This window comes from Amycolatopsis endophytica, assembly GCF_013410405.1.
Lineage (GTDB): Bacteria > Actinomycetota > Actinomycetes > Mycobacteriales > Pseudonocardiaceae > Amycolatopsis_E > Amycolatopsis_E endophytica.
In genome coordinates, this window is record NZ_JACCFK010000001.1 from 1,811,049 (window position 1) to 2,260,573 (window position 449,525).

Annotated in this window: 440 protein-coding genes, 5 tRNA genes, 1 other RNA gene and 4 pseudogenes (2 of these 450 cut by a window edge); 227 read left to right on the plus strand and 223 right to left on the minus strand. The window is 70.5% G+C overall.

Translation table 11 applies throughout. The annotated features are described in order from the left end of the window. The 3 genes from HNR02_RS09015 to HNR02_RS09025 form a co-directional block, all read left to right on the plus strand. On the plus strand, positions 1–416 hold the final stretch of the coding sequence (locus tag HNR02_RS09015; RefSeq protein ID WP_179772701.1) for a CCA tRNA nucleotidyltransferase. It extends 1,033 nt beyond the left edge of the window; 416 of the gene's 1,449 nt are visible here — the last part of the coding sequence; its start codon lies beyond the left edge, outside the window; it ends in the stop codon at positions 414–416. Positions 417–450: 34 nt separating this feature from the next. Then, positions 451–1,740, plus strand: a complete 1,290-nt coding sequence (locus HNR02_RS09020) for a sensor histidine kinase (protein ID WP_179772702.1) — start codon at positions 451–453, stop codon at positions 1,738–1,740. Positions 1,741–1,812: 72 nt separating this feature from the next. After that, on the plus strand, positions 1,813–2,109 hold the full coding sequence (locus HNR02_RS09025) for a hypothetical protein (protein WP_179772703.1): 297 nt from the start codon (positions 1,813–1,815) through the stop codon (positions 2,107–2,109). On the opposite strand, the gene HNR02_RS09030 is transcribed toward HNR02_RS09025, so the two are convergent. From HNR02_RS09030 to HNR02_RS09065, 8 genes are all read right to left on the minus strand, one after another. Continuing rightward, entirely contained in the window at positions 2,106–3,959 is a 1,854-nt protein-coding gene (locus HNR02_RS09030; protein ID WP_179775803.1) for a TNT domain-containing protein, read from the minus strand. The two genes, HNR02_RS09025 and HNR02_RS09030, sit on opposite strands and share 4 nt — an antisense overlap. A 70-nt stretch (positions 3,960–4,029) precedes the next feature. Continuing rightward, the gene (locus HNR02_RS09035) at positions 4,030–5,805 is read right to left on the minus strand and encodes an ADP-ribosylglycohydrolase family protein (RefSeq protein WP_179772704.1); all 1,776 of its coding nucleotides are present in this window, start codon (positions 5,803–5,805) and stop codon (positions 4,030–4,032) included. Beyond that, on the minus strand, positions 5,772–7,826 hold the full coding sequence (locus HNR02_RS09040; protein WP_179772705.1) for an ADP-ribosylglycohydrolase family protein: 2,055 nt from the start codon (positions 7,824–7,826) through the stop codon (positions 5,772–5,774). The genes HNR02_RS09035 and HNR02_RS09040 overlap by 34 nt, the downstream gene beginning before the upstream one ends. After that, positions 7,826–9,334 (minus strand): TNT domain-containing protein, encoded by a 1,509-nt coding sequence (locus HNR02_RS09045; protein ID WP_179772706.1) that lies wholly within the window; start codon positions 9,332–9,334, stop codon positions 7,826–7,828. The genes HNR02_RS09040 and HNR02_RS09045 overlap by 1 nt, the downstream gene beginning before the upstream one ends. A gap of 28 nt (positions 9,335–9,362) precedes the next feature. Then, complete coding sequence (locus tag HNR02_RS36060) at positions 9,363–16,892, minus strand: WXG100-like domain-containing protein (RefSeq protein WP_179772707.1); 7,530 nt, start codon at positions 16,890–16,892, stop codon at positions 9,363–9,365. A gap of 2 nt (positions 16,893–16,894) precedes the next feature. Beyond that, a complete protein-coding gene (locus HNR02_RS09055; protein ID WP_179772708.1) occupies positions 16,895–17,224 on the minus strand; it encodes a hypothetical protein in 330 nt (109 codons plus the stop codon). Then, positions 17,221–17,805, minus strand: a complete 585-nt coding sequence (locus tag HNR02_RS09060) for a YbaB/EbfC family nucleoid-associated protein (RefSeq protein WP_179772709.1) — start codon at positions 17,803–17,805, stop codon at positions 17,221–17,223. Before HNR02_RS09060 ends, HNR02_RS09055 begins: the two co-directional genes overlap by 4 nt. A gap of 55 nt (positions 17,806–17,860) precedes the next feature. Next, entirely contained in the window at positions 17,861–19,099 is a 1,239-nt protein-coding gene (locus HNR02_RS09065) for an MFS transporter (RefSeq protein WP_179775804.1), read from the minus strand. A 271-nt stretch (positions 19,100–19,370) separates the two neighbouring features. Here HNR02_RS09065 and HNR02_RS09070 point away from each other — a divergent pair, with 271 nt between their 5' ends. Continuing rightward, positions 19,371–19,967 (plus strand): YqgE/AlgH family protein, encoded by a 597-nt coding sequence (locus tag HNR02_RS09070; RefSeq protein ID WP_218902739.1) that lies wholly within the window; start codon positions 19,371–19,373, stop codon positions 19,965–19,967. A gap of 5 nt (positions 19,968–19,972) precedes the next feature. Here the strand turns inward: HNR02_RS09070 and HNR02_RS09075 are convergent, their stop codons facing one another. Next, the gene (locus HNR02_RS09075) at positions 19,973–20,377 is read right to left on the minus strand and encodes an SdpI family protein (protein ID WP_179772711.1); all 405 of its coding nucleotides are present in this window, start codon (positions 20,375–20,377) and stop codon (positions 19,973–19,975) included. 66 nt (positions 20,378–20,443) lie between these two features. Here HNR02_RS09075 and HNR02_RS09080 point away from each other — a divergent pair, with 66 nt between their 5' ends. Both HNR02_RS09080 and leuS read left to right on the plus strand, forming a co-directional pair. Continuing rightward, positions 20,444–21,538, plus strand: coding sequence for an esterase-like activity of phytase family protein (locus HNR02_RS09080; protein WP_218902742.1), 1,095 nt, complete (start codon positions 20,444–20,446; stop codon positions 21,536–21,538). Positions 21,539–21,569: 31 nt separating this feature from the next. Continuing rightward, positions 21,570–24,404, plus strand: a complete 2,835-nt coding sequence (gene leuS / locus HNR02_RS09085) for a leucine--tRNA ligase (RefSeq protein ID WP_179772713.1) — start codon at positions 21,570–21,572, stop codon at positions 24,402–24,404. Here the strand turns inward: leuS and HNR02_RS09090 are convergent. Then, positions 24,401–25,144: a TetR/AcrR family transcriptional regulator gene (locus tag HNR02_RS09090; RefSeq protein ID WP_179772714.1), complete on the minus strand. Its 744-nt coding sequence runs from the start codon at positions 25,142–25,144 to the stop codon at positions 24,401–24,403. The genes leuS and HNR02_RS09090 overlap by 4 nt on opposite strands. 371 nt (positions 25,145–25,515) lie before the next feature. Between HNR02_RS09090 and ptsP the strand changes: the two genes are divergently transcribed. After that, positions 25,516–27,144: a phosphoenolpyruvate--protein phosphotransferase gene (gene ptsP, locus HNR02_RS09095; RefSeq protein ID WP_179772715.1), complete on the plus strand. Its 1,629-nt coding sequence runs from the start codon at positions 25,516–25,518 to the stop codon at positions 27,142–27,144. Here ptsP and HNR02_RS09100 read toward each other — a convergent pair. The 5 genes from HNR02_RS09100 to HNR02_RS09120 all read right to left on the minus strand — a co-directional run bounded on the left by HNR02_RS09100 (position 27,141) and on the right by HNR02_RS09120 (position 31,185). Continuing rightward, a complete protein-coding gene (locus HNR02_RS09100; protein WP_179772716.1) occupies positions 27,141–27,761 on the minus strand; it encodes a DUF1707 SHOCT-like domain-containing protein in 621 nt (206 codons plus the stop codon). The genes ptsP and HNR02_RS09100 overlap by 4 nt on opposite strands. 48 nt (positions 27,762–27,809) lie before the next feature. Further along, positions 27,810–28,448: a response regulator gene (locus HNR02_RS09105; protein WP_179772717.1), complete on the minus strand. Its 639-nt coding sequence runs from the start codon at positions 28,446–28,448 to the stop codon at positions 27,810–27,812. After that, complete coding sequence (macS, locus tag HNR02_RS09110) at positions 28,445–29,581, minus strand: MacS family sensor histidine kinase (RefSeq protein WP_179772718.1); 1,137 nt, start codon at positions 29,579–29,581, stop codon at positions 28,445–28,447. The genes HNR02_RS09105 and macS overlap by 4 nt, the downstream gene beginning before the upstream one ends. Beyond that, the gene (locus HNR02_RS09115) at positions 29,578–30,753 is read right to left on the minus strand and encodes an AI-2E family transporter (RefSeq protein ID WP_179772719.1); all 1,176 of its coding nucleotides are present in this window, start codon (positions 30,751–30,753) and stop codon (positions 29,578–29,580) included. Before HNR02_RS09115 ends, macS begins: the two co-directional genes overlap by 4 nt. A gap of 213 nt (positions 30,754–30,966) precedes the next feature. Beyond that, positions 30,967–31,185 (minus strand): hypothetical protein, encoded by a 219-nt coding sequence (locus tag HNR02_RS09120; protein ID WP_179772720.1) that lies wholly within the window; start codon positions 31,183–31,185, stop codon positions 30,967–30,969. 106 nt (positions 31,186–31,291) lie between these two features. Between HNR02_RS09120 and HNR02_RS09125 the strand changes: the two genes are divergently transcribed. The 3 genes from HNR02_RS09125 (at position 31,292) to HNR02_RS09135 (ending at position 36,018) form a co-directional block, all read left to right on the plus strand. Beyond that, entirely contained in the window at positions 31,292–31,732 is a 441-nt protein-coding gene (locus tag HNR02_RS09125; RefSeq protein WP_179772721.1) for a hypothetical protein, read from the plus strand. A gap of 275 nt (positions 31,733–32,007) precedes the next feature. Then, on the plus strand, positions 32,008–32,937 hold the full coding sequence (locus HNR02_RS09130; protein ID WP_218902743.1) for a hypothetical protein: 930 nt from the start codon (positions 32,008–32,010) through the stop codon (positions 32,935–32,937). Positions 32,938–33,129: 192 nt separating this feature from the next. Further along, a complete protein-coding gene (locus HNR02_RS09135; RefSeq protein WP_179772722.1) occupies positions 33,130–36,018 on the plus strand; it encodes a beta strand repeat-containing protein in 2,889 nt (962 codons plus the stop codon). 65 nt (positions 36,019–36,083) lie between these two features. Here the strand turns inward: HNR02_RS09135 and HNR02_RS09140 are convergent, their stop codons facing one another. Then, complete coding sequence (locus HNR02_RS09140; protein ID WP_179772723.1) at positions 36,084–36,848, minus strand: dioxygenase family protein; 765 nt, start codon at positions 36,846–36,848, stop codon at positions 36,084–36,086. Positions 36,849–36,971: 123 nt separating this feature from the next. Between HNR02_RS09140 and HNR02_RS09145 the strand changes: the two genes are divergently transcribed. Continuing rightward, a complete protein-coding gene (locus HNR02_RS09145) occupies positions 36,972–37,343 on the plus strand; it encodes a hypothetical protein (RefSeq protein ID WP_179772724.1) in 372 nt (123 codons plus the stop codon). An 8-nt stretch (positions 37,344–37,351) separates the two neighbouring features. On the opposite strand, the gene HNR02_RS09150 is transcribed toward HNR02_RS09145, so the two are convergent. The 3 genes from HNR02_RS09150 to HNR02_RS09160 form a co-directional block, all read right to left on the minus strand. Beyond that, entirely contained in the window at positions 37,352–38,095 is a 744-nt protein-coding gene (locus tag HNR02_RS09150; protein WP_179772725.1) for an alpha/beta fold hydrolase, read from the minus strand. 26 nt (positions 38,096–38,121) lie between these two features. Next, the gene (locus HNR02_RS09155) at positions 38,122–39,342 is read right to left on the minus strand and encodes a cytochrome P450 (protein WP_179772726.1); all 1,221 of its coding nucleotides are present in this window, start codon (positions 39,340–39,342) and stop codon (positions 38,122–38,124) included. Between the two features lie 79 nt (positions 39,343–39,421). After that, positions 39,422–40,099: a TetR/AcrR family transcriptional regulator gene (locus HNR02_RS09160; protein ID WP_179775806.1), complete on the minus strand. Its 678-nt coding sequence runs from the start codon at positions 40,097–40,099 to the stop codon at positions 39,422–39,424. 69 nt (positions 40,100–40,168) lie between these two features. On the opposite strand from HNR02_RS09160, the gene HNR02_RS09165 reads away from it, so the two are divergent. Further along, positions 40,169–41,278, plus strand: a complete 1,110-nt coding sequence (locus HNR02_RS09165; RefSeq protein ID WP_179772727.1) for an FAD-dependent oxidoreductase — start codon at positions 40,169–40,171, stop codon at positions 41,276–41,278. A gap of 154 nt (positions 41,279–41,432) precedes the next feature. On the opposite strand, the gene HNR02_RS36740 is transcribed toward HNR02_RS09165, so the two are convergent. The 15 genes and pseudogenes from HNR02_RS36740 to HNR02_RS09240 all read right to left on the minus strand — a co-directional run bounded on the left by HNR02_RS36740 (position 41,433) and on the right by HNR02_RS09240 (position 52,338). Next, complete coding sequence (locus HNR02_RS36740; RefSeq protein ID WP_179775807.1) at positions 41,433–41,633, minus strand: LysR family transcriptional regulator; 201 nt, start codon at positions 41,631–41,633, stop codon at positions 41,433–41,435. Between the two features lie 68 nt (positions 41,634–41,701). Beyond that, positions 41,702–42,031, minus strand: a pseudogene (locus HNR02_RS36065) (TnsA-like heteromeric transposase endonuclease subunit); the annotation flags it as partial. A 49-nt stretch (positions 42,032–42,080) separates the two neighbouring features. After that, complete coding sequence (locus HNR02_RS09180; protein WP_312860955.1) at positions 42,081–42,638, minus strand: GNAT family N-acetyltransferase; 558 nt, start codon at positions 42,636–42,638, stop codon at positions 42,081–42,083. A 147-nt stretch (positions 42,639–42,785) separates the two neighbouring features. Continuing rightward, on the minus strand, positions 42,786–44,189 hold the full coding sequence (dnaB, locus tag HNR02_RS09185) for a replicative DNA helicase (RefSeq protein WP_179772728.1): 1,404 nt from the start codon (positions 44,187–44,189) through the stop codon (positions 42,786–42,788). A gap of 444 nt (positions 44,190–44,633) precedes the next feature. Beyond that, entirely contained in the window at positions 44,634–45,437 is an 804-nt protein-coding gene (locus HNR02_RS09190; RefSeq protein WP_246338530.1) for an ESX secretion-associated protein EspG, read from the minus strand. Then, the gene (locus HNR02_RS09195) at positions 45,434–46,744 is read right to left on the minus strand and encodes a hypothetical protein (protein WP_179772729.1); all 1,311 of its coding nucleotides are present in this window, start codon (positions 46,742–46,744) and stop codon (positions 45,434–45,436) included. The genes HNR02_RS09190 and HNR02_RS09195 overlap by 4 nt, the downstream gene beginning before the upstream one ends. A 39-nt stretch (positions 46,745–46,783) precedes the next feature. After that, on the minus strand, positions 46,784–47,368 hold the full coding sequence (locus HNR02_RS09200) for a DUF3558 domain-containing protein (protein ID WP_179772730.1): 585 nt from the start codon (positions 47,366–47,368) through the stop codon (positions 46,784–46,786). Then, positions 47,368–47,754, minus strand: coding sequence for a hypothetical protein (locus HNR02_RS09205; protein ID WP_179772731.1), 387 nt, complete (start codon positions 47,752–47,754; stop codon positions 47,368–47,370). Before HNR02_RS09205 ends, HNR02_RS09200 begins: the two co-directional genes overlap by 1 nt. A 139-nt stretch (positions 47,755–47,893) precedes the next feature. Beyond that, positions 47,894–48,352 (minus strand): 50S ribosomal protein L9, encoded by a 459-nt coding sequence (gene rplI / locus HNR02_RS09210; RefSeq protein ID WP_179772732.1) that lies wholly within the window; start codon positions 48,350–48,352, stop codon positions 47,894–47,896. Positions 48,353–48,366: 14 nt separating this feature from the next. Further along, positions 48,367–48,615 (minus strand): 30S ribosomal protein S18, encoded by a 249-nt coding sequence (gene rpsR, locus HNR02_RS09215; RefSeq protein WP_179772733.1) that lies wholly within the window; start codon positions 48,613–48,615, stop codon positions 48,367–48,369. 37 nt (positions 48,616–48,652) lie between these two features. Beyond that, positions 48,653–49,168 carry a single-stranded DNA-binding protein gene (locus HNR02_RS09220; RefSeq protein ID WP_179772734.1) on the minus strand — a complete coding sequence of 172 codons (516 nt, stop codon included), beginning with the start codon at positions 49,166–49,168 and terminating at the stop codon, positions 48,653–48,655. A gap of 12 nt (positions 49,169–49,180) precedes the next feature. Beyond that, the gene (gene rpsF, locus HNR02_RS09225; protein WP_179772735.1) at positions 49,181–49,507 is read right to left on the minus strand and encodes a 30S ribosomal protein S6; all 327 of its coding nucleotides are present in this window, start codon (positions 49,505–49,507) and stop codon (positions 49,181–49,183) included. Positions 49,508–49,588: 81 nt separating this feature from the next. Then, positions 49,589–50,506 (minus strand): hypothetical protein, encoded by a 918-nt coding sequence (locus tag HNR02_RS09230; protein WP_179772736.1) that lies wholly within the window; start codon positions 50,504–50,506, stop codon positions 49,589–49,591. A 67-nt stretch (positions 50,507–50,573) separates the two neighbouring features. Next, positions 50,574–51,428: a hypothetical protein gene (locus tag HNR02_RS09235; protein ID WP_179772737.1), complete on the minus strand. Its 855-nt coding sequence runs from the start codon at positions 51,426–51,428 to the stop codon at positions 50,574–50,576. Between the two features lie 79 nt (positions 51,429–51,507). Beyond that, the gene (locus tag HNR02_RS09240; RefSeq protein WP_179772738.1) at positions 51,508–52,338 is read right to left on the minus strand and encodes a hypothetical protein; all 831 of its coding nucleotides are present in this window, start codon (positions 52,336–52,338) and stop codon (positions 51,508–51,510) included. A 104-nt stretch (positions 52,339–52,442) separates the two neighbouring features. Here HNR02_RS09240 and HNR02_RS09245 point away from each other — a divergent pair, with 104 nt between their 5' ends. Further along, complete coding sequence (locus HNR02_RS09245) at positions 52,443–53,216, plus strand: deoxyribonuclease IV (RefSeq protein WP_179772739.1); 774 nt, start codon at positions 52,443–52,445, stop codon at positions 53,214–53,216. Here HNR02_RS09245 and HNR02_RS09250 read toward each other — a convergent pair. Next, positions 53,213–54,160 carry a helix-turn-helix transcriptional regulator gene (locus HNR02_RS09250; protein WP_376772841.1) on the minus strand — a complete coding sequence of 316 codons (948 nt, stop codon included), beginning with the start codon at positions 54,158–54,160 and terminating at the stop codon, positions 53,213–53,215. The two genes, HNR02_RS09245 and HNR02_RS09250, sit on opposite strands and share 4 nt — an antisense overlap. 61 nt (positions 54,161–54,221) lie before the next feature. Between HNR02_RS09250 and HNR02_RS09255 the strand changes: the two genes are divergently transcribed. Together HNR02_RS09255 and HNR02_RS09260 are read left to right on the plus strand one after the other, a co-directional pair. After that, a complete protein-coding gene (locus HNR02_RS09255; RefSeq protein WP_179772741.1) occupies positions 54,222–54,791 on the plus strand; it encodes a DinB family protein in 570 nt (189 codons plus the stop codon). Continuing rightward, entirely contained in the window at positions 54,788–55,246 is a 459-nt protein-coding gene (locus HNR02_RS09260) for a VOC family protein (RefSeq protein WP_179772742.1), read from the plus strand. The genes HNR02_RS09255 and HNR02_RS09260 overlap by 4 nt, the downstream gene beginning before the upstream one ends. Positions 55,247–55,300: 54 nt before the next feature. Here the strand turns inward: HNR02_RS09260 and HNR02_RS09265 are convergent, their stop codons facing one another. The 3 genes from HNR02_RS09265 to HNR02_RS09275 all read right to left on the minus strand — a co-directional run bounded on the left by HNR02_RS09265 (position 55,301) and on the right by HNR02_RS09275 (position 60,119). Continuing rightward, the gene (locus tag HNR02_RS09265) at positions 55,301–56,851 is read right to left on the minus strand and encodes a glycosyltransferase family 87 protein (RefSeq protein ID WP_179772743.1); all 1,551 of its coding nucleotides are present in this window, start codon (positions 56,849–56,851) and stop codon (positions 55,301–55,303) included. Between the two features lie 36 nt (positions 56,852–56,887). After that, positions 56,888–59,302, minus strand: a complete 2,415-nt coding sequence (locus HNR02_RS09270; protein ID WP_179775810.1) for a transglycosylase domain-containing protein — start codon at positions 59,300–59,302, stop codon at positions 56,888–56,890. A gap of 418 nt (positions 59,303–59,720) precedes the next feature. Further along, on the minus strand, positions 59,721–60,119 hold the full coding sequence (locus HNR02_RS09275) for a DUF5318 family protein (protein WP_179772744.1): 399 nt from the start codon (positions 60,117–60,119) through the stop codon (positions 59,721–59,723). 233 nt (positions 60,120–60,352) lie between these two features. Here HNR02_RS09275 and HNR02_RS09280 point away from each other — a divergent pair, with 233 nt between their 5' ends. Both HNR02_RS09280 and HNR02_RS09285 read left to right on the plus strand, forming a co-directional pair. Beyond that, the gene (locus HNR02_RS09280; protein ID WP_179772745.1) at positions 60,353–60,913 is read left to right on the plus strand and encodes a PadR family transcriptional regulator; all 561 of its coding nucleotides are present in this window, start codon (positions 60,353–60,355) and stop codon (positions 60,911–60,913) included. Positions 60,914–60,962: 49 nt separating this feature from the next. Beyond that, positions 60,963–62,054: an inositol-3-phosphate synthase gene (locus HNR02_RS09285; RefSeq protein WP_179772746.1), complete on the plus strand. Its 1,092-nt coding sequence runs from the start codon at positions 60,963–60,965 to the stop codon at positions 62,052–62,054. Positions 62,055–62,058: 4 nt separating this feature from the next. Here the strand turns inward: HNR02_RS09285 and HNR02_RS09290 are convergent, their stop codons facing one another. Then, positions 62,059–62,700, minus strand: a complete 642-nt coding sequence (locus HNR02_RS09290) for an HAD family hydrolase (protein ID WP_179772747.1) — start codon at positions 62,698–62,700, stop codon at positions 62,059–62,061. 96 nt (positions 62,701–62,796) lie between these two features. Here HNR02_RS09290 and HNR02_RS09295 point away from each other — a divergent pair, with 96 nt between their 5' ends. From HNR02_RS09295 to HNR02_RS09310, 4 genes are all read left to right on the plus strand, one after another. Continuing rightward, a complete protein-coding gene (locus HNR02_RS09295; RefSeq protein ID WP_312860958.1) occupies positions 62,797–63,915 on the plus strand; it encodes a serine hydrolase domain-containing protein in 1,119 nt (372 codons plus the stop codon). A gap of 62 nt (positions 63,916–63,977) precedes the next feature. After that, positions 63,978–64,427, plus strand: coding sequence for a MarR family winged helix-turn-helix transcriptional regulator (locus tag HNR02_RS09300; RefSeq protein ID WP_179772749.1), 450 nt, complete (start codon positions 63,978–63,980; stop codon positions 64,425–64,427). Then, positions 64,424–65,638, plus strand: a complete 1,215-nt coding sequence (locus HNR02_RS09305) for an MFS transporter (protein ID WP_179772750.1) — start codon at positions 64,424–64,426, stop codon at positions 65,636–65,638. The genes HNR02_RS09300 and HNR02_RS09305 overlap by 4 nt, the downstream gene beginning before the upstream one ends. Before the next feature lie 86 nt (positions 65,639–65,724). Further along, positions 65,725–67,794, plus strand: a complete 2,070-nt coding sequence (locus HNR02_RS09310; RefSeq protein ID WP_179775811.1) for a PhoX family protein — start codon at positions 65,725–65,727, stop codon at positions 67,792–67,794. On the opposite strand, the gene HNR02_RS09315 is transcribed toward HNR02_RS09310, so the two are convergent. Both HNR02_RS09315 and HNR02_RS09320 read right to left on the minus strand, forming a co-directional pair. Beyond that, positions 67,791–69,098 carry an MFS transporter gene (locus tag HNR02_RS09315; RefSeq protein WP_179772751.1) on the minus strand — a complete coding sequence of 436 codons (1,308 nt, stop codon included), beginning with the start codon at positions 69,096–69,098 and terminating at the stop codon, positions 67,791–67,793. The two genes, HNR02_RS09310 and HNR02_RS09315, sit on opposite strands and share 4 nt — an antisense overlap. Before the next feature lie 32 nt (positions 69,099–69,130). After that, positions 69,131–69,961 (minus strand): BUD32 family EKC/KEOPS complex subunit, encoded by an 831-nt coding sequence (locus HNR02_RS09320; RefSeq protein ID WP_246338531.1) that lies wholly within the window; start codon positions 69,959–69,961, stop codon positions 69,131–69,133. A gap of 218 nt (positions 69,962–70,179) precedes the next feature. Here HNR02_RS09320 and HNR02_RS09325 point away from each other — a divergent pair, with 218 nt between their 5' ends. Beyond that, positions 70,180–70,863, plus strand: a complete 684-nt coding sequence (locus tag HNR02_RS09325; protein WP_179772752.1) for an SDR family oxidoreductase — start codon at positions 70,180–70,182, stop codon at positions 70,861–70,863. Here the strand turns inward: HNR02_RS09325 and HNR02_RS09330 are convergent. The 6 genes from HNR02_RS09330 to HNR02_RS09355 all read right to left on the minus strand — a co-directional run bounded on the left by HNR02_RS09330 (position 70,860) and on the right by HNR02_RS09355 (position 76,775). Then, positions 70,860–71,282, minus strand: a complete 423-nt coding sequence (locus HNR02_RS09330) for a hypothetical protein (RefSeq protein ID WP_179772753.1) — start codon at positions 71,280–71,282, stop codon at positions 70,860–70,862. The genes HNR02_RS09325 and HNR02_RS09330 overlap by 4 nt on opposite strands. After that, the gene (locus HNR02_RS09335; protein WP_179772754.1) at positions 71,279–72,565 is read right to left on the minus strand and encodes a putative T7SS-secreted protein; all 1,287 of its coding nucleotides are present in this window, start codon (positions 72,563–72,565) and stop codon (positions 71,279–71,281) included. Before HNR02_RS09335 ends, HNR02_RS09330 begins: the two co-directional genes overlap by 4 nt. Further along, complete coding sequence (locus HNR02_RS09340) at positions 72,562–72,858, minus strand: hypothetical protein (RefSeq protein ID WP_246338532.1); 297 nt, start codon at positions 72,856–72,858, stop codon at positions 72,562–72,564. The genes HNR02_RS09335 and HNR02_RS09340 overlap by 4 nt, the downstream gene beginning before the upstream one ends. A gap of 93 nt (positions 72,859–72,951) precedes the next feature. Further along, positions 72,952–74,256 (minus strand): amidohydrolase family protein, encoded by a 1,305-nt coding sequence (locus HNR02_RS09345; RefSeq protein ID WP_179772755.1) that lies wholly within the window; start codon positions 74,254–74,256, stop codon positions 72,952–72,954. A 165-nt stretch (positions 74,257–74,421) separates the two neighbouring features. After that, entirely contained in the window at positions 74,422–75,072 is a 651-nt protein-coding gene (locus tag HNR02_RS09350; RefSeq protein WP_179772756.1) for a response regulator, read from the minus strand. Next, positions 75,069–76,775 carry a sensor histidine kinase gene (locus HNR02_RS09355; protein WP_179772757.1) on the minus strand — a complete coding sequence of 569 codons (1,707 nt, stop codon included), beginning with the start codon at positions 76,773–76,775 and terminating at the stop codon, positions 75,069–75,071. Before HNR02_RS09355 ends, HNR02_RS09350 begins: the two co-directional genes overlap by 4 nt. A gap of 133 nt (positions 76,776–76,908) precedes the next feature. Here HNR02_RS09355 and HNR02_RS09360 point away from each other — a divergent pair, with 133 nt between their 5' ends. Both HNR02_RS09360 and HNR02_RS09365 read left to right on the plus strand, forming a co-directional pair. After that, positions 76,909–77,601 (plus strand): ABC transporter ATP-binding protein, encoded by a 693-nt coding sequence (locus HNR02_RS09360; RefSeq protein ID WP_179772758.1) that lies wholly within the window; start codon positions 76,909–76,911, stop codon positions 77,599–77,601. After that, positions 77,598–79,817: an FtsX-like permease family protein gene (locus HNR02_RS09365; RefSeq protein ID WP_179772759.1), complete on the plus strand. Its 2,220-nt coding sequence runs from the start codon at positions 77,598–77,600 to the stop codon at positions 79,815–79,817. The genes HNR02_RS09360 and HNR02_RS09365 overlap by 4 nt, the downstream gene beginning before the upstream one ends. A 38-nt stretch (positions 79,818–79,855) precedes the next feature. On the opposite strand, the gene trmB is transcribed toward HNR02_RS09365, so the two are convergent. The 4 genes from trmB to HNR02_RS09385 form a co-directional block, all read right to left on the minus strand. Next, entirely contained in the window at positions 79,856–80,551 is a 696-nt protein-coding gene (gene trmB / locus HNR02_RS09370; RefSeq protein WP_179772760.1) for a tRNA (guanosine(46)-N7)-methyltransferase TrmB, read from the minus strand. Positions 80,552–80,569: 18 nt separating this feature from the next. After that, the gene (locus HNR02_RS09375) at positions 80,570–81,133 is read right to left on the minus strand and encodes a hypothetical protein (protein ID WP_179772761.1); all 564 of its coding nucleotides are present in this window, start codon (positions 81,131–81,133) and stop codon (positions 80,570–80,572) included. A gap of 255 nt (positions 81,134–81,388) precedes the next feature. Next, positions 81,389–82,159, minus strand: coding sequence for an ABC transporter permease (locus HNR02_RS09380; protein WP_179772762.1), 771 nt, complete (start codon positions 82,157–82,159; stop codon positions 81,389–81,391). Between the two features lie 15 nt (positions 82,160–82,174). Beyond that, on the minus strand, positions 82,175–83,107 hold the full coding sequence (locus tag HNR02_RS09385) for an ABC transporter ATP-binding protein (protein ID WP_179772763.1): 933 nt from the start codon (positions 83,105–83,107) through the stop codon (positions 82,175–82,177). A 324-nt stretch (positions 83,108–83,431) separates the two neighbouring features. Here HNR02_RS09385 and HNR02_RS09390 point away from each other — a divergent pair, with 324 nt between their 5' ends. Both HNR02_RS09390 and HNR02_RS35025 read left to right on the plus strand, forming a co-directional pair. Next, entirely contained in the window at positions 83,432–83,569 is a 138-nt protein-coding gene (locus tag HNR02_RS09390) for a hypothetical protein (RefSeq protein WP_179772764.1), read from the plus strand. 113 nt (positions 83,570–83,682) lie between these two features. Further along, positions 83,683–83,880, plus strand: a complete 198-nt coding sequence (locus HNR02_RS35025) for a hypothetical protein (RefSeq protein WP_218902746.1) — start codon at positions 83,683–83,685, stop codon at positions 83,878–83,880. Here HNR02_RS35025 and HNR02_RS09400 read toward each other — a convergent pair. Together HNR02_RS09400 and HNR02_RS09405 are read right to left on the minus strand one after the other, a co-directional pair. Next, complete coding sequence (locus tag HNR02_RS09400) at positions 83,844–84,497, minus strand: response regulator (RefSeq protein ID WP_179772765.1); 654 nt, start codon at positions 84,495–84,497, stop codon at positions 83,844–83,846. The genes HNR02_RS35025 and HNR02_RS09400 overlap by 37 nt on opposite strands. Next, the gene (locus tag HNR02_RS09405; RefSeq protein WP_446680331.1) at positions 84,494–85,651 is read right to left on the minus strand and encodes a sensor histidine kinase; all 1,158 of its coding nucleotides are present in this window, start codon (positions 85,649–85,651) and stop codon (positions 84,494–84,496) included. Before HNR02_RS09405 ends, HNR02_RS09400 begins: the two co-directional genes overlap by 4 nt. 146 nt (positions 85,652–85,797) lie before the next feature. On the opposite strand from HNR02_RS09405, the gene HNR02_RS09410 reads away from it, so the two are divergent. From HNR02_RS09410 to HNR02_RS09435, 6 genes are all read left to right on the plus strand, one after another. Continuing rightward, positions 85,798–87,336: a dynamin family protein gene (locus HNR02_RS09410; RefSeq protein ID WP_179772766.1), complete on the plus strand. Its 1,539-nt coding sequence runs from the start codon at positions 85,798–85,800 to the stop codon at positions 87,334–87,336. A gap of 3 nt (positions 87,337–87,339) precedes the next feature. Then, the gene (locus HNR02_RS09415) at positions 87,340–87,816 is read left to right on the plus strand and encodes a nucleotide exchange factor GrpE (protein WP_179772767.1); all 477 of its coding nucleotides are present in this window, start codon (positions 87,340–87,342) and stop codon (positions 87,814–87,816) included. Positions 87,817–87,825: 9 nt separating this feature from the next. Further along, positions 87,826–89,661 (plus strand): dynamin family protein, encoded by a 1,836-nt coding sequence (locus HNR02_RS09420; protein ID WP_179772768.1) that lies wholly within the window; start codon positions 87,826–87,828, stop codon positions 89,659–89,661. A gap of 85 nt (positions 89,662–89,746) precedes the next feature. Next, positions 89,747–90,439, plus strand: a complete 693-nt coding sequence (locus HNR02_RS09425) for a DUF6802 family protein (RefSeq protein WP_179772769.1) — start codon at positions 89,747–89,749, stop codon at positions 90,437–90,439. A gap of 355 nt (positions 90,440–90,794) precedes the next feature. Next, a complete protein-coding gene (locus tag HNR02_RS09430) occupies positions 90,795–92,621 on the plus strand; it encodes a phosphoenolpyruvate carboxykinase (GTP) (RefSeq protein WP_179772770.1) in 1,827 nt (608 codons plus the stop codon). 76 nt (positions 92,622–92,697) lie between these two features. After that, entirely contained in the window at positions 92,698–93,567 is an 870-nt protein-coding gene (locus HNR02_RS09435) for a TIGR03621 family F420-dependent LLM class oxidoreductase (protein ID WP_179772771.1), read from the plus strand. A 143-nt stretch (positions 93,568–93,710) separates the two neighbouring features. On the opposite strand, the gene HNR02_RS09440 is transcribed toward HNR02_RS09435, so the two are convergent. Then, positions 93,711–93,965, minus strand: coding sequence for a helix-turn-helix domain-containing protein (locus tag HNR02_RS09440; RefSeq protein ID WP_179772772.1), 255 nt, complete (start codon positions 93,963–93,965; stop codon positions 93,711–93,713). A 155-nt stretch (positions 93,966–94,120) separates the two neighbouring features. On the opposite strand from HNR02_RS09440, the gene HNR02_RS09445 reads away from it, so the two are divergent. Next, a complete protein-coding gene (locus HNR02_RS09445; RefSeq protein ID WP_179772773.1) occupies positions 94,121–94,267 on the plus strand; it encodes a hypothetical protein in 147 nt (48 codons plus the stop codon). Here the strand turns inward: HNR02_RS09445 and HNR02_RS09450 are convergent. Further along, entirely contained in the window at positions 94,264–95,847 is a 1,584-nt protein-coding gene (locus tag HNR02_RS09450) for an alpha/beta fold hydrolase (RefSeq protein WP_179772774.1), read from the minus strand. The two genes, HNR02_RS09445 and HNR02_RS09450, sit on opposite strands and share 4 nt — an antisense overlap. Before the next feature lie 193 nt (positions 95,848–96,040). Between HNR02_RS09450 and HNR02_RS09455 the strand changes: the two genes are divergently transcribed. From HNR02_RS09455 to HNR02_RS09465, 3 genes are read left to right on the plus strand one after another with little or no spacing between them, the layout of a single operon-like run. Continuing rightward, a complete protein-coding gene (locus HNR02_RS09455) occupies positions 96,041–96,313 on the plus strand; it encodes a DUF3311 domain-containing protein (RefSeq protein ID WP_179772775.1) in 273 nt (90 codons plus the stop codon). Next, positions 96,313–98,004, plus strand: a complete 1,692-nt coding sequence (mctP, locus tag HNR02_RS09460) for a monocarboxylate uptake permease MctP (protein ID WP_179772776.1) — start codon at positions 96,313–96,315, stop codon at positions 98,002–98,004. The genes HNR02_RS09455 and mctP overlap by 1 nt, the downstream gene beginning before the upstream one ends. A gap of 10 nt (positions 98,005–98,014) precedes the next feature. Continuing rightward, the gene (locus tag HNR02_RS09465) at positions 98,015–98,572 is read left to right on the plus strand and encodes a peroxidase-related enzyme (RefSeq protein WP_179772777.1); all 558 of its coding nucleotides are present in this window, start codon (positions 98,015–98,017) and stop codon (positions 98,570–98,572) included. Between the two features lie 28 nt (positions 98,573–98,600). Here HNR02_RS09465 and HNR02_RS09470 read toward each other — a convergent pair. The 3 genes and pseudogenes from HNR02_RS09470 to HNR02_RS09480 all read right to left on the minus strand — a co-directional run bounded on the left by HNR02_RS09470 (position 98,601) and on the right by HNR02_RS09480 (position 101,529). Then, a pseudogene (locus tag HNR02_RS09470) lies at positions 98,601–99,526 on the minus strand (bifunctional helix-turn-helix transcriptional regulator/GNAT family N-acetyltransferase). 199 nt (positions 99,527–99,725) lie between these two features. Next, positions 99,726–99,875, minus strand: coding sequence for a hypothetical protein (locus HNR02_RS09475; protein WP_179772778.1), 150 nt, complete (start codon positions 99,873–99,875; stop codon positions 99,726–99,728). 457 nt (positions 99,876–100,332) lie between these two features. Beyond that, positions 100,333–101,529: an ATP-binding protein gene (locus tag HNR02_RS09480; RefSeq protein ID WP_179772779.1), complete on the minus strand. Its 1,197-nt coding sequence runs from the start codon at positions 101,527–101,529 to the stop codon at positions 100,333–100,335. Positions 101,530–101,700: 171 nt separating this feature from the next. On the opposite strand from HNR02_RS09480, the gene HNR02_RS09485 reads away from it, so the two are divergent. Next, positions 101,701–102,264: a DoxX family protein gene (locus tag HNR02_RS09485; protein ID WP_246338533.1), complete on the plus strand. Its 564-nt coding sequence runs from the start codon at positions 101,701–101,703 to the stop codon at positions 102,262–102,264. Positions 102,265–102,303: 39 nt separating this feature from the next. Here HNR02_RS09485 and HNR02_RS09490 read toward each other — a convergent pair whose 3' ends face one another. Continuing rightward, positions 102,304–103,575: an acetyl-CoA C-acetyltransferase gene (locus HNR02_RS09490; protein WP_179772780.1), complete on the minus strand. Its 1,272-nt coding sequence runs from the start codon at positions 103,573–103,575 to the stop codon at positions 102,304–102,306. 84 nt (positions 103,576–103,659) lie between these two features. Between HNR02_RS09490 and HNR02_RS09495 the strand changes: the two genes are divergently transcribed. Further along, positions 103,660–105,006, plus strand: a complete 1,347-nt coding sequence (locus HNR02_RS09495; protein ID WP_179772781.1) for a 3-oxoacyl-ACP reductase — start codon at positions 103,660–103,662, stop codon at positions 105,004–105,006. Then, positions 105,006–105,860: a MaoC family dehydratase gene (locus HNR02_RS09500; RefSeq protein ID WP_179772782.1), complete on the plus strand. Its 855-nt coding sequence runs from the start codon at positions 105,006–105,008 to the stop codon at positions 105,858–105,860. The genes HNR02_RS09495 and HNR02_RS09500 overlap by 1 nt, the downstream gene beginning before the upstream one ends. Here HNR02_RS09500 and HNR02_RS09505 read toward each other — a convergent pair. After that, entirely contained in the window at positions 105,826–106,476 is a 651-nt protein-coding gene (locus HNR02_RS09505) for a TetR/AcrR family transcriptional regulator (protein ID WP_179772783.1), read from the minus strand. The two genes, HNR02_RS09500 and HNR02_RS09505, sit on opposite strands and share 35 nt — an antisense overlap. A gap of 61 nt (positions 106,477–106,537) precedes the next feature. On the opposite strand from HNR02_RS09505, the gene HNR02_RS09510 reads away from it, so the two are divergent. Continuing rightward, positions 106,538–107,098, plus strand: a complete 561-nt coding sequence (locus HNR02_RS09510) for an SCP2 sterol-binding domain-containing protein (RefSeq protein WP_179772784.1) — start codon at positions 106,538–106,540, stop codon at positions 107,096–107,098. Here HNR02_RS09510 and HNR02_RS09515 read toward each other — a convergent pair whose 3' ends face one another. Genes HNR02_RS09515 through HNR02_RS09525 form a run of 3 tightly spaced genes read right to left on the minus strand, consistent with a single transcriptional unit; the run spans position 107,099 to position 109,085 of the window. Then, the gene (locus tag HNR02_RS09515) at positions 107,099–107,521 is read right to left on the minus strand and encodes an FxsA family protein (protein WP_179772785.1); all 423 of its coding nucleotides are present in this window, start codon (positions 107,519–107,521) and stop codon (positions 107,099–107,101) included. Between the two features lie 6 nt (positions 107,522–107,527). Continuing rightward, positions 107,528–108,205: an alpha/beta fold hydrolase gene (locus HNR02_RS09520; RefSeq protein ID WP_179772786.1), complete on the minus strand. Its 678-nt coding sequence runs from the start codon at positions 108,203–108,205 to the stop codon at positions 107,528–107,530. Between the two features lie 46 nt (positions 108,206–108,251). Further along, positions 108,252–109,085, minus strand: a complete 834-nt coding sequence (locus HNR02_RS09525) for an SAM-dependent methyltransferase (RefSeq protein WP_179772787.1) — start codon at positions 109,083–109,085, stop codon at positions 108,252–108,254. 115 nt (positions 109,086–109,200) lie between these two features. On the opposite strand from HNR02_RS09525, the gene HNR02_RS09530 reads away from it, so the two are divergent. Together HNR02_RS09530 and HNR02_RS09535 are read left to right on the plus strand one after the other, a co-directional pair. Next, positions 109,201–109,842, plus strand: a complete 642-nt coding sequence (locus HNR02_RS09530) for an alpha/beta hydrolase (protein WP_179772788.1) — start codon at positions 109,201–109,203, stop codon at positions 109,840–109,842. A gap of 85 nt (positions 109,843–109,927) precedes the next feature. After that, positions 109,928–111,715: an NHL domain-containing thioredoxin family protein gene (locus HNR02_RS09535; RefSeq protein ID WP_179775815.1), complete on the plus strand. Its 1,788-nt coding sequence runs from the start codon at positions 109,928–109,930 to the stop codon at positions 111,713–111,715. On the opposite strand, the gene HNR02_RS09540 is transcribed toward HNR02_RS09535, so the two are convergent. Beyond that, positions 111,666–112,289, minus strand: a complete 624-nt coding sequence (locus tag HNR02_RS09540; RefSeq protein ID WP_179772789.1) for a TetR/AcrR family transcriptional regulator — start codon at positions 112,287–112,289, stop codon at positions 111,666–111,668. The genes HNR02_RS09535 and HNR02_RS09540 overlap by 50 nt on opposite strands. A 55-nt stretch (positions 112,290–112,344) precedes the next feature. Here HNR02_RS09540 and HNR02_RS09545 point away from each other — a divergent pair, with 55 nt between their 5' ends. From HNR02_RS09545 to HNR02_RS09560, 4 genes are all read left to right on the plus strand, one after another. Next, positions 112,345–113,694 (plus strand): carboxypeptidase regulatory-like domain-containing protein, encoded by a 1,350-nt coding sequence (locus tag HNR02_RS09545; RefSeq protein ID WP_179772790.1) that lies wholly within the window; start codon positions 112,345–112,347, stop codon positions 113,692–113,694. A 71-nt stretch (positions 113,695–113,765) separates the two neighbouring features. After that, on the plus strand, positions 113,766–114,059 hold the full coding sequence (locus HNR02_RS09550; protein ID WP_179775816.1) for a GroES family chaperonin: 294 nt from the start codon (positions 113,766–113,768) through the stop codon (positions 114,057–114,059). A gap of 19 nt (positions 114,060–114,078) precedes the next feature. Beyond that, positions 114,079–116,007, plus strand: coding sequence for a VanW family protein (locus HNR02_RS09555; protein ID WP_179772791.1), 1,929 nt, complete (start codon positions 114,079–114,081; stop codon positions 116,005–116,007). 306 nt (positions 116,008–116,313) lie between these two features. Next, complete coding sequence (locus HNR02_RS09560; RefSeq protein WP_179772792.1) at positions 116,314–116,682, plus strand: hypothetical protein; 369 nt, start codon at positions 116,314–116,316, stop codon at positions 116,680–116,682. 55 nt (positions 116,683–116,737) lie between these two features. Here the strand turns inward: HNR02_RS09560 and HNR02_RS09565 are convergent, their stop codons facing one another. The 4 genes from HNR02_RS09565 to mug form a co-directional block, all read right to left on the minus strand. Further along, on the minus strand, positions 116,738–117,016 hold the full coding sequence (locus HNR02_RS09565; RefSeq protein WP_179772793.1) for a GlsB/YeaQ/YmgE family stress response membrane protein: 279 nt from the start codon (positions 117,014–117,016) through the stop codon (positions 116,738–116,740). Between the two features lie 152 nt (positions 117,017–117,168). After that, positions 117,169–119,010 carry an acyl-CoA dehydrogenase gene (locus HNR02_RS09570; protein WP_179772794.1) on the minus strand — a complete coding sequence of 614 codons (1,842 nt, stop codon included), beginning with the start codon at positions 119,008–119,010 and terminating at the stop codon, positions 117,169–117,171. Positions 119,011–119,139: 129 nt separating this feature from the next. Beyond that, complete coding sequence (locus HNR02_RS09575; protein WP_179772795.1) at positions 119,140–119,913, minus strand: response regulator transcription factor; 774 nt, start codon at positions 119,911–119,913, stop codon at positions 119,140–119,142. Positions 119,914–120,109: 196 nt separating this feature from the next. Then, entirely contained in the window at positions 120,110–120,664 is a 555-nt protein-coding gene (gene mug / locus HNR02_RS09580) for a G/U mismatch-specific DNA glycosylase (protein ID WP_179772796.1), read from the minus strand. On the opposite strand from mug, the gene HNR02_RS09585 reads away from it, so the two are divergent. The 4 genes from HNR02_RS09585 (at position 120,663) to HNR02_RS09600 (ending at position 123,039) form a co-directional block, all read left to right on the plus strand. Continuing rightward, positions 120,663–121,022, plus strand: a complete 360-nt coding sequence (locus tag HNR02_RS09585) for a VOC family protein (RefSeq protein WP_179772797.1) — start codon at positions 120,663–120,665, stop codon at positions 121,020–121,022. The two genes, mug and HNR02_RS09585, sit on opposite strands and share 2 nt — an antisense overlap. A gap of 135 nt (positions 121,023–121,157) precedes the next feature. Then, positions 121,158–122,129, plus strand: a complete 972-nt coding sequence (locus HNR02_RS09590) for a methyltransferase (protein WP_312860959.1) — start codon at positions 121,158–121,160, stop codon at positions 122,127–122,129. An 18-nt stretch (positions 122,130–122,147) separates the two neighbouring features. After that, complete coding sequence (locus tag HNR02_RS09595; RefSeq protein WP_179772798.1) at positions 122,148–122,822, plus strand: class I SAM-dependent methyltransferase; 675 nt, start codon at positions 122,148–122,150, stop codon at positions 122,820–122,822. Positions 122,823–122,856: 34 nt separating this feature from the next. Then, positions 122,857–123,039 carry a hypothetical protein gene (locus HNR02_RS09600; RefSeq protein WP_179772799.1) on the plus strand — a complete coding sequence of 61 codons (183 nt, stop codon included), beginning with the start codon at positions 122,857–122,859 and terminating at the stop codon, positions 123,037–123,039. On the opposite strand, the gene HNR02_RS09605 is transcribed toward HNR02_RS09600, so the two are convergent. Beyond that, the gene (locus HNR02_RS09605) at positions 122,974–123,612 is read right to left on the minus strand and encodes a VanZ family protein (RefSeq protein WP_179772800.1); all 639 of its coding nucleotides are present in this window, start codon (positions 123,610–123,612) and stop codon (positions 122,974–122,976) included. The genes HNR02_RS09600 and HNR02_RS09605 overlap by 66 nt on opposite strands. A 182-nt stretch (positions 123,613–123,794) precedes the next feature. On the opposite strand from HNR02_RS09605, the gene HNR02_RS09610 reads away from it, so the two are divergent. From HNR02_RS09610 to phoU, 5 genes are all read left to right on the plus strand, one after another. Further along, positions 123,795–125,492 (plus strand): bifunctional metallophosphatase/5'-nucleotidase, encoded by a 1,698-nt coding sequence (locus HNR02_RS09610; RefSeq protein ID WP_179772801.1) that lies wholly within the window; start codon positions 123,795–123,797, stop codon positions 125,490–125,492. 49 nt (positions 125,493–125,541) lie between these two features. After that, on the plus strand, positions 125,542–125,883 hold the full coding sequence (locus HNR02_RS09615; RefSeq protein WP_179772802.1) for an MmcQ/YjbR family DNA-binding protein: 342 nt from the start codon (positions 125,542–125,544) through the stop codon (positions 125,881–125,883). Positions 125,884–126,026: 143 nt separating this feature from the next. Further along, entirely contained in the window at positions 126,027–126,767 is a 741-nt protein-coding gene (locus tag HNR02_RS09620; protein ID WP_179772803.1) for a GGDEF domain-containing protein, read from the plus strand. A 1,231-nt stretch (positions 126,768–127,998) separates the two neighbouring features. After that, entirely contained in the window at positions 127,999–129,699 is a 1,701-nt protein-coding gene (locus HNR02_RS09625) for an LCP family glycopolymer transferase (protein ID WP_376772843.1), read from the plus strand. A 77-nt stretch (positions 129,700–129,776) separates the two neighbouring features. Beyond that, positions 129,777–130,442, plus strand: coding sequence for a phosphate signaling complex protein PhoU (gene phoU / locus HNR02_RS09630; RefSeq protein WP_179772804.1), 666 nt, complete (start codon positions 129,777–129,779; stop codon positions 130,440–130,442). A gap of 78 nt (positions 130,443–130,520) precedes the next feature. Here the strand turns inward: phoU and HNR02_RS09635 are convergent, their stop codons facing one another. Further along, positions 130,521–131,162: a GTP pyrophosphokinase gene (locus HNR02_RS09635; protein ID WP_179772805.1), complete on the minus strand. Its 642-nt coding sequence runs from the start codon at positions 131,160–131,162 to the stop codon at positions 130,521–130,523. A gap of 22 nt (positions 131,163–131,184) precedes the next feature. Next, entirely contained in the window at positions 131,185–132,078 is an 894-nt protein-coding gene (locus HNR02_RS09640; RefSeq protein WP_179775819.1) for an EamA family transporter, read from the minus strand. 175 nt (positions 132,079–132,253) lie between these two features. Here HNR02_RS09640 and HNR02_RS09645 point away from each other — a divergent pair, with 175 nt between their 5' ends. Together HNR02_RS09645 and HNR02_RS09650 are read left to right on the plus strand one after the other, a co-directional pair. Next, the gene (locus HNR02_RS09645) at positions 132,254–132,580 is read left to right on the plus strand and encodes an alcohol dehydrogenase catalytic domain-containing protein (protein WP_179772806.1); all 327 of its coding nucleotides are present in this window, start codon (positions 132,254–132,256) and stop codon (positions 132,578–132,580) included. A gap of 32 nt (positions 132,581–132,612) precedes the next feature. After that, positions 132,613–132,810: a hypothetical protein gene (locus tag HNR02_RS09650; RefSeq protein WP_179772807.1), complete on the plus strand. Its 198-nt coding sequence runs from the start codon at positions 132,613–132,615 to the stop codon at positions 132,808–132,810. A gap of 167 nt (positions 132,811–132,977) precedes the next feature. Here the strand turns inward: HNR02_RS09650 and pstB are convergent, their stop codons facing one another. From pstB to HNR02_RS09680, 6 genes are all read right to left on the minus strand, one after another. After that, positions 132,978–133,754, minus strand: coding sequence for a phosphate ABC transporter ATP-binding protein PstB (gene pstB, locus HNR02_RS09655; RefSeq protein ID WP_179772808.1), 777 nt, complete (start codon positions 133,752–133,754; stop codon positions 132,978–132,980). 10 nt (positions 133,755–133,764) lie between these two features. Further along, a complete protein-coding gene (gene pstA / locus HNR02_RS09660; RefSeq protein WP_179772809.1) occupies positions 133,765–134,691 on the minus strand; it encodes a phosphate ABC transporter permease PstA in 927 nt (308 codons plus the stop codon). Further along, a complete protein-coding gene (gene pstC / locus HNR02_RS09665) occupies positions 134,691–135,614 on the minus strand; it encodes a phosphate ABC transporter permease subunit PstC (protein ID WP_179772810.1) in 924 nt (307 codons plus the stop codon). Before pstC ends, pstA begins: the two co-directional genes overlap by 1 nt. A gap of 194 nt (positions 135,615–135,808) precedes the next feature. Further along, a complete protein-coding gene (gene pstS / locus HNR02_RS09670; RefSeq protein WP_179772811.1) occupies positions 135,809–136,936 on the minus strand; it encodes a phosphate ABC transporter substrate-binding protein PstS in 1,128 nt (375 codons plus the stop codon). A gap of 215 nt (positions 136,937–137,151) precedes the next feature. Next, the gene (mshD, locus tag HNR02_RS09675) at positions 137,152–138,057 is read right to left on the minus strand and encodes a mycothiol synthase (protein ID WP_179772812.1); all 906 of its coding nucleotides are present in this window, start codon (positions 138,055–138,057) and stop codon (positions 137,152–137,154) included. A 20-nt stretch (positions 138,058–138,077) separates the two neighbouring features. After that, positions 138,078–138,830, minus strand: coding sequence for a winged helix-turn-helix transcriptional regulator (locus HNR02_RS09680; RefSeq protein WP_179772813.1), 753 nt, complete (start codon positions 138,828–138,830; stop codon positions 138,078–138,080). A gap of 210 nt (positions 138,831–139,040) precedes the next feature. Here HNR02_RS09680 and HNR02_RS09685 point away from each other — a divergent pair, with 210 nt between their 5' ends. The 5 genes from HNR02_RS09685 to HNR02_RS09705 all read left to right on the plus strand — a co-directional run bounded on the left by HNR02_RS09685 (position 139,041) and on the right by HNR02_RS09705 (position 142,414). Next, positions 139,041–139,919, plus strand: a complete 879-nt coding sequence (locus HNR02_RS09685) for an LmeA family phospholipid-binding protein (protein ID WP_312861141.1) — start codon at positions 139,041–139,043, stop codon at positions 139,917–139,919. Positions 139,920–139,926: 7 nt separating this feature from the next. Next, a complete protein-coding gene (locus HNR02_RS09690; protein ID WP_179772815.1) occupies positions 139,927–140,361 on the plus strand; it encodes a TlpA family protein disulfide reductase in 435 nt (144 codons plus the stop codon). A 432-nt stretch (positions 140,362–140,793) separates the two neighbouring features. After that, positions 140,794–141,225, plus strand: coding sequence for a DUF4395 domain-containing protein (locus HNR02_RS09695; protein WP_179772816.1), 432 nt, complete (start codon positions 140,794–140,796; stop codon positions 141,223–141,225). Positions 141,226–141,263: 38 nt separating this feature from the next. Beyond that, positions 141,264–142,103, plus strand: a complete 840-nt coding sequence (locus HNR02_RS09700) for a sulfurtransferase (RefSeq protein ID WP_179772817.1) — start codon at positions 141,264–141,266, stop codon at positions 142,101–142,103. Between the two features lie 2 nt (positions 142,104–142,105). Then, entirely contained in the window at positions 142,106–142,414 is a 309-nt protein-coding gene (locus HNR02_RS09705) for a DUF1416 domain-containing protein (RefSeq protein ID WP_179772818.1), read from the plus strand. Positions 142,415–142,460: 46 nt separating this feature from the next. Here the strand turns inward: HNR02_RS09705 and HNR02_RS09710 are convergent, their stop codons facing one another. Then, complete coding sequence (locus HNR02_RS09710; RefSeq protein WP_179772819.1) at positions 142,461–142,841, minus strand: helix-turn-helix domain-containing protein; 381 nt, start codon at positions 142,839–142,841, stop codon at positions 142,461–142,463. A 46-nt stretch (positions 142,842–142,887) separates the two neighbouring features. Here HNR02_RS09710 and HNR02_RS09715 point away from each other — a divergent pair, with 46 nt between their 5' ends. From HNR02_RS09715 to HNR02_RS09735, 5 genes are all read left to right on the plus strand, one after another. After that, on the plus strand, positions 142,888–143,970 hold the full coding sequence (locus tag HNR02_RS09715) for an MFS transporter (RefSeq protein ID WP_179772820.1): 1,083 nt from the start codon (positions 142,888–142,890) through the stop codon (positions 143,968–143,970). Then, complete coding sequence (locus HNR02_RS09720) at positions 143,919–144,218, plus strand: MFS transporter (protein ID WP_179772821.1); 300 nt, start codon at positions 143,919–143,921, stop codon at positions 144,216–144,218. Before HNR02_RS09715 ends, HNR02_RS09720 begins: the two co-directional genes overlap by 52 nt. Before the next feature lie 131 nt (positions 144,219–144,349). Beyond that, positions 144,350–144,964, plus strand: a complete 615-nt coding sequence (locus tag HNR02_RS09725) for a heme-binding beta-barrel domain-containing protein (RefSeq protein WP_179772822.1) — start codon at positions 144,350–144,352, stop codon at positions 144,962–144,964. A 259-nt stretch (positions 144,965–145,223) separates the two neighbouring features. Next, entirely contained in the window at positions 145,224–145,835 is a 612-nt protein-coding gene (locus tag HNR02_RS09730; protein ID WP_179775820.1) for a 5-oxoprolinase subunit B family protein, read from the plus strand. After that, entirely contained in the window at positions 145,832–146,695 is an 864-nt protein-coding gene (locus tag HNR02_RS09735) for a 5-oxoprolinase subunit C family protein (RefSeq protein ID WP_179772823.1), read from the plus strand. The genes HNR02_RS09730 and HNR02_RS09735 overlap by 4 nt, the downstream gene beginning before the upstream one ends. Here HNR02_RS09735 and HNR02_RS09740 read toward each other — a convergent pair. Beyond that, positions 146,686–147,534 carry an aminodeoxychorismate lyase gene (locus HNR02_RS09740; protein ID WP_179772824.1) on the minus strand — a complete coding sequence of 283 codons (849 nt, stop codon included), beginning with the start codon at positions 147,532–147,534 and terminating at the stop codon, positions 146,686–146,688. The genes HNR02_RS09735 and HNR02_RS09740 overlap by 10 nt on opposite strands. Positions 147,535–147,564: 30 nt before the next feature. On the opposite strand from HNR02_RS09740, the gene ygfZ reads away from it, so the two are divergent. Together ygfZ and HNR02_RS09750 are read left to right on the plus strand one after the other, a co-directional pair. Beyond that, positions 147,565–148,692, plus strand: a complete 1,128-nt coding sequence (gene ygfZ, locus HNR02_RS09745; protein ID WP_179772825.1) for a CAF17-like 4Fe-4S cluster assembly/insertion protein YgfZ — start codon at positions 147,565–147,567, stop codon at positions 148,690–148,692. Positions 148,693–148,741: 49 nt separating this feature from the next. Beyond that, positions 148,742–149,302: an RsiG family protein gene (locus tag HNR02_RS09750; protein ID WP_179772826.1), complete on the plus strand. Its 561-nt coding sequence runs from the start codon at positions 148,742–148,744 to the stop codon at positions 149,300–149,302. Between the two features lie 9 nt (positions 149,303–149,311). Here HNR02_RS09750 and HNR02_RS09755 read toward each other — a convergent pair whose 3' ends face one another. Both HNR02_RS09755 and HNR02_RS09760 read right to left on the minus strand, forming a co-directional pair. Then, positions 149,312–149,707: a hypothetical protein gene (locus HNR02_RS09755; protein ID WP_179772827.1), complete on the minus strand. Its 396-nt coding sequence runs from the start codon at positions 149,705–149,707 to the stop codon at positions 149,312–149,314. A gap of 123 nt (positions 149,708–149,830) precedes the next feature. Then, positions 149,831–150,730: a DUF8083 family protein gene (locus HNR02_RS09760; protein ID WP_179772828.1), complete on the minus strand. Its 900-nt coding sequence runs from the start codon at positions 150,728–150,730 to the stop codon at positions 149,831–149,833. 198 nt (positions 150,731–150,928) lie between these two features. Here HNR02_RS09760 and HNR02_RS09765 point away from each other — a divergent pair, with 198 nt between their 5' ends. The 6 genes and pseudogenes from HNR02_RS09765 to HNR02_RS35385 form a co-directional block, all read left to right on the plus strand. Then, entirely contained in the window at positions 150,929–151,117 is a 189-nt protein-coding gene (locus HNR02_RS09765; RefSeq protein ID WP_179772829.1) for a DUF3073 domain-containing protein, read from the plus strand. Between the two features lie 97 nt (positions 151,118–151,214). Then, positions 151,215–152,075 carry a 3-hydroxybutyryl-CoA dehydrogenase gene (locus HNR02_RS09770; protein WP_179772830.1) on the plus strand — a complete coding sequence of 287 codons (861 nt, stop codon included), beginning with the start codon at positions 151,215–151,217 and terminating at the stop codon, positions 152,073–152,075. A gap of 3 nt (positions 152,076–152,078) precedes the next feature. Beyond that, the gene (locus tag HNR02_RS09775; protein WP_179772831.1) at positions 152,079–152,969 is read left to right on the plus strand and encodes a Gfo/Idh/MocA family protein; all 891 of its coding nucleotides are present in this window, start codon (positions 152,079–152,081) and stop codon (positions 152,967–152,969) included. A 131-nt stretch (positions 152,970–153,100) separates the two neighbouring features. Next, a complete protein-coding gene (locus tag HNR02_RS09780) occupies positions 153,101–153,682 on the plus strand; it encodes a VanZ family protein (protein WP_179772832.1) in 582 nt (193 codons plus the stop codon). 86 nt (positions 153,683–153,768) lie between these two features. After that, positions 153,769–155,232, plus strand: coding sequence for an apolipoprotein N-acyltransferase (locus HNR02_RS09785; RefSeq protein WP_218902752.1), 1,464 nt, complete (start codon positions 153,769–153,771; stop codon positions 155,230–155,232). Between the two features lie 114 nt (positions 155,233–155,346). After that, a pseudogene (locus tag HNR02_RS35385) lies at positions 155,347–155,559 on the plus strand (IS5 family transposase); the annotation flags it as partial. A 7-nt stretch (positions 155,560–155,566) separates the two neighbouring features. On the opposite strand, the gene arfB reads toward HNR02_RS35385, so the two are convergent. The 5 genes from arfB to HNR02_RS09815 form a co-directional block, all read right to left on the minus strand. After that, the gene (arfB, locus tag HNR02_RS09795) at positions 155,567–156,004 is read right to left on the minus strand and encodes an alternative ribosome rescue aminoacyl-tRNA hydrolase ArfB (protein WP_179772833.1); all 438 of its coding nucleotides are present in this window, start codon (positions 156,002–156,004) and stop codon (positions 155,567–155,569) included. Next, positions 155,985–157,055 (minus strand): phosphoribosylformylglycinamidine cyclo-ligase, encoded by a 1,071-nt coding sequence (gene purM, locus HNR02_RS09800; protein WP_179772834.1) that lies wholly within the window; start codon positions 157,053–157,055, stop codon positions 155,985–155,987. The genes arfB and purM overlap by 20 nt, the downstream gene beginning before the upstream one ends. Positions 157,056–157,084: 29 nt before the next feature. Next, complete coding sequence (purF, locus tag HNR02_RS09805) at positions 157,085–158,605, minus strand: amidophosphoribosyltransferase (RefSeq protein WP_179772835.1); 1,521 nt, start codon at positions 158,603–158,605, stop codon at positions 157,085–157,087. Between the two features lie 128 nt (positions 158,606–158,733). After that, positions 158,734–159,126: a hypothetical protein gene (locus HNR02_RS09810; RefSeq protein WP_179772836.1), complete on the minus strand. Its 393-nt coding sequence runs from the start codon at positions 159,124–159,126 to the stop codon at positions 158,734–158,736. Then, a complete protein-coding gene (locus HNR02_RS09815) occupies positions 159,113–159,352 on the minus strand; it encodes a DUF397 domain-containing protein (RefSeq protein ID WP_179772837.1) in 240 nt (79 codons plus the stop codon). Before HNR02_RS09815 ends, HNR02_RS09810 begins: the two co-directional genes overlap by 14 nt. A 311-nt stretch (positions 159,353–159,663) precedes the next feature. Between HNR02_RS09815 and HNR02_RS09820 the strand changes: the two genes are divergently transcribed. Continuing rightward, entirely contained in the window at positions 159,664–160,527 is an 864-nt protein-coding gene (locus tag HNR02_RS09820; RefSeq protein WP_179772838.1) for a phosphatase PAP2 family protein, read from the plus strand. Here the strand turns inward: HNR02_RS09820 and HNR02_RS09825 are convergent. Beyond that, complete coding sequence (locus HNR02_RS09825; RefSeq protein WP_179772839.1) at positions 160,505–161,383, minus strand: Sco1979 family transcriptional regulator; 879 nt, start codon at positions 161,381–161,383, stop codon at positions 160,505–160,507. The genes HNR02_RS09820 and HNR02_RS09825 overlap by 23 nt on opposite strands. A gap of 151 nt (positions 161,384–161,534) precedes the next feature. Here HNR02_RS09825 and HNR02_RS09830 point away from each other — a divergent pair, with 151 nt between their 5' ends. After that, positions 161,535–162,368 carry an SAM-dependent methyltransferase gene (locus tag HNR02_RS09830; RefSeq protein WP_179772840.1) on the plus strand — a complete coding sequence of 278 codons (834 nt, stop codon included), beginning with the start codon at positions 161,535–161,537 and terminating at the stop codon, positions 162,366–162,368. Positions 162,369–162,426: 58 nt separating this feature from the next. Here the strand turns inward: HNR02_RS09830 and HNR02_RS09835 are convergent, their stop codons facing one another. Next, positions 162,427–162,807 carry a sterol carrier family protein gene (locus HNR02_RS09835; protein WP_179772841.1) on the minus strand — a complete coding sequence of 127 codons (381 nt, stop codon included), beginning with the start codon at positions 162,805–162,807 and terminating at the stop codon, positions 162,427–162,429. A 64-nt stretch (positions 162,808–162,871) separates the two neighbouring features. On the opposite strand from HNR02_RS09835, the gene HNR02_RS09840 reads away from it, so the two are divergent. From HNR02_RS09840 to HNR02_RS09855, 4 genes are all read left to right on the plus strand, one after another. After that, positions 162,872–163,495 (plus strand): type VII secretion system-associated protein, encoded by a 624-nt coding sequence (locus HNR02_RS09840; protein WP_179772842.1) that lies wholly within the window; start codon positions 162,872–162,874, stop codon positions 163,493–163,495. A gap of 94 nt (positions 163,496–163,589) precedes the next feature. After that, positions 163,590–164,423: a lysozyme gene (locus tag HNR02_RS09845; protein WP_179772843.1), complete on the plus strand. Its 834-nt coding sequence runs from the start codon at positions 163,590–163,592 to the stop codon at positions 164,421–164,423. A 187-nt stretch (positions 164,424–164,610) separates the two neighbouring features. Further along, positions 164,611–165,465 carry a lysozyme gene (locus HNR02_RS09850; RefSeq protein ID WP_179772844.1) on the plus strand — a complete coding sequence of 285 codons (855 nt, stop codon included), beginning with the start codon at positions 164,611–164,613 and terminating at the stop codon, positions 165,463–165,465. Between the two features lie 163 nt (positions 165,466–165,628). Further along, positions 165,629–166,696, plus strand: a complete 1,068-nt coding sequence (locus tag HNR02_RS09855; RefSeq protein WP_179772845.1) for a hypothetical protein — start codon at positions 165,629–165,631, stop codon at positions 166,694–166,696. On the opposite strand, the gene HNR02_RS09860 is transcribed toward HNR02_RS09855, so the two are convergent. Then, entirely contained in the window at positions 166,693–167,271 is a 579-nt protein-coding gene (locus HNR02_RS09860; protein ID WP_179772846.1) for a helix-turn-helix domain-containing protein, read from the minus strand. The two genes, HNR02_RS09855 and HNR02_RS09860, sit on opposite strands and share 4 nt — an antisense overlap. Positions 167,272–167,317: 46 nt before the next feature. On the opposite strand from HNR02_RS09860, the gene HNR02_RS09865 reads away from it, so the two are divergent. Next, a complete protein-coding gene (locus HNR02_RS09865; RefSeq protein WP_179775822.1) occupies positions 167,318–167,794 on the plus strand; it encodes a GNAT family N-acetyltransferase in 477 nt (158 codons plus the stop codon). A gap of 121 nt (positions 167,795–167,915) precedes the next feature. Here the strand turns inward: HNR02_RS09865 and purL are convergent, their stop codons facing one another. Continuing rightward, positions 167,916–170,204, minus strand: coding sequence for a phosphoribosylformylglycinamidine synthase subunit PurL (gene purL, locus HNR02_RS09870; RefSeq protein WP_179772847.1), 2,289 nt, complete (start codon positions 170,202–170,204; stop codon positions 167,916–167,918). A gap of 81 nt (positions 170,205–170,285) precedes the next feature. Here purL and HNR02_RS09875 point away from each other — a divergent pair, with 81 nt between their 5' ends. Then, positions 170,286–171,851 carry an ABC transporter transmembrane domain-containing protein gene (locus HNR02_RS09875; protein ID WP_179772848.1) on the plus strand — a complete coding sequence of 522 codons (1,566 nt, stop codon included), beginning with the start codon at positions 170,286–170,288 and terminating at the stop codon, positions 171,849–171,851. Beyond that, a complete protein-coding gene (locus HNR02_RS09880; protein WP_179772849.1) occupies positions 171,842–173,569 on the plus strand; it encodes an ABC transporter ATP-binding protein in 1,728 nt (575 codons plus the stop codon). Before HNR02_RS09875 ends, HNR02_RS09880 begins: the two co-directional genes overlap by 10 nt. 176 nt (positions 173,570–173,745) lie before the next feature. Here HNR02_RS09880 and purQ read toward each other — a convergent pair whose 3' ends face one another. The 3 genes from purQ to HNR02_RS09895 are packed head-to-tail and all read right to left on the minus strand — an operon-like array spanning position 173,746 to position 176,006. Further along, a complete protein-coding gene (gene purQ, locus HNR02_RS09885; protein WP_179772850.1) occupies positions 173,746–174,417 on the minus strand; it encodes a phosphoribosylformylglycinamidine synthase subunit PurQ in 672 nt (223 codons plus the stop codon). Next, positions 174,414–174,650: a phosphoribosylformylglycinamidine synthase subunit PurS gene (gene purS, locus HNR02_RS09890; RefSeq protein ID WP_091517268.1), complete on the minus strand. Its 237-nt coding sequence runs from the start codon at positions 174,648–174,650 to the stop codon at positions 174,414–174,416. Before purS ends, purQ begins: the two co-directional genes overlap by 4 nt. A 45-nt stretch (positions 174,651–174,695) precedes the next feature. Continuing rightward, the gene (locus HNR02_RS09895; RefSeq protein WP_312860960.1) at positions 174,696–176,006 is read right to left on the minus strand and encodes an MFS transporter; all 1,311 of its coding nucleotides are present in this window, start codon (positions 176,004–176,006) and stop codon (positions 174,696–174,698) included. A 106-nt stretch (positions 176,007–176,112) separates the two neighbouring features. Between HNR02_RS09895 and HNR02_RS09900 the strand changes: the two genes are divergently transcribed. Continuing rightward, a complete protein-coding gene (locus HNR02_RS09900; RefSeq protein ID WP_179772851.1) occupies positions 176,113–177,063 on the plus strand; it encodes a U32 family peptidase in 951 nt (316 codons plus the stop codon). Here HNR02_RS09900 and HNR02_RS09905 read toward each other — a convergent pair. Continuing rightward, on the minus strand, positions 177,060–177,833 hold the full coding sequence (locus tag HNR02_RS09905) for an IclR family transcriptional regulator (RefSeq protein WP_179772852.1): 774 nt from the start codon (positions 177,831–177,833) through the stop codon (positions 177,060–177,062). The genes HNR02_RS09900 and HNR02_RS09905 overlap by 4 nt on opposite strands. Between HNR02_RS09905 and HNR02_RS36745 the strand changes: the two genes are divergently transcribed. Beyond that, complete coding sequence (locus tag HNR02_RS36745; RefSeq protein ID WP_376772936.1) at positions 177,832–177,969, plus strand: hypothetical protein; 138 nt, start codon at positions 177,832–177,834, stop codon at positions 177,967–177,969. The genes HNR02_RS09905 and HNR02_RS36745 overlap by 2 nt on opposite strands. Before the next feature lie 23 nt (positions 177,970–177,992). Here HNR02_RS36745 and HNR02_RS36750 read toward each other — a convergent pair. From HNR02_RS36750 to HNR02_RS09920, 3 genes and pseudogenes are all read right to left on the minus strand, one after another. Next, positions 177,993–178,073: pseudogene (locus tag HNR02_RS36750) on the minus strand (L,D-transpeptidase); the annotation flags it as partial. A gap of 136 nt (positions 178,074–178,209) precedes the next feature. Continuing rightward, positions 178,210–179,697 (minus strand): aldehyde dehydrogenase family protein, encoded by a 1,488-nt coding sequence (locus tag HNR02_RS09915; protein WP_179772853.1) that lies wholly within the window; start codon positions 179,695–179,697, stop codon positions 178,210–178,212. Further along, complete coding sequence (locus HNR02_RS09920; RefSeq protein WP_179772854.1) at positions 179,660–180,808, minus strand: MFS transporter; 1,149 nt, start codon at positions 180,806–180,808, stop codon at positions 179,660–179,662. Before HNR02_RS09920 ends, HNR02_RS09915 begins: the two co-directional genes overlap by 38 nt. Positions 180,809–180,875: 67 nt before the next feature. Between HNR02_RS09920 and HNR02_RS09925 the strand changes: the two genes are divergently transcribed. Then, positions 180,876–181,811: an ArsR/SmtB family transcription factor gene (locus HNR02_RS09925; RefSeq protein WP_179772855.1), complete on the plus strand. Its 936-nt coding sequence runs from the start codon at positions 180,876–180,878 to the stop codon at positions 181,809–181,811. Between the two features lie 22 nt (positions 181,812–181,833). Next, positions 181,834–182,472, plus strand: coding sequence for an MBL fold metallo-hydrolase (locus HNR02_RS09930; protein WP_179772856.1), 639 nt, complete (start codon positions 181,834–181,836; stop codon positions 182,470–182,472). Here the strand turns inward: HNR02_RS09930 and HNR02_RS09935 are convergent. Next, positions 182,391–183,140, minus strand: a complete 750-nt coding sequence (locus HNR02_RS09935; protein ID WP_179772857.1) for a DUF2334 domain-containing protein — start codon at positions 183,138–183,140, stop codon at positions 182,391–182,393. The genes HNR02_RS09930 and HNR02_RS09935 overlap by 82 nt on opposite strands. 97 nt (positions 183,141–183,237) lie before the next feature. Here HNR02_RS09935 and HNR02_RS09940 point away from each other — a divergent pair, with 97 nt between their 5' ends. Continuing rightward, the gene (locus HNR02_RS09940; protein WP_179772858.1) at positions 183,238–184,155 is read left to right on the plus strand and encodes an SDR family oxidoreductase; all 918 of its coding nucleotides are present in this window, start codon (positions 183,238–183,240) and stop codon (positions 184,153–184,155) included. On the opposite strand, the gene HNR02_RS09945 is transcribed toward HNR02_RS09940, so the two are convergent. The 5 genes from HNR02_RS09945 to HNR02_RS09965 form a co-directional block, all read right to left on the minus strand. Further along, positions 184,146–185,111: a helix-turn-helix transcriptional regulator gene (locus tag HNR02_RS09945; RefSeq protein ID WP_179772859.1), complete on the minus strand. Its 966-nt coding sequence runs from the start codon at positions 185,109–185,111 to the stop codon at positions 184,146–184,148. The two genes, HNR02_RS09940 and HNR02_RS09945, sit on opposite strands and share 10 nt — an antisense overlap. Before the next feature lie 655 nt (positions 185,112–185,766). Further along, complete coding sequence (gene purB, locus HNR02_RS09950; RefSeq protein ID WP_179772860.1) at positions 185,767–187,191, minus strand: adenylosuccinate lyase; 1,425 nt, start codon at positions 187,189–187,191, stop codon at positions 185,767–185,769. Positions 187,192–187,265: 74 nt separating this feature from the next. Continuing rightward, on the minus strand, positions 187,266–188,618 hold the full coding sequence (locus HNR02_RS09955; protein ID WP_179772861.1) for an aldehyde dehydrogenase (NADP(+)): 1,353 nt from the start codon (positions 188,616–188,618) through the stop codon (positions 187,266–187,268). Positions 188,619–188,646: 28 nt separating this feature from the next. After that, entirely contained in the window at positions 188,647–189,333 is a 687-nt protein-coding gene (locus HNR02_RS09960) for a GntR family transcriptional regulator (RefSeq protein ID WP_179772862.1), read from the minus strand. Between the two features lie 25 nt (positions 189,334–189,358). Then, entirely contained in the window at positions 189,359–190,246 is an 888-nt protein-coding gene (locus HNR02_RS09965) for a dihydrodipicolinate synthase family protein (RefSeq protein ID WP_179772863.1), read from the minus strand. Between the two features lie 83 nt (positions 190,247–190,329). On the opposite strand from HNR02_RS09965, the gene HNR02_RS09970 reads away from it, so the two are divergent. The 3 genes from HNR02_RS09970 to HNR02_RS09980 are packed head-to-tail and all read left to right on the plus strand — an operon-like array spanning position 190,330 to position 193,237. After that, positions 190,330–191,649, plus strand: a complete 1,320-nt coding sequence (locus HNR02_RS09970) for an MFS transporter (RefSeq protein ID WP_179772864.1) — start codon at positions 190,330–190,332, stop codon at positions 191,647–191,649. Continuing rightward, a complete protein-coding gene (locus tag HNR02_RS09975; protein ID WP_179772865.1) occupies positions 191,649–192,662 on the plus strand; it encodes a dihydroxyacetone kinase subunit DhaK in 1,014 nt (337 codons plus the stop codon). Before HNR02_RS09970 ends, HNR02_RS09975 begins: the two co-directional genes overlap by 1 nt. Then, positions 192,662–193,237 (plus strand): DAK2 domain-containing protein, encoded by a 576-nt coding sequence (locus tag HNR02_RS09980; RefSeq protein ID WP_179772866.1) that lies wholly within the window; start codon positions 192,662–192,664, stop codon positions 193,235–193,237. The genes HNR02_RS09975 and HNR02_RS09980 overlap by 1 nt, the downstream gene beginning before the upstream one ends. Here the strand turns inward: HNR02_RS09980 and HNR02_RS09985 are convergent. The 3 genes from HNR02_RS09985 to HNR02_RS09995 are packed head-to-tail and all read right to left on the minus strand — an operon-like array spanning position 193,234 to position 195,016. After that, entirely contained in the window at positions 193,234–193,812 is a 579-nt protein-coding gene (locus HNR02_RS09985; protein ID WP_179772867.1) for a TetR/AcrR family transcriptional regulator, read from the minus strand. The genes HNR02_RS09980 and HNR02_RS09985 overlap by 4 nt on opposite strands. Before the next feature lie 18 nt (positions 193,813–193,830). Further along, positions 193,831–194,514: a hypothetical protein gene (locus tag HNR02_RS09990; protein ID WP_179772868.1), complete on the minus strand. Its 684-nt coding sequence runs from the start codon at positions 194,512–194,514 to the stop codon at positions 193,831–193,833. Then, entirely contained in the window at positions 194,507–195,016 is a 510-nt protein-coding gene (locus HNR02_RS09995) for a SigE family RNA polymerase sigma factor (RefSeq protein WP_179772869.1), read from the minus strand. The genes HNR02_RS09990 and HNR02_RS09995 overlap by 8 nt, the downstream gene beginning before the upstream one ends. Positions 195,017–195,142: 126 nt before the next feature. Here HNR02_RS09995 and HNR02_RS10000 point away from each other — a divergent pair, with 126 nt between their 5' ends. Both HNR02_RS10000 and HNR02_RS10005 read left to right on the plus strand, forming a co-directional pair. Then, the gene (locus HNR02_RS10000; protein ID WP_281377328.1) at positions 195,143–196,156 is read left to right on the plus strand and encodes a threonine aldolase family protein; all 1,014 of its coding nucleotides are present in this window, start codon (positions 195,143–195,145) and stop codon (positions 196,154–196,156) included. Further along, the gene (locus HNR02_RS10005) at positions 196,153–196,731 is read left to right on the plus strand and encodes an HAD family hydrolase (protein ID WP_179772870.1); all 579 of its coding nucleotides are present in this window, start codon (positions 196,153–196,155) and stop codon (positions 196,729–196,731) included. Before HNR02_RS10000 ends, HNR02_RS10005 begins: the two co-directional genes overlap by 4 nt. A gap of 101 nt (positions 196,732–196,832) precedes the next feature. On the opposite strand, the gene HNR02_RS10010 is transcribed toward HNR02_RS10005, so the two are convergent. The 11 genes from HNR02_RS10010 to purD all read right to left on the minus strand — a co-directional run bounded on the left by HNR02_RS10010 (position 196,833) and on the right by purD (position 206,100). Then, positions 196,833–197,015: a hypothetical protein gene (locus tag HNR02_RS10010; RefSeq protein WP_179772871.1), complete on the minus strand. Its 183-nt coding sequence runs from the start codon at positions 197,013–197,015 to the stop codon at positions 196,833–196,835. 95 nt (positions 197,016–197,110) lie between these two features. Further along, positions 197,111–198,298 (minus strand): pyridoxal phosphate-dependent aminotransferase, encoded by a 1,188-nt coding sequence (locus HNR02_RS10015; RefSeq protein ID WP_179772872.1) that lies wholly within the window; start codon positions 198,296–198,298, stop codon positions 197,111–197,113. 25 nt (positions 198,299–198,323) lie between these two features. Then, entirely contained in the window at positions 198,324–199,517 is a 1,194-nt protein-coding gene (locus tag HNR02_RS10020) for a hypothetical protein (RefSeq protein WP_179772873.1), read from the minus strand. Next, positions 199,514–199,825 carry a hypothetical protein gene (locus HNR02_RS10025; RefSeq protein WP_179772874.1) on the minus strand — a complete coding sequence of 104 codons (312 nt, stop codon included), beginning with the start codon at positions 199,823–199,825 and terminating at the stop codon, positions 199,514–199,516. Before HNR02_RS10025 ends, HNR02_RS10020 begins: the two co-directional genes overlap by 4 nt. A gap of 72 nt (positions 199,826–199,897) precedes the next feature. Then, entirely contained in the window at positions 199,898–200,989 is a 1,092-nt protein-coding gene (locus HNR02_RS10030; RefSeq protein ID WP_179772875.1) for a transglycosylase SLT domain-containing protein, read from the minus strand. Between the two features lies 1 nt (position 200,990). After that, the gene (locus HNR02_RS10035) at positions 200,991–201,335 is read right to left on the minus strand and encodes a hypothetical protein (protein ID WP_312860961.1); all 345 of its coding nucleotides are present in this window, start codon (positions 201,333–201,335) and stop codon (positions 200,991–200,993) included. Between the two features lie 67 nt (positions 201,336–201,402). Next, a complete protein-coding gene (locus HNR02_RS10040) occupies positions 201,403–202,134 on the minus strand; it encodes an ESX secretion-associated protein EspG (RefSeq protein ID WP_179772877.1) in 732 nt (243 codons plus the stop codon). Continuing rightward, a complete protein-coding gene (locus tag HNR02_RS36070) occupies positions 202,131–203,765 on the minus strand; it encodes a PPE domain-containing protein (RefSeq protein WP_179772878.1) in 1,635 nt (544 codons plus the stop codon). The genes HNR02_RS10040 and HNR02_RS36070 overlap by 4 nt, the downstream gene beginning before the upstream one ends. Before the next feature lie 8 nt (positions 203,766–203,773). Beyond that, positions 203,774–204,349, minus strand: coding sequence for a DUF3558 domain-containing protein (locus HNR02_RS10050; protein WP_179772879.1), 576 nt, complete (start codon positions 204,347–204,349; stop codon positions 203,774–203,776). After that, positions 204,333–204,749: a hypothetical protein gene (locus HNR02_RS10055; protein ID WP_179772880.1), complete on the minus strand. Its 417-nt coding sequence runs from the start codon at positions 204,747–204,749 to the stop codon at positions 204,333–204,335. The genes HNR02_RS10050 and HNR02_RS10055 overlap by 17 nt, the downstream gene beginning before the upstream one ends. A 67-nt stretch (positions 204,750–204,816) precedes the next feature. Then, positions 204,817–206,100, minus strand: coding sequence for a phosphoribosylamine--glycine ligase (purD, locus tag HNR02_RS10060; protein ID WP_179772881.1), 1,284 nt, complete (start codon positions 206,098–206,100; stop codon positions 204,817–204,819). A gap of 140 nt (positions 206,101–206,240) precedes the next feature. Between purD and HNR02_RS10065 the strand changes: the two genes are divergently transcribed. From HNR02_RS10065 to HNR02_RS10085, 5 genes are all read left to right on the plus strand, one after another. Further along, complete coding sequence (locus tag HNR02_RS10065) at positions 206,241–207,335, plus strand: glycerophosphodiester phosphodiesterase (RefSeq protein ID WP_312860962.1); 1,095 nt, start codon at positions 206,241–206,243, stop codon at positions 207,333–207,335. 204 nt (positions 207,336–207,539) lie between these two features. Beyond that, complete coding sequence (locus HNR02_RS10070; RefSeq protein WP_179772882.1) at positions 207,540–209,072, plus strand: DHA2 family efflux MFS transporter permease subunit; 1,533 nt, start codon at positions 207,540–207,542, stop codon at positions 209,070–209,072. Positions 209,073–209,173: 101 nt separating this feature from the next. Then, complete coding sequence (locus tag HNR02_RS10075) at positions 209,174–209,593, plus strand: YciI family protein (protein WP_179772883.1); 420 nt, start codon at positions 209,174–209,176, stop codon at positions 209,591–209,593. A gap of 1 nt (position 209,594) precedes the next feature. Then, positions 209,595–210,827, plus strand: a complete 1,233-nt coding sequence (locus HNR02_RS10080; protein ID WP_179775827.1) for an RNA polymerase sigma factor — start codon at positions 209,595–209,597, stop codon at positions 210,825–210,827. 77 nt (positions 210,828–210,904) lie between these two features. Then, positions 210,905–212,557 carry a Na+/H+ antiporter gene (locus tag HNR02_RS10085; RefSeq protein ID WP_179772884.1) on the plus strand — a complete coding sequence of 551 codons (1,653 nt, stop codon included), beginning with the start codon at positions 210,905–210,907 and terminating at the stop codon, positions 212,555–212,557. Here the strand turns inward: HNR02_RS10085 and HNR02_RS10090 are convergent. Then, the gene (locus tag HNR02_RS10090) at positions 212,538–213,455 is read right to left on the minus strand and encodes a TIGR03564 family F420-dependent LLM class oxidoreductase (protein WP_179772885.1); all 918 of its coding nucleotides are present in this window, start codon (positions 213,453–213,455) and stop codon (positions 212,538–212,540) included. The genes HNR02_RS10085 and HNR02_RS10090 overlap by 20 nt on opposite strands. 95 nt (positions 213,456–213,550) lie before the next feature. On the opposite strand from HNR02_RS10090, the gene HNR02_RS10095 reads away from it, so the two are divergent. Then, positions 213,551–214,045, plus strand: a complete 495-nt coding sequence (locus HNR02_RS10095) for an OsmC family protein (RefSeq protein WP_179772886.1) — start codon at positions 213,551–213,553, stop codon at positions 214,043–214,045. Here HNR02_RS10095 and HNR02_RS10100 read toward each other — a convergent pair. Beyond that, positions 214,042–215,328 carry an adenylosuccinate synthase gene (locus HNR02_RS10100; RefSeq protein WP_179772887.1) on the minus strand — a complete coding sequence of 429 codons (1,287 nt, stop codon included), beginning with the start codon at positions 215,326–215,328 and terminating at the stop codon, positions 214,042–214,044. The genes HNR02_RS10095 and HNR02_RS10100 overlap by 4 nt on opposite strands. 139 nt (positions 215,329–215,467) lie before the next feature. Here HNR02_RS10100 and HNR02_RS10105 point away from each other — a divergent pair, with 139 nt between their 5' ends. Together HNR02_RS10105 and HNR02_RS10110 are read left to right on the plus strand one after the other, a co-directional pair. Continuing rightward, a complete protein-coding gene (locus HNR02_RS10105) occupies positions 215,468–216,052 on the plus strand; it encodes a hypothetical protein (protein WP_312860963.1) in 585 nt (194 codons plus the stop codon). A 95-nt stretch (positions 216,053–216,147) separates the two neighbouring features. Further along, positions 216,148–216,789, plus strand: coding sequence for an HNH endonuclease family protein (locus HNR02_RS10110; protein ID WP_179772889.1), 642 nt, complete (start codon positions 216,148–216,150; stop codon positions 216,787–216,789). A 1,235-nt stretch (positions 216,790–218,024) separates the two neighbouring features. Here HNR02_RS10110 and HNR02_RS10115 read toward each other — a convergent pair. After that, a complete protein-coding gene (locus HNR02_RS10115; RefSeq protein ID WP_179772890.1) occupies positions 218,025–219,872 on the minus strand; it encodes an FAD/NAD(P)-binding protein in 1,848 nt (615 codons plus the stop codon). Positions 219,873–219,961: 89 nt separating this feature from the next. Continuing rightward, positions 219,962–220,612, minus strand: a complete 651-nt coding sequence (locus tag HNR02_RS10120; protein ID WP_179772891.1) for a TetR/AcrR family transcriptional regulator — start codon at positions 220,610–220,612, stop codon at positions 219,962–219,964. Between the two features lie 67 nt (positions 220,613–220,679). Between HNR02_RS10120 and HNR02_RS10125 the strand changes: the two genes are divergently transcribed. After that, the gene (locus tag HNR02_RS10125; RefSeq protein WP_179772892.1) at positions 220,680–221,936 is read left to right on the plus strand and encodes a lipase family protein; all 1,257 of its coding nucleotides are present in this window, start codon (positions 220,680–220,682) and stop codon (positions 221,934–221,936) included. A 10-nt stretch (positions 221,937–221,946) separates the two neighbouring features. Here the strand turns inward: HNR02_RS10125 and HNR02_RS10130 are convergent, their stop codons facing one another. Next, on the minus strand, positions 221,947–222,354 hold the full coding sequence (locus HNR02_RS10130; RefSeq protein WP_179772893.1) for a DUF3151 domain-containing protein: 408 nt from the start codon (positions 222,352–222,354) through the stop codon (positions 221,947–221,949). A 222-nt stretch (positions 222,355–222,576) separates the two neighbouring features. Between HNR02_RS10130 and HNR02_RS10135 the strand changes: the two genes are divergently transcribed. After that, positions 222,577–223,749, plus strand: a complete 1,173-nt coding sequence (locus HNR02_RS10135; protein ID WP_179772894.1) for a hypothetical protein — start codon at positions 222,577–222,579, stop codon at positions 223,747–223,749. Here HNR02_RS10135 and fbaA read toward each other — a convergent pair. Further along, positions 223,742–224,773 (minus strand): class II fructose-bisphosphate aldolase, encoded by a 1,032-nt coding sequence (fbaA, locus tag HNR02_RS10140; protein ID WP_179772895.1) that lies wholly within the window; start codon positions 224,771–224,773, stop codon positions 223,742–223,744. The two genes, HNR02_RS10135 and fbaA, sit on opposite strands and share 8 nt — an antisense overlap. Positions 224,774–224,928: 155 nt before the next feature. Beyond that, positions 224,929–225,756, minus strand: coding sequence for an LLM class F420-dependent oxidoreductase (locus HNR02_RS10145; protein WP_179772896.1), 828 nt, complete (start codon positions 225,754–225,756; stop codon positions 224,929–224,931). A gap of 50 nt (positions 225,757–225,806) precedes the next feature. On the opposite strand from HNR02_RS10145, the gene HNR02_RS10150 reads away from it, so the two are divergent. Then, entirely contained in the window at positions 225,807–226,730 is a 924-nt protein-coding gene (locus HNR02_RS10150) for an aldo/keto reductase (protein ID WP_179772897.1), read from the plus strand. Between the two features lie 8 nt (positions 226,731–226,738). Beyond that, positions 226,739–227,650, plus strand: a complete 912-nt coding sequence (locus HNR02_RS10155) for a MaoC/PaaZ C-terminal domain-containing protein (protein WP_179772898.1) — start codon at positions 226,739–226,741, stop codon at positions 227,648–227,650. Here the strand turns inward: HNR02_RS10155 and HNR02_RS10160 are convergent. The 5 genes from HNR02_RS10160 to HNR02_RS10180 are packed head-to-tail and all read right to left on the minus strand — an operon-like array spanning position 227,613 to position 239,797. After that, positions 227,613–228,458 (minus strand): alpha/beta fold hydrolase, encoded by an 846-nt coding sequence (locus HNR02_RS10160; protein WP_179772899.1) that lies wholly within the window; start codon positions 228,456–228,458, stop codon positions 227,613–227,615. The genes HNR02_RS10155 and HNR02_RS10160 overlap by 38 nt on opposite strands. Then, on the minus strand, positions 228,458–235,855 hold the full coding sequence (locus HNR02_RS10165) for a type I polyketide synthase (protein ID WP_179772900.1): 7,398 nt from the start codon (positions 235,853–235,855) through the stop codon (positions 228,458–228,460). The genes HNR02_RS10160 and HNR02_RS10165 overlap by 1 nt, the downstream gene beginning before the upstream one ends. Then, positions 235,855–236,850, minus strand: a complete 996-nt coding sequence (locus tag HNR02_RS10170) for a prenyltransferase/squalene oxidase repeat-containing protein (protein WP_179772901.1) — start codon at positions 236,848–236,850, stop codon at positions 235,855–235,857. The genes HNR02_RS10165 and HNR02_RS10170 overlap by 1 nt, the downstream gene beginning before the upstream one ends. Beyond that, positions 236,847–238,109 (minus strand): cytochrome P450, encoded by a 1,263-nt coding sequence (locus tag HNR02_RS10175; protein WP_179772902.1) that lies wholly within the window; start codon positions 238,107–238,109, stop codon positions 236,847–236,849. The genes HNR02_RS10170 and HNR02_RS10175 overlap by 4 nt, the downstream gene beginning before the upstream one ends. Beyond that, positions 238,106–239,797: a class I adenylate-forming enzyme family protein gene (locus tag HNR02_RS10180; RefSeq protein ID WP_179772903.1), complete on the minus strand. Its 1,692-nt coding sequence runs from the start codon at positions 239,795–239,797 to the stop codon at positions 238,106–238,108. The genes HNR02_RS10175 and HNR02_RS10180 overlap by 4 nt, the downstream gene beginning before the upstream one ends. 347 nt (positions 239,798–240,144) lie before the next feature. Here HNR02_RS10180 and HNR02_RS10185 point away from each other — a divergent pair, with 347 nt between their 5' ends. Further along, positions 240,145–241,023: an SDR family oxidoreductase gene (locus HNR02_RS10185; protein WP_179772904.1), complete on the plus strand. Its 879-nt coding sequence runs from the start codon at positions 240,145–240,147 to the stop codon at positions 241,021–241,023. Between the two features lie 8 nt (positions 241,024–241,031). Further along, positions 241,032–241,484 carry a pyridoxamine 5'-phosphate oxidase family protein gene (locus HNR02_RS10190; protein ID WP_179772905.1) on the plus strand — a complete coding sequence of 151 codons (453 nt, stop codon included), beginning with the start codon at positions 241,032–241,034 and terminating at the stop codon, positions 241,482–241,484. On the opposite strand, the gene HNR02_RS10195 is transcribed toward HNR02_RS10190, so the two are convergent. Next, entirely contained in the window at positions 241,478–241,753 is a 276-nt protein-coding gene (locus tag HNR02_RS10195) for a YciI family protein (protein WP_179772906.1), read from the minus strand. The two genes, HNR02_RS10190 and HNR02_RS10195, sit on opposite strands and share 7 nt — an antisense overlap. A gap of 121 nt (positions 241,754–241,874) precedes the next feature. On the opposite strand from HNR02_RS10195, the gene HNR02_RS10200 reads away from it, so the two are divergent. The 4 genes from HNR02_RS10200 (at position 241,875) to HNR02_RS10215 (ending at position 244,776) form a co-directional block, all read left to right on the plus strand. Continuing rightward, on the plus strand, positions 241,875–242,447 hold the full coding sequence (locus HNR02_RS10200; RefSeq protein WP_179775828.1) for a SigE family RNA polymerase sigma factor: 573 nt from the start codon (positions 241,875–241,877) through the stop codon (positions 242,445–242,447). A gap of 40 nt (positions 242,448–242,487) precedes the next feature. Then, positions 242,488–243,612, plus strand: coding sequence for an N-acetylglucosamine-6-phosphate deacetylase (nagA, locus tag HNR02_RS10205; RefSeq protein ID WP_179775829.1), 1,125 nt, complete (start codon positions 242,488–242,490; stop codon positions 243,610–243,612). A gap of 101 nt (positions 243,613–243,713) precedes the next feature. After that, positions 243,714–244,025, plus strand: a complete 312-nt coding sequence (locus tag HNR02_RS10210) for a hypothetical protein (RefSeq protein WP_179772907.1) — start codon at positions 243,714–243,716, stop codon at positions 244,023–244,025. Between the two features lie 43 nt (positions 244,026–244,068). Further along, on the plus strand, positions 244,069–244,776 hold the full coding sequence (locus HNR02_RS10215) for a DedA family protein (protein WP_179772908.1): 708 nt from the start codon (positions 244,069–244,071) through the stop codon (positions 244,774–244,776). On the opposite strand, the gene HNR02_RS10220 is transcribed toward HNR02_RS10215, so the two are convergent. After that, the gene (locus HNR02_RS10220; protein WP_179772909.1) at positions 244,773–246,164 is read right to left on the minus strand and encodes an FAD-binding oxidoreductase; all 1,392 of its coding nucleotides are present in this window, start codon (positions 246,162–246,164) and stop codon (positions 244,773–244,775) included. The two genes, HNR02_RS10215 and HNR02_RS10220, sit on opposite strands and share 4 nt — an antisense overlap. Before the next feature lie 236 nt (positions 246,165–246,400). On the opposite strand from HNR02_RS10220, the gene HNR02_RS10225 reads away from it, so the two are divergent. The 4 genes from HNR02_RS10225 (at position 246,401) to HNR02_RS10240 (ending at position 251,176) form a co-directional block, all read left to right on the plus strand. Beyond that, positions 246,401–246,925 carry a MarR family winged helix-turn-helix transcriptional regulator gene (locus HNR02_RS10225; protein ID WP_179772910.1) on the plus strand — a complete coding sequence of 175 codons (525 nt, stop codon included), beginning with the start codon at positions 246,401–246,403 and terminating at the stop codon, positions 246,923–246,925. Continuing rightward, on the plus strand, positions 246,922–249,561 hold the full coding sequence (locus tag HNR02_RS10230) for an MFS transporter (RefSeq protein ID WP_179772911.1): 2,640 nt from the start codon (positions 246,922–246,924) through the stop codon (positions 249,559–249,561). Before HNR02_RS10225 ends, HNR02_RS10230 begins: the two co-directional genes overlap by 4 nt. Then, a complete protein-coding gene (locus tag HNR02_RS10235; protein ID WP_179772912.1) occupies positions 249,558–250,379 on the plus strand; it encodes a YceI family protein in 822 nt (273 codons plus the stop codon). The genes HNR02_RS10230 and HNR02_RS10235 overlap by 4 nt, the downstream gene beginning before the upstream one ends. A 113-nt stretch (positions 250,380–250,492) precedes the next feature. After that, positions 250,493–251,176, plus strand: coding sequence for a DedA family protein (locus HNR02_RS10240; RefSeq protein ID WP_179772913.1), 684 nt, complete (start codon positions 250,493–250,495; stop codon positions 251,174–251,176). Between the two features lie 10 nt (positions 251,177–251,186). Here the strand turns inward: HNR02_RS10240 and HNR02_RS10245 are convergent, their stop codons facing one another. From HNR02_RS10245 to HNR02_RS10280, 8 genes are all read right to left on the minus strand, one after another. Then, positions 251,187–252,692, minus strand: a complete 1,506-nt coding sequence (locus HNR02_RS10245) for a class I adenylate-forming enzyme family protein (protein ID WP_179772914.1) — start codon at positions 252,690–252,692, stop codon at positions 251,187–251,189. Positions 252,693–252,835: 143 nt separating this feature from the next. Beyond that, on the minus strand, positions 252,836–253,249 hold the full coding sequence (locus HNR02_RS10250) for a VOC family protein (RefSeq protein ID WP_179772915.1): 414 nt from the start codon (positions 253,247–253,249) through the stop codon (positions 252,836–252,838). Positions 253,250–253,701: 452 nt separating this feature from the next. Further along, positions 253,702–254,448, minus strand: a complete 747-nt coding sequence (locus HNR02_RS10255; protein ID WP_179772916.1) for an SDR family oxidoreductase — start codon at positions 254,446–254,448, stop codon at positions 253,702–253,704. After that, the gene (locus tag HNR02_RS10260; protein ID WP_179772917.1) at positions 254,445–255,086 is read right to left on the minus strand and encodes a nucleoside/nucleotide kinase family protein; all 642 of its coding nucleotides are present in this window, start codon (positions 255,084–255,086) and stop codon (positions 254,445–254,447) included. The genes HNR02_RS10255 and HNR02_RS10260 overlap by 4 nt, the downstream gene beginning before the upstream one ends. Beyond that, entirely contained in the window at positions 255,083–255,922 is an 840-nt protein-coding gene (locus HNR02_RS10265) for a PfkB family carbohydrate kinase (protein ID WP_179772918.1), read from the minus strand. Before HNR02_RS10265 ends, HNR02_RS10260 begins: the two co-directional genes overlap by 4 nt. After that, complete coding sequence (locus HNR02_RS10270; protein WP_179772919.1) at positions 255,919–256,725, minus strand: ATP-binding cassette domain-containing protein; 807 nt, start codon at positions 256,723–256,725, stop codon at positions 255,919–255,921. The genes HNR02_RS10265 and HNR02_RS10270 overlap by 4 nt, the downstream gene beginning before the upstream one ends. Beyond that, entirely contained in the window at positions 256,722–257,705 is a 984-nt protein-coding gene (locus HNR02_RS10275) for an ABC transporter permease (RefSeq protein ID WP_179775830.1), read from the minus strand. Before HNR02_RS10275 ends, HNR02_RS10270 begins: the two co-directional genes overlap by 4 nt. Then, complete coding sequence (locus tag HNR02_RS10280; RefSeq protein ID WP_179772920.1) at positions 257,702–258,706, minus strand: substrate-binding domain-containing protein; 1,005 nt, start codon at positions 258,704–258,706, stop codon at positions 257,702–257,704. The genes HNR02_RS10275 and HNR02_RS10280 overlap by 4 nt, the downstream gene beginning before the upstream one ends. A gap of 118 nt (positions 258,707–258,824) precedes the next feature. On the opposite strand from HNR02_RS10280, the gene HNR02_RS10285 reads away from it, so the two are divergent. Then, on the plus strand, positions 258,825–259,835 hold the full coding sequence (locus HNR02_RS10285) for a LacI family DNA-binding transcriptional regulator (protein ID WP_179772921.1): 1,011 nt from the start codon (positions 258,825–258,827) through the stop codon (positions 259,833–259,835). A 494-nt stretch (positions 259,836–260,329) separates the two neighbouring features. Here HNR02_RS10285 and HNR02_RS10290 read toward each other — a convergent pair whose 3' ends face one another. The 6 genes from HNR02_RS10290 to HNR02_RS10315 all read right to left on the minus strand — a co-directional run bounded on the left by HNR02_RS10290 (position 260,330) and on the right by HNR02_RS10315 (position 264,585). After that, on the minus strand, positions 260,330–261,319 hold the full coding sequence (locus tag HNR02_RS10290; protein WP_179772922.1) for a glycoside hydrolase family 76 protein: 990 nt from the start codon (positions 261,317–261,319) through the stop codon (positions 260,330–260,332). Positions 261,320–261,370: 51 nt separating this feature from the next. After that, positions 261,371–262,021, minus strand: coding sequence for a TrmH family RNA methyltransferase (locus HNR02_RS10295; protein WP_179772923.1), 651 nt, complete (start codon positions 262,019–262,021; stop codon positions 261,371–261,373). Next, on the minus strand, positions 262,018–262,587 hold the full coding sequence (locus HNR02_RS10300; protein ID WP_179772924.1) for a hypothetical protein: 570 nt from the start codon (positions 262,585–262,587) through the stop codon (positions 262,018–262,020). Before HNR02_RS10300 ends, HNR02_RS10295 begins: the two co-directional genes overlap by 4 nt. 15 nt (positions 262,588–262,602) lie before the next feature. Continuing rightward, a complete protein-coding gene (locus tag HNR02_RS10305; protein ID WP_281377201.1) occupies positions 262,603–262,992 on the minus strand; it encodes a DUF2784 domain-containing protein in 390 nt (129 codons plus the stop codon). Between the two features lie 113 nt (positions 262,993–263,105). Continuing rightward, positions 263,106–263,669, minus strand: coding sequence for an orotate phosphoribosyltransferase (gene pyrE / locus HNR02_RS10310; RefSeq protein WP_179772925.1), 564 nt, complete (start codon positions 263,667–263,669; stop codon positions 263,106–263,108). A 37-nt stretch (positions 263,670–263,706) separates the two neighbouring features. Next, entirely contained in the window at positions 263,707–264,585 is an 879-nt protein-coding gene (locus tag HNR02_RS10315; protein ID WP_179772926.1) for a LysR family transcriptional regulator, read from the minus strand. Positions 264,586–264,711: 126 nt separating this feature from the next. Between HNR02_RS10315 and HNR02_RS10320 the strand changes: the two genes are divergently transcribed. Together HNR02_RS10320 and HNR02_RS10325 are read left to right on the plus strand one after the other, a co-directional pair. After that, positions 264,712–265,926, plus strand: coding sequence for an MFS transporter (locus HNR02_RS10320; RefSeq protein ID WP_218902761.1), 1,215 nt, complete (start codon positions 264,712–264,714; stop codon positions 265,924–265,926). Further along, complete coding sequence (locus tag HNR02_RS10325) at positions 265,923–267,167, plus strand: FAD-dependent oxidoreductase (protein WP_179772927.1); 1,245 nt, start codon at positions 265,923–265,925, stop codon at positions 267,165–267,167. The genes HNR02_RS10320 and HNR02_RS10325 overlap by 4 nt, the downstream gene beginning before the upstream one ends. Here HNR02_RS10325 and HNR02_RS10330 read toward each other — a convergent pair. Continuing rightward, positions 267,156–267,707 carry a TetR/AcrR family transcriptional regulator gene (locus HNR02_RS10330; protein WP_179772928.1) on the minus strand — a complete coding sequence of 184 codons (552 nt, stop codon included), beginning with the start codon at positions 267,705–267,707 and terminating at the stop codon, positions 267,156–267,158. The two genes, HNR02_RS10325 and HNR02_RS10330, sit on opposite strands and share 12 nt — an antisense overlap. Positions 267,708–267,798: 91 nt before the next feature. Here HNR02_RS10330 and HNR02_RS10335 point away from each other — a divergent pair, with 91 nt between their 5' ends. Continuing rightward, positions 267,799–268,281: a DoxX family protein gene (locus tag HNR02_RS10335; protein ID WP_179772929.1), complete on the plus strand. Its 483-nt coding sequence runs from the start codon at positions 267,799–267,801 to the stop codon at positions 268,279–268,281. Here HNR02_RS10335 and HNR02_RS10340 read toward each other — a convergent pair. Then, the gene (locus HNR02_RS10340; RefSeq protein ID WP_179772930.1) at positions 268,243–269,196 is read right to left on the minus strand and encodes a helix-turn-helix transcriptional regulator; all 954 of its coding nucleotides are present in this window, start codon (positions 269,194–269,196) and stop codon (positions 268,243–268,245) included. The two genes, HNR02_RS10335 and HNR02_RS10340, sit on opposite strands and share 39 nt — an antisense overlap. Positions 269,197–269,287: 91 nt before the next feature. Here HNR02_RS10340 and HNR02_RS10345 point away from each other — a divergent pair, with 91 nt between their 5' ends. From HNR02_RS10345 to HNR02_RS10355, 3 genes are read left to right on the plus strand one after another with little or no spacing between them, the layout of a single operon-like run. Beyond that, entirely contained in the window at positions 269,288–269,809 is a 522-nt protein-coding gene (locus HNR02_RS10345) for a DinB family protein (protein ID WP_179772931.1), read from the plus strand. Positions 269,810–269,841: 32 nt separating this feature from the next. Beyond that, entirely contained in the window at positions 269,842–270,063 is a 222-nt protein-coding gene (locus HNR02_RS10350; RefSeq protein WP_218902763.1) for a type II toxin-antitoxin system CcdA family antitoxin, read from the plus strand. After that, the gene (locus HNR02_RS10355) at positions 270,056–270,421 is read left to right on the plus strand and encodes a type II toxin-antitoxin system VapC family toxin (RefSeq protein ID WP_179772932.1); all 366 of its coding nucleotides are present in this window, start codon (positions 270,056–270,058) and stop codon (positions 270,419–270,421) included. The genes HNR02_RS10350 and HNR02_RS10355 overlap by 8 nt, the downstream gene beginning before the upstream one ends. Before the next feature lie 2 nt (positions 270,422–270,423). Here the strand turns inward: HNR02_RS10355 and HNR02_RS10360 are convergent, their stop codons facing one another. The 5 genes from HNR02_RS10360 to HNR02_RS10380 form a co-directional block, all read right to left on the minus strand. Next, entirely contained in the window at positions 270,424–271,188 is a 765-nt protein-coding gene (locus tag HNR02_RS10360) for an SDR family NAD(P)-dependent oxidoreductase (RefSeq protein WP_179772933.1), read from the minus strand. Next, positions 271,185–271,913, minus strand: coding sequence for a TtfA family protein (locus HNR02_RS10365; protein ID WP_179772934.1), 729 nt, complete (start codon positions 271,911–271,913; stop codon positions 271,185–271,187). The genes HNR02_RS10360 and HNR02_RS10365 overlap by 4 nt, the downstream gene beginning before the upstream one ends. Before the next feature lie 60 nt (positions 271,914–271,973). Further along, a complete protein-coding gene (clpB, locus tag HNR02_RS10370) occupies positions 271,974–274,580 on the minus strand; it encodes an ATP-dependent chaperone ClpB (protein WP_179772935.1) in 2,607 nt (868 codons plus the stop codon). A 158-nt stretch (positions 274,581–274,738) separates the two neighbouring features. Next, positions 274,739–277,042, minus strand: coding sequence for an MFS transporter (locus tag HNR02_RS10375; protein ID WP_179775834.1), 2,304 nt, complete (start codon positions 277,040–277,042; stop codon positions 274,739–274,741). A gap of 23 nt (positions 277,043–277,065) precedes the next feature. Next, positions 277,066–277,572, minus strand: a complete 507-nt coding sequence (locus HNR02_RS10380; RefSeq protein ID WP_179772936.1) for a MarR family winged helix-turn-helix transcriptional regulator — start codon at positions 277,570–277,572, stop codon at positions 277,066–277,068. Positions 277,573–277,907: 335 nt separating this feature from the next. Here HNR02_RS10380 and HNR02_RS10385 point away from each other — a divergent pair, with 335 nt between their 5' ends. Then, entirely contained in the window at positions 277,908–279,080 is a 1,173-nt protein-coding gene (locus tag HNR02_RS10385; RefSeq protein ID WP_179772937.1) for a globin domain-containing protein, read from the plus strand. A 10-nt stretch (positions 279,081–279,090) separates the two neighbouring features. Continuing rightward, positions 279,091–279,792 (plus strand): dienelactone hydrolase family protein, encoded by a 702-nt coding sequence (locus HNR02_RS10390; protein WP_179772938.1) that lies wholly within the window; start codon positions 279,091–279,093, stop codon positions 279,790–279,792. A 277-nt stretch (positions 279,793–280,069) separates the two neighbouring features. Here HNR02_RS10390 and HNR02_RS10395 read toward each other — a convergent pair whose 3' ends face one another. The 6 genes from HNR02_RS10395 to HNR02_RS10420 all read right to left on the minus strand — a co-directional run bounded on the left by HNR02_RS10395 (position 280,070) and on the right by HNR02_RS10420 (position 286,451). Then, positions 280,070–280,507, minus strand: a complete 438-nt coding sequence (locus tag HNR02_RS10395; RefSeq protein WP_179772939.1) for a heat shock protein transcriptional repressor HspR — start codon at positions 280,505–280,507, stop codon at positions 280,070–280,072. Further along, on the minus strand, positions 280,504–281,691 hold the full coding sequence (dnaJ, locus tag HNR02_RS10400) for a molecular chaperone DnaJ (protein ID WP_179772940.1): 1,188 nt from the start codon (positions 281,689–281,691) through the stop codon (positions 280,504–280,506). The genes HNR02_RS10395 and dnaJ overlap by 4 nt, the downstream gene beginning before the upstream one ends. 30 nt (positions 281,692–281,721) lie before the next feature. After that, positions 281,722–282,411, minus strand: coding sequence for a nucleotide exchange factor GrpE (grpE, locus tag HNR02_RS10405; protein ID WP_179772941.1), 690 nt, complete (start codon positions 282,409–282,411; stop codon positions 281,722–281,724). Then, complete coding sequence (gene dnaK / locus HNR02_RS10410; RefSeq protein ID WP_179772942.1) at positions 282,408–284,276, minus strand: molecular chaperone DnaK; 1,869 nt, start codon at positions 284,274–284,276, stop codon at positions 282,408–282,410. The genes grpE and dnaK overlap by 4 nt, the downstream gene beginning before the upstream one ends. Before the next feature lie 133 nt (positions 284,277–284,409). After that, positions 284,410–285,783 carry an alpha/beta hydrolase gene (locus HNR02_RS10415; RefSeq protein WP_179772943.1) on the minus strand — a complete coding sequence of 458 codons (1,374 nt, stop codon included), beginning with the start codon at positions 285,781–285,783 and terminating at the stop codon, positions 284,410–284,412. Then, positions 285,780–286,451 (minus strand): DUF4097 family beta strand repeat-containing protein, encoded by a 672-nt coding sequence (locus HNR02_RS10420; RefSeq protein ID WP_179772944.1) that lies wholly within the window; start codon positions 286,449–286,451, stop codon positions 285,780–285,782. The genes HNR02_RS10415 and HNR02_RS10420 overlap by 4 nt, the downstream gene beginning before the upstream one ends. Positions 286,452–286,599: 148 nt before the next feature. On the opposite strand from HNR02_RS10420, the gene HNR02_RS10425 reads away from it, so the two are divergent. The 3 genes from HNR02_RS10425 (at position 286,600) to HNR02_RS36450 (ending at position 288,753) form a co-directional block, all read left to right on the plus strand. After that, complete coding sequence (locus tag HNR02_RS10425; protein WP_179772945.1) at positions 286,600–287,136, plus strand: YbhB/YbcL family Raf kinase inhibitor-like protein; 537 nt, start codon at positions 286,600–286,602, stop codon at positions 287,134–287,136. Positions 287,137–287,335: 199 nt separating this feature from the next. Next, positions 287,336–288,481, plus strand: coding sequence for an AAA family ATPase (locus tag HNR02_RS10430; protein WP_218902765.1), 1,146 nt, complete (start codon positions 287,336–287,338; stop codon positions 288,479–288,481). Then, entirely contained in the window at positions 288,478–288,753 is a 276-nt protein-coding gene (locus tag HNR02_RS36450) for an RloB family protein (protein ID WP_179772947.1), read from the plus strand. The genes HNR02_RS10430 and HNR02_RS36450 overlap by 4 nt, the downstream gene beginning before the upstream one ends. Before the next feature lie 157 nt (positions 288,754–288,910). On the opposite strand, the gene HNR02_RS10440 is transcribed toward HNR02_RS36450, so the two are convergent. Together HNR02_RS10440 and HNR02_RS10445 are read right to left on the minus strand one after the other, a co-directional pair. Beyond that, a complete protein-coding gene (locus HNR02_RS10440) occupies positions 288,911–289,471 on the minus strand; it encodes a TetR/AcrR family transcriptional regulator (RefSeq protein ID WP_179772948.1) in 561 nt (186 codons plus the stop codon). Beyond that, positions 289,468–289,791, minus strand: a complete 324-nt coding sequence (locus HNR02_RS10445) for a DMT family transporter (RefSeq protein WP_179775835.1) — start codon at positions 289,789–289,791, stop codon at positions 289,468–289,470. Before HNR02_RS10445 ends, HNR02_RS10440 begins: the two co-directional genes overlap by 4 nt. A gap of 149 nt (positions 289,792–289,940) precedes the next feature. On the opposite strand from HNR02_RS10445, the gene HNR02_RS10450 reads away from it, so the two are divergent. From HNR02_RS10450 to HNR02_RS10470, 5 genes are all read left to right on the plus strand, one after another. Further along, positions 289,941–292,226, plus strand: coding sequence for a (Fe-S)-binding protein (locus HNR02_RS10450; RefSeq protein ID WP_179772949.1), 2,286 nt, complete (start codon positions 289,941–289,943; stop codon positions 292,224–292,226). 400 nt (positions 292,227–292,626) lie between these two features. Beyond that, a complete protein-coding gene (locus tag HNR02_RS35400; protein ID WP_312860964.1) occupies positions 292,627–293,112 on the plus strand; it encodes a DUF742 domain-containing protein in 486 nt (161 codons plus the stop codon). A 20-nt stretch (positions 293,113–293,132) separates the two neighbouring features. After that, positions 293,133–294,137, plus strand: coding sequence for a cation diffusion facilitator family transporter (locus tag HNR02_RS10460; RefSeq protein WP_179772951.1), 1,005 nt, complete (start codon positions 293,133–293,135; stop codon positions 294,135–294,137). Between the two features lie 133 nt (positions 294,138–294,270). After that, the gene (locus tag HNR02_RS10465) at positions 294,271–294,867 is read left to right on the plus strand and encodes a TetR/AcrR family transcriptional regulator (protein WP_179772952.1); all 597 of its coding nucleotides are present in this window, start codon (positions 294,271–294,273) and stop codon (positions 294,865–294,867) included. Then, positions 294,860–296,473 carry an acyl-CoA dehydrogenase family protein gene (locus HNR02_RS10470; RefSeq protein WP_179772953.1) on the plus strand — a complete coding sequence of 538 codons (1,614 nt, stop codon included), beginning with the start codon at positions 294,860–294,862 and terminating at the stop codon, positions 296,471–296,473. Before HNR02_RS10465 ends, HNR02_RS10470 begins: the two co-directional genes overlap by 8 nt. Here HNR02_RS10470 and HNR02_RS10475 read toward each other — a convergent pair. Continuing rightward, positions 296,466–297,887: a sugar porter family MFS transporter gene (locus HNR02_RS10475; protein ID WP_312860965.1), complete on the minus strand. Its 1,422-nt coding sequence runs from the start codon at positions 297,885–297,887 to the stop codon at positions 296,466–296,468. The two genes, HNR02_RS10470 and HNR02_RS10475, sit on opposite strands and share 8 nt — an antisense overlap. A 114-nt stretch (positions 297,888–298,001) precedes the next feature. On the opposite strand from HNR02_RS10475, the gene HNR02_RS10480 reads away from it, so the two are divergent. Beyond that, entirely contained in the window at positions 298,002–298,724 is a 723-nt protein-coding gene (locus HNR02_RS10480; protein WP_312860966.1) for a nucleotidyltransferase domain-containing protein, read from the plus strand. A gap of 37 nt (positions 298,725–298,761) precedes the next feature. On the opposite strand, the gene HNR02_RS10485 is transcribed toward HNR02_RS10480, so the two are convergent. The 3 genes from HNR02_RS10485 to HNR02_RS10495 form a co-directional block, all read right to left on the minus strand. Next, the gene (locus HNR02_RS10485) at positions 298,762–299,511 is read right to left on the minus strand and encodes a sulfite exporter TauE/SafE family protein (protein WP_179772955.1); all 750 of its coding nucleotides are present in this window, start codon (positions 299,509–299,511) and stop codon (positions 298,762–298,764) included. Between the two features lie 90 nt (positions 299,512–299,601). After that, positions 299,602–300,183, minus strand: coding sequence for a dCTP deaminase (gene dcd / locus HNR02_RS10490; protein ID WP_179772956.1), 582 nt, complete (start codon positions 300,181–300,183; stop codon positions 299,602–299,604). A gap of 13 nt (positions 300,184–300,196) precedes the next feature. Next, complete coding sequence (locus HNR02_RS10495; RefSeq protein ID WP_179772957.1) at positions 300,197–301,414, minus strand: oxygenase MpaB family protein; 1,218 nt, start codon at positions 301,412–301,414, stop codon at positions 300,197–300,199. Between the two features lie 104 nt (positions 301,415–301,518). Between HNR02_RS10495 and HNR02_RS10500 the strand changes: the two genes are divergently transcribed. Further along, a tRNA-Gly gene (locus HNR02_RS10500) sits at positions 301,519–301,589 on the plus strand. Positions 301,590–301,639: 50 nt separating this feature from the next. On the opposite strand, the gene HNR02_RS10505 is transcribed toward HNR02_RS10500, so the two are convergent. Then, a complete protein-coding gene (locus tag HNR02_RS10505) occupies positions 301,640–301,936 on the minus strand; it encodes a tyrosine-type recombinase/integrase (protein ID WP_246338536.1) in 297 nt (98 codons plus the stop codon). On the opposite strand from HNR02_RS10505, the gene HNR02_RS10510 reads away from it, so the two are divergent. Continuing rightward, entirely contained in the window at positions 301,862–302,338 is a 477-nt protein-coding gene (locus tag HNR02_RS10510) for an aminoglycoside phosphotransferase family protein (RefSeq protein ID WP_312860967.1), read from the plus strand. The genes HNR02_RS10505 and HNR02_RS10510 overlap by 75 nt on opposite strands. A 460-nt stretch (positions 302,339–302,798) precedes the next feature. On the opposite strand, the gene HNR02_RS10515 is transcribed toward HNR02_RS10510, so the two are convergent. Beyond that, a complete protein-coding gene (locus HNR02_RS10515) occupies positions 302,799–304,208 on the minus strand; it encodes a DUF6119 family protein (protein ID WP_179772958.1) in 1,410 nt (469 codons plus the stop codon). Between the two features lie 260 nt (positions 304,209–304,468). Beyond that, positions 304,469–305,122 (minus strand): DUF6308 family protein, encoded by a 654-nt coding sequence (locus HNR02_RS10520; protein ID WP_218902767.1) that lies wholly within the window; start codon positions 305,120–305,122, stop codon positions 304,469–304,471. Positions 305,123–305,903: 781 nt separating this feature from the next. On the opposite strand from HNR02_RS10520, the gene HNR02_RS10525 reads away from it, so the two are divergent. Beyond that, positions 305,904–306,284: a hypothetical protein gene (locus HNR02_RS10525; RefSeq protein ID WP_179772960.1), complete on the plus strand. Its 381-nt coding sequence runs from the start codon at positions 305,904–305,906 to the stop codon at positions 306,282–306,284. On the opposite strand, the gene HNR02_RS10530 is transcribed toward HNR02_RS10525, so the two are convergent. Next, complete coding sequence (locus tag HNR02_RS10530; RefSeq protein WP_179772961.1) at positions 306,265–306,999, minus strand: nucleotidyltransferase domain-containing protein; 735 nt, start codon at positions 306,997–306,999, stop codon at positions 306,265–306,267. The genes HNR02_RS10525 and HNR02_RS10530 overlap by 20 nt on opposite strands. A 5-nt stretch (positions 307,000–307,004) precedes the next feature. Next, the gene (locus HNR02_RS10535) at positions 307,005–308,225 is read right to left on the minus strand and encodes a hypothetical protein (protein ID WP_179772962.1); all 1,221 of its coding nucleotides are present in this window, start codon (positions 308,223–308,225) and stop codon (positions 307,005–307,007) included. Positions 308,226–308,328: 103 nt separating this feature from the next. On the opposite strand from HNR02_RS10535, the gene HNR02_RS10540 reads away from it, so the two are divergent. Further along, positions 308,329–308,694 carry a contact-dependent growth inhibition system immunity protein gene (locus HNR02_RS10540; RefSeq protein ID WP_179772963.1) on the plus strand — a complete coding sequence of 122 codons (366 nt, stop codon included), beginning with the start codon at positions 308,329–308,331 and terminating at the stop codon, positions 308,692–308,694. Here HNR02_RS10540 and dusB read toward each other — a convergent pair whose 3' ends face one another. The 6 genes from dusB to HNR02_RS10570 form a co-directional block, all read right to left on the minus strand. Continuing rightward, positions 308,695–309,840, minus strand: a complete 1,146-nt coding sequence (dusB, locus tag HNR02_RS10545) for a tRNA dihydrouridine synthase DusB (RefSeq protein WP_179772964.1) — start codon at positions 309,838–309,840, stop codon at positions 308,695–308,697. 119 nt (positions 309,841–309,959) lie between these two features. Continuing rightward, entirely contained in the window at positions 309,960–310,355 is a 396-nt protein-coding gene (locus HNR02_RS10550) for a hypothetical protein (protein ID WP_179772965.1), read from the minus strand. A 44-nt stretch (positions 310,356–310,399) separates the two neighbouring features. Continuing rightward, positions 310,400–311,251, minus strand: coding sequence for a fumarylacetoacetate hydrolase family protein (locus HNR02_RS10555; protein WP_179772966.1), 852 nt, complete (start codon positions 311,249–311,251; stop codon positions 310,400–310,402). 5 nt (positions 311,252–311,256) lie between these two features. After that, the gene (locus tag HNR02_RS10560; RefSeq protein ID WP_179772967.1) at positions 311,257–313,968 is read right to left on the minus strand and encodes a family 78 glycoside hydrolase catalytic domain; all 2,712 of its coding nucleotides are present in this window, start codon (positions 313,966–313,968) and stop codon (positions 311,257–311,259) included. Further along, positions 313,965–317,516, minus strand: coding sequence for a hypothetical protein (locus tag HNR02_RS10565; protein ID WP_179772968.1), 3,552 nt, complete (start codon positions 317,514–317,516; stop codon positions 313,965–313,967). The genes HNR02_RS10560 and HNR02_RS10565 overlap by 4 nt, the downstream gene beginning before the upstream one ends. Next, complete coding sequence (locus HNR02_RS10570; RefSeq protein ID WP_179772969.1) at positions 317,513–318,802, minus strand: MFS transporter; 1,290 nt, start codon at positions 318,800–318,802, stop codon at positions 317,513–317,515. Before HNR02_RS10570 ends, HNR02_RS10565 begins: the two co-directional genes overlap by 4 nt. A 151-nt stretch (positions 318,803–318,953) precedes the next feature. On the opposite strand from HNR02_RS10570, the gene HNR02_RS10575 reads away from it, so the two are divergent. After that, entirely contained in the window at positions 318,954–319,952 is a 999-nt protein-coding gene (locus tag HNR02_RS10575) for a LacI family DNA-binding transcriptional regulator (protein WP_179772970.1), read from the plus strand. Here the strand turns inward: HNR02_RS10575 and HNR02_RS10580 are convergent. Beyond that, positions 319,949–320,200: a hypothetical protein gene (locus HNR02_RS10580; RefSeq protein WP_179772971.1), complete on the minus strand. Its 252-nt coding sequence runs from the start codon at positions 320,198–320,200 to the stop codon at positions 319,949–319,951. The genes HNR02_RS10575 and HNR02_RS10580 overlap by 4 nt on opposite strands. 78 nt (positions 320,201–320,278) lie before the next feature. Then, positions 320,279–320,809, minus strand: coding sequence for a superoxide dismutase family protein (locus HNR02_RS10585; protein WP_179772972.1), 531 nt, complete (start codon positions 320,807–320,809; stop codon positions 320,279–320,281). A 57-nt stretch (positions 320,810–320,866) separates the two neighbouring features. On the opposite strand from HNR02_RS10585, the gene HNR02_RS10590 reads away from it, so the two are divergent. After that, the gene (locus tag HNR02_RS10590; protein ID WP_179772973.1) at positions 320,867–321,376 is read left to right on the plus strand and encodes a DUF6328 family protein; all 510 of its coding nucleotides are present in this window, start codon (positions 320,867–320,869) and stop codon (positions 321,374–321,376) included. Positions 321,377–321,379: 3 nt separating this feature from the next. Here the strand turns inward: HNR02_RS10590 and HNR02_RS10595 are convergent, their stop codons facing one another. Continuing rightward, positions 321,380–321,664, minus strand: coding sequence for a DUF3040 domain-containing protein (locus tag HNR02_RS10595; RefSeq protein ID WP_218902768.1), 285 nt, complete (start codon positions 321,662–321,664; stop codon positions 321,380–321,382). Positions 321,665–322,025: 361 nt separating this feature from the next. Here HNR02_RS10595 and HNR02_RS10600 point away from each other — a divergent pair, with 361 nt between their 5' ends. The 6 genes from HNR02_RS10600 to HNR02_RS10625 all read left to right on the plus strand — a co-directional run bounded on the left by HNR02_RS10600 (position 322,026) and on the right by HNR02_RS10625 (position 325,692). Then, positions 322,026–322,448 (plus strand): fluoride efflux transporter FluC, encoded by a 423-nt coding sequence (locus HNR02_RS10600; RefSeq protein WP_446680324.1) that lies wholly within the window; start codon positions 322,026–322,028, stop codon positions 322,446–322,448. Continuing rightward, on the plus strand, positions 322,445–322,816 hold the full coding sequence (gene crcB / locus HNR02_RS10605) for a fluoride efflux transporter CrcB (protein ID WP_179772975.1): 372 nt from the start codon (positions 322,445–322,447) through the stop codon (positions 322,814–322,816). Before HNR02_RS10600 ends, crcB begins: the two co-directional genes overlap by 4 nt. Positions 322,817–322,847: 31 nt before the next feature. Beyond that, complete coding sequence (locus tag HNR02_RS10610; protein WP_179772976.1) at positions 322,848–323,588, plus strand: dienelactone hydrolase family protein; 741 nt, start codon at positions 322,848–322,850, stop codon at positions 323,586–323,588. An 11-nt stretch (positions 323,589–323,599) separates the two neighbouring features. Next, positions 323,600–323,878, plus strand: coding sequence for a DUF6295 family protein (locus tag HNR02_RS10615; RefSeq protein WP_179772977.1), 279 nt, complete (start codon positions 323,600–323,602; stop codon positions 323,876–323,878). Positions 323,879–324,087: 209 nt separating this feature from the next. Beyond that, on the plus strand, positions 324,088–325,359 hold the full coding sequence (locus tag HNR02_RS10620; protein WP_179772978.1) for a YeeE/YedE family protein: 1,272 nt from the start codon (positions 324,088–324,090) through the stop codon (positions 325,357–325,359). A 96-nt stretch (positions 325,360–325,455) separates the two neighbouring features. Next, positions 325,456–325,692, plus strand: a complete 237-nt coding sequence (locus HNR02_RS10625) for a hypothetical protein (RefSeq protein ID WP_179772979.1) — start codon at positions 325,456–325,458, stop codon at positions 325,690–325,692. 57 nt (positions 325,693–325,749) lie between these two features. Here HNR02_RS10625 and HNR02_RS10630 read toward each other — a convergent pair whose 3' ends face one another. The 10 genes from HNR02_RS10630 to HNR02_RS10675 form a co-directional block, all read right to left on the minus strand. Then, positions 325,750–325,956 (minus strand): hypothetical protein, encoded by a 207-nt coding sequence (locus HNR02_RS10630; RefSeq protein ID WP_312860968.1) that lies wholly within the window; start codon positions 325,954–325,956, stop codon positions 325,750–325,752. Between the two features lie 36 nt (positions 325,957–325,992). Then, complete coding sequence (locus HNR02_RS10635) at positions 325,993–327,654, minus strand: hypothetical protein (RefSeq protein ID WP_179772980.1); 1,662 nt, start codon at positions 327,652–327,654, stop codon at positions 325,993–325,995. A 61-nt stretch (positions 327,655–327,715) separates the two neighbouring features. Next, positions 327,716–329,557, minus strand: a complete 1,842-nt coding sequence (locus HNR02_RS10640) for a hypothetical protein (protein WP_179772981.1) — start codon at positions 329,555–329,557, stop codon at positions 327,716–327,718. A gap of 240 nt (positions 329,558–329,797) precedes the next feature. Then, complete coding sequence (locus HNR02_RS10645; protein ID WP_179772982.1) at positions 329,798–330,232, minus strand: type II toxin-antitoxin system VapC family toxin; 435 nt, start codon at positions 330,230–330,232, stop codon at positions 329,798–329,800. Then, entirely contained in the window at positions 330,229–330,513 is a 285-nt protein-coding gene (locus HNR02_RS10650) for a hypothetical protein (protein ID WP_179772983.1), read from the minus strand. Before HNR02_RS10650 ends, HNR02_RS10645 begins: the two co-directional genes overlap by 4 nt. Before the next feature lie 55 nt (positions 330,514–330,568). Continuing rightward, a complete protein-coding gene (locus tag HNR02_RS10655; protein ID WP_179772984.1) occupies positions 330,569–331,531 on the minus strand; it encodes a chitinase in 963 nt (320 codons plus the stop codon). Between the two features lie 13 nt (positions 331,532–331,544). Beyond that, a complete protein-coding gene (locus tag HNR02_RS10660) occupies positions 331,545–332,693 on the minus strand; it encodes a beta-1,3-glucanase family protein (protein ID WP_179772985.1) in 1,149 nt (382 codons plus the stop codon). Between the two features lie 140 nt (positions 332,694–332,833). Then, complete coding sequence (locus tag HNR02_RS10665) at positions 332,834–333,112, minus strand: PASTA domain-containing protein (protein ID WP_218902769.1); 279 nt, start codon at positions 333,110–333,112, stop codon at positions 332,834–332,836. Positions 333,113–333,444: 332 nt separating this feature from the next. Continuing rightward, the gene (locus tag HNR02_RS10670) at positions 333,445–333,708 is read right to left on the minus strand and encodes a DUF3040 domain-containing protein (RefSeq protein ID WP_179772986.1); all 264 of its coding nucleotides are present in this window, start codon (positions 333,706–333,708) and stop codon (positions 333,445–333,447) included. A gap of 64 nt (positions 333,709–333,772) precedes the next feature. Then, positions 333,773–334,459: an SRPBCC family protein gene (locus HNR02_RS10675; protein WP_179772987.1), complete on the minus strand. Its 687-nt coding sequence runs from the start codon at positions 334,457–334,459 to the stop codon at positions 333,773–333,775. 92 nt (positions 334,460–334,551) lie between these two features. Here HNR02_RS10675 and HNR02_RS10680 point away from each other — a divergent pair, with 92 nt between their 5' ends. Beyond that, positions 334,552–335,940 carry an MFS transporter gene (locus tag HNR02_RS10680; RefSeq protein ID WP_312860969.1) on the plus strand — a complete coding sequence of 463 codons (1,389 nt, stop codon included), beginning with the start codon at positions 334,552–334,554 and terminating at the stop codon, positions 335,938–335,940. Here HNR02_RS10680 and HNR02_RS10685 read toward each other — a convergent pair. From HNR02_RS10685 to HNR02_RS10695, 3 genes are all read right to left on the minus strand, one after another. Beyond that, entirely contained in the window at positions 335,929–337,149 is a 1,221-nt protein-coding gene (locus tag HNR02_RS10685) for an MFS transporter (RefSeq protein WP_246338538.1), read from the minus strand. The two genes, HNR02_RS10680 and HNR02_RS10685, sit on opposite strands and share 12 nt — an antisense overlap. A 210-nt stretch (positions 337,150–337,359) precedes the next feature. Continuing rightward, on the minus strand, positions 337,360–338,112 hold the full coding sequence (locus HNR02_RS10690; RefSeq protein WP_179772988.1) for a ZIP family metal transporter: 753 nt from the start codon (positions 338,110–338,112) through the stop codon (positions 337,360–337,362). Between the two features lie 67 nt (positions 338,113–338,179). After that, entirely contained in the window at positions 338,180–338,398 is a 219-nt protein-coding gene (locus tag HNR02_RS10695; RefSeq protein ID WP_218902771.1) for a MerR family transcriptional regulator, read from the minus strand. 273 nt (positions 338,399–338,671) lie between these two features. Here HNR02_RS10695 and HNR02_RS10700 point away from each other — a divergent pair, with 273 nt between their 5' ends. The 3 genes from HNR02_RS10700 to HNR02_RS10710 are packed head-to-tail and all read left to right on the plus strand — an operon-like array spanning position 338,672 to position 340,230. Then, positions 338,672–338,941 (plus strand): hypothetical protein, encoded by a 270-nt coding sequence (locus HNR02_RS10700; RefSeq protein WP_179772989.1) that lies wholly within the window; start codon positions 338,672–338,674, stop codon positions 338,939–338,941. Between the two features lie 33 nt (positions 338,942–338,974). Continuing rightward, positions 338,975–339,574, plus strand: coding sequence for a TetR/AcrR family transcriptional regulator (locus tag HNR02_RS10705; RefSeq protein WP_179772990.1), 600 nt, complete (start codon positions 338,975–338,977; stop codon positions 339,572–339,574). A 2-nt stretch (positions 339,575–339,576) separates the two neighbouring features. After that, a complete protein-coding gene (locus tag HNR02_RS10710; RefSeq protein ID WP_179772991.1) occupies positions 339,577–340,230 on the plus strand; it encodes an enoyl-CoA hydratase/isomerase family protein in 654 nt (217 codons plus the stop codon). Positions 340,231–340,232: 2 nt separating this feature from the next. On the opposite strand, the gene HNR02_RS10715 is transcribed toward HNR02_RS10710, so the two are convergent. After that, complete coding sequence (locus HNR02_RS10715) at positions 340,233–341,210, minus strand: AfsR/SARP family transcriptional regulator (protein WP_179772992.1); 978 nt, start codon at positions 341,208–341,210, stop codon at positions 340,233–340,235. Positions 341,211–341,322: 112 nt separating this feature from the next. On the opposite strand from HNR02_RS10715, the gene HNR02_RS10720 reads away from it, so the two are divergent. From HNR02_RS10720 to HNR02_RS10730, 3 genes are all read left to right on the plus strand, one after another. Then, positions 341,323–343,587: a helix-turn-helix domain-containing protein gene (locus HNR02_RS10720; RefSeq protein ID WP_179772993.1), complete on the plus strand. Its 2,265-nt coding sequence runs from the start codon at positions 341,323–341,325 to the stop codon at positions 343,585–343,587. A gap of 80 nt (positions 343,588–343,667) precedes the next feature. Continuing rightward, on the plus strand, positions 343,668–344,612 hold the full coding sequence (locus tag HNR02_RS10725) for a PE-PPE domain-containing protein (protein ID WP_179772994.1): 945 nt from the start codon (positions 343,668–343,670) through the stop codon (positions 344,610–344,612). 72 nt (positions 344,613–344,684) lie between these two features. Then, positions 344,685–345,287 carry a hypothetical protein gene (locus HNR02_RS10730; protein WP_179772995.1) on the plus strand — a complete coding sequence of 201 codons (603 nt, stop codon included), beginning with the start codon at positions 344,685–344,687 and terminating at the stop codon, positions 345,285–345,287. A gap of 139 nt (positions 345,288–345,426) precedes the next feature. Here the strand turns inward: HNR02_RS10730 and HNR02_RS10735 are convergent, their stop codons facing one another. Further along, positions 345,427–346,149, minus strand: a complete 723-nt coding sequence (locus HNR02_RS10735; protein WP_179772996.1) for a TetR/AcrR family transcriptional regulator — start codon at positions 346,147–346,149, stop codon at positions 345,427–345,429. Positions 346,150–346,268: 119 nt separating this feature from the next. Here HNR02_RS10735 and HNR02_RS10740 point away from each other — a divergent pair, with 119 nt between their 5' ends. Next, positions 346,269–347,768: an FAD-dependent oxidoreductase gene (locus HNR02_RS10740; protein WP_179772997.1), complete on the plus strand. Its 1,500-nt coding sequence runs from the start codon at positions 346,269–346,271 to the stop codon at positions 347,766–347,768. Positions 347,769–347,913: 145 nt separating this feature from the next. Here the strand turns inward: HNR02_RS10740 and HNR02_RS10745 are convergent, their stop codons facing one another. Next, positions 347,914–348,528: a TetR/AcrR family transcriptional regulator gene (locus HNR02_RS10745; RefSeq protein ID WP_179772998.1), complete on the minus strand. Its 615-nt coding sequence runs from the start codon at positions 348,526–348,528 to the stop codon at positions 347,914–347,916. Positions 348,529–348,642: 114 nt separating this feature from the next. Here HNR02_RS10745 and HNR02_RS10750 point away from each other — a divergent pair, with 114 nt between their 5' ends. After that, positions 348,643–349,608 (plus strand): amidohydrolase family protein, encoded by a 966-nt coding sequence (locus tag HNR02_RS10750; protein ID WP_179772999.1) that lies wholly within the window; start codon positions 348,643–348,645, stop codon positions 349,606–349,608. 103 nt (positions 349,609–349,711) lie between these two features. On the opposite strand, the gene HNR02_RS10755 is transcribed toward HNR02_RS10750, so the two are convergent. Further along, on the minus strand, positions 349,712–351,649 hold the full coding sequence (locus HNR02_RS10755; protein WP_179773000.1) for an acetoacetate--CoA ligase: 1,938 nt from the start codon (positions 351,647–351,649) through the stop codon (positions 349,712–349,714). Positions 351,650–351,842: 193 nt separating this feature from the next. Here HNR02_RS10755 and HNR02_RS10760 point away from each other — a divergent pair, with 193 nt between their 5' ends. The 7 genes from HNR02_RS10760 to HNR02_RS10790 all read left to right on the plus strand — a co-directional run bounded on the left by HNR02_RS10760 (position 351,843) and on the right by HNR02_RS10790 (position 358,388). Beyond that, positions 351,843–352,571, plus strand: coding sequence for a FadR/GntR family transcriptional regulator (locus HNR02_RS10760; protein WP_179773001.1), 729 nt, complete (start codon positions 351,843–351,845; stop codon positions 352,569–352,571). Between the two features lie 14 nt (positions 352,572–352,585). Then, positions 352,586–353,572: an AraC family transcriptional regulator gene (locus HNR02_RS10765; protein WP_179773002.1), complete on the plus strand. Its 987-nt coding sequence runs from the start codon at positions 352,586–352,588 to the stop codon at positions 353,570–353,572. Between the two features lie 190 nt (positions 353,573–353,762). Next, positions 353,763–354,761, plus strand: coding sequence for an alpha/beta fold hydrolase (locus tag HNR02_RS10770; RefSeq protein WP_179773003.1), 999 nt, complete (start codon positions 353,763–353,765; stop codon positions 354,759–354,761). Positions 354,762–354,808: 47 nt separating this feature from the next. After that, positions 354,809–355,999 carry a cytochrome P450 gene (locus HNR02_RS36455; RefSeq protein WP_179773004.1) on the plus strand — a complete coding sequence of 397 codons (1,191 nt, stop codon included), beginning with the start codon at positions 354,809–354,811 and terminating at the stop codon, positions 355,997–355,999. Between the two features lies 1 nt (position 356,000). Beyond that, positions 356,001–357,206 carry a cytochrome P450 gene (locus HNR02_RS10780; protein ID WP_179773005.1) on the plus strand — a complete coding sequence of 402 codons (1,206 nt, stop codon included), beginning with the start codon at positions 356,001–356,003 and terminating at the stop codon, positions 357,204–357,206. 2 nt (positions 357,207–357,208) lie between these two features. Beyond that, positions 357,209–358,147 carry a PDR/VanB family oxidoreductase gene (locus HNR02_RS10785; RefSeq protein ID WP_312860970.1) on the plus strand — a complete coding sequence of 313 codons (939 nt, stop codon included), beginning with the start codon at positions 357,209–357,211 and terminating at the stop codon, positions 358,145–358,147. 40 nt (positions 358,148–358,187) lie between these two features. Further along, a complete protein-coding gene (locus tag HNR02_RS10790) occupies positions 358,188–358,388 on the plus strand; it encodes a ferredoxin (protein ID WP_218902775.1) in 201 nt (66 codons plus the stop codon). 25 nt (positions 358,389–358,413) lie between these two features. Here the strand turns inward: HNR02_RS10790 and HNR02_RS10795 are convergent, their stop codons facing one another. The 3 genes from HNR02_RS10795 to HNR02_RS10805 are packed head-to-tail and all read right to left on the minus strand — an operon-like array spanning position 358,414 to position 361,610. Then, positions 358,414–359,223, minus strand: coding sequence for a TIGR03619 family F420-dependent LLM class oxidoreductase (locus HNR02_RS10795; protein ID WP_179773006.1), 810 nt, complete (start codon positions 359,221–359,223; stop codon positions 358,414–358,416). Next, complete coding sequence (locus HNR02_RS10800; RefSeq protein ID WP_179773007.1) at positions 359,220–360,218, minus strand: amidohydrolase family protein; 999 nt, start codon at positions 360,216–360,218, stop codon at positions 359,220–359,222. Before HNR02_RS10800 ends, HNR02_RS10795 begins: the two co-directional genes overlap by 4 nt. A 27-nt stretch (positions 360,219–360,245) precedes the next feature. Beyond that, positions 360,246–361,610, minus strand: a complete 1,365-nt coding sequence (locus HNR02_RS10805) for an aldehyde dehydrogenase family protein (protein ID WP_179773008.1) — start codon at positions 361,608–361,610, stop codon at positions 360,246–360,248. 140 nt (positions 361,611–361,750) lie between these two features. Between HNR02_RS10805 and HNR02_RS10810 the strand changes: the two genes are divergently transcribed. Beyond that, on the plus strand, positions 361,751–362,629 hold the full coding sequence (locus tag HNR02_RS10810; RefSeq protein ID WP_179773009.1) for a helix-turn-helix transcriptional regulator: 879 nt from the start codon (positions 361,751–361,753) through the stop codon (positions 362,627–362,629). A gap of 23 nt (positions 362,630–362,652) precedes the next feature. On the opposite strand, the gene HNR02_RS10815 is transcribed toward HNR02_RS10810, so the two are convergent. The 3 genes from HNR02_RS10815 to HNR02_RS10825 form a co-directional block, all read right to left on the minus strand. Next, positions 362,653–364,173, minus strand: coding sequence for a GMC family oxidoreductase (locus tag HNR02_RS10815; RefSeq protein WP_218902777.1), 1,521 nt, complete (start codon positions 364,171–364,173; stop codon positions 362,653–362,655). A gap of 22 nt (positions 364,174–364,195) precedes the next feature. Beyond that, positions 364,196–364,387, minus strand: coding sequence for a hypothetical protein (locus HNR02_RS10820; RefSeq protein ID WP_179773010.1), 192 nt, complete (start codon positions 364,385–364,387; stop codon positions 364,196–364,198). A 165-nt stretch (positions 364,388–364,552) separates the two neighbouring features. Then, a complete protein-coding gene (locus tag HNR02_RS10825; protein WP_179773011.1) occupies positions 364,553–365,221 on the minus strand; it encodes a GntR family transcriptional regulator in 669 nt (222 codons plus the stop codon). Between the two features lie 184 nt (positions 365,222–365,405). Here HNR02_RS10825 and HNR02_RS10830 point away from each other — a divergent pair, with 184 nt between their 5' ends. From HNR02_RS10830 to HNR02_RS10875, 10 genes are all read left to right on the plus strand, one after another. Continuing rightward, entirely contained in the window at positions 365,406–366,605 is a 1,200-nt protein-coding gene (locus HNR02_RS10830; RefSeq protein WP_179773012.1) for a CaiB/BaiF CoA transferase family protein, read from the plus strand. Then, on the plus strand, positions 366,602–367,726 hold the full coding sequence (locus HNR02_RS10835; RefSeq protein ID WP_179773013.1) for an acyl-CoA dehydrogenase family protein: 1,125 nt from the start codon (positions 366,602–366,604) through the stop codon (positions 367,724–367,726). Before HNR02_RS10830 ends, HNR02_RS10835 begins: the two co-directional genes overlap by 4 nt. Further along, positions 367,723–368,769 carry an acyl-CoA dehydrogenase family protein gene (locus HNR02_RS10840; protein ID WP_179773014.1) on the plus strand — a complete coding sequence of 349 codons (1,047 nt, stop codon included), beginning with the start codon at positions 367,723–367,725 and terminating at the stop codon, positions 368,767–368,769. The genes HNR02_RS10835 and HNR02_RS10840 overlap by 4 nt, the downstream gene beginning before the upstream one ends. After that, on the plus strand, positions 368,766–369,533 hold the full coding sequence (locus HNR02_RS10845) for an enoyl-CoA hydratase/isomerase family protein (protein WP_179773015.1): 768 nt from the start codon (positions 368,766–368,768) through the stop codon (positions 369,531–369,533). The genes HNR02_RS10840 and HNR02_RS10845 overlap by 4 nt, the downstream gene beginning before the upstream one ends. 109 nt (positions 369,534–369,642) lie before the next feature. Further along, entirely contained in the window at positions 369,643–370,806 is a 1,164-nt protein-coding gene (locus HNR02_RS10850) for an acyl-CoA dehydrogenase family protein (RefSeq protein WP_179773016.1), read from the plus strand. Further along, the gene (locus tag HNR02_RS10855) at positions 370,803–371,831 is read left to right on the plus strand and encodes an acyl-CoA dehydrogenase family protein (protein WP_179773017.1); all 1,029 of its coding nucleotides are present in this window, start codon (positions 370,803–370,805) and stop codon (positions 371,829–371,831) included. Before HNR02_RS10850 ends, HNR02_RS10855 begins: the two co-directional genes overlap by 4 nt. After that, positions 371,828–372,589, plus strand: coding sequence for an SDR family NAD(P)-dependent oxidoreductase (locus HNR02_RS10860; RefSeq protein ID WP_179773018.1), 762 nt, complete (start codon positions 371,828–371,830; stop codon positions 372,587–372,589). The genes HNR02_RS10855 and HNR02_RS10860 overlap by 4 nt, the downstream gene beginning before the upstream one ends. Before the next feature lie 40 nt (positions 372,590–372,629). Further along, complete coding sequence (locus tag HNR02_RS10865; RefSeq protein ID WP_179773019.1) at positions 372,630–375,080, plus strand: xanthine dehydrogenase family protein molybdopterin-binding subunit; 2,451 nt, start codon at positions 372,630–372,632, stop codon at positions 375,078–375,080. Continuing rightward, entirely contained in the window at positions 375,077–375,892 is an 816-nt protein-coding gene (locus tag HNR02_RS10870) for an FAD binding domain-containing protein (RefSeq protein ID WP_179773020.1), read from the plus strand. Before HNR02_RS10865 ends, HNR02_RS10870 begins: the two co-directional genes overlap by 4 nt. After that, positions 375,889–376,407 (plus strand): (2Fe-2S)-binding protein, encoded by a 519-nt coding sequence (locus HNR02_RS10875; protein WP_179773021.1) that lies wholly within the window; start codon positions 375,889–375,891, stop codon positions 376,405–376,407. Before HNR02_RS10870 ends, HNR02_RS10875 begins: the two co-directional genes overlap by 4 nt. A 109-nt stretch (positions 376,408–376,516) precedes the next feature. On the opposite strand, the gene HNR02_RS10880 is transcribed toward HNR02_RS10875, so the two are convergent. Together HNR02_RS10880 and HNR02_RS10885 are read right to left on the minus strand one after the other, a co-directional pair. After that, positions 376,517–377,674 carry an acetyl-CoA acetyltransferase gene (locus HNR02_RS10880; RefSeq protein WP_179773022.1) on the minus strand — a complete coding sequence of 386 codons (1,158 nt, stop codon included), beginning with the start codon at positions 377,672–377,674 and terminating at the stop codon, positions 376,517–376,519. Then, the gene (locus tag HNR02_RS10885; RefSeq protein ID WP_179773023.1) at positions 377,675–378,103 is read right to left on the minus strand and encodes a Zn-ribbon domain-containing OB-fold protein; all 429 of its coding nucleotides are present in this window, start codon (positions 378,101–378,103) and stop codon (positions 377,675–377,677) included. A gap of 78 nt (positions 378,104–378,181) precedes the next feature. Here HNR02_RS10885 and HNR02_RS10890 point away from each other — a divergent pair, with 78 nt between their 5' ends. From HNR02_RS10890 to HNR02_RS10915, 6 genes are all read left to right on the plus strand, one after another. After that, positions 378,182–378,757 carry a cupin domain-containing protein gene (locus HNR02_RS10890; RefSeq protein WP_179773024.1) on the plus strand — a complete coding sequence of 192 codons (576 nt, stop codon included), beginning with the start codon at positions 378,182–378,184 and terminating at the stop codon, positions 378,755–378,757. Then, complete coding sequence (locus HNR02_RS10895; RefSeq protein WP_179773025.1) at positions 378,757–379,224, plus strand: MaoC family dehydratase; 468 nt, start codon at positions 378,757–378,759, stop codon at positions 379,222–379,224. The genes HNR02_RS10890 and HNR02_RS10895 overlap by 1 nt, the downstream gene beginning before the upstream one ends. Next, complete coding sequence (locus HNR02_RS10900; RefSeq protein WP_179773026.1) at positions 379,221–380,063, plus strand: TIGR03619 family F420-dependent LLM class oxidoreductase; 843 nt, start codon at positions 379,221–379,223, stop codon at positions 380,061–380,063. The genes HNR02_RS10895 and HNR02_RS10900 overlap by 4 nt, the downstream gene beginning before the upstream one ends. A gap of 205 nt (positions 380,064–380,268) precedes the next feature. After that, positions 380,269–380,634 (plus strand): cupin domain-containing protein, encoded by a 366-nt coding sequence (locus HNR02_RS10905; RefSeq protein ID WP_179773027.1) that lies wholly within the window; start codon positions 380,269–380,271, stop codon positions 380,632–380,634. Then, positions 380,631–382,199, plus strand: coding sequence for an AMP-binding protein (locus tag HNR02_RS10910; RefSeq protein WP_179773028.1), 1,569 nt, complete (start codon positions 380,631–380,633; stop codon positions 382,197–382,199). Before HNR02_RS10905 ends, HNR02_RS10910 begins: the two co-directional genes overlap by 4 nt. Positions 382,200–382,210: 11 nt before the next feature. Then, complete coding sequence (locus HNR02_RS10915) at positions 382,211–383,164, plus strand: fumarylacetoacetate hydrolase family protein (protein WP_179773029.1); 954 nt, start codon at positions 382,211–382,213, stop codon at positions 383,162–383,164. Positions 383,165–383,230: 66 nt separating this feature from the next. Here the strand turns inward: HNR02_RS10915 and HNR02_RS35030 are convergent, their stop codons facing one another. Beyond that, the gene (locus HNR02_RS35030; protein WP_218902778.1) at positions 383,231–383,512 is read right to left on the minus strand and encodes a hypothetical protein; all 282 of its coding nucleotides are present in this window, start codon (positions 383,510–383,512) and stop codon (positions 383,231–383,233) included. Between the two features lie 232 nt (positions 383,513–383,744). Here HNR02_RS35030 and HNR02_RS10925 point away from each other — a divergent pair, with 232 nt between their 5' ends. Together HNR02_RS10925 and HNR02_RS10930 are read left to right on the plus strand one after the other, a co-directional pair. Continuing rightward, positions 383,745–385,184 (plus strand): alpha/beta hydrolase, encoded by a 1,440-nt coding sequence (locus HNR02_RS10925; protein ID WP_179773030.1) that lies wholly within the window; start codon positions 383,745–383,747, stop codon positions 385,182–385,184. A 57-nt stretch (positions 385,185–385,241) separates the two neighbouring features. Next, positions 385,242–385,712: a hypothetical protein gene (locus HNR02_RS10930; protein WP_179773031.1), complete on the plus strand. Its 471-nt coding sequence runs from the start codon at positions 385,242–385,244 to the stop codon at positions 385,710–385,712. Positions 385,713–386,065: 353 nt separating this feature from the next. Here HNR02_RS10930 and HNR02_RS10935 read toward each other — a convergent pair. The 4 genes from HNR02_RS10935 to HNR02_RS10950 all read right to left on the minus strand — a co-directional run bounded on the left by HNR02_RS10935 (position 386,066) and on the right by HNR02_RS10950 (position 387,863). Then, positions 386,066–386,138: transfer RNA gene (locus HNR02_RS10935), tRNA-Lys, on the minus strand. Positions 386,139–386,206: 68 nt separating this feature from the next. Then, positions 386,207–386,623, minus strand: a complete 417-nt coding sequence (locus HNR02_RS10940) for a hypothetical protein (protein ID WP_179773032.1) — start codon at positions 386,621–386,623, stop codon at positions 386,207–386,209. Beyond that, a complete protein-coding gene (locus HNR02_RS10945) occupies positions 386,616–386,981 on the minus strand; it encodes a hypothetical protein (protein ID WP_179773033.1) in 366 nt (121 codons plus the stop codon). The genes HNR02_RS10940 and HNR02_RS10945 overlap by 8 nt, the downstream gene beginning before the upstream one ends. A 465-nt stretch (positions 386,982–387,446) precedes the next feature. Beyond that, positions 387,447–387,863: an acyl-CoA thioesterase gene (locus tag HNR02_RS10950; protein WP_179775846.1), complete on the minus strand. Its 417-nt coding sequence runs from the start codon at positions 387,861–387,863 to the stop codon at positions 387,447–387,449. A 98-nt stretch (positions 387,864–387,961) separates the two neighbouring features. Between HNR02_RS10950 and HNR02_RS10955 the strand changes: the two genes are divergently transcribed. From HNR02_RS10955 to HNR02_RS10975, 5 genes are all read left to right on the plus strand, one after another. Next, the gene (locus tag HNR02_RS10955) at positions 387,962–389,626 is read left to right on the plus strand and encodes a thiamine pyrophosphate-binding protein (protein WP_446680332.1); all 1,665 of its coding nucleotides are present in this window, start codon (positions 387,962–387,964) and stop codon (positions 389,624–389,626) included. Positions 389,627–389,809: 183 nt separating this feature from the next. Beyond that, positions 389,810–390,013 carry a cold-shock protein gene (locus HNR02_RS10960; protein ID WP_179773034.1) on the plus strand — a complete coding sequence of 68 codons (204 nt, stop codon included), beginning with the start codon at positions 389,810–389,812 and terminating at the stop codon, positions 390,011–390,013. Between the two features lie 173 nt (positions 390,014–390,186). Further along, positions 390,187–391,578, plus strand: a complete 1,392-nt coding sequence (locus HNR02_RS10965) for a GlnX family signal transduction membrane protein (RefSeq protein WP_179773035.1) — start codon at positions 390,187–390,189, stop codon at positions 391,576–391,578. Continuing rightward, the gene (locus HNR02_RS10970; RefSeq protein WP_179773036.1) at positions 391,578–392,534 is read left to right on the plus strand and encodes a glutamate ABC transporter substrate-binding protein; all 957 of its coding nucleotides are present in this window, start codon (positions 391,578–391,580) and stop codon (positions 392,532–392,534) included. Before HNR02_RS10965 ends, HNR02_RS10970 begins: the two co-directional genes overlap by 1 nt. 13 nt (positions 392,535–392,547) lie before the next feature. Then, positions 392,548–395,019, plus strand: a complete 2,472-nt coding sequence (locus tag HNR02_RS10975; protein WP_179773037.1) for a serine/threonine-protein kinase — start codon at positions 392,548–392,550, stop codon at positions 395,017–395,019. A gap of 86 nt (positions 395,020–395,105) precedes the next feature. Here the strand turns inward: HNR02_RS10975 and HNR02_RS10980 are convergent, their stop codons facing one another. Further along, on the minus strand, positions 395,106–395,654 hold the full coding sequence (locus tag HNR02_RS10980) for a TetR/AcrR family transcriptional regulator (RefSeq protein WP_312860971.1): 549 nt from the start codon (positions 395,652–395,654) through the stop codon (positions 395,106–395,108). A gap of 148 nt (positions 395,655–395,802) precedes the next feature. Between HNR02_RS10980 and HNR02_RS10985 the strand changes: the two genes are divergently transcribed. Next, complete coding sequence (locus HNR02_RS10985; RefSeq protein WP_179773039.1) at positions 395,803–396,960, plus strand: alpha/beta hydrolase family protein; 1,158 nt, start codon at positions 395,803–395,805, stop codon at positions 396,958–396,960. An 80-nt stretch (positions 396,961–397,040) separates the two neighbouring features. Here HNR02_RS10985 and HNR02_RS10990 read toward each other — a convergent pair whose 3' ends face one another. After that, positions 397,041–397,523, minus strand: a complete 483-nt coding sequence (locus tag HNR02_RS10990) for a PaaI family thioesterase (RefSeq protein ID WP_179775848.1) — start codon at positions 397,521–397,523, stop codon at positions 397,041–397,043. 257 nt (positions 397,524–397,780) lie between these two features. On the opposite strand from HNR02_RS10990, the gene HNR02_RS10995 reads away from it, so the two are divergent. After that, positions 397,781–399,145, plus strand: a complete 1,365-nt coding sequence (locus HNR02_RS10995) for an MFS transporter (protein WP_179773040.1) — start codon at positions 397,781–397,783, stop codon at positions 399,143–399,145. A gap of 61 nt (positions 399,146–399,206) precedes the next feature. Here HNR02_RS10995 and HNR02_RS36080 read toward each other — a convergent pair whose 3' ends face one another. Then, positions 399,207–399,332, minus strand: a complete 126-nt coding sequence (locus HNR02_RS36080) for a hypothetical protein (RefSeq protein ID WP_281377204.1) — start codon at positions 399,330–399,332, stop codon at positions 399,207–399,209. Between the two features lie 197 nt (positions 399,333–399,529). Between HNR02_RS36080 and HNR02_RS11000 the strand changes: the two genes are divergently transcribed. After that, positions 399,530–399,691 (plus strand): hypothetical protein, encoded by a 162-nt coding sequence (locus HNR02_RS11000; RefSeq protein ID WP_179773041.1) that lies wholly within the window; start codon positions 399,530–399,532, stop codon positions 399,689–399,691. A gap of 53 nt (positions 399,692–399,744) precedes the next feature. Here HNR02_RS11000 and HNR02_RS11005 read toward each other — a convergent pair whose 3' ends face one another. Continuing rightward, positions 399,745–400,941: a L,D-transpeptidase gene (locus HNR02_RS11005; RefSeq protein WP_179773042.1), complete on the minus strand. Its 1,197-nt coding sequence runs from the start codon at positions 400,939–400,941 to the stop codon at positions 399,745–399,747. A 397-nt stretch (positions 400,942–401,338) separates the two neighbouring features. Here HNR02_RS11005 and HNR02_RS11010 point away from each other — a divergent pair, with 397 nt between their 5' ends. Continuing rightward, positions 401,339–401,542 (plus strand): cold-shock protein, encoded by a 204-nt coding sequence (locus HNR02_RS11010; protein ID WP_179773043.1) that lies wholly within the window; start codon positions 401,339–401,341, stop codon positions 401,540–401,542. A gap of 67 nt (positions 401,543–401,609) precedes the next feature. Here HNR02_RS11010 and HNR02_RS11015 read toward each other — a convergent pair whose 3' ends face one another. Beyond that, positions 401,610–402,044, minus strand: coding sequence for a hypothetical protein (locus tag HNR02_RS11015; RefSeq protein WP_179773044.1), 435 nt, complete (start codon positions 402,042–402,044; stop codon positions 401,610–401,612). A 474-nt stretch (positions 402,045–402,518) separates the two neighbouring features. On the opposite strand from HNR02_RS11015, the gene HNR02_RS11020 reads away from it, so the two are divergent. The 4 genes from HNR02_RS11020 to HNR02_RS11035 all read left to right on the plus strand — a co-directional run bounded on the left by HNR02_RS11020 (position 402,519) and on the right by HNR02_RS11035 (position 403,260). After that, positions 402,519–402,761 (plus strand): hypothetical protein, encoded by a 243-nt coding sequence (locus tag HNR02_RS11020; RefSeq protein WP_179773045.1) that lies wholly within the window; start codon positions 402,519–402,521, stop codon positions 402,759–402,761. Positions 402,762–402,991: 230 nt separating this feature from the next. Continuing rightward, a tRNA-Glu gene (locus HNR02_RS11025) sits at positions 402,992–403,064 on the plus strand. 18 nt (positions 403,065–403,082) lie between these two features. Beyond that, positions 403,083–403,156: transfer RNA gene (locus HNR02_RS11030), tRNA-Asp, on the plus strand. 30 nt (positions 403,157–403,186) lie between these two features. Beyond that, positions 403,187–403,260 (plus strand) — tRNA-Phe (locus HNR02_RS11035). A gap of 204 nt (positions 403,261–403,464) precedes the next feature. Here the strand turns inward: HNR02_RS11035 and HNR02_RS11040 are convergent. Next, positions 403,465–404,715 (minus strand): SLC13 family permease, encoded by a 1,251-nt coding sequence (locus HNR02_RS11040; protein WP_179773046.1) that lies wholly within the window; start codon positions 404,713–404,715, stop codon positions 403,465–403,467. Between the two features lies 1 nt (position 404,716). Next, positions 404,717–405,889 carry a CaiB/BaiF CoA transferase family protein gene (locus HNR02_RS11045; protein WP_179773047.1) on the minus strand — a complete coding sequence of 391 codons (1,173 nt, stop codon included), beginning with the start codon at positions 405,887–405,889 and terminating at the stop codon, positions 404,717–404,719. A gap of 124 nt (positions 405,890–406,013) precedes the next feature. Here HNR02_RS11045 and HNR02_RS11050 point away from each other — a divergent pair, with 124 nt between their 5' ends. The 7 genes from HNR02_RS11050 to HNR02_RS11080 all read left to right on the plus strand — a co-directional run bounded on the left by HNR02_RS11050 (position 406,014) and on the right by HNR02_RS11080 (position 413,362). Then, positions 406,014–406,895 (plus strand): LysR family transcriptional regulator, encoded by an 882-nt coding sequence (locus HNR02_RS11050; RefSeq protein ID WP_179773048.1) that lies wholly within the window; start codon positions 406,014–406,016, stop codon positions 406,893–406,895. Between the two features lie 88 nt (positions 406,896–406,983). Further along, positions 406,984–408,342 carry an MFS transporter gene (locus HNR02_RS11055; RefSeq protein ID WP_218902783.1) on the plus strand — a complete coding sequence of 453 codons (1,359 nt, stop codon included), beginning with the start codon at positions 406,984–406,986 and terminating at the stop codon, positions 408,340–408,342. Next, positions 408,339–409,976 (plus strand): carboxylesterase/lipase family protein, encoded by a 1,638-nt coding sequence (locus HNR02_RS11060; protein ID WP_179773049.1) that lies wholly within the window; start codon positions 408,339–408,341, stop codon positions 409,974–409,976. The genes HNR02_RS11055 and HNR02_RS11060 overlap by 4 nt, the downstream gene beginning before the upstream one ends. A gap of 30 nt (positions 409,977–410,006) precedes the next feature. Beyond that, positions 410,007–410,681, plus strand: coding sequence for a TetR/AcrR family transcriptional regulator (locus HNR02_RS11065; RefSeq protein ID WP_179773050.1), 675 nt, complete (start codon positions 410,007–410,009; stop codon positions 410,679–410,681). A gap of 73 nt (positions 410,682–410,754) precedes the next feature. Beyond that, positions 410,755–411,183 (plus strand): DUF6194 family protein, encoded by a 429-nt coding sequence (locus HNR02_RS11070; protein WP_246338540.1) that lies wholly within the window; start codon positions 410,755–410,757, stop codon positions 411,181–411,183. A 77-nt stretch (positions 411,184–411,260) separates the two neighbouring features. Beyond that, a complete protein-coding gene (locus HNR02_RS11075; RefSeq protein WP_179773052.1) occupies positions 411,261–412,106 on the plus strand; it encodes a LysR family transcriptional regulator in 846 nt (281 codons plus the stop codon). 113 nt (positions 412,107–412,219) lie between these two features. After that, entirely contained in the window at positions 412,220–413,362 is a 1,143-nt protein-coding gene (locus HNR02_RS11080; protein WP_179773053.1) for a Cmx/CmrA family chloramphenicol efflux MFS transporter, read from the plus strand. On the opposite strand, the gene HNR02_RS11085 is transcribed toward HNR02_RS11080, so the two are convergent. After that, the gene (locus HNR02_RS11085; RefSeq protein ID WP_179773054.1) at positions 413,306–414,073 is read right to left on the minus strand and encodes an NAD(P)H-dependent oxidoreductase; all 768 of its coding nucleotides are present in this window, start codon (positions 414,071–414,073) and stop codon (positions 413,306–413,308) included. The two genes, HNR02_RS11080 and HNR02_RS11085, sit on opposite strands and share 57 nt — an antisense overlap. 43 nt (positions 414,074–414,116) lie before the next feature. On the opposite strand from HNR02_RS11085, the gene HNR02_RS11090 reads away from it, so the two are divergent. Continuing rightward, positions 414,117–415,175 (plus strand): GlxA family transcriptional regulator, encoded by a 1,059-nt coding sequence (locus HNR02_RS11090; protein WP_179775851.1) that lies wholly within the window; start codon positions 414,117–414,119, stop codon positions 415,173–415,175. Here HNR02_RS11090 and HNR02_RS11095 read toward each other — a convergent pair. Then, complete coding sequence (locus HNR02_RS11095; RefSeq protein WP_376772847.1) at positions 415,133–417,868, minus strand: sensor domain-containing protein; 2,736 nt, start codon at positions 417,866–417,868, stop codon at positions 415,133–415,135. The two genes, HNR02_RS11090 and HNR02_RS11095, sit on opposite strands and share 43 nt — an antisense overlap. A gap of 192 nt (positions 417,869–418,060) precedes the next feature. Here HNR02_RS11095 and HNR02_RS11100 point away from each other — a divergent pair, with 192 nt between their 5' ends. From HNR02_RS11100 to HNR02_RS11110, 3 genes are all read left to right on the plus strand, one after another. Then, the gene (locus tag HNR02_RS11100; protein WP_179773055.1) at positions 418,061–419,221 is read left to right on the plus strand and encodes a beta-ketoacyl synthase N-terminal-like domain-containing protein; all 1,161 of its coding nucleotides are present in this window, start codon (positions 418,061–418,063) and stop codon (positions 419,219–419,221) included. A gap of 92 nt (positions 419,222–419,313) precedes the next feature. Further along, complete coding sequence (locus HNR02_RS11105; protein ID WP_179773056.1) at positions 419,314–420,438, plus strand: 5-methyltetrahydropteroyltriglutamate--homocysteine S-methyltransferase; 1,125 nt, start codon at positions 419,314–419,316, stop codon at positions 420,436–420,438. A 105-nt stretch (positions 420,439–420,543) separates the two neighbouring features. Continuing rightward, entirely contained in the window at positions 420,544–421,320 is a 777-nt protein-coding gene (locus HNR02_RS11110; protein ID WP_179773057.1) for an IclR family transcriptional regulator, read from the plus strand. Here the strand turns inward: HNR02_RS11110 and HNR02_RS11115 are convergent. Next, positions 421,317–422,192, minus strand: a complete 876-nt coding sequence (locus tag HNR02_RS11115) for an LLM class flavin-dependent oxidoreductase (RefSeq protein WP_179773058.1) — start codon at positions 422,190–422,192, stop codon at positions 421,317–421,319. The two genes, HNR02_RS11110 and HNR02_RS11115, sit on opposite strands and share 4 nt — an antisense overlap. Before the next feature lie 89 nt (positions 422,193–422,281). Here HNR02_RS11115 and HNR02_RS11120 point away from each other — a divergent pair, with 89 nt between their 5' ends. The 3 genes from HNR02_RS11120 to HNR02_RS11130 all read left to right on the plus strand — a co-directional run bounded on the left by HNR02_RS11120 (position 422,282) and on the right by HNR02_RS11130 (position 425,479). After that, positions 422,282–422,848: a TetR/AcrR family transcriptional regulator gene (locus HNR02_RS11120; RefSeq protein ID WP_179773059.1), complete on the plus strand. Its 567-nt coding sequence runs from the start codon at positions 422,282–422,284 to the stop codon at positions 422,846–422,848. Positions 422,849–422,932: 84 nt separating this feature from the next. Beyond that, positions 422,933–424,114, plus strand: coding sequence for a 4-hydroxybenzoate 3-monooxygenase (gene pobA, locus HNR02_RS11125; protein WP_179773060.1), 1,182 nt, complete (start codon positions 422,933–422,935; stop codon positions 424,112–424,114). Between the two features lie 657 nt (positions 424,115–424,771). Next, positions 424,772–425,479: a Clp protease N-terminal domain-containing protein gene (locus HNR02_RS11130; protein ID WP_179773061.1), complete on the plus strand. Its 708-nt coding sequence runs from the start codon at positions 424,772–424,774 to the stop codon at positions 425,477–425,479. Between the two features lie 34 nt (positions 425,480–425,513). On the opposite strand, the gene gnd is transcribed toward HNR02_RS11130, so the two are convergent. Next, complete coding sequence (gnd, locus tag HNR02_RS11135) at positions 425,514–426,953, minus strand: NADP-dependent phosphogluconate dehydrogenase (protein ID WP_179773062.1); 1,440 nt, start codon at positions 426,951–426,953, stop codon at positions 425,514–425,516. 220 nt (positions 426,954–427,173) lie between these two features. On the opposite strand from gnd, the gene HNR02_RS11140 reads away from it, so the two are divergent. The 8 genes from HNR02_RS11140 to HNR02_RS11175 all read left to right on the plus strand — a co-directional run bounded on the left by HNR02_RS11140 (position 427,174) and on the right by HNR02_RS11175 (position 436,292). Then, on the plus strand, positions 427,174–428,031 hold the full coding sequence (locus HNR02_RS11140) for a helix-turn-helix domain-containing protein (RefSeq protein ID WP_179773063.1): 858 nt from the start codon (positions 427,174–427,176) through the stop codon (positions 428,029–428,031). A 203-nt stretch (positions 428,032–428,234) separates the two neighbouring features. Further along, the gene (locus HNR02_RS11145) at positions 428,235–428,918 is read left to right on the plus strand and encodes a GntR family transcriptional regulator (RefSeq protein WP_179773064.1); all 684 of its coding nucleotides are present in this window, start codon (positions 428,235–428,237) and stop codon (positions 428,916–428,918) included. A gap of 90 nt (positions 428,919–429,008) precedes the next feature. After that, positions 429,009–430,061 (plus strand): TauD/TfdA family dioxygenase, encoded by a 1,053-nt coding sequence (locus tag HNR02_RS11150; RefSeq protein ID WP_179773065.1) that lies wholly within the window; start codon positions 429,009–429,011, stop codon positions 430,059–430,061. 2 nt (positions 430,062–430,063) lie between these two features. After that, positions 430,064–431,515, plus strand: a complete 1,452-nt coding sequence (locus HNR02_RS11155; RefSeq protein WP_179773066.1) for an MmgE/PrpD family protein — start codon at positions 430,064–430,066, stop codon at positions 431,513–431,515. Continuing rightward, positions 431,512–432,882, plus strand: coding sequence for an acyclic terpene utilization AtuA family protein (locus HNR02_RS11160; protein WP_179773067.1), 1,371 nt, complete (start codon positions 431,512–431,514; stop codon positions 432,880–432,882). The genes HNR02_RS11155 and HNR02_RS11160 overlap by 4 nt, the downstream gene beginning before the upstream one ends. Next, entirely contained in the window at positions 432,879–433,184 is a 306-nt protein-coding gene (locus tag HNR02_RS11165; protein WP_312860972.1) for a DUF4387 domain-containing protein, read from the plus strand. The genes HNR02_RS11160 and HNR02_RS11165 overlap by 4 nt, the downstream gene beginning before the upstream one ends. A 75-nt stretch (positions 433,185–433,259) precedes the next feature. Beyond that, positions 433,260–434,615 carry an MFS transporter gene (locus HNR02_RS11170; RefSeq protein ID WP_179773068.1) on the plus strand — a complete coding sequence of 452 codons (1,356 nt, stop codon included), beginning with the start codon at positions 433,260–433,262 and terminating at the stop codon, positions 434,613–434,615. A 168-nt stretch (positions 434,616–434,783) separates the two neighbouring features. Beyond that, positions 434,784–436,292: a long-chain-fatty-acid--CoA ligase gene (locus HNR02_RS11175; RefSeq protein WP_179773069.1), complete on the plus strand. Its 1,509-nt coding sequence runs from the start codon at positions 434,784–434,786 to the stop codon at positions 436,290–436,292. Positions 436,293–436,405: 113 nt separating this feature from the next. On the opposite strand, the gene HNR02_RS11180 is transcribed toward HNR02_RS11175, so the two are convergent. Together HNR02_RS11180 and HNR02_RS11185 are read right to left on the minus strand one after the other, a co-directional pair. After that, on the minus strand, positions 436,406–436,573 hold the full coding sequence (locus HNR02_RS11180) for a hypothetical protein (protein WP_179773070.1): 168 nt from the start codon (positions 436,571–436,573) through the stop codon (positions 436,406–436,408). Further along, positions 436,570–437,001 (minus strand): hypothetical protein, encoded by a 432-nt coding sequence (locus tag HNR02_RS11185; RefSeq protein WP_312860973.1) that lies wholly within the window; start codon positions 436,999–437,001, stop codon positions 436,570–436,572. Before HNR02_RS11185 ends, HNR02_RS11180 begins: the two co-directional genes overlap by 4 nt. A gap of 193 nt (positions 437,002–437,194) precedes the next feature. On the opposite strand from HNR02_RS11185, the gene HNR02_RS11190 reads away from it, so the two are divergent. Beyond that, positions 437,195–437,446, plus strand: coding sequence for a DUF397 domain-containing protein (locus HNR02_RS11190; RefSeq protein ID WP_179773072.1), 252 nt, complete (start codon positions 437,195–437,197; stop codon positions 437,444–437,446). Between the two features lie 97 nt (positions 437,447–437,543). On the opposite strand, the gene HNR02_RS11195 is transcribed toward HNR02_RS11190, so the two are convergent. Next, positions 437,544–438,140, minus strand: a complete 597-nt coding sequence (locus HNR02_RS11195; protein ID WP_179773073.1) for a hypothetical protein — start codon at positions 438,138–438,140, stop codon at positions 437,544–437,546. 175 nt (positions 438,141–438,315) lie between these two features. Here HNR02_RS11195 and HNR02_RS11200 point away from each other — a divergent pair, with 175 nt between their 5' ends. From HNR02_RS11200 to HNR02_RS11225, 6 genes are all read left to right on the plus strand, one after another. Then, positions 438,316–439,065, plus strand: a complete 750-nt coding sequence (locus tag HNR02_RS11200; RefSeq protein ID WP_179773074.1) for a response regulator transcription factor — start codon at positions 438,316–438,318, stop codon at positions 439,063–439,065. Next, on the plus strand, positions 439,043–440,545 hold the full coding sequence (locus HNR02_RS11205) for a sensor histidine kinase (RefSeq protein WP_218902784.1): 1,503 nt from the start codon (positions 439,043–439,045) through the stop codon (positions 440,543–440,545). Before HNR02_RS11200 ends, HNR02_RS11205 begins: the two co-directional genes overlap by 23 nt. A gap of 78 nt (positions 440,546–440,623) precedes the next feature. Further along, a complete protein-coding gene (locus HNR02_RS11210) occupies positions 440,624–441,859 on the plus strand; it encodes a bifunctional glycosyltransferase family 2/GtrA family protein (RefSeq protein ID WP_179773075.1) in 1,236 nt (411 codons plus the stop codon). Positions 441,860–441,874: 15 nt separating this feature from the next. Further along, positions 441,875–443,743: an ArnT family glycosyltransferase gene (locus HNR02_RS11215; RefSeq protein WP_179773076.1), complete on the plus strand. Its 1,869-nt coding sequence runs from the start codon at positions 441,875–441,877 to the stop codon at positions 443,741–443,743. Between the two features lie 8 nt (positions 443,744–443,751). Next, an RNA gene (gene ffs, locus HNR02_RS11220) (signal recognition particle sRNA small type) lies at positions 443,752–443,851 on the plus strand. A 181-nt stretch (positions 443,852–444,032) separates the two neighbouring features. Next, positions 444,033–446,090, plus strand: a complete 2,058-nt coding sequence (locus HNR02_RS11225; RefSeq protein ID WP_179773077.1) for a DNA polymerase III subunit gamma and tau — start codon at positions 444,033–444,035, stop codon at positions 446,088–446,090. A 428-nt stretch (positions 446,091–446,518) separates the two neighbouring features. Here HNR02_RS11225 and HNR02_RS11230 read toward each other — a convergent pair whose 3' ends face one another. Then, the gene (locus HNR02_RS11230; protein ID WP_179773078.1) at positions 446,519–447,334 is read right to left on the minus strand and encodes an N-acetylmuramoyl-L-alanine amidase; all 816 of its coding nucleotides are present in this window, start codon (positions 447,332–447,334) and stop codon (positions 446,519–446,521) included. Positions 447,335–447,394: 60 nt separating this feature from the next. Here HNR02_RS11230 and HNR02_RS11235 point away from each other — a divergent pair, with 60 nt between their 5' ends. From HNR02_RS11235 to HNR02_RS11250, 4 genes are all read left to right on the plus strand, one after another. Continuing rightward, on the plus strand, positions 447,395–447,763 hold the full coding sequence (locus HNR02_RS11235; RefSeq protein WP_179773079.1) for a YbaB/EbfC family nucleoid-associated protein: 369 nt from the start codon (positions 447,395–447,397) through the stop codon (positions 447,761–447,763). Positions 447,764–447,769: 6 nt separating this feature from the next. Then, entirely contained in the window at positions 447,770–448,366 is a 597-nt protein-coding gene (gene recR, locus HNR02_RS11240) for a recombination mediator RecR (protein WP_179773080.1), read from the plus strand. Further along, complete coding sequence (locus HNR02_RS11245; RefSeq protein WP_446680325.1) at positions 448,363–448,944, plus strand: uridine kinase family protein; 582 nt, start codon at positions 448,363–448,365, stop codon at positions 448,942–448,944. The genes recR and HNR02_RS11245 overlap by 4 nt, the downstream gene beginning before the upstream one ends. Positions 448,945–449,072: 128 nt before the next feature. Then, positions 449,073–449,525: the 5' end (the start) of an ABC transporter substrate-binding protein gene (locus HNR02_RS11250; protein WP_179773081.1), read on the plus strand. It continues 1,212 nt past the right edge of the window; only the first 453 of its 1,665 coding nucleotides appear in the window; its start codon is at positions 449,073–449,075; its stop codon lies beyond the right edge, outside the window.

The following is a 449,525-nucleotide window of genomic DNA, read 5'->3' on the forward strand; positions in this document are numbered from 1 at the left end:
TCGTGTTCCTCCACCTGCGGTTCCACGGCTACGGCAAGGGCGAGTGGACCGACTCGGCGGTGCGCCGGTACGTGACCGACGCCGGTGAGTTGCTGCCGCGCCTGCACAAGCTGGTGCGGGCCGACTGCACGACGCGGAACAAGCGCAAGGCGGCCGCGCTGCAGCGGACCTACGACGAGCTCGAGGAGCGGATCGCGCGCATCCAGGCCGACGAGGACCTCGCGAAGGTGCGGCCCGACCTGGACGGCAACGAGATCATGAAGATCCTCGGCCTGCCGCCCGGTCCGATGGTCGGCAAAGCGTGGAAGCACCTGAAGGAACTGCGCCTGGACCGCGGCCCGCTCGACCACGACGAGGCGATCGCCGAGCTGCGCCGCTGGGCGGAGGAAAACGGCGTCGCACCTCCCGCGCTGTAACTTACGAGGCGGCCGAGACGACCGGGAGGTCGTGATGTCCGCACCGCGCGCGGCGAGTTATCTGGGCACCCTCCTGCGAAGGGGGGCGCCCGCGATGGCGGGCGCGACCGGCGGTCTCGACGACGGGATCGCCGATCCGGCACCGGTCCCGGCACTGCGCCGGATGCGCCGGACGGCCGGACCGGTCGACCTCGCGGCGCGGGACAACCTGCTGCTCCGCGCCACCCGGTACGTCGCGATGGTGCCGCTGGCCTACCGCGTCCTGGCGGTGGCCGGGGCGCTGGCCGCGTTCCTCGCCGGTGGCCACGGCGGCGTCGTGCCGGTGGTGGCGGTCGCGGTGGTACTGATCGCGTGGAACGTCTTCGGACTGCGCTGGCTGGTGCGGTCGGCGCCGTTCCATTCGCGGGGCGCCGTGCGGTTGCTGGCGCTGGACGTGGTGCTCACCGTCGTGGCGAACCTGGTGGTCGCGGCACTGGTCCCGGAACCGGCGTTCGCGGCGGCGATGCAGGTGCCGGGCAAGGAACTGCTCGGCGGCGTGGCGCTGCTGACGCTCGCGCTCGGGCTGGGTCACGGGCTCGGCCTGATGATCTTGAGCGTGCCGCTGGCCGGGATCGCGTGGTGGTTCAACTCCGGTTCGTTCAACGTGAAACAAGCGGTGTCCGGACTCGCCACGATGGCCGGGGTCCTGGTGACCGCGACGGGCGCGCTGGTGCTGCTCGGTCTCGGCACCCGGCTCGCGCTGGCGTACGGGATCCGGCACGGACGCGAGGCCGAGCGCGCGCGGCAGCACCGCATGCTGCACGACACCGTGCTGCAAACGCTGGAGACGATGGCGCTTCCCGGTGCGGGCAGCCCGGAACACCAGCTCAGCGAGATGCGCCGGCTGGCCCGCGCGCACGCGATCGAGCTGCGGCAGACGATCGAAGGCGCGGAAGGCAGCGGCCCACTGGGCGCCAAACTCGCCGCGCTGGCCGCGGAAATGGCCCGCGACGGCCTGCGCGCCCAGCTGGTCATGGCGGAACTCGACGCGGACACCCTGACCGAGGTCCGGCAGGTCGCGATCCGCGACGCCGCACGGGAAGCGCTGCGCAACACGTTGAAGCACTCGGGAACCGACCGCGTCGTGGTCCGGGCCGAGGAGCGCGACGGCGGCGTGGCGGTCGTGATCCGCGACCACGGCGCCGGTTTCGACGAAACGGACCGCCCACCGGGCTTCGGCATCAGCGAGTCGATCACGGCGAGGCTGACCGAAGCGGGCGGCCAGGCGCTGGTCGAGTCGAGCCCGGGCAGCGGAACTCGCGTGACGCTCTGGATGCCGCGATGATCACCGGGGTATCCCGCGGCAGGGTGCGTTCGCGCCGAAAGGGGCTGATCGACGGTGGATAACTTCCCGCACATGACCGAAGAACAGAACGAAACCCAGAGGCTCGCCATCGAAGCACTGGAGATTGCCCGCCTCGCCCGCGACGAAGCCGCGGCCTCGAGAGTCCTTGCCGCAGGGGCATCGAACGACGTTGGCGAGGTCAAGGCCGAGCTGAAAGCGCACACCCGCGTGCTCAACGCCCTTCGTGAGACTCAGGTCGAACACGGCCAGCGGCTGGACCGGGTCGAGACCGAGATGCGGAACGGCTTCGCGATGATGGCGCAGGGGATGGCCCGCATCACCGAGCTGATCGAAAGTCGCGAAAGCTAGATCCGTTCCAGGGCCCCGATCTCGACATGCTGCCCGGTGGCGTACGGCAGGAAGTACGCCACCGCGCCACCCGGCAGCGCACCCCACGGCTCGGTCACACCGGTGAGCACCCGCAGCGGCCGTGCGACGCGGTAGAGCGCCTGCTGTCCCTCCCGGTCCGGGACGAGTGACGTTTCCGGGAACCGGGCCGTCTCCTCGTGCAGCAGGTTCCCGGTTTCCGCCCCGAACCGGACCAGTGTCGTTCCGGCGGCCAGTGTGATCAGGCGCTTCGCCCGGAACATCGTCAACGGTGGCTCGCCGCGCATCGGCTGGATCGGCCAGCTGCCTTCGTCGTCGACCACTCGCACCGGGTAGAGCAGCAACGATCCGAGCAGGAACCGCGCCGCCTCCTCCACCCGGGCGAACGCGGCGGGCTCCGCGCCGTCCGGGCCGGTGACCTCCCAGCTCGACTCGGTGCGCCGCAGACTCCACGCGCCTTCGGCCCGCGAACCGATGCGGTACGAACGGGCCGCGATGCCGTACTCGGCCAGCCGCCGTTCCAGGACGGTCAGCACCTCCGACGCCCGCAGCCCGTACGGCGGGTCGCCGCCGCGATCGGTCAGCGTGACCGCGTCGACCTCACCGGCCGCGGGCTGCGGCGGCAGCGGCTCGCCCCGCAACTCCGCCTCCGCCGCGGCGAGCAGGTGCGGCGGCACGTGCGGCACGCGGTAGCCGTGCGCGCGGATGTGCCCGGCCAGCTCCGGCTGCGGCGGCAGACCGTACTTGCGCAGGTAGTGCGGCACGGCGGCGGCCCAGATCCATTCGCCGTCGGTGTGGAAGGCGTCGGGCACCTCGGGCGGGTTCACCGGGGCGAACAGGTCCGGCAGGCGGTACGGCCTGCTCACCGCGACGGGTGCGCGGTAGAGGTAGTCGAACAGGGCGCGGGCCTCCTCCGGTGGCAGCGCCTGCCGGTTGACCACGGGCGGTTCGCCGGGGTTCTGCGCGTCGACCACCGCCGCGTGCCGGAACGTCGCGTCCACCGGCAGACCGGCCTTGGCCGCGAGCCAGTCCGGGACCTGCTCGCGCTCGCGTGGGAACTGCTCCAGCTCCGCCTCGTACGCGCGGGCGGTCGGCCGTCCCGCCGGCGACTGGCGCCAGTTCGGCTCCGCCTCCGCGTCGTGGTCGAACGCGAAGTCCGCGGGCGCGACCAGCGTCAGGGTGCCCTTGAACCACGTCCCGGCGCCCGGCTGGTACATCGCGGCGCGTAGTTCGCTGAACAACTGCCCGAGCCGTGGCGACGCGGGCAGCGACACCGATTCGCCCTCGCCCGCCGCCCTGACTTCGATCTCCGCGTAGTCCCCGACCTGACGGAACTGGGCCGCGATGCGCTCCCAGCCGTTGGGCACCACGGTCCGCAGCAGCCGCGCGATGTCGCGCACCATCTCCTGCGGGTCACCGACGCCCAGCGTGCGCGCGCCGACGGTGAAGTCGTGCCGTTCCTGCCAGATCGCGGTGATCTCGTCCTCGGTGGCGGTGACGCCGAAGTCGCGCAGGCCGAGCTGCCGCGCGCGCACCTCGTCGGTGCCGTTCCACCGCAGGGTCAGGCCCTCGCCGGGCGCGATGCGGTAGGTGTCGTCGTCGAAGAGGCAGTGCGTCTGCAGGCTGAAGGTGGCCGCGACCTCGGATTCCGGCACGACCTTCGCCGGGCGCGACTCGAACCCGGTGTCGAAGTCCGCGGGCGCGTCCTCCCCCGGCGCGGCCACGAGCAGCACCGACGCGTCCGCGGTGGAGCGCTGCGCCGCGAAGACCCGCCCCTGCCAGACGGCGTACAGCCCGTCCGGACGTTCCGCCAACTCGACCCGGTACCGCACGAGGACCCCCCGCTCGTCGAAATGCCCGTCCAATGTAGCCGGATGGGGGCGCCGCGCACCGGGGCCAGGGTCAGCCCCGCGGGTACCGCTGTGCGAAGTGCTCCTGCATCGACTGGTTCCTGGCGACGCCGTACTGGTTGAAGTACCGGTAGACGTCCTCGGCGACGTTGTCGAGCAGGCCGAGCGGTGCGAGCGCTCCGACGAGGTCGGCGGGCAGTCCGGGCACGCCGAGCCGGGCGCCGACCATCGCGCCGGTGAGCGCCGCGGTGAGGGGCGGGTCGGCCGACTGCAGTCCCGCGGCCTGGATCGCGGCCATCGGATCATGGTGCCGCTTCGCGGCGGCGAACAGCGCCCGCCCGGCCACCGCCAGCGGACTCGCCGGGTCGCCGAGCGTCTCGATCTGCTCGACGTCCGGGATCTCCCTGCCCCGCCGCAGGGCGAGGACGATCGCCGCGATCTCGTCGAACGGCGCCTGCCCGGACTGGTGCAGCTCCTGCAGGTGCGTGTGGAACGGCCAGGTGATCTCGGTCTTCGCCAGCAACCGCGTGAACATCCGCACGAGGAGTTCGATCGCGGTCAGCGCCTCGCCGTCAGCACCGGTCAGCGCCCTGGCGACACCCAACTGCAGCGGCAGGCCGTTGTTCTCCAGTCCGACGCCCGCCGTCATGGTCACCGCCAGCGCGGCGGTCAGCGGGTTCGGCGGCCGGTCCGAGCCGTCCCCGAGCGCGACGGACAGCCAGCTGTCCGGCTCCGGCGCGGGCGGGAACCCGGCTGGCACCGCGCCTTCGACGTTGAAGAACGGCAGTCCGCGCAGGACGGTTTCGGTGTGCCGCAGCATCTGCCTGGTCATCGGGCCGGGCACGTCACCGTTGCCCAGCGCCAGGCATTCCCCGATGGCGAACCCGACGTAGGCGCCGGCGACCCGGTGCCACGCGAAGACACCGGAGCCGGTGTTCGCGGGCTCGAACTTGCCCAGCGTCCACGGAACCGGTGCTGGCTCTCCCCGGTTGCCGTAGTGGATGATCAGCCCGTTGGCGGCGAGATCGGTGGGCCAGTCGACCGGTGCGCCGTCGTGGGCGCGCCGCAGGTTGCGAACCCAGCGCGCGTACGCCCCGGCGTACCGCTCGCACTCGTCGGCGCTCAGCTCGTACCCGTTCTCGCGGGCCCAGTCGCTGACGGCACGCACCCGGTTCGCGACGAGGCCGCCTTCGAGCTGGAACTCGTCGTTCAGGCGGGCGGCGATCTCGGTGATCCGCGGGGACACCTCGGGGGCCGTCTCGTCGACATACCGACTCGGCTCCGGGACGATCCCGGTGAGCTCCGTGGCGAGGTCCACGGTCTCGGACAGCGGTCGCCCGGCGTCCAGACCCAACCGGGTTGCCGAGCGCGGCAGGTCACGCGGACGGATGCGGCGCCAGCGGCGGGTTCCGGCCGGAAGGGTGGCGGTGGCGGTGTAGGCGGGCACGACGACATCGCCACCGCGGGTGCGCATCAGCGCCGGTTCACCGTCGTCGCCCAGCGGGACGAGGACCTCGCAGTCGAGGAGGAGCCGCCGCATGGTCGCGGCGTCGATCCACCCGACGCGGCGCATGCCGGCCACCTTGGCCGCCGGTGTCGTCGCCTTCGGGCCGCCCAGCCACTCCGGACCGGGCCGGTGTGCCGGGTTCTCGCGCACGTTGCCGGTGGGCTGCTCGCGCTCGTCGACCTCGATCCACCGCGCGATCGCCGCCTCCGGGGTGGCGAGCCCGGGGAACTCGCCGCGCCGGTACTCGGGGTCGAGCACAGCCTTCCAGTCGGTGAACCGCTCCCCCGTCACGACCGGACCGCCGGATAGCGCCGAAGCCATCGCTGCCCTTCCTCCCCCTCCGGGATCCCCTCGAACCTCCGGGCCACGTCGGTGACGACCCGTTCGATCAGCGGACGCAGCTCCAGCTGGTCAACCCACTTCTGCGGCAGGTCGGGCACGCCGTTGCGAGCGCCGACCAGTGCACCGGCGATCGCGCCGGTCAGCGCGGCGCGGCCGGAGTGGCCGACCGCGCGCTGCAGCGCGACCTCCGGGTTGTTCTCGAACCCGGAGACCGCGGCCAGCGCCCGGCCCAGCACGGAAGCGGTGTCGTGCCCGTCGCCGATGGCACCGGGTTCGGGCAGGTGGTACATCCCCTGCTCCGGAACGGCGATCAGCGACCGGCTCGCCAGCTCGCGCACCGCGTCCCAGTTCGCCCCTTCCCGGTCCGACAGCACCGGCCCGGCCGACACCCACAGTGCGGGGCTGAACTGCCGGTCCAGCGAGCGCTCCAGCAGCAGGCCGAGGAACGCGGCGAAGGTCAGGTCCTCCTCCGTCGATCCCGGCAGCGCCGAGAAGGTCCGCACCGCCGCCTCGGACGCGCCGAAGGGCACCTCGCCCGCGCCACCGATCGTCAGGACGCCCGGCAACGCGCCGAGCAGCACCGTCGGTCCCGACCGGAGATCTTCCGGATCGGGGTCGCGAACCGAGTGCAGCTCGCCCACCTGCGGCAGCCACCCTTCGATGTCCGGTACGGCCGCGCCCTGGGTGTGCAGCCACCTGCGGGTCGCTTCGGGTGCCGCGTCGGCGCCTCCGCGCAGGAAGGCTTCGGTGAGGAACAGCAGGCGCTGGGTGAGCGGGCCGACCGGCCCCGGCTGGGACCGGTCGGGTGAAGCGCCGAGCGCCTCGCCGAGCGCGAACCCGACGTAGGCCCCGAGCACGCGCTGCCAGCTGAAGTTCGTGTCCTGTCCGACGTCGGCGAACTTGCCGAACGAATCGACCCGCAGGGCCACGTTTCCGTCGTCGTCATAACCCGTCGCGAGGCCGAAGGCGGTGGGTTCGTCCGGCGGCCGCGGTGGCAGAGCCATCCCCATCCGGCGCACCCAGGACCGGCCGCTCACCACGCGGTAGCACTCGTCCGGGGAGAGCTCGAAACCATGGGCCCGCGCGTGGTCCGCGGCGTCGGTCGGCGGGTCGACGGGATCGGGCAAGCCGATGCGGGCAGCCGTGTCGGCCGCCCAGCGCGTCAGGTCCGGCAGCGCTTCCGGGCAGTGGCCGCTGACCTCGATCTTGTCGCTGTAGCGCGGGAACTCGGCGTTCGCGGCGCGGATCTCCTCGGTGCTGACCTCGACCGGCAGCTGCCACGGGCCGTGGATCACCAAGTCGGCTTCCGGCACGTGACCGAGGAGTGTCACCGGATCCAGCCAGAACCATTCCCGGCTGCCCGGCGGGAGGAAGCGCGAAGAAGTCCACAGCTCGACGGTGCGACGACCGTCCTTCGTGGACTGGTGGCGCACGTGGCCGTCGGTCAGGGGGACCAGGAAGCTCTCCTCGAGCAGGCCGAGGACGAACTTCCGCTGGTCGAGCCATCCGATGTGCCGGAACTCGACGAGGGCGTCGAGTGTGGTCAGCGCGGCCGGGTAGCCGCGGCGGGCCGGTCCCGTCCGGTACTCGGGGTTCGGCCGCGTGTCGCCGGTTTCGGCGCCCTCGGGGGTGTAGCGCTGCCAGCCCATGATGGCCGCGAGCGGCGCCCCCAGGCGCCCGAGGCCGGAATCGGCGTATTCGGGGTCGACCAGCTCGGCCCAGTGGTCCCGGTCCCGGTACTGGGCGGGAATGCTGAGCCCGCCGCGGACCGGCGAAGCGTGCCGCAGATCGCCTTCGGGATCGCGGACGATGAGCGCGGGCGGCGGGATGATCTGCTGGCCGAGGTCACCGCCGTCGAGGAAGCCGGTCGAGTTGTAGGGGACGTGCCAGCCTTCCGGACGCCGGATGAGGTGCTCGTGGTCGGCGCGCAGGCCCGAGTCCGGCCCGTGGACCTCACGCAGCCACTGCTCGACCTTGGCGACGGCTTCTGCCGGTTCCACTACTCGATCCTTTCCAGGCTTCCGTCGGCCACATGCTCGCCCAGCGGCTTCGGCAGGACGTAGGCGACGCCGCCACCGGGCAGGTTCGCCCAGGGCACCGCGATTCCGAGGACCGCCACCAGCGTGCGCCGGAGCCGGTAGCGCCGCTCCTCGCGGTCCCGCTCGATGGGCAGGGAGGTCGCCGGGAAGCGGGTCTCGTCGTGGTGGACCAGGTTGCCGCGCTCACCGCCGAAGCGCAGCACGACCGTGCCGGAGGGCAGGCGGACCAGCCGCTTGTCGCGCAGGAGGGTCAGCGGCGGATCGCCCTCGGCGGGCTGGATCGGCCAGTCGGCGAGTTCGGCGGAGGTTTCCAGCGGCGTCCCGGTCCCGCCGGTCATACGCGCGGGATGCAGCAGCAGGGCACCGAGCAGGTGCTGCGCCGCGTCCTCGGCGCGCTCGAAGTACCGCGCTCGCACGGGAACCCCATCGGCGTAGTGCGCGACCTCCCAGCCGCGCTCGGCCGGGTTGAGGCACCACGCGCCGTCGGCCCGGGAGGCGAGGCGGTACGCCTCGGGCCGGATTCCGTGCTCGGCCAGCCGTTGCGCGAGCACCACCAGCACGGCCGGGTCCTCCAACGACGGCTCGGTGCTGGTTTCCAGTTCGGCGGCGATGTCCCCGCTGGTCGGCAGCGCCTCACCGGGATCGGCCTTCGGGCGCGGCCGGCCGAGCAGATCGGCCGCCGCGGTGCGCCGGGTGAGCTTGTCGACGTAGGGCGGCTGGAAGTCCTGGTCCCGCACGTGCGCCAGGAAGTCCGGCTCCGGTGGGGTGCCGTACTTGCGCAGGTAGTGCGGCACCGAGGCGTGCCAGATCCAGGTGCCGTCGGTGTGGTAGCTCTCCGGCACGTCGGATTCGATGCCACCGCTGAAGATGTCGGGGCCGAGCCCGCTGCCGACGAGTACCGCGGGCTGGCGCTCCAGGTACCGCAGGAGTGCGGGGACCTCGTCCTCGGGAACCGGCGGACGCCCCATCACGGGTGCGTCGCTGTCGCCGTAGGAGTCGACGACGCGGGCGTGCCGGAATTTCGTGCCCAGCGGCAGCCCCGCCGCGCGACGCCACCAGTCCGGCAGGTGCTCCGGCTCGCGGGGAAACGCTTTCAGCTCGATCTCCAGCGCGGCGATCAGATCGTCCGGGGGCGTTCGCCACCCGGGCCGCGTCGTGGTACTGACGTCGATGTCGAACTCCCCGGAGGGGTGCAGCGCGTACCGGGCGTGCAGCCAGGCGCCTTTCCCCGGCTCGTACATCGCGGCCCGCAGCTCGCCGAAAACCTCGGTCAGCCCGGCCGATGCCGGGTAGCCACGCCCCGAACCACGGGTGAACGCGATCGGTTCCAGTTCGGTGTGGTCACCGATTTGGCGGAAGTGCAGCTCGATGCGTTCCCACCCCGCCGGGGCGTCGGCCCTGGCGAGCGTGCCGACCTGCACGAGCAACGGGCGGTGCGGCTCCATGGTCGCGGTCGCCTCCCTGCCCATCTCCGTAGTGCGGCTCACTGTAACCGGCTCACGCGAGGATGGAGGTGCAGACGAAACCAGCGGGTTCACCGGCCGCACGGCGGGCCAGTTCGGATTCCCACATCGCGAAGGTGCGCCGCTGCACCGAAGCGATGAACGACTCCTCGTGAGCGGTCAGCGCCCGGCCGTCTTCCTTGGCCTGCCTGCGTACCCCGTCGATCGTGTCGTAGAGCGTGAACAGCGGACCCTCGCCACGGAGGTAGAAGGACCGCTCCCGTTCGGTTTCCGCGACGAACTCCGGCTCGGTCAGGGAGCGGAAGTTCGAGGGCAGCTGCGCCTGCAGGACCTTCTCCAGGTGCGCCGCGTTTTCCCCGAACTCGCCGGTGCGCACGTCGAGCAGGTAGCCGGTGAGGTTGCCCTCGCCGTCGCGGTCGACCTTGTAGGTCTTGTTGAAGCACTTGAAGTACTGCGGTGTCGGCACCTCTTCGACATCTTCCACCAGGGACTCCCGGGGGCCCTCGAACTTGCGGTGCCTGCCGCCACGGCTCGTGCCGCCGCCGGCCCCGCCCATTCCGGGCATGCCGGCCATCGGCGGCATCATGCTGACCCCGCCGACCGTGCCGTCCGAGGTGCGCACCCGCATGTTCAGTGCGCCGCCGTCGGCGAGGCGATCGTCGGTGGACAGGACCTCCATGCCCGGGGTGGCCGCGAGCTGGTCGGCGGCTCGGTAGGCGTCCTCCGCGCTGCCGACCCGCAAGCCTGCCGCCGCGAGCTCGGTCATCCGGGAGGCGTCCCCGTCGAAACCGGCGAGCTGCTGCTGAGCGGCCTCCCAGCTCGGTGACGTGGCCGGAACGGCGGTACCGCCGACGGCGCCGGCGATGTCACCGAGGGCGGAGTCGAGCTCCTGCCGCGCGACCGCCGCCTTGTCGAGCTGATCGCGCAGGTAGGCGTCCGCGTAGGCCGGGTCGGCCGCGCGGGACGGGTCGAAGCCGGGCTGGATTTGGTCACCGATGCCCGCCGCGCCGCCCGGGCCGGACGGTGTCGCGGCTGGGAACGAGGCGGACGGTTGTGGTTGTCGTTGCTCCTCGGGTTGCGGCAGGTCGCCGGGGGTACCGGTGAAGTCGGCGTTGATGTGGTTCGGGATGTGCGGCATGGGCAGCTGCTCGTCCCAGGCCTCCTGCACCACCGGGATCGCGTCCGGGTAGGTGATCAGGTTGACCATGAGGCCCAGGTTGGTGAGCAGCATCTGCCGGAAGGCCGGGTTGTTGTCGACGGTCTGGCGGAGCTCGGGGTGCTCGTCGAGCAGGCGCTGGAACGCGTCGTCGACCCGCATGGTCTGCCCGTCGACGACGACGGTGTCGTCGCCTGGAGGCAGATCGTCGGCGCGGTGGTCGTCCGGTGCGGCAGGGATGTCGTCTGTGCCGTCGCGGCGTGGCTCCGGCGATGGGGTGTCGTCCTGCCGGGCATGCGGGTCGCTGCCCGAGTCGCGGTCGGGAGCACCGTCGTCCGGCAGCGGCGCGGACCGGCCAGGTTCCTTCGGTTGCTGCGAGTAGGCGCTCCGTGGGTCGACGGGCACGTCCGGCGTCGTGGCCTGACGCTGCGCGTAGGGAACCCGGGGGTCGGTCGGTGCGTGGACGTCGGGCGTGGTCGCCTGCGGTGGTTGCGTGAACGCGACCCGAGGATCGGCCACCGTCGGCGGTGCCTGCTGGACTGGCGGTTGCTGGACGGGCGGTTGCTGGACGGGCGCCTGCTGGACGGGCGCCTGCTGGACCGGCGGTTGCTGGACCGGCGGTTGCTGGACCGGCGGTTGCTGGACGGGCGCCTGCTGGACGGGCGGTTGCTGAACCGGCGGTGGCAGGTGCGGAGGCTGTTGGACCGGCGTGTTCTGGGCCTGCAGGATCGGCACGTTCGCCGAGTGGGGCGCCTGGACGTGCGGGGCCTGCGGCGTGGCGTGGGGCAGTGCCGCCTGTGGGTTCGCCGCGAGCCCGTTGCTGGTGGCGAGCGATCCGAACGGGAGCAGGTTGATGCCCGTCGGATGGGTGGGCAGGTTCATCAGCCCGCCGTTCTGCGGGTCGACGAACACGACGCCTTCCGGCGTGTTGACCGCGAGGGCGACGTGCGACGGCCACGAACCGTCGGGTTCCTTGTACGCCACGTGGACCACCGCGTGCGCGCCGTGCGGCATGTTCGACACGTGGTGGATCACGTTGTCGTAGTTGCCGACGTTGTACACCCACTTGGCGCCGAGCTGGTCCTCCATCCACTTCATCCGGTCCATCGCATTGACGTCCCTGGGGAGGACCGGATCAGCTTGGGCGTCGATGCCGATCAACCGTTGCGCGTAGGCCACGACGCACCGGGTGCAGTTGTGCCAGTAGCCGAGGTCCGTCGCGTTCGGCAGGTTGCGGTTGGGGTTGACGTTGGGTAGTTCCGGGTGCCGGGACGCGACGTAGGCGGCCTGGTGCGGACCGGCTGTTCCGCCGTGGATGGCGGGCAGGTTGTGCAGCTGCGTCGCAGCAGCGATGTTCGACCACGGCGCGGGCTGGTTCTGCAGCAACGGCACGCCCTGCTGCGGCAGCGGACCTTGCTGCTGGTGCTGGAACGGCGCCTGCTGCTGTTGCTGGTACGGGTTCTGCTGGAACGGCGCCTGTTGCTGGTACGGGTTCTGCTGGAACGGAGCCTGCTGCTGTTGCTGGAACGGAGCCTGCTGCTGTTGCTGGAACGGAGCCTGCTGGTAGGGCCCCTGCTGGTGCTGCGGAGCGGGTTGCGCCTGATTGGGGTGGACGGGCGCGCCCTGCTGGTAGGGGTTCGGTTGCTGGTGCTGCGGCACGCCGTGTTGCACGGGCGGCTGCGCCTGGTTCGGGTGCACCGGCGCACCCTGCTGGTAGGGATGCGGTTGCTGGTGCTGCTGCGGCCCACCGTGCTGAACCGGCTGTTGCCCGTACTGGTGCGGCGGGTACGGCGGCGGCTGCTGGTGCGGGTGTGCCGCGGGCGGCTGCTCCGAGCGCCGGAAGGGGTTCCAGCGCGCGCCGGGCTGCTGGGGCCCGTCGAGCCGGTTCCGCAGCGCGGCGCTGTCGGCGGCGGTCCGGACTGGTTCGGTGCGCTCGGGACCCGCGTTCAGCAGGTCCGCGATCGAACTCCTGGCCGGCTGCGGCGGGGCCGGCTCGCTGCGGCTGGCGGGTGGTGTGCCGTCGCCGGTGTGGGTGTCCATCAGGTGCACGCCGGACGGGTCGGGCGGCAGGTCGGCGAGCCGGCTGGTCATCGGGTCGACCAGCGCCACGCCGTGCTCGGTGTGGACCACGCTGAACGCCCGCTGGCCGTCCGGCGTGTCCACGGACAGCACCGCGCGTGAACCGACCGGTTGCCCGGCCATGTCACGCACCACGCTGTTGTAGTCGGTCATCTGGCGGAACTCACCGCCGAGCTGCCTGGCCAGGAAGTCCCGGCCGTGCGGCACCGACCCGGCCGGGTGCGCCTGCGCGTCGATGCCGTTCATCCGGTGCTCGAAGGCGATCACCGACTCGGCCGAGTTGGTGCGGTGGGCCACCGGCATGCCGTCGGCGTAGTAGCCGCGGGTGTTGACGTCGGCGATCTCCGGCAGGTTGTCGCGGAGGAACCGCACCTCCTGGTGAGCGTTGCGGGTCGGGGTGCCGGGGCCGGTGGACTGGGCGCGCGGGTCCACGGGGTCCGTGCTGCGGGCGTGGATGGCCGGCTCGCCGACGACGTCGGACGACCTGTTGATGTCGCCCCAGCCGTTCGCCGGTTCGCCGATCCCGGGAGGTTCCGCGTCCGGCTTGGCCCTTGCCTCGGCTGCCACCTCGGCTTCGAAGTCCGGCATCCCGGTCTCGTCGCCGCCGCTGAACTTGCGCCAGATCTCGCGCTTGTACGCGGCCGCGATCTCCGCTTCCTGGCGGTCGGCCCGCTCGCGGTTGGCGTCCATCTGCTGCTTGGCGGCCTCCGGCGGGAGGAAGCGCGGATCGTCCGGAGTGATCTCCTCGAGCCGGATCACGAACTTCTTGCCGCCGCCCGGGGTGTCGACCTCGATCTTGTCCTTCACCACGAGTTGCGTGCCGGGCTTGTACAGCACCTCGTGTTCGGCCTTGTTCGAAGCCAGCCCCTCGATGTAACGCCCGGTCTTGCCCTCGATGATCATCTCGACGTCGCCGGGCCACTTCGGTCCGGCCACGTCGGAGCGGCTCGAACTGAGGAACTGCGACTCGACCATGACCTGGCCGATTTGGTACCGGCCGGCGACGATCGCCGCGGCTTCGCCCGAGACGTTGACCCGCCGAACGGTCTCACCCTGGTAGGCCGGGATTTCGTTCAGACCGGACACGAGCGCGCGGATCTGCGGCATGACCGCGTCGAGGCTCTGCCCCGTGCGCAGCGCGTTGTTGATGATGCCGAAGACTTCGCTGGACGTGTAGCTGTGCACGGCGTACGCGCCGTTGTCGGTCATGTGCCGCAGGGTCGCGTCCAGGTCGCGCATCTGCAGCGCTTCGAGGAACTCGTGCTCGTGCGTCAGCCTGCCGGTGTGCTCGTCGATGAGGCCGCTGTTGAGCTGGACTTCGCCGAGCGCGTCGAAGTCGGCGCGGTCGTGCGTGCGGAAGTCCGGGTCGGCGATGTAGGGCTCGTCGACCACCGGACGGTCGTGCTGCGGGGTCGCGTCCTCGGGGACGTGCTGCGGTGTGTCGTCGGGCCGCTGGCTGTCCGCCGGGGCGGCGACCTCGTCACGCGGCGGGGCTTCGTCGAACGGGCTCTGCTCGGCTGGTGATGCTTCGTCGCGGACGGGGGGCGCGTCTTCGGGTGGGTCGAACGGCGAGCGTTCGGCGACGGGTGCTTCGTCGCGGGCAGGTGCTGGCTCCTCGTGCGTGCGCGGCCGGTCGAACGGGCTCTGCTCGCTCGTGGGCGCCCGGTCGTGCACGGGGGTTGCGTCTTCGGGTGGGTCGAACGGGGTGCGTTCGGAGGCAGGCTTCTCGTCGCGGACGGGCGCAGGTGCCTCGTCGGTGCGGGGTGGGTCGAGCGGCGAGCGTTCGGCGACGGGTGCTTCGTCGCGGGCAGGTGCTGGCTCCTCGTGCGTGCGCGGCCGGTCGAACGGGCTCTGCTCGCTCGTGGGCGCCTGGCCGCGAACCGGTGCGACGGTGTTTTGAGGCGGGTCGAACGGGGTGCGCTCGTGAACCGTCTCCGGCTCCACGGGGCGTGTGGTTCCGGGCGCGGCGGTGTCGCGCGGGGCCGACGGGTTCGCCAGCGCCCAGCGCGGGTCGACAGGCGCCCCGGGACGGCCACCGTGCGGCGGCTGCTGCGGAGGAGGTCCGTACGCCCGCGGCGGCATGCCCTGCTGTGGCGCACCCTGCCGCGGCGCACCTTGGTAGGGCGCACCCTGCTGCGGCGCGCCTTGGTACGGCCTGGCCTGCGGCGACGGGCCACCATAGGGCTGCGTGCCCATCGGCCCGTGCTGTCCCTGCTGCGGCATGGTGCCGTAGCCGCCCTGCTGAGGAGGCATCGGCGGACGCCCGCCCGGCACTGGCGGGCCACCCTGCGCGGGGCCCTGCGGCCGCCCCTGGAACGGTCCCTGCGGGCCGCCCTGGACGGGGCCTTGCGGCCGCCCCTGGAACGGTCCCTGTGGGCCACCCTGGACAGGCCCCTGCGGACCGGCCTGCATCGGTCCACGGGGACCGCCCTGAACGGGCCCCTGCGGGCCCCCGTGCTGCGGAGCCATCGGACCGCGCGGCTGTCCCTGCTGGTACCCCGGCGGCGGCCCCTGGCGGTACCCCTGCGGCGCTCCCTGCTGACCACGCTGCGGCGAGAACGGCTGCTGTTGCCCGCTCCCTGGGTAACCGTGCATCGGAGGGGCGGGAGGCATCTGCGACTGCTGTCCCTGCTGGGAGACGCGATCACCGTGCTGCGCGGAGGGTGATCCCCCGGTCGGTCCGGAGCCGGTGCCCGTGTAGCCGGCGGTGGTGATGCCGTCGGGGCGTGTGGTCGGGCCGGCGGGACCGTACCCGCTCGACGGCGGACCGCTGGGGGCTGCCGGACCGGCTGCGACCGGCACCCGGCCCGCGGCCGCACCGTTGGAGGGTGATCCCGCCGAGCCTGCCGAGGAACCGGCCGATCCGGCTGACGAGCCTGCCGGAGACCCCGCCGAGGAACCGGCGGATCCGGCTGACGAGGCTCCGGAAGAACCGGCCGCCGAGCCTGCCGATCCGGCCGACGGGCCTCCGGGAGAACCACCGGCCGCTCCCGCGGAACCTCCGCCAGGCGCCATGGGGGCACCGGCCGGCGCGGCGGCCGACACCGGCGACTGGCTCTGGTGCGCGGGCGCGCTGTCCGAAGTGGTCGATCGCGGGGCTTCGGCCGTGGTCGCCGTCGCGGGGCGGTCCGCGACGGTCGCCGACTGGCCGCTCACCCGGTCGTTCGCGATCGCGTTCGACACCGATCCGCCGGAGGAGCCGCCGTCCGCGTGCGAGGACGACGAAGAGTGCGCCGCCACCGGCTCGGGCGCCGAACTCCGCGACGACGAGCCGCCCGAATCCGACGAAGAACCCGAACCCGAATCCGACGAGGACGACGACCCGCCGGTGTCCACCGGGGAACCATCGACCTTGATGTTGCCCGCGCGGATGTCCGCGTTGAAGCTCTTGATCTCGTTGATCTGGTCCTTGGCGCCCCCGGTGGCGCGGTCCACCGCACCCGCGGAGGCGCCCATCGCGACGTCTTTCAGCCTCAGCTGGTCGAGGTCACCGGTGAGCGCCGCTTGACCGACCGTCGTCGCGACGCCTTCGACCGCGCCGCGGGCGCCTTCGCGCACCGCGCGGTCCGCGATCTGTCCGGCGACGCTGTTCTGCAGCCCTTCGGTGGCGCCTTTCGGGATCGCCTTGCCCGCCGCGCCGGCGACACCGCCCGCGACACCACTGGCCAGCGCGCCGGCGGTCTTGGTGAAGTCCCAGTCGCCGAGCTCGCGGTCGCCCTTGGCGACCTGCAGCCCCTGGATGCCGACGTCGAGCGCCAGGTTCATCGCGACGTTGATCAGGACTTCCTTGGCGAGCTTGCGCAGCAGCTGCATCGCGACCTTGCGGAAGCCCTCCTGCAGCATCTTCTGCACGAGCTGCTTGAAGACCATCTGCACGGTCATCCGCGTGGCCATCTGCGCTGGCACGATGCCCGCCGTCGACCCGCCGAACGTGACGACCGCCGCCGCGATCATCGCCGCGATCTGGATCGCCAGGATGATCAGCGACGCGATGATCATGTACTTCGTGTACTCGACGTCGAGCGCTGTCGAGTCGGCCGACTTCGCGAGTGCGTTGCAGGCGTTGGTGAGGTTGATGAAGTACGCCTCGTCACCGGTGACGAACTTGTCCCACAACTGCTGGAACTGGATCGCCGGCGCGCCGGTCCAGGTGCTCAGCACCTCCGACGTGGCACTGTTGGCCTGCTCGACGATCGGCTCCAGCGCCTCGGCGGCGGCCTGCCAGGCGTCGCGGAGCTCCCGCAGTTTGTCCTCGTCGCCTTCGGGCCAGCTTTCGCCCACGACGATGGGCAGCAGCCACTTGACCTCGTCGGGGAACTCCATCCCCATGGCTAGACCTGGCCCGTGTTCTTGATGACCTTCTCGGCGTCCTTGTGCGTGCCCTCGGTGGCGTCCGCGGCTTCCTTCACGCTCTTCGCCAGGTTCTTGAGCGCCTGGTCCAGACTGCCGAACGCCTCGGTGCAGTTCTTGGCCGCCGGCGTGTAGTCCTTGGCGAACGCCTGGCCGGACTCGTCGTCGCCCCAGCAGGCACCCTGCGCTTCGAGCGCGGCCTTGAGCTTGTCGCCCGCTTCCTTGAGCAGGTCACCGACCGGCGGGTACTTCCCGGCCCCGCTCCGGACCGTGTCCGCATCCATGTCGTGGCCGGTACCAGGTCCGGTCATCGGTCACCCCGCGTCATCCAGGTTTCGGGCATCTCGTCGTCGTCGGCCGACGGGCGCGCGCGGCGCGTCGCCGGTTTCGGAACAGGCGGCGTCGGGGGTGTGTCCCGGCGCATAATCGACTGCGACTCCGGGTTCTGGGACGGTTCGGGCTCCGGTTCCGGTTCCAGGAAATCCGGGATGTCCGGCATCAGGCCCGCCATCGAGGGCGCGCCCTCGATGAATTCGGACAGATCCGGCAGGTCGGAGGTGAGTGGGCGGAACAGCTCCGCCTGCTGCTGCTTGACCTGCAGCATGCCGCGGCGCACGAGGTCGTTGATGGTGCGCGCCAGCGTTTCCGGGCGGGTGCGCTCGAACGTGGTGGGTGCGAGCTTGAGGTCGGCGAGCGTGCCCTGGGCGTCGATGGTGACCTTGACCAGGCCGTCCGGCGAGGACAGTTCGGCGGTCAGCTCGGACGCGGCCTGCTGCGCCTCCCGCAGCTGCGCGGTCTGCTGGTTGAACTTGTCCATCAACTGGTCGACGGTTTCGCGCATCGCCGCGTTGCGGGCTTCCTTCCGCGCGCTGTCGTCCCCCGGGGTGCTCACGGGCGCCACTCTAGTGGGCCCTCTTCGTCCGGATGGCGCAATCGGCGAAATTCCGTCATGCGGTACGCGCGCGACGGGTGATCATCAGGAAACCCGCCGCGCCGATCAGGTACAGCACCGTCGCGACCAGCAGGAGCGTCACCGAGCGCCCGTCGGATGGGACGACGACCGCGGCCACCGAGACGGCGATCACCTGGACGACGTTGAACAGCGTGTCCAGGAGTGAGAAGACCCGGCCGCGGGCCTCGTCGCGCACGTCGTGCTGGATCGCGGAGTCCAGGCACAGCTTGACGACCTGCCCGGCCGCGGTGATCACGAACGCCGCGACCAGCACGGCGGGCAGTTCCATCGGCAACCCGAGCCCGGCCTGCGCGGCCGCGGCGAGCACCAGCGCCCCGGGGATGGCCCGGCGGTGGCCGAGGCGGTGGACCAGGCGCGGGGTGAGGAAACCGGCGAAGAGGATCCCGGCACCAGCCATCGCGGCGAGCTGGCCGAGACCCGGCAGCCCGGCCTTGAGCGGCCCGTAGTCGGCGAAGCTGTAGCGCAGCAGCAGGACCGTGAGCAGCAGTGAGATGCCGTAGGACGCGCGGTGCGCGAGCAGCGCCACGAACCCGCCGACGACACCGGGCGCGGCGAGCGCGGCCTTGCCCCCGTCGGCGAAGCCCCGCGCCACCGCCACGACCGCTTCGCTCGCCTCGTCCACCGAGTCCGGGCCGAGGCGGCCCCGGCTGAACCGGCCGGCGATCGCGGCGGCGACGAGCGTGCCGAGCACCGCCACGGCCGTCGTCCAGCCGGATCCGCTGTTGCCCGCGCCGATCAGCGCACGCAGCCCGATCGCGCACCCGCCGCCGACGACCGCGACCAGCGAGCCGAGCGTGGCGGCCAGCGCGTTGGCGGTGATCAGGGTGTGCGGCGGCACGACGTGCGGCAGCGACGCGGACAGCCCACAGCCGACGAACCGGGAGAATCCCTCCACGATCAGCGCGAGCACGAACAGGCCGAGCCCGTCGGCCCCGAGGCCGACCGCGACCGCCGTCGCCACGATCGCGGCGCCGCGCAGCAGGTTGGCGACGACCAGCACCCGGCGGCGGTCCCAGCGGTCCAGCAGCGCGCCCGCGAACGGTTCGATCAGGGAGTACGGCACCAGCAGGACGGCGAACCCGCCCGCGATGGCCAGCGGGTCGGCGCCATGTTCGGGGTTGAACAGCACGGCACCGGCCAGGCCGGCGCGGAACATGCCGTCGGAGAACTGGGCGGCGAACCGCGAGAACAGCAGCGTGCGGAAGCCCGCCATCGCGAAGAACGCGCGTGGCGGCACCTTCGCGACCGACGGCCGCGCACCCGCTGTCACGGCTCACCAGCCTACGGTGCCGGCGACCGATCGGGAGGAGACGAACGGTGGCCGGCGCACTCGGTCGCCTCTCGGCGGCATCGCGCAGTGTGGCTCCTGCCGAACGGTATTCCACAAAGGCTTTTCTTCAGTGAGCCCGGGGGACACGGAGTGCGCCGGCCATCCCGTTCAACGGGTGGGGGCCACGCCTTGTTCCCGGCGATGCGGGCCGGATTTGCGGAAGTGGGATCATGGGCTCGTGTCAGCGGACGCCGAGGTTGAACCGGGATCGCTCCTGGTCGCCGCTCCAACGATGTTCGATCCCAACTTCCGCCGCACGGTGGTGTTCATCATCGACCACCGGGAGGAGGGAACGCTGGGGGTCGTCCTGAACCGGCCGAGCGACGTGCCGGTCGACGACGTGCTGCCCAGCTGGGGAAGGCATGTCGTGGAACCCCAGTCGGTGTTCGTCGGCGGCCCGGTGGAGAAGAAGACGGCGTTGTGCCTGGCCGCGTTGCGCGCCGGGGAAACCGCTTCCGGGGTGCCCGGTCTGATCGGCGTGCGCGGTCCGGTCGCGCTGGTGGACCTGGACGCCGATCCGGACGCGCTGGTGCCGAAGGTTCGCGGCCTGCGGGTGTTCGCCGGCTACGCGGGCTGGGACTCCGGACAGCTGGACGGTGAGATCGATCGCGGTGACTGGCTGATCGTCTCGGCGCTGCCCAGCGATGTCCTGGCCACTCCGGAGCGTGATCTGTGGGGCCAGGTGTTGCGCCGTCAGGGTGTTCCGACGGCTCTGCTGGCCACCCATCCCGGTGACCTGCAGCGAAACTGAGCGTCTCAGGCGCGCTGCACCGCGCACCCACCGCAGGCGCAGCCGGAGCATCCGGCGGGCACGGCGGGCGCGGGCGGCGGAACGGCCGCGGCGGCGCGGTTGCCCAGCACGCCGCCACCGGCGACCAGGGCGAGCATTCCGACGAGACCGATCACGGTCGCGGTCAGCACACCGGCGGTGCCCGGCACGAACAGACCGGCGATCCCGGCCACGATGCCCACCACCCCGGCGACCATCGTCGGCAGCCCGGCCACCCGGTTCGCCAGGCGGAACGCCTCGTCGGACCGCAGGGTCGCGGCCGTGCGCACACCGGCGCCACGGTCGCGCGGGAGTTTCTCCCGCCAGCCGAGCAGACCTCCCCAGCCCACGACGACACCCAGTACCAGCGGAACCAGCGCGACTACGAACACGGCAACGAGCATAAGCGTGATGTTCGCGCTACCCGCCGGACACCCGCATGCGCTGTGCTGCACGCCATGCTGAAGCGACTCACGACCGGCGCGCTCGCCGGCTGTCTACTGCTGACTGTCGCTCCCGCCGCACAGGCCGCTCCCGCGCCGGTGCGTTACCTGGGGGAACAGATCATCCCGCACGCCCTGCCCGTGGGCGACCACACGATCGGTGAGCTGTCGAGCATCGACTACGACCCGCGCACCGGCCAGTACGTCTTCATCGCCGACGACACCTCGGAGGCGCCCGCCCGGTACTTCACGGCGAAGATCCCGGTTTCGCCGCGGGGGCTGGGGCAGGTCACCTTCACCGGCGCGCAGCTGTTCCGGCAGCCCGACGGCAGCACTTACCCGGAGGACTCGGTCGACCCCGAGGAGATGCGGGTCGACCCGTGGACCGGCGCCTACTACTGGAGCCAGGAGGGGATCCGCTCCGACACCACGCTGATCGACCCGTCGGTCCAGGTCGCCCGGCGCGACGGCGGCTACGTGCGCACCCTGCCCCTTCCGGACGACGAGCGGATGCGCCCGGACTCCGGCCCGCGCCGGAACCTCGTGCTGGAAGGTCTCACCTTCGCCGCCGCGGGCACGCTCGTCGTCAGCTCGGTGGAGGGTCCGCTGCTGCAGGACGGCCCGGTCGCCACGCCCGCGCACGGCGCGCTGTCCCGGATCACCGTGCAGGCCCGCACCGGCCCGGTCCTCGCGCAGTACGCCTACCCGCAGGAGCCGGTTTTCGCCGACTCCGTCCCGCCAGGGGGCACCACCGACACCGGCGTCTCGTCGATCCTCGCCGCCGACCCGTTCGACCCGACGCGCTACCTGGTGATGGAGCGCTCGTACGTCTCCGGCGTGGGCAACAAGGTGCGGATCTACGAGATCGACACCACGGGCGCCACCAACGTCCTGCACACCTCGTCCCTGGACGGGGCGAAGGTGCGGCCGGTCAAGAAGAAGCTGCTGCTCGACCTCGCCGACTACCCGTTGTCCAAGGTCGACAACGTCGAGGGCATGACGTGGGGACCCACGCTGCCGGGCGGCGACCGCACGCTGCTGCTGGTGAGCGACGACAACTTCTCGACCAGTCAGATCACGCAGGTCATCGCATTCGCGGTGCGACGGTAACCGCGTCGGCCGGGCCGCTTACCATGGTTGGGTGAGTGAAGCAATCGAGGAAACGCCCGGCCACCGGTACACCGCCGAACTGGCCGGTCGGGTCGAGCTGCGCTGGCAGAACCACTGGGCCGATCACGGCACCTTCCACGCGCCGAACCCGGCCGGCTCCCTCGCGGACGCCGGCGACGTTCCCTCGGACAAGCTCTTCGTGCAGGACATGTTCCCCTACCCGTCGGGGGCCGGCCTGCACGTCGGGCACCCGCTCGGCTTCATCAGCACCGACGTCTACGCCCGCTACCACCGGATGATCGGGCGCAACGTCCTGCACACCATGGGTTTCGACGCGTTCGGCCTGCCCGCCGAGCAGTACGCGGTGCAGACGGGCCAGCATCCGCGCAAGACCACCGAAGAGAACATGGAGACCTACCTGCGTCAGATCCGCAGGCTGGGTCTGGGCCACGACGAGCGCCGCCGGATCGCGACGATCGACCCGGAGTTCTACAAGTGGACCCAGTGGATCTTCCTGAAGATCTACGACTCCTACTACGACGAGAAGCAGGGCAAGGCCCGCCCGATCGTCGAGCTGGAGGCCGAGTACGCGCAGGACAAGCGGCCGACCCCCGACGGACGGGGCTGGTGCGAGCTGACCCGCGCGGAGCAGCTGGCGATCCTGGACGAGCACCGGCTGGCCTACATCTCCGAGGCGCCGGTCAACTGGTGTCCGGGACTGGGCACGGTGCTGTCCAACGAGGAGGTCACGCCCGACGGGCGCAGCGAGCGCGGGAACTTCCCGGTGTTCCGCCGCAACCTGCGCCAGTGGATGATGCGCATCACGGCCTACGCCGACCGCCTCGTCGACGACCTGGACCGGCTGGAGTGGCCGGAGAAGGTCAAGTCGATGCAGCGCAACTGGATCGGCCGCTCCCACGGTGCGCGGGTGTCCTTCGCCGCCGGCGAGCACCGGATCGAGGTCTTCACGACGCGTCCGGACACCCTGTTCGGCGCCACCTACATGGTGCTGGCGCCCGAGCACCCGCTGGTCGACGAGCTGACCGCCGCCGCGTGGCCGTCCGATGTGGATGAACGGTGGACCGGTGGCGCCGCCACTCCGGCGGAGGCCGTCGCCGAGTACCGGCGCGCCGCGTCGCGCAAGTCCGAACTGGACCGCCAGGAGAACAAGGACAAGACCGGCGTGTTCGTCGGGAGTTTCGCGGTGAACCCGGCCGACGGCAGGCAGATCCCGGTCTTCGTCGCCGACTACGTGCTGATGGGCTACGGCACCGGCGCGATCATGGCGGTGCCGGGTCAGGATCAGCGCGACTGGGACTTCGCCGAGAAGTTCGGCCTGGACATCATCCGCACCGTGCAGCCCAGCGAGGGCTTCGACGGCAAGGCGTTCACCGGCGAGGGTGTCGCGGTCAACTCTGGCTTCTTGGACGGCCTGAACGTCGACGACGCCAAGAAGACGATGATCGCGTGGCTGGAGGAGAACGGCCACGGCACCGGCACGGTGCAGTACAAGCTGCGTGACTGGCTGTTTTCGCGGCAGCGGTACTGGGGTGAGCCGTTCCCCATCGTGTACGACGAGGACGGCCGGGCGCACGCGATCCCGGAGAGCATGCTGCCGGTCGAGCTGCCCGAGGTGGACGACTACTCGCCGCGCACCTTCGATCCGGAGGACGCCGGCAGCGAGCCGTCGCCACCGCTGTCCCGCGCGAACGAGTGGGTCGAGGTCGAGCTGGACCTGGGTGAGGGCCGCAAGACCTACCGCCGCGACACCAACACCATGCCCAACTGGGCGGGTTCCTGCTGGTACCAGCTGCGCTACATCGACCCGGACAACTCCGGGCGCTTCGTCGACGCGGGCAACGAGCAGTACTGGATGGGCCCGCGCACCGCCGAGCACGGCGTGAACGACCCGGGCGGGGTCGACCTGTACGTCGGTGGCGTCGAGCACGCCGTGCTGCACCTGCTGTACTCGCGCTTCTGGCAGAAGGTGCTGTTCGACCTGGGGTACGTCAGCGCCGAGGAGCCGTACCGGCGGCTGTTCAACCAGGGCTACATCCAGGCCTACGCCTACACCGACGAGCGCGGCTTCTACGTCCCGGCCGAAGAGGTGGAGGAACGCGACGGCAAGTTCTTCCACCAGGGCAAGGAAGTCCGGCAAGAGTACGGGAAGATGGGCAAGAGCCTGAAGAACGTGGTCACGCCCGACCAGATGGCGGCGGACTACGGGGCCGACACCTTCCGGTTCTACGAGATGTCGATGGGCCCGCTGGCCGATTCGCGGCCGTGGGCGACCAAGGACGTCGTCGGCTCGCACCGGTTCCTGCAGCGCGTGTGGCGCCTGGTGGTGTCCGAGCAGACCGGCGAGCCGCGGGTGTCCGCGGCGGAGGCGACCGACGACGACCGCCGGGCCCTGCACAGGACCATCGCCGGTGTCCGTGACGACTACGCGAACCTGCGGTTCAACACCGCGGGCGCGAAGCTGATCGAGTACAACAACCACCTGACCAAGGTCTACGGCGCCGCCGAGTCGACGCCGCGGGAACTGGTCGAGCCGCTGGTGCTGATGCTCGCGCCGCTGTGCCCGCACATCGCCGAGGAGCTGTGGCACCGGCTGGGCCACGACGCTTCGCTGGCGCACGGCCCGTTCCCCGTCGCGGACGAGAAGTTCCTGGTCGAGGACACGGTGGAGTACCCGATCCAGGTCAACGGCAAGGTCCGCGCACGCATCCAGGTTCCCGCCGACGCGGCCAAGGACGCCGTGGAAGCGGCGGCCCTGGCCGACGAGAAGATCGTGGCGCTGCTCAATGGCGCGGCCCCGCGCAAGGTCATCGTGGTGCCCGGCCGCCTGGTGAACCTGGTCCTCTAAGGCATGTTCAAACCGATCTCGCGGGCGAGGTCGGCCAGGAGTGCGTCGAACACGGCGTCCGGCTTGGACATCGGGATCGGGTAGTTGCCGAACACCTCGAGTGTCACGTGCCCGTACAGGCGCGCCCAGAACTGGATCATCACGTAGGTGGTGCCCAGGTCGAGCTTGTCCGGCGGGAACTCGCTCGCGGACTCGCCGAGCAGGGCCATCAGTTCGCCCTTGAACGCGATCAGGTCGTCGTGCAGTTCGGTGGGCACCGCGTCGGCGGGCGGGAGTTCCAGCTGGAAGTTCGCCAGCAGGTGCCCGGCCGCGGTGAGGAAGATCCGCCCGAACGGTTCGTTGGCCCGGTTGAGCGTGGCGACGCTGCCCGCCGCGGACCCGACCTCGCCGGTCGGGGACGCGAACACGAGCGTGAACTCCTTGGTGTGGGTCAGCGCCCAGCGCCGGAAGCCACGGCAGATCGCGAACAGCTGGACCGCTCCGTCGTCGGGCAGTCCGGCCAGTTCTTCGGCGAGTTCGGCGGCCAGGTCGGCGACGACGTCGAGTCGCAGGTGCTCGACGAGGTCGTCGCGTGAGCCGTAGTACCGGTAGAGCGCGGGCGCGGTGATGCCGAGTTCGCGGGCGATGGCTCGCAACGTCACGGCTTCCGGCCCTCGCTCGACGAGGAGCTTGCGCGCGGTGCGGCGGATGTCCTGGTCGGTCGCCGCGCGCTCGCGACCCCGTCGGGTCGGCTTGTCCATTCGGGCATTCTAGAAGGTCAATGCCGCATTCCGGAGGAGATCGGGCGCCGCCGGTACCGATCGCTCGGGGGGCTACGCGATCGGTACCAGCGACCCGATGCCCGGCCTCCGGTTGCGCAGACCGGTGCCGGACGAAAGGTGAGAGCCCGCGTGCTCCCTGGCGGGACGGCCCGATGGGGCAATTGCCCCAAACGGGTGAACGTCGCGGACGCTCACCCTAGTGTCGCATCATTCGTCCCAGAAGTTACAAGAATCTTCACGTTTGCATAGGGAACCAGGCTGGTGTGCGGTGGGACGAGCTGTCGTGAAGGCTGGTGTAGGCGCATCGCACGTGCGTGACGAGGCGGGATGAGGAAGGTATGGTCTAGACCATGTCCGAAACGCTGTCCGGAGTTCCGGTGAGCCCTGGCCGCGCGAGTGGTCCGGTCGTCGCCGTGGCCGAACCCGCCGCCGCGCCCGCGAGCGGTCCCGCGCCGTCCGATCCGCAGGCCGAGGCCGCGCGGATCGCCCCGGCGGCGCAGGTGGTGGTCGAACGCCTGGAAGCGCTTGCTGAGCGGGCGGCGGGCGATGCCGCGACGATCCTGCTGACGACGGCGGCCATGGCGGGCGACCCGGCACTGATCAGCGAGGCGGAGCGACTGGTCGCGGCCGAGGGCAGGCCCGCGCCGCGTGCCGTGTACGAGGCGGCCAACGGCTTTGCGAAAGCGCTTTCCGCGGCCGGCGGGTACATGGCCGAGCGGGTCCGCGACATCGAGGACATCCGCGACCGCGTGGTCGCGGAGCTGCAGGGCACCGCGCCGCCAGGGGTGCCGGACCTGAGCGGGCCGAGCGTGCTCGTCGCGCGGGACCTCGCCCCGGCGGACACGGCGGGCCTGGATCCGGCGCTGGTGCTCGCGCTCGTGACCGAGGAGGGCGGGCCGACCAGCCACACCGCGATCCTGGCGCGGTCGCTGGGCATCCCCGCGGTGGTGGCCGTGCGCGGGCTCCTGGCGCTGCACGCGGATGCGCTGTCGGTGGACGGCGACACCGGGACGGTCGAGGCGATCGACGCCGCCGCTCCGGTCGTGTCCGCGGTGCGGCAGGGCGCGGCGGAGTGGAGCGGCGTCGGCCGCACGTCGGACGACCACGTGGTGAAGGTGCTCGGCAACGTCGGCTCCCCCGCGGACGCGAAGGCCGCCGCCGAGGCGGGCGCCGAGGGAGTCGGGCTGTTCCGCACGGAGTTCTGCTACCTGGACGCGCCGTCCGAGCCGTCGGTGGCCGAGCAGCGGGCGGCGTACGGCGCGGTGCTGGAGCCGTTCGCGGGCAAGCCGGTGGTGGTGCGCACGCTCGACGCGGGCGCCGACAAGCCGCTCGCCTTCCTGTCCCCCGAAACGGAGCCGAACCCGGCGCTCGGCGTGCGCGGGCTGCGGGTCGCCTTCGACCGGCCGGAGGTGCTGGACCGGCAGCTGGAGGCGATCGCGGGCGCGGCGGCGGATTCCGGTGCCGAGGTGTCGGTGATGGCGCCGATGGTCGCCACGGCGGCGGAGGCGGAGTGGTTCGCCTCGCGGGTGCGCGCCGCGGGGATCGCGCGGGCCGGGGTGATGATCGAGGTCCCGGCGGCGGCGCTGGCGGCGAAGGAGATCCTGGAGGCCGTGGACTTCGTGTCGCTGGGCACGAACGACCTGGCGCAGTACACGTTCGCCGCGGACCGCCAGCTGGGGGCGGTCGCGGCGCTGAACGACCCGTGGCAGCCCGCGCTGTTGCGGCTGATCGCCCTGGTCGGCACGGCGGCGCGGGAGAGCGGCAAACCAGCGGGCGTCTGCGGTGAAGCGGCCGCCGACCCGGTGCTGGCACGCGTGCTCACCGGCCTCGGAGTGACCAGCCTGTCGATGAACGCGGCCGCGGTGCGCGCCGTGGGCGCCAGCCTGGCCGCGGTGACCCTGGCCGGGTGCGAGTCCGCGGCACGCGCCGCATTGACCGCCGCGAACCCGGCAGCCGCCCGCGAGGCCGCGCGCGGCTAGCTGAGGTGCCCGAACAGGCCGCGCCGCGGATGGCGGATCACGAGTGAGCCGCCGTGGAGGCGGCCCGCGAACACCAGTCGCGGGTTGCCCGGCTTGCCGTCCGAGGCCGTCCTGTCCTGCAGTGAGCCGTACTTGATCTCGGTGATCGCGTTCAGATCGACCGCGCCGTGTTCCGGGATGATCACCTCGACCGAGCCCCACTTGCAGTCCAGCTCCAGCCGCACCACCGGGGTCGCGATCTGGGCCTCGCTGAAGTCGAGTTTCGTGGCGCCGTACCGGTTGCGGACGACCACCTCGGGCGGCACCAGCCAGCGGCCGTTGCGCACCAGCGAGGAGTACTTCGCGTTCAGCTCGACCCGCTGGTCCGGCGAGTAGACCGGCGCCACCGCCGGGTGGACGTCGGGGTGGAACAGGCCGGGCAGGTCCGCGAGCACGGTGTTCAGCTCGCCGCGGGTGCGGGCGGCGAGCGCGGTGTCGGTGCGCTCGGTGAACTCGTCGAGGTCGATCATGCCGCGGCCGATCGCCTTCTGCAGCACCGCGACCACGTGTTCCCGTTCGGCGTCCGACACCCGCAGATCCCTCGGGGACAGCGGCCTGGTTCCGGTCTCCTCGCCCATGCGTCCAGGCTAGGACGCCCGACCCCGAACCGGGATCCGGGGAAATCCCTAGTCTTTGTCGAGCCCGTGCTCGATGGCGTAGCGCGCCAGTTCGACGCGGTTGTGCAGCTGCAGCTTCCGCAGCGTCGACTGGACGTGGTTCTCCACGGTCCGGTGCGACAACACGAGCCGTTCGGCGATCTGCCGCGCCGTCAGGCCCTTCGCGACCAGCCGCAGCACGTCGGTCTCCCGCTCGGACAACCGTGGCACCGCCTCGCCCGGCGCCTCGGCCATCCGCCGGTACTCGCCCAGCACCAGGCCGGCCAGCCCCGGCGTGAACACCGGGTCGCCCTCCGCGGTGCGGCGCACGGCCTCGACCAGCTCCTGCACCGACGCCGACTTCACCAGGTATCCGGAGGCGCCCGCCTTCACCGCCTCCAGCACGTCGCTGTGCTCACCGCTCGCGGACAGCACCAGCACCCTCGTGTCCGGCAGGTTCGTGGTGATCTCGCGGGTCGCGTCGACACCGGAGGTGCCCGCCAAGTTCATGTCCATCAGCACGACGTCGGGTCGCACCGCCGTCGCGATGCGCACCGCGGCGGTCGCGTCCGGTGCGGTGGCCCGGACGTCGAACCCGTTCTCACCCAGGTCGCGTGCGACGCCGTCCCGCCAGATCGGGTGGTCGTCGACGACCATCACACTGATCATGTCCTCGGCACCCGGATCTCCCATTCGGTCCCCTGCCCTGGCGCGGTGTCCAACGCGATGGTGCCACCCAGCTCCCGCACGCGTCCCCGCATCGAGCGAACCACGCCCATCCGGCCCTCGGTTACGGCGTCGGCCAGCCGCCCTTCGGCGATGCCCTCGCCGTCGTCGCGCACCGTGACGACCACCTCGCCGCCGACGTCCTCCAGCAGCACCCACGCCTTCGCCGCCGCACCGGCGTGCTTGTCGACGTTCGACAGGGCCTCGCGCACGACGGCGACCAGTTCCGAAGTCGTGCCCGAGGGCAGGTTGACCTCGCCGGCGGGGGTCGCGACCTGCACCTTCGAGGACGCCAGCAGTTGCAGCGCCGCCCGCAGATCGGTCTCGCCGGTGCTGTGTCCCTTCGGCCCGGTGGTGACCAGCGCGCGCAGCGCGATCTCCTGCTCACCAGCCAGCTCGGCGAGTTCGGCCGCTTCGCCGCCCAGTTCCCCGCCGCGACGGCGGACCCGCGCGAGCACCTGCAGGACGCTGTCGTGGATGTCGCGTGCCAGCCGCTCCCGCTCCGTGGTGGCGGCCTCGGTGCGCAGCGCCTCGGCGAGCACGGCCGCGGACTTGCGCGCGGTCGAGGCGCTCATGCCGATCAGCAGACCGCTCGCGACCAGCAGCACCCCGTCGCGCGCGACATCGAGCGTGAAGCCCTCCCGTGCGAGGCCGGTCGCCGCCGCCACGACCAGGCCCGCGGTGACCCCGCCGACCCCGCCGAACCGCGTGCCGGCCGCGACCGGCGCGCCCGCCACCCAGACGGTCGTGATCAGCGGGGCGACGGCCGCGTTCTGCGCGTCCGTGAGGATCAACGGGGAGGTCAGCATCAGGACGCAGGTGACCAGCACGTCGGCGAGGACGAACCAGCGCCAGCGCCACCGCAACGCTTCCCGCGCGTAGACGGCCGCGGTCGCGACCGTCCACAGTGTCATCGCGCCGAGCACGGTCCAGGCCAGCCACGGCCGCTCGTAACCGGCGCTGTGCACGATCACCGCACCGTAGGCGAACAGCAGGGTCAGCACGCGCAGGCCGATCGTGCCCCACCACAGCGGGGTGGCGGGTTCGCGCGCGGTGGGCCCGAACCGGCGGCTCACGGCTTCTTCGGTTCGCCGGACTCCCCGTCGTCACCGGGTCCGGCGTTCGGAGCGGCTTCGATGTCGTGCAGCACGTCCACCTCGGCCGGGTCCGGATCGCTCTCGTGCAGCAGTGAGCGGACGCCCGCGTTGACGATCGACATCAGCGGCACGGCCAGCAGCGCACCGGGGATGCCGTAGACGACCAGGCCGGCCGCGATGCCCAGCACCACGGCCAGCGGGTGCAGCTTGACCGCCCTGCCGAGCAGCAGCGGCTGCAGGATGTGGCTCTCGAGCTGCATCACCGCGATGAGGACGGCCAGCACGATCAGCGCGGTCACGAACCCCTTGGTGACCAGCGCGACGAGCACCGCGACCGCGCCGGTGACCACGGCGCCGAAGATCGGGATGAACGCGCCGAGGAACACCAGCGTGGACAGCGGGATCGCGAGCGGGACGCCGAGGATCGCCAGGCCGATCCAGACACCGACGGCGTCCACGACCGCGACCGCGGCGGTGGCCCTGACGAACGCGACGAGCGAGGCGAACCCGCGCCGTCCGGCGACGTCGACGCGCTGCCGGACCTGGGCCGGGATGCCCAGCATCAGCCAGGTCCAGATCTTCTCCCCGCCCGCGAGGAAGAAGATCGTGACGAACAGCGTCAGCACGAAACCGGTGAGGATCTCGCCGACCGTGGTCGCGGTGGTGAGCGCGCTGTTGGTGAACGCGGCCTGGTTGTCCTGCAGGAAGCTGATCGAGTTGTCGAGGAACTCCTGGATCTGCTCCTGCTTGAGGTGCAGGTCGTTGATCAGCCAGTCCCTGATCTGGTTCAGGCTGTTGCTGACCTGGCTGGTCAGCGCGGGCAGTCCGTCGCTGACGTTGATGACGACGAACGCCAGCAGCCCGCCGAGGACCGCCAGCCCGCCGATCAGCACGATCGCGGTTGCCAGCCCGCGCGGCACCCTGACCTGCACCAGTCGCGCTACGGCCGGGGCGAGCAGCGCGGCGAGCAGCAGCGCGATCGCCACCGGGATCACCACGACCGACAGGTAGGCGAGCAGCTGCAGGACGAGATACGCGGCGGCGGCCACGACGAGGAACCGCCAGCCGAACGCGGCGCTGACCCGGAGGCCGCGCGGCACCACCCGGTCGTCGTCGAGGAATCGGTACTTCGGAGGTTGCGGCTCGCTCACGCGACCACCCTAGCGAGCCGGACGGACAGGGCAGGGCAACGCGCTCACGGGATCCGCGACCGCTCTCGTCACACGATCAGGCGCTTGATCATCATCGGATCAGCGCAGGTTCCGTCGGTATGTCAATCTTCGTCAAGATCGACATGCGCGACCGCGTTGACGAGACAGCGCGGTGAGAGGAGCCGGACTTCTCCATGACGCGACGGACGACCGTCACGCGAACGCCGCCGCATCGCGCGTGCGTCGCCGAACCTCATCCGAAAATGTCTCAATTCGCCTCCGGTGGTCGTCGAAGAATGCCGACGAGCTGATTTCACCGGCCCGCTCGCCGGAATTTCCGTAATGTTTCCACGGTGGCGATAAGGCTGCTCTGAGCAGCGCTTCTGCTGTCATCAAGCGGCTATTCGTGCTGCCCGGAAACGGTTTCTTCACACTTCCGGGTCACCCTTCTGGAAAATTCCTTCATTCCACGTTTAACGTCATTTTCGACGGGAGTGCGTGGAACTTCCGGACGAACGAACGAACGCAAGGAGTGCAGATGTTCAGCAAGTTCCGCAAGACGACGGCCGCGGCGGTGCTGGTGGGGGCCGGCCTGCTCGCGATGGGCTTCAGCGGCACCGCTTCGGCTTCCGAAGGCGTGAGCTGCCCGGCCCAGGTGCCGTCCCACCCGACGGGTGCCGACTACGTCAACGCGTGGAACCAGTCCGGCGCGTGCTTCGGCGCCGGTGCGGCGGGCCTGGCCAGTTCCGCGTGGGCCGGCGCGATCCCGTCGATCGTCCAGGGCGCGGCGGGTTCGGTGGGCATCCGCGACGACAGCGGGCTGACCGCTCCGGTGGAGGTGCCGTCCCACCCGACCGGTGCCGACTACGTCAACGCGTGGAACGAGTCCGGCGCGCTCGCCGGTGCCGGCGCGGCGGGTCTGGCCAGCTCGGCGTGGGCGGGTGCGATCCCGTCGATCGTGCAGGGCGCGCTCGGCTGACTTCCCTTGGTGCGCCCAGGATCCCTTGTCTCCTGGGCGCACCGGGGCCCGGCCGGGCGCGATCACTTCTCGTGACATCCGACCACACCGGGTGTTCTTCACACGATCGTGCGATCAAGTCGTGTCGAGGGTGCGAGAGCGGCCGGAATTTTGGTTACCTCGACTGCGCAAGCGGTTCACGTATCACTACGAACGCGTTTCACGCGCCGCTCGGCGGGGAACGACCGCCATCAGCTTTTTTCGACAGGAGAACGGTGTTGCAGGCACACGCGGCCATGAGCAGGGGCACGGCGTCCGCCGTGCGCTGGCTCGTCCGCGCCCTGCTCGTGCTCGCCGGTGCCGTTCTCGGCACCGCGGCCGCCTGGCTGCTCGGCGACGCCACCGCCTCCGCGACGCAGCTCGCCCCCGCTCCTGTCGAGACCCCGCAGGACGGTGACGTCGCCACCCCGATCACCGACCGCGTGATCGGCGCGACCGACGACCTCACCTGGGGCGCCTCCGACCTCGTCGGCAACGCCACCGCCACCGTGCTGGAGTACGGCATGGACGGTGGCCCCGCGGACCCGGCGCGTGGTCAGACGGCCGCGGCGGACATGCGCCAGACCGTTCACTCCTTCACCCGCGACGCGGTGCTCCGCCCGGTCGAGCGCACGCTCGGCACCGCCGAGCACATCGGCCGCAAGCCGCAGGACGCGCCGCAGGTGATCCGCCAGGCGCTGACCCCGCCGCAGACCGTGCCCGCCATCCAGAAGGTGTGGGACATCCTGCGCCCGTCGGGCAAGGGCCTGATCAAGCTGCCCGCGCTCGGTGACGAGGCCGACGGCCAGGTGGCCGCCCCGCCCGCGCCGCAGACCCCGCCGGTGGCCGTGGCCGACGCCGTGATGGGCCCGGTCGCGAAGGCCGTGCCGCAGACCGCGCAGCGCGGTCACCACGAGGTCACCTCGCACAACGGCGATGGTGCCCAGCACGACGGCGCCCAGCGGGACGAGTTCCCGTACCCGCCGCTGCGCGGACCGCTCGCACCCGCGGGTGTCCCGCTCGTCCCCGGTGGCGCCGCCGCCGGCGGGCACATCGACGGCCTGCTGTTCGGCGTTCCCGCCGGCGGCCCGGCCGTCCGCGGATCGGACGACCGCACCGCGGTCCGGTTCGCCTTCCGGCACACGCCGGTCCAGCCGGGCGAGCAGCCCGGTGTCACTCCTGACTGATCCTCGCGCGGGGTAGCTCGCGCGGAATCGGTTCCGCCGTCCTCTTCTTCGGACCGGCGTTGCGCGCACAGCACGAGCACCCCGCTTTCCAGCCCTCGCGGGCTTTCTCACCCATGCCCGCGATTCCCGGTGCTCATTCGCGCACCGACCTCAAGCCCCGCAAGGGAACCCGAAGAAAAGGAGAACACCTCGATGCAGACCTGGGCAAAGCGCGGAATTCAGACCGCGCTGGTCACGGGTGGCTTGCTGATGCTGGGTACCGGCATCGCATCTGCCGACGAGAACGTCAACCCGGACAGTCCTGCCGGTCCGCTGGACGTCAACGTGAGTGTGCCGATCGACATCCAGGACAACGCCCTGGGCACGCTGGGCAAGCAGGTCAACCTTCCCGAGGTTCACAAGGAGATCAGCACCAAGCCGGTCACCGACGCGGTGAACAAGGCCGCGGCCCCGGTCAGCAAGACCGGTGCGCTGGAGCCCGCCGCCCCGGCCCTCGGTGCCGCCAACGGCGTGGTCGCCAAGGCCACCGACGCCACCACCGGTGTGGCGCAGCGGGTCGGCCAGGCCACGCACCCCGGTTCGCAGCGCGCGACCGCCACGCAGGACGCACCGTCCGTTGTGGACAACGGTGACGCCTTCCACGGCAACAAGGTTTCGGTGAACGCGGCCGCGCCGATCCTGATCAGCGGCAACGCGCTCGGTGTCCTGGGCGACGCCGCCGTCGAGTCGGACGCCGAGCAGACCTACGAGCACAACTCGGACGTCACCACCGACGGTTCGCACGGCGGCCTCGCCGGCAACGTCGTGGCGCTGGACTGGGCCCTGCCCGTGCAGCTCTCGGGCAACGCGCTCGGCCTGGTCGGCAGCGGCCACACCGCCGGCAGCGCGACGCAGTCCGCGGAGACGTCCGGCGACGTCGTCACCGACGGCACCAACGGCGGCCTGGCGGGCAACGTGATCGCCCCGCAGGGTGCGACCCCGGTGCAGGTGTCGGGCAACGCGCTGGGCTGGTTCCTCGGCCACGCCGAGACCGACTTCGAAGGCTCCAGCGAGGCGGAGTCCGGCGGCTCGCTGGAGACGCACGGCTCGAAGGGCGCGGGCAGCGGCAACGTGGCCGGTGTCCCGGTGGCCCTGCCCGCCAAGGTGTCGGGCAACGCCATCTCGTGGGGCGGCGACGCCGACGTCCCGGCCGGCGCGTACGACGCCGAGGCCGAGGCAGGCGGCACCGCCGACGGCCCGCGCGGCCCGAGCTACATCCAGACCGACGGGGACGACTCGTTCCTGGCGGGCAACGTCGCGCAGCCGCAGCCCGCGGTTCCGGCGACCGTCGCGGGCAACGCGGTGTCCTGGATCGGCAACTCGTTCGTCGCCGGTGGCGCGGATCGTCAGGTCGGCGGCGTGGAGCTCGGCAGCGAGGCCGTGGCCGGTGGCACCACCAGCACCAGCGGTGAGAACGCGGCCGGGTCCGGCAACATCGCCGACGCCCCCGTCGCGCTCCCGGCCGAGGTGTTCTGCGTCGGCGGGACCTGGATCGGCAACGCGCACGCCAACGGCTGCGACAACGACACCGAGGCCATGGCGGGCTCGGACACCTTCACCTCCGGCAACGGCAGCTTCCTCGGCGGCAACAGCGTTTCCGCTCCGCCCGCGGGCACCGTCGAGGTGTTCGGCGTCGGCGGTTCGTGGATCGGCAACGCCTCGGGCAGCGCGACCGAGACGAAGGACGTCAAGGCCGGCGGCTACACCGGCACGCTGGGCAACGACTCGGCCGGTTCCGGCAACGCCGTGCAGGTCCCGGTGGCCGTGCCCGCCGAGATCTTCGGCGTCGGTGGCTCGTGGATCGGTCAGGGGGCCGGGGAGGCTTCCGAGACCAAGACCGTGACCTCCGGTGGCGACGGCAACACCGAGGACGACAACGCCGCGGCCAGCGCGAACCTGGTCCAGGTGCCGGTTTCGGCGCCCGTGCAGGCGTTCGGCATCGGCGCGGCCTGGATCGGCCAGGGCGCGGGCGAGGCCACGACCGACACCACGTCGACCGCGGGCGGCACCGGCAACGCGACCGGCAAGGAAGGCTTCGTCGCGGGCAACCTCGGCGCGGTCCCGGTTTCGCTGCCGGTGCAGGTGCACAGCCTGGGCGCCGCGCTGACCGGCAACGGCTCGGGTGTGGCCGAGAACGTGACCGACTCGACCGCGGGTGGCGACCTGTCCACCACCGGCGAGGGCGGCTCGATCGCGGGCAACATCGTCGAGGCGCCGGTCGGTGCCGTGGCGACCGTGTTCGGTGACGCCGCGGTCCTCGGCGGTGTGGTCAAGGGCGAGGGCGTCAACGACGTCGTCTCGACCGCGGGCGGCGACGCCGAGACCAACGGTGACGGCGGCTCGATCGCCGGTGACGTGGTCGCGGCGCAGGCGCTGCCGGTGGCGCAGGTCTTCGGCAACGCCGTGAGCGGACTCGGCGTCTCGCACGCCGCCGGGGTGAACGCCACCGAGGCCAACTCGGGTGGCGACATCACCACCTCGGGCGAGGGTGGCGCGCTGTCCGGCGACATCTTCGACGTCCCGGCCGCTGTGGTGGCCCAGGTGTTCGGCAACGCCGTCTCCGCGGGCGGGGTCGCGCACGCGCTCGCCGACAACACCACCACCGGCACCGTCGGCGGCACGGACACCACGGCCGGCCCGTCGAAGGCGCTGTCCGGGATCGACAAGCAGATCCCGGTGGGTGTCGTCGCCCAGGTCTACGACATCCCGGTCGAGCTGATCGCGGTCACCAGCACCACGGTCAGCAACGCGACGGACATCTCGGTCGCGGGTCAGGAGCCGCAGATCGACCTGCCGATCACGATGCCGGAGATGGGCGCGACCGCGCTGCCGACGCTGCCCGCCCGCGCGGAGCGTTCCGCGCTGCCGGTCAACGTCCTGCCCGTCGACGCGCTGTCGGGTGCGGGTCTGCCCGCGAACGTGCAGGGCCTGCTGCCCACGGCCGACGTCCCGGCCATGGCGCAGCTGGACTCCGCCCCGACGACCGTCTTCGAGCAGGTTGATGGTTTGATGCACGGCAAGGGCATCAACATCAAGGGCTGAACGTCCCGGTGAAGAAGGGGGCCCGGGAGCGATCGCGCTCCCGGGCCCCCGTCGTGAAAGCGGGGTCAGCCGATCTGCACGGACCGCTTCGCCATGCCGTACCAGTAGCCCTCGATCACGGTGCGCGGGTTCGCGTCGTCCGCGCCGGCGCCGAGAGTGACGAACAGTGGCGCGAAGTGCTCGATGCGCGGGTGCGCGAGCGCGGCGGCGGGCGCCTTGTGCCGGAAGTCGAGCAGCGCGTCGATATCGTTGGCCCGCAACGTTTCCGCGCCCCACTGGTCGAACTCGGCCGACCACCGCGGCGGCGTGCCGTGCACACCGCCGCTCATCGCCGAGAGGTTGTGCGTGAAGAACCCGCTGCCGATGATCAGCACGCCCTCGTCCCGCAGCGGCTTGAGTTTGCGGCCCAGTTCGAACAGCTCACGCGGGTCGAGCGTCGGCATGGACATCTGGAGGACCGGGACGTCCGCGTCCGGGTACATCTCGACGAGCGGCACGTACGCGCCGTGGTCGAGGCCGCGGTCGGGCGCCTCGTGCACCTCGGTGCCGGTCAGCAGTGTGCGCACCCGCGCGGCCAGTTCCGGTGCGCCGGGCGCGGCGTAGGTCACCGAGTAGTAGCGCTCCGGGAATCCCCAGAAGTCGTAGACCAGCGGCACCGTCGTGGTGGCGCCGACGGTCAGCGGGGCTTCCTCCCAGTGCGCCGACACGACGAGGATCGCCTGCGGTTCGGGCAGGTTCGCCGACCAGTCGGCCAGCTCCCGGGTCCACACGGCGTCGTCGGCCAGCGGCGGCGCGCCGTGGCTCAGGTAGAGCACGGGGGTCGCACTCATCGCAGCCTCCATGTTTGAAAGTTCAACTACTACGGTACCCGAGGTCTCGTGCGCGCGCGATGGATCGTCCGCGGAACCGGTCAAGAGTGGTCGCGGGCCCGCCGTGGGCGCCTATCCTGAGCCATGGCGGTCAACGTGGCGATCTACCTGCTCGTCTGCGTCACGCCGCCGGTGCTGTTCTGGCTCGCGAGCAAGTCACCCGCACTGGCCGCCGCCCTTCGCCGCCGTCGCGTCCCGGCCCCGTCCGCGCCTCCGATCGAACGCCTGGCCGCGGACCTGCGCCGCGTGCACCGTTCGCTGGCGGACCTCGCGCCCGACGCCCCGATGGTGCGCCGCCGCGCGACCAACCAGGCCTACGACGCACTGCTGGCCCAGGCCTGCGCCGCGCTCGGCCTGCGGCACTGGCTGGACGAGCTGCCGGAAGGTGTGGAGCGGGACGTCGAGCGATTGCGGGTGGAAGAGGCGTTGCGCCGGGCCGGGCTGACCGTGCCCTAGCGCTCGGGTCATGCGGTGAGGAAGTCGCCGATCGCCTGGCCCAGTTCGGGGCGCGCGACGGCGCTGAGGTGGTCGCCGGGCACGGTGACGAACCGGCCGCGCGGCAGCACCTCCGCCAGGTCCGGCGCGGTGCGCCGGTGCGGATCGTCGATTCCGGTGACCACCAGGGTCGGCGTTTCGATCCGTTCGATCTCGCCGCGGGGCGTGTCGACCGAGGTGCCGAGCACGTTCAGCAGCGCCACGCGATCGCCGCGCATCTGCCGGAAGAACGCCTCCGCCCGCCACTCCTTCGTGCCGCGCTCGAACGTGCCCAGGTTGTTCAGCACGGTGCGGAAATGCGCGTTGCCACCGCTGGTGTCCAGCAGCCCGTGCAGCCCCATGCCCGCGACGACAGCCCGACGGGGCCGGGCGCCCCGCACCAGCATGCGGATCGTGGTCCGGCCGCCGAGCGAGTACCCGCCCAGGTCGTAGCCGGTCAGCCCGAGGTGCTCGACCAGGTCGGACACGTCGTCGGTGAGCACGTCGGGCGGGTAGGCGGCCGGATCGTGCGGCTTCCCGCTCTCACCGTGACCGCGCAGGTCCGGCGTGATCACGCGGAACCCCCGCTCGGCGAGGTGCTCGGCGTGGCCGTAGGCGACCCAGTTCACCCGGGACGTCGAGAAGTAGCCGTGGATCAGCACCAGCGGCCACCCTTCGCCGGTTTCCCGGTAGGCCAGCTCGATCCCGTCGCGGGCGGTGAAGTAGTGGATCATCCCGCCATTCCACACCAGCGGCCGGGCTACCGGGCGGTGCCCGTCCAGGTGACCGGGAGTTCGTGCACGCCGTAGATGTTCATGTCGGTCCGCAGCCGCACCTCGTCCGCGGGGACGGCGAGCGCGAGGTCCGGGAAGCGGCGCAGCAGCCCGTCGAATCCGGCGCGCATCTCGACGCGGGCCAGCTGCTGCCCGAGGCACTGGTGGACGCCGTGACCGAAGCCCAGGTGACCGCGGGCCTTGCGGTGGATGTCCAGCGTGTCGGGGTTGTCGAAGCGTTCCGGGTCACGGTTGGCGGCCAGCAGCGAGACGACCACCGTGGACCCCTCGCCGATCGTTTCGCCGCAGAGCTCGATGTCCTCGGTGGCGTAGCGGAAGAAGATGTCGGCGACGGACAGGTAACGCATCATCTCCTCGACGGCGTTCGGCATCAGCTCCGGGTTCGCGCGCAGCTCGGCGCGCTGCTCCGGGTGTTCCAGCAGCGCGAAAGTGCCCAGTGCCAGCATGTTCGCGGTGGTTTCGTGACCGGCGAGCAGCAGCAGGAAGGCCGCGCCGACCAGTTCCTCGATGCTGAGGTCGTCGTGGCGCGTCAGATCGGACAGGATGTCGTCGCCCGGCTCCGCGCGCTTGCGGGTGACCAGTCCGGTCAGGAACGTCATCAGCGCGTCCACCGCGCCCACCTTCTCCTCCAGCGTCTGATCCCTGACCATGATCTGCGCGGAGTTGGCCTGGAAGCTCTCGCGGTCCTCGTGGGGAACGCCGAGCAGTTCGCTGATCACCAGCGAGGGCACCGGCAACGCGAACGCCTTCACCAGGTCGACCGGCGGCGTGCGGCGCGCCAGCTCGTCCAGCTGCCGCTCGGTGATCTCGACGATATGTTCTTCCAGCTGTTTCATGCGCCGGACGGTGAAGGCGCCGGTGAGCCTGCGCCGCATCCGCGTGTGGTCCGGCGGGTCCATGGCGATGAACACGCCCGGCATCGGCGGGGACGGCTCGGTCTGCTCCGGCATGCCGGAGGTGTCGTACGGCAGGTGGATGATGCCGATGTCCTGCCGGGAGCTGAACCGGTTGTCGGCCAGGAGCTGCCGCACCGCCTCGTAGCCGGTGACGAGCCAGCCCTCGTGACCGTCCGGGAAGAGCAGTGGGCTGACCGGGCGGGCCTCGCGCAGCCGCGTGAGGTCGCGGGGCGGGTCGAAGGGGCCCGCGTCGCGCTGCATGGGAAGGCCGTTCGGAACCGTCTGGGTCATCGCTGTCCTCTCGTGGTGGTGTGGTGACCAGGTTCGCGGAGGGCGCTGACACGCGGCTGACACGAGGCCCGGGGCCGGGTCAGCGCGCGAGGCGGGCTTCGATGCCGTCGAGGAGGAAGTCCAGGCCCATCCGGAAGGTCTGGTCGGCGTCGAGGTGGACGGCGTCGTGGATGACCGCGGACAGCGCGGGGAACCGGCCACCGGCGAAGGTCCGCCGCAGGTAGGGCCCGTAGGAGACCTGCCACTGCGCCTTGTCCATCCCGGTGTTCCGCTCGGCACGCAGCTCGGTGATCTCCCTGCGGACCGCACCGATCACGTACGCGTTGACGGCCTCGATCACGGGCATCACGTGGTCCACGTCGATGCCCATCGCGGCGACCACGGCGTCTCCCCTGGCCAGCGCGTTCGGACCGAGCTGGGGACGCCCGCCGAGCAGGTCGGCGAGCCATTCGTGCTGGTGGACGGCCTGCCGGGTGGTTTCGGCCAGTGAGCGCAGCACTTCGCGCCACCCGTCCCCGGACGGCCGGATCTCGGCTTGTACCGCGTCGAGCATCAGGTCGAGCAGCTCTTCCTTGGTGTCGATGTAGCCGTACAGCCGCATCGGGCCGACGTTCAGCGCCGCCGCGACCTTGCGCAGCGACACCGCGTCCAGGCCGCCCTCGTCCGCGAGCCGGATCGCCGCGCCCACGATGCGTTCCCGGCTCAGCGGCGCCGGCGCCGGTCGCTCGGGCGGCTCCGGCCGCTCCCACACCACCATGACGAGGACGATACACAGCATGGCTCGATACGCTGTATCGTTGAAATACGTCGTATCGAAGGAGTGGGCATGACCATCGCCATCGTCGGAGCAGGTCTGGGCGGTCTGGCCCTTGCTCGCGTGCTGCACCTGCACGACATCGAAGCCGTGGTGTACGAACGTGAAGCATCGCGCGGTGCGCGCGGTCAGGGCGGCATGCTCGACATCCACTCGGGCCAGCGGGCACTGCGCGAGGCGGGCCTGATCGACGAGTTCTTCGCGATCGCCCGCGGCGAAGGCCAGGACATGCGGCTCCTCACCCCGGACGGCACCCTGCTGCTGCGGGAGGACACCCCGGACGACGCCCCGCTCCTGCGTCCCGAGGTCGACCGCGCCGATCTGCGCGACCTGCTGCTCGACTCCCTCCCCGAAGGCGTGGTGCGCTGGGGGCACGCGTTCGAATCCGCCGCCGACGGCGTGCTGCGCTTCGCCGACGGCAGCAGTGCGCCCTACGACCTGCTGGTCGGCGCCGACGGCGCGAACTCCAGGGTCCGCGCTCTGCTCACCGAAGCCAGGCCGGTGCACATCGGGCAGAACGTCGTCGAGCTGTGCATCTCCGACATCGACCGCACCCACCCCGACCTCGCGGCGATGGTCGGACGGGGCAACTACTGGGTGCTCGGCAAGGGGGTGTCGCTGGCGGCGCAGCGCAACGGTGACGGCCGCGTCCGCATCGGAATCAGCTTCTACAACACCCCCGAGGACTGGTTCACCACCAGCGGCATCCCGTTCGACGACCCGGCCGCGGCCCGGGCGCGGCTGATCGATCTGCTCGCGGGCTGGGACGCACGGTTCACCGCACTGATCGCGGCCGCCGACGACACCGTCGTGCCGCGGGCGATCACTACGCTCCCGACCGGCCTGACCTGGCCGTCGAAGCCAGGCGTCACGCTGCTCGGCGACGCCGCGCATCTGATGCCGCCGGTGGGCGAGGGCGCGAACATGGCCCTGCTCGACGGCGCACTGCTCGGCCTCGCCCTCGCCGCGCACCCCGGCGATTTCGCTGCCGCCGTGCGGGAGTACGAACGCGAGATGTTCGACCGCACCAGCACGGCGGCCCGTGAGTCGGCGAAGATCCAGGACCTGCTGATGTCGCCGGATGCCGCCCAGCGGCTGCTCGCGTTCTTCCAGCCGGGCTGAACCCGACTACGACAGCTTCGCCGCGGCCGGCCGTCATCAGCGAACCGCCTCCGGGGCCTTCCTGAGCTGTAGGGTCTCACGGCGCATGACATGTTGATGTTGTGTGACCTGGGGATTCTCGACTGTCTCACGACGATGGCATCCAAGATCAGTCTCAGGTCGGCGTCATTTCCTTGGGCAGGGATGCCCTGATGGCGGCGGCAACCTTGTTGCCGAAAGGGGTCAGCTGCATGGGTCGTCCCCGTTCAGCGCGGACCAGGAGTTCTCCGCCGAGGTCGTGTTCGAGGCGTTTGATCTGAGTCGACAGCGGGGACGGCTGGAGCCCTAGTGTCGTGAGTCGTTGATTCGGCTGCAGTAGGCGGCGAGAGTGTCGAGGATGTCGTCAGCGGTTTTCGTCCATACGAAAGGTTTCGGGTGCGGCTCACTCGATACCTCGTACCGCCAGCCACGCGACTCCACCGTTCGTTGCGTCCACGCGAAGGTGAAGGCGTTCTCCGGTCGCGCAACGCGATGACGCGGCTTGACGTCCACCACGACTGGCCCAGCGTCCGTGAAGAGCAGGTAGTCCGGGATGTGCCGGCGCAGGTCTCCGTCGACTTCAGCTCGCAACAGGAACGGCTGGGCCACGATATGCCGCACCGACGCATCAAAGTCGGCGAACAACAAGCGAGCCAGCTCAAGCCGGGACTCATAGATCACAAGATCGTTCTCGGTAGCCGCCCAGAAGCTACCCGAGTAGTGCGCCGACACCACACGAACGGCCCAACATCAACTTGTTGTCCGCTCGCATCCGACAGGCTGCCTACAGCTGACCTGCGGCGACCTCATAAACGATCTCCAAGCCGTCCTCGTCGTCCCACTGCTCGCCGACTTCGACGAAGCCGTATTGCGATGCCAGCTGGTAGGAGGCCACGTTGTCGGGACCGATGGTCACCCGAACCGTGCCTACCTGCGGCTCGTGCGCGGCACGCTGAAGCAGGGCTTCCAGGGCTGCGCGGGCATAGCCGCGTCGCCGGTACGCCGGGGCGACGGCGTAGCCGATCTCCACCATCCCCGATGCGTCGGGAGGCCCGTGGTAACCCGCCCGGCCCACGGCCAAATGCTGCTGTTCGTCCCAGATGACGCCGGTGACCCATCCGGCGCTGGCCGGGTCCTCCTCGACTTGCCTGCTCCGCATCTGCCACACCCCTCGCCAGTCCGGGCCCACGAAGTAGGCGGAGACGGGCACCGGGCTGACCGCGTTCGCCGCTGCCAGGTCACCCGTGACGAGGGCTTGGAACGTCGGGCCATTCAGGTGCACGATGCGGACTTCCGGCTTGGGGCGAAGCCCGGACGTGGCGGTCTGATGGTGTTGGGTCACCGGATAAGGCTCCCATTTCGTCCCAAGGTGGCGAACCAGAGCCGCCTCTGCACCAGAACGAATCTCACGGCGATGTCGTATATGACATCTGTACGACATCGATCGTGAGATTACGACATCCGTCATGAGGCCCTACAGTCGGCGCGGTCAGCCCTGTGCCAGGTCCGCGAACCGGCTGTAGTGCAGCTGGTGCGCGACGACGATCGTGCTCGTCGGGCCCGCGCGGTGCTTCGCCAGGATCAGGTCGGCCTCGCCGGCGCGCGGGTCGTCGCGCTCCCAGGCGTCCGGGCGGTTGATCAGGAGCACCATGTCCGCGTCCTGCTCCAGTGAACCGGACTCACGCAGGTCGGACAGCATCGGGCGCTTGTCGGTGCGCTGTTCGGGGCCACGGTTGAGCTGGCTGATCGCGACCACCGGCACCTCCAGCTCCTTGGCCAGCAGCTTCAGCTGACGGGAGAACTCCGAGACCTCCTGCTGCCGCGACTCGACGCGCTTGCCCGAGGTCATCAGCTGCATATAGTCGAGGACCACCAGCTTGAGGTCGTTGCGCTGCTTGAGGCGCCGGGCCTTGGCGCGGATCTCCATCATCGTCATGTTCGGCGAGTCGTCGATGAACAGCGGCGCCTCGCTGATCTCGCTCATGCGGCGGGCGAGCCGTGTCCAGTCGTCGTCGGACATGCGGCCGCTGCGCATGTCCGCGAGGCGGATCCGGGCCTCCGCGGAGAGCATGCGCATGACGATTTCGATGCGGCTCATTTCCAGCGAGAAGATGACGCTGCTCATGCCGTGCTTGATGGAGCACGACCGCGCGAAGTCCAGTCCCAGTGTCGACTTGCCGACACCGGGCCGGGCGGCGACGATGATCATCTGACCCGCGTGCAGGCCGTTGGTCACCTCGTCGAGGTCGGCGAAACCGGTCGGCACGCCCTGGGAGACGCCCCCGCGCGAAGCGATCGCGTCGATCTCGTCCATGGTCGGCTGGAGCAGTTCCTCCAGCGCGACGTAGTCCTCGCTCGTCCGGCGCTCGGTGACGTCGTAGATCGCGGCCTGCGCGCGGTCGACGACCTCGTCGATGTCGCCGCCGTCGTTCGCGGCGCCGTAGCCGTACTGCACGATCCGGGTGCCCGCCTCGACCAGCCGTCGCAGGACGGCCTTCTCCCCGACGATCTGCGCGTAGTACCCGGCGTTCGCGGCGGTCGGCACGGTGGCGATCAGCGTGTGCAGGTACGGCGCGCCGCCGACGCGGGCCAGCTCGCCGCGGCGCTCCAGCTCGGCCGACACCGTGATCGGATCGGCCGGTTCACCGCGCGCGTAGAGGTCGAGGACGCAGTCGTAGACGGCCTGGTGCTTGGGCAGGTAGAAGTCGTTGGGCGAGAGCACCTCGACGACGTCGGCGATCGCGTCCTTGGACAGCAGCATGCCGCCGAGCACCGACTGCTCGGCCGGGATGTCCTGGGGCGGCTGACGGTCGAACTCGCCGTAACGCGCCCCGGGGTCCTCCGGTCCGGGATCGGACGGGTAGGCCGGGCCACGGTCATCTGTCAGCGCCACCGCGCGGATACCTCCCAGACAGCGAACACCAGTTCGATTATGCCGGATCTTCCGGCCGGAGTGTGGGAGCCGGTGCACCGGCGCCGACTGTGTCGCCGCCACTGAGCGCGACTACTCCGGCGGGCACCGTAGATCGCTCGGAAGGAGCAGTGCAAACCTGCCTGGGGACCGCTCTGTGGACAGCTTGTGGAGGAGCGGGGCGAACCAGTCACAGGCAGCCTGTTCCCTGTGGACAACCTGGGGGCAACTCTGCGGACCGCCAGGAAAACCACAGGTCAGACCCTGTGGGTAAGTTGTGGACAACACGGGTGAAAAAACCTCGGCGTGTCGCCGCGCGCGCGACCTTCGGCGTGTCGCGCAGCTGACGGTGCCTCGACCTGTGGATGAAGGCTACGCAAAGTAGAAGGGACCCCCGCTCGTCCGAGCGGGGGTCCCATCGTCAGTTCAGCCCAGCGAACGGATTGCGTTGTGTAGTCGTTCTCCGATGGCCTGCGGCGTACCCGGCGTGAGTACGATCAACGGCTCGCCGGAGCCCGGTCGCTCCTCCATCAGCCAGCGCCCCTCGCTGGTGTCGATGAAGTTGAGCGCCCGCTCGCATCGCTTGCGGACACCGGCCCGGGTGCGCGCCGCCGCGTAGAGGCTGCCGCCCGCCACGCGCGGCGCCTCCAGGATGCGCTTGATCTCCTTGCCCGGCTCCGCCACCGCGCGGCCGCCACCGCCGCGCATGATGGACATCTCCTCGTTGGCCGGGCGGCGGTGGCCGCCGTAGACCTCGCTCTTCGGGGCCACCAGCGGGCTGCTGCCGCCGGGTGAGATGTGCGGGATCTGGTCCACGAACGTCGGCAGCAACCGTTCCGGCCGCTCCGGCCGCATCACGACGACGTCCTCTTTGATGTAGCGCGAGAGGACGAACCCGCCGCCGGGACCGCTGCCCGCGAAGAGCGTGAAGTTCTGCGGCGCATCCGGGAATGTGCCCTCGAACCAGCCGTAGAACTCCACGTGCGGCCGTGCGATCGACTCGATCATCGCGCCGAAATCGCGGTCCATCCCCCGCGGCCCCATCAGGCCGTGATGCTGGAGCACGGCGTTGACCTGCTGGTCGATGATCCGCTGAGCCGTCTCGTCGTACCAGATGGCTGTGGACGACAGGGTGTTGTGGGCATCGCCGCCCCGGCGCTGGATCAGGTTGAGCAGCGTCGGGGTGGTGATCGTCAACGGCCGGTTCATCACCATCGCGGCGGGCCTCATTCGCCGATGACGGGCGGAGCCGTCAGCTCATCCGTGCCGAACAGCTCGTTCGGGTCGTCGCCCACCATGTACTTGTTGTCGTGTTCTTCGTCTTCCTCGCCGTTGGAGCGGCCACCACGGCCACCCATGCCCGGCGCACCCGACATCCCGGCGCGGCCCGCACCACGGGCGCCACCACGGGCACCCGCGCCGCCCGCACCGGTACCACCGGCGCCGGCACCCGTTCCGGCTGTCGCTCCGGACCCGATTCCCGCGCCCGCGCCCATCGCGCCGAAGCCCGCGGCGCCGACTCCGCCACCGGCACCAGCACCGGCACCGGCACCGCTGCCCAAACCGGCACCACCACCAGGCCCGAAGCCGCCGCCCCCGCCACCGGGGCCGAAACCGCTCGTGGAGGTCGGCTGGTAGCCGGACGCGGAAGTCGCGTCGAACGCCGGGTTGTGCCCCGTGCTCGGCGTGTACCCGGCGGGCGTCGTGGAGGTCGGGATGTTCGACGTCGGCGTCGGCGAGTTGAACTGCGGCAGGTCACCCGTGCTGGCCGGTTTGAAGGCGCCCGCGCCGCCGGCGCCGCCCGGCATGCTGCCCGCGCCACCGCCGCCGCCGGGGAAACCGCCGCCGGGATTGCCGTCGGAGAAGGAGTTCCCCTGCCAGGCCGAGTACTGCGGCATCCCACCGGCGTTGGTCATGCTCGCCTGGTAGTAGTTGTTGAACGCGTCGACGTTCGCCTTGCCGCGCTGGTTGTACTGCTCGATCTGCTCGTCGGTGTCCGACATCGGGTTGATGCCGTCGAGGAAGCCGCCGTCCGGCGGCTGAGCCGGGACCTCCTGAACCTTGCCCTTGACCGTGTCGAAGGCGTCGGCCTGGTCGTTGAGGTAGGTCGAGCTCTTGCCGAGGTTGGTGGCCGAATCCTGCAGCCAGATGCCGAGCGGGTGCGCGCCGGCCTGGACCTGGCCCGAGGCCATGCCCTTCCAGGCGTTGTCCATCAACTCGTTGATCTGGCCGATCAGCCTGGCGCGCTCCTCGTGCACGCCCTTGAGCGTGTCCGCGGCACTCGCGCCAGCCGTCAGCGAGGAGGAGCTGCCGGGGCTGATCTGCTCCCAGATCTTGCGCGCGTCGATCGTGCGGCCGCCGATGTTCGCCTCGTGGTGTTCGGCTTCGGGCGTGGACATCAGCCCGGCGAGGCCACCGACCACGGCGCCGACACCCGCGCCGATCGCGGTGCCGACACCCGGCACGACCGAACCGACGGCGGCGCCGACGGCGGCACCCGCGACCACCCGTCCCGCCTTGTAGTCGTCATCACCCATGGGAACCCCTCCTGACGGCGAATCTGAAGTCGGTGTGGATCACGCGGCCCCCTTGAGCTGCCGCACCATCGCGGTCGCGACCGTCTGGACGACCGGGCACGGATCGGTCACGTTGGGGCCGTCGAGGATGCTCGAGTTGATGTTGACGACCAGCTGGTCGGTCACGCCGACCCACAGCGCGCACGTGCCGCTGCCGCGCAGGTCGGCGTTGGCCGCGAACACCGCCGGGTAGCCCTCGATCGTGACCGGCTCGAAGTAGTTGTCCTGCGCGCGGTTCGCGTAGACCCCGGTGAGCCCGGTGTCCTGGTCGCCCAGCGGCGCGACGAAGATCTTGTTGGCGTCGTACCCCGCCGACTGCCAGCGGCACCCTTGCCCGCCGGGGCTGGGATACAGCTCGCCGGGGTTCGCCAACCCGATCTCCGCCGCCTGCGCGGGCGACAGCGCGGTGCACGGATCACGCACCAGCGAATCCGTGACCAGCGGCGACGGCACCCGCGGCGCCGGGTCGACCGACGGCGCGGCGTTCGTCTCGGCGGCGCTGTCCGCGCCGTCTCCGCTCGAGCACCCCGTCAGCAGGGTGACGGCGACCGCGGCGGCGCCGAGCCAGCTGTTGCGTGTGGTCATCAGACTGCCTGGTACCCGCCGACGTTCTTGTGCTGCTCGTCCTCGTTCTCTTCGACGATCCCGGCGGCCTTCTGCAGGGCCTCGATGTAGTTCTTGACGTAGTCGACCATCCGCTGGTGCTGCAGCTGCAGGGTCTCACCGGAGACCTTCGCCGCGCGGTTGACGAAGTCACCGCTGGCGAACTCCTGGCCGGGAGGCTTCACCTCGGCGATGGTGTTGGCGTTGGACAGGTCCGTCTGCAGGTCGGTCAGCAGCTCTTTCCACTTGCTGATCACGCCGCGGACCTCGTCCGGGGAGAACTCGTACCCGCCGGCCGAACCGCCGTTGCCCACCTTGATCGGCGCCGGCGGCGGAACCTCCGTCAACCGGTCGGTCGGATTGCCCATCGCCCGATACCCCCTACGCTGTGGCCACTGGTCGCCAGCTTGGATGCTAACGCAGCCCGCCCGGTTCCCGTGCCCGAACAGTAAAAACCGGGCAGGCCCGCACATGCGGAACCTGCCCGGTTCGTGGTACTGCCGGTGCCTACTGGCCTGCCTTGACCTCGAGGCGCACCGCGGCCTGCACGTCGGGGTGCAGGCGGGCGTTGACGGCGTGCTTGCCGACGGTCTTGATGTGACCGTCGGTTTCGAGGACGCGCTTGTCGAGCAGCGGGCCGCCCGCCGCCTTGATCGCGTTCGCGATGTCGGCGGTAGTGACCGAGCCGAACAGCTTCTTCGAGCCCTCGGCCGCCTTCGCGGTCAGCTCGACGGTGCCCAGGCCCTCCAGCGCGGCCTTGATCTCGCGGGCGTGGTCGAGGTCGCGGATGCGGCGACCCTCCTGCGCGCGGCGGATGGTCTGCACGTTCTTCTCCGCACCCTTGGACGCCACGATGGCGTAGCCGCGGGGCAGCAGGAAGTTGCGGGCGTACCCGTCGCGGACCTCGACGATGTCGCCGGGGCCACCGAGGTTGGCCACGTCAGTGGTGAGGATGATCTTCGCCATGATGTGGTCCCCCCTCAGCGCGCGGTCGAGGTGTAGGGCAGCAGCGCCATCTCGCGGGAGTTCTTGACCGCGGTGGCGATGTCGCGCTGGTGCTGGCTGCAGTTGCCGGTCACCCGGCGGGCACGGATCTTGCCGCGGTCGGAAATGTACTTCCGCAGCATGTTCGTGTCCTTGTAGTCGATGAGTTCCGGGTGGCCCTTCTGCTCGGCCTTGCAGAACACACAGACCTTCTTCTTCGGCTTGCGAATCGGTGGCTTGGCCACGGTGATGCTCCTGGGGATCTAAAGAACGAGTGGTTGATCAGAAGGGGGGCTCGTCGGCGAAACCGCCGCTGTCGCCCGCCGGCGGGGCGGAACCCCACGGGTCGTCGGCGGGGGCACCCCCGCCGCCACCGCTGCCGTAGCCGCCGCCACCGCCTCCGCCGCTGTAGCCCCCGCCGCCGCCGCTGCCGCGGCTGACCTTGTTGACCTTCGCGGTGGCGTAGCGCAGCGACGGACCGATCTCGTCGACCTCGAGCTCGACGACGGTCCGCTTCTCGCCTTCCTTGGTTTCGAACGACCGCTGCTTGAGGCGGCCCTGCACGACCACGCGGGCACCGCGCGTGAGGCTCTCCGCGACGTTCTCCGCCGCCTGCCGCCAGATGTTGCAGCGCAGGAACAGCGCCTCGCCGTCCTTCCACTCGCCGGTCTGGCGGTCGAAGGTGCGCGGCGTGGACGCCACGGTGAAGTTCGCGACGGCGGCGCCGGACGGGGTGAACCGCAGCTCGGGGTCGGACGTGAGGTTGCCGACCACCGTGATGATGGTGTCTCCAGCCATGGGCTACGCGCCTCAGACCTTCGCCGCGGCGACCTTGGCGGCCTTGCGCGGGACCGGCTTGCGCGTGACCTTGGTGCGGAGCACGGTCTCCTGCAGCGACAGCTGGCGGTCGAGCTCCTTGACCGCGTCCGGCTCGCTGTTGAGGTCGAGCACCGCGTAGATGCCCTCGGCGTGCTTCTTGATCTCGTAGGAGAGCCGGCGACGGCCCCACACGTCGACCTTCTCCACGCTGCCGCCCGAAGTGCGGATCACGTTGAGGAAGGTGTCCAGGGTCGGGGCGACCTTACGCTCGTCGAGCGTGGGGTCGAGGATGACCATTACCTCGTAATGGCGCGACACAACCACTCACCTCCTGTGGGCTTCACGGCCACGGAATTTCCGTGGCAGGAGGGTTTGCCGGTTCACCAGGGTACGCGGTGGCTATGACAGTTTGCGCAGCACCCAGGTCCGCACGAGCGCGGCGCTCACCCCGGCCAGCGCGACGACCGCCAGGAGCATGGGCAGCTGGACGTTGCCGCCCGCCGGTTCACCGCCGATGGCGCTGGCGTTGCCCGCGGTGCGCACGTCGGCCTGGCCGCCGGTGGTGCCGGAGGACCCGCCGAGCACGCCGACCTGCGGGAGCGCCTGGTCGGGCAGCGTGGCGGTGGACGGGTAGAGCGCGCTGGGCGGCACCGCGACCCCGGCGACGCCGGGCACGGCGGCCGGGATGTTGCCGTAGTTGCGCGGCGGGGCGGTGGCCGAACCGGTGCCCGAGATGCCGGGCGTGGTGGACGGTGCGGTCGTGCCGGGCACGGTGGTGGTCGGGCCGGGCTGCGTCGAGGGCAGGCCGGGCTGCTGGTAGTTGTTCGCGAAGGTGGCCAGACCGCAGTTGCCCGCGACCTTGCGCTGGATCGCGTCGAGTGTCTTCTGCTGCTGGTCCCCGCCGATGCCGAGCCCGACCTGGTAGGGGTCGCCCGCGTCCTTGAGCGCGGTGGTGACCGCGGTGGCGATCGCGTTGCCGTCGATGGCGCCGGAGGCGGTGCCCGCGGGGATCTCGCCGACGGTGACCGCGCCCTTCTTCGTGATCGTGTCCGCGATCTTGGCCGGGTCGACGCCGTTGAGGTGCAGGAACCACTCCTGCTCCTGCGCGCCGGCCTTGACGATGCCCGCGACGTCCTTGCCCTGCACGGCGACCTGGTCGCTCAGTGCGCCGACCACGGTGCCCGAGCACGCCTGCGAAAGCACGGTGCTGGCCGAGGCGGTGCCCGTCGTGAGCAGCGAGCCGCCGACGACGGCCGCCGTCATGGCGGTGACGGTCAGCGCTCTACGGGTGGTCTTCATCAGGCCGGTCTTGCGCACGAGCGCGGTCCTCCAGTGATCGCAGGCGTCCCCGGAAGGGGTTAACGACGAGCGGACCCAAAGGATACTAAGCGGTAGCCACGCGTAAGACCCATGCCCGTACGAGACCGGCGCTGACACCCGATAGGGCGACAACGGCGATGAGCATGGGTAACGCGACGGAGCCGCCGCCGTGGGAATCGGACGGCAGGGCCTCCGCCCGGCCCGCGTTCTGCACGGCCTTGTCCGACTTCGCGGGCTGGCCGAGCGCGCCGTACTGGGGTGCGTAACCGGGGATCCGGCCGCCGTAGCGCAGGCCCGGCGAGGGAGCCCACTGCGCCGCCACCGCGAAGGGCAGGCCCGCGTAGTTGCGCATCGGCGCGTACGCGCTGCCCGAACCGAACGGCACGAGGCTGAACGCCGACGGGTCGCCCGCCAGGACGGGGCTGGTCGACCCGGGGATCACGGCGGGCGCCGCGCCGCCGGTGCGGCCCGGCGTCGAGCCGGGCGGGGTCTGCTGGTTGCCGCCGCTGCCCGGGGGCTGCTGCGGAGCGGGCTGTCCCGCGCTGCCGCTGAGCATCTCGCCCGCCTTGCCCGTGGCGCTGGTGAGGCCGTTGGTGGTGCCCGCGACGGCGCCGTTGACCGCGTCCGCGGCGGGTGCGCCGACCACGGGGAGCGGTTCGACGACGGTGTCCACGACCTTGACGGTGATCTGGCACAGGCCGCCGAGCAGTCCGCCGACGATCGAGGTCAGGCCGTCGGTGACGGTTTTCAGCCCGAGCGGGGTCTTGATGACGTCCCCCGGCTTGGCGGTGATGGTGTCACCGCACTGGGCGGTGTGCGTCTCGGCGCTCGCGGTGGCGGGCAGGGCCAGCGTCGCCGACCCGGCCAGTACGAACGCGGCGGCTCCCGCGGCGGCGGTTCTGCGTGTGCGGCTCTGCATCGTCGTCCTCCAGCGCGTCGCTCACTGGTTCAACGACGGTAATGCAGGTGCGTGACGCCCGCATGCCGGAAAGTAGTCGTCAGGCGCGCCGCATCCACGCGCGGGTGAGTGCGGCTGCCACGAGCGCGAGCGCGAACACCGCGATGATCAGGGGCAGCCGCGCCGGTGCCGCCGACTCCGGCATCGCCTCGGCGGTCCCGGAGTTCTGCGTGACCAGCGGGGGCTCCGTCTCAGGAGGTGGGACGAGGCCGGGTGCCGCCGGTGCGACGGCGCCGGGCTGGATCAGCGCGTCCAGCGGCGGCGTCACCGCGGTCAGTCCGGAACCGGCGAAGAAGTCGGCCGGCACGAACGAGACGGGCACGACGCCGCCCTCCGCACCGGGCACGGGAGTGTCGGGGGCCGGTGCCGGACCGCCCGGCGCCGGGGTGCCCGGATCGGGCGTACCGGGCGCGGGGTTCTCGTCCGCCGGCGGGGTCTCCTGGTCGCCGGGCGGCGGCGGGTCGAGCTGCTCGCCGCCCGCGATGCTCTGGGTGGCCGTGGACAGGGCGTTCACGGTGTTCTGCAGCCCGGGGCAGACCTGATCGGTCGCGAGGTCGCCGACGACCGGGGTGTCGCCGACGTTGAGCGCGTCGGCGAGATCGGCCACCGGGAGCGACAGCAGCGGGTCACGCTGGCCGGGGCCGGTCGGGGCGGAGTCCGAGCCGGTGCCGACGGTGATCACGCCGGGCAGGTTCAGCGGCGCGCCCGCGTCCAGGGTGAGGGCCTGCCCGGACCCGCCCTGCAGGGTCGCTTCGCAGCTGCCCGCCAGCGCGGGATCGGCTTCTTCGGCCAAAGCGCCGGGAGCGGAGAGAGCGGTGGAGGCTCCCAGGACCAACCCGACGACCCCGGCGCGGCGCGCGTTCTTCCCCATGTGTCCCCCCAGCACCCACGTGTGTCACGGACCGCGTTCACCGTACTGCACACGGTCCACCCGCTCGGGCGGAACGGGGTGGATTACGCCGGTAGCGTGGCCCCATGCAGATCGGTGCGCACGTCCGCGACGACGACCCGCTCACGGCCGCGAAGGAGCGTTCGGCCGATGTGGTGCAGTTCTTCCTGGCCGACCCGCAGGGCTGGAAGAAGCCGGTGCCGCGGCCGCCGAAGGCGGAGATCGAGGCGGCCGGGGTCGAGGTGTTCATCCACTCGCCCTACATCGTCAACGTCGCCTCGCTGAACAACCGCATCCGGATCCCGTCGCGGAAGCTGGTCGTGCAGCACGCGGAGGCCGCGCGCGAGATCGGGGCGAAGGGCCTGATCGTGCACGGCGGGCACGTGCGCCAGGGCGAGGACGTCGCGGCGGGCCTGGCGAACTGGCGCAAGCTGTTCGAGCGGCAGGCGGCCGACGGCGGCTTCGCGGTGCCGGTCCTGATCGAGAACACCGCGGGCGGCGACGGCGCGATGGCGCGGGAGATGGACCTGCTGGCGCGGCTGTGGGACGAGGTCGCCGAGTTCGGCGCCGGGTTCTGCCTGGACACCTGCCACGCGTTCGCCGCGGGCTGGCAGCTGGAGGACGTGGTCGACAGGGTCAGGGCGATCACCGGCCGCATCGACCTGGTGCACCTGAACAACTCGCGCGACGAGTTCGGTTCGGCCCGTGACCGGCACGCGAACGTGGTGCACGGCGACGGCACGATCGATCCGGAGGCGCTGGTCAACGTCGCGGCGGCCGCGAAGGCGCCGGTAGTGGTCGAAACTCCCGCCGACGGTCAGGCCGACGACATCGCCTACCTGCGGGAGAAGCTCGGCTAAGCTCCCGCCGCCCGAAGCCGCTCGGCCAGTTCGCGGCACCGTGCTCGCAGGTCCGGCGGGTCGAGCACCTCGAAATCGTGCCCGAGCAGGACCACGTGCAGGAGCACGAAGTCGAGGTTCGCGGCGCCGCTGGCCACTTCGCAGTGCCCGCTCCCCCGCGCGTGCACGGCGGCCGCCGACGCCGGGATCTGCGCGCGCACCGTGTCGGCGGGCGCGTGCAGCAGGAACCGGGCCTGGTGCGTGTAGACCCGGCTCGTCACCCCTTCCTGCACGTACGCCACCGCGTCGGGGGCCTCGCGTGGACGGAAGTGCCAGGTCCGCGCGGACACCTCCGTCATGCGGTCGACGCGGAAGGTGCGCCAGTCGTCGCGGTCGAGGTCGTAGGCCAGCAGGTACCAGCGCCGGTCGGAGGCGACCAGGCGGTACGGCTCGACCCGGCGCCGCACCTGGTCGCGGGACGGGTACGAAAACGTGGCCTCGACCTCGTCGCGGCAGGCCCTGGCCAGTGTCATCAGGACCGCGGCGTCGACCGGTGAGCGGCCGCCGCCGAAGGACTCCACCGAACCGGACAGGGCGCGCACCTCGTGCCGCAACCGCGTCGGCAGCACGCGGTCCAGTTTGGTGAGCGCGCGCAACGCGGCGTCACCGGCACCGGCGACCGCGCCACCCGCGCCCGCGAGCAGGGAGACCGCTGTCGCGATTGCCTCCTCGTCGTCGAGCAGCAGGGGCGGCAGGTCCTGGCCCGCGCCCAGCCGGTAGCCGCCGCCGACGCCCTGGCCGGCGTGCACGGGGTAGCCGAGCGCGCGCAGCCGCTCGATGTCGCGCCGCACCGTACGGGTCGTGACACCGAGGCGGGCGGCGAGGTCGGGACCGGTCCACACCTGGCGCTGCTGCAGGAGGCCGAGCAGTGCCAGCACCCGCTCCGTCGTGCCCAGGTCGTCCACGTCCACAGCCTGCCAGAGATAGCGGACCGATCCTGTCCGCCATCCCTGCCACGCTGGGCACATGGATGAATTCGACCTGAACCGGTCGCTGCGTGAGCAGTGGGAATGGCACTGGAACCACCAGATTCGCGCACGGCTCGACGGCCTCACCGACGACGAGTACTTCTGGTCGCCGGTCCCCGGCGCCTGGAACGTGCGGCGCCGCGGCACCTCGACGGCGCCGGTGCAGGCCGGCGCCGGGGACTTCACGATCGACTACGCCTTCCCCACACCCGAGCCCGCGCCCTTCACGACGATCGCGTGGCGGCTGGGTCACGTCATCGTCGGCGTGCTCGCCCTGCGCAACGCGGCACACTTCGGCGCACCGGCGACCTCGTACGACGACTGGGAGTACGCCGGTGACGCGGCCACCGCGCTCGGGCAGCTCGAGACCCAGCTCGGCCTCTGGCTGGCCGGGGTGCGTGAACTCGGCGACGCCGGGCTACGGGTACCGGTCGGCGACAAGGAGCCCTACCCGGAACTCACCATGGCCGACCTGGTGCTGCACATCCACCGCGAGCTGATCCACCACCTGTCCGAGGTCAGCCTGCTGCGCGACCTCCACCTGCACACGAACGGAGCCACCCGATGAGCCGCGACGTCCAGATCACCTTCGACGCACACGACCCGGCCGCGCTGTCCACGTTCTGGCGTGACGCGCTCGGCTACGTCCACCCCGGGCCGCCCGGCGTCGACCTGCCCGAGGGCGCCGACCCGCTGGCCGCGTGGGACGAGTTCCTCGCCCGACTCGGCGTGCCGGAGGACCAGCGCAACACGCGCTCCGCCGTCGAGGACCCGGACCGGCGGGGTCCGCGGCTGTTCTTCCAGCAGGTGCCGGAGGACAAGATCGCCAAGAACCACGTGCACCTGGACATCCGCGCGGCCCCCGGCCTCCAGGGCGAGGCCAGGATGACCGCGCTCGAAGCCGAATGCGACCGGCTGGTGGCTCTGGGCGCGAAGCGGGTCCAGCGCTACGAAGCCGAGCCGCTGAGCCCCGGTCACATCGTCATGACCGATCCCGAAGGCAACGAGTTCTGCCTCGACTGATGGGACGGTGCTCCCGCGCTTGCGGAGCGGTGCGGGTAGCGGAAAGAAGGCCGGTCAGGCCACCGCGTGCCGGGCGCGCCGCCGTCGCACGGTGACGACGTCCCGCGCCCGGTCCAGCACGCCGCCCGCCGGGTCGTCGTCGCCGGTGCGGCGCACCAGGTCGTCGGCGGGGCGGTAGATCTCGCGCAACACCAGCACGCACAGCCCGAGCACGGCCAGGTCCCGCACGGCGACGAACCCGAGGAACCAGTCCGGTGGCAGCCCCTTGTGGTCGGTGCCGAGGTAGTAGAACATCCGCGGCACCCACACCAGCGCGTCGAGCAGCATCCAGCCCAGCAGCAGCCGCCAGCGCGGGATCGCCAGCACCGCCAGCGGCACCAGCCACAGCGAGTACTGCGGGCTCCACACCTTGTTGGTCAGCAGGAACGCCGCCACCACCAGGAAACCCAGCTGGGCCAGCCGCGGCCGCACCGGCGCGGACAGGCCGACGTAGGCGATCCCGGCGCAGCACACCAGGAACAGCACGCCGGTGACGACGTTCAACCAGGTCGGTGTCTGTCCCGGTTGGAGCGTCCCGTCGAACCCGGTCCAGCCGGTGAAGTAGGAAAGGACGTTGTAGACCGAGTCCGGGTCCATGCCGCGTTGCGCGTTGAGCCGGAAGAACTCCTGCCAGCCCGCGTTGAACGTCAGCGCGATCGGCAGGTTGACCGCCAGCCAGGTGCCTGCCGTCACGCCGGCCGTGGTCGCCCACTCGCGCAGCTTCCCCGCTCTGATGCACAGGACGAGCAGCGGCCCGAGCAGGAACAGCGGGTACAGCTTCGCTGCCGCGCCGAGGCCGAGCAGCAGCCCGGCGACGGCCGGTCTGCGCCGGGACCAGGCCAGCAGGCCGGTCGCCGCGAACGCCGTGGCGACGGTGTCGAAGTTGGTGAACGCATGCACCAGCACCAGCGGTGAGATCGCCGCGAGGCACGCGTCCCACGGCCTGCGCCTCGCGGTCCGGCCCACCGCCCACACGGTCACCAGCCACGCCACCGCCAGCCAGAACGCGGTGATGTCGAAGTAGATCGCCACCGGAAGGCCGCCGGGTAGCCAGCCCGCGTCGGCGACCGCCGACCAGCCCTCGGTGAGTTTCGCGTTGACCCACTGGAACAGGCCGGTCAGTACCGGGTACTCCATGTAGCGGGTCTGCGCGTTGGGTGTGCCGGGGTTGTCCACCCAGCTCGTCGCGTACGGGAACGTGCCCGGCTGGTCCAGTCGCTCGGCGCTGTAGAGCGGGACGACGTCGGAGTAGCACATCGCGACGTAGGGCCGCCCGGACCGCCAGTCCAGCTGGGCCTGCCCGCTCTCGTCGACGTACTGCTGGATGCAGCTGGCCTTGCCGAACCAGCACAGCATCAGCGCCAGCGCGGCCAGCGCCAGCCCGACCCGCTGCGGTGTCCAGAACCAGTGCCGCCCCACCGCCGCGTGATCGCCCACCGGCCCGCCGAGTGGTCTGCTCGCGGCGGCCACCAGCGGATCGCTCCGGGTCGGCGCGACCCGTTCGCCGGCGTCGAGTGACGCCGGCGCGGGATCGTCCGGGGTGGTCTCGTCGGTCGGGCTGGACACGCGCGCGATGTTACGGCCTGGCGCGTGAGCCCGGGATCAGCCGCCGTCCTCCGTGCCGGTCGGCCCGAAGTCGTCGCCGGGGCCGCCCGGCCACTCGGGAATCGAGATACCCGTGCGGGTGGTCCTCGTGGTCGGCGTGGTTTCCGACGTCTCCGGCGTGGACGGCGTGTTCGGCGGCGGCGTGTCCGAGGTCGTCGTGGACGGTTTCGTGCTCGACGCCCTGGAGGTGGTCGACGCGTCGTCACCGGCGGTCGCGTTCTTGCCGATCGGCGACACCGTCGGGAACTTCTCGCTCGGCTTGCCCTTGAGGTAGTCGTTCATGAACTGCTGCCAGATCTTGGCGGGCAGACCGGTCGAGGAGACCGCGTCGCCGTTCTTGTCGCGCAGCGGGCTGTTCTTGTCACTGCCGACCCAGGACGCGACGGAGATCGACGGCGTGTAGCCGACCATCCACACCTGCGAGTTGTCCTTCTCGGACCCGCTGCCGTTGCCCGCGCTGGAGTCGTACTGCTGCGTACCGGTCTTTCCGGCGCACTCGTGGCCGGAGGGGCACTTCAACTTCGAGAAGTCGATCACCGGTTCGAGCGCGTTCGTCACGTTGCCCGCGATCTGCTTGCTCTTGTTCGCGTCACCCTCGGCGAAGGCCGGTTTCGGATTGGCCGACGGCTGGTACACGACCTCGCCACCGGAGTCGGTGACCTTCTGCACGAAGTGCCGGTCCAGGTAGGTCCCGTTGTCCGCGATGGTCGCGTACCCGGTGGCCATGTCCAGCGGCGTCACGGCGGTGGAGCCACCACCGAGCGAGATGTTGTTGTCGACCGTCTTCAACGACCGGACACCGGCCTCCTCGGCCGCGTCGGCCACCGCCTGCGGGCCGGTCACGTTGGCGACCATGTCGAAGAACACGGTGTTGGTCGAGCGCATCGTGGCTTCCGCGACCGTGCACTCCTTGGAGCAGCTGTTGGACACACCCGCGTTGTTGATGTAGCGCGGATTGCCGTTGGGCAGCACGCCGAACTGGCGGTGGGTGGTGCCGTCGAACGTCTCGCCGAGGCCCTTGCCCATCTTCAGGAAGGCGACGAGGTCGAACGTCTTGAACGAGGAACCGGGGTTGCGTGCGGTGTTCGCCCAGTCGATGTAGTCCGTCTCGTCGTTCGGACCGCCGTAGTAGGCGAGGACGCCCCTGGTCTTCGGATCGACCGCGACCAGCGCCTTCTTGAGCGTGTCCGGTTGGTCCTTCATGTAGTCGTTGACGGCCTTCTCGGCCAGTCTCTGCGCGTTGGGATCGATGGTCGTGTAGATGTTGTAGCCGCCCGCGACCAGCTTCTCCTTGGAGTAGCCCGCGTTCTCCAGTTCGGCCTCCACCTGGGACTGGACGAACGCGTTGTTGCCGGTGATGGCCTGCGGCTTGGTCTGGTCCTTCGGCAGCGGGGTCGGGTACTGCGCCGCCTGCCGCTCGGCCTGCGGCAGCCAGTTGTACTTGACCAGGTTGTCCATCACGTAGTTCCAGCGCCACGTGGTGTACTCGGCGTTCTCCGACTTGCCGGGTCCCTGGATCATGCCGGCCAGCAGCGCGGCCTCGGACTGGTTCAGCTCGGCCGCGGTCTTGTTGAAGTACGCGTGCGAGGCCGCCTCGATGCCGTAGGCGCCGCGCCCGAAGTAGATGATGTTCAGGTACGCGGTGATGATGTCCTCTTTGGACTGCGTCTGGTTCATCTTGAACGACTTGACCAGCTCGGTCGCCTTGCGGGTGAGCGTGGGCGCCTCGTTCTCGGTGGCCTTCTTGATGTACTGCTGGGAGATGGTCGAACCACCGCCGGAGCCGCCGGTCAGGTTGTTGTAGACGGCGCCGAGGATGCCCGAGATGTCGAAGCCGTTGTTGGTCTCGAACGTCGCGTCCTCGGCCGCGTACACCGCGTGCTTGACGGTCTCCGGGACCTGACCCGGCTTGAGGAGCTGCCGGTTCTGGCCGTCCGGGACGTCCTTGCCCATGACCGAACCGTCGCTGTAGTAGTAGGTGACGACCTGGCTCTGCTGCGCCAGCACCTCCTCCGGCGTCGGCACGTCGACCAGGAAGTAGGCGATGGTGAACGCGATCGCGGGCAGCACGACGAACACGCCGAACAGGGCGTAGAGCGAGCGCCGGATGATCTTCCACCGGCGCTTCTTGCGCTGCTTCGGGGTCAACGCCGCCTTGGCCTTCTTCCCCTTCTTGCCCTCCTCGGGCTCGGCGTCGTCGTCCTCGGGGCCGAACTCGTTGAAGCCGGCCTGCTCGTCGTAGTCGTCGCGGTCGTCGCCGTAGCCGCGGTGGTCGTCGCCGTAGCCGTGGTGCAGCTCGGCGTGGGTCAGCAGGCCCGGCTCGGAGTCGCCGCTCACCGGACGTCGGCCCGCGGCACCGGCCGCGGCACCCGCGGCAGCGGGACCGGCGGGCGGACGGTAACCGCCGCGCATCGGCCGGTCGCCGGGGTTCTGCGGCCCCGGCGGCGGGCCGGGACGGCGCGGCGGCGGCGGTGGCATCCGGTTGCCGGGGGGCGGCACGCGGCGGGCGCCGCGGGGGGCGTCCGGGTCCTGGCCACCTGGCCAGCCCTGACCGCCGCCCTCACCGGGCCACTGCGGGCCCTGCGGCCCGCGGGCCTGGGGACGCCGGGGAGGCTGCTGCCCACCGCGCGGGGGCATCGGACGGCGGGGCGGCTCGTTGCCGCTCGGCCACGCCGGCTCGTTCTCGCCGGGCCACTGGCCACGGCGGGGTTCGTCGGGCTCCTGTCCAGGCCAGGAGCGATTGCGGTGGTCGTTCACGAAAAAGCCTCCCAGACCGGCGGTACACCGGGCGCCGTTCTGTGGTCCAGTGCCGGCGCAGCGCTGCTTCCCCTCACTGCCCGGCTGTCCTCCGGGACGGGCGGTGCGGGGCTCCGTTGCCCAAGACGTACGAACGCACCAGGTGGTTCCAGCGGCACGTCCGGCACACCTCGACTACATGGACGTTGAACTCCCCGACGAGGTTGTTCAGACGGGCCAGTTCGGCCGGCGTGCGTGCCGAGCCGGACACCTGCTTGAGCTGGTCCCCGAACACCCAGGACACGTTCGTCAGCTCGGCCTTCCCGCACAGCGGGCACGGCGCCTGGCTCGGTTCACCGTGGAACTGTGCGGCTCGGAGCAGGTACGGGTCGGCGTCACAGACGTCGCGCGTGCCGACGCGACCGGAGCGGACGCCGGCGAGCAGCGCACGGCGCTGCAAGGCGTAGTCCACGACCTGTCGCTGGTTCTGCACGGTGACAGACTACGTGGCCGCCGTGTGTCCGCCATGAGCTGTGCGGGCTAACGGTCTGGACCGCGTGCCCGACACGCCGCGATTTCGATAACGCTCTGGTGAACTTCACGGGTGTGGTTCACATCGCATCGGGTGATCATTGGTGTTGGGTACACCACTTCGATGTATCGGCTCGATATAATCGGGCGTTAGGTTGCCGGAGTGTCGTGGAGTTCCTCGGAAGGGGGTGCACCGTGCTGGAGTTCGCCATCCTGGGGCTGCTGCACGAGGCACCGATGCACGGCTATGTGCTGCGCAAACGGCTGCACGACACGCTCGGCATGTTCCGCACGTTCTCGTACGGTTCGCTCTACCCGACCCTGCGCAGGCTGCAGCGGTCGGGTTTCATCGAAGAAGCCGACAGTGACGTCGGGCACGACGGGGAGCCCGTCAAGGGCTGGGGCCGGCGGGCCCGCACGGTGTACAAGCTCACAGCGGAGGGCAAGGAGCACTTCGCGAAGCTGCTCGCCGACGCCGGGCCGCAGACCTGGGAGGACGAGGGGTTCGGGGTCCACCTGGCCTTCTTCTCCCGGACACCGGCCGATGTCAGGATGCGGATCCTGGAGGGCAGGCGCCGGCGGGTCGAGGAACGCCGCGAAGGGCTGCGGGCCGCGCTCGCGCGGGCCGAGGAGAAGATCGACCGGTACACGCGTGAGCTGCACCGCCTGGGGCTGGAGAGCAGTGAGCGCGAGGTGCGCTGGCTGAACGAACTGATCGCGCACGAACAGGACGAGCAACGCGGCCTTCAACGCTGAGACCGCATCCGAAATCGGCAAGACATCACTGAACGAAGGAGAAACCGGCATGGGCGACAACAGCGGCCGCGTACGGGTGGCCATCGTTGGCGTCGGGAACTGTGCGGCGTCGCTGGTGCAGGGGGTGCACTACTACCGCGACGCCGACCCGGCTTCCCGGGTGCCCGGCCTCATGCACGTGCGGTTCGGCCAGTACCACGTCGGTGACGTGGACTTCGTGACCGCGTTCGACGTGGACGCGAAGAAGGTCGGCCAGGACCTGTCGGAAGCGATCCTCGCCAGCGAGAACAACACCATCAAGATCACCGACGTGCCGCCGCTGGGCGTGCCGGTGCTGCGCGGTCCCACCATGGACGGTCTCGGCCGCTTCTACCAGGAGACCATCGAGGAGTCCGACCAGGAGCCGGTGGACGTCGTCGCCGCGCTGCGCGAGGCCGAGGTCGACGTGCTGGTCTCGTACCTGCCGGTCGGATCGGACGAGGCGCAGAAGTTCTACGCGCAGTGCGCGATCGACGCGGGTGTGGCGTTCGTCAACGCGATCCCGGTCTTCATCGCCTCGAACCCGGAGTGGGCCCAGAAGTTCACCGACGCGGGCGTCCCGATCGTCGGTGACGACATCAAGTCCCAGGTCGGCGCCACCATCACCCACCGCGTGATGGCGAAGCTGTTCGAGGACCGCGGGGTCCAGCTCGACCGCACCATGCAGCTGAACGTGGGCGGCAACATGGACTTCAAGAACATGAAGGAACTGGAGCGCCTGGAGTCCAAGAAGGTCTCCAAGACCCAGGCCGTCACGTCGCAGATCGACCGCGACCTCGGCAAGGCCAACGTCCACGTGGGCCCGTCGGACTACGTGCAGTGGCTGGACGACCGCAAGTGGGCCTACGTCCGCCTCGAAGGCCGCGCCTTCGGTGACGTGCCGCTGAACCTGGAGTACAAGCTCGAGGTGTGGGACTCGCCGAACTCGGCGGGCATCATCATCGACGCGGTGCGTGCCGCGAAGATCGCACTCGACCGCGGCATCGGCGGCCCGCTGCTGTCGGCGTCCTCCTACTTCATGAAGTCGCCGCCGGAGCAGTACGACGACTCGACCGCGCGGGACTCGGTGGAGAAGTTCATCACCGGCGACGTCGAGCGCTGAGTTTTCATTCCCGCAGTGCGGCGGGCAGGTCCGCGACGGTGTCCAGGACACGGTGGACCTGCCCGAGCACCGCGGGGTCGGGCGGGAAGTGCGGGTTGGGCACGGCGTAGACGGTCATGCCCGCGGCCAGCGCCGCCTTGAGCCCGTTGGTGGTGTCCTCGACCGCCGCGCACCGCGTGGGCTCGGCACCCAGCTGCCGAGCCGCCTCCAGGTAGACGTCCGGCGCGGGCTTGCCCGCCGCCACCTGCTCGCTGGACAGGGCCACCTCGACCAGGCCGGTGAGGTCGGTGGCTTCGAGGAACGCCTTGATCAGCACGGGCGGTGACGAGCTGGCGATCGCCACGGGGAAGCGCTGCCCGACCGCGCGCACGGCCTCGGCGGCGCCGGGCAGCACCGGCGGGCCGCCCGCGTAGCGCTGGGCCATCCCGTCGATCACGACCTCGGCGATCCGCTCCGGCGTCAGCCGCGCGCCGAGCTTCTCGACCAGGTACCGCGCCCACTCCGGGGTGCTCATCCCCTGCATCGCGCGGGTCGCCCCGGCGGTCCAGCTGCCCGCGTATTCGGCCACGACCGAGCGGCGCACCTCGTCCCAGGTCTGTTCGGAGTCGACGAGCACCCCGTCGAGGTCGAAAACCACCGCGTCCATGCGTCGAACCCTACGTGTTTCATCGCGATGTCACCGCACGCCCGCAGGATCCGGCGGGTGGGGGCCACCGGGGCCGCCGCGGAAAGGGGAAGCTCCGTGACCAGGTTTTCGAAGGTGGCGGTGGCGCTCGCCGCCGCCACGGCGTCGGTGGCGCTGGCCGCGCCGGTGTCCGCCCAGCCCGCCGCTCACGCCGATACCCAGGCTCTGCTCGACACCTACCAGGCCAACGGCGGTCCGGGCGCGGCCGTGTATGCCGGGAACCGCACCGGCACGTGGGAACTGCACAAGGGAATCAACTCGACGATCTCCACTCGGCCGATCCAGGCCGGTGACCAGTTCCGCGCCGCGAGTCAGACCAAGACGTTCGTCGCGGCCGTGGTGCTGCAGCTGGTCGACGAGGGCCGGATCGTGCTGGACGAGCCGATCGAGACCTACCTGCCCGGCGTGGTGCAGGGCAACGGCTACGACGGCAACGCGATCACCGTGCGCCAGCTCCTGCGGCACACCAGCGGGATCGCGCGCGACGTGAGCGGCGCGCAGCGCGACCCGGACGGCACCTTCCGGCTCGCGGAGCTGGTGCGAGCCGGGCTGACCCAGCCGCCGTTGTTCGCGCCGGGCACCGGCTGGTCGTACTCGAACGTCGGCTACCACGTGCTGGGCATGCTGATCGAGCAGGTCACCGGCACGTCGGCCGCCGACGCCGTCAACACCCGGATCGTCCAGCCGCTCGGCCTGACCCGCACGAAGTATCCGGCCGCCGCCGAAACCGGGCTCGAGGCGCCGTACGCGCACGGCTACTCCGGCGGACGGCTGGGGCCGTTCTACTTCTGGACCGACGTGACCATCGCGGACACGACACCCTGGGCCACCGCGGGCGCCGTCGTCTCGACCGAGGAGGAACTGGCGGAGTTCATGCAGGCGCTCGCCGACGGCAGGGTGATGTCGGCGGCGGCGCGGGCCGAGATGCGGGCGACGGTGCCGTCCGACCTCGGGGACGGGCTGAGCTACGGCCTCGGGTTGATCCGGATGGACCTCACCTGCGGCGGTGCGGCATGGGGTCATGCCGGCACCGTTCCCGGGTACAGCTCGGCGACCTTCGCCACCGACGACGGCAGGCGCGCGGCGGTGGTGACGAACACCTTCGTCACCGGCGAGCACGCGAACGACCGCTGGAAGGTCGTCGACTCCGCGCTCTGCGACACCCCGGTAGCCTGATCTGACCGATTTGTGAGCCGACTAACTTAGCTATTCTAAGCAAAAAAGCTTAGGATAGCTAAGTGAACCCAGGAGTAGCAGAGCTCGCGCACGAGCTGCGCCCGCTGGTCTTCCGGCTGTACTACGTGGTCCGGCGGCTGACCCCGCAGCACCAGCTCTCCCTGACCCAGGGATCCGTGCTGAGCGAACTGGCCCTCCACGGACCACGCCGGATGAGCGCTCTGGCCGAGCTGGAAGGCGTGCGGCAGCCGTCCATGACGGACCTGGTCCGCAGGCTGGAACGGCTCGGCCTGGTCAGCAGGCGGCCCGATCCGGACGACCGCCGCGCGGTGCTGATCGAGGCCACCGAGGCCGGCGTGCGGTACGTGGAGGAGCTGGTCGTCGCGCGCGAGGAGTTCCTGCGCGAGCGCCTGACCGCCCTGGATCCGGCCGACCGTGACGCGATCGACGCGGCGCTGCCGGCCCTGCGGAGGCTCATCGATCCGGTCAAGAAGGAGGAGTTGCTCGGATGAGCAACCAACACGGGAGCCTGCTGGACGCGCTCAAGGGCCAGCCCAAGCAGGTGTGGATCACGGCGTTCGCCGCCGTCATCGCGTTCATGGGAATCGGGCTGGTCGATCCGATCCTGCTGTCCATCGCCGAGGGGCTGCACGCCACGCCGTCCCAGGTCACGCTGCTGTTCTCGTCCTACCTCGGCGTGCAGGTGATCGCCATGCTGGTCACCGGCGCGGCGAGTGCGAAGTTCGGACCGAAACGGACGGTCCTCACCGGACTGACGCTGATCGTGATCGCGACCGCGCTGTGTGCCGCTGCGGGCTCGATCGAGCAGCTGGTCGCCCTGCGTGCGGTGTGGGGGCTGGGCAACGCGTTCTTCATCGCCACCGCGTTGTCGGTGATCGTCGGCGCCGCCACCGGCGGGCAGTCCGGCGCGATCCTGCTGTACGAGGCCGCGCTCGGTGTCGGACTGGCCGTCGGCCCGCTGCTCGGCGCCCTGCTCGGCAGCATCTCGTGGCGCGGTCCGTTCGTCGGCACCGCGGTGCTGATGGCCGCCGCGCTCGCGCTGTGCTCGATCTTCCTGGCCGGGGACAAACACGAGAAACGAGCGCCGATCAAGCTGCTCGACCCGCTGCGCGCGCTGAAGCACGGCGGTCTGCTGCGCACCTCGATCGGCTCGGCGTTCTACACCGCCGCGTTCTTCACGGTGCTGGCCTGGACGCCGTTCGTGCTGGACTGGAGCGCCGTCGCGGTCGGGCTGATCTTCTGCGGCTGGGGCCTGTGCGTCGCGGTGGCCGGTGTGGTGCTCGCGCCGAAGCTCGCCGGGAAGCTGGGCGAGCGGCACGCGACCGTGGTGTCGGTGCTCGGGTACGCCGTCCTGATGGTGGTGCTGGTGGTGCCGAGCAAGCCGGTGGTCGTGGTCGGCGTGATCGTGTCCGGGCTGGTCTCGGGCCTGCTCAACACGCTGTTCACCGGGACCGCGATGTCGATCAGCGACGCGCCGCGACCGGTGGCCAGCGCGGGCTACAACTTCTGCCGCTGGCTCGGCGGCGCGGTCGCGGCCACCCTCGTCGGGCACGTCGCCGAATGGCTCGGGTCGGAGCACGCCCCGTTCGTCATCGCCGCGATTCTGTGCGTGCTGGCCGGTGGTTTGCTCGCAATCCGGACGAAGAGCACCGATCCGCACCGAGTGCCCGCCGAAGCGGCCCTGGTCGGAGAAGAGCTTTGATCTCTGTTTACCTGTAGTTTGAGGACGCCTGGCCTCCGTCGCTTAACGTCACGAGCGTTTCCCCTGACTGAGTGACTGGAGACCAGGTGTCCTTCACCCCCGGGCGTTTGCTGCCCCTCCTTACCCACCCGAGCGGCCGGGCCGCGACCACGTGTGTCTACCGCTGCGGCAACCAGTGCGCCCACGAGGCGCCCAACTCCTCGTCCAACGAGTACTTCGGTGACGTCGTCAAGGGCATGTCCCGCCGTGGTGCCTTCAAGGCCGGCGCTGTCATGGCCGCCACCGCTGGCGCGTTCGCCGCGATGAGCGGCGGGGCCACCGCCTCCGCCGCCGTGCCGCCCGCGCTGGCGGGTCACGGCCACGGCCACGGCCACGGCAACGGTGGCCGCCCGGTGCCCGGCACCGACTTCACCCCCGTCGCGCCGAACACGGCCGACGCGGTCACCATCCCGGACGGCTGGGAGAGCAACGTCGTGATCCGCTGGGGCGACCCGGTGGTGTGGGGCGCGCCGAGGTTCGACCGGGACCGGCAGACCGCGTCCGCGCAGGCCAAGCAGTTCGGCTACAACAACGACTTCGTGGGTCTCATCCCGCAGGACTCGCTCGGCTGGCGCTACCTGATGGTCGTCAACCACGAGTACACGACCGAAACGCAGATGTTCCCGGCGGGCCAGTACGACGAGGACAACCCCACCGAGGAGCAGGTCAAGATCGGCTGGGCCGCCCACGGCCTGTCCGTCGTGCAGGTCGTGCGCCGCCTGCGCGGCGGGCTCGAAGTGATCCCGAGCCGCTACGGCCGCCGCATCACCCTGGACACCACCTTCGAGGTGCGTGGCCCGGCCGCCGGTTCGAAGTACCTGAAGACCTCCGCCGACCCGACCGGCACGAAGGTGCGCGGCACGCAGAACAACTGCGCCGGTGGCGTCACCCCCTGGGGCACGGTCCTGTCCGGTGAGGAGAACTTCCACCAGTACTTCGCCAACTCGGAGAAGGTCACCGACCCGGTCGAGCAGGCCCGCCTGACCCGTTACGGCATCGGCAAGGGCACCACGACGCGCAAGTGGGAGCGCTTCGACAAGCGCTGGGACGTGCCGCAGGAGCCGAACGAGGTCAACCGGTTCGGCTGGGTCGTCGAGATCGACCCGAACGACCCGAACTCGACGCCCGTCAAGCACACCGCGCTGGGCCGCTTCAAGCACGAGGCCGCCAACGTCAAGATCACCAAGGACGGCCGCGTCGCCGTGTACTCGGGTGACGACGAGCGCTTCGAGTACATCTACAAGTTCGTGTCGAAGGGCAAGTACAAGAAGGGCACCAGCGCCTACGCCCGCCGGCACAACTCGGCCCTGCTCGACGAGGGCACGCTCTACGTCGGCAAGTTCACCGGCGACAGCCCGGCGAGCGAGATCGACGGCACGGGCAAGCTCCCCGCCGACGGCGAGTTCGACGGCACCGGCGAGTGGATCCCGCTGGTCAGCGGCGACAAGTCCTTCGTGGACGGTTTCACCGCCGAGGAGGTCTACGTCTTCACGCGCCAGGCCGCCGACAAGGCGGGCGCGACCAAGATGGACCGTCCCGAGGACATCGAGCCGAACCCGGTCAACGGCCGCATCTACGCCGCGCTCACCAACAACACCGACCGCGGCGCGGCGGGCAAGGCCGGTGTGGACGAGCCCAACCCGCGCGTGGGCAACAAGAACGGTCACGTGCTGGAGTGGGAGGAGGACAAGGGCGACGCCGCGTCGCTGAAGTTCTCCTGGCGCCTGCTGCTGGTCTGCGGTGACCCGGCCACGGCCGACACCTACTTCGGCGGGTTCCCGAAGGACCAGGTCAGCCCGATCTCCTGCCCGGACAACGTCGCGTTCGACCCGTACGGCAACCTGTGGATCTCCACGGACGGCAACGCGCTGGGCACGAACGACGGCCTGTTCGCGGTGCCCACCGACGGCCCGAACCGCGGTCAGGTCAAGCAGTTCCTCACCGTGCCGGTCGGCGCGGAGACCTGCGGCCCCAACGTGACGGCCGACTTCGTGACCGTCGCCGTGCAGCACCCCGGCGAGGGCGGCACGGTCGAGAACCCGGAGTCGCACTGGCCGGACGGCGGCTCGAACCTGCCGCGCCCTGCCATCGTCTCGGTGTGGAAGAAGCGCCGCTAGCGGTCTGACCGGGGACGGGCACCCAGCGCGATCGCGACGAGGGCGCCGGCGACCATGCAGGCGCCGACGACCCACAGTCCGGTGCGCTGCGTGCCCGTCAGGTCCCGCAGCCAGCCGGTCACGTACGGCGCGGCGAAGCCGGAGATGTTGCCCAGCGAGTTGATCAGGGCGATGCCGCCCGCGGCCGCCGCGCCGGACAGGAACGTCGGGGGCAGCGCCCAGAACGTCGGCAGCGCCGCGCACACCCCGACCGCGCAGATCGTGACCGCGACCATCGCCGCGTAGGGGTTGCCCAGGTAGAGCGCGATCGGGATGGCCACGCCGCCGACGACCATCGGCAGCGCGACGTGCCACTTCCGCTCGCCGGTGCGGTCGCCGTGCCGCGCCCAGAACACCATCACGACCGCGGCGATGACGTACGGGATCGCGGTCACCAGCCCGGCCTGCACGGTCGACAGCTTCGTCCCGAACTCCGCCCCGAACCCGGCGATGATCGTCGGCAGGAAGAACCCGAGCGCGTAGAGCCCGTAGGCGATGGCGAAGTAGACGAAGGCCAGCCCGAGGATGCGCGGGTGGGTCAGCGCCTTGCGCAGCGGCCAGTGGTGCTCGGCCTCGGTGGCGCGGCGCTCGTTGTCCATTTCGGTCGTCAGCCAGCGCCGCTCGTCGTCGGTGAGCCACTTCGCCTGCTCGGGCCGGTCGGTGAGGTAGAACCAGGTCGCGAAGGCGAGCAGGATCGCCGGGATGCCCTCGACGAGGAACATGAACCGCCACCCGGACAGCCCGAAGACGCCGTGCCCGTTCGCGATCAGCAGGCTGGACACGGTGGACCCGATCGCCGAGGACACCGGCACGGCGGCCATGAACAACGCGACCGCCTTCGCCCGCTGCGCCGCCGGGAACCAGTACGTCAGGTACAGGATGATGCCGGGGAAGAAGCCCGCCTCGGCGACGCCGAGCAGGAACCGCATGATCACCAGGGTCGTCGGGTTGGGCACGAACGCGAGGATCGTCGCGAGGATGCCCCAGGTGATCATGATGCGGGCGAGCCAGCGCCGTGCGCCGAAGCGGTGCAGCGCGAGGTTGCTGGGTACTTCGAGCGTGAGGTAGCCGAGGAAGAAGATGCCGGAGGCGAACCCGAAGGCCGTCGCGGACAGGCCCAGCTCCTTGTTCATCCCGTTCGGCCCGGCGAAACCGATGTTGACCCGGTCCAGGTAGTTCACGAAGTACAGCAGGGCCAGGAACGGCATGATCCGCAGCGCGACCTTGCGCAGCACGCGGTCACCTTCGGAGATCGTCCTCGTCATGGCCCGCATTGCATGCCAGTTCGGGTGGTTCGTCAAGATCCGGCCAGTGCGTCCTCGATCTCGTTACGCGGGAACGGCACCCGGCGGCTCTCGGTGTGCAGGCGGAAGTAGAAGTCGTTCACGACCGCGGCGACCGGGGCGTGCCGCCGGACGATCGCCTCCGCCTCCGGCGGCAGTGACGGGAGCACGCCGGTGCGGATGGCGTCATTGCGCGCCCGGACGTCGCCGACGCCGCCCAGCTCGCGCACGATCCAGTTCACCAGGTGCGCGAGCAGGTAGCACTCGTCATGCCGCACGTGATCGTCCAGGAACCGCCGTTCGTCCATGGTGAGCCGGAAGCGCGTGCTGGAGGCCAGCCCGAAGTCGGTGAGGTGGAGCCGCTCACCGTCGGTCACCAGATTGCGGAAGTGGGCGTCGAAGTGCCACAACCCGAGACGGCGCAGCGACCGGGCGATCGCCGTCAGGTCCCGCTCGACCATTCCGCAGGCGTCCTCGTGCATCCACGTGTGCAGGTCATGCGGCACGTGTTCGAGGAACAGCACGAGATCGGCGGCCGACTCGGCCAGCGCGTCCAGCCTCCGGCGGACCCCGGTGTGGTCGTGCCAGAACGCGACGGCTTCCTCCCGCTCGGCGGCGCTCACCGCCTGCCGCGGGCCGCGGCCGAGGATCCGCCAGTGGTAGAGCAGCAGGAAGTTCCCACCTCCGCCGGAGAGCACGTCCTCGCTGGTCATGACGTGCGCCGCCAGTTCGCGCCAGGCCCCACCGCCCGCCGAGCCGACCCCGTAGTGCGCCCACGTCGGCAGGCCGTACAGGTCGGCTGTCGAGCGCGGGTTTCTCCAGCTCCACGGCGGTGACCGCGACACGCTTCACGAACACCGGCACGCCGTCGACTTCGGCCAGCCACGTCGTGCCGCCGATGCCCGAGCCCAGCGGCCGGGCTTCACCCAGCAGCGCGGTCAGCTGGCGGTCGCCGAGCTGTGCCAACGCTTCGGAAACCCGCGCATGGCGAGCCCGCCGGGTGTCGGTGGCCTGCGGCACGGGTTCCTCCAGCGAGTCGGGATCAACCACCTAACGTAGGGGCATGCCGGAAAGTCCCCTCGCCCTCGTCACGGGTGCCTCGCGCGGGATCGGTGCCGCCGTCGCCCGCGCGCTCGCCCCCACCCACCGCGTGCTGCTCGGCGGGCGGGACGTCGACGCGCTGGCCGAGCAGGCCGTCGAATCGCCCGGCGCGGAGCCGTGGCAGGTGGACCTGAGCGATCTCGACGGCGTCCGCGCGGCGGTCACCGGCATCGACCGGCTGGACGTGCTGGTGCACTCCGCCGGCACCGCCGAACTGGGCACGATCGAATCCGCCGCACCGTCGGCGTGGCGGGCGAACTTCGAGGTCAACGTCATCGCGGTGGCCGAGCTGACCCGCCTGCTGCTCCCCGCGCTGCGGGCCGCGCACGGGCACGTCGTCGTCATCAACTCCGGCCAGGGGCTGGCCGCGCGCGCCGGCTGGGGACCGTACGCGGCGAGCAAGCACGCGGTCCGCGCCTTCGCCGACGCGCTGCGTGCGGAGGAGCCGGGCATCCGGGTCACCTCGGTCTACCCCGGCCGCACCGACACCGACATGCAGCAGACGATCGTCGTGGGGCAGGGCAAGGACTACACGCCCGGCGACTACCTCCGGCCGGACTCGGTCGCCGCGGCGGTCCTCTCCGCCGTCACCGCCAGCCCGGACGCCCACCTCACCGACATCTCCGTCCGGCCCCGCCCGCACTAGACGTCGGGGCCGAGCGAACCGACGAACGACCGGAAGTCGTCCGCCAGCGCGGGAAACTCGGCGTCGGTGCAGGTGAGCGCGGCGCGCACCACCGCGCGCTGCTCCCGCCCCGCACCCATCACCAGGTAGACCTCGCTGCGCACGAGCATCTCGTCGTCGACGGTGAACCGCAGCTCCTGCACGTAGCCGCCGTCCGCGATCGTGTCACCGCTGAGCACGGTCACCTCCGGCGCGGTCTCGCGCAGGTCCGCCACGGCCTCGGCGGCCACCTCCGCCAGCGGGACGGCCGTGGGCCACACCCCGCCGGTCAGCATGATCCCCGCGGTCGGCGACCGCATGGCGGCGAACGGCACGTCCCCGGCCGCCACCGGCTCCCAGCCGTCGGGCAGTCCGAAGTGGACCGGAACGGGCAGTGTCATCCGAACAACCCCTTGATCGACTTCCCGACGTCCTGCACACCCTCACCGAAGTCCTGGATGCTCTCTCCGGCGGCCTCGATGCCGTTGCCGATCGCGTGACCGGCCGACTTCGCCGTGTCGGCGACCTTCCCGGCGTCGATCTGCAGGTCGAACCCGATCTCGCCGCCGAGCCCGACCGCCAGGCCCGCGTTGCCCTTGATGTGGAACTTGCCGTCCTCCCCCTTGCCGAGGTTGAGCCCGGCCTCCGCGCCGACGCCTGCCCAGCCCTCCGCGGTCGCGCCCGCCCCGACCCCGCCGATGTCGGCGGCTCCGCGAACGCTTCCGCGCGCTCCGGCGAAGACCCCGGCCTTCGCGTCGAGACCGTCCTTGCCGAGCTTGAGCCCCGCGCGGCCGCGGGTGCCGAACGTGCCCTCGGCCTTGCCGTCGAGCCCGAGCGGTCCCCAGTCGGCGCGGCCGGTGGCGGTGGACCGGATACCGGTGATCGACTCGAGCTCGACGTTCAGGCCCGTCTTGTTGAGGACGGCCTGGAAGTTGTTCTCGGTGCCGATCATCGTCTCGAACTTGCCGGTCAGCGTCAGGTCGCCCTTCGTGAGCTTCCCTTCGGCGACCTGGTGCAGGAGGTAGGCGTACTGGCGGTAGCGGCCGAGTTTGCCGTGCTCGGCGGGGATGAACCTGCTGCCGATCTCCCCGGTCGCGACCGACGAGCTGCCGGTGGCGTCCCAGCCGACGGCGATCGCCTCGACCAGCCCGGCGATCGCCCCGTCGGTGACGGCACCGATCGTGCCGATCAGGCGCGCGGCGTCGAGGGCCTGGCGTTCGAGCTGGTCACGGGCCCGGTCGAGGACGTCGCGCGCCTGCTGCCGGAGCTGCTCGCCCTGCTGCCGCAGTTGCTCGGCCTGCGCGGCGGCCTCCACGGCTTCTTCGGCGGCCGTCTCGGCGGCCCGGTCCAAGGCGCGTTCGCCCTCGTGCCACAGCTCGATCGCCTCCCCGGCTTGGTCCTGGGCCCAGCGCAGGGTGTCGGCGTAGTGGGTCAGACCGCTCGCGGCGGAGGACAGGCTGTCCGCGGCCTTGAGCCACTGCGGCGGCAGCCACTCGATCAGCTCACCGAACGCGTCCGACGCGGCACCCTGCCAGCCCGGCACACCGAAGCCGGACAGCGTCGCGCCGACACCTTCGAACTGCCCCGCCTGGTCCAGCAGGGTCCGGACGTGCTCGACGATCGTCTCCGGCGCGCCGGGCACCAGTGCCCGCGGATCGTCAGTGGAACCGAGTCCGGCGCTCACCGCCCGGCCCGGCGGATGGCGGCCTCGTTGTCGAGTTCCATGCCGCGGAACAACATCGCCGTGTCCTGCAGCGCGGAACCCGTCAGGCCGACCCGCTCCCGCAGCGCCGTCGCCGCGATCCGGGCGAGGTCCGCGAAGTCCCGCACCTTGCTCGTCAGCGCGGCGTCACCGTAGACGTCGACGCTCGGCACCACGTCATCGAGTGCCCTGGTGTCCAGTTTGGTCAGAATTTCGCCGAGATGTCCGGTAGCCCTGTCCAGGCTGGAGGGCTCGGCGTCGAGTGCTCCCCACACGTCCCCGATGGAAACCCGCTCCGCGGAACGCGAGATGAAGGCACGACGGAGAACGGGTTAACCAGCCGCGAAGATCATCTTCTGCCCGTTCCGTCAGCCACGCAACCGGCTCGCCGCCTCACGCGCACCGGCCTGGGCCTTGCCGCGGTCCACTCGCACCGTCTCCCCGCCCGCGACGACCTGCTCACCGGCCACCCACACGTCCCGCACCTGCCGGGAGCCCGACGCCCACACCAGGTTGGAAACCACCTGCTCGTCCGGTTCGTCCAAACCGGTCGCGAACGCGGGGCCGTCCGGGTCGACGTGCACGAAATCGGCCCAGCGTCCGGCTTCCAGCGCGCCGATGTCGTCGCGGCCGAGCGCGTCCGCCCCGCCGCGGGTGGCCAGCAGCAGCGCGTCCGCGGCGCGCAGCGCGGTCGAGTCCTGTGTGGACAGTCGGGCGAGCATCGCGGAGAGCTGGACCTCCTCCCACAGGTCGAGGTCGTCGTTGCTGGCCGGGCCGTCCGTGCCCAGTCCGACGGACACGGCGGCCGCACGCAGGTCCGTCAGGCGCGCGATCCCGGACGCCAGCTTCGCGTTGGAGCCGGGGCAGTGCGCCACACCGGTCCCCCGCGCGGCGAACAACGCGATGTCCTCATCGGACAGGTGCACCGCGTGCGCGGCGAGCGTCCGCCCGCGCAGCATGCCGACCTCGTCGAGCAGCCGCGGCACCGACCCGTGCTCGGCGCGCTGCTTGGCGTCCTCGTCGGCCGCTTCCGCGACGTGGATCTGCACCAGCGCGCCCCGCTCCGCCGCCGACTCCGTCACGTGCCGCAACGCCTCGGGCGGCAACATGTACGCCGAGTGCGGGGCGTAGGACACCTCGACGCGCTCGCCCGGCCCGAACCGCAGGCCGTCGGTGTCGATCCAGCGGTCGGTGGCCTCGATCATGCGCCGCCAGTCGATGCCGGGCAGGTCGATGATCGGCCCACCGAGCACGACGCGGGCACCGGTGTCCAGCACCGCCTCGGCCATCTGCTCGGCGAAGAAGTACATCTCCGCACTGGTGGTCACCCCGTGCCGGAGCATCTCGACCGAGCCGAGCACCATCCCGGCGCGCACGTCGTCGGCACGCAGCTTCGCCTCGGCCGGCCAGATGATCTCGTGCAGCCAGCGCAGCAGCGGCAGGTCACCGCCCATGCCGCGCAGCAGCGTCATCGGGCTGTGCGCGTGCGCGTTGACCAGGCCGGGCAGCAGGATCCCGGTCAGCTCGGTCGCCGGGAGTTGGCCGGGCGCGGCGGCAGCCGGACCACAGTAGGTGATCCGCCCGTCGTCCCCGACGTCGATCACGCCGTCGCGGATGACCGAACAGCCGGGATCGCAGGGAAGGACGACAGGGGCACGGAAACGCTGCGGCATCCCACGATTCTAGGGCTCCGGCATCCGACGGCGGCCAGGGAGCCGAGACCGTTGCCCGGCCGGGCGGAGAAGTGCGTCAGCGCGGCAGAAGCGGTTCGAGCTTCGTGGCCAGGTCCTGCGCCGCGGCGAGCGGGCGAACGATGTGCTGGATCACGTGTCCGTCAGTCAGTCCATCAGCCCGCTGCGCCAGGCCCACGCAGCGATCTCCACGCGGTTGCGCGCCCCGACCTTGCCCTGCACCGCCGCGAGATGGGTCTTCACCGTCGACAGTGACATGTACAGCTCGGCCCCGATTTCGGTGTTCGTCAGGCCACGGGCCGCGGCCTTGACGACGTCGAGTTCGCGTGCGGTCAACGGTTCCTTCGGTGGCTCCACCGACCGCCGGGCCGACGCACCCTCGAAGTGCTTCAACAGGCGCACCGTCACCTGCGGCGACACCAGCGCGTCCCCGCGGTCAGCGGCCCGGATCGCCTCGATCAGCAGCGCCGGGCCCGCGTCCTTGAGCAGGAAACCGCTCGCGCCGTTGCGCAGCGCGGTGTGCACGTACTCGTCCAGGTCGAACGTGGTCACCACGACCACTTTCAACGGGTCCGCCACCTCCGGCCCGGCCAGCTGGCGGGTGACTTCCAAACCGTCCAGGCCGGGCATGCGGATGTCCAGCAGGCACACGTCCGGCCGCAGCTCGCGGGCCTTCGTCACGGCCGCGACACCGTCCTCGACATCGGCGACGACCTCGATGTCGTCCTGCGCGTCGAGGATCATCCGGAACCCCATCCGCACCATGCTCTGGTCGTCGGCGATCAGTACGCGAATCAAGCTTCTTCCTCCACCGGCAGCCACGCCTCCACGACCCAGCCCCCGTCCGGTGCCGGGCCCGCGGCGAGACGGCCGTGCAACAGCTCGACCCGCTCGCGCATCCCGACGAGACCGTAGCCTCCCGACCCGCCCGCCGGTCGCGTCACCACCTGTCGGCCGTCGTCGGCCACCCGGATGTGCAGTTCGCCGTCGCGCACCTCGGCGAGCAGGCGGACCCGCGTCGCCCCGGCGGCGTGCTTGCGGGTGTTCGTCAGCGACTCCTGCACGAGGCGCAGCGCCGAGCGCGACACCTCCTGCGGCAGGTTCTTCGGCACCCGCACCTCGGCGTCGACCGGCACCTGCGCGCGCTCGGCCAGGCGCCGCAGGTCCGCGTCCAGGTCCATGGTGGCCTGGTCGGTGACCACGTCCCCGCCCGCGCGCATGCTGCCGACCAGCCGGCGCATCGCGGTCATCGCCTCGGTGCCGGCCACCTCGATGCGTTCGATGACCTCCAACGCCACCTTCGGGTTCTGGTCGGCGATCACCTTCGCCGCCTGCGCCTGCACGATGATGCCGGTGACGTGGTGCGCGACCAGGTCGTGCAGCTCCCTGGCCAGCGCCATCCGCTCGGAGTTCTGCGCGTCGGACACCGCGGCCTCGACCACCTTGCGGCGCTCCGAGTCGCGGGCCCGGAAGTACAGGCCGCACGCCACCGAGATGCCGAGCACCAGGACCGCGGCGATGACCAGGTCCCGCAGGTCCCTGATCCCCAGCCTGCTGTTGCCGGTGGCCATCCCGGCCAGCGTGGTGAACGCGACCGCCCCCGACAGCAGCCCGATCGTGCCCCACGCCCGCTTCGGCTCCACGTGCCGCACCAGCAGGACCACCACGATGATCCCGGCCGCGATCTCGGTGAACGGCAGGACACCCATGGCCCTCAGGTACTGGCGCGACGCGACCCACAGCGCGGGCGCGGTGGCGACGATGACGGCCGCGAGGATGAGACCTGCCCGCAACGGGCGCCGGGTCGCGTACACCGTGGCCGCCGCCGCGGCGACCGAGCACAGCATCGCGGGCAGCGTCCTGATGTCGGAGTCCAGGACCTGGTACAGCTCCAGGAACAACGGCAGGCTCAGCACACCGATCAGCGGCCACTGCTCGCGGACGAGGTCACGCACCGCGCTGTCCTTGCGGGGCCCCGGCCCGCGCCGGAACTGCATCCCGGCGCCCACCGTCACGACCAGCAGCACCAACCCCAGCAGCAGCGTCTGGCTCAGGCCGCTCGTGCCCGAGCCGTTGCGGTAGACGGCCGCGAACAGACCGCCGAGCACGAGGGTTCCGGTGCCGACCACCGCCTCCGCCGGCCGCACCCGCCGGACGCAGAAGAACACCAGCTCCAGCCCGGCGACGGTCTCGCTCAGCGACACGTTGCTCAGCAACGTCGTGTAGGCCGCCGCGTCGGTCACGCGGATCAGGAAGGTCGAGGCGAACAGCGTCGCCGCCCCGGCGAACACCGCGACCGCCGGGCGCTTCCGGGCCCACAGCGCGCACGCGCCCAGCGCGATCATCCCGGGCAGCAGCAGGAGGTCGCGCCCGCGCGGTCCGAGCGAGTCGGCGGCGGCGGGCAGCACGACCGCGAGATCGACCAGGAAGGCGGCGAGCAGGAGCGCGCCTTCGAGCCCCAGCCAACGCCAGGCCGAGGACACGCGATCGGAGAACGGCACACCGTGACGGTAGAGGATCCGCAGGTCTGCGCACCTTGGCCGCCCGGCCACCCGGTATCGGCCGATCGGCCGATACGCCCACCCGGTCGCGCCTGTGAACCTGCTGTGCGGGAACACCGAAAGGGGAACGTTCATGACTCCACAAGGGAGTGTCGTGCTGGCGGGCCGTGGTCTGGTCAAGCGGTACGGCGAGCAGCTCGCGCTGGCCGGAGTGGACATCGACATCCACGCCGGGGAGGCGCTCGCGGTGGTCGGCCCGTCCGGTTCCGGCAAGACGTCACTGCTGCACGTGCTCGCCGGGATCCTGCGGCCGGACGGCGGCGAGATCACGCTGAACGGTCAGCGCATCGAGCAGCTGTCCGAGACCAAGCGCAGCGAACTGCGGCGCACCGAGTTCGGCTTCGTGTTCCAGCAGGGGATGCTCGTGGCCGAACTGTCCGCCGAGGAGAACGTGGCGCTGCCGATGCTCCTCGGCGGAGCGCGCCGGGGCGAGGCCATCGGCGCGGCGCGGGAGTGGCTGGACCGGCTCGGGCTGCGGGGCCGGGAGGGGGCCCGGCCGGGTGAGTTGTCGGGCGGTCAGGCGCAGCGGGTCGCGATCGCCCGCGCGCTCACGCACCGGCCGAAGGTCATCTTCGCCGACGAGCCGACCGGAGCGCTGGACACGCGCACCGGCAAGGACACCATGGACGCCCTGCTGGTCGCGGCATCGGACGCGGGTACAGCGGTGGTCATCGTGACGCATGACGTGGAACTGGCCGCCTCGCTCCCGCGCACGGTCACCATCCGGGACGGGCGGATCGCGGAGCAGGTGGGGGTGCTTTCGTGATCCCGGTCAAGCTGGCGTTCAAGGTGCTGCGGGCCGACCGCCGCACCCGGACCGCCACCCTGCTCACCGCGGTGGGGGTCGCGGTGGCCACGGGACTGGTGCTCCTGCTGCTGAGCCTGCCCTACGCCACGCAGGCCCGCGCCGAGCGTGCCGTGTGGCAGGAGGAGTACGGCAGCTCCGTCGGTGGCGCGCCGACCCTGTCGATCGCCTCGACCACCGACTTCGCCGACGGCAGGCAGATCGACCGCATCGACGTCGCCGCGCTGCGGGACGGGATCGAGCTGCCCGCCGGGGTGCCGAAGTTCCCCGCACCGGGCGAGGTCCTGGTGTCGCCGGAGCTGTACCGGGCGATCAACGACCTCCCGGTGTCCCAGCTGGCCGACCGGTTCCCCGGCACGATCGCCGGCACGCTCGGTGAGGACGCACTGCTGTTCCCGGACCAGATGGTGGCGCTCGTCGGGCACGCGCCGGAGGACATGCCCTCGACCGCGAACGAGCGGGCCGGGTTCGTGCCGCCGTCCGGCGCGTCCGTCGACACGCTGCTGACCCTGTTGTCCGGTGTCGGTGTGGTGGTGCTGCTGGTGCCGAGCCTGGTGCTGGTCGCGTCGTCGGCGCGGCTCATCGCGGCCCGCCGTGAGCAGCGGCTGGCGGCCCTGCGCCTGGCGGGCGCGACGCCGCGCCAGGTCGTGGCGATCACCGCGGCGGAGACCGGCATCGCGGCGATCGCGGGCGCGCTGATCGGCTGGGCGGCCTCGCCGCTGCTGTGGTCACTGGCGCGGTTCGTGCCGTGGGACGGTGGGACGTGGCTCGCCGGTGATTTCCGGGTGCCGCTGGGTCTGACGGTGTTCGTGCTGGTCGTGGTGCCGGTGCTGGTCGTGCTCGCCGCGGTGCTGGGGTTGCGGCGCGTGGTGGGCAACCCCGTCGGGGCGGTCGTGCAGCACACGCCGAAGCCGCTGCGGTGGTGGCGGCTGCTCTCCCTGCCGGCGACCGCGCTGTTCTTCTTCTTCGCCATCAACGAGGGCAACGACGTCAACCTGGTCCTGCTCGGCCTGGCCTTGATGATCGCGTCGGCCATGCTGGTCGGCCCGTACGTGACGGCCGTGATCGGCGGGTTCTTCGTGAGCCGCTGGCGCAAGCCGTCCGCGCTGCTGGCCGGGCGGCGGCTGCGCAACGATCCGCGCGGTGCCTACCGGGCCTCCGCCGGGGTCGTGCTCGCGGTGTTCACCGGCTCCATGGCGCTGACGCTGATGCCCAGCTTCGACGCGATGAGCGGTGGCGGCGGGACCTATCGCGATTCGGTGCTGTCCGTGGACGCGGCCGGGCACGAATCGGCCGAGATCGCCGAGCGGACCAACGCGACGCTCGCGCGGTACGACCTGCCCGCCCGTGCCGTCGCGATGCCCGAGGTGACGGTGAAGTCGGTGAACGGGTCCACCTACACCGGCCTGGTCGTCTCCTGCGCCGACGCGGTGAAGCTGTTCCGCGTCGAGGACACCTGCCAGGGGCCCGGGGTGTACTCCTCGTACCATCTCGCGCTGGGCGGGTTCGACGTGTCCGGGACCTACGACGGTGAGGGCGTGCCGTTCGCGCCGGGCCTGGAAACCGAGCCGCTGGTGCGGTCGGACGGCGACGGGTACCTGCCGCTGCTGATCGATCCCGCCGTGCTGCCCGCCGGGATCACCCCCGAGTACGGCCGGGTCGCCGTCGACACCACGCCGGAGAACCACGAGGCGGTGCGGACCGCGCTGGTCGGCGCCGCGGGCGGGGCGAACGTGTTCAGCCGTGACGTGTACCTGAACGACCAGCGCGACCAGCTCGGCGATCTGCGCCGGGTCACGGTCATCGGCGTGACGGTGGCGGCGATCCTGGCCGGATGCAGCGCCGCGATCGCGACCGCCGGATCGGTGATGGACCGCCGCCGCACGTTCGGGGCGCTGATGGCGGCGGGAACCCCGACGCGGGTGCTCGCACGGGCGCTGCGGATGGAGGCCGCGCTGCCCGCGCTGGTCGCCACCATCGGATCGGGTGTTCTGGGAATGATCGCCGGGCTGGGGTTGTTCTCGATCATCCAGGAAAGCAGGGCGGACGCGTCGGCGGTGCTCAGCCCGTGGCTGGCCGCGCCGGTCGTGCTGGGCTTCGCGGTGGCGGTGCTGGCCGCGTCGGTGTGCACGCCCGCCCTCAACCGGGTCCGCGCGGAGCCGCTGGCCGACGAGTGAGCCGATCGGCCGCCCCTCGTCGGGGGAGGGGCGGCCGGTCAGCGCCGTTCGAAGATCAGGTCCCTGCTGACGCGGCCCTCCTGGTCGGCGCGCTGCTCGAACTTGGTCACCGGGCGCCAGCCCGGCCGCGGCGCCCAGTCGTCGAACCGGTTGCGCAGCCGCCGTTCCGCCGAGCAGACCTCCAGCATCTGCTCGGCGTAGTGCTCCCAGTCGGTGGCCAGGTGCAGGATCCCGCCGGGCGCGAGCCGCGACGCGATCAGCCCGACGAACTCCGGCTGCACCAGCCGCCGCTTGTGGTGGCGCTTCTTCGGCCACGGGTCGGGGAAGAAGATCCGCACCCCGGACAGCGAGTCCGGCTCGACGTGCTCACGCAGCGCGATCACCGCGTCCCCGTGCAGCAGGCGCAGGTTCTCCAGGCCGAGCCGTTCCGCGCGCAGCATCAGCTGCCCGAGACCGGCCTCGTACACCTCGACCGCGACGTAGTTGACCTCCGGTTCGGCGGCCGCCAGCTGCGCGGTCGTCTCACCCATGCCGGAGCCGATCTCCAGCAGCACCGGCGCCGGGCGGCCGAACCACTTCGCGAAGTCGACCGGACCGGACGGCAGCTCGGCGACGGTGCGCCCGAGGTCCGGCCACTGCCGCTCCCAGGCACGCTGCTGGCCGACGGTCATCCGGCCGCCGCGCTGCACGTAACTGACGACGCTGCGCAGGCGGGGTTGCTGCTCGCTCTCCACCCGCCCAAGTTATCCGCTCTACCGGACCGCCTCGAACTCCCCCAACCGGGAACGCAGGCCGCCGACACCGGCGACCGCGATCGGCTCGGGGGTGGTGCCGGTGTGGGCGGGCAGCACGTCGATCCAGCCGTCGTGGCGGCTGGTGGTCAGGATCGTGGTGGGGATCTTGTGCCCGGAGCGGCCGTTCTCCGACGGCATGAACTCCCAGTACCCGGACTCGCCGTCGGCGGCCCACGGCACGTACTCCCAGCCGGGGCGGCGGGACAGCAGCTGGGCTATCCGGTCCTCGATGCGGAACCCGGTGGCCCGCGAATCGAGCCTGCCCTCCGCGAGGGCCCGCAGCCACCACGGCGCCGGGATCATCTCGCCACGCGCGCTGACGGCGCGGAACAACGCGAGCACCTCGTTCTCCGGCCCGCGGTGGATCCACGCGCGGCGGATCTCCGCCGGTCTGGTCGCGGTGGCCGCGATCCGGGGCAGTTCCACCGCCTGCGACCATTCGAGCGCGTCGAGCGGTTCCAGTGCGGGGGGACGCGCTGCGCTGCGCGGGGCGGCGATTGCGGAATCGATGTCCACCGTCAAGGGTCACCTCCATCGGGGTTCCTGACGTGGTGATTCCAGAATGCCTGGTCAGAGACGGTGCGTCCGCTTCCTGTGAGGCCAACCACACCAGCTTTACGCGCTATTAACCCGAGGGATGTAACCGCATCATCCGTCCAATCGATGAGCGCGAAAACAGGCGAAGGCCCGGGCCACCCCCCGAATGGTGGCCCGGGCCGTTCTTCAACCCCCGCTCCGGTCCCCACCGGAGCCTTTCCCCTGTGGTGGGTCCTTTTCTCAGGCGTCGCGCTTGCGCGCGGTGCCGATCGCGATGGCCAGCAGTGCGACGGCGACCGCCGCGAAGTAGGCCAGCGACCAGCCCTGTCCCAGCACCGCGCTCGACACCGGCGCCCCCGCTTCGACGTTGCGACCCATGTTCGACGCGCCGTCGCCGGTGAGGAACTTGTTGGCCACGTTGAACGGGAGCCACTGGTGGATGTCGTCACCGACGCTCGGAATGAGCCGGATCAGGTCCTCGACCGCGAGCGCGTAGATCAGCAGCAGCGCGATGGCACCGGCGCTGTGGCGGAGCAGGATGCCCACGGCCACCGCGATCACCGCAGCGAACGCGTAGACCGCGCCGACACCGGCCACGTTGATCCAGTCCGCGCCGCTGTCCAGCGCGAGCGGGGCGTCCGGCTTGAGCAGGGTGGCCAGCCCCCACGAGCCGAACGCGCTCAGCTCGCCGATGACCAGTGCGGCCAGCGCCACCACGGTCGTCTTGGCGACCAGCGCGGCGGCGCGGTTGGGCACCGCCTGGAAGGTCGTGCGGATCGTGCCGAACCGGTACTCGGTGGTGACGGCGAGCGCCGCCAGCACCATGATCACGGCCATGCCGAAGCTGTAGCCGAACTGCGTCGAGGCCACGGTGGCGCTGAACTCGCCGTCGTCGGCGGTGCCGACGATCAGTGCGGAGAACCCGATCGTGGTCACCAGCGCCACCAGTGCGCACCACCACGGCGAGCGGGTGGTGAAGAGCTTCATCCGTTCCACGGCGAGCAAAGTCATGATGGTTCGTCTCCCCTAGTTGGCCGGTGCGAGGGTGTGGGCGGCCTCGGCTTCCAGGCCGGTGTGGTACTCCACCGAATCGCCGGTGATCTGCATGAACGCCTGCTCCAGCGAGCCGGTCTGCGGGCTCAGCTCGTGCAGCACGATGCCGTTGCCCGCGGCCAGTTCACCGATCTTCTCGCTGTCCAAACCGGACACCAGAATGCCGTCGTCGGTGTCGGCGGCGCTGTCGGCGGGCAGCAGCGAGCGCAGCTTGTCCAGCTGCGGGCTGCGGACCTTGACCGTGTTCTCGCTGGCGCGGGCCACGAACTCCTTCGTGGTGCTCTGCGAGATCAGCTTCCCCTTGCCGATCACGACGAGGTTGGAGGCGGTCAGCGCCATCTCCGACAGCAGGTGGCTGGAGACGAAGACGGTGCGGCCCTCGTCGGCGAGGCGGTGCATGAACTTGCGGATCCAGAGGATGCCCTCCGGGTCCAGTCCGTTCACCGGCTCGTCGAACAGCAGCACCTCGGGGTCGCCGAGCAGCGCGCCCGCGATGCCCAGCCGCTGCGACATGCCCAGTGAGAACCCGCCCGCGCGCTTGTTCGCGACGGTGGACAGGCCGACGATCTCCAGGACCTCGTCGACGCGGCGCATCGGCAGGTGGTTCGACTTCGCCATCCAGGCGAGGTGCGCCCGCGCCGACCGGTTCGGGTGGACCCACTTGGCGTCGAGCAGCGCGCCGACCGTCCGGAGTGGATTCTTCAGTTCCGTGTAGCGCTTTCCGCCGATGGTGACCCGGCCACTCGTCGGATTGTCCAGGCCCAGGATCATCCGCATGGTGGTCGATTTCCCGGCTCCGTTCGGACCGAGAAAACCGGTGACTTCACCCGGGGCGACGTCGAATGACAAATCGTTGACGGCGAGCGTTGTGCCGTAGCGTTTCGTGAGGCCGCGTGCCTCTATCATGGTTGCTCCCCTGCCTGGTCAAAGCCTGTTGTTCCCCGTGCGGCTCTCATGGTGACCGATCGGGGTACGTGAGCGCGTCATCCTGTGGACCGAACTTCCCACCCGACTGCGGTAGTAGCCTCCCGCGAATTTCGTGCGCGCGGGATCGGTGATGACCCTGAATCGCCCCTGAGCTTCGACGTCTTTCCGGTCGGGGTCGAGTGCGCGTACGTCGGCGGAGGTACTGGCGTGATGGGGGGATGACGACCGGAAGGGGCGGCGTTCCACGGATACGCCCCCGGGGACTGCCCCTGTGAGGGCTGCCAGCGGGAGGATCCGTCCAGGATGCGCGAGGTGCTGGAGATCGCCTCGCGCACCCTGCCACGCAAGGCGGCGCGGGAGCTGCGGGCGGCCGTCCACCCGACCGACAAGAGGTACTCCGCCCGCTCGATGCCGGGATCCGGTGCCCACGGCGTCCGCTAGGCGTCTGGAACCGCACGCCGGGCAGGACGATCGGCGGCGCCACGAGCGCGGCCACCGTCCGGGAGGCGGTCACCGCTGCCCCTGTCGTCGTCGCCTGCCCGCGAACTCGCGGGGTGGACCGGCACGGCGTCGCCTACCTCGACGGTGCGATCCTGGCGACCGCGCTGATGCACGCGACCGCGATGCTGACCAGCGCCGGGATGACGGCCAGTGAGGTGCTGCCGGACCTGCTCGCCCAGGCCGATTCGATCGGGGCGATCCTGCGGGCGGGCGTTCACGCCGAGCCCGGGCGGATCAGGCCCGTCTCGTAGGCGAGCACCACCGCCTGCACCCGGTCCCGCAGGTTCAGCTTCGCCAGTATCCGGCCGACGTGGGTCTTCACCGTGGCCTCGGACAGGAACAGCTTCTCCGCGATCTCCACATTGGACAGTCCTTTCGCGATGAGCACGAGCACCTCGCGCTCCCGCTCGGTCAGCACGTCCAGCTCGGCCTCGTCGCGCAGCGGACCGCCACCGCCGACGAACCGGTCCAGCAGCCGCCGCGTCACCGACGGCGACACGACGGCATCGCCCGAGGCGACCGACCGGAGCGCGGACACCAGATGATCCGGCGGGGTGTCCTTGAGCAGGAACCCGCTCGCCCCGTTCCGCAGCCCGGCGTAGACGTACTCGTCCAGGTCGAACGTCGTCATCACCAGCACCCGGGAGGTGCCCGCGTCGACGATCCGCTTGGTCGCCTCGACGCCGTCCATCAGCGGCATCCGCACGTCCATCAGCACGACGTCGGGCCGCAGCTCCTCGGCGAGCCGCACCGCGTCGGCGCCGTTGCCCGCCTCGCCGACCAGGTCGATGTCCTCCTGCGCGCCCAGCACCATGCGGAACCCGAACCGCATCAGCTCCTGGTCGTCGACCACCACCACACGGATCACGGGTCCAGCCTCACCGGGAAGCTCGCGTGCACCCGCCACCCGCCGCCGGGCTGGGGACCGACCTGCAGGATTCCGCCGAACAGGTGCGCCCGCTCGCGCATCCCGATCACCCCGTTGCCTCCCGGCAGGTCCGGTGCGGGCACCAGCGCCCGTGCCTTGCCCGCCCCGTCGTCCAGGATCTCCACGTCCACCAGGTTCTCAGTCCGCCGTACCCGTACCCGCGCCCGCGCGCCCCGCCCGGCGTGCTTGAGCGTGTTCGTCAGCGACTCCTGAACGATCCGGTACACGCCCAGCGACACCCCGGCGGGCAGTTCGGCGAGCGACCCGTCGATCGACAGCTCCACCGGAACGCCCGCCGTGCGCACCCGGCCGGCCAGGTCGGCGAGTGATTCGGCGGTCGGCTGCGGGATCCGCGGCTCACCGCTGACCTCCTCGTTGCGCAGCACCTGCAGCAGCCGCCGCAGCTCGGTCAGCGCCTGACGACCGGTCTCCGAGATCGTCTTCACCGCCCGCTCGGCCATCTCCGGACTCGACTTCAACGCGTAGGAGGCGCCGTCGGCCTGCACCACGATCACGCTCACCGCGTGCGCCACCACGTCGTGCAGTTCCCGCGCGATCCGCCCGCGCTCCTCGGCCACCGCGATCCGTCCGGCCTGGTCACGCTCGGTTTCCAGCAGGTGCAGCCGCGCCTCCATCTCGGCCTGGTACGCCCGCCGCGCCCCGACGAACTCGCCGAGCACCCAGCACAGCGCGAAGATCAGCCCGATGAACAGCAGCGGGATCCAGCCGCCCGGCGCCCAGCCGCCCCACATCTGCAGCAGGCTGGTCACGACCTGCGCCAGCAGGTACAGCAGGGCCTGGCGCCGTCCGACGTAGACGACCACCGTGTACAGCGCGACGCAGCTCGCGGTGGCGCTGCTGATCCCCGCCTCCAGCGCGCTGTGCGGCACGGTCAGCACCAGGATCAGATAGGCCGTGCTCAGCGGGTACTTCCGCCGCAGCGCGACCGGGGCGGTCATCGCGATGTCCAGCGGGAGCACGACGTACCACTGCGGGCCGTCGTCCACGTTGTCCCGCGCGAGCAGCACCAGCAGGTCCAGGAACAGCAGCAACAGAGCGAGCAGGGTGTCCCCGACCATCGGGTGCGCCCGCATCCACAAGCTCAGTCGCCGCACCCGTTCACCCTAGGTCGGCGGGGGTCCACGGCGCGTCATCCTGCGGTATCACCGGACGTGGGACTTCGGGCCGAGGTCCATGGCAGGATTCGGGGGCACCGGAGAAGACACTCGGAGGGGGCGACGTGACGGCGACGACCGATCAGGGCCGCCTCGCCGGTCCGTTGTCGGTGTCGGTGGCCAACCTGTGCCGCCGCCTGCAGCCGCAGGTGTCGGCCCGCACCGCCGCCGGATTCGCCGAGGTGCTGCGACGGCTGGGCGCGCCGCTGCAGGTCGCGGTCGCCGGGCGCATCAAGTCCGGTAAGTCGACGCTGGTCAACGCGCTGATCGGACGGCGGGTCGCGCCGACCGACGTCGGTGAGTGCACCCGGCTGGTGACCCGTTTCCAGTACGGCACGGTCGACCGCATCGAGGTCGTGTTCGCGGGCGGCTACAAGCAGGTGCTGCCGTTCGCGCCGGACGGGTCGATCCCGGCCGAGCTGGGCGTCGACATCAGCAAGGTCTCGCACATCGAGGCGTACCTGACCAGCGCGGTCCTGCAGGACATGACGGTGATCGACACCCCTGGCCTCGGCTCGCTGGACGCCGCCTCGGTGTCGCGCACCGAGCAACTGCTGGGCGCGGCACAAAACGAGGAGGGCGGCGACGAGCTCGACGAGACGTCCCGCAGCGCGGTGGCCGGCGCCGAGGCCGTCCTCTACGTCGTGACGCAGGGCGTGCGTGCCGACGACCAGCAGGCGCTGGCCGCGTTCACGGCAGCCACCGCGAGCCGCGAAGCGGGCCCGGTCAACGCGATCGCCGTGCTGAACAAGGCCGACACGGTGCCCCCGGAGTCGGTCGAGGGGTCCGACGGCGACGTGTGGCGGGCCGCGTCGATCCTCGCCGAGAAGCAGGGGCTGCTGCTCAAGCCGCGGGTCGCGGACGTGCTGCCGGTGATCGGGCTGATCGCCGAGTCCGCCGAATCGGGCAACTTCACCTCCGCCGACGCCGACGCCCTGCGCGCGCTGTCCGCGCTGGACGACGCGACGCTGGAAACTATGCTGATGGCGGCCGACATCTTCACCAGCTGGGACTGTGACGTCCCGGCGGGCACCCGGCTGCGGCTGCTGGAAAAGCTCGACCTCTACGGCATCCGCCGCGCGATCGACGCCCTGCGCGCCGACGAGACGATCACCGCCGGGGCGCTGCGCCGCCTGCTGCTCGCCACCTCCGGCCTGGACGCGGTCCGCGCCCGGCTGAACACGGTTTTCGCCGCGCGCGCCGACGGCATCAAGGCCGCCGCGGCGCTCGCGTCGATCACCGCGCTGGCCCACTCCTCCGGCGACCCGGCCGAGCGGCAGCGCGTGCACGACGCGATCGAAGTGCTGCTCGCCAAGCCCGAAGCGCACCAGCTGCGGCTGCTGGAGGCGCTCACCCTGGTCGTCGCCGGTGCCGTCGACATGCCCGAGGACCTGGCGGAGGAGGTCCTGCGGGTGGGCAGCAACGCGGGGGTCGACGAGCAGCTGGGCCTGCCCGGCGCCGCCCGGCCCGAGCTGGCCGCCCACGCGCTCGAACGCGCCGGGTGGTGGCGCTCCTTCGCGTCGTTCGGCGCGACGCCGGCCCAGAGCCGGGTCGCGCACGTGGTGCACCGCGCGTACTTCCTGATCTGGCAGCAGCTGCGATAAGGGGTGGGTGGCGTGGCTTCCTGGTTCCGGCGCAGGTCCGCCGACGACTCGCCGACCGGTCAGATCCCGGGCGCGCAACTCGCGAAAATCATCGACGAAGTCGAGGGAACCACAGCGGCGCAAGACCCGTCCAACACCGATGTGAACCGTGTATCCGATCTGGCCGCCGCCGGCCCGGAAGCGCTCGACCAGGCGCGGGCCGACCGGCAGGAGCTGATCCAGCTCTGCCTCTACGCACTCGACCGGGCCCGCAGCGGTGGCGTCGTCGAGCGCCTCGAACAGGGGCTGGAGCGGGTCGGGGTGCTCGCGGTGCGCCCGGACGGGCAGCGGTTCGATCCGGCCGTGCACGAGGCGGGCGGCGCGGTGAAGACCGACGATCCGGCGCTGGACGGCGTGGTCGCCGAGACCGAGGTCGTCGGGTTCACCGACGGCGGCCGTCTGCTGCGCGCGCCCGTCGTGACGGTCTACACGAAGCGCTAAGGTCCGCTCGTGACCGCTCCGCCGCTTTCGTCCCTGCCCAACCAGGTCCGGCAGGCCCGCGAATCGTTGCTGGCCCTGCTGCGCGAGTGCGATCCGAAGGCGGCCGCCTGGGTCGAGCAGGTCCGGCGGGCGCGGCCGAAGAAGCCGCAGGTCGTGGTGGTCGGCGAGACCAACCGTGGCAAGAGTTCCCTGGTCAACGCCCTGCTCGCGACGCCGGGACTGTCCCCTGTGGACGCCGACGTCGCCACGGCGGGCTACCTCGTCTTCGACCACGCGCCGGAGTGGGGCGCACAGGCCTGCTACCCCGGTCAGCTCGCGCCGGTCGCGGTCGAGCTGCCGGAGCTGGTCCGCTGGGTCTCGGCCACGCACGAACTGCCCGAGGGGCAGCTGCCGCCGCGCTACGTCGAGGTCACCGGCCCGGTGCCGCTGCTGGAGCGGCTGTCGCTGGTCGACACCCCGGGCGTCGGCGGGCTCGACTCGATGCACGGTGAGCTGGCCTCCGAGGCCGCCGCCAACGCGACCGCGCTGCTGTTCGTCGTCGACGCCTCCGCCCCGTTCACGGCCGGTGAGCTGGAGTTCCTGCGCCGCGTCGGGGACCGCGTGGAGACCGTGGTGTTCGCGCTGTCCAAGACCGATGCCTTCCGCGGCTGGCGCGAGGTGCTGGAGGCCGACCGGCAGCTGCTGGCCGAGCACGCCCCGCGCTTCTCCGGCGCCGTGTTCCACCCGGTGTCGGCCCGCATGTTCGAGATGGCGGCGAAGGCGCCGAACGAGCAGGCGGCGGTGATGCTGCGGGAACGGTCCGGTGTGATCGAGCTGCAGGCGGCGCTGCAGGAGCTGGTGGTCGGCCGGTCCGCGATGCTCGGCGAGGCCAACACGCTGCGGGCGCTGTCCAGCGCGCTCGGCGAGGTGCACTCCGGTCTGCTGGCCGAGCAGCGCGCCCTGTCCTCCGGCGAGGCCGAGGCCGAGCGCCTGCGTGAACGGCGCGACGAGCTGGCGGCCGAGCGCAAGACGTCGACGCGGGGCTGGCAGCTCAAGCTGCGCGGTGAGATCCAGCGGGCCAGGGTCGACCTCGGGCACGAGACCAGCCGCCAGATCCGTGATGCCCAGTCCTACTTCCGCGCGCGGATCGACAACGCGAAGAAAGAGCAGCTCGCCCAGCTGCCGCAGCAGGTGGACGCGGCGCTGCAGATGATCTCCCAGCGGGTTTCGGCGACCATGGCGCACCGGCTGAACCGGGTCACCGGCATCGCGCTCGCCGAGCTGTTCGCCCCCGAGGAGCTGGACGTGATCCGCTCCCAGTTCCTGCGCGCGGGCGGTCCGCAGGTCGTGCTGCGGCCGCCGGATCGCAAACCGTCCACGCCCGAGGACAAGCTGCTGATCTTCATGGGCATCTCGGGCGGGGTCGGGGCAGGCAAGATCGCCGCGCTGCCGCTGGCCGGGGTCGCCCTGCTCAACCCCGTGGTGCTGCCCGCGACGATCGTCGTCGGGCTCGGTGCCGGCTGGTGGATGGCCCGCACGCGGCGGCATGCGGCGGACAAGCAGCACCACAAGCAGTGGCTGGTCGAGTCGATCGCGGAGGCGCGCTCGATCCTCGACCAGCTCGTCGCCGAGCAGCTCATCGAGGCCGAGCAGCAGCTGTCGCTGGCGCTGGACGAGGCGCTGTCCCGGCGGATCGACGCGATCGAGACCGAGCTCAAACAGGTCGACAAATCGATCAAAATGGGTGCTCAGGAGCGTGCGAAGAACCTGGCGTCGGTGAGCAGGCGGCTCAAGGAGACCGGCGACGCCCGTGATCGCGCCGAGACCCTGCTCGGGCGCATCCGGAACCTGCGTGAGCAGGGCTGAACGGGTCGGTTGTGCCGGGGAACCGAACCGGCCTAACGTGAGTCCAAGCGTGTGACTTCATTGGTGTGAGATTGGGGAGCTCGGCGTGTGGATCGATGAGACCGGCGGGGTAGAGCCGACCGACGCCACGACCTCCGACGGTGACCTGGAGATCACGGTCGAGGGCCAGACCTACACGGCCGAAGAGAACATGGACCTCAACCACGACGGGGTCAACGAGACGGTGCGGCTCGACAACGCCGACGGCACCATCACCGCGTACGTCGACACCGACGACGACGGTCACGCCGACCAGTACGTGCACACCGACACCGAGGGCAACGTCGTCGAGATGGCCCGCTACGACGAGACCACCGGCGACTGGATCGCCGACCACGACTCCGGGGCGGGCGAGCCGGACACCACCGACACCGGCCGCGCGGGCGACATCAGCGCGGACATGTCCGACGGCACCGTCGACGTGGGCCCGGCGACCGTCGACAGCGACAACGACGGCACCGCGGACAGCGCGGTCGTGACCGACGACGCGGGCAACACCCGCGTGTTCACCGACGTCGACGGCGACGGCCGGGCCGACGTGCAGACGATCATCACGCCCGAGGGCGAGGCGACCACCTACGAGCACACCGGCCCCGGCGAGTGGACCGAGACGACGAGCGGCTTCACCGCCGAGGTGCCGCCGGACAGCGACCAGCTGTGGGGTGGCAGCGGCGTCCAGACGGTCGAGGGAGTCGCGAAGATCGACTCCGGCACTGGACAGTGGATCTCCCAGAACTGAACGGAATCACCGGCTGAACAGGCCCCGGTCGTCTTTCCCCGACGGCCGGGGCCTGTCGCCGTTTCCGGACAAACCGCCCGAGCCTGGTATCGGCAAGATCACGGCCCCGCCGAAGAACTTTCTCCGCTACGCCGGTTCAGCGATATCTGAATCGATTCCCTGATCGTTCTTGTGAGAGAACCGACAGGTCAGCCCTCGGTTACCTGCCGTCCATCCGGCTACTCTCGGGAAATCCCAGTATTTCCATGCACACCGGTAGGGCAGCCGGTGTGCGAAGCCATTCGGTCGCCGGCGACGGAGCGCTTCCCCGGACCCTCCCGCGGACGTGCTCCTGCCGTCGAAGTCAGGAGAAGGAATGACTGCAGTAGCCATCCCGGGACTGGACAAGGCGCCGACCTCGCACAGCGGTGTGCTCGCGTGGGTGCGGGAGGTCGCCGAGCTGACGACCCCTGACCGAGTGGTGTGGTGCGACGGCTCCGACGCCGAAGCCGAGCGCATCAACAGCGAGCTGGTCGAGGCAGGCACGTTCGTCCCGCTGGAGGCGAAGCCGAACTCCTTCTGGGCCGCCTCGGACCCCAGCGACGTCGCACGGGTCGAGGAGCGGACCTTCATCTGCTCCGAGCGGGAAGAGGACGCCGGGCCGACCAACAACTGGATGCACCCGGACGAGATGCGCGCCACGATGACCGAGCTGTACCGCGGGTGCATGCGCGGCCGGACGATGTACGTCATCCCGTTCTGCATGGGCCCGCTCGGTGACGACAACCCGAAGCTGGGCATCGAGGTCACCGACTTCGCCTACGTCGTCGCGTCGATGCGCGTCATGACCCGCATGGGCACGAAGGCGCTGGAGAAGTTCGTCAAGGAAGACGGCACCGAGCGCGAGTTCGTGCCCGCCCTGCACTCGGTCGGCAAGCCGCTGGAGCCGGGCGAGAAGGACGTCGTCTGGCCGTGCAACGACACGAAGTACATCTCGCACTTCCCGGAGACCCGCACCATCTGGAGCTACGGCTCGGGTTACGGCGGCAACTCGTTGCTGGGCAAGAAGTGCTACTCGCTGCGCATCGCCTCGGTGATGGCGCGCGACGAGGGCTGGCTCGCCGAGCACATGCTGATCCTCAAGCTGATCTCGCCGGAGAACAAGTCCTACTACGTGGCGGCCGCGTTCCCGAGCGCCTGCGGCAAGACCAACCTGGCGATGCTGCAGCCGACCATCCCGGGCTGGCGCGCAGAGACCATCGGTGACGACATCGCGTGGATGCGGTTCGGCGAGGACGGCCGCCTGTACGCGATCAACCCCGAGTTCGGCCTGTTCGGCGTCGCCCCCGGCACCGGCGTGAAGACCAACCCGGTCGCGATGAAGACGGTCGAGAAGGGCAACACGGTCTTCACCAACGTCGCGCTGACCGACGACGGCGACGTGTGGTGGGAGGGCATGACCAAGGAGGCGCCCGCCCACCTGACCGACTGGAAGGGCCGCGACTGGACGCCGGAGTCGGACGAGCCTGCCGCGCACCCGAACTCGCGGTTCTGCACGCCGATCGCGCAGGTGCCGACGCTCGCGCCGGAGTGGGACGACCCGAAGGGCGTGCCGATCTCGGCGATCCTGTTCGGTGGCCGCCGCGCCACGACGGTTCCGCTGGTGAGCGAGGCCCGCGACTGGCAGCACGGCGTGTTCATGGGCGCCACCATGTCGTCGGAGAAGACCGCGGCCGCGGCGGGCAAGGTCGGCGAGGTCCGGCGCGACCCGATGGCGATGCTGCCGTTCCTCGGCTACCACGCCGGCGCGTACTTCCAGCACTGGCTGGACACCGGCAAGAACGCCGATTCGGCCAAGCTGCCGAAGATCTTCTACGTCAACTGGTTCCGCCGCGGTGACGACAAGCGGTTCCTGTGGCCCGGGTTCGGCGAGAACTCGCGCGTTCTCAAGTGGATCGTCGGCCGCCTCGAAGGCACGGCGGGTGCGGCGGAAACCCCGGTCGGGCTGGTGCCGCGCGCCGAGGACCTCGACCTCGACGGCATCACCGAGCCGGTCGAGGACGTCCAGGAGTCGCTCGCGGTCAAGGCCGACGAGTGGCGCCAGGAGATCCCGCTGATCGAGGAGTGGTTCGCCAAGATCGGCGACCGCGTCCCGTCGAGCCTGCACGACGAGCTGGCGGCGTTGAAGCAGCGCCTCGGCTGAGTTCGTCTCGCCGCAACGGCCACCCCCGGGTTTCCGGGGGTGGCCGTTGCGCATGGTGTGGCCCTAATGTCGGGTCATGCTGGGGATGCGGTTCGGCGTGAACATGATGGAGCCCGGTTCGCGGGCGGAGTTCGTGGCCAAGGTGCGGCGTGCCGAGGAGTTCGGCTACGACGTCGTGACGGTGGCCGATCACCTGGGGATGCCCGCGCCGTTCCCGTCGCTGGTGGCCGCGGCGGAGGCCACTTCCCGGGTGCGGCTGGGCACGTTCGTGCTCAACACGCCCTTCTACAACCCGGCGCTGCTGGCCCGCGACGTCGCGACGACGGACGCGCTGTGCGGCGGACGGCTCGAACTGGGCCTGGGCGCCGGGTACGTGAAGGAGGAGTTCGAGGCGGCCGGGTTGCCGTGGGAGCGCGCGGGCAAGCGGCTGGACCACGTCGAGCGGACCGTGCTGGAGCTGCGTGAGTTGTTCGGCGATCCGGAGTACCGGCCGCGGCCGGTCCAGGATGGTGGGCCGCCGTTGGTGCTCGGCGGCTGGGGCGACCGGATGCTGACGCTGGCCGCGAAGCATGCCGACACGGTGGCATTGACCGGGGCGCCCGTCGGTGAGGACGGGGGTTTGTCCGGGCTGGCTGGTGCCGCGGCCTGGGAGGAGCGGATGTCGTTCCTGCGCTCGATCCTTGGTGGGCGGCCGGTGGAGGTCAATCTGCTGGTGCAGTTGGTCGTGGTGACGGATGACCGGCGTGCCGCGCTGGCCGATCTGCAGCGGTTCGCGCCGTCGATGAGCGTGGACGAGATCGGGGAGTTGCCGACGTTGCTGGTGGGATCGGTGGCGGAGATCGCCGACCAGGTGGCCGGGATGCGGGAGCGGTTCGGGGTTTCCTCTCTTTCGGTGCTGGAGCGGAGTTACGCCGAATTCGCTCCTGTGCTGGAGCGGCTTTCGTAGGTCTGCCGCTACGCGGGGGTTCCCACCTGCCCCGCTTTTCATCGAGCTGGGCTGGGGATCGGGTCGGGGTGGGGTGTGGTTGGTGGGTGCGCGAGTTCCACGTTCCCGGCCGTGAGTTCCACGTTCGGCGAGCGAAAGAAAACTCAGCCGGTGGGGACCCGGCTGATCATGTCGCGCAGGGCGTCGAGCGGCAGGCCGACGGCGTCGGCCAGTGCGACCACCGTGAAGAAGGCCGGTGTCGGGATGCGGCCGGTTTCGATCTTGCGCAGCGTCTCCACCGAGACTCCCGCTTCGAGCGCCACCTCGGTCATGCTGCGTGCACCACGAGCTGCCCGGAGTGCGGCACCGAGCCGTTCACCGCGTTCGCGTTCGGCTTCCGTCAGCGGGACTCGCACCATGACCACAGTCTATCCGTCCACATATCCCCAGGCTGTGGACAACTCTGTGCACAGGCTGGGGACTACCAAAAAAATCAGAGGTTGGACACCGCCGGATCGGCAACTCTCCGGCTGTGTCGTGCGTCTCACCGGGTACACACCGAAGGGAGGTCGTCATGTGGCTAGCGGGCGGACTGATGTTCGTGCTCACCGCCGTCTACCTGGTCCTGTGCACCTGCACGGGCCGGTTCCGCGAACTCGAGGAAGAACTGAAGAACCCCGCCGAGCGTGAGCCCGGCGGGGTTCCCGAGACCGAGAACTAAGCGGTCGGGTCCGGCAGCGGCATACCAGGCAGCTCCTGGTCGGCCGGAACCACCCCGTCCACGAGGTAGTCCTCCACAACCTTGTCCACCGCCGCGTTGCCCCCGGCGTAGATCCCGTGGTCGCCCTCGCCGGTCACGGTGATCATCCGCGAGCCCTTGAACGCGCGGTGCGCGCGCTCGGCGCCCTCGATCGGCGTCGCCGGGTCGTGCTCCGACTGCACCATCAGAACCGGCGGCACACCCCGGCCGTCGAGCACCGGCAGCGGCTCCGGCCGGTTGTTCCAGAAGATGCACGGCTGGATCAGCCAGCCCCACCCCAGCAGCGGGTACTTCGGCCCCAGCTCGGCGGACTGCCGGACCGCCGTGTTGCGGTTGCCGAACCACGGGCCCTCGTTGCAGGGGATCGTCCAGAAGCTCGCGTCGTAGGCGTCGTCGTAGTCGGTCGGCACCACCAGCGGCTGCGGCCCGACCGCCTCGGTCACCGACTTCACCTGGTCCAGCAGCGCCGTCTGCTGCTGCGCCGACGCGGTGCCCTGCGTCAGGTTCCGCACGTTGACCAGATAGTCGGCCAGCTCCGGGAACGCGCGCTTGTCGTACAGCTCGGAGGCGATGAACGAGTCCAGCCCGTTCGCCGACAGCTTCGTGCCGTCGACCTCCACCGGGTTCTGCGTCAGCGCGAGGCGCACCTGCTCGTACGTCTGCCGCGCCATCTCGCCCGTCGTGCCGAAGCGGTACAGGCTGTCGTACTTCGCGATCCACGGCAGGAAGTCGTCGCGCCAGCGCCGCTCGAACCCGAGCGGCTGCCAGTCGAACGACTTCTGCCACGTGGTGGTGAACTCGGTGTTCGAGTCGAGCACGAACTTGCCGGTGTGCTCCGGGAACGCCTGCGCGTAGTGGGCGCCCATCCAGGTGCCCGCCGAGTAGCCGACCCAGTTGATCTTCTCGCGGCCCAGCAGCACGCGCAGCAGGTCCAGGTCATCGATCGTCTGCCGGGTGTTGATGAACGGGCCCAGGTCACCGGACTTCACCTGGCACGAGTCGGCCGCGTACTCGGTGGCGTCCAGGATCAGCTTCAGGTTCTCCCGCGTGCGGTCCCGCGGGTCGAGGTCGCCGCCGGTGCCGATCGCGCCGCCGCACGTGATGTTCGTGCTCTTGCCGGTGCCCCGCGGGTCGAACCCGATCACGTCCTGGTGTTCCCGCACCCGCTCCTGATTGCGCAGCCGCGCCGGGAACATACGACCCGGTGCGCCGGGGCCGCCCGGGTTCACGAACGTGCTCTCGGTCGACTCGCCGGTCGCCTTGAGGCGGCTGACCGCGATCGTCACGTCGACGCCCGCGTTGGGCGCGTCCCAGTCACGCGGCGAGGAGTACGTCGCGCACTCGATGCCTTCGGCGCCGGCCGGTGGCGTCTGCCCGGACAGCTCGTCGGTGGTGCAGGTGTGCCAGTCCAGCGTCTGGGAGGCGTAGCGGTCCGGGATACCGGTGGTGTTCGCCGCGGGTGCCGCGATCGCTGGTGCCCCCGCCGCCAGCAGGGTGCCGGCCAGAGCCGGGATCACCACCGCCAAGCGCGTCCGTTTCATGCTCGCCCCTTCGTCACTAGCCGCAGCCGCGCGCCTACCTCGCGGCGGCCTCATTCATAGCCGCCGCATCTGACGGGGGCAACCTGCCTTCGTCGGGTGTTGCCCTGATCAAATCGATACTCGGCGGAACGTGACGGCGGGTGGGCCAGGACTTAAGGTCAACGCGCGCCGTCTTCCGTCCAAGTGAGGTCACATGTCTGGCAAAGCCGCCGGTAAGGTCACCGGGCTCCAGATCAGTCCGTGGAACCTGGTCCTGCTGGTACCACTGCTGATGCTGGTCACGCCGTGGTTCAACTTCGACAAGCCGCGGTTGCTGGGGCTGCCGTTCTTCTACTGGTTCCAGTTCCTGTTCGTGATCGTCGGGGTGGTGTCCGTGGCGATCGTGTTCGTGGCGACCAAGGGCAAGCCCGTGGTCAAGGGCAAACCGGACCGGCTCGGTGACCAGCTGGACGAGGGTGAGGCGTGATGAGGACGCAACTGGTGGTGGCGCAGGCGCCGGGCAGCGGCCTGCAGTGGACCGAGCTGAGCGTGTTCATCGTGCTGTTCCTGCTGGTCAGCGTGATGGGTTTCGTGGCGTCCCGGTGGCGCGCCGCGGCCTCGCTGGACCACCTCGACGAGTGGGGGCTGGGCGGGCGCAAGTTCGGCTCGTGGATCACCTGGTTCCTCGTCGGCGGTGACCTCTACACCGCCTACACCTTCGTCGCCGTGCCCGCGCTGGTGTTCGGCGCCGGCGCGCTGGGCTTCTACGCCCTGCCCTACACCGTGATCCTGTATCCGATCGTCTTCCTGCCTGCGCTGCGGATGTGGTCGGTGTCGCGTTCGCGCGGGTACGTGACGCCGGCCGACTTCGTCCGCGGCCGCTACGGCTCACCGACGCTGGCGCTGCTGATCGCGATCACCGGCATCGTCGCGACGATGCCCTACATCGCCCTGCAGCTCGTCGGACTGGAAGCGGTGCTGCGCACGATGGGCCTCAACGGTGGCGGCATCGCCGGGCACCTGCCGCTGCTGATCGCGTTCCTGGTGCTGGCGCTCTACACCTACCAGTCGGGTCTGCGGGCACCGGCGCTGATCGCGTTCGTCAAGGACGGCCTGATCTACATCGTCATCCTGGTCGCGGTGTTCTACCTGCCGTCCAAGCTCGGCGGCTGGTCGCACATCTTCGACGTGAGCCAGCAGAAGCTGTCGGCACCGGACCCGAAGACCGGCAACCCGTCCGGCTCGATCCTGCTGACGGCGAACAACCAGCTGCAGTACATCACCCTGGCGCTGGGCTCGGCCCTGGCGCTGTTCCTGTACCCGCACTCGCTCACCGGTGTGCTCGCCTCGCGCGGTCGCAGCGTGATCAAGCGGAACATGATCGCGCTGCCCGCCTACTCGTTCCTGCTGGGTCTGCTCGCGCTGCTCGGGTACGTCGCGCTGACCGCGGGCGTCAAGCCGATCACCAACGCGGCCACCGGCAACGCCGACTCCAACACCGTGGTGCCGGTGCTGTTCGACACGCAGTTCCCGTCGTGGTTCGCGGGCATCGCGTTCGCCGCGATCGGGATCGGCGCTCTGGTCCCGGCCGCGATCATGTCGATCGCCGCGGCCAACCTGTGGACCCGCAACATCTACAAGGAGTACCTGAAGCGGGACGCCACCCCCGGCCAGGAGGCCAAGCAGGCCAAGATCGCCTCGCTGGTGGTGAAGTTCGGCGCGGTCGCGTTCATCCTGTTCATCGATCCGCAGTTCTCCATCGACCTGCAGCTCATCGGCGGTGTGCTGATCCTGCAGACGCTGCCGGCGGTCGCGATCGCGTTGTACACGCGGTGGCTGCACCGGTGGGGCCTGATCGCCGGATGGATCGTCGGCATGGGGTGGGGCATCATCATGCTCTACGGCATCCCGAATCCGAAGACGGGCAAGGCGCACTTCGGCGGTTCGGCGCTCGCGCTGGACAAGCTGTCGATCTTCGGCTGGCACCCGTTCTCGGGCTCGGCGATCCAGATCTACCCGGGTTTCGTGGCGCTGGTCGCGAACCTCGTGGTGGCGGTGATCGTCACGGTGATCGCGCGCAGCTTCAAGGTGTTCAACGGCGTCGACGACACCGAGGGCACCGACTACCACGCCGACGAGCACGACAAGGATCTGCGTCCCATCGGGGCGCATCACTAGGAGGAATGACGTGGACAGCCGGTTCGGGGTCACGGAGCTGGAAGACTTGCCCGAGGACCTGCGGGAACGCATCGGCGTGATCGCGGAGAAGTCGGGGTTCGTGCCGAACGTCTTCCGCGCGCTGGGGCACCGCCCGGCTGAGCTGCGCGCCTTCCTCGACTACCACGACGCGCTCATGGAGCGCACCGACGGCCTCAGCAAGGCCGAGCGCGAGCTGGTCGTGGTGGCCACGTCGGGGGCGAACCACTGCACGTACTGCGTGGTCGCCCACGGCGCGATCCTGCGCATCCGCGCGAAGGACGCGCAGCTGGCCGACCGCGTCGCGACCAACCCGTGGCAGGTCGAGCTGGACGAGCGGGGCCGCGCGATCGTCGATCTGGCGCTCGCGCTGGCCCGCACACCGGAGATGTTCGGCGAGGCCGACGTCGAGGCCGCGCGCACGGCGGGGCTGACCGAGGACGAGATCTGGGACGTCGGTTCGATCACGGCATTGTTCGCGATGTCCAACCGGCTGGCGCACCTGACGGCGCTGCGGCCGAACCCCGAGTTCTACGGCATGGGCCGGTAGCGCCGCTCCTCCCCCGAGGGAGAGGGCGTCACAGCTCCCGTCGCCAGGTCTCGCCGACCAGGTCGTGGCCGAAGCTCGAATGGGGTGCCGAGTCGACGAGTTCGAACCCCACCCGCTGGTAGATGCGCCGCGCGGCGGTCAGGACGCTGTTGGTCCACAGCTCCATCGCGGTGTAGCCGTGCGCCCGCGCGAAGGCGAGGCATTCGTCCACCAGGCGCCGTCCGATGCCGTGGCCGCGGGCGCTGGGCTCGACGAGCAGCAGGCGCAGTTTCGCGGTCCTGTCGTCGGGGCCGCGGACGCAGAAGACGGCCCCGGCGCGCTCCCCGTCCAGTTCGGCAATCCAGCCGGCTTCGCGGGAGGGGTCGTGGTGGTCGAGGTAGTCGGCGACGATGCGTGCGACGAGTCCTTCGTAGGTGGTGTCCCAGCCGTACTCCTGGGCGTAGAGCGCGCCGTTGCGCTGCACGACCAGCCGAAGTCGCCGGGTCGCGGCGGCCGCAGCACGACGGTGGGGGCGGGTTCGTGGTCGCCCATCAGGCGGGAGATCGTGCGCATCGAGGTGACCAGGCGGTGCTGGTCCTCGTCCGTGAGGTGGCCGAGGAGGCCGCCGATCTGTTCGGTGGTGCGCCGTTCGAGAACGGCCTGCTCGGCGCGGCCGTTCTCGGTGAGCCGCACGAGCTGGCGGCGTCCGTCGGTTTCGTGGCGTTCCCTGGCGATGAGCCCGCGTGCTTCGAGGCGCCCGAGCAGGCGACTGGCGTACCCGGCGTCCATCCCGAGGCGGCGGCGCAGCTCGGTGACCTCGTTGACGCCTTCCTGGGCCAGCTCGTAGAGCACCCTGGCTTCGCTGAGGGAGTGGTCGCCGGCGACGAGACCTTCGTCGAGAACCCCGATGAGACCGGTGTAGAGCCGGTTGAAGGCGCGGACCTGCGTGATGCGGTCGAGCGTCGCCGGATTCATGTGACCACCTCAACGAACTCGTTGACTTGGTCAAGCGTTACTCGCGCGGAGTACGGGCGCAAGAGGGTTTCGAGGTGGGGAAATTGGAAACCCCGTGATGCTGCCAGGTCGGGGGTCCGCCAGCATCACGGGGTCATCTGGGGTATCGCCACCTCCCCCAGTGGCGTTACAACCTGCTCTATTTGTGGTCTAGGTCACTTCAGCGCAGGTTGGCCTGACGCGCCTGGGCGATGGCGATCAGCTCCTGGCGCACGGTGACGGAGCCCGCGGTGTCGATCGCGCGGTTCAGCGCCCGGCGGTTACGCGCCTCGACGCGACGGGCTCGGAGCTTGGCGGCGATGTTGCTCATCGGTGTTTCGCATCCCTCATGCATCTCGACTGGCTGTGACACCAGTATGCACTTTTTTTCACAAAGTCGCCAACGATCGTCCGGTGATGTGCCGCACTGGCCTACGAATCATCGGCTGTGAAGGTGTGTAGCGGATGATCTAACTATCTAGAATGAAGACTAGAGAGCAGTAGAAGGCGGCAGAGACCCCAAGGCGCCGCCGCGCCACAGCATCCGGGAGGGAATCGCCTCGGCAAGTGCGAGCGAGAACCCGGGCACGAGTTTCGCCTGTCCGGTCAGGACGTTCGCGGCGATGTCGTGCTCGCTCGGCGTCTCCACGGGGAACCCCGCAGGTTGGCGGTCACGATGACCTCGGCCTTGCCGGTCACGGCCGCCGCCAGGACATGCCGGTCCGCAGTCGTCGTGCGCGGATTCGTAGCTCAGCTCAGCCAGGGCGTCGCGCCGGGCCTTGCGTGCCTCAATCCACCGCGCGGCTGAGCAGGTAGTGCCCGAAATGCGGCACCGTGAAGGCGATGTGCCCGCGCTCCGCGGAGTACACCAGCCCCTTCTTCATCAGCGAGTCCCGCGCCGGGGACAGCGAGGACGGCTTGCGGCCCAGGTACACGGCCACGTCCGAGGTTCCGGCGCTCTCGTCCCGGCCCTGCGTCAGCTCCGCCATCGCGCGCAGGTACTCGCGCTCGGCGGGGGTGGCGCGTTCGTAGCGGGAGCCGAAGAAACCGACCGCCAGTTCCTGCTCCGCTTCGGGTGCGGCGACCTGCACGTCCTGCACCGTGACCGGATCGTCCGGCGCCGCGTCCCAGGCGGCCTTCGCATACGCCTGGATGAAGTACGGGTAGCCGCCGGAGGCGTCGAACAACGCGTCCAGCGCCTCGGGCTCGATGCCGGCGTCCTCGCGCTCGATCGGCGCCATCACGGCCCGGTCGGCGTCCTCGCGCGACAGCCGGTCGATGCGGGTGTAGCGGAACAGCCGCTCCGAGTACGACTTCGACGCCGACAACACCGCGGGCACGTGTGGCAGGCCCGCCCCGACCACCACCAGCGGCGCGCCGGACTGCGACAGCTCGTGACACGCCGCGCACAGCGCCGACACGTCGTCCGGCTGCAGGTCCTGGATCTCGTCGATCAGCAGCGCCACACCGGTGCCGACGTCGGCCGCCAGTTCGGCGACATCCGTGAACAGCTCGACCAGGTCGATCTCGATGTCACCGGAATCCGCCCTGCCCTGCGCGGCGGGCACGTCGATGCCGGGCTGCCAGCGGTCCCGCAGCTTCGCGTCCGCCTTGTTCGACCGCAGCGCAAACGCTTTCAGCACGGCGAGCACGTCCTCGACCCGGTCCGGCGCGCGATGCCGCACCGCCAGATCGCGGATCGCGCGGTGCAGTGCCGCCGACAGCGGGCGCCGCAGCTCCGCGTCCGGCCGTGCCTCGATCTTGCCCGCGCCCCACCTGTGCTTCACGGCCATCGACCGCAGCTCACCCAGCAACACCGTCTTGCCGACCCCGCGCAGACCGGTCAGCACCAGGCTGCGTTCCGGGCGGCCGCGGGCGACCCGCTGCAACACCACTTCGAACGCGGCCAGCTCGCGTTCCCGGCCGGCCAGTTCCGGCGGCCGCTGCCCGGCGCCGGGCGCGAAAGGGTTGCGGATCGGGTCCACGATGTCACCGTATCGGGGTATCTAGCGCGACCTCGATATTCGCGGAGATTCCGGTATCGGCGTGTCGCTACTTCTTTCTACGGCTTTCTAGTGCACAAGCTAGAAAGAGTTAGGGATGAAAAGACGCCGGAACGGGTAAGTGGCAGGCATGTGTCGCAACCGAGGAAGGCGATGACCGTGATCCTGCGTCGACTGGCCCGGCCCATGCTGGCCGGCATCTTCATCTACGGCGGCATCAACGCCTTCAAGCAGGCCGAGGGCCACGCCGAGGCGGCCAGGCCCGTGCTCGACAAGGTCGGCGAGCGCAGTGACAAGCTCCCGGATGCCGTCCCGACCGATCCGGTGACCCTGGTCAAGATCGACGCGGGGGTGAAGATCGCGGCAGGGACGCTGCTCGCGCTGAACAAGTTCCCGCGGCTGTCGTCGCTGGCGCTGATCGGCAGCCTGGTGCCGACCACCCTCGCGGGCCACCCGTTCTGGGAGGCCAAGGACCCGCAGGAGAAGCAGCAGCAGCTGATCCACCTGCTCAAGAACGCCGGTCTCGTGGGCGGGTTGCTGATCGCGGCGGCCGACACCGAGGGCAGGCCGTCGGTGGGCTGGCGTACTCGGCACGCCGCCGAGAAGGCGAGCAAGCAGGCGCACAAGGCCACCGGCAAGGCGGGCAAGCGCGCGCACAAGGCGTCGAAGCAGATCCAGTCCACGGCCGCTTCGGCCCGCGGCGCACTGCCGGTCTGACGGGGAACGGGCCACCCCGGCCGGGGTGGCCCGCCGCGGTCACTTCTCCAGGATCGCCGTGACGCCCTGGCCGCCCGCCGCGCAGATCGAGATCAGGCCGCGGCCCGACCCCTTCTCGGCGAGCAGCTTCGCCAGCGTCGCCACGATGCGCCCGCCGGTCGCGGCGAACGGGTGCCCGGCGGCCAGCGACGAGCCGTTGACGTTGAGCTTCGACCGGTCGATCGAGCCGGGTGGCTGGTCCAGCCCCAGCTTCTCCTTGGCGAACGCCGGGCTCTCCCACGCCTTCAACGTCGCGAGCACCTGGGAGGCGAACGCCTCGTGGATCTCGTAGAAGTCGAAGTCCTGCAGGGTCAGGCCGGCCTTGGCGAGCATCCGCGGCACCGCGTACGCGGGCGCCATCAGCAGGCCCTCGCCGCCGTGCACGTAGTCCACCGCCGCGGTCTGCGAGAACGTCAGGTAGGCCAGCACGGGCAGCTTCCGCTCGGCGGCCCACTCCTCGGTGGCCAGCAGGACCGTCGAAGCGCCGTCGGTCAGCGGGGTCGAGTTGCCCGCGGTCATCGTGCCGTCGCGGCCGCCGAACACCGGCTTGAGCTCGGCCAGCTTCTCCGCCGTCGAATCGGCGCGCAGGTTCTGGTCGCGGGACAGGCCGAGGAACGGCGTGACCAGATCGTCGAAGAAGCCGCGGTCGTAGGCGGCGGCGAGGCGCTGGTGGCTGGTCGCGGCCAGCACGTCCTGGTCCTCGCGCGCGATCTCCCACTCCTTGGCGGTCAGCGACGCGTGCTCGCCCATCGACAGCCCGGTGCGCGGCTCCGCGTTGCGCGGGATCTCCGGCACGATCTGGCTGGGGCGCACCTTCGCCAGCAGCCGCAGCCGCTGCCCGACCGTCTTCGCGGAGTTGACCCGCACGAGGATCTTGCGCAGCTCGTCGTTGACCGCGAGCGGCGCGTCGGAGGTCGTGTCCACGCCACCGGCGATCGCGGAGTCGATCTGGCCGAGCGCGATCTTGTTGGCGACGTTGACGATCGCCTGCAGACCGGTGCCGCACGCCATCTGCACGTCGGAGGCGGGCGTTTCCGGCGAAAGTTTGCTGCCGAGCACGCTCTCCCGTGCCAGGTTGAAGTCGCGCGCGTGCTTGAGCACGGCACCGGCGGCCACCTCGCCGATGCGCTCCCCTTGCAGCGCGAAGCGGCTCACCAGGCCGTCCAGCGCGGCGGTGAGCATGTCCTGGTTCGACGCGCTGGCGTAGCGGCCGTTCGACCGCGCGAACGGGATGCGGTTGCCGCCGACGATGGCGACGCGACGGACGTCCATGAACTTTCCTCCCACTGCGGTGGTGAGCCTCGGATGACAGTGTAACCTACTCACGAGTAGGTAAGCTCGCGAAGGAGGCACGTGATGGCCGACCGGTATCAGCAGTTCACCAAGACGCCGATCGGGAAGTTCCTGGTGCCCAGGCTCGGGCTGCCCAACCCGCCGGTGCTGCGCCGCCACCGCCCCGGCCAGCCCGCTCTCGATGGTCCCGCACTTCTCGGCGCCGCGCCCGGTGGCCGTCTGGAGAAGACGGTGAAGACGCAGCTCACGGCCGCCGGTATGGACGTGCTCACCGAGCCCGCCGGTGGCGACCAGCGCTACGGCGCGCTCGTGTTCGACGCCACCGGCATCACCGACCCCGCCCAGCTGCGCGAGATGTACCTCTTCTTCCACCCGGTCATCCGCAGGACCGGGTACTGCGGACGCGTGATCGTCCTCGGCACGCCGCCCGAACTGGCCGACGGCCGCGAGCGGATCGCCCAGCGCGCGCTCGAAGGCTTCGTCCGCTCGGTCGGCAAGGAACTCAAGCGCGGCGCGACCGCCCAGCTCGTCTACGTCGCAGCCGGGGCCGAGGAGGCCGCCGAGTCGACGCTGCGGTTCATCGCCTCCGCCAAGTCGGCGTTCGTGGACGCCCAGGTGATCCGCGTCGGCGCGACCGGAACGCCCACGGTGCCCGCGATCGAGAACTGGGAGAAGCCACTCGACGGCAAGGTCGCCCTCGTCACCGGCGCCTCACGCGGCATCGGCGCGGCGATCGCCGAGGTGCTCGCCCGCGACGGCGCGCACGTCATCGGCCTGGACATCCCCGCACAGGGCGGGGACCTGTCCGCGGTGGCCAACAAGGTCGGCGGTTCCGCGCTGCAGATGGACATCACCGCGAAGGACGCGCCGGACAAGCTCGCGGCCTACCTGAAGGAACGTCACGGCGGTGTCGACGTCGTCGTGCACAACGCGGGCATCACCCGCGACAAGACACTGGGCAACCTGACCGAGGGCGCCTGGGACGCGGTGATCACGGTCAACCTGGCCGCGCAGCTCGCGGTGAACGACAAGCTGTTGAGCGAGAAGGTGCTGCGCGAGAACGGCCGGATCATCGGCGTCTCCTCGATCGCCGGGATCGCGGGCAACGTCGGCCAGACCAACTACGGGACCAGCAAGGCAGGCGTGATCGGCATGGTCGCCGACGGCGCGCCGAAGCTCGCCGAGTACGGCGCCACGATCAACGCCGTCGCGCCCGGGTTCATCGAGACCCAGATGACCGCGGCGGTCCCGCTGTTCATCCGCGAGGCCGGGCGGCGGCTGTCCAGCCTGGGCCAGGGCGGGCTGCCGGTCGACGTCGCCGAGACGATCGCCTGGTACGCGAACCCGGCATCGGCCGCGGTGAACGGCAACGTGGTCCGCGTCTGCGGCCAGGCACTGCTGGGGGCGTGATGACTGTCCGGGAAATCCGCGAAGCGCCGAAGCTGGCGCCCTTGTACGCCAAGGCGTTGCTGCCGCACAGCGGTGGCGGCGGCCTGCCGGACACCGAGTACGTGCGCGCGGGCATCGAGTTCGATCCGGCGCACGTCGCGGCCTACGACCAGGTTTGCGGGTTCCGGTTCGGCGACGAGCTGCCCGCGACCTATCCGCACATGCTCGCGTTCGGCTTGCAGATGGCGCTGATGACGCAGCCGGACTTCCCGTTCCCGTTGCTGGGCATGGTGCACGTCGCCAACCGCATCACACAGCGCCGTCCGGTGCGGCTGTCCGATTCCGGGACGATGCGGGTGCGCGCGGAAAACCTGCGGCCACACGAGAAGGGCCGCCAGTTCGACGTGATCAGCGAGTACACCACCGCCGACGGTCCGATTTGGACAGAGGTGAGCACGTACCTGCGGCGCGGTGGCGGCGAGGGTTCCGGCCAGCGCGAGCAGCTCGCGGCACCGGCGCCCAAGGCGATCTGGCGCGTGCCCGGTGACATCGGGCGGCGCTACGCCGACGTGTCCGGCGACCGCAACCCGATCCACCTGCACCCGCTGACGGCGAAGCTGTTCGGCTTCCCGTCGGCGATCGCGCACGGCATGTGGACGAAGGCACGCGTCCTGGCCGCGTTCGAGGGCCGTCTGCCGGACGCCTGCACGGTCGACGTGAAGTTCAAGCTGCCCGTGCTGCTGCCCGCGAAAGTCGCGTTCACCTCATGGGAAATTGAGGAGGGGTGGGCTTTCGAGCTGTGGGCGGCGAAGAAACCGAAGCCGCACCTGGAGGGGACGATCACTCCTCCGGACGCCACACCGAACCCTCGATGAGGTCGTTGAACCCCAGCCACACCAGGTTCATCAGCCACGACGCGAGCACGCTGTCGGACACCTCGGAGTGATCGAGCCACCAGTCGGCCAGCGATTCGGCGGCACCGACGAGCGCCACGGCGAGGGCCGGGCCGGAGAACTCGGCCCGGTCCCCCAGGCCCTTCTTCATGCCCGCGGTGACGACCAGCGCGGTGACCACCTCGATGGCGCGTGAGCGCAGCATCGTGATCTCGTCGGCGAACCGGCCGCCGACGGTCAGCGCCTGCCGGTGCAGCACCGTCCACGAGTCGCGGTACTCGGCGACGAAGCGGTAGAACGAGCGCAGCCCGTGCCACAGCTGCATGTCCGGCGGCAGCTCCGAGCGCAGACCGTCGCGCACCGCCTCCAGCAGCCTGCCCGCCTCGCGGCGGATGCACTTGGCGAACAGGTCCTCCTTGGCGCCGAGGTAGGAGTAGATCATCGGCTTGGACACGCCGGCGACGTCGGAGATCTCGTCCATGGACGCGGAGTGGTAGCCGTGCCGCGAGAACACCTCCACCGCGGCGTCCAGGATCTGCCGCTCCCGCACGGACCTGGGCAACCGCCGCGACCGCGGTGCCTTCACTTCCTCCGTCACACGGACCTCCTCACCGCCGAAACGCTACCTCCTGGCCCGCACACCGGTAGAATTCCCGCCTGTGTCCGGCACCGTGGTCGACGCGTTCGCCCGCCAGATCGATCTGAGCAGGCTGTCCGCGGAGCAGTTCATCCAGCTGCTCGAAACTCTGCACATGCTGGGTACGGCCGGGTCCGGGGTGCACCTGGACGGGCTGTCCACCGAAACACTCGCCGATGTCGTGCGCCGCGCGTCGAAGGAGCAGCTTAGGGCGATCGCCGATCACCCCGAGCTGCGGATGCTGTTCCTGCACGAGATCTTCCGGCGGATGTCCGATCACTTCCTGGCGGACAAGGCGCGGTACTCCAGCGTCGTGGTCTGCTGGCGGTTCCCCGGCGGCACGGGGACCGGCGGATACGACCGCTTCCAGACCGTGATCGAAGACGGCTGTTGTGCTTCGGGCACGGACCTGGGGCGGGATCCGCACACGACGATCACCATCGCGGTGGAGGACTTCTTCCGCGTGGCGACGGGGAACGCGGCTGTCGCGGCCATGTTCGTGACCGGGAAGGTCAAGGTGAAGGGCGAGTACGCGCCCGCGGTGCGCCTGCCGGGTTACTTCGACATCCCCAGCCCGCGATGATCAGCCCTCGATGATGGGGCGGTGGGTGGTTTCCTTGTCGACCACCTCGCTGTCGACCACGATCAGCCGGTTCGGCATGCGGCGTTCGGCCCGCTTGAGCCACGACCGGCGGACGATGCCGCGGGTGGGCGGCAGCAGCAGCGCCAGCCCGGCGAGGTCGGACAGGAAGCCCGGGATCATGATGAGCAGCCCGCCGAACGCGACGAGCATGCCGTCGGTGATCTCGGCGTGCGGCGACCGGCCCGAGCGCGCGGTGGCCAGGAACGCCTGGGCGGCGCGCGCCCCCTCGCGGCGGGCCAGCCAGGACCCCAGGAACGCGCCGACGACGAGCAACCCGAGGGTGCCCAGGAAGCCGATCATCGAGCTGACCGCCCAGACGGCGGCCACCTCGGCGACGATGTAGAGCAGCAACACGACAGCCATACCTGCTCAACGAGCGGGACCGCCCGATTTCTCCCGGGCCGCGTTCCGGATCGCCTCGGCGAGCGCTCCCGGCCGCGTCAGGAACGGGTGGTGCCCGCCCGGCAACTCGACCACCGCACCCGCGCGTTTCGCCTGCTCACGCTGCAGTTCGGGCGATGTTGCCCGGTCGTCCGCGCACACCACGTACGTCGAGGGCAGCTCGCGCCATGCCGCGGCGCGCACGGGCTGGGTGAAGACCGTCGCGGTCTGCGGGGTCAGCCGGTCGATCGCCTCGGCGGCCGTTTCCGGGTCGCAGTCGTGCACGTACTTCGGCGCGAGCTCGGGCCGCAGGCGCACCAGTCCCTCCCCGGCGGGCTCCACCGGGGAGGCGCCGCCGGTGACCGAGGCCAGCGATTCGCCCACGTCCGGCAGGTACGAGTCGACGTAGACCAGGTGCCGGACGGCGGGATGCCCGGCGGCGGCGCCGGTCATCACCACGCCGCCGTAGGAGTGGCCGCACACCACCACCGGCTCGTCCGAGGAGTCCAGCGCCGCCCGCACGGCGGCCACGTCCGCGTACAGGTCACCCCCATCGCCGCAGCTCGGCAGTTCGACCGCCACGCTGTCCGGCAGCAGGGGCGCCATCCGGCTCCACCACCACGCGCCGTCGCGGACCAGGGCGCCGTGCACGAAGACCACTCGCATGAACCCCAACGTGGCACGTGCACGGCGACGCCGGAAGCGAGTTCGCTCAGGGCTTGCGCGCGACCCCGCAGATGACCCGCGACTCCGACGGCACCTTCCGGAACACCGTGTTCCGGTCCGGATGCCAGGCCGGCGCGTACACCAGACCGGGCTCCAGCAGCTCCCAGTCACCGAAGAAGCGGCCGAACTCGGCGCTCGTGCGCAGCTCACCGGGATTCGTGGTGTTCTCGTAGTACTCGAGCAGGTCGGCCAGTGCCTGCCGTTCCTCGTCGCTGCGCGGGTTCTCGTTCGTCATCTGCGACAGCACCAGCAGCGAACCCGGCGCGAGCCTGCGGCGGAAGTAGGCGATCCGGCTGTCCGGGTCGTCGGTGTCCTTGATGAAGTGCAGCACCGCGTTGATCACCAGTGCCACCGGCTGTCGCGCGTCGACCATGCCGGTGTCCAGGACGCGTTCCCACAGGTCCTCGGGCTGCATGAAGTCCGCCGCGATCGCCACGTGCCGCGCGGGGTCGGCGGAGTCGGCCAGCAGCAGCTGCGAATGCGCGAGCGCGACGGGCTCGTTGTCCACGTAGACGACGCGGGTGTCGTTTCGCGGGCGGGTCTGGTCGGCGACGTCGTGCACGTTGGGGGCGGTCGGCAGGCCGGACCCGATGTCGACGAACTGCTTCACCCCGAGCCGCGAGCACTCCCGCACCGCGCGGCCGAGGAACTGCCTGCTCGTCTTCATGTACTCGCCGATCAGCGGCAGCCTGCGGCGCAGCTTCTGCGCGAACTCGCGGTCGATCGCGTAGTTCGTCGATCCGCCGAGGAAGTAGTCGTAGACGCGCGCGGCGGACGGGCGGTCCAGACTGCTTTCCACGGCGCGCAGTGCCTCGTCCATCCGAATCCCTCCCGACCCGTTCGCCGCTATGGTAATGATCGACTACCCATCTCTGCTGGCACCGGGTGCAGCAATTGCGTTGCTGCTGCTGGCCGATCGTCTGATTGGATGGCCGATGACCGATTTCGTCCTCGTGCACAGCCCGCTGGTGGGCCCGGCGACCTGGCAGGGCGTCGCGGCCGAGCTGCGGGCTCGTGGCCACCGGATCGCCATGCCGTCGCTGCTCGGCGCGCTCACCGGCGACGGGCCCTACTACCCGAAAGTGGTCGGCGCGGTCGCCGATCCGGGTGTCCTCGTGGTCCACAGCGGCGCCGGTGCGCTGGTGCCCGGCATCGCCGCGCGGACCGGCGCGCCGCGCGCGATCTTCGTCGACGCTCTCCTGCCGCACCCCGGCCGCAGCTGGTTCGACACCGCGCCACCCGAGCTGGCCGACCGCCTGCGGGAGCTGGCTGCCGACGGGCACCTGCCGCCGTGGAACGAGTGGTTCCCGCCCGGCACGATCGAGGAGCTGGTGCCCGGCCAGCGGATGCGGGACGCGTTCGTGGCCGAGCTGCCCCGCGTCCCGCTCGCTTACTTCACCGAAACCCATCCGGAGGGCACCCTGCCGCCGAGCACGTATCTCCAGCTCAGCGACGGCTACGACGAGGAGGCCGGGCAGGCCGCGGCGCAGGGCTGGCCGGTCGAACGGCTCGACAGCCACCACCTCGGGCCGCTCACCGATCCGGCCGCGGTCGCCGCGGCGATCGAGCGGTTGTGAGATTCCACATCGTGAACGCGGGGAACAAGGCGATCTTCGCAGGTCGTTGAACTGTTCCGTGGCAGAAGAGCAACGCCAGGCGCGCGTGCGAGCGCCCGAACTCGCCGGCGACGTGTGGCTGAACACCGGGGGTGAGCAGGTCACGCTGGCGCAGCTGCGCGGCAAGATCGTGCTCCTCGACTTCTGGACGTCGGGCTGCATCAACTGCCTGCACGTGCTGGACGAGCTGCGCCCGCTGGAGGAGGAGTTCGCCGACGTGCTCGTCACGATCGGGGTGCACTCGCCGAAGTTCCTGCACGAGGGCGAGGCCGCGGCCATCGAAGCCGCCGTGCGCCGGTACGAGGTGCACCATCCGGTGCTCAACGATCCGGAGATGACCACCTGGTCGCAGTACGCCGTGAAAGCCTGGCCGACGCTCGTCGTCGTCGACCCGCAGGGCTATGTCGTGCACACCGCGGCCGGTGAGGGACACGCCGAGGCGCTGCGCCGCGTCATCGCCGAGCTGGTCGAGACCCACGACGCGAAGGGGACGCTGCGCCGCGGCGGCAACCCGTACGTGCCTGCCGAGGAACAGCCCGCCGACCTGCGGTTCCCGAGCAAGGCCGTGACCACCGCCGAGGGCCGCATCCTGGTCGCCGACACCGGCAACCACTCGATCGCCGAGTTCGCCTCCGATGGCGAGACCCTGATCCGCCGCTTCGGCAGCGGCACCCGTGGCCGCGCCGACGGCGCCTTCGACGTCGCGAGCTTCGCCGAGCCGGCCGGCCTCGCCCTCCTGCCCGCCGAGGTCGCCGACCAGGCCGGATACCACCTGCTCGTCGCTGACACGGCCAACCACCTGCTGCGCGGCGTCGACCTCGTCACGGGCGAGGTCACCACCGTCGCAGGCACCGGAAACCAGTGGCGCGACGGCGAAACGGACGGCGACGCGCTGTCCATCGACCTGACCAGCCCGTGGGACGTCATCTGGTGGGCGACCGGCGCGATCGTCGCGATGGCGGGCAACCACACGCTCGGCCTGTTCGACCCGCGCACCGGCAAGATCTCCCGCTTCGCCGGCACGACCGTCGAGGGGCTGCGCGACGGCGAGCTGGGCGAAGCGTTCTTCGCCCAGACCTCCGGCCTGGCGGTGCAGGGTGACCGGTTATGGCTCGCCGACGCCGAGACCTCCGCGCTGCGCTACGTCGAAGACGGCGCCGTGCACACGGCGGTCGGCACGGACCTGTTCTCGTTCGGCCACCGCGACGGCGACGCCGCGGACGCGCTGCTCCAGCACCCGCTGGGCGTGGCGGTGCTGGCCGACGGCACGATCGCGGTCGCCGACACCTACAACGGCGCCGTCCGCCACTACGACCCGGACAGTGGCAAGGTATCCACGCTCGCCGAGAACCTGGCCGAGCCGTCCGGACTGCTCGTCACCCAGGACGCGCTGCTCGTCGTCGAGTCGGCCGCGCACCGGCTGACCCCGCTGCCGCTGTCCGCGGACGGGCAGCAGGTGGACGGCGGCGCCCACGCCGTGCGCCGCCCGCCGACCGAGCTGGCGCCGGGCACGGTCGAGTTCTCCGTGGTGTTCACGCCGCCGCCGGGCGAGAAGCTGGACGACCGGTTCGGCCCGTCCACCCGCCTGCAGGTGACCGCCGCGCCGCCGGAACTGCTGGCCGAGGGCGAGGGCACTGGCACCGGCCTGACCCGCACGATCAAGATCGCGCCCGGTCACACCGAAGGCGTGCTGCAGGTCGTGGCCCAGGCCGCGAGCTGCGACTCCGACGCCGAGCACCCGGTCTGCCGGGTCACGCGCCAGGACTGGGGCGTGCCGATCCGCGTCACGCCCGAGGGGCCGGACCACCTCCAGCTGATCCTCGCGGGGGCGTGAAGGCGCTCACCAGCACGTCCATGGCCCGGTGGAACAACGTCACCAGGTCCGGCGGCGAACCGGGCTGCCAGCCCGCGATCGCGGACCGGTTGGCGCCTATCGCGGCCGCCGCCGTGGTGCGCACGTAGAGGTCGTCCGCGGCCAGCCCGGTGCGCCTGGCCAGCGCCTGCGCCACGGCCTCTTCCAGCGCCCGGTTCGCCTGCGCGACCCGCGGCAGCAGCTCCGGGTGCTCACGCAGCAGCAGGGTCCGCTCGCTCCACACGTCGGTGGCGGCCAGCTCGGCGAAGCGGCCGGCGAACACCTCGCGCAACGCGGTCAGCGGCCCCTCGTCCGCGGGCCGGTCGACGATGCGCTGCCCGAGTGTGGCGGCCGCGATGTCCAGCGACAGCACGGCTTCGTCCTTCGTGGCGAAGTAGTTGAAGAACGTGCGCGCCGACACGCCCGCGGCCGCGCAGATGTCCTCGACGGTCACCCCGTCCGGCCCGTGACGGCGGTAGAGGGTGATGGCCGCGTGCCGCAACGCTTCGCGGGTGGCTTCCTTCTTGCGCTCGCGCAGACCGGTGGGCGGGCTCACGATTTTTACAGTACTGCATTTTTGCACTGCCTGCAAAAAGTGATATTCTGACAGCATGGTGGAGCATGTGGAAACGGAGACACCGGAAGAACCGTCCAAACTGCGCACCCTCGCCGAAAGCCTGTGGTTCCCGGTCTTCTTCGCCTGCGGCTTCGTGTTCTGCTACCTGCTCGCGTTCCACTCGCCGACGCCGCACCACATCCAGGTCGCGGTCTCCGGGCAGGCCGCCGCGAACCAGATCGGCTCCGTGCTGGACCAGAAGAGCCCTGACGCGTTCGACATCCAGCCGGTCGCCACCGCCGACGAGGCACGCCAGGCGGTGCTCGACCGGGACGCCACCGCCGCCTACTCCGCCGATCCGGCGCACCCGGTGCTCTACGTCGCCAAGGCCGACGGCTACATGCTCGAATCGATCCTCACCCAGGTATTCACCCCGGTCGCGGCCCAGACCGGCCAGGCGCTGACGACCGTCGACCTCGCGCCGACCGAGCCCGGCGACACCATGGGCACCGGCATGTTCTACCTGGTGCTGATCTGGAACATCCCCAGCTACATCGTGGTGATGATGCTGCTGCGCGCGGTCACGCTGAGTCGCCGGGCGAAGGTCGCGACGCTGGTCGGGTTCGGCGCGCTGCTGACCCTGATCGGCTACGGTGGCGGCGTCCTGATGGACGTCATCCCCGCCGACCCCGTCGCCATCCCCATCGCGTTCCTGCTGACCCAGGCCGTCTCGCTCACCTCGTTCGGCCTGGTGCCGCTGGTCAAACAGTGGTTCCCCGGCGTCGCGATGGGCCTGTTCGTGCTGCTGTCGATGCCCTCCAGCGGTGGTGCGGTGCCGGTCCAGATGGTGCCCGGCTTCTTCCGCGCGCTGCACCCGATCTTCCCGATGGGCAACCTCATCGAGGCGCTGCGCGGCCTCTACTACTTCGACGGCACCGGCATCCTGCGGCCGGTCCTCGTGCTCTGCGCCTGGGTCGTCCTCGGTGTCGCCCTGATCGCCGGGCACAGCCTCGTCCTGCGCCGCCGCGAGGGCGCGGTCGACGAGCCGCCGGTCGAGGACCCGGCGATCGAGATGCCGCGCCCCACCGCCGTCCCGGTGCACGAACGGCACTTCGGAGAGCCGGTGCCGACGCTGACCGGTTCGGTCCACGCCGACGACGGAACGGCGGTGCGCGGCGCGGCGGTCACCGTGATGGACGGCCGCGGACAGCAGATCGTCCGCACCGTGGCCGACGACGAGGGCCGCTACGCGCTCGCCGGTCTGCCGGAACAGTTCGTCGACCTCGTCGTTTCCGCGGCCGGGTTCGAGGCGGCCGCGAGCCGCGTGCTCGTGCGTGAGGGCGGGAGCGTGCACCGCGACTTCACGCTGCGTGGGCGACGGCCGCTGGTCACCGCCGCACGCTGAGCCCACGTAGCATTACCCGCGTGTCGGAAGCCAAGAAACTGCCGGACGACGCGGCGAAGCTGGAAATCCAGATGCTGCACGACCGCGTCCTCGTCCGGGTCTCCGCGGAGGAGGGCGAGCGCCGCAGCAGCGGCGGCATCGTGATCCCGGCGACGGCCCAGGTGGCCCGCCGTCTCGCGTGGGGCGACGTACTGGGGGTAGGCAGTAATGTGCGTAACGTGAAGGTCGGCGACCGCGTGCTCTTCAACCCCGAGGAGCAGTTCGAGGTCGAGGTCCAGGGTGAGGGATACCTGGTGATGCGGGAGCGCGACATCCACGCCGTGGCCACCGAGCGCACGGAGCACGGGACGGGCCTGTACTTGTAACGCGTCCGGGAGGAAGCGCGTGCGGGAGGACCAGTACTGGCCGGAGCGGGACGCAGACTCCCTCTCCGACTTCGAGACCACCGCGGTCGGACCACGACCGCCTGCCGAGTTCCTGCTGGACGAACCGCTCGACGCGACCGAGGACGCCCTCGTCGGCGAGCTGCTGGAAGCCGGTGGCGGCCACGCCGGGCCGCCGTCGCCGGGCAAGCGTTTCCTCGCCCGCGCGTTCATGATCGCCGGCTGCGTGCTGGGCGTCGGCGTGCTCCTCTACACCGCGGACCTCATCATCAGCGCCGGTGACGTGCCGCGCGGGGTCACCGTGGCCGGTGTCGAGGTCGGCGGCCTGGGCCGCGACGAGGCCGAGGCCAAACTGCGCCGCGAGCTGGAGCCGCGGATGACCGAGCCGGTCCCCGTCGAGGCAGGCGACGTGCGCACCATCCTGGACCCGGCGAAGTCCGGGCTCGGCCTCGACTGGTCGTCGACGATCGCGCAGGCCGGGCGCCAGCCACTCGACCCGGTCACCCGCATCCGGTCGTTCTTCACCGAACGCGAGGTCGGCGTGGTCACCATGACCGATCCGGACGAGCTGCTCCAGTCGATCGAGCGGCTGGCGGGCGAGCGCATCAACCATCCGCCGACCGAGGGCAGCATCGGGTTCGTGACCGTGCCCGGCGGCGACGGCGCCGTCAACCCTTACCCGATCGAGCCGCGTGCCGGGCAGGACCTCGTCGACGTCAAGGGCGCCGGCGACATCGTCCGCGCGAACTGGCTGGAGGAGACCGGCGTGCGGCTGCCGGTCGTGCTGACGCCGGTCAAGGTCACCTCGGCCGGGGTGCACTCGGCGCTGGAACGCCTGGTCGGGCCCGCGGTCGCCCAACCGGTCACCCTGCACGGTGAGGGCGCCGACGCGGTGCTGAAACCGAGCGCGATCGCCGCCGCGCTGAAGTTCAGCCCGGCCGAAGGCGGCGCGCTGCGGGTCGAGGCCGATCCAGTGAAGCTGCGGCAGGCGGTGCGCGAACCGCTGGCCGTCACCGAGAAGCGCGGCAAGGACGCGCAGATCGTGCTCGCGAGCACCGGACCGTCCGTCCAGCCGTCCGAGGACTCACGCAAGATCGACTGGAACCGGACGTTCCAGCCGCTGATGGACGTCCTCGCCAAGCCGGACGGCCGCGACCTGACCGTCCGCTACCAGACGGCCCGCCCGGCCACGACCACCGAGGCGGCGAACGCGCTCGGCATCAAGGAGGTCGTCGCCGAGTTCACCACCAGCGGCCTGTCCGGTCCGGCGCTGACGAACGTGCGGGCCATGGCGGACAAGGTCAACGGCACGGTGCTGCGGCCCGGCGAGACGTTCAGCCTCAACGCGCGGGTCGGCTCCCGCAGTCAGTCCCAGGGTTTCGTCCCGGCGCCGCTCAACGAGGACGGCTTCGGCCCGGTCGTCCCCGGCGGCGGCTCGTCACAGTTCACCACGACGCTCTACAACGCGGCCTACCTCGCGGGCCTGACCGATGCGGGCCACACCGAGCACAGCTACCACCTGGACCGCTACCCGGCGGCGCGGGACGCGATCGCGGTGTCCGCGAGCGGGGCGGCGGTGGACGTGAAGTTCACCGACTCGTTGCGCAGTGGCGTGATGATCCAGACGTCGGTGTCGGGTAGCAGCGTGACGGTGAAGATCTGGGGCACCAAGCAGTACCGGGTGGAGAGTTCTTCCGGCAGCCGGTCGGACTTCCGGGCGCCGCCGCTGGAGGTTGGATCCGGGCCATCGTGCACGCCGTCGAGTGGGCGTCCCGGGTTCACGACGAGTGATACCCGGGTGCTCTACGACCTGGCGAGCGGGGCCGAGGTGCGCCGGGATACGCGGGATGTGCGGTATGCGCCGAAGGCAGCGGTGATCTGCGGGTTCGGGGTGAGTTCGGGGCCTGGGGCTGGGGGCGCTACGCGGTAGGTTGCTTGGGCTTGACTCGGCTTGGCGCTAAGCGGGTTTGCGCTGCGGGTTTGCGCTACGCGCGTATCCGGGGCGCCGGGCTTCGCTTCGCGACGCCCTGAGCCGTGGGCGCTGGCGCGCCCCGGCGGGTTGTGTCCTTCCGAACCCGATTCTCGAGTGCTCGGCAACCGAGTCGGCTGGGGATCGGGTTGCGGGAGGGGGCTGGTTCGGGGGGTGGTCGCGTTGCGTGGGTGAGTCGGTAGGTGCAACCGCACGGCGCATGATCGGATACTCTCCGTGATCACCATGATGAGAAAGGAAGCCGGAGTGAAGAAAGCGATGGTCGTCGCCGCGCTGGCCGCGTGTCTGGTGACGGTGGTGCAGCCCGCGGTGGCCTCCGCCGAAGGGGAACCGGCGTTGGTGCACGCCTCGACGCAGAACGAATGCAAGCTCAACGTGCGCGCCGGTGCGGACGTCGGTTCGTCCCTGTTGCATACGCTGACCTGCACGAACTACACGACGTGTGTGCACGCGCCGGAACGGGACCTGCCGTGCGGGCAGCTCGTCACCGGCGGTGTCTACAGCTGCGTCGGCGCCGACGGCAAGCAGCTGACCGACAACCGCTGGGCCGAGGTGCTGTGGCGCTCGCCCCAGCAGTCGTTCGTGGCCGTGGGCTGCGCCGCGATCCGGCCCTGACAACACGAACGTGCCCGGGAAGGAGGGCCTTCCCGGGCACGAAACGTCGTGGGCGCTACCTGGTCAGGTTTCGTCGCCGCCCGTACATGCCCGCGGCCAGCGACACACCGATCGCGGCGATGACGATCTGCGTGATGAGTTCGAGCCAGTCGAATCCCTTGGTGTCGGCGTAGCCGATACCCCGCGCGATCGCGGTACCGATGAAGGCGGCCACGATGCCGATGAGGATCGTGAGCCAGATCGGAATACCCTGCTTGCCCGGTGCGACCAGACGACCCAGCGCGCCGATGATGAGGCCCACCACGATCGCGCTGATGATTCCACCGATGGTCATCGCAACTCCTTCAGCTTCGATGTGCTCGGGGAGTACCTGTTGAACCGGTTTTCAAACCCCCTCCATGCTGACCCCCGACCGGCCGGACCACCAGCACGAAAAGACCTCCTCGCCGCAACGAGGAGGTCTTCCCGCAGGGGACCGGACAGAGGTCAGAACGCCGCTTCCGGCACCTCCATGAGGTCGTTGTCGGCAGCCTCGACGACCGCGCGCCGCGCCGACAGCTCGGGCAGCACCTGCTTGGCGAAGAACGACGCCACCGCGACCTTGCCCTGGTAGAACGCCTGGTCCCTGGCCGGGGCGCCGTCCAGCTTGGCCAGCGCGATCTCGGCCTGGCGCAGCAGCTGCCAGCCCACCAGCAGGTCACCGGCCGACATCAGGAACCGGACGGTGTGCTGGCCGACCTTGTACAGGTTCTTGACGTCCTCCTGCGACGAGGTCAGGTAGCCGATCATCGAACCGACCATGCCCTGCAGGTCCTCCAGGGCCTGCTTGAGCAGCTCGCGCTCGTTCTTCAACCTGCCGTTGCCCGCCTCGGACTGGATGAACTGCGTGATCTCGTTGGCGATGAAGCCGAGCGCCTGACCCTTGTCGCGGACGATCTTGCGGAAGAAGAAGTCCTGCGACTGGATGGCCGTGGTGCCTTCGTACAGCGAGTCGATCTTCGCGTCGCGGATGTACTGCTCGATCGGGTAGTCCTGCAGGAAGCCGGAGCCACCGAGGGTCTGCAGCGACTGCACGAGCTGCTCGGTGGCGCGCTCGGAGCCGACGCCCTTGACGATCGGCAGCAGCAGGTCGTTGACCCGCTCGGCCAGCTTCAGCGACGCCTCATCGCCCTCGCCGGTCCACACCTGGTCCTGGAACGACGCGGTGTAGAGGTACACGGCGCGCAGCCCCTCGGCGTAGGCCTTCTGCAGCATCAGCGACCGGCGCACGTCCGGGTGGTGCGTGATGGTCACGCGCGGCGCGCTCTTGTCCGTCATCTGGGTCAGATCCGCACCCTGCACGCGCTCCTTGGCGTACTCCAGCGCGTTCAGGTAGCCGGTGGACAGCGTGGCGATCGCCTTGGTGCCCACCATCATCCGGGCGTACTCGATGACCTGGAACATCTGCGCGATGCCGTCGTGCACCTCGCCCAGCAGCCAGCCCTTGGCGGGGGTGCCGTGCTGGCCGAAGGTCAGCTCACAGGTCGTGGAGACCTTGAGGCCCATCTTGTGCTCGACATTGGTGACGAAGGCACCGTTGCGCTCGCCGAGCTCGCCGGTCTCGGTGTCGAAGTGGAACTTCGGCACCAGGAACAGCGACAGGCCCTTGGTGCCCGGCTTCGCCTCGATGCCCGGTCCCTCGGGACGGGCCAGGACCAGGTGCATGATGTTCTCGGTCATGTCCTGGTCGGCGGAGGTGATGAACCGCTTCACGCCGTCGAGGTGCCAGGTGCCGTCCTCCTGCAGCACGGCCTTGGTGCGCCCGGCGCCCACGTCGGAACCGGCGTCCGGCTCGGTGAGCACCATCGTGGCGCCCCACGCGCGGTCGATCATGATCCGCGCCCAGCGCTTCTGCTCCTCGGTGCCGTTGCGGTCGAGGATCATCGCGAAGTTCGGGCCGGCCAGGTACATGAACAGGGCCGGGTTGGCGCCGAGGATCAGCTCGGACGCGGCCCACTGCACGGTCGGGGGCAGGCCGAGGCCGCCGAGGTCGTTGGTGAGGCCCAGCCGCCACCACTCGCCGTCCCAGAGCTGCTGGTAGCTCTTCTTGAACGACTCGGGCAGCTTCGCCGAGAAGGTCTTCGGGTCGTAGACCGGCGGGTTGCGGTCGGCGTCGGCGAAGGATTCGGCCAGCGGGCCGGACGCCAGGTTGTTCAGTTCCTGCAGCGCGCCCCTGGCGGTCTCCTCGTCCGAGTCCGCCAGGACTCCCTTGCCGAGGCGCTCCTGGACGTTCAGGACCTCGAACAGGTTGAACTCGAGGTCTCGCACGTTGGACTTGTAGTGGCCCATGTCGTCGCTCCGTTGTCGATCGGGTTTCCGGCTGGGCGCAGCTGGTACCCCTACTGGCCGGTAACATCAGGATATTACCTGTGGGTAACCGCGGCAAGCGAATCCAGCCGGTTGTGACGCACGAATCCCCTACCGGGAGCGGTGTTCGATCACCCCGGGAGCGGACGAACCGGGCGTGAGCCGCTGCTCCGGCGAGTCGTCGGGCTGGGTGACGAGTATCCCGGCGCGGAAGGCGATGGTGACCGCGTGCGTCCGGTCCCGCGCGGAGAGCTTGCGCAGGATGCTCTTCACGTGCGTGCGCACCGTCTCCACGGACAGGTAGAGCACCTTCGCGATGCCCGCGTTCTCCAGTCCCTCGGCGACGAGCTGCAGCACCTGGTACTCGCGGCGGGACAACGGCATCTGCGCGCGGCGGACCACGGCAGGGCTCGCGGACGCGCGGGAGGCCGAGACGAGGGTGGCCAGCGACGGGTCCACGTAGCGGCGGTCCAGGTAGGCGCGGCGGATGCCCTCGATCAGCCTGCGCACTTCGGCGGAGCGCGGGATGGCGGCGTGCACGCCGGCCGCGATGGCGTCGTGGAGGAAGGCCGGGGTGCGGTTGGCCTCCCTGACCAGCGCGATCACGATGAGTGCCGGATCACCGGCGATGAGCAGCTTGCTCAGGTGGCCGTGTGGATCGAGACCGGAGTCGACGAGGATCACGTCGGGGTGGATCTGCTCGGCCAGCTGCAGCGCGCCGTGCGGGTTGATGGCCTGGCCCGCCCAGTGCATGCCCTGCGTGCGCTGCACGAGACCGGACAGCCCTTCCCGGTAGACCGGCACCGGGTCGACGGCCGCGACGCCCACGCTGCGGCCGGAAGGTGGACCCTGCGGCACCCGGCTGGGGTCGTTACTGCGCGTCATCACGAACTCCGTCTCGGCAAGGTCAGCCATGGGAGCACGCCCAGCCCGGGCGATCGCCCCCCTCGGGGACCGCCCGGGCTGCTGTGGCGCCGCGACCTGATCCTCCCTGCTGGAACCGGCCATGACTGACACCCGTCAATTGTCTGACCCGCCAGGGCCGTCCGCGTGACGCGGGTTCACCCGCTTGTGTCTTGTACTACTGTGAGTAAACCTTCTCCCGCAGGTCGGCGAAGGCTTTCGCGAGCGTCGCCGGCGTCCAATGGGCGTTGAGACCACTCGGATTGGGCAATACCCACACGCGCGCCCCGCCAAGCGGATCCGGCTGTGGTCCGACCGTCGCCTTCGGACGGTCGAACGCCGTGCGGTAGGCGGTGATCCCGACGACCGCGACCCAGCGCGGCCGGTAGCGGGCGACCTTCTCGGCGAGCATGACGCCACCCGCCCGCAGTTCCTCGCCGGTCAGCTCGTCGGCGCGCGCGGTCGCCCTGGCCACGATGTTCGTGATGCCGAGGCCGTGGCCGGTGAGTTCGTCCTGCTCGCCCGGGTGGAGCCGGCGCGGTGTGAAACCGCCCGCGTGCAGGGCGGGCCAGAAGCGGTTTCCGGGCCGCGCGAAGTGGTACCCGGTGGCGCCGGAGTAAAGACCGGGGTTGATGCCGCAGAACAGCACGTCCAAGCCGGGCGCGAGCACGTCCGGGATGGTGGTTCCGGCCGCGGCGGCGAGCTGTTCGCGGGTGGGTCGGGAGGAAGTCATGCGAAGCCGGATCCTAGCCGTCGCCGTGGACTGCCACGACACGGAAAAGCTGGCCCGCTTCTGGTCGGGGGTGCTCGGGTACGAGGCGATCAAGCGCTGGCAGGACTCGAAGGGCCTGGAATACGTCGACATCGGCACCGACGACCAGTGCATGATGGTTTTCCAGCCGGTCGGCGAGGACAAGGTGGTGAAGAACCGCCTGCACCTGGACCTCGTCCCGGAGGGCGGCAGCCAGGGCGACGAGGTGGCACGGCTGACGGAGCTGGGTGCGCGGGTGCTGTCGGACGAGCCGGAACTGCCCTGGGTGGTGCTGGCGGACCCGGAGGACAACGAATTCTGCGTGCTGCCGCCCCGGTAGGCTGCGGGGATGTTCTGCGTGTGTGTGGCTCTGGACTGGTGGGCGCCGTCCGTGTGACGGCCGTCGTGTGACCCACTTCGAGCCGTCTTCGGACGGCTGCGCGTTCGAGGACGGCTCCCAGCTCAGGAGCCTTTCGTGGAACCCCGGATCGAGATCGTGGGCGCGGATCTGCGCCCGGACATGGCTGTCCGGCTGGCGTCGCAGGGCGTCGGCCTCCTCTGGCGCGACGACTTCCCCGCCGCGCGCCGCCTGCTGGCCGCGATGAGCCGTCGCCTGGCGAGCAGGCCCGCGGACTTCTACCGCTACCGCCAGTCCCGCCGGAACCGGGCACGCGTGCTCGGCATGCTGCTCGTCGAGATCGGCCCGGACCTGCGGATCGACCTCCCCCGCGCACCCGACGTGCGCGCCGCTGTCGAAGAAGCGCACGGCAGGCCGGGCCGGACGCCCCTGACCGAGCTGCTCGGCATGCTCAGCGCGCACGAGTGGCGGGTGAAGGGCGTGCCGGTCGAGGCCCTGGGCGCGCGGATCCACCCGCACTACGGCGTCTTCGCCCCGACGCGCCAGGACTACGTGGACCTGGTGGCCGCCGCCCCGCTGCCCGACGTGCGGCTGGCCTTCGACATCGGCACCGGCACCGGCGTGCTGGCGGCGATCCTCGCGCGCCGTGGCGTGCCCCTGGTGGTCGCGACGGACATCTCGCCCGCGGCGGTGGCCTGCGCCAGGGACAACCTGCGGCGCCTGGCCCCGCGCGCGGAGGTGCTGGAGACCGACCTGTTCCCGGCGGGCCGCGCGGACCTGCTGGTGTGCAATCCACCGTGGCTGCCCGGCTCGGCGCACTCGTCGCTGGACGCCGCCGTGTTCGACCCGCGCTCCCGGATGCTGACCGGTTTCCTCGCGGGCGCCGCGGAGCATCTCGCCGAAGGCGGCGAGGCGTGGCTGGTCCTGTCCGATCTGGCGGAACTGCTCGGCCTGCGCACCCGGGAGGACCTGCTCACCCGGTTCGCCGCGGCGGGCCTCACGGTCGCCGACCGCCTGGACGCCCCGCCACGCCGGGTCACCGGGCCGCGGGCAGAAGAGGTGGTGTCGCTCTGGCGCCTCCGGCGCTGACTGGCGAACACTCGCACCGTGGGCGACACCACCGCGGACGGTTCTCCGGTCGAGGTCTACACGCTGCTCCCGCCGGACGGTGAGGCGGAGATCGTGCACCGGGCGGTGCCGACGGGAGCGGCGGTGCTCGACCTCGGATGCGGAACGGGCCGGATCGCCCACCGGCTGATCGAACTGGGCCATCCGGTCACCGCAGTCGACGATTCGGCCCGGATGCTGGCGCACGTCCGCGGCGCCGAGACGGTCCGAGCCCGCATCGAGGACCTGGACCTCGGCCGTCGCTTCCCGGTCGTACTGCTGGCCAGCCACCTCGTCAACCAGCCGGACAGCCACGGCCTGCTCGCCACGGTCGCCCGGCACCTGGACGACGACGGCAGTGCCCTCGTCGAATGGCATCCGCCGGCGTGGTTCGACACCGTGACCGAGGGCGGCGGTCGCCTCGGCGAGGTCGCCGTGCACCTCTCCGGAGTCGTCCGCGACGGGCCGATGCTGCGCGCCACCGTGCGCTACGAGGCGCGCGGGCGCTCCTGGGAGCAGCCCTTCGTCGCGCGCCGGTGGACCGAGCCCGAGCTGGCGGATCTGCTGGTCACGGCCGGCCTCCGCGTCGCTGGCTGGTGCACTCCGGACCGCCGCTGGTTCCGGGCCAACCGCGCACAGGTAGCGGAATCACCACGACACGAGTACGGTCTGTGATCTGCCACACAAGCACGACGCCAAAGGAGGCGGCGTGGAGTTCGCGATCGTCCTCGGGCTCGTAGTCCTGGTCTTCCTGGCGGCCGGCGTGGTCGTCACCTGGCAGGACCGTCGAGCGGCCCGGCGCAAGGCGCACCAGCGGGCCGCGGCCCTAGCGCGCCTCGGTGAGGTGGACCCGCTCGTGCCGCGCAGGCTGGCGGACCGGCTGGACGGCTGACCGCAGCACCAGGAACAGCGCGGCGGCGATCCAGCCGAGCGCCGCGCCCGTGGTGTTGGTGATCAGGTCGTCGACGTCGAAGATCCGGTACTGGAACGGTGCCGTGCCGAAGTTGGCGGTCAGCTGCGTGATCTCGACGGTCAGCGAGATCGCCGCCCCGAGCAGCACGGTGCCGATGAAGCCGCGCTTCCACAGCAGCCGCGCGAACAGTCCCAGCGGCACGAACAGCAGGATGTTCAGCGTCATCTGCTCGAACGTCTGCGTCGTCAGGGCGTGCGCGGCGCTCAGATCGTACTTGTGCAGCTCGCTCCGCATGTCGGTGATCCACTGGAACGGCACCAGCTGGATGGTCTGCTCCAGCCGCCGTCCGTCCGCGTCCGGGACGGGGAAGAACGTCACGGCGACGGCGAAACTGGCGTAAGCGATCAGCGCGGCGGTCGTCGCCACGCGCCGCGGCACGACGCGCCCGAACCGGACGTGCTGCAGAGCCAGTTGCGGCACCAGCACGATCCCCCAGATCGTGAGGAACCCGATCAGTCCGATGAAGAGGGCGTTGACCTGCGCTGTCGTCATGCCCCGACGCTATGGCGGGGACGGGGTGCGCCGGATCGGCCGAGAAGCCCGGCCGCGGTCGCCGGGATCGGCCGAACGGCCGAGCGCTGTCCCGACTTTTCACCGGGCTTCCACCTTTCTGCCCTGGTGATCGTTGCGCCGCGGAGGTTAGATCACGCCGGAATCCCCTTATCGGAGGAATGATGTCTCTTTCACCTCGCGCGCTGCGACGGTGCGTAGCCGTCGTGGCCGCGACGCTGGCCGCCGCGACGTTCGCGGCACCCGCGTCCGCCGCGCAGCGCCCGGCCGACACGACCGACGTGCGGCTGATCACGTTCAACGACCTGCACGGCAACCTGGAACCGCCGTCCGGCTCGTCCGGCCGCGTCACGCTGGCCGACGGCACGACCGTCGACGCCGGCGGCGCCGCCTACCTGGCGACCCACGTCAAGCAGCTGGAGAGCGAGGTCAAGAACTCGCTCGTGCTCTCCGCGGGAGACAACGTCGGCGCCTCACCGGTGTCCTCCGCGCTGTTCCATGACGAGCCGACCATCGACTTCCTCAACGACCTCGGCGTGCAAGCCTCGGTCGTCGGCAACCACGAGTTCGACGAGGGCTACCGGGAACTGCAGCGCGTGCAATTCGGCGGCTGCCACCCCACCGACGGCTGCCAGTTCCGCGACCGCTACACCGGCGCGCGGTTCCCGATGCTCGGCTCCAACGTCACCTTCGACAACGGCCTGCCCGCGCTGCTGCCGTTCACCGTGAAGTTCTCCGGCGGCCAGCCGATCGGCATCATCGGCGCCACCCTGGAGGACCTGCCGAGCGTCGTCTCGGCCGAAGCCATCCAGGGCCTCGAGTTCGGCGACGAGGTCGAGGCGATCAACCGGACCTCCGGCTGGCTCGACAGGCTCGGCGTCAAGGCCCAGATCGTGCTGCTGCACCAGGGCGACAACAGCGAGGGCGGCCCGGACGACTGCCAGGTCGACGGCGGCCCGGCCAGCCAGATCGCCAAGGGCGCGTCGGCCAGCGTCGACGCGATTTTCAGCGCCCACAGCCACATGCAGTACAACTGCCAGATCGCCGACCCGGCCGGCAACCCGCGCCCGGTGATCCAGGGCCTGTCCTACGGCCGCCTGCTGTCCGTCGTCGACCTCAAGATCGACAAGCGGACCCGCGACGTGGTGCGTGCCTCGACGGTCGCGCACAACGAGGTCGTCACCCGTGACGTCACCCCGGACCCGGCCGCGGCCGCGCTCGTCGAGGAAGCCGTGACGAAGGCCGAACCCATCGCCAACGAGCAGATCGGCGCCATCACCGGTGACCTGAAGGCAGCGGGAGGCGAGTCCGGCGAGTCCTCGCTGGGTGACGTGATCGCCGACGCGCAGCTGGAGGCCACCTCGGCCAACGGCGCGCAGATCGCCATCACCAACCCGGGCGGCATCCGCGCGGACTTCACCTACGCGAGCTCGCCCGCCGGTGAGGGCGACGGCGTGGTGACCTACGGCGAGGCGTTCACCGTGCAGCCGTTCGCGAACATCATGCAGACGATCACACTGACGGGCGAGAACCTCAAGAACGTGCTCGAACAGCAGTGGACGGCGAGCGGCACGCGGATCCTGCAGATCTCCTCGACGCTGCACTACACCTACTCGGCGTCCGCGCCGATCGGGTCGAAGGTGTCGGACATCACGGTCGACGGCACCCCCGTCGATCCGGCCGCGACCTACCGCGTCTCGGTGAACAACTTCCTCGCCGGCGGCGGGGACGGCTTCACCGAGTTCACCAAGGGCACCGATCTCGCCGGTGGCCCGGTGGACCTGGACGCCCTGATCGCGTACTTCGGTGCCCACTCGCCGATCGCGCCGCCCGCGGCCGACCGGATCACCGTCGTCGCCTAGTTCCCCGTGCGGCAGCGCCGGCATGCGGCCCGGGTGCACACTGGGCCGCATGCCGACGTGGGACGACGTGGTGGCCATCGGCCTGACCCTGCCGGGGGTCGAGGAATCGACCTCCTACCGCACGCCGGCCCTCAAGGTGGCGGGCAAGGGTTTCGCCCGTCTGCGCACCGAGGCCGAGGGCGGACTGGTCCTGATGTGCGACCTCGGCGAGAAGGCCGCGCTGCTGGCCACCGGTCACCCGGCCTTCTTCACCACCCCGCACTACGACGGTTACGGCGCGATCCTCGTCGACCTCGACCGGATGGACCGCGAGCAGCTCGCGGAACTGGTCGAAAGCGCCTGGCGCCTGAAGGCCCCGGCGAAGCTGCGCGCCGCCCACGACGCGGACTGACACCACCGCGCCCGCGATTTCGGGCCACCGTAACGGTTTTCCTTCACCACGGAGAGCAACTTCCGGTCGTCCCATTGAGCGATATTCGTGTTGGCACGTATCGATTGCTCAAGGCGTGCGTCTAACCAGACGACAAGACTGGAATGACGGAGGTGGAGAGGGTGACCGCGGAGCGGGTGAGGCCGGACGAGACCGACCTGCTGAGCCTGCACGAGGCTATCGCGGAACTGCACGCCTCGCAGGGCGACTTCCGCACGGCCTACGAGCACTTGCGCACCGCTCTCGGCATCGCCCGCACCGCCCGTCCCGTGGTCCCGGAACAGTTCCGCCGCGAGTTCGACCGCCTGCGCCGCGAGCGCGCGCAGGCCCGCGAGGACAGCCTGCGTGACGCGCTCACCGCCGTCTACAACCGCCGTTACCTGGACAACCGGCTCGCGGACCTGCTGGGGGACGCCCGTACGCCGCTGGCCGTCGCGTTGATCGACATCGATCTGTTCAAGGGCGTGAACGACACGTTCGGTCACCTCGTGGGCGACCAGGTGTTGCGGAGAGTGGCCGAACTGCTGCGCGAAGGTGTGCCCGCGCCGGGTTTCTGCGCGCGCTACGGCGGCGAGGAGTTCATGCTCGTGCTGCCCGAGGTGCAGCCGGGTACCGCGCTGCGCATCGCCGAGCACGCGCGCTCACGAGTCGCGCGTCATCCCTGGTCAGAGATCTGCCCCGGCCTCGGCGTGACGGTCAGTGTCGGCCTTTCACACGAACCGGTGAGCGGTCCGGGACAGTTGCGGATGGCGGACGACCTCCTTTACGCCGCGAAGAACGCCGGACGCAACCGGGTCGCGTACCGGGAACGCGGCGACGTTCGCGTGCTTGAGTACTGTCCGTGATGAATTGAGGGTGATTCCCCGATTCGCGGCGAGACACCATCACCCCGTTTGTCGCACTCGGCCTGCTTTGGCGCACGCTATGTAAAAAAATCAGCAGGAGGGTGTCGTCAGGACCGGCGAGTATCTCTACGATAACGATGCTCGCCGTCCCGGCGATGATCACTGAGACGGTCCCCTCCCGGCGGGCCGTCGCGACCGCGAGAGGGGAGACCGGGTGCCAGACGACCACGCCGCAGGCCCCGGTCACAGAGCCGACGACGATGCCTCCAATGGCCGACGGCGTCGCCGCTCCCTCGACACGCACGGCGGGATCAACGTCTCCGACCTGGTCGCGCAGCACACCGGTTACCGCCCGAAGTTCGACGGCGCGACCGGCTCGCACACGTCACCGCCGCGCGAGCAGCACCCGGCGCTCCCGCCGGCGGGCCCCAGGGCCGCCCGCCCCGAACCGAGGGCGCCCGAGCCACCGCCGCAGCGCCGCGCCCCCGCGACCGGACCGGGCGCCCGCCCCGCCACGCCCTCGACGCCACCCACGCAGCAACCCCGCCGCGCGGTATCCCCGCGCCGCGCCGCGCCGCCGGAGACGCCTCCCGAAATGGGCCCCCCGAGCGGCTTCGTCGGCGGCCTTTCCCACGGCGAACCACGTCCCGCCAGCGGTTTCACCGAGGCGCCGGAGCCGTCTTCGCGCTCCCAGCCCCCGCGCCGGGAGCCCCGTCACCCCAGCGGCTTCGCGGAAGCCCCCCGCCGGGGCGAGCCACGGCATTCGAATGGTGTCACGGGGGCTCCGGAGCCCTCGTCTCGTGCCGAGGCGCCGCGTCGGGGTGAGCCGCGGCATCCGAGTGGTTTCGCGGAAGCGCCGCAGCCGTCGTCTCGTGCTGAGGCGCCGCGCCGGGCCGAACCGCGCCACCCCAGCGGCTTTGCGGGAGCGCCGCAGCCGTCGTCCAGGGTGGAGGCTCCGGGCCGGGGCGGGCCGCGGCATCCGAGTGGCTTTGCGGAGGCTCCTGAACCGTCGTCGCGGGCCGCGGTTCCGCGCCGGGCCGAACCGCGCCACCCCAGCGGCTTTGCGGAGGCCCCCGGCCGCGGCGAGCGTCACCCGAGCAACTTCCCGGAAGCGCCGCAGCCGTCCGGCCGCGCCGACGCGCCCTCCCGCCACCCGAGCCCGCCTCTGGACGCACCCCAGACGTCCAACCGCGCGGACGCGCCACCTCGCCGTGGCGCGGGCCAGCCCCCGGTGAACGGCCGTCCGTCCGGCAGGCCGGGCACCCCGCCGCCCGCCAACCGCACGCCCGAAGCGCAGGCCGACCACGCCAACGTGCCCGCCGCCAGCCGTGGTGAGGCGACTCCCGAGCGAGCCAACGGGCCCAGCGCCCGCAGCGAAGCGGACCCGGAGGCGACTCGCGCGAGCATGCCCGCCGCCGACCGTGGCGAAGCGCCCGCGGATCCGGAGGCGACCCAGCTCCGCGCGGCGGCCGTCCGTCCCGGCGGCCCCCGTCGTCCGCCGCGCGCTCATCCCGTCTCCCCGGCCGACCGGATGAGCATGACCGACGAGCTGGAGCCGGTCGGCGACCACACCAAAGTCCGCCGCAAGATCGACAACACGCTCGCCCGCTTCGCCGCCGCCCACGAGGAGCTCGCGGCGGAAGAGGCCAAGAAGAAGGAGCGCCGGGAGTGGCTCACGGCCCGCCCCGCCGCCCTGATCGAGCAGACCCGGACCCGGCTGCAGCGCGTCGTCGCGCCCGTCAAGGCCGACGCGGAAGAAGATCCCGAGAAGGCCGCGCCGCAGACCCGCCTGCAGGAGAAGAAACAGCGCCGCAGCGACCGCTCGGTCCGCATCAGCCGCATCACGGCCGCGGTGCTGGCCGGGCTGATCTTCCTCGCCACCGGCGCACTGTGGGGCACCAAGACCTGGTTCAACAGCAAGTTCACCGAGATCGCCGCGCTCGACGAGAACTCGTCCGACATCCAGAACGCGGCGGGCCAGACCGGTGACGAGAACTTCCTGATCGTCGGCTCCGACACCCGCGCCGGCGCCACCGCCGAGGAGAACGTCGGCGACGCCGACCTGGTGGGCGGTGCCCGCTCGGACACCGTCATGCTCGCGCACATCCCGGCCGACCGGAACCGCGCGGTGGTCGTGTCGTTCCCGCGTGACCTGGAGATCTCCCGGCCCCCGTGCGAACGCTACGACGTGAACACCGGTACCTACACCAGCGAGACCGTGTCCGCGGCCACCAAGGTCAAACTCAACACCGCCTACGCGGTCGGCGGGCCGAAGTGCCTCACCAAGTGGGTCCAGCAGAACACCGGGATCCGCGTCAACCACTTCGTGGGCATCGACTTCGGCGGGTTCAAGGAGATGGTCGACGCGGTGCACGGGGTCACCGTGCACGTCGACTCCCCGATCAACGACGAAGTGCTCGGCATGGTGGTCGCGGAAACCGGTGACGTGACGATCTCTGGTGACCAGGCGCTCAGCTACGTCCGCGCCCGGCACGTCTACGGCGACAAGACCTCGGACTACGGCCGAATCAAGCGGCAGCAGCAGTTCCTCACCGCGTTGCTGCAGAAAGCCATGTCGCAGGGTGTGATCACCGACCCGACGCAGCTGTCCAACTTCGTCACCGCGTTCGCCCGCGCCACGTTCGGCGACAACATCGGCGTCGACCAGATGCTCACGCTGGCCCAGTCGATGAAGGGCCTGGACACCACCAAGCTCAAGTTCCTCACGGTGCCCACCGTCGGCGAGTCGAACAAGCGCGGCAACGAGGAGCTCCTGGAGACCAAGTCCAAGGAGCTGTTCCAGGCCATGATCGACAACACCCCGCTGCCCGGAACGCCCGAATACGAGGCCGCGCAGGCGGCCGCGAGCTCGACGCGGACAGCGCCGACCAGCACGTCGAAGTCGTCGGGTTCCGGCTCGTCGGACTCGTGACAACTCGTTAGCGCCGGTTCATTCCGGGTTCACCCGGCGATGCGGCGTTTGCCCTGATCGGGTCGTAGAGTGTGGCCATGCGCGAGGCTTACCACGTCGAACTCGAGGACCTGGCCGCGAACCTGGCGGACATGTCGCTGCAGGCCGCGGCCGCGATGAAGAAGGCAACGCAGGCGCTGCTGGAAGCGGACCTGTCCCTGGCGGAGCAGGTGATCGGCGACGACCAGAAGATCGACGACGCCCGTGCCGAGAGCGAGGAGAAGGCCTACGCCCTGCTGGCGCTCCAGGCGCCGGTGGCGACCGACCTGCGGACCGTGCTCGCCGTGATCCACGCGGCGGAGAGCCTGGAGCGGATGGGCGATCTGGCCCTGCACGTGGCCAAGGCCGCGCGGCGCCGCCACCCGCAGGCCACGCTGCCCGAGCCGGTGCGGAAGTACTTCGCCGAGATGGGTGAGCTGGACGTGCGGCTGGCGGAGAAGGTCGCCGACGTCATCAAGAGCCGCGACGTCGAGGCCGCCCGGCAGATCGAGGAAGAGGACGACCGGGTCGACGAGATCCACCGCCACCTGTTCACCGTGATCATGGACAAGGACTGGGACCACGGGGTCGCGGCGGCCGTCGACATCACACTGCTGGGCCGGTTCTACGAGCGCTTCGCCGACCACGCCGTCTCGGTGGGCAAGCGCATGGTCTTCGTCGCCACCGGCCGCATGCCCGGCTACACCCACGACGAAGACCTCTGAATTTCGTCGGGAGCGGCTTGCGCGGCGGTGCCGGTTGACGGCCCACAGCAAGCGGCTCCGCCACTTCTGAAACGAACGTCAGGACTGACCGCTCTGTAGCCGTTGGTGCAGGGCGGTCATTCGCGCGTCCAGGTCGGCCGCTGTTTCCGCGGCCGCGCGTAGTTCGTCGGCGAAGTCGGCCGGGGCGGTGCCCACGTACTTGTAGAACAGTTTGTGCTCCACCGCGGCCCAGAAGTCCATGCCGACCGTGCGCATCTGGATCTCCACCTTGACCCGCTCGACCCGGTCGGACAGGAACACCGGGATCCGCACGATCAGGTGCAGGCTGCGGTAGCCGTTGGGCTTCGGCGCGGTGATGTAGTCCTTCGTCTTCACGATCTCGACGTCGTCCTGGCGGCCGAGCATCTCGGCGACGAGGTAGACGTCCGGCACGAACGGGCACACCACGCGGATGCCGGCGATGTCCTCGATGTGCTCCTTGATCGACTCGATGCCCGGTTCGAGGCCCTTGCGGGCGAGCTTGTCGAGGATCGCCTCGGGTGACTTGACCCGGCTCGCCAGATGCTCGATCGGGTCGTGCTGGTTGGCGAAGTCGAACTCCTCGGACAGGATGCGCAGCTTGGTCATCAGCTCGTCGATGCCGAACTTGTAGACCATGAGTTCGCGGCGGAGAGTCCGAAGCAGCGCAGCCTGCCGGCTGACTTCGTCGAGCACGGTCATGCCGCCAGCCTACCGAGGTCGATCAGGGCGCATCCCGCACCGAGCGGGTCGCCCCGATCGACGCCGCGACCACGCAGCAGATCGCCAGCCACTGCAACGGGTGCAGCGCCTCGCCCAGCACGAGCAGCCCGGAGACCGCCGCCACGGCCGGTTCGAGGCTCATCAGGATGCCGAACACGCGCGGCGGGATCTTGCGCAGCGCCTCCAGCTCCAGCGAGTACGGGATGACCGACGACAGCAGCGCCACCCCGAGCCCGATCAGCAGCACCCACGGCGACAGCAGGCTCGTGCCGCTTTCCACCACGCCGACCGGCATGGCCGCGACCGCCGCGACCGCCATCCCCAGCGCGAGCCCCTTACCCTCCTGCGTGCGCTTGCCGAGCGCGGCGCTGAGCAGGATGTACAGACCCCAGCAGGCGCCCGCGACCAGGGCGAACACCAGGCCGAGCACCGACAGGTCGCCCCGCGTCTCGGCGAGCAGCACGACGCCGCCCGCCGCCATCAGCGCCCACAGCACGTCGAGCCAGCGCCGCGAACCGGCCAGCGCGACCGCCAGCGGCCCCAGGAACTCGACGGTGACCGCGATGCCCTGCGGGATGCGGGCGAGCGCCTGGTAGAAGGCCAGGTTCATGGTGCCGAGCACGAGCCCGTAGGCGATGACGACCGGCAACGCCCGGCGGCCCATGCGGATCACCGGCCGCCACACGAGCAGCAGCACGACCGCGGCGAAGAACAACCGCAACGTGACCGTCCCGGCCGGACCCGCCACCGCGAACAGCTGCTTCGCCAGCGACGCCCCCACCTGCACGCTGACGATCCCGATCAGCACCTGCAACGGCGGTGGGATGGCCCCCAGAGCCCGCCCGGCCGCCGCGAGCGCACGGGGCTTGGGCCACCGCCCGCCGACGCCTTCCACGTACACCTGAACCACGTCCCCGACGGTAACGGCCCCCACCGACAGTTCCCACCGGATTTGGGTCACGCGCACGAGATGGCGTTCTCGTGTGCGTCCCTTGACCTCCACCGGGGTGGAGGTCGCAAGCTGATCACGTGCTCGCGACGACGGGCGGAGGGGACGGTGCGGTGTGCGGGTGGTCAGGGTGACCGGTTTCGGTGGTTCCGCAGTGCTGGTGGCCGGCGAGGCACCGGATCCGGCGCCAGGGCCGGGACAGGTCGTGGTCGAGGTCGCGGTGGCGGGTATGACGTTCGTCGAGACGCAGATCCGGCGGGGCACGGACAGAGGGCACGAACGGCCGGAGCTGCCGTACGTGCCGGGCGGCCTGGTCGCCGGGCGGGTGGTGGCGGCCGGTGACCAGGCCGATCCGTCGTGGCTGGGCCGGCGCGTCGTCGCCGGAACCGGCGAGACGGGTGGTTTCGCGGAGCTGGCCGTGGCGACGGCAGCACCGCCCAGGGGCTGACGGAGAACGCGCGGGTCGGCCAGGGTGACCGGGTGCTGGTCGAGGCAGCGGCCCGCGGGGAGCGGAAGCTCGCCGCGGTCAGGGAACTGGGAGCCGACGCCGCGGTCGACTACTCCGAACCGGGCTGGACGAAGCGGGTGCTCGAAGCGACCGGCGGCGCCCCGCCCGACGGGGTGCACGGCGCGGCCTCCGGCGAACCCACGGTCGTCGATCCCGCGGAGGCGCGCTAGCGGGGCGTCGAGATGATCGGTCTCGATCAGCTCTTCGACTTCCGGCCGAACGTGCCGCGGTGGGCGGAGCGGTGGAAACCGCGCCGCGGTCGGGAAAACCCTGCTGCTGCCCACAACGGGGAAACCCCTCGGCGCGAGCACCGAGGGGGTTCACCGAGAGCATGACCTCAGCCGAAGCGGCCGGAGATGTAGTCCTCCGTGGCCTTCTCGTTCGGGTTGGAGAAGATCTTCTCCGTGTCGTTGATCTCCACCAGACGCCCCGGCTGGCCGACGCCGGCCAGGTTGAAGAACGCCGTCTGGTCCGACACCCGCGCCGCCTGCTGCATGTTGTGCGTGACGATCACGATGGTGTAGTCCTTCTTCAACTCGGCGATCAGGTCCTCGATCGCGAGCGTGGAGATCGGGTCCAGCGCGGAGCACGGCTCGTCCATCAGGAGCACGTCCGGGCGCACCGCGATGGCGCGGGCGATGCACAGCCGCTGCTGCTGGCCACCCGACAGACTGCCGCCCGGCTTGTTCAGCCGGTCCTTGACCTCGGTCCACAGGTTGGCGCCGCGCAGAGCCCGCTCGGCGATCTCGTCGAGCTTCTTGCCGCCCTTGGTGCCCGCCAGTTTCAGCCCGGCCACCACGTTGTCCCTGATGGACATCGTCGGGAACGGGTTGGGGCGCTGGAACACCATGCCGATCGTGCGGCGCACCTGCACCGGGTCGACCGAGGACGAGTAGATGTCCTCGCCGTCCAGCAGCACCTGCCCGTCGACCCGCGCACCCGGGATGACCTCGTGCATCCGGTTCAGCGTGCGCAGCACGGTCGACTTGCCACAGCCGGACGGCCCGATGAAGGCCGTGACGTTCCGCGGCGGCACGGACAGCGTCACGCTGTCGACGGCGTGGAACTTGCCGTAGTAGATGTCGAGGTCCTTGACGTCGATTCGCTTGGCCATAGCGGAACGCTCACTTCTTCTTCGGGGCGACCAGGCGGGAGACCACCGTGGCGAGGAGGTTGATGATGGCGATGATGAGGACCAGCGTCAGCGCGGCGCCCCAGATGCGGTCGAAACCGACACTACCCGGTTCCATCGAGTTGGTGGCCCGCTCGATGTTCATCAGCAGCGGCAGCGACGCCTGGTTGCCGGAGAACAGGTCCCAGTTGACATAGGCCGAGTAGCCGACGAGCACCAGCAGCGGCGCGGTCTCGCCCATGACGCGGGCCAGTGCCATCATGACGCCGCTGATGATGCCGGACAGCGCCGTCGGCAGCACGACCTTCATGATCGTCTTCCACTTGGGCACCCCCAGCGCGTACGAGGCTTCACGCAGGTCGTCCGGGACGATCCGCAGCATCTCCTCGGCGGATCGCACGACCACCGGAATCATCAGCAGCACCAGCGCGAGCGCCACGGCGAAACCGTTACGCGGCAGGCCGAACGTGGTCACCCACAACGCGTAGATGAACAGCGCGGCCACGATCGACGGGACACCGGAGAGGATGTCGACCATGAACGTGGTGATCCGCGCCAGGCGGCCGTTCCGCCCGTACTCCACCAGGTAGACCGCGACCAGCAGGCCCAGCGGCACCGCGATGATCGCGCACATCAGGCCCTGCTCCAGCGTGCCGATGATGGCGTGCAGCACGCCGCCGCCGACCTCGTCGGACAGCACGAACCCGAAGTCCTGCGACCACCAGTTCGTGTAGGGAATGCGCTTGATGCCGTTCGCGATCACCGTGTAGAGCACCCAGATCAGCGGGGCGACGGCGATCAGGAACGACAGCCACACCAGGATCGTGGCCAGTGTGTTCTTGGCCTTGCGGCCGGCGCTGACCTGCTGGAACGCGGGTGGCGAAGCCAGCTGTTCGGTCTCGTCCAGAGTTGAGGTCATCAGTCGGCCTTCCGCTCGCCGATGATCGTCCGTGCCGCGAAGTTCACCGCGAAGGTCAGTACGAACAGCACCAGACCCGCCGCGATGTAGGCGCCGGCCGACGTCGGGTTGTTGAACTCGGCGTAGTTCGCCGCGATCTGCGACGCGAACGTCGCGCCACCGTCGAACACGCTCCAGTCGAACGTCCGGCCGATCGGGATGTACAGGATGACGGCCAGCGCGATCGTCTCACCCAGAGCCCGGCCGAGGCCGAGCATCGACGCGCCGATGTAGCCGGACTTGCCGAACGGCAGCACTGTCGTCCGGATGACCTCCCAGCGGGTGGCGCCCAGCGCGAGCGCGCCCTCGATGTGGGCGGTCGGCGTGCGCTCGAACACCTCGCGCGACAGCGACGTGATGATCGGCAGCACCATCACCGCGAGCACCACACCGGCGGTGAAGATCGTGCCCTGGTAGTTCGGGAACACGTTGCCGGTGCCGAAGATCGGGATGAAGCCCAGCGTGTCGTTGAGCCATTCGGCGATCGGCGCCAGCTCCGGCGCGAGCACGAGGATGCCCCACAGGCCGAAGATGATCGAGGGCACCGCCGCCAGCAGGTCGACGATGTAGGCGAACGGCCGGGCCAGCCGTCGCGGGGCGTACTGCGTCAGGAACAACGCGATGCCCAGCGAGATCGGCATCGCGATGATCAGGGCCACCAGCGAGGTGTAGATGGTGACCAGCAGCAGGTCCAGGATGCCGAACTCGAGGTTGGTCGGATCGCTGGTGTGCCAGAAGCGGTCGGTCAGGAAGTTCGCGTTGTTGGCGCTCAGTGCCGGGATCGCCTGGACGATCAGGAAGATCCCGATCAGCGCGATGAGGGCGACGACGAAGACGCCGGCGCCCGTGCTCAGGTTCTTGAAGATGCGGTCACCCGGCCGCACCTTCGCGGTCTTGTTCGATGTGGCCAGTGAGGGCGTGCGCTCAGTGGCCGGTGGTTGCGCCGTAATCGGGGGCCTCCGGGAGTGGTCTAGACGACGACGGACGCCCACCGGTGTCGCCGGTGGGCGTCCGCCTCGCGAGTGACTCGCTCATCAGTTACTCAGTGCAAACCCAACAGAGGTGTGGCTACCGCCGATCAGGAGATCGCGTTGACCGACGCCAGCACCTTGTCCTGCAGGGACTGCGGCAGCGGGACGAAGCCCTTCTCGGCGATCGGCTGCTGGGCGTTGGTGGCCGCCACGGTCAGGAACGCCTTCATCGCCTTCGCGGTGTCGGCGTCGTAGCCCTTCGAGCAGACGATCTCGTAGGTCGTCAGCAGCAGCGGGTAGGCACCAGGGGTGTTGCTGGCGTAGATGGCCTTCAGGTCCAGGGCCAGGTCGTTGCTGCCCGGGGTGCGGAACGTGGCGGCGTCCAGCGCCTTCGCCACGTTCTCCGGGGTCAGCTCGACCGCGCCGGAGCCGCTGTCCAGCTTGGCGGCGGTCAGGCCGTCCTTCACGTAGGACGACTCGATGTAGCCGATGGCGCCGTCGGCGGCCCGGATGCCCGAGGCGACACCGTTGGAGCCCTGCGCGCCGTTGCCGACGCCACCCTTGAAGGCCTTGCCGGTGCCCTGCGTCCAGGCACCCTTCGAGGCGGCTTCGAGGTAGGTCTGGAAGTTGTCGGTGGTGCCCGACTCGTCCGACCGGGAGAACACCTGGATCGGCTTGTCCGGCAGGTTGACGCCCGAGTTGAGGGCGGCGATCGCTGGATCGTTCCACTTGGTGATCTGGCCGTTGAAGATCTTCGCGGCCACCTCACCGTTCAGGGTGAGCGAGGAGACACCGTCCAGCTTGTAGGCGATGGCGACCGGGCCGACGACCATCGGCAGGTTCCATGCCTCGCCACCGGCGCAGCGCGCGTTCGCGGCGGTCTGCTCGTCGCCTTCCTTCAGCGGCGAGTCCGAGCCACCGAAGTCGACCTGCTTGGCGGTGAACTGCTTGACGCCCGCGCCGGAGCCGGTGGCGTTGTAGTTCACGATCTGGCCCGAGCAAGCCTTGGTGTACTCCTGGGCGAAGATGTCCACCGCGGTCTTCTGGGCCGTCGAACCCTCGCCGGTCAGCGGCGACTTGCCACCGCAGTCGACGTTGGCCTGCGCGGTCGGCGCGGTCGCCGCACCCGAGGCCGGGGTGTTGCCCGAAGACGCCGGGTCGGAGCCACAGGCCGCGAGCACCAGGGCAGCGCTCGCCGCGATGCCGAGAGCACCCATCGGCCGCATGATCTTCACTTCATGTCCTCCAGCTATTGAAAGCCATTCGTCGCAACCGGACATTAGGCAGCACGGGTGGACGTGTGCCCCTGTACAGATGAACGAAAAGTGAACAAGGGCGCCAATGTGAGCGGAGCAACTTCACTCGAATGGGCGCCGTGTCCGGGCTGTGACCTGCGAGTACATGATCCGTGATGGAAGGTTGGCGCAGGGTTAACGTAACGGAACGGTGATCACCGCTCGTACTGCACGTCGACTTCGTGCCTGGTGAAGCCGAGACGTGAGTAAACCGCGATCGCGGGCGCGTTGTCGCCCTCGACGTAGAGGATCACCTGCGGCAGGCCGCGGTCGCGCAGATGGCGCAGGCCGGCCAGGGTGAGCGCCTTGCCGAGCCCGCCGCCCTGTGCGCCGGGGTCGACGCCGACGACGTAGACCTCACCGGTCTCCCGGCCGCCGAAGCGGTGCGGGTTGGCCGGGTGCACCTTCGTCCAGTGGAAGCCCAGCAGCTTGCCCGCGGTGTCCTCGGCGAGGAAGAAGCCGTCCGCGTCGAACCAGTCCGCGGCCTCCTCGGCGCGCAGGTCGGCGACGGTGAGGCGGCCCTGCTCCGGGTGCCAGTCGAAGGCGCGGGCGTTGACCTCGATGACGGCCTGCTCGTCCTGGCCGGGCACGAAGGTGCGCAGCGAGACGCCCTCCGGCAGCGTGGGCTCCGGCCAGTCCGGGTCGACGGCGGTGCGCATGATCAGCAGTTCGCGGGCGCGCGAGAAACCCGCTCGCTCGGCGATGGCGGCCGCGCCGGGGTGGTCGCCGTGGGCCCACAGCCGCACGGTCGCCTCGCCCGCCCGGTCGACCAGCGCGGACAGCATCTCGCTGCCGACGCCCCGGCGCCGGTGGTCCGGCCGCACGACCAGCTCGGCGACCTGACGGCCGAAGGCGTCCCCGGCGACGTCGAGGTGCCCGTACCCGGCCAGTACGCCGTCGGCGCGGCCCAGCAGGTGGAGCCCGGTGGCGAACTCGCCCGGCAACGCGCCGCCGGGCGGGAGGTCCGGCCGCCCGTCCTCGTCGCGGGCGGCGGCCAGCAGCTCACGCACCTCACGCGTGGTCGCTTCGTCCAGTTCGTCCACCCACACGACAGTCAGCATGCAGTCCACGCTAACCCGGTTCAGTGGTTCGAGAACTCCGTCGACAACTCCGCGGGGTCGAAGTTGAGCGAGGTCACTCCGGGCTTGCCCGACGACTTCGCGGGGCGCTCGAACTTGTAGCCGACGTTGCGCACCGTGCCGATCATCTGCTCGTGCTCGGGGCCGAGCTTGGCGCGCAGGCGCCGGACGTGCACGTCGACGGTGCGGGTGCCCCCGAAGAAGTCGTAGCCCCAGACCTCCTGCAGCAGCTGCGCGCGCGTGAAGACGCGGCCGGCGTGCTGGGCGAGGTACTTGAGCAGCTCGAACTCCTTGTAGGTGAGTTCGAGGGTGCGGCGGCGCAGCCGCGCGGTGTAGGTGGCCTCGTCGATCACCAGGTCACCGACGCGCAACTCGGTGTCGGCCTGGGACGTGGCGCCGTCGCGGGTGGTCGCCAGCCGCAGGCGCGCGTCGACCTCCGCCGGGCCCGCGGTGGGCAGCAGGATGTCGTCGGTGCGCCACTCGGCGCTGACCGCGACCAAGCCGCCCTCGCCGACGACGGCGATGACCGGTGTGGTGCCCTCGTCCTCGCCGGTGCCCTTGAGCAGGCGGGACAGGCTCTTCGCCGACGCCAGATCGGTGCGCGCGTCGAGGAGGATGACGTCCCGGTGGCCCGCGTCGAGGAGCGCGGTGACCTCCGGTGCGCGGACGCGTACCGTGTGCGGCAGCAGGTCAAGGGCCGGAAGGACTGCTGTGGCCTCCGCCTCGGAAGTGAGTACGAGCAGGTCCAGGCTCATCGCCACACCGCCTTCTTGCTAGTTCGTAGCCTTGAGCGCCCCTGGTCTTAGCGGACAAGGCTAACGGGTGAACAGGGGAAAACCACCTGCTCTGCAGCCACCGTCACAGTGACGTCACACTGGTGACCCATAGCCTCGGGCTGTCCAGAACCCGGACTCGAGACAGAACGGACGCGAGAAGTGAGCAGACCTGCGACCCAGGACCGAGCCGTGCCACCCGCGGGTTCCCGCCGCCGTGGACGCCGTGCCCGGCGCATCGTCATCAGCCTCGTCGTCCTCCTCGCGGTGCTGGTCGGGGCCGATTTCGGGCTCGCGGCGTTCGCCGAGCACACGGTGTCGCAGAAGGCGCGGGAGCAACTGAGCCTGACCGACGACCCGTCGGTGGCCATCCACGGCTTCCCGTTCACCACGCAGGCGATCGGCGGCGAGTACGGCCACATCTCGCTGTCCGCGTCCGGCGTGCCCATCGAGGACCTGCAGGACGTCGGCGTGACGGCCGACCTCTACGACGTCACCGCGCCGCTGTCCGACCTGGTCGAGGGCAACACCGACGCCATCCTGATCGGGCGGCTGGAGGCGCAGGTCACGCTGAAGGTCAGCGACATCAACAAGGTCGACCCGCTGACCAAGGTCGAGGACCTGCGGATCGAGCCGTCGAGCATCGACTACGTGGAGACCGGCCAGGACAGCGAGAGCGGCACCGACAACGGCTCCGACGGGCAGCAGGGCCAGGACGGCACCGGCGAGGAGGACAAGGACCAGTCCAAGGCGGGCGTCCGCATCTCCGGGTACGTGCAGATCGCGGGCCAGCGCATCGAGATCTTCTGCTTCGCGATGATCGAACTGCACGGTACGCAGATCGACATCGTGCCCAAGCGGCTGCAGTACGGGAATGACAAGGAGACCACCGTTGTTCCCGAAGCAGTGCAGCAAGCCCTGCTGCCGAACTTCAAGGCCACGATCGACACCGGCAACCTGCCGTTCGAGGTGACGCCCACCGCGGTGTCCGTGAACAGCGGGTCGGTCACCATCAAGGGCGAGGCCAAGAACGTGACGTTCAGCGGGGCGACCAGCTCGACCGGAGGGTGATGCGCTGATGACGGGCGTGTGGGTGGTGCTCGGCACGCTGGTGGTCGCCGGGATAGCCGGTGCCGTGCTCAGGGCCCGCAACGGGCGGGTGCGAGCGGCCCGGCGGAGTCCCGCGAGCGACCTGCCCGAGCCGGTCGCCACGGCGCTCGACACCGGCGCGCAGGTCACCCTGGTGCAGATCTCCACCACGTTCTGCACCCCGTGCCGGCACACCCGCGCCCTGCTCGGCCCGCTGGCCGAGCGCACCGACGGGCTGAACCACGTCGACCTCGACGTGACGAACCAGCCCGAGGTCGCCCAGGCGCTGGGTGTGCTGCGCACGCCCACCACGATCGCCTTCCGCGCCGACGGCACCGAACTGCTGCGTGTCGGCGGCGTGCCCAAGCGCGAGACCCTGATCGAGGCATTGCGGCCGCATCTGACGGCGCGGGTCGGTGACTAGGGACTTGTCGTGAGTGGTTTGCGTGGCGGTGCGGGTGGCGACCCCTCCCGCCTGCCCACCACCGCCCTCGACGGACGCGCTCCGCGCGACCCCGCTGAACCAAACCCGCGGCGGTGCCAGCGCACGGCCCACAGCAAGCGGCTCCGCCGCTGAGGAAAGACGGTCAGGCTGCTGACCAGGGCGGATTTTCTTTCCCGGATCACGGGAATGCTCTCACTGGGTGGACACGCTTCCCGCTTTCAGGGACATCCGGGTAGCCTGGCGCACGTGTCCAGGCTGCCCCTCACTCTGCTGACGCAACGTCGCGCGGTCGACTTGTGTCGCGTCCGCAGCAGCCTGTGTCCGGCCTAGCGGATCGTTCTCCGCTCCTGTCCAGCCGGTAGTACCCCCGTTCGACGCGCGCGCTCCCGCGCGCCCCGCCAGGGAGGTGACATGTCAGCAGGTCCAGCCGTGGATCCCCGCGGGCCCCGCTTCGCCGCCACCGTGACCACGGTCGTGCTCGCGGTGGTTCTCATCACGGGATGGTGGCCGCTGCTGGCCGTGCAGACGGTCGTGTTCGCGATCGGCGCGTTCGTCGGACTGAAGCCGGCGCCCTATTCGCTGCTCTACCGCTACCTGGTGGCGCCGCGGCTCGCGCCGACGTCCGAGCGGGAGGACGCGGCACCGCTGCGGTTCGCCCAGGCGGTCGGGTTCGTGTTCGCGCTGGTCGGCACGGTCGGCTACGCGACCGGCATCACCGCGCTGGGCATCGTCGCGACGGCGTTCGCGCTGTTCGCGGCGTTCCTCAACGCGGCCTTCAACTTCTGCCTCGGCTGCGAGATGTACCTCCTGATCCGGCGCGTGACGCCGAGCCAGGCTTCCTGACGAGTCCACCCACGAAGAAGAAAGCGAGTACTGCTCTCATGAGCCGTGAAGACGTCCTGGTGACCACGCAGTGGGCCGAGGAGAACCTGAACACCCCCGGCGTCGTCTTCGCCGAGGTGGACGAGGACACCACCGCCTACGACGGCGGCCACATCCGCGGCGCGGTCAAGATCGACTGGAAGACCGAGCTGCAGGACCCGGTCCGCCGCGACTTCGTCGACAAGGCCGGCTTCGAGGCCCTCCTGTCCGAGAAGGGCATTTCCAACGACGACCTCGTGGTCCTCTACGGCGGCAACAACAACTGGTTCGCGGCGTACGCGTACTGGTACTTCAAGCTCTACGGCCACGGCAACGTCAAGCTGCTCGACGGTGGCCGCAAGAAGTGGGAGCTGGACGGCCGCGAGCTGACCTCGGACGAGGTCAAGCGCGACCGCACCAGCTACGTCGCCAAGGAGCCGGACACCTCGATCCGCGCGTTCCGCGACGAGGTCGTCGACGCGATCGGCGCGAAGAACCTGGTCGACGTCCGCTCGCCGGACGAGTTCTCCGGCAAGCTGCTGGCCCCGGCGCACCTGCCGCAGGAGTCCGCGCAGCGCGGCGGCCACATTCCGACGGCGCTGAACGTGCCGTGGGCCAAGACCGCGAACGAGGACGGCACCTTCAAGACCGCCGAGGAGCTCAAGGAGCTCTACGCGGAGGCCGGCCTGGACACCGGCAAGGCGACCATCGCCTACTGCCGGATCGGTGAGCGCTCCAGCCACACCTGGTTCGCGCTGCGTGAGCTGATCGGGCTCGAGGACGTGAAGAACTACGACGGTTCGTGGACCGAGTACGGCTCGCTGGTCGGCGTGCCGGTGGAAACCGGAACGGGGAAGTGACGATGAGTGCTGACGGTTGCGGCGCGCCGGTCCAGACGGCGACGCCCGCGGACATCGACACGAACGGGCAGGTCGTGGTGGCCGGCAAGGTCACCGGCGGTGACGGCCCGGTCGGCGGTGCCTACGTGCGCCTGCTCAACGGCGACGGCGACTTCGCGGGCGAGGTCCAGGCTTCCCCGGAGGGCGACTTCCGGTTCTACGCCGCGCCCGGCGCGTGGACGGTGCGTGCCCTGCACCGCACGGGCAACGGCGAGGCCGCGGTGACGGCCGAGGGCCCCGGCCTGCACCAGGTCGCGATCTCGGTCGGCTGATCTCCGCTCCGGACGGCCCCTGCCCGACGCGGGCGGGGGCCGTCCGTCATTGCAGGAGCCCGGCGGTGCCCTCCCGCAGTTTCGGGCAGGTGCCGACCGGGTCCTCGCGCGGGCAGGTCAGGAAGTGGTGCAGGAACTCCGACGCCCGCGCCAGCACGGCCTGCTGTGCTTCGATGGCGGTCAGCCGGGACCGCACCGCGGCGCGCCAGTCGTCGCCGCCCTGCACGATCGTGGTGATCTCGGACAGGCTGAGCAGGCCGGTGTCCCGCAGGAGCTTCGCGACGGCCAGCCGGTGCAGCTCGTCCTCCGAGTAGACCCGCCGCCCCGAGCGGCGTGCCGCAGGCCGCACCACGCCGCGCTCGTCCCAGTACCGGAGCGCGGACACCGCGATCCCGAGTTTCGCCGCCGCGTCACCGATCGACCACATGCCAGGGAGTTGACCTCAACCCGGCTTGAGGTCGCAAGCTTCCGCGGTGACCGAAACGAAAATCGTTGCCAACCGCGTGCTGCTGGCCGCGGTGTACCTCGCGTCCTTCATGGCCCTGCTCGACGCCAGCGTGGTCACGGTCGCCCTGCCGACCGTCCAGCGCGACTTCGGCGGCCCGCTGGCGAATCTGCAGTGGGTGTTCGACGGCTACACCCTCGCCCTCGCGACGGCGATGCTCAGCGGCGGCGTGCTCGGCGACCGGTTCGGCCGCAGGCGCGTCTTTCTTGCCGGGCTCGCGTTGTTCACGGTGGCCTCCCTCGCGTGCGCGCTCGCGCCGGGCATCGGCTGGCTGGTCGCGGCACGGATCGTGCAGGGCGCCGCCGCGTCGGTCCTCATCCCGGGCGGGTTGTCGCTGCTCGCGCAGGCATTTTCCGAACCGGCGAGGCGGGCGCGGGCGCTCGGTCTCGGCGCCGTGATCGGCGGTCTGGCGTTCGTGGCCGGACCGCTGCTCGGCGGCCCGCTCACCGAAACCTTCGGCTGGCAGAGCATCTTCCTGATCAACCTGCCGCTCGGCGCCGTCGCCCTCGTGCTGGGCGTCCGCGGGATCACCGAGTCCGCCGATCCGTCGAGGCCCGGCCTCGACCCGGTCGGTCAGGTCCTCGCGATCGCCTGGACCGGGCTGCTCGTCTACGCCGTGATCGAGGCGGGCCACGCCGGATGGTCCGCGCCGCGGGTGGTCGGCTGCCTCGCCGCGGCCGCGGTGTGCCTGGCCGCCTTCCTGGTCGCGGAGAGCCGGGGGCGCAGCCCGATGCTGCCGCTGACGTTCTTCCGCGACGGCGATTTCGCGGTCGTCAACCTCGCGTCCTTCGTGCTCGGGGCCGCCTCCTACGGCGGGTTCTTCCTGCTCTCGCTCTACCTGCAGGGACCGCGCGGCGCGTCGGCGACCGAAGCCGGGTTGTGGTTCCTGCCGCTGGTGCTCGCCACCTCCGCGATGGGCGCGGTCAGTGGCCGGGTGTCGCGCCGGATCGGGCTGCTCGCCGGTTACCCGTTGTGCGCAGCCGGGTTGCGGGCTCGGTCGTGCTGGACGCCACCACCCCGGTCGCGGTCGTCGCGGTGCTGTTCCTGGTGATGGGCGCCGGGATGGGGCTCGCGCTGCCCGCGACCAACCTGGTCGCGCTGGCCGCGGTGCCGCCGGAGCGGTCCGGGGTCGCGTCGGCGACGGTCAACGCCGCCCGGCAGACCGGGACCGCGCTCGGAGTCGCCGTGCTCGGCACGATCGTGGCGTCCAGCGGGCGGATCACCACCGGGCTCGTCGTCGCCGGGGTGGCCACCCTCGCCGTGAGCGTGGTGCTCGCCACGCGGATGCGGGGCGAGTGAAGTGCCTGGCAGCGGCTATCCTGCTGAACGTGGAGATCCTGTTTACGACGCTGTTGGTGCTCGCCGCCATCGCGATCCTCTGGTTCACCGTGTACGTCGTCTACCGGCTGTACGCCGACCAGCGCTGACCGATGAGTTCAGGCGACGACGCCGTCGCAGCCGCCGCGGAACGGGCCGAGTCGACGCGCGGGCGCAACCTGCCGCAGTTCGACGACCTGCCCATTCCGGTGGACACCGCGAACCTGCGTGACGGCGCGGACCTCAACGACGCCTGCCTCGCGCTGCTGCCGCTGGTCGGCGTGTGGCGCGGTGAGGGCGAGGTCAACTACCCGACCATCGAGGGCCCCCGCCGGATCGCGCAGCAGCTCACCATCGCTCACGACGGCAGGCCGTTCCTCTACCACGAGGCCCGCTCCTGGCTGCTCGACGACGAAGGAAACGTGATCCGTCCGGCCGCCCGCGAGGTCGGCTGGTGGCGCCCGCAGGCCGACGACACGATCGAACTGCTGCTCACGCACAGCTCGGGGATCGTCGAGATCTTCTACGGCAAGCCGCGCACCCAGACGTCGTGGGAGCTGGCCACCGACGCGGTCGTGCGCACCGCCACGGCCAAGGAGGTCACCGGCGCGCAGCGGCTCTACGGCCTGGTCAACAACGGCGACCTCGGCTACGTCGAGGAACGCGCCATGGTCGGTGAACCCATGCAGCCCCACGTCTCCCTCTACTTGAAGCGCGTAGTGGGCTGAGGACTCTTCCGGAAGTGGCTTGCGTGGCGGTGCGGGCAGCGGAACCTGAGGCGGCCCCCGGCTGTGGGATCGCCTCCTCATGTATGCCCGGCCACCACCCCTCAGCGGACGCGCTCCGCGCGACGGAGCCCACCCGCCAGCCCACCGTCACCCTCAGCGGACGCGCTCCGCGCGACCCCGCTGAACCAAACCTGCGGCGGTGCCAGCGCACGGCCCACAGCAAGCGGCTCCGCCGCTTATGAAACGCGGCCGGAAGCCGGTGCGCTGGTTGCGCTACGGCACGGACGCCGTACTCGTCGAGTGCGCGTCGCTGGCCGAGATGAGCGCGGTCCGTGCCGCGGTGGTCGCCGCGGGCCTGCCCGATCTGGCCGAGGTCGTGCCCGGGGCGCGCACGGTGTTGATCGCCGCGCGGCCGGGCACGAAAGCGCTGGAGCAGGCGCGCGAGCTGGTCGACGAAGCCGATCTGGCGACCGTGCACGACGGGGAGCCGCGGGAGATCACCCTCGACGTCCGCTACGACGGCGAGGACATCGACCTCGTCGCCGAAACCGCCGGGATCAGCGCGGACGACGTGGTCGCACTGCACACCGGGGCCACCTACACCGTCGCGTTCACCGGGTTCGCGCCCGGCTTCGGCTACCTCACCGGCCTGCCCGAACCCCTCCGCCAGTCGCGTTTGGACACTCCGCGCACCCGCGTCCCGGCCGGTGCCGTGGCGATCGCGGGCGAGTTCACCGGCGTCTACCCGCGCTCGTCGCCCGGCGGGTGGCGGCTGCTCGGGCACACCGAGGCCGTCCTGTTCGACAGTCACGCCGACCGGCCCGCCCTGCTCGCGCCGGGTGACCGTGTCCGCTTCCGGAGCCGGTCGTGAGCCGCGCGCTGGAGATCGTGACCGCCGGACCGCTCGCACTCGTCCAGGACCTCGGCCGTCCCGGGCACGCGCACCTGGGCGTGCCGCCCTCCGGCGCGCTCGACGTGCCGGCGTTCCGGCTGGCCAACCGGCTCGTCGGCAACCCGGAGACCGCCGCCGGGATCGAGACCCTGCTGGGCGGGCTGACCGTGAACGCCCGCGCGTCCTGCACGGTCGCGGTCACCGGGCCGCCGGTCGCGGTGACCGTCGACGGCCGTCCCGTGGGTTCGCACGTACCGGTGCACCTCACCGCCGGGCAGACCCTGGCCATCGGCCGCCCCGACGCCGGTCTGCGCTGCTACCTCGCGGTGTCCGGTGGCCTCGACATCGAGCCCGAGCTGGGCAGCCGGTCACGTGACGTGCTGTCCGAGATCGGCCCGCCACCGCTGGAACCCGGCACCGTGCTGCCGCTCGGGAAGCCGGACGGCATCCCGGTCGGCGCGGACACCGTCACCGCGCCGCCCGCACCGCGCGACCTGGTCGTGCCCGTCGTCCTCGGCCCGCGCGACGACTGGTTCGGCGACGCGGCCCGCCAGCTGACCTCGCCGTGGACGGTCACCAGCGAGTCGAACCGCGTCGGCCTGCGCCTGGACGGGTCCGCGCTGGAGCGGACGAGCGAACGGGACGGCGCCGAGCTGCCCAGTGAAGGCGTCATCACCGGCGCGATCCAGGTGCCGCCCAACGGCCTGCCGGTCGTGTTCCTCGCCGATCACCCGACCACCGGCGGCTACCCGGTGATCGCCGTCGTCGTGCCACGGGCGCTCCCCGCGCTGGCGCAGGCGCGCCCCGGCACCACGATCCGCTTCCGCCCCTACGCGTAGACGCTCTCGTACGCGGCGGCCAGCTCGGCGTGGATCGCGGAGGAGTCGGGCAGCGTCTCGCCGTCCAGCGTGTGCACGCGGGTCAGCTTGCGCACCGAGGACGACAGGAAGACACCGTCCGCGGACGCCAGGTCGGCAGCCCGGACCGGTTCGATCTTGGTCGACCAGCCCGCCCGCTCGGCGCCGCGGAACACCGCGGCCTGGGTGGTGCCCGGCAGGATGCCGATGGCGGGTGGCGGGGTGTAGAGCGTGCGGTCGCGGGCGATGATCACGTTCGACGTCGGTCCCTCCAGCACCGAACCGTCGGTGGCCGTGAAGATCACGTCGGCCGCGCCGCGGCGGGCCGCCTCCCGGCCCGCGGCCATGTTCACCGCGTACGACAGCGACTTCGCACCCAGCAGCAGCCACGGCGCGCGCTCCGCGAGGCCGGGGTCGATGCCGCGGTCCAGCGTCACCACGGCGACACCGTCCCGGCGCGCCGCGAACACCTTCGGGTCGATTTCGATGCCGAGCGCGAAGGCCGTCGGCTCGCCGTCCGGATCGGTCCCGCGCGTGTGGACGAGCTTGAGCGCGAACTCCCCGCCCGTCCAGTTGTCGATCACGGTCCGCGTGACCCGCTGCCAGGCTTCGTCGTCCGGCTCCGGCAGCTCCAGCATGGAAGCCGAGCGCGCCAGCCGGTCCAGGTGCGGGCGCAGCTCACGCGCCTCGCCGTCGGCGACCAGGACCGTTTCGAAGATCCCGTCCCCACGCATCAGGCCGAGGTCCTCGACGCGGATGTGCGGCTCGTCGGGATCCCGGAGCGTCCCGGCGGTGTCGTCCAAGAAAGCGAGTACGCGCATGCGGTCACCGTACTCACCTACCATCGGGGTATGCCGCTCGTTTCTCCGCTCCTCGCCGCGCCGGGCGCCGTCGCGCCGCCGGACGACCACCCCGAGCAGGGCGTGCCCTGGCACTGGGGTGACCCGTTCGCCGAGCAGCGCACCGCCGTACGTGGCGTCGCCGTGGTCGACCGCTCGCACCGCGAGGTGCTGAAGGTGACCGGGCCGGAGCGCCTGTCCTGGCTGCACCTGGTGATCTCCCAGCACGTGATCGAACTGCCCGAGGGCCGCGGCACCGAGGCGCTGATCCTGGACAGTCACGGCCGCATCGACACCCACATGGTCCTCGCGCACGTCGATGGCGCCGTCCACCTGGACAGCGATCCGGGCCCGGAGGCCACCAGCGCGCTGCCCAAGGGCGGCAAGCAGAGGCTGCGCGAGTACTTCGAGGCGATGAAGTTCTGGTCGCAGGTCGAGATCGCGGACGTCAGCGACGACCTGGCGGTCCTCACCCTGCTCGGTCCGGACGCCGACCGGGTGCTGTCCGCGCTGGACATCTCGCTCGGTTCGGAGCCCTACGCCGTCGTGCCGGTCGAGGGTGGCTTCGCGCGGCGCATGCCGTGGCCCGGCCGCTCCAGTGTCGACCTGCTCGTGCCGCGCGCGGACCTGGCCGGCTGGTGGGGCCGCATCACCGACGCGGGCGCGCGCCCGGCAGGAACGTGGGCCTTCGACGCGCTGCGGGTCGAGTCGCTGCACCCACGCCGGGGCGTGGACACCGACGAGAAGGCCATTCCGCACGAGGTGAACTGGATCGGCAGCGCCGCACACGTCGCCAAGGGCTGCTACCGCGGGCAGGAAACCGTGGCGAAGGTGTTCAACGTCGGCCGCCCGCCGCGCCGGATGGTGCTGTTGCACCTGGACGGTTCGCCGGAGATCTACCCGGAGACCGGCGATCCGGTGCGGCTCGGCGAGCGGGTCGTCGGCCGGGTCGGCAGCGTCGCCCAGCACCACGAGCTCGGCCCGATCGCGCTGGCCCTGCTCAAGCGGTCCGCGCCGGTGGACGCCGAGTTGCTCGCGGGCGACGAGGACAGGGTGGTGCAGGCCGCGGTCGACCCGGATTCGGTGCCCGCCGAGGGTGCCGCACCCGGACGGGAGGCGGCGGCTCGCCTGCGCGGCTGATCGCACACCCGCCCTGGCGCCGGGGCCGGGGATGGAGCACTATGTCCCGGTGATCGAAGTCCGGCCGGGCGGGCGCCGTCGCATCGACCGTGTCCTGGACCCCGGCTACGTGCGGGGCCTCGCCGACCTGTCGCTCGGGCAGCTGCGCGAGCGCCGCGACGAGGCCGCGCAGGAGGAGACCGATCTCTCCTACCTGCGGCGGCTCCTGCACGCGCGGATCGACATCGTGCGTGCCGAGCAGGAGCGCCGCCGCTCCGGTGGGGACAGCATCGTCGACCAGCTCGCCACGATCCTGTCCGACAACGCGCTGCGGCCCGCCCGCGGCTCCGGGCGATACCAGCAGCTGGAGCCCTCGCGCGCCGGCGAGTACCGCCGCCAGGCCGAGGCACTGGTGGGCAACGCGGACCTGACCGACGTCGGTGCCCTCTCCGACGGCAAGCTCGCCGACACCCTCGACGACTACAACGGCGAAGAGGCGTCGGTCTCCCAGCGCCGGCGCGAAGTGCAGGGCGTGGTCGACCTGTTCAACGCCGAGATCGCCGCCCGCTACGCGAAGGGCTCGGCCAACGTGGACGACCTGCTGGCGGCGGAGCGGGCGGACGATCTCTGAGCCGCGTGCTCAGTGGTCGTTGACGAACGACTCTTCGGCCCGGTAGTCGTAGCCGTTCCCGAAGAAGGCGAGGACGATCTGCTTGCCCTCGGGCAGGTTGTACTTGCCACCCTGACTGGCCGAATGGGTCACGCAGCTGCCCTTGCCCTTCGTGACCACGGACGAGTAGATCGGGTCACTGCCGATCCAGACGTCGAGCTGGGCGCGCTTTCCGTTCGCCGCGGTGTCGCAGATGGAGATGCGGTCGCCGTTCTCCTCGACGTAGACGACGACGCCCGATGCCTTGAAGGTGTGGTCCCACCCGTCCCCGGGCGGCTCGACGGCGGCGGAGGCGGTTCCGGTGGTGGCGACGACCGCCGCCGCGGTGAGGGCGACGGTGGCCGCGGCGAATTGAGCGATACGCATGGGCAACTCCTGGTTGGTGTAATGGTTGCAAGAACCCTAGAGTCAGGAGGTGACACCTTCCGATCGCCCGAAAACCGGGCGGGAGCTGCTGCACCGGGCGAAACTACTGACCCGGTACGGGTCCTAGTTGAAGTGCTCCCGCGCGGCCAGCTCGCTCCAGTGGTCGCGCAGGTCGGTGAACAGCTCGGCGATCTGTTCGACGTCGCCGGAGCGCAGGGCGTCCATGATGCTGTGCACCTCTTCGGCGCTGGTGTCCGATTCCAGGACCCCGTCGCCGATCAGCTGGACGAGCCCGCCGTAGTCGAGTTCCACCGCCGAGGCCGGGTGGAAGTTGGTCAGCCAGCGCGCGGTCTCCTCCAGGATCCGCGCCGGACCGGAGTCGCCGAGAGTCTCCTCCACCAGTTCCTGCGCCTCGGCCGCCCGCGCGGCCGCGTCGCTCATCGCCACGCGCCAGGAGACCTCGCGTTCCGGGTCGTCCGGGCCCGAGCCGAGGTGCAGCCGCCGGTGCTTGGGGTCGACCAGGGCGAACCACGGCAGCGGCACCGTCCAGGTGGCGGACAGGACGTGCACCGCGGCCTGCGGCAGGTCGCCCAGCGCCGAGCTGGCCCGCGCGCGCAGCTTCTCCTCGGTCGTGCCGGTCGCGTCGATCACCGCGGCGTGCAGCGAGGGATGGGCGTCGCCGAGGAAGCTGACCAGCGCGGCGGCCGACCGGGCGCGCACCTCGAGCGGGCACACCAGCGGGCCGGGCCCGACCTCGGCGCCGTTCTCCGACGGCACCTCCGACGGATCGATGACCAGCGCGTCCAGGTTCGGCAGCGCTCGCCCGCCGGGCAGCTCGCCCGGCAGCAACCGGACCGGCTCGGCGGCCTGTGACCTGAGCCACATGAGCTGCTCGCGTTCGGCGGCGTCCGCGCGGGTCAGCTGGGCCCGCTCGACGGCCTTGCTCAGGTGGGCAGGGGTGGGGTCGCCGAACGCGGACAGGGGTTCATACACCCGGAGGTAGGCGACGAACGGTCGGAGCACCGTTGAATCGTGGCACGTCGGGGCCCGCCGTGGACCACCGACCGGTGCAATCACCGCGACTGTCGTGACGAGCACACGAAGCCACGTCGCATTGCACCCCTCGGACAGGGTACGGTGTCACCAGGAACCAGTTGTCGAGACGATGCGGGGCCGCCGATTCCCCCGGCCGCCCCGTTCCCTGTGCGAGGGGGTCGAGCCATGGGGCGCGGCCGGGCCAAGGCCAAGCAGACGAAGGTGGCGCGAGAGCTCAAGTACAGCACTCACGACACAGATTTCGCTGCGCTTCAGCGCGAGCTGTCAGGACAGTCCTCCAACTCTCATCCTCATGACGAGGACGAGGCGTTCGAGGACCCGTACGCCGACGAGTACGACGACTACCGTCGTTGACGTCTGACCAGCACACGAGGGTGGGTCCGGTTGTGACCGGGACCCACCCTCGTGTGCTGTGTCATGCCTCGGAGGCGCTTGAGTTGGAGAAGGTGCGATGGCGGACATCCAGCGAGTAGGCGTGGTCGGAGCCGGGTTGATGGGCTCCGGTATCGCCGAGGTGCACGCGCGTGCGGGTGCGCACGTGACGATCACCGAGGTGAGCCAGCCGGCGTTGGACGCCGGCCGCGCGCGCATCGACAAGTCACTGCAGCGTGCCGTGAAGGCGGGCAAGCTGCGGACCGAGGACGCCGACGCGGCGCTCGGCAGGCTCACGTTCACCACGGACATGGGCGCGTTCGCCGATCACGACCTCGTGATCGAGGCCGTGATCGAGCAGGAGCAGGCCAAGGTCGAGGTGTTCCGTTCGCTGGACAAGATCGTCGAGCGGCCGGACGCGATCTTCGCCTCCAACACCTCCTCCATCCCGATCATGAAGCTGGGCATGGCCACCGGCCGTCCGCAGCAGGTGGTCGGCATCCACTTCTTCAACCCGGTCCCGGTGCTGCCGCTGGTCGAGCTGGTGCCCTCGCTCCTGACCGGCGACGAGACGATCAAGCGCGCCGACGAGCACGTCACCACCGCGCTCGGCAAGACCGTGATCCGCTCGCAGGACCGCGCCGGGTTCATCGTGAACTCGCTGCTGGTGCCGTACCTGCTGTCCGCGGTGCGCATGATCGAGTCCGGGTTCGCCTCGGCGGAGGACATCGACCGCGGCATGGAGCTGGGCACCGCGCACCCGATGGGTCCGCTGCGGCTGTCCGACCTGATCGGCCTGGACACGATCAAGGCGATCGCCGAGTCGATGTACGACGAGTTCAAGGAGCCCCTCTACTCGCCGCCGCCGTTGCTGCTGCGCATGGTCGACGCGGGGCTGCTGGGCAAGAAGAGCGGCCGCGGCTTCTACTCCTACGGCTGACCGGTGGACGAACCCCTGCGCGTCGGGCTGGTCGGCGCGGGCCCGTGGGCGCACAACGTGCACGCGCCCGGTCTCGCCGACCACCCGGCGACGCGGCTGAGTGCGGTGTTCGCCCGCCGCGAAGAGGCCGCCCGTGAACTGGCGAAGCCCTACGACGCCGAGGTGTGCGCCAGCCTGGACGAGCTGCTCGGCCAGGTCGACGCGGTCGCGTTCGCGGTGCCGCCCGCGACCCAGGCGGAGCTGGCCGCCGAGGCGGCGAAGGCGGGCAAGCACGTCATCCTGGAGAAGCCGATCGCGGCGGATGTCGCGGGCGCCGAACGCCTCGCGGACGCCGTGGCCGGTGCGGGCGTGGCGAGCCTGGTGATGCTGACGCTGCGCTACGCGACTTCGACGAGGGACTGGCTGGCCGGTCTCGCCGCGGCGGGCGGCTGGCGTGGGGGCGGGGTGCGGTGGTTGTCCGGCGCGCTGCTCGACGGTCCCTACGCGGCCTCGTCGTGGCGGCAGGAGGACGGCGGCACCCTCGCCGATGTCGGGCCGCACGCGTTCGACCTGCTGGACGCCGCGCTCGGCACGATCGAGCGGGTCTCCTCGGCACATCGCGGGCCGGACGACCTGTGGCATGTGGTGTTCGAGCACGAGGGCGGCGCGCTCAGCTCGGCGACCCTGTCGCTGCGGCTGCCGTTGCGGCCGGCGGTGGTCGAGTGCGCGGTGTACGGCGAGCACGGGTACCGCACGCTGGGCCGCAGGGACGGCGTGGCGGCCCAGTCCTACACGGCGATGCTCGACGACTTCGCCGCGCTGGCCGACACGGGCACGACATCCCACCCGTGCGACGTGACCCGCGGCCTGCACATCCAGCGTCTGCTCGAAAGCACCCGTTCACTCGCTCGGTGACCGCCACCCGGGCAAGACCCGGGCGGGTGATCGGCGGTGTCGAAAATGTCACCGGGAAGAGCACTTCCGCGGGGCTGTCCCCGTTGGTCTCCGCTGCGAAGATCGAAAGCAGTCGGGGAAGGGGATTTCGCGTGGAGGTTCTGCTCTCGAGCTTCGGGATACTGCTCCCGGTCGCCGTCATCGTCCTGCCGTTCGCCCTGTTCACGTGGCGTCTGCTCGTCCAGAGACGCCGCCGCACCCGTCCGACGTGGATCGCCGCCTCGACCGCCGGGATCGATGTCGGCGCCGTTCTGCTCGCCGCGCTGGTGCTGGCGCTGACCATGATCCCCGTCGCGGGCGGGCACACCAGTTCGCTGCACCTGGTGCCGGGATCGGACATTGTCACGGAGTTCGCCGACGACGGTGCGCTGTGGCAGATCGCGGGCAACCTGGTGCTGCTGGCCCCGCTCGGCGCGCTGGTGCCGCTGCGGGTGACGCGCCTGCATTCGGTCGCGCGGGTGGCGTGGGCGGCGTTCGTCGCCTCGGGCGCGATCGAGCTGACCCAGTTCGTGCTGCACGTCGGCCGCGTGACCTCGACCGACGACGTCCTGCTGAACACGCTCGGAGCCGCCGCGGGCGCCACGTTGTCCTGCGGCTGGAAGCGGGACCACGAGGTGCTCGCCATCCCGGCGCCCCGCCGGCCCACAAGGGAGGGTGGTCCGGTGCGGGTCTGAGATGCGGCCACGTTTGTGGTTTTCCGCAGTGGGGCGGGCGGCTCACCGCATCGGATCCGGCGAAGATCGTTCCTAACGTTCGAGGGGTGAGAGTTTCCCTCCTGCTCGGCGGCGCCCTGCTGTCGCTGTTCGCGATCAACGCCCGCTGGGACGTCGCGCTGGCCGCGTGGCTCGCCAACGTGCTGCTGCTCCGTTTCACCCGCCGGTCCCGCTGGTGGGTGGCTTTCCTGTGGATGTGGCTGGTCATGGCGCTCGACGTGGCCGTGTGGCTGTGGCACGCCGACCTCACCAGCCCGGTCTTCCTGGCCATCGCCGTGGCGCTGGGGCTCGCCGGCACCCTGCCGTTCCTCGCCGACCGGCTGCTCACGGCCCGGCTGGGGACACTGCTCGGCACGCTGGTGTTCCCGCTGGCGAAGGTCTCCGTGGAAGTCGGGGTCTCGACGTTGAGCCCGGTCGGCGGGATCTACGGCGTGCTGGGCACCACGCAGCATGAGGCCCTGCCGCTGGCGCAGCTGGCCTCGGTGACCGGCGTGTACGGCGTGAGCTTCGTCGTCGCCTGGTTCGGGTCGGTCGCGGTGGCGTGCTGGGAGAAGCGGCCGCGGCTGCGAACCACGGTGACCACGTACGCCGGTGTGCTGGCCGTGGTGCTGGCGGCAGGAGGGATCCGGCTGGTGGCCGCGGTCCCGGACGGCAAGACCGTGCGGGTCGCCGGAGTCGCGCCCGCACCGAGCGCCTGGCAACGGACCCTGGACGGGATCGCCCCGTTCGAGTCCGTCGAGGACATGAACCGGGCCGATCCGGCGGCGATGCGAGCGGCGTTCGAGCCCGTCGTCGAGGACCTGCTGGCCCGGTCCGCGCGAGAGGCGGACGCCGGGGCGCGGCTGGTCGCGTGGCCGGAGTCCGCGGTGGTGACGCTGGAACGCGACGAGCAGGCGCTGCTCGCCCGGTTCCGGGAATTCGCCGCACGGCATCGGATCCACCTGTCGGCCGGCATCACTGTGTACACCGGAACGGCGCCGTGGGTGCGCAACGAGACCGTGCTGATCGGCCCGGACGGCACCCTGCTGTGGACCTATCTCAAGGCGCACCCGATCCCGGTGCTGGAGCCCTACGAAGCCGGCGACGGGGTGGTGCCCACCGTGGACACGCCGTTCGGCCGGCTGTCCGCGGTGATCTGCTTCGACGCGAACTTTCCCGGCCTGCTGCGCCAGGGCGGCAGTCGGAATGTGGACATCATGATGGTGCCCTCCAACGACTGGCGCGGCATCAAGGAACTGAACGCCCACAGTGCCCGGTTCCGCGCGATCGAGAACGGCTTCACCATGCTCCGCCCCACCATGGAGGGCATGTCCGAGGTGGTCGACCCGCTCGGCCGGGTGCTGGCCTCCACCGACTACTTCCGCGGCGGCGAGGACCCGGCAGTCGTCGCCTACGTGCCGTCGCACGGCACGCGCACGATCTACGCGACGGTCGGGGACCTCTTCGCCTGGCTGTGCCTGGCGGCGCTGGCGGGACTGACCGTGACCGCGGCCGTCACCCGACGGTCCTGACCGGTCGCTTCGCGGAAAGCGGCCCAGGCAGGAGCCGGTAAAGACCCGACCGACCGGCAGTGGCGGATTCTGGAACCACTGTTGCCGACGGGGAAGAAGCCAGGCCGTCCCCACCGCAGGGCCCGTGGTTCGGCCGGTGGCCGACCTCCGGCATTCGACTCCACGCTCTACCAGCAGCGCCACGCTGTCGAGTGCGGCATCAACCTGCTCAAACACCACCGGGCGGTCGCCACCCGCTACGACAAACTCGCCCTGCGCTACGAAGCCACCCTGCACATCGCCACAATCGACATCTGGCTGCGCACCCTGGCCCGCCAGACTTCTTGAACACTCCTTAGTCGTCGAAGCGGCCCCGGCGACCCTTCTTCACGTCGCCGCGCCGCTTCTTCTCGGCCAGCCGCCGTTCCTTCGCGCCGCGCGACGGCTTCGTGGGGCGCCGGGGTGGTGGGGGCGGCGCCGCCGCCGAGCGCAGGGCCGCGACCAGCCGTTCCCGTGCCGCCTCGCGGTTGGCCAGCTGGGCGCGGTGCTCGCTCGCCGCGATCGTCAGCACCCCGTCGACCAGCCGCGAACCGAGCCGCTCCAGCAGGCGTGCCCGCAGGTCCTCCGGCACCGACGGGGAGCGGGCCACGTCGAACGACAGCTCGACCCGCGAGTCGGTGGTGTTCACGCCCTGCCCGCCCGGCCCCGAGGAGCGCGAGAACCGTTCACGCAGCTCGGCGTCCGGAATCACCAGGCGCCGGGAAACGTGCAGGTCAGAACCGGGGGTGGTCACCGCTCAGCACCGCGCGCGGGGCGCCGTCGTCCTCGGTCGTGCGGATCTCACCGAGCACCCAGGCAGGCACGTGCCGCGCGGTCAGCACGGCCAGCGCCCGGTCGACGTCCTCGGACCCGACCACCGCGACCATGCCGACGCCCATGTTGAACGTCTTCTCCATCTCGACGCGCTCGACCTTGCCGCGCTGCTGGATCAGCGCGAACACCGGAGCGGGCGTCCACGTGCTGCGTTCGAGTTCGGCGCGCAATCCGGCGGGGACGACCCGCGCGAGGTTGGCCTCCAGCCCGCCGCCGGTGATGTGCGCGAACGTGCGCACGTCGGCTTCGGCGGCCAGCGCCAGGCAGTCCTTCGCGTAGATCCGCGTCGGCTCCAGCATCTCCTCGCCGAGGGTGCGGCCGAACTCCTCGACGTGCCCCTCCAGCGGCATCCGCGCGATCTCCAGCAGCACGTGCCGCGCCAGCGAATAGCCGTTGGAGTGCAGTCCGGACGCGCCCATGCCGATGACCACGTCGCCCTGGCGGACCCGCTCCGGACCGAGCACCTCGGACGCCTCGACCACGCCGACGCCGGTGGCGGACACGTCGTAGTCGTGCTCGCCCATCAGGCCGGGGTGCTCGGCGGTCTCGCCGCCCAGTAGCGCGCACCCCGCCTGCACACAGCCCTCGGCGATGCCGGCGACCAGGGCGGCGATCTTCTCCGGCACCACCCTGCCGACGGCGATGTAGTCCTGCAGGAACAGCGGTTCGGCACCGGTGACCACCAGGTCGTCCACGACCATCGCGACCAGGTCGATGCCGACCGTGTCGTGCTTGTCGAGCGCCTGCGCGACCGCGATCTTCGTGCCGACGCCGTCGGTGGAAGAAGCGAGCACCGGCTCCTTCCACCGGTCCAGCTTGAGCGAGAACAACCCGGCGAAGCCGCCGACCCCGCCCAGCACCTCGGGCCTGCTGGCGCGCTCCGCATGCGGTTTCAGCAGCTCGACGGCCTGGTCACCGGCCTCGATCGAGACGCCGGCGGCGGCATAGGTGGCGCTGGTGGACTCGCTCACGGCAAGCGGACTCCTGAACTCGACGGAACTCACGGACGCCGGACGGCATCCTCAGCACCGTACCCGGCGGGGCTGACCGTCCGGGCGCCCGCATCGGCCGAGTCGATGCCTTCCAGCAGGTGCTTGCCGATCAGCGCGTCGTCGGGCAGCGGGATCGGGTACTGGCCGTCGAAGCAGGCCGCGCACAGCCGGGTCCGGGGCTGCTCGGACGCCGCGACCAGGCTGTCCAGCGAGACGTAGCCCAGTGAGTCGGCGCCGATCAGCCGCCGGATGCCCTCCAGGTCGGCCCCGTTGGCCACCAGTTCGGCGCGCGAGGCGAAGTCGATGCCGTAGAAGCACGGCCAGCGCACCGGCGGCGACGCGATCCGGACGTGCACTTCGAGCGCCCCGGCCTCGCGCAGCATCCGCACCAGCGCGCGCTGCGTGTTGCCGCGCACGATCGAATCGTCGACCACGACGAGCCGCTTGCCGCGGATCACGTCGCGCAGCGGGTTCAGCTTGAGCCGGATGCCCAGCTGGCGGATGGTCTGCGACGGCTGGATGAAGGTGCGGCCGACGTAACCGTTCTTGACCAGGCCCTGGCCGTACGGGATGCCGGAGGACTGGGCGTACCCGATCGCGGCGGGAGTGCCGGACTCCGGCACCGGGATGACCAGATCCGCGTCGACGGGGTGTTCCTGCGCCAGCCGCTTGCCGATGTCGACGCGGGTGGCGTGCACGCTCCGGCCCGCGATCGAGGTGTCCGGGCGGGCCAGGTAGACGTACTCGAAGATGCAGCCCTTGGGTTCCGGGCTGGCGAAGCGCGAGGACCGCAGGCCCTCGGCGTCGATCGCGATCAGCTCGCCCGGCTCGACCTCCCGGACGAACGAGGCGCCGACGATGTCCAGTGCCGCGGTCTCGCTGGCGACCACCCAGCCGCGCTCGAGCCGTCCGAGCACCAGCGGCCGGACCCCGTGCGGGTCGCGGGCGGCGTAGAGGGTCGATTCGTCGGCGAAGACCAGGCAGAACGCGCCGCGCAGGGTGGGCAGCAGCTCCAGCGCGGCCGCCTCGGTGCCCTTGTCCGCGGCGGCGTCCGCCAGCAGCCCGACGACCAGGTCGGAGTCGCTGGAGGAGCCGGTCAGGTCGCGGTGCGGCTTGAGGCCGGCTTCGCGCGTGAGGTCACGCAGCTCGGCGGTGTTGACGAGATTGCCGTTGTGCGCGAACGAGATGCCGCTGCCGGTCGCCGTGTGGCGGAACATCGGCTGGGCGTTCTCCCAGGTCGAGGACCCGGTGGTGGAGTAACGGCAGTGCCCGACCGCGATGTGCCCCTGCAGTGAGGAGAGCACCTGCTCGTCGAACACCTGGCTGACCAGGCCGAGGTCCTTGAAGACCACGATCTGCTTGCCGTCGGAGACGGAGATGCCCGCGGCCTCCTGGCCGCGGTGCTGGAGCGCGTACAGGCCGTAGTAGGCCATCTTGGCGACTTCTTCACCGGGGGCCCAGACCCCGAAGACACCGCACTCTTCTCGCGGTTCACGTTCGGGCTGGTCGTCGATGTGGTCGGACACCACGAAAGTGCTCCCTGGAGACGAGGGCAGGCCTACTCAAGTGTAGGTCGTGGACGATCGAAGTGACGCCCTGTGGCCAGTGGCGCTGGCCACTGGCCACAGGGCGCCGACTCCCCCTCGTGGGAGTGGTCTCAGCTCGCCGCCAGCCAGGTCGCCCTGCCGCTGGCGGTGGCGACCCAGCAGCCGCCGGGCTGGGGGCCGCCCGCCTTATGGTCCCCGCCGTCCGGCAGGGCGAGGAGCTTGTCGAGCACCGCGCCGGCGTCACCTTCGGTGCGCCACAGCACGGTTTCGGGCGCGAGGATGTCGGCCTCGGTGCCCGGCATGCGGGTGGCGACCACGTCGTCCTCCGCGTTGAGCCGGACGACGTCGATGACCGAGTCGTGCGCACGCACGCCGACCACCGCGATCACGGTGCCCTTCGCGTCGCGCGGGTGGACGAACTGGTAGCCACGGGAGATGAGGTCCTGCAGCCGCTCGTCGATCGACCGGTTGTCGAGGTGGTGTGCGGTGTCAGTTGAGGACATCGTCGAACTCGCCGTCCTTCGCACCCGCGAGGAACGCGACCATTTCGGCGCGGGTGTAGATGAGCGCGGGGCCTTCGGGATCGCGGGAGTTTCTGACGGCGAACTCGTCCGTGGGCAGGCGGGTGAACTCGACGCAGTTGCCCTGCGCGCCGCTGCGCGAGCTCTTGCGCCAGGTGGCGCCGGTGAGGGCGGCCGCGGGCATACCGTTCACGAACTGCTCAGCCATACTTCCCCAACCTTCCGGGTCAGTGCATCTGCTTGGTGCAAATGCACGTGCACTGGCCTTGTGGCGATGAAGCTACCACTTGGGACTGCACGCGTAAATGCACGTGCATCCGGAAGCGTAATCCCAGATCGGAGGGTGAGGAATGGGGTGGGGCGCGTAATTCGATCGGGTGACAAGAACTGTCCTTGTTGACCCGGTTCGACTACGGGGCGGGGTGGACGAACGAGTCAAGGGAACGGCTGACAGAGTGCGTGCGAAGGAGCGATTCGCGTGCCGGTTCCGGACCGGTCGCGAACCGAAGTGGAGCACCGATGGCAGACCTCGATCCCGCGGCAGGGCGGACCCCTGTCCACACGAAGTGGCAGCGCACGTCGGCCGCGTGGTACCTGATCGGGTTCCTGGCGATCTACCTCGTCGCGGTCTGCACGCCGTGGGGGCAGCGAGCGGAGAACTCGCTGTTCGGCGGCGAAGGCAGCAGACCGGCTTGGATCCACGAATGGTCGGGGGCGTACGGCACCACCGGACCGGTCCTGCCGCCACTGGGTGCCACCGCCACACCGGCCCTGATCGCGGGTCTGGTGGCTCTCGTGGTCGTCACGCTGGTGCGCAGGTGCTGGTGGCAGGGCTGCGCGGCGATCGGCACCGCCGTGGCGACGGTCGGTGCCACGGAGGTGTTCAGCAAGCTGCTCCTACCTCGCCCCGATCTGGTGAACGCGCATGTCGCACTCACCGCGGCGAGCTTCCCCAGCGGTCACGTCGCCGTGCCCGCCGGGCTCGTGCTCGGCGCCGCCTTCGTCGCGTCGCCGCGCATCCGCCCGTTCGTCACGGCCGCCGGGATGGTGTGGATCGGTGTCACCGCCGCCGCGGTGCAGGCCCTCTACCACCACCGCCCGAGCGACGTACTGGGGGCCACGGTGCTGGCGTGCGCCTTCCATCTCCTCGCGGCCCGGTTGCTGCCTGCCGCCGGACCGGACTCGGCGCGGCACCCCCGTGCACTGCCGGTGGCCGCCTTCGCGCTGTCGGCGGCCGGCGCGCTCGCCGCCGGAGCGCGAACGGACTCCGCCGCCGAATCACTGGTGTTCGCGACATCCGCGTTCGGGTGCGGTGTCCTGGCCTGGTCCGCCACGGCGACGGGGAACGTCCGGCGGCGGGTCAGAGCTCCGCGCGCTTCTTGAGAAGCATCTGACGCGTGCGATCGGGTGTCTCCGCATCGACGGCGAGACGGTCGAACGCGCGGCCGTAGACCTCGATGTCCTCGAGTTTCTCCAGGTACTGCGCGCCGTTGAGGTGCTCGACGTAGGCGATGTTCGGCAGGTCCGGCTCGGCGAACTGGAGTAGCGCGAAAGCGCTTTCCGCCGCGAACCCGCTCATGTCGAACGGGATGACCTGGATCGTCACGGTGGGCAGCTCGATCAGCTCCAGCAGGTGGCCGAGCTGTTCCTTGAGGACGGCGGCTCCGCCGAACGGGCGTTCCAGCACGGCCTCGTCGATGACCGCCCACAGCCGCGGCGGCTTCGGACCGTGGAGCAGCTTCTGGCGGCGCATCCGCAGGCCCACCTTGCGCTCCACGTCCTCGTCCCTGCTCTCCGGATCGCCGTGGCTGATCACGGAACGGGCGTAGCGCTCGGTCTGCAGCAGTCCGGGCACGAACATCAGCTCGTAGGTGCGGATCCGGGACGCCGCCTCCTCCAGCCCGAGGTAGTTGTCGAACCAGCCGGGCATGAGGTCGTTGTAGGGGTGCCACCAGCCGGGCTGGTTGCACTCCTTGACCATCCGCAGCGCCCACTCGCGCTCGGTCTCGTCGTGCACGCCGTACATCGTGAGCAGGTCGGTGACGTCGCGTTCCTTGAAGCCGACGCGCCCGAGTTCCATGCGGCTGATCTTCGATTCGGACGCGCGGATCTCCCAGGCCGCCTTGGCTCGCGTGATGGCGGCGCGTTCCCGCAGGCGGCGGAGCTGGGTGCCGAGGATCATCCGTCGTGCCGTCGGCCCGGTGCCCTGTTCGGAGCCGGGAAGGTCGCTGGGAGCCATCAGGGACCCTTCGTCGCGGAAATCACCAGCCATTCAACATACAGCGCGGTAGGACGCAGTCAAGAGCGGTCCGCATTTACCTGACGCGGTAGTGCGCTTACCCTACGTGGGTCCGACACTTTTTCGCTTTCGATTCGTCCGGGAGCCCGCGATGTCCGGTGCCACCGCCCAGTACCCGAGTGCAGTCCCCGTCGGTGTCGATCCCACGAGGGCGAGCATCGCGCGAGTCTACGACGCCGCGCTCAACGGCAAGGACAACTACGAGATCGACCGTGAGGTGCTGGCGCAGGTCCGCACGGTCGCGCCGCAGGTGAACGACCTCGCCTGGGCCAACCGCGACTTCCTGATCCGCTCCTGCCGGTTCCTGGCCATGCAGGCGGGCATCGACCAGTTCCTCGACCTCGGCTCCGGCCTGCCGACGGCGGAGAACACCCACCAGATCGTGCAGCGGGTCAGCCCGGAGGCGAAGGTCCTCTACGTCGACAACGACCCGGTGGTGCTGGCGCACGGCAGGGCGCTGCTCGAAGAGAACGAGCGCACGCACTTCGTCTCCGGCGACATCTTCCAGCCCGACGAGATCCTCGGGCACCAGGAGATCCGCGACTTCCTCGACTTCGAGCGCCCCATCGCGATCCTGCAGGTCGGCACCTGGCACCACTACCTCGGCGACGACGGCCCGGAGAAGATGGCCGCCTACCTCGACGCGCTCGTGCCGGGCTCGTACGCGTCCATCGCGCACTTCTACGATCCGGAGACGCCGGAGCACAGCGAGCTGGCCCGCAAGATGGAGGACAAGTTCGTCCACAGCCCGATGGGCAGCGGCCGGTTCCGCACGAAGGAACAGATCCAGGCGCTGTTCCCCGGTCTGGAGATGGTCGAACCGGGCCTGGTCCTGTGCGACGACTGGTGGCCGGACGGCCCCCGCCTCCAGCCGCTGAACCTCGTCCGCCAGTGCATCGCCGGTGGCGTCGGCCGCAAACCGTAGTCCGACAGCACGGCTTGCGTAGCGGTGCGGGTGGCGGAGCCGGTTGCTCAGGTGGACCTCACAGTCGCACGATCGGCAACCAGGGTGCGAGATCGGCCCGGGTCCCGGACGCGGTGACCCGGCCCTCGCGCACCGCCACCGTCCACTCCAGACGGCCGGTGGCCAGTTCGAGCCACGTCCGCGGGTCGGTCTCGATCACGTTCGGCGGGGTGCCCCGGGTGTGCCGGGGCCCCTCGACGCACTGCACCGCCGCGAACGGCGGAACACGCACTTCGACGCTCTTGCCGGGGGCGTCCCGGGCCAGCGTGCGCAGGCTCAGCTTGACGGCCGCGGCGAGTTCGGGACGGCCGGGCTCGCCGGCTTCTCCGCTCAACCAGGCCGAAACGGCCACCAGCGCGGATCGCAGCTCTACGGGGTCAACCGGACGCGGTGCGGGCATGGTCAGACAGTAGAGTGCGAAGTGAACACAGCAGCACGGCGACGCGGAAAAACGGGGTTCGCACATGGCGCAGCGGGACGAAGCGGATCGGCTCGTACCCAATCCTCAGCCCGAGCACAAGTCCGGCAAGCCCAAGATCACCGAGGAGATGCGCGCCAACGCCAGGGCGAACCCGAACAGCTGGCTCTACGTGATCGACGAGGCGTTCGACCCGCACGGACCGGTGCCGTCGTGGGCCGTCGTCGGGGCCTATCCGGTCAACGGCAACGGTGCCATCGTGGAGGACTTCCACCCCAACGACCGCTACCGCCCCTCGCCCAAGGCACTGGGGTTCCCGGAGCCGCGCAACGATCTCGAGCGCCTGCTGCAGCTGGTCCGGACCGGCCACCGGCCCACGACCGACCTGCCGCCGGTGGTCCTCGAAGCGACCTTGTTCGTCTACGCGCTGGCCCCCATGCAGCGCACCGTCATCGGGTTCCACAACACCGACGGCCGCGTGCTCGTCCCGGCCTACACGTCCAAGGCGCTGGTGCCGCCGGAGTGGCCGCACGCGCGGGCGGTGCTGGGCCGCGACATGGTGCCGTTGCTCGCCGGTCACGCCGTGGCGATCAACCCGCACGACGTCGTGACGGCGGTCGTGCCGGCCGAACACCTCGTGGCGGCGCTCGAGCAGGAGCAAAAAGACTAAACATTCCGCGCGAGCAAGCCAGTCGCATCACGCTTTCGAGGTAAGCCGACTCGCAAAGTGCGCTCCATCGAGGCATGGTGACGACCATCGGAGGATGGGAGTCGCCGTGGCATTGTGGAGTTCGAAGCTGCGCCTGGGCACGTTGCTCGTGTCCGCGGCGCTGGGGACGACGGCCCTGTACGGGCCGGTGCCCGCCGCCGGGTCCACACCGGACTATTCGAAGGCGGAAGGCACGTACGCGGGTTCGCAGATCGCCGCGGTCGAGGGCAAGGGGGAACCGCCCCGGTACACGGCGGACGCGGGTGCGCTGGGGCACGACGTCAGCGGGCACCAGGGGGACGTGCAGTGGCCGGGCGCGTGGGGTGCGGGCGGCCGGTTCGTCTACGTCAAGGCCACCGAGGGCACCGGGTTCATCAACTCGCGTTTCACTCAGCAGTACAACGGTTCCTACCACATCGGGATGATCCGCGGCGCCTACCACTTCGCCCGGCCCGACATCTCCAGCGGCCGCGCGCAGGCCGAGTACTTCCTCGCGCACGGGGGCGGCTGGTCCGCCGACGGCAAGACCCTGCCCGGTGCGCTCGACGCGGAGTACAACCCCTACGGCGAGGCGTGCTACGGCCTGGACGCGACGCGTATGAGCGAGTGGCTGCGGGACTTCTCCGACACCTACCACGCCCGCACCGGCCGCTACCCGGTCATCTACACCTCGACGAACTGGTGGAACAAGTGCACCGGCAACAACGCCGGGTTCGCGCAGACCAATCCACTGTGGATAGCCCGGTACCAGCCGACGGTGGGCCCGTTGCCCGCGGGCTGGTCGAAACACTTCATCTGGCAGTTCGCCGATTCCGGTCCGCTGCCCGGCGACCAGAACCTGTTCAACGGCCCGTTGGACCAGGTCAAGGGCTTCGCCACGAACAACTGACGTCGTAATCCGGTCGAGTTACTACGAAAGTCGGGTCGTCGCCGACGACATGCGCAAATCACCCACCCGACATCGGAAGTTCACGGGATTTGGTGACAAAGCGCTATGTCGTCATCAAGAATCACCGCCTGGACGGTCTCCCTGCAACAAGATCGTTCTCCGCGAGGGCAATGGAAAGGACTCGACAATGTCTGCTCCACGCAAGAGAGGGTGGCGGTTCGCCACGTCCGTCACAGCCGCGTCGGTCGCCGTGCTCCTGTTCGGCGCGCTGGCCCCGGCCGGCGCGGCGTCCGCGACCATCGACGGAATGCCGGTCGACGACTACGTCGCTCGTTACGATCACCCGATGGGGTCGCAGATCGCGCGCGTCGAGGGTGACCAGTCGACGCCGGAGACGCAGGCCGTCGCCGGCGGGAACTACACCGCGGCCGCCGAGGTCCAGGGCATCGACGTCAGCGGCCACCAGGGCAATGTCGACTGGGCGGGCTACTGGGGCCAGGGCAAGCGGTTCGCCTACGTCAAGGCGACCGAGGGCACCTACTACACCAACCCGTACTTCGCCCAGCAGTACAACGGCTCGTACAACATCGGCATGATCCGGGGCTCCTACCACTTCGCGACCCCGGACACCGCCTCCGGCGCGGCGCAGGCGAACTACTTCGTCGACCACGGCGGCGGCTGGTCGGCCGACGGCAAGACCCTGCCGGGTGCGCTGGACATGGAGTACAACCCGTACGGCGCGACCTGTTACGGCCTGTCCAAGAGCGCGATGACCGGCTGGATCAAGGATTTCAGCGACACCTACCACGCCCGCACCGGGCGGTACCCGGTGATCTACACGAGCACGAGCTGGTGGAGCCAGTGCGTGGACGGGGCGTTCGCGGCGACGAACCCGCTGTGGGTCGCGCGCTACGCCTCGACCGTCGGGTCGCTGCCGAACAACTGGGGCATCCACACCTTCTGGCAGTACTCGTCGACCCCGATCGACCAGAACGTCTTCAACGGCGCCTACGACCGGCTGCAGGCACTGGCCAGGGGCTGAGCATCGGAGAGGAGGCTCCCGTCACGGTGTGGCGGGAGCCTCCTTCGCTCTTGTCGGTGCCGCCAGGCACAATGCCGATCAGTGCGATGTCCGGGCTCGGGGGAACCAGGTTCGGCGTCCCAGCGTCCGAGCAGGGCGTAGCGATCCAGGAAAGGCGACGTCGATGACCTACCCACCCCAGCCGGGCCAGCCGGACTACGGCCAGCAACCCGATCCGTACGGCCAGCAGCAGCCGGGCGGCTATCCCCAGTCCGGGGGCTTCCCGCAGCAGGGTGGTCAGCAGTACCCCGGTCAGCAGCCCTACGGGCAGCCCGGGTACGGCCAGCAGCCGGGCTACGGACAGCAGCCCGGGTATGGACAGCAGCAGTACCCGGGTTACGACCCGAACTACCCGCAGACGGCGCAGTTCGGGTACGGCGCGCCCCCGCCGGGTGGCGGGGGTGGCAAGAAGGGCCTGTGGATCGGACTGTCGGCCGGTCTCGTCGTGATCCTGGCCGCGGTCGGCATCACCGGGTTCGTCGCGCCGGGCTTCTTCCTCAGCGACGAGGATTCCGGTCCGCAGGCGGTCGCGCAGCAGGTGATCGACGGGATCAAGAACCACGACAAGGCGGCGCTCACGTCGCTCAAGTGCCCGGACGCCGAGTCGAACGTGCAGAGGGCCTTCGACGCGGTCGACGACGTCGAGAACATCACGATGGGCCAGGTCACGGAGAACGGCGACTCCGCGACGGTCGCCTTCACGGCCACGGCCGGCGGTGAGTCCGGTAATGGCACCGCGACGCTGTCCAAGCAGAACGACAAGTGGTGCGTGAAGAGCATCGACACCCGCACCGAGGGCGGCAGCGCGGGCACCAGCTCGTCGAAGCGCTCGAGCAGCAGCTCCCGGTCGTCGTCGCCGTCCAGCTCGTCCGGCGGCAGCACCGGCGGCACCGGTGCCACCGGCGGCCCCGGCGAGGCCATGATCGAGGACTTCCTGTCGAAGATGGCCGCCGGTGACGTCGCGGGCGTGAACGCGCTGGTCTGCGCCGACGCGACGCCGGACAACAAGGACGACGCGCGGGAGGCCGCGGAGAAGCGCGCCGACGTCAAGCCGAGCTACACCGGTTCGACCGACTACCTGGTCCAGGGCGACCTGACCGGCACGATGCAGGGCGAAGAGGTGACGGGCCTCTTCTTCGCGGAGAACTTCGACGGCACCAGCTTCTGCATGTCCGTCTTCGGCGTGTTCTAGATGGAGTGGCGCCCGAGGCCGGGACGCCTCGGGCGCATGATCAGCGCCGCCACGTAGTAAGTGCACGGTGTGGTGGCGCGGTTGGTGTAGGAGAGGGCGACATCTGCCGCGAGGTAGAGGGAGTCGCCCTCTTCCAGTTTCACCGTCTCCCCGTCGACGGTCAGCGTGAGGACGCCCGACTGCACGAACAGGAACTCGTGCGAGCCCGCCGCGTAGGGCGGGTACGTGCCGGCCTCGCATCCGGGCGGCAGCGTGGAGCGGATCCACTCGAAGTTCACCCCGGGCACGACGGGCGTGAGGATCGTCCGCTGCCAGCCGCCCGGCTCGTCCACGACGTCCTGGTCCGCGGCCCGCCGCACCACCATCCGCGCCGGCTCGGTGAGCAGGTCCGCCGGCGGCAGCCCGAGCCCTTCGGCGATGCGGTCGAGCACGACCACCGTCGGTGCCTTCGCGCCCCGCTCCACCGCGGACAGCATGCTCACGCTGACCCTCGACCGGTCGGCGAGCGTGTGCAAGGTCAGTCCGCGTTCCATGCGGGCCGACTGAATTCGCTGGCCCAGCGCGACGAGGTCCATTTATCCTATAGTAGTGAGCGCTTCTCCTATAGTGAAAACGGCGGGCGTGGACCACCTGCCGTCGATCGCCGAGATCTACGCGGGTTACGTGCGCGCCAGCACGGCGACGTTCGAACTGACCCCGCCGGACCTGGCCGAGTGGACGAGCCGCTTCACGGCCGTGACCGGGGCGGGCCTGCCGTTCCTGGTGGCCGAAGTGGACGGTCGCGTCGCCGGGTACGCCTACTGCGCGCCGTGGAAGACCCGCCCCGCGTACCGGCGGACCGTCGAGAACTCGATCTACCTGGCGGAGTGGGCCACCGGACAGGGTGTCGGCGGCGCGTTGCTGGACGCCCTCCTGGACAGTTGCCGGGAGGCCGGTCTCCGCGAGGTGATCGCGGTGATCGCGGACCCGGAGCGCAACGTGGCGTCCCCGGCACTGCACCGGCGCCGCGGTTTCGCGGACGCCGGGGTGCTGCGCCGGGTCGGGTACAAGCACGAACGCTGGCTGGACACACTGCTGCTGCAGAAGACCCTGGTCTAGCTACAGTTCGTCCGGGACCTGCTCCCGAAGCACGCCGACGCGCCGCCGAGTTCCGGCGCCGCGTCGACAAGGCGGAGTTCGCGGGCGCCATCTCACTCCGGCGGCAGCGCCCGCACTCCACTCAGTCGAACAGCGCCGGAAGCGTTCCCTCGAACGCCTCACGCAGTTCCTCGAACCCGAAGGTCGCCACGCCCTGGATCTCCAGGCCGCCCGCTTCCGGGTCCACCACGCCCGCCTTGCGCCACGGCAGTCCGCGAGCCGTGCACATCTCGGTGAAGCGCAGTTCCTCCGTGCGGGGCACCGCCACCAGGACCCGGCCGGTCGACTCCGAGAACAGCTGCACGAACGGGTCCGCGTCCTCGTCCACGAAGGCACGGGCGCCGCACTGGCCGATCAGCACCATCTCGACCAGCGCCTGCGCCAGGCCGCCGTCGGACAGGTCGTGCGCGGCCGAGATCATCCCGTCCCGCGAACCCGCCACCAGGATGTCCGCCAGCAGGCGCTCGCGCTCCAGGTCGACCTTCGGCGGCAGACCGCCCAGGTGCCCGTGGATCACGTGTGCCCAGGCCGAACCGCCGAACTCGTCGTGCGTGTCGCCGAGCAGCAGCAGCGTCTCCCCCGCCTCGGCGCCGATCCCGGTCGGGATGCGGCGCCGGACGTCGTCGATCACGCCGAGCACGCCGACGACCGGCGTCGGCAGGATGGCCGTGTCACCGGTCTGGTTGTAGAAGCTCACGTTGCCGCCGGTGACCGGCACGCCCAGCTGCGCGCACCCGTCCGCGATCCCGTGCACGGCCTGCTCGAACTGCCACATCACACCCGGATCGGTGGGCGCGCCGAAGTTCAGGCAGTCCGTCACGGCCAGCGGCGTCGAGCCCGTGGTCGCCACGTTGCGGTACGCCTCGGCCAGCGCGATCTGCGCGCCCGCGTACGGGTCGAGGTACACGAACCGGCTGTTGCAGTCCGTCGACACCGCCACGCCGCGGCCGGTCTCCTCGTCGATCCGGATCATGCCGCCGTCCGAGGGCTGCGCCATCACGGTGTTGCCGCGCACGTACCGGTCGTACTGGTCGGTGACCCACTCCTTCGACGCCTGGTTCGGCGACGACACCACCTTCAGCAGCGTCTCCCGCAGCTCGTCCGGAGTGGACGGGCGGTGCAACCCGTCCGGCACGTCGGCCTGCAGGGCGTCCTGAGTGGACGGGCGGGCGACCGGGCGGTCGTAGACCGGGCCCTGGTGCGCGACGGTGCGCGGCGGCACGTCGACCACCGTCTCGCCGTTCCACGTCACCACCAGGTTGTCGCCGTCGGTGACCTCGCCGATCACGGTGGCGATGACGTCCCACTTCGCGCACACCGCGAGGAACTCGTCCACCTTGGACGGTTCGACGACCGCGCACATCCGCTCCTGCGATTCGCTGGAGAGGATCTCCGCCGGGGTCATGCCCTCGGCGCGCAGCGGCACCCGGTCGAGCTCGACGTGCATGCCGCCGTCACCGGCCGCGGCCAGCTCCGACGTGGCGCACGACAGCCCGGCGCCACCGAGGTCCTGGATGCCGACGACCAGCTTCTCCGCGAACAGTTCGAGACAGCACTCGATGAGCACCTTCTCGGTGAACGGGTCGCCCACCTGGACGCTCGGCAGCTTCTTGCGGCCACCGGAGGACTCCTCACCGGAGAACGTGTCGCTGGCCAGCACCGACACCCCGCCGATACCGTCGAGACCGGTGCGCGCGCCGAACAGGATGATCTTGTTGCCGGTGCCGGACGCGAACGCCAGGTGCAGGTCCTGCGTGCGCATCGCGCCGACGCACAGGGCGTTGACCAGTGGGTTGCCCGCGTAGCTGGCGTCGAAGACGACCTCGCCGCCGATGTTGGGCAGCCCGAGGCAGTTGCCGTACCCGGCGACCCCGGCCACCACACCCGGCAGCACGCGGCGGGTGTCCGGCGCGTCGGCGGGACCGACGCGCAGCGAATCACCGACCGCCAGCGGGCGCGCACCCATCGCGAGGATGTCGCGCACGATGCCGCCGACACCCGTCGCCGCGCCCTGGTAGGGCTCCACATAGGACGGATGGTTGTGGCTCTCGGCCTTGAAGGTGACCGCCCAGCCGTCGCCGATGTCGACCACGCCCGCGTTCTCGCCGATCCCGGCGAGCATCTTCGAGCGCATCTCCTCGGTGGTGGTTTCGCCGAAGTACCGCAGGTGCTTCTTCGACGATTTGTACGAGCAGTGCTCGCTCCACATCACCGAGTACATGGCCAGTTCGGCGTCCGTCGGCCGCCTGCCCAGGATCTCGCGGATGCGCGCGTACTCGTCTTCGGCGAGCCCGAGCTCGCGGTAGGGCTGCTGGAGGTCCGGCGTCTCCGCGGCCCGTGCGGTGCTGTCGATGGCCAGGGTGTCGGTCACGGCTTCCAGGGTAGCCGCAGCCCTCTGACCGGCAGAAAATCGGTCGCATCAGGTGAGCTGGGGCACTTAACGTCTGTGGTCATGCGCCTTCCGTCCCGGCTCACGCCACTGCGGTTCCTCGGCGCGCTCCTGCGGGCGCGCCCATGGCTCGCCGTGTCCGCTTGCGGTCTGGGCGCCCTGTGGCTGCTGCCCGGCGCGCTGCTGCCGCTCGTGATCGGCACCATCGTCGACGACATCCGCGCCGGTGAGCCGTTGCTCGGCGGCATCGGCCTGGTCGTGCTGCTCGGCGTCGCCCAGGCGGTGTGCGCCGGTGCGCTGATCTTCGCCGTGCACACCATGTGGATCCACGGCGCGGCGATGACGCAGAAGCTGGTCGTGGAGCACACCGCGCGGCTGGGCGCGTCGCTGCGTTCGCAGGCCGGGACCGGTGACGTGATGGCCGTGTCGTCCTCGGACATCAACCACATCGGCAATGTGTTCGAGGTGACCGGGCGGTTGTTCGGCTCGCTGGTGGCGTTCCTCACGGTCAGCCTGGTGCTGATCGGCATGTCGCCGCTGCTGGGCACGATCGCGCTGGTCGGTGTCCCGCTCGCCACGCTGAGCATGGGCAGGCTGGTCGCGCCGCTGCAGCGCACCAAGGAGGCCCAGCGCGAGGAGCTGTCCAGCGTGAACGCGCTGGCCGCGGACATCGCGTCGGGCCTGCGGATCCTTCGCGGTGTCGGCGGTGAGCAGCAGTTCCTGGCCCGGTTCCGGGACGCGAGCCAGCGGGTGCGGCGTGCCGGTGTCGAGGTCGCGCGCAACGAATCGTGGCTGACCGGTGCCGAGGTGCTGCTGCCGGGTCTGGTCACGGTGGCCATCACCTGGCTCGGCGCGCGGTTCGTCGCGGCGGGCACGATCGGCGTCGGCGAGCTGGTGGCGTTCTACACGGCGTCGGTGTTCCTGGTCGTGCCGGTGAGCACGGCGACGGAGTTCACCGACGCGTTCGCTTCGGCGACGGTGTCGGCGAAGAAGGTGTGCGGCCTGCTGAACCTGCGGCCGCTGCTGCCGGAGCCGGAGGTGCCGGTGTCGCTGCCGGACGGGCCGCTGGAGCTGCACGACACGCGGTCGGGTTTCACGGCCGTGGCTGGGAAGCTGACGGTGGTCGACTTCGGCGCGGACGCCGAGGCGCTGGCCGAGCGGCTGGCGCGGTTCACCGACGACGGGCGGGTCCTGGTGTCCGGCGTGCCCGCCGACCACGTGGCGCTGGCGGAGCTGCGCTCCCGAGTGGTCTACGCCCACAACCAGGACGTCTGGTTCTCCGGTGTCCTGCGCGACCAGCTGGTGCCCGCCGAGCGCGCGGAGGTGGCGCTGCGGGCGGCCGACGCCGAGGACATCGTCGAGGGCCTGCCCGGCGGGCTGGACGAGCTGATCGGTGAGCGGGGCCGCGAGGTCTCCGGTGGCCAGCGGCAGCGGCTGAACCTGGCCCGCGCCCTGGCGCTGGACGCCGACACCCTGCTGCTGGACGAACCGACATCGGCCGTCGACGCGCACACCGAGGCCCGCATCACCGGGCGGGTAGCCGAACTGCGGCACGGACGCACGACCGTCGTCTTCACGGAAAGTCCACTGTGGAAAGCAGTGGCGGACGAGGTGATCACATGCGGGTGAAACTGGCGCTCGCGACCGGGGCGGAGGCCCGGCGCTGGGCACGTGACCTGCTGCGCGTGAACCGGCGCGAGTTCGGCATCGTGGTCGGGCTGTTCGGCCTGGCCGCGATCGCCGGGCTCGCCGGACCGCAGATCCTCGGCAGGCTGGTCGACCTCGCGGTGGCGGGCGACCGCCGGATCGACCTGCTCGCGCTGGTGTTCGTCGTGATCCTCGTGGTGCAGGCGGTGCTCAAGCGGCTCGCGCGGTTCCGCGCCGGGAAGCTCGGCGAGCGGGTGCTCGCCGAGACGCGCGAGGGCTTCGTCGACCGGTCGCTGCGGCTGCCGCTGGCCACGGTCGAGGCGGTCGGCACGGGTGATCTGGTCAGCCGCGCGACCACGGACGCGAACCGGATCGACTTCTCGGTCCGCAACGCGATCCCGGAGATTTCGATCGCGCTGATCACGATCGTGCTGACGGTGGCGGGGATGCTCGTCACCTCGCCGCTGCTGTCGCTCGGGCTGCTGGTCGCGGTGCCGATCCTGGTGTGCACGATCCGCTGGTACGTCCGGCGCGCGCCGCGGATCGTCGAGGAGATGCTCGACCGGTGGTCGGAGGTGCAGTCGAGCCTGCACGAGACCACGGAGGGCGCGCGCACGGCGGAGGCGCTCGGGCTGACCGAGCGCCGCATCGCGCTGGGGCACCGTGCGCTGGGCGCGGCCATCCGCGGTGAGCAGCGGCTGCGTGGCGTGACGGTCGGCTGGATCCCGTGGCTGCAGATCGCGCAGGTCACGCCGGTGGCGGCGATGCTGCTGCTCGGTGGCTGGGCCTACAGCGAGGGGCTGGCCGGGCTGGGCACGATCACCACGATGGTGGTCTACGTGCAGGCGCTGGCGGGGCCGCTCGAAGAGGCGATGTGGTGGGTCGAGGACCTGCAGGTGTCCGGCACGGCGCTGCGGCGGGTGCTGGGAGTCCGGGGTTCGGACGACCGGTCCGGGTCGGCGGTGCCGCGCGGTCAGGAGATCGTGGTGCGGGACGTGCACTACGGCTACTCGGCTGGGCGCGAGGTGCTGCACGGCATCGACCTGCGCGTGCCGCCGGGCCAGCGGCTCGCGATCGTCGGTCCCTCCGGCGCGGGCAAGTCGACGCTCGGCCGGCTGCTCGCCGGGGTGGCCGCGCCCGGTTCGGGTTCGGTGACGATCGGCGGGGCGGAGGTGTCCGAGCTGGTCGAGGACGTGCTGCGCGGCGAGGTGCTGTTGCTCACGCAGGAGCACCACGTGTTCGCCGGGACGCTGCGGGAGAACCTGACGTTGCCCGCGGGCTCGTGGACGGACGCGCAGTTGGTGGGCGCGCTGGCGGCGGTGGGTCTCGGCGAGTGGTTCGACGCCCTGCCGGACGGCCTGGCGACGAAGCTCGGCTCGGGCGCGCTGGCGGTACCGGCTTCGGTGGCGCAGCAGCTCGCCCTGGCCCGCGTGGTGCTGGCCGACCCGCACACCGTGGTGCTCGACGAGGCGACGTCACTGCTGGACACCTCGTCGGCGCGCCACCTGGAGCGTTCGCTGAGTGGCGTGCTGGAAGGCCGGACGGTGATCGCGATCGCGCACCGCCTGCACACCGCGGCGGCGGCCGACCGGGTCGCGGTGCTGGAGTCCGGGCGGATCACCGAACTCGGCACCCACGCCGAACTGCTGGCCGCGAACGGCCCGTACGCCCGCCTCGTCGCCGCCGCCCACGTCGGCTGAGGCCGCTCGTGGCGCCGTGTTGGCCGTTCCGGGCGCCGTGTTGGCCGTTCCGGGCACTGTGTTGGCCGCTGCGGGCGCCGTGTTGGCCGCTGCGGGCACGGTGTTGGCCGCTACTGCTGTGTCCGGCCCCGCCGCCCCACCCTCACCCCCCGCCGGGGCTGGGGCAGAGCGACCGGTCAGGCGCTGACCAGGCTGTCCATCACGCTGTAGAACAGGCCGAGGCCGTCGTCGCTGGGGCCGGTCAGCGCGTCGATCGCGTGCTCGGGGTGCGGCATCAGGCCGACGACGCGGCCGTTGGCGCTGCAGACGCCCGCGATGTCGTCACGCGAACCGTTCGGGTTCTCGCCGACGTAGCGGAACACCACGCGGCCCTCGCCCTCCAGCTCGTCCAGAGTGGACTGGTCCGCGACGTAGCCGCCCTCGCCGGACTTCAGCGGGATCAGCACCTCGGCGCCCGGCTCGAAGCGGGTCGTCCACGCCGTCGTGTTGTTCTCCACCCGCAGCCACTGGTCGCGGCACACGAAGTGCAGCTTCTTGTTCCGCACCAGCGCGCCCGGCAGCAGCCCGGCCTCGCACAGGATCTGGAACCCGTTGCAGATGCCGAGCACCGGCATGCCGCCCTTGGCCGCCTCGATGACCGACGACATGACCGGCGCGAAGCGGGCGATCGCGCCGCAACGGAGGTAGTCGCCGTAGGAGAACCCGCCGGGCACGATCACCGCGTCGACGCCGTGCAGGTCCGAGTCCGCGTGCCACAGCGACACCGCCTCCGCGTCGGCGTAGCGCGCGGCGCGGACCGCGTCGACGTCGTCCAGCGTGCCGGGGAAGGTGATGACACCGATCTTCACGAGAGCCTCCGCACGGTCCATTCTTCGATCACCGGGTTGGCCAGGAAGCCTTCGGCGATCTTGGCGAGCGTTTCGTCGTCGACCGAATCGTCGACCTCCAGCTCGAAGTGCTTGCCCTGGCGCACCTCGGTGACCCCGGTGAAGCCGAGCCGCGGCAGCGCGCCGGCGACGGCCTGACCTTGCGGGTCGAGGATCTCGGGCTTGGGCATGACGTCAACCACCACACGGGCCACGGCGGGTCGCTCCAGTAATCGCAGGTCGGGCGCTACGACCCAAGGCTACGTGAGTGATGACGGTAACTTTGCGGCGGCCGTGCGGCGGCGCAGCACGCGGCGCAGACCGTAGGTGCCGAACAGGCCGAGCACGGACACCGCGATCAGGAAGTACAACCCGGTCGTCGCCGATCCGGTCGCGTCCACGATCGCCGCGATGCCCATCGGCCCGAAGCCGCCACCGAGGTTGCCGATGCCGTTGATCGCGGCGATTCCGGCGGCCGCCGTCGCCCCGGCGAGGAACCTCGGCACCAGGCCCCACATCACCGGCTGGGCCGCGTAACCCCCGATCGACGCCACGCACAACCCGGCCATCTGCAGCCACGGCGCGCCCGCGGTCGCGGCCACCACGAAACCGGCGATCGAGAAGCCCAGCATCAGCGCGAGCCATCCGAACGGTGCTTCGCGCCGCCGGGCCAGTCGTGGCACCACGAGAAGACCGACCATGACGCACACGTACGGGATCGCCGACACCGCACCCACGCCGAAACCGGACAGGTCGCCGAAGCCCTTGACGATTGTCGGCAGCCAGAACGCCAGACCGTAGGTGGCCAGCGGGAAGCACAGGAAGAACACCGCCATCGCCAGCACCCGCCGGTCCCGGAGCACGGCCCACGGGCTGTGCGGCTGGACACCGGCGGCCTCGGCTTCGCGGCGCAGCTCGCCGGTCAGCCAGGTGCGCTCGTCGTCGGTGAGCCACCGGGCGGTTTCGGGCGCCTTCGGCAGGACCCACAGCACGACCGGCGTCAGCAGCACGGCGGGCACCCCGGTCGCGACGAAGATCCACTGCCAGCCGTCCAGGCCGAGGACGCCGTGCAGATCGTTCAGCGCACCCATGGCCGGGTTGCCGATGATGAACGACACCGGTCCGGCCAGCATGAACAGTCCGATCGCCTTCCCGCGGTGGCTCTCCGGGAACCAGCGGGTCAGGTAGTAGATGACGCCGGGGAAGAACCCGGCCTCGGCCGCGCCGAGCGCGAAGCGGGCCAGGTAAAACTGCCAGGTCGTGGACACCAGCGCGGTCGCGACGGTGACCAGACCCCAGGTGAGCATGATCCGCGCGAGCCAGCGGTTCGCGCCGAAGCGGTGCAGCGCGAGGTTGCTCGGCACCTCCAGCAGCGCGTAGGCGACGAAGAAGAAGACCTGGCCGAGCGTGTAGACGGTCGCCGAGAGGCCGAGTTCGGATTGCAGGGTCAGTTTCGCGAAGCCGACGTTGGAGCGGTCGACGTAGGCGATCACGTACAGCAGCCCGAGGAAGGGCAGCAGCCGGAGGGTGATTCTGCGCAGGATTTTCGTGGGCAGCGTGGCTGGGGGCACGGGTGACTCCGTTGTCCTGACCGAGAGTTGACCGGGGCCCGGCGAGTCTCTACCGTCGTCCGGGATTACGTCAAGCATCCGAAATTTCGAACAACGGTGGTGAACCGTGGACAGAACCCGCGACTTCCTGCGCACCCTCGGCCTGCCGCCCGGCGACCTGGCGGAGCTGCCCGCCAGCACCAAGCGGTTCCCCGACGGCGCGCAGTACCGGGTCGAGATCCCGAGCGTGGAAGGACCGGAGGCGCTGGAGGCCGTGCACGCCGAGGCCGACGCGCGCGGGGTGGTCGTGCACCGCGTCTCCCAGGGCAGCGGCGGCATGCTGCTCACGCGGGCGGAACTGGCCTCGATCGCCGGGTTCGCGCGGGCGAGCGGCGTCGAAGTGAGTCTGTTCGCGCGGCCGGTCGCGGCGTGGGACACCGGTGCCGCGTCGGTCGCCTCCGGCGGCGGTCCGTTCGCCGCACAGGCGCGGGGCGCCGAGCAGCTGGTCCACGTGCTCGAAGACATCCGGCGCAGCGCCGAGGCCGGCATCCGCAGCGTGCTGGTCACGGACCTGGGCGTGCTGACCGTCGCCGACCGCATGCGCGCCGCCGGTGAACTGCCGGGCGACCTGCGGTTCAAGGTCAGCGTCCAGATGGGACTGGCCAACCCGGCGTCCATCCGGCTCGCCGAACAGGCGGGCGCCACCACCTACAACGTGCCGACGGACCTGAGCCTCGCCCAGCTCGCCGCGATCCGGGCCGCGGTCGACCTGCCGCTGGACGTCTACGTCGAGGCGCCGGACGACCTCGGCGGATTCGTCCGGCACTTCGAGATCGCCGAGATCGTGCGGGTCGCCGCGCCCGTCTACCTCAAGTTCGGCCTGCGCAACGCGCCGAACATCTACCCCAGCGGCACGCATCTCACGCCGACCGCGGTGGCGCTGGCGCGGGAACGGGTCCGCCGCGCCGAAATCGGCCTCGAACTGCTTCGCAGGCACGCCCCGGAATCCGTGGGCTCGACGCTGCCCGCCGCGGATCTCGCCGTGCCGGTTCCGGTGGAAGGCGTGCTGCCGGTCTAGAACGCGGGGGCTCGGCCGCCCAGCCGGTGGGACAGATCGGCCGCGCCCTGCCGGACCAGTTTTTCCCACGTGCGCCAGGACTCCGCGGCGTGGCGCGAGGTCGGGATCGAGATGCTCATCGCCGCGACCCAGTCGCCCCGTGAGTCGGCGACCGGGGCCGCCACGCAGCCGGCGTCCGGATTGGACTCACTGTTCTCGTGCGCGATTCCGGTCACCCGGACCGCGTCCAGCTGCGCGAGCAGTTCGGGTCGCGTGGTGACGCTGTGCTCGGTGAGCCCGGCCAGCTTGTGCCCCTTGAGCCGACGGCTGACCTCCTCCCGCGACAACCCCGCGAGCAGGACCTTGCCCACCGCGGTGCAGTTGGCGGGCAACCGGCGCCCGACCGCCGAAATGAGCCGCACCGAGTGCGTGGAATCTACTTTGGACACGTAGACGACCTCGAGCCCGTCGAGCACCGCGACGTGCACGGTCTCGCCGCACCGCGCCGCGACCTGGCGGGCCACCGCGTCCGCTTCGACGCCGAACTCCAGCCGCTGCTGGTACCGTGCCCCGAGTTCGAGCACCTTCGGCCCGAGCCGGAACACCGTCTCGTCGCCGGGCTGGCGGTCCAGGTACCGGCGGGTGACGAGCGTGGTCAGCAGCTCGTGCGTGGTGGAGCGGGGCAGGCCGAGGCGCTCGGCGATCTCGGTCGCCGACAGCCGGGCCTGCTCGTCGAGGAACAGCTCCAGGATGTCCGCGGCCCGGAGCACGGCCGGTACGAGACGGGGCATGACCGCACCCTACCCCGCCTCGTCCGAAATACCGGACTCAGTTCACGACCTCGACCGCGTCACCCGTCCGCAGCGTCTGGTAGATCCCACACCGGTGGTCGTGAAGAACACCGAGTACGGCATCGGCGCGTCGTAGGCCTTGCTGTAGTGGTCGACGTCGCGGTACTGGACCTGGAACGAACCGGCCGGCGTCTCGTAGCCCGGCCTACCCACGGTGGCCGGAACCGGTCCGCGGATCACCTGGCCGTTGTCCGTCAGCCAGGCTTGGTTGGCCGTTGTTCCGGCGAGAAATCATCCAAGGCCGGCGAACCGGGCGCCAGGCCCACGGCGGCCAGAGCGTCCTGGCGGCCAGCGGGTCCGGGCGGGCGGAGGTGACTCAGTGCTTGCGCCCGTACAAGCCGGTCACGATCCTGCTGACCAGTTTGTCCGTCTTCGTGGTGCGCGTGAACGTGGTGAGCTTGATCGGCACGGCGAACCGCTGGCGGGCCACCGCCTTCGAGCGGGCGAACTCGCGCAGCCCCTCCGGCCCGTGGATCCGGCCGAAGCCCGAGTCCCCGACGCCGCCGAACGGCAGCGACGCGGTGCCGGCGAACGAGAACGGCGCGTTGATCGAGATCATCCCGGCCTTGAGCCGCTGGGCCAGTCGTGCGCCGTTGCGGCGGGAGAACACTGTCGAGCCGAGGCCGTACGTCGTCGCGTTGGCCTTCTCGACCGCCTCGTCCATGTCGCGCACCTTGGCGATCGTCATGGTCGGGCCGAACGTCTCCTCGCGCACCGCGGTGGAGTCCTCCGGCACGTCGACCAGCACCGTGGGCTCGACGAACTTCTCGCCGACCGCGTCCGCGCCACCGGTCAGCGCGCGCCCGCCGCGAGCCAGCGCGTCGGCGATGTGCCTGCGCACGACGTCCAGCTGCGACGGCATGGTAATCGGGCCGTACTGCGTTCCGGGCTTCACCTCGCGGGTCAGCGAAACCACCCGCTCGACGAACCTGTCGTAGACCTGCTCGTGCACGTAGACCCGCTCCACGCCGATGCAGGTCTGGCCGGAGTTGGAGAACGCGCCCCACACCGCGGCGTCGGCGGCGGCGTCCAGATCGGCGTCGGAGTCGACGATCAGCGGGTCCTTGCCGCCGGCCTCGATGACGACCGGGGTGAGCGTCTCGGCGGCGGCGGCCATGATCTTCTTGCCGGTCGCGGTCGAGCCGGTGAAGGCGATCTTGTCCACACCGGCGCCGACCAGCGCCGCACCGGTCGCGCCGAACCCGGTGACCAGCTGCAGCACCGGGTACTCGGGCACGACCTCGGCGAAGGTGTCGGCGAGCCACTTGCCCACGCCCGGCGTGTACTCGCTGGGTTTGAACACGACCGCGTTGCCCGCCGCGAGCGCGTAGGTGATCGAGCCCATCGGTGTGTAGACGGGGTAGTTCCACGGCCCGATCACGCCGACGACGCCCAGCGGCTGGAACTCGACGCTCGCCGTGTGGTTGGACAGCAGCGGACCGGTCGGACGGCGCTTGCGGCCGAGGACCTTGCGGGCGTTGCGCGCGGCCCACGCGACGTGCTCGATCGCGAGGACGGCTTCCAGCTGCGCGTCCCCGGCGGGCTTGCCGGTCTCGGCGCTGACGACCGCGCACAGCTCGGCGAGGCGGTGGGTGAGGATGCCGTTCCAGCGGCGCAGGCGCTCGGCGCGGCCCTCGAAACCGAGACCACCCCACCACCGGGCGGCGGCGCGCGCGGAGGCGACGGCGGCCTGGACGTCCTCCGCCGTGTGCACCGGGTAGGTCCCGACGACCTCGTCGGTGGCCGGGCTCAGCGAGTCGAAGGTGTCACGGACGTTGGTCGGCTTCGGCTCCACGGCGGTCATCGGTGGCCTCCTCGCTACTGGTCAGTAGCGCCAGCATGGCACAAGCCGTGGCCGAACTCACCACCCCGAGCGCGGGCGCCAGCCACAACGGCAGTACACCGACGCTCAGCGAGCCCAGCCCGAACCCGCTCCCCTGCACGACGAACGCCGTCGAGAAACCCTCGGCCCGGCGGCCCTCGGGCAGCAGCCGTTGCAACCGGACGGAGGCGACGGTCAGCAGCGGGCCCGTGCAGCCACCGACCAGGGCGGCACCGGTGAACAGACCGGGCCAGCCGAGGTCCGCGGCCAGTACCGAACCACCCAGTACGAATCCCGTCAGCATCCGGAGGGCCGGACGCCGTCCGGCGGGCGGGCGCCGCCAGGCGAAGAGCGCGCTGCCGGCGATGCCGGACCCGCTGAGCACCACGATCACCAGCGACGCGAGAGCCGGGTCGCCGCCGAGTCGTTGGACCAGTGGCAGAGGCGCGACCTCGACCGTCGCGAGGAGGTGACCGAGCGCGAACAGGCACGCGAGCCACGGCAGTGCCCGCCGGACCGGCAGCTTCGCCGCCGTGCGCGGTGCCGGTGCGGTGGCGCGAGGAACGAGGAGGGCGGCCGCGAAGTAGGCCGTAGCCATCGCCACGAGCGGGACGAGCGCGCTGATCGGGCTCAGGGCCGACACCAGCAGCGGACCGGCGATGAGGACGCCCTCGAACAGCATCGCGTCGATCGCGAGCGCCCGCGGCAGCTGCGCGTCCGGTACGACGCCGCCGAGCAGTGACCGGAAGCCCCCGGACAACCCGCCGACGGCCATCCCGGGCACCACGACCAGCGCGAGCAGCACACCGTCGCCCGCCCCCGCCCACCCGGCGACGACGAGCAGCGTCATCGCGGTCCCCGTCGCGACCAGCAGAAGGACAAGACCATGGGCGGCGCCCACCCGGTCCAGCAGCCGCCCGCAGGGCACGGCACCGGCGATCTCGGCCACGACCAGCACGGCGACCATGACCCCACCCAGCCGGTAGGAACCGGTGAGCGCGGTGGTCATCAGCGTGAAGGCGAGCGGCCCCATGGCGATCGGCAGCCGGTAGAGCTGGGCGCCCGCCGACCAGCGCCAGTACGCGCGATCCATGCGAACGACTGTCGCCGGACCACCCCACTGGCCATACTGATTCGGACCTGTCCGAAAGTCGCCCGTCATGATCGAGCTGGTCCTGAGCGCCGAGAGTCCCGTCCGGTTCGGGATCTCGCCGCTGGAGGAGGCGCTCGGCGCGGTCCAGGTGATGCTCGGCCTGCGCGCCCACCCGGCGCACCCGCCGTGGCTGACCGGCACCGACCTGCCGATCGCCGAGCTGCGTGCCGTCCTGTCCGGCCGCCGCTACATCACCGATTTCCTCAGCCCGCCCCCGGACGGCCCGCACACCACCGCACAGGCGCAGCTCGACCGCATCCGCCGCACCCCGCCCGCGCAGGTCACCGCCGAGCTGGCCATGGTCGACGCCGACCTCAGCCTGCTCCCGGACGATCCGGCACGGGCCCGCGACCTGCTCGCCGACCAGATGGACCTCGTCTGGACCGAACTCGTCGCACCGCACTGGCCACCGATGCGCGATGTCCTCACCGCCGACATCGCCTACCGCTCGCGTCGCCTCGCCGACGGCGGCCTGCCACTGGCGCTGGCCGATCTCCATCGGCGGGTCCGGCTCGCGGGTGGATCGATCCTGGTGGAGTCCCGCTCGCGGGAACGGGTCCGCCTCGGCGGGCGCGGGCTGCTCCTGCTGCCCGCGGTCTTCGCGTGGCCCGGCGTCGGCGTCGTCACCGTGCCACCGTGGCAGCCCGCGCTGCTCTACCCGGCCCGCGGCGTCGCCGGGCTCTGGGCCGCACCGAGCACACCTGATGATCGGCTCGCGAAGGTGTTCGGGCGGACGAAGGCCGCCGTGCTGCTCGCCCTCGGCGAACCGCTCGGCACCTCCACCCTCGCCACCCGGCTGGGTCTGGCCGCGAGCACGGTGTCGGAGCACCTCACCGCCCTGCGTGACGTGGGGATTCTCACCGCCGCCCGTACCGGACACGAGGTGCGGTACCGCCGCAGCGATCTTGGCGACGCGATTCTCGCGGGCCTAGGCTGGGGCTGAACCCATGCGAGGGAGCGAATAGATGCGAATCGTCCACTTCGGACATGCCTGTGTCCTGCTGGAAACGGACAACGCGCGGATCCTGCTCGACCCCGGCGCGTTCTCGGAAGGCTTCGAGGGCGAGCGCGAGCTGGACGCCGTGCTGATCACGCACCAGCACTTCGACCACATCGACAGCGAGCGACTGCCCAAGGTGCTGGAGGCCAACCCGGGCGCCAAGCTGATCGTCGACCCGGGCTCGGAGGAGACCGTGCAGAAGCTCGGTCTCGAGTTCGAGGTCGTGCGGCCCGGTGACAGCTTCGAAGCCGGCGGCGCGGCGGTCAACGTCGTCGGCGGTCAGCATGCCGTCATCCACGACGACATCCCGGTCATCCCGAACGTCGGCTACATCGTCGACCACGGCGCCTTCTACCACCCCGGCGACTCGTTCTTCGTGCCCGAGCAGAAGATCGACGTCCTCGGCCTGCCGACCGGCGCGCCGTGGCTCAAGGCCGGGGAGGCCGTCGACTACCTGCGGGCCGTCGCGCCGCGGGTCGCCGTGCCGATCCACGAGGCGGTGCTCGCGAACCCGGCCATGCACTACGGCCTGTTCACCAACCTGGCGCCGGAGGGCACCGAGGTGCGCGTCGGGACGCGCGGCGAGGACGTCAAGCTCCCGTAGGTCGTGCCGAAGGCCCGGTTCTCCAGCGCGACGTCGACGGCGTCGAGGAACGCGTGCCGGAGACCGGGCCGGGCCAGGTCGACCGCGTCGATGCCGAGCCGCACGAGACCACCACGTCGTGCGGCTCGCGCCGAGGCGAGCACGAGCGCGAACGCGCGCACGGTCTCGGTGCGGTGGTTGTGCGCCGCGAAGCTCTGCACGCGGGCGCGGTGGATCGTGCGTGTGCGCAGGTCGTGCACCGCGACGAGGTCCGCGCACAACGCGAAGTCCTGCTCGCGGGCGGCGGCGATCGTGCCCGGCGAGGCCAGCCACCGCGGCGGCGCGAAACCGTCGGCGGACAGGTCCAGCTTCTCCATCGCGGCCTTGGCGGCGATCATCCGCAGCCGCGCCTCGTGCGCGGGCAGCCCGGCGAATTCGGCCTTGCGGTGCAGGCTGACCGCACGGTGGCTGGGCGTGATGCGGTGGTCGTAGCCGTGCAGCAGGAGCCCGTCGCCGCGGTGGACGCGTGTCCGGACCCATTCGGTCGCGGCCTGCGACCCCTCGGCGCGGGGCGCGAAGAGGAGGGACAGGGGGACGTTCCGGCGGTCCAGCTCGGCCGCGAGTTCGGCGCAGCGGTGCAGCGTCCGCGGACCGATGCCGGACAGTGAGACCAGCAGACGAGCGTCCATGTCACCCACCGCACCAGATCGTCATGACGAACCCCTTACCCGCGGGTGACGGCAACCATGACGGGATCTGACAGGGTTCGGCCGCACCGTGGGTGGCATGAGCAACGAACTGAGTGGGAAGGTCGCCCTCGTCGCCGGTGGCACGCGCGGGGCGAGCCGGGCGATCGCGATCGAGCTGGGGCGCCGGGGCGCGTTCGTGTACGTCACCGGGCGGACCTCCGGTGAGCACCGCTCCGAGGTGGGCAGGCCGGAGACGATCGAGGGCACCCTGGAGCGGATCACCGACGCGGGCGGCAAGGGCGCGGCGATCCGCGTCGACCACCTCGACCCGGAGCAGGTGCGGGCGCTGGCCGAGCGGGTCGACCGCGAGCAGGGGCGGCTGGACATCCTGGTCGACGGCATCTGGGGCGGCGACGAGTACATCGGGTGGGGCCAGGCGGTGTGGGACCTGCCGCTGGAGCACGCGCTGCGGTCGATCCGGCTGGGCATCGACGCGCACATCATCACCAGCCACTTCCTGCTGCCGCTGGTGATCCGCAACCAGGGCGGGCTGGTGGTGGAGATGACCGACGGGACCGAGGAGTACAACTCGCGGTTCCGGGAGGGCACGTCGATCGGGTTCTACGTGGCGAAGGCGGCGTCGCACAGCATCGTCAAGGCGGAAGCGCACGACCTGGCCCCGCACGGCGCGACGGCGGTGGCGATGACGCCGGGCTGGCTGCGGTCGGAGGCGATGCTGGAGCACTACGGCGTGACTGAGGAGAACTGGCGGGACGCGCTCGCGAAGGAGCCGCACTTCTGCATTTCCGAGTCGCCGGTGTTCGTGGGCAGGGCGGTCGCGTCGCTGGCGGCGGACCCCGAGCGGCACCGGTTCCACGGGCAGACGCTGAACAGCGGGCAGCTGGCGAAGATCTACGAGTTCGACGACGTGGACGGCAGCAGGCCGGACGGCTGGCGGTACGTCATGGAGGTCCAGGACGCGGGCAAGCCCGCGGACCCGACCGGCTACCGGTGACGGTCGGCCATCCGCCGTGCGGCGTCGGCGAACGCGGCGCGCACGGCGGGTGGCTCGACGACCTCGACGTCGGGGCCGAGGCCGAGCAGCATGCTCGCCGCGATGGCCGGTTCTTCCAGGTCGACGGTGACCTCGACCCAGCCCTCGGGGTCGGGTGGCCCAGCCGCGTCGAGAGCGGCGATGGCCAGGTCGGGGTCGAGGACCTGCGGGAGCTGTTGCACGCCCCAGCGGGACAGGCGCAGCCGGACGGGGTGGCGTTGCAGTGAGCGCTCGAACTGGGTGGCGGAGCGCTGCCACCAGCCGGCGAGGTCGAAGTCCGCGGGCCGCTCGAAGCGCTCGTCGGTGAGCTCGACGGCGGTGACCTTGCTGACGCGGTAGGTGCGGATGCTGTGCTCGATGCGGGCGACGAGGTACCAGACGCCGGCCTTGAGGACGAGGCCGAGCGGTTCGAGGAGCCGTTCGACGGTGTGGTCGCCGCGCCGGTAGGTGATCGCGGCGCGGCGCTGCTCCCACACGGACTGGGCGATCGTCGCGAGGTGCTCGGCGTCCTCTTCGGACTTGAACCAGTCGGGCGCGTCGAGGTGGAACCGCTGGGCGAGGTGCTGGGCCTGCTCGCGCAGCGGGGCGGGGAGGGTGGCGCTGACCTTGGCGTGGGCGGCGGAGACGGCGGTGCCGAGACCCAGCTCGGCCAGCGCGCGGGGCACGCCCATGGCGAAGATGGCGACGGCTTCGCGGGAGGTGAGCCCGTCCAGCCGGGTGCGCCACCCCTCCACGAGCCGAACGCCGCCGTACCGCCCGGTCTCCGTCCACAGTGGAACCCCGGCGGCCTGCAGGGCGGCGATGTCGCGGTGCATGGTGCGCTCCGAAACGCCGAGTGCGTCGGCCAGCTCGGGGACGGTCGCGCTGCGCCTGCTCTGCAGGGTGAAGAGCAGGGCCACCAGACGTTCCGCGCGCATGCCCTCGATGATGCCGGAGATGCCGGCGTGGGGTGGGCCGTGGTGGCGGCGGGCGGCACCTGGCTGGGCTGGGGGTGCTTGGGGTGCGCCGATGAATGGACCGTTCATCGGGGCGTGAGTGGGCATCTCGCGAGTGCGTGAAGGGGATGAGGTGATGGGCGCGCGAGGTGCGCTGCTGGTGGGGTGATGAACGGACCGTTCATCGGAGGCGCATCGGGTGGTTCCTTCGCCAAGCCGCGAGAGGCGCATCTCGCACCCGGATGAATGGTCCATTCACGCGCGCACAGCGCGAGTGGGCACCTCGACCCATGCGAGGTGCCCAGCCGCGCGGGCATGAGTGGACCATTCATCGACGAGTCGCGTCAGCGCGACTGCTCAACCACTAACCGCGCGCCACTGCCTCGCGGGGCGCCGCGCGCCCTCCGGGAGGTGTCGCCCCCAGGACGTGTCGCCCCCGGGAGGTGCCGCTCCACCGGGAGGTGCAATCCGCCGTCGCGGGGCGCCGCTCGCTTCGCGGGGCGCCGCCCCGGGAGGTGCCGCCCCGGGAGGTGTCGCCCCCCGGGGAGGTGCAATCCGCTTCGCGAGGCACCGCCCGATGCGAAACGCCACCCGCTCCGTGAGCCCCCACCGGCGCCCCGGACCACACAACCAGCGGTCAGAGGATCGGCTGCGGCGCGTACTTGGTGGCCTCCGGGAACCGTGCCAGCACGTCCTCCACTCGCGCCACCACGCGCGCCACCTGGGCGGGTGCCACGCCGGTGAACGAGATCCGGTCGGCGAGCAACTGCTCCAGCCCGGCGCGGTCCAGCGGCAGCCGCGAATCGGCGGCGAGCCGGTCCAGTAAGTCGTTGTCGGCGCCCTTCTCGCGCATCGCCAGCGCCACCCCGACCGCGTGCTCCTTGATCGCCTCGTGCGCGGTCTCCCGGCCCACCCCGGCCCGCACCGACGCCATCAGCACCTTCGTCGTCGCCAGGAACGGAAGGTACCGCTCCAGCTCACGGGCCACCACGGCCGGGAACGCGCCGAACTCGTCGAGCACCGTGAGGAACGTTTCCAGCAGGCCGTCCAGCGCGAAGAACGCGTCCGGCAACGCGACCCGGCGCACCACCGAATCCGAGACGTCGCCCTCGTTCCACTGGTCGCCCGCCAGCTCGCCCGTCATCGACAGGTACCCGCGCAGCACCACGGCCAGCCCGTTGACCCGCTCGCACGATCGCGTGTTCATCTTGTGCGGCATCGCCGACGAGCCGACCTGTCCCGGCTTGAACCCCTCGGTCACCAGCTCGTGCCCGGCCATCAACCGGATCGTCTTCGCCAGGCTCGACGGCGCCGCCGCCAGCTGCACCAGCGCCGACAGCACGTCGAAGTCCAGCGAGCGCGGGTAGACCTGCCCGACGCTGGTGAAGGTCCGCGCGAAACCGAGGTGCCCGGCGATCCGGTTCTCCAGCTCGGCCAGCGTCTCCGCCGAACCCAGCAGGTCCAGCATGTCCTGACCCGTCCCGACCGGGCCCTTGATGCCCCGCAGCGGGTACCGGCCGATCAGGTCCTCCACGCGGTCGAACGCGACGAGCAGCTCGTCGGCCGCGGTCGCGAACCGCTTGCCCAACGTGGTCGCCTGCGCGGCCACGTTGTGTGACCGGCCCGCCATCACCAGCTCCGCGTGCTCGGCCGCGAGCCCAGCCAACCGCGCCAGCACCGCCGCGACCCGCGAGCGCATCAGCTCCAGCGATCGCCGGACCTGCAGCTGCTCGACGTTCTCGGTCAGGTCGCGCGAGGTCATGCCCTTGTGCACGTGCTCGTGACCGGCCAGCGCGTTGAACTCCTCGATGCGCGCCTTCACGTCGTGCCGCGTGACACGCTCCCGCTCGGCGATGCTGCCCAGATCGACCTGGTCCAGCACGCGCTGGTAGTCCTCGACGACCCCGTCGGGCACCTCGACACCCAGCTCACGCTGCGCCCGCAGCACCGCGATCCACAGCTCGCGCTCCAGCTTCACCTTGTTCTCCGGCGACCACAGGGACACCAGTTCGGCTGAGGCGTAGCGGCCGGCGAGGACGTTCGGGATCTGCGGTTTCGTCACGCTTGAAGCGTATCTGCAGCGCGCAGCGCTTCCGTTGAGGGCGGTGGTGGGAGACGGGCGGAGCTGGAGAGGCCCTACCGCAGCTCGATCGGCAGCGCCGACGCCGGCATGTTCTGGAAGGCCACCGGACGCAGGAACCGGTGTGCCGCGGCGGTTCCGACGGACGTCGTGAGCGGAGCGGTCGTCGCCGGGTACGGGCCGCCGTGTTGCTGCGCGTCACTGACCGTCACCCCGGTCGGCCACTGGTTCCACAACACCCGGCCGGTGCGCTCGCCCAGCCGCGCGACGACCTCGGGCGCGTCCGGGTCGTCGTCGCTGCCCTGGACGGTGCCGGTGAGCTGGCCCGGCAGCACGTCGAGCACCCGCAGCACCTCCGGCACGTCGCCGTATTCGACGATCAGCGCGGCCGGCCCGAAGACCTCCAGCTCCAGCAGGTCCGGGTTGTCCAGCACCACCGCGGCGGTGGTGCGGAACAGGACCGGCGACGTGCCCTCCGCCACCGTCCCGCGTGCCACCTGCACCGCGGACGCCATCTCGGTGGCGCTCGCGTGGAAACCGGACTCGATGCGTTCGTTGAGCATCGGCCCCGCGGACAACTCGGGCACCGCGTCGAGGAACGCGCCGGCATCCGGGACCAGCAGGATGCCGGGCTTGGTGCAGAACTGGCCCGATCCGAGCGCCACCGAGCCGGCGAACCCGGTCGCGATCTCCCCGGCCCGCGCGGCCCAGCCGGACGGCGTGACGACCACCGGGTTGGTCGAGCCCAGCTCACCGAAGAACGGGATCGGATCCGGCCTCGACACGGCGAGGTCGAACAGCGCCCGCCCGCCGCGGGTGGACCCGGTGAAGGCGACGGCCCTGATCCGCGGATCGCGCACGGCCTGCGCACCCTCGGCCTCGCCTTCGATCAGGGCGAAGGTGCCCTCCGGTGCCCTCGCGAGCGCTGCGGAGACCACCGCCGCGGTGCGCCGCGACAGTTCGGGATGGCCGGGGTGCGCCTTGACCACCACGGGGCAGCCCGCCGCGAGCGCGCTCGTGGTGTCACCGCCGAACACGGAGAACGCGAACGGGAAGTTGCTCGCCGCGAACACCAGCACCGGCCCGATCGGCACCTGCGTGCGGCGGAGGTCCGGACGCGGTCCCATCGGCCAGTCCGGATCGGCGTGGTCGACGCGGACGTCGTGCAGCCGTCCCTGTTCCAGCCGCTCGGCGAACAGGCGTGCCTGGAACGTGGTGCGGTTCAGCTCCCCGGTGAGGCGGGCTTCCGGCAGGTGGCTCTCGGCCACGGCCAGCGGGACCAGCTCACCGGCGGCGGCGTCGAGCGCGTCGGCCGCGGCGCGCAGCCAGCCCGCGCGCTCGGCCCACGTCGTGCGGGCGACGGGTCGTGCGGCGGCGGCCGCACCGGCCAGTGCGTGTTCCGGAGACAACGGGTTTCCTCCCTCCGCGACCCCGGCCTCAGGTCGAGATCGCGTTCGAATCCATGTCGGCGACGGTCCACTCTTCGACCTCGTCGAGGTGGACGGCGGCCGCTTCCTGTGCGGCGGCGACGTCGCGCGCCGCCATCGCGTCGAGGATCTGCAGGTGCCGCTCGGTGGAACCGCGGGCGCGATGCGGGCCGGTCGCGCCGAGGATCCGCAGCCACGCTACGAACGGCTCCACCGAACCCCTGGCACGGACGAGCCGGTCGTTGCCGGTGGCGGCGACGATCTCGCGGTGGATGCGGAAGTCGCTGGCGAAGAAGGGCTCGAAGTCGCCCTTCTCCACCGCCCGCAGCGCTTCCACGGCCTCGGCCCGCAGGTCGGCGATCCGGTCCGCGGGCATCAGCGACGCGGCCAGCCCGGTCGCGACCCACTCGATCCCCTTGCGCAGCTGGCAGACCTCGTGCACGTCGCGCACCCCGGGACGGGCCACGAAGGTCCCGGAGCGCGGACGCGTTTCGATGAGCTGATCGTGTTCCAGACGGGCCAGCGCGTCACGCACGGGAGTGCGGGACACGCCGAACTCGGCCGCGATCGCCCCGGGATCCAGCCGCGCCCCTGGCGCGAACGCGCCGGTGACGATCCGATCGCACAGGATCCGGTACAGCTGGTCGGCGATCGACTCGACGACCAGGCCGGACTTTCCGGATGACTGAACGGCCACGGCTTTCCCCACCAAAGTGTGATGTCTAGTCGATCAGGTTAGCGGAGCGCAGGGCGGCCGCGATGCGTTCCCGCTCTTTCGCGGTCGCGGGCGCGAACGGCTTGCGCGGGAGGCCGCCTTCGCGGCCCTGCAGCTGCAGCGCGGCCTTGAGCGTCGCGGGCAGGTTCGGGCCGTCGATCGCCCGCCACACCGTGAGGATCCGCTCGTGCAGCTGCAGCGCGGTCGCGTGGTCGCCGGCCTGCACCGCGTCCCACAGCTCCACCGACAGCTTCGGCGTGACGGTCGGGATCGCCGCGAGCGCGCCGTGCGCGCCCAGCACGAACGCCGGGTAGTGCAGGTCGTCGAGCGCGGCCAGGATCGTGAACCGGTCGCGCACCCGGTGCAGCAGATCGGCGAGCAGGTGCGTGTCGCCGCCGGACTGCTTGACCGCGACCACCTGCGGCACGTCGGCGAGCCGCTCGATGGTGTCGATCGGCACGAGCGCCCACGGCACCACGTTGTAGAGCACGATCGGCAGGTCGGTGGCCTCGCCGACGAGCCGGTAGTGCTCGACCGTCTCCTCCGGCGAGGGCGCGAAAACGTAGTGCACCGGTGTGACCTGCAGCGCGTCGACACCCGCCGCCTTCAACGCGAGCGAGTACCGGATGGCCTGCGCCGTCGAGTTCTGGATGACCCCGCCGATCACCGGCACCCGGCCGGCCACCTCGTCGACGACGACCTCGCAGATCGCCTGGCTCTCCTCGATCGAAAGGGTCTGGCCCTCGCCGGTGCTGCCGCACGCGCAGATCGCCGTGACGCCCTGGTCGAGCAGGTACTTCACCTCGCCGCGGAGCAGGTCCAGGTCGACCTGGTCGTTCTCGTCGAACGGGGTGACGACCGTGGAGATCATTCCGCGCAGGTCGACGTCCTTCATACTTCTCTCCCTTGTGCTGGATCTAGTATCTGATACATTAGCTGACCAACAGCGAAATCACCACCGGGTACGAGGAAGTGCCAATGACTGCTACTGGGAAAGCGACACCCGTCCGCCGGGTCGTGTGGGCCAGTGCCTTGGGCACGACGGTCGAGTACTACGACTTCACGCTCTACGCGACGACCGCCGCGCTCGTGTTCAACAAGGTCTTCTTCCCCGCCGGGAACGCGATCGTCGGCACGCTCGCCGCGTTCGCCACCTTCTTCGTCGGGTACCTCGCGCGGCCACTCGGCGGGGTGATCTTCGGCCACTACGGCGACAAGCTGGGCCGCAAGACCGTCCTGATCATCACGATGGTGCTGATGGGCGGCGGCACCTTCGCCGTGGGGCTCCTGCCCTCCTACGACAGCATCGGCATCTGGGCACCGGTCCTGCTCGTGCTCATCCGGTTGCTGCAGGGCGTCGGGATGGGCGGTGAGTACGGCGGCGGCGTGCTCATGGCGCTGGAGTACAGCCCGCCACGCCGCCAGGGCTTCTACACCTCGCTGGTCCACATCGGAACGCCCGCGGGCGTGCTGCTGCCGGTCGGTCTGGTGACGCTGCTGGACGCGGTGCTGCCGGAGGGCGCGTACGAGAACTGGGCCTGGCGGCTGCCGTTCCTCGCCAGCATCGTGCTGATCGCGCTCGGGGTGTACATCCGCACGCATGTCAGCGAAAGCCCGGAGTTCGTCAAGGCCCGCGCCGAACGCGAGGTCCGGACCATGCCGGTCAAGGAGCTCTTCGCCGGGCACACCGTCCGCGTGGTCATGTCGATCATCGCCAAGATCGCCGAGAGCGGCCTGTTCAACGTCTACTACGTGGTCGCGATCGCCTACGTGACCACGGAACTCGGGCAGGAACGCGGGCCGGCGCTGCTGGCCGTGCTCGTCGCCTGCGCCGTCGAATGCGTCACGCTGCCGCTGTTCGGCGCGCTGTCCGACCGGATCGGCCGCCGCAAGGTCTACATCGGTGGTGCGTTGTTCCAGGTCGTGCTGGCGGTCCCGTTCTTCCTGATGATCTCCACCGGCAACCTGGCGCTGATGATCGTCGCGACCACGCTCGGACTCGGAGTCGGGCATGCCGCGATGTACGGCGCGCAGGCCGCGCTGTTCGCCAACCTCTACCCGGTCCCGGTGCGCTACACCGGTCTGTCGGTCACCCAGCAGGTCGGCGCCACGCTCGGCGGCGGGCTCGCCCCGCTGCTCGGCACCGCGCTGCTCGCCGCGGGCGGTGGCCACTGGACGTGGCTCGTCGTCTACGCCATCGGCATCGCCGTGCTGTCCTCGCTGGCCGCCAGTAGTCTCAGGCGGGGCGAGGTCGGCAACGAGGACACCACCGCAGGTCAGTTGAGGGAGAACGTCTGATGGCCCTGCCCTTCCACCCCGCAGGCGACGATCCGGTCCCGGCCGCGTTGCGCGGGTTCGCGCGCGCCCACGCGGATCTCGTGGAGCTGCACGAGAAACCGGCGCACCTCGTGGCGCGGCACCGCAATCCGGGTCGGCGTGTCGGGCTGGTGTCCGGCGGCGGGTCCGGTCACGAACCGCTGCACGCCGGGTTCCTCGGCCGCGGCATGCTCGACGCCGTCGCCCCCGGCAAGGTCTTCGCCTCGCCGCACAACAAGCAGGTGCTGGAGGCCAGTCGCCGTGCCGCCGGGCCGGGCGGGGTGATCCACGTCGTGAAGAACTACACCGGCGACCGGATCAACTTCGGCATCGCCGCCGAGCGCCTGCGGCTGGAGGGCATCGAGGTCCGCCGCGTGCTCGTGGACGACGATCTGGCCACCGAGTCCGACGAGACCGCCACCGGCAGGCGCGGCACCGGCGCGACCGTCGTCGTCGAGAAGCTGCTCGGCGCCGCGGCCGACACCGGGCTGGGCCTCGACGAGCTGGCCGACCTCGGCGGCCGGTTCGCGGCGGCGTCCCGCAGTCTCGCCGTCGCGTCGCGGGCGCAGACCTCGCCGCACACCGGCGAACCGTCGTTCCCGCTCGAAGACGGTGAGCTGGAGTTCGGCGTCGGCATCCACGGCGAGCGGGCCCAGAAGACCGTCACCCGTCCGCCGCTGGAGGACCTCGTCGAGGACATGCTCGACCGCGTCCTCGCCGGGCTGCCGGACGGTCCGGACGACCTGATCGTCACCGTCAACGGGCTGGGCGGTACCACCCTGCTGGAGCTGTACGCGATCAACGACCTGGTCGGCGCCGGTCTGGAGCGCCGCGGCCTGACCGCCGCGGGCGGTCTCGTCGGCACGTTCGTGCCCGCACTGGACATGGCCGGGTTCTCGCTCACCCTGACCCGCCTGGAGCCGTCGTGGCTGCACTGGTGGTCGGCACCGGCCGTCACCCCCGCCTTCCCGCGCACCCCCGAGGAGACCGCCTGATGCTGGACCAGGAGACCGTGCTGCGCCGCTTCGCCCAGGCGGTCGAGGAGGCGCACGACGAGCTGACCCGGCTCGACCAGCGCAGTGGCGACGGCGACTTCGGGGACAACCTGCGTGGCGGTGTGCGGGCGGCGCTCACCCGCTTCGAAACCGGCGGCGGCACCGCGTTCGGGGCGCTGGGCGAGGTGTTCCTCGACGAGGTCGGCGGCACCAGCGGACCGCTGCTCGGGCTGCTGTTCACCGAGATCGCCCACGCGGACGACTTCGCCGCGGGTGCCGCGGCGGGGCTGGCCGCGATCCAGCGCGTCGGTGAGGCGCGGGTCGGCGACCGGACACTGGTGGACGCGCTCGCCCCGGCCGTGGACGCGCTCGGCTCCGGGTTCGTCGCGGCGGCGAAGGCGGCCGCGGACGGCGCGGCGCACACCGCCGAGCTGCGGGCGCGGATGGGCCGGGCGAGCTACGTCGGCGAGCGGGTGAAGGGCGACCCCGACCCGGGCGCGGTGGGCATCGCCCTGCTGTTCTGGGCGGTGGCGACGACGGCCGAGCCGGACGCCGAGGTCCCCTCGCCCGTTTAGGTCAGCGCGCGGCTGAGCATTGCGCGGGCGACGGCGCGCGGGTCCGGATCGACCTCGATCAGGGCGTTCACCACCGCGCCGTCGACCAGCGCGATCAGCTCCTCCAGACGTCGCCGCTCGATGACCACGCCGGAGCGCGCGAAGATCTCGGTCAGCAGCGCCCGCAACTCCTCACCGAGCGTGCGCATCAGCGGCCGCAGGTACGGGCGGCGTCCCGTCGCGACCAGCCGCTCGTAGCGCAGCAGCACCGCCTCGTAGTCCGGTTCGTCGCCGAGCAACTGGTCGAGCACCAGCTCCACGACCCGGTCGACACCGCGGTGCTCGGTCGGCAGCTCGTCCAGCTGGGCCCGGCCCTTGGCCAGCTCGGTGCGGCCGTGGTGCTCGGCGGCGGCGCTGATGAGGTCGTCGAGTGAGTCGAAGTAGTACGTCGTCGACGCCAGCGGCAACCCCGCCCGCTCGGCGACCGCGCGGTGCCGGATCGCGTCGAAACCGCCTTCGACCAGCAGCGCGGCCGCGGCCTCGACGAGGGCCGCCCGCCTGCGCTCACCCTTCGGCGTACTCGCTCCGGACGTCATGGCGGCCCATCTTGCCAGCTAGAACTTCCCGGCCAGGGACCTGGCGATCCTCGTGACGTCGTCCGCCAGCGGGGCGGCGCTGCCCGGCGCGGGCACGCTCAGCACGATCACCGTCCCGCCGCCCGCGGCCCGCTGCTGGTCGGCCACCGCGCCCTCGACGAGCTTCGCGAGCTGGACGCTGGCACCGGGCGGCAGCACGGTCGCCGACACCGTCCCGGACCGGCCGTTCTCCGCGACCCCGTAGCTCGCCGAACGCGAACCCGGCGTGCAGACGTCCCCGGCACGCGGACCGGTGACCCCGGTGGACGGGAGCTCGCCGGCGAGGGCGGCGGCGAGCTCCCGGTCCACCTTGTCGCACCCGGGGGTGCCGTCGGCCCGCGGGCCGTTCTCCCCGGTCCCCACTCCTCCCTGCATGGCGGAGGGGCCGGGAAGTCCTGACGCCGTGGGAAGACGTACCGGTCCCCCGACCGGTTGCTCCTGCCCGAGGACTTGGTTCGATGGGGTGGTCCGAGACTGGACAAACCCCATGATTCCGGCACCGAGCAGCGCGAACACCACGCAGAGTGATGCCGCCGCGAGCGTCATCCGGCGGCGGGCGGTGGCCCGCGCCGACGCGTCCCGCACGTCCCGCACGTCGAACGCGGCCGGGGGCGGCTCACCCGGCACGGCCCGGAAGAGTTCCGTCAGCTCCCGCTCATCCACCGGCCTCCACCTCCTCGCCCAGTGCCTCCCGCAGGTTCGCCAGCCCGCGCGCGGTCTGGCTCTTCACGTTCCCCTCGCTGCAGCCCAGGGCCTTCGCCACGCCGGCGACGTCGAGTCCTTCGAAGTACCGCAGCACCAGCACCGCGCGTTGTTTCGGCGGCACCGTGCGCAGCCCGGCCAGCAGGTCCGCCCTGGTCGCGACCTGCTCGTCGAGCCGCCCCGACGCGGGTTCGGGTTCGGGCAGCCGCTCCACCTGCTGCTCCCTCCGCCAGGGTCGTCTCGACTCGTCGATCGACGCGCGGACCAGCGTCCGGCGCACGTAGGCGTCGGTCGCGGCCCGGTCCCGGATGCGGTTCCACTTCCGGTGCAGCGCCACGAACGCCGTCTGCGCGAGATCGTCCGCGCGGTGCCAGTCGCCGCAGAGCAGGTACGCGGTTCTCCGCACGGAGTCCCGTTTGGCCGCGAAGTACTCCGCGAAGTCCTGCTCGTCACCCTCGTCCACGCGCCAAGACTCTCCGCTCCGACGTCTCGACGTAAAGACGGAACTACTCGGGCGGTGGGTTGCACCTTCTTGAAGATCATCTGAGGGGTGTGATGTGATCTGTCCGTGACCTCAGCAGCCACCCAGTTGATCGACTTCCGCTCTGACACCGTCACCCGACCGGATGAGCAGATGCGCAGAGCGATGGCGTCCGCTGAGGTCGGCGACAACGTCATCGACATCGACCCCACGGTCCGTGAGCTCGAGGAGCGGGCAGCCGCGGTCCTCGGCATGCCGGCCGCGCTGTGGACACCGAGCGGGACGATGGCGAACCTCATCGCCCTGTCCGTCCACCTCAAGCGCGGCGACCGGTTCCTCGCGCCGAAGAACGCGCACGTCCTCAACAACGAACTGGGCTCCGCGGCCTGGCTCGCCGGGGGCATGCCGGAGGCGCTGGACCACGACGGTGGCCCCGGACGGCCCAAACCGGAGTCGGTCGCCGCCGCCATCGGCGCGCGTGGCGGCCCCTACTACACGCTGCGCACCACGCTGCTGTGCCTGGAGAACACCCACAACGCCGCCGGTGGCGCGGTCATCCCGCCACACGAGCACGCGCAGCTGCTGTCCACCGCGCGGCAGGCGGGCCTGCAGGTTCACCTCGACGGCGCCCGCGTCTGGCACGCCGCCGTCGCGCTCGGTCTGCCGCCCGCGGCCCTGACCGTCGGCGTCGACAGCGTGTCGGCGTGCTTCAGCAAGGGGCTCGGCGCGCCGGCAGGCTCGGTGGTCGCCGGGAGCAGGGAGTTCGTCGAACGGGCCCGCCGGATGCGGCAGATGCTGGGCGGCGGCATGCGGCAGATCGGTGTCCTCGCCGCGGCCTGCCTGGTCGCGCTGGACCGGGTGGGGGAACTCGCCGAGGAGCACGACAAGGCCCGGCGCCTCGCCGACGGCCTGCGTGAGCTGGGCTGGGAGGCCGAGACCCCGGAGACCAACATCGTGCTGGCCCCGGTCGCGGACATCTCGGTGACGCTCGAATCGCTGCGGGTCCAGGGCGTGCTCGCGCTGCCGATGGGGGGCAAGGTGCGGTTCGTGCTGCACCGCGACGTGTCCGGTGCCGACGTGGACGAGGCGCTGCGCCGCATCAAGGCCGGTGGTCACCCGTGACGGGCTGGGTGGTGTTCGACTACGGCGAGGTGATCTGCGGTCGCACGACCGCGCTGCCCGCGCTGGCGGAGACGCTCGGCGCGCCGCTGGCGGAGTTCGAACCGCAGTACTGGCGCCTGCGCGACGCCTACGACCGCGGCTGCCCCGACCACGAGTACTGGGGCGGGCTCGGGGACGCGCTCGGCGTGCCGGTCGATGAGTCCACTTCGGAGCGTCTGACCGAGATCGACATCCGCGGCTGGTCGGAGGTCCGCCCGGCCTCACTGGAGCTGCTGGCCGGGCTCGGTGAGGCCGGGGTACCGCTGGCGCTGCTGTCCAACGCGCCGTCCTCGTTCGCCCGGTTCGCCGAGCGGCAGGACTGGATGCGGCACTTCCGCGTCCGGGTGTTCTCCGGCGACGTGGGTGTCGCCAAGCCGGACGCGGAGATCTTCGAACTGCTGGTCGCCCGCCTCGGCGTCCCGGCGGGAGACTGCGTCTTCTTCGACGACCGCCAGTCCAATGTGGAGGGCGCGCGGGCGGCAGGCCTGCGCGCACACGTCTGGAACGGCGCCGACGCCGCGCGGGCGCTTCTTTAGGCTTCTGGTAAGTGGCGGAGCCGCTTGCTGTGGGCCGTGCGCCGGCACCGCCTCAGGTTCCGCTGCCCGCACCGCCACGCAAGCCGCTTCCACCACCTGCCTCAGGAGCGGATCTGCTTGCGGTCCTTGTTCTTGATGGCGTTGTAGGCGGCGGCTCCGAGGAAGCCGACGCCACCGATCACGGCGATCCACAGGATGGCCTTGAACACGAACCCGATCACCGACCCGATCACCATGAACGCGAGCCAGGCGACGATCAGCGCGCCGACGATCTTCCAGAACATGGCATCCCCTTCGGTTGTGGCGCGCGGGCCCGTTCGGCCCGCTATGAGCAGCCTCGCACGGTATCCCGCCGGGGCGCCCGTTTTCTGGTCAACGTTCAGGGAAAACTGGGGGTTCCCCCGGAGAGCCAGCGGCCCAGCCGGTCGACACCCTCGGTGACGTCGGCAGACGATCCGGCGAACGAGAACCGGACGAACTTCCCCCCGTCGACGGGGTCGAAGTCGATGCCCGGCGTGATCGCGACACCCGTGTCGGCCAGCAGGCGCTGGCACCAGCTGAGGCTGTCAATGGTGTGCCCGGACACGTCGGCGTAGGCGTAGAAGGCGCCGTCGACCGGCGCGATCCGGTCCAGTCCGATGCCGGCCAGGCCGTCGAGCAGCAGGTCCCGGTTGCGCCGGTAGTGCGCCACGTGCCCGTCCAGCTCCGCGTAGGACTCCGGTTCGAACGCCGCGACCGCCGCGTGCTGGGCGAGCGCGGGCGCGCAGATGTTGAGGTTGCCGGTGAGCACGTCGACCGCGCGGTGCAGGCGTTTCGGCGCGAGCATCCAGCCCAGCCGCCACCCGGTCATCGCGAAGTACTTGGAGAACGAGCCCAGCACGATCGACTCCGTCGTCGACTGCCACGCGCAGCCGGGCTCGGTGCCGTAGGAGATGCCGTGGTAGATCTCGTCGCTGATCAGCTGGACGCCGCGCGCCGAGCACCAGCCCGCGATGGCGGCCAGCTCCCCCGGTGGCAGTACGGTGCCCGCCGGGTTCGTCGGGCTCGCCACGATCAGGCCGTCGATCGGGCCCAGCTCGTCGAGCAGGCCGACGGTCGGCTGGAACCGGGTGCGCTCGTCGGTGGCGAACTCGACGACTTCGCAACCCAGCGCCGACAGGAGGTTGCGGTAGGCCGGGTAGCCGGGCCGCGCCATCGCGACGCGGGCGCCCGCGTCGAAGGCGGACAGGAACGACAGCAGGAACCCGCCGGAGGAGCCGGTGGTGACGATGACGTCGTCCGGGCTGACCGGCAACCCGTAGCGGCGCTCGTAGTGCCCGGCGATCGCCTCCCGCAGCTCCGGGATGCCCAGCTGCACGGTGTAGCCGAGGTTCTGCCCGGCCAGCGCCCGCGCGGCGGCTTCGCGAACCGGTTCCGGCGCGCCCGCGCTCGGCTGCCCCGCGGCGAGCGACACGACGTCACCGTGCGTGCGCTGCCGGGCGGCCGCCGCGGAAAGGACCTCCATGACGTGGAAGGGCGCGACATCCGCCCGCTTGGCCGGACCGGGAAAGGAAGCTGCGTCGACCATGACCCCACCCTAAGCGGGCCCGTGCTCACCGCTGCCGCGCCGGGTCGCCGCGCTGGCCGTCGCGCCCCGCGTCACCGGTGGGCAGGTCCGGCGCGTCCCATTCACCGGGGGTCTTCCCGCTGTAGTGCTGGGCGCCACTGGAGCCTGCGATGTCGAACTCCTGCGCCACGCCCGCGCGGTGCAGTTCCTGCATCTGGTCGTCACTGATGGTGACCGGGCCGATCTGCGTCTGCTTGCCGTGGTCCCAGTTGTAGCGGTCGTAGACGTGTGTCCGGTAATCCACCTCGATCTCCGGCTGCCCGCCCGGCTCGGCGGGCGGGTGCACCGTGGCCACCCCGGTCAGGGAGTACCGGAACCCGCCCATCGCGTAGTACCAGTCCTTGCTCTCCGCGCCCGAAACGTAGTGGCCGTACCATTTGCTGGTGAACGGGACCGGCTTGCCGTAGGTGCCGTTCTCCTCGGCGTCCGTCGCGATCTTGCGCATCTGCTCGGCGGCGTGCGTCCAGCCGTAGGCGTCAGCGAACTTGGCGGCGGCGTCGGCGAGGTCGTGGACGACGAGGTCGTCGCCCGTGGTGTACCAGGGGTCGCTGCCGTGTTCCCCGGCTCCTTCGTCCGTGTGCGGGAACTCCGGACGGCCGGGGATCTCCGGCTCGGCCGCGAAACCGTTCTCCGCGGCGTCGGCAAGGGTGGTGGCGCCGCCGTCGCCGATCTCGCCCCTGGCGGCGCGGTCGAGAACGTCGGCGCAGGTGGTGTCGATGTCGGAGGCGATCCGCAGGATCTGGGCGACGCGGTCGGACAGCTCGGCGCGGATCTTCGCGCGTTCCCGTGTCACGTCCTCGACCTGGTCTTCCGGGACGTCCGGGGAGACGCCGTGGTCGACGACGCCGCCGTTGTCGTCGAGGGCGAACCGGTTGGCGCGGGCCAGCGATTCGGCCTCGCTGACCAGGTGGCGCAGGTCGATGATGCGGTCGGCGGCGAGCTGGAGCGCGCCGCGCGTCGCGCTGATCTCGGCGACCAGATGCTCCATGCGGTCGGCGATCTGGGCGTGGAAGTCGCCCGCCAGGTCGGCGGCGCGGCCGTGCCAGCCCTTCGGCGCGGCCGACACGGTCAGCTCGTCCCCGAGGCCGAGGAGCCGGTCGGTGAGTGTCCTGAGTTGCCGGTCGGCCTCGTCGAGCGCGCCGGAGTTCCAGGTACGGACCGAGCCGTAGACGAGCATCACGGGGTGATCCAGCCCGCGGCGATGACGAGCAGGTCGTGCCGGGCGGCTTCGTGGTCGGCCTCGTAGAGGTCGGCCGCGCGGGCGACGGCGCTGCCCAGCGATGTCGCAGCCGCGCTCCAGCCCTTGAGGCGGTTGTGCCAGGCGTCGGCGAGTGCGACGGCGGATTCCGCGCTGCGACTGCCCTTCAACGCACCCGGAACGTCCGACAGGGGTGCCGCGAGGTTCACCGCCGCGGCCTGTTCCCCGGCGCTGTCGGCCGCTTCGCCCGATTTGCGCAACATCGCGATGGCGACTTCGTAACCAGACACGGCGGCTACGACGCATGATCAACTCCGCTGGTTTCTTCCGCGGGGTGAACATCAGGTGGCGGATCGGTGCCGTCAGTAGCCCTGGTAGCCGCCGCCGCTCGCCATCGATTTCAGGCCGGGGTGCCCGGCGAACCCGCCGTACCGGTCGAACGTGTACCGGACCCCGGCGATGATGTTGTCCACCGGGTTGTAGATGTCGTCGTGACCGGGCAGCTTGTGCGCGTTGAACGTCGAGTCGATGCACTGCATCAGCCCCTTGGACGGATGCCCGGCATCGGCGTTGCTGTCCCACAGGTTGATCGCGTTCGGGTCGCCGCCCGACTCCTTCTCGATGATCGTCCAGATCTTGTCGATGTCGGCTTCCGTCACCGGGATGCCCGCCGCCTGCAGGATGCGGATCGCCTCTTCGATCCACTGCCGCACGTTGCCCGGCGGCTGCGTGCTCGGCGGACCGCCGCTCGGACCCAGGCCACCGCCGCCCCCACCACCGCCGCCGCTCAGCCCACCGGTGCTCTTCGACGACTTCGGTTTGCCGCCCAGGGGCGGCACCGACGCGTACCCGCCCTCGACGTCTTTGCGCACCAGCCCCATGACCCGGTTGATCTGGTCGTTCGCGCCGTTGAGCAGGCCCTGAATCGCGTCCCGCGCGCCCGTCGCGATGCCGCTCGTGGTGCGGGCGTTGGCGGCCATGATCTCGGCGGACGTCGGCGAGGGCATCGTCGCGCCCTCCTTGCCCTCGGACACCTCGCGTTCCTTCGCCTCGGCCGCGTTCGCCTGGGTGACGGCGTCCGAGTTGGCCTTGTCGATGTCCGTCTGCGCCTGCTGCCGGATCGTGTCGACCTGGCCCTTGATGTCGGCCAGCGAGGTCTGCAGGTTCGACATCTCGCGGGCGACCTCGTCGAGGTGGTCGTTGACCCTCCGGCCCGCGTCGCCGATCTGCCTGACGTAGGCGAAGAACGCGTCGGCCGCCGGACCGGTCCACGTGCCGCCGTCGAGGGCCGCCGTCGCGTTGCGCAGCGCCACCGAATGGTCGGCCGAGTCCTTCGACGCCTGCGTGAACTGGTCCGCGACGGACTGGATGCCCGCCGGGTTCAGCTTGTCGACCTGCTGCGCGCGGGTCTGCACGTCGTTCCATTCGGGCGGCATGCCCGGTGCGGCAACCATGTCAGACCTGCAGGCTTCCGTCCCTGACGGTGAGGCTGTCCCGCGCCGCGTCGTCGGTTTCGCGCAGGGCCCGTGCCGCGTCCCGCAGGGCGCCGCCGGTCGACGTCATCAGTTCGGCGGCGGCGTCGAACTGCTTGTGCACCCCGTCGCGCAACGTCCCCAGCGCGTCGACCATGCCCTCGGACGGGTGCTCGCCCGGCTCGAGCTCGTCCGGGCGTTTGATGGCGCCGAACGGGTTCTCGCCGGTCACGCCCGTGACCCCGTCCTTGGTCTTCTTGAACTGCTCGTGGATGGCCTCGACCTGCCCGGCCACCTGCTCCAACGAGTCCGGATCGCTTTCAGGCACGTGGCTCACTGTAGGACGATCATCGCGGCCCGTACGCGGTTTCCGGCAAGTTCCACCATCCGGTGGTTCACGCCTCGTCGAGCAGCTCCCCGATCCGGCTGACCAGCAGCTGGTTGTCCGCGGGCGCCACGGTGGCCCAGTCCTGCCCGCCCACCTGCACCAGGTAGCGGCCCGCGTCGGTGTCGTAGAACGCGACGACGCGGCCCGCGCGGCGGCCCTGCCGCTCGACGCCGAACTGCCCGCGCGTGGTCATCCCGACCAGCATCCCGGCCAGCTCCTGCGCCTCCCACAGCTCGACGCCGCGGTCTTCCAGCGCCGTGACCAGCGCCTTCGGGTCCCCCTTGGCGTCCGCGTCGGCCGCCCGGAGCGTGCTGTGCGGCAGGCTGACCGAGTGGCCGACCCCGGCGGGCTGCTCGCCCGCGACCGACACCGCCGACTCGGCGAGCGCGTTCGGGCGGGCGGGGATCAGCCACACCTCACCCGAGTCGACCACCGCGAGCACCGCCTGGTTCCCGTTGCTCACCGCGAGGCCACGGATTTCCCGGCCCGTCCACACCCACACGTCGATCGACACCTGCGGGTTCGCCAGCAGGGCCGCCATGTCGACGACCTCGCCGACGGCACGCCGCCCGCGCGCCAGACCCCGGTCGGCGAGCAGGCCCCAGGCGCGGTCGACGAGGTGCCGCCGCTCGCCGTGGGTCTGTCCGGCGCTGGGCACGCGCAACGCCGGGTGGGCGCGCGGCAGCCGCAGGCTCTGCCAGAGGACGTCGAACTCCAGCGTGGTCAGGACGAGGCTCATCGCTCGCCGATGGTGTCCGGTGAGACGTCGCGGCGGTCGGCGAACAGGTCTTCGTCCTCGACCCCGAAGCGCCGCACACTGTCCTCGTCGCCGTCCTGGGGCGCGGCGGGTTCCAGGATCGACCGGGTGGTCCCCGTGCCGGGGGTGTGCCCGCCACGGCGCGACAGCCGGGCTTCCTCCTCCTCGGGCAGGTCGCCCACCGGGATCTGGTGGATGCGGTTGCCCGCGGTGTTCCGGCCCACGCGGTTCGGTCGCTCGCCCTCGCCTGCCAGCGCGCCACCGGCCCCGGCGGCCCCGAGCGCGGGCGCCGCCTCGGCGAACCCGCTCATCCCCGAAGTCCCGCGCACGGCCGCGAACCCCGGTCCGACGGCGGTGGGTGAGGTGCCCGAGGGCGGAACGGCCCCGGCGGCGCGGCCCTTGCCCAGCGCTTCCTCCGCCGCGGTCGGCACGCCACGCGGGGCGCCCCCGGCGCCGCCTGCCGCGCCACCACCGCCCGTACCACCGGCGCCGCCTGCCGCGCCACCACCGGCACCGCCGGGGCCACCCGCGCCGCCTGCCCCGCCACGGGCGGCGCCGCCAATGCCACCGGTCGTGAAGCGGTTCGCCGCTCCCGCACCGCCACGACCGGCCTGCTCACCCACGCCCCCGGCGGAGCCGGTCGCGCCACCACGGACGCCCCAGGCCGACGGCGAAGCACCCCCGGCTCGGCCGCCCGACGGGCCGCGCTCCGCCGCCCCGGCGCCCGTGGAACCACCGCCCGGTCCGGCACCGCCCGGTCCGGGCGCCACGCGCCCACCGGGCGCGGGCGCGCCAACAGCGCCGGACGGTCCCGTCACGCCCGGCCGTGCTCCAGCCGCGCCCGCCGCGGCCACACCGGCCGAACCGGGCGCGGGCACGCCCATCGCCGGGGTCGGGGTGTCCACCGGCGCCACCGCGGGCGTCACGTCCTTCGTGCCCTGAGCCTGCGTGGTCGAGGTGTCCGGAACGGTCGGGACGGCCCCGCCGACCCCGGAGACCACCCCGGAACCCGGCGCCGACAACAGGTCGACCGGGGCCGGAGCCTCCACTGTGGACGTCGCGCCGAGGTAGCCGCCGCTGTCGTGGGCGTAGGCGTTCAGCGCGTCCACCGCCTGCGCCCTGGCCTCCTCGGCGGTCCGCACGTCCGCGGCGTGGTCGGTTTCGAAGCCGAAGAGGCTGAACACCGTGTCGCCGAAGTCGTAGCTGCCCGCCTTGCGCAGGTCCTCCGGCGCGGGCAGCTTGTTGCGGGTCCGGGTGAAGGCTTCGGCCTGCTCGAACATCATCCGCGCGGCCTGGTCGACCTTCGCGGTGGCCTCGGCGGAGAACCCGGCCTCCCGCGCGACCACCGACGACGCCTGGTCACCCGCGCGGCTCTGCCACTCCACCCCGAGCGCCCGCAGCTGCGTCCGCAGCGCCTCCTCGGTCCCGGCGAGCGCGCCGGAGATCGATCTGAGCGCTTCGACGGCCTCGGTGATGCTCGTCGTGCCCGCACCGTCGCGGAACTGTTCCACGACCCGCGCGAGCTGTTCCGGCTGGTAGCCGTCGAACCGCTGGTCGGCGAGCTTCGCGACGAGCGTCGGGATGTCGTGGTTGCTGCTGTCGAACGTGGCCACACCACACCTCACTTCAGCGTTTCGAGCGTCTGGACGGCCAGCTTCGCGACGTTCGTCGCCATGTCGCACAGCTGTCGCTGGTCGAAGGACCGGTCGTCGGGTGCCATCTGGGCGCGCAGCGTCCGGCCCGCGGCGACGCCGACGAGCGTTTCGCAGTCCTGGATCCCGTCGCTGGGCGCGTAGTTGACCAGTGCGGGGAAGCCGGGCACGTCGGCGGGCCGCTGGATCATGCCGGTCTCGCGGTGGTCACCGCTGATCCAGTCCTCGATGCCGACGTCGACGACTTCGAGGTAGTACGTGTAGGTCGGCCGCGTGGCGTCGACGTCGAAAGCGCAGGTCGGCCCGTCTCGGGTGCTGTCCTCGTCGACCAGCCGCGGCGCACCGTTCTCCTGGAGCGCGTCGAGCTGGGCCGGTGTCAGCAGGGCACACGGGTCGATGCCCGTCACCGCCAGCTCCCGGGCGCGGGCGGGCAGTTCCGGAGCCTGGCTGGGGCGCGTGCCCGGACCCGCGAGCCCGGACACGGTCGACGTGCAGCCGCTGACGAGCAGCACCGCGGCGAGCACGGTCCTAGGCAGGGCCGGCACCGCGATCCCCGAGCGCCGTGACCTTTTCCTCCTCGCCGGCCTGGTAGGCCTGGGCGGCCTGCCGCAGCTGGATGGCGAGATCACGGAGGTTCGACACGTAGTTCTGCACCCGCAGCGCGTAGGAGGTGTCGCCGCGGGCCACCAGCCGGTTCCACGCGTCGACCGCGGTGGTACTGACGACGTCCTGCGCCGGCGCGCTGATGGTCAGGTCGGCCAGCTTCTGCCGGATGCGGTCGTCGAGCGCGTCGGCCTGCTCGTTGACGACCCTGGCGACCAGCAGCAGTTTGTCCGTGTCGACCTGCAGGTCCTGGGCGCGGGGCACTCCCGGAACGCTCGCGCCGAGCGCGCCGAGCGTGGGTGCGAGGCCCTGGCCGGCACCCCGCAGGTCGTCCTCTGCCATGTTCGCGAACCCCCCGGGTGCGGACGGTAGCCGACCAGTTCCGGTGAGAAGGCTACCAACTCCGGTGTCAGCTCGGGCTGTGGTTCGCCGAAGCGCCTGGAACGGCGATCTCGCCCCGCGCGGCCCGCGACGCGATGTCGGTGCGGTGGTGCGAGCCGGACAGGTGCACCTTGGCGACCCGCTCGTACGCCTGCGCGCGGGCCGCGTCGAGGTCGTCGCCCGTGCCGACCACGGACAGCACCCGGCCACCGTGCGAGACCACGGCGCCGTCGTCGCGGCGGCGGGTGCCCGCGTGCAGCACGCCCTCGGCCTCGGCGCCGGTGATGACGTCCCCGGCGCGCGGCACGCCAGGGTAGCCGTCGGCGGCGATCACCACGGTGACCGCGGAACCCGGATGCCACTCCAGCGGCGGGTGCCCGGCGAGCGTGCCGGTGGCGGTGGCGTGCAGCAGCCCCGCCAGCGGGGTGGCCAGCAGCGCGAGCACGACCTGCGTCTCCGGGTCCCCGAAGCGGCAGTTGAACTCGATGACCTGCGGACCGTCGGAGGTGATCGCGAGACCGGCGTAGAGCAGGCCGGAGAACTCGGCGTCCCGCGCGGCCAGCTCGTCGACCACCGGCTGGACGATGTCGCGCACGATGTCGTCGACCAGGCTCTCCGGCGCCCACGGCAGCGGCGTGTACGCGCCCATGCCGCCGGTGTTCGGGCCGGTGTCGCCGTCGCCGACGCGCTTGAAGTCCTGCGCGGGCTGCAACGGCACCACGGTGCGGCCGTCGACCAGGCAGAACAGCGACACCTCGGGCCCGTCGAGGAACGACTCCAGCAGCACCGGGTGACCGCCGTCGAGCAGTTTCATCGCGTGCGCGCGGGCCGCGTCGAAGTCGCGCGTGACGACGACGCCCTTGCCCGCGGCCAGCCCGTCGTCCTTGACCACCCAGGTCGGGCCGAAGCGGGACAACGCCTCGTCGAGCTTGGCCGGGTTGTCCACGATCTCGCTGCGCGCCGTCGGCACCTTCGCGGCGGCCATCACGTCCTTGGCGAATGCCTTCGAGCCCTCGATCCGCGCTGCCGAAGCGGACGGGCCGAAGCAGGCGATTCCCGCCTTGCGGACGGCGTCCGCGGCGCCGGCGACCAGCGGCGCCTCGGGACCGATCACCACGAGGTCGGCGCGCCAGCTCTGCGCCAGCTCGGCCATCGCGGCCGGGTCCGCCACGTCGACGCCGAGCTGCTCCGCCAGACCCGCTGTCCCGGCGTTGCCGGGCGCACAGGCCAGCGCGGTGACGGCCGGGTCGTGCGACGCGGCGAGGAGCAGGGCATGTTCGCGGGCACCGGACCCGACTACGAGGACGCGCACAGGTCCTGAGCGTAGACGTTCGTATGCGGCACTGTCCGTTTACCCGCCCGCCAGCCACCCGACCCCCGCCCGTGTGGCAGTCGTAGCCCGCGGCGGTGAGAGTGGCGCGGAGATCCCCTTCATCCCCTCGGGAGGTTGACGTGCGGAAGCGACTCGCGGCCCTGGCGCTGGCCGGTCTGTTCCTGGCCGGTACCGCCGGTGTCACCAGTGCGAGCCAAGCCGCCCCGGCTGACAAGGAGCGTGCCGAACCAGTGGTCGTCGGACACCGGGGCGCGCCCGGCTACCGGCCGGAGCACACGCTGGCCTCCTACGAGCTGGCCTACCGCCAGGGCGCCGACTGGGTCGACATCGACCTCGTGCCGACCAGGGACGGTCAGCTGGTCGCCCGGCACGAGAACGAGATCGGCGGCACCACCGATGTCGCGTCGCATCCGGAGTTCGCGGACCGCCGGACCACCAAGGTGATCGACGGTGTGAGCCTGACCGGCTGGTTCACCGAGGACTTCACCCTCGCCGAGCTCAAAACCCTGCGCGCCACCGAGCGCATCCCGGACATCCGCCCGGACAACACGATCTACGACGGCCGCTGGCGGATCGTGACCTACCAGGAGGTGCTGGACCTCACGAAGCGCCTCGGCCGCGAACTGCACCGCACGCTGGGCACCTACCCGGAGATCAAGCACTCCACCTACTTCGCTTCGATCGGCAACCCGACCGAGCCGAAGCTGGTCGACATCCTCAACCGCAACGGGCTGAACAGGCGCACCGCGCCGGTGGTGATCCAGTCGTTCGAGGTGTCCAACCTGGTCGCGCTGAGCAGGCAGGTGAAGGTGCCGCTGGTGCAGCTCACCTCGGCCACCGGCGCGCCCGCCGATTTCGTCGCGAACGGCGACAAGCGCACGTACGCCGACCTGGTCACGCCTGCCGGGCTCAAGGAGATCTCCACCTACGCCGACTACCTGAGCCCGGAGAAGAACCAGATCATCCCGCGGAACGCGGACGGCACGCTCGGCACGCCGACCTCCCTCGTACGCGACGCCCACGACGCCGGGTTGCAGGTCGTGCCCTACACCTTCCGCAACGAGAACAGCTTCCTGCCCGCGAACCTGCGCTCGTCCGAAGACCCGTCCGCGTGGGGCGACATCTTCGCCGAGCTGGACGCGTTCCTCGCCACGGGGATCGACGGGCTGTTCGCCGACCAGCCGGACACCGCGCTGATCGCCGTCAGGTCCTGACTCGACAGTGACGGACGCGGCTCGTCGTGACCACGGGCCGTGTCCGTCGTTGTGCTGTGCGCGAACGACCCCGAAATATTTGGCGCCAGGCCTGATATCCCGGCTAGTCTCGACGAAGACTGAGGGGGATTTGCGGTTTTTGTTCGGGGTTTTCCTCCTGTGGTCATTCCATGAGACTTTTCGACCTGGGACGGACGCCACGCAATGACCACCACTTCGGAGCCGAGACCGGCAGCCGACAAACTCGACGGTGCGGTGTTGAAGGTCGCCGCGGTCGTCGTGCTCGGCGCCGTCATGGCGATCCTCGACACCACCGTCGTCAACGTCGCGATCCAGGCGCTGACGCTGGAGTTCCAGACCTCGTTCGACACCATCCAGTGGGTCGTCACCGGCTACATGCTGGCGCTGGCCACGGTCATCCCGGTCACCGGCTGGGCCTGCGACCGTTTCGGCACCAAACGGCTCTACATGCTGGCGATCGGGTTCTTCCTCGTCGGTTCCGCGCTGGCCGGTGCGGCATGGGACATCGAATCGCTGATCGTGTTCCGCGTCCTGCAGGGCCTCGGCGGCGGCATGCTGATGCCGGCGGGCATGACGATCATGACCAAGGCCGCGGGCCCGCACCGCGTCGGGCGCGTGATGGCCGTGCTGGGCGTGCCGATGCTGCTCGGCCCGATCGGTGGCCCGATCCTGGGCGGCTGGCTGGTCGACGCGGTCAGCTGGCGCTGGATCTTCTACATCAACGTGCCGATCGGCGTGATCGCGTTCCTGCTCGCCTGGAAGCTGCTGCCGAAGGACCAGTCGCGCCCGACGGAGAAGTTCGACTTCCCCGGCATGCTGATGCTCTCGCCCGGTCTGGCCGCGCTGATCTACGGCGTCGCGAACATCCCGCACCACGGCGGGGTCGGCGCCACCAGCGTGTGGCTGCCGGGGATCATCGGGCTCGTCCTGGTCGTCGCGTTCGTGGTGCGGTCGTTGAAGATTCCCAACGCGCTGATCGACCTGACCCTGTTCCGCAACCGCACGTTCAGCATCTCGATGGTGACGATCACGCTGTTCATGATCGCCTTCCTCGGCTCGATGCTGATCCTGCCGACGTACTTCGTGCTGGTGCGTGGCGAGAGCGCGCTGCAGGCCGGTCTGCTGCTCGCGCCGCAGGGCTTCGGCGCCATGATCACGATGCCGATCGCGGGCAGGCTGGTCGACAAGATCGGCGCGGGCAAGGTGGTGCTGCCCGGGCTGGTGCTGATCATCGCGAGCGTCGCGGTGTTCACCCAGGTCGGCGCCGACACCTCGTACGGGCTGCTGCTGGCCGCCCTGTTCGTGATGGGTCTGGGCATGGGCATGAGCATGATGCCGATCTCCACGGCGGCGCTGCAGACGCTGACCCAGCGCACGGTGGCCAGGGCCTCGTCGGCGATGAACATCGTGCAGCAGACGGCCGGTGCCATCGGCTCGGCCATCGTGTCGATCATCCTGGCCAGCCTGCTCGCCGGGAAGTTCGGCGTGCCGACCAGCCAGGGGCAGCTCGCCGCGACGGCCGCGGTGATGAACCCGGCCACCCACGACGCGGCGGCCGTGGCCAGTGGTGACGCCTTCGCCTCGACGTTCACCTGGACGCTGGTCCTGGTGGCGCTGTGCCTGATCCCGGCGCTGTTCCTGCCGAGGAAGCCGGTCCAGCCCGCCGCGGAGGACAGCGAGGACGGCACCGCGCCGCCCGCCGTGATGATGCACTGAAGTTTTTTTTCCGGAGATCTGTCGATCCGTTGCCCGTCCCGTTCGACCCAGGGGTGAACGGGGCCGCACGGGGCCCGCACACGAACCAGGGAGACACGGCCATGAAGTACATGCTGATCATGCGCGCTACCGACGAGGCCCTCGCGAACATGGGTGAGGTCGACTTCGACGAGATGCTCGCGACCATGGGCAAGTTCAACGAGGAGCTGATCCGGGCCGGTGTGCTGCTGGCCGCGGAGGGGCTCGACGACGCGGCACAGGGTGTCGTCGTCGACCACTCGTCCGAGCCGCCCGTGGTCACCGACGGCCCCTACGGCGAGACGAAGGAGCTGTTCGGCGGGTTCTACCTGCTCAACGTCGCCTCGAAGGAGGAGGCGATCGAGTGGGCCAAGCGGCTGCCCGCGAGCGGCCAGGGCTTCAAGACCGAGATCCGGCGGGTCCCCACGATCGACGAGTTCCCGCAGGACAACCCGTGGATCCAGAAGGAGCGGGCGTGGCGTGAGGCCACCGGCCAGCTCTGAGGTGACGGACCCGTCCGGCCGGGAGGCCGTGGCCGCCGTGTGGCGGATCGAGTCGGCGCGGATCGTCGGTGCGCTCACGCGCTACACCGGCGATTTCGCGCTGGCCGAGGACCTCGCGCAGGAGGCACTGGCCGAAGCGCTGGTGACCTGGCCGCGCGACGGCGTGCCCCGCAACCCGGCCGGATGGCTGCTCACCGTCGGGCGGCGGCGCGCGATCGACGCGTTCCGCCGCCGCTCCGCCCTCGACGAGAAGTACGCGGTACTGGCGACGGGTGAGGAGTTCGTCGAGGACTGGGATCCGGAGAAGATCGACGACGACGTGCTCGCGTTGATGTTCGTCTCGTGCCACCCGGTGCTGCCACGGGAGGCGCGGATCGCGTTGACGCTGCGCGTGGTCGGCGGTCTGACCAGCGACGAGATCGCGAAGGCGTTCCTCGTGCCGACGGCCACCGTGCAGGCCAGGATCACGCGGGCGAAGAAGTCGCTGGGCGCGGCCGGGGTGCCGTTCGAGGTGCCGCCGCCGGACGAGCGCTCCGCCCGGCTGGGGTCGGTGCTGAACGTGGTCTACCTGATCTTCACCGAGGGCTCGACGGCGAGTTCCGGTGCCGAGCTGATCCGGTTCGACGTGGCCGGGGAGGCGCAGCGCCTGGCACGCGTGCTGGCGCGGCTGATGCCGGACGAGCCGGAGGTGCACGGTCTGCTGGCACTGCTCGAACTGACCGCGGCGCGCTTCCCCGCCCGAACCGGCCCGGATGGCGAGCCGGTGCTGCTGGAGCACCAGGACCGGGGTCGCTGGGACCGGGCCGCGATCACGCGCGGGAGGGCCGCACTGGCGCGCGCTTCCCAGGCGGGCCGGGGCCTGGGCGCCTACGGTCTGCAGGCGTCGATCGCGGAATGCCATGCCGTGGCCGAGTCGGTGGAGGCCACGGACTGGGACCGCGTCGTGCTCATCTACGAGGCGCTCGGCCGTCTCGCGCCGTCGCCGGTGGTGGAGCTGAACCGCGCGGTGGCGGTGTCGATGGCCTCCGGTCCGGCCGCGGCCTTGCCGCTCGTGGACGCGCTGGCCACCGGCCCGCTGGCGTCGTCCCACCTGCTCCCCAGCGTCCGCGGTGAACTGCTGGCCCGCCTCGGCCGTGCCGCCGAGGCCCGCGCGGAATGGGAACGCGCGGTGCGGTTGTGCGGCAACGCCCGCGAACGCTCGGTGCTGACGCACAAGCTGTCCACCCTCACCTGACCGCGAGTCCCCGTTCCGGCGCGGCACGCGGCGTGCTCGCCGGGTGGAAATCCTCCCGCTGGGGTAAGGATTCACGTATGGAGCTCTTGACCTTGATGGGCGTCCTCGCCGGGGCGCTCGGTCTCACCGCGGTCGCGCGACGGTTCAACCTTTCCGCGCCCCTGCTGGTCGTCGTGGTGGCGCTGGCCGTCTCGTTCATCCCGGGCATGCCCCGGGTGCAGATGGAACCGGAGCTCATCCTGACCCTCGTCCTGCCGCCGTTGCTGTACTCGACGGCGCGGGAGAGTTCCTTCGCGCAGTTCAAGGCCGCGGCCCGGCCCATCATCGGGCTCGGGGTGATCCTCGTCGTCGTGACGGCACTCGTCGTCGGGTTCGTGGTGCACCTCCTGCTGCCCGACCTGCCGATCGCGTCGGCGTTCGTGATCGGGGCGGTCGTCGCGCCACCGGACGCCGTCACCGCCGCCGCGATCGGGCGCAGGCAACGGTTACCGCGGCGGGTGATGACCGTGCTGACCGGCGAAAGCCTGGTCAACGACGCCGCCGCGCTGACGCTGTACAAGATCGGGCTCGCCGCGGTACTCGGCGCCGCCGGATCGCTCGGTCACGGTTTCCTCGTGTTCCTGGTGGCGGCCGTGCTGGGCATCGGAGTCGGGCTCGCGGCGGGCGTGATCGTGGCCTGGATCCGGCGCAAGCTCGACGATCCGCTGATGGAGTCGGTCTTCGGCATCATCGTGCCGTTCGCCGTGTACGTGACGGCCGAGCACCTGCACCCGTTTTCCCACGATTTCAGCGGTTCCGGTGTTCTCGCGGTCGTGGCCGCCGGCCTGTACCTCGGCGACCGGTCGCTGCACGCGGGCCCGGCCACGCGCGTGCAGGACTCGACGATCTGGGCGTCCTTCGACGTGCTGCTCGAAGCGTTCGTGTTCGCCCTCATGGGGTTGCAGCTGCCGTTCGTGCTGGAGAGCGCGAACGCGAACGCCCGCGGCAACGGGGAGTTGTTACTGGCGGCGGGGGTGGTGCTGGTGGTCGCGATCGCCATCCGGATCCCGTACGTGTTCGCCAGCGCCTACCTGCCGCAGACCTTCCGGTTGTTCGGCCAGGAGCGGGACCGGCCGTCGTGGCGCAACCTGCTCGTGTTGTCGTGGGCGGGCATGCGCGGCGTGGTCTCGCTCGCCGCCGCGGCCGGTGTGCCGTTGGTGACCGATTCCGGTCAGCCGTTCCCCGGCCGCGACGAGATCCAGCTGTTCGCGTTCGTCGTCGCCATCGGGACCGTGCTGATCCAGGGGCTCACCCTGCCCTCCGTGATCCGCAAGCTCGACGTGCACGACAAGGACGATGTCGAGCAGGACGCGGAAGAGGAGAAGGCCGCCCGCGAGACGGCGATGCAGGCGGCGCTGCAACGCCTCGACGAGCTGACGCCCGAGCTGATCGAACGGCTCGACATCCCGCGGGAGAAGGCCGAACGCCTGGGCGCACGGCTGCGGGCACTGGTCGAGTCCCGCTACCGCGGCGCGGTCGCGGCGATTTCCCTGAGCGCGGAGGAACGGGATTCCAGCCCGCACGCCGCGTTCGTCCAGGCCCGCCGCGACCTGCTCCTCGTGCAGCGCGAGACCATGCTGGAACAACGCGCCGAGGGCAAACTCGACGACGAGGTGCTGCGCAAGGTGCTTCGCGAGCTGGACCTGGAGGAACTCGCCCTGTCCGACACGCTCACGTCACGTCTGTCGTGAGCCCGCCGAGGAATTCCCAGGTGCGCCGCTGGTCCTCCGCGCCGCCGAGGTCGGTCTGGATGAACACCACCTCGGTCGCCCCGGCGTCGAAGTAACGCCGCACCTGAGCCGCGACCGTTTCCTCGTCACCGATGACCGCGAGCTCGCCCGCGCGCGTCGCGCCCTCGAGCCCGATCACCCGCTGGTAGGACGGGATGCCCTCGTAGAACGCCAACTGCTCGACGGCGTTCGCGCGCACCCGCTCGACATCGTTGGTGACCGCGCCGGCCACGAACGCGATCACCCGCGGCGGGGCGGCCGAGGCCGCGGTGATGGCCGGGACGATCTCGGTTTCGAGCGTCTTCGGGCCGGCCAGGAAAGGCAGTGTGCCGTCGGCGAGTTCACCGGTGACGCGCAACGCCTGCGGCCCCATCGCGGCCACGAGGAGAGGCGGGGGCTCGGCGCCGGCGAGAGCGGTCGGTATGGGCGGTGCGGCGGTGAGCACCTCGCCGTGGAAGTCGGCGGTGCCGGTGGTGAACAGTTCGCGCAGCACGGTCAGGAACTCGCGCAGCCGCGTGATCGGCCGCTCGTAGGGCAGGCCGAAGCCGCCCTCGACGAACCTCTTCGCGCCGAGTGCGAGACCGAGCTGAAAGTTGCCGTGCGTGGCCGCCTGCGCGGTCTGGGCGAGGGCGGACACGAGCAGGGGAGGCCGCCCGAAGATCGGGATGGCCGATGTCCCCACCCGCACCCCGGGCACCTCGCGCCCGACGAGGGCGGCCAGTGCCGTGGCGTCGTAGTCGAACCGCTGCCCGAACCACAGCGATCCCACGCCGTCGGCCGCGGCCTGTTTCGCCTGCTCCAGGATGGCGTCGACGTAGTTGGTGCGGTCGTTCGTGGCCAGTGCCAATCCGATGCTCATGATCATCGCGAACGGGCGCGTCCGAGCGGGAATTCCCCGTCCCAGGTCGTGGACGCCCTCGCGCTTCCCCGTGTCGTCACGCCACGGTGATGGCCATGTCGCTCAACGATGTCATCGAAGGAACCCGCGAAGCCGCTTCGGCCGATCCCGCCAACGCCGCCGTCTCGTTCACCGTCGACCACACCCTGGTCCCCGGCACCGCTACCCGGGTCGAGGTGCGGGTCCGCGACCACGCCTTCCACGTCGACGAACCGGCCCCGCTCGGCGGCACGGACACCGCCGCCAACCCGGTCGAGTACGCGCTGGCCGCGCTGGGCTCGTGCCAGGTCATCACGTACCAGTTCTGGGCCGCGAAGCTCGGCGTGCCGCTGACCTCGGTGAAGGTCACCGTGGACGGCGATCTCGACCTGCACGGCTTCTTCGGCTTCAACGAGACGCGTCCCGGCTTCACCGACGTCCGGGTCACGGTCGAACTGGACGGTCCGGCGGACGCCGGGGCCTACGAGAACCTCAAGCGCCAGGTCGACGAGCACTGCCCGGTGCTCGACCTCTTCCGCAACCCGACCCCGACGAAAACCGCCCTCGCCTAGACGAACTCGTGGCGGACGATGGTCTGCTCGCGGCCCGGGCCGACGCCGATCGCCGAGATCCGGGCCTGCGACAGCTCCTCCAGCCGCTCGACGTAGGCCCGCGCGTTCGCGGGCAGCTCCTCGAACGTCCGGCAGTGCGAGATGTCCTCCCACCAGCCGGGCAGCTCCTCGTAGATCGGCACGGCGTGGTGCACGTCGGTCTGCGTCATCGGCATGTCCTCGGTGCGGAAGCCGTCCACCTCGTACCCGACGCAGATCGGCACGCGCTCCAGCCCGGACAGCACGTCGAGCTTGGTGAGGAAGAAGTCGGTGATGCCGTTGACGCGCGTGGCGTAGCGGGCGATCACCGCGTCGAACCAGCCGGTGCGCCGTGAGCGGCCGGTCGTGACACCGAACTCGCCGCCCGCCTTGCGCAGGTGCTCGCCCATCGCGTCGTTCAGCTCGGTCGGGAACGGGCCCGAACCGACGCGCGTGGTGTAGGCCTTGAGGATGCCGAGCACCGTCGTGATGCGGCCCGGCCCGATGCCCGATCCGGCGCTCGCGCCACCCGCGGTCGGGTTCGACGAGGTCACGAACGGGTAGGTGCCGTGGTCGACGTCCAGCAGCGTGCCCTGCGAGCCCTCCAGCAGGATCGTCTCGCCCGCCTCCAGCGCCTTGTTGAGCTGCAGCCGGGTGTCGGCGATGCGGTGCGCGAACTTCTCGCCCGCGGCCAGCACCTCGTCGGCCACCTGGTCGGCCTCCAGCGCCTTGCGGTTGTAGACCTTGACCAGCACCTGGTTCTTGAACTCCAGCGCGGCCTCGACCTTCTGCCGGAAGATCTTCTCGTCGAGCAGGTCCTGCACGCGCACGCCGACGCGCGCGATCTTGTCCTGGTAGCAGGGGCCGATGCCGCGGCCGGTGGTGCCGATCTTGCGGTTGCCGAGGTAACGCTCGGTGACCTTGTCGATCGCCACGTGGTAGGGCATGAGCAGGTGCGCGTCGGCGGAGAGCAGCAGGCGGCCGGTGTCCACGCCGCGCTTCTCCAGGCCGTCCAGCTCGTCGAGGAGGACGCCGGGGTCGACGACCACGCCGTTGCCGATCACGTTGGTGACGCCCGGCGTGAGGATGCCGGACGGGATGAGGTGCAGGGCGAAGTTCTCGCCGTTCGGCAGCACCACGGTGTGACCGGCGTTGTTGCCGCCCTGGTAACGGACGACCCACTGGACGCGGTCGCCGAGCAGGTCGGTGGCCTTGCCCTTGCCTTCGTCGCCCCACTGGGCACCGATGAGCACGATGGCCGGCATGTGACACTCCAGGTACTCGGCAACAGGAAAATTCAGCGCAGGCAAATGCCGGTGCATGAGCGTAACGGAGGACCCGGTGGCGCGGGGAACGGTGCTGGCTTGCGGGTCTGGTTCGTCACTCGTTCGCAATGAGCCGGGCGTGCGGGAAGTACCGGCCCGTCCGGGTCGCGGCGACGTGGATCCCCTGCTCGGGGCCACTTCCGGGGTGCCGCTGATCGTCGTCGGCTCCGACGCGGACCTCGCCGCGGTGGTGGTGCGGATCATGCGGAAGAACCGGTTGGGCGACACGCCGGTGGGATACGTCCCGGTCGATCCCGCGTCCCCCGTGGCCCGCCTGTGGGGGCTGCCCGCCTCGGCGGCGGAGGCGTTGGCGCTCGCTCGCGACGGCGCGAACGGTCCACGCGTGCTGGTGCGAGACGACAGCGGTGGCGTTCTGATGGGTGAGGCGACGATCGGTCCGGTCACCGGCGAGGCTTACTGTGACGACGTGGTTGCGCTGCGTGGTTCCGCACGGTCCGTCGTCGTCCGTCCGGGACCGGAGGGAGTGCGGGCGGAGGTGACGCGGGGCCTGCTCCGGCGGACGTCGTCGGTGTCCGGCCGGGCCTTCCAGCTGGGGTGCAATCCCGCGGAGCTGGTGAGCGACGGGGTGGCGCATCCGCGGCCGGTGACCCGGTGTACCTGGTACCGGCACACGGAAGATCTGATGGCGATTACTGATGGTTAACCTACTGTCGTCGGTAAATCACCCACAGGTATTGCTTTCGCCATCTTGATGCGCGACCTTCGCGGGGTCCCCACAGATCACCCGAAGGCGGTCTCATGCCCAGTTCCCGCATCGCCCGCAACTCGTTGATCGTCGTCGGCCTCTCGGCTGTGCTCAGCACCGGTCTCGCGACCGGAACCGCGCTCGCCGAGCCGCCGAACATCCCGTCGGAGTCCACCGCCCGTTCCGAACTGGCCGGGTTGACCGTCCGGGCGGACGGCTCGTCGACCGGCTATTCGCGGGAGAAGTTCCCGCACTGGGACGACCAGGGCGACAGCTGCAACACGCGCGAGGTCGTGCTGAAACGCGACGGCACGGACGTGGTGACCGACTCCAGCTGCGCCGCGACGTCCGGCACCTGGAAGAGCCCCTACGACGGCGGAACCTGGACCGCATCGTCCGATGTGGACATCGACCACGTCGTCCCGCTGGCCGCCGCGTGGCGCACCGGGGCCGCCGCGTGGACGACCGCCCAGCGCGAGGCCTTCGCGAACGATCTGGACGATCCGCAGCTGATCGCCGTGACGGACAACGTGAACCAGGCCAAGGGGGACAAGTCGCCGGACCAGTGGAAGCCCCCGCTGGAGAGCTACTGGTGCACCTACGCGTCGATGTGGATCGACGTCAAGCACGAATGGAAGCTGACGATCAACAGCGCGGAGAAGACGGCGCTGACGGAGATGCTGGACCACTGCTGAATCGCTCGGGTTGAGCCGGACGTTCGGTCGCCTGAGGTCCGTTCGCTTCGCTAGGTCAGGTCCCCTGACGCCCGGTCGTTGGCCCGGCCTGGCCTCAGCTGGGCCGGGCTTCGCGGCTGGTTCCAGATCCGGCCGACCGGTTGCGGTGCGGTTGTCGGGCTGCTTGCTTCTCGCCCCAGCTCGACGGGCGTCGCTGTACGTTGCGGTGGGCTGCGCGGTCAGTGGGTCGGGTTGCGTGCGTACCGGTTTGTCGACGGCAGTTGTGCGTGGCCGGGCTGCTTGCTTTCGGCTCAGTGGCTGGGCCACCGCGTGTTGCCCCTGCTCGACGGGGTGTCGCTGGGCGTTGCGATGGATTGTCCAGCCGATTCGGCCGTGGGCGCGCCGCGGGTGCAGCGCAACCGTCCACCCGGACGCGGAGGATCCCTGCGCGTCGCGGCGGGCCGCGCCCCGGCTGAAAGTGCCTGTGAGCGGGGTGGATCCTTGGTTCACCAGCTCGACTGCAACCGGGACGTTCACATCGAGCTGGTGGCAGGCCGCCGGCCGGGACGCCGGGCGGCGGCCTGTCGTTTCACCTTCTTCCCGTGGTGCGCCCTTCCCGTGGTGCGCCGTCCGGGCACCCGACGGCCCTGGCTGGCTCCTTCGACACCGTCGGAAACCGGGCGGCTGACCGAACCGCAGCTCGATGAACGGTCCGTTCACCAATCCCTGTGCCAACTGCTCCCACCACGACATCAATCGTCCGACGATGAACGGTCCGTTCGCGGGTGGGCGAGTGGGCCGTTCGTGGGGTGCGTGGGTGCGACAGGGTCTTTGTTGCGGCGATGAACGGTCCGTTCGTGAGGGAGAGCGGGTGTGGCGGGCCCTTCGGCGGGGCGGTGACGGTCCGTTCGCGGGTGGGCGAGCGGACCGCTCGTGGGAAGTGTGGGCGGCGTGCGGAGTGGGGTGCGACGGGCCCTTTGTTGCGGCGATGAACGGCCCGTTCGTACGCGGAGCGACGGGCTCGTGCGGGTGAGGGCTCATTGCTGCATGAACGGGCCGTTCATCGCTCCGCGGAAGCTCCAACCGCACCCCGACCACGAACTGTCCACCCACTCGCGCCCGAACGGACCGGTCACCGCCGCGCCGCAGGGCCAGCCACGTCGTCGCGCCGCCGGGTCAGCTGCACGCCACTCGGCAGGGCCAGCCACATCGCAGCGCGGCAGGCCCGTCGACACCCCGTCAAACCGGCAGAACCGTCATCCTCCGCTGATCACTCGCAGGATCTCCCGTGCCGCGGCATCGTTCTGCCGGAAGGACGCGCCGTTCGTCCGGGGGCGCGTGAACGCCGCGGCCGAGCGGGCGCTCGTGTGTGGTCCGAGCGCGAAACGCCGTGATTGCGGCCGTCCCGAGGTGTCGAGCAACCGCCCGTCGGAGACGCGAGTGTGGATCCGGCCCGACGGGACGTTCAGCACCCGTTCCTCGGCCAGCTCGCCGGCGTGCCGCAACTGCGCGAGCAACTCGTCCGAGGCTCGCGCGACGCTCGGCTCCGGGAGGCGCGCCTCGATGAGCGTTCGCGCTGTCACAGTGCCCGGGAAACTTCCGGAGGAAGCCACGAAACCGTCCAAAGGCGACATCGAGATTCGCATATCGGCCCCCAGGAACGAAACCACCCCGGCCTGGTGCAGCGCCAGCAACTCCCGCAGGCGCCGTGGCGGCGGACCGCTCGCGAAATAACTGAAAAAGCCGTGCCACCAGCCATCCACATCGGACACACCGAGCCTGCCCGACGCCATGAGTGCCGGCATCCGCTGGTACACCGACAACAAAGCCATGAACGCACCCAGATCCGCGCTGTACGCCGAATTCGCCCGTCGCGCCAGGTCCGCTTCCACGTATGCCCTCAGGTGCTTCCCGAACTCCTCGGCCGTTTCGCACCACACGCCTGCCAGCGGATGGTCCAGTCGCTCCAGGTCGAGGCGGTCTTCTTCCTCCGGTACCGCCCGGCGGACCAAGGCCCGCATCTCCGCGCTGTCCCAGGAGAACTCGGCGAAGGACTGCGCGAAATCACCGAATGGCATTCGGACCCGGGAGGGGTGCCCGGTGAACAGCTCGCTGTAGTAGCCCCACGCCAGCTCCTTCGCGACATGCGGCCACACGTCGGCGAAGAAGTCCAGGTTCCGCTCCCGCGCGAGCAACTCGTCCACCCTGGCCCGGTCGAAGAAGCGTGGCAACTCGGGCGGTCCGCCCCGCAACAGGTAACCGGGCTTCGCGTGGTACGGCACGCCACGGCGGGAACCCACGTGCAGCAACGGTTCCGCACCACTGGCGCGGTACCGCAAACCGCCCGATGTCTCCTCGAACCGTCCGCCGCGGCCCTCGGTCAGCAACAACATCAGGTCGACGAACGCCAGCCCGAACCCGCGCACCAGCACCGGCGAACCCGGCGCGACGTCACGGTAGTCGACATCCGCCGTGTAACCGGCCGGGTAGTACGCGAGACCGCGCTCGGCCGCGAACTCCGCAAGCTCCCGCTCGTCCGAACCGGGTTCGGCATCAAGATGTCCGACCGTCAGGACCACCGCGTCCACGGGCAACGGCTCGTCGACGCCTTCCAGCCACACCCGGGTCTCGTCGGCTCGGATCGCCCGCGTCCGGTGTTCGATCACGCGAATGCCGTCCGGGATACCAGACAGAACGTCACGGTAGACCCAGTCCAGGTACGCGCTCGCCAGCCGTCGCGTCGGGAAGGACGTGCCGCGCAGTGCGAAAAGCTCATCTCGTAGCTCCGCGGGAACGTCGTAGGTCACATGCCCGGACCGCACCTCCCGTGCCCATTCCCACAGCGACGGACCCGGCCGCACCGGACCCTCCATCGTCACCGTCTCGTCGGTGAACATCGTGACGTCCTCGGCCATCGAGTTCATCCGCAGCAGCGGCGACTGCTCGTACCGCCAGATCCGCCCGGCGCCCGGCGGGAACGGATCGATCAGGTGCACCACGAGTCCCGCGGGCCCCAGCAGCTCCGCCGCGTTGGCCGACAACCGCTCCAGCACGCCGACCCCACGCGGTCCCGCCCCCACGATCGCCAGCCGAGACGCCGCCATGCCCTCGACGCTACGGAAACCACCCCTCAGTGGCGCGCACTCCCGCATCCTGGACGTCCCCGCGTACCGAGCCGCGCCCGCGAAAAGTCCTACCGCACGCGCGCGATCACCTCGGGCGCCTGGCTGTACAGCCGCAGCACGCCGCCGATCGTGAACTCCGTCAGCAGGTCCAGCAGGGCGTCGCGGTCGGGTGGGTCGCCGTCCCAGTTGAGCCGGACCAGCGATTCCACCATCGCGAAGTACATCGTCACCAGCGCGGTGTCGGCGCGGCCCGGTTCGACTCCGAAGGCTGCCCAGCGTTGGCCGCTCGCGTCGGTGTAGACGCGGGCCAGTCGCTGCCGCAGCCGGGACAGCGCCTGGTTGCCGGCGCGCTCGGCCTCCTGGAACAACGCCAGCGCGTCCGGGTGCGAGGCGACGAACTCGAACAGCGTCGCGTAGTTCTTGCGTGCCCAGCTTTTCAGGTCGAGCTCGGCGTCGCTCGCACCGGCGGCGGCGATCGCCGCGTACGCGTCCTCTTCGGCCTGTGCGACGACGGCTTCGAAGATCGCGTTCTTGTCGCCGTACAGCTCGTACACCGCTTGCCTCGTCAGACCCGCCTCGCGCGCGATCTGCTCGATCGTCGAGCCCTGCACGCCGTTCGTGGCGAACACGTGGCTTGCCGCGGCGAGCACGAGGGTTCGCTGCTCGGCCACCGGCACCTTCCGGGGCCGGCCGGGGCCACGCTTTCGGGGCATTGACATGCCTGCCACCTCACCACCACTCTTTTTCCGACAAGACTGTCGGAAAATAGCTCACCGGGGAGCGTTCATGCGCCTTCTGCATCGCCGGCTCGCGGCGACCGTGACCGCGGCGGTCGCCGTGCTGTCGATGACGACCGTGCCGGCCGGCGCGTCCACCGGCGATTTCTACGCTCCGCCTGCCACCCTGCCAGGTGACAACGGCGACATCATCCGTCACGAGCCGAGCCAGTTCTTCCTCGACCCGGTGAAGCTGCTTCCCGCCGCCGCGCAAGTTCAGCGGATCATGTACCGCAGCACGAACACGCACGGTGATCCCATCGCGGTCACCGGCACGGTCCTCACGCCGAAGACCCCGTGGCGCGACGGCGAGCGGCCGATCATCGCCTATGCGCCCGGCACGCAGGGGCTCGGTGACCAGTGCGCGCCGTCGAAGGCGCTGGCCGCGGGGCAGGAGTACGAGGGCCCGTTCATCGCCGGTCTGCTGGCGCGCGGCTGGGCCGTGGTCGTCACCGACTACGAAGGTCTCGGCACGCCCGGCGTGCACACCTACGTCAACCGCAAGGCCGAGGGGTACGCCGTCCTCGACTCGATCCGCGCGGCACAGCGGTTGCCGGGTCTGCCCGACGACGGTCCCGTCGCGATCGCCGGCTACTCGCAGGGCGGTGGCGCGTCGGCCGCGGCCGCGGAGATGCAGCCGTCCTACGCTCCGGAACTGGACCTCCAGGGCGCCTACGCCGGTGCGGTTCCGGCCGATCTCGCCGCGGTCGGGCGCAGCCTCGACGGCGCCTATGCGGTCGGTTTCCTGATGTTCGCGGTCGCGAGCGTCAACTACGCCTACCCGGAGCTGCACATCACCGACGTCCTCAACGACCGGGGCAAGGCGCTCGAAGCCCAGGTCGAGACCGAGTGCACCGTCGAATCGGTCGTGAAGCACGCGTTCACCCGCACCGCGGACCTGACCGTCGACGGCCGTCCGATCAGCGAGTACCTCGCCGAGGAGCCGTACGCCTCGGTCGTCGCGGAACAGCGGATCGGACTCGGAAAACCCACGGTCCCGATGTACGTCGTGCACAGCGCGCTCGACGACATCGTGCCCTACGAGCAGGGCCGGACGATGGCGCGGAGCTGGTGCGACGAGGGCGCCACCGTCCGGTTCGACACCCTCGCGGTGCCGACCCACGTCGGTGGCGCCGTCGCCGGCTACCCCGCCGCGTTCGCCTGGCTCGAAGGCCGGTTCGCGGGCAGGACAGCACCCAGCAACTGCGGATCGATCAGCGGCGCGCAGCCACCGGTGACGGTGGCGGCGGGAGACGGGAGGGCATGATGGTCCGGATCTACTGGAGGCCGGTCGCCACTGCCGCGGCCGGGTCGGAGTCGACGATGAACTTCCGGCATCGCTCGTACTCCTCGGCTTCCCCGATGCGCTGGGCGGCCTTCGCGAGGGCGGCCAGCGCGCGCAGGAAGCCCTGGTTCGGGCGGTGGTCCCAGGGCACCGGGCCGAAGCCCTTCCACCCGGCGCGGCGCAGCTGATCCAGGCCGCGGTGGTAGCCGGTGCGGGCGAAGGCGTAGGCGGGGACGAACTCGTCCGCCTCCAGGGCCCGTTCGGCCAGCGCGGCCCAGGCCTCGCTGAAGTCGGGGTGCTCGGCGGCCACGTCGGTCGGATCGGTGCCGGCGTCCATCGCGGCCTGCGCGTCCACGCGCTCGGGCAGGCGGGTGGCGTCGGGTTCCAGCAGGTTCGTCATGGTGCCCAGTATCGGCGTCCTACACGAACAGGCTCGCGAGGACCCCACTGCCGAGGAGGACGAGGGCGGCGATCAGGACCGCGGCGACGAAACGTTTCGGCATCACGGGCCGACACGATGCCCGTCGCTCGCGGCGCGCGCAAGGAAGTCACGCCTCAGGGTGAACCCTGAATTTCGGGCATCTGCGTCCTTCCCGGCATCCGGGCCGTGGATGATGTCCGCATGACGAAGGCGCTCGAGGGGACCGCCGAGGGCGTTTCCGTGCCGAGGGACCCCATCGGCAAGACCAGGCTTTTCTTCGCCACCCACTGGGAACGCGGCGCGCCGGGCCGCCCGACGCCCGGGTGGGTGCTGCGGTTCGCCTACGGCATGTGGCTCACCGCGTTCGCCTTCAAGGTCATCGGCTCGTCGTGGGACATGTCGTGGCACTTCAAGTTCATCCGCGACGACCTCGCCCCGCCGCACCTGATCAACACGGTCGGTACCGGCATCGTGATCGTCCTGGTCGCGATCCACAGCTACACCGGGCTCGGCTGCGACCGGCGCTCGCTGCGGCTGATGCAGGCCGGGCTGGTGATGTTCCTGGTCGCGGCGCCGCTGGACGTCATCAACCACCGCGTCAGCGGCCTCGACCTGACCGCGTGGAGTCCCACGCACATGCTGCTCTACATCGGCACCGGCGTGACGCTGGCCGGAGTCCTGGACGGCTGGATGAAGTCGGCGCCGCCGGGCCGGTTCCGCACGCTGGTGCTGACCGGGCTGTGGGTGTTCTTCCTGGAGAACACCTTCTTCCCCAACGGGCAGCAGGAGTACGGCATCCTCGGCCTGCGTGCGTGGGAGCGCGGCACGCCCGAGGCCGAGCCGTCGCTGCTGAGCTTCGCCGCCGAGCAGATCGGGCATCCGGTCGACCGCGTCGCCGTGCTGCACTTCGCGATGCCGATCGCGGACTGGGTGTATCCGCTGTGGGGCGTCGGGGTGTCGGCGCTGGTGCTGGCGCTGGCGCGGCACACCCTCGGCCGCGCCTGGGCGGCGACGGCGGTGGCCGCCGCGTACGTGGCTTACCGCGCGGTCATCTGGCCGTTGCTGGTCGTGGGCACGTTCCCGGCCTCGGCGGTCCCCTTCTACCTGCTCGCCGTCGGGCTCGCGGTGGACGTCGCGTTCCGGATCGGGCGCGCACACCGCGTGCTGACCCCGCTGGTCGGCGGGCTGCTGGTGACCGCGTTCGGCTACGGCGCGCTGTGGCTGCAGGCGCAGCTGCGCCCGTGGCTGCTGGGCGGCGCGCACACCGAGTCCGCGCCGCCGTTCGCCTACTGGCCCGCGCTGGTGATCCTGGCGGGCCTGCCCGCGTTGTGGTGGGCCCTCACGCGCGCGAGGACCCACCACACGGTCAGCTGATCTTCGTGCCCGCCGACTTGAGGTGCTCGGCGGCCTCGACGATGCGCTTGGCCATCGCGCCCTCGGCCACCTTGAGGTAGCTGCGCGGGTCGTAGGTCTTCTTGTTGCCGACCTCGCCGTCGATCTTCAGGACACCGTCGTAGTTCTTGAAGAAGTGGTCGGCGATGGGGCGGGAGAAGGCGTACTGGGTGTCGGTGTCGACGTTCATCTTCACCACGCCGTAGGACACCGCCTCGTGGATCTCCTCCAGCAGCGAGCCGGAACCGCCATGGAAGACCAGCTCGAACGGCTTGCTGCCTTCGGGCAGGCCCAGCTTCTCGGCGGCGACCTGCTGGCCGCGCTTGAGCACGTCCGGGCGCAGCTGCACGGCACCCGGCTTGTAGGCGCCGTGCACGTTGCCGAAGGTGGCGGCGAGCAGGTAGCGGCCCTTCTCGCCGGTGCCCAGCGCGTCGACGGTCTTCACGAAGTCGCCCTCGGCGGTGTACAGCTTCTCGTTGATCTCGTTCGAGACGCCGTCCTCCTCACCGCCGACGACGCCGATCTCGACTTCCAGGATGATCTTCGCCGCGGCCGCCTTCGCGAGCAGTTCGCTGGCGATCTCCAGGTTCTCGTCCAGGTCGATCGCGGAGCCGTCCCACATGTGCGACTGGAACAGCGGGTTCCGCCCCTGGTTGACGCGCTCCTGGGACAGCTCGATCAGCGGGCGGACGAAGCCGTCCAGCTTGTCCTTCGGGCAGTGGTCGGTGTGCAGGGCGATGTTCACCGGGTACTTGTCGGCGACGACGTGCGCGAACTCGGCGAGCGCGGTCGAGCCGGTCACCATGTCCTTGACCCGGGTACCGGAGGCGAACTCGGCGCCACCGGTCGAGATCTGGATGATCCCGTCGCTCTCCGCGTCGGCGAACCCGCGCAGGGCGGCGTTGAGGGTCTCCGACGAGGTCACGTTGATCGCCGGGTACGCGAACTCGCCCGCCTTGGCCCGGTCCAGCATCTCCGCGTAGACCTCGGGGGTGGCGATGGGCATCGTGGGTCCTCCTAGCTGTGGTTCGCCTTCTTGCCCGAATCGTACGAGGTCGGCGGCGCCAGGACAGTGGCCCGGCTCTCTGCGGTCCCAGGTCGGGAACGATCAAGTGAGAAAAGACGCCCCGCCCCGGTGGTGGGGGCGGGGCGTCGTCGAGGTCAGGACAGCAGGGCCTTGCTGACGGCGCGGTAGCCGGGCAGCGGGTCGTCGCCGAGGACCTGGACGCACACGTGGTCCGCGCCGGCGTCGAGGTGCGCCTGGATGCCGCGCGCGATCGACTCGATGTCGCCGTGCAGGGCGAGCGCGTCGATCAGCGCGTCGCTGCCGCCGTTGTCCAGGTCGGCCTCGGTCCAGCCGTGGCGGAGCAGGTTGCTGCGGTAGTTCACCAGGTTGAGGTAGGGATTCTGGATCCCGGGCCGGGCGGTGGCGCGGGCCTTCTCCGGGTCGGTCTCCAGCACGATCTTCTGCTCGGGCGCCAGCAGCACGCCGTCGCCGAGGACCTTGCGCGCCTCCCTGGTGTGCTCGGGCGTGGTCAGGTACGGGTGGGCGCCCGCGGTCCGCTCGGCGGAGAGCTTGAGCACCTTCGGGCCCAGCGCGGCCAGCGCCCGTGCGGCCACCGGCACGCCCGCCTGGTCCAGGCCGCCCAGGTAGTCGACGATCTTGTCGTAGGGCTTCTGGTACTCCTGCGTCGCTTCCGGATGGCCGATGCCGACGCCGAGCAGGAACCGACCCGGGTGCTTCGCCTCGATCCGGTGCCAGGACGCGCCGACGGTGGCCGCGTCGTCCTTCCACATGTTGACGATGCCGGTGGCGACCTTGATGTTCTCGGTCGCGTCCAGCAGCTCGTCGACGAGCGTCAGCTGCCCGTCCGGCGACATGCCGATCCAGATCGCACCGTAACCGAGCGATTCGACTTCGCGTGCCACGTCCGCGTTGAGCGCGGGCCAGCCGGCCCAGATACCGATCTTGCCGAGTTCGATAGCCATGAACGTGTCAACCACGGCGGGTGGTCCCCGCATTCCTCTACGTTGGATGCATGGCCAAAATCGGTGATCTCGAGGTCTACCCCCTCAACCTCGGCGGGAACGTGTTCGGCTGGACCGCCGACGAGGAGCGTTCCTTCGCCGTCCTCGACGCCTACGCGGCCGCGGGCGGCAACTTCGTCGACACGGCGGACGCCTACATGGCGCGCGTTCCCGGCAATTCGGGCGGCGAGTCGGAGACGATCATCGGCAACTGGCTGGCCCGCCGCGGCCGCCGCGACGACATCGTCATCGCCACCAAGGTGGGCAGCTGGGACAAGCGCCCCGGCGTGACGGCGAAGAACATCCGCGAGGCCGCGGAGGACTCGCTGCGCCGGCTCCGGACCGATCACATCGACCTGTACTACGCGCACCGCGACATCGCCGACGCACCACTGGAGGAGACGCTGGGTGCCTTCGACGAGCTGGTGCGGGCGGGAAAGGTGCGTTACCTGGGCGCGTCGAACTACAGCGCTTCGCGCCTGGCGGAGGCGCTGTCCATCTCGGACCGGGAGGGCTTCGCGCGGTACGCCGCCGTGCAGCCGCACTACAACCTCGTCGAGCGCGGGTACGAGCAGGAACTGGCCCCGCTCGTGGCGAAGGAGGGGCTGGCCACGCTGCCGTACTTCGCGCTGGCGAAGGGCTTCCTGACGGGCAAGTACCGCTCGCGCGAGGCCGGCGGCAGCCCGCGCGCCGAGGGCGCGGTCGCGTACCTGGACCACCGCGGCGAGCGGGTGCTGGAGGCGCTCGACGACATCTCGGCCGCGCATTCGACCACGCCCGCCGCCGTGGCACTGGCGTGGCTGGCCGCCCAGCCGACGGTCGCCGCGCCGATCGCCAGCGCCCGCAACGAGGAGCAGCTGGCCGACCTGATCGCCTCGGTGGAGCTGCGGCTGACCGAAACGGACCTCGCCCAGCTCGACGACGCCTCCCAGTAGCAGCGGTCGTGACTGTCGATCCCGCACGCGTGCGAAGTCTCCGGCTGCCCGCTTCGACGTTCGTGTGGTCGGTCCGGGACGTGCTGCAGTACCAGCTCGCCCTGCTCGGCCCCGATGCCGACCCGGTGGACCCGCGTCAGCTGCGGTACCTGCACGAAGACGACCTCGTCGTGCTGCCGACGTTCGCGATGACGGTCCCCGCCGTGTTCGGGGTGGCCGCGGCGGAGCACTACCACCCGGAACCGCCGGAGATCCGCTTTCCCGGACTCTCGCTCAGGCTCGGCCGGTTGCTGCACGCCCGCCAGGAGCTGGTGTCGCACCGGCCGGTCCCGGCCCGCGGCGAGCTGCGGACCGAGACCACCATCGACGCGGTGCACGACACCGGCAACGCCGCGGTGCTGGTGCAGCGCACCGAGGCTGTCGGGCCGGACGACCAGCCGCTGTTCACGTCGGTGTGTGACATCCGCGCGGCGGGTGAGGGCGGGTTCGGCGGGCCCGGGTACCCGCACCGGCGCCCCCGTCGGCCGGACCGGGAGCCCGACCTGGTGCTGCACGTACCGACGCAGCCACAACAGGCGCTGCTCTACCGGATGTGCGGGGACCGCAACCCGGTGCACGTCGTTCCGGCCGCGGCCACGGCTGCGGGTTTCGAGCGCCCGTTCCTGCAGGGCGGGTGCACCTACGGGATGGTGGCCAAGGCGATCGTGGACGCGGTGTGGGACGGCGACCCGGACGCGCTCGGACGTTACGTCGCGTGGTTCACCGGCGTGGTGTTCCCCGGCGACGTCCTGCGCACCGGGATCTGGACCGGCGACGGCGAACTGGAGTTCCACACGACGGTGCCGGAGAGGCGGGACGCGCCCGTCCTCTCCGGCACCGTGGTCAGCCGAGACCGAGGAACTCCAGCACCGCGTTCGTGACGGGCACCGGGTTCTCCATGTGCACGTGGTGGCCGCCGGGCACGGTGACCGTCCGCAGATCCGGCACGCTGTCGATGCGCCCGGGGTAGAAGCTTTCGACCAGTGCCGTCCGTTCCGCGCGGACCAGCAGCGTGGGCGCCGTGATGGTGCGCAGGAACGCCCGGACCTGGTCCTCGGTGAACGTCCGCGGGATCGACCGTTTCAACCGCACGTCGTGGCGCCACGAGTAGCCGCCGGGAACCTCCCGCAGACCGCGTTCCACCAGTGTCTGCGCCGTGTCCAGCAGGATGTCGGCCAGCTGGACCCGCGCTTTGACCGCCTTGGCCCTGCTCGGGTACACCGGGTGCGCGGTGTCCGACAGGTAGGTCGTGAGATAGCCGGCCATGGCCTCGACGGTGTCCGCCGGACTCGCCGACAGCGGGCCGATGGCGTCCAGCAGGACCAGCCGGAGGATCTTCTCCGGGTGCAGCCCCGCGACCAGTGAGGACAGCGCTCCGCCCAGTGAGTGCCCGATCAGGTGGAAGTTCTGCCACCCCAGGTCCTGCACGAGCTCCAGCACGCACGCCGCGTAGTCGAGGTAGTGACAGGTGGCGGACGGGATCGGGTCCGACAGGCCGTGTCCGGGCAGGTCCACCGCGAGCAGGTCCACCGTGCCCGGCATCCGCTCGGCGAGCTGGTCGAAACTTGCGCAGTTGTCCAGCCAGCCGTGCAGGCAGAGCACCGGGACACCGTCCGGCCGGCCGGAGCGCTTGCCCCGCAGCGCGATCCCGCTGCGGGGCAGCACGACCGCGAACTCTTCGGCGCCCACTAGCGCGCCACCTTCTCGTCCAGCCGGGTGAGCAGGCGCCCCGACAGCTCCACCACGGTCGGGCCCTTCATCAGCTCCATGATGGTGACCTTGACGCCGGACTCCCGCTCGATCCACGAGCTGATCTCCGCGGCGAGCAGCGAATCCAGGTAGTCCATCAGCGGCATCCGGTCATCCAGCGCGTCCAGGGGGATGCCGAGCACGGCGGCCACCTTCGCCGACAGCGCCTCCTTCATCAGCCCTTCCCGTGCCTGCCCGCTGATGGTGCCGAGCCGGTGCCGCAGCGGCTTGTCGCTGTCGCGGCCGCCACCGTTCGTGCCGTCGTCTCCGGTGCCGTCGGCGACGTGGGCGTACCGCGGCGGTACCACCGGATACTGGGCGAGGAACCGGTTCCAGTCGGTCGGCAGCACGCCCACCTGGGCGTGCGAACCACGGCGGAGCAGGTCGAGCACGCGGTAGGCGTCGGCGACCGGGAAGGCCCGCATGCCCGTCGCGGCCACCTTGCGGGCCACGTCGCCGTGCCGGGCCACGTACCCCGCGTCGGCCACCGCGCCCCAGTTGACCGCGAGCGCGGGCAGCCCGGCGGCTCGCCTGGCTTCGGCGAGGTGGTCCAGGAAGGCGTTCGCCGCGGCGTAGTTGGCCTGTCCCGCGTTGCCGAGCATCGACGTCGCGGACGAGAACAACACGAAGGCGTCCAGCGGCCGGTCCGCGGTCAGCTCGTGCAGGTGCCACGCCCCGAGCGCCTTCGGCGCGACGACCGTCGCCATCCGGTTCCGGTCGAGGTCGGTGAGCACCCCGTCGTCGAGGACCATCGCGCCATGCAGGATTCCGCGCAGCGGGGGCAGTTCCCGGTCGACGCGGTCCAGCAACGCGGCCAGTTCCGCGCGGGAGGTCACGTCGACCGCGGCGGTGACCACCTCGGCACCGGCCGCGCGCAGCTTGTCCACGGCCGCCACCGCGGTGTCGCTGGACGCTCCGGAACGCCCGGCCAGCACCAGGCTGCGCACGCCGTCGGCGACCAGCTGTTCCGCCATGGCGAGGCCGAAACCGCCCAGGCCACCGGTGACCAGCCAGGTGCCCCGCGGCCCCTCGGGGGCAGGCACGGGCTGGACGGGAACCTCGTGCTCGTCCATGGCCACCACCAGCTTGCCGATGTGGCGCGCGGCGGCGAGACGGCGGAACGCGGATGTCGTCTCGGCGGGCGGGAACACCCGGTACGGCAGCGGGTGCAGCCGCCCCTGCCGCACGAGGTCCAGCAACCCGGTCAGGGCCTCGCGGACCTCGTCCGGACGGTCCGCGAGGCGTTGCCGGAGGTCGAAACCGAAGTAGGACAGGTTGTTCAGGAACGGGCGCAGGCCGATCGGGGCGTCCGCGAGCAGGTCACGCTTGCCCAGCTCGACGAACCGGCCGTAGGACGCCAGAGAGGCGAGCCCGCGCGCGACCGCGTCACCGGCTATCGAGTTCACCACGACGTCCACGCCCTCGCCGCCGGTGGCCGCGCGCACCTGGTCGGCGAAGTCCAGCGACCGCGAATCCATCACGTGCCGCACACCGAGCGCCCGCAACAACTCACGTTTCTCCGGGGAGCCCGCGGTCGCGAACACCTCGGCGCCCGCGAGGACGGCCAGCTGCACCAGCGCCAGGCCGGTGCCGCCGGTGCCGGAGTGGATCAGCACCCGTTCGCCCGCCCGCACGCGGGCCAGTTCGTGCAGCGCGTACCAGGCGGTGAGGAAGGCGATCGGCATTCCCGCCGCCTCCTCGAACCCGAGCGAGTCCGGTTTGGCCACGACGCACCGGGCGTCGACGACCAGGTGCGAGGCGAGAGTTCCCTGCTCGGCGCACACCGCGATCACCGGCTGGCCGACGCTGACCCCGTCCACGTCCGGGCCGACCCGGGTGACCACGCCCGCGCATTCGGCGCCGAACCGGAGCCCGCCTGCGGAGTCGAGCGGCGGAACCTGCCCGAGCGCGGTCATCACGTCGAGGAAGTTCAGGCCCGCGGCCACCACCCGCACCTCGACCTGCCCGGCACCCGGCGCGGCTCGCTCGGCCGCGTGGAACCCCAGTTCGTCCAGCGCGCCCGCCTGGCCGATGCCCACCGCGAACCGCTGCCCCTCGGGTAGTTCGCGGCCGTCGACCGGCGTCTCGACCTCGGTGGCGGGCAGGGGCACCAGACGGCGGACGAACCGCTCGCCCGCCCGCAGCGCGACCTGGCCTTCCGCGTCGTCGATGCACAACTGCGCCAGCACGGAGTCCACGTCGTCCGAGCCGGGGTCGAGGTCGATGACGGTGAACTCGGTGTGCGGCAGCTCCAGCCCGGCGACGGTACCGATGCCCCAGGCGGCCGAGCCGCCCAGCCGGACCGACGGGTTGCGGAACGCGTGCGTGCCGCGAGTGAGCACGAAACACCGGGGCCGGTCGGTGTCGGCTTCTTCGACCGCACGCAGCAGTGCGACGGTGGTCGCCGCGTCGTCGATCGCCGCGCCCACCGGATCGCGGCCGGCGGTGCCGAACTGCACGATCGCCCGTGGTCGCAGGGACTCCAGCAGCTGCCGGTATTCGCCGTCCGCCCCGGAGGAGGGGACCACCACCGGCGAGCCGCCCAGCGCGGTGATGCGGGCGGCCAGGTGGGACGCCAGCTCGTCGCCGCCGTCCACGATGAGCCAGGTGCCCTCCATCGCGGGCGGTGGAGCTTGTTCGACCGATCCGGCGGCGCGGGCGAGGAGCACGGCCTGGCTGCCCGGTCCGTCGTCGCCGGTCGCGGCCACCTCGTCGAAGCCGACCGAGGTGAGCAGGTGCTGCCAGCTCGCCGCCGGGAGCAGCGGTCCGTCCGTGCGCACCGACAGATCGCGGAACGACCACCAGCCGTCGGTGAGGCCGAAGGTCAGGTCGAGCCACCGGTTGCCGGGCAGGGCTTCCAGCAGCGCCAGTATCCCGCCGGGCGCCAACGCCTCGTGCAACCCGAGCAGGGTCCGCTTGAGGTCGGCGGTGGCGTGCACGACGTCGGCGGCGACCACGAGGTCGAACGAGGCGGGGCGAAGGCCCTGCGCTTCGAGGTCGTTCTCCAGGTCCAGGGTCCGGTAGTCGACGAAGCCGTAGTCCCGGAACCGCTCCCGCGCACCGGCGACGAAGGCCGGTGAGACGTCGGTGAACACGTACTCGCACCGGTCCGGGGGCAGGGCGGGCAACAGGCTCGCGGTCAGCCCGCCGGTGCCGCCACCCACCTCCAGCACCCGCACGGTCCGGCCGGGAGCGGCGTCGCGGACCAGCTGGTCCACCGCCTCCTTGAGCAACCGGTTGTGGAACCGGGCGATGGGAGAGGTCTGGTAGACCGGTTCGGCGTCGGCCCCGGAGCCCTGCGGGAACAGCAGCTCCAGCGGATCGGTCTGCCCGGTCAGCACGTCGTGCAGGCGCGAACCCGTGCGGCGCAGAAGGTTCAGCTCCCACACGCACGACGGATGCTCCCGCAGCACGTCCGCCCAGTCCGGCGGCTCGACGGGGTCCGCTTCGACGTGGAAATGGCCGTCCTCCTCGCGGAGCAGGCCGTCTTCGGCGAGGAACCGGACCAGCCCGGCGACGGCTGTCCGGTATTTCGGAAGCAGTCCGGGCAGCTCGCGGGGAGCCACCACCGTGCCCGGTGCGAGTTCCTGGCCGAACCGCCGGAGGGCGTCCGCCACGTATCCCGAGGCCAGTCGCCGGACCTGGTGCTGGTAACCGGTCTTGTACCGGTCCCGGCCGTAGCGGACGGCGTACTCCCGCTGCAGCGGCCCGAGGCGCTCGCACAGCTGGAGCGGCGCCGACCGGACCGCGCTGGGCAGGTTCCGGCCGGTGTCCTGGCGCTCCCAGCGGAACCGGTACAGGTCACCGGACAGGGCACGATCCGAGGCGGCGTCCTCGTCCGGCACGACCTTGCCGGTCAACGGCGCGAACTCGGCCAGCAGCCGTCCCCGCGCGTCGAACACCCGGACGTCGACCGACAGGCCGCTGCCGTCGTGCTTGTGGGCGACGGTGTGGCACCACTCCGCGCCGGCGAGCGGTCCGTGCACGCGCACCGCGTCGATCCCGGTCGGCAGGTAGCGGAACGGCAGCAGCGCGGTGTCGCCGTCGGCCGGGTGCAGGATCGCGCTCTGGAAACACGCGTCGAGGACGGCCGGATGCATGAGGTGACCCGCGAGGCGGTTGCGCAGGACCCGTGGGGCCTTGATCCGCGCCAGCGCCTCACCGCTGCCGGTGTGCAGCTCGGCGATACCGCAGAAGGCGGGCCCGTAGGCGTAGCCCCGTCGCTGCAGTTCGCCGTACACGTCCACGGCCTTGTGGGAAGCCGTGCACCGCGCGCGGATGGAGTCGAGGTCGACGGTCTCCTCCCGCGTCGGCCCGGCCGGGTGGAAGCGGCCCCGCGCGTTGCGCACCCAGTTCTGTCCCCGCGCCGGACGCTGGTGGAACTCGAACGTGCCGGTGTCCGGATCCATCTCCAGACGGCTCAGCTGTGGCTCACCGTCGAGCACGCAGGCCCGCTCGAACGCGACGTACTCCAGCGCGCACGCCTGACCGGTCACCTCCTGAGCCGCGGCGAGGGCGGCCTCGACGTAGGTGGCGCCGGGCACGATCACGGAACCGAGCACGTCGTGCTCGTGGACCCAGGACAGCCGGTGGTCGTTCCAGTCGATCTCCCAGGACGGCCTCGGACCGTCGACCCGCTTGAGCACCGGATGGGTCTGCCCGCCCGCCCGGTACTGCCACGAGATGGCACTCTCGTTCCAGTACCGCTCGCGGACCCACGGGTTGCCGGGCAGGTCGAGCACCGGTGCCCCGTCCGGGTAGCGCGCCGCCCAGTCCGGCTGGTACCCGGACGCGTACAGCGTGGCGAACGCGGACCGGAACCGCTCCCAGTCGTCCTTGTTCCGCGCCAGGGTGGGAATCGCGACGGCGTCGGCGCCGCGTTCGCCGAACACCTCCCGCAGCGAGTTGACCAGAACCGGATGCGGACTGAGTTCGACGAACGTGTCGATGCCCTCGGCGAGCATGGACCGGATCGCGGGCGCGAACAGGACCGGTTGCCGGAAGTTGCGCCACCAGTAGCCGGTGTCCAGTTCGGTGCCCTCGATCCGCTCACCGGTCACGGTCGAGTAGATCGGGATCGTCGCCGGAGAACCGGTCACCCCGGCGATCTCGGTCAGCAGTTCGTCCCGCAGCGGGTCCATGTCCTGGCTGTGGCAGGCGCAGTTCACCTTGAGCAGCCGGGCGAAGACGTCGCGCTCACGCAGCTCGGCTTCGACCCGCTCGAGCACCGGGCGCCTGCCGGACAGCGTCGTCGCTCCGGAACTGTTCTCCGCGGAAACCCACAGCAGGCCGGGGTGGTTCTCGCACAGCTCCTCGGCCTCGTCCCTGGGCAGCGCGACGAACATCATCCCGCCGGAGGGGTCGGCCTTCTCCTGGATGCGCGCCCGGGTGCAGATCACCCGCAGCGCCTGGCCGAGGTCGAGCGCGCCGCCGAGGTGGGCCGCGGCGATCTCACCCATGCTGTGCCCGGCCACCGCGTCCGGGGTCACGCCCCAGCTCTTCCACAGTTCGGCGAGCGCCACCTGCAGCGCGAACATGGTCGGCTGCAGGCAGTGCGTCTCGCCGACACGCGAGGACTCCTCGTCGGCGGTGAGGGCTTCGAGGATGGACCAGCCGAGGTAGGGCCGGGCGACCTCGTCGCATTCGATGATCTTGTCCCGGAACACCGGGCTGGTCTCCAGCAGTGTCCGTCCCATCGCGTACCACTGCGGCCCCTGCCCGTTGAACAGGAAGGCCACCCGCCCGGTCCGGGACGGTGCGGCGGTTCCCGCGACGACACTCGCGGGCGAGCCGCCCGCGAGGTGTTCGCGGAGCTTCCCGGCGGCCTCGCCCGCGGTGTCGGCGGCCACCGCGAGCCGGAACCGGTGGTGACCGCGTCGCAGGGCCAGTGCCGCGCCCAGTTCGTCGAGCACGGGGTGGTCCGCGTCGAGCCGGTCGGCGTGGGCAGCCACCAGTTCGCGCAAGGCGGCTTCGCTGCGCGCGCTGAACGTGAGCACGGCCGGCTGACCGGTCACCCGCGGCGCGGAACCGGCCGGGGGCGGGCCTTCCAGCACCACGTTGGCGTTGGTGCCGCCGAACCCGAACGAGTTGACGCTGGCGATCGCCCGCTCGTAGCCGGACGGCCACGGCCGTGCCGTCGTGGGGACGTCGAGCCGCAGCCGGTCGAAGTCGATGTCCGGGTTCCCGGCCGTGAAGTGCAGGCTGGGTGGCACCCGGCGGTGGTGGACGGACAGGGCGGCCTTGATGAGACCGGCGATCCCGGCGGCCGCTTCGAGGTGGCCGATGTTGGTCTTGACCGAACCCATGAGGGCGGCCGGTCGGTCGGCGGCCCCGCCGGTCAGCACCTCGCCGAGCGCGGCGGCCTCGATCGGGTCACCGACCGGGGTGCCCGTGCCGTGCGCCTCGACGTAGCCCACCTCGCCGGGCGCGACCCCGGCGCGTTCCAGCGCCAGCCGGAAGTTGGCGGCCTGCGCCTCGCCGCTGGGCACTGTGATGCCCTGGGTGCGCCCGTCCTGGTTCACCGCGCTGCCGCGGATCACGGCGTAGACGCGGTCGTGGTCACGCAGGGCCTGCTCCAGCGGTTTGAGCACGACCATCCCGGCGCCCTCACCGCGGACGTACCCGTTGGCCGCCGCGTCGAAGGCACGGGACCGGCCGTCCGGGGACAACATCGCCGCCTGGCTGAGCGCGATCCCGAACTGGGGGGTGAGCATCAGGTTGACGCCACCGGCCAGCGCGATTCCGCACTCCCCGCGCCGCAGGCTCTCCACCGCGAGGTGCACCGCGACGAGCGACGACGAGCAGGCGGTGTCGATGGTCATGCTCGGACCACGCAGGTCGAACGTGTAGGACAGGCGGTTGGACAGGATGCTCATGAACGTGCCCGTCGCCGAATGCGCCCCCAGGCCGCTGACCTCGCCCGGCGACGACTGGAGCGCGCCGTAGTCCTGGCTGCACGCGCCGAGGAAGACACCGGCACTGGCACCGGCCAGCCGGTCCGGCACGGTCCCGGCGTCTTCAAGGGTCTCCCAGGCCACTTCGAGCATGAGCCGCTGCTGTGGGTCCATCTGCTCGGCGACCCTGGCGGAAATGCCGAAGAACGCGGCGTCGAAGGTGTCCACTTCGGACAGGAAGCCGCCTTCGCGGGCGCTGATCCGGCCGGGCTGCTGGGCTCGCGGCGAGTAGTAGCGGTCGACGTCCCACCGGCCCTCCGGCACCGGGCCGACCGCGTCGACGCCGTCCTCCAGCAGCCGCCACAGCGTCCGCGGGCCGGTGGCCCCGCCGGGCAGACGGCACCCGATGCCGATGATGGCGATCTGGTCAGTGGAGTGGGTCATCAGGCCTCCAGCCCGTCGAGGAGCTTCAGCGCGGACATCGCGCGCGCGGTGGTGAAAACGTCCTGTGTCGCGTGGAATCCGCGGTAGCTGTCGGTGTCCGGGTAGGGGTAGCGGCCGCCGCGCCAACCGCCGTCCGGCCGGACGCGCCCCAGCAACCAGTCCACGCCACGCGCGACCGCGGGCTCCCCCACGCCGACGCCGGCGTGGGCCAGGGTTTCCAGCGCCATGGCGGTGTGCTGCTCGGGCGAGGAGTAGTCGCCGAACTCGTCGATCTGGTCGAACCAGCTGCCGTCCTGGCGCTGCTGCGACAACACGAAGTCCCTGGCCCGCGCCACGGCGGTCAGGTGGCCGAACTCGGCGAGCGCGGCCACGGCAGGGGCCATCAGGTAGTAGTAGGTGCCGTAGTAGTACCAGTTGATGCCGAAGTGCCCGTCCGGCTGCTGCCGTCCGGCGAGGAAGGCGAGCATCTCGTCGAGGTACCGCGGCTCCTGGTCGAGGCCGGTGAGGGCCATCGCGGCGAACCCGGTCACCGACGGCTCGGTCTGGAACGCCTGCGGGATGTGCGGGTGCACCTCCGCCCACGGTCCCGACGGCAACTGCCTGGCCCGCAGGAACGACGCCTTGGCGCCGCACTCCGCGCCGCGACCGGCCAGGGTGAGCGCCGTGACGTATTCGCTGCTGGTTTCCGTGCAGTAGTCGGCGGGCCCGGTCGCCAGCACACCCCAGCTCAGCATTCCAGTGGGTTTTTCCCGCGCACGCAGGAAATCCATGATGGCCTCGGCGGTCCGCCGGTGCGTGCCGGTGGCGAACTCCGGCCACAGCCCGATGGCCTTGAGGGCGTTCACCGAGTCCCAGTCCTGGAAGATCCGGATGGCCGGGTCCTCGGCGATCGAACCGTCCGGGCGGCGGCATCCGGTCAGGTAGTCCAGCGCGCCGGTGACGACCTGGCCGAGGTCGCGCCCCCGCTTCTCGGCGAGCGTGCGCAATGCGGTCATCGTGCACCTCGCGTCGTGACCGGAAGCAGCCGCGGACCGCGGATGACGCGGGACGGGCAGTACCGTGCCCGGCCCGCCTGGCTCAACCGGGGGAATCGTGAGTACAGGGAACGCAGGGCGATCTCTCCTTCCAGCCGCGCGAGGCCGGCGCCGATGCAGTAGTGCACGCCCGCCGCGAACGACAGGTGGTCACGGACGTTCGGCCGGGTGAAGTCGAAGCGCGCCGGATCCGCGAACACCCCGGGGTCCCGGTTCGCGGCGGCGAGCAGGGTCACCACCACGCTTCCCGCGGGCAGGTCCACGCCGGCGAGGGTCACCGCCTCGTTCGCGACGCGGACGCTGTACTGGGCGGGCGCGTCGAGCCGGAGGACTTCCTCCACCACTCGCGCGGCCTGGCCGGGCGCGGAGAGGAACTCCTCCCGCTGCCCGGGAGCCGCGTCGAGGGCCACCACCGCGTTGCCGATGATGTTGGACGTGGTGACGAACCCGCCGATGAGCAGAGCCTCGGCGGTCGCGAGCATCCCGGCCTCGGTCATCTCGCCCTGATCGACGGCCCGGACCAGCACCTCCAGCAGGTCGTCCCGGCCGGGCTCGCGGCGGCGCAGCGCGGCCTGGCCATCGAAGTAGTCGGCCATCTCGCTGAGCAGCGTCCGGGTGCGGCGCACCTCACCGGGGTTGCGTGCGCCGTCGACGAGCGTGCCGAACTCCAGGCCCCACCGGCAGAACCGCTCGTGGTCCGCGGGCGGCAGGCCGAGCAGTTCGCAGATCACCCGGCTCGGCACCCGGAGGGCGAACTCGTCGATCAGGTCGACCGTGCCGGGCCGGTCCAGGCGGTCGAGCTCGTCCTCGACGACCCGCTCGACGAACCCCGCACGCGCTTTCATGGCCGCGGTGGTGAACCACGGCGCGACGATCCTGCGCAGCCGGGTGTGCTCGGGCGGGTCGACCGAGGCGAACGAGTCGTCGAGCGGGTGGACCAGCAGTGCGCTGCGCTGACCACGTGGCGGGGTCAGGCGCAGTTTCGCCGCGGCGGTCGGCACCGCGCCGAACTGCCTGCCGCGCAGCACCTCGCCGCACGTCGCGTGTGACGCGCTCATGTACAGCCTGCCGCGCCCGCGCACCAGGTCACCCGCGGCACGCACCCGCTCGTACCGGGCGTACCCGGACCGGCCGCGCGGCAGCTGGAGCACCGCGGCCACCGGGTCACCGTCGCGCGCCGCACGGGCGCGGCCGCGCAGCATCGACGCGAGTTCGCTCATGCCGGGCTCACGTCGCTGTGCAGGGCCGGCGGCCGCAGTCGTGGTGCCTCGGTGATGCCCGCCTCGGCCAGCTCGGCCGCGATCCACTCGCGCAGCACGTACTTCTTGATCTTCGTTCCGGACATCGGCCACTCGGTGACGAACCGCACGTACCTGGGCACCCGGAACGTCGCGATGCTGCCCAGGCAGAAGTCGATGATCTCCTGCTCTGTCACCGCCGCGCCGGGCGCGAGCTGGATGTAGACCGCGGGCACTTCGACGTAGTGGGCGTCCGGGGCGCTGACGACCTGCGCGATGGCGACCGCGGGATGCCGCAACAGGTAGTCCTCCACCTCGACGGCCGAGACGTTCTCCCCGCCGACCTTGAGCATGTCCTTCACCCTGCTGACGAAGGTGACGCGGCCTTCGGGATCGAGGGTGGCCACATCGCCCGTGTGGAACCAGCCCTCCTCGTCGAACACGCTGGCGGTCAGTTCCGGATCGCGGAAGTAGCCGTCGAAACAGTTGCTGCCGCGGAAGAGCAGCTCTCCCTCAGTGCCCGGCGGAAGGTCGGCACCGGTGGCCGGATCGACCACCCGGCACTCCATCCCGGGCAGTGGGTGCCCGCCCGTGCCGGTGCGCTGGTCGAAGGAGTCGGTCAGGTGGTTCAGCGCGAGGAAGGACGACGCCTCGGTCATCCCGAAGCACGAAACCTGGGTCGCGTGTGGCAACCGGGACGCCATGTCCCGCAACCGTTCCGGCACCCCGACGCACATCACCGCCCGGATCGAGGCGAGATCACGCTGGGCGAAGTCCGGCTGGTTCACCACCGGCAGCCAGATGGTCTCGAACCCCACGAGCACCACGGTCGCCCGTTGCCGTTCCAGGTCGTCCAGCGCGTCGGCGGGCTTGAAGACGCCGGCGTGGCAGTAGGTGCAGCCGGCGTGGACGGTGGCGAAGGCGAAGGCGAGCCCGCCGATGTGGAACAGCGGCAACGGTGTCCACACCCGGTCTTCGGGGACCAGGAAGAACCGCGTGCGGGCGAGACCCGCGGCGTACCTGGTGATCGCCTCGTGGCTGAGCATCGCGCCCTTCGGGCTCGCCGACGTTCCCGAGGTGTACATGACGATCGCGGTGTCCCGCACGCGCACCAGTTCCTGCCGCCGCCGGACCTCAGCCGGATCGGCCCGGCCGGCCAGCTCGGCGAACTCCTCTTCGGACAGGAACGGCGCGGGGGCCGGGTCACCGAGCACGACGACCCGCTCGACCGCGGTTCCCGCCAGCCCGGCGCCCGCCTGCCCGGGGAAGGTTTCGCCGAGCAGCGCCGGGAAGTCCGGGCCCGCGCCGTCCGGACCGTGGGTGACCAACAACCGCATCGCCGAGTGCCGGACCACGATCCCGAGTTCGTAGCCCTTGAAGCGGGCGTTGACCGGGACGGGGACCACGCCGATCTTCATCGCGCCGAAGACGACCGCGATCGCGTCCGGGCAGTTCGACATGAGCACCCCGACCGTGTCCCCGGCGCGCAGGCCGCAGGTCAGCAGGCCGCGGGCGAAATGGTCGGCCCGCTCGGCCAGTTCGCGAAAGGTGAGTTCCACTCCCGGAAAGCTCAGGGCCGTCCGTTGTGGATGCTCAGCCGCCCGGCGGTCGAGTAGATCACCCAGCGTCGTCGCCTCGATCCACTTCCGGTCGGAGTCCAAATCAGACACCGGGATCCCCTTCCCTCTGGCGGCATCGCTATGAGCGAAGCAGGGGAAGGCAAGGTTGCCGGTGGGTTCCGGGTGGCTACGGGGTAACGGCCGGATGGCCGGTCCGGGACCTCCGTCGAGGGTTGAACGAGGGTTCGCGCCCGCGCGCGGAATGTCCGCAAAGGCCGACCGGGAGGTCGCGGACGTTGTATGCCGATCAAGATGTGCCGGACGGAGATCAGGGGGAACGGCGGGCCGGAATTTACCCGTTCGGGTGAGGAATGAACGTGCGCATCCCTGGGTGCGCTGGCTGGACACCTCCTACTCGGGAGTAGCTTACTCGCGGTAGATTGCGGTAGGGTCCGCTCATGGCCAACGTAAAAGGCAAGGTCGTGCTCATCACCGGAGCTGCGCGCGGCATTGGCGCCGGGCTCGCCGAGCGGCTCGCCGCCCGCGGCGCCAAGGTTGCCCTCGTCGGGCTCGAAGCCGACGAGCAGCGCAGGGTCGCCGAGCGCATCGGCGACTCGGCGAGGGCCTGGGAAGCCGACGTCACCGACTGGGCGGCGCTGGAAAAGGCCACGGCGGGTGTCGTCGAGCACTTCGGCGGCATCGACATCGTCATCGCCAACGCGGGGATCGCCACCACCGGCTTCGTGCGCTCGGTCGATCCGGCCGCGTTCGAGAAGGTCATCGAGGTCGACCTGCTCGGCGTGTGGCGCACGTTCCGCGTCACGCTGCCGCACGTCATCGAGCGCAAGGGCTACCTGCTGGCGATCTCTTCGCTCGCCGCGATCACCCACGCGCCCGGCATGGCGAACTACGCCGCGGCCAAGGCGGGTGTCGAGGCGTTCAGCAACAGCCTCCGCGCCGAGGTCGCGCACCTGGGCGTCAAGGTCGGCGTCGCGCACCCGACCTGGATCCGCACCGACCTGGTCGAAAGCGCCGACGCGCACCCGGTCTTCGGCAAGATGCGCGCCGGCATGCCCGGTCTGCTCGGCAAGACCTACCCGCTGAACGTCGCGCTGGACCAGATCGAGGCGGGTGTCCTCAAGCGCGCCCGCGTCATCCACGTGCCGAAGTGGGTCGGCCTGCTCAAGGCCGTCCGGTCGTTCCTGCCGCCGATCGTCGAGCTGGGCGCGCGCGGCCTCCTGCCGTCCGCGGACCGGGAAGCGCTGGAGGACATCAAGGCACGCGGTGCGCGCGAGGCATCCGTGACAGGGCATGGTGGACGGGCAGCCACCCGATAGGAGCCCGCATGTCCCGCCGTGACCTGATCAGGATGACCCCCGGCGAGGTGCTCGCCTTCGTCGCCGGGCAGAAGGTCATCAACGTGGCCACGATGAACCCCAACGGCCGCCCGCACCTCGCCCCGCTCTGGTACGTGCCGAGGGGCGAGGGCGTGGCGACGTGGACGTACCGCAAGTCCCAGAAGGTCGCCAACCTCAGCCGGTTGCCGCAGGCCACCGTGCTGATCGAGACCGGGGACACCTACGACAAGCTGCGTGGCGTCCAGTTCGAGGCCGACGTCGAGATCGTCGAGGACACCCCGGCCGTCGCCGAGATCGGTTCGGCGATGGCGGAACGCTACGGCGGCGGTTCACTGGCCGCCGACGTGGTCACCCAGCAGGCGGCCAAACGGGTCGGGCTGGTGTTCACCCCGACGAAGACCGTCAGCTGGGACCACACCAAGCTCGGCGGGGTCTACTGAACCCAGGCGCCCAGCGCGGGCTTGAACTCACGGACCGTGAACCCGTCGAGCGCGCCCTCGACGACGTACGGGTCGGCGTCGAGGATCGCCTGCAACGCGTCGGCATCCTCGGCCTGGATGAGGATCGCGCCGCCGGTGTCGTCCGCGAACGGGCCTGCCACCGCGACCGTGCCGTCGGACGCGAGCTTCGAGAGGTACTCGCGGTGCCGCGGCCGCACGGCCCCGTACTTCTCCTGGTCGTAGACCGTCTGCACCAGGAACCAAGCCATTCGCGCACCTCCGGTTGAGTAGCTGTTCCGCACGCTACCGGGTGAAGTAGATCAACCGATACGCTGGTCCACGCGTGTACAGCACGTGGACATCGTTCGTGCCGAGGACAGGCGGGAGTACATGCCGGAGGGCAGCGCGGAGCGCAGCGTCGAACGCACGCTCGGCCATTTGCGCACCATGGACGGGGCCGGAACCGCGACGGCCCAGCCTGCCGGGCCGCTGACCCTGGAGGATCTGTACAAGACCCACCGGATGCGGCTGGTCAGGCTGGCGATCCTGCTGGTCGACGAGCCGGCCACAGCCGAGGACGTCGTGCAGGAAGCCTTCACCGGGCTCTACCGGAACTGGGGGAAGCTGCGGGACGCGACAGCCGCGGTCGCGTACCTGCGCACGGCCGTCGTCAACGGCTCACGCAGCGTGCTGCGGCGCCGCAAGACCGCCCGCGAGTACGTCCCGCCGCACGCGGTCAACGCCCGGTCGGCGGAGAGCCTGGCCATGTTGTCCAGCGAGCACCAGTCGGTGGTCAACGCCCTGTCGAAGCTCCCGCCGCGGCAACGTGAGGTACTCGTCCTGCGTTACTACGGCGGGCTCTCGGAGGCCGAGATCTCCGAGGTCGCGGGCATTTCCAAGGGCACGGTGAAGTCCACCGCGAGCCGCGCGCTGGAGGCTCTGCAGAAGGCCATGAGTGCCTAAGCTGGTTTAGACCAATATGCTGGAGCCTGTGACGGGTTTCGTGCTGACGGGCGGCAGGCTGGCGCTCCCCGAGGGGCTGGTCGAGGACGGGTGGCTCGCGGTCTCCGGCGGGGCGATCGCGGGCATCGGCACCGGAACGCCACCGCCAGGCGACCGGATCGACGTCGGCGGCTCCTACGTGGTGCCCGGGTTCGTCGACGTGCACTGCCACGGTGGCGGTGGCGGATCGTTCTCCAGCGGTGACGCGAAGGAGATCGCGACCGCGGTCAAGGCCCACCGCAGGCACGGCACCACGACGATGCTGGCGAGCCTGGTGTCCGATCCGGTCCGCACCCTGGTGGACCAGATGGCGGTGCTGCGCGAGCTGGTCGAGGACGACGAACTGGCGGGCATCCACCTGGAGGGCCCGTTCATCGCGTCGGCGCGCTGCGGCGCCCACGACCCGGCGGTCCTGCGCGAACCCGACACGGCGACCGTCGATGCCCTGCTGCGGGCCGGTCACGGCGCGGTGCGCATGGTCACGCTCGCGCCGGAGCTCAACGGCGGTGTCCGCGCGGTGCGGCAGCTCGCCGAGTCCGGTGTGATCGCGGCGATCGGGCACACCGACGGGACCGAGGAGCAGATCCGGCCCGCCATCGACGCGGGCGCCACGGTCGCGACGCACCTGTTCAACGGCATGCGGCCGCTGCACCACCGCGAACCCGGCCCGATCGGCGTGCTGCTGGACGACGAGCGCGTCACGGTCGAGCTGATCTGCGACCTGGTCCACGTGCACCCCACGGTGCTGCGCCTGGCGGCCCGGTACGCGGGCCGCGGCCGCACGACGCTCGTCACCGACGCCATGTCGGCCACCGACGCCGCCGACGGCCGCTACCACCTGGGCCGTCTCGAAGTCGACGTCCGCGACGGGGTGGCGACGCTGGCCGACACCGGATCGCTGGCGGGCAGCACGCTGACCATGGACGCCGCGTTCCGCAACCTGGTCAAGGGCGCCGGCCTGCCGATCCCCGACGCGGTCCGCGCCACCTCGGGACGCCCGGCCGAACTACTGGGCCTGCACGACCGGCTCGGCTCCCTGCGCACGGGCCTCGCGGCGGACCTGGTGGTGCTCGATGCCGACCTGCGCCCCGCCCGCGTCCTGCGCCACGGCACCTGGATCGCCTGACACGCTCCCCGTCGGCGAGTCCCCCTTCCCGCGGGCAGCCCGCCGTCTTCGGCGGGCGTTCCGCCTTCAGGCCTCCGGCGGCGCCGATTACGCTGGGCAGGGTGAGCGAGCCGACGGATCCGGAACGGCTGCTGGCCGAGGCGCTGCAGGCGCAGGCCCGCAGCGCGCCGCACCCCGGGCCGCCTCCTGGCGGGTGGCCGCAGTTCGGTCTGCTGTCCGGAGCCGACGCCAGCTCACTGGAACGTGAGCGCGCGGCCCTCGAACCCCCGGCCGGCCGTCGGCCCGGGCCGCCACCGATGCCGCGCCGGGCTGTTCCGCAGGCGCGTCACCTGCCGGTTCACTGGGTCCTCGGCCTGGCCGCCCTGCTGGGTCTCGCGACGGGCGCGGTCATCGGTCTCATCACGCTCCTGTGAGCCCACATAATGCACACAGGGTCACCCTGTACCGTTTTGTGCTGTGATTCTCGCCGAGACCGCGACCACGCTCGCTCTGATGCCGAAGTGGTTCAACCCCGAGTACCTGCTGACCCAGTTCGGCGCGTACGTGATCGTCGGGCTGTGCCTGGTCATCTTCATCGAGAGCAGCATCTTCCCGGTGCTCCCCGGTGACTCGCTGCTGTTCACGGCGGGCCTGTTCGTGGCGCAGGGCTCGATCCAGACGCCGCTGTGGCTCGTGTGCACCCTGGTGACCGTCGCGGCGCTGCTGGGCAACGTCGTCGGTTACCTGATCGGGTGGAAGGCGGGGCCGGCGCTGTTCAAGCGGCCGGATTCGAAGTTCTTCAAACAGGAGTACGTCGACAAGACGCACGCGTTCCTGGAGAAGCACGGCCCGAAGGCCGTCGTGCTGGCGCGGTTCGTGCCCTTCGTGCGGACGTTCATCACCTGGATCGCCGGCATCGGCCGGATGGACCCGAAGAAGTACTTCACCTACACGGTCATCGGCGGCATCCTGTGGGCCGGCGGTATCACCGCGCTCGGTCACCTGCTCGGCAACATCTCGTTCATCAAGAACAACATCGAGGCCATCTTCATCCTGATCGTGCTGGTCTCGGTGGTGCCGATCGTCATCGAGTGGGCCAGGGCGCGGCGCGAGAAGAAGCACGCGGCGACCTCGGAGCCGTCGGACTCCGAGGTCACCCAGCAGATCCCGCGCATCGAGCGTTAGGTCATCGAGAACATCGACCCCGGGTTGAACAGGTTCCCGGGGTCGAGGGCCTGCTTGATCTGCCGGTGCACGCGCAGGCCCACCGGCCCGATCTCACGCTCCAGCCACTCCTTCTTGATCTTGCCGACGCCGTGCTCGCCGGTGACCGTGCCGCCGAGGGACAGGCCGACGTCGAGGATCGCGTCGAACGCCTTGCGTGCACGGGTGAACTCGTCCTCGTTGTCGGGCTGGTAGACGATCGTGGGGTGCATGTTGCCGTCGCCGGCGTGCCCGACCACGGCGATGCGCAGCCCGACGTCGTCGCTGATCCGCTGGCAGCCGGCGATCAGCTCGGCGATGCGCGTGCGCGGCACCGACACGTCGTCGGTCAGCCACACGCCGTACTGCTCCAGCGCGGTCAGCACCACCCGGCGGGCCTGCATGAGCATGCGGCCCTCGGCCAGGTCGTCCGTCGCGTACGTCATCGTCGCGCCCGAGTCCTGGCAGATCTGCTCCAGCGCGGCCAGTTCGCGCCGCGCGGCCTCGCCGCCCGAGTCGGACTGGCACAGCAGGAGCGCCTGGCAGTCGGAGCCCGCGCCGAGGTCGGTGTTCAGGTACGTTTCGGCCGCCTTGATGGAGCTGGCGTCCATGATCTCCATCAGTGAGGGCACCAGGCCCTCGCGCACGGTGCGCGCCACCGCGGTGCCGGCCGCCTCGGTGGTGTCGAACCCGGCGACGAGCGTGCCGGGCGCCTGGGGAAGTGGTCGCAGTGCCACGGTGGCCTGGGTGATCACGCCGAGTGTGCCCTCGCTGCCGACGAACAGCCGCGCCAGGTCGTACCCGGCGACGCCCTTCACGGTGCGGCGGCCGGTCCTCAGGATCGACCCGTCGGCCAGGACGACTTCCAGGCCCAGCACCGAGTCGGTGGTGACGCCGTACTTCACGCAGCACAGCCCGCCCGCGTTGGTGGAGAGGTTGCCGCCGATCGTGCACCAGTCGTAGCTGGACGGGTCCGGCGGGTAGAACAGCCCGTGCTTCTCCACCGCGTCACGGAACTCGAGGTTGACGACGCCCGGCTGCACCACCGCGAGCCGGTTGCCCGCGTCGACCTCGACGATCTGGTTCAGCTTGGTCATCACGAGGACGACACACCCGTCGATGGCGTTCGCGGCACCGGACAGCCCGCTGCCCGCCCCGCGCGGCACGATCGGCACCCCCGCCTCCGCGCACGCGCGGACCACCGCCTGGACGCCCTCGACGTCCGAGGGCAGCACCACCGCCAACGGACGGCCCGAAGGTGCCAGCGGCATCATGTCGCGGGAGTAGCTGCCGGTGACGTCCGCATCCGTCAGAACAGCGTCCTTGCCCAGGTCGGCGCGCAGTTTCGTCAGCAAAGCGTCGGTGCTCATGCATCTATGGTAGGGGCATCAGGTCCGCATTCCGGAAAAAATTTTCCGGAATGTGTTCGGCTCATCCGCCCTCGTCCGAGGCACGTGTAATTCAGTTGCCTGTGGCAACTAAAGTGTCATCGGCCACACGGCCGGTTATTTGAGTGGCGCAACCAACTAGTCCAGGTGCATCCTTGACCAGGGCAACTAGTTGCTTCGGTCAATTAAGACATCCCGTACGAAGAGAGTGATCCGGCATGCCATCTCCCGTCGAGGAAGCGGCCTTCACGGACACCGAGCTCGACATCGCCGATGAGCTGGGTGTTCAGCTCGTCCGCTTCATGCGGCTGCTCACCAAGGCGAAGTCGCAGGTGGCGAAGCTGGGGCCGGACGGTATCGAGCGCGCCGCGTACGCCATTCTCTTCCAGCTCATCCACGACGGGCCCCAGCGCACGAGCAAGCTCGCCGAGGCGCTGCACGCCGAGATCTCCACCATCAGCAGGCAGAGCAGCTCACTGGTGCAGCACGGCCTGGTCGAGCGGCTGGCCGATCCGGAGGACGGGCGGGCCTGCTTGCTGGCCCCGACGACGGAGGGGATGCGGGTGTTCGAAGAGAACCGCAGGCAACGCAACCGCTGGCTGGCCGAAGTGCTGGCCGAATGGCCGGAGGACGAACGCCGCGTCCTGAACAAGCTCCTGGACCGGCTCAACACGGGGATCGAGCACCACGCTCCACAACTCGCCGATCAGGTTTCGGCGCGCAGCAAGGGGGACGACGCATGACACGCTCCACACGAGAACAACCGGTGCCCGCGGGGGGCGCCGTCGCGGACGAGGGCCCACGCCTCACGCACAAACAGATCCTGACCATCCTCAGCGGACTCCTGCTGGGGATGTTCCTGGCGGCGCTGGACCAGAACATCGTCAGCGTCGCGATCGTCAAGATCGCCAACGACCTGCACGGCTTCGACCAGCAGGCGTGGGCCACCACGGCCTACCTGATCACCGCGACCATCGCGACGCCGCTGTACGGCAAGCTGTCCGACATCTACGGGCGCAAGCCGTTCTACCTGACCGCGATCGCGTTGTTCGTCGTCGGCTCCGCGGCCTGCACGTTCGCCACCTCGATGTACGAGCTGGCCGCGTTCCGGGCCTTCCAGGGCCTGGGCGCCGGTGGTCTGATGTCGCTCGCCATGACCATCATCGGTGACGTGGTGCCCGCCCGCGAACGGGTGAAGTACCAGGGCTACTTCATGATGGTCTTCGGCAGCGCGACCGTTCTCGGCCCGGTGCTCGGTGGCCTGTTCTCCGACTTCGAGAGCCTGGGCGGCCTCGACGGGTGGCGCTGGATCTTCCTGATCAACGTCCCGATCGGTGTCCTCGCGCTCGCGGTCGTGGCGAAGGTGCTGAACGTGCCGCACCAGCGGCAGGACCACCGCATCGACTGGTTCGGCGCGGTCTCGCTGGCCATCGCGGTGGTGCCGTTGCTCCTGGTCGCCGAGCAGGGACGCACCTGGGGCTGGGGTTCGACCACCGCGGTGATCTGCTACGCCGTCGCCGCCTTCGGTGTCGTGCTCTTCCTCTTCGTCGAGTACGTGATGAAGGACGAGGCGCTGATCCCGCTGCGGCTGTTCCGCAACTCGACGTTCAGCGTCGCGATCGGCGGCGGCACGCTGGTCGGTATCGGCATGTTCGGCTCGATCAGCATGATCCCGCTGTACTTCCAGGTCGTGCGCGGCTACACGCCGACCCAGGCCGGCCTGCTGATGCTGCCGCTCGTGCTGGGCATCATGACCGGTTCGCAGATCTCGGGCCGGATCACCGCGAAGACCGGGCGCTACAAGATCCTGCCGGTCGTCGGCACGGTCCTGATCGCCATCGGCGCGGCGCTGTACGCGCAGGTGCACTACAACAGCCCGCTGTGGCAGCCGCTGGTCATCGCCCTGCTCATCGGCCTCGGCCTCGGTGGGTGCATGCAGACGCTGATCATCGCCGCGCAGAACGCCGGCCCGCGCCGCGACATGGGTGTGTCGACCGCGTCGGCCACGTTCTTCCGCCAGATGGGCGGCACCCTGGGTGTCGCGGTCTTCCTGACCATCCTGTTCAACCTGCTGCCGGGCAAGATCGCCGACGCGTTCGGCGGCAACCTGCCCCCCGGCTTCGACCAGAGCCAGCTGGGTGCGCTGCAGGCCGACACCAGCAGCCTGCACAACCTGCCCGACGCGGTGCAGATCCCGATCCTGACCGGGTTCACCAACTCGATGCACGGTGTCTTCTACGTGGCCGGTGCCGTGGCGTTGCTCGCCTCGATCGTGCTGGCGTTCATGAAGGAGATCCCGCTGGCAGGAGGTCCGGCCCAGCCCGCGCCGCAGTCCGACCCGGTCGGTGAGGCGCTGCTGCCGGACGAGAACGCGAAGACCGGTGCGGACGCGGACACCTGGGCGGACGCGGACGCCGCGTTCGAGGAGGACCGCGAACCCGTGCTGGTCGGAACAGGGAGGCATTCCTTGAGTGACAACAACGGGCACGGCGAGTACCAGCTCGCCGCGCAGGCCGCGCCGATCACGAACGCGGTCGCGAGCGCCGGGACGGACAACGCGCTCGGCACCGGTGGCCAGCCCGTCACCGGCACCATCCGCCGTCAGGACGGCACGGCCGTCGGCGGCGCCGCGCTGACCCTCATCGACCAGCGGGGCCGCCAGGTCTCGCGGGCGACCGGCAGCGCCGACGGCGGTTACTCGATCGGCGCACCGGGCAACGGCGCGTACGTGCTGATCGTGTCGGCGGCAGGGCACCAGCCGCAGGCGGCCAGCGTGGTCGTCGGCGACGGGCCGTCGCGCCTGGACCTGACGCTCGTCGGCTCGGGCGAGCTGAGCGGTGTCGTCCGGGTGGCGGGCGCGGGCTCCCCGCTGGCCGGCGCCACCGTGACGCTGACCGACTCGCGTGGCGAGGTCACCGGGGCCGCGATCAGCGACGCCCAGGGCGCGTACCTGTTCAACGGCGTCAGCTCCGGCACCTACACGCTGGTGGCCAGCGCCGACCGGATGCGCCCGGTCGCGTCGCTGATCACCGTGCCGGACAGTGGCGTGCTGCAGCAGGACGTCGAGATCGCGCCCGCCGTGCTGCTGGCCGGCACCGCCCGCACCGACGGCGGACGCCCGGTGCCGGACGCGCGGATCACGGTCCTGGACACCGAGGGCAACGTCGCCGCGGTCGCCCGGACGGACGAGAACGGCCAGTACGTCGTCAGCGATCTGCCCGAGGGTGACTACACGGTGGTCGCCAGCGGGTACCCGCCGGCGACGAGCCAGGTGAACCTGCCGGGTGGCGGCGACGTCAGCCACGACGTCCGGCTGGGCTACGAGCAGGTGCTCGACCAGCTGGGCGACCCGGCGAGCAACGGGGTGGAGCAGTCATGAGCGGATTGCGCGCGCAGATCCGCACGGCCGAGGGCTGGGCGGTGGAGAACGCGGTGCTGACCGTGACGGACATGAGCGGCCAGCAGGTCGCCCGTGCCGTCGCGGACGCCACGGGGGCGGTGGCCACGCCGCCGCTGACCCCGGGCATCTACACCGCGGTCCTCACCGCCGCCGGGCACGCGCCGGTGGCCCGCACCGCGCAGATCGGGTCCGACGGGTCGGGTTCGCTCGGCGACCTGGTGGTGACGCCGATGGCCGGTGCCGTCGAGCTGCCGCCCGCGGGTCCGTGGACGATCGACCCGGTGCACTCGACCGCGGTCGCGACCGCGCGGCACCTGGGCATCGCGAGCATCAAGGCCCGGTTCTCCGAGATCAGCGGGCGCATCGACATCGCCCGCCCGGCGGAGCAGTCGCGGGTCGAGGCCGAGATCAAGGCCGCGAGCATCGACACCGGCATCAAGATGCGCGACGACAACCTGCGCTCGCCGGAGTTCCTGGACGTGGAGTCGTACCCGGTGATCGGGTTCGTCAGCACCGGGATGCGACAGCGTGGCACGGACACCTGGGTGCTGGCAGGCGAGCTGACGTTGCACGGTGAGCGTAAGTCGATCGAGATGGACCTGACCTACGGCGGCTACGGGCCGGATCCGTGGGGCGGGGTGCGTGCGGCGTTCCACGCCGAAACCCAGCTGCACCGCAACGATTTCGCGATCAACTACAGCGCGATGGTGCGTGCCGGGGTCGCCGCGATCGGGTCCAACGTCAAGATCGAACTCGACATCGAGGCTGTTCAGGGCGAGTCTCTGCCCCAGATGTGACCAGGAACACGGCCGCACATTTTTCGCGAATGTGCGGCCGTGTTCCGTAACGGATCACCTAAATTCGACCGATCGGCTGACTGGTGGTTGAGTGCGGCACGTACGCTCTCCGGGTGACTTTCGACTTCGCCGCGTCCGAAGCCGTCGGCGTGGGCTGGTTGGACACGGCCGGCCCGCTGCTGGTCTGGGTCATCGTGCTCAGTTTCGTGTTCATCGAGTGCGCCCTGATCATCGGGCTGTTCCTGCCCGGTGATTCGCTGCTGTTCGCGGCCGGAGTCGTCCTTGCCTCACACGGCGCGCACGCCAGTGCCTGGCTGCTGTCGATCGCGGCGCTCGTCGTCGCGGTGGTGGGCAACCAGGTCGGCTACTACATCGGGCAGCAGACCGGGGTCCGGTTCATCGCCCGGCGCGGCGGCAAGGTCCTGAACAGGCACAACCTCGAACGGGCGCGGGAGTTCCTCGACCGCAAGGGCTTCTTCGCGATCGTCGCCGCACGCTGGATCCCGTGGATCCGCACCCTCGCGCCGCTGATCGCCGGGGCCGCCCGCATGGACTCCCGGCGCTTCCTCCTCGCCACCACGATCGGCGGCGTGTTCTGGGTGCCGACGCTGGTGCTGATCGGCTACTACGGCGCCGGTCTGCTCGACGCGATCCCGTGGGTCAAGACCGTGCTGGTCTGGTTGTCGATCGCGTTCTTCGTGATCGGCACCGGGTACGGTTTCGTCCGGTACCGGCAGGAGATGCGCCGCCCCGTCGACGAGGACCCGCCCGAGCAGGAGTACCGCACCGCGGCGTAGTTCCCGCCCGCTACCCCTGATCGAGCAGCCTGCTCTTCTGGATCTTCCCGGCGGGCGTGAGCGGCAGGGTGTCCCGCAGGACGATGTCCTTCGGCACCTTGTAGTCGGCGATCTTGGCCGCGCAGAATGACTTCAGGTCCGCCACCGTCGCGGTGGCGCCCGGGGCGAGAACCACGTGGTAGCGGCCGATCTCGCCGAGCACCGGATCGGGTACGCCGATCCCGGCGACCAGCACGACGTCGGGGTGCGCGGCGAGGACGTTCTCGACCTCGACCGGATAGATGTTGAACCCTCCCTGCACGAACATCTCCTTGGCCCGCCCGCGCAGGAGCACGGCCCCGTCACCGGTCACGCACGCGAGGTCACCGGTGCGCAGCCAGCCGTCGTCGATGGCCGCGGCCGTGTCCCGCGGACGGCCGTGGTAACCGGCCATGAGCGAGGTCGACCGCACGAGCAGCTCGCCGGTCCGACCCGACGGCAGCTCCGCCCCGGCGCCTCCGATGATCTTGATTTCGACACCGGGGAGCGGGTGACCCACCGTGGTGGCGGTCGTCTCGAAGTCGTCGTCCCACGCGGTCATCAGCACGGCGCCGGACGTCTCGCTCAGTCCGTAGAGGTTCATCACCGGGGCGTTCGGGAACCGGCTGGTCAGCCGTTCGAGCAGCGCGGGCTCGGCGTTGGCGCCGCCGGTGACGACCAGCCGCACCTTCGACGTGTCGACCGCGTCCAGCTCCGGCCGGTTGAGCAGCAGCGTGTGCATCGTCGGGACGCCGACCCACAGGGTGAGTCCCGCGGTGGCGAACAGATCCACGATCTCGCGGGCGTCGAAAGCGGGCAGCAGGACGGCGCGGGCGCGGGCGACGAGTGCGCTCAGCACGCAGCAGGTGATACCGCTGACGTGGTTCAGCGGGACCGCGACCGGCAGCACGTCGTTCTCGTCGAGGCGGATGTGGTCGACCTCGGCCCGTGCCGAAGCGAGCTGGCTCCGGTGCGTGAGGACCGCGCCCTTGGGGATGCCGGTCGTGCCCGAGGTGTAGATGATCATCACCGGGTCGTCCGGTGTGACCCCGGCCTTCGCCTCGGCCACCGGTCCGTCGAGCAGGAGGTCGTCGTAGGTCAGGTCGCCGGCGCCGAAGGTCACGACGGTCTCCACGAGCCCTTCGAGCAGGGCGGGGAAATCGACGCCGTCGTGCGAGGGCACGGTGACCACCAGACGGGCCCCCGAGTCGCCGAGCATGTGGGCGAGTTCGTTCTCGCGGTACCGGACGCTCAGGCCGACCACGACCGCGCCGATCTTGGCGGCGGCGAAGTAGACGACGAGCCATTCCGGCGTTGTCGGAGCCAGCACGGCGATGCGGTCGCCGTGCGCGATCCCCTGCCGCAGCAGTCCGGCCGCGAATCGGTCGGAAAGCCGGTCCATCTCCGCGAACGTGATCTCGCGGTCGCCCGCGATCCAGCCCGTGGCGAGGGGTTCCCGCGCCGCGTCGGCGAGTGCGTCGAAGATCCGGGACGTCATCGGTCCTCCGGGTACGGGCGGGTGCGGGAACGGTGATCCGATCACCGGGATACAGGTTCTCGCGGTCGCGCGCGCGGATCAACACCTCTGCGCCGGGCTTGCCGTGGAGGACGGACGCCGAGCAGCGGAGGCAACGCTTCGGGCTAGGAGTTCAGGTCGGCCCAGACTTCGAGCTGGATGCCGTCCGGATCGCGGAACACGACGACGGCCGAGCCGGGGAGGGTGCGGGACGCCTTGGCCGGGCTGTAGGTGACCCCGTAGTCGGCGAGCCGCTGCTCCCACTGCTTGAGTTCGGCGTAGGTCGGCACCGTGAACGCGACGTGGTCGAGCCCGGTTCTGCGCTCGTCGAAGGTGCCGCGTTCGGTCGCGGGGTGCTGCAGGAGCACCACCGAGAACGCGTCACCGGGCGCGTGGAGGACGACCTTCCGCAGCCCCGTCCCGGGGTCCTCGCGCCGTCCCGTCTCCCGCAGCTCGAGCACCCGCTCGTACCAGGGGACGCTCCGGTCGACATCGGTCACCGTGAGGGCCAGGTGGTGCACTCCGGTCAGCTTCGCCATGCAGTCCCTTCTCACCCGTTCGTGTCCCCTCGTGGGTACAACGTTCCGCTCGGGTTCCCGGTTTCCCCCGGCGTACCTGTGGACAACTCGAAGATTCATCCACAGGTTGTGGGTAACCGCGGGCCATGCCTGATCGCTTCCGGGTGCCCCAGCTCGATTGCGACGCGCGGGCTGGGAACGCCCATCGCGGCCAGTTCGTGGTCCTCGATCTCCCGGCGCAACGAACCCGCGGGTGTGGACACGAAGGGGAGCCGGGCCAGTTCTGCCGCACCTGACGCCGGTCATCGCCGCGCTCGTGCGCGGCGCGTTCCGCTCGACCGCCGAGTTGTCCGCGATCACGACTCCGGCACTCGTCATCCCGGGCCCGGACCCCCGTCACCCGGCCGCTCTGGGCGATGAAGTCGCCAGGCTCCTGCCCCGGCGATCCGCGACTTCCTCGCCGAGTCAGACGGCTACCGGCCGCCGCCGACCGGCAGCACCGCACCCACCGCGTAGGACGCGGCGGGCGAAAGCATCCACAGGACCGCCTCGGCGATTTCCTCCGGCTGACCGGACCGGGCCAGCGGGATCGACGGCGCGATCCGCTCGACGCGATCCGGCAGGCCGGCCGCGGCGTGCAGGCCGGTGTCGACGAGCCCGGGTGCGACGGCGTTGACCCGGACACCCTCGCCCGCGACCTCCTGCGCCAGTCCCCAGGTCAGGGTTTCCACAGCGGCCTTCGTCGCCGCGTAGTGGGTCCACTCGTTCGGAGAACCGGTGCGGGCGGCTGTGGACGAAATGTTCACCACCGCGCCACCGGGCCCGCCATAGCGCGTCGACATGCGGCGCACCGCCTCCCGGCAGCACAGGAACACGCCCGTCACGTTGACGTCCAGCACCCGCCGCACGGTCGCGACGTCCTGCGCGTCCAACCGCCCGGGAGTGTTCCCGGTGATCGCCGCGTTGTTGACCACCGCGGTGACCGGTCCCAGCTCCGCCGCCGCGTCGAACAACGCGACCACGTCGTCTTCGGAGGCGACATCGCCCCGCACAGCCACCGCCTGACGCCCGGACGCCCGCACTTCGGCGGCAACCGCCGAGGCGGCCGTCGAGTCGTTCGCGTAGTTGAGCACCACGTCGTACCCGCGCGAGGCGCCCAACCGTGCGACGGCCGCGCCGATGCCCCGGCTGCCGCCGGTGACGACGAGGACTCCGCTCATATCACGAAGTTCTGCAGCGGCAGGTTCTCCAGCACCAGGTCGGCCCGTCCCGAGGTGGTCTCGATCAGGTCGGCGTTGCGCTGGTCGCTGCCCAGCGCCCGGCCCTTCGCCTCGACCAGGGTGCGCCCGTAGCGGCGGTGCCGGTTGACCAGCCGCTCGATCCGTTCCTGCTCGTCCGGCTTCAGGAACCACACCTCGTCGACCAGGCCGCGCACCTCGCTCCACGGCTCGTCGTCGACCAGGAGATAGTTGCCCTCGGTGATGACCAGCGGCACCTCCGGCGGCACGCACACCGCGCCCGCGATCGGCTCCTCGATCTCGCGCCGGAACTGCGGCGCGTACACCGTCTCCCTGGTTTCCCTGATGCGCCGCAGCAGGCTCACGTACCCGTGGGCGTCGAAGGTGTCCGGCGCGCCCTTGCGCTCGGTCCGGTCCAGGCGCTGCAGCTCGACCTGCGCGAGGTGGAACCCGTCCATCCCGACCACGACCGCGCGGTTGCCCAGCGCGTCGGCCAGCCCGCGCGCCAGGGTCGTCTTGCCTGCCGCCGGCGCGCCGACGATCCCCAGGATGGACCGCCTGCCCCGGGAGACCAGGCCCTCGGCCCTGGTCAGCAGCTCGTCGAACGTCGGACTCGTCATCGCACTCCCCACTTCGCTACCTCCGGGACCCAGGCCCTGGGCCCCGCATGCCGCACCTTCTCCGCGGCCACCTCGTTGGCGAACCGGATCGCCTCCGGCAGCCCGAACCTGCCGACGCCGCAGGCCAGGGCGCCGTGCCAGACGTCCCCCGCGCCCAGTGTGTCCAGCGCGCGCACCTCCGGCACGTCGATCTCACCAGCATCGTCGACCGTCTCCCAGCGCACCGGACCGGGTCCGGCCGTGACGACGACCGTCGGCACACCGCGTTCCCGCAGGCCGGGCCCTGGCGCGCGGAAGTGCGCCGAGCACGCTGCGATGTCGACCAGCGGCAGCAGCTCCTCCAGCACCGGTTTCCAGCTGCCCGCGTCCAGCACGACCGGGATCCCGCGCTCGCGGGCCCACCGAGCGACGCCGAGCGCCAGCCGCGGCAGATGACCGTCGACCAGCACGACCCGGACGTCATCCGGTATTTCGGACGGCATGGCTCCCTCGATCCGCGCCGCGTTGCGGGAGACGACGGTCCGCTCGCCGTCCCGGTCACGGACCGCGACCGCGCTCACCGCGGGCGGTTCCGCCCGCCCGGGCGCGGTGTCGACGACGCGCACACCGTGCGCGGCCAGGTCGGCGCGGGCCAGTCCGGCGAGCGGGTGCGTGCCCAGCGCCGTCACCAGGACGGCCTCCTCGCCGAGCGCCGCGACCGTCACGGCGGCGTTCGTCGCCGGTCCGCCCGCGGCCACCTCGACGGCGAGCGACTGGACCTTCTCACCGGGCGAGGGCAGTTCCGCCACCCGCTGCACGAGGTCCACCGTGCACAGCCCGGCGAGCAGGACGGTCACGCCGTCAGCCCCGTCCGCACCGCCGATTCGACTTCCGCCACCTTCCCGTCCTCGCCGACCCGCAGCGCACCGGTGATCAGCCCGACCACCTGGTTCATGCTCGTCGTCTTCGGTGACACCACCCCGACGCGCCTGCCGAGCCGGTGCACGTGGATGCGGTCCGAAATTTCGAACACGTGCGGCATGTTGTGGCTGATCAGCACGACCGGCAGGCCGCGCTGCCGGATCCGGTCGATCAGCTGCAGCACCTTGGCCGATTCGGCGACCCCGAGCGCGGCGGTCGGCTCGTCCATGATCACCGCCTTGGTCCCGAACGCGGCGGCCCGCGCGACCGCGACGCCCTGACGCTGCCCGCCGGACAACGTCTCGACCGGCTGCGTGATCGACTTGATCTTGATGTCCAGCTCGTCGAGCACCCGCTGGGCCTCGGCCCGCATCTTCGCCGTGTCCAGCTTGCGGACCAGCCCGAGCGGTCCGCTCCGGCGGATCTCCCTGCCCAGGAACATGTTCGTCGCGATGTCCTGCGCCGGCGCCAGCGCCAGGTCCTGATAGACGGTCTCGATACCGCAGCGCCGCGCGTCCAGCGGCGTCCGGAAGTGCACCGGCTCGCCGTCGACGAAGATCTCGCCCGCGTCCGGCACCAGCGCGCCGGAGAGCGCCTTGATCAGGCTCGACTTGCCCGCACCGTTGTCGCCGACCACGGCGAGCACCTCGCCGGGTTCGAGATCGAAGTCCGCGCCGTCGATCGCGGTGACGCGGCCGAAGCGCTTCACCAGGCCACGTGCCGAAAGGGTCGGGGTCATTTCTGCCTCCTGGCCAGCCGGTCCACGGCCACCGCGGCGATCACCAGTGCACCGGTGGCGACGTCCTGGTAGAGCGAGTCGACGCCGAGCTGGGTCAGCCCCGAGCGCAGCACCGTCACGATCAGCGCACCCATCATCGTCCCGAACACCGACCCGCGGCCGCCGAACAGGCTGGTGCCGCCGAGCACGACCGCGGTGATCGAGTCGAGGTTGCCGAGCTGGTAGGCGTTCGGATCGGCGTTGGGCACGCGGCCCAGCGCCTGCCACGCCGCGATACCGAAGATCAGCCCCGCCACCAGGTACACCGACACCACCGTGCGGTTGACCTTGATGCCGGACAGCCGCGCGGCTTCGGGGGCGTTGCCGACCGCGTAGACGTGCTTGCCCCAGGCGGTCCTGGTCAGCGAGTACCAGAGCACCAGGTACATCACCAGCGCCAGCGTCATGCCGTAGGTGACCGGGATGCCGCCGAACAGGTAGCGCCGCGTGCCCAGCCACGCCAGCAGCGAGTCCGGCGCGATCGGCACGGCCTGCCCGCTGGCGACGAGCTTTCCCACCGCGGTGAGAATCGTGAACAGGCCGAGCGTGACGATGAACGGCGGCAGCTTGATCCGCGTCACCAGTGAGCCGGTGACCAGCCCGAGCAGCGCCGTCACCAGCACGCCGAGGACGAGCGCGAAGATCCCCGGTACCCCGCCGGTCAGCAGTTTCGCCATCAGCAGCGTCGCCAGCACCATCGCCGCCGCGTTGGACAGGTCGATGCCCGCGGTGAGGATGATCAGCGTCTGACCGAGCGCGAGCGTGCCGACCACCAGCGACTGCTCGACGACCAGCGACAGGTTGTCCAGTTCGAGGAAAGTGCTGGTGGACAAGGAGAACACGACGACAGCGACGACGAGCGCGAGCGCGGGCCCGATCGCCGGGGCGCGGAGGAAGAACTCACCGAGCGTTTCGCGCTCGGCACGGGCATGAGTGGTCATGTGGTCCCCCAGCAGTTCCGCAGGCCCCACGCGGTGTCCTGGCTCGGCACGCCGGGCATCGGCCGGTCGGTGATCACGACGGAACCGGTGTCGATGAACCCGCTCGGCTTCTGCCCGGTCTTCGCGTACTGGACCGCCGCGGTGACGCCCTGCTCGGCCATCTTGCGCGGGAACTGCATGACGGTGGCGTCGTACTGGCCGTCACGCACGTTCTGCACGCCCTGGCAGCCGCCGTCGATCGAGCCCATCACCAGCTGAAGCCCGCGGGCCTGCAGCGCGGCATACGCGCCGCGCGCGGTCGGCTCGTTCATCGTGTAGACGGCGTTGAGGTCGGTGGTGCGCTGGAGCAGGTTCTCCATCTTCTGCTGGGCGATGGACTGGTCGCCGTTGGCGTTGTCGCGCCCGACGATCGCCGGATCGCCGTCCGCCAGCCCGATGCCTTCGAGGAAGCCGTTGTGCCGGTAGGTGTCCACGGTGCTGCCCGCGGTGCCGTCGATCATGATCACCTTCGGGGCGGCGCCGCCGAGCGCGGCCTTGACGTAGGCGCCCTGCTGACGCCCGGCCGCGACGTTGTCCGTGGCGTAGGTGGCGTCGACCGCGCTCTCGGGTTCGGTCGCGGTGTCCAGCGCGATCACCAGGACGCCGGCCTGACGGGCGCGCTCGATCGCGGCGAGCACGCCGGTGGAGGAGTTCGGCGTGATCATGATGGTGGTGACGCCCTGCTGGACCATGTTTTCGATGGCCCGGACCTGGCCGTCGTTGTCGCCGTCGAACTGACCGGCCAGCGCCATGAACCCGGCGCCCTGTGCCTGCGCGGCGGCACTCGCCGCGTTGCGCAGCTCCACGAAGTACGGGTTGGTCTCGGTTTTCGTCACCAGGCCGACCTTCGCCTGGCCGCTGCCCGCGGGGGCCGAGCTCCCGCCCCAGTGGCGTTCGACGGTGCACCCGCTGACGGCCAGCAAGCCGGCCGTGACGAGGCACAGGAGACTCCGGTGTCTCACGCTGCCCTCCCCGTTGAGGCTGATCGTTTGCCGACGGGGACGGTAGGAGGGCTTACACTACTCCGGCAAGCGTTTGCGCAAACGCTTGCGGATCGTTCGTGCTCGTTGGAGATGTTTGATGCCGTCCAGGCCCACCCAGAAGGACGTCGCCGATCTCGCCGGCGTCTCGATCACCACCGTCTCACACGTGGTGAACGGAACGCGCGCGGTGGCCCCGGAGACGAAGGCCGCCGTGCTGCGCGCCATCGAGGAGACCGGCTACACCGGCGACGCGATCGCCCGGTCGCTGGTCACCGGCGGCACCCGGCAGATCGGTGTCGCGATCTCGCTGCTCGCCAACCCCTACTTCGCGGCGCTGATGCAGGCGATCGAACGGGAGGCCGCCACGGCCGGCTACACCGTGCTGCTCGCCGACACCCACGACACCGTCAAGACCGAGCAGGAAACCGTCCGGACGCTGCGGTCGCGGCGGGTGGAGGGAATGCTGCTGACCCCGGCCGCCGGGGACGGGCGGGTGATCTCGGAGCTGGTGTCGCTCGGGCTGCCGACGGTGCTGATCGACCGGCTGACCATGCGGACCGACGTCGACCAGGTGGGATCCGAGAACATCCAGTCCACGTCCGCGCTGACCGAACACCTGGCCTCGCTGGGACACCGGCGGATCGGGTTCGTCTCGGGCATGCCCGGGTTGACGACCTCGGAGGAGCGGACCCTGGGGTACCGGCTCGGGCTCGGGCGCGGAGGGCTGTCATGGAACCCGGAACTGGTGGTGTCGGGGCATTCCTCGCGGGAGGGTGGCGCTGCCGCGACGGCGAAGTTGTTGTCGTTGCCGGACCGGCCGACCGCGATGGTGGTGGCCAACGACAGCATGATGGTCGGGGTGCTGCACGAGGTCCGGCGCTCGGGGCTGGCGGTGGGACGGGACTTGGCGCTGGCCGGGTTCGACGATGTCGAGTGGTCGGATCTGGTGGAGCCTCCGTTGACGACCATGGCGCAGCCGATCGAGGAGATCGGGCGGCGGGCGGTGCGATTGCTGCTGGCGCGGATCCAGGAGCCGGAGCGCGGATTCGAGACTGTGCGGTTGCCGCCGCGGCTGATGCACCGGGCTTCTTGTGGGTGCTCTTTGTAGTGCTGGGGTTGCGCTGCTCGCGCGGCTGGGTGGGCGCTACGTGGGTGTCCAGGGCGCCGGGCTTCGCTTCGCTACGCCCCGGCGCCTGGGCGCCGGGCTTCGCTTCGCTACGCCCCGGCGCCTGGGCGCCGGGCTTCGCTTCGCTACGCCCCGGCGCCTGGGCGCTGGCGCGCCCGGCGGGTTGGGCCTCCCGGACCCGATCTTTCAGTGTCTTTGGCGGCCGAGCAGACGCGTCAAGGCGGGAAAGCGTGCCTTGACCCGCCTGATCGGCCGCCAAAGCTGGCTGGGGATCGGGTTGCGGCAGAGGGCTGGTTCGGGGGGTGGGCGCGGTGCGATGCCGGGTGGCGGTTGGCGAGCCTGGGGGTCGGGGTGCTGAGTGTGGGACTCGGCGTCCGGAACGTGGGACTCGTCCGGCGGAGCGTGGGACTCGCCGAGAGCCTCCGCGAGTTCTGCGTTCCCGCGCGCGAGTTCCACCTTCCCGTGCGTGAGGGGGGCTACAGGGTGGCGGCGGATTCCAGCAGCATCCAGGCGCCGACTTGTACCGAGAGGTCGCGCGAGGGGTGGCCCGGTGACGGTGGCGCGGTGGGGGCGGGCTCGCTCCAATCCGGACTGAACAGTGGGCCACCGGCGGCGTCGGCGGCGCCGGTCCAGCAGGAGTCCGCCGAGGCGAGGACGAGGGAGCGTGCGGCGTCCGCTTCGGGGCCCGCTGGCAAGCGGTGCGCGGCGAGTGCCAGGTAGCGGGCCAGGATTCCGGCGAACAGGCCGCCGTCCCCGCCGCCTTGACCGTGCAGTGTTCCGCCGGGGGCGCAGTGGGCCGCCACGGCGCGGACGGTGCGCCTGGCAAGGTCCACTTCGGACAGCTCGAGGCAGGCGCCGAGGAAGACTCCCTGACAGTAGGTGTAGATTTCCTGGACCAGGTCGTTGCTGTCCACCCGCAAACCGTCCCGCACCAGACCGGTGCCGGGGTCCACGAGGGTCCGCTCCATCCAGTACAGCAAATCCCGGGCACGCTCGACGTCGCCTGCTCTGGCGTGCAGGATCGCGGCCGGACCGTTCGCCGGGGCGTTCTTGAAGCGGTCACCGCGACGCCACCAGATGCCGCCGCCACCCTCGGTCGTCCAGGCGCCGCGCAGCTCGTCGAGGAAGAAGGTCACGTCGCGGCCGGTGCGCTGCAGGGCCAGGCCCAGCCAGGCGAGATCGTCGTAGTAGGGGTTGCGCCAGGTGCCCGAGTTGCGCAGCTTCATCGTCGACACGAAACGGTCGATCGTGGACGCTCGGGCGGGCGTCGGGTCGCGGTGCTGGGCGTCCACGAGACAGTCCAGGAAATGCGCCTGCCACCAGTAGTTCCAGTGCCGGTGCGCGCGCTGATCCAGTGTCGGGGGCCAGCCGCTGCGCGCGAGCGCCGTACCGGGCAGACCCCAGAGGCGACGCAGGTGCCGCGTGACGACGGCCCGTTCCGCGGCCGCTGCCCAGTCGCTGTGCATGCACCCATCATGGATCGGCCCCCGGCGCGGCGCTCGGTTCAGCCGCTCGGCCTACCAGGCCGCCGACAGGTCCGCGTGCTGCCTGACCCAGGCGTGCATCACGATGCCGGCAGCCACCCCGGCGTTGATCGACCGTGTGGACCCGAACTGCGCGATCGACACCACCATCGCCGCCGTGTCGTGCGCTTCGGCGGACAGGCCGGGGCCCTCCTGCCCGAAGAGCAGGACGCACTCCCGCGGCAGCTCGGCGGTCTCGATCCGTCGCGAGCCGGGGGTGTTGTCCACGGCCACGACCGGCAAGCCGTGCCCCGTCGCGAACGCGGCCAGCGACGGCACGTCCGCGTGGTGTTCGAGATGCTGGTACCGGTCGGTGACCATCGCGCCGCGCCGGTTCCAGCGCCGCCGGCCGACGATGTGGACCGCGGCCGCCCCGAAGGCGTTCGCGGTACGGACGACGGTGCCGATGTTGTGGTCGTGCTGGAAGTTCTCGATGGCCACGTGGAACGGGTGCCGTCGCGAGTCGATGTCGGCGACGATCGCCTCGCGGCGCCAGTAGCGGTAGCTGTCGACGACGTTGCGGCGGTCGCCTTCGGCGAGCAGCTCCGGGTCGTAGCGCTCGTCGTCCGGCCACTCGCCCTCCCACGGGCCGACACCGACCGGCTCACGAACGGTCCATTCGGTCGGGCCGGTCTCCTCGCTCACCGCACATCCAGACGCAGGCGCAGTTCGGTCAGCAGGTCCGCGGCGGCGACGGTGAGGTCTTGCGTGATCTCGCCGGGAAACACCGCCGCGAGGTGCTCGGGGGTGAAGAACAGCGGCTGGGTGCGCGGATCGGCCACGATCTGCTGCGCGATCCCCGGTGGTAGTTGCCGGAGCGCATCGTGGTCGTTCCTGCCGTGCACCAGAAGCGACGGACCGGGCACCGGGCGTGGCACCAGCACCATCGTCGCGGCACGCACGGTGGCGACGTGTTCGGTGCGGTAGCGCAACTGGAGGACGCGCACCGGCACGCCGCGCCACGGCCCAGCGAGCTGCAGGTTCACCTGGATACCGTGGTGGAAGGTCGAACCGAGGACGTCGTTGATACCCGGGAACGCCTCCTGCAGCGGCGGCAGTGGCGCTCGATCGGGCTGCCAGCCCGTGCGGTCGGAAAGCGCACGCACCCGCTGCGCGAACGCGTCCTCCGCGGCGCGCACCCTCGGGCGCAGGACGAGCCCGGCGACGACACCGCAGGCGATGATGCCGATGAGGATCAGGACGATGACCACACCGGCGATTGTCTCCTAGACCTGCCCGATCGCGTGCGTGGACGGGCTGTCGCGGTGCTTCCACCGCACGTACGCGCCGACGTAGGAGAAGATCACCAGGCCCAGCGCGACGACGGCCACCAGTGGGAGCATCGACCGCGGGAACACCGTGTCGTAGATGTAGTAGGCGTTGAACCCGCCCGGGAGCGGGCCCAGCCCTTGCAGACCGCGGAAGTAGTCCTCCAGCGCCGTGAGCGGGCACGGGATGGGGAAAACGTTGACCGCGACGCCCCAGATCGCGAAGAGGATGTGCACGAACGCGCTCCGTGGCCACCACCACGCGAAGAACCCGCCGAGGCCGATGTAGAGGAGTGCCAGAATGTGCACTCCGACCGTTATGTCGGCCAGAACTTCCGCTGTCGTCAACGCCGCCCCCTTTCGCGATCCCCTGGTCTTGAGATTACTCCTGACCAGGGCCGGAATGTCGACTCGAAATTCCGGAGATCACTTCGGGGATTTCCCTTAGGGGGCAGGGTGAATCAGCTCAGGCCGAGATCGTCAAGTTCGAGCAGATAACGATAGGCGAGCCCTTCCGCCTCGATCGCTTCGCGCGCGCCGGTGTCCCGGTCGACCACCGTCGCCACGCCGGCCACCGTCGCACCCGCCTCCTGCAGGGCTTCGACGGCGGTGAGCACGCTGCCGCCGGTGGTCGAGGTGTCGTCGATGGCGAGCACGCGCTGCCCGGCGACCTCGATCCCCTCGATGCGGCGCTGCATGCCGTGCGCCTTCGTGTTCTTGCGCACAACGAACGCGTCGAGCACCTTTTCCTCCGCCGCGGCGGAGTGCAGCATCGCGGTGGCGACCGGATCGGCGCCGAGGGTGAGCCCGCCGACGGCGACGTAGTCCCAGTCGGCGGTCAGCTGCCGCATGAGACGGCCGATCAACGGCGCCGCCGCGTGGTGCAGGGTGGCCCGCCGCAGGTCGACGTAGTAGTCGGCCTCCTTGCCGGAGGACAGCACCACCTTGCCGTGCACCACGGCCAGCTCGGTGATGAGCCGTGCCAGTTCGAACTTCGCTGCCTGATCCAACGCCGGGTTTGCCACGCCCGGAAGTCTTACACACACCCCCGACAGTTCCCGGCTACCGTTCCCCGACACCGGCCAGCCGCCGCGCGACCTCGTCCACCACCGCGCGCGTGGCGGGCTGCCACACCAGCCACGTGACCAGTTCCAGCTCCGGCTCCACCACCGGCCGCCACGGCCAGCCGGGCAGCAGGCGCGTCGCGGAGTGCTCCGTCAGCAGCACCGCGTCCGATTTGGTCGCCTCCGCGCAGGCCAGTGCGTGCTCGGAGAACTGGGCGAACTGCCACAGCGGCACGACACCGACATCGTGGGCCGCGACGACCAGCCGATCGTGTGAAACCGGGACCTGCTGCCTGCCGTGCGCGAGGATCCGGACGCCGTCCAGGTCCCGCAGACGGCACCGCGCTTCCCTCGTGAACGGGTGGCCGGGACGCACGGCGACGCCGAAGGGCTGGTCGAACAGCCGGGCACCACGCAGGCTGCCGACCGGTTTCTCGTGCACCAGACCGAGGTCGAGCCTGCCCTCACGGACCATCGTCAGCTGATCGGTGCTGCTGGCCTCGGTCAACGTCACCGCGGCGTGTGGCACCGCGCTGTCCAGATCGGCCAGCGCGTCGAGCAGCCAGTCCGCCGACAGGCCCGGCGGGATGCCGATGTCGACGACCTCACGGGTCTGCCGCGCCGCGGCGTGCGTGGTCTCCCGCGTCGCGTCCGCCAGCCGCAGCAGCAACACCGCGTGCGAGTGCAGCGCGATCCCGGCCGGGGTCAGCTTCGCGCCCGTCGACGTCCGCTCCAGCAGCGCCGCGCCCACATCGCGTTCGAGCTGGCGGATCTGACGGCTCAGCGACGGCTGGGTCAGGTGCAGCCGCTCGGCGGCGCGGGTCAGCGAACCCTCGGTCGCGACGGCCACGAAGTACCGCAGGTGCCGCAGCTCCACAGCATCCTCCCCTGCCTGTGAGGCATGACGGGCCTGATTAACCGGCATTGGACAGGGCAGTGTCAAGGAACGTCTACTACTTCCTGCCTCACAGGCATCGTCAGAAGCAGGAAGGGATGCTCAACGATGAGTCGAACCCCGGGCAGGCACCCGTACCGGTGGGTCGTGCTGGTGCTGTCGTGGGCCGCGTTCACGATGACGTCGGTGGACCGGTCGACGTGGGGGCCGGCGTCGGTCGCGGTGGGAGAGCATCTGGGGGTCTCGCTCGCCGGGCTGGGCGTCTTCGCCACCGGCTACTACGTCGGTTACGTCATCTCCAACGCGGCGGGCGGCGTGCTCACCGACTGGCTCGGGGCGCGTGTCGTGATGAGCGCCTCGCTGTTCCTGGCCGGCGGGTTCATGATCGCTTTCGGCGAGACCGACTCGGTGGCGATGGGCATCACGTTCCAGGCCGCGGTCGGGATCTTCGCGGGCTGCGACTACTCCGCCGGCGTGAAGCTGATCGCGCAATGGTTCACCCCGAAGGACCGCGGGTTCGCGATGGGCGTGTTCATGACGGCGACCTCGCTGGGCACGGTGATCGCCAACGCGGTGGTTCCGCGACTGCTCGGATCGTCCGGATGGCAGACCTCGTACCACGTGTTCGGCGGCGCCTCGATGGTCACCGCCCTGCTGTGCCTGCTGCTGGTGCGCGGTCGGACCACCGGCGACGGCGTGGTGCGGAAGGCGCCGGACCTGCGACCGCTGGCCCGCTCACGTGACCTGTGGCTGCTCGGGTTCGCCGGTTTCGGCGGCCTGTGGGGCACCTACGGGTTCATCACGTGGTCCAACGCGCTGATGATCAAGGGCAGTCATCTGACCGCGGTGCAGGCGGGCGGTGTCGTCGCCATCTTCGGCATCGCGGCGATCGTGGCCAAGCCGTTCATCGGGGTGGTGTCCGATCTGCTCGGCGGGCGGCGCCGGACACTGACCGTGGTCGTGCTCGGCGCGTTCGTGGTGGCGCTGCTGGTGTTCGGCACCCGCGGCAGTCTCACGGAGTTCCTGTGGGTGGCGCCGTTCCTGGGCGTCACGGCCTACGTCTACAGCCCGCTGATGGTGGCGATGATCCCGCGGATCGCCGGGACCGGGCTGGCCGGTTCGGCGGCGGGCGCGACCAACGCGTTCTGGCAACTGGGCAGCACTATCGTGCCGGTGGTGCTGGGCGCGGTGTTCCAAGCGACCCATTCGTTCTTCGCGGCGTTCGCGACGCTGGCCGCGGGCCCGCTCGTGGGAGCGCTGCTCATGCTCGGCGTCCGCGAACGGGAGGCGGCGCCGGTGGAGCCCGAGAAGGAGACGGTGTGAGCAAGGCGTACGACGTGATCGTGGCCGGCGGCGGATCGGCCGGGATCGCGGCGGCGATCGGTGCCCGGCGGGCGGGGGCGCGGACCCTGCTGATCGAACGCGGCCCGTGCCTGGGCGGCGCGGCGACCCTGCGCAACGTGGTGACCTACTGCGGTCTGTACACCAGGGACGATCGTGAGCAGGCCGTGTTCGGTGTGGCCGGGGAGATGCTCGACGGGTTGCGCGAGCTGGGCGCGGTGAGCGAACCGACGCGCTTCACCGCGGTGGCCGTGGTGTTCGACCCGGAGGCGGTGAAACGCGTCGCCGACGATCTGTGTGACGCCACCGGAGTCGAGGTTCTGCTGCATTCGCACCTGATCGATGCGTCCAGAGTGGATGATCGGGTGCGGTCGGTGCGGGTGGCCGACCATTCGGGTGTGCACTCGTACGAGGCGTCGGTGTTCGTGGACGCGACCGGGGAGGCCGACCTGGCGCAGCACGCGGGCGCCGAGGTTCGCTACGGCAACGACGGCTGGGTGCAGAACGGAACGCTGGGTGTGCGTTTCGGCGGGATCCCTTCCGGTGCCGACGTTTCCCGGGAGACCGTGCGGGAGGCGGTGCGCGCGGCGAAGGCGGCCGGAGCGACGGGATTGACCGCGGAGAGCGGCCTGATCGCGCGGATGCCGGTGTCCGGCGACCTGATCACCTACCTCGCCGACGAGGGTTACGACGCACGCGACGCGGCCGACACGAGCCGGGCGGAACGAAGCGCGCGACGGCAGGCAGGTGCGTACCTGCGGGTGATCCGGACGCTGCCCGGTTGCTCGGACGCCTACATCGTCAGCACCGGCCCGGAGATGGGCACACGCGAGTCACGCCACCTCGTCGGACGGGCACAACTGTCCGAAAAGGATGTTCTGGAACCCGGCCCGGCGGGCGATGCCGTGGCGATCGGCGCGTGGCCGATCGAGTACCACCCCGGGGTGGGCGTGCCGTCGGAATGGCGGTTCATCGGGGCGCCCGGCTACTACGGGATTCCCCTGGACGTGCTGTGGAGCCGGAACACGCCGAACCTGTTCTGCGCGGGCCGGACCGTCGACGGCGACCGTGGGGCCGGCGCCTCGCTGCGCGCCATGGGAACCGCTTTCGCCACCGGGCACGCCGCGGGCGTCGCGGCCGCGCTGGCCGTGTGGGACGGCGAGGTGAGCGTCGTGAAGGTGCGGGAGGAACTGCAGCGCCAGGGCGCGCGGCTACCGGGCTGAGCCGGGCGGGAAGAGCATTTCCGCGACCGCTCGCGCCGAGGCGTCGAGGTCCTCGGTCACGTCGGGCCCGAGCGTGCCCGTCAGGGCGAGCGTGGCGAAGCCGTGCACGAGCGACCAGGCCGCGACCGGGGCGAGCCGGTCCGCCGACACCTCCCGGACGGCCGACGCGAGCACGGCACCTGCCGCCAGTTGCGCGACCTTCAGTTCGGCGCTGTCCGGGTGGTGCAGGTCCGGGCGGAACATCACGTCGAAGTGCGCGCGGTGGCCCACCGCGAACCGCACGTAGGCCACACCCGCCTCCACCAGGGTCTCGCTCGTTTCGAGCTCCCTGGCCAGCATCCGGAACCCCGCGGCGGCCAGAGCGGTCAGCACGCCTGCCTTGTCGCGGAAGTGGTGCGCCGGCCCGGAGTGGGAGACGCCCGCTCGTCGTGCCACGTCGCGCAGGCTCAGGGCCGCGGCCCCGTTCTCGTCGATCGCCTCCACCGCCGCGGACAGGATCGCCCGGCGGAGGTCGCCGTGGTGGTAGGAGCCCTTCGCCATGCCACCCACCCTACCCCGGATCTTTCCATTGACAAGATCTGGCCCATGTGCCAATCTTGCCAGTGGAAAGATCCGGGGTAGGGGGAAGATCATGGCACCGCTCGTCATCCTGGTCCTGGTCACGCTGGTGCTCACGGGCGCCGGAGCGGCTGGGGTCCGCTGGCTCCGGCCCTGGCAGATGGCCCTGCGCGGCGGCGTCGCCGCGATGTTCACGGCCACCGGCGTCGCGCATTTCGTGGGCATGCGGGAGCAGTTGATCAGCATGGTCCCGCCGGGCCTGCCCGCGCCCGGTCTGCTCGTGACCGTGACCGGGGTCCTGGAACTCGCGGGCGCGGTCGGCGTGTTGTGGCCGCGCACGGTGAAGTGGGCCGCCGCCGGGCTGAGCGCGATGCTCGTCCTGATGTTCCCGGCCAATGTGTACGCGGCGGTGCACGATGTCCTCACCGCGTGGGACGACCAGCTCGTCCCACGCACGCTGATGCAGGTCGTGTTCCTGGCGGCCACGGTCACGGTGCTGGTGCACGCGCGGCGGTCGTCACGCGCGGCCGAACCGGTCCGCCCACTCCCGCAGTAGGTCGCGTAGTTCGGGCGGCCGCACGACCTCGAAGGCGGCGCCGAGTCCGCCCAGCGCGAGCGCGGGCCAGTCGAGCGAGGCCACGGTCATCCGCACCCGGCAGCGCCCGTCGTCGATCTCCTCGACGGTTGCCCACCGCCCGATCCGGTCGCACGCGACCGCGGCCGCGGCGTCGACGACGACCTCCACCTCGTACGGGCGGGGCAGGGCGCCGAGGCGGGTGCGGACGAACTCCGCGGCGTCGGCGGCGGGCAGGTCACGGGGCCGGAAACGGGCGCCGGTGACCTCCGGCTTGCCCATCCGGTCGGCGCGGAAGGCCCGCCAGTCGTGGCGGGTCAGGTCGTAGGCGACGAGGTACCACTGGTGTCCCAGGGAGACCAGCCGCAGCGGTTCGACGTGCCGGTCGGTCTTCCGGCCCGCGGCGTCCGTGTAGGCGAAGCGGATGCGCTCGGTGTCCCGGCAGGCCAGTGCGACCGCGGTGAGCACGCCCGAGTCGACGCGCGACACGGTGGCGCCGGACCAGGTGGCCGGAATGGTCATCGCCCGCAGTGCGTCGACCCGGCGGCGCAGGCGCGCGGGCATCACCTGCACGACCTTCGCCAGCACCCGCAGCGACGATTCGGCGACGCCGTCGACCGAACTCTGCGCGGCGGTCTGCAGCCCGACGGTCAGGGCGACGGCCTCTTCGTCGTCCACCACGAGCGGCGGCAGTGACGCGCCCGGGGCAAGCTGATAGCCGCCGTCCACGCCGCGCTGCGCCTCGACCGGATAGCCCAGCTCGCGCAGCCGGTCGATGTCACGGCGCAGCGTCCGCGGCGAGATGCCCAGACGGCCGGCCAGTTCGCTGCCCGGCCAGTACCGGTGCGTCTGCAGCAGCGACAGCAGGCGCAGCGTCCGTGAGCTCGTGTTCGCCATGTTTTCGATTCTGACTCCATTGCGGCCGAAAACTGGCCGCAATAGGTTCTAGCTTGGGTTTCGACAAGGACACGACGAAGGAGCGAACCCGATGGCTTCCACCGAAACCCTCACCGGCGAGCGCGCGGACCTGCTGGCCATGCTGGCCAAGCACCGGTACTTCCTGACCTTTCCCACCCGTGGGCTGACCGATGATCAGGCCCGCGAGCGGCCGACGGCGAGCGAGCTGTGCCTGGGCGGGCTGATCAAGCACGTCACCTCGGTCGAGCGGGGCTGGGCGAACTTTCTCGTCGAGGGCGCCTCCGCGATGGGGAACTTCGACGAGATGACCGAGGACGACTTCGCCAAGCGCGAGGCCGAGTTCAAGCTGCTGCCGCACGAGACACTGGCCGGCGTGATCGCCGACTACGAAGCGGTCGCCCGCCGCACCGACGAGCTGGTCGCGACCGTGGACCTGGACGCCGTCCACGAGCTGCCGAAGGCGCCGTGGTTCACCGACAAGGCCTGGTCGAATCGGCGCGTGCTGATGCACATCGTCGCGGAAACCGCCCAGCACGCCGGGCACGCCGACATCATCCGCGAATCGCTGGACGGCCAGAAGTCCATGGGGTGAACCGTGGTGTGCATATTGTGTGTACGGCAAGGTTGAACGTTTACGTTCCTGACGAGCTCGCAGACCGCGCCAAAGCGGCGAAGCTGAACGTGTCGGCGCTGGCGCAGGCCGCGATCGCTGACGAACTCCAACGTCGCGCGACCGAGTCGTGGTTGAACGATCTGCCGACGCCGCGTCGTGCGGTCTCGCACGCCGCGGCGCTCGAAGCGCTCGACGGCGCACGCGCAGAACTGGACGGCGCCGACAATGCCTGACGGCCCGGCCGAAATCGCCGTTCTGGACGCTTCGGTCCTCGTCGACGTGCTCGCCGGCACGGTTCTGCATGCGCCGTCGCACCTGGACGGCGAGGTCCTCTCCACCCTCGGCAGGCTGGAGCGCGCCGGCCGGTTGGCGGCGTCCGAGGTGGAACAGGCTCTGGCGTGGCTCGCCGCGATTCCCCTCACCCGCCACCCGGTGGCCGAACTCGCCGCTGGAGCGTGGGCGCGGCGGGCGGACCTGCGCCTCGTCGACGCGCTCTACGTCGAACTCGCCGCGAAACTCCACGCCAGGGTTCTGACGACGGACCACCGCCTCGCCCGCGCGACTCCGCTCGCCGAGGGCGTCGGAGTGTGAGCTCAGGTGCGGTCGCGGCCCGCGACCAGGCCGCTGATCCGCCGCAGCAGGGCGCGGGGCAGGAGGCCGCCGATCGCCACCGCGGCCTTGTACTGCGGCGACGGGATCGAGATGACCTTCCCGCGCCGCAGATCGGCCAGTGCCTCGGCGACCACGCGGTCCGCCTTGAGCCAGAACGCCTTCGGGCCCGACTTTTCCAGCCCGGCGCGCTCGTGGAACTCCGTTTCGGTGAAGCCGGGGCACAGCGCCATCATGCGGACGCCGGAGGGGACCGCCGCGGCGATGCCCTCGGTGAACGACGTGACCCAGTTCTTGCTCGCCGTGTAGGTCGATCCGCGGCCGGAGAAGAAACCGGCCACGCTGGAGACGTTGATGATGTCCCCGCGGCCCCGCTCGATCATCGCGGGCAGGGCCGTGCGGGTCAGCCTCAGCACCGCGGTCACGTTCACGTCCAGCTGCGCCTGCAGCTCGTCCAGCGGCGCCGTCCAGAACTCGCCGGCCAGCCCGAACCCGGCGTTGTTCACGAGAAGGTCGACCGGCTCACCGGCCAGCCGCTCCTCGACCACCGCGCGGCCCGCCTCCGAGGCGAGGTCCGCGGGCAACGCGGCCGCCTTGACGCGGTGCCGCTGCGACAGCTCGCCCGCAAGCGCTTGCAGACGCTCGGCGCCGCGCGCGACCAGGACCAGGTCGTGGCCCTCCGTGGCGAGGCGGCGGGCGAAGGCGGCGCCGATGCCGGCGGTCGCGCCGGTGATCAGCGCGGTGCTCACTGGGCGGACCCGCTCGGCGGCGGCGAGCTCAGGCCCGGCTGCTCGGCGTGGCCGGGCTGCCAGTGCCTGCCCGCACCGGCGTCGTACTCATCGTCGAAAGGGTCGACGATGTCGGCGATCTCGCCGAGGTCCCGCAGCAGCCGCTCCAGCCGCGACGGCCCGGCCTGCGGCGCGACGCTGGCGAGCACCCACTCGTTCTCCAGCCACGCCACGCCGACGTCACCGCCGAGCGCGTCGGCCGCGTCCACCAGCTCCTGCGTGATGACCGCGCGGGCGCCCTCGGGGTCGTCGGCGAAGGCGTAACGCTGGCCCACCGGCCCGAGCAGCTCCGGCATGTCCTGGCGCTGGAACGGCACGCTGGCCAGCCACAACTCGACGAGCACCGGGTGCACGCGGTTGCAGCGCACGGCGACCACGACCGCCGGGATCTGACCGTCGGCCTCGATGTCGAACACGAACACCGGGCGGCGGCCGTCGGCGGTGAAGGTCGAGCCGACGACGACGTTGACCGCCGTCTCGGCCCGGAAGTACCCGAGCGCGCCACCCGCCCACTGCCGGACGAGCCGCTCGTCCTCCTCCACGAACTGCCATCCGCGCAGGTCGGACCACCGCATCCGCTCCCGGTTGCGGGAGCCTTCCCTGGTCCGGTCGACCGCGAGCAGCAGCAGACCCGCCACCAGAGCGACGGCGGCGATGACGAACCAGACCCACGCCGGAATACCCACGAGGGTGAGGGTAGCGCGCTGGGCCGCCGATCCAAGATCAGCGGCCCGTGTCGCCACCTGTTAGTCCGCCCGGGTGACCACGAGCGTGTCGCCCGCATCCAGTTCGGGCACGTCCACGCGCACTGTGTCACCGTCCCGGACCTCACCGGCCAGCAGCTGCTTCGCCAGCTGGTCACCGATCGCCGACTGCACCAGACGGCGCAGCGGCCGGGCACCGTAGATCGGGTCGAACCCGTTCAGCGCGAGCCACTCGCGGGCACCAGGGGTGACCTCCAGCGACAGCCGCCGCTGGGCCAGCCGGTCCGCCAGCTTCGCCACCTGGATGTCCACAATGGACGTGAGTTGTTCGGTGCCGAGCGCGTCGAACACCACGATGTCGTCCAGCCGGTTCAGGAACTCCGGCTTGAAGTGCCGCTGCACCGTCGACAGCACCGCGTCCCGCCGCTGGCGCTCGTCGAGCGAGGCGTCCGCGATGGCCTGCGAACCGAGATTCGAGGTCAGGATCAGGATCGTGTTGCGGAAGTCGACCGTGCGGCCCTGGCCGTCGGTCAGGCGCCCGTCGTCGAAGACCTGCAGCAGCACATCGAACACGTCCGGGTGCGCCTTCTCGACCTCGTCCAGCAGGACCACCGAGTACGGGCGCCGCCGGACGGACTCGGTGAGCTGTCCGCCCTGGTCGTAGCCGACGTACCCGGGCGGCGCGCCCACCAGCCGCGCCACGCTGTGCTTCTCGCTGTACTCGCTCATGTCGATGCGGGTCATCGCGCGCTCGTCGTCGAACAGGAACTCCGCCAGCGCCTTGGCCAGCTCGGTCTTGCCGACCCCGGTCGGTCCGAGGAACAGGAACGAACCGGTCGGCCGGTCCGGGTCCGCGACACCGGCACGCGTGCGCCGCACCGCGTCGGACACCGCCGCCACCGCCTCGCGCTGGCCGACGACGCGCCTGCCCAGCTCCTCCTCCATCCGGAGCAGCTTGCCGGTCTCGCCTTCGAGCAGGCGGCCTGCCGGGATGCCGGTCCAGGCGCTCACCACGTCGGCCACGTCGTCGCTGCCGACCTCCTCCTTGAGCATGACCTCGGCCCCGGACGAACTGTTCGCCGTGTTCTGCTGCGCCTCCTCCAGCTCCTTCTCCAGCGCCGGGATGCGGCCGTAGCGCAGCTCGGCGGCGCGGCCCAGGTCGGCGTCGCGCTCGGCCCGATCGGCCTCGCCCCGCAGCTGCTCCAGCTGCTCCTTGAACTCGCGGACCTTCTCGATCGAGCCCTTCTCGTTCTGCCAGCGCGCGGTCAGCGCCGACAGCTCCTCGCGCTTCTCCGCGAGTTCGGCGCGCAACGCGGCCAGCCGTTCCAGTGAAGCGGCGTCGTTCTCCTTGGCGAGCGCCATCTCCTCGATCTCCAGACGCCGCACGGCGCGCTCGACCTCGTCGATCTCGACGGGACGGGAGTCGATCTCCATGCGCAGCCGGGACGCGGCCTCGTCGACCAGGTCGATCGCCTTGTCCGGCAGGAACCGGGCGGTGATGTAGCGGTCGGACAGCGTGGCGGCCGACACCAGCGCGGCGTCGGTGATGCGGACACCGTGGTGCACCTCGTAGCGCTCCTTGAGGCCACGCAGGATGCCGATGGTGTCCTCCACCGACGGCTCGCCGACCAGCACCTGCTGGAAGCGCCGCTCCAGCGCGGCGTCCTTCTCGATGTGCTGGCGGTACTCGTCGAGCGTGGTCGCGCCGACCATGCGCAGCTCACCGCGGGCGAGCATCGGTTTGATCATGTTGCCGGCGTCCATCGCCCCGCCTTCGCCGGACGCTCCCGCCCCGACGATGGTGTGCAGCTCGTCGATGAACGTGATGACCTGGCCCGCCGATTCGGTGATCTCCTTGAGCACGGCCTTGAGCCGCTCCTCGAACTCACCGCGGTACTTCGCGCCGGCCACCATCGAACCCAGGTCCAGCGCCACGACCCGCTTGCCGCGCAACGACTCCGGCACGTCACCGGCCACCACCCGCTGCGCCAGCCCTTCGACGATCGCTGTCTTGCCGACGCCCGGCTCACCGATCAGCACGGGGTTGTTCTTCGTCCGCCGCGACAGCACCTGGACCACGCGGCGGATCTCCGCGTCGCGGCCGATCACCGGGTCCAGCTCGCCCTTGCGGGCGCGGTCGGTCAGGTCGACGCCGTACTTCTCCAGCGCCTTGAACGTGCCCTCCGGATCCGGACTGGTGATCCGCGCCGAGCCGCGCACCCGGGTGAACGCCTCACGCAGCGCGTCCGGCGTCGCGCCGTGGCGCTTGAGCAGGTCGGCCACCTGCCCGCCCTCCGCCGCGAGGCCCACCATCAGGTGTTCGGTGGAGACGTACTCGTCACCCAGTTCGGTCGCGAGCTTCTGGGCGTGCGTCAGCGATTTGACGGCGGGCGGATCGAACTGCGGCGTGGACACGGTCGCGCCGGTCGCCGCCGGCAGCGCCTGCGTGATCGGCTCCAGCTCCTTGTGCACCTGCGCCGGGTCGGCGCCCACCGCCGTCAGCAGGGGCCCGGCCAGGCCGTCACCCTGCGCCAGCAGCGCGCCGAGCAGGTGCGCGGCGGTGACAGCGGGGTTGCCCGCCACGGTCGCCGCCTGCGCCGCCGACGAAATCGCCTGCTGGGTCTTCGTCGTCGGGTTGAAAGCGTCCATCCCACACTCCATGTCGCATGCCTGCCGGAGACCTTCCTCCAGGTCCCTCGACATCTACAACGTCAACAAACTTGAGTGTGTTCCGCTCAACCCTGTTTTCTTCGCCGAAGCACGAAGGCCGCCTCCCGGCAGGAGGCGGCCTTCGTGTGTGCGCTCGGTCAGCGAGCCGGGTGCGTCAGCTCCACATCGCGGGACAGCGGGGTGCCCGCGGTGACCTCGAGCGGAGTCGCCACCGGGGCGTATCCGCTGGTCACGATCGTGTAGTCGCCCGCGGGGAGGTCGGTGAAGGAATACCGGCCCTCCTCGTCGGTCAGCGTCGTCGCGACCACCTCGCCCGCCGGGTCCAGCAGCGTCACCTGGGCTTCGGCGACCGGCCGGTCGTAGCGCCCTGCCCGCACGACCCCGCCGAGGCGTGCGGTGAGCCCGAGCTCGACATCGTGGGTGGAGTGCTCGCCCTCGGTCGTCACCAGCGGCGTCGCCGACGGCTGATGTCCCGGCGCGGTCACGGTCAGGGTGTGGACCCCGCCGGTCACGTCGTCGAAGTGGTACCAGCCGTCGCCACCGGTGACGCCCGACGCGACCACCTCGCCGCGGTCGTCGGTCAGCACGAGCGTCGCGCCGCCGACCGGCTGCCCGCCGGAGGACCGCACCACGCCGCTGAGACCGCCGTTGCCCGCCATCTCGACGTCCCGCCGGACCGGACGGCCGTTGACCGTGACCAGCGTGGCGACCGGCTGGAACCGGGCGGCCGAGGTGATCAGCACGTAGCTGTCGTTCGGCGGGGCCGTCAACTGGTAGCCGCCGTCGGCGCCGGTGAGCACCCTCGACACCTGCTGCCCGGACGCGTCGGTGAGCGTCAGCGCCGCACCGGCCAACGGACGGCCCGAGGGACCGGTGACCGTGCCGTGGATCGCCGAACCGGTGACCACCGGCTCGGCCGCGGCCACGGACGGCGCCTCGTCGTCGGTCAGGTCGAGCGTCCGGCGCAGCGGCACCTCCTTGATGAACAGCACCGCGATCAGCGTGACCACCGCGATGATGCCGCCCGCCAAGAACACCGCGCCGATGCTGTCGCCGTACGCGGCGCGCACGATCGACTGGAACGGCTCGGGCAGCGCGCCCAGGTTCAGGCTGCCGCCACTGGCGCCCCCCGCGGCCGCCGGGTCGATGCCCATCGCCGACAGCGAACTCGCCACGTGGCTGCTGACCTGCGCCGCGAGCAGGGCGCCCAGCGCCGAGACACCGGCCGAACCACCCAGCGTGCGGAAGAACGTCACCACCGACGACGAGGACCCCATGTCCTTCATCGCGACGGTGTTCTGCACGACCAGCACCAGGTTCTGCATCAGCGCGCCGACCCCGATGCCCAGCATCGCCAGGTAGACGCCCATCAGCACCAGGTTGGTCTGGTGGTCGATGGTGCTCAGCAGGAACAGGCTCGCGACCAGCAGGACCGCGCCGCCGACCATCCACGGCTTCGTCTTGCCCGTGCGGGAGATGAACTGCCCGGCGATGGTCGAGGACAGGAACAGGCCGAGCATCATCGGGATCGTCATCAGCCCGGCGTGCGTGGGCGAGTAGCCGCGGGCGAGCTGGTAGTACTGCCCGAGGAACACGGCGCCACCGAACATCGCGGTGCCGACGGCCAGCGTGCCGACCACCGACAGCGTGAAGGTGCGGTTGCGGAACAGCCGCAGCGGGACCACCGGGTCCGCGACCTTCGATTCGACGAACACCGCCAGCGCCAGCGCGATCACGCCGCCTGCCACGTAGAACAGGGTCGACCAGGACCACCAGGCGAAGCTGCCGCCCGCCAGCGAGACCCAGATCAGCAGCAGCGAGACACCGCCGACGAGCAGGGTCGCACCCAGCCAGTCGATCTTCACCTTCTGCTTGAACACCGGCAGGTGCAGGGTCTTGCCGAGGACGATGAACGCGAGCACCGCGATCGGCACGGTGACCCAGAAGTTCCAGCGCCAGCCCAGCGGCGAATCGACGATCACGCCACCCAGCAGCGGACCCGCGACGGTCGCCAGCGCCATGACGGCGCCGATGTAACCGGTGTAGCGGCCGCGGTCACGCGGCGAGATCATGGCCGCGATCACGACCTGGACCAGCGCCTGCATGCCACCGAGGCCGAGGCCCTGGACCGCGCGGAACGCGATCAGCTCGGGCATGGACTGCGAGATGCCGCCCAGCACCGAGCCGAGCGTGAAGATCACGATCGACAGCTGGTAGAGCATCTTCTTGCTGAACAGGTCCGACAGCTTCCCCCAGATCGGGGTGCTCGCCGTGGACGCCAGGAGGGTGGCCGTGACCACCCACGTGTACTGACTCTGCGAGCCGTCGAGGTCGGCCAGGATCGTCGGGAGCGCGTTCGAGACGATCGTGGAGGACAGCATGGCGACCAGCAGCGCCAGGAGGAGGCCGATGAACGCGCGCCCGACCTGGCGCGGCGTCATCGCCTCCTGGTTCGCTGTCGTGCTCACTTGCGAAATCCCTTCCTCTTCTCCGCCGTTTCCGGCGGGCAGGTGACCGGTGTGTGCCCGAGGGCCTCACGCAGTCCTTGGTTCATCAGGGTCAACCGGGCGGTGAGGGCTTCGACCTCGTCGTCCGTCCAGTCCGACAGGGCGCGCCGCACGAAGTCGGCGTGCATCACCCGCCACTGCTCGAGCTGGTCGCGGCCGGCCTCGGTGAGGCGGATCAGGCTGGCCCGCCCGTCCTCCGGTGCGGGCCTGCGCTCGACCAGGCCCGCCGTGACCAGCTGACCGAGCTGCCTGCTGATCACCGAGATGTCGACCATCTTGCGTTTGGCCAGTTCGGACGGTCTGCTCTCGCCGTGCTGGGCGAGATCGGACAGCAGCATGGCGGCCGCGGGGTGCTGGCCGCCGTGTTCGCGTTGCCAGGACTGGTTGATCCAGGCGTGCTGGAGCTGGCCCGCGGTGCGCAGTTCGCGCATCAGCTGGACGGCCCGCTCGTCGTGGTCCCCCATGGACCCACCTCCTGGTTGGTTGTCACATACAACTATAGATCCGGTAGTTGTATGCCACAACTATCTAAATGGTGACCTGTCCCACTGGTGGGCGGATATCCGGAACCACCCGGAAGGAGCAACTTCGCGAAGAATGCGGCACAATCCGGCTACCCTGCGACCGGTTGGCCTCGCATCAGGGGGTCCCGACTGACTGAACAGGGTGGATTATTCATGATCTTTTCACGCGGTGACGGCCTTTCTGGCCTGCTCATGCGTGGCGAGCGACTGCTATTGCGCGTTCATGAATAATCGGTAGCGAGCATGAACGCGCACCCCGGAGCAGCCCCGAACCCATGACCGCCGAACCCGTCAGCCCCGTACCCCGGTCCGTGCACCGGGAGGCGCCCCCTGCCGTCGCCGCGATGGTGCGCCTGATCAGGGAATCCTGGGCGAAGGCGGAGCCGTATCTGCCCGAGGTGACGCAGTTCTTCTACGGGATGTTGTTCACCCTCGCGCCTGCCACCCGGGATTTCTTCCCGATCAACATGGAGGTGCAGCGCAACCGCATGGTGCGGGCGCTGGTGCACGTGGTGCAGATGGTCGACCAGCCGGACGATCTGGTGCCGTTCCTGCGGCAGCTCGGCCGCGACCACCGCAAGTTCGGGGTGGTGCCGAACCACTACGAGGCGGTCGGGACGGCGTTGCTGGCGGCGATGAAGACGCAGCTCGGGCGGGACTGGACCGCCGAGGTCGAGCGGGCGTGGGCCGAGGCGTTCACGATCATCGCCCGCCAGATGCAGGAGGCCGCCGCCACCGACTCGAACCCGCCGAACTGGTCGGCGCGAGTGGCCGAGCACCGGCGGCTGAGCTGGGACCTGGCGATGGTGCGGCTGGAGCCGGAGCGGCACGTACCGTTCCGGCCGGGGCAGTACCTGAGCGTCGAGGTGCCGCAGCGGCCGCGACTGTGGCGGTACCTGTCGCCCGCCAACGCGCCCCGCCCGGACGGTTCGCTGGAGTTCCACATCCGCGCCGTCGAGGGCGGGTGGGTGTCGCGGGCCATCGTGAGCCACACCCAGCAGGGCGACGTGTGGCGGTTCGGTCCGCCGCTGGGCACGCTCGCCGTGGACCGCGAAGGCGGCCGCGACGTGCTGATGGTGGCGGGCGGCACGGGTGTCGCGCCGATGCAGGCGATGCTCGACGAACTGGGCCAGTGGGGGGACAACCCGAAGGTCCACCTTTTCTACGGTGGCCGCGCCAGGGAAGACCTGTACGCGCTGGAAATGCTGCGGATGATCGCGTCCTGCAATCCGTGGCTGACGGTGACGCCGGTGGTCGAGAACGGGCCGGGCCTGACCAGCGGCGAGCAGGGCACGCTGGCCGACGTGGTGACCAGGCATGGCGCGTGGCCCGGGCACGACGTGATGGTGTCCGGTTCGCCCGCGATGATCCGCGCGACGGTTTCGCGGATGCTCGTGGCGGGAACGGCACTCGATCAGATCAGGTACGACCCGTTCACGATCGACTAGCGTGCCGCGCATGGACATCCCCGTCGCTGACGGAACCATCCGCGGCTATCTGGCCACCCCGCAGACCGAGGTTTCGGGCCCGCCACCCTGGCCGGGAGTCGTGATCGTGCACGACGCGGTCGGTCTGACACAGGACGCGCGCAACATCACCGACCGGTTCGCGACCGCCGGGTATGTGGCGTTGTCCCCGGACATGTACTCACGCGGCGGTTTCGCACGATGCGTGAAGTCGGTGTTCAAGGAGCTGACCGCGGGCAAGGGCCGGTCCTTCGACGATCTGGACGCGGCGCGGTCGCTGCTCGCTTCGCGGGACGACTGCACGGGACGGATCGGCGTGGTCGGGTTCTGCATGGGCGGCGGGTTCGCGCTGGTTGGCGCCTCACGCGGGTTCGACGCGTCCGCACCGTACTACGGCCGGCTGCCCCAAGACTTGTCCGTTTTGGATGGTGCGTGCCCGGTCGTGGCTTCCTTCGGGAAGAAGGACTTCTCGCTGCGCGGGGCGGCGGACAAGCTGGAGCGGGAACTGTCGTCGCGCGGAATCCCGCACGACGTCAAGGAGTACCCGACCGCAGGCCACAGTTTCGCGAACCAGTTCCACGGGCCCGTCAACGTGCTGCTGAAGATCGCCGGAATGAGCTACGACCGCGCGGCGAGCGAGGACGCCTGGCGACGCGTGATGGCGTTTTTCGCGGAGCATCTGCGCACAGCCTGAGAAGCGACGCGTCAGCGTCGTGCTGTAGGCGAGCTGCACCAAAACGAGCTGGGTGGTCATCCCGGAGCCAGCCCGTCCGGCGAGGACATCTTTGGATCTTCGAAACCGAGCGCTGCGCGCAGAAAGAACCCTGGCCTGGGCTTTCCCCCGATGCGCGAGTGTCTAGGGCGGCTTTGTATCGGGGGTGGGTGAGGTGGTGGTCCCGTTTTGGTGCCAGGGCGCCGGTTCCAGGGATCAAAAGAATCAAGCCCCGCCGGCGCGGGGCTGGCTGGGTGGGTCAGCGGCGGCGTCTTGGTTTCCAGACCACCAATGCGGTTTCCTGCTTGAGCGGCACCAGGTCCTTGCGGTAGGAACGGTGCACGGCCGCTGCTGCTTGCTCGGCCGCGGCGTACGCGGTGGCCAGTTCCTCGGTCAGCTCGGCGACTCTCGACTGGAGGGCCTCGACGTGGTTTTCCAGCTCGATGATGCGCTTGATGCCCGCCAGGTTGACGCCCTCCTCCTGGGACAGGCGCTGCACCTCACGCAGCAGCGCGATGTCCCGCATCGAGTATCGACGTCCGCCGCCGGAGGTGCGGCCCGGTGACACCAGTCCCAGGCGGTCGTAGGAGCGCAGGGTCTGGGCGTGCAGGCCGGACAGCTGGGCGGCCACGGAGATCACGAAGACCGGGGTCTCCTCGTCGGCCCCGTGCGGAACACCGCCGAACACCTCGATCAACTCCTCTCGCGGAGCAGTTTCGTGATCTCCGGGCGCGGGTCGTGCTTCTCGGCGGCCTTCGCGTAGGCCTCGAGAGCCTCACGTTCCGGAGACTCCAACCTCGACGGCACTGCCACCTGCAACGTCACCAGCAGATCACCCTGCGCGCCGTCCCGCTTCTTGATTCCCTTGCCGCGCACCCGCAGGACCCGGCCGGTCGCGGTGCCCGCCGGCACCTTCACCGAAACCTTGCCCTCCAGCGTCGGCACGGTGATCGTCGCACCCAGGGCCAGTTCGGTGTAACCCGCCGGAACGGTGATCGTCAGATCGTTGCCCGACCGGCCGAACACCGGGTCCGGGTTGACGTGCACCCGCACATACAGATCACCGGCCGTCGCGCCGCCCCGGCCCGGTTCGCCCTGGCCCGCCAGGCGGATGCGCTGATTGTCGTCCACACCCGCGGGCACCCGCACGGTCAGCGTCCGCGTCTGCGTGCTGACACCCTCGCCGCCGCACTCCGGGCACGGGTCGTCGATGATGCGGCCGCGGCCACGGCAGTCCCGGCACGGCTCGGAAAACGCGAACGCACCCTGGCTCCGGCTCACCAGCCCCGAACCCTGACAGGTCGGGCATGTGCGCGGCGTGGTGCCCGGCTTGGCACCGTTGCCGTGGCACGTCGAACACGTTGCCGGGCTCGACAACCGCAACGGCAGGGTCGCGCCCTTCACCGCCTCGGCGAAATCGATCCGCACGTCCGTTTCGACGTCGGCGCCGCGCTGACCGCGAGCGGCCGTCGAACCCTGCTGGCCCCGGCGTCCGAACAGGCCACCGAGGATGTCGCCGAGCCCGCCGAAACCGCCCTGCGCACCGGCGCCCGCCTGCTGCCCGAAAATGTCGCCCAGGTCGAAACCACCGGCGCCACCGCCACCGGCGCCGGGGAACCCGAACCCGCCGGGACCGCCGCCCGAACCGAACAGCCGCCGCGCCTCGTCGTACTCCTTGCGCTTGGCCGGGTCCGACAACACGCCATATGCCTCCGACACCGCCTTGAACTTCTGCTCGGCGTCGGCGTTGCCGGGGTTGGCGTCCGGGTGGTTCTCCCGTGCCAGCTTCCGGTAGGCCTTCTTGATCTCGTCCTGCGAAGCGTCGGAGGAGACGCCCAGCTCACGGTAGAAGTCCTTACCGATCCACTCCCGCGCACTCACCGGACGTCTCCTCCTCTCGCCACATGTCTCTTACTGCTGTGTGTTCTCATCCGGCAACTGCTCGACCGGTAGTTCACCCTCGACCGGGGCGTCGCCCGGCTCGTGGTCGGTGACCGCCACCAGCGCCGCCCGCAGCACCCGGTCGCCGAAGCGGTACCCGCGCCGCATCACCGTGGTGACGGTCGGCCCGGAGACGTCCGGCGAGGTGCTGTGCTGCACCGCCTCGTGCACGCTCGGGTCGAAGGCTTCGCCCTCGGTGCCGAACGGTTCGAGGCCAGTGCGCTGCAGGCTCGCCACCAGCTTGTCGGCCACCGCCTTGAACGCCCCGGTGAGGTCACCGTGTTGCTCGGCCCGCTCGAGGTCGTCGAGCAGCGGCAGCAGGTCGCCTGCCACCGAAGCCTTCGCCGCGCTGACCACGGCCTCGCGGTCACGCTCGACCCGCCTGCGGTAGTTCGCGAACTCCGCCTGCAGGCGCTGCAGGTCGGCGGTGCGCTCCGCCAGCTCCTTCTCGACGTCCGACGGCGCCTCCACCGCATCGTCCACGATGGACTCACCGAGCGAGGGACCGGACGGGGCCTCGGCGGGAACTTCCTCCGCCGGGGCCGCGGGCTGCGTCCGCAGCTCACCGGTCTCCGGGTCGATCTTGCGACGGTCCCGGACGATCAAGGGCTCCGTCACCGGGTCCTGCTGATCGGTCTCGTTCGAGTGGCGTCCCGTCACTTCTTCTCGTCCTCGTCCACGATCTCGGCGTCCACCACGTCGTCGGCCTTGGCCGAGGAAGCACCGGCGTCACCACCAGCCGCACCGGCGTCACCGGCCGCGCCCGCGTCACCACCGGCCTGCTGCGCGTTCGCGTAGAGGGCGGTGCCCAGCTCCTGCGAAGCGGTGTTCAGCTTCTCGATGGCTTCCTTGATCTTGGCGGTGTCGGTGCCCTTGAGCGCCTCGTTGGCCTCGTCGATCGCGGTCTTGACCTTGCCCTTGGTGTCCTCGGGCAGCTTGTCCTCGTTGTCCTTGACGAACTTCTCGGTCTGGTAGACCAGCGTCTCCGCCTGGTTGCGGGTCTCCGCCTCCTCGCGGCGGTTCTTGTCCTCCTCCGCGTGCTCCTCGGCGTCCTTCACCATCCGGTCGATGTCCTCCTTCGGCAGCGCCGAGCCGCCGGTGATGGTCATCGACTGTTCCTTGTTGGTGCCGAGGTCCTTCGCGGTCACGTGCACGATGCCGTTGGCGTCGATGTCGAAGGTGACCTCGATCTGCGGCACGCCACGCGGCGCCGGGGGCAGCCCGGTCAGCTCGAACATGCCGAGCTTCTTGTTCTGCGCCGCGATCTCGCGCTCGCCCTGGAAGACCTGGATCTGCACCGACGGCTGGTTGTCGTCCGCCGTGGAGAAGATCTCGGAGCGCTTCGTCGGGATGGTCGTGTTGCGCTCGATGAGCTTGGTGAACACGCCGCCCTTGGTCTCGATGCCCAGCGACAGCGGGGTGACGTCCAGCAGCAGGACGTCCTTGACCTCACCCTTGAGCACACCGGCCTGCAGCGCCGCGCCGACCGCGACGACCTCGTCCGGGTTCACGCCCTTGTTCGGCTCGCGGCCGCCGGTCAGCTCCTTGACCAGCTCGGCCACCGCGGGCATGCGGGTGGAACCACCGACGAGCACCACGTGGTCGATGTTGCCGACCGAGATGCCCGCGTCGCGGATCACGTTGTTGAACGGCGCCTTGGTGCGGTCCAGCAGGTCGGAGGTGATCCGCTGGAACTCCGCGCGGGACAGGGTCTCGTCCAGGAACAGCGGGTTCTTGTCGCCGTCGACCGTGATGTAGGGCAGGTTGATGTTGGCGCTGCTCGAGCTGGACAGCTCGATCTTCGCCTTCTCCGCCGCCTCCCGGATGCGCTGCAGCGCCATCCGGTCCTTGGTCAGGTCGATGCCGTTGCCCGCCTTGAACTTGTCCACCAGCCAGTCGACGATCCGCTGGTCCCAGTCGTCACCACCGAGGTGGTTGTCACCGCTGGTGGCGCGGACCTCGACGACACCCTCGCCGATCTCCAGCAGCGAGACGTCGAAGGTGCCGCCACCGAGGTCGAAGACCAGGATGGTCTGCTCCTTCTCGCCCTTGTCCAGGCCGTAGGCCAGCGCGGCCGCGGTCGGCTCGTTGACGATGCGGAGCACGTTCAGGCCGGCGATCTGACCGGCCTCCTTGGTGGCCTGCCGCTGCGCGTCCTCGAAGTACGCGGGGACGGTGATGACCGCGTCGGTGATCTCCTCGCCCAGGTAGGACTCGGCATCGCGCTTGAGCTTCATCAGCACGCGCGCGCTGATCTCCTGCGCGGTGTAGCCCTTGCCGTCGATCTCGGTCTTCCAGTCGGTGCCGATGTGCCGCTTCACGGACCGGATCGTCCGGTCGACGTTCGTGACGGCCTGGTTCTTCGCCGGCTGGCCCGTCAGCACCTCACCGTTCTTGGCGAACGCGACGATGGACGGGGTGGTACGGGAGCCTTCCGAGTTGGCGATGACCGTCGGCTCGCCGCCCTCCAGGACGGCGACGACCGAGTTGGTCGTGCCGAGGTCGATGCCGACCGCTCGCGCCATGGTGTGATCCCTCCTGGTATGCCTGGTGGTGCAGCTCGTCCGAGCTGCGGTTACGCGCCCGCGTTGAGCGGGTGGTACTCAAGTTCTATCTCGGGCGCGCGGTGGGCGTCAATGAGACTTGAGTGATGCTCGCTCAACCTTCCTGACAGGGTAACGAGCGGGTCTGCGGTGTTGTTCCCGGCGTACCCGAAATCAGGTAGGCCGCTTCGTGGCGCCGCACACAGGCCGAGTTGTAGACGCCGGTGTGCCCGTCCTCGTCGTAGGTGAGCAGGGTGCTGTCCTCGATGCGGGAGGCCAGGCTCCGCGCCCAGGCCAGCGGTGTGGCCGGGTCGTGGGCGCCGCCGACCACGAGGATCGGCGGTGCCCCGCGCACCGGCTCCGGGTGCGGCGGGTTCGCGGCAGGTGCGGGCCATCCGGTGCAGCCCGCGGCGAAGTCCCAGAACTCCGAATAGCGCCAGCTGTGCGGGGCGACCTGACGGACCTTCTCCGCCATCCGCCGCAGGTCCGCGGCGCCGGTGAAGGGCGAGGGGAAGTCCTGGCAGCCGACGGTCCGGTAGGCGGGGTACTCGGCCGTGACGAAGGGCATGGCCGAGGTCAGGGCGCTCGCGTCCCGCGGTGCGTCGCGGAGGGCGTCGGCCAGTTGCGGCCACAGCTGCGGGAAGTAGAGGTAGGTGTAGACGCCCGCGGCCAGCTCCTCGGGGGTGGCCTGGCGGCCGAGCTGCTTCGACGGCGCGCCAGTGGTCATCAGGGCGTCGTAGCGGGCGAGCACGTCCTCGCCGCAGTTGGTGGTGCACCACTGCGCGAAGCGGAGCAGACCGCGCTCGGTTGCCGCCGCCTCGTCGAGGATCGCGCGCCGCATCGGCAGGGCGTGGTCGATCGCGCCGTCCAGCACCATCGCCCGCACGTGCTCGGGATACCGGGCGGCGTAGAGCGCGCCGATCTCGGTGCCATACGACGCGCCGAACCACGAGATCCGGTCCTCGCCCAGCGCGAGCCGGATCCGCTCGACGTCCTCGGCGACGGTGCCCGTGTCGGCCCGTCGCGGCCCGGTGCAGCTCAGACCGACCGCGCGGTTGTGCGCGACGAGCCGCTGGTAGCCCGCGTCGTCGGCGGGAAAGCGGCTGATCGCGGGGTCGTGCACCGGCCCGCACTCGATGGCGGGACTGCTGCCGCCGACTCCACGCGGGTCGAAGCCGACGACGTCGAACCGCTGGTTGACCTCGGCGAACTCGGGGGTCGCGAGGCCGAGCCCGCCGTAGGCGACCACGTCGGCGCCCGAACCCCCCGGTCCGCCCGGGTTGACCAGCAGTGAGCCGACGCGGTGCGCCGGGTCGAGCGCGGGCAGGCGCACCAGCCGCAGCGTCGCGCCCGGCACCGGGAGATCGGCGCACTCCAGGCGTTGCGCGGTCTGCGGGCTGGCGCAGTCCTGCCAGGTCAGTGCGGGTGCGGCCGGGGCGGTGACCGGGGTGAGCAGGAGCGCGGAGGCGAGGGCGACGGCCTGGATCACGCGTTGACCACCGAAACGTCGCCGCTCCTGGTGGTCACGTCCAGGACGTTCCGGCCCGCCGGGTCCTGGGCGATGTCGATGGTGCGGTCACCGCTGTTGGTTTCGCCCGCGATCCGGTACGAGGCCGGAGGCACCTGGATGGTGACGTTGCCGCTGGCAGCCTCGGCCCGCACGTCCTGCGGAGTGGCCAGGTGGATCTCGATGTCGCCGGACTTGGTGTTCGTGGTGACCGGACCGGTGATGTCGCGGACCTCGATGTCGCCGGAGCTGGCGCGCAGGTCCACCGAGGCGGCCCCGTCGACGGTGAGGTCGCCGGAGCGGACCTCGCCGTTCACCGTGGTCCCGCGCGGCACGACGACCTCGTAGTCGACGGTGCAGTCGTCGCCGCACCCGTCGAGCACCAGCTGGCCGCCGTCGAGGGTGAAGGCGCGGCCGGGCCGGTCGCCGTCGTAGCGGAAGACCTGGTGCACCGAGGTGGTCGTGGTGTCCTCGATCCGGATGCGGACGTCGCCCGAGTTGTTGTCGACCCGTACCGACGAGACGAGCTGGGTCACGCTCTCGTCGGCTTCCGCGCGCGCCGTGTTCGGCCACCAGTTCCAGCCGAGCGCGACCCCGGCCCCGGCGACGATCAGTGCCACCCCGCCGATCGCGAGTGCCGGCCTGCCCATTGCGTCCTCCCCAGTCAGGTTTCCTGTGCGGGTCACGCTATGGCGCGGGTGTGCACCTGCGGTATCGGGGAAGCCCCCGGTTCGACCCTGGGGTCACCCCGACCGGCACTAGGGTGATCACCGGCCACTTCGTGACGAGGAGGAATCGATGCCACAGCCACCGAACCCCTACGACTTCCTGCCCTCGGTGCCGGCCTTCACCGTGCGCAGCGACGACGTCGCCGACGGGGAGACACTCGCGGCCCCGTTCCTGAGCGGCATCTTCGGCGTGCCAGGCGGGGAGGACCGGTCGCCGCACCTGGCGTGGGAGGGCTTCCCCGCCGAGACGAAGAGCTTCGCCGTCACTTGCTACGACCCGGACGCCCCGACCGCGAGCGGCTTCTGGCACTGGGCGGTCTACAACATCCCCGCCACGGTGACCTCACTGGCCTCGGGCGCGGGCGACGGCTCGGGCCTGCCGCCGGGAGCGGTGACGCTGTCCAACGACGGCGGCGTGAAGCAGTACCTGGGCGCCGCGCCGCCTCCCGGGCACGGGCCGCACCGCTACATCTTCGCGGTGCACGCCCTCACCGTGGAATCCCTGGACCTGCCCGAGGCAGCGACGCCCGCCTTCCTCGGCTTCAACATGTTCGGAGCGACCGCGGGCCGGGCGACGATCACCCCGGTGTACGAGAACAAGGGCTGAGGTTCTGGCGAGTGGGGCCCACCGGAGGGCCCCACTCTGCCGAAGTCCTCAAACCTGCTCTCGGAAGTGCTTCACCCTGATCTGTGCTGTTTAATGACCCATATGCCGTCCGAACTACTGCTGGGAGGCGGTTGGGGTGCTACGCAGCTTCCGCTTGGGCAACCATCGATCGTTCCGTGACGAGCACGAGCTCCTCCTCATGCCCGCCAAGACGAGCGAGCGGGCTGCCGTGGTGCCCGTCACCGCTGTCTACGGAGCCAACGCATCAGGCAAGTCGAGCCTGCTCGACGGGTTGCGTTTCATGCGCCGGGCTGTCGTCGAGTCCTTCCAGCAGTGGGACGCCGAGGGCAGCGTGCCCCGCTTCCCCTTCCGCTTGGCGCCGGGCTCGCGGGAGCAACCCTCCGTCTTCGCCGTCGAGATCGTTGTCGACGGGGTGCCGTACGACTACGGGTTCCGGCTCGACGATGAGCGGATTCTGGAGGAGTGGCTCTACTCATACCCCGAGAAGCGTCCAAGGCTGCTGTTCGAACGCACGGAAGACCGGCTACGTTTCGGCAGTACCGTCAGCGGAGAGTTGAAGTCGAGGCTGACGCTCCTGGGGGAACTGACCCGCCCCAACTCGCTCTTCTTGAGCACTTGCGCGCAAGTTCAGATGGCCGAACTGATGCCGGTTTATCGCTGGTTCCGATTCCAGCTGAAGATGCGCATGTCGGCCACCTATTCCACGCGGCGAGCTGTCGACTACGTTGTCAACCTGCGCGCGAGGAAGCCGCAACTACTCGAGAGGCTTGTCGAGCTCCTCCGGGTGGCAGATGTGGGCATAACCGGATTTGCGGTCGAGGAAACCGAAGATCCTGCGCGGCAGGTTGCCGAGAAGCGACGCGAACTGCATTTCCTGCATGGTCAGGAGGATGAGCGATTCACCCTTGAGGAAGAGTCCGCAGGCACGCGCTCATGGCTGGCCCTGCTCCCCATTGTCCTAGAGGCGCTCGACGACGGGCACGTCGTAGCGGTCGACGAGATCGACACGAGCCTTCATCCGCTTCTCACCGTCCAGTTGGTCAACCTGTTCCGGAATCCCGATGTCAACCAGAACGGCGCGCAACTCATCTTCACTTCCCACGACTCCAGCCTGCTGGGTCCGCTGCTGGGGCAACGGGCGTTGGAGAGGGATGAAATCTGGTTCGTCGAGAAACAAGGCGACGGTGCCAGCTCGCTGTATCCGCTCTCGGACTTCAAACCCCGGGAAGAGCACAACAACGAGCGTCGCTACCTGGGTGGGAGTTACGGTGCTGTCCCCGTCCTCGATCCTGACGATTTTGCCGAGGCGGTGCGGCCCCGGTGACCCGCCGGGAGAACTCCCGCAACAGAAGGTCTCCGTTTCGCGAGCCGAATCCGCTGGTCTTGATAGTCTGCGGTGGGGAGAAGGCCGAGTCCGTCTACTTTGCCGCCTTGAAGAAGCAACAGCGGAACGCGGCGATCAGGATCAAGATCAGGGAAAAGGGTGTAGATCCGGTCAAGCTGGTCCATTACGCGGCGAAGATCAGCGATGAGAACGGTTATGACGAAGTCTGGTGCGTGGTCGACGTCGACAGCTTCGACCTGACATTTGCCTGACTACGACAAGGCGAAGCTGAGGTTCGCCGACTTCGCGGATCGGATTGAAGTAGCCGTGGAGCGCGGTAGGGCCGGGTGTCCGTCCGGGAAGCCGGCTCACGAACGCAACCCGTCGACCGAAGTCTGGCGGCTCGTCGAAGCGATGAACCGCTGACCGTCAACGCGGCTTGAGCAGGTACTCCACCGTCGGCCGCAGCTCTTCCGCGCTCGGGGGCTCGTCGTCGATCAACCCCTGGATCAGCAGTCCGTCGATGCCTGCCAGGAACACCCGCAACGCCACCAGGTCGTCCGGTCGCACCATCGAGGTCAGCACGTCCAGCCAGCGCCGAGCGGCCGGTCGCAGTTCCGGACGGCGGGCGGCCAGCAGGTACAGCTCGTACTCCGCCATCGTGCGGCCCCGCCGCGGGCCCAGCGCCTCGGCGAGCAGGGTGGCGACCTCCGAAGCGCCCCGGCTGCCTCGCGAGCGGGCCCGGTCGATCGTCCAGTACACCTCGGTCGCCATGTCGCGCGCGCACGAGATCAGCGTCGCGATCAGCAGGTCGTCCAGCGTCTCGAAGTGGTACGTCGTCGACGTCGTCGGCACTCCGGCCTCGGCGGCCACCGTCCGGTGGGTCACGCCCGTGACGCCGTCCCGTTCGATCACCCGCAGCGTCGCGTCGATGATCTCCTGCCGTCGCTTCTCGCCTCGTGCCCGGCGGCCGTCGCGCTGCGGCTTCACGCCGCGCCCACCTCGATCAGCACCACACCGCCGATGACCAGCACCAGCCCGGCGACGATCGTCAGGTTGACCGGCTCCCCGAGGAACAGCACTCCGATGATCGCGACGGCCGCGACCCCGACCGCGGCCCAGATCGCGTAGGCCACGCCGACCGGCATGCCACGCTTCAGCACGCTCGCCAGCGCGGCGAACGCGACGAGGTACCCGGCCACGACGACCAGCGAGGGCCACAGTTTGGTGAAGCCCTCCGACAACTTCATCGAAACAGTGGCGGTGACCTCGGCCGCGATGGCGAGCGCGAGGAGCAGATAGGCGATCACCATGCCAAACTACCTGTACGATCGTCCCGGTAGCCAGGGAGTCCTACGCCACACTCATGGGACTCGACTCGCGCCGATCAGTTACTCATGGGTAAATCACAGAAGGCTCCCCGCCACTCCCACCACACAACGGACGAAAGGCCCCGATCATGGGTGCACTGCAGATCACGCTCGGCGTGGTCGGCGTCGCCGTGAGCATCGTCGCTTGGATCATGTTCGGCACCGGCGTGTACCGGATGGTCCGGATCATCCGGCTCGGACAACCGGACGCGACACGCAACGGCCCGTTCGGGCCGCGCATCACGACGCTGATCAAGGAGTTCGCCGCCCACACGCGGATGAACAAGTTCCGCCACGTCGGCCCATGGCACTGGCTGGTCATGTGGGGCTTCCTGATCGGCTCGCTGTCCTGGTTCGAGGCCTACGGCGAAACGTTCGACCCGCACTTCCACTGGCCGATCATCGGCAACTGGAGCATCTGGCTGCTGCTGACCGAGCTGCTCGGCCTCGGCACCGTCCTCGGTGGCCTCGCGCTCGCCCTCATCCGCCAGCGCAACCACCCGCGCCGCGCCGACCGGCAGTCCCGCTTCGCCGGGTCGAACTTCAAACAGGCGTACTTCGTCGAGGCCGTGGTGATCGTCGAGGGTCTGGGCATCCTCGGCGTGAAGGCGTTCAAGATCTCCAGCGGCATCGAGGACCCGGCGCTGTGGACGAGCTTCGTCACCAAGCCGCTCGGCGAGATCCTGCCCGCCAGCACGGTCGCGGTCACGATCACGGCGCTGGTCAAGCTCCTCTCGGGCATGATCTGGCTCTACGTCGTCGGCCGGACGCTCACCATGGGTGTGGCCTGGCACCGGTTCAGCGCCTTCTTCAACATCTACTTCAAGCGTGAGGACGACGGCGGCACCGCGCTGGGTGCGCTCAAGCCGATGATGAGCGGGGGCAAGCCGCTCGACTTCGAGGAGGCCGACCCGGAGAAGGACGTCTTCGGCGCCGGCCAGGTCGAGGACTTCAGCTGGAAGGGCTGGCTGGACTTCAGCACCTGCACCGAGTGCGGCCGCTGCCAGTCGCAGTGCCCGGCGTGGAACACCGGCAAGCCGTTGTCGCCGAAGCTGGTCATCACGCAGCTGCGCGACCACGCCTACGCGAAGGCGCCGTACCTGCTCGCGGGTGGCAAGAAGGACGTCACCGGTGAAGAGGTCGGCCTGACCGGGGACAACCCCTACGCCGGTATCGACGTCCTCGCGCTGGCCGAGGCCGACCGCGCGCTGGTGGGCGACGACGGCGGCGTCATCGACCCCGACGTGCTGTGGTCGTGCACCACCTGCGGTGCCTGCGTCGAGCAGTGCCCGGTGGACATCGAGCACGTCGACCACATCGTCGACATGCGCCGCTACCAGGTGATGATCGAGTCGAACTTCCCGACCGAGCTGAACGGGATGTTCAAGAACCTGGAGAACAAGGGCAACCCGTGGGGCCAGAACGCCAAGGACCGGATGGCCTGGGCGGACGACCTCGATTTCGAGGTGCCGGTGTTCGACGGCGAGCTGGGCGACACCGAGTACCTGTTCTGGGTCGGCTGCGCCGGCGCGTTCGAGGACCGCGCGAAGAAGACCACCCGCGCGGTCGCCGAGCTGCTGCACATCGCGGGCGTCAAGTACACGGTGCTCGGCCCGGAGGAGTCCTGCACGGGTGACCCGGCTCGCCGCGCGGGCAACGAGTTCCTGTTCCAGATGCTCGCGCAGCAGAACGTCGAGGTGCTGAACTCGGTGTTCGAGGATCGCGAGCCGGGCAACCGCAAGATCGTCGCCACCTGCGCGCACTGCTTCAACACGCTCGCCAACGAGTACCCGGACCTTGGCGGGCAGTTCGAGGTCGTGCACCACACCCAGCTGCTCAACCGTCTGGTGCGGGAGAAGCGGCTGGTGCCGGTCGCGCCGATCGCGGACGACGTGACCTACCACGACCCGTGCTACCTGGGCCGTCACAACAAGGTCTACGAGGCGCCGCGTGAGCTGGTCGGCGCGTCGGGCGCGCAGTTCCGCGAGATGCCGCGGCACGGCGACCGGTCCATGTGCTGCGGCGCCGGTGGTGCCCGCATGTGGATGGAGGAGAAGATCGGCAAGCGGATCAACGTCGAGCGGGTCGACGAGGCGCTGGGCACGGCGCCGTCGAAGATCGCGACGGGGTGCCCGTTCTGCCGCGTCATGCTCACCGACGGCGTCACCGCGCGCCAGAACGACGGCAAGGCGAGCGAGAAGGTCGAGGTCGTGGACGTCTCGCAGCTGCTGCTCTCGGCCGTGAAGCGCCGTCCGCAGCCGGAGCCGGCGCCGGGCACCGAGTCGCTGCCCGCGACCGAATCGGACCCGCTGGAGGCCGACGCCGCGACCGACAAGGTGCCCACCGGGACGTCGCTGCCGACCGAGGACAAGTAACAGGGACGTGAACGAAGGCCACCTCGCCCGTTCGGCGGGGTGGCCTTCGTCCTTCTCCGTCCGTGGGGGACTCGACAACCGGGTTATTCTGTCCGTCCACGCTGCCGACGCTGCCCGCGGAGGATTGCTGACGCGCGCGAACGGGGTCGAGATGGGAGTGCCCGGCGAGACCGGACCGGCTGGACAGCCGGAATTCGCACGCGCCGGTGCCCGTTTCCCGTCCGCGAAGCGGTTGCGGCAGCTGGCCGGCGAACAAGCCGGAACCCCGGGTCCGGGGTCACGAGCACCGGACCCACCGTCCACCCCCGCCGAGTCCACGAAAACCCAACGGGCCGCAGGCGCCCGGTTCCCCACCGAGAAGCAGCTCGCTCGGTACACCGGAGACGCCGCACCGCAGCCTGTGCCTGAACCGGAGCCCGAACCGTTGCCGGACCCCGAACCGCGCGAGGAGTTCACACCCTCGCCGCGGCCACGCCCCGAATCCGCCGCGCCGGAACCCGCCGCGCCGGATCAAGAAGGTGCCGAGCTGCTCGACCCCGAAGACGAGAACCGGTTGCGCGTGCGGCCGTACGTGCTCACCAAGGGGCGCACCCATTCGGCTTACGAACTGGCCATCGAAACGCTCGTGTCCGTGCGGGCGGACGCCAAGTGGACCGGGCCCGCGCTGAGCGCCGAGTACCAGCCCGTCCGCGCCATCGTCGACACGCCCCGTTCGCTGGCCGAGGTCGCCGCGCGGATGTCGATCCCGCTCGGCGTGGCCAGGGTCCTGTTGTCCGATATGGCCGAACTGGGACTGCTGCACATCCACGGCATCGCGCGCACCTCGGAGGGCCGTCCGCCGCTGGAGCTGATGAAGCGCGTCCTGGACGGTCTGCAGCGGCTCTGATCCACTCGTAGGATCGCCCGGTGAGCGAGGAATCGGAACGCCCGGACGCCGGGGGCGAAAGCACTCTGACCGTGCTGCTGGCCGGTGGCGTGAACCTGGCCATCGCGATCATGAAGGCGGTCGCGGGGATCATCACCGGCTCGGGCGCGATGCTGTCCGAGGCGGCGCATTCGGTGGCCGACACGTTCACCGAGATCCTGCTGCTCACCGCGCTGCGCCGCTCCGGTCGCCCGGCCGACGTGATGCACCCCTTCGGTTACGGCAAGGAGCGCTACTTCTGGTCGCTCCTGGCCGCGGTCTCGATCTTCGCCTCCGGCGCGACCTTCGCGTTGTACGAGGGCTTCTCGACGGTCTTCGGCGAGCCCGCCGAGCAGACCAGCCCGCTCGTCGGCTACATCGTGCTGGCGCTGGCGTTCGCGATGGAGTCGGTGTCGTGGACCCAGGCGTTCCGCCAGGTGCGGCGGGGCGCGGCGGAGCAGAACCGCACGATCTGGCGGTTCCTGCGCTACATCGACGATCCGGCGCCGAAGACGGTGTTCCTGGAGGACTCCGCGGCCCTGATCGGGCTGGTGCTGGCCTTCCTCGGGCTGTTCCTGCACCAGGTGACCGGCTCGTCCCTGTACGACGGGCTCGCGTCGATCCTGATCGGCCTGCTGCTCGCGACCGTGGCCTACATCCTGGGCCGCACCAACCTGCGGCTGCTGATCGGGCGCCAGGCGGACCTGACGATCGTGCGTGGCGTCCGCGAGCACCTGGCGGACGCCGCGGAGATCGAGACGGTCGTCGACCTGCAGACGATGCTGCTGGGCACCGACCAGATCCTGGTGTGCGCCCGCGTCGATTTCGACGACGCGCTCGGCGCCGCCGAGGTGGAACGCGCGTGTGTCCGCCTGGCAAGCGAACTGCACGAAAGATTTTCCGACGTGACCGAAGTGTTCATCGAACCGGTGCCCCGCAACGATCCCGGTTTGCGCGCCGCGGTTTTGGCCCGGTACGGCGACATCGCGAAGCGATACGGGCGATAGGGTTCGGATCACCGGTTCGGTCATCGATCGTCAAGTTGTGACCCCGGTACCGCCGGATCGTCGTCGTCCTGACCCGTCAGGCCCACGTGGGCTCCCTTGCGTGAAGCGGTGAACCGGTGGTTCACTTCTTGCTGTGCCCTACCGACGCACCCCGCAGGTGCAGGCTCGCCTCGACGCGCAGCGTGACGGGATCCTGACCGCCGCCGCCGCGCTCCTCGCCGAGCGCGGCTACGCGGGGTGCTCGGTGAGCGCGGTCGCCGAGAAGGCGGGCATCGCCACGGGCACGGTCTACAAGCACTTCCCCGGCAAGGCCGAGCTGGTCGTCGAGCTGTTCCGCGGCGTGGTGAACCGGGAGGTCGCCGCGGTCAAGGAGGCCGCGGCGCTGCCCGGCGAACCGGCCGGGCGGGTCGTGGCGATCTTCGAGACCTTCGCCGAACGGGCGTTGAAGGTGCCGCGCCAGGCGTACGCGCTGCTGGCCGAGCCCGTCGACGCGCCCGTCGAGGCCGAGCGGATCGTGTTCCGGCGGGTGTTCCGGGACGAGATCGCCCGCCACGTCTCCGACGGTGTCCGCGCCGGCCAGTTGCCGCCGCAGGACGCGGGCCTCACCGCCGCCGCGCTCGTCGGCGGCGCCGCCGAGGTGCTGATCGGACCACTGACCACCGACAGCGCCGACGCGGTCGGCGCGCTCCGCACATTCATCATCCGCGCGCTGGGAGGCCGCCATGCCTGACACACACGAGGTCGTCAACCAGGTCCCGCCGCTGGTCGATTACGACGTGGCCGCGGACGCGGCGCTGCTGGAGGGCCTGCGCCGGGAGGGCGGCGGCTGGGCCGAGGACGAGGTCCACGAGCTGGGCCGCCTCGCGGGCAGCGAGAAGGGGCAGGAGTGGGGCCGGGTCGCCAACGAGAACCCGCCCGTCCTGCACACGCACGACCGCTACGGCCACCGCGTCGACGAGGTCTCCTACCACCCGTACTACCACGAGCTGATGACGGTCGCGGTCGAGCACGGCCTGCACGCGGCGCCGTGGGTGTCGGACCGGGCGGGCGCGCACGTCGCGCGCGCGGCGAAGGTGCTGGTGTGGAACCAGGCCGAGGGCGGGCACGTCTGCCCGATCTCGATGACCTACGCCGCCGTCCCGACGCTGCGGCACAACCCGGAGCTGGCGGCGGTGTACGAGCCACTGCTCGCGGCGACCGAGTACGACTACGGCCTGCGAGTGCCGACGAGCAAGCGTGGCCTGATCGCGGGCATGTCGATGACCGAGAAGCAGGGCGGTTCGGACGTCCGTGCCAACACCACGACCGCGCGGCCCGCCGGGGACGGGACGTTCGTGCTGACCGGGCACAAGTGGTTCACCTCGGCGCCGATGTCGGATGTGTTCCTCACGCTCGCGCAGGCGCCCGGCGGGTTGTCGTGCTTCCTGCTGCCGCGCGTGCTGCCCGACGGGTCGCGCAACCGGATCTTCTTCCAGCGGCTCAAGGACAAGCTCGGCAACAAGTCGAACGCGTCGTCGGAAATCGAGTACGACGGCGCGACCGGCTGGCTCGTCGGCGAGGAGGGCCGGGGCGTGCCGACGATCATCGAGATGGTCAACAACACCCGGCTGGACTGCGTGCTGGGCAGCGCTTCCCTGATGCGGCAAGGGGTCGTGCAGGCGGTGCACCACGCGCGACACCGGTCGGCGTTCGGTGCGAAGCTCGTGGACCAGCCCGCGATGGCGAACGTGCTGGCGGACCTGGTGCTGGAGTCGGAGGCGGCGACGACGGTCGCGCTGCGCCTGGCCGGTGCGACGGCCGATCCGGGTCAGCAGGCGTTCCGCCGGCTGGCGCTGGCGGTCACGAAGTACTGGGTGTGCAAGCGCGGCGCCGCGCACACGGCCGAAGCGCTGGAATGCCTGGGCGGCAACGGTTACGTCGAGGAGTCCGGTATGCCGCGGCTGTACCGGGAGGCGCCGCTGCTGTCCATCTGGGAGGGTTCCGGGAACGTCGCGGCGCTGGACTCGTTGCGTGCCATGGGCAAGCAGCCGGAGTCGGTGGAGGCGTTCTTCGCCGAGCTGGACCTGGCCGCCGGTGCGGACGCCCGGCTGGACGACGCGATCGCCCGGCTGCGCAAGGAGCTCTCCGACCCCGACGAGCTGCCGTACCGGGCGCGGCGGATCACCGAGATGATGGCCTTGGTGCTGCAGGGTTCCCTGCTGGTGCGGTTCGCCCCGAAGGCTGTCGCGGACGCCTTCTGCGCCTCCCGCCTCGGCGGGGACTGGGGCATCGCGTTCGGGACGCTACCGACCGCGGTGGACACCAAGGCCATCATCGAGCGGGGGTGCGTCAGCTGACGTCCTCGATCGCGGTGCCCTTCGTCTCGCGGACGAACTTGAGCGCGAACGGGATGCTCAGCAGCGCGAACGCCGCGTAGATCCAGTAGGTGATCGACAGGTTCCAGCCGGCCATGCTCGGGAAGCTGACCGTGACGGCCCAGTTGGCCACCCAGTTCGCGGCGGTGCCGATGGCCAGTGCCGCGCCGCGGATGCGCAGCGGGAACATCTCACCGAGCATGACCCACAGGATCACGCCCCACGACATCGCGAACGAGATCACGAACAGGTTCGCGAACACCAGCGCGACCGGGCCCCATGCGCCGGGCAGGGTCAGGTCGCCGTTGACGGTCTGCGCGTTGCCGAACGCGATCGCGGCGACGCCCAGGCCGATCAGCATGCCGACCGAGCCGATCAGCAGCAGCGGCTTGCGGCCGACCTTGTCGATGAAGGCGATCGCGATGAACGTGCCGATGATGTTGATGACCGGGCTGACCATCGAGATCAGCAGCGAGTCGGTGTTCTGGCCGACCGAGTGCCACAGCGTGTCGCTGTAGTAGAAGATCACGTTGATGCCGACGAACTGCTGGAACACCGCCAGCGCGATGCCCACCCACACGATCGGCAGCAGCCCGAACTTCCCGCCGACCAGGTCGCGGACCTTCGAGCGCTTCTCGGTCTTCAGGCTGCGGCGGATGTCTTCGAGCTTGGCGTCGGCGTCCCCGCCCTCGACCTCACGCAGCACCTTGCGGGCCTTGTCGATCTTGCCGTTGGCCAGCAGGAAGTGCGGCGATTCGGGGATGATCGAGGCCAGCACGAAGTAGATCACCGCGGGCACCGCCGCGGCGCCGAGCATCCACTGCCACGGCTCGATGCCGCCGAGGTTGCCGTTGAGGTCGTGCGTGCCGTCCGCGCCCACCGGGGCCAGCGCCTTGATGACCCAGTTGACCAGCGCCGACACCCCGATCCCGAGGACGATCGCCAGTTGCTGGAGCGACGCGAGCCTGCCGCGGTAGGCGGGCGGCGCGACCTCGGCGATGTAGGCAGGCCCGATCACCGACGCGACACCGATGGCGATACCGCCGACGACGCGCCAGATCGCCAGGTCCCACACGCTGAACGGGAACATCGCTCCGAGGGCGCTGACCAGGAACAGGACCGCCGCGAGCTGCATGGTCCGGATGCGGCCGATCCGGTCGGACAGCAGTCCGCCGAACCAGGCACCGACGGCCGAACCGATCAGCGCGCTCGACACGGTCAGCCCGGTCACCCCGTCACCGACCTCGAAGTGCCGCTGGATGCCGAGAACGGCACCGTTGATGTTCGAGCTGTCGTACCCGAACAGGAACCCGCCGACCGCGGCCGCGCCGGCGATGAACACGACATGGGCGAGATGTTGTTGACCGGCTCGCTCCCCGGTCGTCGCGGAACTCACGACCCGTGCTCCTTTGCCTGAGGTGATGCCTCCATTCGGAGCAACCTACAAAATGGTCCAGTCCATGGCGTACCACCGAGTGACATGGACCACCCGATGTGGGACGTTTGGGCCGTGAGCTTCGAGGACCTCGTGGCCGGGCGCCTGTCCGACCTGCCCGGCGTGGTGGCCGTGACGCTGGGCGGTTCCCGTGCGACGGGCACCGAGCGGCCGGACAGCGACTGGGATTTCGCCCTGTACTACCGCGGCGGTTTTGCGCCGGCGGACCTGCGCGCGGTGGGCTGGCCGGGCGAGGTGTCGGAGATCGGCGGCTGGGGCGGCGGGGTGTTCAACGGCGGCGCGTGGCTGACGATCGAGGGTCGCCGGGCGGATGTGCACTACCGGGACCTGGATGCCGTCGAGCACGAGCTGGCGGAGGCGGGGGAGGGCCGGTTCCGGTGGGAGCCGTTGATGTTCCACCTCGCCGGCATCCCCAGCTACCTGGTCGTCGCGGAGCTGGCCTTGAACCGGGTGCTGCGCGGCACGCTTCCGCGCCCGTCGTTCCCCTCCGCACTGCGCTCCACGGCGCCTTCGTGGTGGCGCGAGCGCGCCTTGCTGACGTTGCACTACGCGGAGACCGTCTACGCGGCGCGCGGCCAGGCGACGGAGTTCGCGGGAACGCTGTCCGTCGCGGCGATGCAGAAGGCCCACGCCGTGCTGGCCTCCCGCGGCGAGTGGGTGGTGAACGAAAAGCGCCTGCTGGAACGGGCGGGGCTGCGCGGGGTCGATGCGCTGATCACCGAGCCCGGCGACCTGCTGGTGACGGCCCGGCGGGCGCGGGAGCTGCTGGACCTCTGACGCGCGATGGGCAGACGAGAGCGCCCGGCACGTCGCCTCAGGTACGCCAGAGTCCGGCGGCGAGGACGATGCCGAGCGCGGCGACCACCCACCGGACAACCGTTGACGGCACTCGGCGGGCGATGACGGGACCAAAGGCGCTGCCGACGAACAGGCCTGCGGCGAGTGGCAATACCACAGCCCAGTCGACCGGGCCGCCCACCACGAAGATCACTGCCGAGACGGTCGCGCCCACACCCAGCATCATGTTCTTGATCGCGTTCGCCGCCGGCAATCGATCATCGATCAGGACGAGCAGCACCGCCAGCAGCAGGATTCCGGAGCCAGCACCGAAGTAGCCCGCGTAGATCGCGACCAGCCCGAGGAGCGGTAACGTCAAAGCCCTCGCACGGTGCCGCTGTGACCGCAAGCGCGCTGTCAACCAGGGTTGGGCCAGCAACACCAGCGATGCCGCTGCCACCAAGAACGGCACCACGCGCGAAAAGGTCCCGGGCGGGGTATTCAGCAGCAGCGCCGCTCCTGCCGCGGCTCCGCACGATGCGACTGTCAGTGCGGGCGTGAGCACACACTTCACGTCGGCCAACTCGCGACGGGAGGTCAACGCCGATCCCGGCCAGCAGGCAACAGCAGCGACGAGATTCGCAACGTTGGCACCAAGCGGTGGTACTCCGACTGCCAGCAGTGCGGAGTAGGAGACGAGTGACGTGATACCGCCGGCGGCTCCGACCGCACCGGCGACCGCCCCTGCCGCGAGCAGTACGGCTGACGAGGGGAGGACGGAGGGCATGCGGGAACCATGGCAGGTTCCCCCAGGGGTAAGGCAAACCATCCGTACCCCATCACGGCGAACTGCGGCGGCGCGGGAGTCGCCGAACTTCTAGCGCCTGGTGTCGACGATGTGGAAGTTCTGGTACGCCCGCGACGGCGTCGGCCCGCGTTGGCCCTGGTAGCGGGACCCGGCGCTGGCCGAGCCGTACGGGTTTTCGGCCGGGCTGGTGAGCCGGAACAGGCACAGCTGGCCGATCTTCATGCCCGGCCAGAGCGTGATGGGCAGGTTCGCGACGTTCGACAGTTCGAGTGTGATGTGCCCGGTGAACCCGGGGTCGATGAACCCCGCGGTGGAGTGGGTGAGCAGCCCGAGCCGCCCCAGTGACGATTTGCCCTCGAGCCGCCCGGCGAGGTCGTCGGGCAGCGTGACCAGCTCGAAGGTCGAGGCGAGCACGAACTCGCCGGGGTGCAGGACGAACGCGTCGTCGGCGTCCTTCTCGACCAGCGAGGTCAGCTCGTCCTGCTGGAGCTTGGGGTCGATGTGGGTGTACTGGCTGTTGTTGAACACCCGGAAGAACCGGTCCAGCCGCACGTCGATGCTGGAGGGCTGGAGCATCGCCGGGGCGAACGGGTCGATGCCGAGCCGTCCGGCTTCGAGCTCTTTGCGAAGGTCGCGGTCACTGAGCAGCACGGCCTAACCCTAGTCAGGCGGCGCGCATGTGCCGGGCGTAGGTGGGATCGAGCTGGAAGATCTTGCCGAGCCGGTCGACGTAGCGGCGGCGTTCGAGCGTGCCGAGGTACTCCTGCAGGGCGGTGGCGCCCGGGATGAGACGGCGGGCGGTTTCGACGGCGAAGTTGCCCGCGGCGACCGCGAGGATGGCGCCCTGCGCGACCGGGTCGTCGGGGATTTCGAGGAAGTCGGCGTTGGCCTTGCCGAGCACGATGCGGCTGATGGACGAGTGGACGGCGACGCTGACGTGGGAGAGGACCTTGCCGACCGCGCCGCGATCCTGGCCGATGGCGGCGTGTGAGTCGATCAGCGCCTTGGCGAGGCGTTTCGAGTCGTCGTCGGGGATGAACTCGGTGGCGGCGAGCAGCCAGAACAGGCGCCAGGCGTCCTCTTCGGTCGCGGGCAGCAGTTCCTCGTCGATGCCGAGCAGCCAGCCGACGTAGCGCCAGAGGTGCAGGATGTCGGCGCGTTCGCGCTCGCTGAACCGGATGCCGAGCAGCTGGGTGCCGTGCACGAAGACGAGGGAGAACAACAGGAGTGTGCCCGCGGTCTGGACCTGGTTGACGGGCTTGTCCCATTCGTCGTAGTCCCAGTCGGGGCGCCGGTTCATGGCGGCGCGGACGTGGGCGTGCACGAGGCGGACGCGCAGGGCGGAGGCGTAGCCGGGGCCGTGGACGGCGAGTGCGCCGGGGTCGGTGACGTCCATCCACCACGCGGCGGTCTCGACGAGGCGCCGGCTGGCCATGCGTTCGATCTCCCCGGTCGCGACGAGCGATTTCGTCGCGCGCGAGGCGAGGTAGCCACCCATCAGGGACATGTCGCCGAGCGGGAACAGCCCGAGCACACCGGTGCGGACGATGGCTCGCGCGCCCCGGTCGAGCCGCGCCGGATCGACCCAGTACGGGGTGGCTTCGACGATGCCGAAGAAGTCGACAAGTTCCTTCGGCGCCTTGTCGAGACTCTCGAGACCTTGGTGGAGCGCGGTTTCGAACAGCCGCCGCCCCTCGCCCGCGGGCAGTCGATGGAACATCGCGACGACGGCGTCGGCTCGTGGATCCTCCGCCTGAGCAAACGCCCGGAACCGACGCACCTGACGCTCCGTCCCGCGGATGTCCCCCTTCGCGAAGAGCCTCTGCACCAGGCGAAAGCCACCACGGCGGAACAACTCGGGATCCGGCAGCCGCTCATCCATGCACACCCACCTCCGTTGGACAACGAGTGTTGTCACTTTCGGACCCGTCAGTCAAGGGGGTGTTGGCGGGCGGAGGGAAGCGAGCTTGTATGCTGTGCGTCGCTGCGGATGTAGTTCAATGGTAGAACATCAGCTTCCCAAGCTGAGAACGCGGGTTCGATTCCCGTCATCCGCTCTTCGCAGGTCAGAAGGGGTGCCACCCGACCTTGGGAGGCACCCCTTCTGCTATCTCCAGCAACATCCCAACAACATCACGCGGGGCCCCCTGCGGTGGTCCTCGACGAGCTTCGAGAGCCGGTCCGCGATGTGCTGATCCGCCTCGCTCGTGGCCCGCTGGTAGATCAACGCGGCCCGCATGTCGTCGTGCCCCATCCGCGCCATGAGGTCCCGCGTCGACATGCCCGCCTTCGACGCCCAGACGTTGCCCGCGTGCCGCAGGTCGTGGAAGTGCAGCCCCTCCAGCCCGAGCTTGGTCACGGCCTCGGTCCACCGGGTCCGCTGGTTGAAGTTCGGCCCGGCCAACCCGCCCCCTCGCCAGACCTGCCACTCATCACCGACTGGCTCCGCGACCGCCTCACCGACGACAACCTGACCGAACTTCCAGTCGACGAGCAGGTAGCCCCCAAGGCCGAGCGAGTCCGTGCCCTCGAACTCCTCGACGATCTCACGACAGACATGCGCCCCGGCCTCTGCCACGGCGACGCCTCACCCTGGAACGCCCTCGCAGGCCCCAACAACCGCTGGAAGCTCATCGACCCCCGCGGCATGCAAGGCGAACCCGAGTACGACGCGGCTGTGATGGCTTACAAGGTTGGGTGTCTTCTTCCTGATCCGGGCGCTCAATCAAAGATCGCTAACGCAGCCCAGCTTGACCAAGGCCGCCTCACTGCGTGGGCAACAATCGTGGGTGCAGCGCGGGTCTAGTCAAGCTCAAACAGGAGGATGAGCACCGTCGCCCGCCTCGGTGAGCCGCGGTGATGGTTGGATCAGTATCATTCCTCGGGGTTGGAATCTTTTGCTTTCACTCTCTTGGTATGCGCAAGTCTGAAGCTAGTTCCCTTGCTCTTAAATTCGTGGTTTGTCGTAATAATTTCGCGCCTCGCGATGTGGGAGCTAAGCGTGTTCTTCTCGAAGGTTTGAGGAGCGAATTCCGTGCTAGTGGAGGCTAGGACAACATAACACCGCTGCGGAAGGTCGAATAGGGCAAGAAACTGCTCCAGAGTCAGGGCCTTCTGGGCATTCAGTTCATCAGTTATCCATTCTGAGTAGTATGCTTTAAGTAGCGGTTTGCCGTTCTGAAGATCCGACTCGATGACATCTGCTGACGTCGACAATTGACTGCAAGCATCTCGCATCCTCGCATCGAACCCATCCTTTACATGTATTATGTAGAGAAGCCCGTTTTACGGTCGACGGACAGTAGGTCGAATAACTCGATCTTGCCTCGCTGGCTCACCGCGAAGATCTTGTCCCCGTAGTAGAAGTCCGGCGTCGCGGCCTGGCGTCTGTTGAAACCATCTTCGTCGTCGTCGCTCCATTCGAGCAAGCCTGGAATTTTTTTGATCAGGATTGGATTGGAAGCGCGAAAGGTTTCTTCGATAAAGTCTGACCTGAGGTTGTCGAGAAACGCCCCTTGGCTCCGATACCATACCTTATCGAGCAGGAAATAGGTCTCGTTGTCTAGGATCACTTGCCCGTGGAAGTACTTGTGAAGATCGTGGACGATTTTTCGTGACTCGTCGTCTTCGTCGCCCGGAGAGTAGCTCATTCGCATCGACATAATCCGTCGGTGGAAAGCTTCCTGATCTCCGAGAATGGTCGATCCAAGCTGCTTGCCTAGTATCTCGCGTAGGTGTTCCTTCTCTGGCGGGTCGGCATCCTTGATGTCCCAGTAGGCTAACTTGAAGTTCGATCCGGCGTAGTAACGTGCGACATCTTCAGGGTCGCAGATATCCAGGTCGATTCCTTCATTGTTTGTGACGTAATGCCTCAAGTCCTCAATGAGCTGTCGATACAGTGCGTTGATCTTGTCCTTGGTTTTGACCGGATACAGATTGTCCAGAAAAGACAACTCATTCACTTCTTCGGCCGATGGTTCAGGTAGCTCCTCAAGTTCATGAATGAGTGACACCAATTGTGCTAAGTCTAAACTTTTTCTGAGCACGAAGGATGACTTGAACTCCAGGGCTGGAGGCTTTGTAGGATCGACTATGGCGCGCAAGTAGCTCTGCGCGCCCAGGCGTCGGCTATCTAAGCGACCAACGAGTCGTTTCCATACTTTTCCGAAGGATTCGCTTTTGGAGATAGAATAACCCCGTCGGTAGGTTTCCGTCCGACTAGTGCGCGGGCCGGTAAATTCTCGAACGTCCGCCTCTTTGAAGTTGTTGGCAATCAGCTTCTTTGCTGTATCGAAAGGGAAGCTGTAATCGACATATTCGGTGATTATGCGGTAACCCGACCCCGATGTGATGGCGAAAAGTGACGTTTCCGTCGCGATGAACAAGCACACGTCGAGTGATGACCGAAGAAACCTATCTTCATCTTCCGGGGATGCCAGGTAATTCTTGAGGAAAGGCAAGAGTCCTCTGGATTGCGCATCTCTAACCCAGAGATGGAGATCTACATTTGCAAACGGTTGCTCGATCTCGATCTCGTCGAGTTTCCTGTATCGCGATGGGTCGCTTTTCCGGAGTTTCCCGTAGTTGGAGATAATTTGTTCAACGACCTCGTTGGGTTCGTCGTCGTCCGGTACAACAAGCTTCCAGATCGCCGTGTTAGACCGTTTGCCGCTCATAGCTAGCCTACCTGTTCGCTCTGTCACTATTCGTGGTGGCTATCGGGGACGGCGTTGAACGTTGTTACAGGTGGCACCAGGCTGACCACGAATCGTTACCTAGGCTGGGGTGGCCGGATTGCTCTCAAGGGATCTTGTTGCCGAATCCACCTCTATGGGATCAAGGCGGCGCGCAAGCGCGCCGCCGCCGGTGCCGCTCGGCCTGCCGCTCCGCTACGGCCGGCGGCCCGGCGTTGGAGGAGTGCTTCGGCCTCCGTTTATCACCAGGTCAGCATGTCGAGTAGGCGCAGATCCGTGACTCCCGCCAGGCGCAAGACGCGCTCCTGCGCGTGAAGCGTGATCGCCGTGCGGAGCCGCTCCAAGGCTCCGGACATTGTGGCCGCGAGGAGGTCTTCGCGGACAGCCGCCCACGTCATCGACCGATATCCCCACTGCGGATAGCGTTGGGCTTGCAATCGCGCTGGCACCCGATAAGCAGTGAAGACGTGCTGATCAAGGATCGGGAAGAGGGAGGGCCGCTTCACGTGAAGGACCTTGCTCACTTTCGCATGGCTGACACCCCGTGGCCGAGCGTCCATGAAGTGCCGGTACAGCGCCGTCATATCCGCGTACAGCCCACTTCGCTCGGCTGGGTCGGCGTCGCGTAGGTCGCTCTCTGGCGGGACCCATGGTGCGTCTAGTGCCCGCTCGATGAACCAGCTCATCTCTTCGGTGCTGATGCGGGAACGTACGACCCGAGTGCGCACGACCTCAGCGGGGCTGAGCGTATAGGGGTCGCCTGGGCCGGGCAGGTCGTAGCGTGGTGGCGTCGCTTCCGGGTAACGCTCGAGAACCGCAATCGCGTCGTCCAGCGTTATCGTGCGGTCAGCGACAACCAGGATTGCCCTGCGGTCACCGGCGGGTTCAATCAGCACCGCATGATTGTGCATGCTTAGGCCGACGATTCAGTCCTAAGCCGGGGCTCCGCCCCAGGCCCCGGCACCGCTTCAGAGATCGGGGGAGGATACGACCGGTGACCTCCTCACGGCGCGCCCGAGGGCAGCCAGCCCGGCTGGCGCCGGTCAAGGGCGCTTCGCGGCCTCCGGCAGACCCTTGACCGGCACCACCCGGCCCGGCAGGGGTGAACCCGCGCCGCGAGGAGATCACCTCAGCAGCAGCCGTCTGCGAGGGCAGCTCGCAGCAACATGCCAACAACATGCCCCGGTCAACCAGGGTCAACAGGGGTACCCCGCGCACATCAAGAACCGCAGGTCAGGGCCGTTTTCCTGCGCTCCGGCTATGGTTCCCAAGCTGAGAACGCGGGTTCGATTCCCGTCATCCGCTCTTCGCGCGAAGGCCCAGGTCGGCGGGTGTCTACTCCGGACCTGGGCCTTCGTCGTTTCTTGATCAACTCAGGCTGCGTGCCGTTGGCGCGCCCCTGGAGGGCGGGCTGCTTGGATGCGGCACCTCTTGCGGAGAAGTGGGGTTCATCGCCGAGGGCGGTGAGGGAGGCTGTGCCTGGTCAGGGGCGAGCATCTCACGGCGCTGGGCGATCCGTGATCGCGCGGGTGGGGCGTTACGCGGCATCGAAGGCATTCGTACTGTCCTTCACTCAGGAGGTGTGGGTGGAAACAAGGGGATGGGAGGGGAGCCCGCATTCACTCCTCCGCGCCCGTTGCTCTGCGGGCTGCCGCGGCTCGACCTACCTTGACTCGGATGGTGCGCCGACTCTTCACCGCGACGTTGATTTCCCTGGCCGTGGTGGCTTGCTCCTCCGACGACGGCGAGCAGGCCGATCCGATAGCGACGCCACCGCCCAGCAGCAGCGGCGATGCGTCGATCGTTCAGGTGGCCTATCGGAACGGGCAGGTCGATCCCGCGAACGTCGTCGTGCAGGGGAAGGTCGGGCAGCCGATCCAGGTGAACGTCACCTCCGACCGTGCGGACGACATCGTGGTCGACGCCTACCCCGACGCGAACGCCGACGTGGACCCGACCGAGCCCGAGGACATCGACGTCACGCCCTCGAACACCGGCACCTTCACGATCCGCCTGCGCGCCGCCAACGCCACACTCGTCACGGTCGAGGTGCGCTGACCATCTCGCGCAGCGGGGCGGACAGGCGGTCGCACAGGGGTTGGTCCACGTGAGTGACCTCGGCCAGCAGCAGGTCCACCACCAGGCCGAACGCGCGTCGTAGCTCGGCTACGGACGTAGTGCGCACCAGGGCGTTCGTGAACGGGGCCACCACCTCGGCCGGCAGGTCGTCCATCCCGCGGCCCTGCACGGCAGGCACCTCGTGCCGCAGGCAGGCCAGCGCGAGAACCTGGTCCCGCGCCCCGCTGATCATGTATTCCGCCTGCCAGACCCGGTTCCGTGCGATGCTCGCCCGCGCGTGCAGGGCGTAGAGCCAGGCCCAGCCGATCAGGGACTCGGCGGCCGGTGGCGGAATCCGCGGAAGCGTTTTCGCCTCTCCGAACAGGGTTCGAAATTTCGGACCGGTGGCGCCGAACTCCCGTTCGGGCCAGAAGGCGATGTCGACCTGCAGCGTGTCCGGCAGGAGGAACACCCGGAAGACGCTCAGGTCCAGGTGGTGGATCGCGCCGTGGTCGCGGTACATCCGGTCGGTCCAGTCTGTCAGGACCTGGTCGCGGTCGGTCGCCACGGCGAGTGCCAGGTCGATGTCCGACCAACGGTCCTCTCGTCCGACCGACGCCGAGCCGGTCAGTGCCGCACCGCTGATTCGCGGATCCGCGCGGGCCGCGGCGATCAGCGAGTCTCGCAGTGACAGTCGGCTTTCCGGGGTGAACATCGTGCTCAGCCTCCTACTCGTGTGCCCGCGGTCCACAGCGCTGCCGCCCGCAGGGCCAGCAGCAACGGCACCGAACCGCTTCCGCGGACCGGTTCCGGCAGGGCCGGTGAGAATACGCCCGTATCCGCAACCTCCCGGCCGTACCGCGCGAGGTCGATCTTCTCGAAGCGCACCGCCGCGGTGAAATCGCGTTCCGCGCTGCCCGGGCGGCGGGTGGCGAGTTCCCGCCGCGACACGGACAACTCCGTCAGGCCGAAGAACTCCGGCTTGCCGCCCCGGTCCATCCAGCGCGCGAACCCGACGACCGTCGTGCGGACGATCTCGTTCCGGCGCAACCCGGTTTCCTCGCACAGTTCGCGCTCCATACCGGCGCGGACGATCTCGTGCAGGTCGTCGCCGCCGAGGTCGCGCGGCTCCAGCGATCCGCTGCCCGACGGGGCCAGCAGCGACTGGCTCGCGGAGTTCCGGTCGGACTGGATCACCAGCGGCACCCAGCCGTCGGTCGTGACCGCCACCGTCGACACCCCGACGATGTCCGCGAGCGGGCTCTCCGCGAGGGTGCGCAGGCGGCCCGCGGTGTCGACCATCATGCGTTGCCGCAGGTCGAAGACCTGGTCGCTGTCCCTGCGCGCAATCCGCAGAGTGGCCAGCTCGTTCGAGCACTGCGCGTCGAAGAAGCGCGTGCGGTGCAGCCGGATCGGCGCGCCGTTGCCGACCGACGGCAGCGGCTCACCGCGCATGCCCACGACCTTGCCGTTGAACAGCAACCGGCCGCGGGCGCGCAGCGGCAGCACGTACGGCGCGGTGGCCTTGAGTTCCGCGGGCAGGTGGTAGGGGTCGGCGGCGATCTCGACGCGGAACGGCTGTGTCCACAGTGCGCGGTCGACGGTGTTGCTGACCAGGCCGGTCCCGCGGTTCGGCAGGTGGATGTACTCGGCGCCGGGATAGCTCGCCGGTGGCGGGACGTCCGTGTGCGGGAACGGCGCGGCGATCGCGGTGAACTCGAACGCGGCCCAGCGGCCGCGGAGCGTTCGCACGTCCCGGACGAGGGTCAGGATCCCGAGCACCAGCGCCAGCACCGACAGCACGACGCCGACCGCGCTCGGCACGAGCGTGACCAGGCCGAGCAGCACGCCCAGCGCGGACACGAGCACCGGCCATTCGCGGGATCCGATGAACCAGACGTAGTCCGCCTTCGCCCTGGCGCGGTTGCTCAGCTTGCCCATCGATCATGGTGTCTACCAGAAACCGGGGGACGATCCGACCGAAATGATCGGGACCACTCGTCGCACGCGTGGGACGATCGCGGCCGAGGATGGGAGACGACGGATGTGGGGAGAGCGCGGGCAGCGGCCGCCGCCTGGCGGCGTACGCGAACGGAGGAGCCGGTCGCTGGAGCAGATCGAGGACGACTACTGGGGCGATCCGCCGCCCGACACCACCTACCTGATCAGCACCTGCCACCGGTTGCGGCGCGTGCCCGTGGAGGAGCTGGAAGCCGAGGACCTCCGCATCCTCCTGGGGCAGCTGATGAGTCTGCGGACCCTGGTGCCCCGCGCCCTGCGACTGCTCGAACGGGATCCGACCGTGCGGACGCACTTCGGAACGTTGTTCGAGGCGGTGCAGCGCCTTCCTGACGCCTACTGGCGCGCGCACCCCGATCAGCACGCCCGGCTGCTGCGCACCAAGCGTTGATCAGCCGCCCGAGTGCATGTCCTCCGCTTCGGGCACGAGGTCGTCGTCCGGGTTGTCGAGCCAGCCGTGCGGCAGGGTGACCTTGCCCGGGGAGCCCTGGCGGCCCCGCGGGCCCAGCGCGTCCGCCGGGAAGGGCGCCGAGTGGTCCAGCTGGGCGATCAGCTCGTCGAGTTCGTCCAGCGCCGACACCATCGCGAACCGGCGGCGCAGCTCGGAGCCGACCGGGAAGCCCATGAAGTACCAGGCCATGTGTTTGCGCAGGTCACGCAGGGCCTTCGTGGGCCCGTCGTGCTGGACCAGCAGTTCCGCGTGCCGCCGCAGGACCCGTGCGACCTCGCCCAGGTTCGGCCCCTCCGGGATCGGGCGGCCGGCGAACGCGGCCTCCAGTTCGCCGAACAGCCACGGCCGGCCCAGGCACCCGCGGCCCACGACCACACCGTCGCACCCCGTCTCGGCCACCATGCGCAACGCGTCGTCGGCCGTGAAGATGTCGCCGTTGCCCAGCACCGGGATGGTCCGCACGGCCTCCTTCAACCGCGCCACCGCGCTCCAGTCGGCCTGGCCGGAGTAGCGCTGCGACGCCGTGCGGGCGTGCAGGGAGACCGCCGCCGCGCCCTCGGCCTCCGCGATGCGGCCCGCGTCGAGGAAGGTGTGGTGGTCGTCGTCGATGCCGACGCGGAACTTGACCGTGAACGGAACGCCTGCCGCGTCGGCCGCCTCCACCGAGGCGCGCACGATCTGCGCGAACAGCTTCCGCTTGTACGGCAGCGCCGCGCCGCCACCCTTGCGGGTGACCTTGGCGACCGGACAGCCGAAGTTGCTGTCGATGTGGTCCGCCAGCCCCTCGCCGACGATGATCTTGACCGCTTCCCGCATGGTCTTCGGGTCGACGCCGTAGAGCTGCATCGACCGAGGATGTTCGCCCTGGTCGAAGGCCATCATGTGCATCGTGCCGGGATGCCGTTCGACGACGGCGCGGGCGGTGATCATCTCGCACACGTACAGGCCGGCACCGTACTCGCGGCACAGCCGCCGGAAGGCGACGTTCGTGATGCCGGCCATGGGCGCGAGCACCACCGGCGGATCGACCTCGTACGGGCCGATCTTCAGCGCGGGCTTGCTCAGGGTGGCGGTCACGCCTTCCATTGTCGCTGGTGACTCGCGCCACGCGCAGCGAGGTCCGGTGGATCGCGCCGCAGGTCTCACCGCACGGGGCAGTTCGGCGACGGAATGCCGGACGGACAACGCGCGGCCGCCTCCGCGCGTCAGGCCGGTCCGACCGCCGGGATCTCGGCCGCGAGCCGGGACCGCGGACGCGAGGCCGTGATCGTCCACAGCACCTTCCCGTCCGGATGCGTGCCCCCGATGCTGGTCAGGCTCCGGCACACGATCTCACCCGAGTGTTCCGGGCTCCGGAGCTCGATGCACAGGTGCGGGATGTCCACCGTCGGGCTCTGCAACACGGTGTCCTCGGCCCGGTCGACCGCCAGTCCGGGGAACCAGAGCCGGTCGAACCGCATCGACAGGACGCCCTCGAAGAGCAGCTCGACCGGCTCGTCGGGGTCGTCGTGCGTGCGCAGGGTCAGCTCCGAACGTCCGACGTCGTAATGCCACACGCGGAAGGTCCGGGTCGTGTTGAACAGCGGTACTGGCTGATCCATCGGACCAGTATGGAGGCAGTCCCCGTGACTCGCGGCCCGGCCGTTCACCGGATCGTTTGGCGCTGCCTGCCGAGGCCGTCGATCTCCAGTTCGACCACGTCACCGGTGTCGAGGTAGGGGAAGCGGCCGCTCAGCGCGACGCCTTCCGGGGTGCCGGTGTTGATCACGTCCCCCGGGTCGAGGACGAGGTACTGCGACAGGTCGAACACCAGCCGGGCGACCGAAAAGATCATGTCGGCGGTGGAGGAGTCCTGGCGTGGTTCGCCGTTCACCCAGGAGCGCAGGCGGAGCTTCTGCGGGTCCTGGATGTCGCACGCGAGCCACGGGCCCAGCGGGTTGAACGTCTCGGCGCTCTTGCCCTTCGACCACTGCCCGCCGGACTGCTCGATCTGCAACGACCGCTCCGACACGTCGTTGCCGATCGCGTACCCGGCCACGTGTGCCAGTGCCTCGTCCGGCGACGACAGGTACCGCGCCTGCCTGCCGATCACGACCGCCAGCTCGACCTCCCAGTCGACCTTCGTCGCGCCGGGCGGGATGCGCACGTCGTCGTCCGGGCCGACCACGGTGTTCGGGTGCTTGAAGAAGATGATCGGCCGTTCCGGCGGGGTGGAACCGGACTCGGCGGCGTGCGCGGCGTAGTTCTGCCCGATGCAGATCACCGCCCCCGGCTTCGCGACCGGTGCGCCGACTCGCGGGCCCGTGCCGTCCGGGGCGGTGTCGCTCAGGGACGGCAGCGAGCCGGCGGCCAGCGCGGCCCGAACGCGGTTCATTCCGCCGTCGCCGAGGAAGTCGCCGCTCACGTCGGCGGTCAGCCCGCTCAGGTCGAACAGGCCACCGTCGTCGCGCACCGCCGGTCGTTCACTGCCACGCTCACCGAGTCGCATGAGTTCCACGCGGCTCACTCTGGGAGCTTCTCCAGTGCCCGCTTGGCGGTGGACCCGTCGGAAAGCGTTTTCATCGCGAGGACGTCCGCCAGTTCGGGCGCCGGCCGGTCGAGGTAGCGCCCCGCGCGTTGCGCGGCGTCCACCGCGTCGTCCGCGATGCCGTGCGATACCAGCAGCGACACCGCGTCTTCCCACCTGGGCGAGCCGATCAGCTCACGAACGGTCCGCACGCGCTGCGGTCCGAGGCACGGATCGGTCACCGTCCAGCTGTGCTTCCCGTGCCGCACCTCGACCTTCTCCCCGCCCGGGACCTGCACCTTCGCCGTCACCCCTGGCGGCACCACGACGTCGAGCGTGAACCGTCCACCGTCGCGTCGCCACGCCACGGAAGCCTCACCAAAGGGCGTCTCGTGGCGGGCCGCAGCGTGTGTGAGAGCGGCGTTCGGTACCGGGCGAACGATCATCTCGCGGTACCCGGGAGAGCCCGGGGCGAGACCGGCGACCGTGCGGTGCATCCAGTCGGCCACCGCGCCGAGTGCGTAGTGGTTGAACGAGGTCATCTCGCCGGGGTTGATCGACCCGTCCGGCAGCATGCTGTCCCAGCGCTCCCAGATGGTCGTGGCGCCCATCGTCACCGGGTACAGCCACGACGGGCACCCGCGCTCCAGCAGCAGCCGGTAGGCCAGGTGCGGGTACCCGGCCGAGGTCAGCGCGTCGGTGATCAGCGGTGTCCCGACGAACCCGGTGGCGATGCGGAAGCCGTTGGTGCGCACCAGATCCGCCAACCGCTGCCCCGCGCGGGAACGCTGTGCGCCGGTCGGCAGCAGCGCCCACTCGATCGCCTGCGCGTACACCGTCGGCGCGTCCGAGAGCACCCGGCCCGACTCGGTGACGTACTCCCGCGCGAACGCCTCCCGCGTACGGGCGGCCAGCTCCGCGTACGCGGAACCGTCGCGTCCCAGCACCTCCGCCGCCCGCGCCACGAGCTCCGCGGAGCGCACGAGATACGCCGTCGCGACGACATCGTGGTCGGCCTTCGCGGCGAACGGGTCGTCCGGCGGTGCGGCGGGATCCAGCCAGTCGCCGAACTGGAACCCGCCGGACCACACGCCGTTCGTGGTCAGCGAAGCGATCTTGTCGACCCACCCGCGCATGCTGTCGAACTGCCTGGCCAGCACCTCGGCATCGCCGAAGCGCTGGTAGAGCACCCACGGCACGATCACCGCGGCGTCGCCCCACGCGGTCGCGGCCGGATCGTCGCCGGGCAGCACGTCCGGGATCACGAACGGCACCGCGCCGTCCGGACGCTGGTCTGCGGCCAGATCGGCCAGCCACGAGCGCAGGAACCCGGCGCTGTCGAACAGGAAGCTCGCCGTCGGGGAGAAGACCTGGATGTCGCCCGTCCAGCCGAGGCGCTCGTCCCGCTGCGGGCAGTCGGTCGGCACGTCCAGGAAGTTGCCGCGCATGCCCCACACGACGTTCTCGTGGAACTTCTCCAGATCCGGGTCGGAACAGCTGAACCAGCCGGTGCGCCGCAGATCGCTGTGCACGACCACCGCTTCGAGGTCCTCCGCACGCAGATCGTCCACTCCGGACACTTCGGCGTACCGGAAGCCGTGGAACGTCAGGCTCGGCTCCAGCACCGTCTCGGTGCGCCCGGGCAGCACGTAGGTGTCGGTCGCCTTGGCCGACCGCAGGGGTCGCACGCCCAGCTCGCCGTTCTCCAGCACCTCGGCGTGACGAACGGTCACCTCGTGCGCGTCCCGCACGCGCAACCGCACCCAGCCGACCAGGTTCTGCCCGAAGTCCACCAGCGTCTTCCCGGACGGCGACGACCACACCTCGACCGCGGGCACGACGTCGGTGATCCGCACGGGCGGGCCTTCCGGCGCGACCAGACGACCGAAGTCGGCGTCGACGACCTCGACCTGACTGCCTGCGGAGGACCCGAGGGTCAGGTCCGTGTGCTGTCCGTCGTACAGGTCATCGGACACGATCCGGCTCTCCGACGCCGACCACTGCTCGTCGGTGCCGATCACCTCGGTCGAGCCGTTGGCGTAGGTGACCTCCAGCTGGGCCAGCAGCGCGAGCCGGTCACCGTAGAGCGCCCGGCGGCCGGTCCAGGCGAGCCTGCCGCGATACCAGCCGTTGCCGAGCAGCACTTCCACGTCGTTGGTCCCTTCGCGCAGCAGCGAGGTGACGTCGTGCGTCTGATACCGCAGCCGGTGCTCGTAGCTGGTCCAGCCGGGCGCCAGAACTTCGTCACCGACGCGGGTGCCGTTGATCGTCGCCGTGTAGACGCCGTGCGCCGTCGCGTACAGCCGCGCGGAGACGATGCCGGACCGCAGCGTGACGGACCGGGTGAGGATCGGCGCGCGTTGTCCGATACCACCGATGGCACGCGGGCTGACGAACTTCGCCGACCAGTCGCCGGGCCGCAGCAGCCCGGTTTCCACGGTTACGGGTTCCGACCACTCACCGCCCGGTTCGACGCGCACCCGGACGCTCGCCGAGGTGCGCGACGGCAGCGGTTCGAACGGCCACGGCACCAGCACCTGCTCGGACGAGTCGACCCGGACCCTGCGCGAACCGTCCAGCTCGACCTCGTACGCGGTCTGGGCCCAGCCAGGATCGTCGGTGCGCACCTGCCAGGACAGCCGGGGCGAGCCGGTGCCGATGCCCAGTGCCCTGTCGTGGTGTTCGAAGCGGACGGCGGTGACGCTCAACGGTCGCTCTCCTTCTCGTGCTGTACCAGCCGCACCGGGCCGAACAACCCCGTGCGGACCTGCCCGGCGGCCACGGCCGACGTGGGTGACGCGTCGTCGAGGTACCCGGCGAGCGTCCCGCGGACGATGATTTCCAGTTCGTTGACGCCCGCCCGGAGCGCGTCCGAGATTTCGGACTGCCACGGGCCCCAGACCAGCTGGTCGACGAGTTGCCCGTTCACCACGACGTCGGCGGTGCCCCGCACCTGCCCGAGGTCGAGCACGACGCGGCCGGGCAGGGCCTCGAACGTCGTGCGGTAGGAGACCAGGCCGCCCAGTGCGCGCAGCCCGAGGTCCTCCCAGCTCAACAGGTCCACGTCGGCCTCGGCGGTTTCGACCTCGATGCCCGCGTCGAGCAGCGCTCCGCCCCGACGCCCGTCGACAGCGCGGAACCGCAGCTCGACCGGGGTGCCGGCGGCCAGCGGGGCGGGGAAGCGGACCCGTCCCTCGACCGGCTTGTGGTCGGTCTCGCCGACCCGCACGACCACTTCGAGGCCGGTCGGAATCCGCAGCGCGACCGCGCCGAGCGGGGCCGGGAAGGTCAGCGTCTCCGTGCGCTCCCCGGCGGGTTCGAGGGTGGGGATCACCGGCACGACCACGTCGCCCGGCGCGGCCGCGGGTTCGAGCCAGTGCGCCCCGGGCAGCGGGTGCGGACGTGGCCACAGGCACAGGAAGCGCGGGTCGCGCTTGTGCGAACGGCGCACCTCGCCCCAGTCCGGACCGCTGACCAGGCGCGGATTCCGCGAGTCGACCGCGACCGGCCCGGTGGTGATCAGCGTGAGGGTGTTCTCGCCGGTGCGGAGGTGTTCACGGAGGTCGTAGGGGTGAATGCGGATCTCGCGGAACCCGGGGTAGGGGTTGAAGTCACCCTGCCGCCCGATTTCGGTGCCGTTGATCAGGACACGGCAGGCGTCCTCGCTCGCGACCTGCACGGTGGCATCGCTGGGCATCTCGTGGAGGTCGAAGGCGCGGTGGACCTCCCCGCCGTCGAGCCATTCCGGTCTGCGGTAGGCCACCGGATCGGTGACGACCGCGAACGACGCTCGCAACGGGCCGTCCTGATCCGCGGTGAACTCGATCTCCACCCGTACGGTCCGGCCCGACGGCAGCGGGCTGAACGACTGGTATCCCGGGCCCTCGGCAGGCACCTCGGAACCGTCCACGAACACTCGCCGCGCCGCGCTCGCCCCGACGGCGAGGAACAGCTGATCCCGCTCGGGCAGCGGCAGATACGTTCGTATCGCCACCGTCTCGCCCGCTCGGACGTGCCGCCAGTCGAGGAACTCCTCGGGCACGTAACCCTTGGGCCCCAGCGTTTCCCCGTGTCCAGGGTCGTCGCGGATTCCGCGGGACAACGACCAGCCGGCGGGCCGCCACCCGTCCGCGTCCCGGACTTCACCGAACACCCCGTAACCGGCAACCTCGTCACCGAAGCGCCAGACCTCCAGCGGCAGGATGCCGTCGCGCGACGGATCGGCGAGGTCGCCGTGCCGGTTGTCCAGAGTGGACTCGGCGACCGCGCGCCAGCCGCCGACGGCCACCTCGCGGACCACCGGCCCGGGCGGCACCGAGGTCGGCTCGGGCAGGTCGTCACCGAACACGAGCAACGTGACCGGGCCGTCGGTGAACGCCACCGAGACTTCGCCGTTCACGACGGGGACGTTCGTGCGCTCCCCGGTGCGTGGGTTCCACCGCTGAGCCCGCCCGGTCACCCCGCGGACGTGGGCCACCCGGCAGCCGGGCGGCACGAACTCGTAGCCGACCTCGTGCAGCTGCCGCCAGTACTCTTCCCACGGGAAGCCCTTGTCCGTCCAGTCCTCCCGGTCGAGGTCGACGATCGGTGCCCGGGTGCCGGTGCGCTCGTCGTGCGCGGTGAGCAGCAGGACGTGGCGGTCGCCGTGGCGCCGCAGCAGGAACGGGACGTCGGACGTGATCCGGGATTTCGGAAGCACGGCGGGCACGTCGTCGGGCTCGGCGACCGACAGCGCGCCGTCGACCGCCACGCCACCCACGCAGACCACCGTGCCACCGGTGGCGGCGAGTTCCGCCAGCCGAGCCGCCGCCTCCGGCAGCAGCAGTTCGACCTCGGGCAGCACCACCGCGCGGTAGGTCTCCTCGCCGATCCGCAGTCCGTCGGAGGTGACCGTGCCGGACGCGATCGTGGCCTCGTCGAGCGTGTCGTGGTCGATCCCGGCCCGCTCCAGCACGCCACGCTCCTCGGCGAACCACGTGCCGACGCCGTTGAGCGCGTGGAACGTGGCGCCCGCCCGCTCGGCGGGTGGCAACGGACCGTCGAGGGTGAGGTAGCCCTGCGCGGTGCTGGTCGGCGACAGCAGCACGACGTCGCATTCGTGCGTCCCGGTCGTCAGCACCGAGCACAACCGGCTCACCGCACCGGAGAACTGGTGGTAGGCGGGCCAGTACGGCTGGCGCCAGCAGGTCGACGGCGGTGCCCACTCCCACCACCCGCCCGCGGTCGAGTAGTAGACGGCGTGCGGGTCGTAGAGCGTCGCGCCACGACGCAGGAACGGCGCCAGCCAGTCGTAGGTCTCCTCGATCGTGCCGCCCCAGCCCGACGAGTGGAACGCCTCGATCCAGGTGCGCGGACGCCCGTGCGCGTGGGCGAGCGAGCTGTGCACCTTCGCGTCACCCCAGTGGTCGCTGCCCGGCGCGCCGAAGCCCGAGTGCGTGCCCAGGTAGTCGCCGTAGATCCGGACCCCGCCCACCGGATCGCCCTCGCGGGCCGGGCTGGCCTGGTCGAATCCGCAGATCAGACCGCGGTGGCCGAGCCACTGAGCCAGTGGATCGAAAAACGCCCGCCTGGCCAGCCGGGCACGGTGTTCCTGGTAGTCCCGCCTGATCCGGGCCGACTCGGCGTCGGCACCCTCGTACAGTGCGGGCAGCCGCGGCACCAGGTCGTAGCCGTATCGGGACGCGAAGGTCTCCGCGAAGTCGTGTCCCCACGTCGGCAGCGGTGGCAGCTCGTCCTGGAAGAACCCCGGGATCACGGTGCCGAACCAGCGGCCGACGTGCCGTTCCAGCTCGCCGTGCACCTGGTCGAGCAGCGCCGCGCAGGCCGGCTCGCTGAAGTAGTCGAACCCGCTGACGCGGTGACCGATCGTCCCGTCGGACTCGCGCTGCAGGGCCAGACCGGCGAACTCGGGGCGGGCCGCGGTGAGACGGCCCTGGAAGTTCGCCCCGGAGAAGCCGATCTGGTCGTACATCCACAACTGGAAACCGAGCTCGTCGGCGTCCGCGCAGGCGCCGTCCAGCAACTCGATCCACTTCGGACTCAGGAACGGCGGGTCGTCGGCCATCGAGCCGAACATCGGGCCGGTGGGCGCCAGGCACATCACCACCGCCTGCCGGACGCCCTGCGACACCAGTTGCTCCATCTGCCACCGGATCCGGTCCGGGGTGACCCTGGCCCCGCTCCACCACCAGATCGGCAGCGGGGAGCACTCGGGGCCGGGGTCGGTGAACCGGGTCAGCAGCTCGTCCGGGCTCATACGGTGGCGCGCTCCGCCTCGATCTGTTCCAGCGACTTGCCGGAGGTGTTGGGCATGAAGAAGAACCCGGTGGCACCGCTGATCACCAGGAACAACGTGAGCAGGCCGCCGGCGAGGGTGAAGCCGCCGCTGGCCAGCGTCGGCAGGAAGAAGCTCCACACACCCAGCAGCGTCCGCGCGACGCCGAAGGTGAAGCCCTGCGCCGTGCCGCGCAGCATCGTCGGGAACAGTTCCTGGCTCCACACCTTGTAGAACGCCTCACCGGCCAGGGAACAGCCGACACCGAACAACACGATGTTCGCGATGATCACCGGCACGTTGAACGGCAGCACCACGTAGATGCCGTAGGCGACGACCTGCATGACCGCGCCGGTGCCCCACATCCACTTGCGGGTGTGGTGACTGCGGTCGGCGAAGCGCATGAACACCAGGGTGGTGACGAGGATGCCGATGACGAACCCGGCCAGGGACAACGCGACGCTCGCCGCCTGGCTGCCCGCGTTGAGCGTCTTGATGACGTACGGGGTGAAGATGCCGGACGTGCCCGCCGCGATGTTCCAGAACACGTAGACGATCCCGGTGAACAGCAGGGCCTTCAGGTGGGCGCCGCGGAAAAGCGCTTTCAGCTGGTGCTTGACGTCCTTTGTGGACGCGGCCGAAGTCCATCGGGCCGATTCGGACAGTCCACGCCGGAGTGCCCAGGTGGCCAGCGCGACGACGAAGAGGTGCAGGAACACGATCCGCGTGCCCAGCAGGTCCAGCGGGGTGAGCGCGAGGGAGAGCAGCAACACGATCACCGGGCCGAGGTTCCACGCGACCTGTGTGAACCCGAGCAGTTTGCCGCGTGCCCCGGACGGGGAGAACTCGCCGACCAGCGCCAGCGACGTCGGCACATCCGCGCCGACCGCGACACCGACGACGAAGGTCCCGACGAACAGCATCGGCGCGTTCACCGCGAGCGCGATGCACAGGATGCCGACGGCGTAGACGAGCAGATCGTACTTGTAGATGCGCTTGCGCCCGAGCTTGTCACCGAGCCGTCCGCCGACGAACGCGCCGAGAGCGCAGCCGATGGCGTTCGGGCCGATCGCGGCGAGCGCGCCCACCGCGCCGTCGGACAGGCCGAGGTGGCTCTGGAACACGGCCAGGCCGGCGCCGAGCGCGACGATCGATCCGGCGTCCAGGTAGGAGGCCATGCCGGCGAGCACGCTCCACCGCCACTGCTGACGGCTGATCGTGCCGCCGTCCTCGACCGTGCTCGCGCCGACCGCTTCACTGGAGGTCATGGCGTCTCCCGTCTCCGTTGACGCGGGTCACATTTTGAAACGTATTAAGCAGGCAGGTTAGCGGTCACGAGGGCCTACCACAAGCATCTGTTCAGAACCTTGAACGTTTCACGCGTGCTAGGCTGCGTCACCAGGGAGAGCAAGGGGACGCATGGTTGGCATCAAGGACGTTGCCCGGCGGGCCGGGGTTTCCATCGGCACGGTGTCCAATGTGGTCAACCGGCCGCACATCGTCTCGGCGGCCACCCGCTCACGGGTGCTGTCCGTCATCGAAGAGCTGGGCTACGTGCGCGACGAGTCCGCGCGCCAGCTCCGGGCCGGGCGCAGCCGCATCATGGCGCTGCTCGTCCTCGACCTCGGCAACCCGTTCTTCGTCGACCTCGCCCGCGGAGCCGAACAGGCCGCGCACGACGCGGGCCTCAACGTCATCACCTGCAACAGTGGTCAGCGCGTCGACCGCGAGGAGTCCTACCTGGCGCTGCTGGCCGAACAGCGGGTGCGTGGCCTGCTGCTGAGCCCGGTCGACACCTCCGGCGGGGCGCTGGAGACGTTCCGCCGCAGCGGGATCCCGTACGTGTTCGTGGACCGGAAGGTGCCCGCGGACGAGGCGAGTTCGGTGTCGGTGGACGATCTGGCCGGCGGCGAGCTGGCCGGACGGCACCTGCTGGAGACCGGGCACCGGCACGTCGCGTTCGTCAACGGGCCCAAGATCCTCACGCAGTGCCGCGACCGCGAGCAGGGGCTGCGGAGCGCTCTGGACGGTTCCGCGGCTCGGTTGTCGGTGATCGAGACGGCCGAACTGGACGTGGTGTCCGGTCGCGACGCCGGTGCGCGGCTGCTGGGCATGAGCCCGCGGCCGACGGCCGTGTTCTGCGCCAACGACCTGCTGGCGCTGGGTGTGCTGCAGGCGATGGTCGGCGCGGGCGTGCGGGTGCCGGACGAGATGGCGATCGTCGGCTACGACGACATCGAGTTCGCCGGCGCCGCCGCGGTGCCGCTGACCTCGGTGCGCCAGCCCGCGCGGCGCCTGGGGCAGACCGCCGCCGAACTGCTGATCGCGGAAACCCCCGAGTCCGGGAACCGGCCCGCGCACCGGTCGGTGGTGTTCAAGCCCGAGCTGGTGGTGCGCGCCTCGACCCAGCGGCGTTAGTGCTTGGCGTGGTAGCGGCGCCAGAGGCGGCGCGGCTCCGGTTCCCGTGGTGCGGGCACCAGGAGGTGGGTCAGGCACTCGGGGCAGGTTGCACCGGGTGGCGCGGTCATCGCGGCGGGCAGGAAGCGCGCGCCGCACACGGCTTCCAGCTCCAGGCCGGGCCCCATGGCCGTGTCCGGCACCGCGTGCTCGGCCGTGCCGTCCGAGTTGGTCACCCAGACCGGGTGGTCGTCCGGGGTCGCTTCCATCGCTTCTCCCCTTCGCCGTCGATCGGGGCCTACCCGCGGGGCGCCGGATCCAAGCCCGGATTCACCAGGCCGTGTCGATCACCCTCCGAAGTCGAGGTTCAGGCAGGCCAGCCGCCCGCCCGCCGTCCCGGCGTGACCCGGGTCCGTGTGCGTGTGTGTCTCGTGCAGGACGACGGAGCCCGGCAGGCGGTCGCCGTAGGTCCAGGCCACGTGCGAGACGGCGAGGGCGCTGCCGTTCGCGCTGGTGGTGAGGTCGAGCCAGATCTCGTTGCGCGGGTTGGCGTACGCCGGGTCGGTCGAGGGCTGCACGGGGTCGGCGATGTGCTGGTAGTGCGGGCCCGAGTCGTTGGGCGCCGCACCGCACGGCTTGGTGTGCACGTGGGCGCCGTACTCGCGGTCCGGCAGCAGGCCACGCACGGACAGCGTGGTGAGGGTGCCGGTGACGGACACGGTGCGGGCCTTGGCCGTCGCCTCCGCCGGCACGAGCGCCTCGTCGTAACGCACCAGCTCACCGGTGGTGCCGGCCTGCACCGGGGAGGTGGCGGACGCGGTTCCGGCGCAGGCGACCAGGGCCGCCGCCGCGGACAGGACAACAGGGACAATTCGCATAGTTCTCCGTCTACTCGTCAACCTGTGTCCGCGCAATTCCTCCCATAGGCTGATCATGTGTCCGGTCATGACGAGGAGACCCCCAACCAGCGGCTCGCGCGCAACGTGAACGAGCTGCTCGGCGAGCTGCGGGTGGCGCAGGCCGGGGTGCAGATCCTGTTCGGGTTCCTGCTGACGGTGGTGTTCACCGGCGAGTTCCGCGCGGCGAGCGGCTTCGAGAAGGGCACGCACCTGGCTGCGGTGCTGCTGGCGGTCACGTCCACCGCGCTGTTGTCCTCACCCGCGGCGTGGCACCGGATCCTGTTCCGCGGCGGCCGCCGGGACGACATCCTGCGGGCAGGCAACAAGGCCGTGCTGGCCGGCCTGGTCTGCCTCGCCGCCGCGATCACCGCGACGGTCTCCCTCATCGCGAAGGTGGTCTACGGCCCGATCGCGATGGCTGTGGTCGGCGGGCTGGTCGGCGTCACGTTCGTCGTGTTGTGGTTCGTGGTGCCGCGCTTCCTGTCCAACCAGTCGGATCCGGACACGCGCCCCTCGCCGCAACCGCCGGTCGATTCCGCGGAGTAGGCGTCAGGGCAGCCGGTGGAGCCAGGCGCGCCAGATGAGCGCCGTGGGGATCGCCGAGGTGAACACGGTCCCGAGTACGAACAGGATCACCGCCTGTGACTGCGCCGCGGCCACGAGCAGGAACAGGCCGATCACCGGGGAACACAGGATTCCGAGCAGGGACAGCAGAATGCCGGACACCCGCATCGGCCGCAGTTCGGCCAGCCGCTGCGCAAGGCGCGGGTTCTCGGCGGCCAGTTGCCGCTCGATTTCCGAGAGTCGTCGCTGTTCTTCACCGTGGAGTGCCATCGCCTGCACCGCCTCTACCGACCAGTATCTCTCGCCGGAGGCTCCTTGTCACGGGTGTGATCTGCGCTTCGCTCCCGCCGTTGCCCCGTGCGTGCTCACGGTGGGTAGGTAAGATTACCTCCCGTTAACCCGATCGCGGGAACCGCTGGGCGAGGGGAGAGCGTCCAACCCGCGAGAGCGAACCGTGTGGGAGTGCACGCGCGGGCGAGGGAGAAGGTGCAACATGAGCAAGACCGACGAGCGCGTCCTCAACGACACGCCGATCTTCGAGGCGCTGCGCGAGGAGTTCGACTTCGACCGCCTGCTCGAGGACCTGGCCGAGGAGCCGAAGCAGGCCGAGTGAGACGTTACGGTGGTGGCCGTGAGCGGTGATCCCGGAGCGGGCACCACCACTCGCCGATCGCAGCTGCCCGTCGTGGCGGCCGTCGCGGCCGGCGGTGGTCTCGGTGCGCTGGCCAGGTACGCGTTGATCCACGTCTGGCCGGCCACGCCGGGACACTTCCCCTGGGCGACGTTCGTCACGAACGTGCTCGGGTGCCTCCTGATCGGTGTCCTGATGGTGCTGATCACCGAGGTCCGGGTGGCGCACCGGCTGGTGCGGCCCTTCCTCGGCGTCGGCGTACTCGGCGGGTTCACCACGTTCTCCACCTACACGGTCGAGTTCCACGGCCTGCTGACCCCCGGTTCGGTCGGCGTCGCGTTCGCCTACCTCGGCGGGACGCTGGTGGCGGCGATGCTCGCCGTCCTCGCCGGTGCCGCCCTGACCCGGCGGCTGGCCCGGTGACGGCTCTCCTCGTGGTCGCCGGTGCGGTGATCGGCGCGCCACTGCGGTACCTCACCGACCGTGCGGTGCAGTCCCGGCACGGCGGGCCGTTCCCGTGGGGCACGTTCCTGGTCAACCTCGCCGGCTGTCTGGTCCTCGGCGCGCTCGCCGGCGCCGGCGCCGCCCTGCCCGCGTCGCTGTACGCGTTGCTGGGCACCGGCTTCTGCGGTGCGCTCACCACCTACAGCACGTTCAGCTTCGAGACGTTGCGGCTGGCCGAGCAGAAGGCGTGGTTCTACGCCGTGCTGAACGTCGTGGTCAGCGTCGCCGCCGGGCTGGGCGCCGCGTTTGTCGGCTTCGCGACCGTGCAGGCGTTTGTGGCGGTGTGACGTGCCCTTCGCGTCGTGCCAGGCTGACGCCATGAGCGATGCGATGCGCGCCGGGACCGTCACGATCACGGGTCACGGCGGCGACGAAATCGAGGCGTACCTGGCCACCCCCCTGGATGCGGCGCCGCGTGGCGGTGTCGTCGTGATCCACCACATGCCGGGCTACGACGCGGCGACCAAGGAGATCGTGCGGCGCTTCGCCGCGAACGGCTACCACGCGATCTGCCCCAACCTGTACTGGCGCGAGGCACCGGGCGCGGACCCGGACGACGCGGCCGCCACCGCGCGCGCCCAGGGCGGCGTGCCGGACGACCGGCTGGTCGGGGACGTCGAGGGCGCGTCCGCGTATGTGAAAGGGCTCGACGGGGCCAACGGCAGGATCGGCGTGATCGGCTACTGCTCGGGCGGGCGGCAGACGTTCCTCACCGCGTGCAGCATCCAGATCGACGCGGCCGTGGACTGCTACGGCGCGTTCGTCGTCAACGACCCGCCGCCGCAGATGGCGGGCATGAAGCCGTTGCTGGGGCTCGCGCCGCGGTTGTCCTGCCCCCTGCTGGGCCTGTTCGGCGCGGAGGACAAGTTCCCCTCGCCCGAGGAGGTCCAGACGCTGTCCGCGGAGCTGGACCGGCTGGGCAAGCCGCACGAGTTCCACAGCTACGAGGGCGCGGGACACTCGTTCTTCGCCGTCGACCGGCCCAGCTACCGCCCCGAAGCGGCGACCGACGGCTGGCGGCGGATCTTCGACTTCTTCGGCAAACACCTGGCGGCGTGAGGAGAGACGACATGTGCACCTACCTGACCGAGCAGATCGAGATCGACGGCAGCGGCAAGACGGCGCGGGGCTGGATCGGCCTGACCCACGCCACCGTGTACGTGGACCACCCCGTGCACGCCCAGTACGGGCACACGGTCAACATCGACTTCCTCAACCCGGCGGAAGGCCCGTCGGCGCGGGTGCCGCTGGAGCTGACCGAGGAGGCGGCGCTGGCTCTGGCGGAGGCGATCCACCAGGCGATCGCCTCCGCGCCGAAGGGCCTCGCCTCGGCGAACCAGCCGATGTGACGGCCCCCACCGCACGTTCTCCGATGTGGCATTGGTGGCGTCGGACGCTACCAATGCCACATCGGTGGCGTTGAACGCTACGGAAGTGGCATTGGGGAGGCAGGCAGGCAGGGAGGCGTACCGCACTCTGGGATGACCTGGGCGAATACTTCACGGACTTCTAACGTTGTCCGTGGTTGATCCCCTGGTCCGTTTCTTGGGAGTGCGTTGTGTCCGCTGTCACCGACCGGCCGCCCGCCGGCAATTTTCTGCTGAATTCGCCGACCTCGTGCGCCGCGCCGGTTCCGGAGCCCGAGGAGCCCGTTCGCTGGGTGCCGCTCGTGGTCGCGGGGCTCGGGTCCGTTGCCCTGAGCTGGTACGTCTGGGCGACCTACGGCGGCAAGTTCGGGGCGCTGCTCGTGGTCGGGCTGGCACTGGGCCTTGCCCTGTTCCACTCGCGCTTCGGGTTCACCTCGGCGTGGCGGCAGCTCATCGCCGTGGGCAACGGGGAAGGGCTGCGGGCGCACGCCCTCCTGCTCGGCACGGCCGCCACGCTCATCGCGCTGCTCGTCGGCACCGGCACCGGTCTGTTCGGCACCACGCCGAAGGTCACGGCGGGGCCGATCGGGCTCGCGTTGTTCGTCGGCGCCGCACTGTTCGCGATCGGGATGCAGCTCGGCGGCGCGTGTGCGTCGGGCACGTTGTTCGCGGTCGGCGCGGGACAGTCGTCGATCGTGCTGACACTGTTCGGATTCATCGCCGGGTCCGTGTTCTACACCTGGGCGTTCCCGGTCTTCGACGGCTGGCCGCAGGTGTCCGGCTTCCTGCTCGCCGACCACGTCGGCTGGTGGGGTTCGTGGGCGGTCACCCTCGCCGTGCTGGGACTGGTCGTCGTCGTGACCCGGTTCGTGCAGGCGCGCCGCAACCCGCCGCCGGTGGGCGTGCCGCCGACCGCGAAGGGCTTCGCGCGCCTCTACCGCGGTTCGTGGCCGCTGCTCGTCGGCGCGCTCGTGCTCGGGGTGCTCGCCGCCGCGGTCGTGCTCGTCTCCGGCGGCACCTGGGGTGTCACGTTCGCCTTCGCGTTGTGGGGCGCCAAACTGTTGCAGCTGATCGGTCTGCACCCGGAGACCTGGGAGTTCTGGCAGACCACCAGCAACGCCAAATCGCTCGCGGGTCCGATCTGGACGGACAAGACCAGCCTCACCGACATCGGCATCATCCTGGGCGCCGCGGTCGCGGCCGCGGCGGCGGGCACCTGGAAGTTCCGCGCCGAGGTCCCGTGGCGCACGGCGGTCGCGGCCGTCCTCGGCGGTGTCCTGATGGGCATCGGCGCGCGCCTGGCCGGTGGCTGCAACATCGGCGCCTACCTCGCCGGTATCTCCACCGGCAGCCTGCACGGCTGGTTGTGGGGAGTCTTCGCGCTGGGCGGCACCTGGATCGGTCTCAAGCTGCGGCCGCTGTTCGGGCTCGGCAACCCGAAGCCCGCGGACAGCGTCTGCTGAGTTCCCACGCCGTGGAATGGCAGGACAGCACACCCGCTGTCCTGCCATTCTTCGTTGCGGGGCAAGGAAACCCCGTTACCCGAGAAAGGTGGGAACATGAAGAAGACCGTGATCCGGGGTCTCGTCGCGAGCGCCCTCGCCGGGGCCGCCGTGTTCGGCGCGGCGGCACCCGCACTGGCCGCGCCCGCACCGCAGGACGTGGTGATCGTGGACGAGCCGGACACGACCAACCTCGACAACGCCTACACCTTCGCGCCGCTGGGCGTGCCGGTGTTCGGCTTGATCCGCTCCGTCAACGCGGTGCCGGGCAAGCTCCTGCCGAGCTTCGGCTGAGGCTGAACGCCAAGAGGACCCCGCGCCACCCACCTGGCGCGGGGTCCTCTCGTGTGTTCAGCCGGCCAGGAACGTCAGCAGCTCGAACACCGGAGCCAGCGCCGTCGTCGGCAACTGGACGGCCGGGTCGAGCACCGAGCCGAGGTCCGCGCCCGGCACGAGCCAGATCGGTGTCTCCGCGGCGCTCGCGACGCCACCACCCAGGCCCAGCGCCGCGACCGCGATCGCGCCACCGGCCAGCACCCTCGCCACACTCCTACGCACTTTCCTGCACTCTCCTTTCCTGATCCGCCCGGGTCTTCAGCCGAGCGGAAAACTGATCGCCACGACGGTCCCCTGGGGGATGAAGTGGCCGGGCCCCTCACCGGCGATGTCCATGCCCGGCGCGTGCGGCTGTTCCGGGTTCATCGGCATCGCGGTGACCTGCGCGGAGGCGTACACCTGCACGCGGGGCGGCGCGGGCTGTTCCGGGCCGAGCCACTGCTGAAACCCCGTCACCGTCGGGCTTTCGCCGGGGAACGCGTTGTCCAGGGCGACGGCGTAGCTGACCGCCGCCTGCTCGCGCGGATCGAACCGCAGCGGCGCCATCGAACTCGCCACGCTGTTCACCAGCGGCCCGGTGAGCAGCCACGGCGCGACGTACAGGCCGTAGGGGTAGGCCGGGCGTTCCCGTTGTACGGCCGCGGCGCCGTCGAGCGCCGACGCCGCCCTGGCCCAGCCCGAAACCACCACGAGCGCGGCGGCGTCCGGCCGGACAGTCAGGTGGTTTTCGGTGGCCGCGGCCCGCACGACCTGAGCTGCCGCGCTGCCACGCGGCGACGAATCACCCACGATGGTCACCGAATCGGCCTGCCGCGAGGCCAGGAAACCGACGAGCTTCCGCAGCGCCTCGGCGTCCTCTTCGGACAGCGCATCGGCCGGGCAGCTCGCCAGGATGTCGTCGCGGCCCGCGATCAGCCCGCCCAGCGCGGTGGTCGCGCACTCGGGTCCGTCCACACCGGATGCGGTCACCGGGCCGGTCTCGTGCCCGGCGTCCACCTCGACCCTCCGGTCGCCCACCGTCAGCTCGCTGCGACCCGTGGGCAGGTCGACCTCGGCCCAGGCACCCGAGGCGCCGGGCCGCGCCACGGCCTGGACGACCGGTCCGTCACCGACCCTGACCGAACCCGGTTCGGGCAGGTGGACGAGGTTGCGGCCGGGGCGTTGCGGGCTGACCAGCACCGGGCCGCCACCCGCGTCGGCCAGCAACGGCACACCGGGAACGGGCAGGTCGGCCGGCTTCGGTACCGCGACGAACGCGCTCCACGCGAGGAAAGCGGCGGCGACACCGACGATCGCGACCCGCCGCCACAACACGCTCGCGACGATCGGCAGCACGAACGCGGCGAGCAATGCGACACCGAACAGCGTTTCGTAGAGCCGCCGGTCGAAGGCGACCCCGGACAGCACCAGCTGGAGCGCGGCGGCGAGCGTCAGCACGCCACCGAGAGTCCACGACAGCGGGCCGAGCCGCGGGGCTTCGGCGCGTGCCAGCGACAACGCGGACAGTCCGAACCAGACCGCCGTGCCCGCGACGTACACCGTGTCGATCGCGAACTCCACACCGGACCGGCCGAGCGCTGTTTCGAGGATCAGCAGCACCAGCAGCGCGACGGCGATCCAGCGACCGATCGGCGGGCGGAGCAGGGCCAGGACCGGAACCGCGAGCACGAGTGCGGCGTGCACGACCGCGCCGACGACATTGACGTCGAAGGCGATCGCCGACACCACGGCCAGCACCGCGGAGACCACGCCCAGCGCGGCGGTGACCTGCCAGAGCCGGCGCGGCAACGTCTCGACCGATGGCCGGATCAGCCCGGTTCCGGCGACGAAAGCCGTGGCGGGCAACAACACCAGCCGCACGAGCAGCGCGGCCAGATCCAGTCCGGCCGAGCCGGTGGCCGGATGGGACCCGTGGTCCATGAGGTACCTCTTCCGCACGGCGGCCGTGCGGGGCCGGGTCCGGCCCCGCACGACCACGTGCTTACTTCACGTCCGCGTCAGCGACGACGAACAGTTCCGAGTGGGGTTTGGCGTTGCCGAAGTCACCGTGCGGCCACGACTTCCGGTTGAAGTTGATGCCCACCTGACCGGTGAACTCGTCGCGGAAGTCCTGGTCGACCGCGGCCTGGCCGTCCGGGGACAGGTTCACGATGTTGACCTTGTGGTCACCGTCCAGACCGGACCGTGCCACGAAGTAGTTCGACACCGCGACCCGGTCCGGCGAGGTGGTCTCGTGGTAGAAACCGTCCTCGCCCAGCTCGAAGTTGTCGTAGGCGCCCCAGTGCGGGCCGGCACCCGGGGTCCCCGGGTTGATCGCCGCGGCACCCGCGAGGGTGGGCAGCACGCCGTTGTCCGCACCGCTGCGGGCCTGCTCCTTGGTCTGGATGCCCGGACCGGCCCAGTCGGGACCCTGCGCGAGCAGGTTCTCGATGTTCAGGACGTAGACGCCCCCCGTGGTGCCGGGGTCGTCCGGCCCGAGGGTGCCCTTCTGCCGCCCCTGGATGGCGCGGTAGAGGAACCGGTCGTCCGGGCTGGTCTGGATCCAGCCACCGTTGGAGCTGGCGCCGACGCTGTCCTTGTTGCCGAACGCCGTGTTCGCGGCACCGTCGTCCCACACCTGGTACCAGTGCGGTTCGGCCTTGGTGATGTCCGGCGTGTAGAAGACCGCGCCACCCTGCATGGTCTGGGCGAACGCGCCCTTGTGACCGGGCAGGTGGGTCACGGTGTTCTCCATGACCGCGCGGCTCTCCGCGTACAGCGGGTCGTAGTCGTCGGCCCGCGGACCGTCCGGCAGGTAGGACACCGACTTGAGCTTCGGGTTGTTGCGGTCGGAGATGTCCCACGTCCGGACGGTCGGCCGCCGCAGGTAGGGGGAGGGCTGCTTGACCGGGTCGAGGATGATGTTGCGCGGTTCCGCGTAGTCACTCGTGACCAGCGTGTTCAGGTCCTCGCGGGCCTGGATGCCGTGTGGGTTGGCGCAGGTCGGCTGGCCCAGTGTCGGCAGGTTCTCGCACAGTTTGTCGTTGTCGCCCTGCGGGGTCGCCGCGGACGTCTGCGACAGGACCTGCGCGTTCTGGTCGAACCGCACGACCTCACCGGGGCTGCCGGCGAAGCCGTTGCTGATCACGGTCTGCCCGTTGGCGTAGGTGTAGGGACCAGGCGCGACCGGCCCGCCCATGTACGTGCCGTAGGCGGTGCCGTCCTTGAGCACCCAGTACGCGTCCGGAACCGAGCCGCCGAGCGTCTGCGTCGGGAGACTGACGCCCTTGAGCTTGAGCTCCGGCAACGCGCTCACGTCGAACGCGTAGGTCGCGGCGAGGAACAGGGCACCCGCGTAGATGGTGTCGCCCTTGTGCCACACGTACTGCATGTGGTGCGGCTCGTTCTCCACCAGCGGCCCGACGGTGGCCGTGTTGACGACCTTGCCGTAGGTGGAGGACCCCTTGGTCGCGTCGATGACGGCCAGGAAGTCCGGACCGGGCAGGGCGTTCTTGACCTTGTTGAGGCCGCCGCCGAGCGTGCCGGGAAGGTTCTTGATGTCCTTCACGGCAGTGTCCGCGATGTTCTCGTCACCGGCCCAGACGAGCAGGTACTCCTTGCGCTGCCCATTGTTTTCACTGCGAATTTTATTGACGTCGCCACCGACGAGGTGGTTTTCCACCCAGTACTGCTTGCCGTCCGCCCCGGTTTTCGAGTCGGTTTTGACCTGCACGTCGGCGTAGGCGCTGGTGGTGGTTCCCGTGTAGGTCACGGCACCGGCGGCCAGCGCCGCGGCCGCGACACCGGTCAATATTTTTCGCCATGTCGGCGATTTCAGGCGCATGCCCTCTCCATGTTCTGATAACCGAATCCCGTGCCCGGAAAAGGGCACAGCTCTCCCCTGGACTGTTCGAGGGGAAAGTTCGCGTCAGCTGATCGACATGGATGGGAATGGTGTCGGGAGTACCAAGTGAGTGTCAAAGGAGTGTCAAAGGCTGGGAATCACGAACAGCAAAAGTTCCCCGTGTCACCCTGACGAGTGACACGGGGATGGTGTTCGATACGGGGAGTCAGGAATATGGGCTCATGCTGGCTGCTCGACCGGCAGTCCCGCGAGAGTCGCGGCGTGGGCGAGTGCCTTGTCGTAGGTGATGAAGGCCCGCAACTCCGGCCCGGCTTCGAGAGCGCAGACAAGGTGGATCGCATCGAGCGAGCCCACGTGCGGGTCGTCGGCGTACATGCCTGCTCGCAGGAACGTGTCGGTGTCGACGACGATCCGGTCGATCCAGTCCAGGAGGTTCGCGGCGGTGGTGAGCCGTTTGTCCAGCTCGGCCTGGTCGACGCTCAGCTGCCGCTGAGCGTTGTAGCACGAGCGTCGTACGACGCGGAGAACTTCGGTCAGCGCGAGCTCAGAAGTGAGTACTTCCTCCAGGTGATCGTCAAGCCGTTCCCGCAGGGCCGCGGTTTCCTTCTCGGTGATGACGAGCTTCACCAGAGCGCAGGAATCCAGGTAGATCAAGTGCGCTCCCGGGCCCGCATCTCCAGCAGAATTTCGGAGAGCGTGGGGCCGTTCTCCGTCGCGGGGAGTGGGGACCAGTGCACACCCCGTCGCCCTGGGCGCAGGCGCCCGCGAGCGACGAGGTCGGCGCGGTGCCGCTCACCGGGAGTGAGCGGCACCAGCCAGGCGACCGGCAGCCCGTTGTCGGTCACGGGCACAGCGTGATCGATCTTCGCCAATTGGTCGGCCGTGAGCTTGCTCAGCTCGCGCATGGTCACGGCGCGTGGTTCCTCATGGCTCATGTCCCGCAGACTACAACGGTGTCGGACACCGCTGCAGTCCGCAGGACAGCGCAGGTCAGGCCAGCGCGTCCAGGTGGGAGCGCACCGGTCCGGAGAACGACCAGTTCGACGAGGCGTCCCAGTTGACGGACCACGTCATCACGCCGCTGATCCCCGGCCACGCCGTCTCCGGCACGTACGAGCCGCAGTTCGTCTTCGCCGCCAGGCAGTCGAGGGCCGAGTTGACCACCGATGGGTCCACGTAGCCGCTGCCCGCCGCCTGGGCGGTGGCGGGCAGGCCGAGCGCGACCTGGTCCGGACGCAGCACCTGCAACAGGTTGCAGGCTTGCGCGGTGACGAAGTCGACGCCGCCCTGCGACACCACCTGCCCATCACACCCGAGCATGCTGCCGGAGTTGTAGTACTGCGTGTGCACCACCGTGATCAGCGACTTCACGCTCTCGATCAGCGTCAGGTACCGCCCGCCCGGCTGCACGTCGAGCGTCTGCGGCGCCATCGTCACCAGGAAGCCGTCGCCCATCCGGTCGTGCACCTGGGTGATCGCGCTCGCGGTGTTCGCCGCGTCGAAGGTGCTCTCCAGGTCGATGTCGATGCCCTGGATACCGAAGTCGGTGGCGATCCGGGTGAACGACTCCACGAAAGCGCTTACCCGGTCGGCGCTGCTGAGGTCGATGTTGCCCCGCTCGCCGCCGATCGAGAGCACCACCGACTTGCCCGCCGCGCGTTTCGCCGCGATGTCGGCCTTGAGGTCGGCGTCGGTGTAACCGCCGAGCGCGTTCGACAGGTCCGGGTCGACGCCGAAGGTCACCGCGCCCGGCGTCGCGGTGTCCGCGTTGGCGAAGGCCAGCACGATCACGTCGTAGGAATCCGGCACCTGCGACAGCTTCAACGGCTGCGCCGCGTTGACGAAGTTCTGCCAGTACCCGGTGAGCTGCTTGGACGGCAACGCGGCCTGCGCGGGCGTCCAGCCCAGCGCCACCAGGATCCCGGCCAGTGCGAGCACGATCAGTCTCTTCATGTCGGACGCCTCTCTAGAACGGGGTGAGGGTGACGGTGCAGGACGTGGGCGCGGGATCCTCGATGTAGGAGGCGAACCCGCCGACGTCGTCGAACGCGAAGCCGTACGCGCGGCCGTCGGTGGTCGCGGCGTGCATGACGCGCGCGTAGTGGTTCGTGACGGGGTTCTGGTAGAACGCGCCGGCGTCGGACACCGGCTGGTCGGCGTGGTCGAGCAGCGTGGTGCGGTTGAGCGCGGCACCGAGCAGTGCGGCGACGGGCCCGGTGAGCCCGTCGTTGGGTGCGGCCAGCGCGCCGTCGCAGAAGAGGATGTCGCGTGTGGACGGACGTGCGATCGGGTTCGCCGTCCGGCCGGAACCGTCGCTCACCACGAGGTTCCCGTCCGGGCCGACGCGACCGCTGAACGTCGCCGACCCGGTGTTCAGACGCAGGTCGGTGCCCGCGTACTTCGACCACACCTGGTCGGTGTATCCGTCGAAGTACGTGGTGGAGAACTTGCCGGCGTCGAGACCATGACCAGGGGCGATGACACGCAGGTCGTCCACGACGAGGTTCGCGAAGTCCGCCTGCGCGCGCACCTGGTCGAAGATCTGCGCCCGTCCGCCCGCCTTGAGGGTGCCGGTGCTCTGCGAGGCGGCGCCGGTCAGCTGGATGGACAGCGGCACGCTGAACTGGTCGACCATGGTCGTGTTGCAGTGCATGCCGAGGTCGTCGAGCGTGAACTCGACGGAATCGTGCAGGATCCCGTAGTTCGGGTCGCCCGACACCCAGCCCGCGGGGTACTGCAGCGCGGGGCGGCCGGCGCCGTCGGTGACGGCTTTGAACTTCAGCTTCTGTCCCAGCGCGAAGTACAGCCGTCCGGACATCTTCGGCACGGTGATCGTGGTGCCGCCGCTGGAGGCCAGCGGGATGCCGTAGTCGGTGAACCCGTCGGATCCGTTGTCGGACAGGGAAACCGGCACGATCGCGCCGTCCGCGGTCACGTGGAACTGGGTGCCCGAGCTGTCCGTGCCGACGAGGTAGCACCAGATCGACGTGTTGTCGTAGGCGCCGCTGTTGTTGACGATCGTGAGGGGCAGCGTGGTCGCCGCCCAGGCCGGTCTGACGGCGAGCGCCACCGCTCCGGCGCTGGTGGCGACGAGGAAACTCCGGCGACTCAACATCGGCAGACCTTTCATCCGTTCGAGTGGATGGTCTGAACCAATGTGAGTGACGCGGGCGGCAACGGACAATAGGCTCATCAGGTGAAGCGCTGACAGGAACTGTCCGGCGCCGGGACTTCCGGGACGAGGTGCCTTCCCGTTCAGGCAGGCTGGAGGGTGTCCGCTTCCTCGGTCGGCGGCGGCGTGAGTGGATCGTCGGCTGGGCGGCGGCCGTGCTGGGTGATCAGGACGACCGTGGCGCCCTCCTCGGCGCCTGCCGCGCCGATCGGCGCCTGCGCGACGACCACGCCCTCCTCCGGTGCGGGCATGCCCTCGGGCCCGGCCGGCACCAGACCGGCGCGGCGCACGATCGCACACGCGTCGTCCGCACCCAGGCCCACGACGTCGGGCACCTCGACTACCGGCCGGTGTCGCCGCATGCCATCGAGTCTAGGCGCAGATCGACGACGTTCGCCCAGGTGCGGGACGGGGTATACCGGAGAGGTCGATGCCGACCGAGGAGGACGTCATGGTGCATCCCGAGCCTCCCGGGCCCGAGCCGATCCCGCCGGGGCCGGGGCCCGAACCGGTGCCGCCGTCTCCGCCCGGGCCCCCGGTGCCGCCCACGCCACCGGAGCCTCCGATGCCGCCGCCGGACCCGCCGCTGGAGAGCCGGACGCGACCGGAGCGGCCAACACGGTGACCGGGGCGGCCAACACGGAGACCGGGGCGGCCAACACGGTGACCGGGGCGGCCAACACGGGGGTGGGGGTCAGGGGCGGAGGGCGCCGATGCGGAGGCAGACGCCGGTCGTCAGGCTCAGGATGCCGACGAACAGCAGCAGCACGTTGCCCGCCACGGCGCCCAGTCCGATCAGCCCCACGCCCGTCACCATGAGCACCAGGCACAACAGCCGCCTGCCGAGGTTCCACTGCCGCACCCGGCCCTCGCGCAGTGATCTGGTCAGTTCGGGGTCCGAAATCTCGAACCACTGCTCGATCGCCCTGAGCTGCTGCTGTTCGTTCCGGCTCAACATGGCCGCCCCTGGGTCGCCGTCGACTCTGTGTGCTTCGGCGGATACCCGGATCAGCGCAGGTCAATCAGCCCAGAACGCGGTTCAGCCAGTCTTCCCACGCACGCGTGAGGCGGGCGGCGTCGACCTCGGTGTCGTAGACGTAGTGGGCCACCGCGATCGACAGGTCGATCCGGTCCCGCAGGTGGAACCGGACCAGCCCGTCGGCGGTGCGCAGGCCGAGCGTGCCGTGCCGGGTGTAGTCGACCTCGGCGTCGACCACGTCGCCGTCGAGCGAGAGGCGCGCGCGGTCGCCCACGGCCGGGTTCTCGCCCAGCTCCAGCTCCTTGCGCAGCAGCGCTCGCGCCCTCTCGTCGGCAACCTTGGGGCCCTCGGCTTCGACGTATGTGGCCCGTGCGCCGGCGAAGTGGCGGAAGTACGCCGCCAGCGTGTGGAAGTACAGGTCCCAGCCCTTGCCGGTCTGGTCCTCGTACTCGCCGGACCAGTCCTCGTCGAGGACGCCGCTGTGCACGAACCGCAGCACGGTCGTGCCGCCGTCGCGTGCCTCGATCAGGTAGTCGAAGGCGTGGGTGTCCGCGTCGACCCGGAGGTGCTTGGGCGGGTCCCAGGCGAGGACGTTCGCGGCGCCCGGATCGAGGTTCTCGATCGGCTGGAACCACGCGGTGTTGCCCGCCTCGGTGCTGATCGCCTCCCACACCTGCTCCGGCGTGGCCGCGAGGACCACCTCTTTGCGCAGCTCGAATTCTCGTGGCATGCGCCCCACCCTGCTACCGACAAATAAAGTTGTCAAGGAAGGCTCACCCGCCGGGTGGTTTCCCCTACTCCGACCAGGGGTACGCGCCGACGGTGCCAGGACCAACGGAACCGCAGCGGGAGAACGTCAGTGTCGCGGATCCGAAGGTGGTCAAACGAGCCGTCGGCGCGGCGGCCATCGGCAACATCACCGAGTGGTACGACTTCGGCGTCTATGGCTACCTCACCACCACGATCAGCCAGGTCTTCTTCACCGAGCTGTCCGGTCCGGTGGCCACGATCGCCACGTTCGGCCTGTTCGCGGTGTCCTTCCTGATCCGGCCGTTCGGCGGGCTGCTGTTCGGGCCGCTGTCCGACCGCATCGGCCGCAAGCGCGTGCTGTCGCTCACCGTCATCCTGATGGCACTGGGCACCTTCGCGATCGGCGTGATCCCCAGCTATTCGGCGATCGGCATCGCCGCGCCGCTGCTGGTCCTGCTCGCCCGCCTGGTGCAGGGCGTGTCGACCGGCGGCGAGTACGGCAGCGCGATGACGTTCATCGCCGAGTACGCGCCGGACCGGCGGCGCGGGTTCCTGGGCAGCTGGCTGGAGTTCGGCACGCTGACCGGGTACGCGTTCGGCGCGACGATCGCGACCGTGCTGACCGCGGTGCTGTCCGAAGACCAGCTGCTGAGCTGGGGCTGGCGCATCCCGTTCCTGATCGCGCTGCCGATCGGCCTGGTCGGGCTCTACCTGCGGCTGCGGCTGGAGGAGACGCCCGCCTTCTCGAACTTCGTGACCGCCGAGGGCAAGCAGCGCAAGTCCGCCGGACAGGAGTTCCGGACCATCTTCGTGCGGTACTGGCCCGCGATGCTGCTGTGCGCCGGGCTGGTGCTGGCGTGGAACGTGACGAACTACATGCTGACCAGCTACATGCCGACCTACCTGACCGACACCCTGCCCGGCCATGGTGACGACGGTGTCGGGGAGACGGCCGCGCAGGTGCTGCAGATCGTGGTGCTGGTGCTGCTGATGTTCGTGGTGACGTTCCTGGGACGCCTGTCCGACCGGTTCGGGCGGCGGCGGATCGTCCTGGTCGGTTGCGTCGGGCTCATCGTGCTGTCGCTGCCCGCGGTGCTGCTCCTGCGCGCGGGCGGGGACGTCGCCACGTTCGCCGGGCTGGCCCTGATGGGCCTGACGCTGGTCTGCTTCTCCAGCACCCTGCCGTCGACGCTGCCCGCGATGTTCCCGACCCACATCCGCGCCGGGGCGCTGTCCATCGCGTTCAACGTCTCCGTGTCGCTGTTCGGCGGCACCACCTCGACCGTGATGGGGGCGCTGGTCGCGGCCACCGGTGATCTGAACTGGCCCGCGTACTACCTGATCGCGGCCGGGATCGTGGGCGCGGTGTGCATCCATTTCACCCGCGAGTCGGCGGGACGCCCGCTGCAGGGCTCGCCCGCGATCGTCAGCCCGGACGAGCCCGCCGCGTCACGCCGGTGAGGTGGCGAGCTCCGGTTCGACGACGCGGCGGCGCGCCCGCTGCAGCACGAACGTCGCCACCCCGGTCGCGGTGAGCGTGACCACGCCCGCGATCAGCAGGGCCTGGCTCGCGCCGAGCCGTTCGCACATCCAGCCGAGCAGCGGCGCACCGGTGGCGCCCGCGGCGGCGGCGACCGCGCCGTCGATCGACAGCACCCGGCCGCGCATGTCCTCGGCGGAGTCGAGCTGCAGGCGCGTGCTCTTGGCGGTGTCGATCAGCACGGCGCCCGCGGCGATCGGCAGGATGACCGCGCCGAAGCCGAGCATGCCGGGCAGGAACCCGCTGACCGTCTGCAGGAGGCTGGTCACCGCGGCGGCGCCGAGCAGCAGTGGGATGGTCAGCTCGCGGAACCGGGCCGCGACGAAGCCACCGATCACGGTGCCGACGGCGAACACGGACGACAGCAGGCCGTAACCGGCGGCGCCGGAACCGAGCGGTCCCTCGGCCATGGCAGCCATGGTGACCTGGTAGTTGCGGCCCAGCCCGGACAGCACGAACCCGAGCAGGAACAGCACGACCAGCAGGTGGCTGCGGCGCACGTAGGCCAGGCCGGCGCGCACCCCGGCGCGCTCCGCCTTGGCGACCGCGAGCGGGAGCAGTTCGCCGGTGCGGATCACCAGGACGGTGACGAGGACGGCGACGAAGCTGGCGGCGTTGAGGAGGAACAACAACGCGTCGCCGACCGCGGCGGCCAGTACCCCGGCGAGGCTCATCCCGAGCACGCGGCCCGCGGAGTTGACCAGCGATCCCAGCGCGAGGGCGTTGCCCAGGTCGTGACGGGGCACCACCTGCCCGGCGAACCGGCCGAGCGCCGGTGATTCGAACGCCCCCACCACGCCGGCCAGCGCGGTGAGACCGTAGATGGTGGCCAGCGGCATGTCCCGCCACACCATGAACGCCAGCAGCAGCGCGATGACCAGGTGTGCCGACTGACCGGCCAGGATGATGCGCCGCGGCGGGAACCGGTCCGCGACCGCGCCCGCCCAGGGGCCGATGAGCAGCGCCGGAAGGGTGGACAGCAGAACCGACAGCCCGACCGAGGTGGCCGAGCCGGTGCGGGACATGACGACCCAGTTGAGGCCGAGTACCTGCATCCAGGTGCCGGTCACCGAGACGAGGTCGGCGGTGGCCCACAGCCGGTAGTTGTGGTTTCCGAGCGCGCGAATCATCGGCGGCATTTCTCGCCGCAAGGGTGTTTCCTTCCGAAAAACCGGGGGTATTCCCGAACGGGTCCCGGCAATGGGACGTACTGGAGCCTGGGCTCAGTCCAGGCCGCGACCCACGCTACCTGCGGCGCAAGGGTCTGTCGGCCCCTGCTTCCTGTGGCGATGCCGACAGGATGCGCTGTTAACGCTTCTGCGGTGTGGCGGAGGCCGCAGTCAGCCCGCGCGCTCGATCGCGAACGCGGTGAGGAAGCCGAGGACCGTGACGAGACCGGTCGCCATCCCGGCGCGTTCGAACGCCTCCGGGACCATCGTGTCGGCGATCATGGCGAGGATCGCGCCCGCCGCCACCGCGGTGATGAGCGCGACCGTCGCCGGCGATGCCTGGTCGAGGAGCAGGTTGCCGAGCAGGGCGGACAGCCCGCTGGCGACCGCGATCCCGCCCCACACGCCGAAGACGTAGCGCGCGCCGCGCCCGGCCTGCTTCATGCCCGCCGCGCTCGACAGGCCCTCCGGCACGTTCGAGATGAAGACGGCCGCGAGCACGGGCACGCCGACGCCACCGCCGCCGAGCAGCGACAGGCCGAGGACCACGGACTCCGGCACGCCGTCCAGCAACGCACCGATGGCGATCGCGCTGCCGCTGCCGCTCACGTCGCTTTCCGACGGCTGGTGGTCCCCCGACCGCTTGCGGTGCCGCGCGCCCCGCCGCGCCAGTGCGACGTTCGCCAGGACGTACACCACCGCGCCGCCGACGAAACCCGCCGCGGTGGCGGCCAGTCCGCCGGTGCGTTCCGCCTCGTCCATGAGGTCGAACGCGAGCGCGGAAATGAGCACGCCTGCCCCGAACGCCATGATGTGGGAGACGAGCCGGGCCGGTACCCGCACGAACCACGCCACCAGCGCGCCGAGGACCAGCGCGCCGCCGCCGACCAGACCCCAGAGCGCGGCCTCGATCCATTCCGGCATGCGTGCCTCCTCCCGCGACGAGCCCGGAAGCGATCATCCTCCGTCGCCGACGGGAGCGCAGTCTGTCCTAAAAGGACCGTCGCTCGCCGGTCTCCTCGGGGCGCCGCTCGCGCAGCGCGTCGAGCTGACGGCGCACGTCTTCGATGTCCCACCGGTACTGGCCGCCGGGGGTGACGAGCGCGGGGCGGATCCACCCGCGTTCGGCGTAACGGCTGATCGAACGCCGTGACAGGCCGAGCTCGGCCGCGAGTTCGCCCGAGCCCACCGTGCGTCGGCGTGCAGACATGATCGTCACCGTATTGGGTGACCCGCCCGACCTGCGCGGCCGATGGCCCTCTTGGCCCGCATAGCCCCGATGTCCCTGTTGGCCCAGTTGACCCGGTTGGGTTATTGAGCTTGGTGCCGGTTCGCGCAAGGCTCGCGGGGAGCCCGCCTGCTGACTCCCTTGTCCCGGGCAGGTCCGGGCGGGCTCCCTTACGCTCGGAAGAGTTCTGCGAGCGCTTTCCCGGTCTACGTAACAGGCGTGCGACCCATCCGACTTCCGGGCTGGAGGGACGACATGTCGAGATGGCGGCAACCGCACCGCACCGCGGCATCGGCCGGTCCGGGTGTGGATCAGGTGAGCCGCCGGGTGCACCGCGGGCTCACCTGTCCGGTGTGTGGCAGGCGGCGGCGCGAGATGCGGGTGTTCGGCACGCCGCGGCACGACGCGTCCGGAACCCCCAAGTCGCGCCGGATGATCCGGGCCGAACTGGCCGACCTCGCCGGCGGATGGCGGCCCGATCCGCTCTGCGACCGCTGCCGCCGGTCCCCCGTAAACGGGACCTAGTTACAGAGCAGCCGCTCTGTTATTGTCGGCGGTATGCCCCGCCCCCGCGTGCACGACCTCGACCGGCTGCTCGACGCCGCCGAGCAACTGGTCGCCGAGCATGACTCGGTGTCCGTGCGTGGTCTGGCGGCGGCGACCGGCGTTTCGAACGGCGCCATCTACCACGCGTTCGGGTCGATCAACGCGTTGCTCGGCCGGGTGTGGCTGCGTGCCGCGACGGATTTCCTCGTCCTGCAGGCGGAGCTGGCCGACGACGCGGCGACCCCGGTCGAGGCGGTCGTCGCCGCGGCGGGCGCGCCCGCGGTGTTCGCCGAGCGGCGCCCGCACGCGGCGCGGATGTTGCTGACCGTCAAGAAGGACCGCCTGCTCGGGCCCGATCTGCCCACCGAACTCGCCGACGAGCTGTTCGCACTCGACAAGCGCGTGGTCGCGCTGCTGGTGCGGCTGTCGAAGGCGCTGTGGGGCAGGCGGGACGGGGTCGCGGTCGAGGTGATGACGACGTGCGTGGTCGACCTGCCGACCGCGTTGTTCCGGCGCGCGCTGACCACCGGTGCGCCCGGCCCCGACTCCCGGAACCGGCTCGCCGCCGCCGTGCGAGCGGTACTGGCCGTGCCCCCTCGACCGAAGGACTGATCGTGCCCGCACTACACCACCAGGACTCCGTGTTCGTCCTCGACCTGGGCGCCGACGAGAACCGGTTCTCCCCGGACTGGCTCGACGACGTGCATGCCGCGCTGGACACGGTCGTGGACGGCTCCGCTCCCGCCGCGCTGGTCACCACCGGCTCCGCGCGGTTCTATTCGAACGGCCTCGACCTGGACTGGCTCTCGGCGCACGGCGACCAGGCGCAGTCCTACGTCGCGGACGTGCAGGCGCTGCTCGCGCGGGTGCTGACCCTGCCGGTCCCGGCGGTCGCCGCGGTGAACGGGCACGCGTTCGGGGCGGGTGCGATGCTGGCGATGGCACACGACTTCCGCGTCATGCGCGCCGATCGCGGCTACTTCTGCTTCCCCGAGGCGGACATCGACATCCCGTTCACGGCGGGAATGGCCGCGTTGATCCAGGCCAAGCTCACCCCGTCCGCCGCGATCGCCTCGATGACCACCGGGCGGCGCTTCGGCGGCACGGACGCCCGCGACCTCGGACTGGTCGACGACGTCGCCCCGGAAGCCGAACTGCGCGACCGCGCCGTGGAGCGGGTGCGCGCGCTGGCGGGCAAGGACCGCGGCACGCTGGGCGCGATCAAGTCGACGATGTTCGCGGCGGCGGCTGCGGCGCTGCACGGCTGACGTCAACCGGCGAGCAAGGGCCGTCGCGTGGGTGCGTCGCGCAGGATCGCTTCCCGGGTCCGGCGGACGCGTTCGCCCGGGGCGACGCCGAGGTCTTCGGTCAGGCGTCGGCGCAGCCGGGCGAAGACGGCGAGCGCGTCGGCTCGCCGTCCGGTCTCGTGGAGCGCGCGCATCAGCAGCGCGGCGACCGGCTCGTGGTGCGGATCCGCGACGGTCGCGGCACGCAGCTCGCTGATCGCGTCGTCGTACCTGCCCAGTTCGAGCTGCCAGAGCGCCTTGCGGTGCGACAGCGACAGGCGGAGCCCGGTCAGCCGGAACCGTTCCACGTCCGCGAACGGGCCGGGCAGCCCGGCCAGCGGCTCGCCACGGAACAACCCGAGCGCGCGGCCCAGCGCGTCGATCGCCGACGGCAGATCGGCGGCCCGCTCGGCCGCGTCGGCCTCGGAGGCCAGCTCCTCGGCCCGCGTCGCGTCCACCCGCACCGCCCCGCCGAGCAACCGGTAGCCGAAGCGGTCGCGGGCGATCACCGGGTCCGCCAGGCACTTGCGCAGCCGGTAGACGTAGACCTGCACCACGTTGCCCGACGGTGCGTCCGGCCCCCACACGTCGTCCAGCAGCTCCTGCCTGCCGACCGTGTGGTCCGGGCGCAGCGCCAGCGCGGCCAGCAACGTCTGCTGCCGCACCGGGCCGAGGTCCAGTGGCTCGCCGTCCCGCCACGCGCGCGGCGGGCCGAGCACCGAAATCTCCAGACGCGGCCCGGTCGCCCTGTTCGCGGTCACGATGCCGTGGTCGAAGGCGTAGACGATGACCGCCGCCCGGTCGCGGAGACCGAGCGCGGTCCGGATACCGGTCAGCCGCCCGGCGACGGTCCGCTCCGGGACGGCCAGGCGGTCGGCGATCTCGGCGTCGGTCAGACCGCGGCCGACGGCGCGGAGCACGGCGTGCTCCTCCGGGGTCAGGACTTCGGGTGTGATCGGCATGCCCCGAGCGTGCGGATTGCGCCGAACGGGCGACAGGCCAGGAACCGGCCACTTGTGGCCGGTTGCCCGATAAGATCGTTTTCGACAGGGCAGGCTCAACGGAAAGGCCGACTTGACCAGCCAGTTCGGCGCGCTGCTGCGGCAATGGCGGCGCCGGGCGGGCTTGACGCAGGAGCAGCTCGCGGAGCGGTCCGGCGTCGGGGTCCGCAGCATCCGGGGGCTGGAGACCGGCGAACGCGGCGACCCGAGACTGGCGACGGTCCGCCTCCTCGCCGAGGCCCTCCGCCTCGATCCCCCGGAACACGACGAACTGCTGACCGCGGCCGCGGGCCCGCGCACGACGCGGACCGGGCCCCCGGCCGAGCCCGCCGCACCCGAACCACCGGTCTCGTCCTTCCAGCACACCCTCGCCGACACCGCCGACCAGCTCGCCCAGGTCGTCGGCGCCCGCTGGCGGCGCGAGGAGGAGCAGCGCCAGGTCCAGGACCCGTTCCCGTTGCCCGTCCGCTGGACCGCCGCGCCGGAGCGGCTCAGGGACCACTGGGCCAACATCCACCGCGCACCGGCCGGACACGATCCCGGCGCCCTGCCGCTGGCGGGCACGCTGGACCGGATCGCGGAGGTCCACCGGCGGGTCCCGTCCGGGCGGCTGGTGGTGCTGGGCAGGGCGGGCTCCGGCAAGACCGTCCTGACCCTGCGGTTCGTCCTCGACCTGCTCGCCGACCGGGGCCGCGACGATCCGGTGCCGGTGATCTTCGGGCTGGCGTCGTGGAATCCGAACGTCACCGGGTTCGGCGACTGGCTGACCGGGCAGCTGGTCCGCGACTTCCCCGGTCTTGGCGTGCCGGGGCCCGGCGGGCAGTCGCTCGCGGCGGTGCTCGTCGGTGCCGGGCGGATCCTGCCCGTGCTGGACGGCTTCGACGAGATGGCCCACGGCCTGCGTCGCGCGGCGCTGACGGCCCTCAACGCCACCACCTCGCCCCTGCTGCTGACCAGCCGCCCGGACGAGTACGCCGCCGCGGTCGACGAGACCGACGTCCTGACCGCCGCCGCGGCGGTCGAGCTGTGCGACCTCACCGTCGACGACCTGGCCGCCTACCTGCCGCGCACCACGCGCAAGGCCGGGTGGGACCAGGTGCTGGAGGAGCTGCGCGAGCGCACGGGAACGACCGCGGCCCGCAACGTCGCGACGGTGCTGTCGACGCCGCTGATGGTCGGCCTGGCCCGCACCGTGTACAGCGACGTACCCGGCCGCGACCCCGCCGCCCTGCTCGACAGCGCCCGGTTCCCCACCCCGGAGTCGGTGGAGGCGCACCTGTTCGACAACTTCGTGCCGGCCGTCTACGGGCGCGCGCCGGAGAACGCCCGGCGCTGGGACCCCGTTCGATCCCGGTACTGGCTCGGTTGTCTCGCCACCCACCTCGACCGGCTCGGCGGGCGGGACCTGGCGTGGTGGCGGTTCGGCGACAGCCTCGGCGGGTCGATGCGGATGCTCGTCATCGGGGTCGTGGCGGGGCTGGTGCTCGGCCTGACGAACGCACTGGTGCTGGCCGGGCTGTACCTGGTGCTGGTCGGGCGCGTCGGGGACGCCGGGTTCATCGTGACCGACAGCCTGAACGTGGCCCTCGCCGCCGGGATGGGTTTCGCGCTCGCCGACGGGCTGATGGCGAAGTTCCGCCCGTCCGCGCTGGAGCCCTCGCACGCCCGGTTCCGGTTGCGTGGCGTGCCGCGCGAGCAGTGGTCGAAGTTCTTCCCCGCGTTCCGCGCCGGGCTGTTCGGCGGCCTGGCCTTCGGGCTCGGGATCGGGCTGGTCCGCGGCATCGTGAACTGGGTGCTCTCCGGTCTGCCCGGATACTTTCTCGCCGGACTCGTCAACACCGTCGGCTTCGGGCTGGTGTTCGGTCCGGCGCTCGGGGTCGCCTACGGCACGATCTCCCTCCTGGAGAGCCCGCTGGACATCCGGTCGGCCGCCAGTCCGGACGACCTGTTGAAAACGAACCGGTCGAAGATCATGCGGCAGCTGCTGGTGTTCGGGCCGACGCTCGGCCTCGTCGTCGCCCTCTTCGGCACGTTCGTGGTCGGGCAGCTCGACCGGATCATGGGGCCGCTGGAGTTCGGGCTCGCCAGTGCGCTGCTGTGGGGGTTCGACGCCGCCATCGGGGGCGGGCTCGCCTACGGTCTCGCGATGACCGCGTGGGGCCGCTGGGTCGTGTTCGCGCGGATCTGGCTCCCGCTGACCGGGCGGCTGCCGTGGGCGGTGTCCGAGTTCCTCGACGACGCCTACCGCCGCGGTGTGCTGCGCCGCGCCGGTGCGGTGTACCAGTTCCGGCACGCGCGGCTGCACGATCACCTGAGCCGGGACTTCGCGGGCCGTTGAAGTCCCGTTTCATCCGGATTTCATGATGCCCGCTTACGTTTCCCCCGTTCGATGGGAACTGGGGAAAGGAAACGGGGAACATGGTTCTGTCCAGGACGAAACGAGTCGTCACGGGACTGGCGGCGCTGGCGATGGCCGGAGGGCTCGCCGTGACGGGGGCGCAGACGGCGTCGGCGGACCCGTCCTGCGCGCACACGAAGATCTTCGAACTCGGCGGCACCGGGCACGGTGACGGGTCCGACTTCGACGGTTTCAACGCGACGGTGCCCGCCGGGGTCGCCACCGAGAAGGTCGTCTACCCGGCCGAGATCGCGCCGCTGCCCGGCCACCGCCTGACGATGGACCAGTCGGTCGCCGAGGGGATGGCCAACCTGGACCGCGCGGTGCGGGATTTCCACGCCGCCTGCGGGGATTCCACGATCATCATCACCGGCTACTCGCTCGGCGCGCTCGTCGCGGGCAACGAGCTGGAAGCGCTTTCCCACTCCGGCGACATCCCGCACGGCCAGTTGAAGGGCGTGCTCTACGGCGACCCGCGTCGGCCCGGCGATCCGGCGGCGGGCGGTGACGGCAGCGCGGCGGGCGGCGCGGGCGGGATCGCGACGAACCTGCCCACGTTCGTCGGCGGCATCACGCTCCAGGGCCCGCGCCCTGACTACGGCGACGTCGTGGTGAAGCAGATCTGCAACCAGAACGACGGCATCTGCAACTCGGTGAACCCGTTCACCAACCTCGCGGCCTTCGCCAACGGTGTCGCCGGCTACCTCCTCGGCGACCACAACAGCTACGTGCCGAATCCGCTCGTCGACGTCGACCAGCCGTCGAAGTTCGTGCAGCAGGCACCGCGGATCCAGTACGGCCCGCCGCTGCCGGTGCCGGTGCCCAACCCGTGGGTGATGTTCAACGGCAACTTCCAGCCGTCGCAGGACGCGGTGCGTGGCATCCGGGACGCGGCGCGGACCGCGCTGCCGCCGCAACTGTGGCAGCAGCTCGTCGCGCAGTGGCCGTGGATCGAGCAGCTCTGAGCATCCACTGAGGACGGCCCGGTGCGCTGAGGGGGTGCACCGGGCCGTTTCCGTTCCGGGGAAGGGGGAGTCGTGGGTGGACTGGCCGGGCTGTCGCTGTTCTTCGGTGTCCTGCTGAGCGGCATGTTCCTCAAGCGCGGCAACCTTCCGCTGGCGATCCTGTTCGCACTGCTCGCCGCGGCGCCGGTGGTGGTGCTGGTCGTGGACGCGATCCGCAACCGGCGCCGGTCGAGGGGGACGGCGCGCCGGATCGTCGATCCGGAGGCCCGGCGTGCCGCGCGGCTGGCGGGTGCCGCAGCGGTCGTGCTCGGCGCGGGCGCCGCGGGCGCGACCTTGACGTGGGCGCTGCACGTCTTCCACGCGCCGGAGACGCGAACCGCGGCGTGGGCGGCGTCGGTGCTGCTCGTGGCCGTGTGCGGGGTGCTGTCGGCAGCCCTGATCGTGGCGGCCGTGCAGGTCCTGAGCCTGGCCTGGCAGGGCGCGGCGACGGTCGTGCGGATCATGTACCTGTTCGGGCTCGTGGTCGGACTGGCGACCCTCCGCGCGATCAGCGACCTCGGCGAGCGCTGGCCGTACGCGCTGGGGGGCGGGGCTGTCACCGGCGTCGCGATCGGCGTGATCGCACTGCAGAAACGGGCGTTGCGGGCGCTCGGCGGGCCGGGGCGCCGCCGGTGACCGAGGCGGGAGGACGGGTTCGGCGCCTTCTCCTACACCAACAGCGTGTTGATGGCCCGCGACCGCGAGCGGACCGATCGCGAGTTCGCCGCCCGCACCGGCGGTGACGTCATGGAGGAGCCACCGTGGCGGCGGTCGGTCACGTCCTCGCCTGGCGACGTCGCGGCCGATGGGTGGCGGTGATGCCCTTGAGGACCGTGTCGATGCCGGTGCGAAACTGCCGGCGGTCGTCGTGTTCGCGCATCTGCCCGGCGACGGCCCGGACGAACGGGTAGTCGCCGGGGTCGAGGTCCTGCCACGCGCGGGCCGTGGCGTCGAGGAATTCGGCGCGATCGCCCACCGGCGCCGCGTCGGCGTGTTGTGTGTTCTGGGTGGTGGCGCCGAGGATGTAGTGGACGAGGGTCGACGACGCGGCGAACCAGTCGTGTTCCGGCACGCCCAGGGCGCGCATCGGGCGGCCGATGCGCTCGAAGACCTGCAGTGTCACCGGCCCCCAGGGGTTGCGGGTGATCTGCGCGGCGAGCTGGGCGGCGAGCCAAGGGTGCCGGGTGGCCGCGTCGAACAGGCCGAGCGCGACGGCGCGGATTTCGTCTTCGGGCGCGCCCTCGCGGTCCCGTGCCGGCGTGGGCACCGCATCCAGGGCGGCGGAGACGACCGTGTCGATCGCGGACTCCAGGAGCTCCTGGCGGGTGCCGACATGGTGGTAGATCGCGCCGGACCCCGTCGAAAGGCGCTCCGTGAGCGTGCGAACCGTCAGTGCGCCCTCGCCCGCGGCGTCCAACAGCTCGATGGCCGCCTCCACGATGCGCTCGCGGGAGAGCACCTGCCTGCGCCGTTGTGATTGACGTGTCCGTGGAGCCATGGTGCCAGCTTGCCAGAGAGGAACACCACTCCAGCTTGGAGTATGGTTCCATTATTGGAGCGGTGCACCAACCGAGAAGCGCCCCGGAACGCACCGCGGGACAGAAAGAAGGTCCGACAGTGGTCGACGTCGTCATCGCGGGTGCCGGTCCAGTGGGTCTGTTCCTCGCCGGCGAGCTGGCACTGGGCGGATGCTCGGTGCTGGTCCTGGAACGGGATCCGGCGCCGGCGTCGCCGTTGAAGGCGTTGCCGCTGGGCCTGCGTGGCCTCAACGCCGGGTCGGTCGAGGCGTTCTACCGGCGGGGAATGCTGGACCGGCTGCTGACGGCGTCCGGTGCCCGAGCCGGCGCCCAAGAACAGGCCCGCCCGCGGGACGTGAGCCACTTCGCCGGAATGCGGCTCGACGCGGCCGACATCGACCCGGCCGCACTCGCGTACCGGCTGCCCGGCCCGGTGTCCGACGGCATCATGACCAGCCTCGACGCGGTCGGGACGGTGCTGGCGGAACGGGCGGACGCCCTCGGCGTGCGGATCGTGCGCGGGGCGGCCGTCGAGGCGGTGACCCAGGACGGCGACACCGTTCTCGTGCGGGCAGGCGGACGCGACCACCGGGCGCGCTGGCTCGTCGGTTGCGACGGCGGCCGCAGCACGGTGCGCCGGCTCGCGGGCTTCGACTTCGCCGGCACCGAGCCGCTGCTCACCGGGTACGCCGCCCACGTCACCTTCGACGACCCGACCCAGCTCGCCCTGGGCTTCACCCTGACGCCCACCGGCATGTACCTGCGGACGCCGTTCGAGGGCCACCTGGGCATGATGGACTTCGACGGCGGCGCCTTCGACCGCTCACAGCCGCTGACGCGCGAACACCTCCAGTCGGTGCTGCGCCGGGTCTCCGGCACCGACGCCACGATCGGCGAGGTCCGGCTCGCCACCAGCTTCACCGACCGCGCGATGCAGGCCACGACGTACCGCCGCGGCCGCGTCCTGCTCGCCGGTGACGCGGCCCACATCCACTCCCCGCTCGGCGGCCAGGGCCTCAACCTCGGCATCGGCGACGCCGTGAACCTCGGCTGGAAGCTCGCCGCCACGATCACCGGGACCGCGCCCGAAAACCTGCTCGACACCTACACCGCCGAACGTCACCCCGTCGGCGCGGCGATCCTGGACTGGTCACGTTCGCAGGTGGCCACGATGCACCCCGGCCCCCACGCGCCGGCCCTGCGGCGGCTGGTCCACGACCTGCTCGCCACCCGCGACGGCACCACGCACGTCTTCCGCCACACCGCCGGCCTGTCCCACCGCTACGACCTCGGCGACGACCAGCCGCTCGTGGGGACCACCGCCCCGGACTTCCGCTTCCGCGACGGCACCCGCCTCGGCGAGCTGCTGCGGGACGGCCAGGGCGTCGTCCTCGACTTCACCGCCGGCCAGCGCCTGCGCGACGCGGCAACGGCGTGGCAGGGGCTGCGCCACGCGGCCGGCCCGGTGGACGACGACCTCGGATTCGGCGCGCTGCTTGTCCGTCCCGACGGCGTCGTGGCGTGGGCCGGTGACCACGATTGCGGAGCCGGGGACTTCGGGCGAGCCGCTCGGCGTTGGTTCGGCGAACCCGCCACCTGACCTTCGACGGAAGGCAGCCAGGCAGGCACACCGAGAACGCCACCCTGGCCGGGAAGAACAAGGGCGTGGTCCGCCGGTCGTCGTCGTGGCTGGACGATGACCGCGGCGCCGATGTCCACGGAACGCCGTGGACGATGACCACTGGTCAGGCCGGTGGCATGGCGGCTGCCAGTACGCGCAGTGCCAGATCGAGCGCGTCGGCCAGTCGTCGGATGGACCGCGACGCCTGCATGAGGACGAATCCGCCCTGGACGATGGTGAGGATGTTCTCGGCAAGGGCGGTGGTGTCCGTGTCGGGCAGCAGGTGCCGGCTTTCTTGCATGCGGCTCAAACCGCGTGCCAGGTACTCGGTCCACTGTCGGAATCCGGCGTCGATGAGACGGCGTGCTTCGGGGTCCTCCTCGGCGAGCTGGGCGGTAAGTGATCCGAGCGGGCATCCGCCGGTCGCCCCGCGCTTCGTGTGCACTGTGAGGAGCTGGTCCCTCCAGGCGAGCCATGACTCCCAGGTGTCCAGTTCTTCGAGTGGCGGTTGCTGGTCCGCGAGTGCTTGACGGGTCTGCCGTTCGACCACGGCTTGCAGGAGCTGTGCGCGCCCGCCGGGGAAGTAGTGGAAGACCTGCCCGTGGCTGGTGGAGGTGGCCTTGCGGATGTCGTTGATCCCCACTTGATCGATTCCCCGCTCGTACAGCAGTGCTGCCGCGGCGTCGATGATCCGTGCTCGCGTGGCCGCGCCCTTCGAGGTCCACGTCTCTGTCTCCATGGAGCTTCCTTCCTCGCCGCCCGGCGGCCTCTCGCCAAGTTTGGAGTTGCTTCTCCATTCTACCCGGCGTACTTTGGAGAGAGTGCTCCAGAAAGGAGCAGAAGGAGAGACCGCATGTCAAAGATCGATGTCCACACCCACTTCCTCCCGGACTCCTATGTCGAGACGCTCAAGCGGCACGGCATCAACTGGACCGGGGGCGTCGGCATGAGTGCCTGGACTCCCCAGAAGCATCTGGCGTTCATGGACGAATGGGGTATCGAGGTCGGTGTGCTGTCCTGCCTGGCCGAAACGGGGATGTACTTCGGCGATCAGCAGGAAGCGACCGAATTGGCGCGCAACGTCAACGACTACGGCGCGGAGATCGTCCGGGCGCATCCGGCGCGCTTCGGCATCTTCGGTGCGCTGCCGTTGCCGAGTGTCGATGCCGCCCTCGCCGAGGTCGACCACATCTACGATGATCTCGATCTCGACGGCATCTATCTCGTGTCGAACGTGGCCGGTACCTACGTCGGCGACCCGGCGTGGGAACCGCTGTATGCCGAACTCGACCGCCGCCACGCCACCGTGCTCCTGCATCCGGTCGAGCCACGGGAAACCCCTGAACTGCCGTGGCAGCACTGGATCGGTGAATACGTCTTCGACACGACGCGGGTGTTCATGACCCTGGTGTTCAACGGTGTGCTCGACCGTTACCCGGGGATCAACTGGATCATGTCCCACGGAGGCGGAACCGTGCCGTACATCAGTGGCCGGCTCGCGACCGCCCCACGGGTCAACGAGCAGTACCGTGCGGTCGGGAAGCGCCCGATGTCGGAGTACCTGCGTTCGGTCTACTACGACATCGCGGTGGCTGATGCCCCGGTCATGGTGAACACCATGGTCGACGCCGTCGGGGCTGACCGGATGCTGTTCGGTACGGACTGGCCGTACTCGCACGATGTGTTCGACATCCCGGAGCCCGGCGAGCATGATCCGGTGAACCTTCTGGGTGTCGAACTCGGCGCCCGAGTCGGGCGGTCCACCGCCTTGCGGCTTCTCCCCGGCGTCAGCCGTCGTCTGCAGCACGACATCGGGTGACTGTGGTGCGGACGTAGATCAGGTGCCCGGCGCTGGGCCGCACCGGGCACCTGATCCACCCGCCGCGACCGTTTCTTGCGGGATCTGCGGCAGATCCGGCTTCTCAGGTCGTTTCTCGGGGGTGGGCGGCTGCGGTGAAGGCGGGCAGAGCGGAGTACCCGGTGACCGCATCAGGGCTGACCACTTCCGTGATGGGCCGGCCGGCCAGGATCTCCTTGATCGGTGTTTCGAGCTTCTTCCCGGTCAGCGTGCGGGGGATGGCGGGAACCGCGGCGATGGCGTCCGGAACGTGGCGAGGCGACAGCTGCTCGCGCAGGGTCCGCCGGATGCGCGCGCGCAGTGCGTCGTCCAGGGTGGTTCCCGGGGCCGGGACCACGAAGAGCAGGAGCGTGCCGGGATCGTCGAGGTGGACGACCAGGGCGTCGGCGACACCTTCGAGGTCTTCGACCACCGCGTAGAACTCGGCGGTGCCCATGCGTACACCGCCGCGGTTGAGGGTGGCGTCCGAGCGGCCGGAGAGGACGAAGCTTCCCCGGCCGGTCCTCAGTGCCCAGTCGCCCTGGCGCCACAGTCCGGGATAGACGTCGAAGTAGGAAGACCGGTAGCGTGCGTCGCCGGAGTCGTTCCAAAAGCGCAGTGGCATGGAGGGCATCGGCTGCCGGATGACGAGTTCGCCGACGCCGTCCACCAGTTCGCGGCCGTCGGCGTCCAGCACCGTGGCGTCGACGCCGAGGCACGGGCCCGCCAGCTCGCCCGGCCGGGCCGGTAGCCACGGATTGCCGGACAGGAATCCGGTGCAGACGTCCGTGCCCCCGCTCATCGAGTTCACCAGCACGTGTTCGCCGAGCTGCGACACGGCCCAGTCGAACCCGGCGGTGGGCAGAGGCGATCCGGTGACTCCCAAGGTGCGGAGAGCGTCGTACCGAGCCGGTACGACGCCGGCGTCGCGGCACGCCATGAGGTAGCCGGGGCTGGTGCCGAGCAACGTCGCGCGTGCTTTCGCCGCGGTACGCCACTGCTCGCCGAGATCGGGGTGCTGGAAGTCGCCGTCGAACAGCACCGCGGTCGCGCGGCGGGACAGCGTGGACACCAGCAGGTTCCACATCATCCACGAGGTGGTGGTGAACCACAGAACCCTGTCCCCGGGGCGGGTGTCGAGGTTGAACGCGTGGGTCTTGAGATGCTCGATCAGGATGCCGCCATGGCTGTGCACAATGGCTTTCGGCAATCCGGTCGTGCCGGAGGAGAACAGGACCCACAGCGGATGGCTGAACGGGACGGGCTCGAACTCGTGCGGTCCGGGCTCGGCCAACAGCTGGTTCCACGGCAGTGCGTCCGTGACGGTGTGCGGTCCGTAGTCGAGCGCGACCACGTGTTTCACGGTCGGCAGCCCAGCGCGGACCGTGCTCAGGTCGGCGGTCTTGTCGATCGTTTTCCGTCCGTAGCGGTAGCCCCCGACCGCCAGGAGCACCGTCGGTTCGAGCTGGGCGAACCGGTCGACGACGCTTCGTGGCCCGAATTCCGGTGAGCAGGCGGCCCAGATCGCGCCGAGCGACGCGCAGGCCAGGAAGGCGATCACGGTTTCCGGAACGTTCGGCAGGAGGGCCACCACGCGGTCGCCGCGGCCGACGCCGAGCCGGGCCAGCCCGGTCCTCGCCCGGGCCACCTGCTCGGCAAGCTCGCCGAACGTCATCGTGACGTCGGGGCGGGTCTGGGAGTAGGCGAGCAATGCCGGCTGGTCGGCGTCGCCCGGTCGTCCGAGCAGGTGCTCCGCGTAGTTCAGCTCGGTGCCCGGAAACCATTGGGCGCCGGGCATGTCGCCGGAGGAGAGCACGGTCCGGTACGAACCGGGGAGCTCGAAGTAGTCCCAGAGCGAGGCCCAGAAGTCCGCGGGCGCCGTGGTCGACCACTTCCACAACTGGTCGTAGGAGTCGAATGCCCGGCCCCGTGCGGCCAGCCACCCGACGTAGTCGGCAAGTCCGGTTCCCTCGGGTGCCGGCTCTCCGGCTCGGAAACGTGTCGGGCATGGGGTATGCGACATGGGTCAGGCTCCATCGTGCGAATCGGTCATCAGCTCGGCCAGGTCTTCGGGGATGCTGGTCGCGCCGCGGCGTTGGTTCGAGCCTTGACCTCCACTGGGGGGAATATTAGCATGATGAATATGCGTTATTGAGCGTCGCCGAGCGTGCCGGTCTTGTCAAGCCTTCCGGCGCGATCGGTGCGGAGGAGGTCCGGTGAGCGGTGACCGGGACGCGGTGACGCGGCCGGAGCAGGCGGCGAGGCAGCTCGCCGACATCGCGGGCGTGGTGCCGCCGGGTACCAGGCTGGGCACCAAACCCCAGCTGCGGCAACGCTGCGGAGTTTCCGTCGGCACCTTCAACGAAGCGCTGCGGCTGGCGCAGGCTCGCGGTGTGGTCGACCTGCGGCGAGGGCCGGGCGGCGGGATCTTCAGCGTCGAGCAGCCTCCGTTGGTGCGGCTGGGAAACTCGGTGCTGACCCTCGACGGGGGAGAGGACGCGGTCGCGGACGCGATCCGCATCCGGGACCACCTCGACGTTCTGGTCATCGAAGACGCCGCGCGGCACTCCTCCGCGGCCGACCTCGACGGGTACCGAGCCCAGCTCGAGGCGATGGCCCGAGCCGAGCGGAATTCCGACACGGTCGCGTTCATGACCGCGAACTGGCGGCTGCACGAGCTGTTCACCCAGGTGAATCCCAGCGCGATGCTGCGCACCATCTACACCGCGCTCCTGGAAATCATCCGCTCGCACACCGTCGGTGTCGGCGGTGTCGACGGGTATCCGGACGTCGAGCTGATGCGGCGGCGCCGCGAGGTGCACGCCGAGCTGGTCGGCGCCATCGCGGACCAGGACCCGGATCGGCTTCGCGCCGCCATCGCTGCCCACAGCGTGCGGCACAGCGGGGTGGACCACACCGGCAGGACCGAACCGGCTTCGCGTTGACGAAGGAGTGAGCCATGCCGGTGGACGCGATTCCCTTCGCCAGGAGCCAGCTGATGCGCACCCAGTCGGTGCGGGAAGCCGAGGCCGCTGGCGCGCACCTGCTGGCCAAGCACCGGCTCAAGGGCGCGGGTGCGGGTTTTCAGGCCCGGATCAACGGGGTCTGCCTCGGCGGCGTCTCCTTGTACTACATGCATTACGGGGCGGCGCTGACCGTGTTCGGGGCCCCGATCCGGGGCTGCGTCGGAGTCATCGCCCCGGTGCAGGGAACCATGGGTGTGCGGCAGGAACGGTTCGCCGCGGTGGCCGAGGCGGGCCGGTCCGCGGTGATTGTCGCCCCCGACTTCCCGATGCGCCTGGACTGGAGCTCGGACCTGCGGTTCTTTTGTTTCAAGATCGAACTCTCCGCGCTGCGTGCCTTCGCGCGGAGCGTGGATCCCGAGTCCGCGCTGGACGACTGGGTCGAGCCGCAGCTGGTGGGCCGGGCGGGCCTCGCCGGGCTGTTGGGTTCGGCCTCGCTCGTCGAATTCGCCTCCCGCCAACGGGACGCCGGTACCCGCAACCTGCCCGCGGGATTGCTCTGGAAGCTGTCCGAGCAGGCCATGACCAGTCTGCTGGTGGCCGGGCAGTTCGCCGGAGCCGGCCAGGAACGGCGCGGGCCGGAGCGGGTGAGTGACCGCGCGCGGGCCTACGTCGAAACCGCGATGTCGCCGACGCTCAGCCCGTCCGAGCTGGCGGCCGCGGCCGGGGTCAGCCTGCGCAGCCTGGAACTGAGCTTCCGGGCCGAGCTCGACACGACACCGCAGGCGTATCTGCTGGAGTCGAGGTTGCGGCGCGCGCATGCGGAACTGGTCGCGGGTAGCTCGCGGCATGGGCTGACCGTGACGTCGGTGGCGAAACGCTGGGGGTTCAGCAACGTCGGACGCTTCGCCGACAAGTATTTCGCGTTGTATGGCAGGCGCCCGGCCGAGACCCTGCGCGGCCGGTCCTCCGGTGCGGACTGACCCGAACGCGGACAGATGGCGAAGTCCCGGACGGACAATACGCGCAGAGAGCTGACGGTCCGCGACAGCCGTGGGTACCGTCCTCTCATCGCACCGGCTTGATCCGGGAAACGGAAGCAAGCCGGGTGCCCTGAACGGGCCGGAAACGCTTTCCGTGCGCACCTTCACACTGTGGTGAAAGGACAGTGCCATGCCAAAAAGCTCACTCGACTATTCGGATCTTCCTGAGCGGGCCGCGAAAATCCTGGAAAACTTTTTGCCTGACGAGGCGCTGGTCGCCAAGCGGATCGCCGAGCTCGGCGAGGTAGCCGCGCGGGAGGCGGACCGGGAAGGCGATACCGAGGTCCTGGACGGTGTCTCGTTCACGCACCATTTCACCGACGTCGACGGTGACAAGGAGCTGGTGCGCTATCACTGGGTCGAGTGCGGGGCCGGCGAAGTGATCGTCTTTCTGCACGGAATTCCGGACTCCTGGTACGAGTGGCATCACCAGATGGCGTCCTTGTCCGACGACTACCGGTGTATTTCCATCGATCTCAAAGGATATGGGCAGTCGGAGAAGAAACCGGGGGACTACCGGCACGAGGCGGCCGCCGAAGAACTCGTGCGGCTGCTCGACGCGATCGGCGTCGGACAGTTCACCATGGTGACTCACGACCGCGGCACCATGCAGGGGGACTACATCGCGGCGAACCACCCGGATCGCGTCCTGCGTTACGGTCGTGGCGAGCAGCACCTGTACCACTTCCACCCCTCGCTGGCGCCGCAGGGAGAACTGTTCGCCGAGGCCCCGCGCAACGGGATCATGGACGATCCGCGCCACCTGGTGGTCTGGGCGTACAGCTGGTTGAGCACGCACGAGGTGCCGGAAGACCAGCTCCGCCGCGTCATCCAGGAGATCGGCTATCCGGATTGCGCACGCGCCGTGCCGCGGTACTTCAACTCCTCGACTTTCCGGCAGGAGTGGATCGACCGGCGCGAACAGCTCCTGCCCGCGTGGAAGTGCGCGGTGCTGATTCTGCAGGGGTACGACAGCAAGACCCAGCCCCGGGAGTACTACGAAGGCGCACGTGAGTACATCCCGAACGCGAAGGACGTGCGGGTCCGCTACCTCCACACCGGACACTTCTGGCCGCTGGAAGCCCCGGCCGAAGTCACCGCCGCCATCCGCGAACTGCTTGAGATGTGACGAGAGATGACCGGACCGATCCGTCCGCAGCGAAACGGGGTGAGCGCGTGACCGCGGCAAGGACACCGTCGATCGACATCGACATCTACTCCGATGAGCTGACCCTGCGGCCTTATGAGGCATACCGGCAGATCCGGGATGCCGGACCTGCCGTCTACCTGGCCCCGCACGACACCTGGGTGATCGCGCGGTACGAGAACGTCCGTGAGGTACTGAAGGACACGGACACGTTCAGCTCCGCCGCCGGAGTCTCGTTGACCGCGCCGGTCAACGAGATCACCAAGGGCACCACGCTGGCCAGCGATCCGCCGGAGCACGACACGCTGCGCGCCATCGTGGCGAGCTCGCTGACTCCGAGGGCACTGGCCACCCGCAAGCCGGGAATCGCCCAGCAGGCCGAGCAACTGGTGGCCGGCCTGGTCGAACGCGGCGAATTCGACGCGGTCACCGAGCTCGCGCAGGTGCTGCCCCTGAGCGTGGTACCCGATTTCGTCGGCCTCCCGCAGGAAGGCCGCGATCAGCTGCTCGACTGGGCGAGCGCGGTGTTCAACGCGATCGGCCCGCCCAACGAACGATCGCAGCGCAGCCTCCCGGCCCTCGCCGAACTCGGCGAGTACGCGGGCAGGCTCGCGAATTCCGGTGCGCTGGCCGAAGGCAGCCTCGGCGCCGGTGTTCTCGCCGCGGCCGCCGACGGCCGGATCCCGGCAACGCAGTGCCCCGCACTGTTGCTGGACTACCTCGGGCCCGCCCTGGACACGACGATCAGCGCGGTCGGCAGCGCGATCTACCTGTTCGCCCGGCATCCCGAGCAGTGGGACAAGGTTCGCCAGGATCCGAAGCTGATCCCCAACGCGTTCAACGAGGTTGTCCGGCTGGAGACGCCGATCCGCGGGTTCTGCCGGCAGACCACCCGGCCCACCGTCGTCGGCGGAGTCGAGATCGGCGCGGGCGAACGGGTTCTCGTGCTCTACGCGTCGGCCAACCGGGACGAGCGCAAATGGCAGGACCCGGAGAAGTTCGACGTCACCCGGCGCGCGGGCGACCACGTCGGTTTCGGCTACGGCGTGCACGGGTGCGCCGGGCAGGGCCTGGCCCGGATCGAGGCACATGCGGTACTGGAGGCGCTGGCGAAACGGGTGTCGGCGTTCGAGGTGCTGGGCACGGATCGAGTGCTGAACAACGTGATCCGTGCGTTCTCTTCCATCCGTGTTCGCGTTACCACCTCGAACGGAGTGTGACATGACCGTCCACCGTGACAACGACGCCACAGTGGCCACCACCACCTACGACCACCAGGACTCGTCGGTTCCGGCGGAACAGGTGCGGGAAATCTTCGCCGGTATGCGGAACAGCGGCTGCCCCGTGGTGCACAGCGCGCACCACGGCGGTTTCTCCTACGTCAACCGGCACGAGGACGTCCGTCGTGCGATGTCGGACGCCGGGTCCTTCTCGTCGGGAGAGAACGGCATCGCCATCCCGGAGACCGGACTGCCGAAGATTCCCGCGCTGGAGTTCGACGAACCCGCGCACTCGATGTGGCGGGAGGTGCTGGGTGCACCGCTGACACCCGCGGCGGTGCGCGCGATGGAACCGACGATCACCGAGATCGCCCATCTGCTGATCGACCAGTTCGCCGACACGGGCGCGACGGATCTGGTCAGCTCGTTCGCCGAACCACTGCCCGCGATCGTGATCGGCCGGATGGTGGGGCTGAACCAGGCCGAGGCGGTCGAGGTCCGCGAGCTCGCCATCGCGATGTTCGAAGCCATGGGCACCGCCGAGTTCCCGGGCCAGATGGGCCGTTTCGTCGCCTTCACCGAGCAGCGGCTGGCCGAGCGGCGGGAGAATCCGCGCGACGACTATCTCAGCCAGCTCGCGCGCGGCTCGGTGGCGGGGGTCAGCCTCGACACCACCGGGGTGGTGGGAGTGCTCACCGCGTTCCTGCTCGGCGGGCACCATTCCACGGCCACCGGAATCGCCGGCCTGCTCCGGCACGCGCTCTCGGAGCCAGGGGTGCGGGACCTGCTCGGCGACCGCAAGACCGTGGCCCGCGTGATCGAAGAGAGCCTGCGGCTGACCACCCCGCTGCAACTGTTCGCCCGCACGGTCACCACCGACACGCGCATCGGCGAGCACCCGCTGGCCGTGGGCGAACGGGTCATGCTCAACCTCGGCGCGGCCAACCGTGATCCGGAGGTCTTCCCCGACCCGGAACGCTTCGACGCAGGTCGGCAGCGCAATCCGCACGTCGCGTTCGGTGGCGGTCTGCACACCTGCCAGGGACAGCACCTCGCGCGGGCCGAACTGCGGATCGCCCTGCAGGTGCTGCTCGCCCGGCTGCCCGACGTGCGGCTCGCCGGACCCGTCGTCGAAGGCGGCATGACCTCCGGGATGCTGTTGCCGATCGTCTCGCTTCCGGCGGTGTTCACTCCGGAGGGGGCATAGCGGTGGCGAGGAAGCTGGTCGTCGCCGCGAAGGAGCGGCTCGCCGATGGCGTGGTGGAGCTGCGGCTGCGTGACCCGGCCGGGGGTGAGCTCGCGCAGTGGTCCGCGGGAGCCCACGTGGACGTGCACTGCGGGCCGGGAATGGTGCGGCAGTACTCGTTGTGCGGCGATCCGGCCCGGCGCGGTGAGTACCGGATCGCGGTACTGCGCGAACCGGAAAGCCGCGGTGGATCACGCGCGCTGCACGACGACGTCGGGGAAGGCGCGCTGATCGAGGTTTCCGAGCCACGTAACCACTTCGGGCTGGAGCGGGCCGGGGGCTACCTGTTCGTCGCCGGCGGGATCGGCATCACGCCGATTCTGCCGATGCTGGCGGAAGCACAGCGGGCGGGAAAGCGCTGGCGATTGCTCTATGGCGGTCGGAGCCGCGCGTCGATGGCGTTCCTCGACGAGCTGCGCGGCTACGGGGAGAAGGTGCGGCTGGCACCGCAGGACGAGTGTGGGTTGCTCGACCTCCCGAGCGCGCTCGCCGGGCTGCCGGAGGGCACACTGGTGTACTGCTGCGGACCGGAGCCGCTGCTGGCGGCGATCGAAGCCGCCTGTGCCGGCGCGGGTGTGCCCACCGCCTTGCGCGTCGAGCGGTTTTCCGCCAAACCGCGGCAGCACGTCGTGGACGGCGAGTTCGAGGTGGAACTGGCCGGCACCGGACAGCGCCTGCGCGTCCCGAGCGACCGCACGCTTCTCGACGTCCTGCGCGACGCCGAAGTGGACGTCCTCACCTCCTGCGAAGAGGGCACCTGTGGCAGCTGCGAAACCGGGGTGCTGCGCGGTGAACCCGACCATCGCGATTCCGTGCTGACCGACGAAGAGCGTGAACAGGGCGATCGGATCATGGTGTGCGTCTCACGCAGCAGAACGCCCCTGCTCACCCTGGACCTGTGACCCCGGCGCGGCGGCGCCGATACTTCCGGACAGGAGTTCGATGATGCGAATCCACATCGATCGCGATCGATGTGAAGGCCACGGTCAGTGCGCGGCCGTCGCGGAGCGCGTGCTGTACCTCGACGACAATGCCGAGCCCGTGCCGCGCTTCGAGGGCGACGTCCCGGAGCACCTGGAAGAGGACGCTCGTGCGGCGGTGTCGTGCTGTCCGGTCGCGGCCTTGTCCGCCGAAGCGGACTGACGGCCGCGGTGACCCGCCGTGGTGCCTACCGCTCCGCAAGCACATCGAGCCTTTTCCGGACGACGTCGGGATCGGTGTCCGTGACGCCGTGGACGAGCCGGTCGACCCCGGCCCGCCGGTAGGCATCCTCGGCGGCCGGACCCGGTTCGGCGTTCACCAAGGTGACCGGCACCCGATCCCGTCCGAGTTCGGCCGCCCTGCGCCGGAGCGCGGCGATCCGCCTGCCGAGCCCGTCGGCGTCGCGGGCGGCGACGCCGATCGGGAGCCAGCCGTCCCCGAAGTCCAACACCCGGCGCTCGACTCCGGGCCCCATGCCGCCCACCAGGACCGGTGGGCGGCGCACCGGCATCGGGTACGCGAACGAGTCCCCGAACGACACGAACTCCCCCGCGTACCGAGCGGGACTGTTCTCCCACAGGGCCTTCATCGCCTCGACGTGCTCGGCCAGCCGCCGGTTGCGAGTCGCGGGGTCGACGCCGTGGTGGCGCATCTCGGCGCGGTTCCACCCGGCGCCGACCCCGAGCAGGACGCGCCCGCCCGACAGATGGTCGAGCGAGGCGACCTGCTTCGCGGTGTAGAGGGGGTCGCGCTGCGCCACCAGGGTCACGCCCGTTGCCAGACCCAGGGTCGTCGTCGCGGCCGCCGCGGCCGCGAGCGCGACGAACGGGTCGTAGAGCCGCGCGTAGAAGCCGTCCGGGTCCGCGTCCGGCCCGGCGGGCAGGTGCGAGTGCTCGGGCAGCCACAGCGACTCGAACCCGCGTTCCTCGACCTCCCGCGCCAGATCCATCGCGCTCAGCGACGTGTCCGTGACGAAGGCGCTGACCCCGTGCTTCATGACGACGAACCGACTCTCACCGTGACACCGGCCCGGCGGGCGGCCTCGGGAAAGATCTCGAACCCGCGCCGCCCGATCGCCTCGGCAGCGCCCGCGCTCAGGACCGTGGACCCGCGCAGCTCCGCGATGCCGGCCTCGACGTTCGGCTCACTCGTGCACGGAGTGCCGTTGTCCGACCCGTACACCATGTGGTCCTCACCCACGAGACGCACCGCGGGCCAGAGCAGGCTGTCCGCGCTCGACGCGGCGGTGTCGACGTAGAGCCGAGCGGTCTGCTCCCGCAGCTCCTCCTGGGTGAGGCCGTTCGGGTTCGGCACCCAGACCTCGGTGCCGAGCCGGGTGAGCCTGCCGGACAGCGCGGGGAACGCACCTCCGCAGTGCCCGAGCACCACGAGCAGGTCCGGGTGTCGCCGGAAGACGCCCGCGTAGAGCATGTCGATGACGCTACGGGCGGTGTCGAAGGCGACCTCGACCAGCGGGCTCGGCCTGCCCTGCGAGGCGGGGGCGTGCGCGTCCGGGTGGATCAGAACCGGGTTCCCCCGCCGCTCCAGCTCCCCCCACAGCGGCTCCAGCTCGGGCACACCGAGATGCACACCGGCGAACGGCGCGAGGAGCAGGTAGCCGTCCGCGCCGAGGTCGTCGGCCCGCCGCAGCTCGGCCACCGCGGCTTCGACGTCGTCAGTCGGCAGGGCCGCCAGCAGACCGAACCGGTCCGGGTGCTCGGCTACGAGCGAGGCGCCGTACCGGTTCGACGCGGTGATGCCGGACCGGACCTGCTCGGCGCTCGACGCACCGTGCACCCGCGGGACCTGGCTCAGCATCTGCATGGCGACACCGATCCGGTCCATGTGCCACAGGGTCCGGTCCTTGTCCCAGACGTAGGGCTCGGGCATCGTGAAGCACTCGTCGTACATCGCCTGCCAGACGGCCCGGACCTGCTCCGGGGTGCCCGGCGGGCTGAAGTGCGCGTGGATGTCCAACCAGCCTGATGACATCTGATCCTCCTTCCCCGTCCGGATCGCCTAGGCGATCCGGACGAGCTTCCAGTTGACGAACTCGGTGATCCCGAAATCGGAGAGACCGCGGCCGTACCCCGAGTTCTTCACTCCGCCCCACGGGAGGGTCGGACCGGCTTCACCGCCCCGGTTGATGAAGACCATCCCGACCTCCAGCTGCGCCGCGATCCGCTCGGCCCGTGCCACGTCGGCGGAGACCACCGTGCTGCCGAGCCCGAAGTCGGAGTCGTTCGCCAGCGCGACGGCCTCCTCGTCGCTGTCCACCCGGAACACCATCGCGACTTGCGCGAAGATCTCCTGCCGGAAGACGGGGTTCTCCGGCGTGACGCCGGTGAGCACGGTCGGCTCCAGGAAGTAGCCCGTGCGGTCGATCCGCTTGCCACCCACGGCCACGGTCGCCCCGTGTTCGCGGGCGAGCTCGATCTGATCGAGGACGCGATCGAGCGCGTTCTCTCCCACCAACGGCCCGAAGTCGGTGGCCTCGTCCATGGGGTCGCCCGGCTCCATCGCGGCGAAGGCGGCGGTGAACCTCTGGAGGAAGGCGTCGTAGAGGCTGCTGTGGACGATGAACCGCTTGGCCGCGGCGCACGCCTGACCGGTGTTCATGGTCCGCGCGGCCACGGCGAGCGGCACCGCGAGGTCGAGGTCGGCGTCGTCCAGCACGAGGAACGGGTCGCTGCCACCGAGCTCGAGGGTGGCCCGCTTCAGCGACCGCCCGGCGGCCGCGGCCACCGCGGACCCGGCGCGCTCGCTGCCGGTGAGGGCGACGCCCGTGATCCGGCGGTCCGCGATGACCCGGGCCGACTGCTCGTCGGTGAGGAAGACGTTCGTGTAGAGACCCTGCGGGGCGCCTGCGTCGAGGAAGACCTTCTCGACGGCCAGCGCGCACCCGGGCACGCTCGGCGCGTGCTTCATCACGACGGTGTTGCCCGCCATCATCACCGGCGCGGCGATGCGCAGGAGCTGGAAGTACGGGAAGTTCCACGGCTCGATGCCGAAGATCACCCCGAGCGGGGCGGCGTCGACGCGGGCCGTGCCGTCGGGCACCTCGATGGTCTTCGGCGCCAGGATCCGTTCGGCCTCGGTCGCGTAGTAACGCAGGATCGGCACGCACAGGTCGATCTCCCACAGGAGCTCGATGTAGCGCTTGCCCATCTCGGTCGTCGCGAGTCGAGCGAGCTCCTCGCGGCGCTCGTGGAGGAGGTCGGCCGCGGCGGACAACACCTTGCCGCGCTCGGCGAACGAGGCGCGGCTCCACTCCCGGTAGGTGGCGTCCGCGCGGATCAGCACCTCCTCCAGCTGCGCGTCGGTGTGTTCGGCGTATTCGGCGACCACGTCCTCGGTGTACGGGTTGACGGACCGGTAGGTCATGCCTGTTCCTCCTGTGTCGGTTCGCGGGCCGGAACCCTGTCGACCACGCTGGCAGCGGGCGGTCGAGGCATCCAGGTGGGCGTTATCCGCGTTCCCGCAGAGCCACCTCGGTACCGCCGCCCCGGCGTAGGCTCGGGATCATGTCCGGCAACGAGTTCGGGGCGTTCCTGCGGGCGCGGCGCGACAGGCTTCGGCCCACCGAGGTCGACCTGCCGACCGCGGGCCGCAGACGGGTGCCCGGCCTGCGCCGCGAGGAGGTGGCGATCCTCGCCGGGGTGAGCGTCGACTACTACAGCAAGCTGGAGCAGGGGCACGTTGCCGGCGCCTCCGCGGAGATCCTCGATGCCGTGGCCGACGCGCTGCGCCTCGACCCCACCGAGCGCGCGCACCTGCACCGCCTCGCCCGGCCGGTCGCGCCGCACCGGCGGACGCGGACGTCGTCGTCCGTCACGGCGCGGCCGGGCCTGCGCCGCCTGCTCGACCTGATGGCGGATGTCCCCGCCGTGATCGTCGGCCCGTCCTTCAGCCAGCTGGCATGGAACCACCTGGCCGACGCGCTGTTCGGCCTCTCCGCGCTCGAGCGGGCGGGCCGAACCTTCCCGCAGCATCTCTTTCTCGACCCGGCAGCCCGCACGCTGTACCCGGACTGGCCGGACGTCGCCACCGAGGCTGTGGACTACATTCGGTTCAGCGCCGGTCTCGACCCGGACGACCCGGAGATCCGGGCGGTGGTCGGCGAGCTGTCCGTGAAGAGCCCGGAGTTCCGGACACTGTGGAACAGGCAGACGGTGCGGGACAAGACGTTCGGTCGCAAGCGGCTGCAGCACGGGCTCGTTGGCCCACTGGAGCTGAGCTTCGAGACGTTCAGCCTGCCAGGCGAGAGCCGGCGCGCCCTGATCACCTACACGACCGAGCCGGGGTCGCCGTCGGAGGAGCGGCTGCGGCTGCTGGCCAGCTGGACGGCTGAGCAGGCGACGGGGCCGGGAGCGCACGCGGAGCCCGAGACCTCCACCGACTGACCGCGCGCCCCGCGGTGTCGGCATCAGCCCCGCATCCATTCGGCGGCCCGCTCGGCGATCGCGAGCACTGTCGCATTCGTGTTGGCCGACACGATCGTCGGCATCACCGAGGCGTCCGCCACCCGGAGGTTCTCGATTCCGTTCACCCGCAGCTCGGTGTCGACGACGGCGCCGGGGTCGTTGCCGAGCCTGCAGGTCCCCACCGGGTGGAAGTAGGTCGTCGCGGCGCGCTGGACGTAGGCTGCGAGCGCCCGCTCGTCGTCGACCTCGGGACCGGGCAGCACCTCCTCGTCGCGCAAGTGCGCCAACGCGGCGCTCTCGCCGATCCGGCGGGCCAGTCGCAGCCCGGCGACCATCGTGTCGAGGTCCCGCGGGTCTTCGAAGTAGCGAGGGTCCACGCACGGCGGGGCGGCCGGGTCCGCCGAGGACAGGGAGACCGTGCCGCGGCTGTGCGGCTGGAGCTGGCTGACGAGCAGGGTGAACCCGTGCGCGGGGCCCTCGGACACCGCGGGGTGGAAGGGGATGTCGCCGAACAGGATCTGCACGTCCGGCTGGGCGAGATCCGCGCGGGTGCGCAGGGCCGCGAGCGCGTCACAGTACACGTTGGGCGAGCGCGGGAGCTGCTCCCTGGTGGCGTAGACGACCCCCGCGAGCACGTGGTCCTGCAGGTTGCGGCCGACCTCGGGAGCGTGCGCGCGGACCGTGATCCCGTGCCGTTCGAGCTCGGCGGCGGGTCCCACCCCGGACAGCATGAGCAGCTGCGGCGAGCCGATCGCGCCCGCACTGAGCACCACCTGCCCGGCGTGGACCGTCCGGAGCTCGCCGTCGACCACGTACTCCGCACCGGTGCAGCGTCCGTCCTCGATGAGCAGGGACCGCACCGCGCCACCGCACACGACACGCAGGTTCGGCCGATGCCCCCACGGCCGGAGGTATGCCTCATAGGCGGACTGCCGGGCGCCGCCGGTGATCGTGAAGTCCAGCCACGCGCCGCCCTCCTGGTCGCGGCCGTTGAGGTCCTCCGACAGCGGGAGCCCCAGCTCGGCCAGCGCCGCCAGGCAACCCTGCGAAACCGGGTGGCGCACCTCGACCGGGCCGACCCGCATCGGGCCGCCCAGGCCGCGGAGCCGCTCGTCACGCCCGGTGGTGTGCTCGGTCCGCCGGAAATACGGCAGGAGCTCGTCGTAGCTCCAACCGTGCGCGCCGCCGGCCGCCCATCCGTCGTAGTCCAGCCGGTGTCCGCGCAGGTGGACCATCACGTTGATGCTGCTGCACCCGCCGAGGACCTTGCCCCGCGGGTAGGGCACCATCCGGCCTCCCAACAGGGGCTGCCGGGCGGTGGTGAGTCCCCAGTCGATCTCGCTCCCGAGCAGCTCGGGCCACCGGGAGGGGATCATCATCGCCTCCGGACCGGAGCCGTACCCTGCTTCGAGGACCGTGACCGTGCGGTCCGGATTCTCGGACAGCCTGGAGGCGATCACGCTCCCGGCGCTCCCGCCTCCCACCACGACGACGTCGGACCGCTCGTCGGTACTGATCATCATTGATCTCCTGAGTGGTTGTCGATCACGACTCGGCCGTGCGGGCTTCCGCTTCCTCGACCGCCTCGCGGGTGTGCTCGCCGATCAGCGGCGCGTGTCGGCGGATGGCGACAGGGGGGCGACCGAACCGCGTCATGCCCGGGATCGCCCGGTAGGCCCCGGCCACCGGGTGAGTGGTCAGCGGCGGATCATCGACCGGATCCGGCAGGGTGGCCACGAGTCGCCGATCAGTGACATGCCCTTGACGTCGAGGATGCACGCCTTGCGCCGGCCAACCTCTTCGTCGGCCAATGCCACCGTATCTGCACGCAAATACGTATACTAAAAGGCGTGCACGGTCAAGACGGGGCGAGGTGTCTCGAACTGGCCGGGAGAGCGGCGGTCAGGCCGGCCGGCGGCGGTGCCCGAGGCGGCGCACCACGATCTTCTCGGTCCCGGCGCGGTGCGCGTCGAGCTCCTTGAGCAGGCGCTTCGAGTCCTGTGCTCTCACCACGTCGATGATGGCCTTGTGCTCGGCGACGAGGCGCTGGGTGGTTTCCAGCTCGTACAGGTAGAGCGAGCGGTAGAAGTCGGACATGTACCACAACCGTTGCAGCTCCTGACGCACGAGCGTCAGCGGAGAAGCGTCGAAGATCGCGAAGTGGAACTGCCGGTTCAGGCGCTGGAACTCATCAGGGTCCTGCGCCCTGGCGGCCGCCACCATCTCGGTGTGCAGCTTTCCCATGGCGGCCACGTCGATCCGGGAGAGATCGGCCGTCTTCACCAGCTCGGTCTCCAGCAGGCGGCGCATGAGATAGAGCTCGGCGAGGTCTTCGCTGTTGAACCGCGACACGGTGTAGCCGGTGTTCGACTTGTGCTCGACGATCCCTTCGGACTGCAGCCGCGACAGCGCCTCACGGACGGGGATACGGCTCACCCCCAACGCCTCCGCCAGGGCGGCCTGCTGCACCTTCTGGCCCGGCAGCAGTTCGCCGCTCAACACCATCGAGCGGATCGCGGCAAGACACTTGTCGACCCCGGAGCCCGTCACGGGGTCGGTGCTCTTGCCCATGCGAACTCCTCACGAGACGGACCGTCGGCCGAAAGTGGATAAAACTTTGCATCCACATGTTACAGGCACACCCACACGCGGCCACGTCCAGTCGGGGCGCGGCGGGGCGACTATGGACAGGAATGCATACAAAACTGTATAGTTTCGTTCGAAGACCGGTGCGGAACCAGCAGTGGAGGCGAATGTGCTCAGTGATGACCCCCAGGCCGGCCCCCGGGGATCTGCCGCCGGACCGTTGCGCGGCATCCGGGTCCTGGACCTGACCCGGGTGATCATGGGTCCGCTCGCGACCCAGATCCTCGGCGACCAGGGCGCGGACGTCCTCATGGTCGAGGCGAACGACGGCGACACGAACCGGGTGATGGGGCCGGGTCCCCACCCGGAACTTTCCGGTATCGCGCTGAACCTGCTGCGCAACAAGCGCTCCGTCGGCCTCGACCTGAAGACGCCCGAAGGTGTGCTCGCGGTGCAGCGGCTTGCCGCGACCTGCGACGTCGTCGTCGCCACGATGCGGCCGGCCGCGCTCGAACGCCTGCACCTGGACTATTCGACGCTCTCGGCGCTGAAGCCCGACCTGATCTACTGCCAGGCACAGGGTTTCCCGCTGGACACCGCACGCGCGAACGATCCCGCCTACGACGACATCATCCAGGCCGCCAGCGGTGTCTCGGACATGATGGAACGAGTGTGGGGACAGCCCGCGCTGCTGCCGACGATCTTCACCGACAAGGTGTGCGGACTGGTCATCGCCCAGGCGGTCACCGCCGCGCTCGTACACCGCGAACGGACCGGCGAAGGTCAGCACGTCGAGGTTTCGATGCAGGAGGCGACTGCCGCCTTCATGCTCGCCGAACACGGCAGTGGCGGGATCGCCGAACCACCGATCGCCTACCCCGGGACACCGGCCGCGGGCTATCCGCGCGTGCTGTCGGCGGAACGCCGTCCCCATCAGACGAAGGACGGCCAGATTCACCTGTTTCCCTACCTGCCGAAGCACTACGCCGCGATGTTCGCCGCCGCAGGGGTCCCTGACGCCGATCGCGATCCGCGCTACGCCGACCGACGCGCGGCGCTGCGCAACTCCGACTCCCTCTACCGCGACATCCGCGCGATCGCTCCCGCTCGCACGACCGACGAATGGCTGGAGTTCTGCGCGGCGACCGGTATCCCCGCGACCCGCGTCGCCACCCTCCAGGACCTGCTCGACGACCTGCCGCTCGCGACGCATCCGGTGTCCGGCTCCTACCGGGTGATCCCGCAGATGGCGCGCTTCTCCCGCACCCCCGGCACGCTCCGCCGTCATGCCCCGTTGATCGGCGAACACACCCGCGAAACCTTCGAAGAAGCCGAAGTTCCGACCGTGCGACCGGAGGCGCGCGGATGAACCTCGCCCCGACCGAACTGACCGGGGACGAACTGCGGTTGCAGTCGGAGGTCCGGTCCTTCCTCGACGAGCGCCTGCCCGCCGGCAGCTACCCGGTACAGCTCGGCATCGGCGGGTGCGACCCCGCCTTCTCCCGCGACCTGGCCCGGCGGGGCTGGGTCGGCATGGCCATCTCCCGGCAGTACGGCGGACACGGCCGTAGCGCCGTCGACCGCCTCGTCGTCGTCGAGCAGTTGCTGGCCCGCGGCGCTCCGGTCGCCTACCACTGGATCGCCGACCGGCAGAGCGGGCCGATGATCGAACGCCACGGATCCGAAGCGCAGAAACGGGAACTGCTGCCCGGCATCGCCCGTGGTGAGCTGTCGTTTTCCATCGGCATGAGTGAGCCCGACTCCGGATCGGACCTGGCTTCCCTGCGCTCGCGCGCGCAGTGGCGCAGCGACCGCTGGGTGCTGAACGGCACGAAGATCTGGACCACCGGCGCCGCACAGGCCACGCACATCCTCGGCCTGTTCCGGACCTCCGAAGACCGCTACGGCGGGCTCACCCAGTTCATCGTCGGGTGCGACACCCCCGGCGTCACCATTTCCCCCATCGTCTTCATCGACGGGTCCAGCGAGTTCTGCGAGGTATCGTTCGAGGACGTCGAACTCGGTGACGAGCACCGGCTCGGTGAACCCGGCGCGGGCTGGGCCCAGAACACCGGTGAGCTCGTGCTCGAACGCGGCGGGGTGGATCGCTGGATGTCGATGTTCCCGGTCATCGAGCACTGGGCGAGCGAACTCGCCCCCGAGGACAGCGCGGCGCAGGCCGACCTCGGGACGATCACAGCACGGATGTGGGCCCTGCGCGGGCTGTCGCTGTCCATCGCCCGGCTCGTCGACGAGGGTGGGTCGCCCGTGACCGAGGCGGCCATGGTGAAGGAACTCGCCACCCGCTGGGAGGCCGATTGCGTCCGCCTCGTGGCGCGGCACCTCGGCCGGGCCCCGGACCCCACGTCACCCGATCCGTGGGAAGCACTGCTCGCCCGCGCCGTGCTCGTTTCGCCCTCATGGACCATCCGCGGCGGCACCAACGAGATCCTGCGTTCCGTCGTCGCGAAAGGTCTGGCCCGCCGATGACCGCAAGCCCTGATCCCGACCTCGCCGCCGGTGTGCGCGAGTTCTTCGCCGACCGCGCGGCCGAAGCGGCCGCCGACTTCGACCGGAGCGGCCGGTTCCCCCGCGAGCTGTGGGACGCTGCCGAAGACCTCGGACTGACCCTGGTCGCGGTCGACGAGGCCCGAGGGGGCTCCGGCGGCTCGCTCACCGACCAGCTGACGGTCCTGGTGACGGCGGCGAGGTATGCCGCACCCCTGCCGCTCGCCGAAACGGCGCTCGCCGCGTACCTCCTCGCCACCGCCGGCGTCCCGGTGCCGAAGGGTCCGCTGACCGTCGTGCCGGGAAACGCCCTCCGGCTGAGTGGCGGCACTCTGCACGGCGCGGCCCGTGACGTCGCGTGGGCGAGGACTGCCGGCTTGGTGGTCGCGCTGACGAACGACGACGAGGGCCGGGCCCGGGTCGTCGCCTTCGACCCTTCCGGGTGCGAACGCGAAAACGGCAGCGATGTGGCCGGCCTTCCCCGGGATCACCTCCGGGTCGAGGCCGACGCGGTGGTCGACGCAGGCACCGAACTCACCCGGGCCGACCTGCGGGCCCGCGGTGCGCTCCTGCGGGCAGGCCAGATGGCCGGCGCGCTCGCCGCCACACACTCGCTCACCAGCCGTTACGTCGAGGAACGAGTCCAGTTCGGCCGTCCGATCGGCCGATTCCAGGCCGTGCAGGCGCACACTGTGGCCATCGTCCAGGCCGCCGAGATCACCGCGATGAGCACGTGGCGGGCGGCCGCCGTCGCCGCCCGCCGCCCGGCCCGGTTCGAGGCGTTCGCGGCCAAGCTCGTCGCGAACGAAGCCGCGCGCACCGCGGTCCGAGCGGCCCACCAGGCGCACGGCGCGATCGGCATGACCCGCGAATACCCCCTGCACCTGCACACCCGGCGCCTCAACGCCTGGCAGCACGAATTCGGCACCGAGGGGGAGCTCGCCACCGCGATCGGCGCGGCTGTGGCGCCCGGTTCGTTTTCCCGCACGGTCTCCGACCACGACCCCGACATCGAGGTGCCATGACTGACGACGTGACCATGGAGCGCACCGGCTTCGTCGCCGACATCGTGATCCACCGCGGTCCGGCGAACTTCTTCGACGCGGACGTTCTCCGCCGGGTGGCCGATCTCGGCGAGCGCGTGTCCACCGAGGACGACATCCGCGTCATCGTGCTGAGCTCGGCCGGGAAGCACTTCTGCGCGGGCGCGGACTTCGGCTCCGGTTCGCTGGCGGACGACCGCGACCGCGCCGCCGCCGAGATCTACGAACACGGTGCGCGGTTGTTCGACCTGCCACTGCCCATCGTGGCCGCGGTCCAGGGCGCGGCCGTTGGCGGCGGGCTGGGTCTCGCATGCGCCGCCGATTTCCGGGTCGCATCCCCCGCCACCCGCTTCACCGCCAACTTCACCGCGCTCGGCTTCCACCACGGCTTCGGCCTGTCGGTGACGCTGCCACGCATCGTCGGCCCGCAGCGCGCGCTCGACATGCTGCTCACCGGACGGCGCGTCGACGGAACGGAAGCCCTGCGGACGGGGCTGGCCGACCGCCTCGTCGAGCCGGGCGACGAGCGCACCGGAGCCCTGGCTCTGGCCGAGGACATCGCGGCCCTGGCACCGCTCGCCGTGCGGTCGTGCAGGCGGACGCTCCGTGCGGAACTTGCCGCTGAGGTACGCGCCGCACTCGCGCACGAACTCGAGGAGCAGCGCCGGTTGTGGCGCACCGAAGACAGCCGCATCGGCATCGCCGCGGCCCGCGCCCGGACGGAACCGGTGTTCACCGGTCGGTGAACCCTCGCGGCGGGCGCGGTGGAGGCGGACCTGTCGCCTAGATTTTGCATACGTCTTGATATACAGTCGGCCCGAGCCCGGGACGACGTGAGCTAAGGGGCTGATCGACGTGGATCTGGAGTTCGACACCCGGAACGAGCAGTTCCGCCGGGAGGTGTCGGCCTGGCTCGACGAAAACGCCCCGGCCGGGCGACTTTCTCCACCGGCCACCGCGGAAGGGCTGAGGCAACACCTGGCGTGGGAGCGTCGCCTGTTCGAGGCCGGCTACGCCGCACCGGGTTGGCCGCGGCGGTTCGGCGGCCTCGGGCTGGACCTGTGGGGCGAGACCGTTTTCGACGAGGAGTACGTCCGCCGGCGACTGCCCGAGCGGCTGAACAAGATGGCGCTCATTCACGGCGCACGCACCGTGCTGGTGCACGGAACCGAGGAGCAGCAACGGAACTGGCTGCCCGGCGTGCTCGACTGCTCGGACATCTGGTGCCAGGGCTTCTCCGAACCCGACGCGGGCAGTGACCTGGCGAGCCTGCGTACCACGGGCCGTCTCGACGGAGACGAAATCGTCCTCAACGGACAGAAGACGTGGACGTCCAACGGAGCCATCGCCACGCACATGTACGCGCTCGTGCGCACCGACCCCGCCGCACCGAAACATCACGGGATCAGCTTCCTCGTTTTCGACCTGCGAACGCCAGGCGTCGAGATCCGGCCGATGCGCCAGCTTCACGGCCACTCGGGATTCGCCGAGGTGTTCTTCACCGACGTCCGCGTCCCGCTGACGAGCGTGGTCGGTGAGCTCAACGACGGGTGGCGCGTGGCGCAGACGGCGCTGCGGCTCGAACGGGGGTCTGCCCGAGGCAGCCATACGCGACTCGTGGCGGCCCTGGACGCCCTGACCGAGGCCGCCGCGAGAGCCGGAGCCGATCGGGGACTGCGAGAGCGTGTCGGCTCCCTGCGCGCCTGGGTGTTCGCCTACGTCCGGGCCACTTACGCGCTGATCGACACGGTCGACCGCGGCGGCGACGACGGAGTGGTCGCCAGCGTGAACAAACTCGGCCTGTCCGAGATCCAGACCGCGATCCACGATCTGTGGCTCGAAGTGCTCGGCGACGAGGCCGAGCTGGTCGACGAGCTCGGCCCGGACGGTGAGCTGCTCGGCCTGCGCCGAGACTACTGGCACTCACGCGCCCAGGAGATCTTCGCCGGCAGCAGCGAAATCCAGCGCAACATCATCGCCGAACGAGGTCTCGGCCTTCCCCGTGAGGTGTCCCGATGAACACCGCGTTCTCCCCTGAACAAGACGAACTGCGCACCAGTGTCCGGCGGCTGTTCGAGAACGTGGTGCCGGCCGCGGTACTGCGTCAGCTGTGGGAAACCGAGACCGGGCGGAGCCCGCAGGTGTGGAAGGGGCTCGCCGAGATCGGCGTACCCGCGCTGCTCGTGCCCGAGGAGTACGAGGGGCTCGGTGCCGACGAGCTCGACCTGTTTTTCGTACTGGAGGAGGCCGGCCGAGCCGCCTTGCCCGACGCGATCCTCGAATCGTGCGTGCTCGCTCCCATCCTGCTCGCGGGGTCCACCGCCGATGGGCTCAAGCGGCGGTGGCTGCCCGCGCTGGCCACCGGTGAGGCTCGGGCGACCGTCGCGTTCGACGGCGCGCGAGCGGTGCCGGACGCGCACCTGAGCGATCTCGTCCTCGTCGTCGACGGAGACCAGGTCGTCGCCTACGAGCGTGGAGAGGTCACCGTGCGGCCGGTCCCGTCGATGGATCCCTCGCGCCGGCCCGCCTCCGTCACGGCGCGGGCCGGGAGCGGTGTCAGGGTCGACGGTGCCCCGGTGGCCCGGGCACGAGCAGCCCGGCTGGCCGGCTCGGCGGTCCTGCTGGGCGGTGTGGGATCCCGGCTGGTCGAGTTCGCGGTCGCCTACGCGAAAGTCCGGGAGCAGTTCGGCCGGCCGATCGGGTCGTTCCAGGCGATCAAGCACCAGCTCGCCACCGCGCACAGCCGCAACGAGCTCGCCCGGCACGCCGCGGTGGGCGCGATGTACGACCTGGCGCACCGGGCCGGTTCGAGCTCCGACACCGCCGTGCTCGCGCACGTGTGCGCGCTCGAAGCCGAGCGCGAAAGCAACCGGGTCAGCCTCCAAGTACACGGCGGCATCGGTTTCACCTGGGAACACGACCTGCAGATCTGGCTCAAGCACGGCAAATCACTGGAACTCGGGTACGGCACCTGGCGCGAGACGGCCTACGCCGCCGGTGCCGGCACCGTCCTCTCCGGACGAAGTGAAGGAGGAACACGATGAACGGCAATGGCAGGCTGACCGGCCGCCGCGCCGTCGTGACCGGGGCGGGCCAGGGCATCGGCCGCGCCGTCGCGGAGCGGTTCGCCCGGGAGGGCGCGAAGGTCACCGTCGTCGACGTCAACGAGACGGGCCTCAAGGAGGTCGTGTCCGGTATCGCGGCCGAAGGCGGCGAAGCGCTGGCTGTCACCTGTGACGTGACCCGGCGGGCCGAGGTCTTCGAGGCCGCAGCGCAGGCCGCGGCGGCGTTCGGTCCCGTCGACGTCCTGGCCTGCATCGCGGGAATCACCCGGCCGGCGATGCTCGGGAAGATGACCGAAGAGGATTGGGACGCGGTGCTCGACACGCATCTGAAGGGGAGCCTGTTCTGGGTACAGGCGGTGCTCGACCCGATGCGCGAAGCGGCCGCCGGGAAGATCATCCTCACCACTTCGGCAGCCGGGCTGATCGGCTCGATCGGCCAGGTCAACTACGCGGTCGCCAAAGCGGGGATGCTCGGCATGACGCGGTCTGCCGCCCGCGAGCTGGCCCGGTACGGGATCACCGTCAACGCGGTGGCGCCGGCGGCATCGACGCCGATGACTCACACCATCCGCACCGACGAGCGCTTCGCGGACAAGTTCCTCGACGAGGTTCCCCTGCGTCGCTGGGCCGAACCCGAAGAGGTCGCCGGTACTTACGTCCACCTCGCCAGCCCGGACGCCGACTACGTGACCGGCCAGGTCCTCTCGGTGGACGGCGGCCGCGCGATGGTGCGCTGACCGCACTCGCGATACCCGAATACGGAGGTCAACGACGACCATGAGCGCACCAGTCTCCCCGCTCCGCCCGGACGACCGAGCCGAGCACATCCCCCGCCGCCGGCTGTCGCGAGTGGACGGACCGCTGCGGCGGGACGGCGACGCGGTCGCATCCGGGCAGGCGCACTACCTCGACGACGTGGTGCTGCCGGGCATGCTGCACGCGGCGATCCTCCGCAGCCCGCACCCGCACGCGCGGATCCGGTCCGTGGACACCTCGGCAGCCGAGCGCTGCGCCGGTGTGCGGGTCGCCGTCTCCGGCGAAGACTTGCGCGGCCAGTCCGATCCGGTCCCCCACTACTTCGACCCGGGACTGTTCGGGTTCAACACCGCGGACTTCTTCGCGTTGGCGGTGGACAAGGTGAGGTGGGTGGGCGAGCCGGTCGCCGCGGTGGTCGCCGACTCGCTCGCCAACGCCGAAGCCGCCCTCGCCGCCATCGTCGTGGACTACGACGTCCTGCCGTCGGTCATCGAGGCCGAAGACGCGCTGGCGGACGACGCGGTCCGCGTGTTCGACCACTGGGACCGCAACCTGCTCGGTGTCCTGCCCTTCGCGCACGGCGACGCGGCAGGACGACTTGCGGGCGCACCGCACCGGGTCCGGGAACGCATCACCATCGGCCGTCACCAGGGGGTGCCGCTCGAGCCGCGGGGGTACATCGGCTCGTGGGAGCGGCGGGGACGCGGACGTCTGGAGCTGTGGGCCTCGACGCAGAGTCCCCACCTGGTGCGCACGGGCTTGGCCCGCATCCTGCACCTTCCGGAAGAGCGGATCCGGGTCATCGCCCCGCGGATGGGCGGCGGGTTCGGGCACAAGTTCAACGGCTACTCCGAGGAACTGCTGGTCTGCCTGCTGAGCAGGCTCGTCGGCGCGCCGGTCAAGTGGGTCGAGACCCGGGCGGACTCGCTCCTGGTCGGCGCCCGCGAGTTCGCCCACGACATCGAGGCCGGATTCGACGACGACGGCCTGCTGGTGGCGTTCACCGTCAGGATGATCGCCAACATCGGCTGCCTGGCTTCGTGGGGCGGCTGGGGAATGGCGTTCATGGCCGGACTGACCTTCCCCGGCCCGTACGTGTGCGAGAACTACTCGATCGAGACCCTGCCCGTGATCACCAACAAAGCGCCGTGGAACGGCTACCGCGGGTACGGGAAGGAACAGGCGGCGGTCGTCCTGGAACGCGTGATGGACGTCATCGCCGCGCGGCTGGACCTCGATCCGGCCGAGGTCCGGCGCCGGAACATGCGGCCCGCCGACAGTTTTCCGCTGTGGGCGGCGGGCAAGCACCTCGACTCGGGGGACCACCGGGGCGCATTGGACAAGGTCGTGCGTCTCTCGCGGTATCACGAACTGCGCCGGCAGCGTGACGAAGACACGGGCGCCGCCCGGCTTCGCGGGGTCGGCATCGGGTTCGAGCTGACTCCGGAAGGCGGGGAGCTGCTCGGCACGTCGGTGCGCGGGCACGACACGTCCACGGTGCGCGTGCACCCCGGCGGGACCGTCACGGTCCTCACCGGCGTGACGAGCCCGGGCACCGGCAACGAGACGTCCATCGCCTACCTCGTGGCCCGCGAACTCGGCATCGGCCTCGACCAGGTCGAGGTCGTGCAAGGCGACACGGACCGGTGCCCCTTCGGCTACGGGAACTTTTCCAGCCGGTCGTTGAACAGCGGTGGTGCCGCCGCGGTGCTCGCCGCACGGGAGATCCGCGGGCGCCTGGTCGCGGTGGCCGCCGGGGAGTTCGGCTGCGACGCGAGCGACGTGGCCGCACGCGACGGCCGGCTGGTCAACGTGCGCGACGAGGACCAGTCCGTGCCCTTCGCCGAGCTCGTGCTGCGGGTGTACCAGACCGGTTCCAGCGACCCCGGCGTCGGCCAGGCCCTGCTCGAAGCCACCAGGGTCGAAGGGCCGCACAACTACCACCACGATCCGGGCGAAAGCGGCCTCACCAACGCTTACCCGATGTACTCGTCCACGTCCGCCGTCGCGGTCGTCGAGGTGGACCCCGAAACCGGGGTCGTGACGCTTGCCGACCTGTTCGCGGTCGGCGACTGCGGGACGATCGTCAACCACAATTTCGTCAACAGCCAGCTGTACGGGGCGCTCGCCCAGGGCGTCGGCGGCGCGCTGTGGGAGCACAGCCCCTACGACGACGGCACCGGCGAACCGCTGGCGCGGACGTTCAAGCACTACCTGCTGCCCCGGGCACCCGACCTCCCGGCCATGGTCGTGGACCACCAGGAGACCCCTTCTCCGTTCACGCTCATGGGCACCAAGGGGGCCGGTGAGAGCGGGGTCGGCGCGGCGATGGCCGCGGTGGTCAACGCCGTCAACGACGCCTTGCGGCCGGTCGGTGCGTCCGTCACGGATCTCCCCCTCGATCCGCCGCGCGTCCTTCGCGCGATCGGCGAAGCGAGGACCCGGCAATCAGCTGAGAGGCGGGACGCGTGATTCCCGAGACCCTGCGGTACCACCGGCCGGGCTCCCTGCCGGAAGCGACCGCGATCCTCGCCGAGCATGCCGGTGACATCCGGGTGCTCGGCGGGGGCACGGCGCTCATCCCCTGCCTGATCCGCGGCGAGGTCACCGTCGGCCACGTCCTCGACCTGCGCGCTCTCGGCCTCGGCGTGATCCGCGAGGTGCCCGGCGGCGTCGAGATCGGCGCGATGGTCACCTACGCGGACGTCCTCGGCTCGGCGGTCGTCGCCGAGCGGGTGCCGCTGGTCGCGCGGGTCGCCCGTGGCATCACCGGCGGCAGGCAGATCACCCAGCAGGGCACGCTGGTCGGTTCGGCCTGCTTCAGCTTCCCCACCAGCGACGCGCCGGGCATGTTCGCCGCGCTGCGGGCCCGTTTCCGGATCGCGGGTCCGTCCGGAACGCGCGAAGTGCCCGCCGCCGACTTCTTCGTCGACGCCCACCGAGTCGACCTCGGCGAAGCGGAACTGGTCACCGGCGTGGTGCTTCCGTCGACGGCGCGCGGCGGCTACTGCAAGATCAAGCACGCGAGCGGCTCGTGGCCGATCGCGACCGCCGCCGCGGTCTTCGACGACGCGTCGCCCGGGCGGCTACGGGTCGCGCTGGGCGCGATCCAGGCGGTGCCGCTGGTCGTGAGCGTCGACGATCCGGGACAGCTGGCCGAGCGGGTGCGCGAGGCCGTCGACGCACCGTGGAGCGACGTCCTGGCCCCCGCGGACTACCGGACCCGGGTCGCGCCGGTCGTGGCGCGCCGCGCGGTCGACGAACTGCTGGAGGTTTTGCCATGACCACGTCGAACGACTCCGCGCCGCACCGGCGCCGGATCACGCTCACCGTCAACGGGCGGCCGGAAGACGTCGAGATCACCGACGGCGAACTGCTCGTCGACGTGCTTCGGCACCGGTTGCGGCTGACCGGGACACACGCCGGCTGTTACAACGGCGACTGCGGAGCCTGCACGGTCCGGGTCGGCGGGACGATCGCCAAGTCGTGCCTCCTGCTGGCGGCCAGCGTGGACGGCGCCGCGATCACCACGCTCGAGGGGTTCTCCGGCACCGAAGGACTCAGTGAGCTGCAGCAGGCATTGTGGGAACGCGACGCGTTCCAGTGCGGATTCTGCATCGCCGGTCACGTGTTCGCGCTCGACGACATGCTGACGCGCACGCCCGACCCGACGGAATCGGACGTCCGCGACGCGTTGATCGGAAATCTCTGCCGGTGCACCGGCTACGTCAACCTCGTCGAAGCGGTCCTGGACATCGCGGAGCGCCGACGCGAGCTCGGCGCCGCGGAAGCTGGGTGACGGGGGCGGCTACGCCAGGTCGAAGGGCGCGGGTCAGGCCGAAGAGGTAGGACGTGCCGCCGGCCGCGTGATTCGCCTCGGCCAGCTGTACCGGGGCCGGCCAGGCACGTCACTGCGTCGTTTCGTCCCCCAGGAGCGCGGTGACCTGGGTGGACAGCACACCGCCGTTTCCGTGCGCGAGGGCGACGTGCGCATCGGGAACCTGGCGTTCGCCGCACTCGCCGCGCAGCTGCCGTGCGGCCTCGATGACCAGGAAGATCCCGAACATCCCGGGGTGGCCGTAGGACAGCCCGCCGCCGGAGGTGTTGACCGCCAGCCGGCCACCCGGGGCTATCGCGCCGTCGGCCACGAAGGCGCCGCCCTCACCCTTCGCGCAGAAACCGAGATCTTCGAGGAACAAGATCGTGTTGATGGTGAACGCGTCGTAGAGTTCGGCAACGTCCACATCGGAGGGCTGCAGACCGGCCGCGGCGAACGCGCGCTCGCCGGACGCCCTGGCGGCGGTGGTCGTCAGGTCCGGCATCTGCGAGATATGCCGGTGCGCGTGGCCTTCGGCGCAGCCGAGAACGTACACCGGTGGCTTGCGCAGTGTCTTCGCGCGTGCCTTCGACGTGACCAGCACCGCGCCACCGCCGTCGGTCACCAGGCAGCAGTCTCGCACGGTGAGCGGGCTCGAGATCATCGGTGAGGCGAGGACGTCCGCCACGGTGAGCGGACCACGTTTGAAGGCCGCCGGGTTGAGTTGCGCCCACTTCCGGGCGGCGACGGCGACCTCTGCCAGCTGCTCGCGGGTCGTGCCGAACTCGTGCATGTGGCGGGCCGCCGCGAGCGCGTACGCGGTCACGGGCATCCGGGGGCTGAACGGTGCTTCATAGGACTTCACCAGAGCCGAGCCCGACGTGACGAGGCCCGATGACGACGATCGCTGGGTGCTTCCGTAGGTGATCAGGGCGACTTCGCAGAGTCCTGCCTCGATCGCGAGTGCGGCGTGTCGCAGGTAGCCGACGAACGAAGCGCCACCGATCGCGGTGGAGTCGGTGTACGTCGGCCGGATGCCCAGGTATTCGGCGACGGCCGAGGGCGGGAAGTCGAAGAAGGCCGAATGGCACAGGACGCCGTCGATATCGCTTTTGTCCAGGCCCGCGTCGGCGAGCGCCCGGGTGGTGGCCTGTCCGATCAGATCCAGGGCCGACAGGCCGGGGCCGACTTCACCGAGGTCGGACTCGGCGACACCGACGATCGCGGCGGGTTCGCGGGTATCCGTCATTCAGGCCTCCGGGGTGAACAGGGCGAGCGGCGTTTCGTCGCGGGTTTCCACCTGGACGCGCACCCGCATCCCGATCGCGAAGGCGTCCGCGGGCGCGCCGACGAGGTTGGTCATGATTCGCGGCCCGTCGTCGAGGTCGATCAGTGCGACGACACGGGGCTCTGCATTCCTCAGGTGCACCACCGAGAGGGAGTACACGACTCCGCCGGGAGCCGCACGCAGCCACGAGATCCCGGTCGCGCCGCAGTGCGGGCACAGCACCCGCGGCGGAAATGAGGTCCTCCGGCAGGCGCGGCACCACGGGAGGGCGAACACGCCGAGGCCGAGCAGAGCTTCATAGGCGGTCTCCGGAGGGACGTCGCCGACCAGCTGCTTCACATCGAGCAGCCGCGCATCGCCGATCTCCTCGGGCAGCCGTTGACTATGCATACATTTGATTATACCTTCACTGTGTTGGCCGAAAATCGGCCCGGCGTACCGGAACCCAACGAAGGGACCACGCGGGACATGACCGAACACCAGCCGTCCGAACGCCGCCTCGCTCCGATCCGGAGGATCGTCACGGGGGTCACGAGCGAGGGCCGCTCCACTGTGGTCAGTGACGGTCCGTCCGCGTTCACGTTCGCCTTCCCCGGGATTCCGGACTACGGAGCCACCGATCTGTGGCGTACCGCGGTCCCCGCCGATGCGGACGACCCCGAGGAGCCCTGCTTCACACCCATCCGGATGGGGCCGCCGAGCGGAGGAGTCGTCTTCCGGATCACCCACTTCCCGCCGGATGAGCTCTTCCTCGACGGCTTCGACAGGTCCGCGGCCTTCTCCGCCGTCCGCGGCGGGGAGCACGTCACCGCGGAATCCGACGTCCGCAACCCCACCATGCACCGCACCGACACCGTCGACTTCGCGATCGTCATCAGCGGGGAGATCTACGCGCTGCTGGACGAGACCGAAGTGAAGATGGGGCCGGGTGACACGCTGATCCAGCGGGGCACCGTGCACGGCTGGAGCAACCGGTCCACCGAAGACTGCCTCGTGGCGTTCGTTCTGGTCGATGCGGCGACGTCCGGCGACGAGGTCGGCTGATGGTCGTCGTCTCAGGGTTGCAGGGACTGCTCGACCGGGCAGGCCAGGACCTCGGCGCCAGCGGATGGCACGAACTCCCGCAGCACGACGTCGACGCTTTCGCCGACGTCACCCGTGACCACCAGTGGATCCACGTCGATCCCGCGCGGGCCGCAGCGAGCCCGTTCGGCGGCACGATCGTGCACGGTTACTTCACGCTGGCGCTGCTGCCGATGCTGCACGCGGAGGTCTTCACGGTCGCCGACGTCGCACACGGGCTGAACTACGGCCTCGACCGCGTCCGTTTTCCCGCTCCCGCGCCGGTCGGCAGCAAGATCCGCGCGCACGTCACGCTGGCGAGCGCGAAGGAGGCCGGCCACGGCGTGCAGGTGAAACTCGAGACCACCGTCGAAACTGACGCCGGCAGCAAGCCGGTGTGCGTCGCCGAGTCGCTCGTCCGCTACTACGACAAGAAGGCCGCATCGTGAAACACGGGATCGCCGCCTTCGTCACCGACGCGTCCACGAGTCCGGTGGTGCTGGCGAAGGAAGTCGAAGACCGCGGCTTCGAGTCGTTGTGGCTGCCCGAACACTCCCACCTGCCGCGCGCCGGCGGCGCGGACTCACCGGAGGTCTACGCCCACCTGTACGACCAGTTCATCGCGCTCGCCGCCGCCGCCACGGTCACGACCCGCCTGAACCTGGCGACCGGGGTGAGCCTGATCGCCCAGCGCGATCCGATCTACACCGCCAAACAGGTCGCCTCACTCGACCACCTGTCCCGAGGACGTGTGCTCCTCGGTGTCGGCGCGGGGTCGAACCGGACCGAAATGGTCCATCACGGCGTCGATCCGGTGACCCGCATGGCACGGCTGGCCGAGCACGTGAAGGCCATGAAGGCTTTGTGGGACGACACGCCGGCCGGGTTCACGGGGAAGTTCACGGGCTTCGCCGAGTCGATCTCCTACCCCAAACCCGCGCGCAAGCCGCATCCGCCGGTGCTGGTGGGCGGAATGGGACCGGGCGTGGAAGACCGCGTGCTCGACTTCGGCGACGCCTGGCTGCCCATCCGGGTTCCGCGACAGGAGGCGGGTCGGTTCAAGGTCCGTGTGGCGGCGCTGCAGCGGAAGGCGGCCGAGTGCGGGCGGGCACCGATCCCCGTCACCTTGATGGAAGCCGAATCCGGCCCCGCTGCGATCGAGGCTTACCGGGACGCCGGGATCGAGCGCGTCGTCCACCTCATCCGCGACACCCACCAGAGCGCGCTGCTGAAACGACTTGACGCGTTGGCCGCAGCCACGGAAGGAGGCGCCAGTGACGACGCCTGAACGAAATTCCGACCGGACACTGGCGCCGGTGCGCCGGGTCGTGACGGGCCACGACGAATCAGGCCGGTCGGTTGTGCTCAGTGACGGCTTTTCCCCGTACACCATGACCTTTCCGGGCGTGCCCGACTACGGCCAGACCGATTTGTGGCGGACCGGGGTGCCTGCCGACAACGCGACATTCGGGGAATCCTGTGAAAATCCGACGATGGCCCCGCCGGATGGCGGGGTGGTGTTCCGGGTGGTGCAGATCCCGCCCGACCACCTGTTCCTCGCGGACTTCGACCGCGACGCCATGTTCGCCGGACTTCCGGACGGCGAGCACGCCGTCGGCGACGGCGACGTGCACAACGCGACCATGCACCGGACCAGGAGCGTGGACTTCGCGGTGGTGATCGACGGTGAAGTGCACGCGGTACTCGAAGACGGCGAGGTGCTGTTGCGCCAGGGTGACACGCTGATCCAGCGCGGCACCCTGCACGGCTGGAGCAACCGCACGGACGCGAACTGCCAGGTCGCGTTCGTCCTGGTGGATGCCAAGCCGGCGGACGCCGGTGAGGAGGGGCAGCCGTGACCGGCTCGGTCGGCCCGTTCGCCGGGCTGAACGTCCCGTGGCTGCTCGACACCAGGGCCCGGGATCGGCGGAACCACCCGTTCGTCATCTGGCAGCCCGTCGAGGGACCAGCTGAAACCTGGACGTACGGGCGGTTCGCGGACCGCGTGAACGCCCTGGCGGCCGGGTTCGAGCAGCGGGGTCTGCGGCCCGGCGACACCGTCCTCATCCACCTCGAAAACTGCGTGGAATTCCTCCTGGCCTGGTTCGCGTGCGCGAAGACAGGCGCGGTAGCGGTCACGACCAACGCTCGCGCGGCCGCGCAGGAGATGTCCTACTTCGCCGAACACTCCAGGGCAGTCGCGGCGATCACGCAGCCGTCACTCGCCGGCATGGTCGCCTCGGCCTGCCCGAACCTGCGCTGGATCGCCGTCACCGCACACGATTCCGGTGCCGTCCCGGCGCAGGCGGACCGCCCCGACGGCGCCGATTCGTTCGACGCCCTCTTCGGGGACGCCTCGCTCGCGGCCCGGCGGGCCCAGGATCCCGCCGAAACCTGCAGCGTCCAGTTCACCTCGGGCACCACGGCCCGCCCCAAGGGGGTCGTCTGGTCACACGGGAACGCCTTGTGGGGCGCCCGGGTCAACGCGCAGCACGAAGCCCTGCGCCCGGACGACATCCATCTGGTCTACTCGCCGCTGTTTCACACCAACGCCCTCTCCTACTCGCTGCTGGCCACGTTGTGGGTCGGGGCCACCGCGGTCGTGGTACCGCGCTTCTCCGCCAGCCGTTTCTGGGACGTCGCGGTGCGTCATCGCTGTACCTGGGGCTCGATGAACTCGTTCACGACACGCGCGCTGCTCGAGCAGGACGTGCCACCTGATCATTCCTTTCGGCTGTGGGGTACTCCGCTGTCCGACTCGCCCGCCCTCGAAAAGTTCGGTATCAAGACGATCGGCTGGTGGGGCATGACCGAGACGATCTCCCATGGGATCGTCGGCGACCCCTACACCGTCGTACGGCCGGTGGGGGTGGGCCGCGCGGCTCCGGAGTACGCGGTCCGGGTCATCGGGGAGGACGGCCGCGCGACTCCGGTCGGCGGGACCGGCAGCCTCCTGATCGGCGGAGTGCGCGGTTTGTCGCTGTTCAAGGAGTACCTCCACGACGAGAGCGCGACCAGGGCGGGCTTCGACGAATCGGGCTACTTCGTCACCGGCGACCGCGTACAGGTACTCGACAACGGTGTACTGGCCTTCGCCGGCCGCGCCAAGGATCTGCTTCGGGTGGGCGGTGAGAACGTCGCCGCGCTGGAGATCGAGCGAGTGGCTCTCGGGGTGGCCGGTGTGCGTGAGGCCGCCGTCGTGGCGAAGCCGCATCCGATGCTGGACGAGGTACCCGTGATGTTCGTCATTCCCGTCGGCGGCGTCGACAACGCCGGCGAGCACCTGGTCGACGACATCCTGGCCGCGTGCCGTCGCGATCTCGCGGCGTTCAAGGTGCCTCGTGAAGTCAGGCTGCTGGACGAGTTTCCCCGAGCGGCCTTGGACAAAGTGGCGAAGAGTGAACTCGCCAAGACGGTGGATTGAGGAGACAACCGATGCGATGGATCAACTACCGGACGGCGGATGCCCCGGACACCGACAAGCTCGGGCTCGTGGACGGTGACCGGGTGTACGGCCTCCGCTCCGCCACCGGCCTGGTCGAGCTGCTCGGCGACGACGGCAGCAGGCTGCGTGACGCGGCCGGGGAGGCGACCCGCTCCCCGCTGGAGGTGGTCGCGCTCGACGACGTGCGGCTCCGCCCGCTGCTCGCGCAGCCGCCGTCGATCCGGGACTTCTCGTCCTTTCTCCAGCACTACCGGACCAGCATCATCAACCTCGGGCAGAAGTTCGACGAGAAGCTGCTCCAGCTGCCGATCTTCTACTACACGAACAACACCAACATGGTCGGGGACGGCGACGACGTCAGCATCCCCGGACAGGCGACGAACATGGACTACGAACTCGAGATCGCCTGCGTCGTCGGCAAGGCCGGGATCGACCTCACGCCCGACGAGGCGGAGCAGCACATCGCGGGCTACTGCATCCTCAACGACTGGAGCGTGCGCGACGTGCTCGCGGAGGAGCTCGGCCGCGCCCCCATGCCGGCCAAGGGCAAGGACGCCGGCATCGGCCTCGGTCCGTTCCTGGTGACGCCCGACGAAATCGAGGACCGGCGTTCGGGTCACGGGTTCGACCTCGAGATGACCGCATCGGTGAACGGGGAGGTGTACACGCGGGGGAACTGGTCGTCGATCAACTGGAGCTTCGCCGAGATGCTGTCCTACGCCTCCCGCAACGTCTGGCTCAGGCCTGGCGACGTCATCGGCGGCGGCACCGTCGGCGGCGGCTGCATCCTCGAGCTGGGCGGCACCCACGGCCGCGACAAGTACCCGTGGCTCCGCGAGGGCGACGAGGTGACCGTCGAGATCGAACGGCTCGGCACGATGACCAATCGCCTGCACCGCGGCAAAGCCCCGGTGCCGCTCACTCCTCGGACGATGGACTTCTGACCACGTCTTCCGCTCAACCCTGCTGAGCGGCGTCACCGGGCCGGTGGCGCCGCTCAGTTCGTCCACTCAGGACACCGGCTGCCCCGCCACAACGACGCCACTCGCCGCGCGGTGGTTGTGCCAGGTCATCCGCAGCATGGACGCCAGCGCGCCGCGGATGAGGGCCTGGTCGTCGGCGAGGAGGAGCCGGATCATGCTTCGGTCGGGGTGGCCGGTGCTGCCGAGGCAGCTGGTGCGGCCGAAGCAGGTGCGACAGGAGTAGCTGAAGCGGCAGGCGCAGCCGAGCGGGCGGTCCGCGACCTCGATGATCCGCACGATCAGGAACAGCGCGGACAGCCCGGTGAGCACGATGACGGGACCCCGGCCCCTGGACGGTGTCCGGCCGGTTCTTCCGGAAGCTCCAGTCCGGCCACTGCCGGGTGGAGAACTCGCCGGGTTCGCATTTTCCCACGTCGGTCATGGTTACGGCCCGAATTCGCCGGCTCGTCACTCGTTGGGCTGTGACAGATGGCAGGGGTGCGCCCCGGTTCGTGGTGGTGTCCTGTGGTCAAGCCGTTTCATCCGAGGAGGAGAAAGCCCGATGCGCAGGATCTTGACCACGGCGCTCGCCGTGCTGGCCGTGGCGGGAGCGGCCGCCGCGCCGGCCGGTGCCGCCGAGCCCGCACCCTTGCAGTGGGGCGCCTGCCCCAGCCCCCAAGAAGCCGCTCTGCAGTGCGCGAAGGTGCCGGTCCCGCTGGACTACCGGAATCCGGACGGACCGAGAATCGAGATCGGGATTTCCCGGCTGGCCAGCAAAAACCCGGCGAAACGACGGGGTGTGCTGCTGATCAACCCGGGCGGACCGGGCTTGCCCGGAACGCCGATCCCGGCGCTGTTGCCCTACCCGCAGGAGTTGCGCGACAGCTACGACCTGATCGGCATCGACCCCCGCGGTGTCGGCCAGAGCGCGCCGGTGACCTGCAACCTGACCCCCGAAGAGGGCGCGGTGGCCGCGAATCCGCCGTATCCGCACAGCTCGGCCGACGTGGCGAAGCAGGCCGAAGTCGCGAAGACCATCGCGAATCAGTGCCACGGCTCGAAAACCGCGGCCACTCTGCCGTTCATGACCACGGCGAACACGGCCAGGGACATGGACCGGATCCGTGCCGCGTTGGGTGAGAAGAAGGCGTCTTACTACGGCACGTCCTACGGTACGTATCTGGGCGCGGTCTACACCACGCTGTTCCCGGACACCACCGACCGGGTCGTGCTCGACAGCAGCCTGCCCCCGGAGGGCTACACCGTGGACGCGCTGCGTGACCAGGCGCTCGGCTTCCAGATCCGGTTCCCGGACTTCGCCGGATTGGCCGCCGCCAATCCGGCGAAGTACCAGCTGGGCAGCACACCCGCGCAGGTGACCGCGAAGTACTTCGACCTTGCCGCACGGCTGGACAAGACCCCCGTGCAGGGCTACGACGGCACGGCCTTCCGGGCTGTCACCGCGGGGTACATCCGGACCGAAAGCACCCTGGGCATGCTGGCCGAACTCTGGCACAACCTGGACACGAACCAGCCGACCGGGGATCCGGAAGGCACCGGCGCGCCGTACAGCGACAACTTCCCGGCGGCCTACCTTGCCGTGGCGTGCGGTGACTCCCGCTGGCCCACGTCGGTGCGTACCTACCAGCGCAACGTCGCGGCCGACCGACTCCGCTACCCGATGTATGGCGCGTTCACGGCCAACATCCGCCCGTGCGCGTTCTGGCCGGCCCCGGCGGAACCGAAGGTGCGGATCACCGGCCGCGGACCAGCCAACGTGCTGATCGTGCAGAACCTGCGGGATCCGGCGACGCCGCTGCCGGGCGCGCTGCGGATGCGGGCCGCTCTCGGCGGCCGGGCCGAGATGGTGACCATCGACCAGGGCGGGCACACCGCGTACCTCGAAGGCCCGAACAAGTGCGGGAACGATACGGTGACCGATTACCTGGTCACCGGCGACCGGACCGCGCACGGCGCGTTCTGCCCGGCGGAGCCCGCCTGATCGGGGCTATGACAAATGGCAGGGGTACGGCCGGCCCGCCGATGGTGTTCTGAGCGCATGTTGATCGCGAAGAGGACCAGCCGGCTGGGCCGGCAGTACACGCTCATCCGCGACGGTCGGGTACTGCCCGAGTTCGTCCTGAAACGGCGGAGCGCGCAGTTCACTGTGGACGATTCTGGCTACAGCGTCCGGTTGCATCGTTTCAGCAGGCTGTGCGAGCTGTTCGGCGCGGACGGCGCGGTGCTGGCGAGCACCGACCGGGTGGGCTGGCGGTGGAACCTGCACGCCTCGGGACAGGACTACGAATTCCGGCAGACCGCGATGCCCGGCCGGGAGTACACGATGGCCGGCGAGGACGACCCGGCAGCAGGAACGATTCAACGGAACGGTCCGGCCGATTCGACCGTGACGGCCGATCTGCCGCTGCTGAAACCGGAGCTGGAGGCATTCGTGCTCGTGGCGGTGCTGCTCAACCGGCGCCGCAAGCGGGTCGCGGCCGGGATCAGGGGCGGCGTGTCGGCAGGCTGAGTACGGTCTCCAGGCCGGTGACGGCGGCCGCAGCCGGTGCGTGATCTCGGCTGCCCGGCTGATCCGTACGCAAGTTGGTGAGGAATTGCCGCCACCAGGTTTGCCATGGCAGGTCTTCGTCGGGGAGTCGGTATCTCGCGAGCACACGGAGACGTCGAGGGCTTTCGCGACGTCCCGGATGGTCCACTCATCCAGACCTTTGCCGCGCGTGAGCTCGACGGCGGCAGAGACGATCGCATCGCGCCCGACGGGCGCTCGGAGCCCAGCATGCTCTCGGCGCCCAACTCCGCTTCGGCGAAGGCATCTGCAGAGGATGTGCCAGCAGAATGGCGGCGCGACCTGCGGGAATGAAGTGGGCCGCCTGGGGCTCGAACCCAGAACCTACGGATTAAAAGTCCGCAGCTCTACCAATTGAGCTAACGGCCCGTCACCTCAGCTTAGCGACCCGCCGTGGGTGGTCGGAGCCCTGGGGGCGCCCCGGGGACGGCGTCGGGCTAGTGGTGGGCCGTTCGGCGCAGCCAGAGGAGGCCGATGATCGGCAACACGAGTGGGATGAACAGGTACCCCTCGCCGTAACCCGACCATACCGTGGCGTCCGGGAAGGCTTCCTGGTCGAACACGCTCAGCGTGCCCACCACGAGCACGCCCAGCAGTTCGATCCCGACCGCGGCCACGGCCAGGCGGAACGAACCCTCGCCGCGGCGGGCCAGGGCTATCGTGGCCACTATGTAGATCACCGCGGCCAGCGCCGAGAGCGTGTAGGCCAGTGGTGCCTCGTGCCACTTCGTCGAGATCTGCACCGCCGCGCGGGACGTGGCGGCCAGTGCGAAGATCCCGTACACCGCGACCAGGATCCGTCCCGGTCCGGTCGCGGTGTTGCGCCGCGTGCCCTGCTCGGAAGGCTCAGCCATGTCCGGCACCCCAAATCTGGTGGATCCGCTCGACCATCACCGGGATCGCCAGGCACGCGACGCCCAGGATGACCGTGCTCGACCGGCTGCGCTCGGCCAGCGCCCACGCCGCACCCACCGGCAGGATCACCAGCGAGCCGACGAGGTAGGCCAGGTAGGTCACCATGCTGTGCGGCCGGTCGCCCGCGACCAGCAGCACGACCCCGACGACCAGCTGCGCGAAGATGAGGACCTCGACCACACCGAGCGCCACGAGCAGCGCGCGTCCCGGTTCGCGGCCCCGCGCGGCGGAGACGAACGCCCACACGGCGACCAGCGCCGCGCTCACCGCGACCGTCACGCCGAACCCTGTGATCACCCGTTCTCACCCACCGTCGAACGTCATTGCGGTTCGCAGCTTAGCCGCGTGGCACACGCCACCCGCCGACAGGAGCAGGCCCGGCGGAAAATAACCGACCAATTATCCGTCCACCCGGATGGCCGTATCGGCGGGGAATCGCCGGTGGCGCGATGACCAGTCCGGAGGAGCCCGCCCCGGCCCGTTACTCGGCGAACGGGTGGTGGGAAGCCAACCGGGCTCACTGTCGGTGAACCCGAATCCCGTGACGCGACGCCGGTTCGGCGGTGCGGCGTGCCGGGTGACGGCGGGCACCATGAAACGCGGGCAGGGATGTCGGTATCAGGCGAGGGAGATTCGCGTGATCTTCCAAGTGAATTGGCGCGGTAATCCGGAACGCATATTCGCGACCGTGTTCTCGATGGCGACGGCGCGGTCGCCGGTGCTCCGTCCCCCGGGCCGGTGCCCGCAGCGGGCGTGCCCGTGTCAGGCGCCCCTGAGCGCCTCCAGCGACTCCCGCAGCTTCCCCGCCAACGGCACCGGACGGCGGGACCCGCGGTCGACGAACACGTGCACGAAGTGACCTTCGGCGACCAGTTCGTCCCGGTTCTCCCGATACAGGCCGATTTCGTACCGCACACTGCTGCGGCCGAGGTGCCCGACGCGCAGGCCGACGGACAGCACCTCGGGAAAGGCGACCGACGCGTGGTAGTTGCAGTGCGACTCGATACACAGGCCGATCACGCCGCCGCCGTGGATGTCCAGGCCGCCGCGCTCGACGAGCCACGTGTTGATCACGGTGTCCATCAGGGCGTAGTGGACGACGTTGTTGACGTGCCCGTACACGTCGTTGTCCTTCCAGCGGGTGGGAACCTGCTGCCAGTGCGGGTAGGAGGTCACGATCGGCAGCCTACGGGCAACTACCCTCGGGTGATCGTTCACTCGACCGGGAATCTCAAGATCACTTGACCGGACCAGCGCGACGCTGGGAACCTTCTCCCATCGGGTACGAAGAGGGATGGACCGTCGCCGAGATCACGGTCCGGGTGCTGGTCGACGCCGGGCTCCGGCGTGCCTACACCGTTGCCGGTGGCGCGTTCCTCGAACTCCTCGACGCCCTCCGGTTCGAACCGTTGATGGCGCTGGTCACGGCACGGCAGGACACCGGCGCCGCGTTCATGGCCGAGGCCGAGGGCAAGCTGCGCGAGGTTCCGGCGCTGCTGCTGGGCGGACCTGGCCCGGGCATCGCGAACTTCCTCGTCGCCACCCGTTCGGCGTACCAGGACGGTACGGCGATGGTCGTGCTGGTCGAGGAGCGCGCCAGCGTCCGGCTGAGCGGTCCCGGCATCCAGGACGGGCTCGCCGAACCGGACCCGCTCGCGATGTTCGGCCCGTTCGCCAAGTGGACCGGCCGCGCCGAGACGGCCGCGCAGGTGCCGGTGCTCGCCGCGCGGGCGGCGCGGGCCGCCCGCACCGGCCGCAAGGGACCCGCGGTGCTGGCGGTGCCCGCCGATTTCTGGGTGGCCCCGTTCGACGGCGAGATCCCGGAGCCCGAACCGGTGCCGGACGACACCGGCGCGGTGCTGCGCTCCGCGCACGAGGTCGCCGCGCTGCTGGCCGACGCGCGCTACCCGGTGGTGATCGCGGGTGGCATCGGCCGCGCCGCCCGCAAGGACCTGATCGTCGCCTCCGAACAGCTGGGCCTCGCGGTCTACACCGCGTTCCGCCGCCAGGACAGCTTCCCGGAGAACCACGCGCGCTACGCCGGCCACCTCGGGGTCGGCATCCCGCCGGGCCAGCTCGACGCGCTCGACCGAGCCGACGTCGTGCTGGCCGTCGGCACCCGCCTGGACGAGGTCACCACCCAGAACAACCGGTACCCGAGCTCGTCGCAGACACTCGTGGTGATCGGTCCCGGACTGCCCGCGACGCACCGGCGCGGCCTGACGTTCCGGATCGACTGCGAGATCGCCCCGTTCCTGAAGCAGCTGGTCTCCGTCGGGGTCGCCCGGTCACGCCGCAGCTCGGCGGCCAACGCCGCGACCCACACCCACATGACCCCGCCGCGCACCAGCCCGGACCACCCGCTGGTGCACCCGGCGGACGTCGTGCGGGTGCTGCGCAAAGTCGCGCCGGAGGACACGGTAGTGACCGCCGACTCCGGCAACACCGCGCGGTTCGTGCACCGCTACTGGTGCTTCACCGAGCCGCACACCCAGATCGAACCGCCGGAGGGCGTGCGCGGTTACGCCGTGCCCGCCGCGCTCGGCGTGAAGCTGGCCGCACCCAAGCGCACGGTCGTCGCGGTCATCTCCGACGCCGCCGCGATGATGACCGGGCAGGAACTGGAGACGGCGGTGCGTCACCGCGCGCCGATCCTGATCGTGGTGTTCCAGAACGGCCTGTACGCCGACATCGCCGTGCACCAGGCGGTCAAGCACGGGCGCCTGAACGGGGTCGCCCAGACCGCCGTGGACTTCGCGGCGTGGGCGCGTTCGTTCGGCGCCGCCGGGTACACGATCGAGTCACCCGAACAGCTCGAACCGACCATCACGCGCGCGCTCCAGCACCAGCGCCCCAGCGTCGTCGACGTGCGCACGGACCCCGACGTGATCGATCCCGACACCCGCCTGTCCACGCTGTTCCAGCGGGGTCGCAAGAGGTAGCGCTCCCGGCGGATCTGTGATCTACTGGCGTTGGTCTTCAAAGATTTTGTGTTCGTGTTCAGACACGCTCGCAAGATTTGGCGGGCGTAGTGGTTCCCCGGTCGGGGAGGCAAACCGATCCGTCATTGACCCGGTGCACCGAAGTGGTGTGCCGTTTTGTTTGCAGTATATGGAGATTTTTTCATGGCTCAGGGCACCGTGAAGTGGTTCAACTCCGAGAAGGGGTTCGGCTTCATCACTCCCGACGAGGGCGGCGGCGACGTCTTCGTCCACTACTCGGAGATCCAGGGCCGCGGCTTCCGCACCCTGGAAGAGAACCAGCGGGTTGAGTTCGAGATCGGCCAGGGCCAGAAGGGTCCGCAGGCCACCGGGGTCAGCGTCCTCTGATTCGACTTCGAACGGCAGCCCCCGTCTCCTCGTGAGGCGGGGGCTGCCTTCGTTTCCGCCCTTTCCGCAACGGTGTTCGTCCGGCGCCCGCCGATCTCGCCGACCTCGGTTCGGGAGATCGTGCCGTCCGGTACCTTCATGCCCGTGTGGTTCGAGGGCGAGGGGTGGAACCGATGACTGCGACCGCGACGCGGCCTGCCGTGCCCGGTGGCCCCGGTGGTGGACCGCCGGACCCCGCACCATCACCGAACGCCCCGCGCTCGGGCCTGGCCGGCCTGCTCGACCTGCCCGGATCCGCCGTCCGCGGTGTCATGCGGTCCGCACGCACCACGCCGGGCCGTCTGACGGTGATCGCGGTCGGGCTCGTGGTGCTGGCACTGGTCGCCGGGCTCGTCGCGACGGTCACGCTGCAGGAGCGCAAGAACACGATCAACGACCTGATCGACCACCGCGAACCGCTGGCCGCGGCGTCGCAGGAGGTCTACCGGTCGCTGTCGGACGCCGACGCGACAGCGGCGAGCGCGTTCCTCGCGATCGGCGTCGAGCCCCCTTCGCTGCGCCAGCGCTACGACACCGACATCGCCCGCGCCGGGGTCGCGCTGGCGAAGGCCGCGTCCGATTCGGCTGGTGTCGCCGAGGCGGCCACGCAGGTCGAGACCCTGTCCCGCCAGCTGCCCGTCTACACCGGTCTGGTGGAGACGGCGCGCGCGAACAAGCGGCAGGGCTTCCCCGTCGGCTCGTCCTACCTGCGCGAGGCGTCCAACCTCATGCGCACCACGATCCTGCCCGCCGCGCAGGACCTGTACCGGATCGACACCGACCGGCTGGCCGAGGAGCAGGACGACGCCACCGATTTCCCGTGGGCGGCCGCGCTGCTGGTGCTCGCGTTGCTCGCGGCGCTGATCGCGACACAGGTCTACCTGACCCGCCGCACCAACCGCGTACTCAACGTCGGGCTCGTCGTGGCCACCGCCGCGACGGTCGTCGCGCTGCTGTGGGGCGCGGTGGCGGTCACCGTGCAGAGCGTGCTGGTCGCGGGCGGCAACGAGGACGGCAGCCATCAGGTCGACGTGCTGGTCCGGGCCCGCATCGCGGCGCTGCAGGCCCGCGCCAACGAGATGCTGACGCTGGTCGCCCGCGGCGACGGCAGCACCTACGAACAGGACTTCGACGCGCTCGCCCCGCAGGTGACCGGTCTCCTCGACGAAGCACGGGGTTTCGCGACCGGTGAGATGGGCCGCGAGGTTCAGGGCGCGGCCGACAGCGCCAAGCGGTGGCTGGACACGCACCAGGAGATCCGCGCCAAGGACGTCGACGGCGCCTACTCCGACGCGGTGAAGCTCGCGGTCGACTCGTCCGTGCAGGGCGGCGCCGCGACGACGTTCGCCAATCTCGACGACGCGCTCGTCGCCGCGATCGAGCAGGGCCGCCAGTCGTTCCTGGACGACACCCGCGGCGGTGACCGGGCGCTGACGCTGCTCGCGCCCGGCCTCGCGGTGCTGGCGGTGGTCGCCGCGGGCGGCGCGACGATGGGGATTCGGGACAGGCTGAGGGAGTACCGCTGATGGCTCGGGGGAAGCTCGCCGCTCTCGTGGCGGCCGTCGCACTGCTGGCCGCCGGGTGCGGCAGCGCCGGGACGCCCGCCGATCCGGCGCCGGTCGGCGACGTGCAGGCGCCGGTTCCGGCCGGGGTCGGCGGCGGGGACACCGGAGCGGGCAGTTCGGCCGACAACAACTGCGATACGCGCAGCCTCTCGCCCAACGGGTCGATGCCCTCGGGTTCGACCATGGACAAGATCCGCGACCGCGGCCGCCTGATCGCCGGCGTGGACCAGACGAACTACCTGTTCGGCTTCCTCAACCCGTCCAGCGGCAACCTCGAGGGCTTCGACATCGAGATCGTCAAGCAGATCGCGGCGTCGATCTTCGGTGACTGGGAGGGGCACATCCAGTGGGTGGCCATCCCGTCGTCGGCCCGTGAGCAGGCGCTCAAGGACCACCAGGTGGACATCGTCGTCCGCACCTACAGCATCACCTGCAGCCGGATGAAGGACGTCGCGTTCTCCGCGCCGTACTACCAGGCCGGGCAGGCGGTGCTGGCGGCGAAGAACTCCGGGGTGCGTGGCATGCAGGACCTCGGCGGCAAGCGCGTCTGCGCGGCCACGAACTCGACGTCGCTGGCCTCGATCGCCCAGGCGCCGTCGCACCCGATCCCGGTGTCGGTGAACAACTGGTCGGACTGCCTGTTGCTGATCCAGCAGGGCCAGGTCGACGCGGTGTCCACCGACGACGTGATCCTCGCGGGGATGGCGCGCCAGGACCCCAACCTCGAGGTCGTCGGCGAGCCGTTCACCAAGGAGTTCTACGGCGTGGGCATCCCGCTCGGGCAGGACGACATGGTCCGCTTCGTCAACGCCGTGCTGGAGAACGTCCGCAACGGCAGCGCCTGGCAGAACGCGTACAAGTACTGGATCGAGCGGGACCTCGGCCCGGGTTCGCCGCCGACCGTGTCCTACCGCTGAGGGGGCGTCCACAGTGTCCGAACAGGATCGCCGTCCGCGTCACGCACGCCCGGACGACCAGCCGATCACCGGCTCGCTCGACGACGAGCCCCGCCGCACGCCGTTGAACGAGCCGGTGCCCTCGGCCGCCGAGACCCAGATCATCGAGCCGGTCCGCCCGCCGGCGCAGCCGGTGCAGCCGGACGAGGTGCAGCTCACCAGCGTGCTCGCCTCGCCCGCCCCGATGACCGAGATGATCCGCCCGCCCGCGCCGCCGCCCGAACCGAGCGGCCCCGGGGTGCTGCCCGATCCGGGCACCGACAGCGTGCTGCCCGAGCAGTCCAGCGGCCGCCACACCGGCTCGGGCAGCCAGCCCGGCACCGGCCCGGGAACCGGAACGGGGACGGGCACCGGCGCGTTCCCCGGGACTTCGCGGCGCACCGGGAGGCGTTCCCGGCGGGGCCGTCTCGGCGCCGGCCTGGTCGAGGTGCCGCCGGTGCCCTACCGCGATCCGGCGTCGGCCGTGCTCGCCAACCCGGTGGTCTCGGAGGAGAAGCGCTACTGCGGCAACTGCTCCGCGAAGGTCGGACGCGGCTCGGCGGGCCCGGAGGGCGTGTGCGAGAAGTGCGGCGCCGCCTACTCGTTCCTGCCGACACTCCAGGCGGGGGATCTGGTCGGCGGTCAGTACGAGGTGCTCGGCGCGATCGCCTACGGCGGGCTCGGCTGGATCTACCTCGCCAAGGACCGCAACGTCAACGATCGCTGGGTCGTCCTCAAAGGACTGATCGACACCGGCGATCCGACGGCCGTCGCGGCGGCGGTGAACGAGACCCGGTTCCTGGCCGAGGTCGAGCACCCGAACATCGTCAAGATCTACAACTTCGTGCAGCACCCGGACGCGCGGACCGGGCACGCCATCGGCTACATCGTGATGGAGTACATCGGCGGGCAGTCACTGCGGCAGCTCGCGCTGGCCCACCAGCGCGCCGCCGGACGCCCGGAACCGCTGCCGATCGCGCAGGTCATCGCCTACGGCCTGGAAATCCTGCCCGCGCTGGGATACCTGCACGGCCAGGGCCTGCTGTACTGCGACCTCAAGCCGGACAACGTGATCCAGACCCACGAGCAGCTCAAGCTGATCGACATGGGCGCGGTGCGGCGGACCGACGACTACACCAGCCCGCTGTTCTTCACCACCGGTTACAGCGCGCCGGAGCTGACCACGCACGGCGCGTCGATCGCGTCCGACCTCTACACCGTGGGCCGCACCCTGGCCGTGCTGAGCTTCGAGTTCAACGGCTACACCACGAAGTACAAGGCCGGGCTGCCGACGCCGGACGAGATCCCGCTGTTCAAGCTGTTCGGCTCCTACTACCGGTTCCTCAAGCGCTCGACGCATCCCGATCCGGACCGCCGGTTCCTCTCCGCGGAGGAGATGTCCGACCAGCTGGCCGGGGTGTTGCGCGAGATCATCGCGATGGGCACCGGAAAACCGCGGCCCGCGGTGTCCACTGTGTTCGGTCCGGAGACCAACACCTTCGGCGTGGACCTGGTCGTGCCGGAGGCGGGCTGGACGGTGCCGCTGCCGGACGCCGTCGAGGTCGTGTCCGGCCTGCCGATCCCGCAGGTCGACACGGACGACCCGGCGGCGGGCGTGCTGGCGACGACCACGGCCGTCGATCCGCGTGCCGCGATCGACGCGCTGGCCGGTGCGCCGCCGGACTCGATCGAGGTGCGGCTGCGGATCGTCCGGGCGCGCATCGAACTGGGCGAGCTGACCGAGGCGAGCCGCCAGCTGCAGGCCGCGCAGTACCTGGCCATCCGGGCCGGGTACCCGCACGACTGGCGCATCGACTGGCACCGCGGGCTGATCGAGCTGGCCGGCGGACGGCCGCGGGTCGCGAACGTCGCGTTCGAGACAGTGTACGACGACCTGCCCGGCGAGATCGCGCCGAAGCTCGCGCTCGCGGCGAGCGCGGAGGGCATCGGCGACTACTTCACCGCGGCGCGGTTGTACGAGCAGGTGTGGCGCACCGACCGGTCATACGTGAGCGCGGCGTTCGGGCTGGCGCGGGTGTACCTGGCGCAGGGCGCGCGGGCGGGGGCGATCGAGGTGCTGGAGTCGGTGCCGTCCGCGTCGACGCACTACGTCGCCGCGCGGGTCGCCGCGATCAAGGTCAAGACCCGCGCGGCCGGGCCGAACACGCAGGTCAGCGAGGCCGATCTGGTGGACGCGAGCACCAAGCTGGAGCAGTTGCGCCTGGACGGCGAGCGGCACACCCGGATGTCGGCGGAGGTGCTCGAAGCGGCCTTCTCCTACGTGCAGGGCGCGCCGCCGGGATACCGCACCAGCGCGAAGGTCCTGGGCTGCGAACTGTCCGAACGCGACATCCGCTTCGGACTCGAACGCTGCTACCGCGCCCTGGCCCGCCAGGCGGGCACGGCAGGTGAGCGCATCGAACTGGTCGACCGCGCCAACTCGGTCCGCCCCCGCACCCTCACCTAGAGTGCCGCGACACCATGGCGCCGTGCTGGCCGTTCTCGGGGAGCCGGTCCGGGCACGGGCCAGCGGCCACCGGATGCGGAGGGTGATCAGGCGGCTTTCAGCGCGGCCTCGACCGCGGCGGTGAGCGTGTCCAGGTAGTCGTCGTCGCTGTCGCCGTGCACCATCAGGATGCGGAAAACCAACGGCGCGATGAGGAGATCGACGGCCAGTTCCCGGTCGAGCCGGTCGGAGAGTTCGCCGCGATCGATCGCCGCCTGGAGCATGGCTCGTGCCACCGCCCGCCGAGGTTGGGCGACACTGCCGTCGATCACGTCGGCGAGGACGTCGGAGTGGCGCGCTTCGGCGAGCAGCCCCGGACCGATGCTGGCGACCACGGGGTTGGCGAGCTGGGCGCGAAGGGTGCCGAGGAGTTCGCGCAGGTCGGTGCGCAGTGCGCCGGTGGCCGGTACCGGGGGAAGCGTGTTCTCCACCGCGTCGCGGAGCAGCTCGGAGAGCATCTCCTGTTTGGATGGCCAGCGCCGGTACAACGCGGCCTTGCCCACGCCCGCGCGCCGCGCGACTGCCTCCATGGACATCCGCGCGTAGCCGGCCTCGGCGAGTTCGGCGAAGGCGGCCCCGGTGATCGCGTCGGTCACCTGCTGCCGCAGGGCCGCGCCGCCGGTGGGTTTCCTGGTAGCGATCAGTCGAGTGTAGCCGAGACGGAACGGTTGCGTTCCATCGGAGGCGGAGCTACTCTCATCAAACGGAACGATACCGTTTCGTTCCATTGAAGGGTGGCAGACGATGAAGTTCCTGTTCGAGGACGAGTCCTTCTCCTTCGAGGCGTTGCGTGCGGCGGGCTACGCGACCTATGCCGGCGCCGAACTGGGGGAAATCCTGACCACGTGCCGCCGGATCCCGGACTGCGATGAGCAGGCGTGGTCGGCCGAATGGGCCGGGACGGCCGAGCGGGTCGAGAAGATCGGCCGGAACGCGCTGGCGGGCGGACACCGGGTGAGCGCCAGGGAAGCCCTGCTGCGCGCGTCGAACTACTACCGGACGGCCGACTTCTACCGCCGCGCCGATCCGGCGAACGACGCCGAGTCCGCCCGGCTGGCGAAGGCGTCACAGCGGACGTTCGCCGACGCCGCCGCCCTGTTCGACATTCCGCCCCGCGCCGTCCGCATCCCCTACGAGGACACGACCCTGCCCGGATACCTCTACCTCGCCGACAGTTCGGGGAAGCCTCGCCCGACCGTCCTCTACCACGGCGGCTACGACTCGACCCTGGAAGAGGACTACCTCGCGCTGGCCGCAGGCGCGTTGCGGCGCGGCTACCACGTTCTCACCTTCGACGGGCCCGGCCAGGGTTCCACCGTCCGTGAGCAGGGCCTGCACTTCCGCCCGGACTGGGAGGCCGTGGTCTCACCCGCCGTGGACTTCGCGCTCGCGTTGCCCGAAGTGGACGCCGACCGGCTCGTCCTCATCGGCACCAGCCTCGGCGGCTATCTCGCCGCCCGTGCTGCCGCGTTCGAGCACCGGCTCGCCGCGTGCGTCCTGCACGACGGTGTCTACGACCTGCACGAGACGCTCCAGGCGATGCTCCGGAACGTCGGCGGCCCGGATGACCTGGCGGCGCACAGCGTCTCGGTCCGCTGGTTGGTCAACAACGGTCGCTGGACCTACGGTGTGGCCGACGCCGGCGAACTCGTGGCAGCCTCAGCGGCGTACACAGTGGACGGAATCGCGGACAAGATCACCTGCCCGACCCTGGTGCTCGACGCCGAGAACGACCAGTTCTTCGCCGGCCAGCCGCGGCGTGTGCACGACGCGCTGGTCTGCGAAAAAGATCTGTTCCTCTTCGCCGAGGAAGAAGGGGGCGGCGAGCACTGCCACGAAGGCGCGATCGCGCTGTGGCACCAACGCGCCTTCGACTGGCTCGACACCGTCCTCGCCGCTTAGGAGTGTTGGGGAAGTGGCTTGCGTGGCGGTGCCGGCGCACGGCCCACAGCAAGCGGCTCTACCGCTGAGGAAACGGCCACCTAGGGGTTGATGTCCCAGTCGGCGCGGCGGGACGGGGTCTGGCTGAACTTCTTGAGCGCGTCCGGATCGCCGTTCCTGGTGAAGTGGTCGAGTCCGACCTGGACGAACAGTCCGCGGGCGCGCACGGCGACCGCGCCGTCGGCGGAGTCGAGGTGCCCGTCGGCGCTCGCGTAGATCTTGCGGCCCGCCACGCCGTCCACCTTGGCCGCGATGAACAGCGTGGTGCCGACCGGGACCGGGCGCAGGAAGTCGGTTTCCAGCTTGCCGGTCACCGCGGGACGGCGCAGCAGGTTGCCGACCGTCGAACCGAGCGCTTCGTCGAACGCGCACGCCAGCAGTCCGCCGTGCGCGAGTCCTGGCGCGCCCTGGTGCGCCGCGGTCACCGGGAACTGGGAATACACGACGCCGGCCTCGCCGACCGTGGAATGCATGTGCAGGCCGTTGTCGACATCGCCGCACCCGAAGCACTCCACGTAGTGCATTTCGAGCTTGACGCCCGGACCAGGGGCATCGGCGTGGACCAGCGGTGGTTCGGTCCGGACCGGAGGCCACGGAGTCACCGGCAGGCGCTTGTCGCTCACATCGGACACGGTAACCGGTTCTACCCGTAATCGGGTCGGGTACCCCGCCTTCGAAGAGACAAAAACCACGAGACGCGAGAAAATCACTACCCGATGGCACTAAGGTCGCAACCTTGACCGCGCTGGAACGAAAAGGTTTGAGGAGGTCGGGGCGGAACATGACAGACACAGCGCAGGCACCCGAGGTCGACGAGAAGACGGTGAAGAGAGCCGTCATCGCGTCGGCCATGGGTAACGCTACAGAGTGGTACGACTACGGGGTGTTCACCTCGGGCGCGATTGCCGCCAGCATCGGCACCGTGTTCTTCCCCGGTGAGGGAAACGCGATCCTGAAATCGCTGGCGCTGGTGGCTATCGGGTTCGTGGTGCGTCCGTTCGGCGGAGCGTTCTTCGGCCCCCTGGGGGACAAGATCGGCCGCCAGAAGGTCCTCGCGATCACGATCCTGCTGATGTCCGGCTGCACCTTCCTGGTCGGATGTCTGCCCACGTACGCGGGTGACTACGCGATCGGCATCGGCGCACCGATCCTGGTGCTGCTGCTCCGGTTGATCCAGGGCTTCTCCACCGGTGGCGAGTACGGCGGTGCGGCGACGTTCATCGCCGAGTACGCGCCGACCAAGAAGCGGGGTTTCTGGGGCAGCTTCCTGGAAATGGGCACGCTCGCCGGGTACGTGCTCGGCAACCTGGTCGTGCTCGCGGTGACGCTGTCGTTCACCGCGCAGCAGGTGGACAGCTGGGCGTGGCGCATCCCGTTCTTCGTGGCCCTGCCGCTCGGCCTGATCGGTCTCTACCTCCGGAACAAGCTGGAGGACACGCCGGAGTTCCGGCGACTGGAGGCCGCGGGCGAGAAGGCGGAGAAGGCGCCGCTGAGGGAGACGTTGACGCGCAACTGGCGCATGATCATGAACCTGATCGGGATCGTGCTGCTGCTGAACATCGCCGACTACATGTTGCTGACGACGATGCCGACGTACTTCACGGACACGTTGAAGATCAGCGACAACACCTCGACGATCATCATCGTGATCGTGGAGGTCATCCAGATCGCGCTGATCGCACCGCTGGGCGCGTTGTCCGACCGGATCGGCCGAAAACCCATGCTGATGACCGCGGCCATCGGCTTCCTGGTGCTGAGTTACCCGTCGATCAAGCTGATGCAGAGCGGCAGCACGGTGCTGCTCTTCCTCGGGTTCCTGATCGTCGCGCTGTTGCTGGTGCTGATGCTGGCCGTGATCGGTTCGACGTTCCCGGCGATGTTCCCGACCCGGGTGCGCTACGGCGCCTTCGCGATCGGCTACAACGTCTCGACGTCGATCTTCGGTGGCACCTGCGGTGTCGTCGTGACCGCGTTGATCCACGGCACGGGCAACGAGGACTGGCCCGCCTTCTACCTGATGGTCGCCGCGGCGATCGCGCTGTACCCGATCTTCAAGATCCCGGAGACGGCGCGGGTCCCGATGGACCACATCAACGAGGAGGGTGGCCTGACCCCGCAGCCGGCCGGCGCGACCGCGAAGGACTGACGACCGCGTGACACGAAGAGGGCCGGGTTCCGTGCGGAACCCGGCCCTCGTTCGGTTCAGCTCACTCGGCCTCGGCAGCAGCAGCGACCGCGGCACGAGGAGCAAAGTGCCGCCGCGCGTAGGCCGTGAGAGCCGATGCCACCGCAACCGCCACGCCGGCTTCCACCAGCAGTGCAGTGAAGACCATTGCTTCCTCCTCGTGATCTTTCGGGCACGGTTGACCATCGTGCCGTGTTACTGGGTTGTGTCGGGGATGATCCCCGTGTTACTCATCGCCGCGAAGCCGGTGAGTATTTCCCCGACAGGGTCACGTTGAGGGGTGATGTCGGCCACGGCAGAATGAACCGTGGCAGATCCGGTACAGGAGAAGAGGCGGCTGCGGTAATGGGCGAGGAACACCGGCCGGGCGTTGGCGAGGCCGCGCGGCTGCTGGACGACAGGACGCAGCAGATGGTCGCGGTGCCGCCGCTGCTCGACGACGCACGCGAGGGCGAGGCTCCGCTGGCTCCCGCCGCACCACCAGCCCTGGACGGACACGCGCTGTAGGAAACAGTGAAGGCCACCCCCGCGCGGGGAGTGGCCTTCACGTCTTACCGGAATCAGCTCGCGAGTGCGGACAGCTTCGTCCAGTCCGCCCAGGAGTACGTCCAGTCGGAGTAGTCGCCGTCCTTGGCGGACAACGTCTGGGTGCTGCCGGTGATCTCGACCGGGTCGCCGGTCAGCACGCCGTCGTAGTACTCCTTCGCCCGCGACGGCGACAGGTTCAGGCACCCGTGTGAAACGTTCTGCTTGCCCTGCGCCCACACCGACGACGCCAGGCCGTGGATGAACTCACCGTTGTTCGAGATCCGCACCGCCCATGGCACGTTCACGTCGGTGTAGCCGTAACGCGGGTTGCTCATCGAGTACGTGGCGTGCTTGGACATCACGACGTGGACACCGCTGTGCGTCACCCGGCCCGGATCCGAGTCGAGCCCGTAGCTGACCGGGTAGTCGGCGATCTGCACACCGTCGCGGATGACCTGCATGTGATGCGTGGTGGTGTCGCCACGGACGATCTGCGAGCGGCCGATCGAGAACGCCGCCGACACGTCCCGCTTGCCGTAGGTACCGTCGCCGATCCGCAGGCCGTAGATGTTCGCCGACACCTTGACCTGCGTGTTCGGCTGCCAGTACTCCTTCGGCCGCCAGTGCGCGCTGGTGTCGGACACCCAGGCCCAGGAGCCCTCGGTCTCCGGTGTCGTCTCGACGCTCAGTGCGCGCTCGGCCGCGGCCTTGTCGGTGACCTTGGAACTGAAGGTCACCGCGATCGGCATGGCGATGCCGTAGGTCTGGTCGTCACCGACGTTCAGGCTCGCCGACAGCTGCTTGCGCGGGCTGACGGTGCTGAACGAGCCGGCGACGGTGGCCTGCTTGCCGTCCTGGCCGAGCGCGGTGCCCGACCAGGTGTACGTCTTGCCGTAGCCGAGGTCCTCGGTGACCGTCCAGCTGCGCTTGTCGGCGGACAGTTCACCGGCGACCTGCTTGCCGTCCGGGTTGGTGAGGGTGACCGTCTGCAGTTCGCCGTCGGTGACCGTCACCTGGGCCGCGTCACCCGGAGCCACGTCCTTGGCGCCGTCACCGGGCTGCACGCTCACCTTGGCCGGTGAGGCGGCGGTCTCCTGCGCGTTGGCCGTCGTGGTCTGCCCGATCCCGGTGGTGCCCGGCGAATCGTTGCCGCTGCACGCGCCCAGCGTCAGCACCGCGGCCAGTCCGAGCCCGATCAGCGCCCCGCGCCGGTTGTGGAGTCGTATCACCCTGAATCCCCTTTTCCCCTGTCGCCAGACAGACGCACGTCCGTGGGTGATCGTTGACGCCCAGGAGTGTGACTCCTGTCACTATCGAGGGAACTCTGGTCTCGGAACGCCACGGTCGACCGCTAGATGATCAGCCTAACGAGTGGAGCCGACAGTGATCGGGTGACGCCTCTAGTCCATTACGGTGACTGAGTCAAAGGGGTCCGAAAACGTGCCCGTCCGGGTAGGCTGCCGCGCAGGCCGTTGTTTTGCGTGGTCGTGGCTACACACTCGCGGAACTTTCGACGCGGGCCCTGAGCCGCACGCGCTCGTCGCTCGACAACCCGTCGGACCGTCCGGGCGGCCCCGGAGGCCGCTCGCCGGCCTTCGCTGGAGTGATTGACGAGGAGCAACAGCGGTGGCGCAAGGCACTGTGAAGTGGTTCAACGCCGAGAAGGGCTTCGGCTTCATCGCCCAGGACAACGGTGAGGGCGACGTGTTCGTGCACTACTCGGAGATCGAGGGCCGGGGCTTCCGGTCGCTCGAAGAGAACCAGCGCGTGGAGTTCGAGATCGGCCAGGGGCAGAAGGGGCCGCAGGCCCAGAAGGTGCGCGTCATCTGACGCTCACCTTCCCCGTTGTCGTCCCCGTCCCCGGCGTTCGCGCCGGGGACGGTTTTTTCGTCCTGGATCAGTGGCGCGCGGCGCGCGGGCGGTCCCAGTTCTGGTCGAAGTGGTGCTGGTCGGTGTCGGCGACGCCGGTGTGGTCCGCGAACTGACGGCGTTCCTGCGAGGCTGCCTGGGCTTCCCAGGCGAGGCGTTCGAGGACCCATTCACGGGCGAGCGCCTGCGGCGAGGTGCCGCGGGCCTCGGCGACGTCCTTCAGCTGTGAGCTGGCGACGAGGTTCATGCGCAGCTGGTAGACCTGCGCCTCGCCGAAGCGCTTGCCGGTTCCGGTGCTTTCCGGGCCGGTTTCCGGCGCGAGCGCGGCCAGGTAGCTGGTCAGCTCGTGGTCCTCGACAGCGCTCTGCGCTTCCTTGTCCGGCGAGTTCCGGTGCTTGCCCGGGTTGACCGGCTTGAGGTTGGTCCGGGTGGGGTTCCGGCGTCCGAGAGAGGGAAGAGGCACCCGGCCACGATAACGGTTCGGTCTCGGGACGACCCTCATTGTGGTGCACGACACACCGCTTGTTGTGGATCTGCTGCGCCGTTCAGGGGGCGCGTACGCCCACATGTCGCAATCCGCGTCTCACGGATAGTGGTTCGGCGAGGCCGGGGTGGTCGGAGAAAACCGGGTGCGGAAATGGAGGGGCCCCCGCGCCAGGGGGAGGAACGCGGGGGCCGGAGGGGATCTCCACAGGCGCTGACCGGGGGTGTGTCAGCAAGTCGATTGTTACATGACGCGGCCGGGGGACGCGAGTGCTGGACGGGAAAAATTGCCCCGCCTCCGTCATCCGCCGGTTGCCGCGGGTTCATCTGCGCCGATGTCGGCCGGAAACGTTGCGTGTTCACAGGTTCACTCTGCGGGGGGCTGCGTCGCTGACGTTCCGGTCGCTAGCCTCGCGGCGAAGTTGTTGCTGTCACAGTCCTTTCGGGAGGAGCTATGAGCGGGTCTGTGGAAGTTCGGCAGTTCCTCCTTCGATACGAAGGCGGAGATCCGGTCGGCGCGGGCGTTCCCGCGCAGCGCACGGGTCAGGCCGACGCGCCGCGGGTTTCGGACGACCAGGTGCGGCGGGCGCGGCTCGCCGTGGCCGCGGGCGCGAGCGATGCCGGGGACTGTGCGCGGCTGCTCGACATGCTGGGTCTGGTGCCCGACGACGACGGTGTGAACCCGGTCCAGCGCTGACTCTGTTCCGGATCCGGGGTGCCCCTCGGATCCGGAACAAGCGCGGGTGTCGATCCCTCTGATCACTCCGCGCCCGGTGTGGATCTCGCCGGTTGACGTTTTGACTGGTCAGAACGTTCATCCGGCGTTAAGGGATACCGGGTGGAAGGGCGGTTGGGGGGTGTCCTATGCTGGTAATCGCTCCCAGGGAGACCTGAGAGCGCGGTCGATCGGTCACCCGAACCGACTGGGCTCCCATCGTCTAGCGGCCTAGGACTCCGCCCTTTCAAGGCGGCAACGCGGGTTCGAATCCCGTTGGGAGTACGCATGACAAATGCATATGGCCCTGTGGCGCAGTTGGTTAGCGCGTCGCCCTGTCACGGCGAAGGTCGCGGGTTCGAGTCCCGTCAGGGTCGCAGTAGCGTTCGGCTTCCGCCGGCGTTTCCGGCCAGGTAGCTCAGTTGGTACGAGCGTCCGCCTGAAAAGCGGAAGGTCGCCGGTTCGACCCCGGCCCTGGCCACGGTCGATGAACCGCTCCGATACAGATCGGGGCGGTTTTTTCATGCCCGCGGTCGTCGGGTTGGCACGGGTCATGGCTGATCGGTACCCGGAGTTGCGAGTCGATCGGGACGTGGTGGTGGTTCGCGGTGGCCAGGATCGTCGGGCGCGGTTGCGTGGTTGGCTGGAGCCGGAGAACTGGCTCACCGAATAGGGCGAGCCGCGCTCACCACCAGCCGAACGCCAGCCAGGCCACCGGTGGCGCCACCACGATCGACACCAGGCCGTAGGTCAGGAGCTGCCGGAACAGCTTGGGGCGCGCCGACGGCTCGGCCGCGCCCAGGAGCAGGCCGCCGGTGATGCCGAGCGGGTTGATGTCCACGAGGATCGACGCCAGCGCGAGCGCGAGTACGGCGCCGACCGGGCTGACGCCGTCGGCGACCAGTGGTGGCAGCAGGGGCATCGTGGTGACGAACACCGCGATGGAGCTGGCGGCGAACGACGTGACACCCGCGATGTAGCACAGCACCAGCAGGCTGAGGCCCGGCGAACCCTCGATCCGGAGCAGCTCGCTGATCTCGGTGAAAGCACCCAGCTCCTGCATCAGCCCGACGTAGGTCAGCAGCCCGCCGATCAGCAGCACCACGCCCCACGGGATCTTCGAGACGACCGCGCCCGGTTCGAGCCGCAGCACCAGCTGCAACAGGACAGCCGCGGTCAGGCCGAGATAGCCCACGTTGAGGTCGAAACCGACCGAGAGCACGACGACCGCGAGCATGCACGCCAGCGTGACTCCGCGGGCCCGGGCTCCCCCGGCGGGCCCGGTGTCCACACCGGACAGTCCTCCCTCGGGCGCTGTCACCCGGCCGCGGGGGACGGCCTTCGCGCGCGCCGCGACGAGCAGGCACACCGCGCACACGACGAGGCCGGTCAGCAGCCCGCCGAGCAGGAAAGCCACCGGGGCGGAATCGGGGAGCCCGATGCCGAGCTTGTCGCCCTGCCCGCGTGCGGACACACCGTAGACGGCGAGCGGCGACAGCAACCCGCTGATGATGCCGGTGATGCCGAGCACGGCGGCGACGAGCGGCGAGTACCGGTAGCGGGCGGCGAGACCGAGCGCGACCGGAGCCACGATGGCCGTCGCGGCGGCCGGGAGCGTGCCGATCGCGGTCAGCACCGCACCGATGACGAACGGGACCAGCGGCACCAGCACCGCCCGCCCGCCGACCAGCCGCAACAGCAGGTCGAGCAGCCACTCCAGCGTTCCGTTGAGCTGGGCGACCGCGAACAGGGCGGTCACCCCGACGATGAGCACGAAGAAGTCGGCGGGGAAGAACCCGGTCACCTCGTCGACCGGAACCCCGGCGGCGAGACCGAGCAGGAACGCGGCGGCCAGCGCGGCGCTACCGAGGTCGAACCTCGGCAGCAGCGTCGCCGCGAACAGGGCGACCAGTACGACGATGGACGCGATCGCCATGTCAGACCACTCCCTTGTGGCGCAACTCGTCGATTTCCCGTTCGGACAGTCCGCCGACGTCCCGCAACACGTCGGCCGTGTGTTCGCCGAGCCCGGGGGAGGCCGCGCCGACGACACCGTCGAAACCGGAGAAGCGCCCCGCGGGTGCCTGCATGAGCCGTCCCGCCACCTCCGTCACGGAGCCCCTGGCGCGGATGTGCGGATCGGCGCACACGTCCGCGGCCGAGTTCACCGGACCGGCGGCCACCCCGGCGGCGGTGAGGGTCGCCACCAGCGGGTCGAGGTCGTGGGCGCCGACGAACTCGGCGACACGGGTCTCGATCACGTCGCGATGTCGCAGCCGCGCGGTCATCGAGTCGTGGACGGCCAGGTCCGGCGCGTCCATCACCGCGACCAGCCGCCGCCACATCTGCTCCGTCGAGGCGGGCAGGGCCAGCCACCGGCCGTCGCGGGTTCGGTACAGGTTGTTGGGGCTGATGTGCGGGTTCTGGTTGCCCTGCCGCTCGCGGGACGAGCCGGTCGCCGCGTACTCGACGACGAAGTCCTCCATCATCCGCAGAAGCGGCTCGTAAAGCGGGATGTCGGCGAGCTGCGCTTCGCCGGTGCGGTCGCGCTGACGCAGCGCGAGCATCGCGGCGAAGGCGGCGTACACGCCGGTGACGCCGTCGGCGACCGGATAGCCGGCGAACACCGGTGGCCCGTCGGGATCACCGGTCCGGTAGGTGAGCCCGGCGAATGCCTCGGCGACGCGGGCGAAGCCGGGCCGGTCGGCGTACGGGCCGGTGCGGCCGAAGGCGCTGACGTGCACCATCACCAGATCGGGCCGGTAGGCGCGGAGATCGTCGAAGTCGACGCGGAACCGGCGCAGCGTGGCCGGCCGGAAGTTGGTCACCACCACGTCCGCCCCCGCCGCGAGGCGCCCGACCAGGCCGGCCGCGTCGGGATGGTGCAGGTCGACGGTGACGCTGCGCTTGCCGCGGCCGACCATCGCCCACGCCGCGGAGACCCCGTCCTCGAGCGGCGGATAGTGCCGTGCCGGGTCGCCGCTGTCCGGGTGCTCGATCTTGATCACCTCGGCGCCGAACTCGCCGAGCAGTGACGAAGCCAGCGGTCCGGCGAGGATCGTGGACAGGTCCAGCACGCGGACACCGCTGAGCGGTCCGTTGGTCGCCACGGAGTTTCCCTTTCACGTCATCGTGAGGTTTTCGCAGGTCGCCACATCGTGCCGGGGTGAACTCCGCTCTGGGAACGCCCGTTCGCCACTCACCGGTGAAAGGTTCCGGCTCTATAGTTCCGGGATGCGCGTGGAGCGGGCCCGGTACTTCCTGGCCGCGGTGGAGACCGGATCGCTGCGCTCGGCGGCGGCCCGGTGCGGGGTGAGCCAGCCGACCATCGGCCAGCAGATCGCGCTGCTCGAAGAGGAGCTCGACGTCGTCCTGATGACCCGCAGCAGGCGCGGGGTCCGCGCGACCGCGGCGGGCCAGGCGATGGTGGAGCCGCTCCGCAAGCTGGTGGCCGCCGAGGAGGCGGTGCGCGACGCGGCCATGGCCTCCGGCGGCGCCTATGCGGGCGTGGTGCACCTCGGCGGCGTGTCGGTGGCGGCGGAGACGGTCGTCGCCCCGGTGCTGGGCCACCTCCGCGAGCACCGCCCCGGCCTGCGGTTCACCGTCCGCGAGGGCGCCTCGGGCGAGATCGAGGCGGCCGTGCTCGCCGGTGAACTCGACCTGGGCGTGATCACCATGCCGTTGCACCCGCCGCCAGCCGGACTGGAGCGGGTCTCCCCGGTCGCGGCCCGGGTCGGTGCTCTCGTCCCGGCCGCGCACCCGCTGGCCGTCCGCGACCACCTCCACTGGCACGACCTCCGCGATCAGCCGATCGTCACCATGCGCGCGGGCACCATGCTGTGGGAGGTGCTGCACCGCCACGTACCCGAACCGGACGTGGTCGTCCAGGCCATGTCGGCGCGGACATTGAAGGTGATGGTGGCGCGGGGCGTCGGGCTCGGCGTGCTGGGCGGCTTCGACACCTCGGTGGACATCCCCGACGTGGTCTGGTTGCCGATTCGCGACGCGGATCCGGTCCGGCTCTGCCTGACGCAGCGGCGGAACACTCAGCCGTCGCGGGCCGCCCTGACCGTCCGGCAGCTCATCCGCGCACGGTTGGCCGACCTGGCCACCTGAAGGGTCTTGCGGCGCGGTGTGGTCTGTGCCACTGTCTTGTGGCACTGAGGGACATCTGCGTGACATCCAGTGTCATAGGAGACTTCTGGTGAACCAGCAGCGACCCGTGCCGGACGACGACGTCCTGCACGCCACGGCGAGCCGCAAGGCCGCCCTCCACCTCCTGCCGATCCTGTGCTTCGTCTACTTCATGGCCTTCGTCGACCGCACCAACGTCGGACTGGCCAAAACCTCGCTGGAAGCCGACGTGGGCATCAGTGCCGCGGCGTACGGCGTCGGCGCGGGCATCTTCTTCCTGAGCTACGCCTTCCTCGAAGTGCCGAGCAACCTGGTCATGCACCGCGTGGGGCCACGCCGGTGGATCACCCGGATCGCCGTGACCTGGGGCGCGCTGTGCGCCTGCATGATGTTCGTGCAGGACGAGTTCTCGTTCTACGCGGTCCGCTTTCTGCTCGGCGCGGCGGAAGCCGGTCTCTACCCGGCGCTCATGTACGTCATCACTCTCTGGTTCTCGCAGAAGCAGCGGGTGACGATGGTCGGCATCATCTACCTGGCCGTCTGCGCCGGTCTCGCTCTCGGCGGTCCACTCGGCGGCGCGCTGATGGAACTCCACGGCGCGGGCGGGCTGTTCGGCTGGCAGTGGATGTTCGTCGTCGAGGGCGCGATCACGATCGTGACCGCGTTCTTCGTGTGGCGCATGGTTCCGGACCGGCCCGCGGACGCGCCCTGGCTGACCGAGCGGGAGGCGCGGGTACTGACCGACCGCGCGGTCGTGCGCACGGCACCGGCGCACAGCACGTTGAAGGGCAACGTCAAGGTCGCCTTCGGCAGGCCGTTCATCCTCACGCTGTCCGCGGTCTACTTCGCCAACCAGGTCAACAGCGTCGCGATCCAGTACAACTTCCCCTCGATCGTCGAGAGTCTCGACGTCAACGGGTCCTTCCTCATCGGGCTCGTGAGCGGCAGCGTGGGCATCGGCGCGTTCGTCGGGGTGCTCGTCATCCCGTGGCTACAGCGTCGCGCGCGGAACGAGATGCGGGTCCTGATGCTCGTCACGGTCGCCACGGCGCTGGTCGCGATCGCCTACGCCTTCTCCTCCGGCGCGGTGCTGCGCATCCTGCTGATCGACGTCGCCATGTTGCTGCTCATCGGCATTCTCCCGCTCTACTGGTCGGTCGCGATGGCCAGGATGTCCGGGCTGATGGCCGCGGCGGGCCTGGCGTTCATCAACATGGTCGGTCTCCTGGGCGGGTTCGTCGGCCCGTACCTGTACGGCGTCGCGGAGAGCGCGGGAAGCGAGTCGGCCGGCTACGCCGTGCTCGTCGGCGCCTCCGTCCTCGGCGTGCTGCTGGTGCCGTTGCTGTGGCGGACGGTGCGCGCCGAGGACCGGCGATCCGGTCAGCTGTCGGAAGTGCGATCACTGTCCGGTGTGGAGGGACGGGAATGACTGTGCGGAAACGGATCCTGGCCTTGCTCCTCGGGGCGGCGGTGGCGGCCACCCTGGTCACCGCGACCACACCCGCGAGCGCGCACGACTCGTCTGTCGTCCGGCGCACCACGCTCGGGCTCGTCCGGGGCAGCGACGAAAGCCGCGGCACCGGAACCCTGTCCTGGCGCGGCATCCCGTACGCGGAGCCGCCCGTCGGGCCGTTGCGCTGGCACTCCACGGTGACGCACCGGCCGTGGCACGGGGTGCGCGACGCACGGGAGTTCGGCGACGGCTGCATCCAGGAAGGCCGGTTGTTCAGCCCGGCGCCGAGCGGTCCGCACTACGGGCTGGACGTCCGCGACGGCCTCAAGAAGCCGGTCGGATCGGAGGACTGCCTGACGCTCAACGTGTCCCGCCCGTCGGACGGCAGGCGGAACCTCCCCGTCATCGTGTTCATCTACGGTGGCAGCAACATGGTCGGGTACTCGGCCGACCCGATGTACGACGCGCGGGCGCTCGCGCGCAAGGCGGACGCGGTCGTGGTCACGATCAACTACCGGACCGGTGTTTTCGGCTGGCTCGACCTGCCCGGGCTCGCCACCGGCGATCCGCTCGGTGATTCGGGGAACTTCGGGACGCTGGACCAGCTCGAAGCGCTGCGCTTCGTCAACCGCAACGCGCGGACCTTCGGCGGCGACCCGGACAACGTGACGATCATGGGCGAGTCCGCGGGTGCCGTCAACGTGTGGGCGCTGATGGTTTCGCCGTTGAGCAAGGGCCTGTTCGACAAGGCGATCCCGCTCAGCGGCGGGCTGCAGGCGGGCGACCCGGCGGCGGCGCGCACCTACGCCGAGGCGTTCCTGTCCGAGGCGGTGGGTCCGGTCGGCGACCACGCCGAGGCCGTGCGACGGCTGCGGGAGGCGCCCGCCGGTGATCTCATCGCCGCGCAGGTGCGCCGGGGCGCCGCGGTCGGCGACCCGCCCAAGGTGATCGCCGACGGCACCGTGCTGCCCGCGGACTACCACGCGGCGATCGCGGCGGGCGAGTACCGCGAGGTCCCGGTCCTCGCCGGCAACACGTTCGAGGAGGGCAAGCTCTTCGGCGCGGCCATCGGCGCCTACCGCCCGTCCGACTACGACCGCTTCACCCTGCAGTACTTCTTCGACCCCGACCGGCCGTCGGGCCTGACGGTCGACGACCTCATCGCCGAGCAGTACCTGCCCGTCGACGGACCCGGCGGGTGGAACGAGGCGGCGGACCAGCTGACCGACGCGATCTTCACCGGGATCGTGGCGGACTCCATGAATTCGTTGCGCGCCGCGGGCAACGACCATCTCTTCTACTACCAGTTCGGCTGGAACCAGGAGCCTGCCCCGTTCGACGCGGTGTACGGCGCGGCGCACGCGATGGATCTGCCGTTCGTGTTCCACACCTTCGACGAGGGGCTGTTCACGTTCGCGTTCAGCCACCGCAACGAACCGGGCCGTCTGCGGCTGTCGGACATGATGATCGCCAGCATCAGCGCGTTCGTGCGCACCGGGAGTCCGCAGCACGCGGGCCTGGGCGCGCGCTGGAGCCAGTGGCCGGGCAGCATCGTCTTCGACGCCGACGACACGAGGGCGACCGCCCGCCCCGGCTCGTTCAGCGGGTAGCGGGGTCGTCACCGAGAGAGGGGAGACGCGGTGGCCCAGCAGGGGCTTGACACGAAGTACCGGATCGCGGCGACGGCGATGGCCCTGTTCCTGGAACAGGGCTACGAAACCGTCACCGTGGAGGCCGTCGCGGACGCCGCCCAGGTGTCCCGCCGGACCGTCTTCCGGCACTTCGACGGCAAGGACGAGCTGCCCTTCCCGGACCACTCGGCGCGCCTGGAGCTGCTGGCGCGCAACCTGTCCGATCCGACGGGCAGGCGGACGCCGGTCGAGGTCGTCATCGCGGCCACCGAGGCGGTGATGCTCGATTTCCTCAGCAGGCCGGAACTGGTGCTCCCGCGTTACCGCCTCACGCGGCTGGTGCCCGAGCTGCGCAAGCGCGAAGTGCTCGAACACGAGCGTTACGTCGCGCTGACCAGGGCCTACCTGCGTGACCACCTGCCAGCGGATGGGCCGTCGTTCCTGCCGATGGCCCTCGCTGCCCTCATCGACGCCATGCACCGGTCGGCTCTGGGCAACTTCGCCCGCAGCGACGGCACGACCGACGCGTTCGCCGAGCTGGAGGAGGGGATGGAGTGGATCCGCAAGACGCTCGCGTCGGATCAGCACTCCGGCGGTCCGCTGATGCTCGCCGTCCTCCCGGACACCGCCGCCGTGCGGCAGGCGTTGTCGACTCTGCGCGCCGAGGCACAGGACCTACTCTGACGATTACAGTGTGATGTCTATCACTTGTGCCGCACATGAATCACCGCTAACGTGCTTCTTTGGCGCGGTGGATATGGATCAGATTCGCCGGCATCTCACCTCTTTCGAAGGCTCCCGGTTCGTCGAAGCCAACGGGGATTCCTTCGCCATCTACGACCCTCGCGGGGATCTTCCGCCGGAGCGTCAGATGCCCTGGGCCACCCTCGTCACGCACGACGACCCCTACGACTCGGCTTCGCGGCTGGATCGGGACGGGGTCTTCCGGCTCAACATCGGTCTCCCGCGGGACCGGTTCGCCGAACTCGTCGAACCCGGGCGCGAGTACGACGTCACCGCTCTCGACGTGCTGCTGCCGCATCCGGTCTACGGCGGGCAGCACTGGGTCTGCGTGCTCAACCCGGTCCGCACCTGGCCGCGGGCGCGCGGACTGCTCGACGAGGCGTACGACTTCGCCGTGCGGAAGTTCGCCAACGCGGATCGGCGGCGGTCGGCCCGGCCGTAACGGGTCACGACGGACGGGGCCGGGGAAGGTGTGGGCGCCTTCCCCGGGCCGACTCACCACCGTGCACAATCTCCGGCGTGAATCTGGAGGCGGTGCGCGCGTTCGTGGCGGTGACCGAGCGGGGCCAGTTCCGGTACGCGGCCGACGAACTCGGGATCAGCCAGCAGGCGGTGTCCAAGCGGATCGCCGCGCTGGAGCGGGACCTCGGCGTCACCCTGCTGCACCGGCGGCCCACCGGCGCGACCACCACGCTCCGCGGTGCGGCTTTCCTGCCGCAGGCCAGGGAAGTGCTGCGCGTCGTGCAGCGGGCGGTCGACTCGGTGCGCCGCACGGACGAACCACTCAGGGTCGGTGTTCTCTCGCACGACCTCGCGCCCGCCGGACTGCTCCGGCGGTTCCGTCGCCGTTTCCCCGACCTGGCGGTCGAAACCCGGGTACTCGGCGGCGCGCGGCCGGTGCTCGCCGCGCTCGACGACGGCGGCGTGGACGCCGTGTTCTGCCGCGTCACCGGTACGGCACAGGGAATCGAGCACCGGGCCGTCCACCTCGAACCGCTGCAGGTGGTCGTCGGTCACCGGCATCCGCTCGCCGCGAAGGGCAGGGTGCACCCGCGCGAGTTGCAGCCCTACCCGGCGCGTGTCGCGGGCGCCGACTGGGCGTCCTTCTGCGGACAGTTCGCCAGGGACTTCGCGCTGCATCTCGACATCGCGGGCGCGGGAGAACTGCTCGACACCATCGCCGCGTCCCGCACGCTGATCACCTTCGCCGGGGCCGGAACCCGGTTGCCGGAGCGACCGGTCCGCCGCGTGCCCCTCGCCGAGCCGGCGCCGCGCTACCCGTGGTCGCTGGCCTGGCGCACCGGCGCCGGGCACCCGGATCTGCCCACACTCGTCGCGCACCTCCCGCCCGCCGCGGGAAAATGAGTCGATCACCGCGCCGCGGCCGGATATTCTCGGCCGCGTGAACAGCCCCGAGTCGGACAGAAGCCAGCGGTTCGCCGCGAGCATTTCTGTTTCTCCGACTCGGGAGTTTTCTCATGCCCTTTTCCGTCTACCTGCTCGGGCTCGCCGTGTTCGCCCAGAGCACCTCGGAGTTCATGCTGTCCGGGCTCGTCCCGGACATCGCCACTGATCTGCACGTCTCCATCGCCGACGCCGGTTACCTGACCTCGGCCTTCGCCGTCGGGATGATCGTCGGCGCGCCACTGCTCGCGATACTCGCCCGGCGCTGGCCACAACGCCGGGCCGTCACCGCGTTCCTCGTCGTGTTCGCCGCCGCGCACGTGCTCGGTGCCCTCACCGCGAGCTACGCCATCCTGCTCATCACCCGGATCGTGGCGGCGCTCGCCAACGCCGGGTTCTGGGCGCTGGCGACCACGGTCGCGGTCGGGCTCGTCGCGCCGGACGCCAAGGGGCGCGCGATGTCCGTCGTGATGGGCGGCGTCACGATCGCTTGTGTCGCAGGCGTTCCCGGCGGTGCGGTGCTGGGCCAGGCGTGGGGCTGGCGCTCCGCGTTCTGGGCCGTGGCCGCGCTCGCCGTCGCCGCGACGGTCGCGGTGGTGCGCACCATCCCGGTCGGCAGGCCGGACACTCCGGCCACGGCGGTGCGTCCGCTGCTGCGACGTCCGTTGCTGCTGACCTACGCGACCAACGCGCTCGTGCAGGGCGCGACGTTCTGCACGTTCACCTACCTCGCGCCGCTGGTCACGGACGTCGCGGGGCTGCCGGAGGCGTGGATGCCGGGCACGCTCGTGTTGTTCGGGCTCGGCGCGTGCGCCGGGATCACCTTCGGCGGCCGGATCGCCGACGCGCGGCCACGGGCCGTCCTGCTGACCGGGACCGTGGCATTGACGATCGGCTGGGTCGCGCTCGCGGTGAGCGCCGCCAGCCCGGTCGTGACGCTGGTTCTCGTGTTCTGCCAAGGGATGCTGGCCTTCGGGCTCGCACCCGCGCTGACCGCGCGCGTCTTCTACCAGGCGCCGGGCAACGCGCTGGCCGGTGGATTCACCACCGCCGCGTTCAACGTCGGCAACACGCTCGGTCCGGCGCTCGGCGGGCTCGCGCTCGACGCGGGGCTCGGGTTTCGTTCGCCCGTCGTGGTCAGCGCCGTCCTCGTGGTGGTGTCAGTCGCGCTGGTGTATGGCCAGGTCGGAGCGGCCCGGAGCGAGATCGCGCCGTAGCACCAGGTTCTCGTCGTAGTCGCCGCGGTTCTGGTGGCGGAACGGGATCGGCTCCGCCGTCGACAGCGTGCGGAGCCGGTCCCGTAACCCGCCGACCGCCGCGGTGAACCCGGCTTCGTCCAGACGATCCGCGCCCAGCACCGCGAACGGCGGCAGCGGTTCGATCCCGGTGTACCAGAAAGTGCCGTGGTGCAAGGGAAACAGCAGATCGGTCAGCTCGCCGTGGATGCCGCGCGGGCCGATGCCGGACTCCCGGGCGCCGATCGTGGTCACCACCATCGCCCGCTTGCCGGTCAGCTTCCCGTCGCCGTAACGCAGGACCGTGCCGTCGTCCGCGGTGATCCCGTAGCCGAGACCCTTGACGAGGACCCGGTCGAACCAGCCCTTGAGGATGGCGGGCATTCCGTACCACCACATCGGGAACTGCAGCACGACCGCGTCCGCCCAGGCCAGTTTCTCCTGCTCCGCCAGCACGTCCGCGGACAGTCGCCCGCTCTCGTAGGCTTCCTGCGACGCCGTCGCGACGAGCATGCGTTTGCCCGGATCGTGGGCGAAATCGTCGTAGCCGACCACCGGGTTCCACTTCATCGCGTACAGGTCCGACATCCGGTGGGCGTGGCCGAACTCGTCCAGTGCTTTCAGTCCTTCGTCGCGCAGGGCGGCGTTGAGCGAGCGTCCCTCGGGGTGGGCGAAGATCCACAACACGTTCATGCCCCCACGTTCCGCCGCGCGGCACCCGTCGGCGAGTGGCCCGATGGCCAATGTGTGTCAGAATCGGGCCATGACGGTTTTCGCCGACGACGGACGGCACCGGGTCGCCGTCCTGGTCCGCGCGGGCCTGCTGCCGATCGAGGTGGGCATCGTGCACCGCCTGTTCGGGCAGGCCAGGGCCGGTGGCAGGCCGCTCTACGAGGTCCTCACCTGTGCGCTCGAACCCGGCGTGGTGCGCACCGACGCCGACTTCAGCGTCAACGTCGAGCACGGCCTGGGCGCACTCGCCGAAGCCGGCACGGTGATCGTCGCGTCCTCCGACGAGGACTACGGACCCCAGCCCGGCGGTCCACTGCGGGGCCCGCTCGCCGACGCGTTCGACGCGCTCCCGCCCGGCACCCGCGTCGCGTCGATCTGCAGTGGCGCCTTCGTGCTCGCCGCCGCCGGGCTGCTCGACGGCCGCCCGGCCACGACGCACTGGCAGTCCGCCGACGACCTGCGCACGCTCTACCCACGCGTGCGGGTCGACCCGAACGTCCTCTACACCGAGTCCGGCAACGTGCTGACCTCGGCCGGGGTGGCGTCCGGCATCGACCTGTGCCTGCACATGATCCGCCGCGACCACGGCGCCGCGGTGGCCAACGAAGTCGCGCGCGGCACGATCGTCGCCCCGCACCGCGAAGGCGGGCAGGCCCAGTACATCGCGCGGCCGGTGCCCGAACCCGCGGTGTCCTCCACCGGCGCCGCGCGCGCCTGGGCGCTGGAGAACCTGCACCGCCCGCTGACCCTGCGCCAGCTCGCGGCCCGCGAGTCGATGAGCGTGCGCACCTTCACCCGCCGCTTCCGCGAGGAGGCCGGGATCTCACCCGGCCAGTGGCTCACCCAGCAGCGGATCGAGCGCGCCCGCCAGCTGCTCGAAGAGACCGACCTGCCGATCGACCGGGTCGCCGAGGACGCCGGGTTCGGCAGCGCCGGGTCGCTGCGCCAGCACCTGCAGGCCGCGCTCGGCGTCTCACCCAGCGGCTACCGCTACACCTTCCGCGGCAGCCGGGCCGTGGATCAGGACCACAGCTCGGCCGCGGGCGCCGGTTTGCCCAGGTAGTAGCCCTGGGCCTGATCGCAGCCGAGCCGTTTCAGGATCTCCAGCTGGGTCTCGTTCTCCACGCCCTCCGCCACGACGGTCAGGTGCACCGCGTGGGCCATCGCGATGATGCTCGTGACGATCACCTCGGCGTCACCGGTTTCCCCCAGCCGCGTGATGAAGGACCGGTCGATCTTCAACGTGTCGAGGGTCAGCCGCTGCAGCTGCGCGAGCGAGGAGTAACCAGTGCCGAAGTCGTCGATCGCCAGGCAGACCCCGAGTTCACGCAGCGCGGCCAGGGTCTTGCTGGTGACCGTCGAATCCCGCATCAGCGCGCTCTCGGTGATCTCCAGGCACAGCGCCGTGGCGGGCAGGCCGGTGACGGCCAGCGCCTCCTCGACGGCCAGCACCAGTGCCGGATCGTCCAGCTGCCGGGTCGACAAGTTGATCTTCAACCCGACGTTGGCGCCCGCCGCGCGACGGTCCGCCACCTCGCGGGTGGTCTCACGGAGGATGTGCGAGCCGAGCAAGTTGATCAGATCGCTCTCCTCCGCCAGCGGGATGAACTCCGCGGGCGAGATCGGCCCGTGCACCGGGTGCGTCCAGCGCAGCAGCGCCTCGACCGCGACCATCTCGTCGGTGCGCAGATCGACGACCGGCTGGTAGGCCGCCCACAACCGGCTGTGCCGGACCGCGTCGCGCAGGTCCTGCTCCAGCCGCAGCCGCCGCTGCAGGCGCATGCGCAGCTCGACGTCGAAGAACTCGAACCGGCCGCGGCCCAGCGTCTTCGCGTGGTACATGGCCACGTCCGCGTCACGCAGCAACTCGTCGGCCTCGCGCTGGTCGCCGGGGCCGGTCAGCACGATCCCGATGCTGGCGTCGACGTGCAGGCGCCGCCCGTCGACCGAGATCGGCGTGGTCAGCGCGTCGCGGATGTGGTTGGTCAGCGCCTGGACGCCGGACTCGTCGTGCACGCCGAACGCGATCACCACGAACTCGTCGCCGCCGAGCCTGCCCACCACGTCACCGGCGCGCACCGCGTGCCGCAGTCGCTCACCGGCGATCTGCAGCACCCTGTCCCCGACCGTGTGCCCCAGCGAGTCGTTGATGACCTTGAACTTGTCCAGGTCGATGAACAGCACCGCGGTGGCGCCGTACCCGGCCTCGTGCAGGGCCGAGTTCAGCCGCTGCAGCACGAGCGTGCGGTTGGCCAGCCCGGTCAGCGGATCGTGGGTGGCGTCGTGGGCGAGTCGTTCCCCAATCGCCTTGCGCTCGGTGATGTCGCTGAACGACAACACGAACGCCGAGGAGGCCATGTCCTCCGGGTTCATCGCGCGGCAGGACACCGACAGCCACACGGTCCGGCCGTCGTCGCGCTTGGCCCGCATCACGCGGCCCTGCTGCGGCAGGCCACTGACACGCAGCTGGGCCGAGGGGTACTCCGACGGGTCGAGCCGCCGCCCGTCCTCGTCGTAGAGCGGCCAGGTGTCCGGTGGCGCGCCGAGCATGTCCGCCTCGCTGGCGCCGAGGATGTGCTCGGCGGCGGGGTTGGCCGACACGACCCGCCCGTTCGGGCCGATCACCAGCACACCCTCGTCGAGTGCCGCGACGACCGTGCTGAACTGGCGTTCCGCGCGGCGGCGGGCGGTCTCGTCCGCGCACACCAGCACGTAGCCCTCGTCCATCGCGGCCGCCGACACCCGCACCGCGAGCGCCGATCCGTCGGCCGCGCGGTGTGTCGCCTGCGCGACCCCGCCGTGGGCGACCACTTCGCCGGGGTCGAGCGGCGCCCCCACGAGCTTGCCGACCTCCCGGCCCAGCGCGTCGGCGGCGCGGCGGCCGTAGATGGTCTCGGCGGCGGTGTTCCAGCTGGTCACGCGGCCCTGACCGTCGGTGGCGACGATCGCGTCGCTGACGTGCTGCACGAGCGCGGCCTGGAACCGCAGCGCCGCTTCGGCGGCCCGCTGGGCGCTGATGTCCCGCATGATCACCTGGAAGGCCGGCTTGCCCTCCCAGGTGGTGCGCACCGACACCGATTCGACGGTAACCTGGCCGCCGTCCAGCAGGGTCAGCACCGCCTCGGACGGCTCGGACGTCGCGCCGGGCGAGCTGAGCCCGGCGATCCGGCGCAGCATCGAGGGCACCGACGGCGGCTCGACGAAATCGGTGATCGGGCGGCCGATCAGCTCGGACGCGGTGCGGGCGCCGACGAACCGGACGGCGGCCGGGTTGGCGTAGGTCAGCACGCCGTACTGGTGCACGACGATGCCGTCCGGGCTCAGCTCGACCAGCAGGCGGTAGCGGTCGGCGAGGTCGGCCAGCTCGCGGCGGTCCTCGTGACGGTCGGTGACGTCGGTGGCGATGCCGAGCAGCCCGTCGGTGAACGTGCGGGCGCGGAACCGGATCCAGCGCGAGTCACCCGCCGGGGTTTCGTAGGGCTGCTCCAGCTCCAGGTCGTGCCAGACCGGCGCGGTGCGGGCCGCCACCATGAGCGGTTCGACCAGCCCGGCGAGCCGGGCGCGGACCTCGTCCTCCGGTGCGCCGGGCAGGGCGAGGAGCCGGTCGAGGCCCGGCCGCCAGGTGAGGACGTCGTCGGCGGAGCCGTAGGACCAGATGACCGCGCGGTCGGCGGACAGCGCCAGGTCGACGACCTGTTCGTGATCGATGGACAGGTCACCCACGCCTTCCCCGGGGTTGGCGTTTGGCTCCATCATCCGTCCGATCCGCCGAGCATTCCCCTGCACTTCGATTACATCATTCGGCGGTATCGCCGTGGGTCGTCCGCACCAATCTGCGGTGACGGACCTCCGTTGATTATGGCCTTTCGCCTCTGGCGACGTTCGCTTGAGACGAGTCCGTTCCTCGGGACGGATCGTAGAGGCAAGAACGAAGGAGGGGCGAGTGCGATGGACTCGCGGCAAATGGCAATCTGCGGAATCGGAGCGGTCACCGGCTACGGATGGGGCCGGGAGTTGTTGTGGGACGGGCTGACCTCGGGAAAGCCCGCGGCGGGACTGGAATCCGGTTACGGACCGCAACCGGATGAGCCCGGCTGGGTCGCGAAGGTGACCGACGGCGGTCACCCGATGGACGGACCGAGCCGGTTCGCCAGGGCGATGCGGGCCGCGGCCAGGGAGGCGATAGCCGACGCGGGGGAGCGCGGCTGGCAGCCCGGCAAGCGGGTCGGACTGCTGCATGCGGTGGTGCTCGGCGAGGTGGACCTGTGGCGGCAGTTCTACCTCGACCGGGGCGGCGACGTGCGGCCCCGCGAGTATCTGGGGCTGATGCCCTCCACCCCGATGTCGACCTTCATGCAGGAGTACGGCTTCCACGGCCCGGCGATGAACGTGTCCGCGATGTGCGCCTCCGGCAACGCCGGGCTGCTCACCGCGAAGGCGTGGCTGGACGCCGGCATCGTGGACGACGTGGTGTTCGTCGCGACCGACATCTCCGCGACACCGGAGAACGTGCGGCACTTCGTGCGACTCGGCGTGGCGGTCACCGACACCGAACCGCTCGAAGCGTGCCGTCCCTTCCAGGAGGGCAGCCTCGGGTTCCTGATGGGTGAGGCGTCGGTGGCGTTCGTGTTGTCGCGCAACGCCGTCCGGCCCTACGCGCTCACCCTGGGCGGCGCGATGTCGCACGACGGGTACCACGTGACCTCGGTGGACCCGGACCTCGGCCAGGTCCGCGGCTGCTTCCGGGACGCGCTGGCCAACGCGGGGGTGCCCGCCTCGGCCATCCGGTACCTCAACGCGCACGGGCCGGGCACGAAGCAGTGCGACACCGCCGAAGCGGCGATCCTGGAGCAGGAGTTCGGGCCGGAGGCCGGGGTGTACTCGGTCAAACCGCTGACCGGGCACTGCCAGGGCGCGGCCTCGGCGGTCGAGGTGTCGGTCGCGGCGCTCGGCTACGACCGCGGGTTCGTTCCGGCGCCGATCCGGGTGGCGCCGGGACATCCGCAGCTGCTCACCGGCCGCGTGCCGGTCGGTGACGGCCTGACCGCCAAGTCGTCGCTCGGCATGGGCGGCCACAACTCGGTGGTCGTGCTCGCCCCGCCCGCCTGAGCGGGACCCTTCCGCCCCGCGGCGCGCGACCGGGTTGCCGCGGGGTGGAAGGCGGGGTTGTGGCGGCACCGGTGGTGCCCGAAGATCGGGGCATGACTGTGCGCACGACACCGCCGTTTCGCGCCGACCACGTGGGCAGCCTGCTGCGCCCCGCCGAACTGCACCGGGCTCGTGAGGACTTCGCCCGCGGCGCGATCGGCGCCGGGGACCTCAAGGCCGCCGAGGACTCCGCGATCCGCGACGTGGTCGCGATGCAGCGTGCGGCCGGGCTCCGTTCGGCCACCGACGGCGAGTTCCGCCGGGCCTCGTGGCACATGGACTTCATCTACCAGCTCGACGGCATCTCACGCAGCGACGAGAAGCTGCACGTCCAGTTCCACAACGCGGCCGGGGACATCGAATTCAGCCCCGCGGGCCTGAAAGTCGACGGCAAGGTCGGCCTGTCCGGCACGATCTTCGGCGACCACTTCACGTTCCTCAAGTCCATTGTGGACCAGACGCAGACGCCGAAGCAGACCATCCCCTCGCCCAGTATGATCTACTACCGGGGCGGCAGGCGAGCCGTGTCCGAGCAGGTCTACCCCGACCTGGAGGACTTCTACACCGACCTCGCCGCGGCCTACGCGAAGCAGATCGCCGGCATGGCCGAGCTGGGCTGCACCTACCTGCAGCTCGACGACACCAGCCTCGCCTACCTCAACGACCCGGCGCAGCGGCGGATGGTCGCCGAGATGGGCGGCGACCCGGACAAGCAGCACGTGCGCAACATCAAGACGATGAACGCCGCGCTGGCCGGCCGCCCCGAGGGCCTGACCGTGACCACGCACCTGTGCCGCGGCAACTTCCGCTCGTCGTGGGTCGCCTCCGGCGGGTACGACTTCGTCGCCGACGCGCTCTTCAACGAGCTGGACGTGGACGGGTACTTCCTGGAGTTCGACGACGAGCGCTCCGGCGGGTTCGAGCCGCTGCGGTTCGTGCCGAAGGGCAAGTACGTCGTGCTCGGCCTGGTCACCACCAAGCGGGGCGAGCTGGAGACGGTCGACTCGCTGCGGCGGCGCATCGACCAGGCCGCCCGGTACGTCGATCTGGACCAGCTGTGCCTGTCCGGGCAGTGCGGGTTCTCCTCCACGGAGGAGGGCAACGACCTCACACCCGGCGAGCAGAAGGCGAAGCTGGAGCGGATCGTGGAGACCGCCGAACTCGTGTGGGGTCGTTAGGTCGTGTTCCTGAGCGGCGGAGCCCGCTTGCTGTGGGCCGTGCGCCGGCACCGCCACCCGCACCGCCACGCAAGCCGCTGCCGAAACAGTCTCTAACCTGGTCGGATGCGGCACACTTCGGCGCAGGCGCCTTCCGTCGTCGATCGCGTGCTCGACGTGCTGGCCGCGTTCACCCCGGACCGGCCCGCACTGACCCTGTCCGAGCTGAGCCGCCGCACCGGCCTGCCGCTGTCGACGACCCACCGGATCGTCGGCGAGCTGGCCCGGCGCGGCGCTCTGGAGCGGCAGGACGACGGGCGCTACCGGGTCGGGTTGTGGTTGTGGGAGGTCGCGTCGCTGTCGCCGCGTGGCCCGGTGCTGCGCGACGCCGCGATGCCCTTCCTGGAGGACCTCTACGAGGCCACGCACGAGAACGTCCAGCTCGCGGTGCTGGACGTGCCCGACGTGGTCTACGTCGAGCGGATCTCCGGGCGCAACGCGGTCAGCATCGTGTCCCGCCCCGGCGGACGGCTGGCCGCGCACGCGACCGGGGTCGGGCTGGTGCTGCTCGCGCACGCTCCGGCGGAGGTCCAGGAGCAGGTGCTGGCCGCGCCGCTGCGCCGGTACACCGGCAAGACGATCACCTCGGCCGAAGAGCTGCGGCGCGTACTGGCCGACGTCCGGCGCGACGGCTACGTGATCAGCGACCGGCAGGTCGAGATGGTGTCGCTGTCGGTCGCCGCGCCGGTCCACGGCGCGGACGACACCGTGGTCGCCGCGATTTCGATCGTCATCCCCGCCTCGGGGCCGGACCCGCGGTCGATGGTGCCCGCGGTGCGGGCCGCCGCGCGGGGGATCTCGCGGACGCTGGGGGCTCCCCGCGCGCTACGACAACCCAGTTAGAGCTTCGCGATCAGCTCGTCGGCGACCCACTTCGCGACGCCCTCCGGATAGGGATCGGCGAGGCCGAGCACGACGTGGGTGAACCCGGCGCCGGTCGCTTCGCGGATCTTGGCGCGGGTCGTCTCCGGCTGGTCGTAGGACACGGGCAGGGCGATCGAGCGGGTGATCTCGCGGGGATCGCGGCCGATCTCGGCGCAGAAGCGGTCCAGGAGCTTGCTGCGCCCCACCAGATCGTCGATGTCGCCGCCGCCCGGGATGTTCCACAGGTCGGCGTGCTCGGCGACCACCCGCAGCGTTCCCGACGCGCGGCCGCCGATCATGATGGGCGGGTGCGGGCGCTGGACGGGCTTGGGGTTGGCGAACGCGCTGGTGAGCCGCACGTGCTCGCCGTGGAAGTCGAACGGGACCTCCTCGGTCCACAGCTTCCGGATGACCGTGCACGCCTCGCCGAGCGCGGCCACGGCGTGGTCCGCGTCGTGATAGGGCAGGCCGTGCGCGTCGTACTCGCGCCGGGCCATCGGGACGCTCTGACGGGAGCCGGCGCCGATGCCGAAATCGAGCCGTCCGCCGGAGACGACGTCCACCGTGGTGGCGATCTTGGCGAGCATCGCGGGCGGCCGGAACCGGTTGCTGGTCACGAGCAGGCCGAGGCGCATCCGCTCGGTCTGGGCGGCCATCGCCGACAGCAGCGTCCAGCCTTCGAAGATCGGCCCGTCCGGAGGGCCCCAGATCGGCATGAGGTGGTCGAACAGCCAGGCGTGCTCGATCTCCGGGATCGCGTCGGCCTCGCGCCAGACCCGCAGCACATCGTCGTAGCCGACCTGCTGCGGGTAGGTCGCGATGCCGAAACTGGGCAGGGATGTGTGCGACATGGACCCGGTCCTCCATACTGAGTTAAGCGGAACGTTGCTCCAGTAACGATACGGAGCATTGTTCCGCTTGGCAAGGAAGGAGTCATCGCGTGAACAAGGACGCGGGCCGGGCCAAGCGGGCGGACGCACGGCGCAATCAGGAGGCGCTGCTCGACGCGGCCGCCGCGGCATTCGTCGAGTCCGGCGTGGAGGCGCCGGTGCGGGACATCGCGGCCAGGGCCGGTGTCGGGATGGGCACGATCTACCGCCACTTCCCGACCCGCGCCGACCTGATCATCGCCGTGTACCGGCACCAGGTCGAAGCCTGCGCCGAGGCCGGGCCCGCGCTGCTGGCCTCCAGCGAAACCCCCTACGCCGCACTGGTGGAGTGGGTCAGCCTGTTCGTCGACTTCCTGGTCACCAAGCACGGGCTCGCCGGTGTGCTGCGCTCGGACGACGCCGGGTTCCAGGCGCTGCACGCGTGGTTCCTCGAACGCCTTCAGCCCGTGGGGGCCCAGCTGCTCGACGCCGCGAAGGAGTCCGGCGAGATCGCCTCGGACATCACGACCTACGAACTGCTGCGTGGCGTGGGAAACCTCTGCGTCGGCGCCGAACACGACCCGGCCTACGACGCGCGACGGCTGGTCGGGTTCCTCGTCGCCGGACTGCGACCGTAGCTTCCACTCAGTGGAAGTAGTGCTGGCCCCGGCGGTGACCCGCCCGCATGCTGGGGGCCGGAACAACGAGGTTGGGAGGTCGCGGTGACGCGCACACAGGTCGGGATCATCGGCGCCGGGCCGGCCGGGCTGCTGCTGTCGTACCTGCTGCACGCCGAGGGTGTCGACGCCGTCGTCCTGGAGGCACGCAGCCGCTCCTACGTCGAAAAGCGGGTGCGGGCGGGCGTATGCGAGCACCCCACGGTCGAGCTGTTGCGCGAGATCGGGGTCGGTGCCCGGATGGACGCGGAGGGCCTGCCGCACCACGGGTTCTCGCTGCGGTTCGACGGGCAGGACCACCGCATCGCGCTGACCGAGCTGACCGGCAAGTCCATCACCGTGTACGGGCAGCAGGAGATCGTCAAGGACCTGATCGCCGCGCACGAGGCCGGGGGCTACCCGATCCACTTCGAGGTTTCCGACGTCGAACTGCACGACGTCGACACGGACAGCCCGCGCGTCACCTACCGCGACGCCGACGGCGCCGCGCGGACCCTGGACTGCGACGTGATCGCCGGCTGCGACGGCTTCCACGGCATCAGCCGCCCGACGATCCCCGCCGACCGCGTGCAGACGTTCGACCGGACCTACCCCTTCGCCTGGCTGGGTGTCCTCGCGCGGACGCCGCCTTCGCACGAGGAGCTGATCTACGCCCACCACGAGCGCGGATTCGCCCTGCACAGCATGCGGTCCCCGGAGATCACGAGGCTCTACCTGCAGGTGCCCAGCGACGAGAAGATCGAGGGCTGGTCCGACGACCGGATCTGGTCGGAGCTGGAGGTCCGCCTCACGACGAACGCGCGGGACTTCGTGCTGCGCGAGGGCCCGATCTTGGACAAGGGCATCACGCCGATGCGCAGCTTCGTCACCGAACCCATGCAGTACGGCCGCCTGTTCCTCGCCGGCGACGCGGCGCACATCGTCCCGCCCACCGGCGCCAAGGGGATGAACCTCGCGGTCGCCGACGTCCGTGTGCTGTCCCGTGCGCTGGTGGAACTGGTGCAGCACAAGCGGAGCGAGCTGGCGGAGTCCTATTCGGACACCTGCCTGCGCCGGGTCTGGCGTGCCGAGCACTTCTCCTGGTACATGACCTCGATGCTGCATGTGGACCCGGCGGCGGACGCCTTCTCCCGGCGCTTGCAGCTGTCGCAACTCCGGTACACGGCTTCGTCCCGCGCGGCGGCGACGAGCGTTGCGGAGAACTACGTGGGGTTGCCTTTCGCTTGAGGGCTCGGTTTTGGCGCTACGTGGGTGGTGGCGCTACGCGGGTTCTTTGCGCTACGCGCGTATCTACTGCGCCGGCTTCGCTTCGCTATGCCCCGATCGCCCCTGCCGAACCCGATCTTTCAGTGTCTTTGGCGGCCGAGCAGACGCGTCAAGGCGGGAAAGCGTGCCTTGACCCGCCTGATCGGCCGCCAAAGCTGGCTGGGGATCGGGTTGCGGGAGAGGGCTGGTTCGGGGGTGGCTGCCTTGCGTTGCCGGGTGGCGGTTGGCGAATGGGGGGTTCGGGGTGCTGAGTGTGGGACTCGGCGTCGGGAAGGTGGGACTCGCCGATGGCGCCCGCGAGTCCCACACTCCCGCGCGCGAGTTCCACGCTCGCAACCGGCACCCGGCGACGCAACGCAGCCCGCCTGCCGTCCAGTCCTCCCCCGCACCCCGATCCTCAGCCTGGTTCAGCGGACGATCAGGTGCTGTCAAGGCACGCTTTCCCGCCTTGACGGCGCCTGCTCGGCCGTTGAAACAATCGGAAATTGGGGCGGCCTCACCGATTGCGAGCTTGCGAGCCCGGTGTCCGAGGTACGCGCGTCGCGCCCAAACCCGCGTAGCGGTGGGGCCGTCAACCCGAGGTTGACGAAACGCAGATCGTCAACCTATGGTTGACGCATGACGAACACAGTTCGCCTCGACGATCTGATCGAGGCCGTCAAACGACAGCACCCCGACGCCGACCCGCTGCAGCACCTGGCCGACGCGGTCATGCTCGGCGAGTACCTTGGCGATCTCGCCGACCATCTGATCGGCCACTTCGTCGACCAGGCCCGGCGGTCCGGCGCGTCCTGGACCGACATCGGGACCAGCATGGGGGTGTCGAAGCAGGCGGCGCAGAAACGGTTCGTGCCCAAGGAGTCCGCGGACGTCGCCGCGTTCAGCCGGTTCACCGAGCGTGCCCGTGCCGCGATCGTGGCCGCCGAGAAGCTGGCACGGGGTGCCGGAAGCGAGCAGATCGGCACCGGGCACGTCCTGGTCGGCGTGATCGACCAGCGGGAAGGTCTTGCCGCGAAGGCGATCGAGAAGCTCGGGGCGACGCCCGAGCAGATCGGCGAGGCCGTCAACGCGACCCTGCCGCCACGGGTCGACGAGCTGCCCGTGCACATCCCGTTCAGCCCGGCCGCGCGCAAGGTCGTCGAGCTGACCGTGCGGGAAGCGTTGCGGCTCGGGCACAACTACGTCGGTACCGAGCACATGCTGCTGGCCCTGCTCGACCAGGCCGAGGGCCCGGCGTTCGACGTGCTCACGGAACTGGGCATCACCAAGGACGCCGTCGAGGAGGAGATCCGCGCGATGCTGCGGATGATGTTCCCCGACGCGTGACGGGCGCCCGCGAGGACGCCCGTCACGCGAGGAACTACGCCCCGGCTTCGGGCCGGTCGTCCTCGGCCCAGCGGGTGTGGAAGGAGCCCTCCCGGTCGACCCTGCGGTAGGTGTGCGCGCCGAAGTAGTCGCGCTGCCCCTGCACCAGGGCAGCCGGGAGCCGCTCCGCCCGCAGACCGTCGTAGTAGGCCAGCGCGGTGGAGAAGCCCGGCGTCGGGATGCCCAGCCGCACCGCGGTCGAGATCACCGAACGCCACGAATCCTGCGCATCCTCGACGGCCTTGCGGAAGTCGCCCGCGGTGAGCAGCGTCGGCAGGGCAGGCTCGGCCGCGTAGGCGGCGCGGATGTCGTCCAGGAACTTCGCCCGGATAATGCAGCCACCGCGCCAGATCGCGGCCAGCGCACCGAGGTCGATGTCCCAGCCGTACTCGGCGCCACCGGCCTGGATCTGGTTGAAGCCCTGCGCGTAGGCGACGATCTTCGACGCGTACAGCGCGCGCTCGACGTCGTCGGCGAAGGTCTCCGCCGCCGCGCCGGTCAGGGGGGCGCGGGACGGGCCGGGCAGGCCGCGGCTCGCCTTGCGCAGGTCCGCGCTGCCGGACAACGACCGCGCGAACACAGCCTCCGCGATGCCGCTGATCGGCACCCCGAGGTCCAGTCCGATCTGGACGGTCCAGCGCCCGGTGCCCTTCTGCTCGGCCTGGTCGGCCACGACGTCCACGAACGGCCTGCCGGTCGCGGCGTCGGTGTGCGCGAGGACCTCGGCGGTGATCTCGATCAGGTACGAGTCGAGCCGCCCGGTGTTCCAGGTGCGGAAAACCTCGGCGATCTGCGCGGGCTCGTACCCGAGCGCACCGCGCAGCAGGTCGAAGGACTCCGCGATCAGCTGCATGTCGGAGTACTCGATGCCGTTGTGCACCATCTTCACGAAGTGCCCGGCGCCGTCCGGGCCGATGTGCGTGCAGCACGGGTCGCCGTCGACCTTCGCCGAGATGCTCTCGAACAGCGGCCCGAGGGACTCGTAGGACTCCTTGGACCCGCCGGGCATGATGCTCGGCCCGTGCAGCGCGCCTTCCTCACCGCCGGAGACACCGGTGCCGACGAAGTGCAGCCCGCGCTCCCGCAGGGCCGCCTCACGGCGGCGGGTGTCGGCGAAGTGCGCGTTGCCCGCGTCGACGATCACATCGCCCTCTTCGAGCAGCGGCGCGAACTCCTCGATGACGGCGTCGGTCGGCCCGCCCGCCTTGACCATGATCACCAGCTTGCGCGGCCGCTCGAGCGCGTCCACGAACTCCTGCGCGGAGTAGGTGGGGACGAACTCGCCCTCGTCGCCGAACTGCTCGACCAGGTCGCGGGTGCGCTGCTCGGACCGGTTGTGCAGGGCGACGGTGTGCCCGTGCCGCGCCAGGTTGCGTGCCAGGTTCCGGCCCATGACAGCCAGTCCCGTGACCCCGATGCTCGCCTTCTTGCTCATGTGCGCCTTCCCTGTCTGAAACTCTCATCGCACCCTAGCGCGGATCGTCATAAGCCCAGGTGAACGCGTGAGTAACTAGCATTCGCGGGCGTTTCCTGCCATGCTTCACGCTGTCACTGCCGCGTCACGGTGCGGTATGGAGTACGGTGACGGGTTCCACTACCAGGGGACGAGGCGGGACAGAGGTGCCGTGGAGCGGGTGAGGACGCGGATATAGGCAATGGCTAGCACCGTTACTTCCCGTCGCAAGCAACTCGGCAACGAGCTCCGCCACGCGCGACAGGCCGCCAAGATGACCCAGCAGCAGGTCGCCGACGTGCTCGGGTGCACCCAGGGCAAGGTCAACAAGATCGAGTCCGGCGCGGTGGGCGTGAAACTCGGCGACGTGCGGTCCATGCTCGAGGCTTTCGGCATCAACGGCGACGAGTCGGAGACCCTGATGAGCCTGGCGCGAGCCGCGGCGGGCCAGCGCGGTGCGTGGTCCGGCTACCGGTCGGTCGTCCCGCACTGGTTCCGGACGTTCACCGACCTCGAACCCGCCGCCGTGGAGATCATGACGTGGCACGGCGAGCGCATCCCCGGGCCGCTGCAGTCCGAGCACTACATGCTCAAGCAGTTCACCGAGTTCGGCGCCACCGACGTCACCTCGCTGGTGCGCAACCGGCTGGACCGCAAGTCCGTGTTCGACCAGCCGCAGCCGCCGTACTACCGGTTCATCGTCAGCGAGGCCGCGCTGCACCGCGCGCCGGGCGGGCAGGCGCCCGCCGTGATGCTGGACCAGATCGAGCACCTGCTGGAACTGGACCGGCGCCAGCGCGTGTACATCCACGTGCTGCCGTTCGCGGCCCGGCTGGCGGCGGTGCCGAACGACTTCACGATCATGCGGTTCCCCGACCGCACCAGGGACTTCGTCTACATCGAACACTCGGCGGGCGGCATCTACCTCGACGACCAGAAGGACTTCCAGCTCTTCGTCGACGCCTGGGACCGCCTCCGCGGCGCCGCGATGGAGCGTCAGGACACCCGCCAGTTCCTCAAGGGCCTCGCCGACAAGTACCGCGTCGCCATGGGCGCGTAGAAGGTCGCCGACGGTTCGCGGCCGCCGCGGCACCGACCGCGAGAGCGGCGCGATGAATCAGTCTGCAACTTGCCATAGCAAGTCGCAAGCCTCTCCTGATATCGCGCGATGCCCCACTCGTGGACGCCTTTTGAGGTTCGCCATAGCATGTAGCTGCCGTCCGTTGCCGTCGATGATCGCGGCACCGTCCGCGAGGAGCCATCGTGACCGAACCCGCCGCGAGCCCCCTGTCGTCGCTCGACCGGCCTGAGTCGCTTGCCGAGCGCGCCTACCAGCGGATCCGCGAGACCATCGCCAGCGGGGGACTCGCCCCCGGGCAGAAGATCACGGAACGCAACCTGGCCTTGCTGCTCGGCGTGAGCCCCACGCCGGTACGCGAGGCGCTGCGCCGGCTCGAGCAGGAGCACCTGGTCGAGCGGCTCTCGACGCGCGCGCTCGTCGTTGCCAGGCACTCCAGCGAAACGGTCCGAGAGCTGCTCTACGCGGAGTCCCTGCTGCGGGGCGCCCTGGCCCGCTTCGCCACGATGAAGATCACCGACGAAGAGATCGATCAACTCGCCGAGATCGTCGACGAGCTGGGCAGCGACGAGGTGCGGGATGACATCGAGGTGGCCCAGCAGACCGCGGACCGGTTCGACGCCGTCCTGCGCCGGGCCGCGGGCAACGACTCGCTGAGTTCGCTGGCCTCCAGTGCCGGTGTGTTCGGGCGGGCCCGGCGCGTCCGGCTGATCGGGCAGTGGTCCCCCGAAGAGCGGGTGGCCCGGTTGCGGATCCATCGGGAGATCGTCGACGCGCTGCGGGCCCGGGACGCGGACCGCGTCGAGCGGCTGACCCGCGAGCAGGTCGACTCCTCGCGGCGCCTGCTGCTCAACACCGACCTCGACTGAGCGGGCGGAAACCGGCCCTTGACACTCCGGCATCAGCGCGGTTCTATCTGCTATAGCAACTCGCAGATATCAAGACGCAAGGAGGCGGCTGTGACGTATTCTCCGCTCAGCAAGGACCTGGCCTGGTTGCCCGCGGACCTGGAGGACAAGAACCGCTGGATCTACCGGCTCACCCCCGCGGACATCGCCGACATCGAGAACGCACTCGCCGCATCGAAGGCCGCCGGCGCGACGATCGAGACGCTGACCCGCGAGACGTTCCCTCTCGACACCTTCACCGACGCGCTGGTCCTCGCCCTCGACCGCCTCGAGAACGACCTCGGCCTGTTCGTACTCCGCGGCCTGCCGGTCGAACGGTTCACCAAGGACGAGATGCGGTTGATCTACTGGGGTGTCGGCCTGCACATGGGCGTCGCCCGCTCGCAAAGCTTCAAGGGCGACATGCTCGGTGACGTCCGCGACGCCGGCCAGTCCGCCATCACGCAGAAGGGCCGGGGCTACATGTCCCGCGAAGGTCTGGGCTTCCACACCGACAGCGCCGACATCGTCGCCCTGTTGGTACTGCGGACCGCGAAGAGCGGCGGGCGGAGCCTGTTCTGCAGCTCGGTCGCCGTCGCCGACGAAATCGCCCGCACCCGCCCCGACCTGTTCGAGGTGCTCCAGCAGCCCTTCTACCACTCCTGGAAGGGCAGCGAGAAGCCCGGCACGAAACCGTACTTCCAGCAGCCGATCTTCAGCTTCGAGGACGGCCGCTTCTCCTCGCGCTGGCTTGCGCCGCACATCTGGTCCGCCCAGGAACTCGAGGGCGTACCCCCGCTGACCGACGCGCAGACCGAGGCGATGAACCTGCTCATCTCGCTCAACGACGACCCGCGCTTCCACACCTCGATGATGTTCGAGCCGGGCGACTTCCAGTTCCTCAACAACCACGTGATCTACCACGCCCGCACCGAGTTCGAGGACTGGGAGGAGGAGGACCGCAAGCGGCACCTGCTGCGGTTGTGGCTGGCCCCCGCCAACTCGCGCCCGCTCAACGAGGCCATGAAGGAGTTCTACGGCGACATCCGGCCCGGCGTCCCGCGCGGCGGCTTCCCCTCGCCCACCGGCGAGCGCGTGTTCGTCAGCCGCGGCACGGGAGCCTGAGCGTGACGACCACCGCCGGGACGGCACCAGCGCCGTCCGGATCATCCGAAACCGCTGAGGCCCCGGTCGCGCTCCTGTCCGCACTGGCCGAGAAGACCACCGCGGTCCGGTACGAGGACCTGGACGACCACGCCCGCCGGCTCGTGCGCACGGCGTTCGCCGACACCCTGGGCGTGGCGCTCGCCGGCGCGGACTTCGCCGGGATCACGGCGATCCGCACCGCCGCGGGCATCACGCCTGCCGAGACCGGCAGCCTGGTGCTGGGCACCGCCGACCGCGTCCCCGCCCTGGACGCCGGGCTGCTCAACGGGGTCGCCGCGCACGCCCTGGACCTCGACGACGGCAACTCGGCGATGGGCGGACACCCCTCGGCCCTGCTCGTCCCGGCACTGCTGGCCCTCGGCGAGGAGACCGACGCGACCGCTGCGGACATCGCGGTCGCCTACACGGCCGGCTATGAGGTCATGATCCGGCTGGCGTACGGCCTCAACCCCGGCCACTACCAGCGTGGTTGGCACCCGACGGCCACCCTCGGCGTCATCGGTGTCGCCGCGGCCGCCGCGCGGTTGCTCGGACTCTCCGCGGAGCGCACCGCGACGGCCATGGCGGTCGCGGTGTCGCACGCGGCCGGGGTGAAGGCGAACTTCGGCACGATGACGAAGTCCCTGCACGTCGGCCAGGCGGTCCGCAACGGGATCTTCGCCGCCCGGCTCGCGGAGGCGGGCTCGACCGCCAATCCCGGCGCGCTGGACCACCACCAGGGTTTCCTGCCGTTGTACCAGGGTGCGTCCGGCTACGACGCCTCGCGCATCGTCGCCGGGCTGGACGGGCCCCCGCTGGCCTGCTCCGAGCGCAACCCGATCAAGATCTACCCCTGCTGCCACAGCACGCACGGCGCGATCGAGGCCGCACGGGTGATCCGCGGGACGGACGGGTTCGACGCGGACAGCGTCGAAGACATCGAGATCGTCGTCGACCCGAACCGCATGCCGCACACGGACCGCCCGGTGCTGACCGAGGCCCTGTCGGGCAAGTTCAGCGTGCAGTACGTGACCTCGCGCGCCCTGCTGACCGGTTCGGTCGTCCTGGCGGACTTCGACGGGGACGCCCACCGCGATCCCGCCACGCTCGCCCTGATGAGCAAGGTGCGCGTCCGGCCGGCCCCGCGCGGCGGCACGCCGAACTCCTTCGCCGCCACCATCCGCATCACCCAGGCCGGCGGGAGCGAGTTCACGGCCACGCGGGAACCGTACCTCCCGGACAACGACGCCACGGTCGATCCGCCCGTGCTCTGGGAGAAGTTCGCCGACTGCGCCGGCCGGGTGCTGCCCGCCGAGCGGGTGGCCGCCCTCAGCGACGCCCTGCGCGGCTTCCCCGCCGCCCGCACCGGGGTGCGCGAGCTCGCGCGGCTCGCGGAGGTCCACCCACGCACTGACAGGGAAGTGACATCATGACCGACCCGATCCGGGTGCTGTTCCCGGTGGGCATGCTGGGCGGGGGCTTTCCGCCCGAGACCGTGGCCCGCGGTATCGAGCTCGGCGCCGACATCATCGCCGTCGACGGCGGCTCCACCGACTCCGGACCCCACTACCTGGGCACCGCGACGGCGAAGACCGCACGGGCGGCCGTCGACCGGGACCTGCGGGTGCTCGTCCCCGCCGCGCACGACGCCGGCATCCCCCTCGTCGTCGGGTCCTGCGGGACGTCCGGGACGGACGCGGGCGTGGACTGGGTCCACGACATCGTCGAGGGGATCTGCACCGACCTCGGGATCACCCGCAAGGTCACCCGGATCTACGCCGAGCAGGACCCCGCGCAGCTCGTGGAACTGCTCGCCCAGGACCGGATCCACCCGCTCGGCACCGCGGGCGAGCTGAAGCCGGAGACCCTGGAGCGGTGCAGGCACATCGTGGGGCTGATGGGCGCCGAACCCTTCGCCGACGCTCTGCGCGACGGCGCCGACATCGTCCTGGCGGGTCGCTCCACGGACACCGCGCTCGCCGCGGTGCTGCCACTGATGCACGGCCTGCCCGCGGGTCCAGCCTGGCACGCCGCGAAGATCGCCGAGTGCGGCGGGCTCTGCACCGAGAACCCGAGGTCGGGCGGGGTCCTGCTGACCGTCGACGACAACGGCTTCACCGTGGAGCCCCTCGCGGCCGAGGCCCGCTGCAGCGTCCGCAGCGTCGCCGCGCACATGCTTTACGAGAACGCGGACCCTTTCCGGCTCCGTGAGCCGGCGGGCACGCTCGACGCCAGCGGCGCGGTCTACACCGCGCTCGACGAGCGCCGGGTGCGGGTGGAAGGAGTCACCTTCGAGCCCGTCGCCCAGCAGACCATCAAGCTGGAGGGTGCGGCGTCGGTCGGCTTCCAGTCCCAGTTGATCACCGGAATCCGGGATCCGGAGATCCTCGGCCGGCTCGACGAGTGGTGCGGCGTGCTGATCGCTTACCTCGACAAGCACGTCCCGTCGACGTTCGGGCTCAATCCCGACGAATACCACTTCTCGCTGCGCCGCTTCGGGCACGACGCCGTGCTGGGCGAGGCCGAGCCGGAGCGGGACATCCCGCCCCGCGAGGTCGGCATCGTGCTCACCGTGACCGCCCCCGACCAGGCGACGGCCGGGGACCTGGCGAAGTTCGCCAACCCGCTGATGCTGCACCTGCCGATCGACGACGACAGCCCGTTCCCGACGTTCGCCTTCATCAGCTCGCCCGCGGAGATCACGCGCGGTGAGGTGTTCGAGTTCGTGCTCCAGCACGCGGTGGATGTGGCCGACGAGCGGGACCTGTTCCGTACGGTGCGGACGGTGGTGGGGCAGTGAGCACGTTGCGCGAGGTCGCCACCCACATCCGCGCGAAGAACGCCGGCCCGTTCTGGCTGACCGTCGACGTGTTCCTCCCGGACCGGCTCGCCTTCGACCGGGTCGTCGCGTCCGGCCTCACGGACCCGGTGGTGGTCGGCCGCACCTACGAGGTCGACCCGGCGAGCGTGCGCGTCTTCCCGATCCCGGACCTCAACGTCGTCAAGGTCTCGTTCCCGCGGCCCACCACGCAGGGCTCGCGCGACGACCGGGACATGCACGGCGGGCAGCAGTTCGTCCCCCTGCTCGATCTGCCCGTCTGATCCGGCCGTACTCACGGCACCATCCTCTCCCGGTCGTTCGACCGGGAGAGGGCATTCCTCAGCGAGGAGGAACTCGTGGACGTACCCACCGCCGCCGCGGTGCCCCGGGCTCGCGGCGACGAGCTCATCGCCCGCCTCGACCGGCTCCCGCGGATGAGCCGGGCCCAGTGGGCGTGGCTGCCCCTGCTCGGTCTGCTGTCCGTCGGCGACACCGTCGACAACTATGTGCTCGCCTACGCCGCTCCGGCGATGAAGGCGAACTGGGGGCTGTCGATCGCCCAGGTCGGCCACTTGAATTCGCTGTCACTGCTGGGCATGTTCGTCGGTGCCCTCATCGGCGGCCGGTTGTCCGACCGGTTCGGCCGTAAGCGGATCATCCTCGGCGGTACCCTGCTCTACGCCCTGTCCTCCATCCTCTGCGCGCTCGCGCCGACCTTCGCGTTGCTGGGCGTGTTCCGGGCCCTGTCCGGGGTCGGCATTCTGGCCGTGATCGGCGCGCTGACCGTCTACGTGACGGAGATGTTCCCCGCCCGGGTCCGCGGGCGCTGCCAGGCGGCCGTGCTGGGCCTGGGCCTGCTCGGGGTACCGCTCGCCGCGTTCGCCGCCAAGCTGATCATCCCACTGGACCCGCAGGCCTGGCGCTGGGTGTTCGTGGTCGGCGCGTTCGGGCTGATCCCCGCCGCCATCGGCCAGTTCGTGATGCCCGAGTCCGTCCGCTGGCTGACCGCGGCCGGGCGCGACGAGGACGCCGCCCTGATCGTGTCCCGCCTGGAGTCGCGCTACTCCGGCGAGCTTCCGGCACCGGTGCTCGCCGAGCGGACCGCACCGGCCGCGAAGGGCAAGGTCGCGGAGCTGTTCACCGGGAACCAGCGACGTATCACGATCATCACCGCTCTGACCCTGGTGTTCGGCATCGTCGCGTTCTACGGGTTCAACTCCTGGGTGCCGACCCTGCTCGTCGAGCGCGGTTACTCGACCGACGTCGCGCTGACCATCGCGACCCTGCTGTCGATCGCGCCGCCGATCGGTTCGCTGGCCGCCATGCTGGTGACCGACCGTTGGCAGCGCCGCTACGTCCTCGCCGGCATCTCTTTGGTAGTAGCCGCGCTCATGGTGGTCTTCGCCTTCACCGACCTCCTCTGGCTGACCGCCGTCGCCGGCTTCCTGATCACCCTGCTCCTGCAGGCCAACGCCGCCGCGATCTACGCCTACATGCCCGAGGTCTTCCCGACGACGCTGCGCGGGCTCGGGTCGGGGCTGTCGAACGGGGCGGGGCGGCTCGCCGGCGCCGGGGGAGCCGCGCTCGTCGCGGCGGTCTACGGTCTGGCCGGTTTCGACGGAGTCTTCGTGACGACCGCCGCGTTCTCCCTGGTCACCGCGATTCTCGTCGGTTTTTTCGGGGAGAACACCCGCGACCGTTCGCTGGGCTGAACTCCCGCGGGAGGGAGATCCCATGGCCACCCGCATCGGCGCCACCTGATGACACCGGTCGTGCTGTCCGTCACTGCACTGGCAGACCTCGCCCTGACGGGCCGCTGTGCCCACCAGCACCCACCACGCCGCGCTCGCTCCGCCGGCCCCCTCAGAGAAGACACGACGATGACCAACCTCGCCTCGAACCTTGTCGCCACCGCCCGGATCGCGGGCGACCGCCCCGCGATCCGGCTCGACGACCACGTCCTGACCTACCGGGACTTCCACCTCCGCGCCGCCGCGGTCGCCGGGGACCTGCGGGCCCGTGGCATCCGTCCCGGGGACCGCATCGCCATGAACTTCCCCAACCTGCCCGTGTTCCCGGTGCTGTTCTACGGGGCACTGCTGGCGGGCGCCGTCGTCGTGCCGATGAACCCGCTGCTCACCGCTCGCGAGGTCGAGTTCCAGCTCCGCGATTCGCAGGCGTCGCTGTGCTACAGCTGGGCGGGCGCCGGCCCGGCCCCGGCCGCGGCGGCCGCCGCGGCCGGGATCGGACACGTCCCGGTGCCCGGCAGCGGTGCGCTCGACCTCGCGGGCACCCCGCTCGCCGAGCCGGTGAACCGGGACGGCACGGATACCGCCGTCATCCTCTACACCTCGGGCACGACCGGGACGCCCAAAGGCGCCGAGCTGACCCACCACAACCTGTCGTCGAATGCCGCGGTCACGGCGGGCACGATCCTGCGGATCGGCCCCGACGACGTCATCATGGGCTGCCTGCCGCTGTTCCACGTCTTCGGCTTGACCTGCGGACTCAATGCCGCGATCCGCGCGGGCGCCGTGCTCACCCTGATCCCCCGCTTCGATCCCGCCAAGGCCCTCGCCGTGGTCGCCCGGGACCGGGTGACGGTCTTCCAGGGCGTCCCCACCATGTACGCGGCGATGCTGAACCACCCCGACGCCGCGCGGGCGGACATGACGTCGCTGCGGCTGTGCACGACAGGCGGGTCCGCCATGCCGGTCGAGGTGCTGCGCACCTTCGAGCAGACCTTCGGCTGCGAGGTCTACGAGGGCTACGGGCTGTCGGAGACCTCGCCGGTCGTGGCGTCGAACCGTCCGGGGTACGAGCGCCGGCCCGGCACCGTCGGCCTGCCGGTTCCCGGCTGCGAGATGCGCCTCGTGGACGACGCGGACCGGGACGTCCCCTTCGGCGAGCCGGGCGAGATCGTGATCCGCGGCGAGAACGTCATGAAGGGCTACTGGAACCGCCCCGACGCCAGCGCCGAGGTGATCCGCGACGGCTGGTTCCACACCGGCGACATCGCCACCCGGGACGCCGATGGGTACTACTCGATCGTCGACCGCAAGAAGGACCTGATCATCCGCGGCGGATACAACGTGTATCCACGTGAGGTCGAGGAGGCGCTCTACCTTCACCCCGCGGTCGCGGAGGCAGCCGTCGTCGGCGTCCCGCACCCGAGCCTCGGCGAGGAAGTCACTGCCGTGGTGGCCCTCAAGCCGGGGGAGACCGTGGATCCCGCCGAACTGCGGAGCTTCGCCAAGACGGTCCTGGCCCCCTACAAGTACCCGCGGTCGGTGAAGATCGTCGAGAGCTTGCCCAAGGGCCCTACCGGGAAAATCCTGCGCCGCGAGATCAAACCGGTGACCGGCGGCTCGATGGGGCAGCTCCGCTGATTCGAATCCGCGGCGGTGCGAGCTGAGTCCGCGCACCGCCGCGGGTTCGTCGCTTCGACACAGCCCGAAGCCGCCCGCTCGGGATCGACTCCTCGACGTCGTCCTCGCCGCGGTCAGGCGCGCTGCCGCGGCAGGGTGAGGTCCGCGTTGTGGCGCCAGGCGTGCCAGTGGCGGCGGAACGAGCGCGGCAGCAGCGTCCACCGGCGGCGGACCGGTGCCTCCGGCTGGTGCTCGGCGTGGTGGGGTGTGGTCGGGCCCTCGGTCAGGATCCGGACGGTCATTGCCGTCCCCCTTCCAGTAGTGGCCGGGGATTCCGGCAGACGCCTGCCCTCGCGAGGCAGTACTCGCACGGCATGCCCGCGCCGAGGGTCAGCCACTCGATCTCGGGCAGGGTGAGGCGCGCGCCGCAGCGTGCGGTCATGGCGCCGCACAGCACGGCGCCGGGTTCGAGTGGGAACAGGTGGGCGCAGCGGCCGCTCTCCCCGGTCAGTCCGGGAGCCGTGCGCCCGATGACGGTGACCGGCCCTGGCCAGTCCTCGCGCAGGTACCACACGGCCGAGGCGTCGTCGTCCAGCGCGAGCCAGCCGAGCATCCGGGACAGGGCGTCCGCGGGGGTCGCCACCCGCGCGGCTTCGTCGCGGCCGTTGACCTTGCCGACGACCATGAACGGGTCCACACGGCGCATCGCCGGACGTTCCGCGACCTGCACTCCGAGCACCGTCGAACCACCCCCAGAACGTGCACATCCACTGCGGACCGGGTCTCTACCCGACCCGATCGACGGGAATAATCCTACTCCTGGAATAATCCAGGTGTCGAGTGGTCAAAGCTTGCATCACCCGAGTGGACCCACCCGGTTCCAGCGAACGGACCAGGGACCGACTGCACGGAGGTAGGGACTCATGCCGGAACACCCGCGGCCGGTCGAATACGACCCGCGCACCGCCGCCAGCCTGTTCGACGAATCGCACTGGCAGAAGTCCTTCGCCAGTGAACCGAACGGCGGCAACTGCGTCGAGGTGAACCTGGGCGCACGGGGACTCGTCGGGGTCCGCGACACCAAGCTGGAGGGCAGCCCGGTCTTCGTGTTCGACGCGGGCGAGTGGGCGGCGTTCCTGGACGGGGTCAAGGCGGGCCAGTTCGACCTGCGGTGACTCCGATTATCGGAACTCGTGTGTTATTGCCCACAACTACCGCCGGGTAGGTGAGGGTGCTCCCGGCCGACGGACGACCCGGCGGCACCCGCACCGCTCAGTTCCGCGACTGCCCGGGGCCGCCGCCCTGAGCACCGCCGGGAAAACCGCCCTGGCCACCGGGGAATCCGCCCTGCTGGCCCGCCGGCGAGCTGTCGGTGATCGACGTCGCCGTCGCGGTGTCGCCGGAGACCTTCGCCAGCACGGTGACCGACGAGCCGGTGGCCAGGCCGTCGGCCTTCCGCGTCGACGAGTCGATCGTGTAGGTCTGGGTGTAGCCGTCCTCGCTCCTGACCGTCACCGAGGTGGCGCTCAGCGCGCTCACCTCGCCGGTCTGGAAGCGCTCGACGGCGTAGCCGCCGTCCGCGGAAACCGTGAAGTCGCCGTGCAGAGCCTCGCGCATGATCGACGCAGTGCCGCCGGTGCCAGCCATCTGGCCCATGCCGCGGCCGCCGGGGAAGCCACCCATACCGCCCGCCTGCTGGCCGGCGTCGGAGGAGGTGCCCAGGTAGATCGCGACCCCGCCGACGGCGGCGATGGCGACCGCCACCGCGGCGGCGATCGCGGTCTTCCTGCCGGACCACTTCGGGGCGGGCGGCTGCGGATCGCCCCAGGCGGCGGCAGGTGCCTCGGTGGTCGTCGGCTCCGTGCTCATCGTGTCCCTTTCGCATCGGTCGGCGCAGGGGCCACCCCTGCCACCCACAGGGTCGGCACTCAGCCTGTGTGCGAGCTGTGTACGAGGTGGGCTGAGGCTGTGCGCGGCGGCCGCTCACAGGAAACGCACAGCCGGGGCACAGGACAGCCCAACCGTCGCGCCCGATGATGGGACCATGACCAGCATGAACGCCGCGATGCCCGGTTCCGGCAAGGCCGACCTCAAACGCCCCGACGGGTCCGCGGTCCGCGTCCTCGTCGTGGACGACGAGGAGACGCTGGCCGAGCTGGTCTCGATGGCCCTGCGCATGGAGGACTGGGAGACCCGCAGCGCGGGCACCGGCACCGAGGCCGTGCGGGTGGCACGCGACTTCCGCCCGGACGCGGTCGTGCTCGACGTCATGCTGCCCGATTTCAGCGGGCTGGAGGTGCTGAGCAAGCTGCGCGCCGAAACGCCGCACCTGCCGGTTCTGTTCCTCACCGCGCGCGACGCGGTCGAGGACCGCATCGCCGGTCTCACCGCGGGCGGCGACGACTACGTCACCAAGCCGTTCAGCCTGGAGGAGGTCGTGCTCCGGCTGCGCGCGCTGCTGCGTCGTTCGCGGGTGGTCTCCGCGCACGAAGGGTCGACGCTGACGGTCGGCGACCTGTCGCTGGACGAGGACAGCCGCGAGGTGTTCCGCGGCGGCGATCCGGTCTCGCTGACCGCGACCGAGTTCGAGCTGCTGCGTTTCCTCATGCGCAACCCGAAGCGGGTGCTGTCGAAGGCCCAGATCCTGGACCGGGTGTGGAGCTACGACTTCGGCGGGCAGGCCAACATCGTGGAACTCTATATTTCCTACCTGCGGAAGAAGATCGACGCGGGCAGGGAGCCGATGATCCACACGATGCGCGGCGCGGGATATGTCCTCAAGCCGGCAGGCTGAGCACCCCCGGCCGCGGCGGCTCCTGCCTTCCTCCCTGCGCGGCAAGCTGATCGCGCAGGTCATCGCGCTGCTCGCGCTCGTGTGCCTGGTCGTCGGCCTGGTCACCGAGATCGCGCTGCGCAGCTTCCTCTACCACCAGCTCGACGACCGCCTGGCCGCCGCGAGCGAGCGCGGCACCCGCGAGCCGCCGCCGGGCTCGTGGAACGGCTCGCCGAACCAGCCGCCGCCGGACTCGCTGCGCGTCCCCGGACAGGGCATCGGCACGCTGGCCGTCGCCGTGTTCCCGGACGGCACCGCTCGCGCGGGTGTGCTGCGCGGCGGTGCCGAGCCCTCCGGGAACAACCCGTTCCCCAGTGACCCGTTGTCCGGCGAGCAGCTGGCCAAGCTGGTCGGGCTCCCGGCCGATGGCAAGCGCCGCAGCGTCGACCTCGGCGGCGAGCTGGGCGACTACCGGGTGGTGTCGGTGCGCGCCCACGACGGCACGCTCCTGATCACCGGCCTGCCGCTGACCGAGGTCGACGAGACCCTGTGGCGCCTCGGGTTCATCTTCGGCGGTGTCGCGCTCGGTGGGCTTCTCCTGGCGGGCGGCGCCGGGGCGATCACCATCCGCCGGACCATGCGGCCGCTGGACCGGCTCGCGGACACCGCGTCGACGGTGTCCCAGCTGCAGCTCGACCGCGGCGAGGTCGCCCTGTCGATCCGGGTTCCGCCGGTGGACACCGACACCCGCACCGAGGTCGGCAAGGTCGGTGCGGCGTTCAACCAGATGCTCGGGCACGTCGGCGCGGCGCTGACCGCGCGGCAGGCCAGCGAAAGCCGGGTGCGGCAGTTCGTCGCCGACGCCAGCCACGAACTGCGGACCCCGCTCGCCGCCATCCGCGGCTACGCCGAGCTGTCGCGGCGCAGTGGCGATGAAGTGCCGCCGGACATCGCGTTCGCGATGGGCCGCGTCGAGTCCGAATCGGCCCGCATGACGACGCTGGTCGAGGATCTGCTGCTGCTCGCGCGCCTGGATTCCGGGCGGCACCGCGTCTACGAGCCGGTCGACTTCTCCCGGATCGTGGCCGACGCGGTGTCCGACGCCCACATCGCCGGGCGCGACCACCGGTGGCTGCTGGACGTCCCCGCCGAGCCGATCAGCGTCGTCGGTGACGCCGACCAGCTGCACCAGGTCGTGCTCAACCTGCTCAACAACGCCCGCACCCACACCCCGCCGGACACCGAGGTCACCACCAAGCTGTCGGTCGAGAGCGGCGAAGTGGTGCTGCGCGTGACCGACAACGGTCCCGGCATCGCGCCGGAGGTCCTGCCGACCGTGTTCGAGCGCTTCGCCCGCGGCGACACGTCACGGTCCCGCGCGGCGGGCAGCACCGGGCTCGGACTGGCGATCGTGGCCGCCGTCGTGGCCGCCCACCGGGGCCGCGCCGGTGTCGCCTCCCGCCCCGGTCACACCGAATTCACAGTGCGTTTTCCCAGGTAACCCGATCGGGAAGCGCTCACAGGTTCCGCACAGCTCGAGCACATGATCGCCACAACGCCGCGGGCCAGCGTGAGCACCATGACGACCCCCGCCGACGCCTCCCCGCTACCTCGGCCGGCCGACTCACCGCAACGTTGCACGTCCCCGGTCCTCGACGTGGTCATCCCCGTGTACAACGAGGAGACCGACCTCGCGCCCTGCGTGCGACGCCTGCACGCGCACCTCGCCGAGGCCCTGCCGTACCCGTTCCGCATCACCGTCGCCGACAACGCCAGCACCGACACCACGCTGGCCGTGGCCGAGGGCCTGGCCGCGGAGTTCCCCGAGGTCGAGGTCACCCACCTGGACCAGAAGGGCCGCGGACGGGCGCTCAACGCCGTCTGGTCGGCCTCCGACGCCGCAGTCCTGGTCTACATGGACGTGGACCTCTCCACCGACCTCGCCGCGCTCTTCCCGCTGGTGGCGCCCCTGATCTCCGGGCACTCCGACCTCGCCATCGGGTCCCGGCTCGCCCGCGGCGCCCGCGTGGTGCGCGGCCCCAAGCGCGAGTTCATCTCACGCTGCTACAACCTGATCCTGCGTGGTGCGCTGGCCGCGCGGTTCACCGACGCGCAGTGCGGGTTCAAGGCGATCCGCGCGGACGTCGCGCACCGGCTGCTGCCGCTGGTCGAGGACACCGGCTGGTTCTTCGACACCGAGCTGCTCGTCCTCGCGCAACGGGCCGGCCTGCGGATCCACGAGGTGCCGGTCGACTGGGTCGACGATCCGGACTCGTCGGTGGACATCGTCGCCACCGCCACCGCGGACCTGAAAGGGGTCGCGCGCATGATCCGCGGGTTCGCGCGCGGCACCCTGCCGGTCAGCCAGATCCGCGCCCAGCTGGGGAGGCATCCGATCGCCGTCACCGAACCCGGCGTGCCGCCGAAACTGGCCAAGCAGCTCGTCCGCTTCGCCGCGATCGGCGTCGGCAGCACCCTGGCCTACCTCGTGCTCTACGTCCTGCTGCGCACCGGCATCGGCGCGCAGACGGCGAACCTGGTCGCGCTGCTCGTCACCGCGATCGCCAACACCGCGGCCAACCGGCGGTTCACCTTCGGGGTGCGGGGGTCCCGTGGTGCCGGGCGGCACCAGTTCGAGGGCCTCATCGTCTTCGCGCTCGGCCTCGCGCTGACCAGCGGATCGCTCGCCCTGCTGCACTCCGGCGGCGAACCGGGGCGCTTCGCCGAGCTGGCGGTGCTCGTGCTGGCCAACCTGGCCGCGACCATCCTGCGGTTCCTGCTGTTCCGCAACTGGGTCTTCCGCAAGAACCGATAGGAGAACCGACTCGACATGTCGACTGCGGCTGTGTCAACCGATCCGGCCCGCCTCGGGCCGGTCCCCGCCACGGCGCGAACGCGGACGGCCGGACGGCCTCCATGGGTGCGTCCGGCGGTCGCCGTCCTGTTGGTCGCGACGGCCGCGCTGTACCTGTGGAACCTGAGCGCGTCCGGGTGGGCCAACGACTTCTACGCGATGGCCGTGCAGGCCGGGACGAAGGACTGGGAGGCGTTGTTCTTCGGGTCGCTCGACCCCGGCAACGTGATCACGGTCGACAAACCGCCCGCTTCGCTGTGGCTGATGGCGTTGTCCGGGCGGATCCTCGGCTTCTCCAGTTTCAGCATGCTGCTGCCCAACGCCCTGTGCGGCGTCGGCTCGGTGGCGCTGCTCTACGCGGCGGTGCGGCGCACGTCCGGTCCGGTGGCCGGGCTCCTCGCCGGTGCGGCGCTCGCGCTGACGCCGGTCGCCGCGCTGATGTTCAAGTTCAACAACCCGGACGCGCTGCTGGTGTTGCTGATGGTGGCCGGCGCCTACTGCACCGTGCGGGCGCTGGACCGGGCGAGCACGGGCTGGCTGCTGCTGGCCGGTGCCGCGCTCGGGTTCGGGTTCCTCACCAAGATGCTGCAGGCGTTCCTGGTGCTGCCCGCGTTCGCGCTGGTGTACCTGGTGGCCGCGCCGACCGGGCTCGGCAGGCGCCTGCTGCAGCTCGTGGGGGCCGGTGTGGCGGTCGCGGTCGCGACCGGATGGTGGATCGTGGCGGTCGCGCTGTGGCCGGCCGAATCCCGGCCCTATATCGGCGGGTCGACCGACAACACGCCGCTGGAACTGGCCTTCGGCTACAACGGCCTCGGCCGGATCTTCGGCGGCGAGGGCAACGGCGGCGGTGGCGGCGGAATGGGCGGCAACACCATGTTCGGTGGTGAAACCGGCCTGTTCCGCCTGTTCGGCCCCGCGTTCGGCACGGAGGTCTCCTGGCTGCTGCCCGCCGCACTGAGCGCACTGGTGGCCGGGCTGTGGTTCACCCGGTTCGCGCCGCGCCTGGACCGCACGCGTGCCGCGCTGCTGCTGTGGGGTGGCTGGACGGTCGTCACCGGCCTGGTGTTCAGCTTCATGAGCGGCACGATCCACCCGTACTACGTGGTCGCGCTCGCCCCCGGCATCGCCGGGCTCGTCGGCATCGGCGCCGTCGAACTGTGGCGCGGCAGGCACAACTTCGCCGCGCGGATCGTGCTGGCGCTGATGCTCGCGGCCACCGGCGTGTGGGACTTCATCCTGCTCGACCGCACACCGGACTGGCAGCCGTGGCTGCGGTGGGTGCTGCTGGTGCTGACCGCCGCGGTGGCCGCCGGACTGCTGTTCGGGCTCGACCGCATCCGGCGGGCCGGGATCGTGCTCGCCGTCGCCGGAGTCGTCACCGGTCTGCTGGCGCCCGCGGCGTATGCGGTCGTGACGGCGAGCCAGGGGCACAGCGGGTCGATCCCGACATCCGGTCCCTCCGGCAGTTCCATGGGCTTCGGCGGCATGGGCGGTCCCGGAGGCGGAACCAGCAACAGCGAACTGACGGCGCTGCTGAAAGCGACCACGACGAAGTGGTCAGCGGCGACGAACGGATCGCAGTCCGCGGCCGGTCTCGCACTCGGCTCGGACACCGCGGTGATCGCCATCGGCGGCTTCAACGGCGGCGACCCCGCGCCGACACTGGAGCGGTTCCAGCAGTACGTCGCCGACGGCGAGATCACCTACTACGTCTCCGGCGGCATGGGCGGCATGGGCCGCGGCGGCTCCGGCGAGATCGCCACCTGGGTCGAGCAGAACTACACAGCTCAGACCGTCGGCGGCATGACCGTCTACGACCTGACGGCAGGCGCCAACGCCGGTTGAGTACACTGAGGGCGGACCCCCGCGGCGTCCATCCTGTGAACCTCCCCAGGGCCGGAAGGCAGCAAGGATAAGCAGGCTCTGACGGGTGCGGGGGTCCCCTGCGTGTAAGGGCGGAGCCCTTGAACGCAGGGGACTTCGTCCGGCGTTTTTCCGGGGGGCGCCCCCGGGCCCCACGGTGCGAGCTCCTTGCGTTGGCGGGCGTTGCCGGTTCGGTGGGGACCAGCGGCCGTTCTTGGAGTGCTCAGCGGGCTGGGCTGGGGGTGTCGGTGGGGGCCGGTAGGCTCGCGGCGTGGCTTTGGCTCTTTACCGCAAGTATCGGCCGGCGACCTTTGCCGAGGTCGTCGGGCAGGAGCATGTCACCGAACCGTTGCGTGCGGCGCTGACCGCGGGGCGCATCAACCACGCGTATCTGTTTTCCGGGCCGCGTGGTTGTGGCAAGACGTCCAGTGCGCGGATCATGGCGCGGTCGCTGAACTGCGTCGAAGGCCCGACGCCCGATCCGTGCGGCAAATGCGACTCGTGCCGCGCGCTGGCGCCGGAGGGGCCCGGCAGCATCGACGTGACCGAACTCGACGCGGCCAGCCACGGCGGTGTCGACGACGCCCGCGAACTGCGCGACCGCGCCTTCTACGCGCCCGCCGAATCGCGGTACCGGGTGTTCATCATCGACGAGGCCCACATGGTCACCACGCAGGGCTTCAACGCCCTGCTCAAGATCGTCGAAGAGCCGCCGGAACACCTGATCTTCATCTTCGCCACCACCGAGCCCGACAAGGTGCTGCCGACCATCCGGTCCCGCACGCACCACTACCCGTTCCGGCTGATCCCGCCCAGCGCGATGCGGGACCTGCTGGAACGCAACGTCGCCGCCGAGGGCATCCACGTCGACCCCGCCGTGTACCCGCTGGTCATCCGCGCGGGTGGTGGATCGGCGCGGGACACGCAGTCGGTGCTGGACCAGCTGCTGGCCGGGGCCGGTCCGGACGGCGTCACCTACGACCGGGCGATCTCACTGCTCGGCGTCACCGATTCGGCCCTGATCAACGACATGATCGACGGCCTCGCCGCGGACGATTCGGCGGCGGTGTTCGGCACGGTCGAGCGGCTGGTCGAAGCGGGGCACGAGCCGCGCCGGTTCGCGAGCGACCTGCTGGACCGCCTGCGGGACCTGGTGCTGTTGCGCTCGGTGCCGGACGCGGCGGCGCGCAACCTCGTGTCGGCGCCCGCGGACGAGCTGGACCGCATGACGTCGCAGGCCGAGCGCGCGGGGCTCGCGACGCTGACCCGGTATGCCGAGATCGTGCACAACGGCCTGCTGGAAATGCGCGGCGCGACCGCCCCGCGGCTGCTGCTGGAGTTGTTGTGCGCCCGGATGCTGCTGCCGAGCGCGTCCGAGGGCGAAGAAGCGGTGCTGCAGCGTCTCGAACGTCTGGAGCGCCGTGTCACGGTGAGCGGCGGCGGTTCTCTCCCGCAGGCCGACGGGCAGGTGGCTGGTGCCGAGCGGACCTTCCAGCGCCCTTCGCAGCGGCCGCCGGTTCCGGCTGAACAGCCCCGCACGGCGCAGCCCGTGCGCGACCAGCCGGCCGACGCGGGCCGGGCGCCCGCGCAGGCCGGCGACGAGGTCGCCGAGCGCGCCCAGCCCGCTGCCCCCGCGCGCCCGGCGCCGCAGCCCGCACCGGAAGCGCCGGTGCGACGCCCCACCGAGCCCGCGGCCCCACCCGAGCCCGAGCCCGAGCCCGAGCCTGCCGCGCCGGGCGGGATCGACGCGGCCGCGATCCGGCGCGTGTGGCCGGACCTGCTGTCCGCGATCCGCAAGACGAGCCGCAGCACCGAAGCGATGATGATCAACGCGACGGTGCAGAGCGTCGAGGGTTCGACGGTGGTGCTGGCGCACAGCGCGGAGCCCCTCGCGCGGAGGCTTTCGGAGCCCCGGAACGCGGACTTCATCGCGGGCGCGCTGCACGAGGTGCTCGGCGGAACGTGGCAGGTACGGTGCGTGCATGGTGGCGGAGGCGGCGGCACCCCCCGCCGCGACGCCCCTCGCCCGAACCCCACCCCGCCTCAGCGGGAAGCCCCGCAGCAGCCGCAGCGAACCTTCCAGCGCCCGACGGCCTCCACCCCACCGCCTGCTTCCCCCGCGCCACCACCCCCCACCCGGCCGCAACCCCCGTCCACCCCACCGGCCGACGACATCCCCCTCCCGCCCGAGCCGGACGACGAGGAAAGCCTGATGGCGGACACCGGCGGCCCTGTCCCCGAACTCACCGCACCCGCCCGGTCCGGCGACGCGGAAGAACAAGCACGCCAACTCCTGGCCGAACACCTGGGCGCCCAACCCATCGACTGATTTTTTTCTTCCCTCACGCGACTTCCCGCACACGACCGCGGACCTCGCGAACGCGAACGCAGACTTCGCGCACGGGAAGGTGGAACTCACGCACGGGAACGTGGAACTCGCGGGCGCCATCGGCGAGTCCCACGCTCCGCCGGGCGAGTCCCACGTTCCGAACGCCGAGTTCCACACTCACGCACGCAGCCCCCACGCAACCGCCACCCGGCAACGGAACGCGCCCACCCCCCGGAGCCACCCCTCTCCCGCAACCCGATCCCCAGCCAAAGACACTGAAAGATCGGGTTCGGAAGGGAAACGCCGGCGCGAAGCGCTCGGCCCGGGGCGTAGCGAAGCGAAGCCCGGCGCCCTAGATACCCGCGTAGCGCCACCACCCGGTAGCGCCACCACCCGCGTAGCGCCGCGCAAAGCCCCAGAACGAAAGCTCACAACCCCAGATACCGCAAAACCCCACCAGCAATCCCGTCCGCGTACCGCTGCCGACCCTCCACAGAGGACATCACCGCAGCCTCCGAAGCATCCCGCATATTCCCGCACTCCACGAGCACCGCGGGCCGCTCCGAGAGATTCAACCCGGCCAGGTCATCCCGTGGCGCCAACCCATCCGTCCCCAGATACGTCGACACCGGAAACGCACCACCCGACAACCCCGAGCGCAAAGCCTCAGCCAGCGACAACGAAGGCGGGCCCTGCGCCGGGTTCAACGGCGGACTCGAATACGCGATGTGAAACCCGTGCGCCCCCGATGCCCGCGACCCGTCGGCGTGGATCGACACCACCGCAGCGGCCTCGGCCCGGTTGCCGATCGCCGCCCGTTCGTCGACGCACGGGCCCACCCCGGAGTCGTCCGGCCGCGTGTACACGACCCGCACGCCCTCGGCCGACAACAGCGCCCCGACCCGCTGGGCGACGTCCCAGTTGAACGCGTGCTCCGGGTAGCCGTCGTCCGAAGAAGTCCCCGTCGTGTTGCACGGCTTCGTCTCGCCGCGTCCCGCCGGCACCGGCGCGTTGATCACCGAAGGCGCCGACGAGTTGCCGCCGTTGTGCCCGGGATCCAGCACCACCGTCACGGGCTTCCGCGCGACCGACGTCGGCGAGGGCACGGACGACGGAACCACCCCCTCCACAGTCGCGGCACGCGAAAGCGGTGGCGAAGGCGGCGGATCGGACGGCGAGGAGCACCCGGCGAGCAGCAGCACACCGGTCAGGAGCAGGACACCACGACTGTGCACGGCGAACACGGTGCCACACCCGCCCGAGCTACGCTGGAACCCACAGGACAGGACTACGGAACGGGGATCATGGTGCAACCCGGCGGTGGAATGCCCGACATGCAGGCCATCCTGCAACAGGCGCAGCAGATGCAGGAGCAGCTCGTCGCCGCGCAGGAGGAGCTCGCCCGCACCGAGGTGACCGGCACGTCCGGTGGTGGCCTGGTCACCGCGACCGTCACCGGCGGCATGGAGCTCAAGGACCTCAAGATCGATCCGAAGGTCGTCGACCCCGACGACACCGAGACCCTCGCCGACCTGGTGGTCGCCGCGGTGCGTGACGCGATGGGCAGCGCCCAGAAGCTCACCGAGGAGAAGCTCGGCCCGGTCGCCGGCGGCCTCGGCGGTGGCGGCGGCATGCCCGATCTCGGCGGACTCGGTCTGCCCGGCTTGAAGTAGCAGCCGTTGTACGAAGGGGTAGTCCAGGACCTCATCGACGAGCTGGGACACCTGCCCGGTATCGGCCCGAAAAGCGCGCAGCGGATCGCCTTCCACCTGCTCGCCGCGGACCCCGCCGACATCGCCCGGCTGCAGGACGTGCTCGGCAAGGTCCGTGAGGGCGTGCAGTTCTGCGAGATCTGCGGCAACGTCTCCGAGCAGCAGCAGTGCCGCATCTGCCGGGACGCGCGGCGCGACACGGCGCTGATCTGCGTGGTCGAGGAGCCGAAGGACGTGCTCGCGGTCGAACGCACTCGCGAGTTCAAAGGCCGCTACCACGTGCTGGGTGGCGCGCTCGACCCGTTGTCCGGCATCGGCCCGGACCAGCTGCGCATCCGTGAGCTGCTGTCCCGGCTCGGCGCGGAGCAGATCACCGAGGTGATCATCGCGACCGATCCGAACACCGAGGGCGAGGCCACCGCCACCTACCTGGTGCGGATGTTGCGGGACTTTCCCGGCCTGTCCGTGACGCGGCTGGCGTCCGGTCTGCCGATGGGCGGCGACCTCGAGTTCGCCGACGAGCTGACCCTGGGCCGTGCCCTCTCCGGCCGCCGGGCCCTGTGAGGCTGGTCGAGGACGTCCTGACCGGCCCGCCCCGCCTCGGCGGGGTGCGGCTGGTCGCGGTCGACGGCCCGTCCGGCGCGGGCAAGTCCACCGTCGCGACCCACCTCGTCGAGGCGTTCCGAGCCCGCGGAGCAGCCACGGGGCTCGTCAGCACCGATCACTACGCCACCTGGGACGACCCGGTCGCGTGGTGGCCGCGGCTCGTCGCCGAGGTCCTCGAACCGCTCGCGGACCGCCGCGAAGCCCGCTACCGCCCGCTGGACTGGACCACTGGCGAACCACGCCGGGGCCCCACCAGAACGCTTCACCCGGTCGACGTACTCGTGCTGGAGGGCGTCTCCTCCGGCCGGACGTCGATCCGCCCGCACCTGTCCGCCCTGTGCTGGGTCGACGGCCCGGACCCGCGGGAGCGGCTCGAAAGGGCAGTGCTTCGGGACGGGGAGGGCACTCGTCGCCACGTCGAGGTGTGGCAGAAATTCGAGCAGGGTTGGTTCGGTGTTGACCTTACCCGCCAGTACGTACACCCGGATGGCCTAATACTTTCATCCGAACTCACGCATGGTGAGCGTGGTGAGTAACCCTGTCGACCAAATGTAGGGCACGGCTCGGTTTTACGTAGCGCGATCGTAACCTCACGCACTTAACGAAGTCCGACCACGCGGCTAGTGTCGTCGATCACGTACCGGACTTCACAAGGAGTGCCACCATGCTCCCAACGCGGGCAGTTGGGTTGCGCCGCATCGCCCTGATCGGGCTTGCCGGCGCCCTCGCGGTCACGACAGCCGCTTGCGCTTCCGAGCGCGGCTCGGGTGACAGTGCCAGCGACACCTTCATCTTCGGCGCCGCCGGGGCGCCCAAGAACTTCGATCCGATCTTCAACGACGACGGCGAGAGCTTCCGCCCCGCCCGCCAGATGTTCGACACGCTCGTCACCTACAAGCCGGGCACCACCGAGCTGGAAGGTGGCCTCGCCACGGCGTGGACACCGAGCAACGGCAACACGACCTGGACCTTCACCCTGCGCCAGGGGGTCAAGTTCCACGACGGCACTCCGTTCAACGCCGCCGCCGTGTGCTTCAACTTCGAGCGCTGGTTCACCATGAAGGGCGCCGCCGCCCAGAGCCAGATGATCTACTACGGCGACGTCTTCGAGGGCTTC

Bases quoted from the DNA above. Each gene is read 5' to 3' on its own strand.
- HNR02_RS09160 (WP_179775806.1), bottom strand. From the start codon at position 40,099: ATGGTGGTGTGGGAGCGGCCGGAGCCGCCCGAGCGACCGGCGCCGGCG.
- HNR02_RS10765 (WP_179773002.1), top strand. From the start codon at position 352,586: ATGCCGGTGGACGCGATTCCCTTCGCCAGGAGCCAGCTGATGCGCACC.
- HNR02_RS10805 (WP_179773008.1), bottom strand. From the start codon at position 361,610: ATGACCTACCGGTCCGTCAACCCGTACACCGAGGACGTGGTCGCCGAA.
- HNR02_RS09925 (WP_179772855.1), top strand. From the start codon at position 180,876: ATGATCGAGCTGGTCCTGAGCGCCGAGAGTCCCGTCCGGTTCGGGATC.
- HNR02_RS10550 (WP_179772965.1), bottom strand. From the start codon at position 310,355: ATGGATCAGCCAGTACCGCTGTTCAACACGACCCGGACCTTCCGCGTG.
- HNR02_RS09500 (WP_179772782.1), top strand. From the start codon at position 105,006: ATGACTGTCCGGGAAATCCGCGAAGCGCCGAAGCTGGCGCCCTTGTAC.
- HNR02_RS10255 (WP_179772916.1), bottom strand. From the start codon at position 254,448: ATGAGCGGAGTCCTCGTCGTCACCGGCGGCAGCCGGGGCATCGGCGCG.
- HNR02_RS10085 (WP_179772884.1), top strand. From the start codon at position 210,905: ATGGAGCTCTTGACCTTGATGGGCGTCCTCGCCGGGGCGCTCGGTCTC.
- HNR02_RS11215 (WP_179773076.1), top strand. From the start codon at position 441,875: ATGTCGACTGCGGCTGTGTCAACCGATCCGGCCCGCCTCGGGCCGGTC.
- HNR02_RS10130 (WP_179772893.1), bottom strand. From the start codon at position 222,354: ATGACGAACCTGCTGGAACCCGACGCCACCCGCCTGCCCGAGCGCGTG.
- HNR02_RS10290 (WP_179772922.1), bottom strand. From the start codon at position 261,319: ATGCACAGCGACTGGGCAGCGGCCGCGGAACGGGCCGTCGTCACGCGG.
- HNR02_RS10875 (WP_179773021.1), top strand. From the start codon at position 375,889: ATGACCACGTCGAACGACTCCGCGCCGCACCGGCGCCGGATCACGCTC.
- HNR02_RS09025 (WP_179772703.1), top strand. From the start codon at position 1,813: ATGACCGAAGAACAGAACGAAACCCAGAGGCTCGCCATCGAAGCACTG.
- HNR02_RS09135 (WP_179772722.1), top strand. From the start codon at position 33,130: ATGCAGACCTGGGCAAAGCGCGGAATTCAGACCGCGCTGGTCACGGGT.
- HNR02_RS09705 (WP_179772818.1), top strand. From the start codon at position 142,106: ATGAGTGCTGACGGTTGCGGCGCGCCGGTCCAGACGGCGACGCCCGCG.
- HNR02_RS09765 (WP_179772829.1), top strand. From the start codon at position 150,929: ATGGGGCGCGGCCGGGCCAAGGCCAAGCAGACGAAGGTGGCGCGAGAG.
- HNR02_RS10110 (WP_179772889.1), top strand. From the start codon at position 216,148: ATGCCCAGTTCCCGCATCGCCCGCAACTCGTTGATCGTCGTCGGCCTC.
- HNR02_RS10810 (WP_179773009.1), top strand. From the start codon at position 361,751: ATGTCCGGCAACGAGTTCGGGGCGTTCCTGCGGGCGCGGCGCGACAGG.
- HNR02_RS09155 (WP_179772726.1), bottom strand. From the start codon at position 39,342: ATGACCCAGACGGTTCCGAACGGCCTTCCCATGCAGCGCGACGCGGGC.
- HNR02_RS10195 (WP_179772906.1), bottom strand. From the start codon at position 241,753: ATGGCTTGGTTCCTGGTGCAGACGGTCTACGACCAGGAGAAGTACGGG.
- HNR02_RS10245 (WP_179772914.1), bottom strand. From the start codon at position 252,692: ATGACGTCCCGGATCTTCGACGCACTCGCCGACGCGGCGCGGGAACCC.
- HNR02_RS10420 (WP_179772944.1), bottom strand. From the start codon at position 286,451: ATGGGCAGGCCGGCACTCGCGATCGGCGGGGTGGCACTGATCGTCGCC.
- ygfZ (WP_179772825.1), top strand. From the start codon at position 147,565: ATGCCGCTCGTTTCTCCGCTCCTCGCCGCGCCGGGCGCCGTCGCGCCG.
- fbaA (WP_179772895.1), bottom strand. From the start codon at position 224,773: ATGCCCATCGCCACCCCCGAGGTCTACGCGGAGATGCTGGACCGGGCC.
- HNR02_RS09305 (WP_179772750.1), top strand. From the start codon at position 64,424: ATGAGCAACCAACACGGGAGCCTGCTGGACGCGCTCAAGGGCCAGCCC.
- HNR02_RS09490 (WP_179772780.1), bottom strand. From the start codon at position 103,575: ATGGACGTCCGTCGCGTCGCCATCGTCGGCGGCAACCGCATCCCGTTC.
- HNR02_RS10220 (WP_179772909.1), bottom strand. From the start codon at position 246,164: ATGAGCACCGACGCTTTGCTGACGAAACTGCGCGCCGACCTGGGCAAG.
- HNR02_RS10375 (WP_179775834.1), bottom strand. From the start codon at position 277,042: ATGACGCCGCGCCAGGTCGGGCGCGCGTTCATCGGCCTCCTCCTGGCG.
- HNR02_RS09220 (WP_179772734.1), bottom strand. From the start codon at position 49,168: ATGGCTGGAGACACCATCATCACGGTGGTCGGCAACCTCACGTCCGAC.
- HNR02_RS10640 (WP_179772981.1), bottom strand. From the start codon at position 329,557: ATGCGCCTGAAATCGCCGACATGGCGAAAAATATTGACCGGTGTCGCG.
- HNR02_RS10885 (WP_179773023.1), bottom strand. From the start codon at position 378,103: ATGCATAGTCAACGGCTGCCCGAGGAGATCGGCGATGCGCGGCTGCTC.
- HNR02_RS09770 (WP_179772830.1), top strand. From the start codon at position 151,215: ATGGCGGACATCCAGCGAGTAGGCGTGGTCGGAGCCGGGTTGATGGGC.
- HNR02_RS09240 (WP_179772738.1), bottom strand. From the start codon at position 52,338: ATGGGGAAGAACGCGCGCCGCGCCGGGGTCGTCGGGTTGGTCCTGGGA.
- HNR02_RS10610 (WP_179772976.1), top strand. From the start codon at position 322,848: ATGAGCGATGCGATGCGCGCCGGGACCGTCACGATCACGGGTCACGGC.
- HNR02_RS10535 (WP_179772962.1), bottom strand. From the start codon at position 308,225: ATGGGCAAGCTGAGCAACCGCGCCAGGGCGAAGGCGGACTACGTCTGG.
- HNR02_RS09430 (WP_179772770.1), top strand. From the start codon at position 90,795: ATGACTGCAGTAGCCATCCCGGGACTGGACAAGGCGCCGACCTCGCAC.
- HNR02_RS10770 (WP_179773003.1), top strand. From the start codon at position 353,763: ATGCCAAAAAGCTCACTCGACTATTCGGATCTTCCTGAGCGGGCCGCG.
- HNR02_RS09565 (WP_179772793.1), bottom strand. From the start codon at position 117,016: ATGACCATCGGTGGAATCATCAGCGCGATCGTGGTGGGCCTCATCATC.
- HNR02_RS10890 (WP_179773024.1), top strand. From the start codon at position 378,182: ATGACCGAACACCAGCCGTCCGAACGCCGCCTCGCTCCGATCCGGAGG.
- HNR02_RS09125 (WP_179772721.1), top strand. From the start codon at position 31,292: ATGTTCAGCAAGTTCCGCAAGACGACGGCCGCGGCGGTGCTGGTGGGG.
- HNR02_RS09205 (WP_179772731.1), bottom strand. From the start codon at position 47,754: ATGGGCAATCCGACCGACCGGTTGACGGAGGTTCCGCCGCCGGCGCCG.
- HNR02_RS09605 (WP_179772800.1), bottom strand. From the start codon at position 123,612: ATGACGACAGCGCAGGTCAACGCCCTCTTCATCGGACTGATCGGGTTC.
- HNR02_RS09545 (WP_179772790.1), top strand. From the start codon at position 112,345: ATGGTGGAGCATGTGGAAACGGAGACACCGGAAGAACCGTCCAAACTG.
- HNR02_RS11110 (WP_179773057.1), top strand. From the start codon at position 420,544: ATGCGGCACACTTCGGCGCAGGCGCCTTCCGTCGTCGATCGCGTGCTC.
- HNR02_RS09450 (WP_179772774.1), bottom strand. From the start codon at position 95,847: ATGAAACGGACGCGCTTGGCGGTGGTGATCCCGGCTCTGGCCGGCACC.
- HNR02_RS10905 (WP_179773027.1), top strand. From the start codon at position 380,269: ATGGCCCCGCCGGATGGCGGGGTGGTGTTCCGGGTGGTGCAGATCCCG.
- HNR02_RS10095 (WP_179772886.1), top strand. From the start codon at position 213,551: ATGTCGCTCAACGATGTCATCGAAGGAACCCGCGAAGCCGCTTCGGCC.
- HNR02_RS11200 (WP_179773074.1), top strand. From the start codon at position 438,316: ATGACCAGCATGAACGCCGCGATGCCCGGTTCCGGCAAGGCCGACCTC.
- HNR02_RS09330 (WP_179772753.1), bottom strand. From the start codon at position 71,282: ATGACACTGCCCGTTCCGGTCCACTTCGGACTGCCCGACGGCTGGGAG.
- HNR02_RS09035 (WP_179772704.1), bottom strand. From the start codon at position 5,805: ATGGCTTCGGCGCTATCCGGCGGTCCGGTCGTGACGGGGGAGCGGTTC.
- HNR02_RS10335 (WP_179772929.1), top strand. From the start codon at position 267,799: ATGGCACCGCTCGTCATCCTGGTCCTGGTCACGCTGGTGCTCACGGGC.
- HNR02_RS10425 (WP_179772945.1), top strand. From the start codon at position 286,600: ATGCCACAGCCACCGAACCCCTACGACTTCCTGCCCTCGGTGCCGGCC.
- HNR02_RS10915 (WP_179773029.1), top strand. From the start codon at position 382,211: ATGCGATGGATCAACTACCGGACGGCGGATGCCCCGGACACCGACAAG.
- HNR02_RS36060 (WP_179772707.1), bottom strand. From the start codon at position 16,892: ATGGGGATGGAGTTCCCCGACGAGGTCAAGTGGCTGCTGCCCATCGTC.
- HNR02_RS09585 (WP_179772797.1), top strand. From the start codon at position 120,663: ATGCGAAGCCGGATCCTAGCCGTCGCCGTGGACTGCCACGACACGGAA.
- HNR02_RS10925 (WP_179773030.1), top strand. From the start codon at position 383,745: ATGCGCAGGATCTTGACCACGGCGCTCGCCGTGCTGGCCGTGGCGGGA.
- HNR02_RS10860 (WP_179773018.1), top strand. From the start codon at position 371,828: ATGAACGGCAATGGCAGGCTGACCGGCCGCCGCGCCGTCGTGACCGGG.
- HNR02_RS09930 (WP_179772856.1), top strand. From the start codon at position 181,834: ATGCGAATCGTCCACTTCGGACATGCCTGTGTCCTGCTGGAAACGGAC.
- HNR02_RS09150 (WP_179772725.1), bottom strand. From the start codon at position 38,095: ATGATCCACTACTTCACCGCCCGCGACGGGATCGAGCTGGCCTACCGG.
- HNR02_RS09980 (WP_179772866.1), top strand. From the start codon at position 192,662: ATGCTGGACCAGGAGACCGTGCTGCGCCGCTTCGCCCAGGCGGTCGAG.
- HNR02_RS09245 (WP_179772739.1), top strand. From the start codon at position 52,443: ATGCAGATCGGTGCGCACGTCCGCGACGACGACCCGCTCACGGCCGCG.
- pstA (WP_179772809.1), bottom strand. From the start codon at position 134,691: ATGACCTCAACTCTGGACGAGACCGAACAGCTGGCTTCGCCACCCGCG.
- HNR02_RS09945 (WP_179772859.1), bottom strand. From the start codon at position 185,111: ATGCGCGCGGAACGTCTGGTGGCCCTGCTCTTCACCCTGCAGAGCAGG.
- HNR02_RS10965 (WP_179773035.1), top strand. From the start codon at position 390,187: ATGACTGCGACCGCGACGCGGCCTGCCGTGCCCGGTGGCCCCGGTGGT.
- HNR02_RS11180 (WP_179773070.1), bottom strand. From the start codon at position 436,573: ATGACCGTCCGGATCCTGACCGAGGGCCCGACCACACCCCACCACGCC.
- HNR02_RS11160 (WP_179773067.1), top strand. From the start codon at position 431,512: ATGACCGACCCGATCCGGGTGCTGTTCCCGGTGGGCATGCTGGGCGGG.
- HNR02_RS09080 (WP_218902742.1), top strand. From the start codon at position 20,444: ATGCTGAAGCGACTCACGACCGGCGCGCTCGCCGGCTGTCTACTGCTG.
- dnaK (WP_179772942.1), bottom strand. From the start codon at position 284,276: ATGGCGCGAGCGGTCGGCATCGACCTCGGCACGACCAACTCGGTCGTC.
- HNR02_RS10015 (WP_179772872.1), bottom strand. From the start codon at position 198,298: ATGGTCGACGCAGCTTCCTTTCCCGGTCCGGCCAAGCGGGCGGATGTC.
- HNR02_RS10340 (WP_179772930.1), bottom strand. From the start codon at position 269,196: ATGGCGAACACGAGCTCACGGACGCTGCGCCTGCTGTCGCTGCTGCAG.
- HNR02_RS09725 (WP_179772822.1), top strand. From the start codon at position 144,350: ATGAGTTCAGGCGACGACGCCGTCGCAGCCGCCGCGGAACGGGCCGAG.
- HNR02_RS10960 (WP_179773034.1), top strand. From the start codon at position 389,810: ATGGCTCAGGGCACCGTGAAGTGGTTCAACTCCGAGAAGGGGTTCGGC.
- HNR02_RS09165 (WP_179772727.1), top strand. From the start codon at position 40,169: ATGACCATCGCCATCGTCGGAGCAGGTCTGGGCGGTCTGGCCCTTGCT.
- HNR02_RS10750 (WP_179772999.1), top strand. From the start codon at position 348,643: ATGTCAAAGATCGATGTCCACACCCACTTCCTCCCGGACTCCTATGTC.
- HNR02_RS11095 (WP_376772847.1), bottom strand. From the start codon at position 417,868: ATGATGGAGCCAAACGCCAACCCCGGGGAAGGCGTGGGTGACCTGTCC.
- HNR02_RS09825 (WP_179772839.1), bottom strand. From the start codon at position 161,383: ATGGCTCCCAGCGACCTTCCCGGCTCCGAACAGGGCACCGGGCCGACG.
- HNR02_RS09405 (WP_446680331.1), bottom strand. From the start codon at position 85,651: ATGCGGGCGCACCCGATGGTCGGGGACACCCTGCTCGCTCTGTTGCTG.
- HNR02_RS10330 (WP_179772928.1), bottom strand. From the start codon at position 267,707: ATGGCGAAGGGCTCCTACCACCACGGCGACCTCCGCCGGGCGATCCTG.
- HNR02_RS10470 (WP_179772953.1), top strand. From the start codon at position 294,860: ATGCCTGACACACACGAGGTCGTCAACCAGGTCCCGCCGCTGGTCGAT.
- HNR02_RS09285 (WP_179772746.1), top strand. From the start codon at position 60,963: ATGGGCGACAACAGCGGCCGCGTACGGGTGGCCATCGTTGGCGTCGGG.
- HNR02_RS09145 (WP_179772724.1), top strand. From the start codon at position 36,972: ATGGCGGTCAACGTGGCGATCTACCTGCTCGTCTGCGTCACGCCGCCG.
- HNR02_RS09100 (WP_179772716.1), bottom strand. From the start codon at position 27,761: ATGGGCGAGGAGACCGGAACCAGGCCGCTGTCCCCGAGGGATCTGCGG.
- mshD (WP_179772812.1), bottom strand. From the start codon at position 138,057: ATGCTGACTGTCGTGTGGGTGGACGAACTGGACGAAGCGACCACGCGT.
- HNR02_RS09435 (WP_179772771.1), top strand. From the start codon at position 92,698: ATGCTGGGGATGCGGTTCGGCGTGAACATGATGGAGCCCGGTTCGCGG.
- HNR02_RS09710 (WP_179772819.1), bottom strand. From the start codon at position 142,841: ATGTGGTCGATCGGTGACGCGGCGGCGAAACTCGGGATCGCGGTGTCC.
- HNR02_RS11080 (WP_179773053.1), top strand. From the start codon at position 412,220: ATGCCCTTTTCCGTCTACCTGCTCGGGCTCGCCGTGTTCGCCCAGAGC.
- HNR02_RS09860 (WP_179772846.1), bottom strand. From the start codon at position 167,271: ATGGACCTCGTCGCGCTGGGCCAGCGAATTCAGTCGGCCCGCATGGAA.
- phoU (WP_179772804.1), top strand. From the start codon at position 129,777: ATGCGCGAGGCTTACCACGTCGAACTCGAGGACCTGGCCGCGAACCTG.
- HNR02_RS09970 (WP_179772864.1), top strand. From the start codon at position 190,330: ATGACTGCTACTGGGAAAGCGACACCCGTCCGCCGGGTCGTGTGGGCC.
- HNR02_RS09840 (WP_179772842.1), top strand. From the start codon at position 162,872: ATGGCGCAGCGGGACGAAGCGGATCGGCTCGTACCCAATCCTCAGCCC.
- HNR02_RS09755 (WP_179772827.1), bottom strand. From the start codon at position 149,707: ATGCGTATCGCTCAATTCGCCGCGGCCACCGTCGCCCTCACCGCGGCG.
- HNR02_RS09610 (WP_179772801.1), top strand. From the start codon at position 123,795: ATGTCTCTTTCACCTCGCGCGCTGCGACGGTGCGTAGCCGTCGTGGCC.
- HNR02_RS09390 (WP_179772764.1), top strand. From the start codon at position 83,432: ATGCGCGAGGTGCTGGAGATCGCCTCGCGCACCCTGCCACGCAAGGCG.
- HNR02_RS09835 (WP_179772841.1), bottom strand. From the start codon at position 162,807: ATGCCCGCACCGCGTCCGGTTGACCCCGTAGAGCTGCGATCCGCGCTG.
- HNR02_RS11195 (WP_179773073.1), bottom strand. From the start codon at position 438,140: ATGAGCACGGAGCCGACGACCACCGAGGCACCTGCCGCCGCCTGGGGC.
- HNR02_RS09940 (WP_179772858.1), top strand. From the start codon at position 183,238: ATGAGCAACGAACTGAGTGGGAAGGTCGCCCTCGTCGCCGGTGGCACG.
- HNR02_RS09695 (WP_179772816.1), top strand. From the start codon at position 140,794: ATGTCAGCAGGTCCAGCCGTGGATCCCCGCGGGCCCCGCTTCGCCGCC.
- gnd (WP_179773062.1), bottom strand. From the start codon at position 426,953: ATGAGCAAGAAGGCGAGCATCGGGGTCACGGGACTGGCTGTCATGGGC.
- HNR02_RS10865 (WP_179773019.1), top strand. From the start codon at position 372,630: ATGAGCGCACCAGTCTCCCCGCTCCGCCCGGACGACCGAGCCGAGCAC.
- HNR02_RS09090 (WP_179772714.1), bottom strand. From the start codon at position 25,144: ATGGACAAGCCGACCCGACGGGGTCGCGAGCGCGCGGCGACCGACCAG.
- HNR02_RS10675 (WP_179772987.1), bottom strand. From the start codon at position 334,459: ATGCCACGAGAATTCGAGCTGCGCAAAGAGGTGGTCCTCGCGGCCACG.
- HNR02_RS09575 (WP_179772795.1), bottom strand. From the start codon at position 119,913: ATGACGCGCAGTAACGACCCCAGCCGGGTGCCGCAGGGTCCACCTTCC.
- HNR02_RS10175 (WP_179772902.1), bottom strand. From the start codon at position 238,109: ATGAGCGAACTCGCGTCGATGCTGCGCGGCCGCGCCCGTGCGGCGCGC.
- HNR02_RS09820 (WP_179772838.1), top strand. From the start codon at position 159,664: ATGGCAGACCTCGATCCCGCGGCAGGGCGGACCCCTGTCCACACGAAG.
- HNR02_RS09700 (WP_179772817.1), top strand. From the start codon at position 141,264: ATGAGCCGTGAAGACGTCCTGGTGACCACGCAGTGGGCCGAGGAGAAC.
- HNR02_RS10615 (WP_179772977.1), top strand. From the start codon at position 323,600: ATGTGCACCTACCTGACCGAGCAGATCGAGATCGACGGCAGCGGCAAG.
- HNR02_RS09815 (WP_179772837.1), bottom strand. From the start codon at position 159,352: ATGGCTGAGCAGTTCGTGAACGGTATGCCCGCGGCCGCCCTCACCGGC.
- HNR02_RS10565 (WP_179772968.1), bottom strand. From the start codon at position 317,516: ATGAGCCCGGACGAGCTGCTGACCCGGTTCACCGACCCCGGCCCCGAG.
- HNR02_RS10525 (WP_179772960.1), top strand. From the start codon at position 305,904: ATGGTGCGCCGACTCTTCACCGCGACGTTGATTTCCCTGGCCGTGGTG.
- HNR02_RS10090 (WP_179772885.1), bottom strand. From the start codon at position 213,455: ATGAGCATCGGATTGGCACTGGCCACGAACGACCGCACCAACTACGTC.
- HNR02_RS10795 (WP_179773006.1), bottom strand. From the start codon at position 359,223: ATGAAGCACGGGGTCAGCGCCTTCGTCACGGACACGTCGCTGAGCGCG.
- HNR02_RS09140 (WP_179772723.1), bottom strand. From the start codon at position 36,848: ATGAGTGCGACCCCCGTGCTCTACCTGAGCCACGGCGCGCCGCCGCTG.
- HNR02_RS10895 (WP_179773025.1), top strand. From the start codon at position 378,757: ATGGTCGTCGTCTCAGGGTTGCAGGGACTGCTCGACCGGGCAGGCCAG.
- HNR02_RS09935 (WP_179772857.1), bottom strand. From the start codon at position 183,140: ATGGACGCTCGTCTGCTGGTCTCACTGTCCGGCATCGGTCCGCGGACG.
- HNR02_RS09525 (WP_179772787.1), bottom strand. From the start codon at position 109,085: ATGGACGAGGCACTGCGCGCCGTGGAAAGCAGTCTGGACCGCCCGTCC.
- mctP (WP_179772776.1), top strand. From the start codon at position 96,313: ATGAGGACGCAACTGGTGGTGGCGCAGGCGCCGGGCAGCGGCCTGCAG.
- HNR02_RS09810 (WP_179772836.1), bottom strand. From the start codon at position 159,126: ATGTCCTCAACTGACACCGCACACCACCTCGACAACCGGTCGATCGAC.
- HNR02_RS10170 (WP_179772901.1), bottom strand. From the start codon at position 236,850: ATGACCGCATTGCGCACGCTCGCCGAGAAGCGGGGGCGCGACCTCGGC.
- HNR02_RS09915 (WP_179772853.1), bottom strand. From the start codon at position 179,697: ATGACCGCCGTGGAGCCGAAGCCGACCAACGTCCGTGACACCTTCGAC.
- HNR02_RS10150 (WP_179772897.1), top strand. From the start codon at position 225,807: ATGGCCAAAATCGGTGATCTCGAGGTCTACCCCCTCAACCTCGGCGGG.
- HNR02_RS09740 (WP_179772824.1), bottom strand. From the start codon at position 147,534: ATGCGCGTACTCGCTTTCTTGGACGACACCGCCGGGACGCTCCGGGAT.
- HNR02_RS09455 (WP_179772775.1), top strand. From the start codon at position 96,041: ATGTCTGGCAAAGCCGCCGGTAAGGTCACCGGGCTCCAGATCAGTCCG.
- HNR02_RS10790 (WP_218902775.1), top strand. From the start codon at position 358,188: ATGATGCGAATCCACATCGATCGCGATCGATGTGAAGGCCACGGTCAG.
- HNR02_RS09615 (WP_179772802.1), top strand. From the start codon at position 125,542: ATGCCGACGTGGGACGACGTGGTGGCCATCGGCCTGACCCTGCCGGGG.
- mug (WP_179772796.1), bottom strand. From the start codon at position 120,664: ATGACTTCCTCCCGACCCACCCGCGAACAGCTCGCCGCCGCGGCCGGA.
- clpB (WP_179772935.1), bottom strand. From the start codon at position 274,580: ATGGACGCTTTCAACCCGACGACGAAGACCCAGCAGGCGATTTCGTCG.
- HNR02_RS10540 (WP_179772963.1), top strand. From the start codon at position 308,329: ATGTGGGGAGAGCGCGGGCAGCGGCCGCCGCCTGGCGGCGTACGCGAA.
- HNR02_RS10705 (WP_179772990.1), top strand. From the start codon at position 338,975: ATGCCCCGCCCCCGCGTGCACGACCTCGACCGGCTGCTCGACGCCGCC.
- HNR02_RS09680 (WP_179772813.1), bottom strand. From the start codon at position 138,830: ATGAGCCTGGACCTGCTCGTACTCACTTCCGAGGCGGAGGCCACAGCA.
- HNR02_RS10995 (WP_179773040.1), top strand. From the start codon at position 397,781: ATGACAGACACAGCGCAGGCACCCGAGGTCGACGAGAAGACGGTGAAG.
- HNR02_RS11040 (WP_179773046.1), bottom strand. From the start codon at position 404,715: ATGGCGATCGCGTCCATCGTCGTACTGGTCGCCCTGTTCGCGGCGACG.
- HNR02_RS10635 (WP_179772980.1), bottom strand. From the start codon at position 327,654: ATGGACCACGGGTCCCATCCGGCCACCGGCTCGGCCGGACTGGATCTG.
- HNR02_RS10320 (WP_218902761.1), top strand. From the start codon at position 264,712: ATGAGTCGAACCCCGGGCAGGCACCCGTACCGGTGGGTCGTGCTGGTG.
- HNR02_RS10665 (WP_218902769.1), bottom strand. From the start codon at position 333,112: ATGCGGCGACACCGGCCGGTAGTCGAGGTGCCCGACGTCGTGGGCCTG.
- HNR02_RS10345 (WP_179772931.1), top strand. From the start codon at position 269,288: ATGGCTTCCACCGAAACCCTCACCGGCGAGCGCGCGGACCTGCTGGCC.
- HNR02_RS09475 (WP_179772778.1), bottom strand. From the start codon at position 99,875: ATGAGCAACATCGCCGCCAAGCTCCGAGCCCGTCGCGTCGAGGCGCGT.
- HNR02_RS10990 (WP_179775848.1), bottom strand. From the start codon at position 397,523: ATGCACTACGTGGAGTGCTTCGGGTGCGGCGATGTCGACAACGGCCTG.
- HNR02_RS10930 (WP_179773031.1), top strand. From the start codon at position 385,242: ATGTTGATCGCGAAGAGGACCAGCCGGCTGGGCCGGCAGTACACGCTC.
- HNR02_RS10225 (WP_179772910.1), top strand. From the start codon at position 246,401: ATGCCATCTCCCGTCGAGGAAGCGGCCTTCACGGACACCGAGCTCGAC.
- HNR02_RS10595 (WP_218902768.1), bottom strand. From the start codon at position 321,664: ATGGCACTCCACGGTGAAGAACAGCGACGACTCTCGGAAATCGAGCGG.
- HNR02_RS10120 (WP_179772891.1), bottom strand. From the start codon at position 220,612: ATGTCAATGCCCCGAAAGCGTGGCCCCGGCCGGCCCCGGAAGGTGCCG.
- HNR02_RS10940 (WP_179773032.1), bottom strand. From the start codon at position 386,623: ATGGCTGAGCCTTCCGAGCAGGGCACGCGGCGCAACACCGCGACCGGA.
- HNR02_RS10070 (WP_179772882.1), top strand. From the start codon at position 207,540: ATGACCACCACTTCGGAGCCGAGACCGGCAGCCGACAAACTCGACGGT.
- HNR02_RS11140 (WP_179773063.1), top strand. From the start codon at position 427,174: ATGGCTAGCACCGTTACTTCCCGTCGCAAGCAACTCGGCAACGAGCTC.
- HNR02_RS09255 (WP_179772741.1), top strand. From the start codon at position 54,222: ATGGATGAATTCGACCTGAACCGGTCGCTGCGTGAGCAGTGGGAATGG.
- HNR02_RS10010 (WP_179772871.1), bottom strand. From the start codon at position 197,015: ATGTTCTGGAAGATCGTCGGCGCGCTGATCGTCGCCTGGCTCGCGTTC.
- HNR02_RS10185 (WP_179772904.1), top strand. From the start codon at position 240,145: ATGGCCAACGTAAAAGGCAAGGTCGTGCTCATCACCGGAGCTGCGCGC.
- HNR02_RS10055 (WP_179772880.1), bottom strand. From the start codon at position 204,749: ATGGCAGAGGACGACCTGCGGGGTGCCGGCCAGGGCCTCGCACCCACG.
- HNR02_RS10030 (WP_179772875.1), bottom strand. From the start codon at position 200,989: ATGGTTGCCGCACCGGGCATGCCGCCCGAATGGAACGACGTGCAGACC.
- HNR02_RS10515 (WP_179772958.1), bottom strand. From the start codon at position 304,208: ATGAGCGGCAAACGGTCTAACACGGCGATCTGGAAGCTTGTTGTACCG.
- HNR02_RS11070 (WP_246338540.1), top strand. From the start codon at position 410,755: ATGGATCAGATTCGCCGGCATCTCACCTCTTTCGAAGGCTCCCGGTTC.
- HNR02_RS09485 (WP_246338533.1), top strand. From the start codon at position 101,701: ATGACCGTGATCCTGCGTCGACTGGCCCGGCCCATGCTGGCCGGCATC.
- HNR02_RS11175 (WP_179773069.1), top strand. From the start codon at position 434,784: ATGACCAACCTCGCCTCGAACCTTGTCGCCACCGCCCGGATCGCGGGC.
- HNR02_RS10165 (WP_179772900.1), bottom strand. From the start codon at position 235,855: ATGACCCACTCCACTGACCAGATCGCCATCATCGGCATCGGGTGCCGT.
- HNR02_RS11085 (WP_179773054.1), bottom strand. From the start codon at position 414,073: ATGAACGTGTTGTGGATCTTCGCCCACCCCGAGGGACGCTCGCTCAAC.
- HNR02_RS11205 (WP_218902784.1), top strand. From the start codon at position 439,043: ATGTCCTCAAGCCGGCAGGCTGAGCACCCCCGGCCGCGGCGGCTCCTG.
- HNR02_RS10430 (WP_218902765.1), top strand. From the start codon at position 287,336: ATGCCCGCCAAGACGAGCGAGCGGGCTGCCGTGGTGCCCGTCACCGCT.
- HNR02_RS09965 (WP_179772863.1), bottom strand. From the start codon at position 190,246: ATGAAGGACGTCGACCTGCGCGGAATGATCTCCACGGTCGTCACCCCG.
- HNR02_RS11060 (WP_179773049.1), top strand. From the start codon at position 408,339: ATGACTGTGCGGAAACGGATCCTGGCCTTGCTCCTCGGGGCGGCGGTG.
- HNR02_RS09325 (WP_179772752.1), top strand. From the start codon at position 70,180: ATGCCGGAAAGTCCCCTCGCCCTCGTCACGGGTGCCTCGCGCGGGATC.
- HNR02_RS10780 (WP_179773005.1), top strand. From the start codon at position 356,001: ATGACCGTCCACCGTGACAACGACGCCACAGTGGCCACCACCACCTAC.
- HNR02_RS09975 (WP_179772865.1), top strand. From the start codon at position 191,649: ATGGCCCTGCCCTTCCACCCCGCAGGCGACGATCCGGTCCCGGCCGCG.
- HNR02_RS09880 (WP_179772849.1), top strand. From the start codon at position 171,842: ATGCGGGTGAAACTGGCGCTCGCGACCGGGGCGGAGGCCCGGCGCTGG.
- rplI (WP_179772732.1), bottom strand. From the start codon at position 48,352: ATGGCGAAGATCATCCTCACCACTGACGTGGCCAACCTCGGTGGCCCC.
- HNR02_RS09315 (WP_179772751.1), bottom strand. From the start codon at position 69,098: ATGACGAGGACGATCTCCGAAGGTGACCGCGTGCTGCGCAAGGTCGCG.
- HNR02_RS09875 (WP_179772848.1), top strand. From the start codon at position 170,286: ATGCGCCTTCCGTCCCGGCTCACGCCACTGCGGTTCCTCGGCGCGCTC.
- HNR02_RS10695 (WP_218902771.1), bottom strand. From the start codon at position 338,398: ATGTCTGCACGCCGACGCACGGTGGGCTCGGGCGAACTCGCGGCCGAG.
- HNR02_RS11090 (WP_179775851.1), top strand. From the start codon at position 414,117: ATGGCCAATGTGTGTCAGAATCGGGCCATGACGGTTTTCGCCGACGAC.
- HNR02_RS09270 (WP_179775810.1), bottom strand. From the start codon at position 59,302: ATGCGCGGCGGTTACCGTCCGCCCGCCGGTCCCGCTGCCGCGGGTGCC.
- HNR02_RS09105 (WP_179772717.1), bottom strand. From the start codon at position 28,448: ATGATCAGTGTGATGGTCGTCGACGACCACCCGATCTGGCGGGACGGC.
- HNR02_RS10855 (WP_179773017.1), top strand. From the start codon at position 370,803: ATGAACACCGCGTTCTCCCCTGAACAAGACGAACTGCGCACCAGTGTC.
- HNR02_RS10715 (WP_179772992.1), bottom strand. From the start codon at position 341,210: ATGCCGATCACACCCGAAGTCCTGACCCCGGAGGAGCACGCCGTGCTC.
- HNR02_RS10985 (WP_179773039.1), top strand. From the start codon at position 395,803: ATGAAGTTCCTGTTCGAGGACGAGTCCTTCTCCTTCGAGGCGTTGCGT.
- HNR02_RS10800 (WP_179773007.1), bottom strand. From the start codon at position 360,218: ATGTCATCAGGCTGGTTGGACATCCACGCGCACTTCAGCCCGCCGGGC.
- HNR02_RS10485 (WP_179772955.1), bottom strand. From the start codon at position 299,511: ATGCCCTCCGTCCTCCCCTCGTCAGCCGTACTGCTCGCGGCAGGGGCG.
- HNR02_RS09385 (WP_179772763.1), bottom strand. From the start codon at position 83,107: ATGATAGAGGCACGCGGCCTCACGAAACGCTACGGCACAACGCTCGCC.
- HNR02_RS11020 (WP_179773045.1), top strand. From the start codon at position 402,519: ATGAGCGGGTCTGTGGAAGTTCGGCAGTTCCTCCTTCGATACGAAGGC.
- HNR02_RS09570 (WP_179772794.1), bottom strand. From the start codon at position 119,010: ATGGGCCACTACAAGTCCAACGTGCGAGACCTCGAGTTCAACCTGTTC.
- HNR02_RS11210 (WP_179773075.1), top strand. From the start codon at position 440,624: ATGACGACCCCCGCCGACGCCTCCCCGCTACCTCGGCCGGCCGACTCA.
- HNR02_RS09440 (WP_179772772.1), bottom strand. From the start codon at position 93,965: ATGGTGCGAGTCCCGCTGACGGAAGCCGAACGCGAACGCGGTGAACGG.
- HNR02_RS10580 (WP_179772971.1), bottom strand. From the start codon at position 320,200: ATGGAAGCGACCCCGGACGACCACCCGGTCTGGGTGACCAACTCGGAC.
- HNR02_RS11050 (WP_179773048.1), top strand. From the start codon at position 406,014: ATGCGCGTGGAGCGGGCCCGGTACTTCCTGGCCGCGGTGGAGACCGGA.
- HNR02_RS10270 (WP_179772919.1), bottom strand. From the start codon at position 256,725: ATGACCCCGACCCTTTCGGCACGTGGCCTGGTGAAGCGCTTCGGCCGC.
- HNR02_RS09690 (WP_179772815.1), top strand. From the start codon at position 139,927: ATGACGGGCGTGTGGGTGGTGCTCGGCACGCTGGTGGTCGCCGGGATA.
- HNR02_RS10235 (WP_179772912.1), top strand. From the start codon at position 249,558: ATGAGCGGATTGCGCGCGCAGATCCGCACGGCCGAGGGCTGGGCGGTG.
- HNR02_RS10700 (WP_179772989.1), top strand. From the start codon at position 338,672: ATGTCGAGATGGCGGCAACCGCACCGCACCGCGGCATCGGCCGGTCCG.
- HNR02_RS09290 (WP_179772747.1), bottom strand. From the start codon at position 62,700: ATGGACGCGGTGGTTTTCGACCTCGACGGGGTGCTCGTCGACTCCGAA.
- HNR02_RS09515 (WP_179772785.1), bottom strand. From the start codon at position 107,521: ATGGCTGTCGTGTTGCTGCTCTACATCGTCGCCGAGGTGGCCGCCGTC.
- HNR02_RS09445 (WP_179772773.1), top strand. From the start codon at position 94,121: ATGTGGCTAGCGGGCGGACTGATGTTCGTGCTCACCGCCGTCTACCTG.
- HNR02_RS09055 (WP_179772708.1), bottom strand. From the start codon at position 17,224: ATGACCGGACCTGGTACCGGCCACGACATGGATGCGGACACGGTCCGG.
- HNR02_RS10835 (WP_179773013.1), top strand. From the start codon at position 366,602: ATGAACCTCGCCCCGACCGAACTGACCGGGGACGAACTGCGGTTGCAG.
- HNR02_RS10380 (WP_179772936.1), bottom strand. From the start codon at position 277,572: ATGGGGGACCACGACGAGCGGGCCGTCCAGCTGATGCGCGAACTGCGC.
- ptsP (WP_179772715.1), top strand. From the start codon at position 25,516: ATGTCCGAAACGCTGTCCGGAGTTCCGGTGAGCCCTGGCCGCGCGAGT.
- HNR02_RS10190 (WP_179772905.1), top strand. From the start codon at position 241,032: ATGTCCCGCCGTGACCTGATCAGGATGACCCCCGGCGAGGTGCTCGCC.
- HNR02_RS09550 (WP_179775816.1), top strand. From the start codon at position 113,766: ATGCTGCACGACCGCGTCCTCGTCCGGGTCTCCGCGGAGGAGGGCGAG.
- HNR02_RS10825 (WP_179773011.1), bottom strand. From the start codon at position 365,221: ATGGGCAAGAGCACCGACCCCGTGACGGGCTCCGGGGTCGACAAGTGT.
- HNR02_RS10100 (WP_179772887.1), bottom strand. From the start codon at position 215,328: ATGCCGGCCATCGTGCTCATCGGTGCCCAGTGGGGCGACGAAGGCAAG.
- HNR02_RS11190 (WP_179773072.1), top strand. From the start codon at position 437,195: ATGCCGGAACACCCGCGGCCGGTCGAATACGACCCGCGCACCGCCGCC.
- HNR02_RS10755 (WP_179773000.1), bottom strand. From the start codon at position 351,649: ATGTCGCATACCCCATGCCCGACACGTTTCCGAGCCGGAGAGCCGGCA.
- HNR02_RS09200 (WP_179772730.1), bottom strand. From the start codon at position 47,368: ATGACCACACGCAACAGCTGGCTCGGCGCCGCCGCGGTCGCCGTCACC.
- HNR02_RS11235 (WP_179773079.1), top strand. From the start codon at position 447,395: ATGGTGCAACCCGGCGGTGGAATGCCCGACATGCAGGCCATCCTGCAA.
- HNR02_RS09635 (WP_179772805.1), bottom strand. From the start codon at position 131,162: ATGACCGTGCTCGACGAAGTCAGCCGGCAGGCTGCGCTGCTTCGGACT.
- HNR02_RS11130 (WP_179773061.1), top strand. From the start codon at position 424,772: ATGACGAACACAGTTCGCCTCGACGATCTGATCGAGGCCGTCAAACGA.
- HNR02_RS10285 (WP_179772921.1), top strand. From the start codon at position 258,825: ATGCCGTCCAGGCCCACCCAGAAGGACGTCGCCGATCTCGCCGGCGTC.
- HNR02_RS10845 (WP_179773015.1), top strand. From the start codon at position 368,766: ATGACTGACGACGTGACCATGGAGCGCACCGGCTTCGTCGCCGACATC.
- HNR02_RS09065 (WP_179775804.1), bottom strand. From the start codon at position 19,099: ATGGCGGGCTTCCGCACGCTGCTGTTCTCGCGGTTCGCCGCCCAGTTC.
- HNR02_RS11100 (WP_179773055.1), top strand. From the start codon at position 418,061: ATGGACTCGCGGCAAATGGCAATCTGCGGAATCGGAGCGGTCACCGGC.
- HNR02_RS09520 (WP_179772786.1), bottom strand. From the start codon at position 108,205: ATGCGAGTGGTCTTCGTGCACGGCGCCCTGGTCCGCGACGGCGCGTGG.
- HNR02_RS10735 (WP_179772996.1), bottom strand. From the start codon at position 346,149: ATGGCTCCACGGACACGTCAATCACAACGGCGCAGGCAGGTGCTCTCC.
- HNR02_RS10355 (WP_179772932.1), top strand. From the start codon at position 270,056: ATGCCTGACGGCCCGGCCGAAATCGCCGTTCTGGACGCTTCGGTCCTC.
- HNR02_RS10670 (WP_179772986.1), bottom strand. From the start codon at position 333,708: ATGTTGAGCCGGAACGAACAGCAGCAGCTCAGGGCGATCGAGCAGTGG.
- HNR02_RS10260 (WP_179772917.1), bottom strand. From the start codon at position 255,086: ATGACGAGTCCGACGTTCGACGAGCTGCTGACCAGGGCCGAGGGCCTG.
- HNR02_RS09260 (WP_179772742.1), top strand. From the start codon at position 54,788: ATGAGCCGCGACGTCCAGATCACCTTCGACGCACACGACCCGGCCGCG.
- HNR02_RS10815 (WP_218902777.1), bottom strand. From the start codon at position 364,173: ATGATGATCAGTACCGACGAGCGGTCCGACGTCGTCGTGGTGGGAGGC.
- HNR02_RS10655 (WP_179772984.1), bottom strand. From the start codon at position 331,531: ATGAAGAGACTGATCGTGCTCGCACTGGCCGGGATCCTGGTGGCGCTG.
- HNR02_RS09850 (WP_179772844.1), top strand. From the start codon at position 164,611: ATGTCTGCTCCACGCAAGAGAGGGTGGCGGTTCGCCACGTCCGTCACA.
- HNR02_RS11000 (WP_179773041.1), top strand. From the start codon at position 399,530: ATGGGCGAGGAACACCGGCCGGGCGTTGGCGAGGCCGCGCGGCTGCTG.
- HNR02_RS10115 (WP_179772890.1), bottom strand. From the start codon at position 219,872: ATGGCGGCGTCTCGGCTGGCGATCGTGGGGGCGGGACCGCGTGGGGTC.
- HNR02_RS10075 (WP_179772883.1), top strand. From the start codon at position 209,174: ATGAAGTACATGCTGATCATGCGCGCTACCGACGAGGCCCTCGCGAAC.
- HNR02_RS36080 (WP_281377204.1), bottom strand. From the start codon at position 399,332: ATGGTCTTCACTGCACTGCTGGTGGAAGCCGGCGTGGCGGTTGCGGTG.
- HNR02_RS10745 (WP_179772998.1), bottom strand. From the start codon at position 348,528: ATGGAGACAGAGACGTGGACCTCGAAGGGCGCGGCCACGCGAGCACGG.
- HNR02_RS10450 (WP_179772949.1), top strand. From the start codon at position 289,941: ATGGGTGCACTGCAGATCACGCTCGGCGTGGTCGGCGTCGCCGTGAGC.
- HNR02_RS10230 (WP_179772911.1), top strand. From the start codon at position 246,922: ATGACACGCTCCACACGAGAACAACCGGTGCCCGCGGGGGGCGCCGTC.
- HNR02_RS10385 (WP_179772937.1), top strand. From the start codon at position 277,908: ATGACCGCCGAACCCGTCAGCCCCGTACCCCGGTCCGTGCACCGGGAG.
- HNR02_RS36745 (WP_376772936.1), top strand. From the start codon at position 177,832: ATGACCGCACCCTACCCCGCCTCGTCCGAAATACCGGACTCAGTTCAC.
- HNR02_RS10530 (WP_179772961.1), bottom strand. From the start codon at position 306,999: ATGTTCACCCCGGAAAGCCGACTGTCACTGCGAGACTCGCTGATCGCC.
- HNR02_RS09235 (WP_179772737.1), bottom strand. From the start codon at position 51,428: ATGCAGAGCCGCACACGCAGAACCGCCGCCGCGGGAGCCGCCGCGTTC.
- HNR02_RS10660 (WP_179772985.1), bottom strand. From the start codon at position 332,693: ATGTTGAGTCGCCGGAGTTTCCTCGTCGCCACCAGCGCCGGAGCGGTG.
- HNR02_RS10495 (WP_179772957.1), bottom strand. From the start codon at position 301,414: ATGGATGAGCGGCTGCCGGATCCCGAGTTGTTCCGCCGTGGTGGCTTT.
- HNR02_RS10625 (WP_179772979.1), top strand. From the start codon at position 325,456: ATGAAGAAGACCGTGATCCGGGGTCTCGTCGCGAGCGCCCTCGCCGGG.
- HNR02_RS09045 (WP_179772706.1), bottom strand. From the start codon at position 9,334: ATGGGCAGGGAGGCGACCGCGACCATGGAGCCGCACCGCCCGTTGCTC.
- HNR02_RS09920 (WP_179772854.1), bottom strand. From the start codon at position 180,808: ATGGATCGCGCGTACTGGCGCTGGTCGGCGGGCGCCCAGCTCTACCGG.
- HNR02_RS09530 (WP_179772788.1), top strand. From the start codon at position 109,201: ATGACCGATTTCGTCCTCGTGCACAGCCCGCTGGTGGGCCCGGCGACC.
- HNR02_RS10970 (WP_179773036.1), top strand. From the start codon at position 391,578: ATGGCTCGGGGGAAGCTCGCCGCTCTCGTGGCGGCCGTCGCACTGCTG.
- HNR02_RS10135 (WP_179772894.1), top strand. From the start codon at position 222,577: ATGACGAAGGCGCTCGAGGGGACCGCCGAGGGCGTTTCCGTGCCGAGG.
- HNR02_RS09190 (WP_246338530.1), bottom strand. From the start codon at position 45,437: ATGAGGCCCGCCGCGATGGTGATGAACCGGCCGTTGACGATCACCACC.
- HNR02_RS10570 (WP_179772969.1), bottom strand. From the start codon at position 318,802: ATGACCTCCAGTGAAGCGGTCGGCGCGAGCACGGTCGAGGACGGCGGC.
- HNR02_RS10200 (WP_179775828.1), top strand. From the start codon at position 241,875: ATGCCGGAGGGCAGCGCGGAGCGCAGCGTCGAACGCACGCTCGGCCAT.
- HNR02_RS10585 (WP_179772972.1), bottom strand. From the start codon at position 320,809: ATGCGAATTGTCCCTGTTGTCCTGTCCGCGGCGGCGGCCCTGGTCGCC.
- HNR02_RS09845 (WP_179772843.1), top strand. From the start codon at position 163,590: ATGGGAGTCGCCGTGGCATTGTGGAGTTCGAAGCTGCGCCTGGGCACG.
- HNR02_RS10690 (WP_179772988.1), bottom strand. From the start codon at position 338,112: ATGCCGGAATGGATCGAGGCCGCGCTCTGGGGTCTGGTCGGCGGCGGC.
- HNR02_RS10250 (WP_179772915.1), bottom strand. From the start codon at position 253,249: ATGGCGAAGCTGACCGGAGTGCACCACCTGGCCCTCACGGTGACCGAT.
- HNR02_RS11115 (WP_179773058.1), bottom strand. From the start codon at position 422,192: ATGTCGCACACATCCCTGCCCAGTTTCGGCATCGCGACCTACCCGCAG.
- HNR02_RS09195 (WP_179772729.1), bottom strand. From the start codon at position 46,744: ATGGGTGATGACGACTACAAGGCGGGACGGGTGGTCGCGGGTGCCGCC.
- HNR02_RS10040 (WP_179772877.1), bottom strand. From the start codon at position 202,134: ATGAGCCTCGTCCTGACCACGCTGGAGTTCGACGTCCTCTGGCAGAGC.
- HNR02_RS09905 (WP_179772852.1), bottom strand. From the start codon at position 177,833: ATGCCCCGTCTCGTACCGGCCGTGCTCCGGGCCGCGGACATCCTGGAG.
- HNR02_RS10275 (WP_179775830.1), bottom strand. From the start codon at position 257,705: ATGACCACTCATGCCCGTGCCGAGCGCGAAACGCTCGGTGAGTTCTTC.
- HNR02_RS10685 (WP_246338538.1), bottom strand. From the start codon at position 337,149: ATGATTCGCGCGCTCGGAAACCACAACTACCGGCTGTGGGCCACCGCC.
- HNR02_RS11105 (WP_179773056.1), top strand. From the start codon at position 419,314: ATGACTGTGCGCACGACACCGCCGTTTCGCGCCGACCACGTGGGCAGC.
- HNR02_RS10725 (WP_179772994.1), top strand. From the start codon at position 343,668: ATGGTTCTGTCCAGGACGAAACGAGTCGTCACGGGACTGGCGGCGCTG.
- HNR02_RS10840 (WP_179773014.1), top strand. From the start codon at position 367,723: ATGACCGCAAGCCCTGATCCCGACCTCGCCGCCGGTGTGCGCGAGTTC.
- HNR02_RS10575 (WP_179772970.1), top strand. From the start codon at position 318,954: ATGGTTGGCATCAAGGACGTTGCCCGGCGGGCCGGGGTTTCCATCGGC.
- HNR02_RS09345 (WP_179772755.1), bottom strand. From the start codon at position 74,256: ATGCCGCAGCGTTTCCGTGCCCCTGTCGTCCTTCCCTGCGATCCCGGC.
- pstB (WP_179772808.1), bottom strand. From the start codon at position 133,754: ATGGCCAAGCGAATCGACGTCAAGGACCTCGACATCTACTACGGCAAG.
- dusB (WP_179772964.1), bottom strand. From the start codon at position 309,840: ATGGAAGGCGTGACCGCCACCCTGAGCAAGCCCGCGCTGAAGATCGGC.
- HNR02_RS09020 (WP_179772702.1), top strand. From the start codon at position 451: ATGTCCGCACCGCGCGCGGCGAGTTATCTGGGCACCCTCCTGCGAAGG.
- HNR02_RS09360 (WP_179772758.1), top strand. From the start codon at position 76,909: ATGACTCCACAAGGGAGTGTCGTGCTGGCGGGCCGTGGTCTGGTCAAG.
- HNR02_RS10125 (WP_179772892.1), top strand. From the start codon at position 220,680: ATGCGCCTTCTGCATCGCCGGCTCGCGGCGACCGTGACCGCGGCGGTC.
- HNR02_RS09380 (WP_179772762.1), bottom strand. From the start codon at position 82,159: ATGACTTTGCTCGCCGTGGAACGGATGAAGCTCTTCACCACCCGCTCG.
- HNR02_RS09985 (WP_179772867.1), bottom strand. From the start codon at position 193,812: ATGACGTCCGGAGCGAGTACGCCGAAGGGTGAGCGCAGGCGGGCGGCC.
- HNR02_RS09855 (WP_179772845.1), top strand. From the start codon at position 165,629: ATGACCTACCCACCCCAGCCGGGCCAGCCGGACTACGGCCAGCAACCC.
- HNR02_RS09620 (WP_179772803.1), top strand. From the start codon at position 126,027: ATGACGGAGGTGGAGAGGGTGACCGCGGAGCGGGTGAGGCCGGACGAG.
- HNR02_RS10145 (WP_179772896.1), bottom strand. From the start codon at position 225,756: ATGGCTATCGAACTCGGCAAGATCGGTATCTGGGCCGGCTGGCCCGCG.
- HNR02_RS10880 (WP_179773022.1), bottom strand. From the start codon at position 377,674: ATGACGGATACCCGCGAACCCGCCGCGATCGTCGGTGTCGCCGAGTCC.
- HNR02_RS10650 (WP_179772983.1), bottom strand. From the start codon at position 330,513: ATGAGCCATGAGGAACCACGCGCCGTGACCATGCGCGAGCTGAGCAAG.
- HNR02_RS09130 (WP_218902743.1), top strand. From the start codon at position 32,008: ATGAGCAGGGGCACGGCGTCCGCCGTGCGCTGGCTCGTCCGCGCCCTG.
- HNR02_RS10390 (WP_179772938.1), top strand. From the start codon at position 279,091: ATGGACATCCCCGTCGCTGACGGAACCATCCGCGGCTATCTGGCCACC.
- HNR02_RS09830 (WP_179772840.1), top strand. From the start codon at position 161,535: ATGTCCGGTGCCACCGCCCAGTACCCGAGTGCAGTCCCCGTCGGTGTC.
- HNR02_RS09495 (WP_179772781.1), top strand. From the start codon at position 103,660: ATGGCCGACCGGTATCAGCAGTTCACCAAGACGCCGATCGGGAAGTTC.